We start from the raw sequence: 461,373 nt of genomic DNA, 5'->3' as shown, positions 1-461,373 counted from the left end.
CCCACGGGGGCTCCCGCGGCGCACGGACGGGGCTTCCGGTGGATCCCCGAGGCGCCCGAAGCCCTCCACCAGCCCCCCTCGCGCTCCGGCCACCCGAAAGCCCGACCCGCATCCGAGACCGCCGGCGCTCGACATGTCCCGACCGGCTCGAAGGTGCCGTCGGGGGGCGTGGCCGACAGGGCGACCCGCCGTCCCGCCGGATTTCCGCCGACGCTGACACGTTCGGGCACGGTCCGCCGCCGAGTCCGAGCGGGCAGGCTCGACGAGGGGCCAGTGGCGAGGCGTGTGACCGTCGCCGACGTGAGCCGGGGGCCTCCGGCCACGCCCACGTCTCCGTTGGGGCCCGGCGTGTCCTCGGCTGGGCTCCGCCGTCGAAGCCTGAGCGGCCTGCACACTCGCCGCGCACGTACGACCCCGCACCCGCCGTGGACGTATGCCGTCGCGCCCACCCGCCCGCCACGCGCCGGGGCGCAGTCGCCCGGCGGGAAAGGCTGCTCAGGTGGGTCGTGTCGGAGTCAGTCCCGGTTGGCTCAGGTGACTGGCGCCCGGACTCCGCCGTAGGCGCGCGCGGGGGTGCTGATGCCCGGGGCTCGTGAAATGCGGCAACCCCGCTGCCTGGGGGCATGTACCCTACGTGTCGCACCAGACGGGGTGTGGCGCAGCTTGGTAGCGCGTCCGCTTTGGGAGCGGAAGGCCGTGGGTTCAAATCCCGCCACCCCGACCACCTGCGCGATCAGCTCGCGTGACCACTCGCGTGACCGAGTCCGTGATCGCCTTTGGGGCGTGTCGCCGCTGCCGTTACTATGCAAGCTGCACGCCCGTGTGTCTCTCCTACTAGAAGTCCTCCGGGCGGCTATCCGCCGGAGCCGTTCTGGCCCCGGCAGAATCCGAGAAGTCAGCCACAAGGAGACCGAACCGTGAAGAGCGCCGTGGAGACCCTGAACCCGACTCGGGTTCGGCTCAGCATCGAGGTGCCCTTCGAGGAGCTCAAGGACAGCCTCGACGCGGCGTACAAGAAGATCAACCAGCAGGTCACGGTGAAGGGCTTCCGGAAGGGCAAGATCCCGGCCCGCGTCATCGACCAGCGGTTCGGCCGCGGTGCGGTGCTGGAGGAGGCCGTCAACGACGCGCTTCCGAAGTTCTACACCGAGGCGGTCAACGAGGCCGAGATCGACGTCCTCGGCCAGCCCGAGGTCGACATCACCGAGCTGAAGGACGGCGAGACGCTGAACTTCACCGCCGAGGTCGACGTCCGCCCCGCCATCGAGATCCCGGACTACTCCGGCATCGAGGTCGAGGTCGACGCCGTCGAGGTCACCGACGAGGACATCGAGAAGTCGGTCGAGCAGCTCCGTGAGCGCTTCGCCTCGACGTCCCCCGTCGAGCGCGCCGCCGAGGACGGCGACGTCGTGACCATCGACCTGGAGGCCAAGGTCGACGGCGAGGTGCTGGAGGACGGCGTCGCCAGCGGCGTCTCCTACACCATCGGCTCCGGCGAGCTGCTGGACGGGATCGACGACGCCGTGAAGGGCCTGGAGGCCGGTGGCGAGGCCACCTTCACCTCCGAGCTCAAGGGCGGCTCCGCGGCGGGCAAGGCGGCCGAGGTCACCGTCAAGGTCACCCAGGTCGCCGCCCGCGAACTGCCCGAGCTGGACGACGAGTTCGCGCAGCTCGCCTCCGAGTTCGACACCCTCGACGAGCTCAAGGCCGACAGCCGCAAGCGCCTCGAGAACATGAAGCAGTACGACCAGGCCACCCAGGCCCAGGAGCGCGTCCTGGAGAAGCTCCTGGAGCTCGTCGAGGTGCCCGTCCCCGAGAAGCTCCTCGAGGACGAGATCAACACCCGCAAGCACAACCTGGAGCACCACCAGCTCGGCCAGATGGGCCTCGACCTCGAGAAGTACCTCGAGATCCAGGGCAAGACGGCCGAGGAGTTCGACGCCGAGACCAAGGAAGCCGCGGTCAAGGGCATCAAGACCCAGTTCGTGCTCGACGAGCTCGTCAAGCGCGAGAAGCTGAACGTCAACCAGGAGGAGCTCACCGAGCACCTCATGCGCCGTGCCGCCTCCTCCGGCATGTCCCCCGACCAGTTCGCCCAGGCGGTCGTCGAGGGCGGTCAGGTTCCGCTCCTCGTCGGCGAGGTCGCCCGCGGCAAGGCCCTGGCCGTCGTGGTCGAGGCCGCCACGGTCAAGGACACCAACGGCGAGGTCGTCGACCTGGACGACGAGGACGAGACGGCCGAGACCGTCGAGGCCGCCTCCGAGGAGACCCCGGCCGAGGCCGAGGAGAAGACCGAGGGCTGAGTCCACGGCACCTCGAACGTCGCAGGAAGGGCCCCGGAGACCACGTCTCCGGGGCCCTTCCGGCATACGACCCGGGGACCCGGCCGGGGACGCGGGGAACCGCGCGGCGGGCCACGGATCGCCCGCGCTCGGCCACGATCCGGCGATACCACGGCGCTACGCCCCCGGCGAACACCCCCCTTACCGGGATTCCCCGAGGGGACCAGCGCGTTAGGGTCCATGAGTACCAGGGCAGGGAAGTCCCTCGAACTGCCCAGCCCCCGGACGGGAACACGTGAGACGGCCCGGCGCCGTCGTAAGACGAGCAGGTGGATACGTGACGAATCTGATGCCCTCCGCCGCCGGCGACCCCTCCATCGGTGGTGGCCTCGGTGACCAGGTCTACAACCGGCTGCTCGGCGAGCGGATCATCTTCCTCGGCCAGGCGGTCGACGACGACATCGCCAACAAGATCACCGCGCAGCTGCTGCTCCTTGCCGCTGACCCGGAAAAGGACATCTACCTCTACATCAACAGCCCCGGCGGATCGATCACCGCGGGCATGGCGATCTACGACACCATGCAGTACATCAAGAACGACGTGGTGACCATCGCCATGGGTCTCGCGGCCTCCATGGGGCAGTTCCTGCTCAGCGCGGGCACCCCCGGAAAGCGCTTCGCGCTGCCGAACGCCGAGATCCTGATCCACCAGCCGTCCGCCGGCCTCGCCGGTTCGGCCTCGGACATCAAGATCCACGCCGAGCGGCTGCTGCACACCAAGAAGCGCATGGCCGAGCTCACCTCGCAGCACACCGGCCAGACGATCGAGCAGATCACCCGCGACTCGGACCGCGACCGCTGGTTCGACGCCCATGAGGCCAAGGAGTACGGCCTCATCGACGACGTGATCGCCACGGCCGCCGGCATGCCGGGCGGCGGCGGCACCGGGGCCTGAGCCCCATGCGGGGCCACAACGCCCCCGCACAGCCCCTCAGCCGACCGCCCAAGCCCCTAGGAGACAGACAGTGAACGACTTCCCCGGCAGCGGCCTCTACGCCCGCACCGAGGCCGAGTACACCGGCCCGCGTGCCGAGTCCCGCTATGTCATCCCCCGCTTCGTCGAGCGCACCTCGCAGGGCATCCGCGAGTACGACCCGTACGCGAAGCTCTTCGAGGAGCGCGTGATCTTCCTCGGCGTGCAGATCGACGACGCCTCCGCCAACGACGTCATGGCGCAGCTGCTGTGCCTGGAGTCGATGGACCCCGACCGGGACATCTCGGTCTACATCAACAGCCCCGGCGGCTCCTTCACGGCGCTTACCGCGATCTACGACACCATGCAGTTCGTGAAGCCCGACATCCAGACGGTCTGCATGGGTCAGGCGGCCTCCGCCGCCGCGATCCTGCTGGCCGCCGGTACGCCGGGCAAGCGCATGGCGCTGCCCAACGCGCGCGTGCTGATCCACCAGCCCTACAGCGAGACCGGCCGGGGCCAGGTCTCCGACCTGGAGATCGCCGCCAACGAGATCCTCCGGATGCGCGCGCAGCTGGAAGACCTGCTGGCCAAGCACTCGACCACGCCGATCGAGAAGATCCGCGAGGACATCGAGCGCGACAAGATCCTCACGGCCGACGACGCACTGGCGTACGGCCTGATCGACCAGATCATCTCCACCCGGAAGATGAACAACGCCGCAGTCCGCTAGGCGGACCCCGTAGGATATGCCGCCCCTTGGCACCGTGCACGTCAAAGTGAACCCTGCCAAGGGGGGCCCGAACGGGGGGCCCGGCAAGGTACCGTCGGACATAAGGCAGCACCAGGAGCCGCTGGACCTAGGCGTCTCCCAGGCGAAGGGGAAGCACACCGTGGCACGCATCGGTGACGGCGGCGATCTGCTCAAGTGCTCGTTCTGCGGCAAGAGCCAGAAGCAGGTCAAGAAGCTCATCGCAGGGCCTGGTGTGTACATCTGCGACGAGTGCATCGATCTCTGCAACGAGATCATCGAGGAGGAGCTCGCCGAGACGAGCGAGGTGCGGTGGGAGGAACTCCCCAAGCCCCGCGAGATCTACGAGTTCCTGGAGGGCTACGTGGTGGGCCAGGAGGCGGCCAAGAAGGCCCTCTCCGTGGCGGTGTACAACCACTACAAGCGCGTCCAGGCCGGCGAGAACGGCGGCGGCAGCGGCCGTGACGACGCGATCGAGTTGGCGAAGTCCAACATCCTCCTGCTGGGCCCCACGGGCTCCGGCAAGACGCTCCTCGCCCAGACCCTCGCCCGCATGCTGAACGTCCCGTTCGCGATCGCCGACGCGACGGCGCTCACCGAGGCGGGATACGTCGGCGAGGACGTGGAGAACATCCTGCTCAAGCTGATCCAGGCGGCCGACTACGACGTCAAGAAGGCCGAGACCGGGATCATCTACATCGACGAGATCGACAAGGTCGCGCGGAAGAGTGAAAACCCGTCGATCACGCGCGACGTGAGCGGCGAGGGCGTGCAGCAGGCGCTCCTGAAGATCCTCGAGGGCACCACGGCCTCCGTCCCGCCGCAGGGCGGACGCAAGCACCCGCACCAGGAGTTCATCCAGATCGACACGACGAACGTCCTGTTCATCGTGGGCGGTGCCTTCGCGGGCCTGGAGAAGCTCATCGAGTCCCGCGCGGGCGCCAAGGGCATCGGCTTCGGCGCCACGATCCGCTCCAAGCGCGAGCTGGAGGCCAAGGACCAGTTCGAGGACGTCATGCCCGAGGACCTGGTGAAGTTCGGCATGATCCCCGAGTTCATCGGCCGCCTCCCCGTCATCACCTCCGTCCACAACCTCGACCGTGAGGCCCTCCTCCAGATCCTGGTCGAGCCCCGCAACGCGCTGGTCAAGCAGTACCAGCGCCTCTTCGAACTCGACGGCGTGGAGCTGGACTTCGAGCGCGAGGCACTGGAGGCCATCGCCGACCAGGCCATCCTCCGCCAGACCGGCGCGCGCGGCCTGCGCGCCATCATGGAGGAAGTCCTCCAGGGCGTCATGTACGAGATCCCGTCCCGCAAGGACGTGGCCCGCGTCGTCATCACGGCGGACGTCGTCCACTCCAACGTCAACCCGACGCTGATCCCGAGGGACGCCCGCGGGCGGGGTTCGGGCGAGCAGAAGACGGCGTAGCACTACAGGACACGCGAAGGGGCCCCGGTCGACCGACCGGGGCCCCTTCGGCTCGTGCTCGGCGTGTCAGGCCTTCACGCGAACTTCCGTACGCAGCTTGGCCGACATGTCGGCCGCGTTCGAAAGGTCCGCCGCCTTACCGGACATGGCGTCCGCCATGTCGATGGGCAGGACGACTCCGAGTGTGCTGTGGTCGCCCCAGATGCAGACCGGCATGCTGATCGAACTCGGGCCGCCGGCCGCCGACGCATCGCTGTCGGTCTTCATCTCCTGACACTTGAGAACCGCGCCGTCGAGGCCGGAGGGCGTGTACGCCTTCGGGCTGCCGACGACCTCGGTCTTGCCGGTGTCGCTCTTCAACTTGGTGAACATGGCGTCGACGACCTTCTCGGGGTCCTCGATGTCACCGTAGATACCCGTGAAGTTGACCATCTTCATGGCGAGGTAGTTGGCCGGGTCCCCGGACTGGTATGCGGCGGCCACCGCTTTGGGGTTCGTCACTCCGTACTTCTCGGCGTCCTTGAGGTCGCTCGTGTCGAAGCCGTCGGTGGCGCTGCTGCCGGTGGACTTCTTGTAGTCGGTGAGGACCGTGGCGGGCGTGGTCAACGTGTGCGCCCCGTCGTCCGCGATGTCCGACCCGCCGCCCCCGTTCCCGCCTCCGCCGATCACCATGTACGCCCCGACCCCGATCGCGGCCACCACCGCCACCGCGCCGACGATGATGCCGATCTTCTTCCCGTTGCCGCCGCCCGGCGGCGGGGGCTGCGGGACGCCGTAAGGGGCCTGGCCGTACGGCGGCTGCTGGCCGTACGGGGCCTGCTGGCCGTAGGGAGCCTGCGGCTGTCCGTACGGCGGGGTCTGGGGCGGGACGCCACCCTGCTGCGGGTAGCCGTATCCCGGCTGGGGCTGGCCCTGCGGGGGCTGCTGGGGGTGACCCGGCTGTCCCGGGGGCGTCTGCGGGGCCTGCTGGGGGTAGCCGTAGCCGGGCTGGGGCTGGCCCTGCGGAGCCTGCGGCGGCTGGCCGTAGGGGCCCGGCTGGCCGTACGGACCGGGCTGCGGCTGCTGCCCGGGCTGCTGGGGCTGCCCGTACGGGCCCGGCTGGTTGTGACTCATCTCTGGGTTCCCCTCCAGATGCTTATGTGTTCCCGACATCCTGGCTCAGGCTGCGTCGGCGCACGGCATCGGGGGCCCCACCGTTACAGAGCAAACACGTTTCGGGACACGCCCGGGACACCCCTAAACTGACCCCGTGACCGAGAACGCTCAGCAGCAGCCCACAGCGCCCAGCACCGAACTGCCGACCCAGTACGCGCCGGCCGAGGTAGAGGGGCCGCTGTACGAGCGCTGGGTGGAGAAGGGTTACTTCACCGCCGACGCGAAGAGCGACAAGCCGCCGTACACCATCGTCATCCCGCCGCCGAACGTCACCGGCTCGCTCCACCTGGGCCACGCCTTCCAGCACACCCTCATGGACGCCCTCACCCGCCGCAAGCGCATGCAGGGCTACGAGGCGCTGTGGCTGCCGGGCATGGACCACGCCGGTATCGCCACCCAGAACAAGGTCGAGCAGCAGCTCGCCGAGGAGGGCAAGTCCCGCCACGACCTGGGCCGCGAGGAGTTCGTCGAGCGCGTCTGGCAGTGGAAGGAGGAGTACGGCGGCCGGATCCTCGGCCAGATGCGGCGCCTCGGTGACGGCGTCGACTGGAGCCGTGAGCGCTTCACGATGGACGAGGGCCTGTCCAAGGCCGTCCTCACCATCTTCAAGCGGCTCTACGAGGACGAGCTGATCTACCGCGCCGAACGCATCATCAACTGGTGCCCGCGCTGTCTGACGGCCATCTCGGACATCGAGGTGGAATACCAGGAGGACGCGGGCGAGTTGGTCTCCATCCGCTACGGCGAGGGCGAGGACAGCCTCGTCGTCGCGACCACGCGCGCGGAGACGATGCTCGGTGACACCGCCGTCGCCGTCCACCCCGACGACGAGCGCTACCAGCACCTCATCGGCAAGCAGATCAAGCTCCCGCTGACCGACCGCACGATCCCGGTCGTCGCCGACACCCACGTCGACCCCGAGTTCGGCACCGGCGCGGTCAAGGTGACCCCGGCGCACGACCCGAACGACTTCGAGATCGGCCGCCGTCACGACCTGCCGTCCCTGACGATCATGGACGAGCACGGCGTCGTCACCGTCCACGGCCCCTTCCTCGGCCTGGACCGCTACGAGGCCCGCTCGGCCGTCGTCGGCGCCCTCAAGGAGCAGGGCCGCATCGTCGCCGAGAAGCGCCCCTACATGCACTCCGTCGGCCACTGCTCGCGCTGCAAGACCACCGTCGAGCCGCGCCTGTCCCTGCAGTGGTGGGTCAAGGTCGCCCCGCTCGCCAAGGCCGCCGGTGACGCGGTCCGCGACGGCCGCGTCAAGATCCACCCCGAGGACATGTCGAAGCGCTACTTCGACTGGGTCGACAACATGCACGACTGGTGCATCTCGCGTCAGCTGTGGTGGGGCCACCGCATCCCGATCTGGTACGGCCCGGACGGCGAGGTCGTCTGCGTCGGACCCGACGAGGAGCCGCCCACCGGCGAGGGCTGGACCCAGGACTCCGACGTCCTGGACACCTGGTTCTCCTCCGGCCTGTGGCCGTTCTCCACGCTCGGCTGGCCCGAACAGACCGAGGACCTGCGGAAGTTCTATCCGACCGACGTCCTGCTGACCGGCCACGACATCATCTTCTTCTGGGTCGCCCGGATGATGATGTTCGGCCTCTACGCCATGGACGGCGAGGTCCCCTTCCACACCATCGCGCTGACCGGCCTGGTCCGCGACGAGTTCGGCAAGAAGATGTCGAAGTCGAACCCCAACGCGGTGGACCCCCTGGTCTGGATGGACGCCTACGGCTCCGACGCCGTCCGCTTCACCCTCGCCAACGGCGCCAACCCGGGCGCGGACGTGCCGATCGGCGAGGACTGGGTCAAGGCCTCCCGGAACTTCACCAACAAGATCTGGAACGCCACCCGCTTCGCCCTCATGAACGGCGCCACGGTCGAGGGCCCGCTGCCCGACGCCTCCGAGATGTCGGCGACGGACCGCTGGATCCTGTCCCGCCTCAACACCACGGTCGCCCAGGTCGACGCGTACTACGACGACTACCAGTTCGCCAAACTCGCCGACGCGCTCTACCACTTCGCGTGGGACGAGGTCTTCGACTGGTACGTCGAGCTGTCGAAGACGACGTTCTTCGCGGGCGGCGAGCAGGCCAAGGTCTCCGGCCGGGTCCTCGGCGAGGTCCTCGACGTGACGCTGCGCCTGCTGCACCCGGTCATCCCGTTCGTGACGGACGCCCTGTGGACCACCCTCACGGGCGGTGAGTCCCTGGTCATCGGCGAGTGGCCCAGCGACAGCGGGTTCCGCGACAAGGACGCCGAGGACGAGATCGCGCTGGTCCAGCGGGTCGTCACCGAGGTCCGCCGGTTCCGCAAGGACCAGGGCCTCAAGGACGGCCAGAAGGTCCCGGCCCGCCTGGAACTCACCGGCACCGCGCTCGCCCCGCACGAGCCGGCCATCCGCCAGCTGCTGCGACTCCAGCCCGAGGCCGAGGGCTTCGCGGCCACGGCGACCCTCCCGGTCGCCGGCGCCACGGTCGCCCTCGACCTGTCCGGCACCATCGACGTGGCGGCCGAGCGCAAGCGCCTCGCGAAGGACCTGGCCGCGGCGGAGAAGGAGAAGGCCCAGGCGACGGGCAAGCTCGGCAACGAGGCGTTCCTGGCCAAGGCTCCCGACAACGTCGTGGACAAGATCCGGGGCCGCCTGGCCAAGGCGGACGAGGACATCAAGAGGATCCAGGCCCAGCTGGAAAACCTGCCCCAGCAATAGGACACCCAAGGGGGCGCGGGGAACTGCGCGACCAGCCACATACCTCCCCGCGCCCGCCGAACGGGACCAGCCGCCCCCTACCTCAGGCGCAGCCCTAAACTGACCGTGTGAGTGACACCGACCCCTTCGACGAGATCGTCGCCGCCGAGACCGACCGTGACCCCGACCTCGCGGTCATCGAGGCCGGCAGCCGCACCCTGCGCACCCAGGGCGGCCCGCCGGAGGCCGACGTGCCCGCACGACCCGAGGACCCCCAGGTCGACAAGGCTCTGCGCGAGGTCGAGGCGGAGCTCGCCACCCGCTGGGGCGAGACCAAGCTGGAGCCGAGCGTCAGCCGCATCGCCGCGCTGATGGACGTGCTGGGCGAGCCGCAGCGGTCGTACCCCTCGATCCACATCACGGGGACGAACGGCAAGACCTCCACCGCCCGCATGATCGAGGCCCTCCTCGGCGCCTTCGAACTGCGCACGGGCCGGTACACCAGCCCCCACGTGCAGTCCGTCACCGAGCGCATCAGCCTGGACGGCGCCCCGATCTCGGCCGAGCGGTTCATCGAGACGTACGAGGACGTCAAGCCGTACATCGAGATGGTCGACGCGCAGCAGCAGTACCGGCTGTCCTTCTTCGAGGTGCTGACCGGCATGGCGTACGCCGCCTTCGCGGACGCGCCCGTCGACGTGGCCGTCGTCGAGGTCGGCATGGGCGGCTCCTGGGACGCCACCAACGTCATCGACGGCGATGTCGCCGTCGTCACCCCCATCGACCTGGACCACACCGACCGGCTCGGCGAGACCCCCGGCGAGATCGCCGTCGAGAAGGCCGGGATCATCAAGCAGGACGCGACCGTGGTCCTGGCCCAGCAGCCGGTCGACGCGGCGCAGGTCCTGCTGAAGAAGGCCGTGGAGGTCGACGCGACCGTCGCGCGCGAGGGCCTGGAGTTCGGGGTCGTCTCCCGGCAGGTCGCCGTCGGCGGGCAGCTGCTGACCCTGCGCGGTCTCGGTGGCGAGTACGAAGAGGTGTACCTGCCGCTGCACGGCCCGTACCAGGCGCACAACGCGGCCGTGGCGCTCGCCGCCGTGGAGGCGTTCTTCGGGGTGGGCGCCCAGCGCCCGGACCCCCTCGACATCGACACCGTCCGCAAGGCCTTCGCCTCCGTCTCCTCCCCGGGACGCCTCGAAGTCGTACGGCGGTCCCCGACCGTCGTCCTGGACGCCGCCCACAACCCGGCGGGCGCCCGTGCCACCGCCGAGGCGGTCGGCGAGGCCTTCGACTTCAGCCGGCTGATCGGTGTGGTGGGCGCGAGCGGCGACAAGAACGTACGGGGGCTGCTGGAGGCCTTTGAGCCGATCTTCGCCGAGGTCGTCATCACCCAGAACTCCAGCCACCGCGCGATGGACGCCGACGAACTCGCCGCGATCGCCGTCGAGGTGTTCGGCGAGGAGCGTGTCCAGGTCGAGCCGCGGCTGCCGGACGCCCTGGAGGAGGCGATCACGCTGGCCGAGGAGGACGGCGAGTTCGCGGGCGGCGGTGTGCTCGTCACCGGGTCGGTCATCACGGTCGGCGAGGCCCGGCTGCTGCTGGGAAGGGGCTGAGCCGCGGCCATGCGTACGCTCTGTGCTTCGACCCTGATCGGCGAGTTCTTCGTCGTCGGCTTCGCCGCCCTGGTCGCGATGAAGGACCCCGACCTGGCTGCCTCCACGGTGTGGACGGTCAGCGGTATCGCCATGTTCTTCTGCCTCGCCCTGTGCGGGGTGGTGACCCGGCCCGGCGGCGTCGCCCTCGGCTGGGCGCTCCAGATCGCCCTGATCGCCTCCGGGTTCGTGGTGCCGACCATGTTCTTCATGGGCGCGGTCTTCGCGGCCCTGTGGTGGGCGTCCGTGCACTACGGCCGGAAGATCGACGAGGCGAAGGCCCGCTTCGCGGCTCAGGCCGACTCCTCTACACCTGACGCTGTGTGACCGGCGAGCCGACACGCCCTGTAATCTCGTCCCACCGCACATGTCAGCAGGTTAGGAGCCCCTCGTGAGCCAGCGCACCCTCGTCCTTCTCAAGCCCGACGCCGTCCGTCGTGGCCTGACCGGCGAGATCATCAGCCGTATCGAGCGCAAGGCCGGCTGGCAGATCACCGCGCTGGAGCTGCGCACCCTGGACCAGGAGACGCTGGAGCAGCACTACGGCGAGCACAAGGGCAAGCCCTTCTACGAGCCGCTGGTGGAGTTCATGGCCTCCGGTCCGGTCGTCGCGCTGATCGTCGAGGGCGAGCGGGTCATCGAGGGTGTACGCCAACTGGCGGGTCCCACCGACCCGATCGCGGCAGCGCCCGGCTCCATCCGGGGGGACTTCGGTGTCATCGTCCGCGAGAACCTCATCCACGCGTCCGACTCGGAGGAGTCCGCCGAGCGCGAGGTGAAGATCTTCTTCCCCGGGCGCGCATAGGTCGTGTGCGTAGGTTTGGTGGCATTTTCTGAGGACGCGTCAGCTCGCACTCCCGTCTGACCTGGGGCGGCCGTACTTTTTCGGCCGTCCTTTGGCATATGCGTGCCGATCGGGGGAACGCGTGGCCCTTATGGACCGTCTCCACAAGCGAGGCGGCGTTTGATCTGCTGACAATGGCGAAGACCCTCGCGCAGTGTTCGTGCAGGCGCGTCTACGATGGAAGCCTTCACGTCACAGCACCCACTTCGCCGACCTGAAAAGCCCTCAAAAGCTCCCAGGAAGGCCAGACGAATCCTGATGGGGAACTCAATGTCGTTCATCGGCCGTGACATGGCTGTCGACCTCGGGACCGCCAACACGCTGGTGTACGTCAGGGGTCGCGGGATCGTACTCAACGAGCCGTCCGTCGTCGCGATCAACACGAACACCGGTGGAATCCTGGCTGTCGGCGCCGAAGCGAAGAAGATGATCGGGCGGACCCCCGGCAACATCGTTGCCGTGCGGCCGCTGAAGGACGGCGTGATCGCCGACTTCGAGATCACCGAGCGGATGCTGCGCTACTTCATCCTGAAGATCCACAAGCGGCGGTATCTCGCGAGGCCGCGCGTCGTCGTGTGCGTGCCCTCGGGCATCACCGGCGTCGAGCGCCGCGCCGTCATCGAGGCGTCGTCCCAGGCCGGCGCCCGCCAGGTGCACATCATCGAGGAGCCCATGGCGGCCGCCATCGGCTCCGGCCTGCCGGTCCACGAGGCCACGGGCAACATGGTGGTGGACATCGGCGGCGGCACCACGGAGGTCGCGGTCATCTCGCTCGGCGGCATCGTCACCGCCCAGTCCATCCGCGTCGCGGGTGACGAGCTGGACAACGCGATCATCCAGCACATCAAGAAGGAGTACTCCCTCCTGCTGGGTGAGCGGACAGCCGAACAGATCAAGATCACGATCGGTTCGGCGTACGACCTTGACGCCGACGAACACACCGAGATCCGGGGCCGGGACCTCGTCTCCGGGCTGCCCAAGACCGTCGTCATCTCGGCCGCCGAGGTCCGCAAGGCGATCGAGGAACCGGTCAACGCCATCGTCGACGCCGTCAAGACGACCCTCGACAAGTGCCCGCCGGAGCTCTCCGGCGACATCATGGACCGCGGCATCGTCCTCACCGGCGGCGGCGCCCTGCTGCGCGGGCTCGACGAGCGGCTGCGCCGGGAGACCGGCATGCCGATCCACATCGCCGAGGACCCGCTGGACAGCGTGGCGCTCGGCTCCGGGAAGTGCGTCGAGGAATTCGAGGCGCTCCAGCAGGTGCTGGACGCCCAGCCGCGCAGATGACGTAACTCTTCGATTCCGCCGTACGAGATGATCTCCTCTCGTGCGGCGGATCGTTGATATCGAGGCATAAGCTCCCACAAACGCAACTCCAATAAGAAGGGCACGGCCGCCGCACGTGAGGGACACACGAGAGAGCCGGCTGCTCCTGGTGCTGCTGATCGCCGTCGCGTTCGCGCTGATCACGGTCGACATCCGCGGCGGGGAGGACTCGCCGGTCGACGGTGCCCGCCAAGGCGCGGCCGCCGTGTTCGGCCCCATCGAGAACGGCGTGTCCGACGCGGTCGACCCGGTCGGCAACGCCGTCTCCGCCATCCGCGACTCCGGCGAGCGGCACGACCGGCTCGCCACGCTGGAGAAGGAGAACGCCGCCCTCAAGGCGAGACTCGGCAGCGACGACCGCAACTCCAGCCGCCTCAAGCAGCTCGACAAGATGCTGAAGATCGCCGGCGCGGGGCAGTACGGCATCAAGGGCGCCCAGGTCATCGCCATAGGAGCGGCCCAGGGCTTCTCCTGGACCATCACCGTGGACGTCGGCGCCGACGACGGCATCCGGCGCGACATGACCGTCCTCAACGGCGACGGACTGGTCGGCCGCGTCACCACCGTCGGCCCGAACACCGCCACCGTGCTCCTCGCCAACGACCCCGACTTCACCGTCGGCACCCGCATGGAGGCCAGCGACGAACTCGGCTTCGCCTCCGGACAGGGCGACCGCCCGCTGCGCGTCGAACTGCTCAACGGCAAGGCCGAGATCAAGAAGGGCGACCGCCTGGTCACCTTCGGCTCCCAGGCCGACAAGCCGTTCGTGCCCGGCGTCCCGGTCGGCGTCGTCTCCCGCGTCGACCCCTCCGGCGGCGACCTCACCCGCACCCTGTACGTCACGCCGTACGTCAGCTTCACCAAGCTCGACATCGTCGGCATCGTCGTCCAGGCCCCCAAGAAGGACCCGCGCGACACGGTGCTGCCCGCCAAACCGAAACCGACGCCCACGCCGACCGTGACGGTGACCGTCACCCCGTCCGCCAATGCGCCGGTCGACGGCGAGATCCAGCAAGAGCAGTAGGAGCTGTAGTCATGCGCGTCAACCGGATCCTGCTGTCCTCCGCCCTGATCGTGGTCGCCCTGGTGATCCAGGTGAGCGTCCTCGCCCGCCTCCACCTCCCCGGCGCCGTCCCCGACCTGCTGCTCCTGACCGTCCTCGGCCTGGCCCTCGTCTACGGCCATGTCGGCGGCGCCCTCGTCGGCTTCGCCGCCGGTCTCCTCGCCGACCTCGCCCCGCCCGCCGACCACGCCGCCGGGCGCTACGCCCTGGTCCTGTGCGTCATCGGCTACCTCGCGGGCCTCGCCAAACCGGAGAACGGCCGCCTCAAGTCGGCCACCGGACCCATGGTCGTCGTGGTCGCCGCGGCCATCGGCACCACCCTGCTGTACGCCGGTGTCGGCGCCCTCGTCGGCGACACCGCCGCCCGCCATGTCGGCCTTCCCAGCCTGCTGTTCACCGCCGCCCTGTACGACCTGCTGCTCGCCCCGTTCGTCGTCCCCGGCATCATGGCGCTCGCCCGCCGCGCCGAGAACGACCCGCTCGCCGAGGCCGGCTCGGCGGCCAAGTCGACGGACATCTCCTCCGGCTGGCTCTCCTCCGGCACGGGGCTGAAGATCGGTGGTCAGCGGGGCGGCCTGAGCGGCCTGAAGACCAAGGCACGCACCCGCACCGCGCGGGTCGGCCGCATCAAGGGGGTCAAGCGGCTGTGACCCCACGGGAGCCGGCGGACCGCGTTCACAGGTTCGCCGTATATGACACGTACACGCACTGAGAGGGGGCGGCAGCCGCAGTGACCAATATCCCCGAGACCGGACGGACCCCACGGGTCCAGATCCGCCTCGTCGTCATCCAGATCCTCGTGCTGTCCCTCCTCGGCACCCTCGGCGGCCGCCTCTGGTACCTCCAGATCCGCGAGGGCGACGCCTACGCCAAGGAAGCCTCCGGGAACCACGTCCAGCAGGTCGTCGAGCCCGCCGTGCGCGGCTCCATCCTGGACGCCCGCGGAGTGGCGCTGGCGGACAACGAGACCCGGCTCGTGGTCTCCGCCTCCCGCACCGACCTGCTGAAGATGAAGGACGACGGCAAGGCCGTCCTCACCAAGCTGGCCAAGGTCCTCGGCATGACCGCCAAGGACGTCATGCTCAAGGTCCGGCTCTGCGACGCCAAGACCCCGCAGCCCTGCTGGAACGGCTCGCCCTACCAGCCCATCCCCATCACCGACGAGGCCACCCCCAAGCAGGCCCTGCAGATCCGCGAGCGCGCCGAGGACTTCCCCGGCATCACCGCCGAGCCGGAGGCCGTGCGCCGCTACGCCGCCCCCGGCAAGTCCAACGCCGCCCAGGTCCTCGGCTACCTCTCCCCGGTCACCGACGAGGAGATCACCAAGGCCCAGAACACCGACTCGCCCTATCTGCGCTCCGACCAGGTCGGCCGCTCCGGCCTGGAGCGCGAGTACGACAAGGAACTGCGCGGCAAGGCGGGCGTCACCCGCTACGAGGTCGACAACCTCGGCCGGGTCATCGGCCAGGCCGAGGCCGACGAGGCCCAGCCCGGCGCCAACCTCGTCACCAGCATCGACGCCCGCGTCCAGCGGGTCGCGGAGTACGAGCTGAACGACGCGATGAAGGAAGCCCGCAAACAGTTCGACGACAACACCGGCGAGAACTACAAGGCCGACTCGGGCGCGGTCATCGTCATGGAGGCCAAGACCGGCCGCATCGTCGCGATGGCGTCCAACCCGACCTACGACCCGAACGCCTGGGTCGGCGGCATCTCCGCCAAGGACTACGCCAGGCTCACCGGCAAGAAGTCCAACTACCCGCTGCTGAACAGGGCCATACAGGGTCAGTCCGCGCCCGGCTCCACCTTCAAGGTGATCTCCACGGCCGCCGCCGTGGAGGCCGGCTACGACTTCGACGGCCGCTACCCGTGCACGAGTTCCTACTCGGTCGGCGGCCAGGTCTTCAAGAACTTCGAGTCGGAGAACTTCGGCCCCATCTCGCTCGGCCGGGCCCTGGAGGTCTCCTGCGACACCGTCTTCTACGGCCTCGCCCACCGGGAATGGCAGCGCGACGGCGGCATCAACCCGAAGAAGGGCGAGCCCAAGGACTACTTCTACAAGGCCGCCCACCAGTTCGGCCTCGGCAAGGAGACCGGCATCGACCTCCCCAACGAGGTCACCGGCCGCGTCCCCGACCGCCAGTGGAAGGAGTCCTACTGGGAGGCCAACAAGGACGCCTGGTGCAAGACCGGCAAGAAGGACGGCGACTACGTCCAGAAGATCGCCTACGAGAACTGCCTCGAAGGCAACAAGATGCGCGCCGGTGACGAGATCAACTACTCCATCGGCCAGGGCGACACCCTCGTCACCCCGATCCAGATGGCCACGATCTACGCGGCGATCTCGAACGGCGGCACCCTGTTCAACCCGACCGTCGGCAAGGCGATCGTCAGCGCCGACGGCAAGAAGGTCGACGAGATCAAGCCCTCCTCGCACGGCAGGCTGCCCATAAGCAGGACCACGCTCAGCAAGATGGACGAGGCCCTCGCGGGCGTCGCCACCCGCGGTACCGCCGCCTGGCGCTTCGCCCAGGTCGGCTGGCCGCAGGACAAGATCCCGATGCACGCCAAGACCGGTACCGCCGAGGTCTACGGCAAGCAGACGACGTCCTGGTTCGCCACGTACACCAAGGACTACTCGATCGTCATGACGATCTCCCAGGGTGGTACGGGCTCCGGCGCCTCCGGTCCCGCCGTCCGCAATATCTACGACGCGCTGTACGGCGTCTCCGACGACGGCACCATCGACAAGAAGAACGCCCTGCTGCCGACCCCTCAGAAGAGCCTGCCGAAGGTCCAGACGGACGGGACCATCAAGTCCCCGAAGATCGCCAAGGACCCGGCCAAGGACCAGCGGGCGAGCCAGGAGGGCGCGCCCGAGCCGGACGAGACACAGCAGGGCGCGACCGTGAACACGTCGACCGGCGGGAACCGTGACACCCGCAGGCGCCGCCGCAAGCGGGGAAACCGGAGGATGCTCACATGACCGGGGCCAACAGCTTCCAGGTCTCCGGGTACGGCCCCGCGCGCGCGGGCTGGACCCGGCTGCTGGCCCGCGACTCGCTCGCCCGCCGCCTCGACTGGCCGATACTGTTCTCGGCCCTCGCCCTGTCCATGATCGGCTCGGTCCTGGTCTTCTCGGCCACCCGCAACCGCACCGAGATCAACCAGGGCGACCCGTACTACTTCCTGATCCGGCACATCATGAACACCGGCATCGGGTTCGCCCTGATGATCGGCACGGTGTGGGTCGGCCACCGCACCCTGCGCACCGCCGTGCCCCTGCTGTACGGCCTCTCGCTCTTCCTGATCCTCATGGTGCTGACCCCGCTGGGCTCCACGGTCAACGGCGCCCACTCCTGGATCGTGCTCGGCGGCGGCTTCTCGCTCCAGCCCTCGGAGTTCGTGAAGATCACGATCATCCTCGGCATGGCGATGCTGCTCGCGGCCCGGGTCGACGCGGGCGACAAGCCCTACCCCGACCACCGCACGGTGCTCCAGGCCCTCGGCCTCGCCGCCGTACCGATGCTGATCGTGATGCTCATGCCCGACCTCGGGTCGGTCATGGTCATGGTCATCATCGTGCTCGGCGTGCTGCTCGCCTCCGGCGCCTCCAACCGGTGGGTCTTCGGACTGCTCGGCGCGGGCACGGCCGGCGCGCTCGCGGTATGGCAGCTCGGAGTGCTGGACGAGTACCAGATCGCCCGCTTCGCCGCCTTCGCCAACCCGAGCCTCGACCCGGCGGGCGTCGGCTACAACACCAACCAGGCCCGGATCGCCATCGGTTCGGGCGGACTGACGGGTGCGGGCCTCTTCCACGGCTCGCAGACCACCGGCCAGTTCGTCCCCGAACAGCAGACCGACTTCGTCTTCACCGTCGCCGGCGAGGAACTGGGCTTCGTCGGCGCGGGCCTGATCATCGTCCTGCTCGGGGTCGTCCTGTGGCGGGCCTGCCGGATCGCCCGCGAGACGACCGAGCTGTACGGCACGATCGTGGCCGCCGGCATCGTCGCCTGGTTCGCCTTCCAGTCCTTCGAGAACATCGGCATGACCCTCGGCATCATGCCGGTCACCGGTCTGCCGCTGCCGTTCGTCTCATACGGCGGGTCGTCGATGTTCGCAGTATGGGTGGCCATAGGGCTGCTGCAGTCGATCAAGGTGCAGCGGCCCATGTCGGCGTGACCGGGGCTGGGCCGGGTGGCCGTGGCCCACTGCCGGAACCCGGGGCCGACCACTAGATTCGAATCATGGCGGACACGAAGCGGGAGATCGAGCGCAAGTACGAGTCCGACGACAGCGGCCTGCCCGACCTGACCGCGGTCGCCGGGGTCGAGGCCGTCGTCGACAAGGGTGTCGCCCACTTGGACGCCACCTACTACGACACCCCTGACGAACGCCTCATGGCGTCCTCGGTCACCCTGCGCCGCCGCACCGGTGGCTCGGACGCGGGCTGGCACCTGAAGTTCCCCGTCTCCGAGGGCGTGCGCGACGAGATCCGCGCCCCGCTCTCCGACACCCTCCCCGACGAACTCGCCGCCCTGGTCCGCTCCCGCGTCCGGGACGTCGAGCTGCTGCCCGTGGTCCGGCTGCGCTCGGACCGCGATGTGCGCCACCTCCTCGACGCGGACGGGCAGTTGCTCGCCGAGGTCAGCGTCGACGCCGTGCACGCCGAGCGGCTCAGCGGCGGCGTCGGCGACGCCCAGTGGACCGAGATCGAGGTGGAACTCGCCGACGGCGGCGACCCGGCCTTCCTCGACAAGGTGGACAAGCGGCTGCGCAAGGCGGGCGTACGGCCCTCCGGCTCCTCCTCGAAGCTGGCCCGGGCCCTCGCGGAGACCGCGCCGAAGAAGAAGCGCCCCGGCACTGGGGACCCGGTGACCGCGGGCGACCACGTCCTCGCGTACGTCCGTACCCAGCGGGACGCGATCGTCGCGCTCGACCCGGCCGTCCGCCAGGACGCCGAGGACTCCGTGCACAGCATGCGCGTCGCCACCCGCCGGCTGCGCAGCACCTTCAAGTCGTACGGCAAGGTCCTCGACCGGGCCGTCACCGACCCGATCGGGGACGAACTGAAGTGGCTGGCCGGCGAGCTGGGCGTGGACCGGGACCGTGAGGTGCTCAGCCGGCGCCTGTCGGCGGCCCTCGACGAGGTGCCCGAAACGCTGGTCTCGGGGCCCGTGGCCGAGCGCCTGCGCGCCTGGGCCGGGAGCAGTCCCGGCGGGGCGAGCGCACGACTGATCGGGGTGCTGGACTCCCGTCGCCACCTCGCCCTGCTCGACACCCTGGACGCGCTGATCGCAAACCCGCCCCTGCTGAAGGCGGCCGGGAAGAAACCCCACAAGGTGATCGCCAAGGCCGTGCGGAAGGACTTCCGCAAGGTCGCCGGGCTCGTCGGCCGGGCCCTGGAGCTGGAGCCCGGCACCGACCGGGACAAGACGATGCACGAGGCCCGCAAGAAGGCCAAGCGCACCCGATACGCGGCGGAGGCGGCCCGCCCGGCCCTCGGCAAGCCGGCCAAGGCCATGGTCAAGTCCATGAAGGCACTCCAGAACCTGCTGGGGGAGCACCAGGACGGCGTGATGGCCCGGCAGACCCTGCGCGAGCTGTCCGCGGTCGCCCACGCGGCGGGGGAGAGCGCCTTCACGTACGGCCTGCTGTACGGGCGTGAGGAGCAGCGGGCGGCGGTGGTGGAGGCGGAACTGCCGGGGTTCTGGGACGGGATCAAGGGGGCGGCGGACGCCCTCTGAGCTTCCGGGCGTACAGGGGGTGCCCGCGACCGCGTTACGCTAGATGGTCACCCCTGTCCGTCCATGGAAGTGCGAGATGTCAGCCGAAACCGCCGCGTCGGTGTTCCCGCAGCTCGAAGCTCTGCTCCCGCATGTGCAGAAGCCGATCCAGTACGTCGGCGGTGAGCTCAACTCCACCGTCAAGCCGTGGGAGTCCTGCGACGTCCGCTGGGCACTGATGTACCCGGACGCCTACGAGGTCGGCCTGCCCAACCAGGGCGTCATGATCCTCTACGAGGTCCTGAACGAGCAGGAGGGCGTCCTCGCCGAGCGCACCTACAGCGTGTGGCCGGACCTGGAGGCGCTGATGCGCGAGCACCGGGTCCCGCAGTTCACGGTGGACAGCCACCGGCCGGTGGGCGCCTTCGACGTGTTCGGCCTGTCCTTCTCCACGGAGCTCGGCTACACCAACATGCTCACCGCCCTCGACCTGGCGGGCATCCCGCTGGAGTCGAAGGACCGCGGCCTCGACGACCCGATCGTGCTGGCCGGCGGCCACGCGGCCTTCAACCCCGAGCCGATCGCGGACTTCATCGACGCGGCGATCATCGGCGACGGCGAGCAGGCCGTGCTCGACATGACGCAGATCATCCGCGAGTGGAAGGCGGAGGGCCGGCCGGGCGGGCGCGAGGAGGTCCTCTTCCGCCTCGCGAAGACCGGCTCGGTGTACATCCCGGCGTTCTACGACGTCGAGTACCTCCCCGACCGCCGTATCGCCCGCGTGGTCCCCAACAAGTCGGGCGTCCCGTGGCGCGTGTCCAAGCACACGGTCATGGACCTGGACGAGTGGCCCTACCCGAAGCAGCCCCTCGTCCCCCTCGCGGAGACCGTCCACGAACGCATGTCCGTGGAGATCTTCCGAGGCTGCACCCGAGGCTGCCGCTTCTGCCAGGCGGGCATGATCACCCGCCCGGTCCGCGAGCGCTCCATCACGGGCATCGGCGACATGGTCGAGAAGGGCCTGAAGGCGACGGGCTTCGAGGAGGTGGGCCTCCTCTCCCTGTCCTCGGCGGACCACTCCGAGATCGGCGACATCGCGAAGGGCCTGGCGGACCGGTACGAGGAGGACAAGATCGGCCTGTCCCTCCCCTCCACCCGCGTGGACGCCTTCAACGTCGACCTGGCGAACGAGCTGACCCGCAACGGCCGCCGCTCGGGCCTCACCTTCGCCCCCGAGGGCGGCTCCGAGCGCATGCGCAAGGTCATCAACAAGATGGTCTCGGAGGACGACCTCATCCGCACGGTCTCTACGGCGTACGGCAACGGCTGGCGCCAGGTCAAGCTGTACTTCATGTGCGGCCTGCCCACGGAGACCGACGAGGACGTCCTCCAGATCGCCGACATGGCCACGAAGGTGATCGCCGAGGGCCGCAAGGTCTCCGGCCAGAACGACATCCGCTGCACGGTCTCGATCGGCGGCTTCGTCCCCAAGCCCCACACCCCCTTCCAGTGGGCCCCGCAGCTCTCCGCCGAGGAGACGGACGCCCGGCTTCAGAAGCTCCGCGACAAGATCCGCGGCGACAAGAAGTACGGCCGCTCGATCGGCTTCCGCTACCACGACGGCAAGCCGGGCATCGTGGAGGGCCTGCTGTCGCGGGGTGACAGGAGGGTGGGCGCGGTGATCCGCGCCGTCTACGAGGACGGCGGCCGCTTCGACGGCTGGCGCGAGCACTTCTCCTACGACCGCTGGATGGCCTGCGCCGACAAGACGCTGCCCGCGTTCGGTGTGGACGTCGACTGGTACACGACCCGCGAGAAGACGTACGAGGAGGTCCTCCCCTGGGACCACCTGGACTCCGGCCTCGACAAGGACTGGCTCTGGGAGGACTGGCAGGACGCCCTCGACGAGACGGAGGTCGAGGACTGCCGGTGGACGCCTTGCTTCGACTGCGGGGTGTGTCCGCAGATGGACACGCACATCCAGATCGGCCCCACGGGCAAGAAGCTGCTGCCTCTCACGGTGAAGAACGCCGCGCCGGCGCCCGCTGCGAGTGGTCACTCTCACTGACGTGAGCGAGGCGGCGCGGCACATGGGGATGCCCGGAGGACGGCAGCGAGGATGACTCCGCTGCCGTCCTGAGGGCCCGAGGAGTTGCGAGCCGGGGAAGGGCCCCGGACTTGGCGGCTGTCCCCTGAGCGGCTGCTCTCGGCTCGCGGCATTCCCCGTGGCTTCCTAGCGTGGCGATATCCGCTACGGAGGAGGCGCCATGTCAGCCAGCGAGCCACCTGGGGGCGGTTCTCGGTGGGGGAGTCCGGGCCAAGCCTCTCCCCCTCCCGGGCAGTGGGCATCGCCCCCTGGGCCACCGCCGAAGAAGCGGCGAGGCCGTGGCTGTCTCTGGGGATGTCTCGGTGCCTTGGCCGCGGTGGTCGTCATCGTCATCGTCGTGCTGGTGGCCGCGTCGGGGGACAAGGACGAGAGCACCACTGCTGCGCCCAGTGCGACGCCCACCGCGAAGACGCGGCAGGGGCAGACAAGGGAACCCGCAGGGGAACGAGCCGACCTCGTCAGTTTCCAGCTCGACGACCGCTCCCAAGCCGGCTTCAGCGACATCTGGATCGTCTGGACGATCAAGAACAGCAGTAGTGAGAAGTCCAACTACACCTGGGACTGGGAGGCGGTCGACGCCGACGGCACTCGTGTGGAGGACGGTTCGCAGTTCGAGAACAATGTGCAACCCGGCCAGACGGCCCGGGGCGAGTACTTCACGACGCTCAAGAGCGTGAAGGGCATCAAGCTCAACGTCACCAGCTTCGACCGCACTGCCGGCTACTGAACCGAGTTCTGCGTTTGACGGTGGGCTGCCGTGGGGTTGCACTGGATCTATGGATGCTGCGGTACTCCGTCCTAGGGAGAGCAGCGATGTCGACCATGGAAACGTTCAACCTTCTGCAGCCGTACAAGATCGCTGACGAGACGTTCGTCATCCCGTGGGCCCTCGACGCTCCGCCGGTCGGTCACTTTCCGATGAACTCGATGGTGATCCGGGGGGCCGAACCGGTCCTCGTCGACACCGGGGCGCCCGCGGTGCGCTCCCAGTGGCTGGAGGCGGCCTGGTCCGTCGTGGATCCCCTGGACGTGCGGTGGATCTTCCTCACCCATGACGACCGCGATCACGCCGGCAATCTCCTGCCGGTCCTCGCCGAGTGCCCGAACGCGACCCTGCTGACGACGTGGTTCTCCATCGGCCGCATGGCCGAGGAGTGGGAGACCCCCGTCAACCGGTGCCGCTTCATGACCGACGGCGACACGATCGACGCGGGCGACCGCACCCTGGTCGCCAAACGACCGCCCCTGTACGACAACCCCACGACCCGCGCCCTCTTCGACGCGAAGACCAGCGTCCTGTGGGCCGTGGACACCTTCGCCACGAACGTGCCTACCCCGGTGCCGGACGTGGCGGCGCTGTCCGCGGACGACTTCCGCGACGGTCAACTCTTCGGCGGACGGCTTGTCTCCCCCTGGGTCGCGTTGCTGGACACCCTGAAGTTCCGGACGGTCGTGGACGACTTCCAGCGCCTGAACGCCGAGGTCATCGCCGGCTGCCATACGCCGATCCTGCGCGGGTCCAAGATCTTCGAGGCCTACGACCTCCTCCGCGGGCTGCCCGAGGTCCCGCCGTGGGCGGAGTTCACCCAGGCCGACCTGGACCAGTGGATGGCGGTCGCGGAGAGTTCGGTGCCGGCGGAACAACCGCGACCGTCGGGGACGTGACGCGCCGGTCTCAGGCGGTGTCGTCCCGGTCCGGGCCGTAGAGTGCCGCGATGTCCTTGGAGGTCGCCCAGCGGCTGTAGGTGGGGGACTGGGGCCAGCCTTCGGGGGAGTCCTGCCATTCCTCCTGGCGGCCGTAGGGGAGGAGGTCGATCAGGGCGAAGGTGTGGCTCAGTTGCTCGGTGCCGCGGCCGTCGGTGTGCCAGGTGCGGTAGACGGTGTCGCCGTCGCGCAGGAAGACGTTGACCGCGAATCCTCCGCCGGGCGGGGCGCCTACGTCGGTCCCGAAGGGGCTGTCGGCGGTCGAGTACCACGTCATCCTGTTGCCCACCCGCTGCTTGTAGGCGAGGGCTTCCTGGATCGGGCCCTGGGTGACGACGACGAACCGCGCGTCGTAGCTGTCCAGGAACTCCAGACGGGTGTACTGCGAGGTGAAGCCGGTGCAGCCAGGGCACTGCCACTCCTGGCCGGCGGTCCACATGTGGTGGTAGACGATCAGTTGCCGCTCGCCCTCGAAGACGTCAGCCAGTCGTACGGGGCCGTCCTCGCCCTCCAGTGTGTAGTCGGGCATCTCGACCATCGGCAGGCGGCGGCGCTGGGCCGCGATGGCGTCGAGCTCCCGCGTCGCGGCCTTCTCCCGGGCTCGCAGTTCCGCGAGCCGGTGCTCCCACGTCGCGGTGTCGACGACGGGAGGCAGTGCGTGTGCGGTCATGGGGTCTCCTCGCAGGGTGCGTCACACGGTTTTGTCCTGTGCGGAGGCAGACCTCGCCGGGCTTCGGAACTCATCGGTCGGGAGAGGGATGGACCGCTGCGTTCGTGGCCCATCCCTCTCGCCGTCTCGCTCCCGGCAGCCGCTACTTGCTCGCGGCGAAGCGCATCAGGGCCAGTTCGTCGCCCTGCTTGATCTTGCCGGTGGAGTTGATGACCTCGAGCTTCCAGGTGGTGCCGACCCGGACCGCCTTGGCGACCGCGCAGCCGTTGTCCTGGGTGAGCATGCTCGGCCAGATGTCGGCGACCTGCTGGGAGCTGCCGCCGGTGGCGTCGTACACCTTGAAGCTGATGTTGCGGGCCTTCTGGAAGGAGCTGCCCTTCTTGTAGGCGGCGGCGACGAAGACGATCGACGTGATGTGCGGCGGGATCTTCGCGAACTCGACGGTGACCGTCTCGTCGTCGCCGTCCCCGTGGCCGGTCTGGTTGTCGCCGCTGTGCAGCAGGGAGCCGTTGCCGATGGGGTCGAGCGAGTCCAGGCCCGCCAGGCGCACCGGGTCGCCGTCGTGCATGGCGATGGCGATCAGGTCGAGGTCGGTGCCGGTCTTGCGGCGGAGCTTGCCGATCACCCCACCGCTGGCGCCCGCCGTGGGGTCCCAGGAGACCCCTATGGACAGATGGGTCACGCCGTCCAGGTCGGCGGGGCCGTCTTCCTTCGTAAGCGTAATCATGGGGCCCATAGTGCACGGGCACTCACCGAGGTCCCAGGGCAGGCCGCGGCTGACCCCGCGTCACGTCGCCTGCCCGTCCGCCGTCAACTGGGCGTCGCCCGGGCCCTGGTCACCCGTGACACCGCCGGCACCGCGTCTCGTAAGGTGATCGAGGCCAGTGGGGGAGCATGCGAGGACCGGCGCGACGTAAAGCAGCGGTACTGCATCCGTACGGGGAACTGAGGCGTCTACGTCGTTATGGACCTGGAGAAGCAGCCCGCGCCGCAGGCGTCCCCGCCCGAGGGATGTCTCACTGTCGCGATTCGCATCCCCGTACGCATCGTCGTGCTCGTGCTGGTAGTGCCCGTGCGGATCGTGTGGGACGCGTTCGTGGTCCTGGGGCGCTTCCTGAGGGACAGCGTGCTGCGGCCGCTGTGGCGGGCGCTGGTTGTCTGGCCCTGCGCGGCCGTGTGGCGGTACCTGGTCGTGCCGCTCGCCAAGGCGGTCGGCCGGCTCGGCAAGGTGCTTCTCGTCATCCCCCTGGTGTGGCTGTACCGGTCGGTCCTGACACCGCTCGGGCACGGTGTCGTGTGGGTCGTGCGGGGGATCGTGGCCGGACTCACATGGGTGTACGCGCGCGTGCTCACTCCGGTCGGGCACGGGTTCGTGTGGCTCCTCAGGGGCGTGGGCGCCGGGCTCCTCTGGATCGGCACGATGACCGGGCGGGGCGTCGCGTGGGTCGTGCGGGGGATCGTGGCCGGACTCACATGGGTGTACGCGCGCATGTTCACTCCGGTCGGGCACGGGATCGTGTGGCTCCTCACGGGCGTCGGGGCCGTGCTCCTGTGGATCTTCAAGGGCGTCGGAGCCGTGCTCCTGTGGGTCTTCACGCCGGTCGGGCGGGCGATCGTCTGGTGCGCCAGGGGGCTCGCGTGGCTGGCGAGCGCCCTCGTCACCGGCATCGGGCTCGCCCTGTACTGGATCGCCCGCGTCCTGCTCGTCCTGCCCGCCCTCGCCCTGTGGCGCTGGGTCCTGGCGCCCGTGGGCAGGGTCCTCGCCGTCGTCGGCCGGGAGGTGTGGGACGCGCTCGGGCACGCCTGGCGGATCGCCGGGCACATCTCCCTCGCCGTCGGCCGGTTCCTCGCGACCCTCTTCCGGTGGATCTTCGTCGAGCCGGTGCGCTGGGTGTACCGCGAGGTTCTGACCCCCGTGGGGCACCTGGTCCGGGACGTGGTGTTGCGGCCCGTCGCCGAGGCCGCGCGCAGTGTGGGCCGCATCACCCGGGCCACGCTCGCCTCCGCCCGGCAGTCCGTCCGGGAGGCCCGTGCCGACTTCCGGCGCGTGCTCTTCGGCGAACCCCGTCAGAGGGAAGCGGTGGCCCGGCGGGAACCGACCGCCGCCGACACACGTACTCTTGGTAGTAGTACGACCGCACTCACGAAGGACTGAGCGACACTGGGCAAGCGACAGCCCGAAGGCCCGCCGCCCGCACCGGCGGTGCAGCGCATCCGACTGCGCTACACCAAGCGCGGCCGCCTCCGGTTCACCAGCCACCGTGACTTCCAGCGCGCCTTCGAACGGGCGTTGCGCCGAGCCGAGGTGCCCATGGCGTACTCGGCGGGGTTCACACCGCATCCGAAGGTGTCGTACGCCAATGCCGCACCCACCGGCACGGGCAGTGAGGCGGAGTACCTGGAGATCGCGCTCACGCAGGCGCGCGACCCGGAGAAGCTCCGGCTCCTCCTCGACGAGTCGCTGCCCACCGGGCTCGACATCGTCGACGCGGTCGAGGCCCGGACCTCGGGACTCGCCGACCGGCTCACCGCTTCCGTGTGGGAGCTCAGGCTGGACGGCGTGGACCCGGCCGAGGCCGAGCGCGCGGTCGCCGCGTTCAACACCGCCGAGGCGGTCGAGGTCCAGCGCACCACCAAGAACGGCCTGAGGACCTTCGACGCCCGCCCCGCGGTCGTACACCTCGAAACGCACAGCGAACCTGCTGATAGGCCGAGCGACCAGCCCTGTGCGATACTGCGGCTGGTTGTTCGGCACGTGACGCCTGCCGTACGACCCGACGACGTCCTGTCCGGTCTCCGCGCCGTGGCCGACCTGGCGCCGCCGGTCCCCGCAGCGGTGACCAGGCTGGCGCAGGGGCTGCTCGATGAAGAGACCGGCACGGTGACCGACCCGCTCGCGCCCGACCGCGAGGCAGTCGAGGCCCACTCAACGGCCGAACCGACTGCCGCCGCGAAGGCGTCGGCGTAAGGAAGGTCCCGCGAAGGACGGGCGTCGTAGCGCAGCCCTCGGACTCGGGAGCCACCTGGGTCGGGCAGCGCACCGACCACAAGACTTTCGCCAGGCCGTACCCAACAAGGGCGTACGGAACCGGCGAGACAGGACACAGAGAGCTCCCGTGCGGCGCCCGCGCCCCGGACGGCGGCACCGCGCATCGCGCGAGCCGCGGACGTCACCGGCATCCTCGCCGGACCAGGCGCGGCGCCCGGGAGCCTGACGGGAGACAAGCCCGCATGCTCGAACCGACCGAACCCATCGAGGGTTCCGAACAGAACACCCCCAGCGACACCCTGCCGCCGCGTCGTCGGCGCCGTGCCGCGTCCAGGCCGGCGGGACCGCCGGTCGCCGCCGCCCCGGGCGGCGAGGAGGTCGTCGCTCCGGCCATACCGGCCGCGGAGGCGGAGGACCTCGTCACGGACGAGGAGGAGAAGCTCGACGAGAACGTCGGGTCCGCCGAGAGCCCCGAGGCTCAGGAGCCGGCCGCGCCCGCCGCGCGTCCGCGTCGGCGTGCGACCCGCCGGGCGTCCGCCCCTGCCGGGGCACCCGCGGCGGCCGAGGCCGCCGAGACCGTACTGCCGGTGGTCGCCGCCGAGGCGCCCGCCGAGACCGCGGCCGCGGACAGCGCGCCCGCCGTCGAGACCGAGGACGCGGCTCCGCCCGCCGCCCGCAGCCGTCGGCGCGCGACCCGTCGGGTGACCGCGCCCGCCGCCGCCCCCGCGGCCGACGAGTCCGCCGGTACCGAGGCGCCGGCGGCCGCCGAGACGCCCGCCGCGGCCGAGACCGCCGACGAGGCACCCGCCGCCGAGACCGCCGCGCCCGCCGGGCGTACGCGTCGCCGTGCCTCGCGACGGGCCGCCGCGCCCGCCGGTGCTCCGGAGGCCGCGGAAGCCCCGGAGACCGTCGAGGCGGCGCCCGCCGCCGAGGTCGTCGAGACCGCCGAGCCGGTGGCCGCTGAAGCGCCCGCCGAGACCGCCGCGCCCGCCGGGCGCACGCGTCGCCGTGCCACGCGTCGCGTCGCCGCGCCCGCCGGTGCCCCCGAGAGCGAGACCGTCGAGGCCGCCCCGTCCGAGCCGGCTGCCGAGGCCCCCGCCGTGCAGGAGCCCGCCGCCGAGGCCCCCGTCGAGGAGGCCGCCCCGCGCCGTACCCGTCGTCGGTCCGTCCGTCAGGCCGCCACCGGGTTCTCCGAGCCCGCGCGGCGCGGTGCCGGTGCCGGTGCCGACGACGAGGACGGCTCGCCGCGCCGGCCCGCGCGGCCCGCGGTCGCCGTGTTCCAGGCTCCCGTCTTCACCGAGCCGCAGTTCCAGACCCCGCAGCGGGCCGCCGCCGAGGCCGCCGCGGAGGCGGAGGCCGGGCAGAGCGAGCCGGCCGAGGCCGTCGCGTCCGCCGAGCCGGTCGAGGAGATCGCCGAGGAGCAGACCGGGTCGCGGCGTCGCCGCCGGCGCCGGGGCGCCGCCGACGAGCCCGAGGTGCGGGAGACCGTTGCCGAGACCGTCGTGGAGGAAGAGGAGACGGACGACGTCGAGGACTCCGTCGAGGAGGACGAGGCCGAGGAGACCGGGTCGCGGCGCCGCCGTCGGCGCGGTGGCCGTCGCCGTCGCCGGGGCGAGTCCGCCGACGCGTCCGGTGACGAGTACTCCGAGGACTCCGCGGACTCCGACGAGTCCGCCGCCGAGGAGACCGGGCGCTCCGCGCAGGACGAGGACGACGCCGAGCAGGACGACGAGGACGACGAGGACGCCCGTTCGGACGAGTCCGGCGGCTCCAGCGCCAGCAGCCGTCGCCGCCGTCGCCGCAGGCGCCGGGCCGGTGACTCCTCCGTCGACACCGAGCCCGGTGACGGCGACCCCGAGCGGACCGTGGTCAAGGTGCGCGAGCCGCGCGCGAAGGCCGAGCCGTCCGACGAGGTGCAGTCCATCAAGGGCTCCACGCGTCTGGAGGCCAAGAAGCAGCGTCGCCGTGAGGGCCGCGAGCAGGGCCGCCGCCGCGTCCCGATCATCACCGAGGCCGAGTTCCTGGCGCGCCGTGAGGCCGTCGAGCGTGTGATGGTCGTCCGGCAGAGCGGTGAGCGCACCCAGATCGGCGTCCTCGAGGACGGTGTGCTCGTCGAGCACTACGTCAACAAGGAGCAGGCCACCTCGTACGTCGGCAACGTCTACCTGGGCAAGGTCCAGAACGTGCTGCCGTCGATGGAGGCCGCCTTCATCGACATCGGCAAGGGCCGCAACGCGGTGCTGTACGCCGGTGAGGTCAACTTCGAGGCGCTCGGCATGGCCAACGGGCCGCGCCGCATCGAGTCCGCGCTCAAGTCCGGCCAGCCCGTGCTCGTCCAGGTCACCAAGGACCCGATCGGACACAAGGGCGCGCGTCTGACCAGCCAGGTCTCCCTCCCGGGCCGCTACCTCGTGTACGTCCCCGAGGGCTCCATGACCGGCATCAGCCGCAAGCTGCCCGACACCGAGCGGGCGCGTCTGAAGACCATCCTCAAGAAGATCGTCCCCGAGGACGCGGGCGTCATCGTGCGCACCGCCGCCGAGGGCGCGAGCGAGGACGAGCTGCGCCGCGACGTCGAGCGGCTCCAGGCGCAGTGGGAGGACATCCAGCGGAAGGCCAAGAGCGGCAACGCCCCGACGCTGCTCTACGGCGAGCCGGACATGACCGTCCGGGTCGTCCGCGACATCTTCAACGAGGACTTCTCCAAGGTCGTCGTCAGCGGTGACGAGGGCTGGGAGACCATCCACGGATACGTCTCGCACGTCGCGCCCGACCTGGCCGACCGGCTCCAGAAGTGGACCTCCGAGGTCGACGTCTTCGCCACGTACCGGATCGACGAGCAGCTCGCCAAGGCGCTGGACCGCAAGGTCTGGCTGCCCAGCGGCGGTTCGCTGGTGATCGACCGGACCGAGGCGATGGTCGTCGTCGACGTCAACACCGGCAAGTTCACCGGCCAGGGCGGCAACCTGGAGGAGACGGTCACCAGGAACAACCTGGAGGCGGCCGAGGAGATCGTGCGTCAGCTCAGGCTGCGCGACCTCGGCGGCATCATCGTCATCGACTTCATCGACATGGTCCTGGAGTCCAACCGGGACCTGGTGCTCCGGCGTCTGCTGGAGTGCCTGGGCCGGGACCGGACCAAGCACCAGGTCGCCGAGGTGACCTCGCTGGGCCTGGTCCAGATGACCCGCAAGCGGGTCGGCCAAGGCCTGCTGGAGTCCTTCTCGGAGACCTGCGTCCACTGCAACGGCCGCGGTGTCATCGTGCACATGGAGACGCCGACCTCCGCCGGTGGCGGCGGCAAGCGCAAGAAGCGCGGGCGCGGTGGCGACGGGCACGAGCACACCCACGAGGCCGTGGCCGCCGTGGAGGCGCCGGAGGACATCGAGGTCGAGACCGAGGCGGAGCTCGCCGCCGAGGTGGCCGAGCCGATCGCGCTCACGCCCGTCGAGTTCGCCCCGGACGAGGAGCTGTACAGCAGCGTCGCCGAGGCGGAGGCCGCGGCCACGCGTGGGCGTGGCCGCCGTAGGGCGGGCCGCCGGGCGTCGGCTCCGGCCGGTGCCCCGCGCGGTGGCGGGTCGAGCAGGTCGGGGGGTGCCGAGGCGTCGGCCGACCAGGAGAGCCCGGTGTCCGAGGACGTCGAGGTCCCGACCGCCCAGGCCGTGTCGGCCGAGGTGGAGGCCGAGCGTCCGGTGCAGCCGGAGTCGGCCGCCGAAGCCCAGGCCGAGCCGGTCGCGGCGGAGGACCCGGTGGTCGAGGCCGCGTCGGCCGCGCCCGAGCCCGCTGCCGACGAGGCCGCCCCCAAGGGCCGTACGCGGCGCCGGGCGACCCGCAGGGCGTCGGCCCCGGCCGGTTCCCCGGCGGGTGCCGAGGCGGCCGTGGTGACGGTCGCCGAGGTCGCGCCGGTGGTCGAGGCGCCGACCGAGGAGGCCCCGGTGGCCGCTTCGGCCGAGCCGGAGCCCGAGGCGGTCCCCGAGAGCGCCGCGCCGGCCCGTCCGCGCCGCCGTGCCGTCCGCAAGGCCACCGCGCCCACCGCGTCCGAGGAGGCGGCCGTCGTGGTCGTGCCCGCGGCCGAGGCGCCGGCCGACGCGGAGGAGCCCGCCGAGGAGGCGGCTCCGGCCAAGAAGACGGCCCGCAAGACGGCCAAGAAGGCCACGGCGAAGAAGGCGACGGCCAAGAAGACCGTCGCCAAGAAGACGGTCGCGAAGAAGACCGCCGCCAAGAAGACGACCGCGAAGAAGGCCACGTCGAAGAAGACGGTGGCGGCCGAGCAGCAGCCGCAGCGCTCCGTCTCCACTCCGGCCGACGAGGCCTGACGGACGGTCACCGCATAATTTCGGCCGTCTGAAGATCGAAATCCGCTCCTGGTTCGCCGGGAGCGGATTTCGTGATTCTGTGGGTATTGCGTCCGACGGAAAGTTGTCAACCGGTGATCGATCGTGTGAATGGCCGGTGAATCCCCGGCCTGACCCCAGGGTTATGATGTGAGCCGAGATTGACGCTTAATTTAGACAAATAGGGAATTTCGTGAAGGCTCTCGTGCTCTCCGGGGGAGCGGGCACCCGCCTCCGCCCGATCACCCACACCTCCGCCAAGCAGTTGGTGCCGGTCGCCAACAAGCCGGTGCTGTTCTACGGCCTGGAGGCGATCGCCGAGGCCGGGATCAGTGAGGTCGGCATCGTCGTCGGCGACACCGCGGACGAGATCCGTGAGGCGGTCGGCGACGGCTCCCAGTTCGGCATCAAGGTCACCTACATCCCGCAGGACGCGCCGCTGGGCCTCGCCCACGCCGTCCTCATCGCGCAGGAGTTCCTCGGCGACGAGGACTTCGTCATGTACCTCGGCGACAACTTCATCGTCGGTGGCATCACCGGTCTGGTGGACGAGTTCCGCGCCGAGCGGCCCGACGCGCAGATCCTGCTGACCCGCGTCCCCAACCCCACCTCCTTCGGTGTCGCCGAACTCGACGCCGACGGCCGGGTCGTGGGCCTGGAGGAGAAGCCGAAGCAGCCCAAGAGCGACCTCGCCCTCGTCGGCGTCTACCTCTTCACCCCGGCCATCCACGAGGCCGTCCGCTCCATCGAGCCGTCCTGGCGCGGCGAGCTGGAGATCACCCACGCGATCCAGTGGCTGATCGACCAGCAGCGTGACGTCCGCTCCACGACCATCTCCGGCTACTGGAAGGACACCGGCAACGTCACCGACATGCTGGAGGTCAACCGGTCGGTCCTGGAGACCGTCGAGCCGGTGGTCGAGGGCACGGTCGACGAGTCCAGCGAGATCATCGGCCGGGTCCGCGTCGAGGCCGGGGCCAGCGTCAGTGGCAGCCGGATCGTCGGTCCTGCCATCATCGGTGCCGGCACGGTGGTCAACGACGCCTACATCGGTCCGTTCACGTCCGTCTCCGAGGACTGCCGGATCGAGGACAGCGAAATCGAGTACTCCATCGTGCTGCGCGGCTCCTCCGTGACCGGCGTGCGCCGCGTGGAGGCCTCGCTCATCGGACGTGACGTCGAGGTCACGCCCGCGCCCCGTAACCCCAAGGCACACCGGCTCGTGCTCGGTGATCACAGCAAGGTGCAGATCTCTTCATGACCACTCGGATTCTGGTGACCGGCGGCGCCGGCTTCATCGGCTCGCACTACGTCCGTACCGTGCTCGGCCCCCAGGGCCCCGGTGACGTCTCGATCACCGTCCTGGACAAGCTGACCTACGCGGGCAACCCGGCCAACCTCGACGAGGTGCGCGAGCACCCGGGCTTCGCCTTCGTGCAGGGCGACATCTGCGACCCCGAGCTGGTCGGCAAGCTGATGGCCGAGCACGACCAGGTGGTGCACTTCGCCGCCGAGTCGCACGTGGACCGTTCCATCGACGGCGGCGCCGAGTTCGTGCGCACCAACGTGGTCGGCACCCACACGCTGATCGACGCGGCCCACCGCGCGGGCATCAAGACCTTCGTGCACATCTCCACCGACGAGGTCTACGGCTCGATCAACGAGGGCTCCTGGCCCGAGACGCACCCGCTGGAGCCCAACTCGCCGTACTCCTCGGCGAAGGCGTCCAGCGACCTGATCGCGCTGTCGTACCACCGCACCCACGGCCTGGACGTGCGCGTGACCCGCTGCTCCAACAACTACGGGCACCACCACTTCCCCGAGAAGGTCATCCCGCTGTTCGTGACCAACCTCCTCGACGGCAAGAAGGTCCCGCTGTACGGCGACGGCGGCAACGTCCGCGACTGGCTGCACATCGACGACCACGTCCAGGGCATCGAGCTGGTGCGCACCAAGGGCCGCGCGGGCGAGGTCTACAACATCGGCGGCGGCACCGAGCTCTCCAACAAGGAGCTCACCGGGCTGCTGCTGAAGGCCTGCGGCGCCGACTGGGAGACCAGCGTCGAGTACGTCGAGGACCGCAAGGGCCACGACCGCCGCTACTCCGTCGACTGCACGAAGATCCGCGAGGAGCTCGGCTACGAGCCCCGCAAGAGCTTCGAGCAGGGCCTCGCCGAGACCGTGCAGTGGTACCGCGACAACCGCGCCTGGTGGGAGCCGCTGAAGGAGCGGGCCGCGCTGTGACCGACAACCGCACCTGGCTGGTCACGGGCGCGGGCGGCATGCTGGGCCAGGACGTCCTGGCCCGGCTCGCCCAGTCGGGGGAGCGGTTCGTCGCCCTCGACCGCAAGGCGCTGGACCTCACCGACGCCGACGCGGTGAGCGCGGCTCTCGAAGAGCACCGGCCCGCCGTGGTCGTCAACTGCGCCGCCTGGACGGCCGTCGACGACGCCGAGACCCGTGAGGACGAGGCGCTCGCCATCAACGGCGACGGGCCGCGCCACCTCGCCGATGCCTGCGCCCGCACCGGGGCCGTCCTCCTGCACGTCTCCACGGACTACGTCTTCGCCGGGGACGCCACCACGCCGTACGCCGAGGACGCGCCCACCGCGCCCCGCAGCGCCTACGGCCGCACCAAGCTGGCCGGGGAGCAGGCGGTCCTCGGATTCGAGCGCGGTTACGTCGTCCGCACCGCCTGGCTCTACGGCACCGGCGGCCCGAACTTCGTCCGCACGATGATCAAGCTGGAAGGCGTCAAGGACACCCTCGACGTCGTCGACGACCAGCGCGGCCAGCCCACCTGGAGCGCCGATCTCGCGGGCCTGCTGGTCGACTTGGGCCTCGGCGCCCTCGCCGGCACCGCCCCGGCCGGCGTCTACCACGGCACCAACTCCGGCGAGACCACCTGGCACGGCTTCACCCAGGAGATCTTCCGGCTGCTCGGCACCGACCCGGACCGGGTCCGCCCCACCACCAGCGAGGCCTTCGTGCGCCCCGCGCCCCGCCCCGCCTACAGCGTCCTCGGTCACGGCCGGTTCGCCGAAGCCGGCATCGAGCCGCTGCGCGACTGGCGCACGGCCCTCACCGAGGCCTTCCCGGAGATCCACCGGGTCCATCTGAAGGAGAACACGGCGTGACGGTCAAGGTCAGCGTCGTCATCGCGGTCTACAACCCCGGCAAATACGTCGAGGACTGCATCACGGGCCTGCTCCGGCAGAGCCTGACCCCGGACGAGTTCGAGGTCTTCTTCGTCAACGACGGCTCCACCGACGAGACGCCGGCCCGCCTGGACCAGCTCGCCGCCGAGCACCCGCACTTCCACGTCATCCACCAGGAGTCCTCCGGCTGGTCGGGCAAGCCCCGCAACACCGGCATCGACGCCGCCCGGGGCGAGTACGTCATGTTCGTCGACCACGACGACTGGCTCGGCGACGAGGCCCTGGAGCGGATGTACGACTACGGCAAGGCCAACGAGGCCGACGTGGTCGTGGGCAAGATGGCGGGCATCGGCCGCCCGGTCCCGCAGGAGCTGTTCCGGGTCAACCGGCCGCGCGCCACCGTGGAGAACGCGCCGCTGATCGACAGCCTCACCCCGCACAAGATGTTCCGGCGCGAGTTCCTCAACGAGCACGGCATGCGCTTCAAGGAGGGCCGCCGTCGCCTCGAGGACCACGTCTTCGTCGCCGAGGCCTACCTGCGCGCGAAGAGCGTCGCCGTGCTCAGCGACTACCTGTGCTACTACCACATCACCCGTGACGACGGCTCCAACGCCGGCTTCCAGCGCTTCGACCCGGTGGGCTACTTCGGCAACCTGCGCGAGGCCCTCGACGTCGTCGAGTCGCTGACCGAGCCCGGCGCGCTGCGCGACAAGCTGTTCAGCCGCTGGCTGCGCAACGAGATGGTCGAGCGGCTGCGCGGCCAGCGCCTGCTCAAGCTCCCCGAGGACTACGCCGAGGAGCTGTACACCGAGATCCACAAGGTGGTCACCGAGCGCTTCGGCCCCGGTGTCGTCGCCCGCCTCGGCCTCACCCAGAAGGTCGTCGCCGGGCTGGTCTTCGCCGACCGCTACCAGGACATCCGCACGCTCGCCGAGTGGGAGGCCGGGATCAAGCCCACCGGCAGCCTCACCTCCCTGGAGTGGCAGGACGGCACGCTGCACGTCGGCTTCGACTCCGAACTGCACAACGACGGCGAGCCGATGACCTTCCGCCGGGAGGGCGAGCGCCGGCTGCTCGGTCTGCCGCTGTCGGACGAGGCGCTGAAGGCCCTCGACGACCAGGGCATCAAGTTGGACGCCCCGCTCGCCAAGAGCGACGTCGACCTCGTGGTCCGGCACCGCGAGGACGCCCGGCAGTTCTACCTCCCCGTCAAGAGCGAGCTGCACGAGATCGAGGCCGGGGACGGTGTCTTCCGGCAGCGGATCTCCGCCCGCGCCGAACTCGACCCCGAGACCGCGGCCTCCGGCGCCCCGCTCGACAAGGGCATCTGGGACCTGCACCTCAGGATCAAGTCCTGCGGCTGGAGCAAGGAGACCCGGCTCGGTGCGGTGCGCGGCGAGGACGTCGAGGCCGGTCGCCTGGCCGCCCTCACCGGCGAGCCCAAGCGGCTCGTCCTGCCGTACTGGACCGACGGTCCCGGCAACCTCTCGCTCGACGTCGACCAGCACACCAACAAGCTGGAGGGCGAGGCGGTCGCCTTCATGCCGCCCGCCGAGGCCGCGGTCGAGGGCGACGCCGTACGGCTGCCCCTGCCGCTGCACATCGCCGCGACCGGCGGGGACACCGTCCAGCTGCGCTTCGAGCGCAAGAACGTCGGCAAGTACCCGGCCGACGCCACCCTGGACGGCCGGATCGCCACCGCCACGCTGCCGCTGGAGAAGCTCACCGGCATGCGCTGGGCGGTCCGGGTCGGCGTGCCGTCCGCGGCCCGCGGTGAGCGCAAGTGGACGCGGCTGCCCGTCGACGTCGTGGTGGACGCCTCCGGTGCCGCCAAGGTGATCGACCGGCACACCCCGCCCGCGAAGCCGGCCGCGAAGAAGGCGGCCGCCCCCCAGAAGAAGGCGGCCGCGCCGCGCCCGCTGTGGCGCCGGGCCGCCGGGCGTATCAAGCGCGCCCTGACCAACCAGAAGAAGGGCTGAGACCCCGCGATGCGACCCCTTTCGATCTCCGGCGCCTGGGTGTTCGAGCCGAAGGTCTTCCCCGACGGCCGCGGCAGCTTCCACGAGTGGTTCAAGGCCCCCGTGTTCGCCGAGGCGGCGGGCCACCCGCTGAGCCTGGCCCAGGCCAACATGTCGGTCTCCAGCCGGGGCACCCTGCGCGGCATCCACTTCGCCGACGTGCCGCCCGGGCAGGCCAAGTACGTCAAGTGCGTGCGCGGCGCGGTCCTCGACGTGATCGTGGACATCCGGGTGGGCTCGTCCACCTTCGGCCAGTGGGAGATCGTCCGCCTGGACGACCAGGACCACCACGCCGTCTACCTCTCCGAGGGACTCGGCCACGGGTTCATGGCGCTCACCGACGACGCCACCGTCGTCTACCTCTGCTCGGAGGGATACGCGCCCGAGCGCGAGCACGGCATCCACCCGCTCGACCCGGAGATCGGCATCGAGTGGCCCGAAGGGGTCGCCCCGCTGCTGTCCCCCAAGGACGAGCAGGCGCCGACTCTCGCCGAGGCCCGTGAGCAGGGGCTGCTGCCCTCCTACGAGGAGTGCGTGGCGTACCGGGAGAGTCTCGGCAGCTGAGCGGGGACGGGGCCCGGTTTGACCCGTTCGGCCGTGGCCCCGTAACCTAGACCGTCGGCGTGTCCACTGGTGACACGCCACATCCCCGTAAACCTCTTCCTCTCGGGTCTTTCGTTCTGGCCGGGAGAGGCCGTTCGCTCTGCCGGGCGGCTGGACTGCGGGGGTGCCGTCCCCGAGCGAGAGAGTGAGATCCGCGTGTACGCCATCGTGCGCAGCGGTGGTCGCCAGCACAAGGTTGCTGTCGGCGACATCGTTGAGGTTGACAAGATTTCCACTGCCAAGGTTGGCGACACGGTCGAGCTCTCGACCCTGCTCGTTGTCGACGGCGACGCTGTGACCAGCGACCCGTGGGTCCTGGCCGGCATCAAGGTCCAGGCCGAGGTCGTGGACCACCACAAGGGCGTCAAGATCGACATCCTTCGCTACAAGAACAAGACCGGCTACCGCCGTCGTCAGGGCCACCGCCAGCAGTACACGGCGATCAAGGTCACTGAGATCCCCGCGGCTGCGAAGTAAGGGACTGAGGAGAGATGGCACACAAGAAGGGCGCATCGTCCACCCGCAACGGTCGTGACTCCAACGCTCAGCGCCTCGGCGTGAAGCGCTTCGGTGGTCAGGTCGTCAGCGCGGGCGAGATCCTGGTCCGCCAGCGCGGTACCCACTTCCACCCGGGTGCGGGCGTCGGCCGCGGCGGCGACGACACGCTGTTCGCGCTGAACGCCGGTGCGGTGGAGTTCGGTACCCACCGTGGCCGCAAGGTCGTGAACATCGTTCCGGTCGCCTGATCGGAAGCTTTCGCGAGGCGGACCTCACTTCCCTGGGGGGAAGGCGGGTCCGCCTTTCGCGTGTTACGCCTGTAGTACCCATGACGTTTTTGGAGGCACCGAACCATGACCACCTTCGTGGACCGCGTCGAACTGCATGTCGCCGCGGGTAACGGAGGTCACGGCTGTGCCTCCGTCCACCGGGAGAAGTTCAAGCCGCTCGGCGGTCCCGACGGCGGAAACGGCGGGCGGGGCGGCGACGTCATCCTGACCGTCGACCAGTCCGTGACCACCCTGCTCGAGTACCACCACTCCCCGCACCGCAAGGCCACCAACGGCAAGCCCGGCGAGGGCGGCAACCGCTCCGGCAAGGACGGCCAGGACCTGGTCCTGCCGGTCCCGGACGGCACCGTCGTCCTCAACAAGGCGGGCAACGTCCTCGCCGACCTCGTCGGCCACGGCACCTCCTACGTCGCCGCCCAGGGCGGCCGCGGCGGCCTCGGCAACGCGGCGCTGGCCTCCGCCCGCCGCAAGGCCCCCGGCTTCGCGCTGCTCGGCGTGCCGGGCGACCTCCAGGACATCGTCCTGGAGCTCAAGACGGTCGCCGACGTGGCGCTGGTCGGCTACCCGAGCGCGGGCAAGTCCTCGCTGATCTCGGTCCTTTCGGCGGCCAAGCCGAAGATCGCCGACTACCCCTTCACCACGCTGGTCCCGAACCTGGGCGTGGTCACCGCCGGCGAGACCGTCTACACCATCGCCGACGTGCCCGGCCTGATCCCGGGCGCCAGCCAGGGCAAGGGCCTGGGCCTGGAGTTCCTGCGGCACGTGGAGCGGTGCAGTGTCCTCGTGCACGTCCTGGACACCGCCACGCTGGAGTCCGACCGCGACCCGGTCTCCGACCTCGACATCATCGAGGCGGAGCTCAGGGAGTACGGCGGCCTCGACAACCGTCCCCGCATCGTCGTCCTCAACAAGATCGACGTACCGGACGGCAAGGACCTCGCCGAGATGGTGCGGCCGGATCTGGAAGCGCGCGGCTACCGCGTCTTCGAGGTGTCCGCGGTCGCCCACATGGGGCTGAAGGAGCTGTCCTTCGCCCTCGCCGACCTGGTCGGCAGGTCGCGGGCCGCCAAGCCCAAGGAGGAGGCGACCCGGATCGTCATCCGGCCCAAGGCCGTGGACGACACCGGCTTCACCGTGGTCCGTGAGGAGGACGGGCTGTTCCGGGTGCGCGGCGAGAAGCCGGAGCGCTGGGTGCGGCAGACCGACTTCAGCAACGACGAGGCCGTCGGCTACCTCGCCGACCGTCTCAACCGCCTCGGTGTGGAAGACGAGTTGATGAAGGCGGGCGCCCGTTCGGGTGACGGCGTCGCCATCGGTCCCGAGGACAACGCGGTCGTCTTCGACTGGGAGCCGACCGTCATGGCCGGCGCCGAGATGCTCGGCCGGCGCGGTGAGGACCACCGCTTCGAGGCACCCCGCCCCGCCGCCCAGCGCCGCCGCGACAAGCAGGCCGAACGGGACGACGCCGCCCAGGAGTTCGACGACTTCGAGCCGTTCTGATCCGACGCGCGCTGCTGCCGTAGGACAACCAACCGCCCTTCCTGTGAGTCGTACCGGGCAATCCGTACGACCGTCACAGGAAGGGATGCGGCATGCGCGTACAACGAAGAGGGTGGCGCACGGCACTCGCCGTAGCCCTGGCGCTCGGCGGAGTCGTCGTCCTGCCCGCCGCCGCGGGAGCTTCGCCCCAGCAGATGCGGGACGACTTCAACGGGGACGGCTACGCCGACCTCGCGGTGGCCGCGCCCGGCGGGACCGTCGCCGGGAAGGCGAAGGCCGGTTTCGTCGGTGTGCTGTACGGCTCGGCGAGCGGTTTGAAGTCCTCCACGAAGCAGGTGTTCAGCCAGAACACGGCGGGCGTCCCCGGCGGTTCCGAGGCGGGCGACCGGTTCGGCAGCGCGCTCACCACCGCCGACCTGGACCGGGACGGGTACACCGACCTGATCGTGGGGGTGGGCGGCGAGAACAGCGGTTCCGGTCTGGTGCAGGTCGTCTGGGGCGGCGCCCGCGGTCTGTCGGGCGGTGCCACCCTCGCCTCCGGCGCGGCCGGCGACCGGCTCGGCGCCGAGGGACACCTCGCGGCGGGGGACGTCGACGGGGACGGGGCGACCGACCTGCTGACCGCGGTGGACCGGTACGGCCTGGTGGCGACCGGCGGCCCCTTCACCCGCTCCGGCTCGGCCACCGGCAAGCGCCAGGTGGTGAAGGACAGGTACGACAGCCGCGTCCTCGACCTCGACGTCGGTGACCTCAACGGCGACGGGATCACCGACGTCGTGGCCGCCCAGACCGGCACCGACACCTTCGACTCCCGGCGGATCGCGTACTGGTGGGGCACCAAGGACGGCCTCACGCCCTGGACCCTGGTCTGGGACATCGACGGCGCCCAACTCCAGGGCGGCGAGAACCTCGCGGTCGGGGATGTGAACCGGGACGGGTACGCCGACATCGTGGTGGGCCGTGCGGTCGACGGCTACGAGAGCGACCATGACGCCTACCGCGCCAAGGGCGGCCGTATCACCTGGATACCCGGCACCTCGGGCGCTCCTGACGGAGTGGCGGAGCAGGCCGTCAACCAGGACAGCCCCGGCGTGCCCGGCACCGCCGAGAAGGGCGACGGCTTCGGCACCGACGTCCACCTCGCCGACGTCGACGGGGACGGGTACCTCGACGTGGTCACCGGAGTGCCCGGCGAGGACCTGGGCACCCCCACCGACCCGGACGCCTGGCCCGACGCGGGGTCCGTGGTGGTGCTGAGCGGCCGGGCCGACGGGCTGACCGGAGTCGGCTCCCACCAGGTGGTCACGCAGAACAGCACGGGTGTGCCGGGTGCCGCCGAGAAGGGTGACGCCTTCGGCCGGGCCGTCCATGTGGGTGACGCCAACGGCGACCACCTGGCCGACGTCGCGGTGGGCGCGCCCGGCGAGAACGCGGGTGCCGGTTCCGTGTGGTCCTTCCGCTCCCGGGGGGAGGACCTGGTGGCGCCGGGCGGTGTACCGCTTCCGGCCACCATCCTCGGGCCGAACGGGACGTTCACCTTCGGCCACACGCTCCTCGGCACCACCGCCGCGAACGCCCGTCTGGGCTCGGACTTCGCCAACTAGAACCCAAAAGATCGTCAGACGGCAGTGTCCTGAAGGCCGTTGCGCCGGGATCACGTTCATCATGTGATACCCGAGTCGCAACGGCTCTTCTGTTGTCTACCTATTTGTCATGCACGCGAACACTCTGGTTCAACGCACGGATCACCCCGAAGCGTGAGCTTCCAGGGTGCCCAAGAGGTCAGCGACGCAAGGGAGTTCGCCCATGCACGGAGCAGCATCACCCGGCCGACGCCGCTTTCTGACCGCCGGCGCCGCCGTACTCGGCGCCGCCGCGTCCGCCCAGCTCTGGCTGCCGGGCACCGCGCGAGCGGCGGAGACCCCGCTGCCCGACGGGGTGTTCGGCCTCGGTGTGGCGTCCGGCGACCCGCTGCCGGACGGCATCGTGCTGTGGACCCGGCTCGCCCCCGATCCGCTGAACGGCGGAGGCATGCCCGACCGGGTGGTGCCCGTCGAGTGGGAGCTCGCCGAGGACCAGCGCTTCAGAAAAGTGGTCCGGCGCGGCACCGCCCAGGCCCTGCCCGCGTACGGACACAGCGTCCACGTCGACGTACGGGGTCTGCGCGCGGGCCGTACGTACTGGTACCGCTTCCGCGCCGACGGCCAGCTCTCGCGCACCGGCCGCACCCGCACCGCCCCCGCCCGGCACAGCTCCGGCGGCAGCCTCCGGGTCGCGCTCGCCTCCTGCCAGAACTGGCAGCACGGCTACTTCACGCCGTACGCCGACATGCTGGACCAGGACCCCGACGTCGTGCTGTTCGTCGGCGACTACATCTACGAGTCGGCGCCGTCGTCGGCCGGTCCGCGCCGGCACGAGGGCACCGGGGAGCCGTACACCCTCGCCCAGTACCGCAACCGGTACGCCCAGTACCGCACCGACCCGGACCTCGCCGAGATCCACGCGAGCGCGCCCTGGGTGGTCAGCTTCGACGACCACGAGGTCGACAACGACTGGGCCGGCGAGATCCCGCAGGACCCCGACAAGCAGCCGCACGACGCGTTCGTGGCCCGGATCACGGCGGCCTTCCAGGCGTACTACGAGCACATGCCGGTGCGTGCCACGGCCGTCCCGAACGGCCCGCACATCCGGATGCACCGGAGGCTGGACTTCGGCCGACTGGTCCGGCTGAACGTGCTCGACACCCGGCAGTTCCGCAGCGACCAGGTCACCAGCCAGGCCGCCGCCCAGGACCCCTCGCTCACCATGCTCGGCGCCGAGCAGAAGCAGTGGCTGCTCGACGGGCTGCACGGTTCACCGGCCCGCTGGAACCTCATCGCCTCGCAGATCATGATGGCCGAGACCGACATCCTGCCCGGCGAGGGCAAGCTCTGGTACTACGACGCCTGGGACGGCTACCAGGTCGAACGCAACGCGCTCCTGGAGGAGTTCAAGCGCGTGCGCAACCCCGTCGTGCTCTCCGGCGACCGCCACCTCACGATGATCAGCGACCTCAAGGAGGACTACGCCGACCCGGCCTCACGGGTCGTCGGCGCCGAGTTCGTCGGCACCTCCATCTCCAGCAACGGCGACCAGGACCAGGCCGCCTTCCACGCCCAGTGGGATCCGCTGAGGGCCGACAACCCGCACTGGAAGTTCATCGACGCCCACCGCGGCTACCACCTCTTCGACATCGACCGGCACGGCATCGACGCGCAGGTCCGGGCCGTCGACACGGTGGTCAGGCCCGAGGCGACGACCACCACGCTGGCGCAGTTGCGGGTGGACGCGGGCAAGCCGGGGGTCCGGCCGGCGTGAGCGCGGGTCGCCTGGGAGGGGCATGGTCCTCGTCGCGGTCCCACGCTCCTCCCAGGTGACACCCAGAAGGCGCGATCGTTGCCGAGACCGAATTGCTGCGGAATCTTGACCAGGAATTCCGCGGCAATGGACGGCCCGTCGAGTTGTATTCCGGACTCGTCCGCGACGGCGCCGTCATGGATATGAAGAACGCGTGCAGCACCTCACCCGAGGACGTGAAGATCCTCACCTCACCCGGAGCATCGGTGACCCAGGTCTCCTGCCCGCCGCGGCGGAGCCCCCTGGACGGCGTCCCCATGGCCGTTACCGGCAGTGCAAGATGAATGACAGGTAGCGCGTACATATGCGGCGAACGGCGGTCACCTTGCACAGCGGTAACCGCAAGTGGGACCATTTCCCCGTTCCCTGTCGCCCCGAGGTAGGTCTTCTGTGTCCCAGCACATCGCCAAGCCCCGTACCACCGCAGTGATCCTGGCCGGTGGTACCGGTCAGCGCGTGGGTCTCTCGATCCCCAAGCAGCTGCTGAAGATCGCCGGCAAGGCAGTCATCGAGCACACCCTGACCACCTTTGAGAAGGCCGACTCCATCGACGACATCATCGTCCTGATGGCGCCGGGCTACGTTCCGGACATAGAGAAGATCGTCGCCAAGGCCGGGTTCACGAAGGTCAAGAAGATCATCGAGGGTGGCTCCACCCGGAACGAGACCACCGAGCGCGCCATCGCGGCCCTCGGCGAGGGCCTGGCCGAGGGCGAGGACCTCAACGTCCTGTTCCACGACGCCGTGCGCCCGCTGCTCTCGCGGCGCGTCATCGACGACTGCGTGGTCGCCCTGGAGCGCTACCAGGCCGTCGACGTCGCCATCCCGTCCGCGGACACCATCATCGTCACGCGCAAGCACGGCGACGACGGCGAGTTCATCACCGAGATCCCGGACCGCTCCCGGCTGCGCCGCGGCCAGACCCCGCAGGCCTTCAAGCTGTCCACCATCAAGCGCGCCTACGAGGTCGCCGCCGGGGACCCCAACTTCCAGGCCACGGACGACTGTTCGGTCGTGCTCAAGTACCTGCCGGACGTGCCGATCCACGTCGTCGCGGGTGACGAGTACAACATGAAGGTCACCCAGCCCGTCGACGTCTTCATCGCCGACAAGCTCTTCCAGCTCGCCTCGACCGCCGCTCCCGAGCAGGTGAGCGACGAGGCCTACCGCGAGCTGCTCACCGGCAAGACCATCGTCGTCTTCGGCGGCTCCTACGGCATCGGCAAGGACATCGGGGAGCTCGCTGAGTCCTACGGCGCCAAGGTGTACGCGCTCGGCCGCTCCACCACCGGCACCCACGTCGAGAACCCGGAGGAGGTCGACGACGCGCTGTCCAAGGCGTACGCCGAGACCGGGCGCATCGACTACGTCGTCAACACCGCCGGCGTGCTGCGCATCGGCAAGCTCGCGGAGACCGACAACGCCACCATCGAGGAGGCACTGAAGGTCAACTACCTGGCGCCGGTCCAGATCGCGCGCTCCTCGTACAAGTACCTCGCGGAGACCAAGGGCCAGCTGCTGCTGTACACCTCCAGCAGCTACACCCGCGGCCGCGCCGAGTACAGCCTGTACTCCTCCACCAAGGCGGCGATGGTCAACCTGACGCAGGCCCTGTCCGACGAATGGGCGGGTGAAGGCGTCCGGGTGAACTGCATCAACCCCGAGCGCACCGCCACTCCCATGCGCACCAAGGCCTTCGGCCAGGAGCCCGCGGGCAGCCTGCTGTCCTCCGAGGCGGTGGCCCGCACCTCGCTCGACGTGCTGCTCTCCGAGCTGACCGGACACGTGATCGACGTCCGCCAGCAGGACCCGACGGCCTCCGCGGGCCAGGCGTCCGGCTTCGAGGCCGCGCTGGCCAGTGTCCTGGACCGTCAGGACGGCGTGGCATAATCAGGGACAAATAGCCTTCTGCAAATTCAGGCCTCTGTGGCTGCCCCGTTCCTGGCGCATTCACAGGGGCCTGAAGCCTTAAGCAAGACCTGAAGCCTCAAGCACCGTTAATTCGTAAACAACCGGCATCCCTCCCAGAGCAGGTTTTCAGTGATAAGCACCGCTATTCGCGTCGCCCGGGTGGGCAGCGCGGCCGAGCTGGCCGCGGCGGTCCTCATGCTGGCGGGGTTCCCCGCCATAATGGTGGCCGCGCTCATCCCGAGCGTCCCCGCCTTCGCGGCCGCGACCGCCGTCACGTACCTTGCGGACCACTATCTGCACCGCCAGGGCAGTTATCTGATCAACCGCCTCAGCAAGGTGCGCGCCGGTCTGTCGATCCGCTTCCTGATCAGACAGCTCCTGCTGATCCTGCTGCTGGCCCGGCTCGACCTCTCCAACAACCTGATCTTCTACGGGGCCACCGCCTGCTTCATCGCGTTCTACGGCCTCCAGGCCCCGCACGGCGCGCTGGTCACCCTGATCCGCAACCGCCGTCGGCTCCCGGTCGCCACCCGCAACGTCGATCTGGCCTCCCGCGTCCGCATCCCGGACGCCCCGCCGATGGGCCTGCTGAACCGGTCGGCCGAGAAGATGCTCCACCTCGACCTCGCGGCCGTGGTCGGCATACTCGTCGCCGCCGCCATGGACTCCACGCTGCCGGGCTTCATCGGCATCGGCGTGACGATAGCGCTCGGCTCCCTGTACGTCCTCGCGCTGATGCCGTACGTGCGCGGCAAGAAGGTCCCGCCGAGCGCCGACAAGGTCCTGGCCAAGGTCGACGAGTGGCTGCGGGACTACAAGCCGGAGACCGTGCTCTACTTCTCCGGCTCCAAGGACTCCGCCTACCAGGTCAACATGTGGCTGGAGACCATGGAGCAGCTGGACTCCCGGCCGCTGATCATCCTGCGTGAGCGGGTCATCCTGCAGAACCTCGCGCCCACCACGGTCCCCGTCATCTGCGTGCCCGGAGGGGTGCACCTGATGAACATGGACCTGTCCACCGTGCGGGTCGCCCTGTACGCGGCGAACGTCGGCAAGAACATCCACCTGCTGCGCGTGCCCACCATGAAGCACGTCTTCATCGGCCACGGCGACAGCGACAAGCTGGCGAGCGTCAACCCGTTCAGCAAGGCGTACGACGAGGTGTGGGTGGCCGGCCGCGCCGGCCGCGACCGCTACGCCATCGCCGACGTCGGCGTCCGCGACGAGGACATCGTCGAGGTGGGCCGCCCGCAGCTCGCGCCGATCCAGAACCGGCAGGGCGGGCCCGAGGGCCGTATGCCGACCGTGCTCTACGCGCCCACCTGGGAGGGCTGGGACGGCAACCCGGGCAACACCTCGCTGATGCTGGCCGGCGAGAACATCGTGAAGAAGCTGCTCCAGGCCGACCCGCCGGTCCGCGTCCTCTACAAGCCGCACCCCTTCACCGGCACGGTCCTGCCCAAGGCGGGTGCCGCGCACCAGAAGGTCACCGCGCTGATCGAGAAGGCCGCCGCCGAGCGTGTCACGGACCCCCGCTTCCAGGCCGACATGACCGCCCTGGCCGCGGCCAAGGCCGAGCTCGGCCGTATCGAGGGACGGCTCGCCGTCCTGGCCGGCAGCGGCGGCGAGAAGGGCGACGAGGCCGAGGCCAGCCGTGACGGCGTCGTCGACGTGGCCAAGTACGAGGAGATCGCCCGGCTGCGCGGCGAGTGGAACGACGCGTACTGGCGTTCCTTCCCCGAGTGGCAGCACAAGGTGGTCACCGGCGCCGAACCGCGCCTGTACGACTGCTTCAACGTCTCCGACGCGATGGTCTCCGACATCTCCAGCGTGGTGTCCGACTTCATCGCGAGCGGCAAGCCGTACGCGGTCACGGACTCCGCCGAGCTGGGCGTGGAGGAGTTCAAGCGGCAGAACACCGCGGTGCGGGCCGCCACGATCCTGTCCAACAAGGCCACCGAGCTGGGCGAGCTGCTGGACGCGGTCCGCGACCCGGCGGCCGACCCGCTGGCCGAGGACCGGGTGGAGCTCAAGCAGTACCTGCTCGGACCGGACGAGCCCACGTCCATCGAGCAGTTCAACACCGCGGTGGCGAACCTCGCGATCAAGGCCGAGGCGCGCAACGTCGGCCAGGAGTCACGGGCGGCGGCCTCCGCGGCGGAGGAGGCCACGACCAAGGCCTGACCTCCCCTTCGTGAAGGAAGGGCCCGGTTTTCGGTGGTGATCCCGAGAACCGGGCCCTTCCGCGTATCTCGGGGTGCTGGACCTGGCCTCCGTCGAGGCACGGACGTTCCGCCCGGCGCGCATCGAGGTCATCGCCGTCGACGACGGCTCGGCGGACGGCACCGGGGAGTGCTGGAGGAGTTCACCGCGCGGACGTCCCTCGACGTCACGGTGATCCGGCAGGATCGTCGACCTGCCTATCTGCGGGCCGGCGGCCACACCCTGCGCTTCGACTCCGCGTGCACGAGCGCCTGCGGCTCCAGCTGGTGGCGATCGGCCGCCTGGGCGGGCGCGGGGTTGCTGCGCCGGGCGGTCCGCAAGGCGCGCAGGGTTCTCATCCCGGCAGCGTGAGCGTCCCGGAGGCGCACACGGTCTCCTCCTCCCGCCGCTGTCCCGGAACCGTCCGGCGCCTGGCCACCGCGCACAAGGCCTGAACGGCCATGTCGAACCGTTCCTGCGAGGCCGGTTCGTCCGGCCCCAGCAACCGCCGCTTCAACGCGGCCCGCGCGCCGACGAGTTCGTCCCGCTCCGGGTGACGTGCGGCGTCCAGCAGCGCGGGCACCCCCGCCGCGTCCGGCGTCAGCACGGTCGCCGCGCCCGCGGTGGGGAAGGCGGCACGGAACGCGGCCTCACCCAACCCGCTGGTGTTCGCGACGGCGTACGGCTTCCCGCTCGCCAGGAAGTCGCTGACCACGCTGGACACGTCACTGATCAGCAGGTCGGCCCGGTTGAAGCAGGCGTACAGCGCGGGCCGGGCGTCCGTGACGACCTGGTGCTCCCACTCCGGCAGCGAGGCCCAGTACGCCCGCTCCCAGGCCGCCGTCGCCCGGGCCACCGCGCGCGCACGGCCGGGCTCCGGCGTGGACTGCAGCAGCATCCGCTCGACCGAGTCCGCGGCGGCCCGGAAGGACGTGATGGTGAGCCGGTCCAACTCCGCTGTCCTGCGGGAGAGTTCACCGTCGTCGACGGGCCGTTCGCCGGTCCGTTCCCGGTTCGCCGCCCGCACCAGCTCACGGATCCTGAGGTCCGCCGCGCCCGCCCGCGCGTCCACCGATCCGGTCAGCGGGTGCGGTTTGTACAGCAGCCGCACCCCGGGGTCAGCGAGCAGCGCCCGCACGATGTTCTCGCCCGCCTCGATCACCGAGGTGTTGCCGGGGTTGCCGTCCCAGCCCTCCCAGGTCGGGGCGTACAGCACCGTCGTGTACGCCCCGGTCGGCGGCCCCTCGTACGGCCGTACGGCGTCGAGCTGCGGGCGGCCGATCTCCACCACGTCCTTGTCCTCGACGCCGACCTGGGCCGCCGCGTACCGCTCCCGGGCCGCGGGACCGGCCACCCACACCTCGTCGTACGCCTTCGCGTACGGGTTGCAGGAGGACAGCTTGTCGCTCTCGCCGTGGTTGACGAAGGTGTGCTTGATCGTCGGGATGCGCAGGACCTGGGAGGTCTTGCCGGAGTTCGACGGATGGATGAGGACCTGGAGCGAGGACTGCTCCAGGCGCAGCAGCGTGGACACCTTCGGCAGACAGACGATCGGCACGTCGGTCGCGGCGATCTTCTGCATCATGAACCGCTCGCGCAGGACGATGACGGGCCTGCCGCCGAGCTTCGCGAGCGGCTCCAGCCACATGTTGGCCTGGTAGGCGGAGGAGGCCCCGCCGGAGAAGTACAGGCCGACGGTCGGCCGGTACGCGGCGAGCCACGCGTCGAACCAGTCCAGCACCTCCTGCTCGCCCGCCGGACGCCGGCTCGGCAGCAGTCGTACGAGAAGGTCCGCGAGGCCCACCAGGGCGAGCCCGAGGGACACCGCGATGCCGAAGGCCGCGCACCGGGGCTCACCGGTGGCCGCCGTGACCAGCAGTCCCGCCGTCGCGGGCAGGCCGTGCACCAGCAGCCGGGGACCGGGGCGGCGCAGCAGGGCGGGCGGGGCCGGGGTCAGGCGGAGCGCGGAGGCGTCGATGTTGCGGGTGACCACCGGGAGGGTGCGGGTGCGCCGGACCAGGACGGAGGCCGCCTGGATCGCGCAGTGCAGCGCGTAGAAGGCGAGCAGACCGGCCACCAGCACGGTGTACGCCGTCTCCTCGTCCTCCGGGGTCAGCCGCAGCAGGCCCACGACCAGCAGCAGGTCGCGCAGGACGTGCCGCACGGTGATGTCCGCGTGGGACTTGGCGAACAGGGACACCATGCCGCGCTGCCAGCGGTGCAGGACGCCCTCGGCGGCCAGGGAGGCGGCCGTCGCCGCGAGCAGCAGCGGGACGTGCGGACGCAGGGCGGCGAGGGCCTGGGCGACGACGGCGGCCGCCAGGACGGCTGCGACGAGCGCTCTCGTCGCGGTCTGCCGCCCCGGCAGCCGCAGCGCGGACCGGAGGCGGGGGAGGCGTTTTCGCACGGGGACACTCCAAGGTCGTCGCGAGACGGACGCCCTGGTTAACGCGGGCCGACCTCCGGACGACACGCGCGTGTCCTTCGCCTTGCGCGGCGGGAAGGTGCTATGCGCGGGGCGCGGTCGGGCGAGCGGGCCGTGCCGGGTCCGGGGACTGGACGGATGCGCGTCGCCGCGTCCCCTTCGCGTACATTGCGGACGAGGTACCCACACGTGGCGCGAGGGGACAGGACACAAGGTGGCAGGGGCAAGGCAGGCCGTGGGCGAGGCCCGCAGGATCGTCGTCAAGGTCGGTTCCTCGTCGCTGACCACCGCCGCCGGCGGCCTCGACGCCGACCGGGTCGACGCGCTCGTCGACGTCCTCGCCAAGAGCCGCAGCGGGGGAGAGCGGGAGATCGTCCTCGTCTCCTCCGGCGCCATCGCCGCCGGGCTCGCCCCACTGGGCCTGCGCCGCCGCCCCCGGGACCTCGCCCGCCAGCAGGCCGCCGCGAGCGTCGGCCAGGGCCTGCTCGTCGCCCGCTACACCGCCTCCTTCGCCCGCTACGGCGTTCGTGTCGGCCAGGTGCTGCTGACCAGCGACGACATGAGCCGCCGCGCCCACCACCGCAACGCCTCCCGCACCCTCGACAAGCTCCTCGCGATGGGCGCCCTCCCGATCGTCAACGAGAACGACACCGTCGCCACCGACGAGATCCGCTTCGGCGACAACGACCGGCTCGCGGCCCTGGTGGCCCATCTGGTCCACGCCGACCTGCTCGTCCTGCTCTCCGACATCGACGGCGTCTACGACGGCGACCCGAGCAAGCCCGGGACCTCGCGGATAGCGGAGGTACGCGGCCCCGGCGACCTGGCGGGCGTGGAGATCGGCAGCGCCGGCAAGGCGGGCGTCGGCACCGGCGGCATGGTCACCAAGGTCGAGGCCGCCCGGATCGCGGCCGCCGCCGGCATCCCGGTGGTGCTGACCAGCGCGATCCACGCGGCCGAGGCGCTGTCCGGCGGGGACACCGGCACCTACTTCCACCCCGCCGACAAGCGCTCCGCCGACCGGATGCTGTGGCTCCAGCACGCGTCCACCCCGCAGGGCTCGCTGACCCTGGACGACGGCGCGGTGAAGGCGGTCGTCGAACGCCGCAAGTCGCTGCTGCCGGCCGGGATCGCCTCCGTCGAGGGCGAGTTCGTCGCGGGCGACCCCGTCGAACTGCGGGACGGCACCGGTCACGCCGTGGCCCGCGGGCTCGTCAACTTCGACGCCAAGGAGATCCCCCGGCTGATCGGCCGCTCCACCCGGGAGCTGGCCCGCGAGCTGGGACCGGCCTACGAGCGCGAGGTCGTCCACCGGGACGATCTGGTGATCCTGCACCCCTGAGGGACACCCGTTCGTCCATGGGGCCCGGGGTGCCCGAAAACGGGGTGAACGCCCTGCCAAGAGCGTCGCCCTGAGGTGGACGTTCCGCAAAACCGCCCCACGAGCCCTTGCGGCCTGCTCAACTTTGTCCCAGGGACACATTCCGCCCGACCCGTGGGGTCGACCTGTGCATGAAGGAGGCCGTCGTGAGACGAGTGCGCCCTGAGGCGACGGCGTCCCGCGCCGGTACGGCGGCTTCCCGCGGTGGGTCCGGGCCACCCGGAGGGACCTCGGCGCGGGCGGCGGGCGGTTCCCCGACGACCCCGCCCCCGGCTCCTGGTGCAGCCGTGGCTCCGGGCGAGGCGGGCGGATCGACCGCGCGGGCGGCAGGGGGTTCTGCGGCGCGCGCGGCCGGCGAGGAGCGGGCCCTGACGAGCGTCGGGGCCGGTGAGGAGCGCGCCCTCACGAGCGTCGCGGCCGGCGACCGGTACCAGGGAGAGAAGCCCCGGGACCTGCCGCGCCTGTGGCACGTCACCCTCAGCGTCTCCGGCGAGGAGGCCCCGCTGAAGGAGGTCCGGCGCGCCCTCGAACAGCTCGCCCACGACCACCCCTTCCTGCTGACCAGCCGCTACGCCAACGACCACGCGGAGATCCGGTACTGGGAGGAGGCCCGCGACCTGCACGACGCGGCCGCCGTCGCCCTGCGCCTGTGGGGCGAGCACCGGCAGACCGCGGGCCTGCCGCCGTGGGAGATCGTCGGCCTGGAGGTCATCGACCGCCAGACCTACCACCAGCGCATCGCCGAGGGATACGGCCCACCGCCGGCCACCCCGGTGGGCGCGCACCCCTTCTGAGGAAGCTCCCGTCGGCTTTGCGCGGTCCGGGCGTTCTGCGGGGCTTGTCTCGGGGTGTGGAATGCGCCGTGAACCGCTCCGCGCGGCGCACTACCCTTCCCGTATGACCTCGCTCTCGCCGTACGACTCCATGACCCCGGTCACCCAGGCCGCCTACCGGGCCAAGGCCGCCGCCGCCGACCTCGCCCCGCTGCCCAGGGCCGAGAAGGACGACGCGCTGCTCGCCATCGCGGACGCCCTGGAGGTCCGCACGAGCGAGATCGTCGAGGCCAACGCCAAGGACATCGCCAAGGCCCGCGAGGCGGGCACCAGCGAGTCGATCATCGACCGGCTGACCCTCACGCCGGAGCGGGTGCGCGCGATCGCCTCCGACGTCCGGGACGTCGTCGCGCTGCCCGACCCGGTCGGCGAGGTGGTGCGCGGCTCGACCCTGCCCAACGGCATCGATCTGCGCCAGGTCCGCGTCCCGCTCGGCGTCGTCGGCATCATCTACGAGGCCCGCCCGAACGTCACGGTCGACGCCGCCGCCCTGTGCCTGAAGTCCGGCAACGCCGTCCTGCTGCGCGGCTCGGCCTCCGCCTACGAGTCGAACACCGCCCTCGTCCGGGTCCTGCGCGACGCCGTGGGCGGCGCCGGACTGCCCGCCGACGCGATCCAGCTCGTGCCCGGCCAGTCCCGCGACAGCGTGCAGGAGCTGATGCGCGCCCGTGGCCTGGTCGACGTGCTCATCCCGCGCGGCGGCGCCTCGCTGATCCAGACCGTCGTGACGGAGTCGATCGTCCCCGTCATCGAGACCGGCACCGGCAACTGCCACGTCTACGTCGACGCCCAGGCCGACCTCGACATGGCGATCGACATCCTGATCAACTCCAAGGCCCAGCGGGTCAGCGTCTGCAACGCCGCCGAGACCCTCCTGGTCCACCAGGACATCGCCCCCGAGTTCCTGCCCCGGGCCCTGGACGCCCTCGCCGAGGCCGGCGTGACCGTCCACGCCGACCAGCGGGTGCTGGCGTACGCGAAGGACACCAAGGCGACCGTCGTCGAGGCCACGCTGGAGGACTGGGACACCGAGTACCTCTCCTACGACATCGCCGCCGCCGTCGTCGACTCGCTCGACAAGGCCGTCGAGCACATCCGGCTGTGGACCTCCGGCCACACCGAGGCCATCGTCACCACCTCCCAGCAGGCCGCCCGCCGCTTCACCCAGCTGGTCGACTCCACGACCGTCGCGGTCAACGCCTCCACCCGCTTCACCGACGGCGGCCAGTTCGGCTTCGGCGCGGAGATCGGCATCTCCACCCAGAAGCTGCACGCGCGCGGTCCGATGGGCCTGCCGGAGCTGACGAGCACGAAGTACATCGTCACCGGCGACGGCCACATCCGCCGCTGAACCCGGGCGCCCGGGGGCGCGCGGCCAGGGCATATGCGTCCGGCAGGCGCCCCCGGGCCGCTTCCGTGGCGCACGAGAGGTGCCTCACACGGCGGATGAATTTCCATACCGTCTGCCCAAATTGACCCCCCAGGTCTACTCTGGATTCGTGCCGGAGGACGTGGGGGGCACGCCGTTCCCTGACGGCTGGGAGCCCGACGACGACCACGACCGCGGGGTGTCGGACGAAGAGTTCGCCTCCGTGGTCTTCGACGAGGCCTTCGTACGGGCGGCCGTGGTGCACGAGCCGACCGCCGTCGAACGCCTCCTGGCCGCGGCGCAGGCGAGAGCGGAGGCCTCCGAGGCCGAGGCCCGTCGCGCCCGCCCCAGAGCCGATCGGTACGACGACGGCTACGGCCCCGGCGGTTTCGGCCATGATCCCGACCTCGACGACCTGGACGACACCGAGGTCCTCCAGGGCCGCTACGGCGCCCCCGGGACGTACGGCAAACAGGTCCGCTGGCACCGTCCCGTCGCCTGGATGCTCGCCCTCGTCATGGGCATCGGCATGGTCGCGCTGGCCTTCACCGCGGTCTACCGGGGCGCTTCCTCCGGCAGCCGCGACCGGGTCCCGCCGCCCGCCTCGACCGGTCTGGAGCAGGGGAGCACGGTGACACCGTCGGCGTCCGCCGACTACTCCCAGCCGGCCGTCTCCGCGGTCCCGCGAACGCCCTGACGATCCTGGTGAGAACCTGTCAGAACTTGTCGCACGGCCGGGCGTTTACCTGAGCTCCCCGAGACCTACCCTGAAGATATGGGAGGGCCAGGAGACCCACCCGAGGGGACTCCTCCCGAGGGCGGCCCCGTGGGTGGTGAGGACGAGTACCGATCCGTCGTCTTCGACGAGTCGTTCGTCCGCGCTGCCCGCCTCCAGGAGTACTCCGCGCGCGAGCGCATGTCCGACCACGCGCCCGCCGTGCGCCGCCGCCCGCCGCTGCGCCGGGGACTGTCCCGGCAGGTCCTGGTCCTGGTCCTGCTGATCGCCGTCGCCTTCGGCACCGCGATCTACATGGGCGTACGGAACCCCTACCAGACCCCCGCGGTCCGCCAGCCCGTCGAGCCACTGCGGATGACCGTCATTCCGCTGGCCCCTGAGGGCGAGGTCCCGGGGCACGCCGACGTCGAGTACCTGTACGCGCACAGCCCCGCCGCGCAGTACCGCGTCGGGGCCAAGGGCATACCGCTGCCGGCGTCCCGCCGCACCGCGCACTTCTCCGACAGCCAGGTCGTGTCCGCGCTGACCACCGCCAAGGACTACATCGTGCGGTCCTCGCTCGACCCGGACGTCCTCGCCGGCGACCAGGTCCGGGCCGTGCGGGTGCTCCTCGACACGGACCAGCTCGACCAGTTCGACCAGAGCTTCGCCCACCCCGCCGCCGACGGGCGGCACGCGCCGACCGGATGGCTGGTCCGCTTCGACCCCGCCGAGGCGCGGCTGGCCGACGGCAGGATCCGGGTGCAGGGAAGCCTCCAGGCCGCCGAGACCGACTCGTCGACGCTGGAGGTCACGGCGGACCACACCTTCGTGTACGCCTTGCGGGCGGCGCGGGCGGGTGCCTCCAAGGAGGCCTCGCTGTTCACCGTCCGGCGCGAGCTGCACTTCCGGTTCGACCGCGACGACCTGCGGATGCACACGGCCCAGCTCGTCGTCTCGTACGTCCAGGCCGGGCCGCTGTCCTGCGCCGAGGACTCCACGAACCGGCTGCACCCGCTGCTGGCCGGACAGACCGCGAAGGCCGGTGGACCGGCGGGGACGGATCCCTATGCCACCGGCAGCGCCACGGCGCTGTGCGGATCACTGGCGACGAGTGCGCAGCCGCGGGTGTGACGGGCGGGGTCGGGGCGGGGTGCGTGTAGTCGGGGTGGGAGGCGCTGTCGGCGGTGCGGCGTGAGCGGTCGAGGGTGGTGCGCCAGGCCCTCGTGGGGGTGGCGCGCGCTGTCAGCGGCGTGACGCGAGCAGTCGTACGTGTGCCGCCCGCTGCCGGGGGCCTGACGTGCCCCACCGGGGATGTGGCGCGTGCGGTCGGAGTGTGCCGTGCGCTGCCGAGGGGGTGGCGGCGGAGGGGGCGTCGGCGGCGGAGGGGGCGTCGGCCGCCCTCCGCCGTTGGTCGTCCGTCCGGCGTGGGCCTGCCGAGCGCCCCCGGGGTTTCAGCCCCCCTCGGTGTCGCGATGCGTGTCCGTCGGGGGCTCGTCATCCCGCGGGGCCGAGTTCGAGAAGCCGCCGAAGCCCCTGCGCACCCTGCCGCCCAGGTCGCCGGCGCCGCCCGCGATGTCGCTGACCAGCTTCATCAGGGGGTCCTTGGAGCTCTTGACGTTGGTCGCGTAGCTCGCCGCCGACTCGCGGAAGGAGTCCGTGACCGAGGTGTCCTTGTCCTCCGAGCGGCGCGGGTAGTGGCCGTCCATGATCCGCTGGTAGTCGCGGGACTCGGCCCACTTCTTCAGCTCGGCCGCCCGCACGGTGGTGAAGGGGTGGGAGCGCGGCAGGACGTTCAGGATCTTCAGCACGGAGTCGCGCAGGTCACCGCCGGCCTCGTACTCCTCGGCCTGCTTCAGGAACGCGTCCACGTTCATCTCGTGCAGGTGGTGACCGCCGGCCAGCTTCATCAGGCCGCGCATCGAGGCCTTCAGGTCCTGACCCACCAGGAGGCCCGCCCGGTCCGCCGACAGCTCCGACTTGCGGAACCACTCGCGCAGCGCGGTCACGATCGCCATGATCGCGATGTTGCCCAGCGGGATCCACGCCACCCTCAGGGCGAGGCTGGTCAGGAACAGCAGGATGGTCCGGTAGACCGAGTGGCCGGACAGGGCGTGGCCCACCTCGTGGCCGACGACCGCCCGCATCTCCTCCTCGTCGAGCAGGTCGACCAGGCCCGTGGTGACGACGATGATCGGCTCGTCCAGGCCGATGCACATCGCGTTGGGCTGCGGGTCCTGGTTGACGTACATCGGTGGGACCTTCTCCAGGTCCAGGATGTAACAGGCGTCCCGCAGCATGTCGTTGAGGTACGCGAACTGCTGGTCGGAGACGCGCACCGAGTCGGACAGGAACAGCAGCCTGAGGCTCCGCTCGGGGAGCAGACCGCTGAGCGCCTTGAACACCGTGTCGAAACCGCTCAGCTTGCGCAGCGCCACGAGGGCGGAGCGGTCGGCGGGGTGTTCGTACGCGCGCGAGGAGATACCCGGGAAACGCCTGCGCTGCCTGCTAGGAACGTTCTCGTGCCCGTTGTTGTGGTGGCCGTCGTCGGACATGTCTTCCCCCATGCGCGTCTTTGGCTCCGCCGTCTTCGGCTGGGCCTCTTCGACCTCTGTGATCCTTTGCGGACCCTTGTGCGGCCCTTTGCGCCCCCGAAGCAGAGCCCAGCCTAGGCGGAGATAGCGTGGACGGGCAGTACAGCGAAGGAGTCCACGTCATGGAGCACACCCGAGCCGCCTGGCTCACCGAGGCCGCGAGCGCCGCCGAGCAGCAAGGGGCCGGAAATCTGCTCCGGGTGGTACTGGTCGTGATGTTCCTGGGCTGTGCGTTCACCGCGTGGTTCCTGCTGCGGGGGTACAAGCGGAAGGACGACTGAGGGAGGGCGAAGGTTCCCCGACGTCCTGAGGGCGGCCCCAATGGTGGAGTCGGCGTGATCGCCCTCACCGGGCCCGCTTACGATGGGCCGACATCTTTATCCCGCCCACCGGATAGGTCCTGCCGAAGATGAGCTTCCACAGCACCGCTGCCCAGTTGGTCACCCTCGCCGCCGAGGGCGAGGAGCACGGCGGCAACCACGAGAGCCTCAACCCCCTGGTGACCGGCGGCGCCGCGTTCATCATCCTGCTGCTCCTGCTGTGGATCACCACTCGTTTCAACCGCGACCGCTGAGGCACCGAGTGCCCAAAGCGGGGCACTCCGGGCCTCCGCCGGCCGGGGTCCTCAGGACGGGCCGGTAGGGTCTGCACGCATGGGAGAGCAGGACATGCCTACCGGCCCGGGCAACGCCCCGTCGAGCCCCGGCAAGCGCCGGCTGGGCGTCATGGGCGGAACGTTCGACCCGATCCACCACGGGCACCTCGTGGCGGCCAGCGAGGTCGCCGCGCAGTTCCACCTGGACGAGGTGGTGTTCGTGCCGACGGGCCAGCCGTGGCAGAAGACCCACCGCAAGGTGACCCCGGCCGAGGACCGCTATCTGATGACGGTCATCGCCACCGCCGAGAACCCGCAGTTCTCGGTCAGCCGCATCGACATCGACCGCGGCGGCGCGACCTACACCACGGACACCCTGCGCGACCTCAAGGCCCTCAACCCCGACACCGACCTCTTCTTCATCACGGGCGCCGACGCCCTCGGCCAGATCCTCACCTGGCGGGACACCGAAGAGCTGTTCGCCCTGGCGCACTTCATCGGAGTCACCCGGCCCGGCCACCCCCTGGCCGACCCCGGGCTCCCCGAGGGCGGCGTCTCGCTCGTCGAGGTCCCCGCCCTGGCCATCTCCTCCACCGACTGCCGGGCGAGAGTCGCCAAGGGCGACCCCGTCTGGTACCTGGTGCCGGACGGAGTCGTGCGTTACATCGACAAGCGCGAGCTGTACCGCGGCGAGTGAGCCGAGAGGGGCACCGGTGAACGACCGATACGACGCGGGCTACGGCGACGACCAGGACAACCAGTACGCGCTCGTCGGCTACGACGAGTACGGCCGGCCGGTCTACCAGCAGGTCCCGCCGCAACAGGCCCCGCAGCAGCAGTACGACCCCTACGCCCAGCAGGGCTACGGCTACGACCCGTACGCCGCCGGGCAGCAGGCCGCGCCGTACGACACGGGCACCCAGAACCCCGCCTACGACCCCTACGGCGCCGGCGACACCGGTCAGCAGGCGGCCGTCCCGCCCTACGACCCCTATGCCGACGGCGGCCGGCACGGCGGCGGTCCGGCGACGGCGTACGACCCCTACGGCCGGGCCGCCGCGAGCGGACAGCAGCCCCGCGTCGCCGAGCAGACCGCGTACATCCCCCAGCAGGGCGGGCCGGCCGGCGGGACACAGGCCGGCCAGGGGCACGCGGCGGGGGCGCAGACCGGCCAGGGCTACCGTCCCGCGGTCGACGAGGACCGTGCCGGGGCGGGGCCTGCCGGTGCCGGTCGTTCCGGTGCGGGTCATGCCGGTGCCGGTCGTCCCGGCGCGGGTTCTGCCCGTGCGGAGGCCGCCGACGGGGACGAACGGCAGTACCACACCGCACAGTTCGCGTTCGTCGAGGAGCCCGACAGCGACTCCGAGGACGTCATCGACTGGCTCAACTTCACCGAGAACCGCACCGAGCGCCGCGAGGAGGCCAAGCGCCGCGCCCGCAGCCGGCTCGTCGCCCTGGTCGTCGTCCTCGCCCTGGTCGCGGTGGGCGGGGTCGGCTACCTCTGGTACGCCGGGAAGCTGCCCGGCCTGTCCGAGCCGGAGAGCAAGAAGGGCACCACGATCGCGGCGAGCGCCCAGAACCGCGACGTGATCGTCGTCCACCTCCACAACACCACCAAGGGCGGCACCTCCACGGCGCTGCTCGTCGACAACACCACCACCAAGCAGGGCACCACCGTCCTGCTCCCCAACTCCCTCGTCCTGACCTCCGACGACGGCTCCACCACGACCCTCGCCAAGTCCGTCGACGACGACGGCTCCTCCGGGACCGTCGACTCCCTCGACACCGTCCTCGGCACCGACATCGAGGGCACCTGGCGCCTGGACACCCCCTATCTCCAGAACCTGGTCGACCTCGTCGGGAACATCGACGTCGACACCAACGCCGCCGTGCCCGACCCGGACGCCAAGAAGAAGGGTCAGGCGCCCCTGGTGAGCAAGGGGAAGGACCAGACCCTCAGCGGCAAGATGGCCGTCGCCTACGCCACCTACCGCGCCCCCGGCGAGGCCCAGAACGCCCAGCTGGAGCGGTTCGGCCAGGTCCTGCAGGGCGTACTGCGCAAGCTGTCCTCCGACCCGACGGCCGCCACCACCACCGTGCAGACGCTGGCCCAGATCCTCGACCCGTCCCTGACCGACAAGGACCTCGGTACCTTCCTCGCCAAGCTCGCCGACCTCGCCAAGGGCGGCGACTACAGGACCACCCTGCTGCCCGTCCAGCAGGACGGCACCCTCAGTGCGGCGGCCGGCGCGAGCGTGGTCAAGGACGTCCTCGGCGGCAAGGCGAAGAGCCCCGACAAGGACGCGGCCGTGAGCGTCTCCGTCCAGAACGCCACCGGCACCAGGGACAACACCGAGAAGGCCCGCGTCGTCCTCCTCAACGGCGGCTTCACCTTCATCGACGGCGGCACGCCCGCCTCGGCCCGGGCCACCTCCAAGGTCGTCTACGCCGACGCCGCCGACAAGGCGAACGCCACCGAGGTCGCCAAGACCCTGGGCCTGCCGGCCGGCGCCGTCAGCAAGGGCACGACGTCGTCGAGCGCGAACGTCTCCGTGATCCTCGGCCAGGACTACAAGCCGGACTCCTCGTCCTAGGCCCGGCTCCGGGCCCGGAGCGGCACCCCGCGTGATCTCCGCCATCACGTGGGGTGCCGTCGGCGGTCCGTGAGACCCTTGATGTCCAGTGACCGCCGACCGAAAGCCTTGTAGTGACCGCCACTGACCGTTCCATCGAGCTCGTCCACACCGCCGCGCAGGCGGCCGCCGACAAGCTCGCCCATGACGTGATCGCCTACGACGTCAGCGACGTCCTCTCGATCACCGACGCCTTCCTGCTGGCGTCCGCACCCAACGACCGCCAGGTCAAGTCCATCGTCGACGAGATCGAGGAGCGGCTCTCGAAGGAGCTCGGCGCCAAGCCGGTGCGCCGCGAGGGCGACCGCGAGGCCCGCTGGGTCCTGCTCGACTACGTGGACATCGTCGTCCATGTCCAGCACAGCGAGGAGCGGGTCTTCTACGCCCTGGAGCGGCTGTGGAAGGACTGCCCCGAGCTGGAGCTGCCGGCCGACGCCAAGGCGACCCGCGGCAAGGCGGAGGAGCACGCCAAGCTCCGGGCCGAGGAGGACGACGCCGAGTACGGGGAGCAGCGGTGACCGCTCCCGCCGACCGCAAGGGCCGGGGCCGCCGCGTCATCCTGTGGCGGCACGGTCAGACCTCCTGGAACGTGGAGCGCCGCTTCCAGGGCACCACCGACGTCGAGCTCACCGAGACCGGTGTCGGCCAGGCCCGCCGCGCCGCCCGGCTGCTGGCCTCCCTCCAGCCCGACGCGATCGTCGCCTCCGACCTCCAGCGGGCCGCGAACACCGCCGCCGAGCTGGCCGCGCTCACCGGTCTGGACGTGTCCCACGACGAGGGTCTGCGCGAGACCTACGCGGGCGTCTGGCAGGGCCTCACGCACGAGGAGATCATCGCCCGGCACGGTGAGGAGTACGCCGCGTGGAAGCGTGGCGAGCCGGTCCGCCGCGGGGGCGGTGAGCTGGAGACCGAGGTGGCCGACCGTGCCGCCCCCGTGGTGCTCCGGCACGCCGAGAAGCTCCCCGAGGACGGCACGCTCGTCGTGGTCAGTCACGGCGGCACCATCCGCACCACCATCGGGCGGCTGCTCGGCCTGGACTCCCGGCACTGGGAGAGCCTCGGTGGCCTCTCCAACTGCTGCTGGTCCGTCCTCGGCCAGGGCGCGCGCGGCTGGCGCCTGCTGGAGCACAACGCAGGCACCCTGCCGGAGCCGGTGCTCGGCGACGACGACTGAGAGCTCCGGACCGGGCCTCGGACCCGGCTCCGGACCGGATTTCACTTTCCGGCAGGTCGCAGGCTAAAGTTCTTCTTGTTCGCCCCGCGGAGCGGGAGGAACGCAAGGGGCTATAGCTCAGTTGGTAGAGCGCCTGCATGGCATGCAGGAGGTCAGGAGTTCAATTCTCCTTAGCTCCACTCAATGAGGATCCCGTCTCCATCAGGAGGCGGGATTTTTCGTGTGTCTCCGCGTCCTCCGGTGTGTAGACCACGATCCGGCATTCGGGCATCCCGTCGATCGACAGCGACTGTGAGGTCATCCGCAGCTCTCCGACGGCCCGGTGCCGGAACGTCTTCACGCGGGGCCCCGGCGGCACCACCTCTCCGCTCGCCCAGAGCTCTGCGAAGTGCGGGCTGGCCGCCGACAGTGCGCGGATGAACTCCTCCCAGGCCGGCTCGCCCACATGTCTGCCGTACGAGGACCGCAGTGTCGCCACCATCACGGGCAGCTCGCGCTCCCGGTGCAGCACGGGGCAGGCGTCCTCGGACACCGTGAACAGCGTCCACAGCGCGTTCGGCACGCCTATGTCGACGATCTCCGGGATCACGAACAGGGCGCGGTAGCCGGGATTGGTGGCCAGGATGTCGTACCGGGAGTTGTAGACGACCGCGGGCAGCGGGGCGAGGGCGTCGATGATGCCCTGCACCTCCGGCCCCACCGCGCGGGTCGGCTCCTGCGGGACCGGCTCGAAGGGCACCTCGGCCAGGCGGTACAGGTGCTCCCGCTCCGGTGGGTCGAGCCGCAGCGTGCGGGCCACGGCGTCCAGGACCTGTGCGGACGCGTTGATCGGCCGGCCCTGCTCCAGCCACGTGTACCAGGTCACACCGACGCCGGAGAGCTGGGCGACCTCCTCGCGCCGCAGCCCCGGGGTGCGGCGCCTGAGGCCCGGCGGCATGCCCACGTCGGCCGGGGTCACCCGGGCCCGCCTGCTGCGCAGGAAGGAGGCCAGCTCGGGCCGCCTTCGCTGTGTCGTCCTCATCGTCGCGCCCCCCATCGCCACGCCCCCCTCGCCACGACCATCCTCGGTGCTGCGCCCGGCGCTTGCCAGGTGCTGGCAGTACCAGCATCGGCGGGCTCTCGGCACCCGTACCGGGGTGTCCTCATGCTCGACGGCATGACGACAACGCCCCGGATGGGACCGGATCCCGCGTCCGTTTCCCCACCTGCCAGAAGTGAAGCACCCGCCACTGACAACCGCCCCGGTCCGCTGCTCGCGCTCGTGCTCGCCGCCCAGTTCATGGCGCTGCTCGACGTGTTCATCGTGAACGTTGCGGCTCCCACCATCGGCACGGAACTGCACGCCTCGGGCGCCCAACTCCAGCTCGTCATCGCCGGATACACCATCATGTACTCGGTGCTGCTGATCACCGGCGCCCGGCTCGGCGAACGGTTCGGGCACGGCCGGGTCCACCTCGCCGGGCTCGCCCTGTTCACGGCGGCCTCACTCGCCTGCGGTCTCGCCCAGGGTGCCACCGAGCTGATCGTCTTCCGGCTGGTGCAGGGCGCCGGATCGGCGGTGATGATCCCGCAGGTGCTCAGCCTGATCCAGCGCAACTTCACCGGCGAGGCCCGGATGAAGGCGCTCGGCGTGTACTCGGCGGTCCTCGCGGTCGGCGCCGTCGCCGGGCAGGTCGTCGGCGGAGTCCTGGTCAGCGCCGACCTGTTCGGCACGAGCTGGCGGCCGGTGTTCCTCGTGAACGTGCCGGTGGGCATCGTCCTGCTGGCCATGGGCGCGCGTGTCCTGCTGCCGGGGGACCGTCCCGCGCCCCGGGACCGGGCACGCGGCCTCGACCTGCCCGGCCTGGTGCTGCTGGGCGCGGCCGTCTCGCTGTGCACGGTGCCGCTCGTGCTGGGGCAGGAGGAGGAATGGCCGCTGTGGTCCTGGCTGTCCATGGCCGCCGCCGCGATCCTGTTCGCCGTCTTCTGCGGCTACGAGGCCAGGCTGGCCGGGCGCGGCGGTGCCCCGCTGATCACGCCGAGCGTGCTGCGCCACCCCGGCATGGGGCTCGCCGTGTTCAGGATCATGGCGGTCATGGCCGTCAACGGCGGCTTCCTCTTCGCGCTCACCCTCCATGTGCAGGGCGGCCTCGGCTACAGCCCGCTGCGGGCCGGGCTCTCCTTCGTGCCGACCGCGGTGATCTTCGGCATCGTCGGACTGACCTGGCGCCACTGGCCCGCGTCCTGGCAGCGGCTGCTGACGCCCGCCGGGTTCCTGATCACCGCGCTGGCCGCGTTGGGCGTGGGACTGGCGCTGAAAGGCGGCGGCGAGGGCGGCACAGCGCTGTACGCCGCGTACGCCGGCGTGGGCGCGGGACTCGCGCTCGCCTTCAGTCCGACCCTCACCGGGGCGCTGGCCACGGTGCCGCCCCGGCACGCGGCGGACGCCAGCGGTCTGCTCGCCACGGTCACCCAGCTCGGCCAACTCATGGGCGTCGCGGGCTTCGGCACACTGTTCTTGAACCGACTTGAGTCACTCGGCCCCTCCGAGGCGTATACCTCTGCGGAGGCGCTTTGGGCGTGCATGTTCGCGCTGGCCGGGACCGCCGCGGTGGGCGCCGTGTCCGGACTGGTACTCAGGCGTCGCTGACCGTATTGGTCCGGCCGTGGCAGAATCAAACGGCCGGAAGGGGGCGCGGCCCGACGGGAGGGAGTAGTGATGCCTGCGAGCATCCTCGTGGAGGTCGGCCACCTCCGCGAAGCGGCATCGACAAGGGACACGACGGTCCGCCTCATCTGCCCTTCCTGCGGTTCTGTCCACGTGGCGCAAGTACTTGGCGACAACGGCGGAATCTCCTACGTGTGCACGGCCTGCGGCCACTGCTGGAGCTGATCGATGGGTGCACACAGGCGAAAGTGCGACTGGTGCGGCAGCGGGACACCGATCGTGCGCGACATGGAGCCGGTCAATCCCGACTATCAGTACTGGTGCGAGGAGTGCGCGCGGGCGCTGATCATAAAAGGCGACCCCATCGAGACGTACCGCGAACTGGAGGGCGAGCCGATCTACGGCCGTCTCCTCGAAGAACACTGCACGCTGAAGCGGTTCTACTCGTTCGTGACCGCTTGACGTCGTCCCTCCTGCCCGCAGGGAAACGATTTGGTGTTCCACCCGGTGGACCGTGTAATGTTGGCGTCGCCGCCAGGGAAACCGGGTGGAACGCAGCACGGGGCTATAGCTCAGTTGGTAGAGCACCTGCATGGCATGCAGGGGGTCAGGAGTTCAAATCTCCTTAGCTCCACAGAAAGATCCCGCCGGATCATTGATCCGGCGGGATTGTTGCGTTCCAGGGGGAGTTGTTTCGCCTACGGGGATTGTCCGCGTACGACGAAGGGGGCCGCCCGATCCCGGGCGGCCCCCTTCGTGACGCCGGGTCAGCGGCCCAGCGCACGCCTTCCGCGGCCCTGCGAGAGGACCGGCAGGTTGCGGGTGGGGCCCTTGTCGCGCGGGGTCTCCTCCTCGAGGCGCAGGGCCAGCGCGGGGCAGCGACGCACCGCGCGTAGAGCCTTGGCCTCGGCGTAACGCGGCACCTGGGCCTGGGCGACGGTCGGGAAGCCGTCGGCGCCGAGTTCGAAGACCTCGGGGAGGATGTCGGCGCACAGACCGTGACCCCGGCAGAGCGTCCAGTCGACGTAGATCTTCTGACGGCTGGGGCCGTTCTCCTCGGCCTCGGCGCCGCCCGGGATGCCCGTCGGCATCTTGCCGCCCTCGAAGAGCGGCAGAACGCCCTCCACGGGCCGTCCGCAGCCGTTGCCGAGGACATGGGCGGCCAGGTCGTCCGTGAACGCCTTGATGGTGGACTCCAGGAACATCGCGGAGCCGTCCGGGTGCGAGCACGCGCCGCGCCGCTTCACGTTCTTGGCGACCTGCTTGAGCGCCTCCAGGGCGGCGGGACCGCCGCCGTTGAGGATGTCCTCCATACCGCGCGCGGCGGCCGGCAGACCGAGGTAGCAGGGGCCGCACTGGCCCGCGCTCTCCTCGGCCAGCCACTGCGCCACCCTCAGCGACTCGCCCAGCGGGCAGGTCTCCTGAGTGATCGGCAGGATCGCACCGGCGCCGAGCGCCCCGCCCACGGCGTCCAGGGAGTTGCGGGAGACGATCGCCTCGTTGACCGTCGCCGCGTCGATCCACTTGCCGTGGTAGCCGCCGGTCAGCACGCCCTGCGGGACCGGCGGGGCGCCGGCCAACTGCAGGACGTAGCGCAGCGGTACGCCGGTGGGCACCTCGATCACCATGGGGCGCGCCACGGCGCCGGAGACCGTGAGCATGACGGTGCCCGGCTCGTCGTACAGGCCGGTGTTGCCGTAGCGCTCCGGGCCGATGCGTGCGGCGATCGCCAGTTGCGCGAAGGTCTCGGCGTTGGACAGGAGCGTGGGCGCGCCGCCGACGCCGTTCTGCGAGGCGCTGACCTTGCGGCCGGGCGGGATGGCCGGGCCGCCGTCGATGGAACGGATCAGCGAGGCCGCCGCTCCGGTGACCATACGGACGGGATTGCGCTGCACGCGTGCGCGTAGCGCCGATCTGCGGCCGTTGCTGAGACCGCGCTCGGCGAGGGCGGCCTCCATGGAGCGCTGGGTGGACTCCCGGGTGACGCCGATCACGAGCGTGCGGGCACCCAGGGCCTCGGCGGCCAGGAGGGCGCCGTCCAGGATGAGGTGCGGGGCACGGTTGATGAGCACCGTGTCCTTGCGGCAGGCCGGTTCGTCCTCGCTGCCGTTGACGACGACGACCGGCCGGACACCGCGCTTGATCGCCGCTTCGGCGACCGAGCGCAGCTTCTTGTGGAAGGGGAAGCCGGCGCCGCCGCGCCCCTTCAGGTTGATGGCTTCGGAGAGCTTCGCGAGTTGCTCGCCGCCCATGGGTTCGAGCGGCCCGTGCACCTTCAGGTGCATGGGCAGGTCAAGTCGTTCGACAAGGTCGAAGCCCGACGTGAGCTGGGGAAGGCCGACCACGCGGACTTCTGGTACGTCGGGCAGGGCCTCGTTCACCTATAGCCTCCGGAAGGCGTGTTCCAAGGTTCGCCCGGACCCGGTGAGTCGAAGTCGTACGACTGACCGGGCGTTGGATCACCGGCGGGACCGCTGTTGTACGTGTCGTTCGGGTTGTACGTGCCGTAAAGGGTGTTCGTCTCACCGGTGTCGCGTACATCACCCGTGAGATAGCTGGCGGTGCCCGAATTACCGCCATAGGTCGGGATGTTGTACCCCGTGTCCTGGAGCGGGTCGTAGGCGGAGGGGGGCGCCTCGCCGACCGGCGGCGGGGACGGGATCGGCCAGCTTCCGGAGGTGCTGCCGCCGGTGTCCATGCGCGCGATGGGGTCGGTGGCGGCCTGCATGTCCATCGGCATGTCCATGCGCGCGGTCTGGCCGGTGTCGAAGGGCTGCTGCGCGCCCGGTGACATGGCGCGGTAGGCGGCGGCGAACCCGCTGCCCGCGGGCTCCGGGGCCGGGGCCTGATAGGCGGGCATGGAGCCGGTCTGGCTCAGGCCCTCGTAGCCCGGCAGGGAGGACTCGGAGCGCCGGCCCGCCGACGAGGGTGCCCTGCGGCTCTCGCGGCCCGGTGCGGCGCTCTCCGCGGCCCTCCTGGCCCGGCTGGCCTCCAACTCCTCGCGGCCCGGCCGCTCCTCGGCGCCGAGGAGCATGACGACCCGGTCGGTGACCTTGCGCTTGAACGGGCGCGGTGCCGCGCGCAGGGCGAGGGCCACGATCACACCGAGCACGCAGAGCGCGTACATGTAGGTGAAGATCGGGGCCTTCACCGCGCGGCCCGCGTACAGGCCGTGGATGAGTCCGGCGCACCAGGCCGGGTAGGCCAGCATGTGCATCGCCCGCCAGCGCGCCGCGACCGGGGCCGGGGACGCGAAGCGGTTGCGCAGGGCGCCGGTGATGCCGACGAAGATCATGAGCTGGCCGGCCAGGGTGCCGAGGCCTATGAGGCCTCCGCTGCTGCTGAAGCCGAGCCCGAACGGGATGAACGCGGCGATCCACGTCGTGTGCTCAAGGGTGAGTTTGATTCCGATGTGCAGCAGAAGGAACGCGATCGAGCCCACCGCGGTGATCCGGTGCACGCCCTGGGCGATGATCCGCTGCCGGGTGTTGAGGATCAGCCGGTCCTGCGCGACCAGCCCCCAGATCACGGAGCAGGTGAGGAGGACGAGCGTCACCACGCCCGCTCCGAAGTTGAGGAAGTCCTGGAGCCAGACACCTCCGTACACCACGACCAGAGGGATGGCCAGCAGGAAGACGGCCGTCGCCACCCCATAGGCCGACCGGCCCGTCCTGGGGAGGGTGCTGTTGCTACTACGAGGGTTCATGGGGGCAACTCCGAGCGGTTCGGGAAGGCGGTCCCGCTGCCGCACTCTAAGTGGCGCCATACCGATGGGTACGGCGTTTGAGTTATTGCGTCGTTATCAAACGGCCGTGGGGCTGCTGTGATGCCCCTTAGTAGCTGTTACGCGAAGTAATCATTGACGTTTTTCAGTTCCTGTCGGATCGGAGGTGCGCTCGACTGCGGCGGCGAGTGCGGCACCCGGTGCCAAAGAGGCATACGTACGTCCGTCGCCGCTTGCTCAACGGCTGCGGTACTCTGACGCCATGCGTGCCGTACGCCTTCTGCTTAGCGAGCCGCGCTGATCAGTCCCGACCACCGGTGAAGACGTGGTCGGAATCGGCGCGGCGTCCCCTCCTGTGCGAGGGGATTTTTCGTTTCCGGACGACACAGCCGCTGGCAGAGACGATCGATGGAGCTTTGAGGACATGAGCGAGACGAACCCCGCTGCCCCCGCCGAGGTGGCCGCGCCGCACCGCTACACGGCCGCCGTCGCGGCCGAGATCGAGGCACGCTGGCAGGACTTCTGGGACGCCGAGGGCACCTACGCGGCGCCGAACCCCAAGGGCGACCTGGCGGGCGACCCGGAGATCGTCGCCCGGCCCAAGAAGTTCATCATGGACATGTTCCCGTACCCCTCCGGTGCGGGCCTGCACGTGGGCCACCCGCTGGGCTACATCGCCACCGACGTCTTCGCCCGCTTCCAGCGGATGACCGGCCACAACGTCCTGCACACCCTGGGCTTCGACGCCTTCGGACTGCCCGCCGAGCAGCACGCCGTCCAGACCGGCGAGCACCCGCGGATCACCACCGAGGCCGCGATCAACAACATGAAGTCCCAGCTGCGCCGACTGGGCCTGGGCCACGACAAGCGCCGGTCGTTCGCCACGATCGACCCGGACTACTACAAGTGGACCCAGTGGATCTTCCTGCAGATCTTCAACTCCTGGTACGACGACGAGGCGAAGAAGGCCCGCCCGATCTCCGAGCTGGTCGCCGCGTTCGAGTCCGGTGAGCGCGCGGTGCCCGGCGGCCGCTCCTGGGACTCCCTGTCCGCCGTCGAGCGCGCCGACGTCCTGGGCGAGTACCGCCTGGCCTACGCCTCCGACGCGCCGGTCAACTGGTGCCCCGGCCTGGGCACCGTGCTGGCCAACGAGGAGGTCACCGCCGACGGCCGCTCCGAGCGCGGCAACTTCCCGGTCTTCAAGGCCAAGCTGCGCCAGTGGAACATGCGCATCACCGCGTACGCCGACCGGCTGCTGGACGACCTGAACGAGCTGGACTGGCCCGAGGCCATCAAGCTGCAGCAGCGCAACTGGATCGGCCGCTCCGAGGGCGCCCGCGTCGACTTCCCGATCGACGGCGAGCGCATCACCGTCTTCACCACCCGCCCCGACACCCTGTTCGGCGCGACCTACATGGTGCTGGCGCCCGAGCACCCGCTGGTCGAGAAGTTCACGCCGCAGGAGTGGCCCGAGGGCACGCACGACGTGTGGACCGGCGGTCACGCGACCCCGGCCGAGGCCGTCGCCGCCTACCGCGCGCAGGCCGCCTCCAAGTCCGACGTGGAGCGCCAGGCCGAGGCCAAGGACAAGACCGGCGTCTTCATCGGCGCGTACGCCACCAACCCGGTCAACGGCGAGCCGATCCCCGTCTTCATCGCGGACTACGTCCTGATGGGCTACGGCACCGGCGCGATCATGGCCGTCCCCGGCCACGACTCCCGCGACTTCGCGTTCGCGCGCGCCTTCGAACTGCCCATCCAGTGTGTCGTCGAGCCGACCGACGGCCGCGGTACCGACACCTCCACGTGGGAGGACGCCTTCGTCTCCTACGACGCGAAGATCGTCAACTCCACCGGTCAGGGGGTCTCCCTGGACGGCCTGGGCGTCGTCGAGGCCAAGGCGCGCATCACCGAGTGGCTGCAGGGCGAGGGCGTCGGCGAGGGCACCGTCAACTTCCGGCTGCGCGACTGGCTGTTCAGCCGCCAGCGCTACTGGGGCGAGCCCTTCCCGATCGTCTACGACGAGGACGGCATCGCCCACTCGCTGCCCGAGTCGATGCTGCCGCTGGAGCTGCCCGAGGTCGAGGACTACTCGCCGCGCACCTTCGACCCGGACGACGCGGACACCTCCCCGGAGACCCCGCTGTCCCGCAACGAGGACTGGGTCAACGTCACCCTGGACCTGGGCGACGGCCGCGGCCCCCGCCCGTACCGCCGCGAGACCAACACCATGCCCAACTGGGCCGGTTCCTGCTGGTACGAACTGCGGTACCTGGACCCGCACAACAGCGAGCACCTGGTCGACCCCGAGATCGAGCAGTACTGGATGGGCCCCCGCGCGGGTCAGCCGCACGGCGGTGTCGACCTGTACGTCGGCGGCGCCGAGCACGCCGTGCTGCACCTGCTGTACGCGCGCTTCTGGTCCAAGGTCCTGTTCGACCTGGGGCACATCTCGTCGCCCGAGCCGTTCCACAAGCTGTTCAACCAGGGCATGATCCAGGCCTTCGTCTACCGCGACAGCCGTGGCTTCCCGGTGCCGGCCGCCGAGATCGAGGAGCGCGACGGCCAGTTCTTCCACGCCGGTGAGCAGGTCAAGCGCGAGCTGGGCAAGATGGGCAAGTCCCTGAAGAACGCCGTCACCCCCGAGGCGATCTGCGAGGAGTACGGCGCCGACACCCTGCGCCTGTACGAGATGGCGATGGGCCCGCTGGACGTCTCGCGGCCGTGGGACACGCGCGCGGTGATCGGCCAGTACCGCCTGCTGCAGCGGCTGTGGCGCAACATCGTCGACGAGGCCACCGGAGAGGTGACCGTCGTCGACGCCGAGCCCGACGAGGCCACGCTGCGCGCCCTGCACAAGGCGATCGACGGGGTCCGCCAGGACCTGGAGGGCCTGCGCTTCAACACGGCCATCGCCAAGGTCACGGAGCTGAACAACCACCTGACCAAGGCGGGCGGCGCGGTCGCACGTCCGGTCGCCGAGGCGCTGGTGCTGCTGATCACGCCGCTGGCCCCGCACATCGCCGAGGAGCTGTGGCGCAAGCTGGGCCACACCGACTCGGTGGTCCACCAGGACTTCCCGGTCGCCGACCCGCAGTACGTCGTGGACGAGACCGTGACCTGCGTGGTCCAGGTCAAGGGCAAGGTCAAGGCCCGCCTGGAGGTCTCGCCGGCCATCTCCGACGACGAGCTGGAGAAGGTCGCGCTGGCCGACGAGAAGGTCGTGGCGGCGCTGGACGGGGCGGACATCCGCAAGGTGATCGTGCGGGCGCCGAAGCTGGTGAACATCGTTCCGGCGTAGTGCCTGTCCGGCGTGATCCGCCGGGCAGAGCCTCGGCCCCCTAGGGGGTGCGTGCGGGCAGGTTCGGGGTTCTTCCGGAACTCCGGGCCTGCCTGTTGCGTTTACCTTTGAAGAGCGGCGCGGGAGTGCCGTGCCGGTCCGAGGAGGAGTTTCGTGGAAGCAGTGATCGCGATCGTGGCCCTGCTTTTCGTGCTCTTCGTGGCGCTCGGCGCCTACGCGACGGTGAAGGTGGTCGGCGCCGCCAAGCGCGGAGTGGACCGCACCATCACCCAGGCCCGGCGCACCGTCGAGGACCACACCCTGCGCGCCAAGTCCTTCGCCCAGCTCGGCCCGGCGGGTGAACTGGCCCAGCTCCGGCTGAAGCTGCGCACCTCGATGCGGGCCACCCAGGACGCGCTGCACGCGGGCGTGGCCGAGGACGAATCCCTCAAGGAGTCCCTCGGCCTCTTCCAGCGGCTCAGCGCGCACGGCCACGAGCTGGACGGCGAACTCAAGCGCCTGGAGTCCGAGCCCGACCGGGCGAAGCTCGCCGAGCGCCTGCCGGGACTGCGGGAGCGCACCGAGCGCATCACACAGTCCGCGGACTCCCTGCGCTGGGCGGCCCGTGACCGTGCCCGCCGATTCGCCGACGACGACCTGGACACCCTGAGCGCGCAGATCGACGTCGAGTCGGGCGCCCTGCGGCACTGGACGAAGACCGAGCCCACCGCGACACCGCCCCCGTGGCCCGAGGCCCCCGCCGCCGACGCCGGCCCCGACGGGCAGACCTGGCCCGAGACGCCCCGCACCCGCACCGCCGACGAGCCGACGCGGCCCGCGATCACCCCGCCGGGCCCTCGCCCCACCTATCCCTGGCAGAAGAAACCCCGTCCCGAGAGCACGACTTGATCCCCACACGGCGGCCCCGGGTGACAGGGGCCGGGCTGCCACCCGGACGCTACGGCAGGTAACCTCCAGCTCATGTCCCGCCATGTCGCGATCGTCACGGATTCAACGGCCTACCTGCCGCAGGGGACGATGGAGCGGCACGGCATCACAGCGGTACCCCTGACCGTGGTCCTCGGCGACCGCGCACTGGAAGAGGGCACCGAGATCACGGCCCGGTCGCTGGCCCAGGCACTTCAGAAGCGACGCCCCGTCACCACCTCGCGCCCCAGCCCCCAGGCCTTCGCGGAGCACTACCGCAAGGTCGCCGAGTCCGGCGCGACCGGCATCGTGTCGCTGCACCTGTCCGCCGAGCTCTCCGGCACCTACGACGCGGCGGTCATGGCGGCCCGCGAGGCGCCGGTGCCGGTGCGCGTGGTCGACACCGGGATGATCGCCATGGCTCTCGGATTCTGCGCGCTCGCCGCCGCCGAGGCCGCGGAGACGGGCGGCACGGTCGACGAGGCGGTCACAGCCGCGGAGAAGCGGGCCGCGGGCACCTCCGCCTACTTCTACGTCGACACTCTGGACTATCTGCGCCGCGGTGGCCGGATCGGGGCCGCGCAGGCCCTCCTCGGCTCCGCGCTCGCCGTCAAGCCACTGTTGCAACTCGCCGGCGGGCGGATCGAGCCCCTGGAGAAGGTGCGGACGGCGTCCAGGGCCATCGCCCGCCTGGAGGAGATCGCGGCCGACCGGGCCGGCAGCGCGCCGGTCGACATCGCGGTGCACCATCTGTCAGCCCCCGACCGGGCATCGGCCCTCGCGGACCGGCTGCGGGCGCGGGTGACGGGCCTTGCGGATCTGCATGTGAGCGAGGTCGGGGCGGTGATCGGGGCACACACGGGGCCCGGGTTGTTGGGGGTTGTGGTCTCGCCGCGGTGACTCCGGGGGGACGGGTCCGGTTCCTGGGCTCTGAGGTCGTGACCTCGTGGGTCCGTCACTCGTCCGGGTGGCGGGGTTTTCCACAACCGGTGGGTAGTCCCCGGGAATTGACCAAGATCATCGCGAGGGCGCGGAAGTGTCCGATCCTCGGCGCATGGCACTTCGATCACGTTCACGTACAGCGACCGCGACCAGCGGGCCGGGCCGCGGCCCCCACTCCGACGGACGCTCACAGCACCGTCGACCACCCGCCGCTCGGGGCCGGGGCCGGCATCGGCATGCCTCCTCTGCGGACGAACTCCAGCGGCGGGCGGAGGTGCTCTTCGCCGAACGGGCCGGGGAGCGAAGGGACTCGGGGAAGGGACCGCCGGCGTCGGGTGGGGCGGGCTTGGACGACGAGGTGTGGGGAGGCGAGGAGGCGGGTGCTGTCGAGGAGGGCCGAGGGGACGGTGGCTTCTCGGAGGAGGCTCGGCGGGATCTCGGTTCCGTAGCGGGAGTTCGGCCGGATGACGGTCCTTGGTCCGACGACGGTCCTTGGGAAGGGAGTTGGGAAGACACCGCCAGCAGGCATGGCGTCAGGCGGGTCACCGAATCCGCGGGCGGGGACTGGCGGGAACGGGCAGGGCTGGCTCTGCGGGAGCGGATGCCGGTGTGGTTGCAGGCGCGGTGCGGGCTGGAGCGGCGGAACGTGGTCGCGCTCTCGGTGCTGCTCGTCGTGGCCGCGGTGTTCGCCGTGCAGCACTTCTGGACGGGCCGGACACAGTCCGTCCGGGCGCCCGAAGTGGTGCGCGCCGCGGCTCCGTTCGGGGAGAGCGGTGCGGCGAGCGGGCGGACCGGCGCGGGGGGACGGCCGGGAGCGGTCGAGTCGGCTGCTTCGGGCGGGGTTTCGAACACGGCGGGTTCGGCCGGGGCCGAGATCGTCGTGGACGTCAGCGGAAAGGTCCGTGAACCCGGGATCCAGCGGTTGCCGGCCGGTTCGAGGGTCGCCGACGCGTTGAAGGCGGCCGGGGGCGTGCGGCCGGGCACGAACACCGACACGCTCAACCGCGCGCGGTTCCTCGTGGACGGCGAGCAGGTGGTCGTCGGCGGCCCGGCCGCACCCGCACCGGCGCCCGTGCCCGTTCCCGGCATGGGAGGTTCCGTCGCCGGCGGCGCGGCCGGCACGGCGGCCGCTCCCGTCTCCCTGAACACGGCCACCGTGGACCAGCTCGACACCCTGCCCGGCGTCGGCCCCGTGCTCGCCCAGCACATCGTCGACTACCGCACCCAGCACGGCGGCTTCCGCTCGGTGAACGAACTGCGCGAGGTCAACGGCATCGGCGACCGCCGCTTCGCCGATCTGCGGAATCTCGTACGGCCATGAGGCACGACGCACAGGTGCGGCGAGGGCATGGGGGCGAGGCGCGTGCGCGGGCCACTGTGCACGCCGCCTCGGGGAAGCGGCTCGGGAGTGCTCACCCGCGGCAGGAAGGGCCCACGGATCTGCGGCTGGTACCGGCGGCGCTCGCGGCCTGGGGCACGGCCGCCGTGACCCTGGACGCGTCGGCGATGTGGGTCACGGGGGTGGTGGCCGGCTGTCTGGTCCTCGCCTGCGTGCTGCTGTCGGGACGGTGGCGCGGGATGCGGGGCTTCGTAGGGGGCGGCCGGGTGGCCGTCGCCGCTGTGCTGCTCTGTGTCGCGGCCGCCGCCGCGTCGGCCGGGCTGCACGGGGCCGATCTGCGGCGGGGACCGGTGCCCGCGCTGGCCCGGCAGTACGCCACCGTGACCGCCGAGGTGCAGGTGACCTCCGACCCCCGGCTGACCCGCCCCCGGATCACGGGTGATCACGCGGCCCCGACCGCCGTCGTCATCGGCGCCGACGTCCGGCGAGTGGAGACGGAGGACGGGACAGTGGTGGCGACCCGGGCGCCGGTGCTGGTGATCGTCGACGCGCGTGCGGGAACCGGCCCGGGAGCGGAGGGAGTGACCACCGGTCGTCCGTTGAGCGGTGGGGTGACCTCCGGTCCGACGCCCGCCGTGGAAGGTCCTGCTCGATCGCCCTGGCTCGGGTTGCTGCCGTCCACGCGGGTACGGATCACCGCGAGTGCCGCGCCGCCGTTGATGGGAGGCGATCGAGTCGCGGCCGTCCTGCGGGTGCGGGACCGGGGAGGCCCTGAGGTGGTCGGGGAGGCGTCGGGGACGCAGCGGTTCGCGGGGCGGTTGCGGGCGGGGCTGCGGGAGGCCACCGACGGGTTGCCGGCGGATGCGCGGGCCCTGCTGCCGGGACTGGTCGTCGGGGACACCGCGCGGATCACTCCCGAGTTGGACGAGGCCTTCAAGGAGACCGACCTCGCGCACACGCTCGCGGTGTCCGGCAGCAACCTCACGATCCTGCTCGCCCTGCTCATCGGGCCGCCCGGACTCGCCCAACTCGTCGAGCGACGTGGACTGGCGCCCCGCCTCGGGGTGTCGCTGCGCGCGACCGCCCTGCTCGGCGGCGGACTCACGCTGGGATTCGTCGTGGTGTGCCGACCGGACCCGAGCGTGCTGCGGGCCGCTGCCTGCGGGGCCGTCGCACTGCTCGCCCTCGCGACCGGACGCCGTAGATCACTGATCCCGGCGCTGGCGACGGCCGTACTGCTGCTGGTGCTGTACGACCCGTGGCTGGCCCGCAGTTACGGCTTCCTGCTCTCCGTGCTGGCCACCGGGGCCCTGCTCACGCTCGCGCCGCGCTGGAGCCTGGCGTTGCGTCGACGGCGGGTGCCGCCGCGGCTCGCGGAGGCGTTGGCCGCCGCGGCCGCCGCGCAGGCCCTGTGCGCACCGGTGGTAGCCGTGCTGTCGGCGCGGGTGAGTCTGGTGGCGGTGCCGTGCAATCTGCTCGTGGAGTTCGCGGTCGCCCCGGCCACGGTGCTGGGCTTCGCGGCGCTGGCGACGGCACCCGTGGCGATGCCGGCGGCCAAGGCGCTTGCCTGGTGCGCGAGTTGGCCCGCCGGGTGGATCGCGGACGTCGCCCGGACCGGGGCGTCGTTGCCCGGCGGGGGAGTGGACTGGCCGGGCAGTTGGGCGGGGGCCGGGTTGCTCGCTCTCGTCACCGGGGTGCTGCTGCTCGTCGGGCGGCGGTTGCTGAGACATCCCTGGTGGTGTGCCGTCTGCGCGATGGTGTTCGTGCTGGCGGTCGTGCAGCCGCCACCGTTGACCCGGGTGATCACGGGGTGGCCGCCGCCGGACTGGCGACTGGCGATGTGCGACGTGGGACAGGGTGACGCGATGGTGCTGGCGGCGGGTGAGGGGGCGGGCGTGGTCGTGGACGCCGGACCCGATCCGGCACTCGTCGACGGTTGTCTGCGCACACTCGGCATCACCGAGGTGCCGCTCGTGGTGCTGACCCACTTCCACGCCGACCATGTGGCCGGGCTGGCCGGTGTGCTGCGGGGGCGGTCGGTGGGGGCGATCGAGACGACGGGGCTGGCGGAGCCGGTCGACCAGGCCGAGTCCGTCCTGCGGGAGGCCGCGGCCCGGCGCATCCCGGTGACGCGTGCTGTGGCCGGGGAGGAACGGCGTACGGGGGCCCTGGCCTGGGAGGTGCTGTGGCCGCCGGCGGACCCGGCGGCGGTCGCGGCGGAGGGGCCCAACGACGCCAGCGTCACGATGCTGGTCAGGTCGGCCGGACTGCGCTTCCTCCTGCTAGGCGACCTCGAACCCCCTGCCCAGCAGGAGCTGTTGAGATCGCCCGTGGGGGCGCGGCTGGCCGGGGTGGACGTCCTCAAGGTGGCTCATCACGGTTCGGCCTACCAGGACCCGGAGCTGATACGCCGGGCAGCCCCGCGGCTGGCGCTCATCTCCGTCGGCGCCGACAACTCGTACGGCCACCCGGCTCCGGCCACGGTCGCCGCGCTGCGGGCCGGGGGCGCGGTCGTGATGCGGACCGACCGGGACGGGGCGCTCGCGGTCGCCGGGACGGGGGACGGAGGCGGGGGCACGGGTGGCCGTAGCGGTGGTGGCGCGGGCGGTGGGGATCTGTGGGTGGCGCGAGACTGGAGGCATGAAGCCCACACAGGTTGACGCGTATCTCCGCCGTCTGGGAGTCCAGCACCCGGCGTGGCCCACCGTGGAGGTCCTGCGCGAGCTGCATCTGCGCCATCTGCAGACCGTGCCCTTCGAGAACCTGTCGGTCCACCTCGGCGAGGAGATCGTGCTGGAGGAGGAGCGGCTGCTGGAGAAGGTGGTGGGGGCCCGGAGGGGAGGGTTCTGTTACGAGCTGAACGGGGCGTTCGGGGCCCTGCTGGCCGCGCTCGGCTTCGACGTCACGCTGCTGGCGGGCCGGGTGTATGGGGCCGAGGAACGGCTCGGGATCCCGTACGACCATCTCGCGCTGCGGGTGCGGACGGTGGACGGGGGCGAGTGGCTGGCCGATGTCGGGTTCGGGGCGCACAGCCACTATCCGCTGGCGTTCGGGGCGCGGGGCGAGCAGGAGGACCCCGGGGGCACCTTCCGGATCGTCGAGGCGGGACCCGACGCGGCGGGGGTGCGCGGCGGGGACGGTGCGGTGACGAAGGGAGGGAAGGGAGAGGGTGACGCGGCGGACCTGGATGTCGTCATGGGGGGCAGGAGCCAGTACCGGCTGGAGGTGCGGCCCCGGGTGCTCGGTGACTTCGCGGCCGGGGCCTGGTGGCACAGCACCTCTCCGGCTTCGCACTTCACCCAGTCCCTGGTGTGTTCGAGGGTGACGGAGGACGGCGGGCGGATCACGCTCAGCGGGCGGGTCCTCAAGACGACGGCTGCCGACGGGGCGCGGGAGGAACGGGAGTTGGAGACGGACGAGGAGGTGCTGGAGGTGTACCGGGAGAGGTTCGGTGTCGAGCTCGACCGGGTGCCGACCGTGCGGGATCCCTACCGTCACGGATGATCCGGCCCGTCTTCCGGCGCCGGGGGCCCTACCCGAGCGGTGCGGAGTGTCCGGCCTGGAAAATGGTGCCGTGAGCGATGTGAGACACGTACTGGTGCTGCCTGATCGGGATGCCGCGGAGGAGGTCGTCGAGGCGCTCTCGGAGCGGTTCGGGGTGGACGAGGAGCCGCAGGTCGTCCGGGACGCGCTGGCGGGGGAGGACGACGCGGAGGACGCGCAGTGGCTGGTGGTCCTGCGGGACGAGGCGGGGCGCTTGGACGCCGGGGAGCTGGAGGAGTTCGTGGGGGAGTGGGAGGGGTGGCGGGAGGAGCCGTGATGCCGCGGTGGTCGGGGTTTCGGCGCCCGCGCTGACGGGTGCCCCTTCCGGAGCCGGAGCCGGAGCCGGAGCCGGAGCCGGAGCCGGAGCCGGAGCCGGAGCCGGAGCCCGAGCCCGAGCCGCCTCCGCTTCCGGAGCAGGAGCCGCCTCCGCCTCCGCCTCCGCTTCCGGGCCCGGAGCCGGAGCCGTTTCCGCTTCCCGGAGCGGTCCCGGCGCTCGCTGGCCCCCGGTGGGGAGGACGGAGCTCTCCCGGCGGGACGATCTCCCGGAGGACGTCGAGGGCGGCCCCCCCTCGCGAGCGGCCGCCGAGGGTGGACGGACGGGCGGCGCGGCTGCGCGACCAGCCCCCTCGGCGCTCGCGGCCACGGTGCTGTCAGTGCTCCGTGCCATGCTGTACGCGATGGCCAAGAAGACTGCTCATGACGACCTCCTCGCCTCCGTGACGCTTGCCGTGGGACAGGAGGAGCTGCTGCTCGACCGGGCTGTGCAGGAGGTGGTCGCCGCCGCTCGGGCCGCTGACGCGGACACGGATGTGCGGGATCTGACTCCGGACCAGTTGCAGCCCGGGACGCTCGCGGAGCTGACCAGCCCGTCGCTGTTCGCGGAGCGCAAGGTCGTGGTGGTGCGCAACGCGCAGGACCTGTCCGCCGACACCGTCAAGGACGTGAAGGCGTACCTCGGGGCGCCCGCCGAGGAGATCACCCTTGTGCTGCTGCACGCGGGGGGAGCGAAGGGCAAGGCGCTGCTCGACGCCGCGCGGAAGGCGGGAGCGCGAGAGGTCGCCTGTCCGAAGATGACCAAGCCGGCGGACCGGTTGGCCTTCGTGCGGCAGGAGTTCCGGGGGACCGGGCGGTCCGCCACGCCCGAGGCGTGTCAGGCGCTGGTCGACGCGATCGGCAGCGATCTGCGGGAGCTGGCGTCCGCCGTGTCCCAGTTGGTCGCCGATGTCGAGGGGACGATCGACGAGGCCGTCGTGGGGCGGTACTACACCGGGCGGGCCGAGGCCTCCAGCTTCACCGTCGCCGACCGGGCCGTGGAGGGGCGGGCCGCGGAGGCGTTGGAGGCGCTCAGGTGGTCGTTGGCGACCGGGGTCGCGCCGGTCATGATCACCAGTGCGCTGGCGCAGGGCGTGCGCGCGATCGGGAAGCTGTCGTCGGCCCGGGGCGGACGACCCGCTGATCTGGCGCGTGAGCTGGGGATGCCGCCGTGGAAGATCGATCGGGTGCGGCAGCAGATGCGGGGGTGGACGCCGGACGGAGTCGCTGTCGCGCTGATGGCCGTGGCCGAGGCGGACGCCGGGGTGAAGGGCGGCGGGGACGATCCCGTGTACGCCCTGGAGAAGGCCGTGGTGGCGATCGCTCGGGCGGCCCGGTCCCGCGGGCGCGGCTAGCCGGACGGTGTTGCGGCCGCCGTGACGCCGAGTTCGTCCCCGGGGTGTCGTGCGCCTCGCCAGGGACCGGCCTGTCATAGGGAGTGCCGCCCTTCGTCGCCGTAGGGGGGAGCACCTTGAGGGCAACTGCCCTCAAGGTGCTCCCCCCACCCCCGAGGAGGAGAATCGGACGGGTCAGCCGAACATCGCCGGACAACGGAGAGGTGGCGGTCGTCATGGCTGAGCATCCGCACGCAGCGCTCGTACGCAAGGGGTTCGAGGCGTTCACCCATGGGGATCTGGACACCCTGCGGGAGCTGATCGCGAAGGACGCCACACATCACGTGCCCGGTAGTCATCCGCTCTCGGGGGACTTCAAGGGGCAGGACGCGATCATCGACATGTACCAGCGGCTGGGGCAGGAGACCGGCGGCTCGATGCGGCTGGAGATGCTCGGGATCGCCGTCGACGGGCGTGGCCACGCCGTCGGGATGTCCCGGTTCACGGCCGAGCGGAAGGGGCGGCGCCTGGACGACACCGGATGCATCGTCTTCCGGATCGTCGGGGACAAGGTCACCGACCTCGACGAATGCGTCGAGGACATCGACAAGAACAACGAGTTCTGGTCGGACTGACGCCCGCAGGCGCCGAAGCACGCATGCCGAAGGCCCCGGCGTCTCCGCCCTGGGGAAGGGGGAGGTGCCGGGGCCTTCGCTTCAAGCTGTCGAGCCCGTACCCGCGTGGCGAACGCAGGCCGCGTACAGGCTCTGGGTGCCGGTCGGGAGCGGATGAGAGAGGGCCCGCTCTTGGGTCCTTCCAGCGGTCAGATCAGAAGATGTGGCTTAGAGGCCCGCGACCTTCGAAGCAAGCGCCGACTTCTTGTTGGCGGCCTGGTTCTTGTGGATGACGCCCTTGGAGACGGCCTTGTCGAGCGCACGCGCAGCAGCGCGCTGGTACTCGGTGGCCTTCTCGACGTCACCCGCGGCAGCGGCCTCGCGGGCCTTGCGGATCGCGGTCTTCAGGGAGGACTTGACGGCCTTGTTGCGCAGCCGGGCCTTCTCGTTGGTCTTGATCCGCTTGATCTGGGACTTGATGTTCGCCACGAATGAGCCTCTACAGGTTCAGGCACGGGCCAGGAGGATTCCGAGCAAAAGAGCAAGGAAGACCAGGTCCCGTACCAGGTGATTTCTTGGAGTCGTGTCTCGTGCTGAGAGGGCATGAGACACAGCCACCCAGACTACCAGCGGCCCCGCGAGTGGCCCAAACCGGTCGCCGGTCCCCGCCCGTGGGACCATGGAGGCTACGTATCGATCCGACCCGAGACCGCAGACACTGCGGACGCCTCAAGAATCAGGACCCTGCGTGCCCGCGATCCCCAGCCACGTGCCCGAGCCGAGCCGTACCGACCCGGCTCTGATCCGCAACTTCTGCATCATCGCGCACATCGACCACGGCAAGTCCACGCTCGCCGACCGGATGCTCCAGCTCACCGGCGTGGTCGAGCAGCGCCAGATGCGTGCTCAGTACCTCGACCGCATGGACATCGAGCGTGAGCGCGGAATCACGATCAAGTCGCAGGCGGTGCGTCTGCCGTGGGCCCCGACCGACGACAAGAGCAACACGCACATCCTCAACATGATCGACACCCCGGGGCACGTCGACTTCACCTACGAGGTCTCGCGGTCGCTCGCCGCCTGTGAGGGCACCGTCCTCCTCGTCGACGCCGCCCAGGGCATCGAGGCCCAGACCCTCGCCAACCTCTACCTGGCGATGGAGAACGACCTCACGATCATCCCCGTGCTGAACAAGATCGACCTGCCGGCCGCGCAGCCCGAGAAGTTCGCCGAGGAGCTCGCGAACCTCGTCGGCTGCGATCCGTCCGACGTGCTCAAGGTCTCCGCCAAGACCGGCCTCGGTGTCGACGCTCTCCTCGACCGGGTCGTCAAGGAGGTCCCGGCTCCGGTCGGTGTCGCCGACGCCCCCGCCCGCGCGATGATCTTCGACTCGGTCTACGACTCCTACCGCGGTGTCGTGACGTACGTCCGTGTCATCGACGGCCAGCTCAACAAGCGCGAGCGCATCAAGATGATGTCGACCGGCGCGACCCACGAGCTGCTGGAGATCGGGACGAACTCGCCCGAGATGCTGGGCGCCGACGGCCTGGGCGTCGGTGAGGTGGGCTACCTCATCACCGGGGTGAAGGACGTCCGCCAGTCCAAGGTCGGTGACACCGTCACCAGCCAGCAGAAGGGGGCCACGGAGGCGCTCGGGGGGTACAAGGACCCCAAGCCCATGGTCTTCTCCGGGCTGTATCCGCTGGACGGCTCGGACTACCCCGAGCTGCGTGAGGCCCTCGACAAGCTCCAGCTCAACGACGCCGCGCTCGTCTACGAGCCGGAGACGTCCGCAGCGCTGGGCTTCGGTTTCCGTGTCGGCTTCCTGGGGCTGCTGCACCTCGACGTGATCCGGGAGCGGCTCGAGCGCGAGTTCGGGCTCGACCTCATCGCCACCGCGCCCAACGTGGTCTACCGGGTCCTGATGGAGGACGGCACCGAGCACACCGTCACCAACCCGAGCGAGTTCCCCGAGGGCAAGATCAACGAGGTGTACGAGCCCGTCGTACGCGCCACGATCCTCGCCCCGACCGAGTTCATCGGCTCGATCATGGAGCTGTGCCAGACCCGGCGCGGCACCCTGCTCGGCATGGACTACCTCTCCGAGGACCGCGTCGAGATCCGCTACACGCTCCCGCTCGCGGAGATCGTGTTCGACTTCTTCGACCAGCTGAAGTCGAAGACGCGCGGGTACGCCTCGCTGGACTACGAGCCCACCGGCGAGCAGACCTCCAGCCTGGTCAAGGTCGACATCCTGCTGCACGGCGACAAGGTGGACGCGTTCTCGGCGATCACCCACAAGGACGCGGCCTACGCCTACGGTGTGCGGCTCGTCGCCAAGCTGCGCGAGCTCATCCCGCGGCAGGCCTTCGAGGTGCCCATCCAGGCCGCCATCGGCTCCCGGGTCATCGCCCGCGAGACCATCCGCGCCATCCGCAAGGACGTCCTCGCCAAGTGCTACGGCGGTGACATCTCCCGGAAGCGGAAGCTGCTCGAGAAGCAGAAGGAAGGCAAGAAGCGGATGAAGATGGTGGGTTCCGTGGAGGTTCCGCAGGAGGCCTTCATCGCGGTGCTTTCCAGCGATGACAGCGCGGGGTCGGGCAAGGGCAAGAAGTAACCGCGGGTTACAGGCGGTTACGCGCCGAACCGGATGGAAAGGGGTCCGTCGTGCGAAAGTGCGACGGGCCCCTACGCGTGCGTAACGTCGCGCTCTGTAGGAAGTGACAGCCCGCCGCCCCTTACCAACGGGTCGGTCGCGCTTTACTCTGATCTCTGCTCGATAGTTACTCGCGAGTTAAACAACAGCCGCAAACCTGAGAGCCAGCCGCACTGTCGCGGGCCCCGGAGGATGTCGTGAGCGACACACAGACACTGATCGAGAACCGCCCGCCGAGTGTGGCGACCCTCTTCCTGGAGCGCGTTGCGAGCACACCGGACGCCGAGGCGTACCGCTACCCGGTGCCGGCGGCCTCCGGCCAGGGCCCGGACGAGTGGAAGTCGCTGACCTGGGCGCAGGCCGCGGAGCGGGTGCACGCCATCGCCGCCGGGCTGATCGAGCTGGGGGTGCGGCCCGAGCAGCGGGTCGCCCTCGCCTCCTCGACCCGTCTCGACTGGATCCTCGCGGACCTCGGCATCATGTGCGCCGGCGCCGCCACGACCACGGTCTACCCGCAGACCAACGCCGACGAGTCGGCGTTCATCCTCTCCGACTCCGAGAGCCGGGTGCTGATCGCGGAGGACGCGGCCCAGCTCGCCAAGGCGGTCGAGAAGCGGGGCGAGCTGCCCACGCTGACGAACGTCGTGGTGATCGACCCGGCCGGTGTCGAGACCAGCGACTTCGTGCTCACGCTCACCGAGCTGGAGGCCCGGGGCGCCGCCCGCCTTGAGAAGGACCCCGACCTGATCAAGGAGCGGGTCGGCGCGATCACCAAGGACCAGCTCGCGACGCTGATCTACACCTCCGGCACCACCGGCCGCCCCAAGGGTGTACGGCTGCCGCACGACAACTGGGCGTACATGGCGAAGGCGATCGCCGCGACCGGGCTGATCAGCGGCGAGGACGTGCAGTACCTGTGGCTGCCGCTCGCCCACGTCTTCGGCAAGGTGCTCACCTCCGGGCAGATCGAGGTCGGCCACGTCACCGCCGTCGACGGCCGCGTCGACAAGATCATCGAGAATCTGCCGGTCGTGCAGCCGACGTACATGGCGGCCGTCCCGCGCATCTTCGAGAAGGTCTACAACGGGGTCGCCGCGAAGGCCCGGGCGGGTGGCGGCGCCAAGTACAAGATCTTCCAGTGGGCCGCCGAGGTGGGCCGCGAGTACGCCAAGACCACCCAGGACAACTTCCGGCGCACCGGGGTCGCCTCCGCGCCCTTCGGGCTGAGCGCCAAGCACAAGGTGGCCGACGCGCTGGTCTTCGCGAAGATCCGGGAGGCGTTCGGCGGCAACCTGCGGGCGTGTGTCTCCGGGTCCGCCGCGCTCGCGCCCGAGATCGGCTACTTCTTCGCCGGTGCCGGCATCCACATCCTGGAGGGCTACGGCCTCACGGAGTCCTCCGCGGCCTCCTTCGTGAACCCGGGCGAGGCCTACCGCACCGGTACGGTCGGCAAGCCGCTGCCCGGCACGGAGGTCCGGATCGCGGACGACGGGGAGATCCTGCTGCGGGGCCCCGGCATCATGGAGGGCTACCACGGGCTGCCCGAGAAGACCGCCGAGGTGCTTGAGGCGGACGGGTGGTTCCACACCGGGGACATCGGTGAGCTCTCGCCCGACGGGTATCTGCGGATCACCGACCGCAAGAAGGACCTCATCAAGACGTCCGGCGGCAAGTACATCGCGCCCGCCGAGGTGGAGGGGCAGTTCAAGGCGGTGTGCCCGTACGTGTCCAACATCCTGGTGCACGGGGCGGACCGGAACTTCTGCACCGCGCTCATCGCGCTGGACGAGGTGTCGATCCTGGAGTGGGCCAAGGAGAACGGGCTCGAAGGGAAGTCGTACGCGGAGGTCGTCGCCGCGCCCGCGACCGTGTCCATGGTCGAGGGGTACGTGAAGCAGCTCAACGAGGGGCTTCAGCGGTGGCAGACCATCAAGAAGTTCCGGTTGCTGCCGCGGGATCTCGACGTGGAGCACGGGGAGATTACGCCGAGTCTGAAGCTGAAGCGGCCGGTTGTGGAGCGGGAGTACAAGCACCTCATTGACGAGATGTACGCGGGGTCCCGGGAAGCGTAGGGGGTGGCCGGGGAGCGTGCGCGGCTGCCGGTGCGTTGTGGCTGGTCGCGCAGTTCCCCGCGCCCCTGGAAAACAATCTCACCGTTTCTCGAGAAGGTGCCGGAGTTCCTTGATCCTGGTGCGCTGGGGATCCGTCAGTTCCTGTTCCAGGTCCGCCAGTTGCTTGCTCACCTCCTCGTAGTCCGTCCGCTGTCGTGCCAGCAGGCGCTCCAGTTGCTGGTTCTTCCTGTGCAGGTCCAGGAAGACGCTCACCTTCGCGCGCAGCACCCACGGATCGAACGGCTTGGTCAGGTAGTCGGCGGCGCCGGTCGCGTAGCCGCGGAAGGCGTACCCCGAGTCGTCGTCCGTGCCCGTGAGGAAGATGATCGGGACGTCCTTCGTCTGGTCCAGGCGTTTGATGTTGGCCGCCGTCTCGAAGCCGTCCATGCCCGGCATGCGCACGTCCAGGAGGACCAGCGCGAACCGGCGGCGGAGCAGGGCCTTCATCGCCTCCTCGCCCGAACGGGCGCGGGTCAGCGGTTCGTTGAGGGACCCCAGGACCGCCTCCAGTGCGATCAGGTTGTCCTCCATGTCGTCGACCAGGAGGATGCCGGCACTGTCGTCGGTCCTTGCCTCAGCGTTCATGTGACTGCCTCATTCAGTCGTCGGTGGGCGGTACCACCGCCTCCTCGGCGTCGGCCGGCTCCCCCGTCGGAGCGCCCTCGGGGTCCAGGAGCGCGCACACGACGGTCAGCAGCTGGTCGACGTCCACCGGCTTGGGTACGTAGTCGTTGGCACCGCGCGCGATCGACTTCTCACGGTCTCCGGGCATCGCCTTCGCGGTGAGCGCGACGATGGGCAGGCCGGTCCAGCGCGGGGTGCGGCGGATGGCGGCGATGGTCTCGTAGCCGTCCATCTCCGGCATCATGATGTCCATCAGGACGAGTTCGACGTCCGGGTTGCGCTCCAGGGTCTCGATGCCCTCGCGGCCGTTCTCCGCGTACAGGACCGGCATGCCGACCCGGCCCAGCACATGGGTGAGCGCGAAGACGTTGCGGATGTCGTCGTCGACGATCAGCACCCGGCGTCCGGACAGCACCTGGCCCGCCCGGCCCGACTTCCACGCCTCCAGCCTGGTGGGTGCCGGCCAGGAGTCCTCGGCGTCGTGGGCGGTCGGGTAGGGCTCGGTGGACAGGTCCTCCGGGGCCGGCAGCGGGTGGTCCTCGGTGGTGGGGCCGGTCGCCGTGTGGCCGGGGCTGACGACGGGGACGTAGAGCGTGAAGGTGGAGCCCTTGCCGGGTTCGCTCTCGGCGACGATACGGCCGCCCAGCAGGCCCGCGATCTCCCGGCTGATGGACAGCCCGAGCCCGGTGCCGCCGTACTTGCGGTTGGTCGTGCCGTCGGCCTGCTGGAACGCCTCGAAGATCACCGGGAGTTTCTCTCGCGCGATGCCGATGCCGGTGTCGGAGACCGCGAAGGCGACCACGTCGTCGCTGTCACGGACGTACCTGTGCTCGGGGTCCTTGACGCGGTTCACACGCAGCTCGACCCGGCCCGAGGCGGTGAACTTGATCGCGTTGGAGAGCAGGTTGCGCAGGATCTGCTGGAGGCGCTGCTCGTCCGAGTACATCTCGCGCGGCACGTCCTCGCCGACCGCCACCTCGAATGCGAGCCCCCGGTCCAGGGTGAGCGGGCGGAAGGTGGCGTGGACGTAGTCGAGCAGCTTGATGAGCGGCAGCTTCTTGGGGCGTACGTCCATCCGGCCGGCCTCGATCTTCGACAGGTCCAGGATGTCGTTGATCAGCTGGAGCAAATCGCTTCCCGACCTGTGGATCGTCGTCGCGAACTGCACCTCCTGGTCGGAGAGATGGCCGTCCGGGTTGTCGGAGAGCAGCCTGGCGAGGATCAGCAGGGAGTTCAGCGGTGTGCGCAGTTCGTGGGACATGTTCGCCAGGAACTCCGACTTGTACTGGGAGCTGGTGGCCAACAGGGCCGCTTTCTCCTCCAGTTCGGCGTTCGAGCGCTGCAACTCCGCCTGCTGCATCTGGAGTTCGTCCGAGCGCTCCTGGAGCTGCCTCGCCAGGCGCTGGGACTCGCCGAGCAGGGACTCGGTGCGGGAGTTGGCGATGATGGTGTTGATGGCGACGCCGATGGTGTTCACGAACTGGTCGAAGAACGCCAGGTGGACGTCGGAGAAACGGGAGAAGGAGGCGAGTTCGATGACGCCGAGGAGCTTGTCCTCGAAGAGGATCGGAATGATGACGACGCTGGCCGGGGCCGCCTCACCCAGCCCGCTGTTGATCTTGATGTAGTCCGGCGGGGCCTCCTCCACCAGGATCCGCTTCTTCTCCCGGGCCGCCTGCCGGACCAGACCGTGCACCGGCATGCCGCCCGTGTCGACGGTCGCCCCCTGCGCCGAGCCGTAGCCCGCGATGAACGCCAGTCCCTTCGCCGGGACGGTGGTGTGCAGGGAAGCCCCGTCCTCGTCCGGGTCGGCCAGGAAGAACGCCCCGTACTGCGCGTTCACCAGCGGGGTCAGCTCGCGCAGGATCAGGTCGGCGACCTCCATCAGGTCCCGGTGGCCCTGCATCAGGGCGGCCAGACGGGCGAGGTTGGACTCCAGCCAGTCCTTGGCCCGGGTCGTCTCGCGGAGGTTGGCCACCATCAGGTTGATGTTGTCCTTGAGCTCGGCGACCTCGCCCTGGGTCTCCACGGTGATCGAGCGGGACATGTCGCCCTGGGCCACGGCGGAGGCGACCTCGGCGATCGCGCGGACCTGGGTGGTCAGGTTGGAGGCGAGTTCGTTCACGTTGGTCGTCAGGCGCTTCCAGGTGCCGTAGACGCCCTCGACCCTTGCCTGGCCGCCGAGTTGGCCCTCGGATCCCACCTCGCGGGCCACGCGGGTGACCTCGGAGGAGAACGAGGAGAGCGTGTCGACCATGGTGTTGATGGCGGTCTTCAGCTCCAGGATCTCGCCGCGCGCGTCGACGTCGATCTTCTTGGAGAGGTCGCCGTTGGCCACGGCGGTGGTCACCTGGGCGATGTTGCGGACCTGCGAGGTCAGGTTGTCGGCCATGTAGTTGACGTTGTCGGTCAGGTCACGCCAGACGCCACTGACGCCCAGCACCTGGGCCCGGCCGCCGAGCCGGCCGTCGGTGCCGACCTCGCGGGCCACCCGGGTCACCTCGTCGGCGAAGGCGCGCAACTGCTCCACCATCGTGTTGACGGTGTCCTTCAGTTCGAGGATCTCGCCGCGGGCGTCGACCGTGATCTTCTTCGACAGGTCGCCGTTGGCGACGGCGGTCGTCACCTGGGCGATGTTCCGGACCTGTGACGTCAGGTTCAGCGCCATGAAGTTGACGTTGTCGGTGAGGTCCTTCCAGACGCCGGACACACCTCGCACCTGCGCCTGCCCGCCGAGGTTTCCCTCGGTGCCGACCTCGCGGGCGACGCGGGTGACCTCGTCGGCGAAGGCGGAGAGCTGGTCGACCATGGTGTTGATGGTCGACTTGAGCTCCAGGATCTCGCCCTTCGCCTCCACCGTGATCTTCTTGCCGAGGTCGCCCTGGGCCACGGCGGTGGAGACCAGGGCGATGTTGCGGACCTGCGAAGTGAGGTTGTCCGCCATGAAGTTGACGTTGTCGGTGAGGTCCTTCCAGACGCCGGACACGCCCCGCACCTGGGCCCGCCCGCCGAGGTTTCCCTCGGTGCCGACCTCGCGGGCGACGCGGGTGACCTCGTCGGCGAAGGCGGAGAGCTGGTCGACCATGGTGTTGATGGTCGACTTGAGCTCCAGGATCTCGCCCTGCGCGTCGACGGTGATCTTCTGACTCAGGTCGCCGTTCGCCACGGCGGTCGTCACCTGGGCGATGTTCCGCACCTGGGACGTCAGGTTCGAGGCCATGAAGTTGACGTTGTCGGTGAGGTCCTTCCAGACCCCGGACACCCCGCGCACCTGGGCCCGGCCGCCCAACTGCCCCTCGGTGCCGACCTCGCGGGCCACGCGGGTGACCTCGTCGGCGAAGGCGGAGAGCTGGTCGACCATCGTGTTCACGGTCAGCTTCAGTTCGAGCAGCTCGCCGGTCGCCTCGACCGTGACCGTGCGGGTCAGGTCGCCGCGGGCCACCGCCGTGGTCACCAGGGCGATGTCACGGACCTGGGCGGTCAGCCGGGACGCCATGGTGTTGACCGCCTCGGTCACATCGCGCCAACTGCCCGAAAGGCCGGTCACCTTGGCCCGACCGCCGAGCCGCCCCTCGGTGCCGACCTCGCGGGCGACCCGGGTCACCTCACCGGTGAACAGGGAGAGCTGGTCGACCATCTTGTTCACGGCCCGGCCGAGACGCCGTAGATCACCGCGCAGTTGGCGGTTGCCGTCGTGCAGGTCGACCCGCTGGGTCAGATCGCCGCCGGCCACCGCGTCCAGGACCCGGGTCGCGTTGGCGGCCGGGGCCACCAGGGCGTCGAGGAGCTGGTTCACGTCGTTGACCCGCGAGGTCCACGAGCCCTGCCCCGGGCTGGGGGAGAGCCGCTCGTCGAGCCGCCCGTGCCGCACCAGCTCCCGCTTCACCCGGTTGACCTCGCCGGTGAAGTGGACGTTGCGGTCCACCAACTGGTTGAAGACCGCCGTCAGTTCGGCCACGATCCCGTCACCGGACTCCGGCATCCGGCGGAAGTCACCGTCCCGGGCAGCGGTCATCGCGGCGAGCAGAGGACGCAGATCCGATGCTCGAATCCGGTCGGCGTTCTGTCCTTCTTCGAGCACACGCGTACCACTGTTCTCACTCATGGCGGCCCACTTCGGTAACTCGGCGCTTATGGGCGTGGCCAGTCTGTCACTCTGTCCGCATCGACTGAGGCGTATTCGTCCGAACTGCTCGGGGAGACGGACATGGGGGCCATTCCTGCGCAACGGGAGTCCGTTGCCCGTGCGTCCGATCCGCCCGCCCGCGGCGGCGGTCCGCTCCCGCGCGTCCACGCCACCCTCCCCGGCGGCCCGCTCGCCCCGGGCTCGGCCCGGGCCCTGCTGCGGGCGGCGGTCGCCGAGTGGGCCGAACTCGACCTGCCCGGCACCGAGTTACTCAGCGACCGGCAGACCGACGACGGCGTGGTCGTCGTCAGCGAACTCGTCACCAACGCCGTCGTGCACGCGGGCACCGAGATCGAACTGGACTGCCGCCTGGAGGCGCACACCGGCGCCCTCGTCGTCGAGGTCCTCGACCACCACCCCTCGCGCGCCCCGCGCGACGGTGACACCGAACCCTCGTACGGCACACCGGAGTACGGACGCGGACTGCGCCTGGTGGCCGCCCTCGCCGAGACCTGGGGGATCACCTACCGCACCGGCGCCAAGACCGTGTGGGCGCAGCTCCCGGCCGGCGGCAAGGACACCCTCGACGGGATCCAGGCGTACGCGGGGGAGAAGGAGCGCGAGCAGGGGCTGCGGGTCGCCGGGATACTCGCCCCGGAACCACCCCCGTCCCAGGCCCCGCCCCCGCCCTCCGCGCCGGGCGAGCCGGACCGGGACTGGCTCAACCGCGGTGCCCTGTCCTTCCTCGCCGAGGCCTCCGACCTGCTCGCCGGGCAGCTCGACGAGAACCTGGTCGCCGCGCTCGCCGGCCAGTTGATCGTGCCCAGGCTGGCCGACTGGTGCGCGGTGTGGCTGGAGGACGAGGTCGCCGGACGCTGGGGATCCCCCCGCCCCGGTGAGGCCGGGAGCGGGACGGGCCGGGGCGAGGCCGGTGCGTCCGGGCCCCGGCTTGCCCGGGTGTGGCACTGCTCCGAGACCCGCATCGAGGAGCTGCGGCGGGTGCTGGAGAAGGAGCCGCCGGGCCCGCCCGGGCGGGAGCACCCCGGGCCCGTGCCGTTCCCCTGGCCCGGCGAGGCACTGGGCCCGCACGGCACGCACGGTTCCGCGCTCGCCTACCGCCTCACCGCCGGCGGCCGCCCGCTGGGCACCCTGGTCATCGGCCGGGCCGGGCTGATCTCCTTCCCCGACGAGATCACCGGGCTCGTCGAGGACCTCAGCCGCCGGGTCGCGCTCGCCATCGGCGCGGCCCGCCAGTACGCGCGCCAGGCCACCATCAGCGCGGTCCTCCAGCGCGGCCTGCTGCCCGGCGCGGTCGCCGAGATCCCCGGGGTGCGCAGCGCCCTGGTGTACGAGCCGTGCGACAAGGGCGGACCCAGCGGCGACTTCTACGACCTCTTCCCGGCCGGCGACGGCCGCTGGTGCTTCGCCGTCGGCGACGTCCAGGGCAAGGGCCCCGAGGCCGCCGTGGTCATCGGACTGGCGCGGCCCTGGCTGCGGCTGCTGGCCCGCGAGGGCTACCGCGTCGCCGACGTCCTGGACCGCCTCAACCAGCTGCTCCTCGACGACGCCACGGAGGCCGCGGACGCGGCCGCACGCGCCTTGGCGGCCGCGGGCGGACACCCCACACACCCCGGCGACGGCCCGCAGACCCGCTTCCTGTCCCTCCTGTACGGCGAGCTGGCGCCCTTCGACGGCGGAGTGCGCTGCACCCTCGCCTCCGCCGGACACCCGCTGCCGCTGCTGCTCGGGGCGGGCGGTGAGGTCCGTACGGCCGCGCGGCCGCAGACGCTGCTCGGGGTCGTCGAGGACGAGACGTACACCAGCGAGACCTTCGAGCTGCGGCACGGCGACAGCCTGCTGTGCGTCACCGACGGGGTGACCGAGCGGCGCAGCGGCCCCCGCCAGTTCGACGACGAGGACGGTCTCGCGGAGGCACTCGCCGGGTGCGCGGGACTGGACGCCGAGCTGATCGCGGAGCGCATCAGACGGCTGGTGCACGAGTTCGGGGCGCGGCCCCCGGAGGACGATCTGGCGCTGCTGGTGCTGCAGGCGGAGTAGGTGTCCGCGGGGTGCTGGACAATGGAGGACATGCCTTCCGCACTCCCCGACGGCGAACCCGTCCCCGACGACGGCTCGCTGCCCGCGTCCGCGCTCGCCGGGTCCGCCGACCGTCCCCTCGGCTTCTACCTGCACGTCCCCTACTGCGCGACCCGCTGCGGCTACTGCGACTTCAACACCTACACGGCGACCGAGCTGCGCGGTTCGGGCGGGGTGCTGGCCTCCCGCGACAACTACGCGGACACGCTGATCGACGAGATCCGCCTGGCCCGGAAGGTGCTGGGGGACGACCCGCGCCCGGTGCGCACGGTGTTCGTCGGGGGCGGTACGCCGACACTGCTGGCCGCCGGGGACCTCGTACGGATGCTGGGGGCGATCCGTGACGAGTTCGGTCTGGCCGACGACGCGGAGGTCACCACCGAGGCGAACCCGGAGTCCGTCGATCCGGCGTATCTGTCCGTGCTCCGCGAGGGCGGCTTCAACCGGGTCTCCTTCGGGATGCAGAGCGCGAGGCAGCACGTGCTGAAGGTGCTGGACCGCACGCACACCCCGGGGCGTCCCGAGGCGTGCGTGGCGGAGGCCCGTGCGGCAGGGTTCGACCACGTCAACCTCGACCTGATCTACGGCACCCCCGGCGAGTCCGACGACGACTGGCGGGCGTCCCTGGAGGCGGCGGTCGGGGCCGGTCCTGACCACGTGTCGGCGTACGCGCTGATCGTCGAGGAGGGCACGCAGCTCGCCCGGCGCATCCGTCGGGGCGAGGTCCCGATGACCGACGACGACGTGCACGCGGACCGGTATCTGATCGCGGAGGACATGCTGTCCGCGGCGGGCTTCGACTGGTACGAGGTGTCGAACTGGGCCACGTCCGAGGCGGGCCGGTGTCTGCACAACGAGCTGTACTGGCGGGGCGCCGACTGGTGGGGAGCGGGCCCCGGGGCGCACTCGCACGTGGGCGGGGTGCGGTGGTGGAACGTGAAGCATCCGGGGGCGTACGCGGCGGCGCTGGCCTCCGGCAGGTCGCCGGGCGCCGGGCGCGAGCTGCTCTCGGAGGAGGACCGGCGGGTCGAGCGGATCCTGCTGGAGCTGCGGCTTCGGGAGGGGGCGCCGCTGTCCCTGTTGCGCGAGGAGGGGCTGGCTGCTTCTCGGCGGGCGCTCGGAGAGGGCCTGCTGGAAGCCCGGCCCTATGAGGAGGGGCGGGCCGTGTTGACCCTGCGGGGGCGGTTGCTGGCGGACGCGGTGGTGCGGGACCTGGTGGACTGAGGGCCTACGGGGGGGGAGGGGCCGTGTTGTCCGGCGGCTGCGGGTCGGTGGCGGCTGGTCGCGCAGTTCCCCGCGCCCCTGGGTAGGTTGCGGTGGCCGTCGGTTGCATGCCCTGCCAGTCGCCGTCGTCCTCAGGAGCTTGGCGCGCATCCGCTAAGGCGCCGTGACGAAGTCGATCAGTTCCTCCACCCGGCCCAGCAGCTCCGGCTCCAGGTCCTTGTAGGACCCCACCCGCTTCAGGATCGCCTGCCACACCGCGCCCGTGTTCTCCGACGGCCAGCCCAGGGCCTTGCACACGCCCGTCTTCCAGTCCTGGCCGTGAGGGACCCGCGGCCATGCCTCGATCCCCAGGGCCGACGGCTTCACCGCCTCCCAGATGTCGACGTACGGGTGGCCCACGACCAGCGCGTGTTCGCTGGTCACCGATGCCGCGATACGGGACTCCTTGCTGCCCGGCACCAGGTGGTCCACCAGCACGCCCAGCCGCGCGTCCGGACCCGGCGCGAACTCGGCCACGATCGCCGGCAGGTCGTCCACGCCCTCCAGGTACTCCACGACCACGCCCTCGATGCGCAGGTCGTCGCCCCAGACCTTCTCCACCAGCTCCGCGTCATGGCGGCCCTCGACGTAGATACGGCCGGCGCGGGCCACGCGTGCGCGTGCGCCGGGCACGGCCACCGAGCCGGACGCGGTACGGGAGGGTCGTACAGGAGCCTGTGCGGAGGGCCGCACCAACGTCACCACCCGGCCCTCCAGGAGGAAGCCGCGCGGCTCCAGCGGGAACACCCGGTGCTTGCCGAAGCGGTCCTCCAGGGTCACCGTGCCCGCCTCGCAGCGGATCACCGCGCCGCAGAAGCCGGTGCCGGGCTCCTCGACCACCAGGCCGGGCTCGGCGGGCACCTCGGGCACCGGCTTCGGCTTCTTCCACGGAGGGGTCAGGTCGGCGGAGTACTGGCGCATTCGGATGACGATAGGAGAACCACGCGGGGGATCACTACGACACGCCGAAGCGGGCAGCCAGCGCGTCCCGCTGCGCCCGCACGAAGGCCGCGTCCACCACCGCTCCGTGACCGGGCACGTACCGCGCGTCCTCGCCGCCCAGGTCGAGGAGCCGGTCCAGCGCGGCGGGCCAGTGCGCCGGTACGGCGTCCGGGCCCGCCTGCGGTTCGCCCGACTCCTCGACCAGGTCGCCGCAGAAGACGACCTCCGGGGAGCCGGGCACGAGGACGGCGAGGTCGTGGGCCGTGTGGCCGGGGCCCACGTTCGCCAGCAGGACCTGGCGGCCGCCGCCCAGGTCGAGCGTCCACTCGCCGGAGACGTGATGGCGGGGGGACACGAGGGCGTCCACGGCCTCGTCGGCCACCGACGACTCCAGACCGTTGCGCACCGCGTCCGCCCGCAGCTCCGCGCGGCCCAGCCGCCCCGCCAGCACCGTCTCCACGCCCACCGCGCCGAACACCTCCGCCCCCGCGAACGCCGCCGCACCGAAGACGTGGTCGAAGTGGGGGTGGGTGAACGCGAGATGGGTCACACGATGGCCGGCCAGTTCCTCGGCCTGCGCGCGCAGGCGAGCGCCCTCCGCGAGAGAGGAGCCCGCGTCGACCAACAGGGCCGTGTCCTCGCCGATCACCAGGCCCGCCGTACAGTCCCAGCCGGGCAGCCGGCACCGCCCCACCCCGGTCGCGACCCGCTCCCACCCGAGCTCTTCCCAAGTCACCGTCATACCGCGACGCTAGCCGTACAGGCCTCATGCCAGGACCAGCCTTGCCCAGGCAGTACCCCACCGCCGTACACTGGCTCGGGAGTGCTGGCACTCGGACGGACAGAGTGCCAGGCGAGGCGCCAAGGGAAACGACCGCTGGAGGTGTGCGCGATGCTGAGTGAACGCAGGCTTCAGGTGTTGCGCGCGATCGTCCAGGACTACGTCGGCACCGAGGAGCCGGTCGGGTCGAAGGCCCTGACCGAGCGGCACAACCTGGGAGTCTCCCCGGCGACCGTCCGCAACGACATGGCGGTCCTGGAGGAGGAGGGGTTCATCGCCCAGCCGCACACCAGTGCCGGGCGCATCCCGACCGACAAGGGCTACCGGCTGTTCGTCGACAAACTGGCGGGCGTCAAGCCGATGACCGCGCCCGAGCGGCGCGCGATCCAGAACTTCCTCGACGGCGCCGTGGACCTCGACGACGTCGTGGCGCGGACCGTGCGGCTGCTCGCGCAGCTCACCCGGCAGGTCGCCGTCGTGCAGTACCCCTCCCTGACCCGCTCGACCGTGCGGCACGTGGAGCTGCTCTCGCTCGCCCCCGCGCGCGTGATGCTCGTGCTGATCACGGACACCGGCCGGGTCGAGCAGCGCATGGTCGACTGCCCGGCCCCCTTCGGGGAGGCCTCGCTGGCCGATCTGCGGGCGCGGCTCAACAGCCGGGTCGCGGGGCGGCGGTTCGCCGATGTGCCGCGGCTCGTCGAGGACCTGCCCGAAGGCTTCGACGCCGAGGACCGGGGTACGGTCTCGACAGTGCTCTCCACTCTCCTGGAGACGCTCGTCGAGGAGAACGAGGAGCGGCTGATGATCGGCGGCACCGCCAATCTCACCCGCTTCGGACATGACTTTCCCCTCACCATCCGGCCCGTCCTGGAAGCTCTCGAGGAGCAGGTCGTGCTCCTCAAACTCCTTGGCGAGGCGGGGGATTCGGGCATGACCGTCCGTATTGGTCATGAGAACGCCTACGAGGGGCTCAACTCCACTTCGGTGGTGTCGGTCGGCTACGGTTCGGGCGGCGAGGCAGTCGCCAAGCTCGGCGTGGTCGGACCGACCCGCATGGATTACCCGGGAACGATGGGAGCGGTACGCGCAGTGGCACGGTACGTCGGACAGATCCTGGCGGAGTCGTAAGTGGCCACGGACTACTACGCCGTTCTCGGCGTGCGCCGCGACGCGTCGCAGGATGAGATCAAGAAGGCGTTCCGCCGGCTCGCGCGCGAGCTGCACCCGGACGTCAACCCGGATCCGAAGACCCAGGAGCGGTTCAAGGAGATCAACGCCGCTTACGAGGTGCTGTCGGACCCGCAGAAGAAGCAGGTCTACGACCTCGGCGGCGACCCGCTCTCGCAGGGCGGCGGCGGTGGCGCGGGCGGCTTCGGGGCCGGTGGGTTCGGGAACTTCTCGGACATCATGGACGCGTTCTTCGGTACGGCCTCGCAGCGGGGTCCGCGCTCGCGCACCCGGCGCGGCCAGGACGCGATGATCCGGCTGGAGATCGAGCTCGACGAGGCGGCCTTCGGCACGACGAAGGACATCCAGGTCGACACGGCGATCGTCTGCACCACGTGCAGTGGTGAGGGCGCGGCGCCGGGCACCTCCGCCCAGACGTGCGACATGTGCCGCGGACGCGGTGAGGTGTCGCAGGTGACCCGGTCCTTCCTGGGCCAGGTCATGACGTCCCGCCCGTGCCCGCAGTGCCAGGGCTTCGGCACCGTCGTGCCGACCCCGTGCCCGGAGTGCGCCGGCGACGGCCGGGTCCGCTCGCGCCGCACGCTGACCGTGAAGATCCCGGCCGGTGTGGACAACGGCACGCGGATCCAGCTCGCGGGCGAGGGCGAGGTCGGTCCCGGTGGCGGTCCCGCCGGTGACCTCTACGTCGAGATCCACGAACTCCCGCACTCGCAGTTCCAGCGGCGCGGCGACGACCTGCACTGCACGGTCACGCTCCCGATGACGGCGGCGTCCCTCGGCACGAAGGTGCCGCTGGAGACACTGGACGGCATGGAGGAGGTCGACATCCGTCCGGGCACCCAGTCCGGCCAGTCGATCCCGCTGCACAGCCGGGGTGTCACCCACCTGCGCGGCGGCGGCCGGGGCGACCTCATCGTCCACGTCGAGGTCCAGACCCCGACCAAGCTCGACCCGGAGCAGGAACGACTGCTCCGCGAGCTGGCCAAGCTGCGCGGCGAGGAACGGCCCACGGGGCAGTTCCAGCCGGGGCAGCAGGGGTTGTTCTCGCGGTTGAAGGACGCGTTCAACGGGCGTACCTGAGCCGGGTGAAGGTTGGATTCGGACTTGTCTGGAGGACGTGACAACATGCCGTCATGTCCTCCGCACTGACCGATCTCTTCCCTCATCCGATCGTGCAGGCCCCCATGGCGGGCGGCGTCTCCGTGCCGCGGCTCGCCGCCGCCGTGTCCGACGCGGGAGGGCTCGGGTTCCTGGCCGCCGGGTACAAGACGGCCGACGGGATGTACCAGGAGATCAAGCAGCTGCGCGGGCTGACCGGATGCCCCTTCGGCGTCAACCTCTTCATGCCGCAGCCGGAGTACGCCGACCCCGCCGCCGTCGAGGTCTACGCCCACCAGCTGGCCGGCGAGGCCACCTGGTACGACACCGAGCTCGGCGACCGCGACAGCGGACGTGACGACGGCTACGACGCCAAGCTCGCCGTGCTCCTCGACAACCCCGTACCGGTGGCCTCCTTCCACTTCGGTGTGCCGAGCAGCGACGCCCTGGAGTCGCTGCGCCGCGCCGGCACCTTCACCCTCGTCACCGCGACCACCCCCGAAGAGGCCCTCGCCGTGCAGTACGCGGGCGCCGACGCGGTCATCGCGCAGGGCGTCGAGGCCGGCGGCCACCAGGGCACCCACCGGGACCTCCCCGAGCAGGACAACTCCGGCCTGGGACTCCTCTCCCTGGTCGCCCAGATCCGCGAGACCGTCACCATCCCCGTCGTCGCCGCGGGCGGCATCATGCGCGGCGGCCAGATCGCCGCCGTCCTCGCCGCCGGCGCGAGCGCGGCCCAGCTCGGTACCGCGTTCCTCGCCACGCACGAGTCCGGCGCCCACGACGTGCACAAACAGGCGCTGACCAACCCCCTCTACGTCCGTACCGAGTTGACCCGCGCCTTCTCCGGCAGACCGGCCCGCGGCCTGGTCAACCGTTTCCTGCGCGAGCACGGGCCGTACGCCCCCGCCGCCTACCCCGAGGTCCACCACCTGACCGCCCCGCTGCGCAAGGCCGCCGCCAAGGCCGGTGACGCCCAGGGCATGGCGCTGTGGGCGGGCCAGGGGCACCGGATGGCACGCGAACTGCCCGCGGGGCAGCTCGTGGAGATACTCGCGGCCGAACTCAAGGCCGCCAGGACAGCGTTGTCGGACAAGGGGGGCCTGCGATGACCGCACCGGTGTTCGTGGTCGAGCACTTCGACGCGGGAGGTGGCGGACGGTACGTCCTCGACGGCCCCGAAGGCCGCCACGCCGTCTCCGTGAAGCGGCTCCAGCCCGGCGAGGACGTCATCCTCACCGACGGCGCCGGCCGCTGGGCCGACTGCGTGGTGCTCGCCGCCGAGGGCAAGGACCGGCTGATCGTCCAACTGGACTCGGTGTCCGAGGAGCCGCAGGCACAGCCCCGGATCACCGTCGTCCAGGCCCTTCCCAAGGGCGACCGCGGTGAGCTCGCCGTCGAGACCATGACCGAGGTCGGTGTCGACGCCATCGTGCCGTGGCAGGCCGCCCGCTGCATCACCCAGTGGAAGGGCGAACGGGGTCTGAAGGCGCTCGGCAAGTGGCGGGCCACCGCCCGCGAGGCCGGGAAGCAGTCCCGCCGGGTCCGCTTCCCGGAGGTCGCGGACGCGGCGAGCACCAAGCAGGTTGCCGCACTTCTCGCCAAAGCCGACTTCGCCGCCGTGCTGCACTCCGACTTCGAACGCGACAGCGCGCCGCTGTCCACCGCCGAACTCCCCGAAGAGGGCGAGATCGTGCTGGTCGTCGGCCCCGAAGGAGGCGTCGCCAAGGACGAGTTGGCGCTCTTCGAGGAGGCCGGCGCGCGCGCCTACGTCCTCGGGCCGACCGTGCTGCGTACGTCGACCGCCGGGACCGCGGCGACCGCCCTGCTCCTCGGCCGCACCGGCCGCTGGTCCTGACCCCGGAAGGACGGCTGTGGAACTCGCCCAAGTACGCCTGCTCGTCACCGACTTCGCCGCCTGCTACCGCTTCTACGCCGAAGTCCTCGGCCTCAAGCCCCAGTCGGGGGCGGCGGAAGGGCCGTACGAGAAGTTCAGTCCCGCCACCGGCTCGGCGGGCATCGCCCTCCAGGACCGCTCGATGATGGCGGAGGTCCTCGCTGAACTGGGCGACACGGCCACCGGCCACCGCTCCCTGGTCGTGCTGCGCGTCGACGACCTGGACACCTACTGCGAGCAGATCACGTCCCGCGGCGCCACCCTCCTGCACGGCCCCGCCCCCATGACGGACCGCATGCGCGTCGCCCACCTCAAGGACCCGGAGGGCAACCTGGTGGAACTACAGGAGTGGCTGCTGCTGCGCGGCTGAGGGCGGGCGTGCGGTCGTGGATCGACCGGCGCGCAGGTGGCCGTATGCGCCCTACCGCCGGACGGCACGCGGTGGCAGGCTGCCCTCCATGGTGGCGTTGAGGCGGAACTGGCGTCGGCCGCGCGGGGTGCGAGTGGCGGGTGTGGCCGGGGGTGTCGTGCTGGCCGTGGGCGGGGTCGCCGCCTGTGATCCGACCGGCGCGGTCAGCTCCGCGACCGTGTCGTACACCACCGACCAGTTGGTCACCAAGGAGCTGAACCGGCAGAAGGCCGACGTGAGTTGGCTGACCTGCACGGCCTCGTACGACGACGGCGACCGGACGCCGAGCGCCAGTGTGAACACCGTCGCCGACGTCGACTGCGAAGGGAAGACGCGGGACGGCAAGGACATCACCGTCAAGGGCAAGGTGACCCGGACCGTCAGCGGGGCGTGTGTGCGCGGGCACCTCACCGCCACGGTGGGCGGCAGGCAGTGGTTCCGGGTGGAGGGGCTCGGGGACTGCAACGCGACCCCCACCCCGCCGGTCAACAACCCGGGGCGCCCCGGCCCCACCGTCACCGTGACCGTCACCAAGACGATCTGGTGCCAGAACGACCCGCAGTGCTGGCCCGACGGCAAGTGATCGAAACCTCTGTGCACAGCGACCGGCCGTGCGTAGGGTGATCGGGTGACACAGCCTGCGACGTCTGCATATCTCCGGTTTCCGCATCTGCGGGGCGAGTTGGTGGCCTTCACCGCCGAGGACGACGTGTGGCTCGCGCCGCTCGACGGCGGGCGCGCCTGGCGGGTCAGCGCGGACAACGTCCCGGTCACCCACCCCCGGATCTCCCCCGACGGCACCACCGTCGCCTGGACCTCCACCCGCGACGGCGCCCCCGAGGTGCACATCGCCCCGGTCGACGGCGGCCCGGGCAGAAGGCTGACCCACTGGGGCAGCAACCGCACCCAGGTACGCGGCTGGACCCCGGACGGCGAGGTCCTCGCGATCACCACACACGGCCAGGCGAGCCTGCGCCGCAGTTGGGCGCAGACCGTCCCGCTCGACGGCGGGCCCGGCACCACCCTGCCGTACGGCCCCGTCGGCGATGTCGCCCACGGCCCGGCGACCGTGCTCCTGTCCGCACCCATGGGCCGGGAGGCGGCCTGGTGGAAGCGGTACCGGGGCGGCACGGCGGGCAAGCTGTGGATCGACCGCGAGGGCGACGGCGAGTTCGTACGGCTGCACGAGGAGCTGGACGGGAATCTGGAGTACCCCGTGTGGGCGGGCGAGCGGATCGCCTTCCTCTCCGACCACGAGGGCACCGGAGCCGTCTACTCCTCCCTCGCCGACGGCTCCGACCTGCGCCGGCACACCCCCCTCGACGGCTACTACGCCCGGCACGCCTCCGGCGACGGCACCCGGATCGTCTACACCTCGGCCGGTGAGCTGTGGATCCTCGACGACCTCGACGGCGCCGAACCGCGCCGCCTGGAGGTCCGGCTCGGCGGACAGCGCGCCGACCGGCAGCCGTTCCCGGTGGACGCCTCCCGCTGGTTCGGCTCGGCCGCCCCCGACCACACCGGGCGCGGCAGCGCGGTCGCCGTGCGCGGCGCCGTCCACTGGGTCACCCACCGCTCGGGCCCGGCCCGCGCCCTCGCCGCCGAACCCGGCGTCCGGGCCCGCCTGCCGCGCACCTTCCGCACGGAGGGCGAGGAGTGGGTGGTGTGGGTGACGGACGCCGAGGGCGACGACGCCCTGGAGTTCGCGCCCGCCACCGGACTCGCCCCCGGTTCCACCCCGCGCCGCCTCGCCGCCGGACAGCTCGGCCGGGTCCTGGGCCTCGCCATGGCCCCGGACGGCAAGCGGGCCGCCGTCGCCTCGCACGACGGCCGCGTCCTGCTCGTCGAGCGGGAGACCGGCGAGGTCCGCGAGGTCGACCGCAGTGAGGACGGCGACGTGCGGGGGCTGACCTTCTCGCCCGACTCGGCCTGGCTCGCCTGGTCGCACCCCGGGCCCGACCCGCTCTGCCAGCTCCGCCTCGCCAACACCACCGACCTGTCGGTCACCGAGGCGACCCCGCTGCGCTTCCAGGACTACGTCCCCGCCTTCACCCTCGACGGCAAGCACCTGGCCTTCCTCTCCAACCGCTCCTTCGACCCGGTCTACGACGAGCACGTCTTCGACCTCGCCTTCGTCGTCGGCGACCGCCCGCACCTGATCACCCTCGCGGCGACCACCCCGTCCCCCTTCGGCCCGCAGCGCCACGGCCGGCCCTTCGAGGCCCCCGACAAGGACGAGACCCCCGACAGCGAGGGCACCCCGGCCACCCGTATCGACCTCGAAGGCCTCGCCGACCGGATCGTTCCGTTCCCGGTGGAGGCCGGCCGCTACTCCAACCTGCGCGCTGCCAAGGACGGCGTCCTGTGGCTGCGCCACCCCGTCCAGGGCGTCCTCGGCTCCTCCCGGGCCACCCCGGACGACCCCGACCCCAAGACCGACCTCCAGCGCTACGACCTCGCCCAGCAGCGCCTCGAACACCTCGCCGCCGACGCCGACCACTTCGCCGTCAGCGGCGACGGCAAGCGGGTCCTGCTGTGGACCGACGGCCGCCTGAAGGTCGTACCGAGCGACCGCCGTGCCTCGAACGACGACGACAGCGACACCAACATCTCCGTCGACCTCGGCCGCATCCGGCAGACCGTCGACCCCTCGGCCGAGTGGCGGCAGATGTACGAGGAGACCGGCCGCATCATGCGGGACCACTTCTGGCGGCCCGACATGAGCGGGGTCGACTGGCAGGGCGTCCTCGACCGCTACCGCCCTGTCCTGGACCGCCTGGCCACCCACGACGACCTCGTCGACCTCCTGTGGGAGGTGCACGGCGAACTCGGCACCTCCCACGCCTACGTCACCCCGCGCGGCGGGCACGGCCACGGACCCCGGCAGGGGCTCCTCGGTGCCGACATCTCCCGTCACACGGACGGCCCCCAGGGATCGGCACAGTGGCGCATCGACCGCATCCTGCCGACCGAGACCTCCGACCCCGCCGCCCGCTCCCCGCTCGCCGCACCCGGCGTGGCGGTCCGCGCCGGCGACGCGATCGTGGCGGTGGGCGGCCGGCCCGTCGACCCGGTCACCGGCCCCGGCCCGCTCCTCGTCGGCACGGCGGGCAAGGCGATCGAGCTCACCGTCTCCCCGTCCGGCGGCGGCGACCTGCGCCACGCCGTGGTCGTCCCCGTCGCCGACGAGGAGCCCCTGCGCTACCACGCCTGGGTCGCCGACCGCCGCGCCTACGTCCACGAGAAGTCCGGCGGCCGGCTCGGGTATCTGCACGTCCCCGACATGCAGGCGCCGGGCTGGGCCCAGATCCACCGCGATCTGCGGGTCGAGGTGGCCCGCGAGGGGCTGGTGGTCGACGTGCGCGAGAACCGCGGCGGCCACACCTCCCAGCTCGTCGTCGAGAAGCTGGCCCGCCGGATCGTCGGCTGGGCGCTGCCGCGCGGAATGCGGGCGTACAGCTATCCGAGGGACGCGCCGCGCGGGCCCGTCGTCGCCGTGGCCAACGAGTTCTCGGGCTCGGACGGTGACATCGTCAACGCGGCGATCAAGGCGCTGGGCATCGGCCCGGTCGTCGGCACCCGCACGTGGGGCGGGGTCATCGGCATCGACAGCCGGTACCGGCTGGTCGACGGCACGCTGATCACCCAGCCGAAGTACGCCTTCTGGCTGGAGGGGTACGAGTGGGGCGTCGAGAACCACGGGGTCGACCCGGACGTGGAGGTCGTACAGCGACCGCAGGACTACGCGGCGGGCAGGGACACCCAGCTGGACGAGGCCGTGCGGATCGCGCTGGAGACCTTGGAGAGCGCTCCGGCGAAGCTTCCGCCGACCCTGCCTCGTTAAGATGCCTCAGGACCTCGACGGAAGGAACCACATGCCAGGGGAACCCCAGGACGACTGCCTGTTCTGCAAGATCGTGGCGGGCCAGATCCCGGCGACGATCGTCCGGGAGTCGGAGACGACCGTCGCCTTCCGGGACATCAACCCCCAGGCCCCCACCCACGTCCTCGTGATCCCCAAGGCGCACTACGAGAACGCCGCCGCCCTCGCCACCGCGGCACCGCACCTTGCCGCGGACGTCCTCCAGGCCACCCAGGCCGTCGCCGAACAGGAGAAGCTGGAGAGCTACCGCACCGTCTTCAACACCGGCTCCGGCGCCGGCCAGACCGTCTGGCACGTCCACGCCCATGTGATCGGCGGCCGCGGCCTCCAGTGGCCCCCCGGGTAACTCCCCGTGTCCGTACGTGAGTTGGTCGTCCTCGGCACCGCCAGCCAGGTCCCCACCAGGCACCGCAACCACAACGGCTACCTGCTGCGCTGGGACGGCGAGGGCATCCTCTTCGACCCCGGCGAGGGCACCCAGCGCCAGATGCTGCGCGCCGGGGTCGCCGCCCACGACCTCAACCGGATCTGTGTCACCCACTTCCACGGCGACCACTCCCTGGGCCTCGCGGGCGTGATCCAGCGCATCAACCTCGACCGGGTCCCGCACGAGGTCACCGCCCACTACCCGAAGTCGGGGCAGCGCTTCTTCGACCGGCTGCGGTACGCGACGGCGTACCGGGAGACGGTCCGGCTCACCGAGGCACCGGTCGCGGCGGACGGGGTCCTCGCGCGGACCGGCGGATACACCCTGGAGGCCCGCAAGCTGTCGCACCCCGTCGAGTCCTACGGCTACCGCCTCACCGAACCCGACGGCCGCCGCATACTCCCCGACCGCCTCGCCGCGCACGGCATCAAGGGGCCCGACGTCGGACGGCTCCAGGCAGAAGGCTCCCTGAACGGCGTATCCCTCGACGACGTCAGCGAGGTCCGCCGGGGCCAGCGGTTCGCGTTCGTCATGGACACCCGCCTCTGCGACGCCGTCCACGCCCTCGCGGACGGCTGCGACCTGCTCGTCATCGAGTCGACCTTCCTCGACGAGGACGAGCGACTCGCCGTGGAACACGGCCACCTGACCGCCGGTCAGGCCGCGGCCGTCGCCCGCGACGCGGGCGTACGGCATCTCGTGCTCACGCACTTCAGCCAGCGCTACTCCGAACCGGAGGAGTTCGAACGGCAGGCGCGGGCGGCCGGGTACGAGAGCGAGCTGACGGTGGCCCACGACCTGATGCGGGTCCCGGTTCCGAAACGGCGGTAAAGCGGCCGTACGATGCTTTGATGTCCCTCCCCAAAGCTGAACTGCACCTGCACATCGAAGGCACCCTGGAGCCGGAGCTGGCGTTCGAGCTGGCCGCGCGCAACGGCGTCGAGCTGCCGTACGCCTCCACGGACGAGCTCCGCAAGGCGTACGACTTCGAGGACCTCCAGTCCTTTCTGAACCTGTACTACGAACTCATGGCCGTCCTGCGCACCGAGCGGGACTTCGAGGACCTGGCGAACGCCTATCTCGCCCGGGCCGCCGCACAGGGGGTGCGGCACGCGGAGATCTTCTTCGACCCGCAGGCGCACATCGCGCGAGGCGTGGGGATGGGGGCGGTCGTCGAGGGGCTGTGGCGGGCGCTGGGCAGGAGTGCGGAGAACCACGGCGTCTCCACGCAGCTGATCATGTGCTTCCTGCGGGACGAGTCCGCCGAGTCGGCCCTCGAGACGCTGGAGGCCGCGAAGCCGTATCTCGACCGGATCGTCGGGGTCGGGCTCGACTCCGCCGAGGTGGGACACCCGCCGGTGAAGTTCCGCGAGGTGTACGAGGCCGCCGCCGCGCTGGGGCTGCGGCGGGTGGCGCATGCCGGGGAGGAGGGGCCGCCGGAGTACATCGTCGAGGCGCTGGACGTGCTGGGGGTGGAGCGTATCGACCACGGGTTGCGGTGTGTGGAGTCGCCGGAGCTGGTGGCTCGTCTGGTGCGGGATCGGGTGCCGTTGACTCTGTGCCCGCTGTCCAACGTGCGGCTTCGTACGGTTGATGTGCTGGGGGATCATCCGTTGCCGGCGATGCTGGACGCGGGGCTGATGTGCACGGTGAACTCCGACGACCCCGCGTACTTCGGGGGGTACGCGGGGGACAACTTCGACGCGGTGCGGTTGGCGCTGGGCCTGGGTGAGGAGCGGTTGCGGGAGCTTGCCCGGAACTCGTTCCTTGCGTCCTTTCTTGAGCATGATGAGGGGCTGCGGGCTCGGTATCTTGCGGAAGTTGAGGCTTACGAGTTCTGAGGTGCGTTGTCGGGTGCGGGCCGGTGGGGGCTGGTCGCGCCCACGCGGCGGAGCCGCAAATCGACACAGCCCCGCGCCCCTAACAACCCTTAAGCGGCCGTTGCTTTGTCGTACACCTGGGTGTCCACCTGGATCTCCACGACCGGCAAGGTCCGCCGTCCCGCGCCCAGCGCCACCGCTGTCATCGGGACCGCGATCAGCAGCAGGCCCGCCGCCAGGACCGTGCCCATCGCCGGGAAGCCGGCCTGGGAGGCGAGGAGGCTGCCGGTCAACGGGCCCGCCGCCGTGCCCAGTGACGATGCCGAGCCGACCAGTACCGCCCAGCGGCCGCGCGGGTCCAGGGAGGCGGCCAGGCCGATGACGTACGACAGGACGATCGGGTAGAGCGTGTTCCACGCGATCTCGCCGGTCGCGAAGGACGTCAGGTCGGTCGCCGAGGCGCTGAGGGTGATGCAGGCGGCGATGAGGACGGTGCCGCCGCCGATGGGGAGCGCGACGCCCAGCCGGGGGCCGAGGGCGCCCGCGCCGACGACGCCCAGCAGGCCCGCGCCCAGCGCGATCGCGAAGACCGCGCCGACCGTCGCCTCGGAGAGGTGGGCCTGGGTGAGGCCGATGCGGCCGCTGACGCCCCAGAGGGCGTTCTGGGCGAGGGACCAGCAGGGGAGGGTCGCGGCGAGGAGGAGGCCGGCGCGGAGGTGGGGGAGCGGGGCGCGGGTGTCCCGGCTGGGTGCGGGGGCCGTGCGCAGGGGGAGGCGGCTCGTCAGGGGCCAGACCGCCAGCGCGGTGAGGGCGATCGCGGCGAGGGGCTGGCCGTGGCCGGGGCCCAGGTGGGGGACGGTCAGGTAGACGGCACCGGCGAGAGCGGAGACGCCGAGCAGGCCGACCGTGGTGGCGCGGTGCGGGTCCGGCTGGGCGGCGATGCCGGTGGCGGCCACCGCCGTCGACGTGCCGGATCCGAAGCCGCCGATCAGGGCTCCCGCGACGACGGCCCAGACGGGGTGGGCGAGGGCGGCGCCGCCGTAGCCGAGGACGGCGAGGGTGAGGCCCACGCGGGCGAGGGTGCGGGCGCCGACGCGGTCGACGCGTGAGGCGAGCAGGAAGCCCGCTGCCGCCGAACTCAGCAGCAGCGCGCTGCCGACGGCACCCGCCTCGGTGGCGGTGAGCGCGAGCCCGGAGTCGAGTCTGCCGACGGTGGTCGGCAGGAGGTAGGGGGCGAGGTACCCGGCCGTGAACAGGGCGATCAGGGGCCAGGGCAGGGTGGAGCGACGGGCGGACACGGGCGTTCCCAGGGCATGCGAAAGAAGCGGCTCGAAAAGGGGGTTGGGCGCAAGCCGTCGACGGACAGGAACGCGCGAAGAATTTGTATCAAGCACGCGGTTGCGGAAACAGCCCGGGTGGCGTGATCTGGATCACGTTCCGTTTGGAGTGGGGAGTGGCGGGTAGAAGTACGCCCTTTTGGTGCGCCTAACGCCAGTGCGGGGCGCCCCCCGCGCCCGGTGCCGTCGCCTCGATCTTGCTCCTGATCTCGCGCATCACCGCGATGATCTGCTGTTCGTGGTCCGGCGTCAGACGGGCCACCGGGACCGAGCAGCTGACGGCGTCCTGGGCGGGGGAGTCGTAGCGCAGGGCGAAGCCGAAGCCGACGATGCCGAGCACGCCCTCCTCGCGGTCGACCGAGTAGCCGCGGGCGCGCACCTGCGCGAGGTCCGCCAGCAGGGCGTCGCGCGTGGTGTGGGAGTTGGGGGTCAGTGCCTCGTACGGCCCCTCGGGGAGCCTTTCGTCGGGCCACTCGGCGAGCAGCGCCTTGCCCAGTGCGCCGGCGTGCGCGGGCAGCCGGCGGCCGACCCTGCTGATGGTCCGCAGGTACTCGTGCGACTCGCGCGTCGCCAGGTAGGCCACGTCCCGGCCGTCGAGCCGCCCCATGTGGATGGTCTCGCCCAGCGCCTGGGACGCCTCGTCGAGATACGGCCGGACGACCCGCACGCGCGGGTCGGAGTCCAGGTAGCTGGTGCCGGTGAGCAGGGCGTGGATGCCGATGCCGTAGAGCGAGCCGGTGATGTCGGTGCGGACCCAGCCGCGCGAGATCAGGGTCTGGAGCAGCGCGTACATCGAACTGCGCGGCACGCCCAGGGCGTCCGCGAGCTCCTGGAGCCGTGCCGGGCGGTCGCCGCGCGCGGCCAGCAGTTCGAGGAGCTCGACCGTGCGGGCCGCCGACTTCACCTCGCGGACGCCACCTGTCTCTGACATGGGCCGATCGTAATCGGCCCACCAAACCTGATACCGACCCATTGACGAGAACAGTTCGCCTATCTAATCTCCATTCTCATACGTGGATGACATCTACATGGGGAGATGAGCGAGGGTGACCCTCGACCCGGACACAGCCCGACGACTGCGGGACGGCATGGCACGCGGCGTGCTGTCGTTCCCGCTCACGAGCTTCCACGACGACGGCACCCTCGACCCGGACGGCTTCCGCGCGCACGTGGCCGCGCAGCTGGGGCGGGAGCCGGGCGCGCTCTTCCCGGCCTGCGGCACCGGCGAGTTCTTCTCGCTGGACGAGGACGAGTACCGCCAGGTCGTCACCATCGCGGTCGAGGAGGCCGCCGGACGCGTGCCCGTCGTCGCCGGGACCGGGTACGGCTGGGCGCAGGCCGTCCGCTTCGCCCGGATCGCCGAGGAGGCCGGCGCGGACGCGCTGCTCGTCCTGCCGCACTACCTGGTCGCCGCCCCGCAGGACGGCCTGGTCGCGCAGCTGGAGCAGATCGCGGCCCGCACCCGGCTGCCGCTCATCGCCTACCAGCGCGGTCAAGTCGCCTTCGGACTCGACGCGTTCAGGCGGATCACCGAGATCCCCGGGGTCATCGGGCTCAAGGACGGGCACAGCGACCTCGACCGGCTCCAGCGCCTCACCCTCGCCGCCCCCGAGGACTTCCTGTTCTTCAACGGCGCCTCCACGGCCGAGATCCAGGCCCGCGCCTACGCCACCGTCGGCGTCCCCGCCTACTCCTCGGCCGTCCACGCCTTCGCCCCCGAGATCGCCGACGCCTTCTTCGGCGCCCTGCGCGCCGGCGACGAGGGCGAGGGCACGGTCGAGAAACTGCTGCGCGACTTCTACGTCCCGCTCGTCGAGCTCCGGGACCGCGTGCCCGGATACGCGGTGTCACTGGTGAAGGCGGCGGCACGGCTGCGGGGGCGTCCGGTCGGGCCCGTGCGCGCGCCGCTCACCGATCCGTCGGACGCCGATCTGGCGGACCTCCGCCGACTACTGACCACCGGCCTGGACCTCGTGGGAGCCGCGCTGTGAACCTCACGATCACCGACGTCCGGCTCACGCCCATCCTGGTCGCCGATCCGCCGCTGCTGAACACGCAGGGCGTGCACCAGCCGTACACGCCCCGGCTGATCGTCGAGGTCGAGACCGCGGACGGGGTCGTGGGGGTCGGGGAGACCTACGGGGACACCAAGTACCTGGAGCTGGCCCGGCCGTTCGCCGCGAAGCTGACCGGGCGGCAGGTCGGGGACCTGAACGGGCTGTTCACCGTCGCCGACCAGGTGGCGGTCGACTCCTCCCGGGTCTCGGGGCAGGTCGACGTCGGCGGGCTGCGGGGCGTCCAGACCGCCGACAAGCTGCGGCTGTCCGTCGTCTCCGGGTTCGAGGTGGCCTGTCTCGACGCGCTCGGCAAGGCGCTCGGTCTGCCGGTGCACGCGCTGCTCGGCGGCAAGGTGCGGGACGCGGTCGAGTACAGCGCGTACCTGTTCTACAAGTGGGCCTCCCATCCCGAGGGCGTCGCCGCCGAGAAGGACGACTGGGGGGCGGCCGTCGACCCCGCGGGGGTCGTGGAGCAGGCCCGGCTCTTCACGGAGCGGTACGGCTTCACGTCCTTCAAGCTCAAGGGCGGGGTCTTTCCGCCGGACGAGGAGATCGCGGCGGTCAGGGCTCTCGCCGAGGCGTTCCCCGGACATCCCCTGCGGCTCGACCCCAACGGGGCCTGGAGCGTGGCGACGTCGCTGAGGGTGGCTCGGGAGCTCGGGGACGTCCTGGAGTACCTGGAGGACCCCGCGCTGGGGACCGCGGCCATGGCGGAGGTGTCCGCCGGGACCGATGTCCCGCTCGCCACCAACATGTGCGTGACGACCTTCGCGGAGATCAAGGAGGCGTTCGCCCTGGACGCCGTCCAGGTGGTGCTCTCGGACCACCACTACTGGGGCGGGCTGCGGAACACCCAGCAACTCGCCGCGATCTGCCGGACCTTCGGGGTGGGGGTGTCCATGCACTCCAACACGCACCTGGGCATCTCGCTGGCCGCGATGACGCACGTGGCGTCCACGGTGCCGAATCTTCACCACGCGTGCGACTCGCACTATCCGTGGCAGTCGGAGGACGTGCTGACCGAGCGGCTGGTCTTCGAGGAAGGGTCCGTGCGGGTCTCCGACGCGCCCGGGCTCGGTGTCGAACTCGACCGGGAGAAGGTGGAGTTCCTGCATCGGCGGTGGCTGGATGACGACGGTGCGCTGCGGGAGCGGGACGACGCGGCGGCCATGCGGGTCGCCGAGCCGGGGTGGGTCACGCCGACTGTGCCTCGCTGGTAGGGGGATCCTTTCTCGCCCCCACCGCCCCTGCCCGTCCCGTCCTCAGGGGATGCTGCCCGGATGGGCCGACGGGTGGGCGGGTCGGGGGTGAGGGGCGGTTCGTTGTCGGTGGTGTGGTGCAGACTGGCTTGATCGGCACCACCGCAGGGAGTTCACCGTGATCGCGTCCAACGGGAAAACCGGGCAGTGTCAGGCCCAGGTCGATCCTCTGGCCGCCGTGCGCGCACCCGACGATCCGCCCTGGGACGTCTACCTCACCGGCACCGTCTTCCTCGACATCATCTTCACCGGGCTCGGCTCCGCCCCGGTGCGCGGGACCGAGTCCTGGGCACGCGGGATGGGGTCGAGCCCCGGCGGCGTGGCGAACATGGCGACCGCCCTGGCCCGGCTCGGGCTGCGTACCTCGCTGGCCGCGGCCTTCGGCGACGACCACTACGGCGAGTACTGCTGGGACGCCCTGGAACAGGGCGAGGGCATCGACCTCTCCCCCTCGCGGCGAGTCCCGGGCTGGCACTCACCGGTCACCGTGTCCATGGCGTACGAGGGCGAGCGCACCATGGTCTCCCACGGCCACGAGCCGCCCCCCGAGGAGCCCGCGCCGGACTGCCCCCCACGCGCGCGTGCGGCCGTGGCCTCGCTGGAACCGGGCAAGCGCGCCCCCTGGATCGCCCAGGCGGCCCGCGAGGGCACCTGCGTCTTCGCCGACGTCGGCTGGGACGAGACCGGCGCCTGGGACCTGGCGGGCCTCGCCGACCTGGAACACTGCGAGGCCTTCCTGCCGAACGCGGAGGAGGCGATGCGCTACACCGGCGCCTCCTGCCCCCGCGAGGCCGCCCACGCGCTCACCGAGCACGTGCCGCTCGCCGTGGTCACCCTCGGCGCGGAGGGCGCGTACGCCGTGGACCGGCGCACCGGCGAGGCCGCCGAGGTCCCGGCGATCGAGGTCGAGGCGCTCGACCCGACCGGCGCCGGGGACGTCTTCGTGGCCGGCTTCGTCACCGGCACCCTCGCGGGCTGGCCGCTCGCCGACCGGCTGGCCTTCGCCGGCCTGACCGCAGCCCTCTCCGTCCAGGAGTTCGGCGGCTCCCTGTCCGCGCCGGGCTGGTCGGAGATCGGCGCCTGGTGGCGCAAGGTCCACTCCGTCGCCTCCCAGGACCCGGCCGCGCTGCGCCGGTACGCCTTCCTCGCGGACCTGGTCCCGGAGGAGACGGCCCCGGGCTGGCCACTGCGGCGCGCGGTACCGACGATCGGCTTCGGCAGATCGACCTGACGTCAGCCGTCCGCGGCCCGCTCCAGCGTCGACAGCACCTGCTCCCGGACCACCTCGCCGGCCTCGGCGGGCAGCGCCCCGATCGCCGTGCCGCGCAGGGCGTCGAGCACGCCGTCCGCGCCCGCCTCGCAGGACACGCGCTCGCTCAGGAAGTCGTAGCCGTCGCGGACGGCGACCCGCAGGACGGGGCGCTCGCCGGCGTGCACGGCCGTGGCGACGACCAGGGGCGGTGGGCCGCCCGGGGCCCCGGCCACCTTGCGGTAGCCGCTGACCAGCGGGTCGTCCCAGTGCAGGCTCAGCAGCAGCGGCTTCTTGGCGAGCAGCTCGGAGAGGTCCGTCTCGAACGGCCCCTCCGTCGCCAGCACCCGCGCGCGGGCGCCCAGGACGAGGGCCGCGGGCAGCAGACAGCGCAGGGTGCTGCCGACGACGTTCCCACCGACCGTGGCGGTGCGGCGCACGGCCCCGGTGCCGATGCCGGCCGCGGCCCGGTGCAGCACCTCCGGCACCCGTGCGTCGATCCGGTGCAGCAGGACCGCCGCCCCGACCTCCCCGGCCCCGAGGACGTTCGCCTCCGGCACCTCGCGCAGCGAAACGGCCTGCTCGGGGAAGCCGTCGCGCTGCCAGGCGGCCCACACGAGCGTGGCACCGCCGACGGGTATCGCCCCGTCGGACAGGCACTCCTGTGCCTCGGGCAGGGAGGTGGGCAGACGCAACAGCACGGTCTTCCTGCTTTCTCCGTACGGACTCCGTGACCACCGACGCCGCCGAGGTCTTCGAACACACGTGGTAGCGAGCGCATTCTCCCCAGGGGGCGGGGGGAGCATGCAGGGCTCACCGCTGCACCCAGGGCGCCCTCGTCCTCGAAAAGCCCTACGGCGTTGTCAGTGCACCGTCGTACCCTTGAACCCGCGAGGCCGCCTCCGGAGGTGCGGCCGTGACGAGGAGGAACCGCAGGCGTTGAGCGCCGGCCCATGACTCAGACACCCACAGGTCACAGCCCCGCGCAGGGGCAGGCGAGAGCACAGTTCACCGTCCCCGCCCAGCACCCCATGGTCTCGGTCCTGGGGTCCGGCGACTCGCTGCTGCGCGTGATCGAGAAGGCCTTCCCGGCGGCCGACATCCATGTCCGGGGCAATGAGATCAGCGCGACCGGCGCGGCGGCGGACGTCGCCCTGGTCCAGCGCCTGTTCGACGAGATGATGCTGGTGCTCCGCACCGGACAGCCGATGACGGAGGACGCAGTGGAACGCTCGATCGCCATGCTGCGAGCGAGCGAGAACGGGACGAGCGACGGCCAGGAGACCCCGGCCGAGGTGCTCACACAGAACATCCTGTCCTCGCGCGGCCGCACCATCCGCCCCAAGACCCTCAACCAGAAGCGGTACGTCGACGCGATCGACAAGCACACGATCGTCTTCGGCATCGGCCCCGCCGGTACCGGCAAGACCTACCTCGCCATGGCCAAGGCGGTGCAGGCCCTCCAGGCCAAGCAGGTCAACCGCATCATCCTGACCCGCCCGGCGGTGGAGGCGGGAGAGCGGCTGGGCTTCCTGCCCGGCACCCTCTACGAGAAGATCGACCCCTACCTGCGCCCGCTGTACGACGCCCTGCACGACATGCTGGACCCGGACTCGATCCCGAAGCTGATGGCCTCCGGGGTGATCGAGGTCGCGCCGCTGGCGTACATGCGCGGCCGTACGCTCAACGACGCCTTCATCATTCTCGACGAGGCCCAGAACACCTCCCCCGAGCAGATGAAGATGTTCCTCACCCGGCTCGGCTTCGACTCGAAGATCGTGATCACCGGTGACGTGACGCAGGTCGACCTGCCCAACGGCACCAAGTCCGGGCTGCGGCAGGTGCAGGACATCCTGGAGGGTGTGGAGGACGTGCACTTCTCCCGTCTGTCGTCCCAGGACGTCGTACGGCACAAGCTGGTCGGCCGTATCGTCGACGCGTACGAGAAGTACGACACCGAGAACGGTACGGAGAACGGCACCCACAAGGGCGGCCGGAACAAGCGGAAGTAGACAAGCCAGCACCATGTCGATCGACGTCAACAACGAGTCCGGAACCGAGGTCGACGAGCAGGCGATCCTCGACATCGCCCGTTACGCCCTCGCGCGGATGCGCATCCACCCGCTCTCCGAGCTCTCGGTGATCGTCGTGGACGAGAACGCCATGGAGCAGCTGCACATCCAGTGGATGGACCTGCCGGGGCCCACCGACGTCATGTCGTTCCCCATGGACGAGCTCAGGCCGCCCAGCAAGGACGACGACGAGCCCCCGCAGGGCCTCCTCGGCGACATCGTGCTCTGCCCCGAGGTCGCCAAGAAGCAGGGCGAGGAGGCCGAGACGCAGCACTCCATGGACGAGGAGCTCCAGCTCCTCACCGTCCACGGCGTGCTGCACCTGCTCGGCTACGACCACGAGGAGCCGGACGAGAAGGCCGAGATGTTCGGCCTCCAGGCGGCCATCGTGGACGGATGGCGGCAGGAGAAGGGGCTCACCGGTCCGTCCCCCGCGCCGACCGTCTCATGAGCCTGTCCCTCGTCTCCGGGGCGATCGCCCTGGTCGTCGTCGCCTGGCTCGCCGCCTGCGCGGAGGCGGGCCTCGCGCGCGTCTCCAGCTTCCGCGCCGAGGAAGCCGTACGGAACGGCCGCCGGGGCAGCGCCAAGCTCGCGCAGATCGCCGCCGACCCGACCCGCTACCTCAACGTGGCCCTGCTGGTGCGTGTCGCCTGCGAGATGGCGGCGGCGGCCCTGGTCACCTACGCCTGTCTCCAGCAGTTCCCGGGCACCACCCGCGCCCTGCTGGTCGCGATCGGCGTCATGGTCCTGGTGTCGTACGTCGCGGTGGGCGTGTCCCCGCGGACCATCGGACGCCAGCATCCCCTCAACACGGCGACCGCGGCCGCGTACGTCCTGCTGCCGCTGGCCCGGATCATGGGCCCCATCCCGTCGTTGCTGATTCTCATCGGCAACGCGCTCACCCCCGGCAAGGGCTTCCGCCGCGGCCCGTTCGCCTCCGAGGCGGAGCTGCGCGCGCTGGTCGACCTCGCCGAGAAGGAGTCCCTGATCGAGGACGAGGAGCGCCGCATGGTGCACTCGGTCTTCGAACTGGGCGACACGCTCGTGCGGGAGGTCATGGTGCCGCGCACCGACCTCGTGGTCATCGAGCGCTACAAGACGATCCGGCAGGCGCTGACCCTCGCGCTGCGCTCGGGCTTCTCGCGCATTCCCGTGTCCGGGGAGAGCGAGGACGACATCGTCGGGATCGTGTATCTGAAGGACCTGGTCCGCAAGACGCACATCAGCCGGGACGCGGAGAGCGAGCTGGTGTCCACGGCCATGCGGCCCGCCGTCTTCGTGCCCGACACCAAGAACGCCGGCGACCTGCTGCGTGAGATGCAGCAGGACCGCAACCACGTCGCCGTGGCCATCGACGAGTACGGCGGCACCGCCGGCATCGTCACCATCGAGGACATCCTCGAGGAGATCGTCGGCGAGATCACCGACGAGTACGACCGTGAACTGCCGCCGGTGGAGGACCTCGGCGACGACCGTCACCGGGTCACCGCCCGCCTCGACATCACCGATCTCGGCGAGCTGTACGGGCTCGACGAGTACGACGACGAGGACGTGGAGACCGTCGGGGGTCTGCTGGCGAAGGCGCTGGGCCGCGTCCCCATCGCCGGGGCGTCCGCGGTCGTCGAGCTCCCGGACGGGCGCGACCTGCGTCTGACCGCGGAGGCCGCCGCCGGGCGCCGGAACAAGATCGTGACGGTTCTTGTGGAGCCGGTGAGCGTCCTCGAACCGGCCGTGGAGGAGAAGGAGTCCGAGTGACCCCCCAGGAGCTGCGCGCCCTCTGTCTGTCCTTCAACGAGACCGTGGAGGACTTCCCCTTCCGGCCGGAGGTCTCCGTCTTCAAGGTGCTCGGCAAGCTCTTCGCCCTGACCACGCTGGAGGCGCGGCCCCTGACCGTCAACCTCAAATGCGACCCGGAGGACGCGATCCGGCTGCGCGCCGACCATCCCGGGCTGATCGTGCCCGGGTACCACATGAACAAGCGCCACTGGAACACCGTGACCGTCGACGGCGAACTCCCGGACCGTCTGGTCCGGGAGCTCGTCGAGGACTCGTACGACCTGGTGGTGGCCGGTCTACCGCGCGCCGAGCGGCTCCGCCTCGACCGCCCCTGAGCGCGTCCGCAGCCCCACCGCGACCAGCACCGCCGCCGCCAGCACGATGACCGTGTCCAGGGCGAGGACCGTGTGGACGCCGGACATCAGGTCGTTGGAGGTGGTGGCGAGGACGCCCAGCAGGGGGATGCCCACGGTGATGCCGACCTGCTGGGTGGAGGTGACCAGGCCGGTGGCCAGGCCCTGTTCCGCGTCCGGGACGCCGGAGGTGACCGTGACTCCGTACGAGATGATGGCGCCCAGGTGGCACATGCTGGCCAGGGAGACGGCGGCCGTGGCGAGCCAGACCGACCAGCTCGCGGTGTCCAGGCCCAGCAGGGCGGCGGTCAGGGCGCCCTGGCCGGCGAGCGAGCCGACCAGCGTGCGGCGCGGGCCGAAGCGGCCGATGACCCTCGCGGCGTAGGTGCCGGCCACCGCCGACAGGACGCCCTGGACGCCGAAGACCAGGCCGGTCTCGAAGGCGGACAGGTGCAGGACCTCCTGGAGGTAGAGGGTCAGCGCGAAGACGACCGTCGACATCATCGAGAAGGTGACCAGACCGCCGATGTTGCCCCACGCCACCGTGCGGCGGCGCAGCATGGGCAGGGAGACGAGGGGCGCTTCGGAGCGGGACTCGACCGTGACGAACGCGGCCAGCAGCAGGACGCCCGCGATCAGCGCGGTGATGACGTCCGCGCGGGCGAAACCGTGGTCGGCGGCGGTCGACAGGGCGTAGATCAGGGAGAGCAGACCGCCGGTGACCGTGATCGCGCCGGGCACGTCCAGGCGCGGGCGGTCCGGGGTGCGGGACTCCGGGAGCAGGGCGGGGGCCAGCGGGAGCACGATCAGGGCGAACAGGGAGAGCAGGCCCATCGTGGAGCGCCAGCCGAGGGTGTCGGTGAGGGTGCCGCCGGCCACCATGCCGACGGTGAAGCCGAGCGAGAGCAGGGTGCCGGAGATGCCCAGGGCGCGGTCGCGGGCGGGGCCCTCCGGGAAGGTCGTGGTCAGCAGGGACATGCCGGTCGGCACGATGGCCGCCGCGCCGAGTCCTTGGAGGGCGCGTCCGGCGAGGAAGGACGCCGGGTCCCAGGCGAAGGTCGCGAGCACTGAGGCGGCGCCGAAGAGGGCCAGGCCGGTGAGGAACAGCTTGCGGCGGCCGTACAGGTCGCCGACGCGGCCGAACAGGAGCAGGAAGCCGCCGGAGGGGAGCGCGAACGCGGTGACCGCCCACTGGAGGGCGGACGGGCTCATGCCGAGGTCGGCGCCGAGGACGGGCAGGGCGACGTTCAGGACGGAGAAGTCCAGCGCGACCATGAACTGGGCGGCGCACAGGACGAACAGGACGAGCTTGTCGCGCGTCGACAACCGGGGGGTGTCGAGCGCGTCGGGGACGGGGCTTGTGGTGTCGATCGCCATGGGCAAGAGCCTGCGGGCACCGGAATAGCCGTGGGGAGCGGCAAGTTGTGCTGGTGGTGGCACCACCAGGCAGGGGGTTGCTCCGCCATGGCCGAGACGAGGGGGATGCGTTCGTGCCCGAGGTCGTACCCAAGAGTGAACGGCACCGTGAGCTGCGGGAGTTCCTGATGAGCCGGCGGGCCCGGGTCTCGCCCGCCGAGGCGGGGCTGCCGGACGGCGGGGCGCGGCGGCGGACACCGGGTCTGCGGCGCGAGGAGGTCGCGGTGCTCGCGGGTGTGGGGGCCTCCTGGTACCAGTGGCTGGAGCAGGGGCGGGACATCTCCGTGTCCCCGCAGGTTCTCGACTCCGTCGGGCGGGTGTTGCGGCTCAGCAACGCGGAGCGGCGGCATCTGTACGTCCTCGCCGGGCTGAACCCGCCCGCGCCGGAACCGGCCGCCGACCACGGCTGCGAGGGACTGCGGCGGCTGATCGACGCGTGGATGCCGTATCCGGCGCACATCATGGACGCGTACTACAACTGTGTGCTGTACAACGACGCCGCGGGCTGGGTGCTCGGCATGCGGCCGGAGAACACCCAGAACTGTCTCGTCGACTTCTTCACCGACCCGCTGTACCGGTCGCGATCGCACAGTTGGGAACAGAACGCGCGCTCGGTCGTCGCGCAGTTCCGGGCGGCCTCCTCCCCGCGCCCCGAGGACGAGGGCTTCCAGGAGGTGCTGGCCCGGCTCAGGGAGTTGAGCCCGGAGTTCACCGAGCTGTGGGAGCGGCGGGACATCGAGGACGCCGGGGTGATCCGTAAGGAACTCGACCATCCGCTGGTCGGCCTCCTGTGCGTGGAGTCCACGGCGATGAAGGTACCGGCCCGCCCCGATCTGACGGTCGTCCTGCACACCCCCCTGGACGAGGCGGGCACCGCCGCGAAGCTGGAGTGGCTGGCGTCGCCGGAGGGGCGGCGAGGGGCGATGTACCCGGTGGCGGGGTGAGGCGGGGGTCGGGTGTACCCGTGGCGTCCTTGTCGTGGGCCCGGTTCGTATGCTCCTGTCATGACCGACAACAGTGCGCTTGACCCCGAGGACCGCAAGATCGTGACCCTGGCCCGTTCGGCTCGGGCCCGTAACGGGGTGGCCGAGGGGGCGGCCGTACGGGATGACACCGGGCGGACTTATGTGGCCGGGACCGTCGAGCTGGCGTCTCTCAAGCTGAGCGCGTTGCAGACGGCGGTGGCCATGGCGGTGGCGTCCGGGGCGAAGTCCCTGGAGGCGGCGGCCGTGGTGACGGACGCGGAATCGGCCTCCGAGGAGGATCTGGCGGCCGTACGGGACCTGGGCGGGCCGCGGACTCCGGTGCTGGTGGCGGGGGTCGACGGCACCGTGCGGAGCACCGTGACCGCAGGTTGACACTCACTGGTCACGGCACCGTGTGAGGGACCACGGCTGCCGACTGCCGCTCCGGGGCGCGGTGCTGTGTGGTGGGTGGTGTCCGTCGGCTGTCGCCGGGGTGCGGTGCTGTGTGGTGGATGGTGTCCGTCGGCGCCACCGGGTTGCGGCGCCGTGTGGTGGGTGGTGTCTGTCGGCTGTCCCCGGGGCGTGGTGCCGTGTGAAGGATCGTGTCCGTCGGCTGCCACTCCGGGGCGCGCCGCCGTGTGGTGGATCGTGCCCCTCGGCTGCCACCGGGCGCGGCATCGTGTGCAGGCCCCTCACCCCCGGCCGATACCTCTGGTAACACTTGGCCGGAATTCCGGCTTGCCCATCCTCGTCCCACGCGTATCAATGGAACCGGAGATTCCGACGGACCGTCAGATTCCAGCTCGCGCGGCGTCCCGCACCACGCCCCGTGAAGCCGACCGGCCGTCGGGCCACACCCCCCGTCCATCCCCACATGGCAGCCCCCACCACGGGAAGGGAACCGGATTCCATGAAAGGCAAGCGCATAGGCACCGGTGCGGCACTGGCGGTCGGCACCCTCGCGGCCGCCGGGCTCGCGTTCGCGCCCGCCGCCCTGGCCGTCACCCCGGACACGGCGACCATCGACGCGGACTGCGGCCTCTACGGCAGCGGTGAGGCCACTCTCACCGCCACCCAGGACGGCACCGCCGCCGCCGTCACCGTCACCTCGGCGATCAACGCCCCGCTCGCACTCTCCGAGGACTCGATCACCTCGACCCTCACCTTCGTGAACGCGAACGGCGGCACCACCACCTTCACCGGCACGGAGAACCCCGCCATCGCGGCCGGCGACCCCGTCACCGTCGGTCCGCTCAGCGGCACCGTCAACTCCGGCGACAGCCTGGAGTCGTACGGCGGTTCGCTCCAGATCGTCGTCTTCGGGATCACCGTCACCTGCACGGCGACCGGCCCGCAGGCGCCCGGGCCGTTCGTCTTCGACTGAACCGCACCGGACAACTCCCTCCGCCGCCGCGAAAACTGACGTCATGTCAGATTTCTGCGGCGGCTCCATTGACTTCTCACGCGATCCACACATCAATGCCCCCTGTCGGCACAGGACTTCAGGAGCTTCCGGAGGGGGCACATCCATGGGTTCGACGACTCGAAGACGCCGTCTGGCGTCCTTTCTCGGGGCGACCGCGCTCGCGGTCACCGCGGGCGGCGCACTGGCCTGTCCGGCCGGTGCCGCCACCGACGTGGACTTCGCCACGCACTGCATCCCGCCCGCGGTCGCGGGCATCCCGCCGATCGACGGCACCACCACGGCCAGGATCGCCGTGGACAACACCAGCCCCAAGGTGGGCGACACCGTCACCGTGACCTACACGGTGGTCAAGCCCGCCGCCAGCAACCCGACGGCCATCGCGCTGCCGGCCGACATCATGACGCCCACCGGGAAGGTCACCCTCGGCGGCGCCCAGACCGGTGCCGTCACGGTCGCCGGACCCAAGAAGAACGACCCGGTGCCGGGCAACGGCGCCTTCCCGTCGTTCTCCATGACCGGCACCTTCAAGGTCACCGCACCCGGCGCGATCACCCTCTCGCCCGGCGACTACAACATCCACACCAGCTACATCCTCGAACTGGACACGCCCTGCACGGTGATCACCCCGCCCGCCCCGGTCTCCGAGACGGTCACCGCGACGGACGCGAACCCGGTCAACCAGCGGGACATCTCGCTGGGTTCGGCCTCCGGGAAGCCCGGCGACAGCGTCACCGTCACCGGCAGCAAGTTCACCCCGGGCGCGACGGTCACCCTGGCCGGGCGGGCCGGCGCCGCCCAGACCGCGGACACCGCCAACGTCACCGCCGACTCCTCGGGCGCCTTCAGCGGCTCGCTCGTCGTCAACGACAAGACGACGACCGGTGTCGTGGCGTACGAGGGCAGCGCGTGGAGCGAGACCAAGGGGACGGGGCCGAAGGCGTACGTCGTCATCGACGACACGCCCGTACCCGCGGGCAGCCAGAAGGTGTCCACCACGGTGAAGGCCGGCACGCTGTCCATGTCCCAGGCCGGGGACACCGTCAGCCTCTCGGCGGTGGACTACGGCAAGGGCGGGGCCTCGACCGGCAACCTGAACAAGGTGACGGTCAAGGACTTCCGCGGCGGACCCGCCGGCTGGTCCCTCACCGGCAAGGTCACCGACTTCACCGGACCCGGCGCCAAGATCGACGCCGGCGCGCTGAGCTGGAGCCCCGCCTGCGCCACCAAGGCGGGCAGCCCGAGCACCTGTCAGGCCGGTTCCGCCGGCACGGTCGGATCCTCGGGAGCGACCCTCGCCTCCACCCCCAACTCGGCGCTCACCGGCGGTGAGTTCACCGTGGACGCCGGGCTCTCCCTGAACGTACCGGCGTTCACACCGGTGGGCACGTACTCCGGCGTACTCACCCTCACGCTCAGCTGACCGTACGGGCGCCCGCACCCGCCCGTCCGTTCCTTCTCGCCCACGTGGGGGTCCGCACCCATGCGCAAGCTGTACGTCCTCTTCCTGAGCCTGTTCCTGGTCACGGCCGCCGCGCCCGCGTACGCCGCCGACAACGGCAGCTGGTCCGTGTACCCGGCCGCGTCGCAGATCGCCGAGCGGCCCTACTTCTATCTCTCCGCCGATCCCGGCCAGAGCATCGACGACAAGGTGGTGGTCACCAACAAGACCGGCGAGCCGCTGACCTTCCGGCTCTACGCCGCCGACGCCTACAACACCGCCCGCGACGGAGGTTTCGCCGTGCGTACGGTCGCGGAGAAGCAGCGCGGGGTGGGCGCCTGGGCGAAGCCCGCGAAGTCCCGGGTGACCGTCCCCGCGCACGGCAAGGTCACCGTCCCCTTCACCCTGTCGGTGCCCGAGGGTGCCGAACCGGGCGACCACCCCGGCGCGTTGGTGGCGCTGGACGAACGGGTCGACAAGGGCGACGGCGCGGTGGCGCTCGGCGTGCAGCGGGCCGTCGCCGCCCGGATCTACCTGCGCGTGGGCGGCCCCACAGTCCCCGCGATCACCGTCGAGGACGTCCGGGTCAGTCATCACCAGCCGCTGGTACCGGGGTTGGGGGACAGCGGCGCGACGATCTCGTACACCCTGCGCAACACCGGCAACGTGACGCTGGACCCGAAGGTGGAGCTGCGGGCGACGGGGTTGTTCGGCCGTACGTTGCTCTCCCGCGAACTCGCCCGGATTCCGGGGGAGTTGTTGCCCGGGCAGCGGGTGCGGCTGAGTGAGCCATGGCGTGGGGCGCCGCAACTCGACTGGGGCGATGTGCAGTTGACCGCGAGCGCGAAGGACACGCGTGAGTCGGCGAGCGCGAGTTTCTTCGCGTTGCCGTGGCTGGTCGCGGTGGTGCTGTTCTTGGCGGGTGCCGTGGGAGGGGGAATGTGGGTGCGTTTGCGCCTGCGGGCCGGTGGGGGCTGGTCGCGCCCACGCGGCGAAGGCGCACATTGACACAGCCCCGCGCCCCTGAAGGGGCGCTCCCCGGGCCGTCCCTTCTAAAGCGCGTCAGGACCCCGCTCGCCCGTCCGCACCCGTACGACCGTCTCCACCGGCAGCGCCCACACCTTGCCGTCGCCGATCTTGCCCGTGTGGGCGGCCTTGACGATCGCGTCGATGACCGTGTCCGAGTCGGCGTCGTCGACGACGACCTCGATACGGACCTTGGGGACCAGGTCGACCTGGTACTCGGCGCCCCGGTACACCTCGGTGTGGCCGCGCTGACGGCCGTAGCCGCTGGCCTCGGTCACGGTCAGACCGTGCACGCCGATCTCCTGGAGCGCGGTCTTGACCTCGTCGAGGCGGTACGGCTTGACGATCGCGGTGATGAGCTTCATGCCTGGGTCTTGACCTTCTGGGCGGAGGGGACGGAGGACGCGCTGACCGGGGCACCGTGGCCCAGCACGCCGTGATCGTATGCCGTCTCGGCGTGCACCGTAAGGTCCAGGCCGGTGTGCTCGTGCTCCTCGTCGGCTCGGAAGCCCATCACCTTGTCGATCAGCTTCCCGAGGCCGTACGTCACCGCGAAGGCGTACGCCCCGACGGCGACCACGGCCACCAGCTGCTTGCCGAGCTGGGCGAGCCCGCCGCCGTACAGCAGGCCCTCGGTGCCCCCGGTCATCGCCTTCTCCGCGAAGACGCCGATCAGGAGGGTGCCGATGACGCCGCCGACCAGGTGGACGCCGACGACGTCGAGCGAGTCGTCGTAGTTCAGTTTGAACTTCCAGCCCACCGCGTAGGAGCAGACGACACCGGCGGCGAGGCCGACGACCAGTGCGCCGAGGAGGGAGACCGAGCCGCAGGACGGGGTGATCGCGACCAGGCCCGCGACCGCGCCGGACGCGGCGCCGAGCGTGGTCGGGTGGCCGTCGCGCTTCTGCTCGACGAAGAGCCAGCCGAGCAGGCCGGTGCAGCCGGCGGCGAGGGTGTTGAGGAAGACGGCGGCCGCGAGGCCGTTGGCGCCGAGGGCCGAACCGGCGTTGAAGCCGAACCACCCGAACCAGAGCAGGCCCGCGCCCAGGATGACCATCGGGAGGTTGTGCGGGCGCATGGCGTCCTTCTTGAAGCCCAGACGCGGGCCGAGGACCAGCGCCAGGGCGAGACCGGAGGCGCCCGAGGTGATCTCGACCGGCAGACCGCCCGCGAAGTCCAGTGCGCCGAGCTTGTCCAGGACCCAGCCGCCCGGCCCCCACACCCAGTGGGCGACGGGAACGTATACGAGCAGCGCCCAGACCGGCACGAACACCAGCCACGCCCCGAACTTCGCCCGGTCCGCGATCGCGCCGCTGATCAGGGCGGCCGTGATGATCGCGAAGGTGAGCTGGAAGGTGGCGAAGAGGAGGGTGGGGACGGTGCCCTGGACGCTGTCGGGGCCGAGGCCGGCCATTCCGGCGTGGTCGAGGCCGCCGATGAGCCCGGCGAAAGTGTCCTCGCCGAACGCGAGGGAGTAGCCGGCCGCCAGCCACACCACCGTGACCAGGGCGATCGACACGAAGCTCATCATCAGCATGTTCAGGACGCTCTTCGTGCGGACCATGCCGCCGTAGAACAGGGCGAGCCCCGGGGTCATCAGCAGGACGAGGGCGGTGGCGGCGAGCAGCCAGGCGGTGTCACCGGTGTCGATGCCTTGCGCGGCCAGGGGCATGGAGGTCTCCAACCAGGTGGGGGCTCGTCAGAGGTTCACCGGCGTGCGTTTCCGGTTGAGCACGTTGGTGTTTCCGTGATGTTTCGTTGCGTGGAGGTTTCTGGAAGCTCACCGGAACGCGGGTACTCGGGCGCCTGTGCGGCGGGGCTCCGTGGATCAGGGAGAATGGGGCGCATGAGCGTTCGCAGTCAGTCATCCGAGCCGTCGGCGTCGTCGGAGGCCCCCCACCGCGCCGGCTTCGCCTGCTTCGTGGGCCGCCCCAACGCGGGCAAGTCCACCCTCACGAACGCTCTGGTCGGCCAGAAGGTCGCGATCACCGCGAACCAGCCGCAGACCACGCGGCACACGGTGCGGGGGATCGTGCACCGGCCCGACGCCCAGCTGATCCTGGTCGACACCCCTGGGCTGCACAAACCGCGCACGCTGCTCGGTGAGCGCCTCAACGACGTCGTGCGCACCACGTGGGCAGAGGTCGACGTGATCGGGTTCTGTCTGCCGGCGAACGAGAAGCTCGGGCCCGGTGACCGTTTCATCGCGAAGGAGCTGGCGGGGATCAAGAAGTCCCCGAAGGTGGCGATCGTCACGAAGACGGACCTCGTCGACTCGAAGACGCTCGCCGAGCAGCTCATCGCCATCGACCAGCTCGGCAAGGAGCTGGGCATCGAGTGGGCGGAGATCGTCCCGGTGTCGGCGACCGCGAACACGCAGGTCGACCTGCTGGCGGACCTGCTGATCCCGATGCTTCCCGAGGGCCCGGCGCTCTACCCCGAGGGCGACCTCACGGACGAGCCCGAGCAGGTCATGATCGCCGAGCTGATCCGCGAGGCGGCCCTGGAGGGCGTCCGCGACGAGCTCCCGCACTCCATCGCGGTGGTCGTCGAGGAGATGCTGCCCCGCGAGGACCGCCCCGCCGACAAGCCCCTCCTCGACATCCACGCCTTCGTCTACATCGAGCGCCCCAGCCAGAAGGGCATCATCATCGGCCCCAAGGGCAAGCGCCTGAAGGAGGTCGGCATCAAGAGCCGCAAGCAGATCGAGGCGCTCCTGGGCACGCCGGTCTTCCTGGACCTGCACGTGAAGGTGGCGAAGGACTGGCAGCGGGATCCGAGGCAGTTGCGGAAGCTGGGGTTCTAGGGCATCGCCTCCTGCGGGTGCATGTCCTGAAGGCCGATCACCCTCAGCAGCTGGAGGCGTTCGTACGCCTCTGTTCCCGGGCGGGCCGTGTGGACGACCAGGAGGTGGTGGTGTTCGTGGCTGACCATGACCTCGCAGTCGAGTTCCAGCAGGCCCACCACGGGGTGCAGGAAGCGTTTCGTCGCCTTGTCGCGCTGGGACACCTCGTGTTCGTCCCACAGGCGCGCGAACTCCTCGCTGGCCGCCCGTAGTTCGGCGACCAGCGCGGCCGGTTCCGGATCGTCGGGGCGGGCCGCGGTCACCGCGCGCAGGGTGGCCACCTGGGTGCGCGCGTGGTCCGGGAGGTCCTCCTCGGGGAAGAGCGTGCGCGCGGTCGGGTCCAGGAAGAAGCGGCGGGTCAGGTTACGGTCGCGCCGCGGACGGGACATCGTGTCGCCGACCAACGCCTTCGCCATCGCGTTCTGCGCCAGCACCTCGCCGTAGTCGTTGACCACCTGCGCCGGGGTGTCGTGCAGCCGGTCCAGGATCAGCAGCAGCCCCGGGCGGACATGCGCCGACGCCGTCTCGCGGCGCGGGGGCTCCTCGCCCACCAGGTGGAACAGATGGTCCTGCTCCACCTCGGTCAGGCGCAGCGCCCGGGCCAGCGCGGTCAGCATCTGACGGGACGGGCGGGGGCCACGGGACTGTTCGAGACGGGTGTAGTAGTCCACGGACATCCCCGCCAGTTGTGCCACCTCCTCCCGGCGCAGACCCGGCGTGCGACGCCGGGCGCCCGGTGTCAGGCCCACGTCGGACGGGTTCAGCCGGGCGCGGCCGCGGCGCAGGAAGTCGGCGAGTTCGGCTCGGTTCACCCCTCCAGCGTGCGGCACCCCGTCCGGCTTATCCAGGGACTGTCGATCCCCTGATCAAGAGGTCTCTCCCGGTGCGTGCGCGGCCGTCCCACGCTGGTCCGGACGAGAGGAGCAGAACATGCTGACGTTGGTGACAGGTACGACGGGACAGGTCGGTCGGCGCTTCGTGCCGAGGCTGCTGGCGCAGTCACGGCCGGGGGAGAGGGTGCGGGTACTCGTACGGGACGCCTCGCGCGGCGAACCCTTCGCGGAGCTCGGCGCCGAGGTCGTCGTAGGAGATCTGCGGGACGGTGAGGCGCTCGGCAAGGCCGTCGCCGGGGCGGACGCGGTCGTGAACGTCGCCGCGGCCTTCCGGGGGGTGCCGGACGAGGAGGCGTGGGCCGTCAACCGGGACGCGGCCGTGGAACTGGGCCGTGCCGCGGTGGCCGCCGGCGTGCGGCGGTTCGTGCAGGTCAGCACCGGCCTTGTGTACGGCACCGGGCGGGGGCGGCCGCTCACCGAGGACGACGAGAGCCGGCCGGGCGGGTCGATGTGGGGTGCGTATCCCGAGTCCAAGGCGGAGGCCGAGCGGTCGCTGCTCGCGCTGGAGGGGATCGATGTGCGCGTCGCCCGGCTCCCCTTCGTGTACGGCGACGGGGACCCGCATCTCGCGCAGTCGCTGATGTGGGCGAAGAACTGGGCGTCGGCTCAGCGGCTGCACATGGGGCACCACGCGGATGTCGCCCAGGGGTTGCTGCGGATTCTCCACGCCCCGGGGATCTCGGGACGGGTCTACAACATCGCCGACGACGCGCCGGTGACGGCGGTGGAGTTGCACCAGCTCAACGGGGCCGAGATTCCGGGGGAGTTGTACGAGCGGGTCGATCCTGATCCGTGGCTGGTGATCATGTCCACGGAGCGGATTCGGCGGGAGCTGGGGTATCGGCCCGTGTATCCGTCTGTTCATGCGGCTCGGGAGGCGGGAGCGTTGTGATCTGCGGGTCCGTTGTGGCTGGTCGCGCAGTTCCCCGCGCCCCTGGGGAGATTCAGTCGACGCTCCTTATACGGCCAACCAGTACCGCCCCCGCCAAACCCACCAGCGCCGCCACCCCATACAGAACCCGGTATCCCCCCAGGTGCGTGACGATCGGGGCCGCCAACGCGGGGGCGGCCACCTGCGGCAAGGCGTTCGCCACGTTGATCACGCCCAAGTCCTTGCCCCGGTCCGCCGCCTTCGGCAGGACGTCCGTCATCAACGCGAAGTCGACCGACATGAACACGCCGAGCCCGATCCCCAGCAGCGCCGCCACGACGATCGCGCTCGGCCAGGTCTGCCACACGGCTAGCAGGGCCGTGGCCAGCGCCATCAGGACCCCGGACCAGCGCACGAAGGGCTTGCGGCGGCCCACCCGGTCCGACCAGACGCCGCCCACGACCACCGTGGCCAGCAGCGCCACGCTGTCCACGGCGGTCAGGATCAGGACGCCCTGCTCGGGGTCGTCGTGGTGGAGGCGGTCGCGCAGGTAGTAGAGGAGGTAGAGGATCACCAGCGCGTTGCTGAGGTTGATCAGGAAGCGGGTCAGCCAGGCCCAGGCGAAGTCCGGGTGGCGGCGGGGGCTCAGCCAGAATCCGCGCGCGAACGACCGCCAGGACCAGGCCGGCCGGTCCGTGACCGGCAGGCTGAGATCGCGGTGGCGCAGCACGTACGGCAGCACCCCCGCCAGCGTGAACACCGCGCACGCCGCATAGCCCGCCGCGATCCCGCCGGCCGCGGTCGCGAGTCCCGTGCCGACGACCGCGCCGAGGATCTGTGCCGCCCCGATCCAGCCGCCCACCGCGCCCCGCTGGAGCCGGGGCACCCGGTCCGGGACGGCCGCCGTGACCGCCGCGAAGGCCGCGTTGAGGGTGAGCTGGACTAGGCACCAGCCGAGCGCCATGAGCCACAGCCCGTGCGCCCCGGCGAGCACCAGCAGCGACAGCGCGCCGCCCGCCGCACCGGCCACGATCCACGGGCTGCGGCGGCCCCAGCGGGCCGTGGTGCGGTCCGACAGCGCCCCGAAGAAGGGGTTCGCCGCCAGCGACACCACCGCGCCCACCCCGGTCACCCAGGCCAGCAGGGTCTCCTTCGACATGCCGGTGCCGGGCGCGAAGTCCTCCGCCTGCCGGGCCAGCAGGATCTGCAACGGGCCGTACCAGCCCACCCAGATCGCCACGTTGGCGAGGGACAGGGACGCCGTCCAGCCCTTGCCGACGCGCTCGACGGGTTCGGCCAGAGCCGTGCTCACCTCTGGGCCCGGAGCAGGTTCCGGTACCAGGCGTAGGACGCCTTCGGGGTCCTCGCGAGGGTCTCGAAGTCCACGTGCACCAGGCCGAACCGGCGCGCGTACCCCTCCGCCCACTCGAAGTTGTCCATCAGCGACCACACGAAGTACCCGCGCACGTCCACGCCCGCCTCGACCGCCCGGTGCAGGGCGCGGACGTGGCCGTCCAGGTAGGCGATGCGGTCCTGGTCGTCGACGCCCTCGTAGGAGCAGCCGTTCTCGGTGATGACCACGGGCGGGAGGCGGTCGCCGTAGCGTTCGCGCATGCCGGTGAGGAGTTCGGTCAGGCCTTCCGGGACCACCGGCCAGCCGAAGTCCGTGACCGGGACGCCCTCGATCTCCTGGACGGAGAAGGGGAGTTCGGCGGGGATCGTCAGTCCGCCGAACTCGATGTCCTCGCCCTGCGGGGCGCCGACGCGGGTGGGGGCGTAGTAGTTGACGCCGTAGAAGTCGAGGGGTTCGGAGATGACCTTGAGGTCGGCGGCCACGTCTCCGGGCATCAAGTCGCCCAGTCCTGACGGGTATTCGCCCAGGAGCACCGGTTCGGCGAACAGGCGGTTCAGGAGCAGGTCGTAGAAGTCGGCCGCCTCCACGTCCGGTTGGTCCTGGGAGGCCGGCCGGGTCGGGCCGTGGGAGTTGGCGATGCCGATGTCCGTGGCGCCGGACGCGCGCAGGGCCTGTACGGCCAGGCCGTGGCCCAGGAGCTGGTGGTGGGCGGCGGGCAGCGCGTCGAACATGAGCTGCTTGCCGGGGGCGTGGGCGCCGAGCGCGTGGCCGAACAGGGTGTGTTCGGCGGGCTCGTTGAGGGTGATCCACTTCTTGACGCGGTCGCCGAGACGGTCGGCCACGCGGGAGACGTACTCGGCGAACCGGGAGGCGGTGTCCCTCTCCAGCCAGTCGAGCGTGACCGGCAGGTCCCAGTGGAAGAGCGTCGGGACCGGACGTACGCCCGCGGCGACCAGTTCGTCCACGAGACGGTCGTAGAAGTCGAGGCCCTTCCCGTTGTCGAAAAGTACCCGCGGCCAGGAGACCGAGAAGCGGTACGCGTCCACGCCCAGCCCGGCCAGCAGGGAGACGTCCTCGCGGTAGCGGTGGTAGTGGTCGCAGGCCACGGCCGCCGTCGAGCCGTCCTTCACCCGTCCCGGTTCCGCCGTGAAGGTGTCCCACACGGACCGTTCGCGCTCGTCCGCCGCGCCCTCGATCTGATGGGCCGAGGTCGAGACGCCCCACAGGAAGCCGGCCGGGAACTGGGGGATCGGGTGCTCGTCAGTCGCCATGCGCCGGATCATCGGTACCGGCGGGTAGGGAAGTCAACGGGCGGGCGGGAACAAGCAGTCAAGCGCCCTCTTTGAGTACTTTCGAGATCAGCTTCCGCTGCTCCTCCGTGAGCCGGGGATCGGCCGCGTAGACCGTCCTGCCGTCCACGGTGATCTCGTAGTTGAAACCGTCCGGAACCCCGATCGGCGGGGTGACCCGGCCTGCGGCGACCGCCTTCTCGGCCAGGGCCTGCCATTCGTGGGCATCGGGCCGCCCGGAGGTGTCGACCTCCTTGTGCCGCTCGATGCCCGCGAACCCGCCCGTGCGCCTCACCTGAATACGCATGGGTCCCTGTCTAGTACGGACTCACAGGATCCGCACCCCGACCTGCTCCCAGGCCTTCGACACGGCCTGGAACTCGTCGCCGCCGTCACCGAAGCGCTCACGGGCCGCCTTGACGGTGAGCCCCGCGAAGTCGTTGAACAGGGCGCGCTCACTCAGCTCGCCGCCGGTGAGGACGTCGTACCAGATCTGGCCCGCGCGCTCCCAGGCGTGGCCGCCGAGGGCGGTCGCGGCCAGGTAGAACGCGTGGTTGGGGATGCCGGAGTTGATGTGCACGCCGCCGTTGTCGCGGCCGGTGCGGACGTAGTCGTCCATGGTCGCCGGCTGCGGGTCCTTGCCGAGCACGTCGTCGTCGTAGGCGCTGCCCGGCTCCTTCATCGAGCGCAGTGCCTTGCCGGAGACGCTGGGGGCGAGGAGGCCCGCGCCGATCAGCCAGTCGGCCTCGGCGGCGGTCTGGCCGAGCGTGTACTGCTTGATGAGCGAGCCGAAGACGTCGGACATCGACTCGTTGAGGGCGCCCGGCTGGCCGTAGTAGGTGAGGTTCGCCGTGTACTGCGTGACGCCGTGGGTGAGTTCGTGGCCGATGACGTCGATCGGGATGGTGAAGTCGAGGAAGATCTCGCCGTCGCCGTCGCCGAACACCATCTGCTCGCCGTTCCAGAAGGCGTTGTTGTAGTTCTCGTCGAAGTGGACGGTGGCGTCGAGCGGGAGGCCGTCGCCGTCGATCGAGTGGCGGGCGTAGGCCCTCAGATAGAGGTCGAAGGTGGCGCCGAGGCCGGCGTAGGCGCGGTTGACGGTGGCGTCCTGGCCGGGCTCAGAGCCCTCGACGCGGACCTTGGTGCCCGGCAGGTCGTTCCGGTGCCCGGCGTCGTAGATCGTGCGCAGCGGCTGGTCCGACGGTGCCTTCGCCGGCGGGGCGGCCGCGAGGCCGAACTCGGTCGTCACGCGGCGGCGGCCGCGCAGCTCGCTGTCGCGCATCAAGGTGCGCCGGGCGGGACCGGAGAGTGCGGGGTCGTCGTTCCTGGCCAGCTTGTCGAGGACATGCGGCGGAATGACGGTGCAGAAGACGGGCTCGAAGCCCCCGTGGGTCGTCATGCCCGGCACCCTTGCACTGAGTCATGACGGTGTCACTAGTCGCAACCATGATTGGTGAAATATACGGACAGGGAAGCGCACGCTCCGTGACGAAGTGGTATAGCGCACTTTTTGTCCCATTCGCTCCACGGGTCCCGCATACTGATACGGCGCCCCGCACGGAGAGCGGCTCCGCTAGCATTCTGCGCATCATGCGTTTCGGGCTGCTTCTTCTTAGCTGCCGCGGCGAGGGCCTGTAGTCCAGGTCGACTCCCTCCCCGCGGAGCTTCGCGTTGCGTGTCGGCCGTCCTTTCCGGACATCCTGAGGAGCCCCGCAATCATGGCGAACCGCCAGCAGCCCAGCACCATGCCGATCCACAAGTACGGCCGGTACGAGCAGGTCGACATCCCGGACCGCACCTGGCCGGACAAGCGGATCACCGTCGCCCCCCGCTGGCTCTCCACCGACCTGCGCGACGGCAACCAGGCCCTGATCGACCCGATGTCGCCCGAGCGCAAGCGCCGGATGTTCGACCAGCTGGTCAAGATGGGCTACAAGGAGATCGAGGTCGGTTTCCCGGCGTCGGGCCAGACGGACTTCGACTTCGTGCGGTCGATCGTCGAGGAGCCGGGCGCGATCCCCGACGACGTGACGATCTCCGTACTGACCCAGGCCCGCGAGGACCTGATCGAGCGGACCGTGGAGTCCCTGAAGGGCGCCAAGCGGGCCACCGTCCACCTGTACAACGCCACCGCGCCGGTCTTCCGCCGGGTCGTCTTCCGGGGCTCCAAGGACGACATCAAGCAGATCGCCGTCGACGGCACCCGTCTGGTGATGGAGTACGCCGAGAAGCTGCTGGGCCCGGAGACCGAGTTCGGCTACCAGTACAGCCCCGAGATCTTCACCGACACCGAGCTGGACTTCGCGCTGGAGGTCTGCGAGGCGGTCATGGACGTCTACCAGCCGGGTCCGGGCCGCGAGATCATCCTCAACCTGCCCGCCACGGTGGAGCGTTCGACCCCCTCGACGCACGCGGACCGCTTCGAGTGGATGCACCGCAACCTGTCCCGCCGCGAGTTCGTGTGCATCTCGGTCCACCCGCACAACGACCGCGGTACCGCCGTCGCCGCCGCCGAGCTGGCGCTGATGGCCGGCGCCGACCGCGTCGAGGGCTGTCTGTTCGGACAGGGCGAGCGCACCGGCAACGTCGACCTGGTCACCCTGGGCATGAACCTGTTCTCGCAGGGCGTCGACCCGCAGATCGACTTCTCCGACATCGACGAGATCCGTCGCACGTGGGAGTACTGCAACCAGATGGAGGTCCACCCGCGCCACCCGTACGTGGGCGACCTGGTCTACACGTCCTTCTCCGGCTCCCACCAGGACGCCATCAAGAAGGGCTTCGACGCCATGGAGGCCGACGCGGCCGCCAAGGGCGTCACCGTCGACGACATCGAGTGGGCGGTCCCGTACCTGCCGATCGACCCCAAGGACGTCGGCCGCTCCTACGAGGCGGTCATCCGCGTCAACTCGCAGTCCGGCAAGGGCGGTATCGCGTACGTCCTGAAGAACGACCACAAGCTGGACCTGCCGCGCCGGATGCAGATCGAGTTCTCCAAGCTCATCCAGGCCAAGACCGACGCCGAGGGCGGCGAGGTCAAGGGCTCGGACATCTGGGCGGTCTTCCAGGACGAGTACCTGCCGAACCCCGAGAACCCCTGGGGCCGTATCCAGGTCAAGAACGGGCAGTCGACCACGGACACCGACGGCGTGGACACCCTGAAGGTGGAGGCCACGGTCGACGGCGTCGACACCGTCCTGACCGGTACCGGCAACGGTCCGATCTCCGCCTTCTTCGACGCGCTGGCCAAGGTCGGCATCGACGCCCGTCTCCTGGACTACCAGGAGCACACGATGAGCGAGGGCGCCTCCGCGCAGGCCGCCTCCTACATCGAATGCGCGATCGACGGCAAGGTTCTGTGGGGAATCGGCATCGACGCGAACACGACGCGTGCGTCGCTGAAGGCGGTCGTCTCGGCCGTCAACCGGGCCGCTCGATAATCCCTCTGACCGGCGGTTTCGGGGCCTTGGTCGCTGTTTACGGCGATCAAGGCCCCGTCGTTTATCGGCCATCGGGACGTGGAGGTCACGAGCAGGTCTCGTCAGGGGTGCTGACTCCGCCTCACTGATGTGGCTAACATCACGCAAGCGCGGCGATGTTGCCGTGGCGTTACGGAGGTGCGACGTGCTCCCTGGACCGGGACGAAACGACCGTGCTGTCAGGCCTGCGCGCCTCCTGGGCACCCGTGTCGCGTGGACCACCGTCGGCGACGGCGAGTTCTTCTGCCCCGGCTGCGGGGGCGACCGCAACTTCCAGCGCCTGACCGGCCGTCGACGCGTCGTCCTCCTGGGCGTTCCGGTCCTGCCGCGCGGCGACACCGGCCCGGTGGTGGAATGCGCCGCCTGCCGACGCCACTTCGGCACCGACGTCCTCGACCACCCCACCACGACCCGCTTCTCGGCCATGCTCCGCGACGCCGTCCACACGGTCGCCCTCGCGGTCCTGGCGGCGGGCGGCACCTGCTCGCGCACCTCCCTGGAGACCGCGGCCGCCACGGTCCGCGCGGCGGGCTTCGACGACTGCACGGAGGACCAGCTGGAGACCCTGGTCGAGGCCCTCGCCGAGGACACCGGCCGGGTCTACGACCGCCCCTGCGGGGCCGGCCTCGCCATAGAGCTCCACGAGGCCCTCGACCCGCTCGCCCCGCACCTCGCCCCGACGGGCCGCGAGTCGATCCTCCTCCAGGCGGCCCGTATCGCCCTCGCGGACGGCCCGTACACCCCGCCGGAGCGCGACGTCCTCACCACGGTGGGCACCGCCCTGACGATCTGCGCGGACGACGTCACCCGGCTGCTCGCGGCGGCCCGGACCCCGTCCTGATACTCCCCGGGGAGTAGCGCACGCCCCGGGACACCCGCGGCAGTACCCCCCAACTCGCCCTCCGGCCCGACGAACAGCCGCCCTCCCGCCGGGAGTCTGGAACCCGACCCAGACACCCGGACCGGAGGGAGGCCCGTCGATGGGGGCCGCAAAGATGAGCGCACGGCGACGACGTGCCGTGCCCTGGCTCGTGCTCGGGCTGTGGATCGTCCTGCTGGCGGCGGTGTCGCCGTTCGCGTCGAAACTCGCGGACGTGCAGCGGGACCGGGCCGTGGACTACCTGCCGGCGAGCGCGGACTCGACGCAGGTCGCGAAGATCCAGGACCGGCTGCCCGGGGGCGAGGCCACGCAGCTGGTCGTCGTCTACCACCGGGACGGCGGGCTGACGGCGGCCGACCGGGCGACCGCCGGCGAGCAGATCGGGCGGATCGCGGACGAGCACACGCTCACCGCAGAGCCGCGGGGCATCCCGTCCGCGGACGGCACCACCGTGATGTACCCGATCGCCAGCACCGAGCCGGGCACCGACGAGAAGGCCCGTGACCGGCTCGTCAACGACGTACGGGCCATCGCCCGCGGCGAGGACGGGCTCGGCGTCGACGTCGGCGGGGAGGGAGCCCTCGCCACCGACGCCGCCGAGGTCTACAACTCGCTCGGCGGACCGCTGCTCTACACCACCGCCGCGGTCGTCGCCCTGCTGCTGATCGTCATCTACCGCAGCCCGCTGCTGTGGCTGGTGCCGCTCGGGGTCGCGGGCATGTCGGAGTTCCTGGCGCGGGCCGTCGCCTACGGGCTCAACCAGGGGTTCGGGACGTCCGTCACCGGTCAGAGCGGCGGCATCATGACGATTCTCGTCTTCGGCGCCGGCACCGACTACGCGCTGCTGCTCGTCTCCCGGTACCGGGAGGAGCTGCGGCGGACCGAGCGGCCGTACGACGCGATGGCGGCCGCGCTGAAGGGCTGCGGGCCCGCCGTGCTCGCCTCCTCCGGGACCGTGGCCGCGGGCCTGCTGTGCCTGCTCGCCGCCGACCTCAACAGCAGCCGCGGGATGGGCCCGCTGGGCACGGTCGGAGTGCTGGTCGCGCTCGTCGCGATGATGACGCTGCTGCCCGCGGTCCTGGTACTGCTCGGCCGCCGGGTGTTCTGGCCGCTCGTGCCCCACTACGGCAGCACCCCCAAGGTCCGCCGGTCGCTGTTCGCCGCCATGGGCAGCTCGGCCGGGCGGCGGCCGCTCACCGTGCTGGTCGGCGGGGCCGCGCTGCTCGGGGCGCTCGCGCTGGGCGCGCTGAACCTGCCCGGCAGCCTCAAGCAGGAGGACTCCTTCACCAGCAAGCCCGACGCGGTCACCGCCATGGGGACGCTCGCCGCGGCCTACCCGGAGCGGGGCACCCAGCCCATCGAGGTCATCACCCCGGCCGACCGCGCCGACGCGACCCTCGCCGAGATCCGCGGCACCGAGGGCGTCGACAGCGCGCGCAAGGGCCGTACCGCGGACGGCTGGACCGAGATCTCCCTCACCGCCCGGTACGCCCCCCAGTCCGCCGGGGAGACCGCGACCATCAAGGCCCTGCGCGCCGAGCTCGACGGCTCCTACGTCGGCGGGCCCAGCGCCCAGCAGCTCGACCTGAAGGACACCAACGCGCGCGACCGGATGATCGTCGTGCCGATCGTCCTGGTCTCCGTGCTGCTCATCCTCGTCGCCCTGCTGCGGTCCCTCGTCGCGCCGCTGATCCTCGTAATCGCCGTGGTCGCCGTGTGGGCCGCGGCCCTCGGCATCGGCGGGCTGGTCTTCGGGCCGGTGTTCGGGTTCGAGGGCACCGATCCCGGGCTCGGGCTGCTGTCCTTCGTGTTCCTGGTCGCCCTCGGCGTCGACTACGGCATCTTCCTGATGCACCGCATGCGCGAGGAGTCCCTGGCCGGCGCCGAACCGGTCACCGCCGCCCTCACCGCGCTGCGGGCCACGGGCGGGGTCATCGCCTCCGCCGGACTCGTCCTCGCCGCCACCTTCGCCGTGCTCACCAACATGCCGATGGTCCAACTCGTCGAGCTGGGCTTCGTGATCGCGGTGGGCGTGCTCCTCGACACCTTCCTCGTGCGGACCTACCTGGTCACCAGCGCGGCCGTCGCGCTGCGGCGGAAAGTGTGGTGGCCGGGGGCGCTGTCCCGGGCGCCCGAGGCGCCGGTACGGGCCGAGCGCCAGCCGGAACCGGTGTGACGAGGTCGCTCCCGGGCGCCCTTCCCTCCCGGAAGGGCGCCTTCCTCCCCGAGGATGACATCGTGCAGGAGACCACGAGGCCCCGGCCGGGCGAGCGGATCATGGCGGCGGTCAACCGAGACCCGCGGACCGCCCCGCACGGCACCCGCAACGACGCGCTGCTCGCCGTCGTGCTGGCGGCGGCGGCCGTGTGCGTCAGCCTGTTCACCGACGAGGCCCGCCGCCCCGACGCCCTCGGGTGGACGCTGCTGCTGGCCGCCCATGCGCCGATCGTGTGGCGGCGGCGCCGCCCGCTGCTCGTGCTGGCAGCGATGGTGGCCCTGATCGTGCCGTTCCACGCCCTCGACTACAACCACATCGCCCCCACCCCGGCCGCGTACGTCGCCCTCTACACGGTCGCCGTCACCGGCCGCCCGCTGCGGACGGTCCTCACGGGTGCCCTCGTCCTCGGCGTCTCCCTGAGCGTCATGCTCACCGTCAGCGCCCACCAGGCCGTCGAACTGCTGAGGATCTCCGGCTGGGTCATCGCCGTCCTCTTCTGCGGCATCGACGTCCGCTACTACCGCCAGTACGTCTCCTCCATCGTCGAGCGCGCCGTCCGCGCCGAACGCACCCGCGAGGAGGAGGCCCGCCGCCGGGTCGCCGAGGAACGCCTGCGCATCGCCCGCGACCTGCACGACCTGCTCGCCCACAGCATCACCCTCATCGGCGTGCAGACCTCCGTCGCCGCGCACGTGCTGGCCGCCGACCCCGAGCGGCTGGACCGGGAGACCGTCGCCAAGGCCCTCGACGACATCTCCGAGACCTGCCGCACCGCGCGTGGCGAACTCCGTACGACGCTGGAGGTGCTGCGCGAACACGGCCCCCAGGACACCCGCGGCCCGCTGCCAGGCCTCGACGGACTGCCCGACCTCGTCGCGGCGGCGCGGCTCGCGGGCGCCCGCGTCGAACAGGACCTGCGCATCCGCACCGACCCACCGCCCGCCGTCGGTGCCGCCGCCTACCGGATCGTCCAGGAGGCGCTCACCAACGCGGTCCGGCACGCGGGCCCCGAACCCGCCGTCCACCTCAGGCTGTACGACGAACCCGGCGCCCTGCGGGTGTCCGTGACCGACGACGGCACCGGGCCCACCCCGGGCCACGCCCCCGGCTTCGGACTGGTCGGGATGCGGGAGCGGGCGCGCAGCGTGGGTGGCACACTCGACGCCGGACCACGCCCGGACGGCGGGTTCGAGGTGACGGCGGCGCTGCCGCTCACCGTGGGGGAGGGAACCTTATGACCATCCGCGTGCTGCTCGCCGACGACCAGACCCTGGTGCGGGCCGCGTTCGCCATGCTCGTCGAGTCGGCGCGGGACATGGAGGTCGTGGGAGAGGCGGGCAGCGGCCGGGAGGCGGTGGGGGCGGCCCGCGAGGTGCGGCCCGACCTGGTGGTCATGGACATCCGCATGCCCGACCTCGACGGCATCGAGGCGACCCGGCTTATCGCGGCCGACGAGGACCTGGCCGGGGTGCGGGTGCTGGTCCTGACCACCTACGACACCGACGAGAACATCGTCGAGGCACTGCGCGCGGGCGCCTCCGGCTTCCTGGTGAAGGACACCCGGCCCGCCGAACTCCTCGACGCCATCCGCACGGTGGCCGCCGGCGAGGCACTGCTGTCCCCGGGACCCACGGCCCGGCTGATCGAGCGGTTCCTGCGCAGCCCGTCGGTGCCGGTGGCGGGCGGCGGCCCCGAGTGCCTCTCCGAGCGGGAGCGCGAGGTGCTGGCCCTGGTCGCGCGGGGCCTCAACAACACCGAGATCGCCGAGGCGCTCGGCCTGAGCCCGCTCACCGCGAAGACCCACGTCAGCCGGATCATGGGCAAGCTGGGGGCACGGGACCGGGCCCAACTGGTCATCGTGGCCTACGAGTCGGGGATGGTGACCCCGGGGACCCCGTAGCGCTCAGAGCAGCCCGGCCCCGGACAGGAAGGCGCCCACCCGTGCCACCTCCGCCGCCGACAACGGCACCTGCGGCTCCGCCGTCACCGGGCAGTCGATCACGCCCCGCAGATGCAGGGCCGCCTTGAACGCGCCCAGCGCCGACGACGACGCGCCCATGCGGGCCGGGTCACCCACGCGCACCATGCCGAACAGGGCGCACAGCCGCTCCTGTTCGGCCCGGGCCGCGTCCAGGTCGCCCGCGCGGCACAGGCGGTCGAGACGGACGTACCCCTCGGGGTCGACGTTGGACAGTCCGGGCACCGCCCCGTCCGCGCCGACCGCGAGGGCGGCGTCGACGAGGAGTTCGGAGCCGGTCAGCACGCTGAAGCCGGTGATGCCGGGGTGGGCGCGGGCGCCGGAGACGACCGTGCGGAAGCCGGCGAGGTCGCCGCTGGAGTCCTTGAGGCCGGCCAGTACGCCCTCGGCGGCCAGGTCCAGGACCACGTCCGCGGGGAGCTTGGTGTGGACACCGCTGGGGAGGTCGTACGCGATGACGGGCACCGGGCTGCCGGCCGCGACCAGGCGGTAGTGGTGGGCGATCTCCCGGGGATGGGTGCTCGTGTAGAAGGGAGCCGTGACGACGACCGCGTCGGCGCCCGCCGCCGTGACGGCCCGCACGTGGTCCAGGACCCGGGCCGTCGTCATGTCGATCACCCCGGCCAGCACGGGCAGTCGGCCCCCGACGTGCCCGGTGACCGTCTCCACCACGAGCCTGCGCTGGGCGTCGGTCAGGAAGGCCGCCTCGGACGACGTGCCGAGGACGAACAGGCCGTGCACCCCGCCCGCGACCAGATGGTCGACGAGCCTGAGCAGCGAGGGGACGTCCACCTCGCGGTCCGGTGTCAGGGGTGTGCAGACGGGCGGGACGACACCGGTCAGGGGGGCGGGAAGGGTCATCGGAGCTCCTTGGGATCGGCCGTCCCTTGATCCTCCCGCAAAGGGCGAGGGGGCGCCGACCCCTGTACGGCGCCCCCTTCCCGAGCTGCCTGACTTACTGCACCTGCTGGTACGACTTGTCCTCGTCGGAGTCGTAGATCTGCTTGCCGGCCTTGTCGTAGCCCTTGACGTGCGGGTTCCTGGTGACCTGCTCGTTCAGGGTGCCGGAGGCGACGAACCAGCCGTGGTCGAGGACGGCCTCGCTCTCGGCACCGCCGTAGGAGACGGTCACCTTGGCCACGCTCGGTTCGACCGTGCCGATGAAGCCCCAGCTGAACGGCAGCTTCCAGTTGCCCTTGTCCATGAAGGACTGTTGGTAGAGCTTGTTGGCGTTGATGTCGGCGAGTACGGGCGGGGAGTCCGGTTGCCGGTCGCTGCCGACACTGGTGCCGAGCCCGGAGACCCCGCCGTCCTTGATGTTGCAGATCAGCCGGGTCTCGTTCGGCTCCTCCTTCACCGCGACCACGAAGAAGCCGTCACCGGGCGAGTTGGAGTCACCGGTGCTCTTGAGCGCCAGGATGATCCGGTAGTCGTCCGGCTTGCCCAGGTCCCCGGAGGCGAGGCCGCCGTGGGCCACGCGGTCCCGGTCGTAGGCGAGGCACTTGTCCAGCCCGTCCACGGCCTGCTCCAGCGTGACCCCGTCCCGGAGCTGCCCAGCCGTCGCCGGACCCGCGGGCCCGCTGGGCGTGGGGGAGGGGGTGGACAGGGCCGTGGGGCTCGCCGATGCCGCTGCGGGTGTCGAGGGTTCCGTCGCCCCCGCTCCCGGGACACCCACCGCGAACGCCGCCACCGGCACGGCCGCCAGTGTCACCAGGGCCGCCCCGGCCACCGCCACCCGCCTGCGCCGCTCGACCACGCCCTGGCGGCGGATCTGCGGATACGGCACCGGCGAGGGCCGGATCGTGTACGCGTCCTCGGCGAGCAGCTCCCGCAGTTGCTCCTCGAAGTCCCGCTCCGCTTCCTCACTCATCTCGTGCCTCCCTGCGGGGCGCGGTCCATGACCTGCGCGAGCCCCGGATACGTACGCAACTTCGCCAGCCCCTTGGACGCCTGGCTCTTGACCGTGCCCTGCGAGCAGCCGAGCACCTCGGCGACCTCCGCCTCCGACAGGTCCTCCCAGTAGCGCATGACGACCACCGCCCGCTGCCTGGGCGGCAGTCCGGCCAACGCGCCCAGCAGCACCCCGCGTTCGTCGACCCGCGCCACGTTCTCGTCGCGGCCCGCCCGCTCGGGCGGCGCGTCGGTCAGCGACTCCTTCACGCGCCGCTTGCGGAAGCGGTCGCTGTTGCACGTGACGAGCATCCGCCGGACGTACGCCTCCGGATTGTCGCTGCCCGACACGCGCCGCCAGGAGCGGTACGCCTTCGCCAGCGCCGTCTGCGTCAGGTCCTCGGCGTGATGTGCGTCGCCGGTGAGCAGATAGGCGGTCCGCACGAGGTGCGACCATCTGGCTCTGACGAATTCCTGGAACCGATCCTCTTGTTCGGCCTGCATCAAGCACCCTCCCTCGCCCACCAGACCACGTTGGCGGCGTATTCGGTTGCCCGGTGCTCGATGACGGGTTCGAATGCGGTCATGAAGGGGTGGGACGCACACGACCGGGGCATCCTCAGGCTGCCGTCCGGACGCCTGGTACGGGGCCGCGGCCTGAGGTACCCGCTGGACCCGGCCGCGCCGACACCGTCGTACGGCGTCTATCTGCTCGGCGGCCGCCCGCCTGAGGTCCCTTGGGCCTCCCGCTGGCTCCGCTGGCCGGACTTCCGGCTGCCGGCCGACCACGGGGAGGCCCGTGAGGTGCTCACCGAGGCCTGGGAGCGGTCGGCCGGGGAGCGCGTGGAGATCGCGTGCGGGGGCGGCAAGGGCCGCACCGGAACGGCCCTCGCCTGCCTGGCGGTTCTGGACGGTGTGCCCGCGGACAGCGCGGTGGCGTACGTCCGCGAGCACTACGACCGGCGGGCGGTGGAGACCCCCTGGCAGCGCCGGTACGTCCGGCGGTTCTGACCGGTCAGCCCAGGACGTCGGCGACCACCGCAGCCGCGTCGGCGACCAGCGCGTCGTCGCGTACGGCGTCCGGCTCGGGCAGGGTCGACAGCACCGACAGAACGATCGGGTCGCCGTCCTCGGTCCACACGACGCCCACGTCGTTGGCGGTGCCGTAGGAGCCGCTGCCCGTCTTGTCGGCGATCGTCCACGTCTTCGGCAGGCCAGCGTGGAAGCGGTCCACGCTGGTGGTGTTGGACAGCAGCCAGTGCGTGAGCAGCTCCCGGTCCCGTCGGTTCAGCGCGTCGCCGAGGACCAGCCGGCCGTAGGTGCGGCCGACGGCGTACGGGCTCGTCGTGTCGGTGAGCCGCCACGGCTCGGCGGTGTTGAGCTCGGGCTCCCAGCGGTCGAGGCGGGTGACCCGGTCGCCGAGGGAGCGGGCGAAGCGGGTGATCGCGGTGGGGCCGCCGAGTTCGCGCAGGAGGAGGTTGCCGGCCGTGTTGTCGCTGTGGGTGATGGCCACCTCGGCCAGCTCGGCGATCGTCATGCCCTCCGCCAGATGGGCGGCCGTCTGGTCGGAGCCCGGGATCACCAGGTCGTCCTCGGTGTAGTGGATGCGGCGGGCCAGCACCTCGCCGTGCCGGTCCAGGTCGCGCAGGACGCCGGCGGCCGCGAGGGTCTTGAACAGCGAGCACATCGGGAAGCGCTCGTCGGCGCGGTACCGGACGGACCGCTCGGCGGTGACGTGGTGGGCGAAGACGCCGAGCCGGGCGTCGTACCGCACTTCCAGCGCGCGCAGCCGGGCGGTGACGTCGTCCTCGGCGGCGTGCGCTGTCGTAGCGGTCGTGCCGGTCAGGAGGGTGGCCGTGCCGGCGGCCAGGAGGCCGCGCCGGGACAGCTTTCCGGAGCCTAAGATCTCGCTCTCCTTCGTTCGGTGACGGTGACGGATCTCTCCCATGATCGACGCCCCGGCTCATCCCTTGGTTGCACCGCCGTGTCAGCGGCAGTGGACGTCCCGGGCCGGACGCGCCCCCGTGGCCAGGAAGCGGGACACGATCGCGTCACCGCAGGCGGTGCCGTTGTCCAGGTAGGCGTCGTGGCCGGTGGAGTCGTTGAGGACCATGACGGCACGTCGGCCGAGCGCCTCGCGGAGCTTGAGGGCACCGGCGAGCGGAGTGGCCACGTCCCGTTCGTTCTGCACCATCAGGATGTTGGACGGGCCCCGGTCGGAGACGTGCACCGGCGCCTCCTTCGGCTCCCACGGCCAGGCGGCGCACACCATGGCATTCCTCGGCATGCCACCGGTCAGCGGGTACTTGGCCCGGCTCTCCGCCACGCCCTTGACGTAGACCGCCGGGTCGCTCGGCCAGTCGCCGTCGTTGCAGATGGTGGCGGCGCCGACCGCGGTGACGTTCTGGAGGACCGCCTCGGGCGGCCCCGCCGGAGCGGGCGGCACCGTGCCCTTCTGCGCGGCGAGGATCAGCTTGGCGAGGGCCGGGTAGTCGTCCGGGTCGTAGAAGGAGTCGAGCATCGTCTGGCGCAGGACGTTGCCGTTCAGCTCCTCGGGGTTGGCGCCCGGCCAGGGGATCGGCTCGCGGTCGAGGCGCGCGGCGAGCTCCAGGAACAGCGGGCGCACCTCTGCGGCCGTGTCGGCGAGGCGGTCCGGATTGCCGGGCGCGGACGCCCACTTGGCGAACTCCGGGAAGTTGTCCTCGGCTCCCCACTCGTACGCGGCGACCCAGGCGCGCTCCGCGAGGACGGGGTCCGCGTTGTCGTTGCTGTCCAGGACGACTCGGTCGGTGCGCCGGGGGAACAACTTGAGGTAGGCGTCGGCGACATAGGTGCCGTAGGACACGCCCCACGCGGACACCTTGCGCTCGCCGAGCGCGGCGCGCACGCGGTCGAGGTCACGGGCCTCGTTGAGGGTGCTTATGTGCCGGATCAGTTCGCCGCCGTTGCGCGCGCAGGCCTCGGAGACGCGCTTCGCCGCCGCCATGTTCGCGTCGACGGAGCCGTCCGGGGAGGGCCAGGGCAGCAGGGTCGTGCGGGCCAGGTCGCGGTGTTCGAGGCCGCAGTCGACGGCCGTCGAGGGCGCCATCCCCCGCGGTGCGAAGCCGATCAGGTCGTAGGCGTCCCGCACCTTCTGCGGCAGCTTCTGCCCCTTGCGGGAGGGGTCGTTCATGCTGTCGCCGCCGGGTCCGCCGGGGATCAGCAGCAGGGCGCCGCGCCGGGCGTCCGGATTCTCGGCACGGATACGGGAGACGGCGATCTCGATCTTGGGGCCGTCCGGGTCCGCGTAGTCCATGGGCACGGAGACGGTCGCGCACTGCTGGCGCGGGTCGAGGCCGCCGCCCTCGCACTTGGTCCACTTCAGTGCCGGGGTGCGGGAGTCGGCGGAGGCGGACATCGGGGTCAGGACACCGAGGACGACACCGGAGGCGGCGGCGATCAGGGCGAGGCTCTTCGTCATCTGCTTCATGCGAGGAGCCTCGCGGATCGGCCGCGGTCGCCCCATCCGGTCAACTGGCCGATCCACAGGGGGGTTTACCCCCTCAGGGGCCCTAGGGGCACTCCCGTCCCCGGGCGGTCCGGTGAATGGCCGAAGAGGCGGTGGGGGAGTTTGTGCCGGTTCGGTTAGTCTCGAAGGTCCCGACGACGGAGGCGAGGCAGGGGTGGCGGCCAGTGTGGTGGTGATCGGCGCCGGGGTCTCGGGGCTCACCACGGCGGTGTGTCTCGCGGAGGCGGGCCTGGCCGTCCGGGTGGACACCGACCGGCTCCCCGGCGCCACGACCTCGGCGGCCGCGGGCGCGATGTGGGACCCGTACCTGGTCGAGCCGCGCGATCTGGTCGACCGGTGGAGCCGCCGGACCCTGGCGGAGCTGACCGCGCTGAGCACGGACGCGGACACCGGCATCCGGCTGGCGGAGGGCACGCACGAGTCCACGGTCCCCTGCGAGATGCCGTCCTGGGGCACGGTGGTCGGCGCGCTCCCGTGCCCGCCCGACGACCTCCGGGACGGCTATGTCACCGGCTGGCGCTACCGGGCCCCGCTCGTCGACATGCCCCGCTACCTCGACCATCTCCTACGGCGGCTGGAGCGGGCCGGCGGAACCGTCCGGCAGCACCGCCACGACACCCTCGGCGAGGCCCTCCGGGAGGCCCCGGTGATCGTCAACTGCGCGGGCGCGGAAGCCCGGTTCCTCGCCGACGACCCGGCGGTGGACGCGGTGCGCGGCCAGCTCGTCCTGGTCGAGAACCCGGGGATCGACGCCTTCTTCTGCGACGACACCCCCGGCGCCGAGGACCTCACCTACATCTACCCCCACGCCGACGCCGTGGTCCTGGGCGGCACCGCCGAGCCGGGCAACTGGGACCTGCGGCCCGACGAGGACGCGGGCCGGGAGATCGTACGGCGCTGCACGGCCGTGGAGCCGAAGCTCGCCGGCGCCCGGGTGATCGGACAGCGGGTGGGCCTGCGACCGGTCCGCACCGGCGTCCGGCTCACCCAGGAGCGGTACGGCGACCGCCTGCTGGTGCACAACTACGGACACGGCGGGGCGGGCGTGACCCTGTCCTGGGGCTGCGCCCGGGAGGTCACGGACCGGGTCCTCCAGGCCGCAGTGGGCCCTACGCCCTGATCCGCCACTGCCGACGCTCCGCGATGTCCGCTTCCGCGCCCCGGCGGAACAGATACAGCCAGGTCCGCGCCGTGAGCGCCGCCATCAGGGCGATGGTCCACGGCCAGCTCGTCGCCTCCGCCGCCACCAGCCCCGCGCCGATCGTCGGGGACGCGGCCGTGAACAGCTTGAGGGCCAGTTCGACGCGGCTGCGGCGGAACCGGTGGGCGATGGAGAACTCCGAGCGCTCGTACCAGCCGATCGCGGCGCTGAGGACGACGGCCAGGACCATGGTGGTCCAGGGATCACCGCTGGCCTGCGCGTAGGTCACCGGCAGCGAGATCACGAAGGGGAGGACCCCGCCGTACTCGGAGAGGACGTTCCCCCACTTCATGATCCGGCCGAACGAGTTGGAGCGGATGCGGGCGAGTTCGCCGGACGCGCTCGCGTAGACGATCAGGGACAGCACGGTGGCGAAGGTCGCCCCGATGAGCAGCAGCCGTACGTCGTCGGGGAACCGGGTCGAGGAGAACGCGAAGCCCAGCAGGAAGGTGATGGCGGCGAGGATCGAACCGGAGAAGGCGATTCCGGCCGCGGCTTCCCCGGACTGGAGGGCGGCGGGGTCGTCCCGCTCGAACCGGGCGATCTCGAAGGCGGGTTCACCCCCCAGACTCACCAGCGCCGTCACCGCGTGGTCGTCGGGCGCGAGGGACTCGGCGAGCTGCTCCCGCGCGGAGACCGGCACGAGATGCCGGGCCTCCGGATCGACGTACTCCACACGGGACTTGTACTGGTAGTGGAGAGGCTGATCGGTCAGACGCATCACCCGGGTCCCTATGAACCCGCACCCCAACAGCAGCCGCGTCAGCGCCAGTTGGTCCGTCCTCGCCAGCGCGGAGACCAGCGGCGGCTCGTCCGGCCTGTCGAGCAGCGTGCGCAGCATCGCGTCGAGGAGCCGTGCGGCCACGCCCTGCCGGCGCGACTCCTCCCGTACGGCGACCACGGTCAGCCGGGCGTGCCCCGGTGACGGCGTCTCCGCGGCGACACACCCCACCAACTCCCCGTCGGACACGGCCACGCGCACGAGGTCGCGGTCCACGGCATCGGCGAGGAGCGCGGGTGGCGGGATGTCCCGCGGTTCACAGGTGTCGGCCAGCAGGGAGTGCAGCGCGGACAGGTCGGCGGGGCGGGCCGCCCGTACCGGCCGGTCCGGCACTACTTGAGAAACCCGAGGAAGTGGGTCCACGTGTGGGAGGGGAAGGCGAGAACGGGGCTGTCCGTGCCGAGTTTGGAGTCCCGGATAGGGACCAAGTCGTGGGTGTCGGCGGCGACCTCTACGCAGTCGCCGCCCTCACCGTTGCTGTAGCTGCTCTTGTACCAGCGGGCGTTGCTCAGGTCGTACTCGCGCATCGTCTGAAGTCCTCCGCCGCCGACTCGACCAGGGCCAGGGACGCCTCCGGCGACAGCGCGGCGACCCTGAGCAGATCGTATGCGCGCTGCGCCCGCTTCACCACGCCCGGATCATCGATGAGCGTTCCCGAAAACGCCGTCTCTGTATAGGTGATCGGAGGGGCATCGCTGAACTCCATGAGCTTGAGAGATCCGGCCATCGAGGCATGCGCCCCGGCCGCGAACGGCACCACCGTCAGCCACACCTTGCGGTCCCGCATCAACCGCGCGATGTAGTCCAGTTGCTCGGCCATGGCCTGCGGGCCGCCGACGGGGACGCGCAACACGCTCTCGTGCAGAACCACCCAATACTCGGGCCTTGCAGCGTCCTTGAGGATCTGTGCCCGTTCCAGGCGGGCGGCGACTTTCTCCTCGACGTACTCGTCCGTGACGAACGGATTCGCGGCGATCGTCACCGCTCCGGCATACGCCGCTGTTTGCAGCAGGCCCGGCACCACGGTCGGCGCGAACTCGCAGATCCTCGTGGCCGTCCGCTCGAACTCCACGACCTGCGCGAAGTAATCCGCGTACCGCTTGTCGTCGATGAGCTTCCTGCACAGCCGCTCGAAAATACCGTCGGTTTGTAGAACCGCGTCGATCCGCTGGGAGATATCCAGTTGCGGTTTTCGAAAGGCCTGCTCGAACTGCCCGATATAAGCGCCGGAGACGAAGACGCGTGACCCCAGCTCAGCCTGGGTCATCCCCACCTCCTCCCGGTGTCGCCGCAGTTCCGTTCCGAAGAACTCCCACGCCGCCTGCCGTGAACCATTGGCCATGGCCAACCCCCTTGTTCAGCATTGCACTTGTGGCGCACAGACTCCTGCCGAGTGTAGGGAAAGAAGACCACTGTGGAGAAGGGAAGAGTGAAACTCGGAAAAGGCGGGGAGTTCGATGGAATCGGAGTCTGGAGGGAATCGGTGACGAAATTGCCCGTGGGCTCGTACGTCGTGGACACCCGTACCGGGAGGTCCGGCGTGGTGATGGGGCACGAGGGGCCGTACGTCCAACTCAGACCGCACGGCGGCGGCAGGGAGTGGGACGCGGCGCCGGAGGCGGTACGGGAGGCGACCCCGGCCGAGCGGCCGGAGATCACCGCCGTGTTCCGGTCCGCCGACGAAGGCCGACCGTAATCACGGACACGGACGAGCACGGTTCCGGGTGGGCGAGAATGGACGCATGAGTCTGTTCCGCGACGACGGCACCGTGCTGCGCACCCGGCGCGGGGGTGTGCGATGAGCCTCTTCCGGGACGACGGGGTCGTGCTGCGGACGCAGAAGCTCGGGGAAGCCGACCGGATCATCACGCTGCTCACGCGCGGGCACGGGCGGGTGCGGGCCGTGGCCCGGGGCGTGCGCCGCACCAAGTCCAAGTTCGGGGCCCGCCTCGAACCCTTCTCCCACGTCGACGTGCAGTTCTTCGCGCGGGGGAGCGAGCTGATCGGGCGCGGGCTGCCGCTGTGCACGCAGAGCGAGACCATCGCGCCGTACGGTGGCGGGATCGTCTCCGACTACGCCCGGTACACCGCCGGGACGGCCATGCTGGAGACGGCCGAGCGGTTCACCGACCACGAGGGCGAGCCGGCTGTGCAGCAGTACCTGCTGCTCGTCGGCGCCCTGCGCACCCTCGCCCGGGGCGAGCACGCGCCCCACCTCGTCCTCGACGCGTTCCTGCTGCGCTCCCTCGCCGTGAACGGCTACGCCCCGAGCTTCAGCGACTGCGCGAAGTGCGGCATGGCCGGCCCGAACCGTTTCTTCTCCGTGGCGGCCGGGGGCTCGGTCTGCGTGGACTGCCGGGTGCCCGGCAGCGTCGTACCGTCGCCGCAGACCCTGGAGCTCCTCGCCGCGCTGCTTACGGGAGACTGGGAGACCGCGGACGCGAGCGAGCCGCGGTACGTCCGGGAGGGCAGCGGGCTGGTGTCCGCCTACCTGCACTGGCACATGGAGCGCGGGCTGCGCTCACTCCGGTACGTGGAGAAGTCGTAGAGCCGCACAGTCGTAGAACCGCACAGTCGTAGAACCGCACAGTCGTAGAGCACCACTGAGGAGACGAGAAGCACCATGGTCGTAAACGGGATCCTGGGGCGCCGGCGGCGCGAGTACAGGGCGCCGGAGCCGCACCCGTCCGGTGCCCGCGCGCCGAAGCTCCCCGGTGAGCTGATCCCCGAGCATGTGGCGATCGTCATGGACGGGAACGGGCGGTGGGCCAAGCAGCGCGGGCTGCCCCGGACGGAAGGGCACAAGGTCGGTGCCGAGCGGGTCCTCGACGTCCTCCAGGGCGCGATCGAGGCCGGTGTGAAGAACATCTCGCTCTACGCCTTCTCCACCGAGAACTGGAAGCGCTCGCCCGACGAGGTCCGGTTCCTCATGAACTTCAACCGCGACTTCATCCGCAAGACCCGCGACCAGCTCGACGAGCTCGGTATCCGGGTGCGCTGGGTGGGCCGGATGCCCAAGCTGTGGAAGTCCGTCGCGAAGGAACTCCAGGTCGCCCAGGAGCAGACCAAGGGCAACGACAAGCTCACGCTGTACTTCTGCATGAACTACGGCGGACGGGCCGAGATCGCCGATGCCGCCCAAGCTCTCGCCGAGGACGTGAAGGCGGGCCGCCTCGACCCGTCCAAGGTCACCGAGAAGACCCTCGCGAAGTACCTGTACTACCCGGACATGCCCGACGTGGACCTCTTCCTGCGGCCCAGCGGCGAGCAGCGCACCTCCAACTACCTGCTCTGGCAGAGCGCGTACGCGGAGATGGTCTTCCAGGACGTCCTGTGGCCCGACTTCGACCGCCGTGACCTGTGGCGGGCGTGCGTCGAGTTCGCCTCCCGGGACCGCCGCTTCGGCGGCGCCGTCCCGAACGAGGAGCTCCTCGCCATGGAGGAAGCGATGAAGGGCGATCCGGAGGCCTGACCTCCGTCCCGCCCGTCGCCGACCGCCACATGTGGGCGGTCGGCGGCCCCGCGGCCGGTGCGTCAGCCCTGGGCGGCCGCGCAGTCCGCGCAGGTGCCGAAGATCTCCACGGTGTGCGCCACGTTGACGTAGCCGTGCTCGGCGGCGATCGCGTCGGCCCACTTCTCGACGGCCGGACCCTCCACCTCCACGGCCTTGCCGCAGACCCGGCACACCAGGTGGTGATGGTGGTCGCCGGTGGAGCAGCGCCGGTAGACGGACTCCCCGTCGGAGGTGCGCAGGACGTCCACCTCGCCCGCGTCGGCGAGGTTCTGGAGCGTGCGGTAGACCGTGGTCAGACCGACGGCGTCACCCTTGTGCTTGAGCATGTCGTGCAGTTCCTGCGCGCTGCGGAACTCGTCGACCTCGTCGAGGGCCGCCGCCACGGCGGCCCGCTGCCGGGTGGCGCGGCCCTTCACGGGCGGTCCTGCGGTCGTCACGGGTTCCTCCTTCGTTCGGCGCCTGCCGGGCCATTGTGCCAGCCCGGTCGGTGCCGGGTCAGACGCCGACCGGGCCGTCCGCCTCCCGACTGGCCGGAATCGCACACTCGGCGGGGTCCGGGGCGGGCTGTGCGGCGGCGGCCGCCCGGGCCCGTCGCCTGGCCAGCGGGGTCGCCAGACCCGTCAGCACGATGAACGCCCCGATGGTCAGCAGCACGATCGTCGCGCCGGGCGGCACGTCCTGGTAGTACGAGGTCACGGTGCCGCCGATGGTCACCGTCACACCGATCGCCACCGCGATCGCGAAGGTGGCCGCGAAGCTCCGGCTGAGCTGCTGAGCCGCCGCCACCGGCACCACCATCAGCGCGCTCACCAGCAACAGCCCGACCACGCGCATGGCGACGGTCACCGTCACCGCGGCCGTGACCGCCGTCAGCAGGTTGAGCGCCCGCACCGGGAGCCCGGTGACCCGCGCGAACTCCTCGTCCTGGCTGACCGCGAAGAGCTGCCGGCGCAGCCCCAGGGTGACGAGCACCACGAACGCGGCCAGCACGCAGATCGCCGTCACGTCCGAGGCGGAGACCGTGGACAGCGAACCGAACAGGTACGACGTCAGGTTGGCGTTGGAGCCGCCGGGCGCGAGGTTGATGAACATCACGCCGCCGGCCATACCGCCGTAGAAGAGCATCGCGAGGGCGATGTCGCCGCGCGTCCTGCCGTACCAGCGGATCAGCTCCATGAGGACCGCGCCGAGCACCGAGACCAGGGTGGCCATCCACACCGGCGACCAGGAGAGCAGGAAGCCGAGGCCGACGCCGGTCATCGCGACATGGCCGATGCCGTCGCCCATGAGGGCCTGGCGGCGCTGGACGAGGTAGATGCCGACGGCGGGGGCGGTGATGCCGACCAGGACGGCGGCGAGCAGGGCCCGCTGCATGAAGGCGTAGTCGAGGAAGTCCATCAGCTCAGCAGTCCCGTACGGATCGGCTCGTGGTCGTGGGGGTGGACGTGGTCGTGTCCGGGCAGGGCGTGCTGGCCGACCGCGCGCGGGGGCGGGCCGTCGTGCTGCACACAGCCGTCGCGCAGGACGACCGCCCGGTCGATCAGCGGCTCCAGGGGCCCGAGTTCGTGCAGGACGAGCAGGACCGTGGCGCCCTGGGCGACCTGTTCCCGCAGCGTCCGGGCCAGCACCTCCTGGCTCGCCAGGTCCACGCCCGCCATCGGCTCGTCCATGATCAGCAGTTCGGGTTCGGCGGCGAGGGCGCGGGCGATCAGCACCCGCTGGTGCTGGCCGCCGGAGAGGGCGTTCACGGAGTCCTTGGCCCGGTCCGCCATGCCGACCAGCTCCAGGGCCCGGCGCACGGCCTCGTGGTCCGCCTTGCGGAGCACGCCGAAGCGGGCGCGGGACAGGCGCCCGGAGGAGACGATCTCGGTGACGGTCGCGGGGACGCCGCCCGCGGCGGTGGTGCGCTGCGGGACGTACCCGACCCGCGCCCAGTCCCGGAAGCGCCCGCGCGGAGTGCCGAACAGCTCGACCTCCCCCGCGGCCGCGGGGACCTGCCCGATGATCGTGCGGATCGCGGTGGACTTGCCGGAGCCGTTGGCGCCGAGCAGCGCGACGACCTCACCGCGGTTCACGGTGAGGTCGATGCCGCGCAGGACGGGCCGCGAGCCCAGGTCGGCGCGGACGCCGCGCAGGGATACGACGGGCTCGGTCATGCCGTCCTCCGATGTCATTTCGCTCCCAGGGCGGCTTGCAGCGCCTTGAGGTTGGCTTCCTGGACCGCGAAGTAGTCCTTGCCGCGGGACTTCTTCGTGATGCCCTCGATCGGGTCGAGGACGTCCGTCTTCAGCCCGGCGTCGGAGGCGATGGTCTTCGCGGTCTTGTCGCTGACGAGCGTCTCGTAGAACACGGTGGTGACGCCGTCGGCCTTCGCCATCTTCTCGAGGTCCTTGACGCGGTTGGCGCTCGGCTCGGACTCCGGGTCGAGGCCGTTGATGGCCTCCTCGGTGAGTCCGTAGCGCTCGGCGAGGTAGCCGAAGGCGGCGTGGGTGGTGATGAAGACCTTGGTGCCGGTGTTCTTGAGCCCGTCCTCGAACTTCGTGTTCAGGGCGTCGAGCTTCTTCACGAGGGCCGCGGTGTTGGCCTTGTAGTCGGCCGCGTGGTCCGGGTCGGCCTTCTCGAAGGCGGCGCCGACGCCCTTGGCGACCTCGGAGTACTTCACCGGGTCGAGCCAGATGTGGGGGTCCTTGCCGCCGGCTTCCTCGCCGTGTTCGTCGTCGTGCTCGGCCGCGTGGCCACCGACCTCGTTGCCGTGCTCCTCGAGGGAGGTCAGGGTGGCCGCGTCGATCGTGGTCCTGACCCCGGACTGGGCCACCGCCTCGTCGACGGAGGGCTGGAGGTTCTTGAGGTAGAGCACCGCGTCGGACTCCTGGAGCTGCGCGGTCTGCTTGGCGCTGATCTCCAGGTCGTGCGGCTCCTGGCCGGGCTCGGTCAGACTGGTGACGCTGACATGGTCGCCGCCGATCTGCTCGGCGAGGAAGGCCATGGGGTAGAAGGACGCGACGACGTCGAACTTGCCGGTGCTGCCCGCGGCGGCGCTGTCGGTGGAGCAGGCGGAGAGGGTGGCCAGGCCGAGAGCGGTGGCCGCGGCGGTGACCACCGCGGGTATGGAGCGTCGTCGTACGTTCATGACAGTCATTTTCATCAAATATGGAAACGGTTGTCAACAAAGTCCCGCTCGCGAACCGATTTGATACGGGGGGTGGCGGCGCCGGTAACCTGAGGCATTCGCTGCCGTCCATTCGCATGAAGAGAGCACCGTGGCCGCCGACAAGATCGACACCATCGTCAGCCTGAGCAAGCGCCGTGGCTTCGTTTTCCCCTGTAGTGAGATCTACGGCGGTCAGCGCGCCGCCTGGGACTACGGACCGCTGGGTGTCGAGCTCAAGGAGAACCTGAAGCGTCAGTGGTGGCGTTACATGGTGACGTCCCGCGAGGACGTGGTCGGTCTCGACTCGTCCGTGATCCTGGCCCCCGAGGTCTGGGTCGCGTCCGGCCATGTGGCCACGTTCACGGACCCGTTGACCGAGTGCACCTCCTGCCACAAGCGGTTCCGCGCGGACCACCTGGAGGAGGCGTACGAGGCCAAGAAGGGGCACGCCCCGGAGAACGGCCTCACCGACGTGAACTGCCCCAACTGCGGCAACAAGGGCCAGTTCACCGAGCCCAAGCAGTTCTCGGGTCTGCTCTCCACCCACCTCGGCCCGACCCAGGACTCCGGCTCCGTGGCCTACCTGCGTCCGGAGACCGCACAGGGAATCTTCACCAACTTCGCCCAGGTGCAGGTCGCTTCGCGCAAGAAGCCGCCGTTCGGCATCGCGCAGATGGGCAAGTCCTTCCGCAACGAGATCACGCCCGGCAACTTCATCTTCCGCACCCGCGAGTTCGAGCAGATGGAGATGGAGTTCTTCGTCAAGCCGGGCGAGGACGAGAAGTGGCAGGAGTACTGGATGGAGCAGCGCTGGAACTGGTACACCGGCCTCGGCCTGCGCGAGGAGAACATGCGCTGGTACGAGCACCCGGCGGAGAAGCTTTCCCACTACTCCAAGCGCACCGCCGACATCGAGTACCGCTTCCAGTTCGGCGGCAACGAGTGGGGTGAGCTGGAGGGTGTGGCCAACCGCACCGACTACGACCTGAACGCCCACTCCAAGGCCTCCGGCCAGGACCTCCACTACTACGACCAGGAGGCCGGCGAGCGCTGGACGCCGTACGTCATCGAGCCCGCGGCCGGTGTCGGCCGCGCGATGCTGGCGTTCCTCCTCGACGCCTACGTCGAGGACGAGGCCCCCAACGCCAAGGGCAAGCTGGAGAAGCGCACGGTGCTGCGCCTCGACCACCGCCTCGCCCCGGTGAAGGTCGCGGTGCTCCCGCTGTCCCGCAACGCCGAGCTGTCCCCGAAGGCCAAGGGTCTGGCCCAGACGCTGCGCCAGAACTGGAACATCGAGTTCGACGACGCCGGCGCGATCGGCCGCCGCTACCGCCGTCAGGACGAGATCGGTACGCCGTACTGCGTGACGGTCGACTTCGACACCCTCGAGGACAACGCGGTGACGGTCCGCGAGCGTGACTCCATGAAGCAGGAGCGCGTCTCCCTCGACCAGATCGAGGGCTACCTGGCGAGCCGGCTGATCGGCTGCTAGGTCCCCCGGCTGTCATTGGCCCCCGATTGGCCCCCGATACAGGCCTCGCTTTGGCCCTGTATCGGGGGCCTTTCCCTGTCCAGGCTGGCCCCATGAGCCTCGCCTTCCTCCTCACCACCCTCGTGGTGGTCGCCACTCCCGGCACCGGGGTCGTCTACACCCTCGCCGCCGGGCTGTCCCACGGCCGGCGCGCGAGTGTCGTCGCCGCTTTCGCCTGCACCCTCGGGATCGTGCCGCACGTCCTGGCCACCGTCACCGGGCTAGCCGCGCTGCTCAACGCCAGCGCCGTGGCGTTCCAGGCGGTCAAGTACGCCGGGGTCGCCTACCTCCTGTACATGGCCTGGGCGACCGTGCGGGACAAGGAAGTGATCGACGTCGACCAGGACGGCACGCCCCGGTCCGCGGGCCGCGTGATCGTCCGAGGAGTGCTGATCAACCTCCTCAACCCGAAGCTGACGATCTTCTTCCTCGCGTTCCTGCCCCAGTTCGTGAGCCCGACCGAGCCGCACGCCCTGCCGCGCATGCTCGCCCTGAGCGGGGTCTTCATGCTGGCGACCTTCGTGGTCTTCGCCGTGTACGGGGTGCTCGCGGCGTCGGTCCGCAGTCAGGTGATCTCACGGCCCCGGGTGATGGCCTGGCTGCGGCGGAGTTTCGCGGGGTCGTTCGTGCTGCTCGGGGCGAAGCTGGCCACGACGGATGGGTGACGGGTAGCTGGTGACAACTGACAGATATTGAAATCTGTCAGTTGTCATGGCAGGGTGGGTGTCATGACGATGCGAACCCGAACCCTCGGCACCACCGGCCCCCAGGTCTCCGCACTCGGCCTCGGCTGCATGGGCATGTCCGGCATGTACGGCGAGACCGACCGGGCCGAGTCGATCGCCACCACCCACGCCGCCCTGGAGGCCGGCGTCACCCTGCTGGACACCGGCGACTTCTACGGCATGGGCCACAACGAACTGCTGATCAGCGAGGCGCTGCGCACCGCCCCGGCCGCCCTGCGCGACAACGCGCTGCTCAGCGTGAAGTTCGGTTCCCTGCGCGACCCGGACGGCGGCTGGGCGGGCTTCGACGGCCGCCCCGCCGCCGTGAAGAACTTCGCCGCGTACTCCCTCCAGCGCCTCGGCGTCGACCACATCGACGTCTACCGCCCCTCCCGGCTCGACCCGCAGGTGCCCATCGAGGAGACCGTCGGCGCGATCGCCGAACTGGTCGAGAAGGGCTGGGTCCGGCACATCGGGCTCAGCGAGGTCGGCGCCGACACCATCCGCCGGGCCGCCGCCACCGCCCCGATCTCCGACCTCCAGATCGAGTACGCGCTCATATCCCGGGGCCCCGAGCGGGAGATCCTGCCCACCCTGCGGGAGCTGGGCATCTCCGTCACCGCGTACGGAGTGCTCTCGCGCGGGCTGATCTCCGGCCACCTCACGGCCGACCGGCAACTCGCCGCGAACGACTTCCGCGCGCACTCGCCCCGCTTCCAGGGCGAGAACCTCCGGCACAACCTCGCGCTGGTCGAGTCCCTGCGCAAGATCGCCGAACAGAAGGGCGTCACCGTCGCCCAGATCGCCATCGCCTGGGTCGCCTCCCGGGGCGACGACATCGTCCCCCTGATCGGCGCCAGGACCCGCGAACGGCTCGGCGAGGCCCTGGGCGCGCTGGACGTGACCCTGGAGGCCGCCGATCTCGCCGCCATCGAGGACGCGGTACCGGCGGGCGCGGCGGCGGGGGAGCGGTATGCGGCGCCGTTGATGGCGATGTTGGACAGTGAGCGGTGAGCCGTGCGTGGTGAGCGGTGAGCAGGGGGGCGGGTCGGTGCGAAGGCTCGGGGGCGGCTGGGTGCGGCCTTGGGCGCGGTGGACGTGACCCTGGAGGCCGCCGATCTCGCCGCTGTCGAGGACGCGGTACCGGCGGGCGCGGCGGCCGGGGAGCGGTATGCGGCGCCGTTGATGGCGATGTTGGACAGTGAGAAGTGAACCCGCCGGTTGCCGACGGCTGTCGTGGGTCGGCTGCGGGTCGGTGGGGGCTGGTCGCGCAGTTCCCCGCGCCCCCTGGTGGGGGCCGTACCCGTCCGGCGGTGAACGTCGTGCCAGGTACCGTCTAGACATGCCCCCGACCACCGAGCCCCTGACCGCCGAGCGCATCCTCGAAGCCACTGAGGAGGTGCTGCGCCGGCACGGCCCCGCCAAGGCCACCGTGGTCGACGTGGCACGCGCGCTCGGCGTCAGCCACGGCAGCGTCTACCGGCACTTCCGGACGAAGGCGGCGCTGCGGGAGGCGGTGACGAAGCGGTGGCTGGACCGGGCGACGGGCATGCTGGCCGCGATCGCCGCCCAGGACCGTGATCCGGAGGCCCGGCTGCGGGACTGGCTCGCCGCCCTCTTCGAGGCCAAGCGCCGAAAGGCGGGCGACGATCCGGAGCTGTTCGCCACGTACACGGTCCTGACCGGTGAGAACGTCGCGGCGGTCATCGAGCACCTCACCGAGCTGACCGACCAGCTCACCCGCGTCGTCCGGGACGGCGTCGACGCGGGCACCTTCACCGTCGCCGACCCGGCCGTCACGGCCCGAGCCGTCTTCCAGGCCACCGGCCGCTTCCACGACCCCTGCTACGCCCCCGAGTGGGAACAGCCGGGCGCGGACGAGGAGTTCACGGCGCTGGTGGACCTGCTGGTACGCGGTCTCAGGGCCTGACCACCGCCACCCCGTTACGTCTTCGACGGGTCCACCGTCGCCTGGTGGGCCTCCGTCAGGTGTTCCTCCGCCTTCAGCCAGGGCAGGAACTGGGCTCCCCTGCGCCAGCCGCAGGTGTCGCACCTGATCGTGCGCAGCGCGCCCTCGCGCCGCACCTGGACGACGTGCTCGCGCCCGTGCTGGTCCCAGCGGCTCACCCTGCTCGTGCCGATCTGCACCATGTGCCTCGCCTCCGGCTAGGAGTGTGCAGCAAGAACAACATCAACAGCGGTTTCTTCACGGGGGCTTCGCCAGGACTTGAGCCGGGCCGCGACCCGCGGGCGGCACGGTCAGTCGATCGTCCGCGGCAGCCGCAGGCTCAGTACGCCGGTCAGCGCCACCCCCGCCAACTGGACCAGGAGCGTCGTCACCAGGGCGTCCCGCATGCCCATGCCCGGCACCAGGGCGAGGAAGAGGCTGCCCAGCGTGGCCACGCCGAGGGCCAGGGCGGCCTGCTGGGTGGTGACCATCACGCCACTGCCCACACCGGCCCGCGCGGGCGGCACCTCCGACAGCACGATCCGGAAGACCACGGGCAGTTGGAGAGCCTGGCCCACTCCGGCGATCGCGCCGCCGGGGAGGAGGGGGAGCAGTCCGAGGTCGGGCCAGGAGGAACGGGCCGCGAGGATCATCAGCCCCAGCCCGACCGCCTGGATCAGCGCGCCCGCGGTCACCACCCGGGTCCCGAAGCGGGAGATCAGCCGCGGCCCCGCCACCGACGTGAACAGGAACGTCACCGCCAGCGGGACCAGCGCCAGGCCCGCCTGGACGGGACTGCGGCCCGCTCCCTCCTGGAGGGCCACCGCGATCACGAACATGAAGCCGGCGAAGCCCATCGAGAACGGCAGGATCAGCAGCAGCCCCCGGCGCAGGGACACCAGCTCGAACAGGCTCGGCGGGACGAGGGGCGTACGGCCCGCACGGTCCGCCCTGCGCTCCACCGCGAAGAACGCCCCCGCCAGGAACGGGAAGGCCGCCAGCGACAGCCACGTCCACAGCGGCCAGCCCGCCGCCCTGCCCTCGGTCAGCGGGGCGAGCAGTGCCAGCAGGGTGGCCGCCAGCAGGACCGTGCCCGGCCCGTCCACCGGCTCGGGACGCGGGGAGCGGGTCTCCGGGACCGTACGGGCCGCGAGGACCAGGCCCACCAGGACGACGGGGACGTTCACCAGGAACGCCGCCCGCCAGCTCGTGCCCGCGATGTCGGCCGCCACCAGGACCCCGCCGAGGATCTGGCCCGCCACCATGGCGAGGCCCGCGGTGGCGCCGTAGAGGCCCATCGCCCGCGCCCGCCGGGGCCCGGCCGTCGCCGACTGGATGGTGGCGAGCACCTGCGGCAGCATCGCGGCCGACGCGGCACCCTGCGCGACCCGTGCGGCGACCAGCGTCCACGCGGTCGGCGCGAGCCCGCACGCCAGCGAGGTCAGCCCGAACGCCAGCATCCCGCCGAGGAACAGCCGGCGGCGCCCGAAGAGGTCACCGAGCCGGCCGCCGAGGACGAGCAGGACGGCGTACGCCAACCCGTAACCCGCCACGACGAGTTCGAGGACCGACTCGCTCGCGGAGAGGTCCGTGCCGATGCTGGGCAGGGCGACGTTGACGATGAAGAAGTCGATGAGGGGGAGTGCCGCGGCGAGCAGCACCGTGAACAGTCCGAGGCCGCCCAACTCGGGTGGCGCGGCGGCGCGGACGGGGCGTGGAGTCGTGGTTTCGGTGGTCACGGTCATGAGCCTGCGCCCACGCCCAGACGGGTACCAGAGTCTCCTTATCCTGGTAGAAGAACCACCTGGCAACAGGGTCCCGGTGCGGGCAGGCTGGAGGCATGACCACGATGGCCCAGGAGACCGCCGTACCGGCGACCGCCTCCCTCTCCGCGTCCCTCTCGGCGATCCGGCGCCATGAGCTCGCCGCCTTCCTGCGCCACCGCCGCGAGCACATCACCCCCGAGCAGGTCGGTCTGCCCCGCGGCCGCCGACGCCGTACCCCGGGCCTGCGCCGGGAGGAGGTCGCCCAGCTCTCCGCGGTCGGCGTCACCTGGTACACCTGGCTGGAGCAGGCCCGGGACATCCAGGTCTCCGTGCAGGTCCTGGACGCCCTCGCCCGCGCCCTGCTGCTCGACCCGAGCGAGCGCTCGCACCTCTTCCAGCTCGCCGGCGCGGTCGACCCGACACCGGCCACCGTCTGCCCGTCGGTCAGCCCGGCCATCCGGCACGTACTCGAACAGCTGGAGCCGCTCCCGGCCTGTGTGCAGAACAGCCGCTACGACATCCTCGCCTACAACCGCACCTACGGCCTGCTGCTGTGCGACCTGGACGCGGTCCCGCCCGAGGACCGCAACTGCATGATCCTCTCCTACACCAACGACGACTGGCGCTCCTCGATCGTCCATCTCCCGGAGGTGCAGCGGCTGATGGCCGCCCGCTTCCGCGCCACCATGGCCGGCCACCTCGCCGAGCCCGGCTGGAAGATGCTCCTGAAGCGGCTGCGCACGGAGTCCCCGGAGTTCCGTGAGGTCTGGGACCGGCACGAGGTCATCGAACACCGCGGCCGCCGCAAGGAATTCATGAACCGCTACGTCGGCCGTGTCTCCGTCGACCACACCGACCTCTGGCTCGGCCCCGAGGCGGGCCCGCGCATGGTCACTTACGCCCCCGCGGACGAGGAGTCCCGGCGGCGGCTGGAGAAGCTGCACGCGATCGCCCTGGAGAGGAGCCCGGCAGCGCGGACGTGAGCGAGATCTCAACCGCCCTTCCGCGACGGCTCCCACCTCGTCCCATGCGGCACACGGATGCAACATGCACCTGCCGTATTGGACCGTGCCCCCGTCCGCCCGGTGGACTTCCCGGACCGATCGAGGCCGCACGGGAGCGTCACGGATGCCCACACCCACCCCCACCACCCCCACCACCCCCCTGAACCGTCTGTACGTCCTCGTCCTCGGCGCCTTCGCGCTCGGCCTCGACGCCTACGTCATGGCCGGACTGCTGCCCGAGGTCGCCGCCGACCTGCACACCGGCGAGGCCGCGGCCGGACAGATGGTGACCGTCTTCACCCTCTGCTACGCCCTCGCCGCCCCGGTGTTCGCGACCGCCCTGGCCGGCCGGCCCGCCAGGACCGTCCTGACCGCGGCCCTCCTGCTGTTCACCGCCGCCAACGCGCTGACCGCCCTCGCCGGCGGTCTGGCCGTCCTGCTCGTCGCCCGTGCCCTCGCGGGGGTCGGCGCGGGCGTCTACTCGCCCATGGCCGCCGCCACCGCGGCCTCCCTCGCCGGTGACAAGCGGCGCGGCCGGGCCCTCGCCCTGGTCATGGGCGGGATGAGCGTCGGCACGGTGATCGGCGTACCGGTGGGCGTCCTGCTCGCCGACCACGTCGGCTGGCGCGGCACGCTCTGGCTGATCACCGGCCTCGGTGCCGTGGCCGTCGCCGGGATCGTGCTCGCCCTGCCCCGGCTGGAGGCCGCCCCGCCACCGCCCCTGCGCGAGCGGGCCCGCGTCCTGGCCCGGCGTCCCGCCGCCGCCATCGCCGGGGTGTCCCTCGTCGCCGGTGTCACCAGCCTCGGCCTGTACACCTACCTCGCGCCGTTCCTCACCGATGCCGACGCCCGCGGCACCGACGGGGCACTCGGCGCGATGTGGGCCTGGGGTCTGGGAGGCGTGACCGGAAGCCTGCTGATCGGCCGGATCGTCGACCGCACGGGACGGCCGTACGCCGTCGTCACCGTCGTCCTGGTCCTGCTGTGCCTGTCCCACCTGCTCCTGCCGGTCGCGGCCCGGGCCGGCTGGGTGCTCGCCGTGCCGCTGATCGTGTGGGGCGCGGCCGGCTGGGCCCTCCAGGTGCCGCAGCAGCACCAGCTCATCGCCGCCCGCCCCGACCAGGCGCCCGTCGCGGTCTCCCTCAACAGCTCGGCCGTCTACCTCGGCAGCGCGCTCGGCTCCGCCCTGGGCGGGGTCACCCTGGCGGCCGGAGCGGCCCCCGCGGACCTGCCGTACTGGACGGGTGCGCTCGTGGCCGCCGGGCTGGTGCTGCACCTGGTCCTGGTCCGCGCGCCCCGGCCCCGGACCGAGGCGCTTACGACCCGACCGACAGCGAGGACGCCCGAATCGGCCACCGCGGGTGAGTAGTACCGTCGTGACGATGGACGTAGGACTGCACCAGCTCCGCTGCTTCCTCACCCTGGCGGAGGAACAGCACTTCACCTGGGCCGCGGAGCGGCTCGGCATCCCGCAGCCCACGCTCAGCCGCACCATCCGCAGGCTGGAGGAGCACGTCGGCCGCAGCCTCCTCGACCGGACCACCCGCCACCCCCGGCTCACCCCGGACGGCGAGCGGCTGCGGAGCGAGCTCCAGGTCCTGCTGCCCCGCCTGGAAGCGGCCCTGCGTCCCGTCCCGCAGGAGGAGCCCCTCAGCCTCGGCTACACGTGGGGCTTCCCCCGCCGTCGCGGCCGCGACGCGATCGACCTCGTGGAGAACCGGCACCACGTCCTCGTCCGGCCGGTGCGCCGGGACGAGCGGCTGGCCGGTGTCCACACCGGGGCGGTGGACGCCGCGCTGCTGTGGGGAGAGGTCGAGGACCCCCGCCTGCACACGGTGGAGATCGCCCGCGAGGAGCGGGTCGCCGCGGTGTCGGTCCGCTCGACCCTCGCCACGCGGTCCCGTCTCGGCTGGCGGGACCTGGGCCGCCGCTGCCTCGTCCTGAACACCGTGAGCGGCACCCTGACCCCGGGCGACTGGCCCGCCGACGCCCGGCCCGAGATCGGTGCCGAGGCCGCCAACCTGGACGAGTACCTGCACGCCGTCGCCGCCCGCCGGGGCGTGGGCGTGCTCCCGGCCTCGGTCGCCGCCGAGCATCCCGATCCCGACGTCCTGTACCTCCCGCTCACCGGCGCCCCGCCCGCGGTCCTGCGGTACGCCTTTCCGCGCACCAACCCCCATCCCCACGCGGAGAACCTCGCCGAGGCGCTGCGGGACGCGGAGCGGCCGGTGCCCCGGAGCGCCTGACCGGTCGCCGCCGGTGGGGATGACCCTCCGAAGTGCGGGAACCCGGTCGGTCCGAGAACAGACCCCCCACGTGCGAGGCGAGTCATGGCCGAGCGGAAGTCGTCGCAGCAGGTAACAGAGTCAGCGTCACCGTCCCCCGCGCCGTCGTCGGCGCAGGGGCTTCCGCAGCCGTTGCGGGCGGCCGCGTCGGTGCTCGGGAAGGTCCCCGGGGCCGGGACGGTGGGCCGGGTGGCCGAGGGAGCGCTGGACCGGGTCGGGGCGGTGTCCCCACGCGGCCGACGGCTCGCGGTGTACGCCGGGGCCGGGGTGCTCGGCGTCGCGGGCCTCGTCGAGTGGCCCGTCGCGGTCACCGGGGCCGCGGTGGCGTGGCTGACCCAGCCCAGGCCGGGGGAGCCGACGGAGTCCGGCGACGAGAGCCGGCCCACCCCCCGGGTCCTGGCGTCGACCCACGGCACCCCGGGCACAGCGTCCCACCCGGTGGCCGGGGCACCCGCCTCCCCGGCGCGCACGCCCTCCGACAAGCTCCCTCCGCACGAGACGGCCGCGCCGTCCGGCCGAGGCGGCCCCGGGGGCGCCACCGCGGGCCGTACCCGATCCGGCGACTGAGGACGAGCGATGAACCGAGGACTCACGACAGCCGCCGCGGGCCTCGTCCTGGCCGGCCCGCGCCTGCTCGCCCGGGGGACGCCCACCGCGGTCGGCGTGGCCGCGGGAGCGGTGGCCGGAACGGCACGGGCCGGCGTACGCACCGCGGACTTCGCGGCCCGGGCGACGAGGGCGGCCCGAGCGGCCCTCCCGGGAGCACCCCCGAACTGGCGGGCGGGCCCCCGCGTCCACCTCCCCCTGCGCGCGGACACGGACCCGGGGCACGGGAAGCCCGGAGAGCACAGGGAACACGCTCCCACCGAACACCGCGCCCGCCGTCTCGTCACCGCCCTCGCCGAACACCCCGACATCGCCCTGGCCTACTGGGACCAGGGCCTCGGTCGGCTCGTCGTGACCGCGGTGGAGGGAGTGGCCACCGAGCGCGTCGAGAGGCGGATCTCGGTGCTGGCCGAGCGGTACGGGCTGGTGGCGGACGGCCAGGACGTCGAGGAGCTCGCCCACCCCGGCGACCCCGGCTCCGTGCGCACCGCCGCCCTGGCGCTCGCCGCGGACGCCGCCGGAGTCGTCGCCGCGGTCACCGGATCCGCGCTGCGGCTGCCCGCCTCCCCGCGACCGGTGACGGCCGCCGTGATGCTGCTGCGGGAGAACCCCCGCTTCAGGGGCTGGCTGCGCCGGCGGCTCGGCAGCGCCCGCACGGACGTGGCCCTGGCCGCCGTGAACGCCGCCGTGCACGGCGCGGGGCAGAGCCCCACCTCCCTGCTGCTCGACGGCACGCTGCGCTCCTGCCAGTTGGCCGAGGCCCTCGTACGGACGGCCGCCTTCGAGACGGTCCACGACGACCTGTGCGTCCCCGACCGCGACAGCGTGCCCGCCGACCTGGCGCTGCGCCCGCCCCCGCGCCCCTCACCCGCCCAGGAGTACGCGGGCCACGCCGCGGCCGGCAGCATCGCCGGCGCCGTCGCCGCGCTCCTCGTCAAGCACGACGTGACCGAGGCCGCGGAGGCCGTTCTCGCGGGCTCCCCCAAGGCCGCGCGCTACGGCCCCGCCGCCTTCCACGCCGTCCTGAGCACGGCCCTGTCCCGTTCCGGTGTCCTGGTGCGCGACCCGGACCGGCTGCGGCAACTGGACACCGTCGGCACCGTCCTGCTGCACCCGAGCGCCCTGCGCACCCCGGGCGCGGGCGCCGACGCCTGGGCCGAGCCCGTGCTGGACGCGGCCCGGCGCGCCGGACTCCGGGTCGTCGTCCTGGACGACCCCGCCCTGGCCGACTTCACCCCCCTCGCCGACCAAGTCATGGACGCCGGGCGGTCGTTGCGGGACATCGTCGACCAACTCCGCACCGACGAAGGCGGCGTGCTCACCGTCGCCCGCCCCGAGGACGCCGACACCGTCGCCGGACTCCTGCGCGGTGACGTGGCCGTCTCCCTCACCGACGGCGGCTGCGCGGTCGCGTGGGGCGCCGACGTCCTCGCCCCGCACGGACTGCCCGACGTCTGGCGGCTGTTGACCGCCGTACCGGCGGCCCGCGCGGTCGGCCGCCGCTCCCAGACCCTGGCCCGCTCGGGCGCCGCCCTGTCCGGACTCCTCGTCGCCGTCGGCGAGTCGGGCCGCGGCCGACGCCGTACGGCACTCCCCGGCCTCCGCCACGCACCCGTCGACGCGGCCGCGGCCGCCGCCCTTCTCACCGGCACCCGCGCCGCCCTCCGGGTGGCCGCCGCGGGCCTCCCGCACCCGCGCCCCCGGGTGGCCTGGCACGCCCTGGACCCGGACGACGTACGCGACCGGCTCGAACAGGAGGCGCCCCCGGAGCCGACGCTCGTCGAGCAGACGACCGCGCGGGTCCGCACCGCCGCCGACACCGTCGTACGCCTGCCCGTGCTGGCCCCCGCCCGGTGGTCGGCGCAGCTCGCGCGGGCCGTGCGCGAGGAGCTGGACGACCCGCTCACGCCCGTCCTCGCGGTCGGCTCGGCCGCGTCCGCGATCCTCGGGTCCGCGATGGACGCCCTGCTGGTGGTCGGCGCCCTCGACCTGAACGCGCTCGTCGGCGGCCTCCAGCGGCTGCGCGCCGAGCGGGCCCTGTCCGGGCTGCTCGCCCAGCAGAAGCAGAAGGCCCGGGTCGCCGAGGAGGACACGGAACCGCACGTCGTCGACGCCGCCAAGCTGCACCCCGGCGACATCATCGAGCTCACCCTCGACGACGTCGTGCCCGCCGACGCCCGGCTGCTGTGGGAGGACGGCCTGGAGGTCGACGAGTCCGCGCTGACCGGCGAGTCCCTCCCCGTCGACAAGTGCACCGACCCCAGCCCGCGCGCCCCCGTCGCCGAACGGCACTGCATGGTCTTCGAGGGGACGACCGTGGTGGCGGGGAAGGCCCGCGCGGTCGTCGTGGACACCGGCGACCGCACCGAGTCCGCCCGCGCCGTCGCGCTCGCCTCCCGCACCCCGGCCGCCGCCGGAGTCCAGGCCCGGCTCCAGGAACTCACCCGCAAGGCACTGCCGTTGACGATGGCGGGCGGTGCCGCGGTCACCGGGCTCGCCCTGGTGCGCGGCACCCCCCTGCGGCAGGCGGTCAGCGGCGGCGTCGCGGTCGCGGTGGCCGCCGTACCGGAAGGGCTGCCGCTGGTGGCCACGGTCGCGCAGCTCGCGGCCGCCCGCCGGCTCAGCGCGCACGGCGTCCTGGTCCGCGCCCCGCGCACCCTGGAAGCCCTCGGCCGCATGGACACCATCTGCTTCGACAAGACCGGCACCCTCACCGAGAACCGGCTGCGCCTGGTCCGGGTCGCCGACGCGGACGGCACCGTCCACACCCCCGGTGAATCCGGCGCGGACGGCCCGCTGCGGATCGCGGCCCGCGCCTGCCCCCAGCTCGACGGCGACTCCGGGCAGCGCCCGGCCCACGCCACCGACGAGGCCGTCCTGGACGCGGCCGCCCCGGACGAGGAGTGGACCCAGCTGGAGGGCCTGCCCTTCGAGGCGGGCCGCGGTTACGCCGCCGCCGTCGGGCACCCGGGCGACGACTCCCCGGTCCTGGTGCTCAAGGGCGCCCCGGAGACCGTGCTGCCCGCCTGCGCGGACCTCCCCGCCGACGCCTCCGAACAGGCCCACTCCCTGGCCGCCGACGGGCTGCGCGTCCTCGCGGTGGCCCGGCGTCCGCTCGACGGCGACGAGAAGGCGGCCCTCGAAGAGCCGCTGCGGGACCTGGAGTTCGTCGGCCTGCTGGCCCTCGCCGACGTGGCCCGGGAGACCTCCCCGGACCTCGTGCACGGGCTGCGCGAGGCGGGCGTACGGCCCGTCGTACTGACCGGCGACCACCCGCAGACCGCCCACGCCATCGCCATCGACCTCGGCTGGCCCGAGGACGCCACGATCGTCACCGGCGACGAACTGGCCGCCGCCGACCGCTCGGCCCGCTCCCGGATGCTGCGCGACGCCGATGTCGTGGCCCGGGTCGCGCCCGAGCAGAAGCTCCAGGTCGTCGAGGCCCTCAGGGACGCGGGCCGGGTCGTCGGCATGGTCGGCGACGGCGCCAACGACGCGGCCGCCATCCGGGCCGCCGACATCGGCGTCGGCATCAACGCCCGCGGCTCCGCCGCCGCCCGCAACGCCGCCGATCTCGTCCTCACCGGGGACGACCTCACCGCCCTCATCGAGGCCGTGCGCGAGGGCCGGGCCCTGTGGCACAGCGTCGCCGACGCCATCGCCATCCTGATCGGCGGCAACGCGGGCGAGGTCGGCTTCGGCATCCTCGGCACCCTCCTGTCGGGCGCCGCGCCCCTGTCCACCCGCCAGATGCTCCTGGTGAACCTCTTCACCGACCTGTTCCCGGCGATGGCCGTGGCGGTGACGCCGACGGAGAAACCGACGGAGGACAACCCCTCGGTCGACACGATCCTGGGCACCGCCCTGACCGACCAGATCCGCGACCGCGCCCTCACCACCTGCCTCGGCGCCACGGCGGCCTGGCTCATCGGCCGCTTCACCCCGGGCACGGCCCGCCGCTCCACGACGATGGCGCTGTGCGCGGTGGTCGGCACGCAGCTCGCCCAGACCCTGGCAGACCGCAAGGAGAGCCCATTGGTCCGCTTCACGTCCCTGGGCTCGGCGGCCGCGTTGTTCGCGGTGGTGGAGATCCCGGGCGTGAGCCAGCTCTTCGGCTGCACCCCGCTGGGCCCTGTGGCATGGGCGGGGGTGGCGGCGGCGATCGTGCTGGCGGTGGCGGGTCAGAGGTTCCTACCTGCGGTGGAGCGAACGGTACTGAGTCGACTGCGCTGAGGTGTCCGACCTGAGGGGCGCGGGGAACTGCGCGACCAGCCCCCACCGACCGTCGGCCGCCCGACTACGCGCTGACCCCCGCCGCCTCGCGAACCTCCACCGACTCCAGCCGCTCAGCCGTACGCTCAGCGGTCCGCCGCGCCCACGCCCCACTCGTCACGGCCCCCAGAACCAGCACCGCGGCACCGCACCCGGCCAGAATCCACCACCCCGGCACCGCGGCGGACACGAACCTCTCCTGGTAGGAGGACGCCCCCACCCCCGAGGCCAGCACCGCCCCGATCACCGCAACTCCCAGCGTCTGCCCCAACTGACGGCTCGTGGAGGCAACGGCGGCGGCAACCCCGGCCTGGGCCCGCGGCATCCCCGACACCGCCGTGTTCGTGATCGGCGCGTTCACCAACCCGAACCCGATCCCGAACAGCACATACCCGAGGAGCAGCGTCCGGTCCGAGGTCTCGGCGTCGAACGCGGCGAACAGCACCCCGCTGGCGGTGATCATGACTCCCGCCGCGATCAACGGCAGCCTCGGACCCCGGCTCCCCACCAGTCGCCCGGCAAGCGGCGCGCACAGGAACATCGGCACCGCCATCGGCAGCATCCACAGGCCCGCGTGCAGCGCGTCCAGCCCCCGGACGTTCTGGAGGTACAGCGTCGACAGGAACAGGAACCCGCCCAGACCCGCGAACGCGCTGATCGCGATCACCGTGGCCCCGCTGAACGGCGCGGACCGGAAGAACCGCAGGTCGATGAGGGGTTCGTCGCGCCGGGGCTCGTACCAGAGGAGCCCCGCCAGCGCGAGGACGGCCACGACGACGAAGGGCAGGACGTACGAGAACCCCGAGGCCGGCGCCTCGATGATGGCGTACGTCAGCGAGCCGAACAGCGCGATCACCAGGAGCTGCCCGACCGGGTCGGGGCGGCGGGCCCTGGGCGCCCGGGACTCGGGCACGTACCGCAGGGTGAGCAGCAGGGCCGCGAGGCCGACCGGCAGGTTGACCCAGAAGATCGAGCGCCAGCCGACCGAATCCACGAGCACCCCGCCGACCAGCGGCCCGGCGGCCATGGAGATGCCGACGACCGCGCCCCACACGCCGATCGCCCGGGCCCGCTCGCGCGGGTCCGTGAAGGTGTTGGTGATGATCGACATCGCGACCGGGTTGAGCATCGAACCGCCGACCGCCTGGACCATCCGGAAAGCGATCAGCGCCTCCAGGTTCGGCGCGGCGGAGCACAGCGCGGAGCCGATCGTGAAGACGACCAGACCCGCCATGAAGACGCGCTTGCGGCCGATGCGGTCGGCGGTGGAGCCGGCCAGCATCAGCAGGGAGGCGAGGACCAGGGTGTACGCGTCGATCGTCCACTGGAGGCCCGCCGTGCTCGCGTCGAGGCCCCGCTGCATGGCGGGCAGGGCGACGTTGAGCGCGGTGGTGTCGAGGCTCACGATCAGGAGGCTCATACAGCAGATCGCGAGGACCAGCATGCGTCGGCGATGACTGAGCTCGGGCATGCGGGTCATCGTACGCCGATTTCGATAGTGCGTCTAACTAATGGTCGGTACATGATCGATGCACGGTCACCCCGGGCCGTGCGTGACAATGGGGCAATGTCCACGACCACGCCCCGTGAGAAGACACCCCTGCGGATCGGCCCGCACACCGTTCAGCCGCCGGTCGTCCTGGCCCCCATGGCCGGGATCACCAACGCGCCCTTCCGCACCCTGTGCAGGGAGTTCAGCGGCGGCAAGGGGCTGTTCGTCAGCGAGATGATCACGACCCGGGCGCTGGTCGAGCGCAACGAGAAGACCATGCAGCTGATCCACTTCGACGAGAGCGAGAAGCCTCGCTCGATCCAGCTGTACGGTGTCGACCCCGCCACGGTCGGCAAGGCCGTCCGCATGATCGCGGAAGAGGATCTCGCCGACCACATCGACCTCAACTTCGGGTGCCCGGTGCCGAAGGTGACGCGCAAGGGCGGCGGGTCCGCGCTGCCGTACAAGCGTCCCCTTCTCCGGGCGATCCTGCGGGAGGCCGTGAGCGGGGCGGGGGACCTGCCGGTCACGATGAAGATGCGCAAGGGGATCGACGACGATCACATCACGTACCTGGACGCGGGGCGGATCGCGGTCGAGGAGGGCGTGACGGCGATCGCCCTGCACGGCCGCACCGCCGCGCAGCACTACGGCGGCACGGCGGACTGGGAGGCGATCGCCCGCCTCAAGGAGCACGTGCCGGAGATTCCCGTGCTCGGCAACGGGGACATCTGGTCGGCGGAGGACGCGCTGCGGATGGTGCGTGAGACGGGCGTCGACGGGGTGGTCGTCGGCCGGGGCTGCCTCGGCCGCCCGTGGCTGTTCTCGGACCTGGTGGCGGCGTTCGAGGGGCGTACGGAGGACATCGCGCGTCCCTCACTCCGTGAGGTGGCCGACGTCATGGTCCGGCACGCCACGCTGCTGGGCGAGTGGATCGGCGACGAGTCCCGCGGGGTCATCGACTTCCGCAAGCACGTGGCCTGGTACCTCAAGGGCTTCGCGGTCGGCAGCGAGATGCGCAAGCGGCTCGCGATCACGTCGTCGCTGTCGGAACTGCGGTCGGGCCTGGACGAGCTGGACCTCGACCAGCCGTGGCCGACCGGCGCGGACGGGCCGCGCGGCCGCACGTCCGGCAACAACAGGGTCGTCCTGCCGGACGGCTGGCTGAAGGACCCCTACGACTGCGCGGCGGGCGTCGGCGAGGACGCGGAACTGGACACGTCCGGGGGGTGAGCGGAGTGATGCCTGCGGCGCAGGTGCGGCCGCGGCGAACGGCCGTCCGTCGTGACGTCGCTGACCGCAACCCCCTAGGGGCGCGGGGAACTGCGCGACCGGCCACGACGTACTCGCAGTCGCCCGACAACCGAACCCGGCACTGCCTTACGCCTTGGACGGATGCCGCGTCGAGCCGTACGCCGTAAGGAAGCGGTCCCGGAAGGAGCTCATCTTCCAGACCGGGGCGTCGTGCGCCGGCTTCAGGCCGTCCGTCCAGTTCCAGGACGCGATCTTGTCGAGGACCTTCGGATCCTTGGCGACGATCGAGATCGGCACGTCACGGCTGGCGTTCTCCCCGCTGACCCGGGCGATCGGCTGGTGGTCGCCGAGGAAGACGAGGACCGTGTCGTCGTTGCCGTAGCGCTCCAGCCACTGGGTCAGTGCAGTCACCGAGTACGAGATGGACTTGCCGTACTCCTGCTTGGAGCGGGTGGGGTCGGCGATGATGTCGGAGGCTTTGTTGCCGGCTTTCTGGATGGGCTTGAAGACCGAGCCGTCGCCGAGGTCGTCCCAGTCGACCATCTTCGGGATGGGTGCCCAGGGCTGGTGGCTGGAGGTCAGGATGATCTCGGACATCAGCGGCTTGTCGCGCTTCTTGTCGTGGACCTGGCGCTGGTAGGCCTCCAGGGCGTACTGGTCGGGCATCGTCGACCAGCTGAACTTCGGCCCCCGGTAGCCGAGTTGGAAGGCGTTGTAGACCTTGTCGAGGCCGTAGTACTCCTGCTCCGGCCAGCCCTTCTGAACGCCCGGCATCACCCCGACCGTGTCCCAGTCGCCGGTCTTCTTGAAGGCCTTGGTGAGGCTGAGGTGCTCGCTGGCCATGACGGTCCGGTAGCGCTGCTGGTTGTCGATCCACAGGCCGGAGAGGGTCGTCGAGTGGCCGAGCCAGCTGCTGCCGCCGTACGTCGCCGAGGTCAGCCACCCGCTCTTCGCGTGGAAGCCGGCCTTCGCGAGGGCCGCCGTGCTCGTGTCGAGCGTCCTGCCGACGCCGGGCGCGATGGCCGGGTCCTCGACGGCGCTGCGGCCGTAGCTCTCGATGAAGGTGAAGATCATGTCCTTGCCGCGCAGGTCGGGCACCAGCTGGGAGCCCGGTGTGTTCCCGAAGGCGTCGACCTTGGCCACCTTCTGGAACTCCGCCTCGTCCCGCACGGTGAACACCACCCGCTTTGCCTGGAGCGCGGTGAGCGCGGCGGTGTGCTGGGAGGCCAGCGGGATGCCGAAGAGCTGGAGGCCGAGGGCGGAACAGGTGACCCAGACGGTGGCGGCGACGAGCGTTCCCCGGGTGGCGGTCCGGCGGTCCAGGACCAGCAGGCCGCTCAGCCGGACCGTCGCCAGCGTCATGAGGGACAGCAGCAGGAGCACCAGGACGACCACGCCGATCACCGCTGCGACCGCCACGGCCCCGCCCATCGAGTCCGCGACGTACGACTGCGCGTCGTCGAGCAGCCCCCAGTCGAGCACGGGATTGAAGGGCCGCCCGAGGTAGTCGTTGAACCCCATGTCGAGCAGGTTCAGGACCGTCATCACCCCGAGCCCCACCCCGGACACCACGGCCACCACCCGCCGCGGCCGACGCGGCAGCACGAGCGTCACGGCCGCCCCGAGGATCGCCTCGACCGGAATCCGCACGAACGCCCGCGGGTGCAGAGCGGGAATCTTGTTGGGCAGGAGCAGGGCGCCGAGGACGAGCAGGGCGGCCAGGACGTTCAGGACCCACCGCGTGGTGCGTACGGCGGTGGGGTGCGCGTCCCGCCAGGACGGCTTCCCGGTCGGCGGACTGTCCCCACCCGTCGCCTCGGCCTCGGGTGACGTGCTCTCTGCGAGGGTCTCGGACACCCGAGGGTCCTTCCATACGGTCCTGGTGGAAGGCGGACCCGGTAGGGGGTGATCCGCCACATTCCCGTACGGAGGGCTCAGGGCACCGGTTCACCGGTCGGGGCAAACACCGGGCAAACGCCTGCCCAACAGGTTTTCAGGGGTGCCCACCCGCGGAGCGCCCACCCGCGGAGCGCTACGCGCCCCCGACCGCCGTCAGCAGGGCAAGCGGCGCCGCCGCCGATCGGGACTCCCGCACACACGCGTGCGGATACGGCACCGGCTCGCCGTGCGACTCCCGCCCGTACCCCGCCAGCACCTCCGGCAGCCGGTGCCCGGTCGCCGTCGCCGCGTCCACCAGCCCGTGCGCCACCTCCCGTGCCTCGTCGTGCAGCCCGTAACGGGCGAGGCCCAGGGTGATCAGCGCGTTGTCGTGCGGCCACACCGATCCACGGTGGTACGACAGCGGGTGGTACGCCGGCTGTCCGGCCGCCAGGGTCCGGACCCCCCACCCGGAGAAGAAGTCCGGCTCCAGCAACCGCCGCCCCACCAGCTCGCCGTACTCCTTGTCGAGCAGCCCGGACCACAGCAGATGCCCGGCGTCGGAGGCCAGCGCGTCGACCTGCTTGCCCTCCCCGTCCAGCGCGAGGGCCGGGAAGGAGCGGTCCGGCATCCAGAAGTCCCGCTGGAACCGGTCCCGCAGATCCGCCGCGGCCTGTTCGAGGAGCGCCGCGTACGTCTCGTCCCCCCACACCGTGCGCGCGACCCACGCGGTCCGGCGCAGCGCGTCGTACGCGTAGCCCTGGGCGCCCGCCGCCATCACCGGGCCGGTCGGGCGGGTCCCGTCGGCGCCGCAGATGGAACCCGGGGAGTCCTTCCAGTTCTGGTTGGCGAGGCCGCCCTGGTCGGCGCGGTAGACGAGGTAGCCGCGCGAGGTGAGGCCGCCGTGGTCGAGCATCCACCCGATCGCGGCGCGGGCGTGCGGCTCAAGGCGCCGGGCGAGGGAGGCGTCCCCGGTCTGTTCCACGTACGCGCCGAGCAGGACGAGGAACAGCGGGGTCGCGTCGACCGAGCCGTAGTAGCGGCCGTACGGCACCTGCTCGAAGTGCGCGAGCTCCCCGTGCCGTACCTCGTGCACGATCTTGCCGGGCTGGGCCACAGAGGCCGCGCCGGTCTCCGTGGCCTGGGTGGCGGCGAGCGCGGGGAGGGTCGCGGCGGCCAGCTGGGGGCGGTAGGGGAGGGCGAAGAGCGAGGTGAGGAGGGCGTCACGGCCGAGGAGGGTGAGGAACCAGGGAGCCCCGGCGGCCGGGACGCGCAGTTCCTCGCCGTCCGGGCCGGTCGCCGGGACCTGGAGCGAGGCGAGGTCGGCGAGACCGCGGGCACAGGCCGCCGCCAGCTCCGGCCAGCCGGTCGGGAAGGCGACGCCCTCCACGAACTCGCCCTCCATCGCGAGGAGTTGACGGTTCAGGGCGGCGGGGGAGCTCGGCACCCTGCGGGCCCGTTTGTCGCCGTGCGGGCGGGCCATCACGCGCAGGGTCAGCTCGGCCGTGCCGTGCGGCTCCAGGTCGAGCGTCCAGACCAGGCGCCTGGCTCCGGTGCCCGTCTCCTCGACGGCGTCCGGGGCGGGCTCGGCCGTCACCGTCGTACAGGAACGCCATTCGTGGCGCTGGTAGCCGAACTCCACGCCGTCGTCCAGGACGTCACGGGAGCGGGTGGCGCCGGTCTTGGTGTAGGTGCGGTGGTCGGAGCGCAGTTCGAACTGGTCGGTGAAGTCGGCGTCGGCGGTGACCGCGAGCCGGACCGTCGTCGGCACCGGGCGGTTGCTGGTGACCCGGAGGGATTCGACGAACGAGCCGTCCCCCACCGCCTGTTCGCGGAAGAGGGTGTACGCGGGGGGTTCCTGGCGGCCGCCCCGCGGGACCAGGACACAGCGCGCGGTGTCACCGTCGGCGACCGGCGACAGGGCCTCCGGGACCGCGCCGTCGACCGTGAGCTGCCAGCGGCTCAGATGCCGGGCGTCCCGAACGAAGAACCCGTCCGGTGAGCTGCCGTTCCGGACGCCGCTGATGTCCCCGCCGTCACCCACGGCAGCGAACGTCCCGCCGTGCACGAGCAGATGATGCCGGTCCGTCATCGCCGGTTCCCTCCCTTGAGTCCCATGTCCGCCGTGACTGTGGTGTCGCTGTGCAGCAGGTCGAGCGCGAGCGCGGCGGTCCAGCTGAAGCCGGTCGTCCCGCAGCCCTCGCCGGTGTACGGGTCGACGTACTCCGCGAAGTCGGTGGCCCCGGCGAGGTCGAGGACCGACTCCCGCAGCGCGTCGGCCCGTCGGTGCTCGGCGTGGGTGCGCAGCCCCCGCTCCACGAGCCACGCGGTGTTGAACCAGGCCGGGCCGCGCCAGTAGCGGTGCGGGTCGAAGGCCTCGCCGAGGAGGTCGTAGCTGGGCAGGAGGCGAGTGGTGGTGCCCAGGCCGAAACGGGGGCCTGTGGCGGTGCGCACGAGCGTCGCGACGAGGTCCCGCGGAAGGCCGGGCAGCAGCAGCGGGACAAGGCCGGACACGCCGCGCTCCGGGATCAGGGCGCCGCGCCCGTCCGGGGCGGGGGCCCTGAGGTCCCGGCACAGGAACATCCCGCTCGCCGGGTCCCACAGCCGCTCCACCAGCGCGGTCGTGAGCCGCTCCGCGCGGGCGTGGCGGGCCGTGCCGGGGGCGCCCAGTTCGGCGGCGATCCGGGCGAGGGCGTGCTCGGAGGCGATGAGCAGGGCGTTGAAGGCGGGGTCCTCGACGGCGAACCCGCCGGCGCACCCGTCCGCGTACCCGCCGTCCCGGTAGTCCGTCGCCAGCCGTACGTACCGTCCGTAGTCCAGGTCCGTCGGCCGGTCCTCGGCCGCTCCGTGGTCGAGGTCGGCGCGGCGGAAGGAGCGGGCCGGAGCCGGTGTGACCCGGGAGAGCGGGAGGTCCCAGGCGGGGCTGTTGTCCATACCCTGTTCCCAGGGGTGCACGACGGACGCGAGGCCGCCGCCGCCCAGGTCGCGGCGGTGCAGGAGATAGCGGTGCCAGGCGGCCAGGCGCGGGTACACCCGGGCGAGGAAGCCGCGCGCCCGGGACAGGCCGGGGTCGGCGCGGTGGACCAGCCAGACGGCCAACGCGTGGACCGGTGGCTGCACGATGCCGGACGTCTGTACGGTGCGCGGGGCGCCCGCGCCGTGCCCCGCGATGGAGGAGCGCCAGAAGTCGGGGCTCGGGAAGTACGCGTCAAGCGGTACGGAGGGGTTGAAGACGATGTGCGGGACGCGCCCGTCGCCCCACTGGGCCGCCAGCAGGGTCTCCAGCTCGGTCTGCGCCCGCAGCGGCGAGAGGTGGCGCAGGCCGATCGCGATGAACGCGGAGTCCCAGGACCACTGGTGTGGGTACAGACCGCGCGAGGGCACCGTGGAGGCGCCGGTCCAGTTGCCCTCCAGCACCTTGGCCGCCCCGACGTGCAGGGGATGTGACGAACCCGGGGGATCGTATGCGATCGAGCGCTCTGCTGAAGGGCTGACGAGCTGGGCAGTGCGATCCACTCGGGGCTCCCCGAAAGACGTGTGGCTGACCGGTTCGGTCAGGGCTACCGTAGGGTTACGTCTATTTAACACGCAAAACCCAATATGTAATGCAGAGTTGAGAAACACAAGGGGGTGCGCATGGCTGGACGGAGTCAGACCGGCGCCGGAGATCTGCTCGAACTGGTCCGCAGCGGGCGTGCCGTCACGCGCGGCGCGCTCCAGCAGGCCACCGGACTGTCCCGGGCGACCGTCGGCCAGCGCCTCGACCGCCTCTTCCGCGCGGGCTGGCTGCGCGAGGGCGCCGGGGGCCCCGTGGACTCCCCGTTGGGCGGCCGCCCCTCCATCACCCTGGAGTTCGACGACGCCCACGCGGTCGTCCTCGCCGCCGACCTGGAGACCCGGCACGCGCGCGCGGCCGTGCTGTCCTTGACCGGCGAGGTCCTCGCCGAGCACAGCGGCACCCTGGTCATCGAGGACGGTCCGGACGCCGTGCTCGGCGAACTGGGCCGCTGGTTCGCCGAGCTGCTGGAGAAGGCGGGGCACCGGGCGGCGGAGGTCTGCGGCATAGGGCTCGCCGTGCCGGGCCCGGTCGACCTGGAGAGCGGCCGGGTGGTCCAGCCGCCGATCATGCCCGGCTGGGACGGCTACGACATACGGGGTCGCCTCGCCAGGGCCTTCTCCGAGCACACCGGCGCCGGTCCGGTCCCCGTGCTCGTCGACAACGACGCCAACCTCATGGCGTACGGCGAACAGCGCACGGCGTATCCCCACTGCTCGGCGTTCGTGCTGGTCAAGGTCTCGACCGGCATCGGCGCCGGAGTCGTGGTCGACGGCTCGCTCTACCGGGGCATCGACGGCGGCGCCGGCGACCTCGGCCACATCCGGGTGCCGGCGGGCGCGGAGGCGCTGTGCCGGTGCGGGTCCTACGGCTGTCTCGCCGCCGTGGCCAGCGGTGGCGCCGTGGCCCGTCGGCTGGCGGCCACCGGGGTGCCCGCGGCCTCGGGGTCGGACGTGCGGGACCTGCTCGCGTCCGGGCACCCCGGGGCGGCGGCGCTCGCACGGGAGGCGGGGCGGCAGGTCGGGGACGTGCTGGCGACCGTCGTGACCCTGCTGAACCCCGGCGTCCTGATGATCGCCGGGGATCTGGCCGGAACTCCCTTCCTCACCGGCGTCCGGGAGCTGCTGTACCAACGGGCCCTGCCGCGCTCCACCGCCCGCCTGGAGGTCGTGACCTCGCGGCTGGGGGAGCGGGCCGGGCTGGTCGGGGCGGGGGCGCTGGTCGTGGAGCATCTGTACGCGCCCGAGCGGGTGGAGGAGCGGTTGCTGGCGATGGGCGTATGACGTCCGCATGGTGAAATCGGGCCCGCTGTGGCAGCGTGATTCTCGCCACGCTTGATAAGGGTAGGGCTCAGATGAGCGGATCTTGGGCGACTGCACTTCTCCAAGGGGTGGCACTCAGTGCCACCCCTTGATCGTTCATCGATCGAAAACAGATGTAGCCATAGGGTGCTCATATGAGCGGATAAGGGGGTGGGTGAGCGCCCCCGCGTTCAAGAAATGAAAACACCCGGCGGCTGTCGCTTGCCAAGCTTTGACTTTCGATCCGCTGGCGGGCGACTGGTTACGGGCGTATGACGCCCGAGTAGACGTACCCAGAAGCCTTCGATCTGGGTATGTTCCTCGCCGTCAGGGCAGCCACCGCGTCCTCGAGGGAGTCGAGACCCGTGTCGGAAAACAAAGAACCCCACGTAGCGAAGTTCGTCTACGACTTCACCGAGGGAAACAAGGACCTCAAGGACCTCCTGGGTGGCAAGGGCGCGAACCTCGCCGAGATGACCAACCTGGGACTCCCCGTTCCCCCCGGCTTCACCATCACGACCGAAGCCTGCAAGGTCTACCTCGACAGCGGCGAGGAGCCGGCGGCACTGCGTGACGAGGTGAGTGCGCACCTCGACGCGCTGGAGCAGCGCATGGGCAAGAAGCTCGGCCAGGCCGACAACCCCCTGCTCGTCTCGGTCCGCTCCGGCGCGAAGTTCTCCATGCCCGGGATGATGGACACGGTCCTGAACATCGGCCTCTCCGACAAGTCGGTCCAGGGTCTCGCCCAGCAGGCCGGCGACGACCGCTTCGCCTGGGACTCCTACCGGCGCCTCATCCAGATGTTCGGCAAGACCGTCCTCGGCGTCGACGGCGACCTCTTCGAGGAAGCCCTCGACAAGGCCAAGGAGGCCAAGAAGGTCACGGTCGACACCGACCTGGAGGCCGCCGACCTCAAGAAGCTCGTCACCGCCTTCAAGAAGATCGTCAAGAAGGAGGCCGGCCGGGACTTCCCGCAGGACCCGCGCGAGCAGATGGACCTCGCCATCCACGCGGTCTTCGACTCCTGGAACACCGACCGCGCCAAGCTCTACCGCCGCCAGGAACGCATCCCGCACGACCTCGGCACCGCGGTCAACGTCTGCTCGATGGTCTTCGGCAACCTCGGCCCCGACTCCGGCACCGGTGTCGCCTTCACCCGCGACCCCGCCTCCGGCCACCAGGGCGTCTACGGCGACTACCTCCAGAACGCGCAGGGCGAGGACGTCGTCGCGGGCATCCGCAACACCGTCCCGCTCGCGGAGCTGGAGCAGATCGACAAGAAGTCGTACGACCAGCTCATGCAGATCATGGAGACGCTGGAGAACCACTACAAGGACCTCTGCGACATCGAGTTCACCATCGAACGCGGTCAGCTGTGGATGCTCCAGACCCGCGTCGGCAAGCGCACTGCGGGCGCGGCCTTCCGGATCGCCACCCAGCTCGTCGACCAGGGCCTGATCGACGAGGCCGAGGCGCTCCAGCGTGTCACCGGCGCCCAGCTCGCCCAGCTGATGTTCCCGCGCTTCGACGAGAACACCAAGGTCGCGCAGGTCGGCCGGGGCATCGCGGCCTCGCCGGGCGCGGCCGTCGGCAAGGCGGTCTTCGACTCGTACACCGCGGTGAAGTGGTCGCGTTCGGGCGAGAAGGTGATTCTCGTACGGCGTGAGACGAACCCCGACGACCTCGACGGCATGATCGCGGCCGAGGGCATCCTGACCTCCCGCGGCGGGAAGACCTCGCACGCGGCCGTCGTCGCGCGCGGCATGGGCAAGACCTGTGTCTGCGGCGCCGAGGAGCTGGAGGTCGACACCAAGCGGCGCCGGATGACGGTTCCGGGCGGGCACGTCGTGGAGGAGGGCGACCTCATCTCCATCGACGGGTCCAGCGGCAAGGTGTACCTCGGTGAGGTGCCGGTCGTCCCGTCCCCCGTCGTGGAGTACTTCGAGGGCCGGATGCACGCGGGCGCCAACGACGCCGACGAGCTGGTCGAGGCCGTGCACCGGATCATGGCCTTCGCCGACCGCAAGCGCCGGCTGCGGGTGCGGGCCAACGCGGACAACGCCGAGGACGCGCTGCGGGCCCGTCGCTTCGGCGCCCAGGGCATCGGCCTGTGCCGTACCGAGCACATGTTCCTCGGCGACCGCCGTGAGCTGGTCGAGCGACTGATCCTGGCCGACACCGAGGCCGAGCGCGAGGAGTCGCTGAAGGCGCTGCTCCCGCTCCAGAAGCAGGACTTCGTCGAGCTGTTCTCGGCGATGGACGGGCTGCCGGTGACGGTCCGGCTGCTGGACCCGCCGCTGCACGAGTTCCTCCCCGACATCACCGAGCTGTCGGTCCGCGTGGCCCTCGCGGAGTCCCGCCAGGAGCCGCACGAGAACGAACTGCGCCTCCTCCAGGCCGTGCACCGCCTGCACGAGCAGAACCCGATGCTGGGTCTGCGCGGCGTGCGGTTGGGTCTGGTCATCCCCGGCCTGTTCACCATGCAGGTACGGGCGATCGCCGAGGCGGCCGCCGAGCGCAAGAACGCCAAGGGCGACCCGCGCGCGGAGATCATGATCCCGCTGGTGGGCACCGTCCAGGAGCTGGAGATCGTCCGCGAGGAGGCCGACCAGGTCGTCGCGGAGGTCGAGGCGGCGACGGGCGTGGAGCTGAAGCTGTCGATCGGCACGATGATCGAGCTGCCGAGGGCCGCGCTCACCGCCGGTCAGATCGCGGAGGCTGCGGAGTTCTTCTCCTTCGGCACCAACGACCTCACCCAGACGGTGTGGGGCTTCAGCCGGGACGACGTGGAGGCGAGCTTCTTCACGGCGTACCTGGAGAAGGGCATCTTCGGCGTCTCCCCGTTCGAGACGATCGACAAGGACGGTGTCGGCTCGCTGGTGCAGCTGGCCGCGGAGGCCGGTCGCAAGACCCGCCCCGACCTGAAGCTCGGCGTCTGCGGTGAGCACGGCGGTGACCCGGAGTCGGTCCACTTCTTCCACGAGGTCGGCCTGGACTACGTCTCCTGCTCGCCGTTCCGCATCCCGGTGGCCCGTCTGGAGGCCGGGCGCGCGGCGATCACGGCGAACGGGAGCGACCACCGGTAGGCCTCCGACGGCCACGGGAACTCCGGAGCCGCCGCCCGTCCCCGACCCTCATCCGATGGGCGGCGGCTCCGGTTCACGAAGAGAGGGCGGCACCCTTGTGCGGGGGTGCCGCCCTCTTGTCTGCCCTGTGCCCTGTGTCCGCGCCTCAGCGCAGGGCGCGGCGCCTGCGGGCCGAGGCCACCAGGGCGCCGCCGGTGAGCAGGACGGCCGAGCCCGCGGCGGCGAGGTACACGGTGGTGTCGCCCCCGCCGCCGGTCTCGGCGAGGTCCGGGCCCTTCTTCCCGGTGTCCTCGGCCGCGGCCGCCGCCTCGTCGTCGTGGGCCTTGAAGCCGGCCGGCGGCCGGTCGCAGGCGATGCCGTCGCCGTCCCGGTCGAGATGGCTGCCGTAGTGCTCGTCACCGGCGGGGATGTTCGCGTGGCCGGCGGCGTACGCCTCGGTGCAGTTCTCGAACGGGTGGTCACCGTCGTGTGCCGAGGCGGCGCCCGGCAGCACGGCCAGCGCCAGCGCGGCGACGACGATGGCGCCGGGCTGGCGGAGCAGGTTCACAGCGGGTCCTTCCGGGTTCAGGTGATATCCGCGCGCATGATCGAGAAGCGGCGATCGGCCGGATATGAGGTGACGAACCTAGTGAGACCCGGATGCCGTGTCGGCGACATGAGAAACCCGTGATGCGAACGTGACGTGACCGGACGGTAGCTCTCCGCGAGCCCTTCGGTGGCGGCTCAACTGTCGCAGGCCACCCCGTCGCCGTCCCGGTCCAGGTGGGAGGCGTACCCCGGCTCGCCGCGGCGGATCGGCGCGGCACCGGCGGCCCGGGCCTCGGAACAGTTCTTGTAGTAGACGCTGCCGGAACCGGAACCGGAGTCGGAGTCGGAGTCCGAGTCGGACGCGGAGCCGGAGTCCGCCTCGGCCCGTGCCGTGACGGTCCTGGTGACCTTGACCGTCTTCGTGGCGGTCACGGTGGCCGCGGGCTCCGGCTCCGGAGTCGCGGTGGCCGTCGTCGTCGCCGTCACGGTCACCGTCGGCTGCGGCTTGGCGGCGGCCGGCTTCGCGTCGTCCGTCGTCTTGTTCTGGTCGCCGGCGCCTATGCCGACGCCGAGGAAGAGCGCGAGCGCGAGGGCGGGCAGGACGTACCGCTTCCGGGCCCACTTGGGGGCGGGCCGGGGAGCGGACGGCGGCGCCGGCTGCCACTGCGGCGCGGGCTGGTTGTTGTACGGGTTGGCCATGTCGTCCCCCTGTAGGTGTTACGCAAGGGGATGACCGTATTGCCGATCGTCCGGTTGTGGAGGTGAAGTGTTCATTCCGTGACCATTACATGTCATGTGTGTCGCGCCCTAGTGTGGGCCCCACACCCACCCCGCCGCGGAGGGAGCCCGGTCATGTCAGGCTGGAGTGCCGAGAACATCCCCGACCAGGGCGGACGCGTGGCCGTCGTCACCGGGGCCAACAGCGGTATCGGGTACGCCACCGCACGGGAACTCGCCCGCCGGGGCGCCCGGGTGCTGCTCGCCTGCCGCAGCGAGGCGCGGGGTGTCCAGGCCCGGGACCGGATGGCCGGCGAAGTCCCGGGCGCGGACGTGGAGTTCACCCGGCTGGACCTCGGAGACCTGGCCTCCGTACGGGAGTTCGCGGCGACGTATCCCGGTGACCGACTCGACCTGCTGGTCAACAACGCGGGCGTGATGGCGCTGCCGTACGGCACCACGGCGGACGGCTTCGAGACCCAGTTCGGCACCAACCACCTGGGCCACTTCGCGCTGACCGGCCTGCTGCTGCCGACGCTCCTCGCGACTCCCGGCGCGCGCGTCGTCACGGTCTCCAGCCCCATGCACGCGCTGGCCAACATCGACATCGGCGACCTCAACAGCGAGCGGCGCTACCGGCGTTGGGTCGCCTACGCCCGCTCCAAGACCGCCAACCTGCTCTTCGTCCACGAACTGTCCCGCAGACTGGCGGCCCACGGCTCGGACGTGATCGCCGCGGCCGCGCACCCCGGGTACGCGGCCACCAACCTCCAGGCGGCGGGCCCGAAGATGGCCGGTCGCAGGGCGGCGGAACGTTTCATGGGGATCGGCAACCGCTTCTTCGCCCAGTCCGCGGACGCCGGGGCCCTGCCCACCCTCTACGCGGCCACCGCCCCCGACGTGCTCCCCGACTCGTTCACCGGCCCGTCGCTCGGAGGCTGGCGCGGTGCCCCGGCCCCCTCCTGGCGGGCCCCCTGGACCCGCGACGACCGGGTGTCCCAGCGCCTGTGGACCGCGTCGGAGGAACTCACGGGGGTGATGTACGGCGCCCTGAAGGTCTGATCCCCTCAGCCCCCAGTCCCTCAGTCAGTCCCTCAGTCCTTCCGGCCGGTCACCGCCACCGTCACACCCAGACCGATCATGGTCAGTCCACCGACCCCGCCCACCAGGGAGAGACGGCGCGGCGAGCGGGCGAACCAGCCCCGCGCGGTCGCCGCGACCAGCCCCCACACGGCGTCGGACACGAGCGCGATGACGTTGAACACCAGCCCGAGCAGCAGCATCTGCGCGGCCACCCCGCCCTCGCCGCGGTCCACGAACTGCGGCAGCACGGCCGCGAAGAACACGATGGTCTTGGGGTTGGTCACACCGACCGCGAACCCCTCCCAGAACGTGCGCAGACCGCCGTGCCCCGCGGCGGCCGCCGCCACGTCCTCGGCGAACGCCGCGCGCAGCGAGCCACGCCCGCGCCACGCCTTGACGCCCAGGTACACCAGGTAGGCGGCACCGGCGAGCTTCAGCGTGGTGAAGACCAGCACCGAGCGCTCCACGACCGAGCCGACCCCGAACGCCACGGCGAGGACCAGCACATAGGCGCCGACCGTGTTCCCGGCCACCGTGGTCAGGGCGGCCCGCCGACCCTGGGCGAGCGCCCGGCCGATCACGAACAGCACGCTGGGTCCGGGGACCACGATCAGCAGGAACGACATGGCCGCGAAGGCGAGGAGACGGTCGGTGGGCACCATGCCGTCCATGCAAGCACGGGGGCCTTTCGCGCTCCAGCCGTTTTCCCCCGTGGACCCTCAGGCCGTCGCCCCGCTGTCCACCACCAGGTCCGTGCCCACCACCGAGGAGGCGTCGTCCGAGGCCAGGTACAGGACGGCGGCGGCGATCTCGGACGTGGACGAGACCCTGCCCAGCGGGAGGGCGGCCCGCACGCGGTCGGCGCGGTCCGCCTCCGTCTCGCCGGGGCGCAGCGACATCGGGGTGTCCACCGGGCCGGGGCTGACCGCGTTGATGCGGACACCTTCGTGGATGTGGTCCAGGGCCGCGCCCCGGGTGAGGGCGGAGACGGCCGCCTTGGTGGCGGCGTACGCGGTGGCGCCGGGGGCGCGGGTGTGCGCGCCGAACGTGGAGGCGATGTTCACGATCGTGCCGCCGGAGGGCTGCGAGCGCATCTGGCGGATCTCGGCCCGGAGCGCGAGGAAGACCCCGGTGACGTTGATGTCGAGCTGCTCCCGCCAGTCCGCCGACGACAGCTCGGCCACGGGCTGCCCGCCCCGGAACACCCCGGCGTTGTTGACGGCCACGTCCAGCGAGCCGAAGCGGTCCACGGCGGCCTCGACGAGGGCCCGCGACTCCGTGGCGTCCGTGACGTCGGCGGTCACCGCGAGTGCCTTGCCGCCCGCCTCCTCGATCAGCCGGACCGTCTGCGTCAACGGCTCCCGCCTGCGTCCGGCCACGACGACCTGCGCACCCTCCGCGGCGAACGCGAGGGCGACGGCCCTGCCGATCCCGGAGCCCGCGCCGGTGACGAGAGCGGTCCTGCCGGTGAAGCGCGTCATGATCTCCCCTAATTTTAGACCGATCGGTTCAGTATGGCGGCAAAGAAAAGGGCGCCGCCCGCCCCGAGAGGGTCAGTCGAGCAGCGCCAGCGCCTGTTCCGCCGCGTCCCGCACCCGCGCCGGGTCCGGTGACGCCTTGCCGACGACCTTGAGTCCTTGCAGCAGCACCAGCAGCATGCGCGCCAGGGTGAGCGGATCGCGGTCCGCTGACAGCTCGCCCTGTGCCTGCGCACGCACCAGCGCCCCGTGCAGCACGGTCTCCAGCCGGTCCCAGTTCCGCTCGACCTGGCGCGCGGCGCCCGGGTCGTGCGGGGCCAGCTCGGCCGCCGTGTTGGTGAGGAAGCAGCCGCTCAGGCGCAGGTCGTCGGCTGCCGCCTCGTCCGCGTAGCGCCGTACCAGAGCGCGTACGGCGGGCAGTACCGGGCCCGGCCGGGACAGCTCCCGCAACAGGTCCGGAAGCTGTTCCTGGTACCGCTCCAGTGCCTTCATGTACAGCTCGTGCTTGCTGCCGAAGGTCGCGTAGATACTGGCCCGCCCGACGCCGAGGTGCGCCACGAGGTCGGACATCGACGTCGCCTCGTAGCCGCGCCGCCAGAACAGCTCCAGAGCTGCCTGCAGCGCGGCCTCGGGATCGAACTCCTTGGTCCTGGCCACGTACAGGAGACTAGGACCATCGAGAACGCTCGGTCAAGAAATCCGGCTGTGTGCCCGGCTCCACTCGACGTCAGCGGCTCCTGCCGCGGTTCCGGTGAAGTCCCGAGCCGCCCTGCGAGGCCGCCGGGCCGGGGGCGGGAATGGGAAGAGCGGCTCCGAGGGCACCGTTCGGTACGGTCCCGTCTCCCCTGCGCGTGGGGTCCTGCTGCGGGGCGCCACCCGATACCCCAGGGGCGGCACCGGCCCGTTGACCGTCGGTGGAGGCGACGTCGGTCCTCGCCCTGAGCCCCCCGAAGACGCCCTCCGTCTCCGTCCGGCTCGGCGGCTCCGCGGGACGCGGGCGAGGAGGCAGTGGGACATGGCCGGGAGACACCGAGTACGGGATCGGACGTACCTCCGCCAGTGGTGGGATGCCCCCGGGGGCGCCCGGACAGCTCGGCGCGGTGAGGCTCTCCCGGCTCCAGGACCGCATGGCTGTGGCCTGCGAGTTGTACGCGGCCCCCAACTGCTCCATCACGACGGCCGCTTCGAGGTCGCGCTGGTCGGCGGCGGACAGCCCGCCCCGGTCGGCGTTCAGCAGATCCTCGGCGTTCACCGCTCTCGTACGGTCGGCGCCGGCCCGTGATCCGCCGGTCGGAGCGTCGTCCGCCGAGGTCATCGCGTCGATGTGGGTCTTGTACTCCTGCAACGCGTTCGCGGCACCCTGCAGGGCGACGGAGGCGCACCTGGCGTGCTCGGCGGTGTCGGCGACCTTGTCGCGGAAGCGCTCCATCTCTCTGTGGAACGCCTCGGCCGCCTCGCCCTGCCACGACTGCATGAGCCGGGCCGCGAGCGCTTCGAGCACCCCGAGGACGCCGCCGTCCTCTCCTCCGACGAGATCGGTTCTGAACCTGTCCCAGCCGTGGCCGGCGGTCCGCACCTGCTCAGGGTCGGCGTGCACGACCATCGCCTGCATCTTCGGCAGACTCGTGGCCGCGAAGGCGGTGGAGTGCCTGCTCTCGTAGCGCTGGCCCGGGGGGAGGTAGTCGTACTCCTTCTCTGCCATGCGGCTGTGCCTACGAGTCCGCGTTTTCGTAGGCGTCCCGTGTCCATTTCAGCTTGTGCGTGAACTCTTCGGCATAAGCGCAGAGATGGACGGCGACATCCTCCATGTGGGCTTTCACCGCCGCCTGTTCGTCGTAGAACTCGTGCACCTCGTCGAATCCGGTGCCGAGCGAGTCACGGGCCAGGCCGGTTTCATGGCGGGCCACCGATGCGGCCTCTTCCAGACGCCGGATGACGCCGTACAGCTGGCGGAGTGCCAAGTCCATCTCTTCCAGGTCGACTTGGTAGCGCTGCACAGCCAATGAGCCCCTCCCCATCACTCAGGTCTCGTGAGGCGGAAGACTACTATTCTTCTGGCCTTCCGTAGCGTCGAGTTCGGTCACGGGGCTTCGAAGATGTCCACACCGGAAAGGCCGTCCAGGCCTGCCAGGGCATTTCCTTTGCGGACGATCAGTTGTTTGAGTGCCGGAAGCCTGGGAATGGGGTGTACTCCGGCCGCTTCATGGCGGACCTCGGCGCTCAGGTCGAGGACGGAAACGCTCGGGAACTGCCACGGCATCGCCGCGAGGTGGCTGTAGGGCAGGGGGCCGACGAGGGCCAGCCGCCGGAGCCCGGTGACGGCCTGCCGCGGCGGGAGGCAGGTGAGTGCGGGCGCCGAGATCGTCAGGTCTTCGAGCACCGGGTGACGCCGGATCGTCTCCCAGTCCGCCGCGCAGGAGGGGCTGTTGTCCGTTCCGAGAGCCAGGGACCGCAACGCCGGCCAGCGGGCAATGTCCTGGAGGACGGGCAACCGACCCGGCTCGCCCGCCGCGAAGTGCTCCAGCTCCGGCAGCCACTCCAGCGCGGCGACCGACCTGATGTTCGGGCAGTTCGACAGGACAAGGCGACGCAGTCCCGCCCACCCTTTGAGGAAGTCGAGGCCCCGGAGGGAGCTGTTCATGCTGAGCACCAGTTCGTACGGGCCGGCGGGCGGGTGCGGGCCCGCGGTGACGAGCGACGCTTCGTCGAAGTCGCCCCGCAGACGCAGCCGCGGTCGGTTGCCGAGCCCGCGCAGGGCCGCCAGCTGCGGAACGGTCCTGACGGTGAGGATGTCCTCGGCCGGGAGGTGTCTGATCACCTCGTGCGCGTAGCGAACGGCGTCGAACGATCCCCAGGCGTCGGCGACCCGTTCCCGCACCCGGGGCCATGGTGCGTCGCAGTACCGCGCGAGCACGGGCAGCGACGCGTTGCGCGCGATTCCCGCGGCGGTCTCCAGTACGTAGCCGGCCTCCCACTCGGTCAGATCCTCCGGGCCGGGCAGCAGTTCCAGGACGATCGGCCCGACCTTGATCAGCGCGTCCGCCTCCTCGCTGGTGCGGGGCGGAATGATGCGCGAGGCCCGGTCCTCCACCGTCCTGCGCACCTCCTGGTCCAGCTCCGCCGCGTGCTCAAGGCACGCCATGGCAAGCAGGTGGATACGCCGATCGCCGCGCTGGTCACCGAGTTCGATCAGCCTCATGAGGAGTGCGGCGCTCTCCCGGGGACGGGCATGGGCGACGGCCATCCGGATGACGTCCTCCCACTGGGTCTTGTCCGCGTTCTCGACCAGCAGACCGAAGTCGCCCTCCTCCACGGCCGCTCGCGCGGCCAGGAAGTCCTGGAAGGTGCGGTGGACGAAGTCGATCGCGCCCTCCGCCGGCTCGCGCAACAACCCGCTGCGCAGCAGCAGGTGGTCCAGCACCTCCCGAGCGCCGCCGTTGAGTTGTGCCACCTGGAGCACGGACGGAAGAGCGTCGGAGACGATGCGTCGGGCACGGCTGTGCTGGAGCTCGGCCTGCTGGTTGCGGATCATCCAGTACGCCAGCTTCTGGAGCAGCTTGATCTGCGGCTCCTTCGTCAGCTGGATGCCGTAGGCCTCGGAGAGCCCCTTCTGTTGTTCCCGGCGTTCCAGCAGCATCGACAGCGCGGCGTCGTACAGCTCCTTGCGGCCGTGCGGCAGATAGCCCTGCCGGTCGCGGTGCAGGGCGCAGATCAGGGCGCACATCAGCGGATTGGTGGCCAGAGCGGCCAGATCCTTCTTGGTGTGGACGGCGGTCAGCAGCTTGCGGGCCAGGGACGGGTCGGCCCCCGTGGCGGTGTGCCACCGTTCGACGAACTCCGTGATCGCGTCGCGGTCCATCGGCGCGAGGGACAGTTCGGCGAATCCGTCGCCGGTGAGCCAGTCGTCGTGCACGGCGGACGGCCGGGAGGTCACCAGCCACAGGTTGTCCGGATAGGCGACGATCAGGTCACGTAACCAACGGCGGGTGCGCTCGCGGTCCGGTTCCGGGATCTCGTCGATGCCGTCGACGAGGAGCAGACCGCGCCCGCCGGCCAGGACGCGGTCCGTCCAGCAGCTGGGCTGGGAGCCCGCGATAGGGCATCCCACGGCGGTCAGGAAGCCCTCGGGCAAGGGAAGTCGGGCGCCGCCACGGGCGATGTGACGCAGCGGCAGAACGAACGGTACGCGTCCCTGGAGATAGGCGAGGTCGCCCCTGGCTCTGCCTCCGGCGGCAGCGACCGCCAGCCACTGGACGAGGGTGGTCTTGCCGGATCCCGCGACTCCGCGCAACAGCACCCGGTCCCGGCTCGCCAGGGCCTGGTCCGCTGGTAACGGGACAGCGTGGCCGGTCCAGGTGGGGCGGTCGCGGCGCTGTGTCAGCTTGGCCTCCAGGCTCAAGTAGGAGGCGTCGAGCGGCCATTCGCGGTCCCGGTTCAGGTCGACGCCGTAGATCGTCAGACGGCTGTGCCGGTCCCGGACGTAGGCGGCGTACCGCTCCTCGAACTCGGTGTCCGGATCGGGCGCCGGCCCGGAGAGATCGGAGATGTCCGGTGCGGGGCAGCCGAACTCGGCCAGGGTCGCGACGAAGGAGGCGTCCTCCAGTAACTGCCAGGCCGGTGTGGCCTTCAGACGGCCGTGCTGCCAGCCGTCGGCATCAGCGGTGACCACCCCGATCAGCAGGCCCCGCGCGAAGAGGGCGGCACCGGAGAATCCGCTCCAGGGCGAGCCGCCGTCAGCGCGGGGCGCAGGCACCTTGTCGATGTCCAACACGTACGCCAGCCCCAGCAATGCGGAGCCGCGCTTGACGGTGCCGGTCACGTGCTCGCTCTCCAGGCGGCCTCCGCCGTCCCGTTGAACGTACGGGAAACCGATGGACTCGCCACCGGGCAGGGGTGCGATGCCTTGGACACGGCCCCAGCGGTTCCAGGCGCGGTCAGGGGTGTCGTCGGCAAGCGGTTCCTCGGCCAGCAGCAGGGTGGCGTCGCAGGACACGTCCTCGTGCCGCCAGACGCGCTCGCAGCGCACCGGCCTACGGGCTCCGGGCACGACGACCCGGATGTCGGAACCGTGCGCGACGACATGCGCGGCGGTCAGGACGAGGCGCGGGGAGAGCAGATAGCCACTGCCCTGGCGGCCCCCGCACAGGACCGCGGCCAGACGTTCCGTGGCGGGGCCGCCCCGGCCCCCGAACCGCACGATCAGTCCCGGGCCGCGGCGGTGAAGCCGCTCACATCGCCTTCGTCGTCAGCGGCGATGAGCCAGTCCTGGCCCGTCGCCGCGTCCCTGGGTTTCAAAGTGAACGAGACCTTGTGCGTACGAGCCGTGGACACGGCGGCCTCCGCGCCCGCATCGACGACCCACGCCTTGACCCCGCCTCTCGCCCGGGCGTCGCGGCGGACCTCGACCACGAACTCCATCTGAATGTCGCCGAGTTCGAAGCGGAGGCCGTTGCCGGCCCCCTGGCTCGCGGCCTCCACCAGGCCGTCGCGCACGGCCCCGACCACATCGGCAAGCTCAATTCCGTCGCCCACTGTCCCCCGCTCACCATCAGGCTCTCGCAACCCGGTAAACCTATCTCGCCGCGAAAGGGCACGCACGTCACACGCGTGATTTCCAGAATCCGCGGAGGGGGTTCGCAAGCTCGTCGGATGGGACCGACGGCCGCCATGAGCGAAGGCACGGTCCGGAGCCGCACAGCTCCGGACCGTGAGGATGCGTCGTCCGCATCCGTTACATCAGTGGGCCAGATGTCAGGCCGCCCGCACCTCGTACGTCGTGATGCGCACCGACTCGTCGTCCAGGCACTGCCCGGTCTCCAGGTCGAAACGCTGCTTGAGCAGGGGCGAGGCCACGAACGGGCGGCCCTGGAGGCTGCCGGTCAGGCCGCGGGAGAGGACCGCCGCGCCGCCGAAGGGGTCGCGGTTGTCGACGGCGTACAGCTTGCCCGCGCGGTCGCGGAACAGGGCCGCCTGCCGGCCGTCGGGCAGCAGGGCCGCCACTCCCCGGCCGGGGAGCAGCCGGGTCAGCTCGCAGACCGCGAACCAGTCGCCGTTCAGCTGGAGTTCGACCTTCAGGTCGGTGGTCTCGGGTGCCAGGGTCATCGCTGGGCGCTTCCTTCCAGGGGACGGTGGCCGATGGTCAGCAGCGGCAGGTCGGGCTTGATCTGCTCGCGCTCGGGGACGAAGCCGACGACCGGGTCGGGGGTGTCCGGGGCGTTCACGAAGGACACGAACCGGGCGAGCTTCTCGGGGTCGTTGATGGTGGTGGCCCACTCGTCGGCGTAGTGCGCCACGTGGGCCGCCATGAGGGACTCCAGCTCCTCGCAGATGCCGAGGGAGTCCTCCACGACCACGTCACGGACGTGGTCCAGGCCGCCGGGGATGCGCTCCAGCCAGGTCGAGGTGCGCTCCAGGCGGTCCGCGGTGCGGATGTAGAACATCAGGAACCGGTCGATGAGCTTGATCAGTTCGGCGTCGGTGAGGTCCTGGGCGAGCAGGTCCGCGTGGCGCGGGGTCGCGCCGCCGTTGCCGCCGACGTAGAGGTTCCAGCCGTTGGAGGTGGCGATCACGCCGAAGTCCTTCGACTGGGCCTCGGCGCACTCGCGGGCGCAGCCGGACACCGCCGACTTGAGCTTGTGCGGCGAGCGCAGGCCCCGGTAGCGCAGCTCCAGGTCGATCGCCATGCGGACCGAGTCCTGCACGCCGTAGCGGCACCAGGTCTGGCCGACGCAGGACTTCACCGTGCGCAGGGACTTGCCGTAGGCGTGCCCCGACTCGAAGCCCGCGTCCACCAACCGGGTCCAGATGAGGGGGAGTTGCTCGACGCGGGCGCCGAACATGTCGATCCGCTGGCCGCCGGTGATCTTCGTGTAGAGGCCGAAGTCGCGGGCGATCTCGCCGATCACGATGAGGCCCTCGGGGGTGATCTCACCGCCGGGGATGCGCGGGACGACCGAGTAGGAGCCGTTCTTCTGGATGTTGGCGAGGAAGTGGTCGTTGGAGTCCTGGAGGGCCGCCTGCTCGCCGTCCAGGACGTAGCCGCTCGCGCCGATCGTCGGGGCGAGGGAGGCGATGATCGAGCCGACCGCCGGCTTGCAGATCTCGCAGCCGTCGCCGCCCCGGGCGCCGTCACGGCCGTAGCGGTCAAGGAGGTCCTGGTAGGTGTTGACGCGCAGGGCCAGGACGATCTCGTAGAGCTCCTCGCGGGTCTGCGAGAAGCAGCCGCACAGGCCCTTGTCGACCTCGACGCCGGACGCCTCCAGCTCGGCGGTGACCAGCTGGCCCAGCACCTTGACGCAACTGCCGCAGGTCGTACCGGCCTTGGTGCACTTCTTCACCTCGGGCACGGTCGTGCACTGGTGGTCGGTGACCGCGGCGCGGATCGTGCCCTTGCGGACGTTGTTGCAGGAGCAGATGATCGCGTCGTCCGGCAGCGCGGTCGGGCCGAGCTGCACGGACTCACCGGCGCCGGCCGGCAGCACCAGCGACTCGGGGGAGACCGGCGGGACGGAACCGGTGAACGCCTTCAGCGTGCCGTACGCCTCCGCGTCGCCGACCAGGATGCCGCCGAGGAGCGTGCCGTCGCGGCCGATGACCAGCTTCTTGTACAGGCCCGCGCGGGAGTCGGAGTAGACGACGTCCAGGCAGTCCTCGGTCGCGCCGTGCGCGTCACCGAAGGAGGCGACGTCCACGCCGAGCAGCTTCAGCTTGGTGGACAGGTCGGCACCCAGGAAGGCGGCCTCGTCGGAGGCGATGGTCGCCGCCGCGGTCTCGGCCTGCTCGTAACCGGGGGCCACCAGGCCGTACACCCGGCCGTCGGCGGCCAGCGCGCACTCGCCGATCGCGAAGACGTGCGGGTCGGAGACCGTACGGCACTGCTCGTCGACCGTGATGCCGCCGCGCTCGCCGACCGTCAGACCGCAGTCGCGGGCGAGCTGGTCGCGGGGGCGGACACCGGCGGAGAACACCACCAGGTCGGTGGCGAGCTCGGAGCCGTCGGAGAGCTTCATACCGGTGACGGCACCGGCCTCGTCGACCACGATCTCCTGCGTGCCGACGCCCGTGTGGACGCTCAGACCCATCTCCTCGATGGTGCGCAGCAGCGCCGCGCCACCGCCCTCGTCGACCTGCACCGGCATCAGCCGCGGCGCGAACTCCACGATGTGGGAGGTGAGTCCGAGGCCCTTGAGCGCGCCGGCCGCCTCAAGGCCGAGCAGACCGCCACCGACCACGGCACCGGTCGTACGGGTCTTCGCGTACTCCTCGATGGCGAGGAGGTCCTCGATCGTGCGGTAGACGAAGCAGCCCTGGGCGTCCTTGTTCGGGACCGGCGGCACGAAGGGGTACGAGCCGGTGGCGAGGACGAGGGTGTCGTAGTCGAAGACCTGGCCGGAGCGGGCCGTGACCTTCTTCGCCGAGCGGTCGATCGTCTCGGCCGGGTCGCCGACGTACAGCTCGATGCCGTGCGTCTCGATGAACTCCATGTCCGTCATGGACAGTTCCTCGGGCGTCTTGCCCGAGAAGTACGAGGTGAGCGCGACGCGGTCGTACGCGGGACGCGGCTCCTCGCACAGCACCACCACGCGGTGGGTGGCGGTCAGGCCGCGCTCGGCGAGCGCCTCCAGGAATCGCTGGCCGACCATGCCGTGGCCGACGAGGACGATCGTGGGGGTGGCCTCCGTGGCCTCCGGGGTGGCGGTCATCAGGAGCCTCCATCGTTGGTGAGCAGGTGGAGCAGCGGTCCGCCGTCGGAGGGGAGCGGCTCTGCTCCCTCCCAGGCGCGGGCGAGCGCGCCGACGGTGCCGAGTTCGCCGACGAGGACCCCGCCGACCAGGCGGTCGTCGCGGACGACGACCTTGCGGTAGGTGCCGCGGGTGGCGTCCGTGAGCTGGACGACGTCGTCGCCGGGCAGGGCCTCGGTCTCGCCGAAGGCGGCCAGGTCGAAGGCGGTCTGCCCGGCCAGCGTGAGCCGGGTCAGCGAACGGGTGCCGGTGTAGCGGGCGTTCGCCCGGCCGGCCAGCAACTCGGCCAGCGCGTCGGCCTGTTCCAGGGCCGGGGTGGCGAGGCCGTAGACGGTGCCGTCGTGCTGGGCGCAGTCGCCGATGGCGTGGATGTGCGGGTCGGAGGTGCGCAGTTCGTCGTCCACGACGATTCCCTTGCGCACGTCCAGGCCCGCGGTCTGCGCGAGGCCGACACGGGGGTGGACCCCGCAGGCCAGGACCACGATCTCGGCGTCCAGGGCGTAACCGTCGGCCATCTCGACCGAGCGGACGGCGCCGCCGACGCAGCGCACGTCCCGCACGCGCAGATCGGTGTGGACCTCGACGCCGAGGTCCCCGAGGTGACGCCGGACGAGCTTGGACGCGCTCGGGTCGAGCTGGCGCTCCATCAGCCGCTCGGACTGCTGGGCCAGGACGACCTGCGCGCCGCGCTGGGCGAGCGCGCGGGCCGCCGACACCCCGAGGAGCCCGCCGCCGATGACGACGGCCTTCACACCCGGCCGCACGGCCTTGGACAGTCCCAGGCAGTCGTCCATCGTCCGGAACGCGTGCACGCCCTCGGGCAGCACGTGGTCGGGTGTGAACAGGCCGCGCAGGGGCGGCAGTACGGGGTTGGAGCCGGTGGCCAGGACCAGCGTGTCGTATGCGATCTTCGAACCGTCGGCGCACTCGACGGTCCGTGCCCCGCGGTCGATACCGGTGACCCGGGCACGGGTCAGCTCGGCCGGCGCCGGGAGCGCGATCACATCGGGGGTGTACCGCCCGGCCAGCACCTCGGCGAGGAGCACCCGGTTGTACGGGCGGTGCTCCTCCTCGCCGATCAGCGTCACGGGCGTGCCGAGCTCTCCGAGCCGCCGGGCGAGCCGGACGCCCGCGAGGCCGGCGCCGATCACCACCACACGCGTATTCGAGGTCATGTCCAGGAGCGTGCGGTGCGGGTGTTACCCGACCGCATCACCTCTGTTTCCCGCGAGGAACGCTGCCCTCAGCAGGGGCCGGGGGTGAGTGTGAGGGTTGGGGGTGGGCGCCGGGGGCGCGGTGTGAGAAGGCCGTACGCCCGGATCCGGCTCCGGTGAGGTGAACCCGGTCCCTTAGGGTCGCGATCATGCCCGACATATCGCTGACCATGGCTGTCGTCCTGTGCGTCACCGCCCTCGCGGCCGGCTGGATCGACGCGGTGGTCGGCGGCGGAGGGCTCCTCCTGCTGCCGGTCCTGCTGCTCGGCCTGCCGGCCGGCACCCCGGCCGCGTACGCGCTCGGCACCAACAAGGCGGTCGCCATCGTCGGCACCTCGGGCGCCGCGGTGACGTACGCCCGCAAGGCCCCCGTCGACGTACGGCTCGCCGTCCGCATCGGGATCGCGGCCGTCGCCGGGTCCTCGGCCGGTGCCTTCCTCGCGGCGGGGATGAGCACGGACGTGCTGAAGCCGCTGATCATGGTCGTCCTGCTCGGTGTCGCCGCCTTCGTCATCCTCCGCCCCGCCTTCGGCACCGCCCCCGCGACCGGCCCGGCCTCCCGCCGCCGGATCCTCGCCGCGATCGGCCTCGCGGGCCTCGGCATCGGCTTCTACGACGGGCTGATCGGCCCCGGCACCGGCACCTTCCTCGTCCTCGCCCTCACCGCGGTCCTCCACCTCGACCTGGTGACCGCGTCCGCCACCGCCAAGATCGTCAACTGCTGTACCAACGCCGGAGCACTGGCGATGTTCGCGTGGCAGGGCACCGTCCTGTGGCGGCTCGCCGCCGTGATGGCGCTCTTCAACCTCGCGGGCGGCATGCTGGGCGCGCACACCGCGCTGAAGAGGGGCAGTGGGTTCGTCCGGGTCGTGCTGCTGACCGTCGTCTTCGCCCTGGTCGCGAATATTGCGTACGAACAGTGGCTCGCCTGACGCTAGCGTGACGCCGTGACGACTCAGGTGATCGTGCTCAACGGCGGCTCCAGCTCCGGCAAGACGGGGATCGCGCGTTCTCTCCAGGCCGTGCTGCCCGAGCCGTGGCTGGCGTTCAGCATCGACGACTTCGTCGACTCCATGCCCCCGGCCCTCCAGGAGTCGGACGCGGGCCTGGAGGTCGCGGCGGACGGCGGGGTGAGCGTGGGGGCGGACTTCATGCGGCTGGAGGCGGCCTGGATGGCGGGCCTCGCCGCGACCGTCCGCGCGGGCGCCCGGGTCGTCGTGGACGACGTCTTCCTCGGCGGCCCGCACTCCCAGGAACGCTGGCGGGGCGCCCTGGCCGGCCTCGACGTCCTGTGGGTCGGCGTGCGCTGCGACGCCGCCGTCGCCGCGGAGCGCGAGATCGCCCGGGGCGACCGGGTCCGGGGGATGGCCGAGAAACAGGCCGAGACCGTCCACCAGGGCGTGGTCTACGACCTCGAGGTCGACACCACCCGCACCGGATCCCTGGACTGCGCGCGCGCCATCGCCGGGGCGGTCGTCAGCGCCTCCTCGTGAAGCGGGCGTACGCCACGACGGGCGGGCGGGCGTGCGCCGCGAGGCCGCCGTCGCCGTCGCCGTCGGCGGGGGAGTGTCCCTGAGGGCATCGAGACCGACGCTGCTGGCACGATCGAGTCGGGGGATGGTCAGCGCCTCTTCGTGAAGCGGGCGTACGCCACGACGGGCGGGCGTGCGCCGCGAGGCCGCCGTCGCCGTCGCCGTCGCCGGGGGAGTGTCCCTGAGGGCATCGAGACCGACGCCGTCCGCATGATCGCGTCGGATGGTCAGCGGCTCCCCGTGAGGTGTGCGAACACCACCACGTTCCCCCGGTAACCGGTCGCGCGGGAGTAGCCCCCGCCGCAGGTGATCACCCGCAGCTCGGGCCTCCTCGCGGCTCCGTACACCTTCTCGTCGGGGAAGTCCTTGGCGTCGTACACCTCGACCGCGTCCACCGTGAACACCGCGACGCTTCCGTCGCGCCGGTCCACCTCGATCGTGCCGCCCCTGCGGAGGGCGCCGAGCTCGTAGAAGACGGCGGGTCCCTCGGCGTTGTCGACGTGCCCGGCGACGATCGCGGTGCCCGTCTCCCCGGGGGTGGTGCCGGCCTCGTACCAGCCGGCGAGGTTCTTCCTGGCGGCCGGCGGCACATCGAGGCTGCCGCTCGCGGTGAGGCCCAGGCCCGTCAGCGGCGCGTCCACGCGGATCGCGGGGATGCGGACGCGGTCCGGCGGGGACGGCGGCAGGGCGGGCGCCACGGTCCGCCCGCTGTCCCCGCCCGCGTGCGCCTGGGCGGCGGACGGCTGGGGCGGGGCCTGCGTCTCGGTGCCGCTGCGCAGCAGCCACGCGCCGGTGCACAGGGCCACCAAGGTGACGCCCGCTATGGCGGTGTTGCCGAGGCTGCGGTCGCGCACGGGAACCTCCTCTACGGCCGGTCTGCCCGCCCCCCTCCGGGCCGCGAGGGGCGTCGGACCCGGAGGGGGAGGGGACATGCGGTACCGGCGGACGGACAGCGGAGGGTGTCCGTCAGATCCCGTCGCCGCTCGCCCGGCGATGCAGGAGCCAGGTACCGCCCGCGGCGGCGACGGCGAGAGCCGCCACACCGGCCGCGGTCTGCACGGGATCGGGGCCAAGCGCGCCACCGACCCCCGTCTTCACACTTCCTCTGGGAGCCACCGGCTGACGCTGGGACGTCAGCGTGACCACCAGGTCACCGGTCACCCGCCGACCACCCTCCGCACAGGTCGCGGCGATCTCGTACGTTCCCGGCTGCGCGCTCGGCGGCACCAGGAACCGCCCGGTCGCGTCACCCTCGTGCGTGCCGGGCGCCAGCGGGAAGGCGCCCGCGCCCACCGCGCTGGCGTCCCCCGCGGCAGCCGTACCGCCGTTCCCGCACGCCGCCGTGCTCACGGTGACCTGCCCGCCCGGCACCACGGACGACGGGAACACCTCGAGCCCGCCCGTGTCGCCGGCGGACGCGGGCGCACAGACGAGGCCGGCGGCGGCGACGGCGAGCGCGCTGCCGGTCAGCAGGCGGGTGGTGGGGCGCATGGTGCTCCTTCGAGCTCTCGGGTGGGTCCCTGTGCCTTCGAGGTAAGTGGCAGTGGGCCGAGCCCGCTTCCTGAGGGAGCGTCAGAAATATGGTGAACGGGTGTCAGATCGCTGCGCCCCGACCCCGGTCGGCGGAAGTTTCAGCAGGTCATCGCCGTGCGGCGGCCGGGTCGGCGAAGAGAACTCGAAGGGCGCGGGGCGCGCGTGTGAACGGGTGACCCGTCGCTCGCGATCCGCGCTTGACCTCAACTTAGGTCGAGGTACCAGGCTGTCCCGCATGCAGACAGACACCGCACCTCTCCACGTCACCCTGGTCATCGGCAGCAACCGCCACGGGCGCTTCGGCCCCGTGGTCGCCGACTGGCTCCTCGACCGCCTGCGTGACCGCGACGACCTGGTCCCGGACGTCGTGGACGTCGCCGGGGCCGACCTGCCCATGTCCATGGCCCCGACCCCCGAGACGACCGCCGCCCTCGCCTCGGTGACCCCCAAGCTCGCCTCGGCGGACGCCTTCGTCGTCCTCACCCCCGAGTACAACCACTCCTATCCGGCCGGCCTGAAGAACCTGGTCGACTGGCACTTCACGGAGTGGCAGGCCAAACCGGTGGCCCTCGTCTCCTACGGCGGCATCTCGGGCGGTCTGCGCGCCGTGGAGCACCTCCGCCAGGTCTTCGCCGAACTCCACGCGGTGACGGTCAGGGACACGGTCAGCTTCCACAACGCGGGAGGCTCCTTCGCCGACGGCCGCCTGAAGGATCCGTCAGGCCCGGACGCGGCGGCGAAGACGATGCTGGACCAGTTGGTGTGGTGGGGAAGGGTGCTGAGGGAGGGGCGGGCAGCCATGCCGTACGGCGGGTGAACGGCGCCCCTCCCCGTACCGGCGCTACGGTGAGGCGATGGGCATGGAACAGCGCATCACCCTGATCACGCTGGGCGTCTCGGACCTCGCCCGCTCCAAGGCCTTCTACGAGGCCCTGGGCTGGCGCGGCCAGGAGGTCGCGGAGACGGTCTTCTTCCAGGCGGGCGGCCTCGGCCTCGTCCTGTGGAGCCGGGAGAAACTCGCGCGGGACTGCGGTCTGGAACCGGGTCCGACGCACGGCTTCGGCGGGATCGCCCTCGCCCACAACGTCCGCTCCCAGGCGGAGGTCGACGCCCTGCTCGCCAACGTGGCCGAGGCGGGCGGCACCATCACCAAGCCGGCCGCGCTGAACGAGATCGGCTTCTACTCCAGTGCCTTCACGGACCCGGACGGCCACGCCTGGGAGGTGGCGTACAACCCGGGCTTCCCCCTGGCGGAGGACGGCACACTGACCCTGCCGGACTTCGGCTGAGGGCTGCGCCGATGCCCGGCGGAGTCTTTTCCGCGACTGTGCGGGTCCGGTGCGCGCGCCCGGGGTGGGTGCTTCGCCGGCCCAGGGGCGGGGCTCGCGCGCCACTCGTTTCATGGCCCGCGCCCCGTCTGTGACAGGGCCGGGCCGCGTTCGCTCAGGACTGTGCGAGGCAGAGCCCTTTTCGCGGCTGTGCCGGTCCGGAGCGCGCCCGGGGGGTGCCGTGCCGATCTGGGGCGGGGCTCGCGCGCCACTCGTGTTGCGGCTCGCGCCCCGCCTTCCGTGACACGGTGGGACCGCGTTCGCTCAGGATTCCGCGAGCGTCTCCTCGATCGCCCGGAGCCCCACCTCCGCCAGGACCGGGTTCCTTCCGTCCCGGTAGTAGTGCACCGCGCCCACTCCCCAGATCAGAGCCCAGGCGCGCCCCCGCTCCCACGTGGCGTCGTCGATCTCCGCCGCCTCCCGGAACAGGCGGCGGCTCTCGCCGGTGAACAGGGTCCAGGCCGGCAGGGTGTCCGCCGTGGGTTCCCCGACGCCGAGGCAGCCGAAGTCGATGACCGCGGTGAGGCGGCCGTTCGCGGTGAGCAGGTTGCCGGGGAGGAGGTCGGCGTGGAGCCAGGCCGGGGCGCGGTCCCAGTGCGGGAGTCCTAGGGCCTCGTCGACGACGGCGCTCGCACGGGACGCGTCCAGGATGCCGGCGGCGCCGAGGTCCCGGATCGCGAGCCGGGTGTCGTCGTCGGCGAGGTGGAGGGGCCCGGCGCGGTAGGAGGCCGGCGCACCGGTCGCGTCGACCGCTCGCAGCGCGGTGACGAACCGCCCCAACTCGACAGCGCAGTCAGCGAGTTCGGTGACCGGCGAGTCGTAGGCGTTGTCCCCGTCCAGCCACCGGTACACACCCCAGGGCAGCGTGTACCCCCGCCCGGGTTCGCCCATCGCCAGGGGCTCCGGCACGGCCAGCGGCAGATGCGGAGCCAGCTTGGGCAACCACCGCTGCTCGAAGGTCACTTGGTGGCCGCCGCCGGGCAGTCGAGGCAGCCGTACGACCATGTCGTCCCCGAGCCGGTACATGGCGTTGTCGGTTCCGGCGGACGCGACCCTCTTGAGGGGCAGGTCGCCCCACTTCGGGAACTGCTCCGCGATCAGCCCCGCGACCAGCGCCGAGTCGATGTCGAGCTCGTCGGCATGCATCTTCGTGGCGGTCGACATGGGGCTCCGTGGTCAGGGGGCGGTACCGGCGGTGGAGCGTAACCGCGCGTACGGACCCGCTGCCATCGCTTTTCGTCATCCCCCGGCGCCGGAGGCGAACCCCTCCGCGAGCGCCCGATGCCGCTCGGCGACCGCCCTCGCCTGCCCGGCGGTGACGGACGATCCCGGCAGGCCGCCGATGCGCTCGATCTCGTCGGCGAAGCGCAGATGCTCGGACCGGGCGTGCTCCCGGCAGGCCAGGCACGTCACCCGGTCCGGCCGCGGCGAGGTCATGGCGTACGGCACCCGCAGCCCGCACCCCGTGCCGACGGCGCTCGGGAGGTCGCCCACCAAGCCGAACGTGGACGCCAACATGCCGCGCACGGCGGCCTCGCCCCGAACCACCTTCACCTCGACATGAATGTGCGGGTCGCCCTCGCCCACGCGCCCTCCTCGTCCCGACCGGAACGCGGCCGCCCCGGAACCCGAGGCGGCCGCACCACAACTGCCGGAAAAGAGAGGTCAGTTCACGTTCACCGCGCTCCAGGCCGCCGCCACCGCGTTGTACTCCGTGCTGCCGGCGCCGTAGAGGTCCTTCGCCGCGTTCAGTGTGGCCGCGCGCGCCCCCGCGTAGTTCGTCGAGGAGGTCATGTAGACCGTCAGCGCCCGGTACCAGATCGCGCCCAGCTTGTCGCGGCCGATGCCGGTGACCGTGGAGCCGTTGGAGGTGGGGGAGTCGTAGCTGACCCCGTTGACGGTCTTGGGCCCGCTGCCCTCCGCCAGCAGGTACGCGAAGTGGTTCGCGACACCGGAGGAGTAGTGCACGTCGAGGTCGCCGACCGAACTGCTCCAGGAGTCGACGGACTTGCCGTCCTTGGACGGCTTGTCCATGTAGCGCAGGGCATCGCGTCCGAAGCCGGAGCGGACGATCTTCTCGCCGATCAGGTAGTCGCCGGTGTCCGAGGTGTTGCCCGCGTAGAACTCCACCAGCGTGCCGAAGATGTCGGAGGTCGCCTCGTTGAGCCCGCCCGACTCACCCGAGTACGTCAGCGCCGCCGTCTTCGACGTCACGCCGTGCGACATCTCGTGCCCGGCCACGTCCAGCGACACCAGGGGGCCCAGCTGCGTCCCGTCACCGTCGCCGTACGTCATGCAGAAGCAACTGTCGTCCCAGAAAGCGTTGCTGTAGTCGTTGCCGTAGTGGACGCGGTTGTAGGAGCCCTTGCCGTCCCCCGCGATGCCGTTCCTGCCGTGGACCTTCTTGTAGTAGTCCCAGGTGACGTCGGTCCCGTACTGCGCGTCCACCGCCGCCGTGGCCCGGTCCGAAGTCGCCCCCGTGCCCCAGTGGTTGTCGGCGTCGGCGAACAGCGTCGCGGGCGCCCGGCTGAAGCAGATGGTCAGGAAGCACAGGTCGGTCTTGTTCGCCGCGTCGCCGGTGTACGTGTTCCCGCGCGTCGCGTCCTTGAGCTGGTACGTGGATCCCGACTGGGTCGTCTCCAGCGGAACCGTGCCGCTGTAGAGCGACTTGCCGTCGCCGGACGCCTGCTCGATGCTGTCCCACGCGTCGATCTGCGTACCCGTGCGGGCGTCGGTGAGGACCGTCCGCGCGACCGGGTTGCCGAGGGAGTCCTGCGCGGCGGCGTCGGTCTGCCAGGCCAGCTTCGGCGCCCCGTGCAGGGCGTCGACGACCAGTCGCGGCTTGGCGGTCAGTTTCTTCAGCGTCTCGCCGAGGTTGGCCGCCTTGAGGGCGTTCGCCGCGAGGTCGGCCGCCTTCGGGCCGGACAGGGCCGGGGTGACACTGGACAGGGATATCGTGCTCCTCGTGGCGCGCGAGGAGCTCTTGTACGCCCCGTCCGGAGCCAGGTGGACCACGAAGTCGCCGCCCAGCACGGGAAGTTGGCGGTAGGTGCGGTCGTACCGGACGTGCTGTGCGCCGTCGGCGTCGACGATCACGTCACGGACCTTGGTGCCCTGGGCGGAGGTGAGCCCGAGCGCCGAGGCCCGGTCGGCCAGGACGGAGGCGGCGTTCTCCAGTGCGGTGGCCCTGGTGGGCCGGTCGGCGGCGCCGGCGGCGGGGGAGAGTGCGGCGGCCGCCAGGGTGGCGGCGGTGGCGGCCACTCCGGCGGTGGCGAGACGACGGGAACGGGCACCTCGGACGTACGGCCGTATCCGACTCATCGGTCTCCTCAGAAAGGCGCCAATGGGGCGCGTGGGGGTGGCGCGGACGTTGACGAAGATTTAAGAGGCCATGACAAGCCGTGTCCATACGCGCCACGTGCAGGTGTGTGAGGGGAGAGAATCGTTTCTGTGACCCCCGCGAGACTCCCGTTCTTCGTCTACGGCACCCTGCGCCCCGGCGAGGTCAACCACGACCTCTTCCTGCGCGGCCGCGTCCGCTCCGAGGAGCCGTGCCGACTCGTCGGCGCACGGCTGTACGACGGTCCCGGCTATCCGTACGTCGTCGAGGAGGCCGGGGGAGCGGTCACGGGGGAACTGGTCACCCCGCGGGTCGACGCCTACACCGAACTGCTCGTCGCCCTCGACGAGTTGGAGGAGTACAGGCCGGGAGACCCGCGCAACCTCTACGAACGGGTCGCCCGCGAGGTGATCCGCACGGCCGACGGCACCTCCGCGCGCGCCTGGGTCTATGTGGCGGCGGCCCCCGTCGCCGCCCGCCTGCGCGCCCGCGGCGAGCTCATCGAGAGCGGCGACTGGCTGCTGAGGTGAGCTACCGCTCCACCGCCTCCACCCGCACCGCGCACGCCTTGAACTCCGGCATCCGTGAGGTCGGGTCCAGCGCCGGGTTGGTGAGGGTGTTGGCGCGGCCCTCGCCGTACCAGTGGAAGGGCATGAAGACGGTGTCGGGTCGGATGCCGAGCGTGATGCGGGCCGGAGCCACGGCCCGTCCGCGCCGCGAGACCACGGCCACCGGGTCGCCCTCGGCCGCCCCCAGCCGCTCCGCGAGCCGCGGGTGCAGCTCCACGAACGGTCCCGGCGCGGCGGCGTTCAGTTCGTCCACGCGGCGGGTCTGCGCGCCGGACTGGTACTGGGCCACGACCCGCCCGGTCGTCAGCAGCACCGGGTACTCCTCGTCCGGCTCCTCCGCGATGGCCCGGTGCGAGACGGGGACGAAACGGGCCCGGCCGTCGGTGTGGGCGAAACGGTCCAGGAAGAGACGCGGGGTGCCGGGGTGCGGCTCCTCCTCGGCTGTCGGGCAGGGCCAGAACACCCCGTTCTCCTCGGCCAGCCGCCGGTACGTGATCCCGGAGTAGTCGGCCGGGCCGCCCGCGCTCGCCCGGCGCAGCTCCTCGAAGACCTCCTCGGGGTCGGTCGGGAAGCCCTTCTCCACACCGAGGCGGTCGGCGAGTTCGTGCATGACGTCCAGGTCGCTGCGGATGCCCTCCGGCGGGGTGATCGCCTTCCGGCGCAGCAGCACCCGCCCCTCCAGGTTGGTCGTCGTGCCCGTCTCCTCGGCCCACTGCGTCACCGGCAGGACCACGTCCGCGAGGGCGGCCGTCTCGGACAGCACGACATCACAGACAGCGAGGAAATCAAGGGACTTGATGCGCTCCTCGATGTGCGCGGCATGCGGCGCCGACACCACCGGGTTGGACCCCATCAGCAGCAGCGACTTGATGTCGGTGCCGAGCGCGTCGAGCAACTCGTAGGCGCTGCGCCCCGGTCCGGGCAGCGAGTCGGGGTCCACGCCCCACACCTCGGCGACATGCGCCCGCGCCGCCGGGTCGTCCAGCTTGCGGTAGCCCGGCAACTGGTCGGCCTTCTGGCCGTGCTCGCGCCCACCCTGTCCGTTGCCCTGCCCGGTCAGACAGCCGTACCCGCTGTACGGCCGTCCCGCCCGCCCGGTCGCCAGGCACAGGTTGATCCACGCGCTCACCGTGTCGGTGCCCTTGGACTGCTGCTCGGGCCCGCGCGCGGTGAGCACCATCGCGGACTCCGGCTCGCAGAACAGCCGTACGGTCTCCCGGAGTTGGGGCACCGGCACGCCGGTGATCCGCTCCACGTACTCCGGCCAGTGGGCCATCGCGGCGGCTCGCGCGTCCTCCCACCCGACCGTGCGCTCGCTGATGTACGCCTCGTCCGTACGGCCCTCCGCCACCACCAGGTGCAGCAGTCCGAGGGCGAGGGCGAGGTCGGTGCCGGGCCGGGGCATCAGGTGCAGGTCGGCCTGCTCGGCGGTCTTGGTGCGGCGCGGGTCGATGACGATCAGCGTGCCGCCGTTCTCCTTGAGCTCGGTGAAGAACCGCAGGGAGGGCGGCATGGTCTCGGCGAGGTTGGAGCCGACGAGGATCACACAGCCGGACTTCGGGATGTCCTCCAGCGGGAAGGGCAGCCCGCGGTCCAGGCCGAAGGCCTTCATGCCGCCGGCCGCCGCGGACGACATGCAGAAGCGCCCGTTGTAGTCGATCTGCGAGGTGCCGAGGACGACCCGGGCGAACTTGCCGAGCGTGTACGCCTTCTCGTTGGTCAGGCCGCCCCCACCGAAGACCCCGCACGCGTCCGGGCCATGCTCCGTGCGCGTGCGGGACAGCCCCTCGGCGATCCGGTCCAGTGCCTCGTCCCAGGTGGCGGGCACGAGCGTGCCCCCGGAGCGCACCAACGGGGAGGTCAGGCGCACCCGGGACGAGAGCACCGCGGGCGCGGTGCGGCCCTTGCCGCACAGCGCACCCCGGTTCACCGGGAAGTCCGCGCGCTCACTGACCTCGACGGTCCCGTCCGGAGCGGGGGTCAGGTTCATGCCGCACTGCAGGGCGCAGTACGGGCAGTGCGTGGGCGTCGCGGAGTTCTGCATGCTCCTCAGCGTGCGTCGGCCGTGTTACGCCGGGGAGGGCCCTTTGTTACGCGCCCAAGACGGCGACCTCCCGCCCGGCGCCCGGAAGCGGTGAGGCACACACTCGTCCACCGGAGAGTCGCCGCCGGGCGGCACGGACGTTGCCTCTGGTGTGAAAGACGCCACATGTGGCGCGATTCGTTGCGTGATTGGCCGGTCACGCCTAGTTGAGAGTTGAAAAACCGCGACTACAGTCGAGCGCGGATCCAGCTTGGCGCCAGGCACCCCGTCATGCGAGAAGCCAGCCAGGAGGTTCCCCCGGCATGTCTCTGCGCCTGCTGACCCCCCGCGATCAACACCTCTTCCGGGCCTACGGCCACGGCCCCGCCGTTCCCGTCCCGGACCCGCTCGTCCACCGTGCCGTCGAACGCCGGGCCGCCGCGAGCCCGCGCGCCGTGGCGGCGGAACACGCGGGAGCGACGATCACCTACGGCGAGCTCGACCGGTACGCCGACGCCCTCGCGGCCCGCCTGGTCCGCGAGGGCGTACGGCCCGGCGACCACGTCGGACTCTTCGTACGCCGTTCGATCCCGATGCTCGTCGGCCTGCTCGGCATCCTGAAGGCGGGCGCCGCCTACGTCCCCCAGGACATCGGCCTCACCCCCGCACCCCAGCTCGCCCACGTGATCCGCACCGCCCGCACCCGGATCGTCCTCACCGTCACCGAGCACGCGGCCCGCGTCCCCCGGGGCCCGCACGTGATCACCCTCGACGAACCGCTGCCGTACGAGCCCGCGAGCGCGCCTCCGAGCACGGCCCGCCCCGACGACGGCTGCTACGTCCTGTTCACCTCGGGCACCACCGGCCGCCCCAACGGCGTGAAGGTCACCCACCGCAACGTCGCCAACCTCCTCCTCACCGAACCGGGCGGCCTCGGCATCCGCCCCGGCGACCGCGTGGCCCACCTCCTCAACGTGGCCTTCGACATGGCGGCCTGGGAGATCCTCGGCTGCCTCACCCACGGCGGCACCCTGGTGATCCGGGGCAGGGACCTCACGGCGGCGGCCCGGACGGCCGACGTCCTGATCGCCACCCCGACCGTCCTGTCCGGCATCGACCCGGCGGCCTGCCCGCGCGTCCGCACGGTCGCCGTCGCCGGCGAGCCCTGCCCGCGCCCGCTCGCCGACCGCTGGGCCGGGCAGGCCGCCTTCCACAACTGCTGCGGCCCCACCGAGACGACCATCGTCAACACCATGAGCCGCCACGACCCGACCGCCCCGCGGCTCACCATCGGCCGCCCCACCCCGAACAACACCGTCTACGTCCTCGACGCCGACCGGCGCCCGCTGCCCATCGGCGCCGTCGGCGAGATGTGGGCGGGCGGCGCCTGCGTCTCGGCGGGCTACCTGGACAACCCCGCGCTGAACGCCGAGCGCTACGCCCCCGACCCCTTCCTCGGCGGCGACCACCGCATGTTCCGCACCCGCGACCTCGGCCGCTGGACCCCCGACGGCGAGCTCGAACACCTCGGCCGCACCGACGACCAGGTCAAGGTCCGCGGCTTCCGCGTCGAACTCGACTCGGTCTCCGCGGTCCTGGAGTCGGTCGAGGGCTGCGCCCGCGCGGTCACCCTGAGACAGGACGCCCGCACCCTGGTCTCCTTCGTCTGCCCGGCGGACGTCGACCCCGACCGGGCCCGGCGGGCGGTCGCGGACGCGCTGCCGTACTACTGCGTCCCTCAATCTGTCATGCCCCTGCCATTCCTACCGGAGACGGACCGGGGCAAGATCGACAAGGCGGCGCTGCTGCGGATGGCCCTGCACGGCGAGGCGCTTCAGGGAGCGGTCCGATGACCACCTCGCTCGACCGGGACACGGTCGAGCTCCCTCCGCTGATCCCCCGCGTCCGGCGCCTGCTCAAGCACCCGCGCCTGATGCACTACAACCGGCTGGCGGCCCTGGTGTTCGCGGCCAACCTCACCTTCCTCTGGGCGAGTTGGGTGCCGTCCGCGCAGGTCATGGGCCACGCGGCCCTCGTCGACCTCGCCCTGGCCGTGCTCGTGCGCCAGCAGTACGTCGTCAACCTCCTCTTCCGGCTGGCCACCCGGCCCCCGACGAGCTGGCCGCTGCGGATCCGCTGGACGCTCGGGAAGGTCTACCACTTCGGCGGACTGCACGCCGGCGGGGCACTGGCGGGCACGGCGTGGTTCCTGGCGCTGACCCTCACCACCCCCGACGGCCCTCTCATGGCGGTCGGTTGGACACTGATCGCGCTCCTCGCGCTCATCGTCGCCACGGCCCTGCCGCCCTTCCGCTCCCGCCACCACGACCACTTCGAGAAGATCCACCGCTTCGGCGGCTGGACGGCCCTGGCCCTCTTCTGGACGCACACGCTCCTCGCCGCGCCCGGCCCCTTCGAGGTGACCGTCCTGGCACTCGTCACCTTCAGCGTCGCCCTGCCCTGGCTCCGGCTGCGCAAGGTCGCCGTACGCCTCGAACGCCCCTCCTCCCACGTGGTGCTGGCCCGCTTCGACCACGGCGAGACCCCCTTCGCGGGCTCCTCCACCGCGATCAGCCGCAGCCCGCTGACGGAGTGGCACTCCTTCGCCAACGTCCCCGCACCCGGCGAGCCCGGCTTCCGGCTCACCATCTCCCGGGCCGGCGACTGGACGGGCGCCTTCATCGACGACCTCCCGCCGAAGGTCTGGGTCAAGGGCATCACCACGGCCGGGGTCGCCAACATCGAGACCCTGTTCACGAAGGTGGTCTACGTCGCGACCGGCAGCGGCATCGGCCCCTGTCTGCCCCACCTCCTCGCCGCCGAGGTGCCCTCCCGCCTGGTCTGGGCGACCCGCGACCCGCGCACCACCTACGGCGACGCCCTGGTCGACGAGATCCTCGCCGCCCAGCCGCACGCCCTGGTCTGGGACACCTCCCGGCACGGCAAGCCCGACATGGTGCGCCTCGCCTACGCGGCCTACCGGGACTTCGGCGCCGAGGCCGTCATCTGCATCTCCAACAAGAAGCTCACCTGGCAGGTGGTGCACGGCCTGGAGCGCCGCGGCATCCCGGCGTACGGCGCGATCTGGGACTCCTAGAAGGGAAGTGCGATGAACCACCTGAAGCTCGAACGGCACGGCGCCGTCGTGACGGTACGCCTGCACCGCCCGCACGTGCTCAACGCGCTCAGCTCGGCGCTGCTGTCCGAACTCCTCGGCGCACTGCGCCCGTTGGACGCCGATCCCGAGGTGGGCTGCTTCGTCGTCACCGGCTCGGAGCGGGTCTTCGCGGCGGGCGCCGACATCAAGGAGATGGCAGGCAGGACGGCCGCGCAGATGGTGGCCGAGGACTACTTCGCCGACTGGGAGGAGTTCGCCGACCTGCGCACCCCGAAGATCGCCGCCGTCAACGGCCCAGCGCTGGGCGGCGGTTGCGAGCTGGCGATGATGTGCGACCTCGTCGTCGCTGGGGAGTCGGCGGTCTTCGGGCAGCCGGAGATCAAACTGGGTGTGATCCCCGGGATCGGCGGCACCCAGCGGCTGACCCGACTGGTCGGGAAGGCCGCGGCGATGGACCTGGTCCTCACCGGCCGCACGATGGACGCGCGGGAGGCCGGGCGCCGCGGCCTCGTCTCCCGGGTCGTGCCGGACGACCGGGTCCTGCCGGAGGCCATGGAGGCGGCCGCCACGATCGCCTCGTACGGGCGCACGGCGGTCAGGGCGGCCCGTGAGTGCGTCAACCAGGCCATGGAGACGGGCCTGCGCGACGGCATCCGCTTCGAACGCCGGGTCTTCCACGCCCTGTTCGCGACCGAGGACCAGAAGGAGGGCATGACGGCGTTCCTGGAGAAACGCGCCCCGCGCTTCACCGGCCGGTGACGGCGTGCCCGGGGGCGGGACGTGCCCCGCCCCCGGGCACGCCTCAGCACCGGGGCAGGAAGTTCTGCACGTACCCGGTGTCGAGGTAGTGGTCGTGCTCAGCGGGCCGAGGCCAGCGCGTCCGTCACCCCGGGCTCCTTCGGCCCCAGGAACCGCGGGTCCGGCCGGAACACCACGTCCAGAGCCGCCTTCGCCGCCGCGAAGACCTCCCGGGTGCCGCCGTAGTACCAGGTGGCGTCGTGCTTGGCCTCGACGCCGATCCCGTACGACGTGACCCCCGCCGCCTGACAGAGGGCGACCGCGCGCCGGATGTGGAACCCCTGACTGATCAGCACGGCCTTGTCCACACCGAAGATCTTGCGGGCCCGCACGCAGGAGTCCCAGGTGTCGAAGCCGGCGTAGTCGCTGACGATCCGCGTGTCCGGGACGCCGTGCCGGGTCAGGTACGCGCGCATGGCGTCGGGCTCGTCGTAGTCCTTGCGGCTGTTGTCGCCGGTGACGAGGACGACCTCGATCCGGTTCTCCCGGTACAGCTTCGCCGCCGCGTCGAGCCGGTGGGCGAGATACGGCGACGGCTCGCCGTCCCACAGCCCCGCACCGAAGACGACGGCGACCTCGGTGCGCGGCACGTCGGCCGTGGTGCGCAGCCGGTCACCCGTCACGACGTACATCCAGGTCGACGGCAGCAGCGCCAGCACACACCCCGCCATCACCGCCTGCACGAGCCTGCGCCGCCCGGCACGCGTGCGTGGCAGGCGCGGTCTGCGGAGCCTCGGCAGTCGCATCGGACGGTCCCTCCCCGGTCGCTTCCCGACAAGCAGAGACGAGCCGCCGGGCCGATCGGTTCGTCCGCCGAAGCGTGACCAGGCTCACCTTCGGGCATGAAGTCGCAGGTCACGCCTCCTCACACGGCCGGGTCCCGCACGGTGAACCGCTGGAAAGCACGCGTTATTGCCGTGAAACGGGGAGGCAACCTCAGGCCGTCACCATCGGTGCATGAACCGGATCAGCAGCCAGCCCGGCCTCGTACCGCTCGACGGCAGGCGGCACCACGAACCGCCCGCGCTCGTCGTCGTGGCCCACGGCAGCCGCGACCCGCGCACCCTGGACACCGTCCACCGGCTCCTGGACCAGGTCCGCGAACAGCGCCCCGACCTGCCGGTCCACCTGGGCCACATCGAGCTCAACGAGCCCCTGCTGCCGGACACGCTCGCCTCCCTCGGCACGGCGGAAGCGGTCCTGGTCCCCCTCCTCCTCTCCCGGGGCTACCACGTGAAGCGCGACATCCCCGAGATGGCGGCGGCGGCACGGGCACGCACCCGCGTGGCGGCTCCGCTCGGCCCGCACCCGCTGCTCGTGGAGACCCTCCACGCCCGTCTGGTGGAGGCGGGTTGGCGCACGGACGCCGACGAGGAGACGCGCCGCACGAGCGCCGTGGTCCTCGCGGCGGCCGGCTCCCGGGACCCCGACTCGGCCGTCGACACCCGCCACACGGCGAAGCTCCTCGCGGCCCGCCTGGGAGTCCCGGTGGTCCCGGCGTACGCCTCCGCGGCGACCCCGACGGTCGACACGGCGATCCGCGCCCTCACGGCGAGGGGTCGTCACCGGGTGGCCGTGGCCTCGTACTTCACGGCCCCGGGTCTGTTCGCCACCCAGTGCGCGGCGAAGGCCCCGTGGCTGGCGTCGGCCCCGCTGGGCACCCACCCCGCGATGGCGAGCCTGCTCCTCCACCGCTACGACCAGGCACTGCCGGCACAGGCGACGTCGGCCGCCTAGGGGCGCCGTACGGCTGATCCCGGCTGATCCCGGCTGATCCGGACTGATCCCGGTGGATCCGGGTGGATCCGGGCTGACGTGCAGGCGAATTGTCAGCGCCTGCCCGTACTGTCGAGGCATGCCGTACGACCCGCAGTCAACCGAACGCTGGGCCCCAGAACCCGACAAGCGCCCCGGCCGCACCGCCTTCCAACGCGACCGCGCCCGCGTCCTCCACTCCGCCGCGCTCAGAAGGCTCGCCGGCAAAACGCAGGTCGTCACACCGGGCACCCGCAACGAGATGTGGGACGCCAGCCCGCGCACCCGCCTGACGCACTCCCTGGAGTGCGCCCAGGTGGGCCGGGAGCTCGGCGCGGCCCTCGGCTGCGACCCCGACCTCGTGGAAGCCGCCTGTCTCTCCCACGACCTCGGGCACCCCCCGTTCGGCCACAACGGCGAACAGGCCCTGAACGAATTCGCGGAGGACTGCGGCGGCTTCGAGGGCAACGCCCAGTCCCTGCGGCTCCTCACCCGCATCGAACCCAAGCGGTTCACCGAGGAGGGCTCGGTGGGCCTCAACCTCACCAGAGCCACCCTGGACGCCGCCACCAAGTACCCCTGGCCCCGCGGCGCGCACCCCAGCGACCCCGGTTCCCGGAAGTTCGGCGTCTACGAGGACGACCACCCCGTCTTCGACTGGATCCGCAAGGACGCCCCCGGCACCCGCACCACCTTCGAGGCGCAGGTCATGGACTGGTCCGACGACGTGGCGTACTCCGTCCACGACGTCGAGGACGGCCTGCACGCGGGCCACATCGACCCCGACTGCCTGCACGCCGAACCGGAACGCCGGGCGGTCTTCGAGGTCGCCCTCGGCAGGTACGTCCCCGCGGACACCGACCCCGCCGAACTCGCCGCCGCACTGGACCGCCTCCAGGACCAGGAGTGGTGGCCGCACGGCTACGACGGCTCGGCCGTGGCCCAGGCCCGCCTCAAGGACGCCACCAGCCAGCTCATCGGCCGCTTCTGCCTGTCCGCCGAGGCCGCCACCCGCGCGCGGTACGGCACCGGGCGGCTCACGAGATACGGCGCCGAACTCGTCGTACCGCACGAGACCCGCCTGGAGTGCGCGGTCCTCAAGGCCGTCGCCGACCGGTACGTCATGCAGCGCGCCGAGCAGGCGCGGCTGCGGGCCGACCAGCGGATCGTCGTCGCCGAACTCGCCGAGGCGCTCACCGCCCGCGCGCCCGACGGCCTCGACCCCCAGTTCCGCGCGCTGTTCGACCGGGCGACCGACGACCGCGCGCGCAAGCGGGTGATCGTCGACCAGATCGCCTCCCTCACCGACGCGTCCGCCCGCTCGCTTCACGCCCGTCTCACGGGCCGCCTGTGATGCTTGCGGGACAGAAGTAGTGCGGAGAAGACCGGAGTGACATGAATCGTGCCCGAATGTGACGCTCCGTGGCCTGATCGGACCACTCCCTCTTCCCCCACCCCACTCCGTGCGGGACGCTCCCATGTGGCGGCACCTTTACGAGGAGGCATCAAGTGGTCGACGCGGATCAGACGTTTGTCATCGTGGGCGGAGGTCTCGCCGGCGCCAAGGCGGCCGAGACGCTCCGGACGGAGGGCTTCACCGGCCGCGTGATACTGATCTGCGACGAACGCGACCACCCCTACGAGCGCCCGCCGCTCTCCAAGGGCTACCTCCTCGGCAAGGAGGAGCGCGACAGCGTCTTCGTGCACGAGCCCGCCTGGTACGCGCGCAACGACATCGAGCTGCACCTCGGTGAGACCGTGGACGCCATCGACCGTGCGGCGAAGACGGTCCGCTTCGGCGAGGACGGCACCGCAGTCCGTTACGACAAACTGCTGCTGGCCACCGGCGCCGAACCCCGGCGCCTGGACATCCCGGGCACCGACCTGGCGGGCGTCCACCACCTGCGCCGTCTCGCCCACGCCGAGCGCCTCAAGGGTGTGCTGGCCGCCCTGGGCCGGGACAACGGCCACCTCGTGATCGCCGGCGCCGGCTGGATCGGCCTGGAGGTCGCGGCGGCGGCCCGGGAGTACGGCGCCGAGGTCACCGTCGTCGCCTCCTCGTCCACCCCGCTCTACTCGGTGCTCGGCCCCGAGCTCGGCAACCTCTTCGCCGAGCTGCACCGCGACCACGGCGTCCGCTTCCACTTCGGGGCGAGGCTGACGGAGATCGTCGGACAGGACGGCATGGTCCTCGCGGCCCGCACCGACGACGGCGAGGAGCACCCCGCGCACGACGTCCTCGCCGCGGTCGGCGCGGCCCCCCGCGTCGCCCTCGCGGAGGCGGCCGGGCTCGAACTGGCGGACCGGGCGCACGGCGGCGGCATCGCGGTGGACGAACAACTGCGCACCTCCGACCCGGACATCTACGCGGCGGGCGACGTGGCCTCCTTCCACCACGCCCTCTTCGGCAACCGGCTGCGGGTCGAGCACTGGGCCAACGCGCTCAACGGCGGCCCGGCGGCGGCGCGAGCGATGCTGGGCCGCCAGGTGACGTACGACCGGGTGCCCTACTTCTTCTCCGACCAGTACGACCTGGGGATGGAGTACAGCGGCTGGGCGCCCCCCGGCTCGTACGACGAAGTGGTGATCCGGGGAGACGCCGGCAAGCGCGAGTTCATCGCCTTCTGGGTGAAGCAGGGCCGGGTGCTGGCCGGGATGAACGTCAACGTGTGGGACGTCACGGAGCCGATCCAGGCACTGATCCGGTCCGGGGCCCAGGTGGACACCGAGGCGCTGGCGGACCCGCACGTTCCACTCGTCAGCCTCGTCCCGTAGGTGTCAGTACCTCCCCGTAGACTTCACGCGTGGCAGGACGGATCAACGACGAGGACGTGAAGGCGGTACGGGACGCGGTCCCGATCGACGCCGTGGTGTCCGAGTACCTCCAGCTGCGCAACGCGGGCGGGGGCAACCTCAAGGGCCTGTGTCCCTTCCACGACGAGAAGTCGCCGTCCTTCCAGGTCAGTCCGAGCAAGGGACTGTTCCACTGCTTCGGCTGCCAGGAGGGCGGCGACACCATCACGTTCGTGATGAAGGTCGACCACCTCTCCTTCTCCGAGGCGGTCGAGCGCCTCGCCGGCCAGGCCGGCATCACCCTGCGCTACGAGGAGGGCGGCTACAACCCCTCCCACCAGCGCGGTGAGCGCATCCGCCTGGTCGAGGCCCACAAGATCGCCGCCGACTGGTACATGGAGCAGCTCGCCACCAGCCCGGAGGCCGACACCGGCCGCCAGTTCCTCGCCGAGCGCGGCTTCGACCAGGCCGCCGCCGCGCACTTCTCCGTCGGCTACAGCCCCCAGGGCTGGGACCACCTCACCCGCTACCTGCGCGGCAAGGGCTTCACCGACAAGGAACTCCTGCTCTCCGGCCTCGCCCAGGAGGGCCGCCGCGGCCCCATCGACCGCTTCCGCGGCCGCCTGATGTGGCCCATCCGCGACATCGGCGGAGACGTCGTCGGCTTCGGCGCGAGAAAGCTCTACGAGGCGGACAACGGCCCCAAGTACCTCAACACCCCCGACACCGCGATCTACAAGAAGTCCCAGGTCCTCTACGGCATCGACCTCGCCAAGAAGGACATCGCCAAGGCCTCCCGCGCGGTCGTCGTCGAGGGCTACACCGACGTCATGGCCTGCCACCTCGCCGGCGTCACCACCGCCATCGCGACCTGCGGCACGGCCTTCGGCACCGACCACATCAAGATCCTGCGCCGCCTGCTGATGGACAACGGCTCGGCCCGCGTGATCTTCACCTTCGACGGCGACGCGGCCGGCCAGAAGGCGGCCCTGCGCGCCTTCGAGGACGACCAGAAGTTCGCCGCCGAGACCTACATCGCCATCGCCCCCGACGGCATGGACCCCTGCGACCTGCGCCTCGCCAAGGGCGACGACGCGGTCGCCGACCTGGTCGAACCCCGCACCCCGCTCTTCGAGTTCGCGCTGCGCCAGATCGTCGTCCGCTACGACCTCGACACCCCCGCCGGGCGGGCCGCCGCCCTCGACGAGGCCGCCCCCATCGTCGCCCGCATCAAGAACAGCGGCGCCCAGCACGAGGTCGCCGTCCAGCTCGCCGGCATGCTCGGCATCCTCGACACCCAGTTCGTGGTCAAGCGGGTGGCCCAGCTCGCCCGGTGGGCCCGCGACCGCGGCGGCAAGGGCCCGGCCCCCTCGGGACGCGGCCCGCAGCAACCGTCGTACGACGGAGCCCACCGCCCCGCCGTCTCCGGCCCCGCCCTCACCCTGCGCAACCCCGTCTACGCCACCGAGCGCGAACTGCTCAAGCTCGCCCTCCAGCGCCCCGAACTGGTCTCCCCGGCCTTCGACGCGTACGGCATCGACGAGTTCACCGCCCCGCCCTACGCCGCCGTACGCCAGGCCATCATGGACGCGGGCGGCGCCGAGTACGGCGTGCAGGACTCCCAGGACTACCTCGTCCGGGTCCGCGAGGCCGCCCCCGACGACGCGGTCCGCGCGATGGTCACGGAGCTGGCCGTCGAGGCGATCATGCGCAAGACGGTCGACGAGAACTACGCGGGCGATCAGCTCGTCACCGTCCGCCGCCGCGCCGTCGACCGCCGCATCCAGGAGATCCAGGGAACCCTGGTCCGCCTCGGCAGTGGCGGCGACCCGGCCCACCTGGCCGCCGTGCAGAACGAACTGTGGGTGCTCCAGCAGTACGGCCAGGCACTACGCGAGCACGGCGCCTCCGCCCTCTGACGGACCGCACGGCGAGGTGACTGCGCGGTCACGGCCCGATTGCAAAAAGTCACCGCACGCCCCTCGTGGCGGCGATGTGTCGTACTCCACACTGGGTTCCGGTGCCTGAGTCCTCGGAGCGCGGCCGATCCGCCCCCAGCGGGTCCCAGACCCCCGCGATTCCGCTCATCGCGTACGGGACGGACAGCGGCGAGGCCGCCGACTCCGCCCCCGAAGTACCGCTGCCGCCCTCCTTGGCAGCGATCATCCTGGAGGTCGCCCCCGTGCAGACCCAGACCCTCGCACAGACCGAGAACAGTACGGACGACACGACAGAGCAGGACGCCGAGGCGGACGTTCTCGTCGCGGTGCCCCCGCAGAGCCGTGTCGCGCACCACCCCGAGGCGGAGCAGGACGCCCCGCCCGCGGAAGCCCTCGAGCAGGTGGAGACCGAGCCGGTCGAACCGCCCGAGCCGCCCCGCGGCCGGGCCGACACCGGAGGTCCGTCCTCGGACCTGTTCCGCCAGTACCTGCGGGAGATCGGCCGCATCCCGCTGCTCACCGCGGCCGAGGAGGTCGAACTCGCCCGCCGGGTCGAGGCCGGCCTGTTCGCCGAGGAGAAGCTGAGCAACACCCCTGACCTGGACAGCCAGTTGGCGCTCGACCTGGACCGCCTGGTCGTGCTGGGCCGGATGGCCAAGCGCCGCCTCATCGAGGCGAACCTGCGACTCGTCGTCTCCGTCGCGAAGCGGTACGTCGGACGCGGCCTGACCATGCTGGACCTGGTGCAGGAGGGCAACCTGGGCCTGATCCGAGCGGTCGAGAAGTTCGACTACGCCCGCGGCTACAAGTTCTCCACCTACGCCACCTGGTGGATCCGCCAGGCCATGTCGAGGGCCCTCGCCGACCAGGCCCGCACGATCCGGGTCCCGGTCCACGTCGTCGAGCTGATCAACCGGGTCGTCCGCGTCCAGCGCCGCATGCTCCAGGAACGCGGCTACGAACCGACGCCCGAGGAAGTCGCCGCGCACCTCGATCTCGCCCCGGAACGAGTGAGCGAGGTCCTGCGCCTGGCCCAGGAACCGGTGTCGCTGCACGCCCCGGTGGGCGAGGAGGACGACGTCGCCCTCGGCGACCTGATCGAGGACGGGGATGCGGCTTCGCCGGTCGAGTCGGCTGCGTTCCTGCTGCTCAGGGAGCACCTGGAGGCGGTGCTGTCGACGCTGGGGGAGCGGGAGAGGAAGGTCGTCCAGCTGCGGTACGGGTTGGCCGACGGGCGCCCGCGTACGTTGGAGGAGATCGGGAGGATCTTCGGCGTGACTCGGGAGCGGATACGGCAGATCGAGTCCAAGACCCTCAACAAGCTGCGGGATCACGCCTTTGCGGATCAGTTGAGGGGATACCTGGACTAGCGCCGGTCCTGGGTCGCCCGGCCGCAGGGTGAACGGATGTTCTGGCTAAGGTGCGCCCATGCATCACAGCCACGTCGACGGTGTGCCCGTCCTCCGGTTCGCCGATTCCGGGCCGCTCCGGGGGACCCTGCTCTTCGGCGCGGGTGCCCGGGACGAGACGTATCGCACGCGGGGCGTCAACCGCCTGGTCGCCGACCTCGCCGTGCGCGAGACCCGGCGTCGGCTTCACGAAGCGGTGGGGCCGGTCGTGTCGACCGGCGTGGCGGAGACCCGGTTCACCGTCTCGGGTACGCAATCGGAGGTCGCCGACTGTCTCGGGGAGCTCTGCCGCGTCCTGGGCGCTCTGCCGACCGACGGACTCGACGAGATGCCGTACACCTGCGACAGCGAGACGGTGGCCGCCCTCGCCCCGGCGGCGGCCGCCGCTCTCAATGCCCGGTTCGGGGCGCAGGGGGTCGGCCTGGTCGGGCAGGAACGCCGGGGGCACCGGCCGGTGGAGCACCGGCCGTTGACCGCCGAGGTGCTGCTGGGGCACGCGGCGGCCTGGTTCACTCGCGCCAACGCCATTCTGACCCTGATCGGCCCCGACCCCGTCGGTCTGCGGCTTCCGCTGCCGACCGGCGTGCGGCCGAAACGTCTCGCACCCCGGGCCCGATACCCGCGCGCCTCCTGGACCCACCGGAACCTCGCCGGCCTCGCCCTCTCCGTCGAGGCCCCCGCCGGGTCCGCGGCCATGACGGTCGCCCACCGGATCCTCCGGGAACGGACGAGCACCGCCTTCGCCCGCCTGCAGACGCCGGCCGTCCCGACCGGGGCAGCGACGGTACCGCACGACTCCACCACCGACATCCGCCTCCTCTTCATTCCACCCTTGCCGACTCCCGAAGCCGCCGCCCCCGAAGCCGACCTGAGCTCTGAGGGCACCCCGGACTCTGAGGACTCCCCGCTCCCTGAAGGCGCCCCGACTCCCGAAGCCGCCCCCACCCCCGACGCCACGCCGATCACCCCGGCACAAGTCGAAGCCCTTGCCGCGACCATGTGGTCGGAGGCCTTGCGGCTGGCGCGGAGCGAAACCGCGCAGGACGAGGTGGACCGGCACCGGGGCGGGGACGCGACTGAGGAGGCGCGCTCACTCGCGCTCGAAGCGGCCGCCCGCGCCGAGCTGTTCGGGGCCCCCGACCTCGACGAGGACGGCCGCCGTGCCCTGGACGGCGTCACCCCGCAGGACGTGCGCGACGCCTGGCAGCAGGCCATGGCAGGGGCCCAGCTGGTCGTTCCGGACGGTGTGCTCCTCGACCTGGCAGGACCGGACGGCCGTCGGCTGTGGTGCACGTCCTGCTGGACCTGGGACGAACTCCCGCCGTGGGGGGAGACGTTCCGCGAGCCCCCGGTGAAACGCGTGTTCCGCCGCGCCGGGGACCGGCACTGGACGGTTCTGACGGACGACGCGGTGGTGTCGTGCCGGACCGGCGCCCACCACACGCTCCGTTTCGACGACGTCGTGGCGATGGAGCGGCACGGCCCCGAGCGCGTCCTGATCGGCCGGTGCGGCTGCGACGTCGGCCTGGACCCGTCCTGGTACCGCGGCGGGAAGCGACTGATCCGCGCGGTGGACGAGGCCGTCCCGGCGGAGCGCGCCTTCGACGGCGTGTGAGGGGACCAATTCACCTCGGGAGCGGCCCCCTCCCTAGCCTCCCTCAGTCCACCTCCGCCACCGCCTGTGCGAACTGCGCCTTGTACAGGCGGGCGTACGCCCCGTCCGCCTCCAACAGGTCGGTGTGCGTGCCCTGTTCGACGATCGAGCCGTTCTCCATCACCAGGATGGTGTCCGCGTCCCGGATCGTCGACAGGCGGTGGGCGATGACGAACGACGTGCGGCCGTGCGCCAGTTTGGCCATCGCCTTCTGGATCAGGACCTCGGTGCGGGTGTCCACCGAACTCGTCGCCTCGTCGAGAACCAGGATCACCGGGTCCGACAGGAACGCCCGGGCGATCGTGATGAGCTGCTTCTCGCCCGCGCTCACCCCGCTGCCCTCGTCGTCGATCACCGTGTCGTAGCCCTCGGGGAGCGTGCGGATGAACCGGTCCGCGTGGGCCGCCCTGGCCGCCTCCTCGATCTCGCCCCGGGTGACCTCGCGCGCGGCGCCGTACGCGATGTTCTCCGCGATCGTGCCGCCGAACAGCCAGGTGTCCTGGAGGACCATGCCGATCCCGGCGCGCAGGTCGTCCCGGGACATCGTGGCGATGTCCACGCCGTCCAGGGTGATCCGGCCACCCGAGACGTCGTAGAACCGCATGAGGAGGTTGACCAGGGTGGTCTTGCCGGCTCCCGTCGGGCCGACGATCGCGACCGTGTGCCCGGGTTCGACCTTCAGCGAGAGGTCCTCGATGAGCGGCTTGTCGGGGTCGTAGCGGAAGGAGACGTGCTCCAGGGCGACCCGCCCGCGCAGTTCCTCGGGCTTGGCGCTCGGGACCGGGTCCGCCTCCTGCTCCTCCGCGTCCAGGAGTTCGAAGATCCGTTCCGCCGAGGCCACACCCGACTGCACCAGGTTCGCCATCGACGCGACCTGCGTCAGCGGCATCGAGAACTGCCGGGAGTACTGGATGAAGGCCTGCACGTCACCGATGGAGAGCGAGCCGGTCGCGACCCGCAGGCCACCGACGACCGCCACCAGCACGTAGTTGATGTTCGAGACGAACATCATCAGCGGCTGCATGACCCCGCTGTTGAACTGCGCCTTGAACCCGGCCTCGTACAGCGCCTCGTTCTGCTCCGCGAACTGCGCGGCCGACTCGTCCTGGCGGCCGAACACCTTCACCAGGGTGTGCCCGGTGTACATCTCCTCGATGTGGGCGTTGAGCTTGCCGGTGGAACGCCACTGCTGCACGAAGTGCGGCTGCGAGCGCTTGCCCACCCGGGTGGCGACGACGAACGACAGCGGCACGGTGACCAGCGCGACCAGGGCCAGCAGCCAGGACACCCAGAACATCATCGCGAGGACGCCGATGATGGTGAGCAGCGAGTTGATCAGCTGACCCATCGACTGCTGGAGGGTCTGGCCGATGTTGTCGATGTCATTCGTGGCCCGGGACAGGACCTCGCCGCGCTGGCGCTTGTCGAAGTACGACAGCGGCAGCCGCGACATCTTCGTCTGGACGTCCTCGCGCATCCGGAACATCGTGCGGTTGACGGTCCGGTTGACCAGCCGGGTCGCCACCGCCATCAGCAGCCCGGCGATCAGGAACACCCCGACCGCGAACAGCAGGACATGCCCCACGGCGGTGAAGTCGATGCCCTGGCCGGGCGTGAAGTCGGTGCTGCGGAGCATGTCGGCGACCTGACCGTCGCCGCGCTCCCGCATCCGCGCAAGGACCTCCTCCTTGCTCGTGCCGGCGGGCATCTGCCGTCCGATGATGCCCGCGAAGACCAGGTCGGTGGCCTCGCCGAGGATCTTCGGGCCGACCACGTTGAGGCCCACGCTCACCACGACACAGGCCAGCATCGCGTAGAGGGTGAGCCGTTCCGGCTTGAACCGGGCGAGCAGCCGCCTGCCGGACACCTTGAAGTCGATCGACCGGTTCTCGGGACCGCCGCCCGCCATCATGCGCCCCATGGGCCCGGCCATCAGGCAGCCTCCGCTTCCGTGAGCTGGGAGAGCACGATCTCCCGGTAGGTCTCGTTGTCCGCCATGAGCTCGCGGTGGGTGCCGGTGCCGACGACCCGGCCCTCGTCGAGGACGACGATCCGGTCGGCGTCGCGGATGGTGGCCACCCGCTGGGCGACGATCACGACGGTCGCCTCCGAGGTCTCCTCGGCGAGCGCCGCGCGCAGGGCCGCGTCGGTCGCGTAGTCGAGGGCGGAGAAGGAGTCGTCGAAGAGGTAGATCTCCGGCCGCTGCACGAGCGTGCGCGCGATGGCGAGCCGCTGCCGCTGACCGCCGGAGACATTGGTGCCGCCCTGCGCGATGGGGGAGTCGAGCCCGTTCTCCAACTGCTCGACGAAGTCCTTGGCCTGCGCCACTTCCAGCGCGTGCCACAGCTCCTCGTCCGTGGCGTCCGGATTGCCGTAGCGAAGGTTCGTGGCGACCGTGCCCGCGAACAGGTACGGCTTCTGCGGGACGAGTCCGACGGTCCTGGCCAGCAGCTTCGGATCGATGGTCGACACCTCGGTGCCGTCGACGAACACCTCGCCGTCGGTCGCGTCGAACAGCCGGGGGACGAGCCCCAGCAGCGTCGACTTGCCGCTGCCGGTCGAGCCGATCACGGCGGTCACCTCGCCGGGCCGGGCCACCAGGTCGATCGCCTTGAGCACCGGCTCCTCGGCGCCCGGATAGCGGAAGCCCGCACCCCGGATCTCCAGGTGCCCGTGCCGTCGCAGCTCGCGGACGGGGGCCACGGGCGGCACCACGCTGGAGGAGGTGTCGAGGACCTCCTGGACGCGCTCGGCGCACACCTCCGCGCGCGGCACCATCATGAACATGAAGGTGGCCATCATCACGGACATGACGATCTGCATCAGATAGGCGAGGAACGCGGTCAGGTCGCCGATCTGCATCCCGCCGCTGTCGATCCGGTGGGCACCGAACCACACCACGGCGATCGACGACAGGTTCACCGTCGTCATCACGACCGGGAACATCAGCGCGAGCAGGTTGCCGGTCTTGAGGGAGATCTCCGTGAGGTCGGTGTTCGCCTTCCGGAAACGCTCCTCCTCGTACGCGTCGCGCACGAACGCCCGGATGACCCGGTTGCCGGTGATCTGCTCGCGCAGCACCCGGTTCACCGTGTCGAGACGCACCTGCATGGACCGGAACAGCGGACGCAGCCGCCGTACGATCAACGTCACGCAGATGCCCAGCGTCGGCACCACGGCCACCAGCACCCCGGACAGCGGCACGTCCAGGCCGAGCGCCAGCACGATGCCGCCCACGCACATGATGGGCGCCGACACCAGCAGCGTGAACGTCATCAGGGCCAGCATCTGGACCTGCTGCACGTCATTGGTCGTACGGGTGATCAGCGTGGGCGCCCCGAACTGGCCGACCTCGCGCGCCGAGAACGACTGCACCCGGTCGAAGACCGCCGCCCGCACGTCCCGGCCGAGCGCGGCGGCGGTCCGGGCGCCGTAGTAGACGGCCCCGATGTTGCACACCACCTGCGCCAGCGAGATGCCGATCATCAGGGCGCCGTAGCTGAGGATGTAGCCGGTGTCGCCGTTCACGACGCCTTCGTCGATGATGTCCGCGTTCAGCGTGGGCAGGTAGAGGGTGGCGCAGGTCTGCAGGAACTGCAGCAGCACCAGGATGGTGATGGGTTTCTTGTAGGGCCTGAGATAGGTCCGCAGAAGTCGTATGAGCACGCTACGTCTCTCGGAGTCGGCGACGGGGCGAGTGGTTGCCCCTGGCCCCTATCGTCGGACACTCCACCGGTGTTACCTCAACCGATTAAGCCGACAGCAGTGCTCCGTACGGCCGTACGGGTCCCCGTGGGCGCCGACTCCTACCGGACCCTTACCTTCCGGGGTCTAGCGGAACGCCCCCGGATACGTCTGCTCCCGCACCGACACGAACTGCTGCCGCACCGCCTGCCCCACCGCCAGCTCCTCGCCCGGCTCCAGGACCTGCGCGGCCGGGCCCTGCCACATCGGCGGGGTCCGCGGGTCGAGCGTGCCCTGCGACACCCCGAGCGCCCAGGCCGCCTGCCGGGCGGCACCGATCGCCGCGTAGTCCGCCGGCTGCGGCACCACGACCTGCGCGCCGAACAGCGCGGGCGCCGAGGCCTGTACGGCGGACAGCTCGGCGGCCGCCCCCAGCAGGAAGACCCGGCGCACCTCGACCCCCCGGCCGCGCAGCACGTCGAGCGCGTCGGCGAGCCCGCACAGCATGCCCTCGAACGCGGCCCGCGCCAGATGCTCCGGCTTCATCGACTCCCGCCGAAGCCCGCTCAGCGTCCCCGCGGTGTGCGGCAGGTTCGGCGTCCGCTCACCTTCCAGATAGGGCAGCAGTACGAGGCCGTGGGCGCCCGGCGTCGACTTCACCGCCAGGTCCGACAGGCTCTCCAGGTCACCGAGGCCGAGCATCTCGGCGGCCCCGCGCAGGGTCCGTACGGCGTTCAGGGTGGTGACGACGGGCAGGTGCATGCCGGTGGCGTCGGCCAGGGAGGTGATCATCCCGGTGTTGTCGACGAGCGCCTCGGGGTGCACGGCCATCACGGACCCGGACGCGCCCAGCGACACCACGGCGTCCCCGAGCCCGATCCCGAGCCCGAAGGCGGCGGCCATGGTCTCCCCGGTCCCGGCGGAGATCAGCAGCCCCTCCGGGGTCGTACCGGCCGCCTCCGCAGGGCCGATCACCTCGGGCAGCATCGCCTGGTGGCCGAGGGCCAGCTCGACGAGGTCGCCCCGGTAGGCGCCGGTGGCCGCGGACCAGTAGCCGGTCCCGGAGGCACCGCCGCGGTCGGTGGTCCTTCTGACCGGCCGGCCCAGCAGCTGCCACACCAGCCAGTCGTGCGCCTGGAGGAGGACGGCGGTGCGCAGGGCCGCGTCGGGCTCGGTCTTGTTCAGCCAGCGCAGCTTGGTGACGGGCTGCGCGGCCTGCGGGACGGACCCCACGGCCTGCGCCCACGCCTCGCGCCCGCCGAGCGCGTCGACGAGGTCGGCCGCGGCGACCTGAGCGCGCTTGTCGCCGCCGACCATGGCGGGGCGCACGGTGTTGCCCTGGGCGTCGAGCGGCACGACCGCGTTCTGCTGGGCGGACACGCCGATGGCCTGCACTCCTTCGAGGAGACCGCCCCCGGCGGCCTCACCGAGGGACAGGAGCCAGGCCTGGGGGTCGACGTCGGACGGACGGCCCTCGACCGGGTGCGGCGCGTACCCCTGTTTGAGCACGGCGCCCGTGTCCGCGTCGCAGACGACGATGCGAGTGAATTCGGGTGAGCTGTCCAACCCGGCGACTATCCCCATGGCGGAAATTCTATGGGCGTAGCGTCGTCGTGGTGCGCGCGGATGCGAGGGCGCGGGACCGGCGGTGCCGGTCCCGCGCCCTCGCAGTGGGTCGCGTCACCCTTGGTTCACGGGCTGCTCGTGCCCCAGTCGTCGTGCGCGGTGCCGTTGGTGTTCCGGTCCCGCAGCGAGCGCACCCGCTGGGTCACGGACTCCGGCACGCGGTCGCCCACCTTGTCGCTGACCACGTGGTACGCCTTGCCGGCGAACTGGCGGCCCTGCTGGGCCGCCGTCTCAGCGGTGTTGCGGACGGCGGGGTTCTGGGCGACCTGACGGGCGGACTTCTTCAACTGTTCGTAGCGCTCGCGCCCGGCACGGGTGCCCAGCACGTAACCCAGAGACAGTCCGACCACGAACGTGAGCTTGTAGCGCATGGCGGGCCACCCTTCCTTGCGTAGGTATCCGGTGCGACGTCGGTGTCGGTATCGGTGTCGGGGAACCGATTGGCGGAGCACCCCCCTGCTTGCGCTAATGTATGTGTCGCAGCGAGCGCCCGCCCCCTGGCGAATACCCAGGGAGGTACGTTCGATGCAACGAGGCGATCCTCCGTAGCTCAATTGGCAGAGCAGCCGGCTGTTAACCGGCAGGTTACTGGTTCGAGTCCAGTCGGGGGAGCTTCGATCTTCCGTAGCTCAATTGGCAGAGCAGCCGGCTGTTAACCGGCAGGTTACTGGTTCGAGTCCAGTCGGGAGAGCAGGAGGAAGAAGGGCCCCGATGGGGTCCTTTTTCATGTCCGCCGCAACCGTGCAGGTCACGGCGGAGTCCTCAAGGGCATGCGAAGTCGCCCCTGCGGAGCAGGAGATCGTATGAGCGGCTATGCTGCGGCAGACGGCGCGCACTCATGTACGCGACACGCCGCTATGGGGCGGTAGCTCAGCCGGTTAGAGCAGCGGACTCATAATCCGTCGGCCGTGGGTTCGAGTCCCACCCGCCCCACTTGCGTAGGCCTCTGACCTGCGGAAACGTTCATTTTGTCCTGTCGGGTCGGCAACTCTGCTTGAACGGATTGAATCCGCTGCTCACAAGTTCAACGGTGTCTGCGGCGACTGTGGTTGATGCTGCCCTGACCTGCGAGAACGGGGCGGACCTTGGTGCGCGGGGGCTGTAACGGCGGCCTGCACGAGAGGTCGAGGGCGGGGTTGAGGCCGCATTGAGGCCCAAGGTATGAGGAAAGTCGCCCGCGGGCGCGCTGCTGTGGGTGGTGGATGGCGCCGATGCGGCCGGGGGCGTCCGCAGCGCGGCGTGGAATTGCCGCCCTCGTAGGGCGCGGGAAACTGCCCGTACTGGAAACGGCCCAGGAGGGACTCTGCCCGCGGGCCGACTGCCCCTCGCCAAGCTCGCTGCGTTCGACGGATAGAGCCTGGGCGGCAGCCAGGACCGTATAGAGGATCACGTCCTGCGGTGCCACTGTCGGCTCCGAGGTGACCCGGTGTCGGCCTGGCGGAAGACGTCGTGCGAGGCGCCGGGTCCGGGGCGGGTGCACGGGGCGGGTACGTGGCTGCGGGCGAGGCGGAGCTGCTCGAACTTCGGGCGGCGGCCGTAGCAGAATCGTTTTGACCCGAGGAAGGTCCTTCTCCGGGGCGCTTCGCGTCAGGTGAACGCCTTAGCCTTCCCGGTGCCCCGGCGCGTGGCTGTGCGGAGAGGCGACGAACGAGCGGACGGGTGCCGAGGTGTAGGCCCGGGCCAGCCCGATCAGGTGGGTCTTCTCGGCCGAAAGGGTTGACGCGTGCTCCTGGCGGGTGGGGAGCAGCGGAGGCTTCCCATGGTCAAACGATTCTGCGGGGAATTCGCACCGGGGGCTGCCCGCGAGCCTTGCCTGGTGGGCCTCCTTCATCACACACGCCAGGACCACCGCGTCGGCCTGGACGGGTGTGAGGTCCAGGGTTCCGGCATGGTCGCGGGCGAGTAGAGGGAGCTCGGGTGGAACGTAATGATCGAGTTCCAGCATGGCGTCCCGGATCTCGATGAGCTTGCGGTAGGCGAGCAGTCTGTGTGGTACCGGTGGCCAGAGGAGTTCGAGGAGTCTCGTGCGGCGCCTGGTCAGGACGACATGAGGGACGGCGGCTACCAGTTCGTGCCATAGGGGCCAGAGGCGCCACACGGTGCGGGCGTTTGCCAGGGTGCGGGCGAGCGTGACGGCGGTGGGTACGAGGATGGCTGACGCGCGCAAGAGGGCGTGCAGGTTGATCAGGAGCGGGAGGTATGGCAGAGCCCACGACACGTCCAGCACGAGGCGGAGCAGTCGACCGATCCAGAAGAGCGTGGCGAGCGCGGTGCCTGAGGCGAACAGCCAGAGAGCGGTGGCGAGGGGGCGGTCGTCCGTGCGCGGGCCGTACCAGCAGCAGACGAGCACGCACACGGAGTTGGCCACCACGTGGGTGGAGATGAGTGTCAGCCAGTAGAAGAAGGATGGCGACGGGCCCGCGGCGACGATCACCGAGTGGGAGGGATGTGCCGGGGCAGAGAGGTCGAGGATCGTCAGGACGACCAGGATCGTGCCGATGGCGCCGCAGAGGCTGGCGTGGAGCCGGCGACTCCCCATGGGGGCGGAGACGAAGAACAGGACAGCGCCTGCCGAGACCACTCCGGTCAGGTTCTTCACGAGGTCGACAGCGTGGCTGGTGCCAGCGAGATCCGTGGCGAGCCTGGTGACGGCGGGAAGGTCCAGCGCCATCGCCACGCCCGCGGTGGTCACGGCCATCCACAGCCCGCGCTGGTCCGCGGTGCGTAGAGACGGCGCCGCGCGAAGGAGCACGGCGAGGCAGAGGCAGACGCAGCTGGGGTACGTGAGCCACGTGCCAAACGCGGTCAGGTGCGAGGTCAGCACGCGGAGTCCTCGACCCCGAGGGCCGCACTCAGACTGGCGAGCGGGCCGTGTCGTTCCTGTCGCGGCGGCTGGTCCGCCCCGGTGCGCAGGAGACTCGCGAGCAGCTCGGCTTCGCGCTCTTGGCGGGTGGAGTAGTTGGTGCGCCCGAGGATGCGTCCTATCATGCGCGGATCGAGATCCGGCAGGACCGCGCCCAGGGCGTCACCGTCGCCCACTTCCCCCGCCACCGGATGGTGGTCGAAGAGCATGTGACCGAACTCGTGGAGCACGATGTGTTCCTGATGGAGCGCGGAAGTGTGCTGTTCGTAGAAGATGTGGTCATCGGCGGTCGTGGCGAGCCAAAGGCCGCAGGCGCCGACCGTTGCGGCTTCGAGCGGTAACGCATGGAGGTACAGCGGTCTTCCACGCTGCGCCGCGACGTGGTCGCGGAAGCTCGCGATCGAGAACGGCTGGGGGAGCCGGATCTGTTCGGCGAGCTTCCGACACCGCCGATGCAAGGTGAGGGGGCGCAGCAACTGCCGCTCCTTGGTATCGGGTTCGACGGCGGCCCGCGTCACGTGGCCGCCGTTTCTCCGTCGGCCCCGGCGTCCGTGCCCGATCCCTGGTGGCCGCCCTCGGGGAGGTTCTGAACCTTCCTCGTCTCGTTCACGATGGTCAGTAGGGAGTCGAGACTCGCGGGCGAGAGCCCCGAGGCCCGCATCGCCAGACTGCGTACCTTGGCATCTCTCAGGGCGGTGGCGAGCGCCAGCTGAGCCTTGACTCGCTGCGACACCTCCTCGTTGAGGAAGTACTCGGGAGGTACCCCGAAGAACTGGGCAAGGACGTCGAGTTGTTCGAGGGTAATGTTCCGCTTCTTGCCCGTGGCGAGTTCCCACAAGTACGTCCCGGAGATGGAGCCACCGGTCGCGGCGCTGATCTCCCGGGCGAGGCGGGCGTATCCCGGCCGCTGTTGTTCATCGGGGTAGAGGGCGTGGATCAGTTCGTTGAGCCGTTGATCGAACTTCCGCAGTAGCGGACGCACCCCGTCGTGGTGTGCCGGTTCCCCACCCATGCGACCTCTTCCTCCCGAAGACACAGGCCATGTGTATCCCTGTTCGCTGGAGCGGACAAGATTGATCTCGGACACGTGTGGAGGCGGACAAGTGTGTCCGCCTCAGCGGACATGTTGACGATTCATCGTACGCTGACCTAGCGTCATATTCCGGCTACGTTCAGCGCCCGACGGGGCGTCGCTCATCCTTCGAAAGGATCGCGATCGCATGGTGCAGCCGCGTGACACGCAGGACCACTGGGTGAACCAGTCGAGTGCCACTCGTCTGAGGCCGGCGTCCCCACCGGACGCCACGGCCATGACGAGAACCGGCCTTCGGCACGGCAGTTGACACCTCTGCATACCTGCATCGCGCGCTGACCCACAGCCGCTTTCCCGGCCCTGCTTCCCTGCCCCCGACCCCCACTTGTGATCCCTGCGCGCCCCGGTGCGGTGATTCCTGTCTCCGCGCCGCCGCTGTGCGTTGGCGCGCCGCTCCGTCGTGCTCGGGGCGGCGGACTCACCCACCATTCCTGTCATGGATGACGTGCATTCCTGGAGGCATTGATGTCCGCAGTATCGGATGAACGACAGGCGTCGACCTTCGAAATCGACGTACGCACCCTGCTGCCGGCTGACTCGCCACGTTTCGCGCTCGACCAGGCACACGTACGGGCACTCGCGGAGAGCGAGGTGGAGTTTCCGCCGATCCTGGTGCACCGGGCGACCCTGCGCGTAGTCGACGGCATGCACCGGGTAAGGGCCACGGAGCTGCGCAACCGGCACACCATCCGCGCACACTGGTTCGAGGGAGACGAGCACGCGGCCTTCCTGCTCGCCGTGGAGTCCAACACACGGCACGGCCTTCCGCTCTCGAGCGACGAGCGGAAGTGGGCCGCGTTACGGATACTACGCACGCACCCCCACTGGTCCGACCGCAGCATCGCCGAGAGGGCCGGCTGGAATGCCACCGGCGTGGGCGCGCTGCGCAGGGACATCGCTGACCCGGGCGCGCGCCCGGACGCGCGTGTCGGCCGTGACGGCCGGGTCCGTCCGTCCACCACGGCGGAGGGACGCCGGGTAGCCGCCGAGGTGATACGAGAGAACCCGGCAGCCTCGCTGCGGGAGATCGCCAAGCGGGCCGGGATCTCCGTGGGGACCGTCCGTGACGTGCGCTACCGGCTGGCCCAGGGGCGGCCGGCGGTTCCGGACAGTCGCGGGTCCGACGGTCCAGCGGGCCCAGCCGCTTCCACCGCCGCCATGGCGATCGCACCGGACGAAGACCGTCCGGGTAGTGGAGCCGCGCCCGATCTCGCTCGCCGCATCACCCTCTTCGACGGTCTCCGCAACGACCCCTCGCTGCGGCTCAGTGAGAGCGGACGGCTTGTCCTGCACCGACTGCACACACAGCTCCGGACGACCGAGGAATGGAAGCGCCTCGCCCCCACCATCCCCCTGCACGGACGGAGCGCGGTGGCCGACATCCTGTCCGCCTGCGCCGACGACCTCAAGGGAATGGCTCAGGAACTGCGTTGCGAGGACTCCCTGACCGGTTAGCGCCGCCCGTACGCGGTGTTGGAGCCAGCCTCCCGCTGGACGTAGGTCATGCCTCCCTGGTCGGAGGCCGTGACCCTGTGGGCGACGGCGGTGACGACGAGCCGGCGGCCGACCCGCCACCGCCCGTGAAGGGTGTGGAGCGGTCGCCCTTCGTCGTCGTGTCCGGTCCGCAGGAGACGAGCGCGGAAGGTCTGCCGATACGGGTCCAGGATCAGCTCCGCCTCGCGGAAGTCCAGCCAGGTCCCGGTCAGGGGGAACCATGCCTTGTACACGGACTCCTTCGCACTGAAGAACAGCCGGTCCCAGTGGAGCGTGGGACGAGTGTGGCGCAGTGCCGCCAGGTGGCTGCGCTCGGCCGGTGACGCGATCCGACGGAGAAGACCCGGCGGCAGTGGCGCGTGGGGCTCGGCGTCGATTCCCAGGGCGGCGACGTCGATCCTCCGGGACACTGCGGCAGCACGATAGCCATCGCAGTGCGTCATCGAACCCACCACGCCCTCCGGCCAGGTCGGGGCACCTCTCTCGCCCGGGACCATCGGTCCGGCCGGCCGTCCGAGGCAGGTCAGGGCGACCCGCGCGCAGTGCCGCACGGTGGCGAACTCCCGGCGTCGGCGGTCCTCCGCTCGGCTCAGCACAGCCTCCTCCTCCGGAAAGATCCAGGCGTCCGGTACGTCGCCGAACTCCTCGGCGGTCAGGGCCGCTTCCGGTACCAGCCCGGTCAGGAGCGTGGGCATCATCGCTTCGCCTCCGTCGGCTTCCCGTCCACAGGCCGGGCGGGCTCGGTGCGACATGCCGCCGCCTGCCATTCCGCGGCCAGTTCTCGCAGATCCGCGTCGACCATCTGGCGTGGGTAGGCCCAGCGCAGCAGGGGCGCGGTCATGGCGGTGGTGACGAGGGCCATGACCACCATGAGTGAGTACAGATCCGTGTCGAGCAACTCCAGTCGTAGTCCCACGCCGAGGATGATGAGTTCGGTGAGACCGCGGGTGTTCATGAGGATGCCCAGTGTCGTCGCCGACCGCCCGGGTCGGCCCGCGACCCGCGCTCCGACGTAACCGCCGCCGAACTTGCCGCCGATCGCGACGAGGAGGATCAGACCCAGCTCGCCGAGTCCGTCCCCGTCCACCGTGCTCAGGTCGACCTTCAGCCCGGCCACCGTGAAGTACGCGGGCAGCAACATCCAGGTGATCGTCTCGAACCGGTCGACGACCGCCGCGCGCAGCCGCTCCGTGCCGTCGCGCGGCACGATCGCGCCGGCGAGGAATGCCCCGAAGATGAAGTGCAGCCCGAACCATTCGCTCAGTGCGCCGGAAACCAGTAGCACCACCGTCAGCACACATAGGGGTGCGGTACCCGGCCCAGGCTCCCCGTCATCCGCTCCGTGCGGCTCGCGGGTGGCCAGGAACCTGCCGAGGAGCGGCCGTACCACCGCGATCATGACCACCGCGTACGGCAGGACCAGCAACACCTGCCACGAACTCTGGCTCCCCGTGAAGGTGAGGACGGCCGCCAGCAACAGCCAAGCGACGACGTCCCCGACGGCCGCGCTTGCCATGGCCAGCGCACCGACCCTCGTGTGCTGGATGCCGCGGTCGGTGAGGATGCGGGCCAGGACCGGGAAGGCCGTGATGGACATGGCCGCGCCTATGAACAGCACGAAGCCGAGTTGGTCGCCGACCGCATGATCGTTCCACAGCCACATCGCCAGCACCACGCCGAGTCCGAACGAGCAGACGATCGAGCCCACGGACACTCCCAGCGCAGCACGTTTGTTCCCGCGCAGCAGCCGGCTGTCGAGCTCGAGCCCGACGAGGAACATGAACAGCGCGACGCCCAGGTTGCCAAGCGTGCTGAGCATCGGCCGGACGTCCGAGGGGAGGACGGCGTCTGAAAGAGCGCCGTGGAACAGCGTCGGGCCGAGCAGGATGCCGGCGAGGATCTCCCCGAGGACGGCCGGCTGGCCGCACCGCTGGGCGAGGCGCCCGAGCACATGCGCGAGCAAGAGGATCAACGCCAGACCGACCATGATCATGGCTGTTTGATGGGTCGTCATGAACACTCTTTCCGTACAGGGCGATGGGCGCGAGACGATCCGCCGTACCGGTCGGAGACAGCGGAGGGGGCGGGTGGCAGGAGCTGTCGAATCCGTTAGACACGGTGATCTGGGCGTTGCTATGTTGAGAGGCATGTCGAGTCCTGAGGCGGAAAGAAGCGGGCCACCGGTGATCCGGTGGCTGATCGCGTAAACCTCTGACGACCCTGCTTTCTCCGGCCCCGTCGCCGAGCAGGACGTCGTGCATCCGCCACGGATCAACCGCATCGCGGGATCACGCCCGGAACTCTCTCCGGGGCGTCTCCCATGCGACCGCATGACCGCCCCGTCCATGCGTCGCGTCCCCTCTTTCTGCGATGTAGTTGGAGCATCTTCATGCCATTTGCCATCTACGTTCTCGGGCTGGCCGTATTCGCCCAGGGAACGTCGGAGTTCATGCTGTCCGGGCTGGTGGAGGACATGGCCACCGACTTCGGTGTGTCCCTCCCCGCCGTCGGTTCGCTCACCTCGGCCTTCGCCGTCGGCATGATCGTCGGCGCACCGCTGGTCGCGATGCTGAGCCTGCGATGGCCGCGACGCCGAGCCCTGCTCACCTTCCTCATCACCTTCCTCCTGGCCCACGTCGTAGGCGCCCTCACCCACAGCTTCGAGGTCCTCTTCGTCACGCGAGTGATCGCCGCACTGGCCAACGCGGGCTTCCTCGCTGTCGGCCTCGCGACCGCGGCGAGCATGGCAGGACCGCAGGCCAAGGGCCGTGCGACATCGGTGCTCCTGAGCGGTGTCACCCTCGCCCTGATCGCAGGTGTCCCCCTCGGCGCCGTACTGGGCGAGGTCTGGGGCTGGCGCTCGACCTTCTGGGGTGTCGCGATCGTCTGCACGCCGGCGGTCTTCGCGGTGCTTCGGTCTGTACCGGCGACGCCCGTAGACCCTGCGGCGCCCAGCGTCCGCCACGAGCTGCGGGCGTTCCGGACGCCCCGGGTGATCATGACACTCGTGCTCGGGGCGCTGGTCAACGGAGCGACGTTCTGCTCGTTCACGTACCTCACACCTGTCATCACCAACGTGACGGACCTGAGCTCCGGGTGGGTGCCTGCCACTCTGGCGCTGTTCGGAATCGGGGCCTTCGTCGGGGTCAACGTGGGCGGCCGACTCGCGGACAGCCGTCCTGGCCAGGTGCTGGCGGTCGGTGGTGCGGCGCTTCTGGTGGGCTGGCTGCTCTTCGCCCTCACGGCCGCGAACCCCGCCGTGGCGCTGATCCTCGCCTTCGTCCAGGGGACATTGTCGTTCTGCGTGGGTTCCACGTTGATCGCGCAGGCCCTCTACACGGCCTCGGCCGCCCCCACGCTGGCCGGCGGCTTCGCCACCGCCGCGATGAACGTCGGCGCCGCTGCCGGACCCGCCCTGGGCGGCCTCGCCCTGGGCGCCGACTTCGGTTACCGCTCGCCACTGGTGGTGAGTGCCGTGCTCGTCGCCATCACCTTGGTCCTGGCGGGGGCTGCCCGGGCCATCGGCATCACCGGTGGCAAGGGTGACCCCGGCGGCGCCCAGAACCGTCCGGCCGAGCGTCCTCTGGAGGCCCGTTCCTGACCGCCGCCCCCGTGTTCCGGTGGCCCGTCCTCCTTGTGAGGATGGGCCACCGGCCGTATCCGTGGGGGGACTACGGGAGATGCATCAGAGCAGGGAGAGGAAATGGGAGACCATCTCCGCCGACTGCTCGGGGTTCAGACGCGGGTCGCACGTGGACCGGTAGTTCGTGAACCGAGGCGGCTCGTCCCGCTCTGACACGCACTCGGTGACCGGGTCCGGGGTCAGCTCCAGGTGGAGGCCCGCCGGCCACTGCCCGTGCGCCCGCAACGCTCGGGTGAAGACCGCAATCTCGGCACGCATCGGCTCGATCAACCGGGTCTTCTGGCCGGACAGCTTCAGCCCGTTGCCGTGCATGGGGTCGCAGAGCCAGACGACCGGCGCGCCGTGGCGGGTGACCGCTTCGACCACCGGCGGCAGGAGCCGGTCCACGTCCTTCGCGCCGAAGCGCACGATGAACGTCAGCCGTCCCGCAACGCCCTCCGGGTTCAACAACCGGCTCAGGGTGACCGCATCCTCCGGCGACACCGACGGCCCCAGCTTGACGCCGATCGGGTTGTGCACGGCCTGGGCGAGGGCGACGTGGGCGCCATCGTCCCGGCGCGTCCGCTCGCCGATCCATCCGAAGTGGGCCGAACCACTGTACGTACCGTGCACACCCCTTCGTACCAGCGGCCGTTCGTAGGGCAGGAGAAGCAACTCGTGTGAGGTGTAGACCCGTTCCAGGACAGGCCGCCCAGACCAGGAGTGCCGGATCTCGTCGAGGACGAACCGCGAGCACGTGTACGCGGTGAGCAGCCGGCGGGGGTCCGGGTTCCTGGCCGACGGTTCGAACTCGGGCTTGTTCACGGCGTCGCCGCAGTAGCTGGGCATCTTCCGTCGCGAGCCCGAGTCCTCCGTCTCGAAAGGCGAGGAGCGTGGCTTTCCGTACTGGCCGGCGATACGGCCGACGGCCACTGCGGGCAGCCCGCTGCCGGCACGCATGATCGCGGCGATGCCCTGGAGGTTGTCCACCTTCTGGCGGACCAGGTCGGGTACGGCCTCGTGGAAGCGTTCGGCGCAGTCACCGCCCTGGATGAGGAGCGCCGACCCGCGGGCGACCAGGTCCATCCCGTTCATCAGGTCGATGACCTCGTTCTCGGTGGTGAGCACGGGGAGCCGTGCCAGCTCCCGTTCCACTTCGTCGAGGGCTTCCGGGTCCGGCCAGTAGGGCTGTTGCGCCGCCGCCCGCCCGGTCAGGGACGCGAGCGTCGTGGTCGCGTGCATCGTGGTCTCCTCCGCCCTCCACGGAAACGTGCCGGCAGGGCTGTAGTGGGTGTCGTGCGGGGTGGTCCGGAGGGAGGGTTTCAACGCAGGTCCGCGGAGGGCTGGTTCGCCCGACTCATCACCAGGTCCTCGACGCGGCACATCTCCGTGATGATCGCGTCGTAGAGGTTCACCAGGAACGTCTCGTCGAGGCCGTGGGTGGCCGCATAGCGGGCAGCCCTCTCCTTGACCAGGTTGACCCGTCCGGGCTGCATCATCGGGACACCATGCCGGGACTTGTACCGTGCGATGCGGACGCCGCAGTCGATGCGGCGGCGCAGTGTGTCCAGGAGCGTCCCATCGAGAGTGTCGAGTTCCGTGCGCAGCCGGTGCAACTCGTCCTGCTCGGTCATCGGTCCGTCTCACCTTCGTCGTCGGTGCGGTGGTTGGTGCGGAACAGCTCCCGGCAGTGGTCCTGGTGCGCCGCGAGCTCGGGTCCCATGAGCCGACTCAGCTCCTCGAAGACGCCGTCCAGGCCTGTGGCTCCCTGGTGTCCGGCGTCGTCTTCGTCGCCGAGGTCGTGGTCGTCGCCGACGAGTGAGGCAAAGGAGCGCAGCGCGTCAGCGAGCGCCCGACGCGCGGACGCGGCCCGGGGATTGGACCACTGGATCTCGCCGTACACCTCGGGGCGGCCGCCGAGTACGCGGGCCAGTAGGGCGAGCAGAACCTGATGGGGTGGCGGTGCCGTCGCCGTGAGCGTGCGAAGGTCCACGCCCAGTTGGGCGAGGGCGAGCCCGAAGGAGACGATCACCGCATGTGTCAGGGCCTGGGTGGCCGCGGTCGTCCGGTCGTGTTCCTCCGCCGAGAGCCGTACGGGTCTTCCACCGGCACGTTCGATGAGCCGAAGCAGGGCGGCGACGCCGCATCCGTCCCTCGTGACCACGGCGGCAACGGGCCGACCGGCCATGCCGGCGGCCGGGGCGAACATCGGGTTGAGACCAACGTGCTCGACACCGGGGGCGTGGGCCGCGAGTTGCGCGGCCATGCCCGTCCTGACGGAGAGGGTGTCGGCGAGCAGCGCGCCCGGTCGCATGAGCCGAGTCACGGGAGCCACAGCCTTGAGGGCCACCGCCTCATGGACGGCGAGCAGGACGAGATCCGCGCGGCCCAGGGCAGCCGCCAGCTCGGGCCCCGGTGCTGTGATGTCGGCCACCAGGCAGACGTCCCGCTCCTTCGGAGGCGGTGCGACGTCGACGACAAGGGTTCGGCTGCCCGCCTCCCGCAGCAGGCCGGTGAACATGCCTCCCACCGCTCCGCTCCCGCCGACGACGACGCTCCGGGCGAAGCCGTTCATCGCGCGCCCGCCACGGCGGTGCCGTCGAGGGCGGAGACCATGGCACGTGCCTTCACCACGGTCTCCGTGAACTCCTCCTCCTGGTCGGAGAGGGACACGATCGCCCCGCCGACGCCGAACTCCGCCTGGCCGGCAGCCAGCACGATGGTGCGGATGACGATGCTGAGGTCGGCGGCACCGCTGAGGGAGAACCAGCCGAGCGCGCCGGAGTAGACGCCTCGGGGGCCTTCCTCCAGCCGGTCGATGATCTCCATCGTGCGTTTCTTGGGCGCACCGGTCATGGAGCCGCCGGGGAAGGCCGCACGCACACAGGCGGCGGTGCTCGTGCCCGGCCGCAGCCGCCCCCGGATCGTCGACACCAGCTGGTGCACGGGCGCGTAGGTCTCCACCTCGAAGAGCCGGGGCACGTGGACGGAGCCGATCGCGCAGACGCTGTTGAGATCGTTGCGGACCAGGTCGACGATCATCAGGTTCTCGGCCCGGTCCTTCTCGCGACTGGCCAGGTCGGCCCGGAGCCGCTCGTCCTCCTCCGCCGTGCCTCCCCGAGGACGGGTCCCCTTGATGGGCTTGGACTCGACACCGCCGTCTGCTTCGATCGTGAGGAACCGCTCGGGCGAGGCGCTGAGCACCGACAGCTCAGGGAACTCGAGCAGGGCGCCGTAGGGGACGGGGCTGATCGAGCGCAGTGCGGAGTAGAGCGGCAGGGCAGTTGCCTCCGTCGGCGCCGTGACCATGTTCGTCAGGCAGATCTCGTACGACTCGCCGTTGCGGATCTCCTTCAGGCACTCGTCGATGCGCTTGAGGTACGCGTCCTTGTCGTGGCGTGCCCGGGCCACGGGGCCGAAGCCGGCTGCCGCCTCGGGAGCGCCGAAGACCATGCCCGGGGTTTGCTCCGCCGGGGCGCGGACGGCCAGACCGGTGAGGGTCTCGGCCGTCTCCCGCAGCCAGGCGCGTGCCCCGTCGTCCTGACCGCGGCGGTCGAGAGCGAGCAAGTAGCAGCAGCTGTCCTGATGGTCGAGCGCGATCAAGCGGTCGGCGAAGAGAAACGCGGCGTCGGGGTGCGGCGACCGGTGCGCGGGCTCGCCACTCGTCTCGGCCTTCAGCTCGTAACCGAGATAGCCGACGTAGCCGAGGTTGAACTCGAAGGGCAGGTCGGGGACGGCGGGTACGCGCCGGCGGTCGAGCTGCTCCTCCAGGTACGTGAAGAAGGGCTGCGGCGTCTGCGTCGTCCTGCCGTCGGATCCGCGGACGGAGACGACACCGTCGGCGACCCGATAGGTGACGTACTCGGCGAGGGGGCCGCGGTCGTCGCCGAGGAAGGAGAAGCGCGAGGCACCTTCGAGGACGGCGCTGCTGTCCAGCCAGAACGTGGCGCCGTCGACAGACAGGCAGGCCTGGCGTACCTCCTCGGGGTCCGGCAGCACGTCGACGCGGCGCACGCGGACCTCGTACGGGGAGGCCGTGGCGTGCCGCCGGGCCCGGTGGTGGGCGAGGGCGAGGTCGCGGAAGTTGGCCATGATCTCCCGGCCGAAGTCGCTGCCGATCGACTCCGGATGGAACTGGACCCCCCACAGGGGCTTCTCGCGGTGTCGCAGCCCCATGACGACGCCGTCGTCGCTCCAGGCCAGGGACTCCAGCTCGTCGGGGAGATCGGTGGCGGCGAGGGAGTGGTAGCGCACGGCGGTGAACGGCGAGGGGAGACCTCTGAAGACGTCCTCGCCGGTGTGCCGCACCTCGGAGACCCGGCCGTGCATCGGTTCCGGGGCGAGGCCGACGGTTCCGCCGAAGAGCTGGGCGATGCCCTGGTGGCCGAGGCAGACGCCGAGGACGGGCAGACCGCTCTCGGTGATCGCCTGCCGACTGATCCCGAAATCCCTCGCCCGGTCCGGGCTGCCGGGCCCCGGTGACACGACGATCGCGTCGAAGTCCTCGACGGGCAGCTGCGACCAGTCGGCGTCGTTGGGCACGACGACGGGGGGCTGACCGGTTGCCTCACCGATGTACTGGAACAGGTTGTAGGAGAAGGAGTCGTAGTTGTCGATCAGCAGCGTGCGCATGATGGGGCACCTTGTCTCGAAGGGCTCGCGAAGTGGGAGGGCTGGAGGACGGGAAGCGGTGCCCCGGGCGCCGCGACCGTGGGGGGCGTCGCTCAGAGGCGCAGCGTCCGGCGGAGGTGCAGCCGTTCGGCGGTGCCGCCCTTGTCCCGGACGTGCCGCACCAACAGGTCACTGTCGACGATGGCCGGATGGCTCTCGTCGTAGTCGATGGCCATCACGACGCCCATCCAGGGTTCGAGGCCCATCGCGTACACGTAGACCTCTTCGGGCTCCAGAGCGTCGACGATCTCCCTCGCCTGAGGGAAGTTGGAGCCGTTGAGCCGCCGGCTCTGGTCGGTCCTGCGGTCCAACGGCTCGCCGTAGAGCGGACCATAGATCCAGCTCGCGGCGGCGCCCATGCTCTCCATGCCGATGAAGACGGTGTCGACCGACCCGATCACCTCGGCCACCTTCGTGTACATCGTCGGCGAGATGTTGGTGGAGTCGGCGGCGAACAGCATCGAACGCTCCCCGAACCGGAGCAGCCAGCCGGTCTTGCTGCGGATCCGCAGATCGCCGTGTTCCCCCAGGAAGGGCAGGGCGACGACCTCGGCGGAGCCGCAGTGCAGCGTCTCCAGGTCGTCGACCTCGACGACGTCGGTGAAGCCCAGTCGGCGCAGGATGCCGCCGAGTCCTGGGTCCACCAGACTGGCGTTGGTGGACTTGGGGACCAGGACCCTGCCGACCCGGTGCCGGATCCGCAGGAGGGTCTCGAACAGCATGTGGTCCTGGTGGTTGTGCGTGATGAGCAGGTGGTCGATGCGCTCCGGCAGATCGGCGAAGGTGAACCGGTTCTCCGCCCCGCCGGGGTAGCCGCCGTAGCTCAGCACCGGGTCCACCAGGAAGGTCGTGCCTCGGTGGCGGGCGAAGACGCAGGCATGGCCCACGTATTCGAGGACGTCGTCGCCGGCCGGCGGAGCGGCGGATTCCGCGGCGGGCGGCGGGGTGGGCTCGAAGTACGAGGCGAACCGGGCAGCCCGCTCGCCTCGCAGCCCGAATTCCGCCGCCAGGTCGTCGAGTTCGGCTCCGCTCAGGCCGCCGCGGAAGACCGTGTCGAGCAGGGGGGAGTTCAGGGGAACGTCGACCAGCAGCTGTTCCGGGCCGTACTCCAGCATCGGCGTCGTGAGGGCGAACTCGCGCGCGTCCTGCGTGACGGGACGGAAACGCACCTGCTGCCACGACTCGTCGTAGTACTCCGACGCGTACATCAGAGGTTCGATGAAGCGGTAGTCGGCCGTGCGGTTGTCCCTGCCGTAGAACACCTCCACCCGTCCGGCCAGGGCTTGCGGCAGCTCCTGGTAGACGGGGTCGAGGCATCCGCCGTGGTGGCGCGGCAGGATGTCCTCCTCCAACCGCCGGATCGCCTCGAAGAGTTCGTCCAACCGGGCCCGTCGGGGAGCCGTGTCCCGGTACCAGGCCTCGATGGCGTCGCGGTGCTCGTGGGCGTGGATCCAGGGGCCGCCGTGCATCCGACGCTGCCGGACGGCCGCCGCGTGGACCTGCGGGTCGTCGAGGTAACTCTCGACGATGCGGGTGAACCGGTTGCGGACGAAGCGGGCAAGGCACTGCGGCGGCAACAGGTACGACCAGCCGTACCAGCCGGCGATGACCGGCTCGACCGCGATGTCCTGACGTAACGAATAGCGCATGGGGGCAACGGCTCCGTTCCTGCTAGCGCGACGACGACACGTGGGTGGCGCCCTTCTGGGCCTCCGTGACGGTCCCCGTCCCGTCCCCGGTCCGGGCGTCCGGCGGTGTGCCGAGCAGCCGGCCGAGGATGTCGTGGTCGACCTCCCGGCAGGAGGAAGGCCAGCCCGGACCGCTCAGTGCGGCCTGCATGGCGGCCAGCAGCGGTGCGGGGACGTCTCCGCCGTCCCGCACTCGTTCGAACCATTCGGCGGGCGGCAGGACGTCCGACTCCGTGAGCCCGGTGTGGTGCAGCAGCTCGTCGAGAGCGTACGTGCGGTGGACCACGACCGCCGACCGGGAGTCCGAACCCCGGGATCGGCCGCGGGCCGGGCCCGGGCTCGCGGCCAGGTCCCCGAGAACGGTCTCGGTCAGGGGGCCGACGTCGCAGACCGGCACGTAGCCGCTGAGCCGGGGCATCGCGTGCACCCGGCGCGCGGTCTCGATCAGAGCGGTGAACCAGTCATCCTTGAGGTAGCCGTGGTCCTCGGGCCGGTGCCCGTAGACCAGACCGGGCCGGTAGTGGGAGACCGCACATCCAAGGACGGCGAGGGTGTTCACGTACTCCTCGCTGATCAGTTTCGACCGCGAGTAGGGGTCACCCACGGCCATGAGGGTCTCGGCCGACAGGGGGAGGAAGTCCGCCCCGGCTGAGGCGGCCGAGAGGAAGACGAAGGAGCGGGCTCCTAGAGCCGCCGCGCCGCGGACGACCAGCGCCGTGTTGCGTACGCTGGCGCTCATGTGGCTTTCCAGCGGCAGAAGGTGGTTGACCTGGTAGCCGCAGTGCACCACCGCGTCGAGGACGGGTCCGCGCCGCCGTTCGACCCACCGTTCCAGTTCTTCGTAGGAGATCGCCTGCACCTGGGCGTAGTCGGCGGCCTCCCGCCCGAACCGGGTGCGGTGCTCGGTCAGCACCCGGTCGGGATCGCCGGTGCTGACGACCAGGACGGGGCGACCGGCGCGGAGCAGCCGGTCCAGAACGTGTCCTCCGATGAAACCCGACGCGCCGGTGAGGAGCACGACCCGGTCGCCGGCCTCGGCCCACGGCACCGGCTCGTGTTGGGTGTCGTGGAGTAGTACCGGAAGCTCAGCTCGCAGGGCGTCCAGCTCGGACTCCACCCGGCGCAGCAGTGTCTCGACCGCGGACTCGGCCGGGGCGACGGCCTCTCCGCGCACGTGGCGCAGAAAGGCGGACGGAGCGAAGTCGTATTCCATCGCGGCGAACGCGGCCTCGACGGCCTCCTCGCCATACGTCTCGGAGAGTTTGACCTGCACCTGGATCATGGCGAGGGAACTGCCGCCGGCGTCGAAGATCGACGTGTCCGGGCCGATCTCCTGCCCCAGGACGGTGGTCACGACGTCGAGCACCTGCCGCAGCTCCGCCGCGTCCCCGTCCAGTGTGTCGACCGTGGGCGTGAGCTGCTCCCGCACGACGTTCCGGTCCACCTTCCCGGCGGAGGTCAGGGGGAGCGCGTCGACCAGCACCACCCGGTCGGGCGCCTCCCAGACGGGCACCAGGTCCCTGATCCGGCCCATCAACGACTCCTCGGTGGTGTCACCGTCGACGGTCGTGACCAGCAGGATCGTGTCGCCCTGCCGTACGAGCGCCACGGCCCGGTCCAGGTGGTGGGCGAGCGTGGACTCGACGTGGGCGAGGTTCACCCGGTGGCCGAGGCGTTTGATCTGCTCGTCCGTCCGTCCGACGTACGCGAGGTGACCGTCGTCGGAGAGGGTCACGACGTCCCCGGTGGCGTAGGCGGGGGAGCCGTCGACCGTGGCGAACGCCTTGCTCTCGGCCGGGCTCCCGCCGGCGTAGCCGAGTGCCACGCCGTCGCCCACGATGACCAGTTCGCCGGTGCCCGTCGTGGCGTGCTCGCCGGTCTCGGGGTCGCGGACGAAGGCGCGGAAGCCGTCGAGAGGGGTGCCGATGGTCGGGGTGAACTCCGTCAGCTCGGCGAGGGAGAAACAGACGGTGGCCTCCGTCGGGCCGTACGCGTTGAACACGCGGCTGTACCGGGCCGCTTTGTGGTACTGGCTCTCGCTCAGGGCCTCGCCGCAGAACTCCACCTTGCGGATGCGGCGGCGCGCCGCCTCGTCGAGCCGGGCGTAGACGGACGGCGAAAGCATGGCCAGGTCACAGCCGTGGGCGGCGAGGTGCCGTGAGACGGACCCCAGCCACGAAGCCTGGTCCCAGACCGGGACGACGAGGGTCGCCCCGGCGTACAGGGTGCCGAGGATCTCACTGATGGAGGCGTCGAACGAGAGCGACGCGAAGTGGAGGACCTCGTCGTCCGGCGTGATGTCGAGCAGGCGCCGCAAGGAGCGGCACAGGTTGAGGAGACCGCCGTGCCCGACGTCGACGAGCTTGGGGGTGCCGGTCGAACCCGAGGTGAAGATGGAGTAGGCGATGCGGGAACGGGCCGGCTCCTCAGGCACGCTCCGCGCAGGCGCAGGCGCAGGCGCAGGCGCAGGCGCAGGCTCGTTGGGGCGGCCCACGTCACCGGCGTACAGGGCGCGGACGCCGGCCTTCTCGGCTCGCTCCAGCGCCTGGCGGTCGAAGCAGAGGAGGAGTGCCGCGTCCGCGACACCGGCGAACTCCTCGAACCGGTCGGCAGGCAGGCCGGGGCTCATCGGGGTGTGAACGGCGTGGCTGCGCATCGCCGCGAGGGCCCAGACCACGGCTTCCGCCGTGTGCTCCCCGGTGACCAGGACGCGGCGGCCCGCAGGGCACTCGCGGTCGATCCGGCCGGCGAGGGCGCTCGTGACCCGGTCGAGCTCCTCGTACGTCCAGGTACGCCCTGCGGTCCGCAGCGCGGTCCGTCCGCGATGGCGCCGGAAGAGGTCAGTCAACAGGTCCGAGAGTTCCACCACTTGCTCCAATTCGCTGCTTGAGTCGGTCGAGGACTTCGGCCCCGGTTCCGGGGGAGAGGAAGCCGCGCTTGTACTGCATCCGCAACAGCGGCGGGCCCGGCCACGACCGGTCGGCGAGGAACTTGAGATCCTCGAAGACCCGCGCGCTGCGTACCGGGACCCAGCGCCATCGGTCCGGTTCCGGACGCATGAACGTGGTGTCGGAGACGACGACGCGGGGCATCCGGCCGCTGGTGAACGCCCGTGCGAAAGCATCGAGGTCGGACATCGTGAACCGGCCCAGCGACTCCTGGGCCTGGCGGGTGTCCGCGAAGTACTCGGGGGTGTACTCGGCGGCGGACGCGGCCCGCAGGACGAGCGGCTTGATCTCGACGAAGTAGCCGCCCTTCGTCGCGAACTCCCAGCGGGAGAAGGGGTACTGAAGGACCAGGCCGCCGCCGAGGGCGGGGAGCAGGGCGGCGGTGACGGCGCTGAGCAGTTCATCGAAGGTGACACCCTCGCGGAGCGGGAGCCAGTCCTCCGCCGACGCGGAGATCGTCGGGATCCCCTTGCGGCCCGGTGCGGGCAGGTCGCCGAGAGCCCGGGTGACCTCCGCGGGGTCGGCGGCCGGCAGGGCGGCGTACTGCTCCAGGGCCCGCTCGTGGTGGCGGTAACGGGCGCCGATCCGGCCCGCCGGGGTCTCGCCGCACAGATAGGCCCTGATGTGCCGGAGCAGGCTGACCACATCGGTCAGATCGACGATCAGATGACTGAACTTGACGAAGACGACGTACTCGCCGTTCGTGTGCGGCCAGCACGCGAGGTGCACTGCCTCGTCGAGCCGCAGCGGGTGGCTGTTGTGGTAGGCGGTGACCAGATCCGCCAGCGTGTCCGCGCCGCCCTCGACCAGTTCCGGCTGCGGGGCGAGGGTGACGACCACGTCCTCCTCCGCCACGTCGACCAGGTGCGCCAGGGCCCGGGGCAGCCCGAGCCGGCCCACGAACTCCCGCCACCCGTCGCGGTCCTCGACCCGCCAGGGCTCGACGGCGCCGACGAAGGCCGTGCAGGGGTTGACGTCGCAGTCCATACCGAGATCGGCGAGGAAGCTGTAGATGTCGCGCACTGCGATGGCGGCGGGGCGCAGGCCGGTGCGCGCCGCAGTCCCATGAGGGCCGGTCACCGGGCCACCGTCGTGCCCCAGGCGAACTCGACCTGGTCGAGGACGTCCATCTCCGTCAGGAGGGTGTGGATCCCCGAATGGTCCTGGACGAGGTGGGTGCCGCCCTGCGCCTCGCGTACCTCGGCGGCGGCCTTCTCCCAGTCCGGTACGCCTTCGAACGCGACGATCGTCTCCCAGGTCGTGAAGTCGGGGGCGACGAAGGCCTCCAGACCCGCCACGACCTTCTCCAGGAGAAAACGGCGCCGATCGGCCGGGAGCGCCTCGTACACCTGCTTCATCATCTCGCCGGAGATCGAGGCATGGCAGTACTCGTCGCGGTTGTGCAGCTTCACCGTGGTGGAGTTGACGACCTGGATCTGCTGGTCGTCGGCGAGGAGGTCGAGGTACGCGTTGATGGAGATCTCGGCGACCGTCGCGAAACCCAGCGTGGTGAGGCTGCGCTGCCACGGTTCCTCACACCGGTCCAGATGTGCCTGGTGGATCGTGGTGATGTGCGAGTCCGGCAGCACTCGGTCGGAGAAGTCGCTCCGACGCATCCGCCGCGTCACCGCGCTGCCGTTGATGTGCATGAGCGTGTGGTACTGCTCGTCCACCATGGCCTGCGCGACGGCGAGCTCCAGCTGCTGGCCGCCGAGACCGGGGTACGCGCCGCCGATGACCAGTTCGAAGGCCGGGTTGGCGATCCGCTGCTCGACCAGGACCGTGTTCCGGTTGTACGCCACCCAGCCCCAGCTGAGCAGACGGGAGTGGGTCTCGTCGGAGAGGCGATCCCAGATCGGGTGCGACCGGAAAGGGACCATGTCCTCGCGGAAGTCCGGGCGACCGGGATCGAAAAGGGCGTAGACGTCAGGCTCCTCGCGCTTCACGGCCGCCCGCCGGTGCCAGTTCCCGACGAGCCGGTTGATGACCGCGTTCTCGGCGGGGTCGCCCGGGTCGAATGCCGGTAGTCCGCCGACCTGGACGTACCTGTCATCGTGCCCGGCCGCGCCGGATTTCTCGTCCGTGTGGTCACGCATGGCCCACCCCTTCCTTCGCTCCGCTTTGCGAACTCGGCCCTTTCCCGGGTCCGGCGTTCTCGAATTCTGTGGACATCGATCGCCGCTCGCAAGAGCGTGCAGATAACCACCCTGTGCAACTGAAGGAACGGGACAGTTGCACAGCCTGAACGCCTTGCGTGAGCTGGGCACGTATGACATAAAAATCCAGGCGTCGGCCACGTCCGGAGCATCACTGGACCGTCGATGTCAGCTGTTCTTGACTTTTGTGCTGGACGGGAGGCCTGAAGGTGACGGAGCGAATCCAAAGCGTCGTTGTGGCGGCGCTCGACGAGATCAATCTGACGCGCGAGGAGAAGATTCCCACCGATCGTGTGCTCGACTTGTGTCTGTACGGCGATTCCGGTGTCTTCGAATCGATGTACCTGGTGGCCTTTCTCTCGCTGGTCGAGGAGAACATCGAGGACGAGTTCGGCGCGGAGGTCTCGCTCACGTCCGAGAAGGCCGTGTCCCGCCGGGTGAGTCCGTTCAGCAGCGTCCGCAGGCTGGTCGGATTCATCGAGGAAGAACTGGAACTCGCCGGCGTGCGTGGTTAGCACAGGCCGTCGCTCTCATGATCCTCATGATCACCGGCACCCGGACCGGCATCGGAAAGGCCCTGGCGGAGCACTTCCTGGAGGTCGGGCATGACGTCGTCGGGTGCAGCAGAAGGCCATCGACCATCGATCACCCCCGCTACCGGCACCACGAGGCGGATCTCGCGGACCTCGGTCAGACGAAAAGAATGTTCCGGAGTGTCCGGCAGGAGTACGGAAAGCTGGACGCACTGGTCAACAATGCGGGAACCTCGTCGATGAACCACTTCTTGACGACCCCCGACGAGGTTTCCCGCAAGATATTCGACATCAATTTCTTCGCCGTGCTGAACTGTTGTAGAGAAGCGGTCAAACTGCTGCGGAAGTCGACGGAACAGACCTCCGCGATCCTGAATGTCTCGACGGTCGCGGTGCCCTGGGCCATAGAAGGACAACTCGCTTACTCGGCCAGCAAGAGCGCGGTCGAACAACTCGTCCGCGTGATGAGCAAGGAGTTGTCCACGTTCGGAATCAGGGTGAACGGGATCGGGCTTCCGCCCGTCCACACCATGCTGACGAGGACCGTACCCCGGCCCAAGATCGACACTCTGATCGCGCGCCAGGCGATATCTCGCCAGTGCACGACGGCCGACATCGTCGGACCGGTGGAGTTCCTGATCGGTCGGCAATCAGAGTTCATCACGGGCGAGACTCTCTTTCTTGGGGGTGTGCACTGAATGCGCGACGAACTGGTGCGGAGGTTCGAGGACTTCGGTACGCGTACGGCGCTCTTCGACCGCGGGACCGCCGTCACGTACGCGGAGCTCCTGAAGCGGATCCGTGACACGCGGGAACGGCTGGCACTCCACGGAGTGAAGCCCCGGGAGACCGTGGTCGTCCATGGCGACTACTCGACGGACTCGGTGGCCACCCTGTTCGCGCTCTTCCTGGACAGGAACGTCGTCGTGCCGGTGGTCACGCTCACCGACACGACGCTCGACACCCTCACCGAGCACTGCCGGCCGAGTCACCTGGTCGGGACGACCGAGGCCGGTGTCGAGATCCGGGACCTCGCGCAGCCGACGGCCGCCTCCACCGGCCAGTCCGGCGGCGCCGGTCCGGCCCAGGCCGCCGCCCCCGACGCCGCTGAGGGCGCCGGCACGGTGCACGCCCGGCTCGGCGACCCGGGCGCTGCCGGACTCGTGCTGCTGAGCAGCGGCAGCACCGGCGCACCGAAGGTCATCCTGCACAGTCTCGATGTCCTCGTCGGCGAGAAGCTCCAGAAGCGACCGCGCCGTCGGCCGAACGCCCTCAACATCCTCATGGTGCTGATGTTCGATCACATCGGAGGCATCAACTCCCTGCTCAGCACCCTCCTCGTCGGGGGCACCGCGGTCCTTCCCCGCCACCGCACCCCGGACGAGATCTGCGCGCTGATCGAGCGCCACCGGATCCTCGTCCTCCCCACGAGCCCGACCTACCTCAACCTGATCATGGTCGGCGGCTACCACCGCACGTACGACCTCAGCAGCCTGCGCCTGATCACGTACGGCACTGAGCCGATGTCCGACGAACTGCTCGACCGGGTCCACCGGACCTTCCCGGGGGTGCGGCTGCTCCAGACCTTCGGCACCAGCGAGACCGGCATCGCCACCACCACGAGCGAATCGTCGAGCAGCACGTACTTCAAGATCTCCGACGCCGGTGTGGAGTACCGGATCGTCGACGGCGAACTCCAGCTCAGAAGCCGGACTCAGTTCCTCGGCTATCTGAACTACGACGACGACTCGCTGACCGAGGACCGCTGGTTCAGGACCGGCGACCTGGTCGAGGAGGCAGCCGACGGCTACCTCCGGATCAAGGGCCGGGCCAAGGAGGTCATCAACGTCGGAGGCGAGAAACTCCTCCCGCTGGAACTCGAGTCGGTCCTCATGGGCAGTCCCCTCGTCGAGGACTGCGTCGTGTACGGGAGGCCCAACGCGATCACCGGCCAGGCGGTGTGCGTGGACATCAAGCCCAGCGGCGAGCTCACCCGCGCGGCCCTGCGAAAGCATGTGACGGAGTTCCTCGCCGGCCGGGTCGAACCGTTCAAGGTCCCTTCGAAGATCAACGTGGTCGACACGATCGCGATGTCGGACCGCCTGAAGAAGCTGCGGTCCCGGCCGGGCGCGGACGAGGAGTGAACGTCCTCCTCGCGCCCGCACCCGTGCGCCGATCCGATACGACCGCGCCCCACCCCAAGCTCTCCGCGTGCCGCACCGGCGCGCAGTCACATCAGCCCGTCCTCGTCCCAAGGAGTACGTGATGGCACAAGCGAAGGTCGCGATCATCGGCGGAGGGCCGGCCGGTAGTGTCGCGGGCCTCACCCTGCACAAGCTCGGCCACGACGTCACGATCTACGAGCGGTCCGCCTTCCCCCGCTACCGCGTCGGTGAGTCCCTCCTGCCCGGCACGATGTCGATCCTCAACCGCCTCGGTCTCCAGGAGAAGATCGACGCGCAGAACTACGTCAAGAAGCCGTCAGCGACCTTCCTCTGGGGCCAGGACCAGGCCCCCTGGACCTTCTCCTTCGCGGCTCCCAAGGTCACGCCCTGGGTCTTCGACCACGCCGTCCAGGTGAAGCGCGAAGAATTCGACCAGCTCCTCCTCGACGAGGCCCGGACCCGCGGGATAACAGTCCACGAGGAAACCCCCGTCACCGACGTGGACCTGTCCGATCCGGAGCGCGTGTCCCTGACGGTGCGCCAGGGAGGCGAAAGCATCACCGTCACGAGCGACTTCGTCATCGACGCGGGCGGCTCCGGCGGCCCCCTCGCCCGCAAGCTCGGCGTGCGCCAGTACGACGAGTTCTACCGCAACTTCGCGGTCTGGTCGTACTTCCGGCTGAAGGACCCCTTCCAGGGGGACCTGAAGGGCACCACGTACTCGATCACCTTCGAGGACGGCTGGGTCTGGATGATCCCTGTCAAGGAGGACCTGTACAGCGTCGGACTGGTCGTCGACCGCTCGAAGGCCGCCGAGGTACGCGACCAGGGCGCCGACGCCTTCTACTCGACTACCCTCGCGAAATGCGTCAAGGCCGTGGACATCCTCAACGGCGCGGAACAGGCCGACGAGGTGCGGATCGTTCAGGACTGGTCCTACGACACCGAACTGTTCTCCGCCGACCGCTTCTTTCTCTGCGGCGACGCCGCCTGCTTCACTGACCCACTGTTCTCGCAAGGCGTGCACCTGGCCTCGCAGTCGGCCGTCTCAGCCGCCGCAGCCATCGACCGCATCACCCGCCACGGCGGCGAGAAGGACGCGGTGCACGCCTGGTACAACCGCACCTACCGCGAGGCCTACGAGCAGTACCACCAGTTCCTCGCCTCCTTCTACACCTTTGCCTCGTTCACCGAGCCTGACTCCGAGTTCTGGCGCAAGCGCCGTATCACCGAGTCCGACGACGACCGTCTGAACCGGAAGAAATGGTTCGAGAGCCTGGTGGGCAACGGCCCCGAGGACTCCGGCGGGACCGTGGCCTCCTTCCGCGACCGCGCGTCCACGATGATCTCCATCGGCCGCCACCAGCGTCCCGAGCTCAGCGACGAATTCAGCGAGGCCGAGCTGAACGCGGCGCGGATCCGCTGGATCAGCGACCTCACCAAGCGGCTCAACAGCATCAGCCGCTTCCAGTGGACCGGCGGCAAGGCCGTGCTCAAGCCGCACTACCGCGTCGAGCCGATCGGCTTCCGGCTGGAGCAGCGGGAGATCCTGGCCAACGAGGACGGGCTCGACATGGCCCAGTACCCGATGGACGACGACACCCGGCAGATCTTCCAGGACCTCGCCGAGGAGGAGTTCGGCTACAAGACGCTGGTCAAGCGCCTCGGCGCTGTCGGCAGGCAGGAGCTGAGCACCCAGATCGTCCTCCGGCTGATGGAGGCGGGACTCCTCACCGGCTACGACGAGCAGGGCCACAAGGTCCTCGTCCAGGGCCGGCTCCACTTCGGAGGCGTCGGCGTCGAGTACGAGGTCTGACCGCCACCGCGCTGCCGCCGGGCAGCACTGTCCCCTCCGCCTCCGCCCTCTTCCACCGGAGCGGACGGGACGGTGCCCCGGCGGCACCCACACCCACCCTCGCGTCCCAAGGAAGCGGTCCGATGAGGCACACGAAATTGCGGGACCTGGAGGTCTCCCGGATCGGCCTGGGGGCCATGGGCATGTCCTTCGGCTACACGGGCTCCGGCTCGGACGAAGTGGGCTCCGTCCGTGCCCTGCACCGCGCCCTCGACCTTGGTGCGACTTTCCTCGACACCGCCGAGATCTACGGGCCCTACACCAACGAGCGGCTCGTCGGCCGGGCGATCGGCGGCCGTCGCAACCAGGTGGTGCTCGCCACGAAGTTCGGCTTGGTCTCCCACGCGGGCGGCGGGACGGGACGGCTCGACAGCAGCCCGGCGAACGTCCGTACCGCCGTGGAGGGTTCGCTGCGGCGGCTCGGGACCGACCACATCGACCTCTGCTACCAGCACCGCGTCGACCCCGATACCCCTATCGAGGACACCGTCGGCGCCCTTGCCGACATGGTCGCCGAGGGCAAGATTCGCCACATCGGTCTCTCCGAGGCGGGACCCGCCACGATCCGCCGCGCACACGCCGTCCATCCGATCACCGCGGTCCAGTCCGAGTATTCCCTGTGGACCCGCGACCCGGAGGAGACCGTACTGCCGGTCCTGCGGGAACTGGGCATCGGATTCGTGGCCTACTCGCCGCTCGGCCACGGCTTCCTCACCGGCACCGTCCGCTCGGCCGGGTGTTTCGACGCCTTGGACCTCCGGGCGGACAATCCCCGCTTCACTGCGGAGAACCTCCCGCGGAACCTGCACATCGTCGACGAGATCGAAGCTGTTGCCGCCGAGGCCGGCGCCACCCCGGCACAGGTCGCCCTCGCCTGGCTGCTCGCCCGGGGAGACGACGTTGTGCCGATCCCCGGCAGCCGACGGGCCGCCCGCGTCGAGGAAAACGTGGCGGCCACCGAGGTCCGGCTGAGCCGCGAGCAACTCGCCCGGCTCGACGCCCTCCCGCCCGCCACGGGCGAGCATCACACGGAGGAGCAGATGCGGATGATGGAACGCCCGTAGTGCTCGACGCGGTTTGTCCGTCGGCGTCGACCTGGCGCCGTGAGGGGCGTGCTGAGCCAGGAGGGACCTGGCATTCCTCTGGCCTGCGACAGCGGTCAGAGAGGCCTAGTCCCGAGTCACAGGGGCGGAGCTTCCGCGCGCTGGAAGGGCAATCCGCTGCGGGCGGGTTCGATGCCCTCGTCTGAGCTGGGGCGACCTCTTGGTGTGGCCGGACCATTTCTGCGTTGCGACGGATTGAGGCCGCGTTGAGGCCGCAAGGACAGGAACAGACTGACAAGGGCTGACCAACCCCAACATGGATAACCGCATCTGACCTGCGAAAACGTCAAGGATGAGCGTTGATCGGCAAGGACCGCCAAGATCCTCAAAGGACTCATAATCCGTCGGCCGTGGGTTCGAGTCCCACCCGCCCCACCGTTCACCCCTGTGACCTGCGGAAACGTCTCATCTGGGGTGCGGATTCAGGGCGTTGGTCCGCGGGCTGAATCCGCTGCTCGTGAGTTCGACTCCGTTGCCATCAGCGTTGGTTGAGGCCACTCTGAGCTGCGCAGACGTATCGGCCCATGGCTGGAAACAGCCCGGACTGGAAACGGCCCAGAGAGGACCGACAGGCGGGGCGGGAGCGGCCGGGCTGGGCGGCTCCCGCACATACAGCCGCCGGTCTTCCTGCTCATCCCGTTCCTCCCGGGGCAGCGACGGCCATCGCTCAGGCGGGACGTGGTCCGCTGCCCAGGGCCGCCGAGGGCGTGCTGCTACTGATCGCCGACGACGTGGCGTGGCTCGAGGAGGCCGACGCAGCCGTCCTCGGGTTCGTCGCGCGGCGCGTCACGGACGCTCCGATGTCGAGCACGACCTTGCCGACAGCGCGGCGGCGGGAAAGCTCCCGGTAGGGAGCCGGCGGGATACTCACCACGACCCCGTCACCGGCGCGGGCCGCCTCCTAGGGTGTCGCGGCGCGGGCTCGCCGACCGAGCTCGGCGGCCGTCTCTGCCGGGTCTGGAGACCGCGGGATTTGGACAGGAGGACGTCGGCCGACCGCGATCCTGGTTCAGGGAGCTGCTGAACAGAACCAGACCTCCCGTCCTGACGACCGGTGACAGCTATCCGGACCAGGAGCGCCTCCTCCTGCGCATCTCCCTCGACCGCCTCAGCAGCCGCAACACCGCACCCCTACGAAGAAGAGACCGACCTCTTGGGGGAGGTCAGGCTGGCCCGTTGGCCGACGATCCGGCCGTCGGCCGTGTAGGAGAAGTGGCCTGCACCGAGATCTTGTTGCCGAAGTGTCACCTGATGACCACCGGGTGACCGCCACCGCCGGGCGTTTTGCCGGATCCCGGGAAACGATGGGAGACGTCACCGCGAGCAACCAACCGCCGAAGCACCGCGCGAACACCCGAATCGCGCTGGAAGGACATGCCTTGACCGCCACTGCTCCCAAGGCTCCGACTGCACCCGGGGTGCGGTCCTGGTGGGGAATCCCGTACGCCACCGCCGAGCGGTACCGCCGCCCCGTGGTCGCGGATTTCGATCCGGACCGTCCCTATGACCGCAAGGGCGTCGTCTCTGTCCAGCCCGACAGCGGCGACTGGCTGGAAGCGGACAGCGGGATGGGCGAGGACTGTCTGAACCTGAACGTGTGGGCTCCTGAGCAGCCGGCCGGGACGGCGCTTCCGGTGGCCGTGTACATCCACGGCGGCGGATTCGAGTACGGCGCGAACACGCAGATCGCCTCGAACGCCTCCGGCCTCGCCGCGTCGGGGCGCGTGGTGGGTGTGTCGGTCAACTACCGGCTCGGCGCGCTGGGTGCGCTCTCGCTCTCGCAGTACGGCGGGCGGCTCGCCGAGGCCAGTAACCTCTGCCTACAGGATGTCATCGCCGCACTGACCTGGATCAAGCGGAACATCGCCCACTTCGGTGGCGACCCCGACAACGTCACCGTCTACGGCCACAGCGGCGGCGCCTATGCCACCTTCGGGCTGCTCGGCGCCGCCTCCGCAGGCGGCCTTTACCGGCGATTGGCCGGCTTCTCCGCCGGGCCCTCGCGTCTCCAGCCGGCCTGGTGGGCCGAGGAACTCGCCCACCGCTTCGTCACCGAGCTCGGCGTCGCGGACAACCCGGAGAAGCTGCTCGACCTTGATACGGCCTCCCTGGTGACCGCCCTGCACAAGGTCACCCCGACGGACCTCGGAGTCCGTGGCGGGATGGACAGCAAGAGCCTCGGCGTCGTCCTGGACGCCGGACAGCCCGGCGCGGTGCTGCACGCCCACCCCATGGACGAACTCGCCTCGGGCGCACACCGTGATGTCGACGTGCTGCTGAGCATGGCCAGTGACGACATGGGCTGGTGGGTGGCGAACGACCTCGACCGGTTCGACCCGCACACCGTCGACCGCATCGTCGACGAGGTCGCCGGGTGGCGCGTTCCCCGCTCCCGCGCCAAGAAGATCGTCGACGCCTACGACCAGGGCGGCCGCACCCCTGCCGAAGCCCGCGCCGCACTCCTGTCGGACTACATCTTCGGGCTCCCCGCAGCCCGCGGCGCCCTGGCGCACACCGCGGCGGGCGGCAACGCGCATCTCCTTCTGATCGGGCCCGCCGAGGGCGCGCCCGCCGTGCACGGCACCGAGATGTACGCGCTGGTCGGCCAGGAGCGGCCGGGCCGCAGCGCGGAACAGGCCGAGCGCGACACGCGTATCCGCGACATCGTGCTCGAATTCGCCACCGGCGAGCAGCCCCGGCTGTGGCCCGCCGTCACGAACCGGCCCACCTCGGCAAGCGTCGGCAACCCTCCCTTCGAGGCCACCACCCACTATCAGCAGGCCCTCGACGTGTGGGAGGGCATCGACCGCCCCTGACGGGCCTCGGGCGATACCCAACCGCGCACCACGGGGGCGAACAGAGGGAGGAATCCGACATGGGCCAACCGACAGCAGTCGGCGAGGCGGCATCAGCAACGATGCGGGCCGTCGTCGTCACCCGGCCCGGCGGCCTCGACGCACTGGAGATCCAGGATGTGCCGGTGCCCGTACGCAAGCCCGGCTGGGTGCGGATCAGGGTGAAGGCGTTCGGCGTCAACGAGTCCGAGGTCACCACCCGCAAGGGCGACTCGGACGCCGAGGTCAGCTACCCGCGTGTGCCCGGCATCGAGGGCGTCGGCGTGGTCGATGAGGCCGATGAGGACAGCGGACTGCGGCCGGGACAGCAGGTGGCCACGATGATGGGCGGCATGGGCCGCTCCTACGACGGCACGTACGCCCAGTACGTGAGCGTCCCAGCCGGGCAGGTCATCCCGTTCGAGTCCGGTCTGCCGTGGGAGGTCGTCGGTGCGCTGCCGGAGATGTTCCAGACCGCCTACGGATCGCTGACCACCGGCCTGGACCTCAAGGCCGGGCAGAAGCTCCTGATCCGCGGCGGCACCTCCACGGTCGGGCTGAGCGCGGCCACGATCGCGAAGGACCTCGGAGCCACCGTGCTGTCCACCACCCGCAGCCCGGGTCGGGCCGGGGAACTGCGGGCCGCGGGCGTCGACCATCCCCTCGTCGACAGCGGCACGATTGCCGACCAGGTGCGCGAGCTGATGCCGGAGGGTGTCGACGCCGTACTGGAGCTGGTGGGCTGCTCGGTCCTCGCCGACACCCTGCGCACCGTTCGCCGGCATGGCACTGTCTGCTTCACCGGAGCCCTGGCGGGCCAGTGGACGATCCCCGATTTCAGCCCGTTCATGATCCCGGGCGGGGTGCGGCTGACGTCCCATGGCGGTCAGGCAGCCGACCTCCCGGCCGACGTCCTCGCCCACCAGCTCCAGGCCATCGCCGCAGGACGCCTCAACGTCCCGGTCGCGAAGGTCTACCACGGCCTGGCACAGGTCCGTGACGCCCAGGCCGACGTCGAGTCCGGCACCACGCCGGGCAAGCACGTCGTCGTCCTGGACGACTGAGACCCGGGCAACCGAGAAACGACGACCCACCACTCCCGGTGCGCGAGGGCCGAGGAAGTAAGCGCCGGTGAGCACGGAACGACCTGTTCAAGCGGGAGAAGTGCGGTCACCGGTCCCGGTCTCTCGCCGTGGGAGGCGAGCCGCGGTTCAGCTACGAGATCGGCGACATCACCTACTGGTCACCTTGTCCCGACATCGCCGTCTTCTATGACCACGACGGCGAGTCCATCCCCGACCCCGGCATCGTGATCCTCGGGAAAATCGACCACTTGGGGGCCGATGCCCTCAACAAGTACGACGGCGCGGTCGACGTCGCCATCGAGGCCATCGACTGAGAACCGGCCGGAAACCACCGAGATCTCGTCAATCAAGGGAGCGAGGGGGGAGAATCGGGGATTCGCCGGCCGCGAAGGCGGACGGGGTGAGGCCGGTGCGGTCGCGGAAGAAGCGGCCGAAGTTCGCGGGATCGGTGAAGCCGAGGTGCACGGCCACGGTCCGGGCATCCCATTGGGCGCTTCTCAGCAGGCGCCGGGCTTCGAGGAGGCGCCGCTCGTCGATGAGTTCACGTACTCCCTTTCCGGTGGCGTCCTGGGTGGCGCGGCTGAGGGTGCGGACCGAGCAGCCGAGCAACTCGGCGTAGTCCGCGGCCTGGTGCAGTTCGCGAAAGTGCAGCTCCAGCACGTCCAGGAAGCGCCCGTACCTGTCGGCTCGGCCGGTGCCGGCGGTGGCCGTGCCGATGGGGGCGATGCCCGGGGAGCCGGCCAGGCGCAGCAGCAGTGATTCGAGCAGGCTGCGCCGCAGGGCGTGGTGGATGTCGAGGGGGCGGCGCCCCAGTGCGCGGTGTTCGTCCAGGAGCTGGAGTGCCGTCTGCTGGAGCCAGCCGGTGTCGTCGGGGTGCGGGCTGAGCACGGCAGGGGCCTCGTGCGCGGTGAGCGGGGCCAGGAGACGGGCGATGTCGGGCCGCAGTACGTCCGGTTCGAACAGGATGAACGGGCCGCGGGCCGCGCCGGGCGGGTGCCAGCACTGCGCATGCCCCGGACGCACCCACAGCCACTGGCCGGCGGCGACCGTCCACGTGACGTGATCGACGTCGTGGCGCAGCTCACCCTCGGTGACCGCGATGAGGTAGTGGAAGGTAGCGCGGCCTGGACGGGGCGGGTTCCACGGCCAGTCGTCGTGCTGGGCGAAGAAGTCCTCGACGGTGCTCACCTCAAGGCCGTAGGGAGTGCCGACCGGGGGCTGGAAACCGTACAGCGGAACCGCAGCTGGTCCGGCCGTGCTTCCGCTCGGACCGGGGTGTCGCTTGTCGACCATCACGTGTCCGCAGCCTACCGCCCTTGCGGTCGGCTGCGGCGGAAGGATGGGACGTGCCGGCGCGCCCGCGCGGCGCGCTCCGCGCCTTGTGCGATGCCGCAGCCCGTCACCACCTGAGGAGGCTCACCATCCATGAATGGATCGGCCTTGCACAAGACCGCCGCCGACTGCGCGGAGAAACTCCCCGGGGCTCAGATGGAGCATCCCTTCGGTCCCGACTGGGAGGTCTACACGGTGCGCGGCAAGGTGTTCATGCTGATGACCGACGTCCCGGGCGGCCTGTCGTGATCCTCAAGGCGGACCGCGGAGAAGGCGGCGACGAGAAGCTCGTCAGGGAGCTCGTCACCGACTCCTATCGTCTCGTCGTCGCTCACCTGCCCAAGGCCGAGCGGCCTGTCGACCCGCACACATACGGCACCGGCACGCGGGGGGCCCGGTGAGCGCGGCGGGTGAGCGGCTCCAGGGCACCGCCCGCCGGGCGGCCCTGGCCCTCCCCGACGTCAGCCACGGCTACCCCTTCACCCCGGGACTCGACGTGTACAAGGTCGCGGGGAAAGTGTTCCTGATCGTCACCGACGACCCGGACGAACAGATCATCACGGTCAAGTGCGAACCCGAACAGGCCCGCGCGCATGTAAGCGGCTACCCCTCGATCTCACCGGGCCGCTACCTCGACAAACGCCACTGGATCTCGCTCGGGCCTGGCCCCGGTATCACCGAGCGGCTGGTCACCGACGCGGTCGAGGATTCCTACGATCTGGTCGCCGAGCGGCTGCCGCGACGCGACCGCCCCAGTGCCCGATGAGCACCGCGAGCTTCCCCACGAGCGGCTGAGCCACACCTGTCAGTGCCCGTTGCCCAGTGCCCAGTGCCCAGTGCCCAGCGCACGGCTCACCCCGTCCGCTTACGACCCGAGAGACCCATGGAACCGACCTTGCCGCTCTTCGGTGAGGAGCCCGCCCGGCCCCTCGCCGACCGCCTGCGCCCCACCCGGCTGGAAGATGTCGTCGGGCAGGACCATCTCCTGGCCCCGGACGCCCCGCTGGGCCTCATGGTCGCCCAGCAGCGCCTCGGCTCCGCCATCCTGTGGGGCCCGCCCGGCGTCGGGAAGACGACCATCGCCCGGCTCCTCGCCGACGCTGCCGACCTGGCCTTCGAGCCGGTGTCGGCCACCTTCTCCGGCGTCGCCGATCTGCGCAAGGTCTTCGCCGCCGCACGAAGCCGACGCGGCATCGGCCAGGGCACGCTGCTGTTCGTCGACGAGATCCACCGCTTCAACCGGGCACTCCTCGCCCCAGGTGGATGCGGACCGATGTCGGCCGCCTGCTCCGGCGCGACGCGTCCGTAACCGAACGACTCCAGGCGTCGATGGTAAGTGGACTGACTTGCCTTATGGGTGGCGCGAGGGTTACCTTCACATGGTGAGTCCACTGACTTACCTTACGACTCGGCAAGGAACAATCAACATGACTCGTCTTGCGGGCAAGCGCGCCCTCGTCACCGGCGGCACGAGCGGGATCGGTCTGGAGACCGTGCGGCGTTTTGTCGCGGAGGGGGCCGACGTGCTGGTCACGGGCGTCACCCCGGCCAGCATCGACAAGGCGCGGCAGATCCTCGGGGACAAGGTGCCGGTGGTGCAGGCCGACGCACGCGATCTCGATGCGCAACGCGGCCTGGTGGAGCGGGTGCGTGAGCACTTCGGGGCGCTGGACGTGGCGTTCCTGAACGCCGGCGTCTCGGACTGGCGGCCGTTCGAGGACCACACGGAGGACAGTTACGACCGGCTCTTCGACATCAACGTCAAGAGCGTCTTCTTCCTCACCCAGGCCCTGGTGCCCGTGCTGGCCAACCCGTCCTCGGTCATCCTCAACGCGTCCAACAGCGCGCACGGCGGCTACGGGCACTCGAACGCCTACGCCGCGACGAAGGCGGCTGTCTCCTCCCTGATGCGGTCGTGGAACGCGGACCTGCTCAGGTCGCACGGCATCCGGTTCAACGCGGTCAGCCCCGGCCCGGTGGACACCCCGCTCTACTCCAAGCTCGGGATCGAGGACCCCGCGCAGCGGGTGGCGGTCCTGGAGGGGATCAGCGCCGGCATCCCGCTCGGTCGCATGGGCCTGCCCGAGGAGGTCGCGGAAGCCGTCGTGTACCTGGCCTCCGACGCCTCCGCCTTCGCTGTGGGCCAGGACCTTATCCTGGACGGCGGCCAGACCGTCCTCTGACAGCGAGGGCGCGGCCGGGAGACGGGCGAGGGGCGTGGGCATGTCGGTGGAGGACCGAGCGGCAACCGGTGGCGACACGTGCCAGGCCGGATATCACGCGCAGATCAAAGAGGAGAACCGCGCGCGCATCATCCGCGCCGCCCGGGACCTCTTCCTCGCCCGGGGATACGACAAGACCTCCCTCGCCCAGATCGCCAAGCAGGCCCGCGTCTCCACCGGCACCCTCTTCAAGCGGTACCCCACCAAGGCCGCACTGTTCGCGGCCGTCACCTCCGAGCAATGGCAGCTGGACCTGGAGTACGCCGCACCGCCGCCGCCCGGCGATCCCCGGTATGGTCTGGACCACATCGGCCGTGACTACGCCTGCCTGGTGGCGCGGCCCGGCACGGCGGCGCTGTGCCGCCTGATCATCACCGAGCTTCCCCAGATGCCGGAACTCGCCGACATCGTCGGCACCGGGTTCGCCATCGACCGCGGACCCTTCTTCGACCGGCTCCGCGACTACCTGGAAACCGAGGCGCAGGCCGGCACACTCGACTTCCGTTCGGCCGACGGGCAGGCGCAGTCGGCATCCGCAGTGGCCGAACAGTTCCTCGGCATGATCTGCGCCCAGTTGCTGTGGCCTCAACTCGTACGGACCGACTTCGTCCCGCCCGACCCCACCGACGCCGCGATCGTGGACGAAGCCGTCGCCCTCATGCTCGCCCGCTATCGCACCGGATCCTGAACCCTGGACCACCAGCTCATGTGGCACGACCCCGATACGTCGTTCTCCGGGACAGGTGCACGTGTGGGTGACCCGATCGACAACGAAGGGCGGCGAGCGCGACCGGTCCTACCAGTAACCGACAGCGGCGACAGCTGAGCCAGGACCGTGGCCTGCCGGTACTCCTGACGTGCGACCCCGGCGTTGCGTGTCGGTGGCGCGACCACCGACAAGTGATCGACGAAGTACGGCGGGTGAGTACGGCAGTTCACCCGCGCGTGCCATGCCCCGGACTGGGTGTAGGCGAGGTGGTTCAGTGCACGGGGCGGGTGCGAGGGCGCGCCTCGGGTGGGCGGTCGGCGAGAGGCTTGACGCCCGTCCGTGCAGCTGCGGACGCTACTGCCTGAGATCGATCATGCGGACGCTGCGCATGGTTTCGAGAGCCTCGGTCGGCGACCTGCTGGCCGCTGTCGGAGACGCGGGTGATGGAGCCGATGACCAACAGCCACCGGGGCCGTCGGCGTGGGCGTGGACGTCGGCCGCCTCGTACAGCAGACGATGGATCAGAGCGGGGGAGCGGTCCTCCTCGCCGAAGGCGCGCTGCATGAAGCTGCCCCTGCCGTTGGCGTAATAGTCGACGCTGCGAAGAAGAGGCCCTCCTTGCTGCCGAAGGCCGCGTAGGGACTGGGGGTTTTGACCCCATCTCTCACGTGAGGACGGCCACCGAGGTGCCGTCGTATCCGTGCTGCCAGAAGGCCGGCATGGCCATCTCCAGGATGTCGTCCAGATCGAACTTACGGCCCTGGCCGCGTACGCCTGCCATCAGGTGCTCCCGCATCGTCGTCGGTGAGTGTGCTCTGGCGGGGCGCAATCATTGTCCTGCGTGTGCTCGCCCTGGTGGCCGACGTCGACCGTAATCCGCTCTGGTGTCATGAGGTCCGCGCGGCCGACGTGTCGCCGTGACGGGCGGCGCTCTGTTCTTCGGCATGGACGGCACCTTGATCGACTCCACCGGCGCCATCGACCGGGCGGTGACGGTCGTTCGCTGCTGCTCCCCGCCGTGCGGATGTCCGATCTCTTCCGTCGTCGCAGAATTGGCGTTATGCCCTGTTTTCGGATCGGAGGCATCCATGAAGGACCTCAAGTTCGAGCAGAAGAGTTCGCTGTCGCGCGTCGAGGCGGCCGACCGGCTCGACGCGCTCGCGGCCGCGCTGAGAGGCGCCGGGGAGGCCGAACTGGATCTCGGCCCCGGGACGCTGAGCCTGCGCGTTCCCGACGACCTTCGCAGCGAGATGGAAGTGGAGGTCGGCGACGGTGAGGTCGAGCTGGAGATCGAGTTCAAGTGGTCCACCGCACCGGCCCGGACGGCGTCGTCCCGGGCGTCCGCCGGCACGGCGAAGGACACGAGGAGGAAGAGCGTGCCCGCCAAGCCCGGTCGTGGCGGCAGGGGAAAGAGCGGTTGAGGAGGAGTCGGCGCGTCACACCGGTTCCGGGACGAAGGGATACAGCTCTTCGGAGCCGTCCTGGATGACGTGGTAGCTGCTCTCCGGTACCTCGTTCCAGGCGCCGGGCAGGTCGCCGAGAGGTTCGGAAACGATGAGGCGGGTGTCGTCGGACACCTCTCGCAGGAACGCCGCATCAGGGTGCAGTCTGCGCAGCGCGTCCACGCGGGTGCTGTAGAACAGGGACCGGGAAGCGCCCTCGCTCGAGTAGCGGAAGGCCCACACGCGTTCGCCGTCGGTCACGCCGATCGTCATCTGCAGCGGAAACTCCACACCGTGGTCGCGGCCGCTGCGCTCCACCGCACCCACCATCCGGGCCACGGCACTCGGCGGGTCCTGGTCCAGGCCGAAGGTGAGCGCCAGGTAGAACATCACCTCCGAGTCCGTCGTCCCTTCGATGTCGGAGTACAGCCCAGGGGCGACGAGCAGGGACAGGTCGCGGCGCATGAGGTGGAAACCCTCGATGGCGCCGTTGTGCATCCACATCCAGCGGCCGTGCCGGAACGGGTGGCAGTTCGTCTGCTGCACCGCGGTGCCGGTCGTCGCCCGGATATGGGCGAAGAACAACGGGGAGCGGACATGATCGGCGAGCTCCCTCAGGTTGCGGTTGTTCCAGGCGGGGCCGACGTCCGTGAACAGGGCCGGGGTGCCGATGCTCTCCTGTGGACCGCTCTCCTGTGCATACCATCCGACGCCGAAACCGTCGCCGTTCGTCGTCTCCACACCCAGCCGCGAGTGCAGGCTCTGATCGATCAGCGAGTGGGCCGGTTTGTAGAGGATGGTGTCGAGGAGCAGGGGTGTTCCCGAGTAAGCGAGCCATCGGCACATGAACGATCACCTGTGTTCCTGACCGCACCCGCGGGAGCGTCCTGATCTCCCGCCCGCGGCGTCCGGAGTCCGCGACGAGTCCGCCGGTCACCCGACCTGACCGCGGCGCCCCGCTGTCCCGCCGGATCGGCGCGAGCGCGTTCGGTAGGGTCGGCGTCCTCCGCGTCGGGGGCGGCGCGGTGTCCGATGACCGGGTGGCTCCTGTCCGATCCCATCTTCGCCTCCCTCGCGGCGCCTCGCCATGGGGGCGCGGATCGCCGGCCGGAGCTCCGGGCCGGGCCGTCCACCGCTCGGCGGTGTCACAAGGGAACGCCGACCGGTCCCGGCGGACGGGGACGCCGACCGGTCCCGGCGGGCGGCTCCCGTCGGGTGCCGGAGACAGAGCCGCTCGTTCCCGCACATAGGTGCGTTGTCGCGCCTCGCCCGTGAACTGGCTCCGGGTCCAACGAGGTTCTGGCGTGTTTCGGATGTGTCACGGGTCTTGTCATCACAGCGCGCATCGTGCGAGTGTCCGGGCGATGGTTACGTAACCATGGCCGGTTTGCACAGGTCTGGGATGCCTGTACCGGACCCTGGCTCATCCGTGGCTCGGCTCAGGTGACGAACCCGCACTCCGCCCTCCACGATTTCCCGTCACTGGAGACGACATGACCAAGACCCCCACGAGGTCGCGAAGACTGGCCACTGCGCTCACGGCCGGCTTCGGCGCGACGCTCCTGTTGCTGACCGCCCCCGGCCCCGCCCTCGCCGAGCAGACCTCCGTGAAGCCGGCCGCCTCGTACGCTCCGGTGAACCCCGCGTCGAAGGGGGGCACCAGTGACTTCCGCGGCGTGAACTGGGCCGACCCGCGCGACAACTACGCCAGTGACGCCGTGGTGCCGAGCGGGCTGAAGGTGACCGACAGCTACCGCACCGTGTACCGCACCACGCAGAAGATGGTGAGCGGGTTCAGGAAGAACCTGGGTGCCAACACGCTGCGACTGCCGATCAACCCGGCGAGCGTGGGAACCACCTGGTGGAAGTCGTACCGGGCGACGATCGACGCGGCCACGGCCTCCGGTGACAAGGTCATCGTCAGCTACTGGGAGGCCGACTCCAGCAAGGACGGCCTGGTCGACGACACGGCCGCCTGGAAGACGATGTGGAACACCGTCGTGCGGGAGTACAAGCACAACCCGCGGGTCTACTTCGAGCCCATGAACGAGCCGCACGGCTACACCCTGGACCAGTGGGTGTCCGTGACCAGCGGCTGGCTGGCCCAGCACAAGGACGTCCCGCGCGGCCGTGTCGTGATCAGCGGTACCGGCTACAACGACAACGTCACCGGTGTCGGCGCGGCACCCCAACTGCGGGGAACGCTGCTGTCGTTGCACTTCTACGGGTTCTGGAACAGCTACACCCAGCAGTCGGACTGGACCGCCGACCTCGAAGCACGCCTCGGCAAGTACACCGGCCGCACCATCATCGACGAGGCCGGCTCCCCGATGACCATCGGCCTCAACTACGGCGCGTGGAACGGTAACATCTACACCTCGTACCTCGCGGCCGTCGCCAACACCGCCCGCAGCAAGGGCATGGGGCTGGTGTACTGGCCGGGGCTGCGCTTCGGCGACGCCTACTCGATCGAGTCGCTGGACGCCGACGGCAACCTGGTGGACAACAGCGCCACCGGAGTCGCCCTGCTGCGCTGGGGCTACGGCTTCGGCAAGACCCCGCCGGTCAACGACCTGCCGCCCGCGCCTCCCGGTGAGGTCCTGCGCGGGGTGGCCTCGGGCCGCTGCGTCGACGTGCCCGGCTTCAGCACCACCAACGGCACCCAGCTCGACCTGTGGGACTGCAACGCCGGCGGCAACCAGACCTGGAACTGGGACGCGGGCAAGCAGCTCACCGTCTACGGCAACAAGTGCATGACGGTGGGAGGCACCGGTACCACGGCAGGGGACCCCGTGGTCATCACCGACTGCACCGGCGCGGCGGCACAGCAGTGGAACGTGAACGCGGACCTCTCCGTCACCAGCGTCGCGAACCCGGCGCTCTGCCTCGACGCGGCCGGAGCGGGCACCGGCAACGGCACGTCGGTCGACGTCTGGTACTGCAACGGCGGCGGCAACCAGCAGTGGACCAGGAGCTGACACCGGCACCTGGCCGCCCCGGCCACCGGCTCTGAGTACCAGCGCCGCCGCGCTTCGCCCTACGGCGAGGCCGGCGGCGCTCCGGTGCTCCCAGGTCGTGGCCCCGTACCGCCAAGGCTCATCCGGCGAACGGCGGTTGGGGCGGAACCGGGCCCTCGCCCGCGTAGGTGTCGCCCCGCGGTGCCGACGGCGCGTCGTCCTCGGCGAGCGTCAGGCTGGGCCAGGGCCCGGCCAGGGTGTCGTCGTCCAGGGTGATGCCGAGGTGGTCGAGGACCAGGGCCACCACCGGCGCCATGCCGGTGTCCTCACCCTCGTGCGCGGCGAGCGCCGCTTCCACCCGGTCCCACCAGGAGTCGGCCCGCTCGGGGCGGGTGTGCTCCATGCCCGGCTCGAAGTTCTCGACGCACTCGCCGTCGCGCCAGTACTGGAACACGTCGAGTCCCTCGGTAGTCAGCACGCTGTAGGTCTCGGTGCCGCGGGACAGCTCGGTGAGCGCCTCGCTCCAGGATCCGACGGCACCGTCCTCCTCGACGCAGAAGGCCCACTCGCCGAGCCTCCCGGACCGCAGCAGCGAAACCCCTTCGTCACCGGAGTCGCCCGCAAGGAGATCCGAGGCCTCGTCCGCGTCGAGCGGACGCGCCTGCTCGGGATCGGCGCCGTACCGGGCGAAGACCTCCTCGGGGCTCAGGCCCCGGGTGAAAGTGACGCACATCCAGGCCGTCGCCCAGGTGAGGGAACCCACGTCCGTGCCTGCAGTCATGTCTGCCTCCGTCATTCACAGCCTTCACCGAGGCCCCGGCGTCCTTCGCGGACGCCGGGGCCGGGTTCATCATGCCGGGTCCGGGCAGATCGCCCGGTCACGGGGAGACGCGGGCGCTATGCCGTGAACTCGATGCGGAACGGGTCACCGTCCACGAGCCGCTGGTACTTGCGCAGGGAGCCGAGGACTCCGCCCGCCGAGCTGTTGGCGCGCTGGGAGATGTGGAGCCGCAGGCAGGTCTCGTTGCCCGTTTCCGGGCGGGTGGGCCAGGTCGCCGGGGCGGACCAGAGGCCGTTCACCACCTGCGGGGTCAGTTCGGCGCACAGGGTGCCGTCCTGACCGCCCTCCGACGTGCTGGCGGGCGGGAACTCGTCACAGCTGTCCTTGCCGGTCACCCCCGGGTACAGGTTGGTGAAGGGCGTGCAGGTCGCGGCGCGGTTGGCGTTCGCCTTGGTCTGGTTGACCGCGTGCAGGACGTCGGTGCCCCGCCGCCTCATGATCTCCTCGTAGACGGGCACGACGATGCCGTACTTCTCATGTGCCCTCGAGTAGCTCAGCACCGGCATCTCGTCGGTCGGTATGACGCAGCCGCGCAACCGGGGCTGCTCCTTGTCGCAGCGGATCTCGCCGCCCGCGGGGCTGGACCAGGACGCGCTGGGGTCGACCGGGGTCGCGCCGGGCATCGTCACGTACATCTTGTAGCTGGTCCGGAAAGAGGAACGGGTGGTGTCCGCCGCGAAGGCGCCGCCGTTGTACTTGGTCTTCCCGGTCTTCTCCATACCCTGTGTCAGCTCCGCGGTGCCGTACCACGGCTGCTTCGTCACCGTCGTGCAGCCGGCACCGCAGGCCACCTGCACCTTCACCACGAGACTCTTCACATCGCCGGTGACCCGGACCAGCTTGGCGGTGATCGTCTCGTTGAGGTCGAGGGACTTGTAGGAGGTGGCGAGCGTGGAGTTGACCTGGATCAGGCCGGTGCCGATGGTCTTGCCGTTCGAGTCGTAGAGGGTGTACGTGACCTCGGCGCCGTTCAGGCACAGGCCGCCGGTGCGGCTCCAGCTCCAGGTTCCCGCGCTCGTCAGCACACACGAGGGCGCGGGCGGCTCGGGGTCGTCGGCGTCCGGCTCGAACTCCGTGCCGAGACCGTCCCCCGACGGGTCGTCGGCGGCGAGGGCAGCGGCTGCCGGGGCGGCCGCGGCGGTCTTCGTACGGGGCGCGGCGGCCGTTCCACTGTCCACGCTCACACACGCGGTGACGGCGTCGGGGACCGTCGCGCGAGCTGCGGCGGGGAGCCGGGTGCAGGTGTCCTCGGCGGCGAATGCGGCGGTCTGCAAGGTCGCGGCGGGAGCGGTGGGACCACCGTCCGCGGTCGGCTCGGCCGCGGCGGTGAGGGAGGTACGGGCCGGTGCGGTGCGGCCCTCGGCGGCGCCGGCGGTACCGGTCGCGGTGAGGGCCATGGTGAGGAGCGGAGCGACCAGCACCCATCTGATGCGTGATGAGGTCATGACTTCTCTCTGCTGGGGTGGGAGAAGGAAGGGGTGAGGCGGCCGGACCGTCGCCCGGCCGCCGGATGCGCGTGGGTCGGTGTCGCTGCTCAGAAGATGGACGACAGGACCTTGGTGGCCCCGGACACGACGTCCTCGCCGACGTCGGCGATCTTGCCGACGACGGGCTTGATGAGCTTGCCGCCGGCCGCCTTGTCCGCGGCACCGATCCACTTGGACTGGCCGAAGGTGACCAGGCTCAGGCCGGTGCCGACGGCGGATTCGATGAACTCGCCGCTGGAGAAGCCGTGTTCGATACCGGTGAACAGGGTGCCGAGGGCGCCGGCGCCCATCGAGACCGCGGAGAAGAAGCCGGCCGCCGCGGCTGCCGGGGGGAACACGAAGGCGGCGAGGGCGCACCCCGCGGCCAGGAACCCGGCGCCGACGCTGATGGCGTTGAACGCGTCGGCGTAGAAGCCGGCGTCGTTCCACCACTCGTCGGTGTCCCCGCCGGTGCCGTTGGGGTTGATCTGGTCGTTGGTGTCCTTGTCGGCCGGGTCGACCTTGGCCTCGCGCTCCCGGCGGGCCTTCTCGAGGGCGGCCTCGGCAGCCGCCTGGGCCTCGGCGGCGCGCTTGGCCGCGACGATCTGCTTGGCCTGGTTGGCAGCGGCGGCCGCCGTCGCCGCGTCCTTGCCCGCCGCGATCGACGAAGCGCGGGCGGCGGCGGCCGAAGCCTGGGCGCTGTACGACGACTTGAGGGCCGAGCGGGCGGAGTCCATCGCCTTGTTCGCCGAGTAGTTCGCGGAGCGGGCGGCACGCCGGGCGGTGGACGCCGCCGTGGTCGCCCTGTTCGCGGACGCCCTGGCGTCGGCCGCGGACTTGTCGGCGGCGTCCGCGTTCCGCCGGGCCTCGTCGGCGTAGCTGTCGGCCTTGCTCGCGGAGTCGAGTGCCTTGGCCGCCCACTCCTTGGCCTCGGCGGCGGCGTTACGGGCGTCGGCGCCGGCCTTCGACGCCAGGGCGGCGTTCTCCTGCGCCTTCTGGGCGATCTTCGCCGCGGCCGCGATGGCGCCACGGACCGCGGCGACATGGGTGGCGGTGTCGTGGTCGAGCTGGGCCGTCCGGTACTGCACCAGGGAGACGAAGTTGCGGCGCATCCAGGTGGGCCCCTCCATGGCCACCTCGGCGTAAGCCCGGGTGAAGGCACCCCCGCTGATCATGAGCTGGCCGGTGAGGACGGCGTCGTCCTCCGCGATCGCCAGCGGGTAGTCGTGGTCGAAGAAGTTCTGCAGCGATTCGGTGGTGTTGATGCTGAGGGCCTTGTTCGCCGCGGCGGTGACGGCCCTGCCCGGGTTCGAGTTCAGGATGCGGCCGATCGCCACCCGGTTGTCCTCGTCGGAGGCCTTCTTCATGCCGCTGGTGAGGAAGTCGCCGACCGCCTTGGACTCGGTGCTCTTCAGGGCGTTCAGGGCCGCTTCGGCGATCTTGGGGCCGGCGATCGTGGCCACGTGCAGCGTGGTCTCCCGGTCGTCCTGTCCCTGGGCCAGGACCCGGTCGAGGTCGATCCAGGCGTACACGTCGTCGTCCGTGCCGGAGAGGGCGAACTGGGCCGCCTGCCGGGTCCAGGCGCCTCTGGAGTCGAGCAGCGCGATGGCCGCCTTGCGCCCGTGGACCGCCGCGGCCGCCATGTCGCCCGCCGTCAGCGCCTGTTCGGCCTTGGCGATCAGATCCTTGGTGGCCTGATCGGTCTGCTGCGCCTGGCCCACCTTGTTCTGATAGGTGGTCAGCTCCTTCGTCTCGATCTCGGCGAGCAGCCGGACCTCCTCGATGGCCTGCAGCTTGTCCTGCTCGAGGGTTTCCGCCTCGGCCTTCCGCGCGTTCTGCTCGACCAGGATGGCGTCCGAGACGGCCTTGGTGGCGGTGTTGGCGGCCAGGACGGCGGCCGCCGCGTGGGCGGTGGACTTGTTGGCGTAGTCGACGGCCTTGCCCGCGTTCCGTACGGCTTCCTCGGCGGCGGCCGCCGCCTTGTCGGCGTGGTCCGCCGCGGAGTTGGCCGCGTCCCGGGCGGTGCGGGCGGCCGTGGCAGCGGCCGCGGCGAGGGCCTGGGCGGTGGAGGCGGCGTTGGTGGCCCGGTTCGCGGCGGCGGAGGCGATCGCGGCCTGGCGCTTGGCCTCCGCGGCCTCCGACTGGGCGGCGCCGGCGGCGGCACCGGCCTGGGCGGAGGCGTTCGCGGCGGCGGCCGCGTTGCGTGCGGCGGAGGCGGCCGCGGAACCGGCGGCGGCGGCCTTGGTTCCGGCGACGGCGGCCTGATCGGCCGCCTTGGCCGCCGTGCGCGCCTTGGCCGCGGCGTTGCGGGCGGCGACCGCCGCGTTCTTGGCGGCCTCGGCCCTGCCGGCGTCCTTGGAGGCACCGATCGCGGCGTTGTAGGCGCGGGCCGCGGCGCTGCCGGCGTTCGCGGCGGCCTGGGCGGCGCCGGTGGCGGCCCAGGAGGCGCGCCGGGACGCCTGCACCGCGGCGTTCGAGGCGTTGATGGCGTTGCGGGCGGCGTCCGCCGCGCCCTTCGCGGCGGACGCCGCCTTGCGGGCCGCCGCCCCGGACTTCTGCACGTCCTCCTTGGCGGCGGTCGCCTCAGCGGCGGCCTTCTCCGCCGCCTCCTTCGCCTTCTCCGCGGCGGTCTGGGCGCGCGCGGAGGCCTCCACGGCGAGGTTCGTCTCCCGCTCGGCGCGCTTGCCCTCCCGCACGACGACGGCGACGAGCTCCTCGATCGTGGCCGACTCCTGGTCCCGGGCACGGGCTATGTGCTGCCCGGTCTCGATGAACCACTCCAGGTCGGCCGCGGTGCCGCTGAGGGCCCGGTCGGCGTACTTCTGCACCTCGGGGCCGGCCTGCGTCAGCATGGCGGAGACCTGTACCCGGGCGTCCTCCTGGCGCGCGTCGTACTGCTTGTCGGTGAGGAACGTGATGAGGGTCGGCTGGGTGCCGTTGTTCAGGGCGGCGGTGGCGTCCCGCTGGACCGCCCTGTCGCCGGTGGCCGACACGACGCTGGTGGCCACCTGGAGGTCCTCGAGGATGGCGGGCTTGAAGCCGTCCTTGAGGAACTCGGCGATGGCGGCGTCACCGCTGTCGAGGGCGGCGACCGCCGCGCGGCGCAGGCCCTTGCCCGCGCGGTCCAGGCTGCTGACGATGGCGACGCGGTTGTCCTGCACGGTCTGGATCGGCAGGGTCTCGGTCAGGAAGGTCTGGATCTCGCTGTCGGAGCCGACCAGGGCGGCGGCGGCCGCGGCCTTGACGCCCTTTCCGCCCGATATCCAGGCCTTGACGACCTTCGCCCGCTCGGTGTCCGGCAGCGGGACCGGATCGGGTGCCGTGCCCTCCGCCGCGGCGGCGACCGGGGGGAGGAGCACCGAGGGTGCGGTGGCCAGGGCGGTGGTGGCGGCGAGCGCGCCGAGCACGCGGCGCCGGCTCCAGAAAACGGTCTGCATAAGTGATGTGTCCCCGTGAGCTGTTGAGGGGACATGGCGGATCTCATGGGCGAGCAGATATCCGACATGCCCGTGGAATGAAAGGTCATGGGCTGCGAAGTGGCGTACAGGCGGCGCTTCTTGTCGTGCCGGACCATATCAACCGCGCTGACAAAAAAGACCAGTTGTGCGGTCCTGTTCTGCAACTTCAGTTGAAATTGGAACTTCTGACTGTCCATCGGGGAGCATTTACAGGTCCTTCACAACCTTCCGTACAACCTTTACGCAATGTGATGCAGATCACCGATTCCCCGTGCGGAATGTCGTTTTACGCATGGTTCTCTGCACTCGACCTGGAGGTCGCTTCATGTTGGTATGGCAAAGCGGATGACGATTACCGAGACGGGGGGCCTCTCGCTTCGAGGGGTAAGGGGACTGCTTTTCAAGGGAGTTGGGGCATACCCGGTGGGGCGATGTCGATATCGCATCCTGTGCACCCGAATTCGACCCCGGTGACGAACATCCGGCCGTCGGCGACGAACTTGGGGATGCAATGAAGAAATACGGCAGAATGTCCGCGCGGTCGCAGCGCAAGCGGATTGCGCTGCGTGTACTGGGTGCGGCCGCGGTCGGCAGCCTGGCGTGGATCACGGCGACCACGGGCATTCCCGGCGGGGCCTCGCAGGAGGCGAACCCCACCGCCCTGGTCGCGGGGGAATCCCCCGGTTTCGCGGTGGAGAACTTCGACTACCCGCTGGCGGACAAGATCCTTGCCGAGAAGAAGATCCTCCTCAAGCGCGGCGACGGGCACATCACCCTGGCCGACTGTGCGAGCGGGACCGGTCTCCTGGAGATCATGGCCCGCGACAAGGCGGACAAGATCTGCTTCAAGGTGGTGGGCAGCTCCGGCTGGCTGACCCTGGAGATCCCCGCGGTCTACGCGATCAAGGGCAACGACTACACGACCGCGGTCGACATGACCGTGGGCACCGAGGAGAAGTCGTTCGACATCCTCAAGAACTCCTGGACGCCGGTGGGTGAGGCCGCGGACACCGAGGGCCGCGATCACATGCTCGTCGAGATCAGGTCCTCCAAGTAACCGCAGGTCGACACCGACCCGCTCACCGCTCCGCGGTCCGGTGCCCACAGGACACGCGGCCCTCGTGACTAGGAATCCACGTTCATGCATCTCTCCGGACGCACCCGTCTCGCCGCGCTGGCCGCCGCCCTGGTCGCGGCCCCCGTCGCGCTGAGCTCCGCCCCCGCCACCGCGCTCACCGGAACCGACGCCCCGGCACAGCTGAACTACGTCGCCAAGATCAACGTCGGTGAACAGAGTGCCTGCACCGGCACCCTCATCGCCCCGCAATGGGTCCTGACCGCGGCCACCTGCTTCGCCGCGGACGGCAAGCCCGCCGAGGGCAGACCCGCCGTCGCCACCACCGTCACCGTCGGCCGCACCGACCTGACCCAGGACGGCGGCAGCGTCCTGCCGGCCATCCGGCTCGTGCCCCATGCCGACCGGGACCTGGTGCTCGTCAAGCTCGCCGCCAGGATCACCGATCCGGCCGTCACGCCCGTCCGGCTGGCCACGTCACCCGCCGCCGCGGGTGAGGAGCTGGTGAAGGCCGGGTTCGGCCGCACCAAGACCGAATGGGTACCCGACAAGCTGCACGCCGGTACCTTCACCGTCGCCTCCACCGCGGCCACGACGGTGGATCTCAACGGCTCCGACACCGCGACCGTCTGCAAGGGCGACGCCGGCGGTCCCGCCCTGCGCACCGTCGGCGGCACCACGGAGCTCGTCGCCGTCAACTCGCGTTCCTGGCAAGGCGGGTGCCTCGGCATCGACCCCGCCGAAACCCGTACCGGCGCCGTCGACACCCGCGTCGACGACATCGGAGCCTGGGTCACCCACGCCCTCTCCCGCAACCCGGACGACGTCACCGGCGACGGCAAGGCCGACCTCGTGGCCATCAAGGACGACGGCCTCCTGTGGGTCTACCCCGGCACCGGCAAGGCGAGCGGCGCCACCTTCGGCACCCGCTTCCAGGCCGGTACCGGTTGGCTGAGCCAGGACGCCGTCACCGTCGGGGACCTCAACAACGACGGCCTCGGCGACCTGTTGTCCCGTCAGGCCTCGGACGGCACGCTGTGGGTCTACCCCGGCACCGGCAAGTCCGGCATGGAGACCTTCGGCACCCGCTACCAGGTCGGCAGGAGCTGGCAGACCCAGGACATCACCCGCACCGGCGACTTCAACACCGACGGGCTCACCGATGTACTGACCCGTCAGGCCTCCGACGGCACCCTGTGGGTCTATCCCGGTACCGGGAAGCCCGGCATGGAGACCCTCGGCACCCGCTACCAGGTCGGCACCGGCTGGAAGAGCATGGACTTCGTCACCACCGGCGACCTCAACAACGACGGGCGCCCCGACGTGTTGTCCCGTCAGGCGTCCGACGGCACGCTGTGGGTCTACCCCGGCACCGGACGGGTGAGCGGCGCCTTCGGTGCCCGCTACCAGGTCGGCAGGAGCTGGCAGACCCAGAACGCCCTGCGCACCGGGGACTACAACGGTGACGGGCTCACCGACGTGCTGTCCCGTCAGGCCTCCGACGGCACCCTGTGGGTCTACCCCGGCACCGGCAAGTCCGGCATGGAGACCCTCGGCACCCGCTACCAGGCCGGCACCGGCTGGGGGCCCTACCGCATCCTCTGAACCGGTTGCCGCCCCCAGGAGGAAGCCCGGGGCCACGACGCGGGCGCGGGACGCCTCGTCGTGGCCCCGCGGTCATGACCGGCCGGGTCCGGCGGTGCCCGACGCCCCACCGGCTCCGGTCCGGGCGAGAAAGTCCGAACGGCAGGGCAGTCGAACCTCCCTCCCCACCCGTCTTTACAGGGGAACGAGGGAGGGCGCATTGAACGCCGACGAGGAACGCCAGTTCCGCGAGTTCGTGGCGGCGCGGTCGAGATCGCTGCTGCACACGGCCTACCTGCTGACCGGGGACTGGGAGCAGGGCCGGGACCTGCTCCAGACCGCGCTCGCCGCCACCGCCCGGCGCTGGTCGAAGCTGCGCGACCGGGAGCAGCCGGAGATCTATGTGCGCCGGGCGCTCTACCACGCCCAGGTGGACCGCTTCCGGCTGCTCAGCTGGGGCCGCGAGACGGTCACCGACACCCTGCCGGACCAGCCGTCCGCACAGGCCGCCGACTGGGCCGACACCGTGGCCCAGCGGCAGGACATCATGGCCGCGCTGCGGCGGCTGCCCAAGCGCCAGCGCGCGGTGATCGTGCTGCGCTACTTCGAGGACCGTCCGGACGCGGAGATCGCCGCGATCCTGGGCGTCGCCCAGGGGACCGTCCGCAGCCAGACCCACAAGGCCCTCGCCTCTCTCCGCAGCACTCTGGCCGAGGCGGGACCTTCGGGTGCCTCCTCCACCGTCTCCGGAAGGGGCGTCGCATGAACGACTCGACCGCACACCCGCTGCACGACGCCCTGCACGCCCACGTCCTGGAGAGCGGCGGTGACGCCGGTGCCCATCTGGTCGGTCTGGCCGACGGCGCCTTGCGGAGCGCCCGGCGGCGGCAGCGGCTGACCCGCGCCGGGATCGGCCTCGTCGCCGCCGCCGCGGTCGCCACCGGCTGGGCGGCCGTCGCGGACGGGGCATCCTCCCGCGCGCACGTGGTTCCGCCCGCTGCCGGGAACAGCACCGCCGAGGCGACCCTGGTCTCCTTCCTGCCGGTCACCTCGTCCGACGAGCACGCCTGCCCGCCTGGCAGCGGCGGCTACACCGTGCCCGCGAGCGCGACCCACCCGGACCTCTGCGTCCGGGCCGACCGGGCCGCGGGCATGACCGACGTCAAGGTCGCCTCCGCCAGGGCCGAGAAAAGCAGCGTCACCGGCACCTGGCAGGTCGAGGTGCGCTTCGACCCCACCGACCGGAACCGTTTCGCCGCCCTCACCGGCTCCATCGCCTCGGCGCCGCTCCCGCGCAACGAGATCGCCATCGTGGTCGACGGCAAGCTCTGGGGCCTCCCCTACGTGTCCGCCTCGATCACCGGCGGCCGTTTCGTGATCTCCGGCCCCTACCTGGGCGACCTCACCGCCGCCGCCGCCCGCGACCTGGCCCACCGACTGGATCCCGGCACGTGACCGGAACGGCGGGGGAGGGACCGTAGAGCCCGGCCCGTACGGTGATCCCGTACGGGCCTCCTCCCACCCGCCCCCGTCGCGAACTCCGCCGCGCGAGGGTGCCGTCGGTCGTGACCGGGCCGGCGATTCAGGCCGCGTCGGCCTGCGCCCTGCGGGTGGGGCTGCCCAGGGCCCAGAACAGGACGCCGAGAAGCATGAATCCGAGCAGCGGGAGTGCCTCGGTCAGCAGGTACTTCACCCGCTCGTCGTGGTGCCAGCCGTCCGGCGCGTAGCCCGCGCCGAACCAGTGGTCGCCGAGGCCCGGGGCGACGAGCTGCACGCTCGCGAACAGGACGAGCGCGGTGAGGACCACACTGATCGCGAGGGGCGCGGGGGCCTTGTACGGGCGGGGCACGTCCGGGGCCTTGCGGCGCAGTACCGCGAGCGCCGGGAAGATGCCCAGATAACTGACCAGGGTGGTGGAGACGGCCAGGCCGAGGACCGCGCCGAAGAGCTTCGCCGCGCTGCCGTTCGTGAGTTCGTGGGCCAGGACGAGGACGGCCGTGGAGACCAGACCGCTGAGGATGTTGACGCGGACCGGGGTGCCGAAGCGGCTGGAGATGACACCGAGGAAGCGGGGTGCGGCACCGTCGTAGCCGGAGACGGCGAGGGCGCGGTCGGATCCCATGACCCAGGTGACGCCCGAGGACAGCACGGTGAGGATGAACAGGATCGCGGCCAGGTCCCCGAGCGCGCTCCCGGCGCCGCTGAGCGTGGCGGTGCCGTCGCCGGCGACATGGCCGCCGTAGACCGTGAAGACCTGGCGGATCGCGTCGAGGAAGCCGCCGAGACCGGTGACGGCCTTGACGGGCAGCACCAGCAGGATGCCGAGGATCGGCAGGGCGTACAGGAGCACGGAGAGGGCGGCACTGCGGAAGACGGCGTACGGCACGTCCTTCTGGGCGTCGGTCATCTCGTCGCCCGCCGTGCTGGGCAGTTCGAAGCCGACGTAGTTGAACATCAGGACGGGCACCAGGCCGACGAAGCCCGCGTAGGTGGGGGAGAAGTCGCCGGGGCCGAAGCCGTGCAGGCCGTGCCGGGCCGCGTAGACCACGACCGTGACGGTGAACAGGCCGAGGAGCAGGAAGCGGCTCCACGCGCCGACGGTGGGGATCCACTTGCCGACGTCGAAGGAGAGGATCGCGGCGAGGACCCCGATCCAGACGAAGGCGAGGGTGAAGAGGTAGAAGGCCGGGGTGCTCAGGTCCTTGCCGTCGTGGAAGAACGTCGTGAACGCGGTCACGGCGGAGACCGAGAGGGTGCCGCCGAGCCACACCGGATTGGTGATCCAGTAGAGGAAGTTGTTGACCGCGCCGGCCAGTCGGCCGAAGGCGCGGCTGGTCCAGATGTAGGGGCCGCCCTCGTCGGGGAACGCGGCGCCGAGCTCGGCGGTCAGCAGCGCCGAGGGCACGAAGAACACGACGGCCAGCACGATGAGCCAGGTGAACGCCTCCGCGCCGGAGGAGGCCACCGTGCCGATGGTGTCCACACCGACGATCGTGCACAGCAGGAAGAACAGGATGTCGAAGCGGCCGAAGTGCTTGCGCAGCTTCTGGCGCTCCGAGCGGGCTGCCGGCGGCGCGTCGGCCGGCTCTGACGTGAGGGGGCCAGCGGTCACCGGGGGCTCCTGCGGATGAGCGGTACAGGCGGAATTCGGCCAATGATCGGCGCCGCCGCACATGCTCACAAGCGTTCATTGGGAAGTCTTGACCGGGTGTTGCCGAAAGGCACAGACACCCTCGCGCCGGTGTCGACGCTCCGGGGCCCTACGCCTCGGGGAGCTCCGCGCGCAGGGCGTCGCGCAGCTCGCGCAGGTCGTCCGCGGGGCGGCCGAGGCCGTTGACGCGCAGCCGGGCCGCCTCGGTACGGTCGACGGGGCGGGTGGTGAAGGCCAGGTTCATCGAGGCGCGCAGCATCCACAGGTCGTAGGCGAGCAGCCGGCCCGCGCGGGCCTGCGCGGCCGCCAGGTCCGGGTCCGTGGTCCCGAGGTCCAGGAGCCGGGCGCGCAGCCGGTGCAGGCTGATGCTCTGGAGCCCGCAGTCCCGTGCCGCCCCGCGTGCCACCGGGCCGGGCTCGCCGCACGCGGCCACCGCCTCGTCGGCCGGCCTCTGCGCGGCCACCGCCTCGTCCAGCACCGCGACCAGCGCCCGCAACTGGTCCGACCGCGACGGGCCGACGGGAGCCCGGCGCCGGCGGGGGCGCACAAGGGGGCGCAGCAGCGGCGGTACGGCCGCGAGCCACCGTGGGACACCGGCCCGCCGTGCGGCTCGGGGCGCGGGCGCGTCCGGAACTGTGCCTGTGCGCATGGCACCTCCTGGCGTGCGTGTGTCCGGGCCCCGCGAACCCGCCCACGGGCGCGCGGAGAACCGCTGTCCGGCCGCCGTGCTCCTCCAGTGTGCGCCTCGCGCGCGGGCGGGTGTTCCTTCGCGTCCCGCCGGCCAAGGCTTGATCGGGCGTTCTCAGGGGTAGTTGTCCTCCCCCGGGAGTAGCGGAAGGCGGTGCGGTCGTCCCGGGGAGGCAGGGCAGGTGCCTCCGTGGGCACGATGTGCGGGCGGGACTCGGGGACGAGGCTGGTCCGTGTCGGGGAACAGCAGCCAAGGCCCTAGGAGGGCGCCATGAACCGCCAGATCCGCGTTCGCGTCACCCGCCGGCCCTCGTCCTCCCGTGACACCCGGCAGCCCGAGATCGACCGCAGGACCCCGTCGGGACGGCTGCTGCCGTACTGACGAGGCCCGGACCAGGGCCGCCGCTCCCTCAGTTCAGGCAGCGGTCGATCGCCGTCCGCAGCGCCTGGCGCAGCTCGGGCGACGGCACCGGGCCACCGCCCCCGGCACCGGCCGTGACCACCGCGGCGACCTTGCGCAGCTTGGTGTTGGAGAGCTGGGAGGCCTCCCGCAGAACGTTCCACGCCTGGTCGGAGGAGCAGGCGTGGGTGGCCATCAGGACGCCGCGCGCCTGGTCGATGACCGGGCGGGTCAGGATCGCCTGCCGGAGCTGCTCGACCTCCGTGCGCAGTTCGTCGAGCTGCCGGGTGCGCTCCCGGACCACCACGGCGGGCACCGGTTCCCGGCGTGTGCCGGGGCCGTGCAGCGGATCGTCGGGATCCAGACCGGCCGTCTCCAGGACGCGCCGCGGCTGGTCGGTCCAGCCGGTCGCCGACACCCGTACGCCACGGCGGCGGGCGTAGGTGTCGAGGACCTCCAGGAACCGCAGTCCCGCCGTGTCCATGAAGGCGACGCCGGCCATGTCCAGGTCAACCCGCCCGACGCCGTCCGGCAGTCGGGCCAGGGCCCTGACCAGGGTGTCCGCACAGCCGTGGACCAGATCCCCGCGGGGGACGAGCACCGCCGCGCCCTCGTCCACGCTGCTCTCGACGGTCAGGGTGTCCACCCGCCCTGCGAGCGATGTGTGTGTCGCTGAGCTCATGTCCGCCTCGCTGCTCCCCACAGTCGTCACGACGTTGAGTCACCGATCGCCGCCGGAATCCGCCCCCCCCCGGCCCCGGGCGCGGCTGCGCGGGATCCGCCGGTGCTGGGATGCGCCTGCCCGGCCCGTGCGGGAGTACACCCGGGCCGCGGGGGCGTGACGGGCGCACTTGGGGGGTAAACGCGGTCTCGACCAGGTATTGGCAGGAGACGTTTCGGGAGGGGAGACGGATCGGAAGGGACAGGAGCGGATCAGCAGTGGGGAGCAGGTGTGAGGATCCGGTACGAGGCGGCACGGCGCCGCCGCCCTCCGGCACGCGGGAACGCGGTGACCCCGCTGTGAACGCCGCGGCCGCGGATCCCTTCGTGCATCCCGCGCTCTTCTACCGCGACGAGCGCGAGTACCTCGCCGGAGTGGTGCCGTTCGTGGACAAGGCACTCGCCGCCGGGGAACCGGTGGCCGTGGCCGTGCCCACCGAGAACCTGCGGCTGCTGAAGGCGGAGATCGGCGCCGAGAAGGCCGTACGGTTCCTGGACATGCGGGACGCCGGGCGCAACCCCGGCCGGATCATCCCGGGTGTGCTGCGCGCCTTCGCCGACGCCCAGCCGCCCGGTTCCCGGGTGCGGATCGTCGGCGAACCGATCTGGGCCGGCCGCTCGGCCACCGAGTACCCCGCGTGCGTCCAGCACGAGGCGCTGATCAACGCCGCGTTCCAGGGCCGCGAGGTCACCATCCTGTGCCCCTACGACACCCGTCGCCTCGACCCGCAGGTCGTCGCCGACGCCCACGCCACCCACCCCGTCCTCGTCGACGCCGGCTCCGGGCGCGAGGAGGAGAGCGGACGGTACGACTTCGAGTCCGTGCACGCCCGCTACAACGCGCCGCTGCCCCCCGCCCCGGACGTGCCCGCCCACGCCTTCGTCGCCGATGTGCTCGGCGAGATCCGGCACTTCGCGTCGGACGCGGCCGAGCGGTACGGGCTCGTGCGGCCCCGGCTCGACGACCTGGCGCTGGCCGTCGCCGAACTGACCACCAACAGCGTGGTGCACGGCGGCGGTTCGGGTCTGCTGCGGGTGTGGGCCGAGGACGGGCACGTGGTGTGCGAGATCCGCGACCGGGGACACCTCACCGACCCGCTGGCCGGCCGCCGCCCGCCCTCCCGGGACCAGTACGGCGGCCGGGGCCTCCTCATCGTCAACCTCGTCGCCGACCTCGTACGGGTGCACACCGGACCGGACGGCACGACGGTCCGCTTCTGGTTCGCCCTCTGACGGGCCGCGCCCGCGCGCCCCGGCCGACGGTCACGCCGGGCTCGTCGCGATGGCCGAACTACGCCGGTCCGTCCGGGCCCGCTCCCGCTTGACCTGCGAGTTCGTTTCGCCGTACGCCCGCGTGGGCAAGGTTCGGGCAGCGTGGCCCGGTCAAGGCCTCGGGTGGGGGGAGCGCGGCGGTGCCCGACCAAGTGCGCACGGCGGACGGACGACGGTTACGGGTGGAGGTCTCGGGAGATCCGCACGGACGCCCCGTGTTCCTCCTGCACGGCATGCCGGGCAGCCGGGTGGGGCCCAAACCCCGCTCGATGTTCCTCCACCAGCGCGGCGCGCGCCTCATCAGCTACGACCGCCCCGGGTACGGCGGTTCGGACCGTATGCCGCGGCGCCGGGTGGCGGACGTGGCCCAGGACGTCGCCGATGTCGCCGACGCCCTCGAACTGGACCGGTTCGCGGTGGCCGGCCGGTCCGCCGGCGCCCCGCACGCCCTGGCCTGCGCCGCGCTGCTGCCCGACCGGGTCACCAGGGCGGCGGCGTTGGTGGGCTGGGCACCGTGCGACGCCGAGGGACTGGACTGGTACGCCGGGATGGCGCCGTCCAACGTCGCCGCCCTGAGCACGGCCGCCTCCGACCCCGAGCGTTTCGCCGCCGGGATCATCCCGCGCTCCGCCGCCATCCGCAGCGACCCCGCGCGCCTGCTGGAGGAGCTGCGCGAGGACCTCACCGCCGACGACCGGCTGATCGTCTCCGACAACACCATCCGCTCGATGCTGCTGCGCAACTACCGTGAGGCGCTGCGCACTTCACCGTACGGCTGGATCGACGACGCCCTCGCCCTCACCGCCTCCTGGGGGTTCGACCCGGCGCGGATCAACGTGCCGGTGCTGCTGTGGCACGGCAAGGACGACGTCTTCTCCCCGGCCTCGCACGCCTCCTGGCTCGCCGACCGCATCCCGCGCGCCACGGCCGTCCTGGAACCCACGTCCGCCCACTTCGCCGCACTGCGCGCCCTGCCGGCGGTACTGGACTGGCTGCTCGCGGACGCGATGGCGCACTGACGGCCGGGCCCACGGCCCCGTGGGTGTGTGTCGCCAGGCCGGCCCTCGGTCGGTCCCGCGGGCGCGCCGACGCCCGGCGCCGCCCCGGTCGGCGGCGCCGCACCGCACCCGATCACACCGACAACGGCTCCAGGTCCCGGTAGATCCGCCGTTCGCGGCTGGCCAGCAGGGTGATGCCGTTGTCCTCCCCGAGCAGCAGGCGCAGCTCCGCCATCGCCTCCTCCCGCAGGGCACGGGCCTCGCCGTCGCGACCCAGGGCCCGCAGGGTGAGGCCCAGGTTGGTCACCACGGCGAGCGTTTCGGGGTGGTGGCCGCCGAGGGCCTCGCGCAGGACCGGCAGCGCCGCCTCGTCCCGTTCCCGCGCCTCCTCGAAACGCCCTTGGTCGTAGAGGACGTTGGCGTAGTTCACGCTGCAGAACACGGCATGCGGATGGTGCTCGCCCAGGACCTCCGCCATCCGGGGCAGCACCTTCAGGAACACCGCCTCCGCCTCGTCCAGGTCCCCGCAGCCCCAGTGGAAGATCCCCAGGTTGTTCAGGGCCGCCTGGGTGTACGGGTGGGCCTCGCCCGGCACCTTCATGTACTCGGCGAGCACCTCCCTGGCCACCTCGCGCCCCCGGTCCCGTTCGTCGGCCGCGAACAGGTCCGCCGCCAGGTTCAGGTCGCAGGCCAGGGAGTCGGGTGTCGGGGCCGCGTACTGGTCCTTGTACTGCTTGCGGGTCGCCTCCGTCAGCCGACGGGCGTCCTCCAGCTGGCCGTTGCGGCGCAGCGACACCGCCAGGGACTTGGCGCAGCGCAGGGTGCCGGGGAACTCCCTGGTCAGGATCCGTTTGTGGGCCGCGTACGTGCGCGACAGGATCGACACCGACTCCGCGTACCGGCCGACCTCCCTGAGGTCACGGCCGAGGCGTTCGGCCGAGGCCAGCGTGTACGGGTGGTCGGGACCGAGGACGGCCATGCGCTGGTCGAGCGTGTCCTGGTTGATGGCGCGTGCCTCGCTGTACTTGCCCAGCATCTGCAGGGCGAGGGCGAGGTTGTTGGCCGCGCTGAGGGTGCGCCGGTGCGACTCGTGGAAGATCTCGCTGAAGCCGGTGTGCGCCTCCTTGGCCAGCTCGACCGCCTTCGTGTACTCGCCGAGGGCCGCCAGGTCGCTGGAGAGCGCGGACATGGTGGCGTAGGTGTGCGGGTGCTGCTCGCCCAGTTCCCGGCGCTGCCGCTCCAGCAGGTCCTCGCCGATCTCCCGGGCCTCCACGTAACGCCCCTGCGAGCGCAGGATGTTGGCGAGGTGGAACCGCAGGTAGAGGTAGTAGACGTCGTCCTCGCCGAGCACCGGCTTCCAGTGCTGGAGCAGGTCCTCCGCCAGACGCCGCGCGGCCACGAAGTCACCGCGTTTCCACTGGTAGCGGACCCGGTCGATGAGCAGTCGGCGGGTGTCGGGCTCATGGCAGTTGCGGGCGTCGGAGGCGGACAGGTGCGGCCAGATGACGCCGAAGCGGGGCCAGGTGGTCGGGTCGTCGATGGGTTCGTCGCCGTCGGGCCGGGCGCCCGCGAGGACGGTGTGCACCACGTGCCGGGCCTCCCGCTGCTTCTCCTCGGGCATCTGGGAGCGGATCACCGCCTGCACCAGCCGGTGCACCTGGAGGCTGTTGGTCTTCTGGTCGACCTTGGCGAGCGCGAACCGGCCGATCTCCCGGATGACCCGGCCGAGCAGCAGACTCTCCTGGAGGGAGGGGTCGTACGGCTTGAGCGCCGTGATCATCTCCTTGCTGTAGAGCAGCTGCTGGGAGATCGGCTCGGGCGCGAGGAAGGCGCACAGCTGGAGCAGCCGCACGGCCGCGGGTGATCGTTTCTCCAGCTGTTCGATCGAGACGTTCCAGGTCGCCGCGACGGTGCGCGGGTAGTCGGGCGGCTGGTTGAGGTCCAGGACCTCGGTGGTCTGCCGGGCCAGCTGCCGCAGGTAGTCCTCGATCGGGGTGGCGGTCTCGGCCAGCCAGGCCGCCGCCTGTTCGACCGCCAGCGGCAGATCGCCGACGGCCTCCGCCACCCGGCCGGCGTCGTCGGCCGTCAGGCCGCCCTCGGTGCGCCGGGTCAGGTGCTCGATGCTCTCGGTGCGCTCGAAGACGTCGATCTGCTGGGACGCCCCGTGCTGGGACCAGGCCTGGTTGCGGGAGGTGACGAGGATGTGGCCGCCGTCCCCGGTGGGGAAGTAGCGGGCCAGCTCCGCGGGATCGCCCGCGTTGTCGAAGACCAGGATCCAGCGCTTGGTCGGTAACCCCCGGGACAGCCGCTGCACGGCTTCCTGGCTGGCCTTCGTCATGTCCTCCTCGGTGCCCGTCGCCCCTATCAGCGGGGCGAGTTCGGCGAGCGAGGCGACCACGTCGTCGATGTGCTCGGCGGATATCCACCAGACCAGGTCGTAGTCGGCCATGAACCGGTGCACGTACTCGATGGCGAGCTGGGTCTTGCCCACGCCGCCCAGTCCGAACAGCGCCTGCGGCTGCGGCGGCCCGGACAGCTCGCCGAGCTGGGTGCGGATCCGGTCCATGATCGAGGCCCGGCCGGTGAAGGTCGTGTTGCGCTGGGGCGCGTTCCAGATCCCCGGGGTGATGCCGGGGAAGCGGGGTGCCGAGGGACTGTTCTCCGCCTGCTGCAAGGGCAGTTCCAGCGCGCGCTGGAGCGCGGCCACGCACTCCGTCTCGTCGAGCCGGTGCAGGTCGGTGCACGGCTCCGGGAGCGGGACCTCCTCGACGCGCAGCGGCACCACCGAGCCGCGTGCGCCGTCCGGGGTGCGCTCGCCGAGGGCACGCCACACGGAGTCGGCGTACCGGGACTCCTGGAAGGTCTTCGACAGCAGCGCCACGGTGTGGGCCGTGGTCTCCGCCGGCTCGACCGGACCGGTGGAGATCTCGTGCAGCGTGACCTCGCAGCCCGCCCGCTTCAGCAGGTACTCGACCCAGTCGGCCCACATCCGCTTCTCCGCCGCGTACGCGACCACGACGTCGGCCACGCTGGTCAGCGGCCGGCGCCTGAGGTACGCGTCCCGGCAGCGCAGCCGGACCGGTTCGGGGATCTGCGGCAGCGAGGTGACCTCGCGGTCGGAGATGACGGCGGTGAGCCGCTCGAAGGCGGACAGCAGCGAGTTGGCGATGCCGCTCTCGTCCCCGACGGTGGCGAGGGTCTCCTCGTAGGCGTAGTACGGGCGGTAGGGGATCTCGACGTTGCCCCAGTAGGCGCTGAGCTCCTCATGGCTCAGCGGTCGGCCGTCCGCCCCCTTCGGCAGCCCCTCGAACCGCATCCGGGCCAGCGCGCGACCGGCGTCGACCTTCTCCTTCTCACCCTCGTCGATGCGCATCGGCACCGGCAGGACCCGTATCCGGCGGGGCCGGTAGCCCTCCTCGACACTGCGGGCCACGACCGCCGCGCCCTCCAGCGCCTGGTCGCTCAGGGTGAAGCAGTCCACCAGGACGTCGGGCATCTCCATGGTGCAGATGTCGGCGTTGTCGGACAGGCCGGTGCGGCTGTCGATCAGGACGTAGTCGTACGTCGCCTTCATGCTGGCCCGCAGGGCCTGGAGGAAGGTGCCGCCGCCGAGGCGCTCGTAGAAGTTGTCCCACTCGAAGGAGGTGACCGCCGCCGAGTACGCCCGGTCCTGGCGGCCCGCGGACAGGAAGTCCAGGGAGCCGCCCTCGGGGAAGTGCAGGTCGAAGCGCTCGGGGCGGATGGACACCGCGTGCTGCTCGACCTGGGCGTAGGACAGGTGCCAGTCGTCGGGGCGCTGGGTTCCGGTGGTCGCGGCCCAGGCGTAGTCCTGGATGATGTTGATGACGCCCGGGGTCGCGGACAGCGCCTTGGGATCGAGGAACGGGTGGAAGAACCGGTGCAGGCCCGGTGCCTCCAGGTCCCAGTCGACGGCGAGGACCCGTTTGCCGTTGGCGGCCAGGATCCAGGCGGTGTTGGCCAGCGCCATGGTGCGTCCCGTGCCGCCTTTGTACGAATAGAAGGTGATCACACGTCCGTCGCGCGGGCCCGTCATGCTTCTCCTCCGTGGTCGGGTCCGCCTTCGGGGTACGGCGGCTGGATGGGGCCCAGCAGACGGGGCCTGGGCACGTGCGGACCCGGCGGCGGATGGGCCTCCGCGTGTTTCAGGTACTGCCGGGTGGTGTGCGCCACGACGGCGGGCAGCACGTCGGTGAACGCCTTGAGCGTGGGGACGCCGTTGACCGCGGTACGGCAGTCGGTGCGGCGGCCGCGTTCCAGCAGCAGGGGCAGGGTGCGCTCGAACTCCATGGTCAGGCGCTGCCCCTCGTCCCCGTGACACTGCAGGTCGGCCCGGTTCCAGGGGACGACGGCGCTCACCCACGGCTGGGCCTGGGCGTCGAACGCCTTCAGCCGGCGCCGCCGTTCCTCGTCCGTCAGCGTCCACCGGTCCACGAGCAGGATGCGCGGGCGGCCCGTCTTGCCGCCCTCCTCGCCGGTGCCGGCGGAGAGGGGGCCTTCGGTGTCCTCGTCGTCGAAGGAGGAGACCGTGGGCCGGTAGTCCAGCGAGCGGATCAGCTCCTCCGCCAGCGCGGGCAGCGGACGGGTCGACTCGGAGTGGTACGGGTTCCAGTCCAGCGGGTCCTCGCCGTACGCGCGCGGGTCCCGGTCCTCGGGAACGCTGTCGAGGGTGGGCGCGGCCACCGTCAGATGGATGTGCCGGGGTTCCTCGCCGCGCGGCCGGAACGCGCTCGGCGTGGACTCGTAGTCGCGCAGCCTGCCGGGCGGCAGCGGTGACTCCTCGGCCACCTGGACGATGCGCTGGGCGAGGGTGAGGACGGTCTCCTCGTACTCGTCGCGCAGTCTGCTGAGTTTGATGAGCCCGTAGAAGCCGTTGGTCGCGTAACGGTCGCCGAAGGTCGTGCGGTCCAGGTGTATGTGACGTATGGAGTCGGGCAGTTGATGGAAGTCGACGCGGGTCCACAGGGCCGGGACGATGGCGGACACCTCGCGTCCGCCGACGGCCTTGGCGTGCAGGAGGCGCTCGTTGAACGCGAACAGTTCCCGGCCGCACATCTCGCTGGTGAAGTAGCGCGGTGACAGCAGCGGTACGAAGACGCGGCAGCGGGCCAGATTCTCGCTGAGCTTGCGCGGCCACCCGTCCCCGGAGCCCATCTCCCGGTCTATGAAACCGACTTCGGCGCCGGCGGGCAGGTCGGTCAGCGCCATGATGTGGTTGCACAGATCCCGGTAGAGCTGGTGCACCCAGTGGTCGGGGTCGCCGCCGCCCGACCCCCACGGCGGGGTGTGGGCGTAGCTGAGGAAGAAATAGGGCTGCCCCTCGGCCGAGGCCTGCCCCCACTCCCCGTCAGGTGTGTCCAACACGCCCCCCTGCGCGTCGATGACCCCGTAACCGGAGCCACCTGGAACCGGAAGAACAATGTGCCCGACCAGGAGGCCTGACGGATCGCTTATTTCACGTCATTCCGGAGACGAGATCTGGACAGTTGATCGCGTACGTCGTCCACGGCGGCCCGCATTCCGAACAGCGTGACCGGCCTTCCGGACCATTCCCGCCGCACGAGAAGTTCATCCGGAAGCCGTGCGCCGGCCTCCGCGAAGTCACCGTCGTCCAAGGTCAGATCCTCGTAGGTGAACCAGTTCCCCTTGTCGCCCACCACGCAGCGGTACAGCCGCGGGGGCGGTGGCGGGGTCATGCGGTACTCGGCGAGATGGAAGGCGCTGCACACCTCGAACCCCACGCGCAGCAAGAGCACTTGGGCGTCGGCGGCGTACAGCTTGGCGAGCGGCGAGCGCTCGCCGAGGTGGCAGCGCGGGTCGTGTCCGGCGAGCAACTCGCCCGCCCGCGGGCCGATCGCGGCCAGCGAGGTCTGCGGGTGGTCGCTGCGCACGGCTCCCGGGGTGCTCCGCACGCACTCGGCCAGCGCGCCCATCGAGGGGCAGGGGGTGGCGTCCGGTTCGAAGGGGGGCATCGACGCACGGAACGCCTCGGCCTCCTGCGCGCTCAGGTGCGCGACGAGGGCCCGGTGGGCGCGGGAGCTGTCCGAGTTCTCCGGCGTGAAGGCGGGCACGACGAGCGTGCCCCGCGGACCGAGCGCGTCGAGCAGCGCGTCACGGACCCGGGTGGGGGAGAGACCGGTACCGCTCAGGGAGGCGTGCACCATGAGGGGGGCCTCGGGGCGGATCGGTAACTCGGCCAGGAGGTCGGTCAGTTGGCGCCAGCCGGCCAGTTCGGCCGGGGAGGAGTCCAGGCGGGACGGCACAGGGCCTGGGTGGCCGGTGGTCACTTCGGTGAGCAATCCGCCGTGCCGGTCGGCGAGTTGGCGGGGCACCGGGTCGGTCGAGGCGGGCACGCCCGCTGGGACGGCCGGCTTCGTCACGGTCGTCCCGCGATCGTCGTCCACTCCGCGCGCAGCTCCGCGGCCAGTACCTCGCCGCTCTCGGTGAGGTCGTGGTCGGGCAGCTCCGACAGGGCGGTCAGGGCGCGGCCGGCCCGGGCCAGTGAGTGGCGGCCCTCGGGGGTCTCATGGCCCCAGTAGGCGACGTCCCCCAGGCCCTCGACCGCCTCGGTGAGCAGTCGGCCCGCATGGTTGCCCGGCACATGGAGATCGGTTGTCGCGCGCAGGGCGGCCAGTCGGGCCCGGCGCCCGAGACGTGGCAACTCCCGTACGAACGAGACGGGTTCGAAGTCGACGGCCAGGCCGAGCCCGCCCAGACCGTCGACGGCGAGTCGCACCCCGGCCCCGGCGACGAGCGGGGTGACGGCGTCGACACGCAGGGCGTTGAGGTCGTCGTCCACCCCCGGGACCCGCTCCGCCCACAGCTCGTACGCGGCCCCCAACCGCTCGCGGAACGCGGTGAGTTCGTCTGCGTCCAGCGGATCGGTGACAGGGGCCGGGTAGACGGCACGGCGCGGGTCCGCGTCGTCGATGAGCAGCGGCTCGGTGGCCGCCACCTTCAGTACCGACAACGGCCGCCAGAGATCGGTGGGTTGGCTGTCGACGGTCAGCCGCGTCCCGTCGGCGGTGCGGACGTCGAGACCCCGGGCGCTCACGACGGCCTCCACCCGCCCCGGCGCGGGCAGGGTCAGGGTGCCGAGGGTCGGCAGGTGCAGCTCCCGGTCCGGCTGCTCCCAGGCGAGCTCCAGCGGGGCGTGCGCGTGGACGGCCGCCGCCACGGCGACGCGGGCGAAGCGGGCGGCGGTGACGTGGGCCGCCTCGGCGTGGCGCAGGGCGGCCCGCAGGTAGGGATGGGACAGCACCCGGTTGAGGTGCTCCGCGGTGGTCCGGTCCCCGTCCAGCCGGAGCAGGGCGAGCCAGGCCGCGTCCCAGTCGGGGTGCCCGGCCAGCCGCTCGTTGGCGTAGGCGAGCAGGGTCCGGTCCAGTTCCTGGCGGGCGAACCGCAGGGCCTCGGGGTCGAGGACGGCGGGCGAGAGGGAGCGGTCGGTGATCCGCTCGGCGATCCCGTCGACGAGGGCACGCAGATCGGCGCAGAACACCGACGGGTTGTCGAACTCCCGTTCGCTGCTGTAGCGGTGGGCGTACAGACCGCCCCCGCAGGACTCGACCACCGGGCACGCGCGGCAGGTCTTGGAGAGCCCGAGCAGACCGCGCTGCCGCGCCTGTACGCCTGGATGCCGGGCCACCTGCTCGAAGGTGTGGTGGTCGACGTGGAATCCCGTGGCGGGTGCCCCGTCGTAGGCGGTTTTCAGCGAGTCCACCTGCTCGAAGGAGCCGTCCGTCTCCACGACCGCCAGGTCGGAGGGGGCCAGGCCCATCGCCTCGGTCAGGCTGGGGCCACCCCGCAGGGTGCTGAGCACCGAGTCGAAGGTCCGCACCCGCACCTTGCGGCCCTGCTCCGTCCAGCGGTCGAACACGGCCAGCAGCCAGTCGGCGTACGGCGTCGCCGAACCGGAGGAGCCGCGCGGCGGCGGGGTGTCCCAGGTGGAGTGGGGCAGCAGGTAGTCGATCCGGGGCGGCGAGAGCGCGGACAGCGCGTCGTGCACGGCGACGGGGTCGTTCGCCACGTCCACCGTGCACAGCAGTCCGCCGAACAGGTGGCGGTACTCCTCGGAGCGCAGCAGGTCGATCCCGCGCAGGACGCGGTGATAGCTGCTCCGGTACCTGCGGTCGAGCCGGTGGCGGTCGTTGGCGGCCTGGTCGCCGTCGAGCGAGACGCTCACGAGGACGCCGTACTCCCGGAAGACGTCCAGGTGGCGGCGGCTCAGCTGCACACCGTTGGTGTGGATCTTCAGCTCGAGCTCGCTGACGCCGGCGAACGCCCTGCTGAACTCGTCGCAGATGGCGCGCAGTCGGGCGGGACCGGCCAGCAGTGGCTCCCCGCCGTGCAGGATGACGGTGACCGAGGCGAGGTCGTGCTCGCGCGCGTACGTGGCGAACCGGGCCGCGGTCCGACGGACCGTGTCCTGACCGATCACGACCGGGCGGGTCTTCCAGCTCTTGTCCGCGTGCTCGTACACATAGCAGTGGTCGCACGCCAGATCACATCGACTGTGGATCTTCAGAACGAGTTGCTGGAGTGGGTGTTCCCCCAGAAGAACGGTCACTTAGCACACGCTACCGCGCGCCGTCACTACCGCACGCCCCGAATCGGCCAATTGGGTTACTGCACACGTGTGTTGTGGTATCAGACCGAACCTCCGGCGGATCGACCGCGCGCGCCGTGGTGGACGGCGTGCGCGGTCGTGGCCGGACTGTCCGCCCTACAGCGCGGAGTTGAACCTTCCCTGGCCGCCCGTGACCCGGTCAGCGGCCTTCGTCGTGGCGGTGGAGCCGATCGCACCCAGCGGGGTGTGCCTGCCGTGGGGGGCGGAACCGGCGGCCGTAGCGCGTTCCGTGACCGTCTGTGCCTTCATCTGTCTGATGTCTCCTTCCAGGGGGGACCGGCGTGTCCCCGGCCCAAGAAGACCTGAGGCCCGGTGTCGGAATTCGAACCATGAGACAGAGACAACCCGGTTTTAGGCGGACGATACCCCAGCCGAAGGGCTCCGGAGCATGGCTAGGGGGCGCGTACGCGCCCATACTCGGATGTCCGGGGGAGCCTGTTGTCGGGGGTGGGCCATGAGGGTCGGTATTCCGGGGCCGGGAGTCACGTGGAACGACGACGACCTCCCCCCGCTCTTCCGCGTTAACGATCAACTCGCGATCACCCATCAGAGTGAATCGTTCCGTGCCGTCCGTGCCCAGTTGATCGTCCTGCTGGCGGCCACCACCTCGGCCATGCTGGCCGAACGGCTGGACAGCCACGTCCCGGCGTTCCTGGCCGCGCTGCTGTACGCTCTGACCATCGCCATCGGTCTGCGCACCACCCGCCGCCGGGCCCGCGCGCGCTGGCAGGCCCATCGTGCCGTCGCCGAGATGCTGAAGTCCCTGGCGTGGCAGTACATGGTGCACGGGGGCGTCTTCCACTCCCAAGTGGCCAACGCCGACGCGCTGTTCGCGGAGCGGGTCGAGGAACGGCTCAGGGAGATGCGCAAGGTGGGCTGGGAGGACTCCAGGAACGGCGCCCACACGCGCGGCGAGGGCCAGATCACCCCGGTGATGCGGCAGGTGCGGGCGAAGGCCTTCCCGGTGCGGCGGGACGTCTATCTGCGCGAGCGGCTCATGGAGCAGCACGCCTGGTACCGGCGGCGTGCCGCGCAGGCCCACCGCGCCTCCGTGCGGTGGTCGTCGGTGACCGCCGTACTGACCCTGCTGGCCCTGTTGGCCGCCGTGCTCCGGGCGGCCGGGATGCTCGGCGGCTGGGACCTGACCGGGGTGTTCAGCGCGTCCGCGGCGGCCGGGGTGGCCTGGCAGGAGGTGCGCAGGCACCGGCCGTTGACCTACGCGCACTCGCTCGTGGAGCAGGATCTGGAGACCCTGCGGGTGGAGATGAGCACGACGGTGACCGAGGACCGGTGGGCCCTCGCGGTGGCGGAGGCGGAGCGGCTGGTGTCGCCGCAGCACTCGGACTGGCTGGGCAGGTTCGGTGGCTGACGGGCGGCCGGCGCTCGTACGTCAGGTCTCGCGGCGCACGTCCGGCTCCCACAGCACGGTCACCGGGACCTCGGTCCTGCGCGCGTAGGCCACCACGTCGCCGGTGCCTCCCAGGCCCCGGGCCGGTCGGCCGTCCCACACGGCGATCAGACGGTCGCAGTGGTCGACGATCCAGCGGCCCGCGGCGAAGTACGCCTCCTCGTGCGTCGGCTCGGGCGGCAGCTCCACCCGGTTCGCGCAGGCGCCGAGGATCCTGCGGTACCCGGCGCGGGCCGCGTCGTCGTCGAGGTGGGCCTCGTAGTCCATGCCCGGGATCACCGCCGTCACCGGGACGCCGCTGTCCAGGGCGATGTCCGCGAACAACTGGTCGGCGCCGGCCGCGAGACAGCTGAGGGCCTCCAGGGCGCCGCCGAGGTGTCTGCGCATCTCCGCCCGCACGAGTGGCAGGACCCGGCCCGGGATGCGGCGGTGCCCGGTCACACCGATCCGGGTGACGGAGGTGAGAGCCGATGGCGTCACGGTGGAAGAGGTTCCGGCCTGTCGGGTCGTCGCGGTTCCGCTCGTCACGAGAGAGCCTCCCACAGCCGTCGGATACTCCACCGTAGCGCCCTCGGCGGGGAGCACACAGGGGCGCACCCGCTCACGCCGGTACCCTCGCACGACGTGCGGTCAGCGCAGCCGCACCCTACTGCCGCCGTGCGCCGACGACTTGACCGCGTCCAGCAGCCGGTGCACCCCTACGGCGGTCGTGAAGTCCGGACCGAAGTCGCCGCCCGTGCGGATCGCGCGGGCCAGGTCCGTGTACACCTGGGCGACATTGCTGACCGGGGACGGGGTGCCGAGCAGCGGGCGGTGGGCGTCGGGGACGGTCAGCCGCCGGGCGGGGGAGCCGTCGTCCGGCGCGTGGGTCAGGGTGAAGCGGGGGCCCACCAGGGAGTCGTCGGACGACACCAGGACCAGCCGGCCGGCGCGCCCGTGCACCTCGATCCGGAAGCCGTCGCCGCGCGGGCCGCCCGTCATGAAGTGCGCCGAGGCCGCCGCGCCCGACTCCAGCAGACCGCCCAACACGATCTGGTCCGGCGAGGTCACCTCGACCGTCTCGCCGGTCTCCTCCATGGTGACGCGGTCGATCCGGGTCGCCAGGGTCGCCGAGATCTCGGTGAAGTCCCCCACGGCGTACTGGAACATGTCCAGCGAGTGCCCGCCGACCACGGCGAGATGGTTGACGCCCTTCGTCGCGTCGAACAGCGCCGCGTACCGCGTCGACCACACCTCGGGGGTCGCGAGCGAGTACAGCAGGGATGCCGAGAGCACCTCGCCGATCAGGCCCTGCGCCAGTGCCTCCCGCAGCAGCCGCACTTCGGGATGGTGCCGGCTCTGCAACCCCACCGCGTGCCGTACGCCCGCCGTCCGCGCCGCCGTGGCGAAGCGCTCGGCGGTCACCGCGTCGGCTGCCAGCGGCCACTCGCTGTACACATGCCGGCCCGCAGCGATCGCCGCCTCCACCAGCCCGTCCCGGGAGGGGAGTTGGACCGCGAGGGTGACCAGGTCGACGTCCGGGTCGGCCATCAGGGCCCGGGCGTCGTCGTACGACGTCCGGGCGCCCCACACCTCGGCGGCCGCCCGCGCCGACGCCGAGGTGGTGCCGGCGACTGCTGTGACCTCAAAGTCGTTTAGCGCTTTCAGTGCCGGGAGATGGATGTTGCGACCCCATCCCCGCTCGGCGTGCGCGCCGACGACTCCCACCCGGATCCTGTCCGCCATGTGAACTCCCCTCGTCCGCCGGGGCGTTGTCCCGGTCGATGAGAAAAGTACCAGTCGGTTGGTTTTTTTGTTGACCGGGAAGGCAGACTGCTCCCGAGAGCCAGATGTGACACAGGCAGGGGTTGGACGCATGGTCAGGCAGGAACGCGCGGAGGTCACCCGGTCGGCCATCCTCGACGGGGCGGCCCGCGCCTTCGACGCCGAGGGGTACCACGGGACGTCGCTGGGGGACATCGTCAAGGAGGCCGGGGTGACGAAGGGAGCGCTGTACTTCCACTTCGGCTCGAAGGAGGAACTCGCCCAGGCCCTCGTCGACGAGCAGTTCTCCGCCCTGGAGTCGGTCACGGACACGGGCAGACCCGGGGTGCAGACCGTCATCGACCTCGTGCACTCCATGGCCCGGCGGCTGGTGGCCGACGTCCGGGTGCGGGCCGGCATCCGGCTGGTCATCGACCAGAGCTCCAAGGCGGGCCTCGTCAGCGAGCCCTACACCCGGTGGATCGAGCTCTTCCGGGAGTGCCTCGTCCAGGCCCAGCAGCGCGGGGACGTCAAGGCGGACCTCGACCCCGGACGGGTGGCCCGGCTGATCGTCGGCTCCTGGACCGGACTCCAGCTCAGCTCCCAGGTCCTCAGCGGCCGGGCCGACCTGACCGAGGAGACCACCCTCATGTGGGAGATGCTGCTGCCGAGCATCGTGCCACCGCGGCGGCTGGAGCGGTTCCACCCCGAGGGCACGGCACGGGTGCCCGAGATGGCCTGACGGGGGTCGCGGCGGGGCGACCGCCGGGTGGCGGCCGGGCAGCGGCCGTGTCGGATCCGCCGCCGTCGCGCACGGCCGGCCGCACGCCGTCCCGGCCCTCGCGCTGTCGCGTCCACCGGGCCGGGCGTTGCCGGTCGCGGTGCCGGGCCGGGCGGCGAGGACGCGCGGAAGCCGTTCGTCCTCTTCGGCGGAGGCGTCCTCTTCCGCACAGGCGTCCTTGCCGCGGCGGCGGAGGGGAGGTGGAGGGGGTCGGGAACTCCTCGCGCCTCAGGGGGCCAGCGGGTCGAGGGACAGCGGTTCGATGCGGCCCTCCAGCATGTACCCCAGTCCCTGTACGGCGCAGACGTCGGGCCGCTCGGCGATGTGCACCGGCATCCCGGTGGCCTGCCGCAGCATCTGGTCGAGCCCGGGGAGCAGGGCCGAACCGCCGACCATCATGATCCCGCGGTCGGCGAGGTCGGCCACCAGGTCGGGCGGGCAGTTGCGCAGCACCCGGCCGATGCCGTCGAGCACGGCGGTCAGCGGGGTCTCGATCGCGTCCCGTACGGCGGCGGTGTCGACCCGCACGGAACGGGCGAGGCCGGTGGCGACGTCCCGGCCGTGGATCTCGGTGGAGGCCGGGCCCTGCGGGGTGAGGCCGTTGCCCGAGAGGGCGAGCTGGAGCGGTCGCACGGACTGGCTGGGCAGCATCAGCTCGTGCTCGTGACGCAGGTGCTGCACGATCGCGTGGTCGACGGCCTCACCGCCGACCGGGATGCGCTCGGCGGTCACGATCGACCCGAGGGAGAGCACGGCGACCTGGGTGGCGGCGGCCCCGCACACCATGATCATGGTGGCCTCGGCCCGCTCGACGGGCAGTCCGCAGCCCACGGCGGCGGCGATCAGGGTGTCCACGAGCTCCACCCGCCGCGCCCCGAGCCCCACGAGGGTCTCGATCGCCGCCCGCCGGGCCAGCGGGTCGGCGTCGTGCGGGGTGCAGGCGGCGGCCCGCAGCCGGGGCTTGCGGCGCAGATTGCGGCGGATCCTGTCGCCGAGCAGGTGGCGCAGCATGCGCTGGGCCATCTCGATGTCGACGACGGTGCCGCCGGAGACCGGCCGTACGACACGGATGTAGTCGGGGGTGCGGCCCGTCATCTTCTCGGCGAACTCCCCGACCGCGATCAGCGCGCCGGTGCGGGTGTTCACGGCGGCGGCCGACGGCTGGTCGACGACGAGCCCGGCCCCCTTCACGTAGACCCGCGTCCGCGCCGCGCCCAGGTCGACGGCGAAGTGGCAGCGGCGCAGCTGCTCCAGACTGGCGGTCATGGCAGGTCCTCCCGAGAGCACAGACCGTGGGGCCGCGCCGGGTGGCGGGGCTTAGTGGCATCGTGCGGGGGCGGGGGAGGGGGCGCCTTTCCTGGGGGGCCGGGTGGGGCGCCGCTGAATGGGGGGTTTTGTGCCCTACGGCGTGAACGAGCTCCCCGTGGGAGGTGCGACCACCCCGAGGTCCACCAGGTCCTGCGGCCGGATCCGCAACTGGTCCGCCGTCGCCTCGACCTCCTCCGGCGCGCGCTTCAGGATCGCCGCCGCGAGTTCCGGCGCGATCACCGAGAAGTAGCTGTCCGGCGTGGCGTACGTCCTCCCGGGCGCCGCCAGGGCCAGGGCGCCGCCGGAGCCGCCCTCGCCGATGAGCAGGGTGGTGATCGGGGTGCGGGCGGAGGCGACCGTGGTGAACAGGTCGGCGATGGCCGCGCCCGCGCCCTGGCGTTCGGCCTCCGCGTCGTTGGCCGCGCCCGGGGTGTCCACCAGCGTGAGCACCGGGATGCCGAGGCGGTCCGCGAGGCGGATCAGGCGGGTGGCGGTGCGGTAGCCGGCCGGTCGGGTCGCCGTACCGGTCTGGGCGGCGTAGGCGATGGTGCGGCCCTCGTGTTCGCCGAAGCCGCACAGCATGCCCGGATCGGTGCCGCCGCAGCGGTCGCCGGACAAGGCCGCCCGGTGGGTGAAGTAGGCGTCCAGGTACGCCTCCGCGCGTGGCCGTTCCGGGGAACGGGCCCGGCGGACCGCGTCCCACCCGGTGGCGGGGAGGCCGGTCGTGCCGAGCGGGTCCGGGACCGGGGCGGGTTCGAAGGGCGGCGCGGGGAGTGCGGCCCAGGACGCGTCCGGAGCTCCGGAACCGGTGCCGCCGGGTGCCGGTCGCTCGGGGGTGACCGCCACGTCGGCGGCACGGCCGTCCGCGGCCCCGCCTGCCCCGGCTGCGTCCGTGCTCGCGCGGCCGGTGCCGCCGGATGCCGATCGCCCGGGGGCGGGCGCCCTCTCCGCCGTACGGCCGTCCGCGGCGCCGTCGCCGGGTCCGCCCGACGGGCGTGCCAGCAGCCGCAGCCACCTCCCCAGGGTTTCCCGCAGCTCCCGCGGCCGTACGACCGCGTCCGCCGCGCCGGCGGCCACCTGTGCCTCCGCCGTGTACGCCGCCGGGTCCGCGTCCGGGGGACGGACCCGGGAGCCCGCGAAGCCGACCTGGGCCCCCGGGAGAGCCAGGATCACGTCGGCGCCCGCGCCCAGGGTGGCCCAGCCGCCGCCCGTGGTGGGGTCACGCAGCACCGCGATCTGGGGCAGGCCCGCCGCCCGCGTGAGGGCCGACTCGCGGGCCACGCGCTGGAGTTGGGACAGGGCGAGCATGCCCTCCTGCATGCGGCTGCCGCCCGTGGCCACCAACGGCACGACAGGGAGGCGGTGTTCGCGGGCGTACCGGTACGCCGCCTCCAGCCGGTCGCCCGTGCGCTCGCCCAGCGAACCGCCGAGGAAGCCGAACTCGAAGGCGATCAGGACGGCCCGGGTGCCCTCGACGCACGCGGTGCCGCAGATGACCGACTCCTGCTCGCCGGTGCGTTCGGCGGCGCGGGCGCGCGAGGCGTCGTAGCCCTGCCAGGCGAGCGGTCCGTCCGGCTTCGACCGCCGTTCGGGGTACGGGATCTCGGCGAAGTCGTCGGCGAGCAGCGCGACCACCTCGCGTGCGGAGAGGCGCTCAGTCATGCAGCGCCCGCTTCATGATCTTCCCCATGTCGTTGCGGGGGAGGGCGCCGAGGTGGTGGACGGCCCGGGGGCGCTTGTGCGGGGCCAGGCGGCGGGCCACGTGGTCCGCCAACTCGTCGAGCGACGGCGGGGATTGATGGTCGACCGGGACGATCCACGCCACGATCCGCTCGCCCAGGTCCGGGTCCGGCTCCCCGGTCACCGCCGCCTCCCGCACCCCCGGGTGCTCCAGCAGGGCGTTCTCGATCTCGCCCGCCCCGATCTTGTAACCGCCGCTCTTGATCAGGTCGGTGGCCTTGCGGCCGACGATCCGCACGTATCCGTCCGGGTCCCGCACCGCCATGTCCCCCGTACGGAACCAGCCGTCCGCCGTGAACGCGGCCGCCGTCGCGTCCGGCCGGTTGAGGTACTCGGTGAACAGGTTGGGGCCGCGCACCTGGATCTCGCCCACCGTCTCGCCGTCGTACGCCGTGATCGGCGAGCCGTCCTCCTCCACCAGCCGCAGCTCCACGCCCGGCAGCGGTACGCCCACGGTCCCGGCGCGCGGCGCGCCGTCGGCGCGCACGCTGGTGTTCATAAGCGTTTCCGTCATGCCGTAGCGCTCGACGACCCGGCGGCCGGTCGCGGCCGTGACGCGCTCGTGGTCGTGCACGGGGAGCGCCGCCGAACCGGAGACCAGGAGCCGGGCACCGGCCAGCGCCTTCGCCAACTCCGGGTCCCGCGCCAGGGCTTCGGCGATGCGGTGGTACATCGTGGGGACGCCGAAGAGCATGGTCGCGCCGTCGTTCAGCTCACGGGCCACCCCCTCGGTGCTGAAACGGCCGAGGTGACGGACCGAGCCGCCGCGGCGGAGCGGGCCGAGGATGCCGAGGACCAGGCCGTGCACATGGAAGAGGGGCAGGCCGTGCACGAGGACGTCGTCCGAGGTCCACTGCCAGGCGTCGGCGAGGGCGTCCAGCGTGGCGGCGACGGCCCGGCGGGGGAGCACGGCGCCCTTCGGGGGACCGGTGGTGCCGGAGGTGTAGACGACCAGAGCGGGGTCGCCGTCCCGCGCCAGCGTGTCGGGGGCGGGGCCGCCGGTGGCGTGCACATCGACGTCGACGCGCTCCAAGTCGGCGAGGCCGGGCGGGAGTTCGGCGCCGGGAGTGGTGAGAAGCAGGGCCGGGGCGCTGTCGCTCAGGATGTGCCCGAGCTCCTTCTCGCCGGACTTCGGGTTGAGCGGTACCGCCGCGACACCGGCCTCCAGCGCAGCCACCACGGCCACCGCGGTCTCCAGTTCCGGTGTCGCCCAGACGGCCACCCGGTCGTACCCCGCGAGACGGGCCGCCAGGGCGCCGGTCGCGGCGGCGAGTCGCGCGTAGGTGAGGGAGCGGTCGCCGAACCGCAGGGCGGGACGGTCCGCCGGGGCGCCCCTGAGGGCCGGGAAGAGAGAGGTCACGCTTCGACTCCTGTCCTGTGGTCGCCTGTCCGTCCTACCCGAACCCCGGACCGCCTACCGCCCGGCGGCCGCCAGCACCGCCTCCACCACAGGGCCCAATGACCCCGGGTGCAGGAACAGGAAGAGGTTCGGCTCGACCAGCTCCAGTTCCATCACCCGCGGCCGCCCGTCCTCCCCGTCGACGAGGTCCACGCGCGCGTACAGCAGCTCCGGGGCGCCCGGTACGGCGGCCAGGGCGCGCTCGGCGACGGCGAGTTCGGCCAGGGTCGGCGTCCAGGGCTCCAGGTCCGGATGGGCGACCTTGGCCGCGTCGAAGGCGGTGTCCGGAGCGAGGACGGCCTTCTTGCGGCTGGCGTGCAGCAGCCCGCCCCCGAAGAACTGCAACGCCCGCTCCCCGCCCGTGTCGATGCCCCGCATGTACGGCTGCACCATCGCGGTCAGCCCCTCGGCGTGCATGCGCTCCAGATGCCGTACGGCACTCTCCTGCCGCTCGGGCGTGTACCGAGCGGCATAGCGCGCGCCCGCCCCGGACGTGGGCTTGACGACGTACTCGTGGTCGCTGGGCAGGTCGGCCGGGTCGCCGGGCGCGAGATAGCGGGTCGGCACCACCGGCACCCCCGCCTCCGCGAGCTCCCCGAGGTACCGCTTGTCGGTGTTCCAGCGCACGACCTCCGCCGGATTGGCGAGCCGCGTCAGCTTGCCGCAGCGCTCCGCCCACGCCACGAACTCGGCCGCCCGCCAGCTGTAGTCCCAGGTCGAGCGGATGACGGCCAGGTCGTAGCCGGCCCAGTCGACGTCACCGTCGTCCCAGCAGACGGCCTGCGCGTCGGCCCCGGCCGCGCGCAGCGCCGCCACCAGCACGGGCAGGTCGGCGTCCTTGCTGGGCTCGGGCCGGGGGTCGTAGGTGACGAGGGCGACTCGGGGCACGGCGGGTTCCTTTCCCATACGGCTCGACCGGCAGGCTAACCACGGCGGACGCAACCGCGGCAACCGCTTTACCTTCCCCCTCGGTGAAACCCCACCATCCAGGTGAGGAACGGAGGAGACCCCATGGAGTGGCTGACGATCGGCGCCTTCGCCCGGGCGTGCCGTCTGTCGCCGAAGGCGCTGCGGCTCTACGACGAGCTGGAGCTGCTGCGTCCGGCACGCGTCGACGCGGACACGGGCTACCGCTACTACACCCCGGACCAGCTCGAACAGGCCCGGCTGGTGGCCTGGCTGCGGCGGCTGGACATGCCGCTGGCCCGCATCCGGACCGTGTGCGCACTCCCGCCCGCTGCCGCCGCCGGCGAGATCCGCGCGTACTGGGCGGGGGTCGAGGCGGAGACGGCCGTACGGCGGGACCTCGCCGCGTTCCTCGTCGACGAGCTGACGGCCGCACCGAGGAAGGACACCACCATGCTCGAACTGCGCTACTGCGCCCACTCCGATCCCGGCCGGGTGCGCCCCGCCAACCAGGACACGGCCTACGCGGGCGCCCGCCTCCTCGCGGTCGCCGACGGCTACGGCCCGGCGGGCGCCCCCGCCAGCAGCGCGGCCGTGGCGGCCCTCCGATTCCTGGACCGCGCCGAACTCCCGGCCGGGAACGTCCTCAACGTGCTGGAGGACGCCGTGCACGGGGCGAGCGAGGCGGTACGGGACGTGGCCGCGGGCACCGACGAGAACGGCACCACCCTGACCGCCCTGCTCTGGACCGGCTCCCGGCTCGCCCTCGTCCACATCGGCGACTCGCGCGCCTACCTGCTGCGCGGCGGCGCCCTCTTCCGCATCACCCACGACCACACCGTGGTCCAGTCACTGGTCGACGAGGGCCGGCTGACCGCGGAGGAGGCCGTCACCCACCCCCAGCGGGCCCTGCTCCTCAAGGCCCTCACGACCGGCACCCCGGATCTGCGACTGCACGACGCGGAGCCCGGCGACCGCTATCTGCTGTGCTCCGACGGCCTCTGCGCCGTAGTCCCCGACCCGGCCATCCGCGACCTGCTCACCGCCGCCCCCGCCCCCGACACGGCCGTGCACACCCTGGTCGAGGCGGCGAACACCGCGGGCGGCCCGGACAACATCAGTTGCGTGGTGGCCGACGTGGTGGAGACGGCGGCCCGGCCTCCCGCATGATGACGGGCATGTCGATGTCCGGAACCGACGCGTACGACAGGGAACCCCACCTCCCCCCGCTCGTCGAGCGGGCCCTGGCCGCGGCCCGCGACCACGGCTTCCCCCACTCCTGCCGCCCCGAACAGGGCCGTCTGCTGCACGCCCTGGCGGGCGGGGCCCGGGGCCGTGTCGGGGAGACCGGCACGGGCTGCGGGGTGGGTCTGGCGTGGCTGGCCTCGGGAGCGCGGGAAGGGGTACGGCTCGTCAGCGTCGAGCGTGACCCCGAGCGGGCCCGTGTCGCCGCCGAGGTGTTCGCCGACCGGTCCGACGTGCGGATCCTCCTCGGCGACTGGCACCGCATCGCGGACTACGGCCCTTACGACCTCCTCGTCCTCGACGGCGGCGGCACCGGCAAGACCCCCGGCGACACCCCGGCCGACCCGACCCGTCTCCTCACCCCGGGCGGCAGGATCGTGGTCGACGACTTCACCCCGGCGTCCCACTGGCCGCCCCGGCACGACGGTCACGTGGACCGTCCTCGCCTGCGCTGGCTGGAGCACCCCGCCCTGGACACGGTGGAGCTTCCCCTGGCCGAGGACCTGGCCACGCTGGTGGGGACGCGCCGCCGGAAGGCCTGACGTACCCCCCGGGGCGGTCAGCGCACGGTCAGCCGCTGCAACAGGCCCCAGGTGAACTCGGCCACCACCTCGCGCCGTACGCCCTTCTCGTCCGGGGCCGTGAACGCCAGGCCCCAGCGGGTGGGGGCCGTGCCCTCCAGGGGGCGGGCCGGGGGGAAGGCCCGGGCCGCCTCGTCGACCGTGCACGACCAGGGGGTGAGGTCGGCGAGGGTGCGCAGGGAGGGCCCTTCGGTCCCCGGCGCGCGGATCAGCCACTCGTTCCAGACCGCCCCGGTGGGGGACAGGAGGACCTCGAAGCGGAGGTCCGGCCAGAGCGGGACGGGCCAGAGCAGGGCCTCGCACTCCAGGTCGCCCACCGTGCGGGTCAGGACGGTCTCCGGGGCGCCGAGGACCGAGCGGTACCGGGACGCGGCGGCGCGGGCCCGCGGGGAGCGGACCATCGCCTGCCAGCGCTTGTTGGCCTCCCGCATGTCCGCGATCGACGCGCCCAGCGCACGCCGGGCGTCCTCCACCGGGCCGGGATTGTGGTCGGCCATGCGGCGCAGCAGGACCAGTTGGAAGTCGTGGACCGTGAAGGGGCTAGCCGGGGGCTTTCCGGAGGGCATGGTCCCCATCGTCTCCCACGGCACTGACACCGGGGCGGCGGCCGTCGGGGAGGAAGAGCACCGAGTTGATGTACCGGGGGCGGCTGAGGAAGGGCAGGACCCGGCGGAGCAGACCCTGGCTGACGACGTACGAGGCGGTCTCCTGGTGGGCCTCCAGGGGGAACCCGGACAGCGGGACCCAGGTGGAGCGGGGCAGCACCCAGCCGGCGTAGCCGAGGAGGGCGAGGTAGGTGACGACCGGCGTGATCGGCTGGATCCGGGACTCCAGTTCGACGAAGAGCGCGGGCCGGTCGCGCGCGAGGATTCCCGTCGCCCCGCGCAGCACCGCCAGCTCGCTCCCGTCCACGTCGATCTTGATGAAGCCGACGTCCTTCAGGTCCAGTTCGTCCAGCGTGACGCAGCGGACGTCCAGGGCCCGGCCGTGGATGTCCCGCCGGACCAGCGAGGACACCCCGCGGTCGCCCTCGTCGCCGGGCGGCAGCCAGAGCCGGGCGGTGCCCGGGCGGTCCGCGGCGGCGGCCTGGACCACCTGGACGTTCGCCGGGGCCGCCGAGGTCAGCAGCCGGGCCAGATGGGGCACCGGCTCGACGGTCACCACCTGCCGCGCCCGCCCCGCCAGCCGCCGCGTCCACGGCCCGTACCAGCCGCCCACGTCCACCGCCGTCCGGCAGTCCGCGGGACACAGTTCGGCCAGCCGCGCCAGCTCCGGCTCGAAACGCGGGTACACCGCCCGCGCGGCCGCCGCGACGAGGCGGGTGGGCAGAAGGGGCGCCACTCTCGCCGCCCAGGTGCGCGTCGGCCCGGTCATGGGGTCGTCCCGGGGGTCTGGGGGGAACCCCCGGTACAGCGGCGCAGGAGGTCCTCGTGCTGGTCGTCCGTCACCTGCTCACCGGAGTCCGGCAGCAACTGCGGGATGCCGTCGACGATCGGGTAACGGCGGTGCAGCCGGGGGTTGTAGAGGGCCTCGTCCGGCGGTACGAGGTGCAGGGGGCCCTTGTCGAGCGGGCACGCCAGGATCCGCAGCAGCGGGTCGTCGGGGTTCATGGTGGCGTCAACTCCTTGGTGCCGACGGCGGGTTGGGGCGCCGGATCATGCTTGGGCATGCTCAGCAGTACGGCCACGGCGAGCACCGTGCCGGCGAGGCGCAGCGCGAGCCGCAACGGGTCGTGGGGCAGCGACTCGCCGAACGAGAGCGTGCCGAGCACCGCGGTGTACAGACAGGTCACCGTCGTGCACACCGGCACGATCAGCGACGCTCGGCAGCGCTGGAGCGCCGCCTGCGACATCACCAGGCCGAACGCCCCGGTGAACAACAGGAGATACGGATACGGGGAGCCCAACAGCTCAACCACCGCGCTGCCGAGACCAGTTGAGGTCAGATAGCTCGACACTCCCTTGATCGCCAGCGAGCTGACCCCGTACAGCAGGCCCACCGCCACGCCGTACTCGACGCCGGTCGTCGGCATGCGGTGCCGGTGTCTCGTGCGCCGCTCGGCGGATCCGTACAGCCACACGCCCGCCGCCAGCGACGGCACGCACACCAGCAGGATGAGCTGGTACGGGGCGTCCCGGCTGACCCGGTCCGAGCCCTCCTTCAGGGACAGCACGACCATGAGGAGCGCGGCGAGGATGGCACCCAGCGCGTACCGCTCCCGCCCGGTGGTCTCCTCGCCCAGCAGTCGCGCGGACAGCAGCACCAGCAGGACCAGACCGGAGACGAAGATGCCCTGCGCCGCCGCGATCGGCAGGGTCCGGTAGACCGCGAGCTGCGCCGCGAACCCGGCCGCCAGGGAGAGCGAGCCGCCGATCCACAGCGGGCTTCTGATCACCAGCCCCAGCAGACGCGCCGGTTGCCGGATCGTCACCTCCGGCAGGGCGGTGAGCGCCCGTTTCTCCAGCACGAATCCCACGCTGTACAGGGTGTTCGCCAACAGGGCCGCCGCCACTCCCCACCACATGGTCCACGCCCCCTAGGTCTTACGCGCGTGCAGCAGCAGGATCGACGCGAGCGAGGGTCTGGCACACGCCAGCCGGTCCAGTGCGCGCAGCGGACGCGGCACACCGTGGAAGGGCGCCCCCTCCAGCCGTACGACGTCGAAGCCGGCCGCCGCCACGAACTCCCGCAGAGCACGCGCCGTGTACAGCCGCAGATGCCCCACGACCTCCCGGCCCGGCCGGCCGTGGATCGCCCGCAGACTCACCTCCGAGAACACCGGCTGGACACCGGCCAGCAGCAGTCCGCGGTTGTACCAGGCGGCCAGGTTGGGGGTGGACAGCATGAGATGGCCTCCGGGGCGCAGGATGCGGCGGATCTCGTCCAGCGCCGAGTCCGGGTCGACCAGATGCTCGACGACCTCGCTGAACAGCACGGCGTCGACGGAACCGTCCCTGAACGGCAGTCCGGCGCCGGTCAGTTCACCCCGGACGGCGTACGGCAGCCTGGCGCGGGCGCGCTTGAGGGCGTCCTGGGACCAGTCGACGCCGACGATCCGGTGGCCGGTGAGGAGCGGGGCGGCGGTGGCGGCCGCAGTGCCGTCGCCGCAGCCGATGTCGAGGACGGTGCGCCCGGTTTCTCCCGGGGCTCCGAGCGCCGCGGCCAGCATGCGGGCCTGGCGCAGGGAGCGGGGCGTGCCGGAGGCGACCGGGACGGCCGGATCCTCGTAGAAGTCCCTGAGGCCGCCGCGGCGCGGGGGCGCGGTGGTGTTCACGGGGCCACCTCCGTGGTGTGCAGATAGTGCTCGAACAGGTCCCGCAGATGGGCGCCGTCGCCGTGCCCGAGCAGGGCCCGCGACCAGCGCAGGGCGAGGTGCAGCCGGCCCGCGGTCGAGGCGGTCGTGACGGTGAGGCCGCGGGGCATCCTCGCGGGCGCCGAGAACCACACGGCGTGCGCGCGGCCGGCCTCCTCGCCGAAGTCCAGCGGGTACGGGACGCGGCCGATGTTGCTGAGGAGGGTGGTGGAGGTCCAGGGGGCGGCGGCTCTGCGGAGACCTCTGGTGAGTGCCGCGCGCCAGGTCACCGGGGTGACGGGGGCGGTGAGGAGTCCCGCGCCGTGGCCGAGTTGGGGACGGCTGAGGGATTTGAGGGCGCGGGTTCGTCGGGCGGTGCGGCGCAGGAGGTCGGGCATGTCTTTCGGCGCCTGCGCCAACTCACTCGGGGCGAACGGGACTTCCACCAGTCGGGTGCCGTTTCCTATGGGCATGGTCATGTCCCTGGGGCGGTCGTCCACGGGCATCGTGATGCGCAGGGGGCGGGGGGTTTCTCCGTGTTCCCTGTTCCAGTGGGCGATCGTCAGGGCGGTGGTGATCATGAGCTGGTCGTTGACCGTGTAGGGGGAGCCCTTGGGGCGGTGGGGGAGGGGGAGTTCGGTGACGAGGAGGCCGTTGCCGGGGGAGTCCTCCGGGGTGCCGGGTGCTACGCGGGCTGGGCGGGTCCAGTTGGAGGGGGTGTCCTCCGGCGGTGCGGGGGGTTCGGGTGCGCGGGTGGGGGCTGGGGCGGGGGAGTTGTCCTTGCCGCCGTAGATCTCTGCGGCTGTGGCGAGGATGCGGAGGCAGGCCGGGCCGTCCAGGGCTGTGTGGTTGATGGTGAGGAAGAGGACGGTCGTGTTTCGGGTGCGGGCGAGTGGGGGCTTGTCGCGCAGTTCCCCGCGCCCCCGGGCGGGTGGGTGCAGGCCGACTCTGTCTGTCGCCTCGCTGCCTTCTGCTGGGCCCGCTCCCTCCACCACCTCCAGTCGGATCGGTGGGGACAGTGACAGTGGGGGTGCCTCGACCAGTGCCCTCGTTCTCGCGTCCCGTAATGCGTTCGGACCCGGTTCCGGAAAGCTCACCACCTCCACATCCGGTTCCGCCGTCAGTTCCCACTCGTAGCGGCGCCGGTACCAGCTCCCCCGGGCCTCCCGCATCAGGATCCGGGGGTGCCGGTGCAGGGCCTCCAGGAACGCCTTCCGCAAGCGCGCCTGATCCAGCCGGCCCGGCAGGTGCACCTCGATGTGGACCGTCTCCGGTTCCTCCTCCTGGAGGCAGTGGCGGGACACCTCGTCGACGACCGGGAACGGGATCCGTGCGGGAGGCGTCATGCCGGTTCGCCCCTTCCCTTTTCCGGCTGGACCGGCGGGAGTTGCTGGGTGGGTGCCTCGGACCCGGGAGGTGCCTTTGGCTCCCGGACGCTCACCAGCGCCGCGAACAACCCGATCAGCGCCAGCAGTTGGGCCGCGTGTCCGAAGGCGCCGTCCCCGGCGCCCACCGGCTCGCCCGCGCCCACCGCCGCGGCGATTCCCGCCCCGGCCAGGGCCACGAACGCGATCGGGACCAGGAGGTCATGCCGTCGGTACGCGAGCAGGGCCAGTACCGGGACCAGCAGCGCCAACCACCCGGCGATCACCACACCGATCAGCGTGAGCGCCACCACCCCGAGCCACACGCCCGGCGCCGGAGGCACCGGCTGCGGCTCGTCGGGGTTCGGGGAGCGCCTGCGCCACAGCACCAGGCCCACCAGCACCGCCAGCGCGACCGCGCTGCCGATCAGCGCGCCGTCGTACGTCGTGGCGGGCTCGTACGACAGCTTCACGGTGCCGCCCGCCCCCGCCGGGACGCGCCAGCCCTGCTGCCAGCCGTCGAGTCGTAGCGGGGAGAGGGACTCGCCGTTCAGCGTGGCCTTCCAGCCGTCGTTGTAGTTCTCGTACGTCGTCAGGTACGAGGCGGCGCCCGACCCCACGGTCACCTCGCGCTGATCGCCCAGCCAGTCCCGGATCCGCAACTCCCTCGTGAGCGCGGTGGGTTCGGCGATCGTGCCGCGGGTCAGGGTGATGTCGGTCAGGGCGAGCGGCCCGGCGTCCCCGCCCTCGACGACGTGCTCACCGGAGGCGAGCGACAACTCGGCGTCCGAGCGGCCCGACTGGCAGAGCGTCACCGTCAGTTGGCGGCGGTCGGTCAGGTCGCGGATCCGGCCCGACACGCCCGTCTGGTAGAGCTTCCCGTCGACCGCCAGCACCGGGCCCTTCCCGCACGGCAGGGAGAACGTCCGGGTGGGCTTCGGCTGCGGGGTCCGGTACTGGTCGAGGGCCGGGAGGTAGGCCTCCGTGAGGCCCACGGGGAGCTGGAGGTCCTCGTCGGCGACCGGGTTGTGCAGGACCAGCGGGGCCGTCTTGGTGATCGTGATGTCGAGGCGGTCGGTGGTGATCGCGGGGAAGCGCACCGCGCCGTTCTCGTCGACCCCGGCGACCGTCGCGCCGTCGGGCGAGGTGATGTCGACCTCGGTGGGCCGGGTGGAGAGGCCGCCCGCGGGTGCCAGCACCACCTCGGAGATGGGCTGCTTGCCGTTCCAGCTCAGGTGGATCGTGGGGCGGTCGCCCGCGATCCAGGCCGTCGTGAGGTCACCGTCGGTGAGGTTGCGGGCGGACAGGCCGGTACCGAGGGTCGCCGTGGAGTCGGCGGTCGCGGTGATGCGGTTGCGCTGGTCGGGGGCGACCTCGTACAGCAGCCTGTCGAGCTCCTCCCCGCTCACCGGCACCGCGCTCGCCTTCACCGCGTACGTTCCCTGCGCCTCCGTGGTGAAGCGGCGGTGCAGGCCGGCCTCCGTGCCGGTCGGGGAGATCCCGGCCGGGTCGGGGACCCGGTGCAGGGAGACGACCTCGGCGTCGGAGTCCGCGCGGTCGGCGTCGGTCGGCAGCCGCAGCAGCCGGGTCACCTGCACGTCCGGCAGGTCGATCTCGGAGAACCCGGCCCCGGCGAGCCCGGTCCGCCGCGCGACCGAGTCGACGATGGTGAGCTTCATCCAACTCGTCGCCCCGGGCGGTGCCTTGACGCTCTGCGTCGACCCGTCGGCCCGCAGGAAGCTGGTCCGCGACCCCCGCTCCGTCTCCACCCGCACCTTGGTCGCCGCCGACCGCACGCTCTCCTGCGGCAACGGCGTGACCTTGAACGACGAGGGCATGTCGTACGCGGGATCCGAGAGGCCGATCCGCAGCCACTGCCCGTCCGGCGAGCCCGCGACACCCTCCGCCCAGGCGGTGTCCGGGTTGCCGTCGAAGGCGTTGACCGGGTCGAACTGCGGCAGGTGGAAGAGCCAGTTGCCGTACGAGGACGCCGTCACCGAGCGGGCGCCGCGCAGTTCCGCCACCGTCTGGTGCGCCTGGCCCGTCGTCGGCAGGATCTGGTGCGGCTTCTCACCGGCGTCCTGGGCGGCCCCGGAGGCGTTGCGCTCGTCCTCGGTGTACGTGTACGAGGTGTTCGCGTTGACGAGCCCGAAGCGGGTGTCCGCGCGCCGCAGCCCGTCGCCGACGATCTGGAGCGGCGGGGTGCCGAGCCCGGGGTGGTTGTCACCGGTCAACACCGTGGCCCTGCCCCGCAGTTCGGTGGCGAGCGGCAGCAGTGACTCGGGTCCGCCGGACATCTGGGCGGTGTCGGCGACCGGCAGCAGGCCGGCCTGTCCGGGCCGCGGCACGTCCTCGCTCGCCGGACGGTAGATCTCCACCGCCCGCTGCCTCGGGTACAGCCCCTCGATCTGGAGCGGGGTGTCGTTCGCGATCCTCCCGCCCGTCATGAGCGGCCCGAGGCCCGTCACCCGCTCGTAGCCGGACTGTTCGAGGGCCCGCTTGACGACCGAGGACGACACGGTGCCGATCTGGTCGGGGTCGAGGTCGTTGCGGACGACGACGTAGTAGACCCCGGCCCGGCTGAGGTAGTCGGCCAGTCCCGGGATCTCGCCGCCGGTCATCAGCGCCTGCTCGACCGCGTCCGTCATGCGCCGGTTGCCGGGGGTGCCGAAGGGGACGTAGTCGCGTTGCGCCCAACGGGACTCGGCGAGGACGTCGAGGGGCTGGTCGATTGGGGAGCCCCAGGTGTAGATGCCGTGCGCGGTCGCGGGGACGACGAGGGCGCGCGAGTCGGGGGAGTACTTGTCCAGCCAGTCGGCCGTGGTGTGCCAGTACTTGGGCAGCTGCTGGAAGGAACCCGGGTTCAGGATGGAGCCGTTGAGGTACGGCCACATCAGTCCGGGGAGGATCAGGACGGCCGCGACCAGCGGGGCGTACCGGCGGCCCCTGATCTCTCTCGCCCCGCGCGGCTCGGCGGCCGTGCCCACCAGATGGGCGAGGCCAAGGACCAGGGCGAGCGCCAGCCCCGGCTGGAACTTGTAGATGTTGCGGAAGGGGGCGAGACCGCCGTTCAGCCAGTCCCGCACCACCCCGTGGAAGGGGGCGCCGAACGCGCCGCCGTACCCCGCGAGCAGCACCAGGACGGCCGTCAGCGCGGTCAGCACCAGCCACCGGCGCTCCGGCATGTCCCGCCGCGCCAGGCCTGCCAGACCGAGCCCGGCGGCGAACGCCGAGCACAGGATCACGATCACCGAGGTGGCCACGGTCCATCCGGCCGGCAGCCACGCCTCACCCAGATGCAGATAGGCGACCCAGTTCCCGGCCCCGCGCAGGGCCTCCGTGGCCGACATCGTCTCGGTCGTGGTGCGCGCGCTCTCCACGTACGGCAGGAAGTTCTCGCCGTAGAGGCCGAGCAGCAGCAGCGGGATCACCCACCAGGCCGTCGCGAGGATCACGCCCGGCACCCACCAGGCGATCAGCTTGCGCTGCCGTGGTCCGGGCGGCCGGGACAGGAGGTACAGCCCGACGGGGAGCAGACAGGCCAGCGTGGAGGCCGCGTTCACCCCGCCCATGAAGGGGATGATCAGCGCGGAGCGCAGGGCGGCGATCCGGGCGTCGTACCGCTCGTTCGTCAGGGGCAGCAGCACCCACGGCAGGAAGGCGCCGGGCAGCGCGGCCGCGGAGGTCGAGCCGACGACGATGGTGAAGGTCGGCCACAGCGCGTACGCGACGGCGGCGAGCAGCCGGGACGCCCCGGTGCCGATCCGCAGCCGCTCGGCCAGCCGCAGCGCACCCCAGAAGGCGACCGACACGATCAGCGACAGCCACAACCGCTCCACCAGCCACACCGGCAACTGGAGGGCGTGGCCGAGCCAGTAGAACGGCAGCATCGGCCAGAGATAGCCGACGTACTGGTCCTGGATGCCGCCGAAGGAGCCCTGGTCGTGCCAGAGCTGCCCGAGGTCGGCGAGGAACCGCCCGGGGTCCGTGGTGACACCCAGCTTGGTGTCGAAGGTCTGCCGACCCGGGTGCACCGCCAGGAACAGCACGAAGACCACGGCCCAGAAGCCCAGCAGCCAGCTCCGCGACCGCGGGCCCTCCGGGGGGCCCGACATGGTCGCGGTGGTGGGGACGGCTGCCGGTGGAGGGGCCTGGACCGTGGACGTCGTCATGGTGGACACCGCCGGAGGATGAGGAGGAGGTTCCAGGTGGCGACCTCGCGGATGCCGGGAGCCCGTACGACGGTCTCCGCGAGGAAGGGCCAGTAGCGGGAGCGCGCCGAGACGACCGTGACGTCGTCGCGGGCGCGCACCTGCCGCAGGGTCGGGCCGATGTGCACGGCGAACAGGTTCTCGCCGAGGGTGTGCTTGGCGGCCTTTCCGGTACGGCGCCGGTAGCGGGCGCGGGCCCGCTCGGCACCCAGGTAGTGCCAGGGCGCCCACTCGTGACCGCCCCACGGGGACAGCCAGTTGGTGAACGACACGTAGATGAGCCCACCGGGTCGGGTGACCCGGACGAGCTCGCTGAGGAAGATCTCCGGATCCGCCACGTGCTCCAGGACGTTGGAGGAGAACGTGACGTCGGCGGCCGCGTCCCGCAGGGGGAGCAGGTAGCCGTCGGCGATCACGGTGGCGTCGGGCGGTTTCTCCCCCAGCTCACGGGCGTCCGGCTCGAAGAGGAACGCGTCGGCGCCGCGCCGCCGGAACTCCTCGGTGAAGTACCCGCTGCCGCCGCCGACGTCCACGACCGTACGTCCGGCGACGGGACCGTCGTAGGCCTCGACCTGGTCCACGGCGTCGCGGGCGAGCAGCGCGTAGCAGGACTCGGGGTCGTCCTGCTCGTGCATGAAGGCCCGGAAAAGGGTGAGGGAACGTCGAAACGAGGGGTCCTTTGGTTTTGAGGGGCGCGGGGAACTGCGCGACAAGCCACGACGCACCCGAGGCCCCGTCACGGCCCCCAGCCCCTCACCGCCTCGGCGGCAACAGCCCGGAACTGTCTGACGGTCCGGTGCCAGCGATACCGGGCCGCGCGGTCCCGCGCGGCCTTGCCCATCAGCTCACGGCGGTGTCCCGACAGGGCCAGCGTGCACCAGGCGGCGGCGAACGAGGACTCGCCCCGCGCGAGCACCCCGGTCTCCCCGTCCACGACGGAGTCCCGCAGCCCGGGCACGTCGAAGGCGATCGTCGGCGTCTCGCGGGTCGCGGCCTCGGTGACGACCAGCCCCCAGCCCTCCACGGCGGAGGGGTGGAGCAGCAACCACGCCTCGCACAGCAGCCGGTGCTTCTCCGCCTCGGAGACGTGGCCGGTGAACTCCACGCCGGGACCGGCGAGTTGTGCCAGGCGGGACCGCTCGGGGCCGTCGCCGACTATCACCAGCCGGCCACCGGTGACCGGCCGCACCCGCTCCCACAGTCTCAGCAGCAGATCGATCCGCTTGTACTCGACGAGCCGGCCCACGGCCACGAAGAGCGGTTCCGGCGAGCGGCGCACCAGCGGCTCCGGCTCCTCGACGCCGTTGTGCACGACCCGGATGCGGTCCCGCTCCACGCCGATCGCCCGCAGGGCATGAGCCGTCGACGGGGACACGGCGACCAGCAGACTCCGGTGCCGGGCCGCCGCACCGGCAAGCGCCCAGTGTTCGAGTCTTCGGCCGATCCGGGCCGCGGGGGCCAGGGGCCCGCCGAACCGCATCTTCCACAGGTCGGTGTGCACATGGTTGACCAGGCACAGGGTGGGTCCGTGGTGCCACAGGGGCGCGAGGTACGGCATGCCGTTGCAGACCTCGACCAGCAGGTCGGTCTCGCCGACCTGGCGGGCGAAGGCCGTACGGGCACGCAGGTAGTGGCCGAACTCGCCGCCCGCCGACACCACGCGGTAGTCCCGGTAGGAGGCCGGGCCGCCGCACAGCAGGGTCACCTGGTGGCCGAGCCGGGTCAGTCCGTCGGCGAGCCGGTCGACGAGCAGCTCGGAGCCGCCGGCGGCCGGGTTGTCGAGGTCACGATGGGCGAGAAAAACGATTCGGCGCGGGGGTGGGGGGAGCACCGAGGGGTGGTGCGGGTCGTGCGATGAAGGTTGCCACTGCGACGCCTGGAAAGACGTGCGCAGCGGGTGGGGCACGTGCTGGGGCATGGGTGCTCCAACTCGTCTCAGGGTGCGGAACTCAGCGTTGTTTTCCGGCTGGTTGTGGGGGGACTGAGCGTTTCCTAGGAGGGGGGTGTGGACGGGTTGTGCTCGGGTGGGGTGGCACAGTTTTCGCCCACCCGAACGCCGTGGCTACTCACGTACGTGACAATTTCCGGGCTTATTAGAGCTGACGTCCAGTCACATCGTGAGGACGGGCTGGGGCGTACCGCTCATATCGGTGGACTCGGGGCGCCTGCGTCCCCGTACCACCAAAACGCCCCCCACGGCAGCCAGCACGAATCCGGCCACAGCCGCCCCGATCGGCAACGTCTCACCCACCGCTCGCAGTTGGCCGCTGTCCCGCTTGGCCAGCCGCACGGCCTCCTTCTGGGTCGCGGTGGTGAACGCGATCCGCCGGCTGTCCAGCAGGACCACGGCGTCCTTCTTCGCGCCGGGTGCCCGCAGGGTGCGCTTCGGGCCCACCTGTGCGTAGACGACCCGGCCGGTGCGCTGGTCGACGACCAGCTCGATGCCGTGGTTGGAGTACCACTCCTCGGCCAGCACCTGCGGCCGGCCGGGTTCGCCCACGATCGTGCCCGGCACGAGCCGCGTCCCGACCTTCGCCGGGGCGACCGTGCCGGTGAACCGGTAACCCGTGTACCCCTGAACCTTCTTCGTACCCTGGTAACGCAACGTCACCGTCGATCCCAGGGAGTTGTCCCACCACTGGTAGGAACGTCGCTGCACGTCGAAGGGGAATTTCAGATAGGCCTCGCCCTCGATGTACGGCTTCTCGCCGCAGCAGTGCACCGGCTTGGTCGTCTTGCGGTCCATCACCCAGCGGTGCGGGACGAACTCCAGCGCGTCGTGCGGGTCGGAGGCCGGCAGCGACTTGTCGGTGTCGACGGTGGTGGTCACGTCCCACACCGCGGCCCGGCCGCTGCGCTCGCTGTCCTCGACGTCGGCGCGCACCCGCTGGGTGACGGTGATCCGCTGCCCGGGAACTGTCTCCAGTTCCTCGGTGTCGAAGACGCTGCCCGTCCCGCGGTAGACGGCGGTCTGGTCGATGTCGATCGGATTCACGGCCGCTCGCGGTGCCACGTACCACGCGAGCAACGGCGCCAGTACCAGCAAAAACGTGCCGAGTCCCAGCAGAATCAGGGAGATTGGAGAGGCTGTACGGCGCATCCGGACACTCCTGGGGCGTGAGATGACGGAGTTCGGGCCGCTCTATGGGCCGGAGACCGTAAGGCGTTCTGACACGGGGTGTCAATGACTTGACGGATTGTCAATGTCCTGTCGACACTGGGTCGGCAGGCAGGGTGGGTACCGGGCTTGGATGCTGGGGTGGGACACCGGACCGAGCCGCTCGAGAGAGGCTGCCCCTGCGATGTCCAGACTGCTCGCCGCCGCACTGACCGTCGTGGCCGCCGCATTGCTCGCCCTCGGTGCCGCCCTTGGCATCGTCGCGCTGCTGGAGGCGACGCCCGAGCAGCCCAACACCCCCTTGATCACCTACGAGCAGACGGACCAGGGGAGTTGACCCGTGGCCGCCCGACCGGCAACTGTGAACGCCCGCTCGGCCTGGCACGACGTCCCCCGCCTCCAGGTCCGGCGCTTCGCGGCCATCGCGATGTCCGAGGCGCCGGCCCTCGCGGAGGAGATCCTGCGCGAGATCCGCCGCGAGTACCCCCATCTGCCGGTCGTCCTCGACGAGTCCGGCGAACCGATGGCCCTGGTCGGCATCCGCCGCGCGATCGAGGTCTTCGTCCAGCACCTGGAGACGGCGGAGGGCCGCCCGACGGTCCCCCCGGGCGTCTTCCAGGAGTTCGGCAGGGGCGAGGGCCTGAACGGCCGCAGCCTCGACTCGCTCCAGGCGATCTACCGCATGGGCGTACGCCTGGCCTGGCGCCGTTTCGCCGACATCGGCCAGCGCGTCGAGATCCCGCCGCCCGCGATGTACGAGCTGGTGGACGCGGGCTACGAGTACCTGGACGGCCTGGTCGACCAGTCGGTCCGCGGCTACGCGGAAGCGGCGGCCCGCCAGGCCGGAGAGCGGCTGCGCCTCCAGCGCCGCCTGATGGAGTTACTGCTGGCCGAACGCCACCGGGGCGACCCCGCGGACGCGCTGACGGAACGCGCGGCCCGTATCGGCTGGCCGCTCCCGCAGAAGGTGGCGGTCGGCGTCCTCCTGCGCCCGGCCCGTGAGGCGGTGCCCCCAGCGGTGGGCCAGGGCGTCCTGCTGGACATGGACTACGAACAGCCCCGCATGGTCGTTCCGGAACCGGACGCGGCGGGCCGCCCCGAACTCCTGCACCGGGCCCTGACCGGCTGGGCCGGCGCGATCGGCCCCCCGGTCCCCCTCACCGACGCGGCCAAGTCCCTGCGCTGGGCCGAGGCCGCCGTACGCCTGATGGAACGCGAGCTGCTCCCCGCCGGGGAGGTGCTGTACTGCACCGAACACACCGAGGCCCTGGTCCTGCTCCAGCCGGAGGAACTGATCGACGACCTGGCCCGGCGCTGTCTGGCCCCCCTGCGCCACTGCGGCCCCACCCACGGCCGCCGCCTCGCGGAAACCCTCCTCGCCTGGCTGGAGACCCGCGGCGGGGCCCCGGAGGTGGCGGCCCGCCTCGGCGTCCACCCCCAGACCGTCCGCTACCGCCTCCGCCAGATCCGGGAACTGTGGGGCGACGAGATCGACGACCCGGACCGCCGCTTCGAACTGGAGCTGGTGCTGCGTGCGCGGCGGTTGCGGGGGGAGCTGGCGTGAGCGACGGATCGCGGCGCCCGGCGTTCACACCTTGGCCCGCTCCCGCACCCCTGTCCGCCGAGGCGCGGGGCCGTCGAGGTGGACCATCACCGTGGAGTAGAAGCGGTGCACGGCGTCGTCGACGCTGCGGATGAAGCTGGACTCGGCGTTACCGCGGCTGCTCCCCATGTTCTTGAAGAGGGACAGACGGAAACCGGTGATGGCCGCGCCGCCCTTCGGCAGCATGTCCGCCGGCTCGGGGCGAAGCCGCTCCAGCGTCCCTCGGGGGCCTCCCGCCTGGCCCTCCACCAGGGTCTCGACGTGCAGGTCCGCCGGTGCCTCGGCGAGGCGGCGGACCAGACGCTTGGCCCAGGTCAGGGGATAGCCCTGCTCGGGCGCGGGGATCTCGATGGACGTGCGCAGCCTTCCGGTGCGCAGATCGGCTCCGATGGTGAGCAGGCCGGGCGCCTGCTCGACGCGGAGTTCCGCCAGGAGTCTGCCTTCCACGCAGAGCCGGTCGGCGAGCTGCGCCCGGCGCGCCTCGGGATCGGTGCCACGCCTGGCGCGCTGGGCGGGCAGCACCTTCTGCCCGAGCTCGCCACCGAGCCTGAGGCACACCTGGCGGACGAGCCGCTCCCAGCTCTCCACCACTTCGAGGGCACGCGGGTCGCCCTGGCACAGGGTCTCGTCGCTGATGCCGTTGCGCACCGGTACCCAGGCCGAGCCCATGTTCTGGAAGCCGTGGCAACCGGAGTTCTCGTGCTGGAGGTAGTGCAGCAGCTCCTGGAGCAGCCAGGTCCGTGCCGCGTTCCCGACGCCCTCGTGCCGGATCAGCAACTGTGCCTGATGGGCCACTTCGGCCCACGAGAGGTGCCACAGCGCCACCTGGTGCTTGCGGCGCCGGTCGATCTTGACGTCGACCAGGGGGCTGCCCTCCAGCGCCACGTCGTTCGACAGCGTGATCACGGCCTCGTAGCCACGTCGGGCGGCGATATCCATGTAGGCCTGCACCTGGTCGGCCTTGAGGGGATTGCCGTTGGTCTTCGTCTCGACGAGCGCCGTCCACAGTTTTCCGGCCCGCTCGATGCGGATCACTCCGTCGGGGCGGCGGGGTGTGTCGCCGTGCGGCAGGGAGACCTCGGTGAACGTCTCCATGCGGCCGGACGGTGCCCCGAACGCGGCGGTGAGCCGCCTGCCGAACCGCGGAACCTGGGTCATCACCGACAGCAGGACCGAGGTCGCGCGCATCTCCCGGTCCCGATCGCTCTTGAGCGCGGAGACCGGGAAGAGCCTGGCGGGCCTCCAGGAGTCGTTCTCCGCGAGTGACTTCGGCGGCGTACCGGGCAGCGCGGCCTTCTTCTTGGCGGTGCGCGGCCGGGCGGCCGTCGTGCGTGGCCCGGCTTCGTCGGCGGACCGGCGGGGAGCCGGAACGGCATCCAGTGCGGCCGGCGGATCCGGCTCCGGAACCGCGCCCGCCGGCACGGCGACGGGCCGCGCGTCGTCACCGGGCTGGGGAGCGACCGCGGCCGCCGTGTCGTCCACGGTCTCGACGGCAGTCTCCGCATCGTCGTCGATGTCGACCCCGAAGTCAGTCGCCAACCCCGCCAGTCCCGAGTCGTACCCCTGGCCGACAGCGCGGAACTTCCAGTCGTCGCCGCGCCGGTACAACTCGCCGAAGATGATCGCGCTCACCGTTCCGGCGTCGCCGACGGTGAAGCGGAGCAGGGTTTCGCCGACCGCGTCGGAGAGGGTGACACGGAGGTCGTCCAGTTCGCCGAAGTGGGCGCCCTCGTAGCGGCTCGCGGCCACCACCATGCGGTCGACCTCGGGCGGGACCGCGGTCAGGTCGAAGCCGATCCGGTCTTCGTTCCCGTCCTCCGTGGGTGTCTTGTCCAGAAGCTGCACGCTTCCGTCGGCCGCCACGGGGTTGTTGTAGAAGTAGAAGTCCGCGTCGCTGCGGACCTTGCCGTCCGGACCCAGAAGTAAGACGGACACATCGGCGTCGCCGTCCCCGGCGGGGCTGCTCCAGCCGAGGCTCACGATCACCGATCCGGTGTTCTCACTCAGGGCCGACAGGGCAGTGTTCGACCCCTTGGTCATTTCGCGCACGAGATCCCCCCTGGATCACATCCCCCAGAACACGCCACGCAGTGTGACGTGTCGCACACGAGCACAGTAGTACCGGTAGCCCGCACCCGCGCCCTTCCTGCGGAAACAGGCCGGACGGGGAGTTCGGGGGTCTTCTGCCCATTGCCCGGGGAAACCGGCTGTCGCTAGCCTGTGTTCGTCATGCCGATCGTCTGTTGAAATTTCGAACGCAGACGCCTTAGACACAAAGGGAGGGGGCCGGTTGTGGGACGCCTCGTACCTGCGGTGACCCGGGCTCTCGACATTCTCGAGCTCTTCCTCGACGGAGACGGGACTCTCTCCGCCCCCGACATCGTGCGCAAGCTCCAGCTGCCGCGCACCACCGTGCACGAGCTGGTGACCACTCTCGCCGCCCGGTCGTACATCGTCCAGGTCCCCGGCCAACCGGGACGCTACCGGCTCGGGGTGCGGCCCTACCAGCTCGGCAGCCGGTACGCCGAGCAGCTCGACCTCGCCGCCGAGGGCCTCCAGGTGGCCCGGTCCGTCGCCGAGACCTGTGACGAGACCGTGCACGTGGCGATCCTGGAGGGCACCGACGTCATCTACATCGCCAAGGTCGACTCGACGCACGCGGTACGGATGGTGTCGGCCGCCGGCCGGCGCCTGCCCGCGCACTGCACCTCCGTCGGCAAGATGCTCCTCGCCTCCCTTCCCGAGCCGCAGCTCGCCTCCCGCATCCCCAGCGACACCCCGCTGGTCGGTATGACGCCCAACAGCATCACCGACCCCGCCGCCCTGCGCGAGGCCCTCGACGAGATCCGGCAGCGCGGGGTCGCCGTCGAGAACCGCGAGTCCAACCCGGACGTCTCCTGCGTGGCCGCCCCGGTCCGCGACCGCACCGGGCAGGTCGTCGCCGCGCTCTCCATCTCCGTGCCGATGATCCGCTGGAGCGACGACCGCCGCGGCGAGCTGGAGCAGCTCGCCGCCAAGGGTGCCGCCGAGCTGTCCGAGCGCCTCGGCCACCGGAGCGTGGGATGAGCCCCGTCACGACGTACGAGGTCGCCGTCCGCGCCGAGGCCACCCTCGGCGAAGGCCCCACCTGGGACGGCGAGCGGCTGCTGTGGATCGACATCCTCGGCGCCCGGCTGCACGGCTACGACCCGGTCTCCGGCCACCGCACGGTCCGCGTCCTCGACCAGCACATCGGTGCCGTCAAGCCGCGCGTGGGCGGCGGACTCGTCCTCAACCTGCGGGACGGCGTGGCCCTGCTGGACCCCGACGGCACCTTCCGCTGGCTGCACCGCGAACCCGTCCCCGGCCGCCGGGCCAACGACGCCGCCGTCGCACCCGACGGCTCCCTGTGGGCCGGCACCATGCGCTACGACGAGGCCCCGGGCGGCGGCACCCTGTCCCGCGTCACCGGTGACGGGACCCACCACACCGTCCTCGACGACGTGGCCGTCAGCAACGGCACCGGCTGGAGCCCGGACGGCCGACTCATGTACTACATCGACTCGCCGACGCGGCGCGTCGACGTCTTCGACCACGAGGACGGGCGGGTCCTGGGCCGCCGGACCTTCGTCGCCGTCGAGGACGGTGCCGGGTTCCCCGACGGCCTCACGGTCGACGCCGAGGGGTGCGTGTGGGTCGCGCTGTGGGACGGCGGCGCGGTACGCCGGTACACGCCGGACGGCGAGCTGGACCGGGTGATCACCCTCCCGACCCCGCGCGTCACCGCGTGCGCGTTCGGCGGCCCGGACCTCACCGACCTGTACGTCACGACGGCTCGCGTGGGGCTCACGGCCCCGCATCCGGTGGCGGGTTCGCTGCTGGTGGTGCCCGGAGCGGGGAAGGGCCTGCCGCAGACGGCGTTCGCCGGCTGACTACTGAAGCCCCGCCCTCTTCAACTCCTCTGCGGTCAGCGGCGGCGCGGTCAACGGTGGCTTCAACGGCCCGGCCAGCGCCGCCAGCAGGACGGGCGGCCCCAGCAGCACCTCCGCCCGCCGCTCCAGTGATGTCACGTCCGTCACCCGGCGGGCGACGCGTCCGTTCCCTGTGGCCGTGCGCATGAGCCGGGACACGTACGCGGCCACGAGCCGGTCCCGCCGGGTCGGCCCCTCCGGCGTCGCCCCCGGGTAGAGGACGTCCTGTCCGCCGGCCAGATCCCAGGCCGCCCCCACGGGCCGGGCGACCGCTTTCTGGATACGGCGGGACAGACCGGACGAGCCGAAGCCGTGACGCTCCGTCAGATCCCGTAGCAGCAGCGCGCTCTGCGCTCCCACGGCCAGTCCGTGCCCGTAGAGCGGGTTGTACGCCGCGACCGCGTCGCCGAGGACAGCGAAGTGCTCCGGCCAGGCCGGCATCCGCTCGTAGAAGTGACGGCGGTTGACGGTCGCACGGGTGACGGCGACGTCGGACAGCGGCTCGGCGCGGGCGATCAGGTCGCCGATGAGCGGGTGCCGCAGTTTCTCGCGGGCGAACGGCAGGAAGGCGTCCGCGGCGGAACCCGGTTCACCGCCGCGGGTGCCGTTGAGGGTGACGATCCAGCGGCCGTCCTCGATGGGCAGCAGGAAGCCCGCCCGGCCGGGGCCGCCGTCCCGCGGGTCGGACTGCACGTTGACCACCGGGAAGCCGTCGCGGGCCTGCTCGGGCGCGAGGTAGAGCCGGCTGGCGTACGCGAGGCCGGAGTCGATCTCGCGCCGCTCCGGCGCCGGCAGCCCGAGGCCGGCGAGCCAGCGGGGCGCTCCAGAGCCCCGGCCGGTGGCGTCCACGACCAGGCCGGCCTCGACGGTCCGTTCCCGGCCGTCCCGGTCCCGCACCCGGACCCCGGTGACCGCCCGCGCGTCGCCCGTGAGTCCCCGTACCTCCGTGCCCGCGAGCAGCTCGATCCGGTCGTCGGCCAGGACCCGGGCCCGCACCGTGGCGTCCAGCAGGTCGCGGCTCGCCAGGATCACGTGGTGCGACTCGGGCCAGCGCCGGAACCAGCCGTGCGGCGAGAGGACGACCATGTCCGTGGTGACCGGGGCCCGGCGCGCCCCGACCTCCAGGAGCGCACCGGTGATGCCCGGCAGCAGTTGCTCCATCGCCCGGACCCCGCCCGACCAGAGCATGTGGGCGTGCCGGGCCTGCGGGAGCCCCTTGCGGGGCGCGGGCGCCACGGGCAGTTCGTCGCGCTCCACGACGACGACCCGGTCGGCGGGGCCGGCCAGGGCACGGGCCGCGAGCATGCCGGTGTGGGATCCCCCGAGGACGACAGCGACTCTGGCGGGGGAGGGGGGTTCAGTCATGCGCGGAGACGCTCTCTGTCGGGACGGCCGCGCGGACACGGACCGCCGAGATCTCGTCGGGGCGGCCCAGGGCTTCGGACACGGCCTGGATCTCCTGAAGCAGGTAAGTGGTGTCGGCCTCGCACCGGCCGTCGCCGTCCGGAGCGCGCCCGCGGGTCTCGACGGCGTCCACGATCATCACCGCGGCGGCCAGTTCCTGTGCCCGGCCGCGCTCGTGGCCGAGGGCCAGGGCGGCGCCGTAGGCCCGGCGGCGCAGGTCCTCGTCGAGGAAGCGGGACAGGTACAGCAGCGCGTCGCGGATGTAGGTCTCGCGGCGGATCAGGCGCATCTCGGCGGTGGCCCGCAGCGCGAGCGGTTCGCGGCCGCCGGCGACGGTCCGCAGCAACCGGGCGAGCGGCTTCAGGTTCCGGTGGCGGCGGCGCACCAGCCAGCGGTCCTGAAGGTACTGCCCGGCGTGCGGGACGATGAAGCCGATCGCGACGAAGGTGGCGGCGATACAGGCGGCCGAGGGCGCGATGTTGGTGTTCAGCCAGTCCAGGTCGTGGCCGGTCCAGCGGGCCACCACGGCGGTGAGCTTGGCCGCGCCGAAGAGCAGGTTCGTCGCGTAGCCGATGCCCAGGAACCGCAGGCCCCAGCGCAGCCAGCCGTCGAGGCCGTCGGTCCGGATCCAGTTCCACACGAGCCGGGTCGTGATCGAGCAGGCCACGGCGTGCGCGACCAGGTAGAGCAGGATCTCCTCGCGCATGAAGGGGGTGGTGGCGTAGTAGGTGTCCAGGTCCCGGATCTGCTCCACGGGGACGTCGGCGAGCGCGAACAGCACCCACAGCGCGACGACCACGCCCGCGTAGACCGAGACCACCCAGCGGGTCGCGCGCCGCGTCTGTTCCCGGCGGTCGGTGTGGCCGTTGCGCCAGTGCACGACCAGCAGCAGCCAGGACGCGGACAGCGCGGTGAGCAGGGAGTACACCCAGGGGGCCGCGATGTTGGGCACGCCGGTGACGCGGTTGGTCCAGGCGATGGTGCCGGGTGCCGCGAAGACGAACACCGCGCAGGCGAACAGCAGCAGGCCGCCCACGGCCCGCAGCAACGGGTCCCGCCACAGCTTGAGGATGCTGGGCAGCTTGATCACCAGTGCCGCGGTCAGGACCACGGCGGGCAGCCAGAAGGAGACGTACAGCCCGGTGAAGAACCCACCGGCGCCTTCGGCCAGGGGGAGGCGTGTCACAGCGTCCTGCCTCCGGACCGGCGGTAGCCGAGGGACCGCTGGACGGGGTCGGGAGCGGCGCCGCCCCCTCCGGTCGCGTAGGGCCGGAAGGCGGCCGCCAGCCGGTGCCCGAAGTCGTCCGCCTCGGCCTCGTCCGCCTCCCGGGAGCCGTTGCGGGCGGCGACGGTCAGGGCGACGGAGTCCCAGCCGGGCCGTCCGGCGAGCGCGTCCGCCGCGGCCGCGTGATGGTGGGAGTGGCCCGCGTGCAGGTGCCACAACTCATGCCCCAGGATGACCAGTTGCTGCATCTCCTCGGCCCGTTCCTCGACGATGACGAGGTCGAAGTCCTCGAACTCCACCCACAGCCCGGTCACCGCGATCTCTTCGGGGAACCGCTCGAACCGCAGGTCGAGGGGCCGGCCGCCGCGGCGCGCGCTCATCTCCTGGCACAGCACCCGGCACAGCTCGGGCACGTCGGCCGGGGGGCGGGGTCTGGCCCGGACCGCGTCGGTGAGGGCGGAGACCAGATCGCGCATGGCCGGGGTCGCACGGGTGCGCCGTAGCGCCGAGGCGATCCGGGCCGCACTCCTGCGCGCGCCCGCGATGTCCATCCCACCCCCTGAACTCTCCCCCGCCGCCGTAGGACGGGCTGTTCGAGACTACGCGCCCCGAACTGCCCCCGTCACGCGATCCGTCGGCCGGGTCCGCGTCCGCTGTTCGACCGGTGGACCGGGGCTCGGTTTTGCTGCGTGACCCATTGACTAGAAAGCGCTTCCTGCCTACGGTCGCGTTCGAAGTTACGGGCGCAATTCGAGATCTCGAACAGATGGGGCAGGGAATGGGACGACCTGACCTGAGCCGCAGGCAACTTCTCACCGCGGCCGGCGGACTGACGGTCGCCGCCGGGTTCGGCTTCGCGGCCCTCGGCACCGGGGCCGACGCGCTCGCCTCCGGCGCGGACACCCGGGTGCGCTACTGGAACCTCTTCAGCGGCGGCGACGGCGCCAACATGATCGCGATGCTGGACGCCTTCCGAAAGGCCCACCCGGACATCGACGTCAAGGACTCCACCCTCCAGTGGGGCAACCCCTTCTACACCAAGCTCGCCATGGCCGCCGCGGGCAACCGCGCCCCCGACCTCGGCGTCATGCACATGGGCCGGGTCACCGGCTTCTCACCCGGCCGCCTCCTCGACCCGTGGGACGTCGACCTCCTCGCCAAGTACGGCGTACGGGAGCAGGACTACAACCCCGCGCTGTGGAAACGCGGCGTCATCGACGGCAAGCTCTACGCCCTCCCGCTCGACATCCACGTCCAGCTCTGCTTCTACCGCAAGGACGTGCTGAAGAAGGCCGACCTGCTCGGCGACGACGGCCGGATGATCCCGGTCACCTCCACCGACGAGTGGTTCGACGTCCTGAAGAAGGCCAAGGCAGCCCAGAAGAAGGGCCTCCAGACGATCGGCCTGTGGACCAACGACCAGAACTTCCAGTGGTGGTTCTTCGTCGCCTTCTACACCCAGCTCGGCGGCCGGTGGTTCAACGCCGACAACACCGAGGTCCTCTTCGACCCCGACAAGGCCACGCAGGTCCTGGAGTTCCTCCGCCGGCACGTCACCGACGGGTACGTCATCCCCGGCGCCCCCACCGGCGAACAGTTCATCAACGGCGCCCCCTTCACCTGGGAGGGCAACTGGTCCGTGCCGGTCTTCTCCGGCGCCAAGCTCGACTACGGCGCGACCCCGCTGCCGCCCGTCTTCGGCAAGCAGGCCACCCACGCCGAGTCGCACGCCTTCGTCCTGCCCCACCAGGCAGGCCGCGGCGGCGCCACCAACGAGGGCGCCCACGAACTCGCCGCGTACGTCGTCACGCACGCCCTCCAGTGGGCGGCCGGCGGTCACATCCCCGCCTACACACCGACGCTCTCCACCGAGGCGTACAAGAAGCTCACCCCCCAGAACGAGTACGTCAGCGCCATGGACCACCAGGCCACCGAGCCGAAGGTGTGGTTCGCGGGCTCCACCGGCGTGCTCGCCCAGGACCTCGGCCCGGTCGTCGTCTCCTCGACCATGGGCTCCGCCAAGCCGGCGTCCGTGGCACAGACGATGAAGAAACACCTCACCAAGCTCCTCGCCTCGAAGAACCCGATGGACGGCAGGACCGCCGCGCAGGGAGGTGCGGTCGCATGACGACCAGCGCTCAGACCGTTCTCACGGGCGCACGCGCCAGGACCGCGACCGCGACGGCGACCGTCCGCCGCAAACAGGGCTTCCAGCACGGGGGTTGGTTCGTCGCCCCGTTCCTGGCGCTCTTCGCGCTGTTCGTGATCTGGCCGCTGCTGCGCGGTGTCTACCTCAGCTTCACGGACGCCAACATCTCCGGCGACGGCGCGAGTTTCGTCGGCCTCGACAACTACCGCGAGGCCCTGCACGACCAGGCGATGTGGGACGCGCTCGGCCACAGTGCGTACTTCACGCTGCTGGTCGTGCCGTGCATCACGGTCCTCGCCTTCCTGCTGGCGATGCTGGCCCACAACATCGAGCGCGGGAAGTGGCTGTGGCGGCTGTGCTTCTTCGTGCCGTTCCTGCTGCCCTCGACGGTCGCCGCCAACATGTTCCAGTGGCTGTTCACCCAGGGCATCGGCCTGATCAACGAGACCTTCGGGCTCGACACGCCCTGGCTGACCGACAAGTCGTACGCGATGCTCGCCATCGTCATCGAGACCCTGTGGTGGACCGTCGGCTTCAGCTTCCTGCTCTACCTCGCCGCTTTGCAGGGCATCCCCGACCACCTCTACGAGGCCGCGAAGCTGGACGGCGCGAACGCCTGGCACCGCATGGTCCACATCACGCTGCCGATGCTGCGCAACATCACCGGGCTGGTGATCGCGCTCCAGATCCTCGCCTCACTCCAACTCTTCGACCAGGCAGTCGTGATGATGGACTTCTCGCCGGGGCCGGAGCTCAGCACCCGCTCCTTCGTCCAGTACACCCTCGAACAGGGCTTCACCAGCTACCGCGTGGGCTACGCCTCCGCGATGTCCATCATCTTCTTCGTGATCATCGCAGTCGTCGCCCTGGCGCGGATGTGGCTGCTGCGCAACCGTGAGGAGAGCGGCCGATGACCACCACCGCCGTACCGGTCCGCAAGGGGACCCGCAATCGGACCCGCAGGCCCTGGACACCCAGCCAGATCGTCCTCACGCTCCTCGGGGTGGCCGTCTCCGCCGTCTTCGTCGCACCGATCGCGGCCGCGCTGTTCACCTCGCTCAAGTCCGAGGCGGAGGCGGCCGAGATCCCGCCGCACTGGCTGCCGGAGGTCTGGACGGGCCAGGCGTGGAAGGCGCTGTGGGAGACCGGCAACATCACCAACTGGTTCATCAACTCCCTCGTGGTGTCGATCTGCGTCACCTCCGTCGTGCTGACGGTCAGCGCCCTCGCCGGATACGGCTTCGCCCGCACGGAGTTCCGCGGCAAGAACGTCCTGATGGGCATCGTCATGTCCGGCCTGATGATCTCCCCGGCCGTCCTCGGCGTCCCGCTCTTCACCACGGTCCAGCAGATGGGGATGGTCGACACGTACTGGGGCATGATCCTTCCCCAGTGCGCGCCGGCCGCGATGGTCTACATCCTCTACAAGTTCTTCCAGGGCGTGCCGCGCGAGTTGGAGGAGGCCGCGTTCATCGACGGCGCGGGCCGCTGGCGGGTCTTCTTCACGATCGTGGTCCCGCTGGCCCGTCCCTCCCTGGCGGCGGTCGGCATCTTCACCTTCATCGCCTCCTGGAACAACTTCCTGTGGCCCTACATGGTGACCAACAACCCCGACCTGATGACCATGCCGAACGGCATCGCGACCGTCATGAACTCCTACGGCATCCAGTGGGCCCAGCTCATGGCCGGCGGCCTCATGGCGGGCCTGCCGCTGATCATCGTGTTCGTCTTCTTCCAACGCCAGATCGTGGCGGGCGTGGCCCACACGGGCCTGGCCGGGCAGTGACCCGGTGGTCGTGAACCCGGGGGCGGGCGGTCGCTCGTCGACGACCACCGGGGGCCCGGTGCGGAATGCGGCCCCCGTCGGTCGCCGACCCTTGCCCGCCGTTGTCACGTCGGAGGCATCCGGTCCGCGTGGGCCTGGCACCGGGGTCGGACTTCGCCCGGTGTTGTCACATCGGTTGTGTCCGGTCCACGTGGGCGTGGCTCCGAGCTCGGCCCCTGGGCTCGGACCTCGCCTGGCTTCGTCGCGTCGGCGGGCATTTGGCCTCCGTGGCCTGGTGCCGGGGTCGGACGCCGCCTGGTGTCGTGGGCGTGGCTCTGGGGTCGGGTCCCGGGGGCGAACTTTGCCCGGTGTCGTCACCTGGGCGGGCATTTGGGTTCCGTGGCCTGGTGCCGGGGTCGGACGTCGCCCGGTGTCGTGGGCGTGGCTCCGGGCTCGGGTCCCGGGGGCGAACTTTGCCTGGTGTCGTCACGTGGGCGGGCATTTGGCCTCCGTGGCCTGGCACCGGGTCGGACGTCGCCTGGTGTCGTGGGCGTGGCTCCGAGCTCGGCCCCTGGGCTCGGGCTTCGTCTGGTTTCGTCGCGTCGGCGGGATTGGGCTGTGGGTCGGTCGCAGGGGTCGGATTCGCCTGGTGTCGTCACGTGGGCGGGCTTTGGCCTCCGTGGCCTGGCGCCGGGGTCGCACGTCGCCCGGTGTGGTGGGCGTGGCCCCGGGATCGGACCTCGCTCGGCTTTGTCACGTCGGTGCGTCCGGCCCGCGTGGGCCTGGCACCGACAGCTTCGCCATGTCGGCCGCGTCCAGTTCGAGTGGGTCCGTCCCCGGATCGCATCTCTCCCGGTCCCGCGACACCGACGGCATCCGGCCTTCGCGGCCCGTCACCGGGGTCGGACCCCGCCCGCTGTCGACACACCGACCACATTCGGCCTCCGACGAGGCCCGCCCCCGGAGTTCGGACCCCGCACCACCCGCCCCCCACGAGCCGACACCCACGCAGGGAGCCGTAGTTGAAGTCCCTCAGACTTGTCAGCGTTCTGGCCGCCGCCCTCATCGTCCTCCTGCCGGGCACGGCACAGGCGGACACCACCTACCCCGACCCCCTCCCGATCAGCGGGCAGCAGATCATCCATGATCCGACCGTCATCCAGCTCAAGTCCGGTGGGTACGCGGCCTATTCGACCGGCGGTGTGATCGGGGCCCGGCTGTCCAAGGATCTCCGGCACTGGACCGACGCGGGCAACGCCTTCGCCGAACCGCCGGCGTGGTGGTACGAGTACAACGACACCGGGGACCCCTGGGCGCCCGACATCTCCTACCGCGCGGGCAGGTACTGGCTCTACTACGCCGTCTCGTCCTGGGGCACCAACCACTCCGCGATCGGCGTGGCCACCTCCCCGTCCGGTCTCCCCGGCACCTGGACCGACCGCGGCAAGGTCTTCTCCTCCGAGACCACCGACTCCTGGAACGCCATCGACCCGGCGATCATCCGCGCGGACGGCAGGCTGTGGATGTCCTTCGGCTCGTACTGGACCGGTATCCGCATGGTCGAGCTGGACCAGAAAACGGGCAAGGCCCGACCGGGCGCCACCGTCCAGCACCTCGCCACCCGCCCCGACGCCCCGTACGCCGTCGAGGGCCCGTCCCTCGTGAAGCACGGCCGCTTCTACTACCTCTTCGCGTCCTACGACGCCTGTTGTGCGGGAGTGAACTCCACGTACAAGATCAGGGTGGGTAGATCCACGACGGTCACGGGCCCGTACGTCGACAGCACGGGCAAGCCGCTGCTGGAGGGCGGCGGAGACCTGCTGCTGGCAGGACACGGGAGGTACATCGGCACGGGAGGCGAGTCGGTCTTCCGCACCCGTGGCCAGGACTGGCTGGCCTACCACTACTACGACGCAGAGGACGACGGCACGCCGAAGCTGGGTCTGAACAGGCTCGGTTGGGTGCGTGACTGGCCGGTCGTCCAGCAACTCCGTTCCTGAAAGGTTTCCATGAGCAAGCCCACCGCCCGCTTCACCCTCGACCCCGCCTTCACCGTCGGCGAAGTGAACCCCCGCCTGTTCGGCTCCTTCGTCGAGCACCTCGGCCGCTGCGTCTACACGGGCATCTTCGAACCGGACCACCCCACCGCGGACGACAAGGGCCTGCGCCAGGACGTCCTGGAACTCGTGCGCGAACTCGGTGTCACCGCCCTGCGCTACCCCGGCGGCAACTTCGTCTCGGGCTACAAGTGGGAGGACTCCGTCGGCCCCGTCGAGGACCGCCCGCGCCGCCTGGACCTCGCCTGGCACTCCACCGAGACCAACCGTTTCGGCCTCTCGGAGTACATCGACTTCCTCCGCAAGGTCGGCCCCCAGGCCGAGCCCATGATGGCCGTGAACCTCGGCACGAGGGGCGTCGCCGAAGCCCTCGAACTCCAGGAGTACGCCAACCACGCCGAGGGCACCGCCCTGTCGGACCTCCGGGTCGCCCACGGCGACAAGGACCCCTTCGGCATCAAGCTCTGGTGCCTGGGCAACGAGATGGACGGCCCCTGGCAGACCGGCCACAAGACGGCCGAGGAGTACGGCCGGATCGCCGCGGAGACGGCCAGGGCCATGCGCCAGATCGATCCCGGCGTCGAACTCGTCGCCTGCGGCTCCTCCAGCCAGTCCATGCCGACCTTCGCCGAGTGGGAGGCGACGGTCCTGGAGGAGACGTACGACCTCGTCGACTACGTCTCCCTGCACGCCTACTACTGGCCCGAGGACGGTGACATCGACTCCTTCCTCGCCTCGGCCGTCGACATGGAGTCGTTCATAGCCAACGTTGTCGCGACCGCCGACCACGTGGGCGCGAAGCTCAAGTCGAAGAAGAAGATCAACCTCTCCTTCGACGAGTGGAACGTCTGGTACCTGCCCGAGTGGGAGAAGCGCGCCAAGGAGTTCGAGCGGGACGACTGGCCCGAGGCCCCGCGCCTGCTGGAGGACAACTACAGCGTCCTGGACGCCGTGGTCTTCGGTTCGCTCCTCATCGCCCTGCTGCGGCACGCCGACCGCGTCACCGTCGCCTGTCTCGCCCAGCTCGTCAACGTGATCGCCCCGATCATGACCGAGCCCGGCGGCCCGGCCTGGCGCCAGACGACGTTCTTCCCGTTCGCCCAGGCCTCCCGGTACGGCCGCGGCGAGGTCCTCGACGTCCGGGTCGACTCACCGACGTACGAGACGAGGAAGTTCGGCGAGACGGACCTCCTGCACGCCACCGCGGTCCGCGCCGAGGACGGGTCGGTCACCGTCTTCGCCGTCAACCGCGGACAGAGCGAGCCGCTGCCGCTCGAAGTCGCCCTGAGCGGCCTCGGCCTGACGGAGGTCGTCGAGCACAGCGTCCTCGCCGACGCCGACCCTGACGCCCGCAACACCCTGGACGCCCCCGACCGGGTCGCCCCGCACGCGGCCGAGGGCACCGTGCTCAAGGACGGCACCCTCACCGCCGTACTGGAGCCGCTGTCCTGGAACGTGATCCGGCTGGCCTAGGCGGATCAGCGGCCGGGGGAGTCCACCGGTGCCACCGGCACTCCTCCGGCCGAGGCCCCCAGCGACGTCAGCCGTACCTCCTTCGGGCCCGACTCCGTCGTACCGTCCGAAAGCACCGCCAGGGCAAGGGTGTTGACCCCCCGGGTGCGCAGGATGCCGTTCGGCAGGACGAAGGTGTGCTGCGGGCCCACGTCGTTGACGTACTGGCCCATGTTCCAGCCGTTGAGGAAGATCTGGACGCGGTAGGCGCGCTCCGGGTCGTCGTCGAGGGTGAGGCCGACCGAGGCGTCGATGCCGGCGTCCACGGCGAGCCGGAACGTCGTCCGGTACCAGGTGACCCCCTGGCGCCGGTCGGCACGCGGCAACTCCGTGTCCTCCCAGTGCTCTTCGGTGAATCCCGGCAGATGCCAGCCCTTGCGCTCCCCGTACAGCCCGCCGTTGTTGAGCGGCCCGCGCACCGGATCGGGCGCCGTCCCGCCCTGGATACGCCAACTTGCCTTCGGGGAGCCGCCCTTGAAGGTGACCGACGTCAACCCCCGGGCCGCCTTGTGGGAGTCGGCGGACCCGCCGTCCATGTCGTGCGCCATCCGCCGCACGAGGACGGACAGGACCCGGGGCGCGTGCCCGGCGGGCGGCGGCACGTCGAAGGTGGCCGTCGCCGTCCACGTCCCCTTGCGAGCCGTGGACTTGTCCGGTACCGGCATGCGGTGCGTTCCCAGCGGCTCGCCGTCCAGCCACGCCATCAGCAGCCCCTGCGTGCCCGTGCTGTAGGACAGGGACACCGACTCCAGGTCCTCCGCACCCGTCAGGCGCCCCCGGTACCAGACGTCGCCGTAGTGGAAGCCGTAGTCGTCGGCGAACAGGACCGGCTGCCCCTTCGGGACCGGGGTGACGCTGTACGAGTGCGTGCGGTCGGCCCGGGTCCAGCCGGAGTCGTCGTAGTCCGGGAGGGCCTCGAAGTTCTCGGTACGGCGCCGCCAGCCACCCAGCGCGGGCAGCCGCACCTCGCCCACGGCGGGGATCGGCAGCTGTCCGGGCGTGGCCGGCATGTCGGCGCGCAGACTGCCCATGGGGGTGGCCGAGGTGCGCAGCGGGCGGCCGTTCCAGGTGATCCGGGCCATGCCGCGCGGTCCCCACACCTCCATGCCCGTGCCCTCGACGGTGTCGCCGGTCAGATGGACGGTGGCGCCGTCCAGGGTGACCTCACGCACCAGCGAGGGCCCGTACACCAGGACCGGTCCGGTCGGGGTGTCCACCGGGAACAGCCGCAGGGAGCCGGGGTCGTCGGCGAAGATCAGCAGCAGCGGGGTGTCGCTGCCGCCGCCCTCGATCCGCACCCGGGCCGGGCCGCCGACGCCCATCGGCACGGTGATCCTGAGGACGCCGAGGTCGTAGTTCCACGCGGGTTCCGCGTCACCCCGGGTGACCAGGGGCTCCTCCGGGCACTCCAGCAGGACCTGTGCCATCTCGCCGTGCGGGGCCGTGAACACGGCCACGTCCGTCCGGCCGACCTTCTGGCACATCATGGGCTGCGCGGTGGCGAACTTGAGCGTGCGCCCGCCCAACCGGAGTCCCGCGGTGAGCAGTCGGGCGTCGTGCGCGGCCACGGTGAACGCCACGTCGATCCCGGCGTCCGGGATCGTGGTGGTGATCGGCGCGTCGGTGTCGTTGCGCACCACGTACACATGGGAGCCGGTGTCCGGGTTGGTCAGGTGGTACACCTTCAGCCGCTCGTCGGCGGCCCGCACCGCGTCCGCCCGGTCCAGCTTGGCGAAGTCCGGCACGGTCCGCAGGAGATGGCCGAGCTGGTGCTGGGGAGCGAGCTTCGGCGTCAGCCGACGGGCCTCGTCGATCGCCGCCCCGTAGTCGTACGACGTGTAGACCTGCGGTGCGGGCAGCCAGCCCCACGAGGTGCCGCCGAAGGTCATGTAGACGTTGTGCACGGTGATGCCGTTGGCGAGGTTGGTGAGCTGGAAGCGCCGCTCGTAGGCCGCGTCCCGGGTGTACCGCGCCTCGGCGTACCCCTTGCCGTCGAAGGTGGCCCCGCCCCACGGGTCGAACCAGCCCCCGCCGAACTCCGGGACGAACCCGGGCGTCCGGGGACTGGCCGTGGCCCCGCCCTTCAGCCCGCCCACACCGAAGTCCCCCCAGTCGGGCGGCACTTCGGACGGCGCAGGATAACCGTCGAAGCCGTAGAGCCAACCATGCTCCTCGCCCCCGGTGTTGAAGGAGCCCGGGGTCCAGTAGCCGTTCCTGCCCTTGTCGTTGTGGAACAGCGGGACGTCGATCCCGTCGGCGCGCACCTTCTTGTACAGGTGGGACATGTAGTCGCGGCCGAGGGGCTCGTCGACGAAGGCGTCGTACTCGTTCTCGATCTGGTAGAGCAGGACCGTGCCGGTGCCCTTGGTGAACAGGTGCCGGACGGCGATGGAGTCGACCTCGGTCAGCCATTCGTCGACGTACGACAGATAGGCCGGGTCGGAGGTGCGGGCCCGGCCCGGGGTCGCCGTGAGCCAGCCCGGGAAGCCGCCGCCGTCGACCTCGGCGTTGATGTACGGGCCCGGGCGCAGGATCACGTACAGGCCGGTCTCGGTGGCCGTGCGCAGGAACAGGTCGAGGTCGCGGACGCCGGTGAAGTCGTACTGGCCGGGGCCGGGGGAGTGGTAGTTCCAGGCCACGTACACGCTCACCGCGTTGAAGCCGTGGGCGCGCATCTTCTGCAGGACGTCCCGCCACAGCGACGGGCTCGGCAGCCGGAAGGGGTGCATCTCGCCGGACCACAGCACCAGGCGCCGGCCGTCGACCAGCAGCGAGTACTTGTCGTAGCCGACCTCGTGGCGCGCCCGGTCGGCGGCGGGCGCGCCGGGCGCGGGCCCGGTGGGCACGCTGTGGGAGGCGTAGGCCCGGGTGGTCTCCCCACCGCTGCCGCTCAGCGCGAAGCCGAGCGCCGTGGTGCCGGCGAGGGCGCTGAATGTACGTCTGCTCAGCTCCAAGGGAGCGCCTCCTGGTCGTGCCGCGCTAGCGCCAGTCCGTCCGTGGGTGTGAGTGGTGTGCCTATTGTGGCGTGGCCATTGTCTCTGCCCGAACGCCGCACAATTGTCGTATGAGGATCTCTGCACGGGCGGACTACGCGGTACGGGCGGTGCTGGAGCTTGCCGTGAGGCAGGACACGGAGCCGGTGAAGGCCGAGGCCATCGCCGCGGTCCAGGACATTCCGCACAAGTTCCTGGAGGGGATTCTCGGCGATCTCCGGCGCGGTGGGATCGTCGACAGCAGGCGGGGCGGGGGCGGCGGTTACCGGCTCGCGCGGGAGGCCTCGGCCATCACGGTCGCGGACGTCATCCGCGCGGTCGACGGTCCGATCGTGTCGGTGCGCGGCGAGCGTCCCACCGGTCTGGAGTACACGGGTTCCGCACAGCCGCTGCTGCCGCTGTGGATCGCCCTGCGGGCCAACGTCCGCAAGATCCTGGAGGGCGTCACCATCGCCGACATCGCGGGCGACGCGCTCCCTGAGCCGGTACGGCGGCTCGCGGCAGAGCCGGCGGCGTGGGAGAACCCCTGATCCCCGATTCAACTTCCTTTGATGTAAGGCGAGTTCGGCCATCCGTCGAATGGCTGGAGTTCGCCCTGGCGGTGCCCCAGGGTGCTCCCTACGATTCGATCGCCGCGGTGCTTCACAGAAACCACACAGGTTCTCCACGCTTCAACATGTCAGCGCAGAGGAGAGACCCCCCATGGCAAGTGGACTTCTTCTGGGTGGCGCCGTCGCCGCCCTCGTCACCGCGGCGATACCCGCGCACAACCCGTCCGGCGGGTTCGTCGACCCGCCCCCGGACAAGATCGTCATCAACGTCGCCACGGTGAACGGCTCCGGCTGTCCCGCGGGCACGGCGGCCGTCGCGGTCTCCGAGGACAACACCGCGTTCACCGTGACCTACAGCGACTACCTCGCCCAGGTCGGCGGCAGCTCCGACCCCACCGCGTTCCGCAAGAACTGCCAGCTCAACCTGATCGTCCATGTCCCGTCGGGCTTCACCTACGCCATCGCCGAAGCGGACTACCGGGGCTTCGCCTCGCTCCAGCCAGGTGCGAGCGCCGTGCAGAGAGCCTCGTACTACTTCCAGGGCTCCTCGCAGACGGCCGCCAAGACCCACCCCTTCACCGGTGCCTACAACGACAACTGGCAGGCGACGGACACCACCGACTGGGCCCAACTGGTCTGGGCCCCCTGTGGCGTGCAGCGCAACTTCAACATCAACACCGAGATCCGCGTCAGCGCGGGTACCTCCTCGCCGTCCAAGGTCAGCTTCATGACGATGGACTCGACCGACGGCGACATCAGCACCGTGTACCACATGGCGTGGAAGGAGTGCCCGGGTAAGTGAACGGGTGTCGCCCGCCGCTCCTGTGAGCGGCGGGCGACGCGTGATCAGCGTTCGACGCCGAGGGTCAGGGTGCCGGAGTAGCCGGCCGAGGGGCTGCTGCCCAGGGCGGTCAGGGTCAGGAGCCCGGACGCGGCGCCGCCGTCGTCGTAGATCCCGTCCTGGGCGAGGGTGGTGCGGCGGACCGTGTTGGCCGAGTACGGCGAGAGCGCGCCGACCTTGGCGGTGATCTTCTCGTCGAAGAAGAGCTGGCCGGTGTGGAGTTCGGTGCCGCCGGTGAAGGAGCCGTCCGGGGTGAGGGTGACGTTCACGTGCACCTTCACGTGGATGTGCACGCAGCGGCCGATGTACCAGCCCGGGTAGACCGTGGTGATGGCGGCGACGCCCTTGGAGTCGGTCAGGACACCGCCGCGCAGGAAGGTGCCGCTGTCGGGTTCGTCGTGGCCGTTGTTGCCGACGTAGCCGGAGTACTCGCCGAGCGCGTCGCAGTGCCAGATCTCGACGAGGGCGTTGCTGATGGTGGCGCAGGTGTCGTCGTCGACCACGGTGAGGGTGAGCTTGAGCGGGAAGCCGGTCTTGCCCTCGGTGATGTCGGAGCGGACGTACTGGCCGTCGAGGTAGTAGGGGCCTTCGGTCATCTCCCTGGTGAGGGTGCAGACCGCCGCGGCGGCCACGGGGGTCGTGTCGGTGGTGTCGGTGGTGTCCTTCGTCCGCGAGGCGACGGCGCCGACCGCGAGCGTGGCGGCGGTGGCGCCCGTCGCGACCAGGACGGTGCGGCGGGTGAGGGCGCCGTTCGCGGGGGCGTCGGCTGTGGGGGTGTCGGCTGTGGGGGTCTCGTTCATGGGGGTGTCTGTCATGAGCACGGCACCGTAAAAGGGTTTGCTGTTGGTGGGCTGTCAGTTCGGCAAAGTGAGGGGCCGTCAAGTTTCCTGCGAGACAGGTTGCGGTGTCGGACGGGGTGGACGCGGTACCGTATCGGGGCGTATGCCGACAAGGAGGGTAAATGGGGCTTACCGTGCGGGTCGAACGGCGCATCGCGGAGGACTTCCCCGGCCGGGAGGGCGAGGTGGTGGGCGATCTCCTCACCGAGCTGGTCAACCACCTGACCGACCGGGGCGACCAGGAGGACAAGGAACGGATCGCCGCCGCGACGCTGCTGTGCGGACAGGGCCGGGTGGACCGGCTCCTGGACGCCGTCCAACTGGCCAAGGAGGACTGGCGGGACGTGCTGGTGGGGGCGGGACTGGCGGACGCTGGGTGGCGGGAGCGGCTGGAGGCGGACTTCGGTCCGGCGGTCGCCTCCGGCTGACCCGGGGCCCCGCAGGGCCGTAGGACGGCTGAAACCGACGGCCACTGCGGGGCCGCGCGCCGCTCTGTCGTACGGCTGTACGGTCGTAGGGCTGGACGCGGGGTGTCCGTCGAGCACGCAATTGCCTCGCGCGCGGGTCGTCGCCGGACCTACGCTCGCGGCCATGACGTCACACGAGGTGCCCGATGGCTTCCTGCCCGCTTCCACCGGCGCCGGGCCGGTGATCCGGGAGGAGACCGCTGACGATCACCGGGACGTGCGCGAGGTCCACACGCGCGCCTTCGGTGACAGCGAGCCGGTTCCCGCACTCGTGGAGGCACTGCGCGTCGCGGAAGCCGCGGTGGCGCCGATGTCCTTCGTCGCCGCCGTCGACGACCGGGTCGTCGGGCACGTCCTGCTGAGCGCCGCGCGCCTGGACGCCCCGCGCCGGATCGTGGACGTCCTGACGCTGTCACCGCTGGGCGTGGTCCCGGAGTTCCAGCGTCAGGGCATCGGCACCCGGCTCATCGCGTACGCCCTCGCCGCGGCCGACAGTCAGGGTGTGCCGTTGGTGTTCCTGGAGGGCTCGCCCCACTACTACGGCACCCGCGGCTTCGAGCGTGCCGACGCGCTGGGCTTCCGTTCGCCGTCACTTCGCATCCCTGAACCCGCGTTCCAGGTGGCCCGGTTGTCCGCCCACGAGCCGTGGATGACGGGGACGTTCGTGTACTCGGATGTGTTCTGGGCCTTCGACTGCGTCGGCCTGCGTGAGCCGGAGGGCGGCGCGCTCACTTCGTGAGGTGGGTGAGGAAGTCGGTCCAGGGAGTGGGGGTGGTGGTGAGGTGGGGGCCCTCGGGGTTCTTGGAGTCGCGGATGTGGATGGTGGTGGGGGTGAGGGCGATCTCTACGCAGTCGCCGTCACCGCTGCTGCTGTAGCTCGACTTGAACCAGCACAGTTCGTCGTTGCTCATAGCGCTCCTCGGATCCGTTCCAGCAGGCTCACGGAGTCTTCGAGGGAGAGAGCCTGTGAACGCATCCTGGCATACCGCTTCTGGAGGACGCTGATCTCTTTCGGGTCCGTGACCAGCAGCCCGGCACGCTGGCCTTCGTTGTAGGCGAACCACTGGTTCTCAGGAGTCTCCAGCAACTGCATGGGGCCCGCGATCCCGGCGTGTGCGCCGCGCGACAGCGGCATGATCTGGATCTCGACGTTCCGCAACTCTCCGATCTCCAGTACGTGATTGATGAGTGCACAGGTGACGTCGACTCCTCCTGTGCGTCGCAGAAGCAGTTGTTCCTCCAGGATGAAGCTGAACGCGGTGTTCGGTCGCTCGCGCAGCAGCTTCTGGCGCTCCGTCCTGGCGGTCCACCGCTCTTCGATCTGTGCGTCGTCCAGCGGCGGCAACTGACTGGCGAACAGGGTTCGTGCGTATGCCTCCGTCTGCAACAGCCCAGGGATCATGCGGCATTCGTACGTGTACAAGGTGATCGCCAGCTGCTCCAGGCCCGCCCACCTGCGAAACCACGCCGCCAACCCCGGCTGTCGAGCCAGCTTGGGAAACGACTTCCGCAACGCCCCGGTGTTCCCCGTGGCCTCCTCCCCCCGCTCCACCAGCACCAGATCCGGCATCCGGCGCCCCAGCTCCACGCTCGCCACCGTGTGCTTGGAGAAGCCCACCAGGTCGCCGAACTCCTCCCGGCTCAACCCCGAGTGCTCCCGCAGGGCTTGCAGCACCGCCCCGAACGTCCGCATGCTGTCCGACGACTCCGGCTCACCGCCACCATCGACCACAGTCGGTCACCTCCCGCGCCCATGGTCACGGTCCGTCACGCGTACTGTCCAGCCCGTGACCGCGTACTCTGCCTCGGCGTACGTGGTGTCGACCTGGAGAAGTCGGCCCCGGGGGCGCCAGATTGGGCCCATGACAGCACCTTCCGCCCCCCAACCCCCGGTCACCGTACGTATGTTCACCCAGCGACTCAGTGCGACCCCGAGAGGTGCCCGCCTCGCCCGGCACCTCGCCCTGAACCAGCTGCACGACTGGGGTATCCCGCACGACGCCCCGGCCGCCGACACCGTCGCGGTGATCGTCGCCGAACTCGCCGCGAACGCGGTGACGCACGGCCGGGTGCCGGGGCGTGACTTCGAGCTGCGGCTCTCCCTCGTCCCCGGCAGTGTGCGCGTCGAGGTCACCGACACGCGCGCCGAGCCCGTGCCCGCCGTACGACCATCAGGTCCCCTGGACGACGGCGGCCGCGGTCTCCTTCTCGTCGACGCCCTCGCCGACCGCTGGGAGGTGCTGGACCGGGAGCCGCCGCCGGGCAAGACGGTCCGTGCGGAGGTGGATCTGCCGCGGTGGCTGGCGCTGGCCAGGAGGGCGGGGTCGAGGGACAGCTGACGCCCTGGTGTGCGGTGCCGCGCGGCGAGCGGGGCTCAGGTCGGTCGGCGGCCGTGCCGGCGCCCACCGCGACCTGGGAGACGTACCTCGGAAACCGGTTCGCCGGTCGCCCGTGCTCCACGGCAGCGGGGCGTCAAGGGCTGGAGCGTGGTGGCGGCTGTCCTGGTCGCCGGTCTGCGTCACGAGGGGCGTGAGTCCGAGTTCCGTCCGCGCACCAAGGCTCAGCTGCGAGCGCGGCGAAACGCGGCGGTGCGGACCGGTGCTCCTCTCGCCGATGTTCTCGGACGCCCGGACCCCGAGATCCCCGGGTGACCGGCCCGCTTACCTCGCGAGTAATCGACCCCGGTTCGCCCCGCGTGCCAGGCTCGTCGGCGTACGGAGCCCTACCGACCGGGAGGACACCATGACCGCCTACGCCATCGCCCACCTGCGGGAAGCCACGCCGCATCCCGAGATCGCCGAGTACATCGAGCGCATCACCGCCACCTTCGCACCGTACGGAGGCTGCTTCCTCGTGCATGGCGCGCAGCACGAAGTGAGGGAGGGCGGCTGGCCCGGGCACGTCGTGGTGATCGGGTTTCCCGGGATCGCCGAGGCGCGGGCCTGGTGGGACTCCGCCGCGTACCAGGAGATCGCACCACTGCGCTCGCGGCACATCGAGGGCGACATCATCCTCGTCGACGGCGTTCCGGAGGGATACGACCCGGCGGTCACCGCAAAGACGATGCGGGACGCACTCGCCTCCTGACGAAGCGTTCCTCACTCAGGCGGGCTGACGGAGCGCGCTGACCAGCGCGCCCGGGTCATCGGCATGGAAACGGATGGTGTGGGCCACTTCCGTCGCGCCGAGCGGGCGGGTGAAGGGGAGTGGCCGGTTCAGCTCCAGGGTCACCGAGGTCTGGCTGCCCACGATCAGGTCGAGGACCCCGTCCTCGGAGAGGGTGATCAGACTGCCCTCCGGACAGCGCCGGTCGACCCGGACCGAGGCGACCGCGTCCGGCGGTACGGCGAGGTCGAAGAGGGCTCCGTAGCGGATGCGCACAGAACCGTCGGGGCCCACCACGTGCGGCCGGGTGACGCAGGCGGCGTGCAGGGCCAGCACGAGGACGACGCCGTACAGGTCGAGTACCAGGATCACCCGGTGGGCCGCCGGCCATGGGACGAGGAAGGCCAGGCCCACTGTCTCGATCACCATCACGAAGAGCAGCCCGTACATCATCGCGGTCTGGGGCCCGGTGTACGCGGCAGCGAGGTCCCCGGGGCGCACCCCGTGTGTGCGGCGCCGGACCCACCGCCCCAGGGAGGCGAGGGCGCGCAGCTCGTGCAGGACCAGGCGGCGGACCGTCACCGGCACCGCCTCCCGTACGGCAGCTCGCAGTGCCGCCCGGCGGTCCGCGCCGCGGGCGCGCGCGGCGACGTACAGAGAGTGCAGCACCCAGGCTTCCAGGAGCAGCACCGCGAGCACCAGCGCCTCGGCGCCCGCCAGCGCCCACGCGGGCGGCCGGACCCCGGCCACCAGGCAGGTTGCCAGGGCCAGTTCCCCCGGCAGTACGGCGGCTACCGCGATCCGCGCCGCCCGTATGACCCTTGGCCGGTCGCTCATCCCCGCCCCTTCTCCACGAAGGCCGCCATGAGCCGGCCCACGACTTCCGCCTGCGCCGGGGTGTACTCGGCGAGCAGCGCCTCCTTGAACCCGGTCACGACCACCCCCTCCTCGGGGATCGCGGCGAACAACTCCTCGGGGACGGCTGCCGTCAGGTCAGCTGCCAGGGGTGCGATCCGCGGATCGTCGGTGGGGGCTTCGGCGAGCGCGTCAAGGCGCTCGTACAGTGCGACGACCGCGGGATCGGCGATCAGCGTTCCGAGCAGCGCGAAAATCTCTTGGTCACCGGTGCCGATGCCGTCCAGCAGCGTGACGTACTCGCGGTCCTTGGCCGCGCTCGGCGAGTCGGTTCGGGGGGCCTGTGCCAGCAGCGCGGCGAGGGCGGGTGAGACGGGCCCGGTCGCGCCGGGCGGCTCGGCGAGCAGGGCGCCGAGCCGGCAGCGACGCTCCCTGATGTCGGCTTCCTGGCGGGCCAGGTCGGCGTCGAGTTCTTCCAATATCTCGGTCAGTTCGCGCCCGCCGTCGTCGGCGAGGGCGTCGCGCACTTCATCGAGGCTGAGGCCGAGTTCGGTGAGCCGGCGCACCCGGGCGAGCAGGACGGCGTCGCGGACGCTGTAGGCCCGGTAGCCGTTGGGGCGCCGCTGCGGTTCCGGAAGCAGCCCGACATGGTGGTAGTGCCGGATCGCCCGGGTGGTGAGCCCTACGAGCGCGGCGACCTCTCCGATTCGCATGCCGCCAGTAGAAACCCTGCCGTTGCGTCAAGGTCAAGCGGCGATCCTCGAGTTCGTCGAAGAGGCCGGCGAGGCCGCCCGTAAGGTGAAGCCCGCCGAACGGCAATCCCGTGACATCGACATCAAGTGGTGGCCAGATGACCAGCGCGAGCCAAGGACCCCATGGACCGTCCCGCCTGATCGAGACGGTGGACGCCCTGCGGATGGCGCTGGCGGAGACCCCGGACGTACTGAGCTTCACGCTCGGCGGGACGATCGACGGGGAGACGGCGGCCGCCGCGGAGGCCGACGGGGTGCCCCGGGAGTTCCTGGACTTCTGCCGGATCCTGGACGGCGCGAGCTGCGGACCGTCCGTGCAGCTCTTCGGCCTGGCGGAGGCCGAGGGGCATCAGTTCTACTGCGAGCCGGTGGTCGACTCCCCACTGCCGTTGTCCCCGGAGAAGCTCTTCTGTGTCGGTCTGATCAACCAGGCGGCCGTGTTCGTCGACCGCGCGGGCGGCGGCGTCCTCGGTGCCCTGGAGGAAGGCGCGGACTGGGTCGACGCGGATCGCTTCGACCAACTGGCGCCGACCATTGAGGCGTTCTTCCTGGAGCGGCTGGCCACGCCCGCCGAGTACCGGCGGCTCGCCCTGGTCGACGACGAACTGGTCGAGTACGACGACTGGCTGAAGCTGCTGCGACGGGCCGGTCTCGCCGACTGAGCCATACCAAGCCGTACCGAGTCGCAGCACACGCACCACCAGTGACCACCACTGAGGCGTGCGCGAAGCATTGACGCGCAAGGGGTTCGATTCTACGGTCCCGTCCGAAGCTCTGATCGGTGATCGGCATGTCGAACATCCCCCCACTCGCATCCTGCAAAGGAGCGTCACCGTGCGCCGCACCTCACTCCTGGCCGTCCCCGTGGCCTTCCTGCTGGCCCTGATCCCGGGCACGGCCTCCGCCTACCCCAACCCCGGGACCGTCACCGGTGCCACCGTCATCCACGACCCGACGATGATCCGTACGTCGGCGGGCCGTTACCTGCTGTACGGCACCGGCGGCGGCCTCGGCTACCGCACCTCCACCGACCGGACCGCGTTCACGGCCGGCGGCGACGCCTTCTCCACCAAGCCGGGCTGGTGGTCGTCGTACGCCACCGAGGCATGGGCGCCCGACATCTCCTACCAGGGCGGCAAGTACCTGATGTACTACGCCGTCTCGACCTTCGGCTCCAACAAGTCCGCGATAGGCCTGGCGACTTCGAGCACCGGCCTGCCCGGCTCCTGGAGCGACCAGGGCACCGTGTACACCTCCACCACCTCCAGCGACTACAACGCCATCGACCCGAACCTGTTCGTCGACGGCGACGGCAAGTGGTGGCTGTCCTTCGGAAGTTGGTGGACCGGCCTGAAGATGATCCAGATCAACCCGTCCACCGGCAAGCAGCTCTCCACCAACACCACCCGGTACTCGATCGCCTCCCGCCCCACCGGGACCAAGGCCGTCGAGGCGCCGTACATCGTGAAGCGGAACGGCTACTACTACCTCTTCGCGTCCTACGACACCTGCTGCGCCGGCACCAGTTCGACCTACAAGGTCAAGGTCGGCCGCGCCACCAGCGTCACCGGGCCGTACGTCGACAAGAACGGCGTCTCGATGATGAACAACGGCGGCACCCCGGTCCTGGAGTCGCACGGCCGGTACATCGGCCCCGGCGGTCAGTCGATCATGAACGACTCCGACGGCGACCTGATCGTCTACCACTACTACGACGGCAACGACAACGGCACGCCCAAGCTCGGCATCAACCTCCTGAACTGGAGCAGCGGATGGCCCGTCGCCTACTGATCCTGCTGGCCGCGCTGCTCCTCGCCCTCGGGCTGGGACAGTCCTCCGCGAGCGCGGCCTCGTTCTCGAACCCGGTCAAGGCCCAGAAGGGCGCCGACCCATGGATCTCCTACTACAACGGCAACTACTACCTGGTGACGACGAGTTGGACCAATGTCATCACCATGCGCAAGTCGGCCACCCTCGCCGGTCTCGCCACCGCGCCGAGTGTGCAGGTGTGGACCGGGGACGCCGCCTCGCGCTGCTGCAACATCTGGGCACCCGAGATCCACTTCATCAACGGCCGCTGGTACCTGTACTACGTCGCCGGACAGAACGTCTCCGACTACAACCCGACCCAGCGGACGCATGTGCTGGAGAGCGCCGGGTCCGACCCCCTGGGGCCGTACACCTACAAGAACCAGCTCAACTCCGGCTGGATGCTGGACCCGACCGTCGCGACGATCAACGGTCAGCTCTATCTGTTCGGCAGCGCCAGCGGCGGCACCCAGAACCTCGTGGCGGCCCGCCTGTCCAACCCGTACACCCTCGCCACCGGCTTCTCGACCATCTCCACGCCCACCAACTCCTGGGAGAAGTCGGGCGGTTCGGTCAACGAGGGCCCGGAGATCCTCCAGCGGGGCGGCAAGACCTTCCTGATCTACTCGGCGAGCGGCTGCTGGACCCCCGACTACAAGCTCGGCCAGCTCACCCTCACCGGCTCCGACCCGCTCTCGGCATCCTCCTGGACGAAGAAGTCCACGCCGGTCTTCCAGCGCAACGACTCCGCCGGCGTCTACGGCCCGGGCCACAACGGCTTCTTCACCTCGCCCGACGGCACCGAGAACTGGATCGTGTACCACGCCAACGACTCGGCGTCAGACGGCTGCGACAACGGCCGGACGACCAGGGCCCAGAAGTTCACCTGGAACTCCGACGGCACCCCGAACCTCGGTACGCCGGTCCGGCTCGGGGCGAGCATGACCGGCCCGTCCGGAGAGCCGTCGGCCGCCTCGACGACGTACACCCTCACGAACCGCAACAGCGGCAAGTGCCTTGAGGTGGCAGGGAGTTCGGTTTCCGACGGTGCCAACGTCCAGCAGTACACCTGCAACGGCGGCAGCAACCAGCGCTGGCGTGTCGAGGACCGGGGCGACGACACCAGCCGACTGGTCAACGTGGCCAGCGGAAAGGTCCTCGACACCGCCGACTGCTCCTCCGCCGACGGTGCCGACCTGCGCCAGTGGGCCTGGCTCGACAACACCTGCCAGCGGTTCAGGTTCCTGGTGACCGACAGCGGCTACGTGCGGATCGTCAACCAGGCCACGGGCAAGGTGGCCGACGTGGCGGACTGCTCGACGGCCGACGCGGCGGACGTACGCCAGTGGTCCTGGCTGTCCAACACCTGCCAGCAGTGGAGGCTGAACCCGGTGTAGCCGAAGCGCCTCAGCCGGCCTGGCCCATCCCCGCCGCGTTGGGCCAGCTCTGAGCGTTGGGCCAGCCGGTGGCCGGCGCCTGGGACAGCTCCTGCGGAGCCCCCGGCGCCGGCGCGGTCATCCCCCGCACCTGCGCGGCGGTGAGCCCACCACGGGCCGGCACCCCCGGCGGAGTCGGCCCGCTCGGCGGCGCGAAGGGCGCCGGAGCCGGAGGAGCCGGCGCCGGCACCGGGGCGGGGGCGGTCATCGGAGCAGGGGGAGTCATCGGGGCCGGCGCCGGCATCTGGGCCGGCATCGGCATCCCCGCCCCCATGGAAGAGCCCGCGCCCATGGAAGAGCCCGCGCCCATGGAAGAGCCCGCGCCCATGGAAGGGCCGGTCCCCATGGCAGCGGCCGTCCCCGCGGAAGGGCCCGTCCCCATCGCGGCAGCCGTCCCCATGGGCGCCGCCGCGGCCACCGCCACCGGCTGGGCGACCGGCATCGGCATGCCGATGCCACCGCCCATCCCGCCACCGCCGACGGCCATCGCGGCGAGGTCCTGCATGCCCGCGCCGTTGGTCTGGCCGACCAGGCGGTCCACTGCCGCCGTACCCGAGCTGTAGCCGGTCCCTTGAGCGAGCTCGGGCACGGCGGCTCCCCTCCTGGTCCCGTAGAGCACCTGTTCCAGGCCGGACACCAGGCGACGCACGTCCACCTGGGGGCGCACCACGAGCCGCAGGAAGCGGCTGGAAGAACCGATCTTGTTGCCGCACTCGCGGACGAGGATCCGGTGCTCGGTGAGCATCCGGTCCCGGACCACGGTGCCCTCGGCGCCCACGGGCAGGCGCACGAAGAGGAAGTTCCCCTGCGAGGGGTAGACGGTCAGGCCGGGCAGCGCGGCGAGCTGGCTCGCCATGTCGAGGCGGTCCCGGCGGACCTGGTGGAGGCTCTGCGCGTACTCGGCGCCGTGCTCCTTGAGCATGAACACCACGTACTCGGCGAAGGCGTTGAGGTTCCACTTCGGCAGCATCGAGCGGACCCGGCCCGCGAGGGAGGGGTTGGCGACCATGTAGCCGAAGCGGATGCCGTGCAGGCCGAAGTTCTTGCCGAGGCTGCGCAGGACGATGACGTTCGGCCGGATCATCGCCTCCTGGACCACCGACGGCTCCTGCTCGGCGTCCGCGAACTCCAGGAACGACTCGTCGATGACGATGAGGTCCAAGTCGGCCATGGCGTCCATGAACTGCACGAGCGCGTGCTTGTGGAGGAAGCCGCCGTCGGGGTTGTTCGGGTTGCAGATGACCGCGACCCGCGTGCCCCGGGTGCGTATGAACTCGGCGTACTGCGCGAGGTCCAGGGCGAATCCGCTGGACTCCTGGAGCGGGAACATGTCGACCCGCTTGCCGGTCTCCATCGGTTGGTCGGTCCAGCGCCCGAAGGTGGGGACCGGGACGGCGAGGGACTCGCGGACCAGCAGGTGGTCGATCCAGGTGATCAGTTCGGTCGAGCCGTTGCCCATCGCCACGGCCTGCGGCGGCAGTTGGAGCAGGTTGCACAGCTCGGCGGTGATCGTGTCGGCGCTGCTGGGGTAGTAGGTGATGATGTCCTTCAGCCGCGCGGCCATGGTGTCCATCATCGCCGGAGTGGGGAAGTAGGGATTGCAGGGGATACAGAAGTCCACCGGGCCGGTCCCGTCTCCGCCTTCGCGCGCCAGCGCCGCCATGGACGGGCTGTGCGCAGCCGTGCTGCGGAACAACGAGGTGACGTTGTCGGCCATCGAACCTCCGTATGGGGCGGACCCGGTGGGGACGACCGGGTCCGTCGTCATGGGGTGGCCCGCGCGGGGGAGCACGGGCCGCCCTTACATACGGACGCCTGAGTGGCGCTGTTCAACGGGTGTGAAAGAAGTGTGAGTTCGGGAACCCGGGGCCCGAACTCGTCATCTCACCAGGTCAGACGCCGAACGAGTGAATCGTCGTGGTCCGGTATGTCTGGCCCGGACGCAGCACCGTCGAGGGGAACGACGGGTGGTTCGGCGAGTCCGGGAAGTGCTGCGTCTCCAGGCACAGGGCGTCGCCCTGGCGGTAGGTGCGGCCGCCGGTGCCGGTGAGGGTGCCGTCGAGGAAGTTGCCCGAGTAGAACTGCAGACCCGGCTCGACGGTGGAGATCCTCAGCGTGCGGCCGGACGACGGGTCGCGCAGGGTCGCCACGTGCTCGGGCTCGTCCGTGACGCCCTTGTCGAGGACCCAGTTGTGGTCGTAGCCCTTGGCGAAGACCTGCTGCTCGTGGCCGGCCCGGATGTCCCGGCCGATCCGCTTGCCCTCGCGGAAGTCGAAGGGGGTGCCCGCGACCTCCACCTGCTCACCGGTGGGGATCAGCCCCGAGTCGGTGGGCGTGTAGCGGGAGGCGGCGATGCTCAGCTCGTGGTCCTCGATCGTGCCGGTGCCCTCGCCGCCGAGGTTCCAGTACACGTGGTTGGTCAGGTTGACCACGGTGGCCCGGTCGGTGGTGGCCTCGTAGTCGATCCGCCAGTCGCCGTGCTCGGTGAGGGTGTACGTCACCTTCACCTCAAGGGTGCCCGGGTAGCCCATCTCGCCGTCGACGGACGTGCGGGACAGGTGCAGGCCGACGTCCGAGCCCTCGGTGAACGGCTCGACGTCCCAGACTCGCTTGTCGAAGCCCTGCGTGCCGCCGTGCAGGCTGTTGACCCCGTCGTTGACGGAGAGCTGGTGGCTCTCGCCGTCCAGGGTGAACCGGCCCTGGGCGACGCGGTTGCCGTACCGGCCGATCAGCGCGCCGAAGTACGGGCTGGCGGCGACGTAGTCCTCTGCGCGGTCGAAGCCGAGGCAGACGTTCGCGTACCGGCCGTCCCGGTCGGGGACCTCCAGGGACTGCACGATCCCGCCGTAGGACAGGACCTTCAGCCGGGTGCCGCCGTTCTCCAGCGACCAGCGGTGGATCTCGGTCCCGTCGGCGAGCGTGCCGAAGAGCGTCTTCACCGGTCTTTTCCTCCTCCCATGGGAAGGGCCCCGCCTTCCGGCGGGGCCCGATCCGGTCGTCCCGGTCTACGAACCGACCCTGCGCTTGTTCCACACGTCGAAGCCGACCGCCGCCAACAGGGCCAGGCCCTTGATGACCTGCTGCCAGTCGGTGCCGACGCTGAGGAGGTTCATGCCGTTGTTCAGCACACCGAGGACGAGACCACCGATGATCGCGCCGAGGACGGTACCCACACCGCCGCTCATGGACGCGCCACCGATGAACGACGAGGCGATCGCCTCGAGTTCGAAGCTCAGACCCGCCTTCGGGGAGGCCGCGTTCAGACGGGCCGCGACCACCAGACCCGCCAGGGCCGCGAGCACGCCCATGTTCAGGAAGACGAGGAAGGTGACCTTCTTGTCCTTGACGCCGGACAGCTTCGCGGCCGGCAGGTTGCCGCCGATCGCGTAGATGTGCCGGCCGAAGACCGCGTTGCGCATGACGTAGCCGTAGCCGACCACCAGCACACCGAGGACGAGCAGGATGATCGGCGCGCCCTGGTAGCTGGCGAGCAGCATCGTGACCGCGAGGACCGCGGCGGCGATCGCGACGAGCTTGAGCAGGAAGGCGTTCCTCGGCAGCACGTCCAGCGCGAACTCCTGCTGGCGCTTGCGGTCGCGGACCTCCTGGTAGATCACGAAGGCCAGCAGCGCGAAGCCGAGGAGCAGCGTGAGGTTGTGGTAGTTGGTCTCCGGGCCGACCTCGGGCAGGAAGCCGTTGCCGAGCTTCTGCAGACCGTCCGGGAACGGGCCGAGGGTCTGGCCCTCAAGGAGGATCTCCGTCAGACCGCGGAAGAGCAGCATGCCCGCCAGGGTGACGATGAACGACGGTATGCCGAGATACGCGATCAGATAGCCCTGGACCGAGCCCGCGACCGCGCCCACCACCAGGGTGAGCACCAGCGCGATCGGCCACGCCACGTCGTGCTGGACCGTCAGCACGGCCGCGAAGGCGCCCACGAACGCGGTCAGTGAACCGACCGACAGATCGATGTGGCCCGCGATGATCACCAGCATCATGCCGATCGCGAGGATCAGGATGTAGCTGTTCTGGAGCACCAGGTTGGAGACGTTGCGCGGCAGCAGCAGGTCACCGTCGGTCCACACCGCGAACAGCGCGACGATCAGGCCGAGCGCGATCAGCATGCCGTACTGCCGCATGTTGCGGCGCAGCCCGTTCAGCATCAGCTGGAGCAGGCCCCCGTCGGAGGACGACCCCCCGCCCTTGCCCGGCGGCGCCGCGGCCGGAACCTTCGTCACATCGGTGCTCATCGCGTTACCTCTTTGTCCTTCGTCATCTGGCGCATCAGCACTTCCTGCGTGGCCTCGGCCCGCGGAACCTCACCCGTGAGCCGCCCGGCGGCCATGGTGTAGATGCGGTCGCACATACCGAGCAGCTCCGGCAGCTCGGAGGAGATGAAGACGACCGCCTTGCCCTCGGCTGCCAGCTGGTCGATGACCGTGTAGATCTCGTACTTGGCGCCCACGTCGATACCGCGCGTGGGCTCGTCCAGGATCAGCACCTCGGGACCCGCGAAGATCCACTTGCTGAGGACGACCTTCTGCTGGTTGCCGCCGGACAACCGGCCCACCGTCTCGAAGACGGTCGGCGCCTTGATGTTCATCGACTTGCGGAAGCGCTCGGCGACCTTCCGCTCCTCGTGCTCGTCGACCACACCGCGCTTGGTGACCTTGTCCAGGGCGGTCAGCGAGATGTTGCGGTTGATGTTGTCGATGAGGTTGAGGCCGTAGTGCTTGCGGTCCTCGGTGACGTACGCGATGCCGTGCTGAACCGCCTCCGGGACGGTCTTCGTACGGATCTCCTTGCCGTCCTTGAAGACCTGGCCGCCCGCGTGCCGGCCGTAGGTGCGCCCGAACACGCTCATCGCGAGCTCGGTGCGTCCCGCGCCCATCAGGCCCGCGATGCCGACGATCTCCCCGCGCCGCACATGGATCGACACGTCGTCGACGACCTTGCGCTGCTGGTCGATCGGGTGGTGGACGGTCCAGTTGCGGATCTCCAGCGCCGGGGCCGCGTCCTTCTCGCCCTCGTACGGGGTGCGGTCCGGGAAGCGGTGGTCCAGGTCGCGGCCGACCATGCCCGAGATGATCCGGTCCTCGGTGGTCTCCGGGGCCTTCACGTCCAGGGTCTCGATCGACTTCCCGTCGCGGATGATCGTGACCGAGTCGGCGACCCGGCGGATCTCGTTGAGCTTGTGGGAGATGATGATCGAGGTGATGCCCTGCTTCTTCAACTCCAGGATGAGATCCAGGAGTTTGCCGCTGTCCTCGTCGTTCAGAGCCGCGGTCGGCTCGTCGAGGATGAGCAGCTTCACCTTCTTGGAGAGCGCCTTCGCGATCTCCACCAGCTGCTGCTTGCCCACGCCGATGTCGGCGATCCGGGTCTCCGGGTGGTCGCTCAGACCCACCCGGCGCAGCAGCTCGGTGGCGTGCTTCAGCGTCTCGTTCCAGTTGATGAACCCGCCGGAGGCGTGCTCGTTGCCGAGGAAGATGTTCTCCGCGATCGACAGGAACGGCACCAGGGCCAGCTCCTGGTGGATGATCACGATGCCGTGCTGTTCGCTCGCCCGGATGTCCTTGAACTGGACGACCTCTCCCTCGAAGAGGATGTCGCCCTCGTACGTGCCGTGCGGATGGACGCCGGAGAGCACCTTCATCAAGGTGGACTTCCCGGCGCCGTTCTCACCGCAGATGGCATGGACCTCGCCTTGACGGACGGTCAGTGTGACGTCCGACAGCGCTTTGACGCCGGGAAAGGTCTTGACGATCGAGCGCATTTCCAGGACGGGTCCCGCCATGGTCGTGCCTTTCAATCAGAGGAATGTGCCGACAGGGCTGACTAGTTGAGCTCGCTGGCCTTGTAGTAGCCGGTGTCGACCAGTTCCTTGGTGTAGTTCGTCTTGTCGACGCTCACCGGCTGGAGCAGGTAGGCGGGGACGACCTTGGAACCGTTGTCGTACGTCTTGGTGTCGTTGACCTCGGGCTTCTTGCCGTTGAGGACGTCGTCCACCATGGTGGAGGCGACCTCGGCCAGCTTGCGGGTGTCCTTGTAGACGGTCTGCGTCTGCTGGCCCGCGATGATCGACTTCACCGAGGCGAGCTCCGCGTCCTGACCGGTGATGACCGGGAGCGGCTTGCTGCCCTTGCCGTAGCCGTCCGACTTCAGCGCGGCGAGGATGCCGATGGAGATGCCGTCGTACGGCGACAGGACCGCGTCGACCTTTCCGCTGCCGTACGTCGAGGTGAGGATGTCCTCCATGCGCTTCTGCGCGGTGGCGCCGTCCCAGCGCAGCGTGGTGACCTGGTTGATCTTGGTCTGGCCGGACTTGACGACGAGCTTCTTGCTGTCGATGTACGGCTGAAGCACGCTCATCGCGCCGCCGAAGAAGTACTTGGTGTTGTTGTCGTCGTTGGAGCCGGCGAAGAGCTCGATGTTGAAGGGGCCCTTGCCGCTCTTCAGACCCAGCTTGTCGACGATGTAGCTGGCCTGGAGCTCGCCGACCTTGGTGTTGTCGAACGACGCGTAGTAGTCGACGTTCGGCGTGCCGAGGATCAGGCGGTCGTAGGCGATGACCGGGATCTTGGCGTCCTTGGCCTGCTGGAGCACGTTGTTCAGCGACTTGTTGTCGATGGCCGCGACGATCAGGCCCTTGACGCCCTGCGTGATCAGGTTCTCGATCTGCGAGACCTGCTGGTCGGGGTCGTCCTCGCCGTAGACCAGCTTGGTCTTGTAGCCCTTGGACTGGAGGTTCTTGACGACGTTGTTGCCGTCGGCGATCCAGCGCTCGGAGGACTTGGTCGGCATCGCGATGCCGATCGTGCCGCCCTTGGCGCTGCCGGCCTTCTCCTCGCTGCCGCCCTTGCTGTCCTGGCCGCAGGCGGTGAGGGTGAGGGCGAGCGAGGCGGCGCCGGCTATGGCGGTGAGTGCGGCTCGGCGAGTACGCATGATCATCATCCTTGATGTCGGGAGGCCCGGTGCGGTCCGGCGGTACGGGTGCCTGGAGGCGGTGTGGGGGAGCGACCGGGAAAGGCTGGGTTGTGTCGGAGTCTGTGCGACTGCGTCGGGTTTTGTGAAGGGGCGTTGTCCGGAACGTTATGCAGGTGTTTCGAATCGCTTCAGCGCGCCCGGCAGCCGGGAGCCGAGCGGCGCCATGTCGCCGTCCGCCCCGTGCCGTGCGAGCAGGTCCAGTGCGAGCCGTCCGCGCCGCACCCTCTCCTTGGCGGTGGACAGGGTGAGATCGCGCATGTGGTTCCCGTACGGGTAGATCCCCGGAGCCTTCGACAGGCCGAACTTCAGGTAGAGCGGGGCGCCGCGCCGGATCAGTTCGGCGACCTCGTACATCCGCACATAGCCGCCGAGATCGTCGGGGGCCTCGATGTACATGTCCATCGGGGCGGCCGACACCCGCCGGATCTCGGTGAGGTGATCGAGCGTCAGATCGCTGGGCACGTTGATCGAGTCGCCGCCGAGGTTCTCGTACACGGCGTACGCGGCCGGGTTCACCGGCCCGATCAGCGCCGACACCTTCAGCGTGGTGTCGGCCGGGATGATCCCGGCGGCCCGCGCCCGGTGCAGCGTCCACAGCACACCCTCGTCGGCGACGAGGAGGCACTTCACACCCAGCTCGGTGGCGCGGACGGCGTCCTCGACGCAGCCGGCGACCGCGTCGTGCCCCCGGGCGCGCAGCCCGCCGCCTCTGGAGTCGGTGCGGGTGGAGCCGCCGATGTCCCAGGTGCCGCGGGGGCCGGTGAACAGGCAGAGCTCGATGTCACGCTCGGCGGTCGCCTCCACCATCTCGGTGATCTCGGCGTCGGTGAGCATCCACACGCCCGAGCCCTGGCTGATCCGGTGGATCGGCACGTCGAGCCGCGAGGACTCCTTGAGGACCACGCCGAGGGCCTCGGGGCCCTCCACGGAGGGCACTTCGGTGCGCCAGCGCCCGCCACCGGGGAAGGTGTGCGGGGACGCGTCGGAGGGGTCGAGGGCGGGCGCGTTCAGGCCCAGTGCGGCGAGTGCCCGCTCGCCGGGTCGTCGGGCCGCGCTGGCGGTGGTCTCGGTCACAAGCTGTCCTTCGTGTTCGGTATTTCGGACGACATTCGCGGCTCTGGGTGCGCAAGGCTGTGGATGTACGCCGGTACGAAGTCGTCAGGTACCCCGTACCGGCGCACGGCTCAGTGGTGTGTCATGGCCTCAGGAGGACCTTCCCGACCTTCGGATCGCCAGACCCCACCAACTCGATGGCCTGGGGGAACTCGTCCAGCGGCAACTCGTGGGTGACGAGCGGCAGCGGATCGAGCAGCCCGGCCCCGAAGACCCGCACCGTGTGCGCCCAGGCGTCCGGCGGCGCCCCGAACACGGTGTGCACCTCCAGCTGCCGTACGACGAGGTCGGTCGGGTCCAGTCCGTCGGCGCCCGGGGCCGGGATGCCGGTGAGGACGAGCCGGCCACCGCGTCTGAGCAGCGAGGCGGCGGTGTTGGCGGCCGACGCCGACCCGGCGGTCTCGATGACGACGTCGAAGTCGTCCGGCAGCTCCTGGTCCCGGGTGCGGAAGTCGGTGGCGCCGAAGGTCCTCGAGAGCTCCGCACGGTCCGGACGGGTGCCCACCACCAGCAGCTCCGCCGGGGAACCCGCCTTCAGGAGCTGGACGGCGAACATCCCGAGCGTCCCCGTCCCCACGACGGCGACCCGCTCGCCGGGCCGCGCGTTCGCCTTGAGAGCGGCGGCGGCGATGCAGGCGGCGGGCTCCAGGAGTGCGGCCGCCGTCAGGTCGGCGTCGTCCGGGAGGGCGTGCAGCAGCCGGGCCGGCAGGGTGAGCGTGGCGGCCATGGCGCCGGGCTGGGTGAAGCCCGTCTCCTCGTAGCCGGCCGTGCACAGCGTGGTCTCGCCCGCGTGGCAGCGGTCGCAGACCTGGCAGTTCCGGAAGCCCTCGCCCACCACCTTGCGGCCGAGGAGCGACACCGGAACCCCGGAGCCCACCGCCTCGACCGTGCCGGACCACTCGTGGCCGGGCGTGAGCGGGTAGCGGACGTATCCCTCGGGCCGGTTGCCCTGGTACACCTCGCGGTCGCTGCCGCAGATGCCGACGGCGTGGACGCGGACCAGCGCCTCGCCCGCGGCGGGCTCACGAGGGGTGTGCTCGACGAGTTGGTGCTCGCCGGGCGCCTCGATGACGACCGCGGTCCTCACTTCGTGGCGCTCTTCGGCTTGCGCTGCTCCCAGCCCTCGGCCCACAGGTCGAACCGGGCCTGCTGCTGCGGGAACTCGGCGGCGGCGTCGACGTCCAGCTCGACACCGAGGCCGGGGGCGTCGGAGAGGTGGAAGTAGCCGTCCACGACCTGCGGGGCGCCCTTGACGACCTTCTTGATCTCCGCGTCGGCGAAGTCGTTGAAGTGCTCCAGGATCTTGAAGTTCGGAGCGGTGAAGCCGACCTGGAGGGAGGCGGCGGTCAGGACCGGCCCGCCCACGTTGTGGGGCGCCACCAGCATGTAGTGGGTCTCGGCGGTCGCGGCCAGCTTCCGGGTCTCCCAGATGCCGCCGATGTGGCCGACGTCGGGCTGGATGATGTCCACGGCCTGGCTCTCGAAGAGCTCGCGGAACTCGATGCGGTCGTGGATCCGCTCACCCGTGGCGACCGGCATGTCCACCTTGGCGGCGACCTTCTCCAGCGCCTTCAGGTTCTCCGGCGGCACCGGCTCCTCGAGCCAGGCGGGCTTGAAGGGCGCGAGGTCCTTGGCCAGGCGGACGGCCGTGGCGGGGGAGAACCGGCCGTGCATCTCCAGCATCAGCTCGGCGTCCGGCCCGATGGCGTCACGGACGGCCTCGATGAGCGAGACGGCGTACAGGCTCTGCTCGTGGTCGAGCTCGAAGTGACCGGTGCCGAAGGGGTCGATCTTGAGCGCCTTGTAGCCGCGCTCCATGACCCCCCGGGCGGCCTTGTGGTAGGCCTCCGGGGTCCGCTCGGTGGTGTACCAGCCGTTGGCGTAGGCCTTGACCTTGTCGGTCACCTTGCCGCCCAGCAGCTGCCAGACCGGCACGCCGAGGGCCTTGCCCTTGATGTCCCAGCAGGCCATCTCGATGACGGCGATGCCGGACATCACGATCTCGCCGGCCCGGCCGTAGTCGCCGTACTTCATCCGCTTGACGAGGTCCTCGACAGCGAACGGGTCCGACCCGAGAATGTGGTTGGTCTTCGCCTCGTGCAGATAGCCGAGCAGGGCGTCGGTGTGGCCCAGCATGCGGGTCTCGCCGACTCCGGTGATCCCCTCGTCGGTGTGCACCTGGACGTAGGTCAGGTTCCGCCACGGCGTCCCGACCACGTGCGTGCTGATTCCCGTGATGCGCACGTCAGCTACTCCCTAGACTCTCTGAGCTTGTTCGAAATTTCGGCTCACGTTCGAAATGCTGGCACGACCGTAAGGACGAGGCGGTCGGGGTGTCAATGGGTCGGGTGGTCGAACGAGTAACGGTTTCCATGGGGCGCCCACATGGCCGCACATCGGCGGTGCGCAGCCGTGCGAAACCGCCCCCTTGCCGAACACCCGCAGCTAGTCGCGTTACTCAACCGTAACGACACTTCCCGTTGCAGCCCTCTTGACCGCCGCGAATTGTTAGCGCTCACAATGACGTCCGCATTCATCGATCGATGCCCACCGGCATCCAGGGAGGTACGAGCGTCGTGTCGGAACCGCCCCCAGCCGCCTTACCGGTCGACCTCACGGGGCTGTCCGGAACCCCCGCGTGACCCGGACGGCGCGGTATCGTCCGCCCACCCCACAGGACTTGTCGGCAAGCGATCGCCAAGGAGGTGCGACCGTGGACCACGTACAGCTTCGGCCGCCCACCATGGCCGACGTGGCACGCCTGGCCGGGGTGTCCCACCAGACCGTCTCCCGCGTACTGGGGGATCACCCCAATGTGCGGGACGAGACACGTGCCAAGGTGCTGCGTGCGATCGAGGAGATGGGCTATCGCCGCAACTCCTCGGCGCGGGCCCTGGCGACCCGGCGCACCCGGACCCTGGGTGTGGTCGCCTCCAACACCACCCTCTATGGACCGGCCAGCACGCTGTTCGCGCTCGAGGAGGCGGCGCGCGCCAAGGGGTACACCGTCTCGACGGTCAGTCTGCGCAGGCTCGCCGTGGAGACCCTCTCCGAGGCCCTGGACCACCTCAGCGAGGGCGGGGTGGAAGGGGTGATCGCCCTCGCTCCGCAGCGGTCGGCGGTCGAGGCCCTCGCCGAACTCCGTCGTCCCTTCCCGGTGGTGGCCGTGGGGACCGGGTCCGGCGCGGAGATCCCCAGCGTCAACGTGGACCAGTGGCTGGGCGGGCGGCTGGCCACTCGTCATCTGCTGGCCGCCGGCCACCGCACGGTCTGGCATCTCGCCGGGCCCGAGGACTGGCAGGAGGCGGCCGACCGGGCCGCCGGCTGGCGAGCGACCCTCGAAGCGGCGGGCGTCGAGCCGCCGATGCCGCTGCGGGGGGACTGGAGTCCGCTGTCGGGCTATCGTGCGGGCCAGGAACTGGCCGGCTGGGTGGGCCGTGGACTGACCGCCGTCTTCGTCGCCAACGACCAGATGGCACTGGGGGTGTTGCGGGCGCTGCGTGAGGCGGGCGTACGCACTCCTCAGGACGTCGCGGTGGTGGGCTTCGACGACATCCCGGAATCGGAGTTCTTCGCTCCACCGCTCACCACCGTCCGGCAGGACTTCGCGACGGTGGGCAAGCGGAGCATCGACCTGCTGCTGGATCTCATCGAGGGTCGGGAGCCCTCCGGACCGCCCGGAGTGGCCATCGAACCCCACCTCGTCGTCCGGGCCAGCACCGCACCCGACTGACGAGGCACCGAGCGGCACACATCGGCGCCAATCAGCAACATTCGCACACCAGTGTGACCGATATTTCGAATAATGATCGACAGGCTGGACGCCGTGCGATCGATCCTGGCTCTTCAAAGGAGAAGAAACATGCTCAACAGAAGGAACTTCCTCACTGCGGCGATCGGCGTGGCGGCGGCGGGCACCCTGGCGGCCTGTGCCAAGGAGGACGGGGGCTCCAGCACCTCCTCCGGCGGCAGCAAGACGATCACCCTGGGCTTCTCCCAGGTCGGCTCCGAGAGCGGCTGGCGCAGCGCCAACACCGACTCGGTGAAGTCCGCGGCCAAGGAGGCGGGTTACAACCTGAAGTTCTCCGACGCCCAGCAGAAGCAGGAGAACCAGATCTCCGCCATCCGCAGCTACATCGCGCAGAAGGTGGACGTCATCGCCTTCTCCCCGGTCGTCGTCACCGGCTGGGACGCGGTGCTCAAGGAGGCCAAGGCCGCGAAGATCCCGGTGGTCCTCACTGACCGCTCCGTCGAGACCTCCGACGAGTCCCTGTACGTCACCCTGGTCGGCTCCGACTTCACCGACGAGGGCCGCCGCGCCGCCAAGATCCTGGAGAAGGTCCTGACGAAGGCCGGTCACAAGGGCCCCGTGAAGATCGCCCAGCTGGAGGGCACCACCGGTGCCGCCCCCGCCATCGAGCGCGCCAAGGGCTTCAAGGAGGTCATGGACGCGGACCACGCGGACGACTGGAAGATCGTCGTCAGCCAGACCGGTGACTTCACCCGCGCCGGCGGCAAGCAGGTCATGGCCGCCTTCCTCCAGTCCAACCCGGACGTCAACGTGCTCTTCGCGCACAACGACGACATGGCCATCGGCGCCATCCAGTCCATCGAGGCGGCGGGCAAGAAGCCCGGCAAGGACATCCTGATCGTCTCGATCGACGGCGTGAAGGACGGCTTCGTGGCCATGTCCGAGGGCAAGATCAACGCCATCGTCGAGTGCAACCCGCTGCTCGGCCCCCAGCTGATGGACGTCGTGAAGAAGGTCAAGAACGGCGAGTCGGTCGAGCGCTGGATCAAGACCAAGGAGGGCGACTTCATGCAGGACCAGGCCAAGGCCGCGCTCCCCAGCCGCAAGTACTGAGCCACCTCGCGTAGTTAGCCACCGCGCGCACTGAGTTACCGCGCGTACCGACCCACCGCGGCACCGCGGTACCGACCGACCGCACTCACCGGCAGGGAGCCTCCGGCAGGCCGAGCACACCTCGGCTCAAGGAGGCTCCCCGCGGGCCGTGAACGAGATTCGACGAGTCCATGAGGAGCGCTGCCATGGCAGAGCCGCAGCCCGTCCTGGAGATGACGGGCATAGTCAAGGAGTTTCCGGGGGTAAGGGCTCTGTCGGGCGTCGACTTCCGGCTCTTCCCCGGCGAGATCCACGCCCTGATGGGCGAGAACGGGGCAGGGAAGTCCACTCTGATCAAGGTGCTGACCGGGGTCTACACCCTGGACGGCGGCACCATCACCCTCGACGGCGAGGCCGTGCACATCGGCAGCCCGCTGCAGGCGCAGCAGGCCGGCATCAGCACGGTCTACCAGGAGGTCAACCTCTGCCCCAACCTGTCGGTGGCGGAGAACATCTTCATCGGACGTGAGCCCACCCGCGCGGGCCGCATCCAGTGGAAGCGCATGCGCAAGGAGGCGGCGGAGCTCGTCGACCGCCTCGGCCTCGACATCGACGTCACCGCGCCGCTGTCCTCGTACCCCCTCGCGGTGCAGCAACTGGTCGCGATCGTACGGTCGGTGGGCACCGGTGACAGCGACGGCGAGGGCTCCGGCACCAAGGTCCTGGTCCTGGACGAGCCGACCTCCAGCCTCGACCGCGACGAGGTCCTCGAACTGTTCCGCCTGATGCGGCAGTTGAGGGACGAGGGCGTGGCGATCCTCTTCGTCTCCCACTTCCTCGACCAGATCTACGAGATCTGCGACCGCATGACCGTGCTGCGCAACGGCACCCTGGTGGGCGAGCACATGGTCCGCGACCTCGACCAGGTCGGGCTGATCGAGCTGATGATCGGCAAGGCCCTGGACCAGCTGGAGGAGCTCCACGACCACCAGCTCCGCGCGGACGTGGGCGAGTCGCTGATGAAGGCGGAGGGGCTCGGCCGGACCGGTGGCATCGCCCCCTTCGACCTGGACATCAAGAAGGGCGAGGTCGTCGGCCTGGCGGGCCTGCTCGGCTCCGGCCGCACCGAACTGGCCCGGCTGCTCTTCGGCGCCGACCAGCCGGACAGCGGCACGATGACCATCGGCGGCAAACAGGTCTCCATGAACGCCCCGAACGACGCCATCGGCGCCGGGGTCGCGTTCTGCTCGGAGAACCGCAAGACCGAGGGCCTGGTCCCGGATCTGACGGTCCGTGAGAACATCATCCTCGCCCTCCAGGCGGCCCGCGGCTGGACCCGGCCCATCCCCACCGCACAGCGCGACGAACTCGTCGCCAAGTACATCAAGGCGCTGGACATCCGCCCCGCCAACCCGGAGGCCAGGGTCGGCCAGTTGAGCGGCGGAAACCAGCAGAAGGTGCTTCTCGCCCGCTGGCTGATCACCCAGCCCAAGCTGCTGATCCTGGACGAGCCGACGCGCGGCATCGACATCGGTGCCAAGACGGAGATCCAGAAGCTGGTGGTCTCCCTCTCCGAGGACGGCATGTCCGTGCTCTACATCGCGGCCGAGCTGGAGGAGGTCCTCCGCCTCAGCCACACCATCGGGGTGCTGCGCGACCGCAAGCTGGTGGCACAGCTCACCAACGGGCCCGAGATCACCCCCAGCAAGATCCTCGAGACCATCGCGAGCGGAGAACACCAGTGACCACCACCTCCCGCTGGCGAGCGCTGACGCGTCATCACCTGTTCTGGCCGGTCGCGGTCCTGGTGGCCCTGCTGCTCGTCAACGTCCCCTTCACGCCCGACTTCTTCGCGATCCACATGACGAACGGCCACCTCTACGGCAGCCTCGTCTCGATCGTGCTGTTCGGCTCGCCCCTGATCCTGGTGGCGGTCGGCATGACCCTGGTCATCGCCACCGGCGGCATCGACCTCTCGGTCGGCGCCGTGGTCGCCATCACCGGGGCCCTGACCTGTTCGTACATCAGCGACCAGGCCGACCAGGGCGCCCTGTCCGCGGTGCTGCTCGCGATGGGCCTCGGCCTGATCGCGGCGGTGGTCTGCGGTCTGTGGAACGGCTTCCTCGTCGCCAGGATGGGCATCCAGCCCATCATCGCGACCCTCATCATCATGGTCGCAGGGCGCGGTGTCGCCCAGCTGATCACCGACGGCCAGATCATCACCATCAACAGCGAGCCCTACAAGCTCATCGGTGGCGGCTACTGGCTGACGCTGCCCTTCTCCATCTTCGTGGTGGCCGCGGTCGTGGCCGTCACCGTCCTGCTGACCCGCCGCACGGCCCTCGGTCTGCTCGTCGAGTCGGTGGGCGGCAACGCCGAGGCCAGCCGCCTGGTGGGCATCCGGTCGATGCGCATCAAGATCATGGTGTACGTGTTCTGCGCGGTGTGCGCGGGCATCGCGGGCCTGATGATCAGCTCCAACACCTCGGCGGCGGACGGCAACAACGCCGGCCTGTGGATCGAGCTCGACGCGATCCTCGCCGTCGTCATCGGCGGCACCTCGCTGCTCGGCGGACGCTTCTCCATCGGCGGCACGGTCATCGGCGCCCTGGTCATCCAGACCCTCACGACGACGATCTACACCATCGGCGTTCCCACCCAGACCAACCTGGTCTTCAAGGCAGCCGTCGTCATCGTCGTGTGCCTGCTCCAGTCCCCGAAGTTCCGCGCCAAGGTCTTCGGCGCCCGCGCGAAGGCGGCGGGCCCGGCAGCGCCCGCCGCGGTCGCCGAGCCCGCCGGCCCCGCTCCCAAGATGGAGGTGTCGTGATGAGTACGACCACCAGGACTCCCGCGACACCGGGCGCGCCGGAGCGTCGTACGACGTCCAGGTCCGCCCGTCTGCTCGGCGACCGACGGCTGCCCGTCCTGGTCACGGCCGCGCTGTTCCTCGTGATGTACATCGCGGGCCTGAGCCGCTACCAGAACTACGGCTTCGGCGACTCGCAGGTGTTCCTCAACCTGTTCATCGACAACGGCTATCTGCTGGTCGCCGCCGTCGGGGCCACCTTCGTCATCATGTCCGGCGGCATCGACCTGTCGGTGGGCTCGGTGATCGGCTTCACGACGATGCTCACGGCGTGGCTGGTGCAGGACGTGGGCCTGCCGCTGCTCCTGGTGATCCCGATATCCCTGGCCGTGGGAGCGTTCGGCGGCTTCCTCATGGGCTATGTGATCCACAACTTCGAGATCCAGCCGTTCATCGTGACGCTCGCCGGTCTCTTCCTCTTCCGGGGCCTGTGTCTGGTCATCAGCAAGGAGTCGATCGCCATCGACGACTCCGACGTGAGCAGCCTCGCCCAGACGCGAGTGCCGCTGGGCGTGGGGGAGTTGTCGATCGGCGCCGTCGTGGCCCTGGTCGTCCTGGCCGCGGCCTTCTACGTCCTGCACTACACCCGCTTCGGACGCCGGGTCTACGCCATCGGCGGCAACGAGCAGTCGGCCCTGCTGATGGGCCTCCCGCTGGGCGGCACGAAGATCGCGGTCTACACGATGAGCGGCTTCTGCTCGGCGCTGGCCGGCCTGCTCTTCATGCTCTACATCCAGTCCGGTGACCCGCTGCACGCCGTGGGCATGGAACTCGACGCGATCGCCGCGGTGGTCATCGGCGGCACCCTGCTGACGGGCGGCTCCGGCTACGTCCTGGGCACCCTCTTCGGCGTCCTCGTCCTCGGCCTGATCAAGAGCATCATCCAGTTCGAGGGCACGCTCAGCTCCTGGTGGACGAAGATCGCCACCGGGGTGCTGCTCTGCGCGTTCATCCTGATCCAGCGTGTGATGACGGCCCGTAAGAAAACCTGAGCCGACGGGGAACCGGCGATGTCGGTTTCGATGCGATGGGAGTGGAACATCCTCGACCACCGCACCGGAACGGCCGGTTCCCCACACAACCTTCACAGCTGTCTCTAGGAACGCTGCCGCTTGGGAACTTAATCTTCCCGCGTCATGGACTTCTGCCTCCCGTGCCGACGGCACCTCAACGGCGCCCTCGCCTGCCCGGGCTGCGGCACGTCGATCGAAGAGCTACGCGCGTACGCCCCCCGCGTACCGGCCCAGGCTCAGCCGCAGGAGCCTTCAACGACCCCGGTGTACGCGGCGTACGGAGCCGAGGAGCAGTACGGCGGCCCTTCCCTCGCGGGGGACGCGTACGCGGGCGGGACGGCTGTGTACGGCGGTCAGGGGATGGCCGGGGCGTATGTCACGGGGACCACTTCTCAGTACGGCGGGGGTGGCGACGAGGTCACGTCGTACGACGGAGACGGGCGCGGCCCCACCCTGTACGGCGGGGACGGTCGTGGTGCCGCCTCCCCCGCGGGCGATCCCGCAGGCGGCCGGTCGGCGGAGGCCGGGGCGGGCTACGGCTCGACCGGGACCGACACCGGCTCGGATGCCGACGTCGGGGCCGCCGTGAGTGACGGCGTGGCCGAGGGCGCGGCGGAGCCGACCGGTGGCCGGGCCTCGCGGCGGCGCGCGCGTGGCCGGAGTGCGGAGAGTGCCGAGGGCCCCGCTCCCTCCGCGCAACCCGGGAACACCCACGCCGACGAGTACGGCGAGTACGACGAGGAGGACCCCGACGACCCCACCGCCGGCGGAGCCAGTCGTCGTGATCGAAAAGCGGCGGCCCACCGTCGACGTCGCCGCAGGACCCTGCTGATCGCCGCCGGCTTCGTGCTCGCGGCCGGCGGTCTGAGCCTCGCGGAGCTGGGCATGGACGCCCCGGGATCCTCCCCCAAGCCGGCCGCCGCGGACGGGGATTCGGCCGAGGACGACACCTCCCCGAAGGCGAGCGAGTCGGCGTCGAAGGACGCCGGCACCGCGGGAGGCGCTCCCTCGGACTCGCCTTCCCCGTCGACCTCCGCGTCCCCGTCGCCCTCCGCGTCCAAGAGCGAGGACGCCGACGCGAGCAGAAGCCCCGACACCCAGTCGGCGACCACCGGGCCCCCCGGCGCGCCGACCCCCACCGCCACGCCCACGTCCACGAGCGGCGGCTCGGCCCCCACGGCCACCCCCACCACCGCGGCCCCGAGCCCGGACCCGTCCCCGTCGGAGTGCGACCGCTTCCTGTGGTGGTGCACGTGACGCCTCCGCTCATGCGAGGCGAAGGCGCGGCAGCCGGACGGGCGTGACTGCTCCACGGCCCCTACGCGTCCCGCATCCGTCGCAACAGATCCCGCAGTGACTCCCGCTCGTCGTGGGACAGCCCCGCCAGCGGCTCCCGGGCGAACCGCAACCCCTCGCGCAGGTCCCGGGCCACGTGAAGGCCCGCCTCCGTGGCCACCGCCACCTTGACCCGCCGGTCCGCCGGGTCGGGGCGCCGTTCCACCAGCCCGCGGGTCTCCAACCGGTCCACTATCCCGGTGACGTTCGACGGCTCGCACTTCAGTTTCTGGGCCAGTTTGCGCATGGGCAGCGGCTCCAGGGACAGCAGACTCAGCAGCCGCGCCTGCGCCCCGGTGAGGGCGTGCTCCGCGGCCGCGTCCTCGTAGTCCGAGTGGAAGCGGGCCACCACGTCCCCGATGAGCTCCACCACTTCCATGGTGAGCGCGTCGGGCCGGGTCTTGTGAGGAGTGGGCATGGGCTCCAGGGTACCCCTTTACTTGACAACCTGAAATATTCAGAGGCATGGTTGTTTCAGGTACTGAAGTAAATGGAAAGGTCGAAGGCATCATGATCAACCGCGAATGGCACCTCGTCTCCCGCCCGGTCGGCTGGCCGAAGCCCGAGGACTTCGCCCTGGTCGAAGCCGAGGTCCCGACCCCCGGTGCGGGCCAGGTGCTGGTCCGCAACAAGTACCTCTCCGTCGACCCGTACATGCGCGGCCGCATGAGCGCCGCGAAGTCGTACACCGCGCCCTTCGAGCTCGGCAAGGTCATGCAGGGCGGCGCGGTCGGCGAGGTCGTGGAGTCCAACGCCGAGGGCATCGCCGTGGGCGACCACGTCCTGCACTTCTTCGGCTGGCGCGAGTACGCGGCCATGGACGTGAAGCACGCCGTCAAGGTCGACGCGGACGCCGCCCCCCTGTCGACGTACCTCGGTGTCCTCGGCATGACCGGCCTCACCGCCTACGCCGGCCTCCTGCGTGTCGCCTCCTTCAAGGAGGGCGACTCGGTCTTCGTCTCCGGCGCCGCGGGTGCCGTCGGCAGCCAGGTCGGCCAGATCGCCAAGCTCAAGGGCGCCTCCCGGGTCATCGGCTCGGCGGGCTCGGACGACAAGGTCAAGCTGCTCGTCGAGGAGTACGGCTTCGACGCGGCCTTCAACTACAAGAACGGCAAGGTCAGCGACCAGCTGCGGGAGGCTGCCCCGGACGGTGTCGACGTCTACTTCGACAACGTCGGCGGTGACCACCTGGAGGCCGCCATCGGCTCGCTCAACCAGGGCGGACGGATCGCGGTCTGCGGCATGATCTCCGTCTACAACAACACCGAGGCCGCCCCCGGCCCGCGCAACCTCGCCCGTCTGATCCAGACCCGCGGCCGCATCGAGGGCTTCCTCGTGGGCGACCACTACGACCTCCAGCCGGAGTTCGTCTCCGAGGTCGGCCCGTGGGTGGCGTCCGGGCAGCTCAAGTACCGCGAGACGGTCGTCGAGGGCATCGAGAACAACCTGGAGGCGTTCCTCGGGGTCCTGCGCGGCGACAACACCGGAAAGATGATCGTCAAGCTCTGACCCTGTCCTGGATTTCCGGCATGCGGTAACTTCTTTCCGAATTCCGCCGCGATCGTGGGCGCGAGTCGCGGTGGACCGAGAGGAAGACAACCGCATGTCCATCCAGCAGACCGATGTCCTCTACACGGCCGTCGCCACCGCCGAGAACGGTCGCGACGGCCGTGTCGCCACCGACGACGGCAGGCTCGACGTGGTCGTCAACCCGCCCGAGCAGATGGGCGGCAGCGGCAGGGGCACCAACCCGGAGCAGCTCTTCGCCGCCGGGTACAGCGCCTGCTTCCAGGGCGCCCTCGGCGTCGTCGCCCGCCAGGAGAAGGCCGACATCTCCGGCTCGACGGTCACCGCGAAGGTCGGCATCGGCAAGAACACCGACGGTTTCGGACTGATCGTCGAGATCTCGGCGACCATCCCGAACGTCGACACGCAGACCGCGAAGGCCCTCCTCGAGAAGGCCCACCAGGTCTGCCCGTACTCGAAGGCGACCCACGGGAACATCTCCGTGACGCTCGTCTGACGGAGTCCGTCGGTCGTACGGGCGGAGGCGGCACCCCTGGACGTGGGGTGCCGCCTCCGTTCCGTCATGCCGTCAAGGCGGCTTGATGCACGGCCCGCACGAACCGCTCGTTCTCCGGCGCCGCCCCGCCCGGGAACGCCATCCGGCGCCGGGTGTAGCCGTAGGCCAGTCCGCTGCGCGGGTCGGCGAAGGCCTGCGAGCCGCCCGCGCCGCTGTGGCCGAAGGAACCGGCTCCGAGGAACGGGTGCCACATGTCGGCCGTGGCCTGGAAGCCCAGGCCGTAGGACTTGTGGGCGCGGGCCACCAGGTCGTAGCCCACGGAGTGGATCTGGCCCACCTCCGCGATGGTGTCCGGCTTCAACAGGGGCGGCCGGTCGGCGACTTCGCTGATCGCCGCCGCGTACATCCCGGCCAGCCCGCGCGCGGCGGCCACCCCGCCCGCCGACGCCGGGCCCTTCGCCCGTACGGCACGGGAGTTGGCGTAGCCCACCAGGTCGCCCGGGTCCGGCACCTGCTGGTTGAACGCGATCGCGGCCAGGGTGTGCGGACCGGTATGCGTCGCGTCCAGCTGGGCCTGCTGCGTGGCCGTCGGGGCCATCGGCTGCACGGAGCGGTAACGGGGCTCCAGGGCCTCGGGCAGCCCCAGGTGGAAGTCCAGCCCGTACGGCGCCCGTATCCGCTCCTCGTAGACCTCCTGGAGCGTCCGTCCGGTGGCCCGCCGGACGATCTCGCCGGTGAGGGCGCCGATCACGAGCGCGTGGTAGCCGAAGGCCGTGCCGGGACGCCAGAACGGCTTCTGGTCCGCGAGGCGTTCCGCCACCGCCCGGTCGTCCGCCAGCTCCTGCGCGGTGAACCCGGAGTCCAGTCCCACCACCCCGGCCCGGTGCGCCAGCAGTTCCCGCAGGGTCAGCTGGCCCTTGCCCTCGGCGGCGAACTCCGGCCAGTAGTAGGTCACTTTGCGGTCCAGCTCCAGCGTGCCCTCCTGGACGAGGAGTGCGACCACCAGATGGGCGGCACCCTTGGTCGACGAGAACACGCCGTACAGGCAGTCCGGTCCGGCACCCTCGCCGGCCCACAGGTCGACGACCTGCCTGCCGTGCACATACGCGCTCAACTGCCCCTCGTAGTCGGGCCGTTCGCCCGCCACGAAGGCGGCGAACTCCTCGCGCACCGCCTCGAAGCCGTTCGCGACGGTGCCGTGGATCTCCTGCGTCATCCGCTCTCCTCAACTTCAGCCGCTGCTCGCGCGTGCCATGGTGAACAACGCCCGTCCGACCTGGGCGAACTCCCCCTTGGGATGATCCCGGAAGAGTGGCTCGGTGCCGAACAGGACGGCTTGCGGGCCGCTGACGACCGAGGCCTGCCCGGCCGCGGCGGCGGGACCGCCGGAACCGTCCGGCAGGGGCCGCCAGTGCCCGGAGACCAGCGGGTTCCCGGCGGCGTACGCCTGCTCGACGCGCACCCCCGGCCCGAGGTCGGTGAACCAGACCGGCGCGTAGACGAACCCGTGGTCGGGGGAGCCCGGGGCCCCGGCCGTCACCGGTCCCGCATTCACCACGCGCACCACGCCGTTGGCGTCCCCGTTGCCCTCCACCGCCTTAGCGGCCAGCAGCCCCGTGTCAGCGCTCAGCCCGGCCCCGACGACCCCGCGTCCCACGAGTCCGTGCCCGGCGCCCAGGAAGGCGTCCAGGGCCGTACGGGCACGACTGGTGAGGGCGTCACGGTCCAGCCCCGCCGACACGAACAGCACGTCCACCGACGACCAGTCGAAACCGGCGTTCAGGACGGCCGTCGAGACCGGGGTGACCTCGAAGTTCATCTCCCGCAGCGCGAACAGCTCGCCGGGGGTCACGGCGGCGGCCACGCGGGTGCGGCGCAGTCCGGCCGTGCCCTTCTGCCTCGTCGCGTCGAAGACCACGTCGAAGGTGCGAGCGGCCTCGACGGCGAGGGCACGCGCCGACGCGGGCACGATCGCACTGCCGTCGGCGGCCCGCCGTACCGAAACACCCTGCCGGAGCAGCGAGTTGAGCGCCGCGATCTCCCGCGGGTCGGTCAGCCGCAGCCGCAGGTCGCCGCGCGGGGCGACGGAACCGACCCGCGCGGCGGCCCGGACGGGCCTCAGCGGCGCACCGGCCAGGCTCCCGGACGGCACCGGGGTGACCGTCGCGCCCCACAGCCGGCCCAGGCTCCAGCCCGAGATGTCGTACATCACCGAGACCTTGTCGCTGATGTCCCGGCCGTCCGCGAGCAGCGCGTTCGCCAAGCCCCGCTTCGGCTGGCGCATGTCGACCACGTACGTGCCCTTCGGGTACGTACGTCCGCCGAGCCGCAGCTCACGGCCGGCGCGGTCGACGCGGACGTCGTTGGCGAGCAGGTGGTCGACGAGACGGGCGGCCGCCGTCGAGCCCGACGGGATCACGTAGGCGCGCGGGAACCTGGTGGTGTACACGTCCTCGGGCCCGATGCCCGGCACCCCGGGGACCGTCTCCTCGGACACCGGCACCTGGGCGGCCCCCGCCGTCCCGCGCCGGAACACCTCGATCTGGTCGTCGATCAGCGAGGTCCGCCGCTCCCGCACGAAGTCGAGCGTCGCCGTGATGGCCGCCCCGGCCACCGCCGTGTTGATCGCGGACCGCCGCCGCAGTTCCGCCACGGGCAGGCTGTCGTACAGGGAGTTGTTGACGGCCAGCGGGATCTCCACGGTGTGCGCGGCGACCGTGCCGTGGAAGGCCGCGTACTGCGGGGTGAAGATCGGCGGCCAGTCGTCCCAGCCCTCCTCCTGGTCCCGGAAGGGGATCTGCGCCGGCTCGACACCGTCCTTCGCGGGCGTGTAACCGAGGCCGTTGACCGCGGACTCCATGCCGAGCGCGTTGGCGTAGGTGTTCTTCAGAAAGAGGTCGTACTCGTAGTTCTCGCCGTGCGGGGGAGTGGTGGGCTCGATCAGCGTGCCGTTGACGTAGCCGTGCAGGTCGAGCATGACGGCCGGCTGCTTGTCGATCTCGATCTGCCGCATCGCCCGCGTCTCGGGCTGCGAGGCGGTCACGAAGTCCCGGTTCAGATCGAAGCCGTTGGCGTTGGCCCGGGTGCCGGCGATACGGCCGTCGGGGTTGGCGGTGATGTTGAAGTACAGCCGGGAGTGGGCGAGCAGGTCCTTCGTGCGCTTGTCCCCGGCCGTCGCGAGTCGCTCGACGATCCTCAGGGAGGCGTCCGTGCCCTCCCACTCGTTGCCGTGGATGTTGTTGTTGAAGAACACCGGCGCCTTGTAACGCGCCTTGATCTCACGGGACTTGGCGGCGGTGGCGGGCGCGTTCTCGATGAGCTCGCGCATCCGCTCCTGGGCACGGGTCTCGGCGGTGGTCTCCGGCGCGGTCACGGTGACGAGGTAGAGCCGGTGCCCGCCCGCCGAACGCCCGGCGACCTCCACGCTCACCCGGTCGCCCAGCCGTTGCAGGGCGTTGAGCCTTGGCGCGATCGCGTGGTACGGCGTGAGGCCGAGCTTGACGGACCGGTCGGAGGGGTTCTCGGGGTCGGGCGTGAGGACCTGCCGGCGGGGATAGCCGCGGCTCGTGTCGGTGAAGCCGGTGACGGGGGCGGTGAGCGAGCGCCGGGCGGCGCTCTCCGGGGCCCGGGCCAGGCCCTGGTCGTGGGCGCGCTCGCGGGTGGGGGGCTCGGGGTCCGCGCTCGCGCCGGTCGGGGTGAGCAGCAGCGAGCCGGTGAGGGCGATGAGCAGGACGGGTCTCGCAGGAACGGTTCTCGTGGTGTGCACGCGTACCTCCTCCGGGGCTTCCTGAGATCGGTACGGCGAGATGTACCTGTTCGACTCAACCTCAACAAGAGGGAGTTCGTGGCGCGGATGCCCCGGATGGCGCAACTCGGGTGCCCGGACCGGGCATGCGGCCGTATCAGCGGCTCGTGGGGCACCCGATAGGCTGCGGGACATGCGTGATCTCGGGGCGGGTTTCCACTATCTCCTGAAGGGCCAGCGGTGGGTGGCCCGGCACGGCAAGCAGTACGGCTTCGGGCTGATCCCGGGCCTGATCACCCTGGTGCTGTACGTGGCGGCGCTGGTGGCCCTGGCGAACTGGGGCGAGGACGCGGTGTCCTGGGCGACTCCCTTCGCCGACGACTGGTCCAGCCCCTGGCAGGGCCTGTTCCGCGGGTTCCTCACCGCCGTCCTGTTCGCGCTGGCCCTCCTCCTCGCGGTGCTCACCTTCACGGCGGTCACCCTCCTCATCGGCCAGCCGTTCTACGAGAACCTCTCCGAGAAGGTCGACCGGGACGTCTCCCCGGACGGCACGGCCCCCGAGTCCGGTCTGCCGCTCTGGCGCGAACTGTGGATCTCGGCGAGGGACAGCCTGCGCATCGTGGTCCGGGCCCTGCTGTGGGCGGTCCTGCTCTTCGCCCTGGGCTTCGTCCCCGTCGTCGGTCAGACCGTGGTCCCGGTGATCGGCTTCTTCGTGACCGGCTTCTTCCTCACCGAGGAACTCACCGCGGTGGCCCTCCAGCGGCGGGGTGTGGACCTCCGCGCCCGCCTGGCCCTCCTGCGCTCCCGCAAGACCCTCGTCTGGGGCTTCGGCACCCCCCTCGGCCTGTCCTTCCTGGTCCCCTTCGTCGCGGTGTTCCTGATGCCGGGGGCGGTGGCGGGAGCCACGCTGATGGCACGGGAACTGCTGGGGGAGGAGACGCGGGACGGCGACCGGGACGAGGAGTCCGACGAGCGGACGGTCCCCGGTGAGCTCGGCAGCTGAGCCGACGGTCCGCCCTGCGACACGCACGGACGCGAACGCCGTGTTCCGGCTCCTGCGTGACTTCGCGACCACCTACCGCCCCGACCGAGCCCGCTACGAGGCCGTCACCTTCCCCGAGGTCCTTCGGGCCGCCGCCGAGCACCGGGCCGAATTCCTGGTCGCCGAGCGGGGGACACAAGTGGTCGGCTACGCCTACGCGGCCCGGATGCCGACCCTGTTCGCCGGCGGCACCGTCCTCGAACTCCTGGAACTCGCCGTGGACGCACCCCTGCGCGGCCACGGCACAGGCTCCCGGCTCGTCCGCGAGGTGCAGGACCGTGCACGGCGGGCGGGCGACACGGAGGTCACCGTGCCGACGCGCAGAGCCGTCGACTTCTACCGCCGGCTGGACTTCACCGAGACAGCGACCTTCCTGAAGTGGCCTGTTCCGGGCGCCGGTATGTAGCCGGGCCCCTCGGACCCCCTACGCCCCCACCGCCACCGAGACGATCGCCCGCACCTGCGCGATGATGTCGAGCCGGTTGCGCACGAACTCCGGATCGGTCACCGTCCCCGTCGCCGGATCCGTGTTCCCCGTCCCGAACTGCAGCACCGGCGTGTGCACATGACCGCCCGGCAGCACATCGTGCAGCCCCAGTCGGTCCCGCAGCAGCGTGGCCCGGTACGCGATCTCGTTGGACAGGTAGTCCCCGCCGCCGCCCGCCCTCGCCGTGGACCCCAGGGTCGGCCCGTCCGGACGCACGACCGGCTGCGTCCCGCCCGCCGGGATCTCGGTCACGCTCGTGTTGTCGTAGACGGGAAAGCGCCCGGTGTCCGCGTCCACGATGGCCTTGTACGGCAGCGTCGTGGTCGTCCACTGCGGCTGCGAGGCCGGCTCGGACACCGGGACCGTCCCCGTCACCCCGACGTTGTCGTTGTCCGCGAACCCGCCCCGCCAGGCCCCGTTGGTCCGCTCGACGTCGAACCGGCCCACCCGCCCCTGGCTCACGGTGGTGAAGAGGTCCACCCGCTTCAGATACGGCCGCAGCGCCCGCTCCACCGTCCCGTCCGTGAAGTCCTGCCACCGCACCGGGAACACCACGGTCTCCACCCGGGCCGGCCCGTCAGCGGTCTCGATCACCGTCCCGTCGAGCGCCAGCGCACTGGCCCCGGACGGATTCGAGATCCGTATGTCCCGGTCCAGCGTGAACGGGTCGAACCCGGTCACGAGCACCCGCTTCAGCCGCCCGCCCGCCGGGTACCGCACGGCCGTCTGCCCCCGCGAGGTCCGCTCCAACTCGTCCAGCAGGGCCGCCCGTTGCGTCTCGGACAGCCCGAACCGCGGCTCCCAGGTCCGCACCGCGCGCGTCATCCCCAACCGCGCCCAGTACAGGGGCCGGTCGTCGTCCCGGCTCAGGTCCCCACCGGCCGGCCCCCGCCCCTGCGCCCGGTCGACGGCCCGCTTCCACAGCGTCGCCCCCTGCCGTGCGACGACCCTGCGGGCCTCCGTGTAGGAGCGCGCCGACCCGAGCGCCCGCGTGAAACGCGGCGGCACGGCGTCGAAACCGGACCGTTCGAGGATCTCCCGCGGCACGGCCTGGTCGAGCCGCCGTTCCTCCACCGTGGGCGAGGGTGCGGCCGTGGCCGCCGCCGGGCTCGTGGAGACCGTGGGCCCCGCCAGCAGGGCCAGTCCGAGGATGCCGATCCGAACACGTAGGGAGGTCAAGGGAGTTCAGGTCCTTCCGTCGCTGTGGGGCGCGAGTGGTGCCGGACCACGGCAGTATCGCGTGAGCGCAGTGGTCTACGCCATGGGGAGTGACGTCCGGGGGATCCGCCCCGCCGCCTCCCGCAGCGCCCCGACGAACGCCTCCACGGCCGGAGAGGGCGACCGCCCCCGCGGTGTCGCCGCGTACACCGCCCGCGCCGGAGCCCTCTCGTCGAGCACCGGGAGCAGCACGACGTCCGGCCGTACGGACCCCGCGGCGAGCGCCGGGACCAGCGTCACACCGAGCCCGGCGGCGACGTACCCCTGCTTGGCGGTCCACTCGCCGACGACATGCGCGATCCGCGGCCGGAAGCCCTGCCGCAGGGCCGCGTCTAGGAGCGTCCCCTCGGCGCGCGCGCTCCCGGAGATCCAGTCGGCGTCCGCGAGCCGCCCGAGCCGCACCGGCCCGCCGCCCTCGGCCACCAGCGGATGCCCGGCCGGGACGGCGACGTACAGCGACTCGTCGAGCAGATGGCGCAGTTCGTACGCCGACAGCGGCGCCCCACCCGTCGTGGAGACGACCGCGAGATCCAGCCGCCCCTCGGTGAGCCGGTCCAGCAACGACGGGGTGAGCCCCTCCTCGCGGGAGACCCGCACGCCCGGATGACGGGCGCGGAAGACACCGAGGGCGTGCGGGACCAGGGCCGCGTCCGCGGTCGGGAACGCCCCGAACCGCAGCCGCCCGCCCGCCAGTTCTCGCAGCGCCGCCAGCTCCCGCGCAGCCGCGTGCAGCGCCCCGGTGACGGTCTGCGCGTACGGCACGAGCACCCGCCCCGCCTCCGTCAGGCGCACGCCCCGCGGCAGCCGGTCGAACAGCGGCGCCCCGCCCAACGCCCCCTCCAGCGAGGAGATCTGCCGGGACACCGCGGACTGGGTCCAGCCCAGCGTGTGCGCGGCCACCGTGAACGACTCGTGCCGGGCGACCTCCAGGAAGACCCGCAGCCAGACGGTGGCGAGATCGGGAGGCGGCTCCGTGCGATGCGGGTTCGGCATGGCAGCCATGCTGGACATTCGCTTGTCGCATCGCAAGGGCACACCTAGCGTCGACGGCATGCAGATCACCCTGGACAACCCCGCCGGCGCGCCCCAGCCCCTGAGCCCCTACTACTCCCAGGTCGCCCGCGTCGAACAGGCCGACGGCAGCGCCCTGTTGTTCGTCTCCGGCCAGATCGCCGAGGGCGCCACGCTCGCCGAGCAGTCCCGGGGCGTCTTCGAGACCCTGGCCGCGCTGCTGGCGGCGCACGGGGCGAGCCTGGCCCATGTCATCAACATCCGCACCTACCTCACGGACATCTCGGAGCTGGAGCAGTACGGCGCCGTACGACGGGAGTTCCTCACCGGCACCCCGCCCACCAGCATGACCTTCGAGGTGCCGCGGCTCTTCCGGCCCGAGGCGCGGATCGAGATCGAAGTCGTGGCGGCGGTGCCGGCCGGCGGGTGATACTGCGGCCCATGAAGGCAGCGAAGGCCGTGAACCTGGGCGTCATCTTCCTGATGGAACTCTGCGTCCTGGGATCCGTCTGGTACTACGCCTACCGCAGCGGCTCCGACGCCGCCCCGCTGGCCGCCCTCGCCGGAGTGGTCGCTCTCGGCTGGGCGTGGGGTCTGTTCGGCTCCCCGAGGGCGCGGTTCAAGCTCCACGGCGCCGCCCGGGTCGCCTTCGAGGTGCTCTGGTTCGGGGCGGGTGTCGTGCTGCTGTACGCCGCCGGGCAGCATGTCTGGGCGCTGGCCTTCGCGTGCGTGTGCGCGCTCAGCAAGACGCTCGCCGCGGCCTGGAGCCAGTGACTCTTCATTGACGGCCGCGGTCCCGATTGCTCCGCGGGCCGCCGAGGCAGGATGGGAGACGTCCACGGACTTCAACGAGGAGGAACCCCCATGGCGGCACCCGAGGGCACCACCCCCGCCGACCGGGCCCGCGAGGCGGCCGTCGAGACGGCACTGGCCGCGCTCGACCTCGACGCCAAGGCGAGGCTCCTGGCCGGCCAGGACATGTGGACCCTGCCCGCGCTCCCCGAGATCGGCCTGGACTCCCTCGTCATGTCCGACGGCCCGATCGGCGTCCGGGGCGTGCGCTGGAGCGCCGACGACCCGTCGATCGCCCTGCCCTCCCCGACCGCGCTCGCCGCCACCTGGGACCCGGAACTCGCCCGCAGGGCCGGCGTCCTCCTCGCCCAGGAGGCCCGCCGCAAGGGCGTCCACGTCCTGCTCGCCCCCACCGTCAACCTCCACCGCTCCCCGCTCGGCGGCCGTCACTTCGAGGCCTACAGCGAGGACCCGTACCTGACCGGGCGGATCGGCGCCGGGTACGTCACCGGCGTGCAGGAGGGCGGTGTCGGCACCACCGTCAAGCACTTCGTCGCCAACGACGCCGAGACCGACCGCTTCACGGTGAACAACCTGGTTTCCGAACGCGCCCTGCGCGAGCTGTACTTGGCGCCCTTCGAGCACATCGTCGAGCACGCCCGTCCGTGGGGCGTGATGACCGCCTACAACACGGTCAACGGCACGACGATGACCGAGCACCACCACCTCGTCAACGAAGTCCTGCGCGGCGAATGGGGCTTCGACGGCTGCAACGTCTCCGACTGGACGGCCGCCCGCTCCACCAAGGGTGCCATCGAGGGCGGCCTCGACATCGCCATGCCCGGCCCGACGACCGTCTACGGCGAAGCCCTCGCCCGGGCGGTCAGGGACGGCGAGGTCGAGGAGAGCACGGTCGACACCGCCGTACGCAATGTGCTGCGGCTCGCCGCCCGCGTCGGCGTCCTGGACGGCGCCGAACCCGTCGTCACCGACCTCCCGGACCCCGTCGACGGCATCGCGCTGGCCCGCGAGATAGCCCGTCGCGCCTTCGTCCTGGTCCGCAACCAGGGGGTGTTGCCGCTGAAGGCGGGCACGGTCGCCCTCGTCGGCGCCGCCGCCCGGGACGCCCGGGTGCTCGGCGGCGGCTCCGCCACCGTCTTCCCGGACCGCGTCGTCTCCCCGCTCGACGGCCTCACCGCCGCCCTGCCCGAGGGCACCCTGACCTACACCGTCGGCGCCGACCCCCACACCGAACTCGCCGTCGCCGACAAGGGGTTCACCCTCACCGCGGTCTGCCGGGACGCGGCCGGGAACGTCATCGGCACGGCGTCCGCCCCCAACGGCCAGATCCAGTGGATGGGTTCGGACCTCCCCGAGGGCGTCACCCACGACCGGCTCCACACCGTCGAGCTGACCGGCACGTTCACCCCGCGCGAGACCGGCACGCACACCTTCGGCATCAAGGGACTCGGCGCCTTCCGGTTGGTCGTCGACGGCACGACGTACTACGACGACGTCCAGCGCGCCGACAAGGACGACCCCTTCATCACCTTTTTCGGCGCCCCCGAGCCCCGCGCCGAGGTCCACCTGGCCGCCGGCGAACCGGTCGAGGTCTCCCTGACCCACGTCATGGCGGCCCTCCCCGAGGGCGTCCCGATGAAGGCCATCGTCTTCACCCTCGCCCACCAGGACCCGCGGCGCGACGCCGACGAGCTGATCGCCGAGGCCGTCGAGGCGGCCCGGAACGCCGACACGGCCGTCGTCGTGGTCGCCACCACCGAGCGCGTCGAGTCCGAGGGCTACGACCGCCGGGACCTCACGCTCCCGGGCCGCCAGGACGAGCTGGTCCGCGCGGTCGCCGCCGCCAACCCGAACACCGTCGTGGTCGTCAACTCCGGCTCCCCGGTGGAGCTGCCCTGGCGCGAGGACGTCGCCGCGATCCTGCTCGGCTGGTTCCCGGGCCAGGAGGGCGGCGCCGCCCTCGCCGACGTGCTGACCGGCGCCCACGAACCCGGCGGCCGCCTCCCCACCACCTGGGGAGCCCTGGCCGACGCCCCGGTCACCCGGGTCGCACCGGAGAACGGCGAACTGCCTTACTCCGAGGGCGTGTTCATCGGCTACGCCGCCTGGGAGAAGGAGCACCGCACCCCCGCCTACCCCTTCGGCCACGGCCTCGGCTACACCGACTGGACCTACGAGTCCGCCGAGGTCCGGGGCACCACCGTCCGGGTCCGGCTGCGCAACTCCGGCGCCCGCGCCGGCCGCGAGGTCGTCCAGGTCTACCTGGCGCCCGCCGAGCCCGACAGCGAACGCCCGGCCCGCCGGCTCGCCGGATTCGCGGGAGCCGAGGCCGGCCCCGGCGAGAGCGTCGAGGTCACCGTGGAGATCCCGCCCCGGGCCTTCCAGATCTGGGACGAGAAGACCTCGTCGTGGTCGCATGTGAAGGGTTCGTACGAAATCCAGGTGGGGCGCTCGATCGGGGACCGCCGGATCACCGTGACGATTAACGTCTGATCGCAGGGGGCAGACCCCCCTCACCAGCAGCCCCGGCCCGGGACCTGACCCCTGGGCCGGGGCTCGTGCGTACTCAGCGCGTGCCGAAGCCGTACACCGTCTCCGACCGGTACACCTCACCGGGCCGCAGCACCGTGCTCGGGAACTCCGGGCGGTTCGGGGAGTCGGGGAAGTGCTGGGTCTCCAGCGCGATGCCGTCGCCGGGCGCGAAGGGCCCGCTCAGATGGTCCCCGGTGTAGAGCTGGAGCCCCGGCTCGGTCGTCGCCACCGTCAGCACGCGTCCGGACGCGGGGTCGTACAACTCGGCGACCTCGACGGCCTGTTCGGTGATCCCCTTGTCGAGCACGAAGTTGTGGTCGTAGCCGGAGCCGACCTTGCGCGGCCGACGGAAGTCGAACCGGGTGTCCGCGACCTCCGCCACCCCGGTCGGGATAAGGTCCGCGTCGACCGGTGTGAACCGCGAGGCGTCGATACGCAGTTCGTGCCCGCCCGCGTTCCCGGACCCGGACCCGGCCAGGTTGAAGTAGCTGTGGTTGGTCAGGTTCACCAGGGTCGGCGCGTCGGTGACCGCCTCGTACGAGATCCGCAGCGCACCCGACTCGTCCAGGCTGTACGTCCCCGAGACCTCCAGGCGCCCCGGAAAGCCCTCCTCGCCGTGCGGGCTGACCCGGCTCAGCCGCACCCCGTGCGCACCGGCGGGCTCCATGTCCCACACCCGCTTGTCGAAGCCGTTCTCGCCGCCGTGCAGGGAGTTGGGCGCGTTGTTGGCCGCGAGGGGGTACGTCACCCCGTCCAGCTCGAAGCGGCCGCCCGCGATCCGGTTCGCGTACCGCCCGATCAAGGCGCCGAGATACGGACCGGAGTGCTCCAGGTACCCGTCCAGCCCGGCGAAGCCCAGCACCACGTCCGCCGCCCGCCCGTCCCGGTCCGGGACCTCGACCGACTGCACGATCCCGCCGTACGACAGGATCCGCACGCGCACACCCGCGCGCTCCAGGGTCCAGCGGTGCACCGGTGTGCCGTCGGGAAGCGTGGCGAAGAGTTCGTTCATGTGCGGAACTTTAGGACACGGACCTGACCTTGCGGTAAGCGATCTCCGCCAGCCGCGCCTGTCCGTTCACGCTCGGATGGAACCAGTCCCAGTGGCTGAGCTGGTCGGTGCCGAACCGGTAGTCGTACACCGCGCCCCCGTCGTACCGGCACCGCTCGTCCCGGGCGCACACCTCCTTCAGTACGGAGTTGTAGGCCTCCACCCGCTCCTGCACGGTGTCCCGCCGCTCGGTCGCCGCCGCGTCCAGGGCGTCCGCGTCGGCCAGCATCGACGGGCACACGCCCAGCTTCCACACCTGCTTGCCCATCGGGTTGGTGCGGCCCTGGGACCACAGCCGCTTGAGGTTCGGCACGCTCGCCACGTACACCTGCGCCTTGGGCGCCGTCTTCCGCAGCACGGCGAGCGCGTCCTCGAAGCCGGCCCGGAAGTCGGACACCGACGTCATCGCCGCCGTGGAGTCCCGGCAGGCGTCGTTGGCACCGACCATCACGGTGACCAGCGCCGGTGTGCGCGAGGCCGCCTGCGCCATCTGCGCCGGCAGATCGGCCATCCGCGACCCGGACACCGCGTAGTTCCAGCTCCGCTCGGCCGCCTTCGTCCGCCCCAGCAGCCGTACGGCCAGCGAGTCGACCTGGGTGCTGGCGCCGGTGGCCCAGGACACGTCGGGGCAGTCCTTGAGGATCCCGCAGGCGTCGAAGCCGCGGGTGATGGAGTCGCCGACGGCGGCGATCGACGCCGGGCTGCTGTCCCACGCCGGGGTCGGCTTCGGCGAGGGCTTGGCCTCCCGGCTCGGCCCCGCCGAGTCACCGCCCACGGCGTCACAGCCGGCGACACCCAAAACAGCCGCCGTCAGAACGGCGACGACGGCCCGCGAGCGGTGGCCCTGCTTCCGCATCCGTGGTGTTCCCCTCGTGAAATGGTGGTCCTCTCATGACAACGCACGGGAGTTCCCGGTGGCCCCGAGGGAACGATCGGTACCCGTACTAGCGTCCTGCCGGGTGAATGGCGGGCGTTTCGGGGCACCGGGACCGACGGTACGTCACACTCCTTGCGCCGCCGCACGGTAGCCTCGCCATCAACGTGGCTGCCCGCCATCGCCGCCATGCCAGCCAGCAAGACTTGTCCCGCTCTGCCCGGAGGTCCCGGTGACGACACGTGGAGTTCTGTACGTGCACTCCGCGCCGCGCGCGCTGTGCCCGCACGTCGAGTGGGCCGTCGCCGGGGTGCTCGGCACACGCGTCAACCTCGACTGGATCCGGCAGCCGGCCGCGCCGGGCACCTGGCGCTCGGAGTTCTCCTGGAAGGGCGAGGTCGGCACCGCGTCCAAGCTCGCCTCGGCCCTCAGAGGCTGGCACCTGCTGCGCTTCGAGGTCACGGCCGAGCCCTGCCCCACCGCGGAGGGCGAGCGCTACAGCTGCACCCCCGAGCTCGGCATCTTCCACGCCGTCACCGGCATCCACGGCGACATCCTGATCCCGGAGGACCGCCTGCGCGCGGCCCTGACCCGCTCGCAGCGCGGCGAGACGGACCTGGAGGCCGAGCTCGCCAAGCTCCTCGGCAAGCCCTGGGACGACGAGCTGGAGCCGTTCCGGTACGCCGGCGAGGGCGCCCCGGTCCGCTGGCTGCACCAGGTCGTCTGATTCCCGCGCACCCATGCTGAAGGGCCCCCACCGGCCGGTGGGGGCCCTTCAGTTGCGTACAGACGATTCTCAGACCGTACGGAACGCCAGTACGACGTTGTGCCCGCCGAACCCGAACGAGTCGTTCAGCGCGGCGATACGGCCCTCCACGGGCAGCTTGCGCGCCTCGCCGCGGACGACGTCGGCGTTGGCCTCCGCCTCCGGGTCGAGGTTCTCGACGTTGATGGTCGGCGGAGCCACCCGGTGGTACAGGGCGAGGACGGTCGCGACCGTCTCCACGCCGCCCGCGCCACCGAGCAGGTGACCGGTCATCGACTTGGTGGCGGACACGGCGATGTGGTCGGTGTCGTCGCCGAAGACCTTGCGCAGCGCCTTGAGCTCGGCGATGTCACCGGCCGGGGTCGACGTGGCGTGCGCGTTGACGTGCACGATCTCCGCCGGGTCCAGGTCGGTGCTGTCCAGCAGGTGCTGGAGGGCGTGCGAGATGCCGCGGCCCTCCGGCTCCGGCTGCACGATGTCGTGCGCGTCGGCGGAGATGCCCTGCCCGACCGCCTCGGCGTACACCCGCGCACCGCGCTTGGCGGCGTGCTCGGCGGACTCCAGGACGACGACACCGGCACCCTCGCCGAGGACGAACCCGTCCCGGGCCACGTCGTAGGGACGCGAGGCGCCCTCGGGGTCCTCGTTGTTCTTGGACATCGCCATCATGTTGCCGAACGCGGCGATGGGCAGCGGGTGGATCGCCGCCTCCGTACCACCGGCGACGACCACGTCGGCGCGGCCGGTCCGGATCATCTCGATGGCGTAGCCGATGGCCTCGGCGCCCGACGCGCAGGCGGAGACCGGGGTGTGCACACCCGCGCGGGCGCCGACGAGCAGACCCACGTTGGCCGAGGGGCCGTTCGGCATCAGCATCGGCACGGTGTGCGGGGAGACGCGGCGGACGCCCTTCTCCTTGAGCACGTCGTACTGGTCGAGCAGGGTCGTCACACCGCCGATGCCGGAGGCGATGACGGCGCCGAGACGGTCGGGGTCGACCGCGCCGACCGAGCCGTCCTCACCGGCCTTGCCCTCGAAACCGGCGTCGGCCCACGCCTCCTTGGCCGCGACCAGCGCGAACTGCGCCGAGCGGTCGAGGCGGCGGGCCTGCGGACGGGGAATGACCTCGGTCGGTTCGACCGCGATCTGCGCGGCGATACGGACCGCCTGGTCGGCGGCCCACTCCTGCTCCAGGGGCTTGACGCCGGACTTGCCGGCGACCAGACCCTCCCAGGTAGAGGCTGCGTCGCCACCCAGCGGTGTGGTTGCGCCGATACCGGTGACGACCACGGTGCGATTGGTCGGGCTCACGGGAACTCTTTCTCCAACGTTACGAGGATTAAGCGGCGCCACCGCCGGGTGGCGGGGCCGGTCAGCGTCCGACCCGAGCAGGGACTCAGGCCTGGTGCTTGAGGATGTAGTCGGTGGCGTCGCCGACCGTCTTGAGGTTCTTGACGTCGTCGTCCGGGATCTTGACGTCGAAGCGCTCTTCGGCGGCGACGACGACCTCGACCATGGAGAGCGAGTCGACGTCCAGGTCGTCGGTGAAGGACTTGTCCAGCTGGACGTCCTCAACCGGGATGCCGGCGATCTCGTTCACGATGTCGGCGAGACCGGCGACGATCTCTTCCTGAGTGGCGGCCATGGTGGCGCTCCTTCGTTTTCTTTATCAGAGGGTTGGCAGTGCTTCCCGTCCCGGACCGGTTGATCCGGCACGGAGTGCCTAGGGGAGGGTAACGACAGTGGCGGCGTAGACGAGACCCGCCCCGAATCCGATGACGAGCGCGGTGTCGCCGCTCTTCGCCTCGCCGGTCGCCAGGAGCCGCTCCATCGCGAGCGGGATCGAGGCGGCCGAGGTGTTGCCTGTGGTGCGTACGTCCCGCGCGACCGTGACGTGCTCCGGCAGCTTCAGCGTCTTCACCATCGAGTCGATGATCCGCTCGTTGGCCTGGTGCGGAATGAAGACGTCCAGGTCGGCCGGGGCGATCCCGGCCGCGTCCAGCGCCTGCTGGGCGACCTTCGCCATCTCGAACACGGCCCAGCGGAAGACCGCCTGGCCCTCCTGCGTGATCGCGGGGAACTTGCCCGTGGAGTCGTACTCGGTCCACGCCACGGTCTGCTTGATGGTCTCGGACTTGTCGCCCTCGGAGCCCCAGACGGTGGGTCCGATCGCGGGCTCCTTGGAGGGACCCACGACGACCGCGCCGGCACCGTCGCCGAACAGGAAGGCCGTGGCACGGTCCTCCAGGTCGGTCAGGTCGGACAGCCGCTCCACGCCGATGACGAGGACGTACTCCGCCGAGCCCTCGACGATCATGCCCTTGGCGAGGGTGAGGCCGTAGCCGAAGCCCGCGCAGCCCGCCGAGATGTCGAAGGCGGCGGCCTTGTCCGTGCCCAGCTTGTCGGCGATCTCCGTCGCCACGGCCGGGGTCTGCTTGAAGTGCGAGACGGTCGAGACGATCACGCCGCCGATCTGCTCGGCGGAGATCCCGGCGTCGGCGATCGCCTTGCCGGACGCCTCGATCGACATCGCGGCGACGGTCTCCTCGGCGTTCGCCCAGTGCCGGGTCTGGATGCCGGAGCGCGAGCGGATCCACTCGTCGGACGAGTCGATCGTCTCGAGGATCACCTCGTTCGGCACGACCCGGGTCGGGCGGTAACCGCCGACACCGAGGATGCGCGCGTACGGGGCGCCCTTGCTGGGCTTGATCTTCGACATGCTCTCGTGCTCCTTCTCAGGCACTGTGCTCGGCGATGAGCTCGCGAGCAGCGTCGAGGTCGTCCGGGGTCTTCAGGGCCAGCGTCTTGACGCCGGGCAGCGCGCGCTTGGCGAGGCCGACCAGCGTGCCGCCGGGGGAGACCTCGATGAACGCGGTGGCGCCGAGCTCCTTGAAGGTCTCCATGCACAGGTCCCAGCGGACCGGGTTGGCGACCTGGCCGACGAGCCGCTCCAGCACCTCGGCCCCGGTGGCGACGGCCTGCCCGTCCTTGTTCGAGACGTACGTGACGGTCGGGTCGGCCGGCGTCAGATCGGCGGCGGCCTTGGCCAGCGCGTCGACCGCGGGGGCCATGTGGTGCGTGTGGAAGGCGCCGGCCACCTTGAGCGGGACGACCTTGCGGACGCCCTCGGGCTTGTCGTCGTTCAGGACGGCGAGCTGCTCCAGCGTGCCCGCGGCGACGATCTGTCCGGCGCCGTTGACGTTCGCCGGGGTCAGGCCCAGCTTCTCCAGGTGCGCGACGGAGACCTCGGGGTCACCGCCGAGCAGCGCCGACATGCCGGTCTCGGTGATCGCGGCGGCGTCGGCCATGGCCAGACCCCGCTTGCGTACGAGGGTGAGGGCGGCGGTGTCGTCCAGGACGCCCGCGAAGGCGGCCGCGGTGATCTCGCCGACGCTGTGCCCGGCCACCGCGCCGGGGGCGGTCGTGGCGATGTCACCGAGTGCCGAGGCGGACAGGATTCCGGCCGCGACCAGCAGCGGCTGGGCCACCGAGGTGTCGCGGATGGCGTCCGCGTCGGCCTGTGTGCCGTAGTGGGCGAGGTCCAGTCCGATGGCGTCGGACCACGCGGCGACGCGGTCCGCGGCACCGGGGAGTTCGAGCCAGGGGGTCAGGAAGCCGGGCGTCTGGGCGCCCTGGCCGGGAGCGACGAGTACGAGCACTCTCACACTCTCTCTTGGAGGCGGCCCAAGCCGCCCGTGGGGACAGGGACGAAGAACGAGAGGGGGTTTTGTGGACCCCCGACAAAAGCCTAGGGCTGGGGATCTCCGTCGGCCAGACGCCCCAGGATGAGCGCGATCCGCAAGGTGAATGCGGAACGCACATCGGAGGGTGACCAGCCGGTGACGTCAGTCACACGTCGAAGCCGGTAGCGCACGGTGTTGGGATGCACGAAGAGCATCCGGGCCGCGCCCTCCAGACTGGACGCCTGTTCGAGGTAGACGGAGAGCGTCTCCAGGAGCGCGGATCCGGCCTCCTCCAGCGGTCTGTAGATCTCCTCCACCAACTGCTCGCGCGCACCGGGGTCGCCGGCCATCGCGCGTTCCGGAAGCAGGTCGTCCGCCAGCACCGGGCGCGGGGCGTCCTGCCAGGCGGAACACGCCTTGAGCCCGGCGGCGGCCGCCTGCGCGGACCGGGTCGCGGCCAGCAGATCGGGTACGACGGGCCCGGCGACCACGGGTCCGGCCGCGTAGGGCCCGATCAGCGACTTGGCCACCGCGAGCGGGTTGTCGCTGCCGCCCGCGATCACGACGAGCCGGGCCCCGAGCACCCCGGTCAGCACCTGGAGCTTGGCGTGCCGGGCGGCCCGCCGGATGGCCTCGACGGTCAGCTCCGAGTCGCCGTCGGGAGCGGCCCCGAGGATGACGCACACATGCTCGGGAGCGTTCCATCCGAGAGCCGCCGCCCTGCTCACGGCTCCCTCGTCGGCCTCCCCGCTGAGCACGGCGTTGACGACCAGGGACTCCAGCCGGGCGTCCCAGGCACCGCGTGCCTCGGCGGCCTGGGCGTAGACCTGGGCGGTGGCGAAGGCGATCTCACGTGCGTACACGAGCAGCGCTTCCCGCAGCACGCTCTCGTCACCGGGAGCGGCGACCTCGTCGATGGCCGACTCCATGACCTCGATGGTCGTCCGCACCATCTCGACCGTCTGCCGCAGGGTGATGGCCCGGGTCAGCTCGCGGGGAGCGGTCCCGAACACGTCGGTGGAGATGGCCTGCGGGGCGTCCGGCTGCCGGAACCACTCGGTGAAGGCCGCGATACCGGCCTGGGCGACCAGCCCGATCCAGGAACGGTTCTCCGGGGGCATCGCCCGGTACCACGGCAGCGTCTCGTCCATGCGCGCGATGGCCTGCTGCGCGAGAGACCCGGACGACTTCTCCAGCCGCTTCAGGGTCGCGGCGTGAGCGTGGGGGCGGGGCGCGGCGGGATCGGACTTGCGGTGTTCGGGTTCGGGCACGGGGACAAGACTGCCTTATCCGGACGTCAGTGCGCGCCGCCGGGTACCGACCGAGGCCCCACCGGCGGCCCACCCTGGCACTACCGTGGTCCCGTGACGGACGTACGGCGCGCCGCGGAGCGCTATCCAGGCGGGGATCCCGGGGCCGGGATCGAGTCGTGGCACGCCTTCTCGTTCGGGCCGCACTACGATCCCGACAACCTCCGGTTCGGCGCGCTGATCGCCTGCAACGAGGAGCGGCTCGTGCCCGGGGCCGGGTTCGACGAGCATCCGCACAGCCACACCGAGATCGTGACGTGGGTGGTCGAGGGCGAGCTGACGCACCGGGACTCCACCGGGCACGAGACGGTCGTACGGCCCGGTGACGTCCAGCGGCTGAGCGCCGCCGCGGGCGTCCGGCACGTCGAGCGCAACGACGCCGGGACCCCGCTGACCTTCGTGCAGACCTGGCTGGCCCCCCTGGAGCCCGGCGGTGAGCCGTCGTACGAGATCGTCCGCGGGATCGCCGACTCGACGCCGTACGCCGTCCCGGAGGCGGGCGCGATGCTCCACGTGCGGCGGCTGGGCGCGGGGGAGCGGACGGCGGTGCCGGACGGGCGCCACCTGTACGTCCATGTCGTGCGGGGCGAAGTACGGCTGGACGGCGAGGAGTTGGGGGCCGGGGACGCGGCCCGGGTCACCGACGCCAAGGAGCTGGACGTGGTGGCGATGACCCCGGCCGAACTGCTGGTGTGGGAGATGTCCTAGAGGCCGGCGAGGACCGCGTCGGTGAACGCGGGCCACGCCTCGACCGCCCACGGCCCGAACGCGCGGTCCGTCAGCGCCACACAGGCCGCCCCCGCGTCCGGGTCGATCCACAGGAACGTGCCGGACTGGCCGAAGTGCCCGAAGGTGCGCGGCGAGGACGAGGAGCCCGTCCAGTGCGGGGACTTGGAGTCGCGGATCTCGAAGCCGAGGCCCCAGTCGTTGGGGTTCTGGTGGCCGTAGCCGGGCAGGACGCCCTTCGTGCCCGGGTACTGGACGGTCATCGCCGCCGCGACCGTACGCGGGTCCAGCAGCCGTGGCGCCTGCACCTCCGCCGCGAACCGGAGAAGATCCCCGACCGTCGACACCCCGTCCTTCGCGGGGGAGCCCTCCAGGGACGTCGACGTCATGCCCAGCGGCTCCAGGACCGCCTGGCGCAGGTACTCCGCGAACGGGATGTCCGTCGCCTTGGCCACATGGTCGCCGAGCTGCTCGAAGCCCGCGTTCGAGTACAGCCGCCGCTCGCCGGGAGAAGCGGTCGCCCGGTGTTCGTCGAAGGCCAGCCCCGAGGTGTGCGCGAGCAGGTGCCGCACCGTCGATCCGTTCGGCCCGGCCGGCTCGTCGAGTTCGATCGCCCCCTCCTCGTACGCGACGAGGACGGCGTACGCGGCGAGCGGCTTGGTGACCGAGGCCAGCGGGAAGCGGTGGCCCGTCGGACCGTGGGTGCCGAGGACGGTGCCGTCGGCGCGCACCACCCCCGCCGCAGCGGTGGGAACCGGCCAGTTCTCGATCAGCGCGAGGCTCTGCAAGGACATGCCGTCGAGCGTAAGCGGCTCACAGGGTCAGCATCATCGTGGGGTCCGGCTTGGGGGCGAAGCCGAGGGAGGCGTAGAGCGGCTCTGCCTCCGGGGACGCGGTCAGCATGACCTGCCCCGCGCCCCGCTCGCGGAACCACGCCAGCAGTTCGTCCATGCACGCGCGCGCGTACCCGCGCCGGCGTGCGTCCGGGTCGGTGGCGACGCTGAACACGTACCCGGCCAGCCCCCGCGGGTTGGCCGCCTTCCCGATCCGGTAGTCGACCGTCCCGACCACCAGCGCGGCCAGCGCCCCCGGCCGGTCCGGGTGGTCGACGACGAAGGCCGCGAAGTCTCCGTCGGCCTCGCCCAACTTCCTCCGCAGCGACGGCAGCGCCTCCGTGTGCCACGCCGTGGAGGCGTCCCCGCCGGGCAGGGCGTCGATCATGACCTGACGCAGCCGCAGTACTTCCTCGGCGTCCTCCGGGGCGGCCCGGCGTACGAGACTCATGCCCCGCACGCTAGTCATAGGATCCGTGTGTCGTCCTGTGGATTTCTTACCGGTTCCGCTTGCTTGGAGTGCACTCCAAGGCCATAGCGTTGAGGTCATGACGGTGATGGAGACCACGAGTACCAGGACCGACAGCTGTGCCGCCCCGCCGCACCCGCACCGGCGCCCCAACGGCCAGGACAGCTACACGATCAGCGAGGTCGTCGCCTTCACCGGCCTGACCGCGCACACCCTGCGCTGGTACGAGCGCATCGGCCTGATGCCGCACATCGACCGCTCGCACACCGGCCAGCGCCGCTACAGCAACCGCGACCTCGACTGGCTCGCCTTCGTCGGCAAGCTCCGGCTCACCGGCATGCCGGTCGCCGACATGGTCCGGTACGCGGAGCTGGTGCGGGAGGGCGAGCAGACCTTCGGCGACCGTTTCAAGCTGCTGGAGGCGACCCGCCGGGACGTGCTGGCCCGGATCGCGGAGCTCCAGGACACCCTCGCCGTGCTCGACCACAAGATCAGTTTCTACGCCGAGGCCGACCGCGCCGACTGGGACAAGGAGAAGGCAGGATGACCGACAGCAGGATCCCCACCGCACGACTGGGCGGGAGCGGCCCCGAGGTCGGTGTCCAGGGACTCGGCTGCATGGGCATGAGCTTCGCGTACGGCCCCGTGGACGCGAAGGAGTCCCGGGCCACCCTGGAGCGGGCCCTGGAACTCGGCGTCACGCTCTACGACACGGCGGACGCCTACGGCAACGGGGAGAACGAGAAGTTCCTGTCCCCGTTCTTCAAGGCCCACCGCGACGAGGTCGTGATCGCCACCAAGTTCGCCCTGGCGATCCCCCCGGACGACCCGACCCGGCGGATCATCCGCAACGACCCGCCGTACATCCGCGAGGCGGTCGAGGCGAGCCTCAAGCGCCTGGACGTCGACGAGATCGACCTCTACTACATGCACCGGCGCGATGTGAACGTGCCGATCGAGGAGACCGTCGCCGTCATGGCCGAGCTGGTGCGCGAGGGCAAGGTCAAGCACCTCGGCCTGAGCGAGGTCACCGCGGGGGAGCTGCGCGCGGCGCAGGCCGTCCACCCCATCGCCGCCGTCCAGTCGGAGTGGTCCCTGTTCAGCCGGGACATCGAGGCCCAGGTGGTGCCGGCCGCCCGCGAACTGGGCGTCACCCTCGTCCCGTACTCCCCGCTCGGCCGCGGCTTCCTCACCGGGTCCTTCACCAACGCCGACAAGGACCTCACCGCCGACGACTTCCGCCGCCAGCAGCCCCGCTTCACCGGCGACAACGCCACGGCGAACGCGGCCCTGCTGGAGCCGATCCGCCAGGTCGCCTCGGCCCACAGCGCGTCCACGGGCCAGATCGCCCTGGCCTGGGTCCAGCAGCAGACGACGGTCCACGACCTCCCGGTCGTCCCGATCCCGGGCACCCGCAAGCCGACCAGGGTGGAAGAGAACGCGGCGGCGACACGGATCGAGCTCACGAAGGAGGAACTGGATCTCCTTGAGCCGATAGCCGGCCAGGTGGCGGGCGACCGTTACGCGGACATGCGGTTCTCGTCGGCGGGCCGGGAGTAGGTCACAGCTCCGCCAGCAACTCCGCCTTCTTCACGGAGAACTCCTCATCGGTGACCAGCCCGGCCTGATGCAGCTCTCCCAGATGGCGAATCCGTTCGGCGATATCCGCAGGGTCCCGGCGCGGCACGTTCGCCGCCGGGACCGCTGCCGCCGGCCCCCGTTGCCGTACGGCAGCGAGGACCGCCGCCGCGAACGGCAACGACTCGTGGACGGGTCCGTAGCCGAGCCCGAACACCACCGCCGCCGGATCCTGGTCCGCCTGCACCGGCCCCGGCTCCCCGCGCAGCAGACGCAGATGCCCCTCGAAGACCTCCGGTGACCGCCACTCGACACCCGTCAGCTCGGACACCGGAAAGCTCTGGTCGCCGGCCTTCCACTTCGCCGAGGACGCTCCCGTCCAGAACCAGCGGAAGTTCACGGTACGGCCGTCGAAGGACGCCTTCCCGTCGTACGCCTTGAACTGCAACGGCACCTCGGGCGCCGCGACCAGGAAACGTTCCGCCTGCTCGTCGTCCTCTTTCAGCAGCGCGCGCAGCTCGTCCGCGTAGTACTCGGCGAGCGTCTCCTTGTCGGCCGGCAGCACCAGCCGGTACGGATCGCACCCCTCCTTGAGCTGCCCCGCCGCCGCCTCCATGAGCGGGTCCGCCCCCGGTCGCGGCTCGGCGTGCAACACCACCGTGCCCCGCTTGCCGGGAGTCAGCGTCACCCCGGAGATCGCCTCCAGGGGGATCCGTCGTTCTCCCAGTGCCTGGAAGAGCTTCGGTGTGCGAATCCCCCGTTCGTAGCGGATGAGCACGGAGTCGGACTCGAACTCCCAGGCGGCATGAAATCCGGCCAGTACGTCACCCATGCGGGTCATCGTATGCGGCACGAGCTCCTTCGTCCCCTCCTCGCGCAGACCGCTGTTCCTGCGGTCTCTACGCGCGTCCGGCCGTGGCCGTGCCGGACAAACCGGCGCGGCAGGCTTCGTCCTCGTGGGCGCAGTGCACCGAGCGGTACGCGCCAATGCCGATCTCGGCGAAGTTGAGCAGGCTCTCCGTTCCGGGCTCGAAGTAACCGGCGTGACCGTCCGCACCCCGCGCGGACAGCACGCGCGCGCCGAACGCGGAGGACACCGGGTCGGCACCGTGGCCGAGCCCGCCCACCTCCAGGTACGGCACGTCCTGGATCCAGTCGTCGGCGTCCCGCATCGCCCACACGTGCGCGGTGGTGCGCAGGTGGGAGGCGTCGGTGACCCGCATCCCGGGGCTGCCGGCCACCGCGATGTCGGCCACCCGGTCGGGCAGCGCGTGGGCGGCCACCCCGCACACCACGGAGCCGTAGCTGTGGCAGAACAGGGAGACGGGGGAGGCGCCGGGCAGCGCGCGCACCAGCGCGTTCAGCCGGACGGCGCCGGTCTCGGCGCGCATCGCGGTGGCCGAGTCGATGCCGAGGCCGGCGGGTGCGGTGTAGTCGGCCCAGGCGATCACCGCCGTACGCGTGGACGGGCCCGCCTCGCGCTCGGCCCGGTAGAGGGACTGGGCCATGCCGACCGGCGCGGAGTAGCTGCGGTTGGTGCGCTGGAAGGTGAGCACGTCGGTGTCGACGCCGGGCACGACGACCGAGATCCGCTCCGCCGTGCCGAGATCGCCGAAGACCTCGGCGACCCGGCCGGAGCCGTCGGGGTCGAAGGCGAGGATGTGGCGCTCTGGGGCGGTCAGCGACTCGAAGCGGTGCATACGGCGGCCCGCCTCCTGCTGACCGGCCGGCGTGAGCCGCGGGTCGTGCATGCGCGTGCGCTCCACGGCACGGGCCTGGAGGAGCGCGAGGCGGTTGGCCTGGTAGCGCAGCCCGACGGGGGCGCCGTTCATGTTGCCGACCGCGAGCGGGTAGCGCTGGGCGAGACGGACCCGCTCCTGGGAGGTGAGAGCGGCGAAGAACCGGGTGAGCTGGGCGGGAGCGGTGTCCGGGTCCGGCAGCCGGTGTCCGTGGAGGCGGCCGTGCGACCAGGACTCGAGCGAGGCCTGGAGCGGGGTGGCCTCCCGCTGGTTGCGCAGGGCGGTCCAGCCGGTGGTCGCCAGCATCACGAACACCACGGCCAGCGCGAGCAGTGCGCGCCAGACGTTGAGTTGCGGGGAGGTGTCGAAGGAAGTCACTGAAAGGACACACTAGGAGAACGGGACGGTCTCGGGTTAATCCAGTGACGGGGATCACAGTTTGGTGTAGGGGGGCCATTTGCCCGCCAGGGCCGGCCCCAGCAGTTCGAGGTGAGAGACGGTCAGCTCCCGCATGGCCGCCAGGCTGAAGTTCCCCTCCGCCAGCCACTGGCGCTCCGTCACCCGCATCACCGCGCCGAAGGCGGCCACCGTCAGCCGCGGCCGCGGGTCGGTCTCCGGATCGAGCCCCTCGCGTTCGGCGAGCACGCGCGCGAGGACCTCCTCGGACTCCATGGAGCGCCGCAGATGCGCGGCGAGCAGCACGGGCGTCGACTCGATCACCCGGTACATGCGCAGGAACCGCTCCACCGACACGACCGACTCGACCACCTCGTGCAGGGTGTCCCACCCCTGAAGGACGGCCTGGCGCAGCGCCTCCAGCGGGGGTTCGTGCGCCGGACGCGCGCGTACGGCGTCGACGAAGTGCGCCACCGTCATCTCGTCGAGCGCGAGGGCCGCGTCCTCCTTGCCGGCGAAGTAGCGGAAGAAGGTGCGCTGCGAGACCCCGACGGCGTCGGCGATGTCGTCGACGGTCGTCTGCTCGTAGCCCCGGGTGGTGAAGAGCTCGATCGCGACCCTCAGCAGTGCCTCTCGGGTGCGCTGTTTCTTGCGTTCGCGCAGAGTTTCCATTGGTGTCAGTTACCGACTTGTGAATCGGTTTGTCAATTGTCAGTGACTGTCACTAGCCTCGAACACATGACTAGTCAGACCACCATCGACACGACGGGACCGGGGGACAGGGCATCACGGTCCCCGTCGGATCAGCCACCTGCCTCGGGACTGCGCGGCCACCCCTGGCTCACCCTCCTGACCGTGGCCGTCGGCGTCATGATGGTGGCCCTCGACGGCACCATCGTGGCCATCGCCAACCCGGCCATCCAGGCCGACCTCAAGGCGAGCTTCGCGGACGTCCAGTGGATCACCAACGGCTACTTCCTCGCGCTGGCCGTCGCCCTGATCACCGCGGGCAAGCTCGGTGACCGCTTCGGCCACCGCCAGACCTTCCTGATCGGTGTCGTCGGGTTCGCCGCCGCCTCGGGTGCCATCGGACTGTCCAGCAGCATCGCCGCGGTCGTCGCCTTCCGGGTCCTGCAGGGTCTGTTCGGCGCCCTGCTGATGCCGGCCGCGCTCGGTCTGCTGCGGGCCACCTTCCCGGCCGAGAAGCTCAACATGGCCATCGGCATCTGGGGCATGGTCATCGGCGCCTCCACCGCCGGCGGCCCGATCCTCGGCGGTGTCCTCGTCGAGCACGTCAACTGGCAGTCGGTGTTCTTCATCAACGTGCCGGTGGGTGTCCTCGCCCTCGTCCTCGGCGTGCTGATCCTCCTCGACCACCGCGCCGAGAACGCCCCGCGCTCCTTCGACCTCCTGGGCATAGCCCTGCTGTCCGCCGCCATGTTCTGCCTGGTGTGGGCGCTCATCAAGGCGCCGACCTGGGGCTGGGGCGATGGACTGACGTGGACCTTCATCGTCGCGTCCGTGGTGGGCTTCGCGCTGTTCGCCGTCTGGGAGACGAAGGTCAAGGAGCCGCTGATCCCGCTCGGGCTGTTCCGCTCGGTGGCGCTGTCGGCGGGTGTGGTCCTCATGGTGCTCATGGCGATCGCGTTCATGGGCGGCCTGTTCTTCGTGACCTTCTACCTCCAGAACGTGCACGGCATGAGCCCGATCGACGCCGGCCTGCACCTGCTCCCGCTCACCGGCATGATGATCGTCGGCTCCCCGCTCGCGGGCGCGCTGATCACCAAGCTCGGCCCGCGGATCCCGCTGGCCGGCGGCATGGCGGCCACCGCGATCGCCATGTACGGCATGTCCACGCTCGAGACGGACACCGGCAGCGCGCTGATGTCCCTCTGGTTCGCCCTGCTCGGCCTCGGCCTCGCTCCGGTCATGGTCGGCGCCACCGAGGTCATCGTGGGCAACGCGCCCATGGAGCTCTCCGGTGTGGCGGGCGGTCTCCAGCAGGCCGCGATGCAGATCGGCGGCAGCCTCGGTACGGCCGTCCTCGGCGCCGTGATGGCCTCGAAGGTGGACGGCGACCTCCCGGGCAACTGGAAGGACGCGGGTCTGCCGGCGCTGACGCCGGCCCAGCTCGACCAGGCGTCGGAGGCGGTGCAGGTCGGCGTCGCGCCGGTCGCGAAGGGCACCCCGCCGGAGATCGTCACGAAGATCACCGACGTCGCCCACGACACCTTCATCTCCGGGATGAGCCTCGCGTCGCTGGTCGCCGCGGGCGTCGCCGCGTTCGCCGTGCTCGTCGCCCTGCTCACCAAGCGCGGTGAGAACGCGGAGGCGGGCGCGGGCGTGGGCCACATCTGACGGGACTTCAGCGTTCTTCCCCTATCAGGGTGAAGAGGCTAAAGATTTCTCGCACCCGGTACGCGCCGCAGGTCACAGTTAGTCAAGCCCTCCGCACGGCAAGCTCGTACGCCGCGGAGGGCGGACGGCGCTGCGGCGCGCTGCCGGAGGGGGGCGGCGCGCCGCAAGGCCGGAGGATTAACCCCGGGGACCGGGGTACTCGCATCGTTGAACCCGAGACGAACCCAACCAACCAAGGGTGTCAGGGAGTTGATGATGGCGGGCTTCGGACACGGAACGCGCAAATACCCCCGATCACATGGCCGGACGTGGTCACGGACCGGGCCGGACCGCGCGACGCTCGGAATCATCGGAGTCATCTGCGCGATCGCGGGCTTCTTCGTACTGGGCATCATCCTGGGCCCCGTCGCGATCGTCTGCGGTTGGCTCGCCATGGGCCGCACCTGGTCGGGCGGCAACCGTGCCTGGCCCGCTCTGGTCGCCTTCGTACTGGGCGCCATCGACACGCTCCTGGCGATCATCTGGCTCGTCGGAGCGGCCACCCCGGGCAGCGGGTTGTACTGACCCGGGGCGCGTGAGGGAAGGGCCCCCGGTGGGACGACCGGGGGCCCGCTCATGTCCTGGGTGGGCCGCCGTCCGGTCGTCTGCCGGCGGGGACCGCCTGAGCCGCCCTCGTGCCCGGCAGAGCCTCCGCCGTCAGCCCTGACGGATGCCTTCCGCCGGGGGCCGGCCCCGGGGATGTCCTCCGTGGGCGCGGGGATCGCCGTGGCCACCTCAGGCAGCGGGCTGCTCTGCCGGGGATCCGGTCATCCATCGTCGTGCTCGGCCCCCCTGAGCCGGTCTCGTGCCAGGCGGAGTCTCCGGCGTCTGCGCCGACGGATGTCTTGCGCAGGGCCGCCCCCTGGATGTCCTCCGTGGGTGTGTGGACTGCTGTGGCCGCGCCTGGCAGGGGGTTGTTCTGCTTGGGTCCGCTCAAGTTCTGGGTGGGCCGGGATCCGGTCATCCATCGTCGGGCTCGGCCCCTGAGCCGGTTTCGTGCCCGCCGCAGTCCCCGCCGTCAGCCCCGACGGACGTCTTCCGCAGGGCGGGCCCTGGATGTGCTGCGTGGGTGTGTGGGGCGCTGTGGCCACGCCGAGGAGCGGGTTGTCCTACCCCGGCGGTCCGCTCATGTCGCGGCCGGCCGGGGCTCCGGTCATCCGTCGGCGGGCTCGGCCCCCGGCGGGGATCGTCTGAGTCGCGCTCGTGCCCGGTGGAGCCTCCGCCGTCAGCCCCGACGGACATCTGGGCGGCGGGTTGTTCTGCCCCAGGGGCCGCTCATGTCTTGGGCGGCCGGGGTTCCGGTCATCCGTCGGCGGGCTCGGACCCGGCCGGGAGCACCTCAGCCCCCGACGGACGTCCTCCGTAGGGCCGCCACCTCCGCCCGCAGGGCCCGTACCTCCTCCGTCAGGGCCTGGATCGCCTCTGTCTGCTGGCGTTCCTCCACATCGTCCTTCTCGAAGCGCTCGATGAACCAGGCGGCGATGTTCGCGGTCACCACACCGAGCAGGGCGATGCCGGACAGCATCAGCCCGACCGCGATCATGCGGCCCAGGCCGGTGGTCGGGGCGTGGTCGCCGTAGCCCACGGTCGTCATGGTGGTGAAGGACCACCACACCGCGTCACCCAGCGTCCGGATGTTCCCGTTCGGGGAGTCCCGCTCCACCGAGAGCACGGCCAGCGAGCCGAACATCAGCAGCCCGACGACCGCCCCGCCGACGTACGTCGTCACCCTGATCTGCGAGGCCATCCGCGCCCGCCGTCCCACCAGCAGCAGCGTGGAGACGAGCCGCAGCAGTCGCAGGGGCTGTATGAGGGGCAGCACGACGGCGCACAGGTCCATCCAGTGCTGCCGTACGAACCCGCGGCGGTCCTGCGAGAGCGACAGGCGCATGAGGTAGTCGACGGCGAACACCGCCCACACCACCCACTCGACCACCGTGCACGCCGCCGTCAGGGAATGCCCCGCCGAGGTGTCCACGATCGGCACGGCATAGGCGACGGCGAACAGCACCGCGAGCGCCAGAAGGGGCCGCTGGGTGTGCTGCTCCCAACGGACCTGCGCCGACAGTTCTTTCATGCCCGCATCGTAAAGAAAAGGTGAAGGGTGGTGGGCCGTCAGGCCTCACCACCCTTCAGGGGTGCGGGGGACTACGCGTCTCCGCCGGCCGCACCAGGATCAGCGGCGGCAACATCCAGCAACTGGTACCGGTCGATGGCCTGCTTCAGCACCGAACGGTCCACCTTGCCCTCCCGCGCCAGCTCCGTCAGCACGCCCACCACGATCGACTGCGCGTCGATGTGGAAGAACCGCCGCGCCGCCCCCCGGGTGTCCGCGAAGCCGAACCCGTCGGCGCCCAGCGACTGGTACGTGCCCGGCACCCACCGCGCGATCTGGTCGGGAACCGCCCGCATCCAGTCGGACACGGCCACGAACGGACCCTGCGCGCCGGTCAGCTTCCGCGTCACGTACGGCACCCGCTGCTCCTCCTCCGGGTGCAGCAGGTTGTACTCCTCGCAGGCCACGGCCTCGCGCCGCAGTTCGTTCCAGGAGGTCGCCGACCAGACGTCCGCCTTGACGTTCCACTCCTCGGCGAGGATCTTCTGCGCCTCGACCGCCCATGGCACGGCCACACCGGACGCCATGATCTGCGCCGGGATCGACCCCGAGGTGCCCTCGGAGAAGCGGTGGACGCCCTTGAGGATGCCGTCCACGTCGACGTTCTCGGGCTCGGCCGGGTGCTGGATGGGCTCGTTGTAGACGGTGAGGTAGTAGAAGACGTCCTCACTGTCCGGCCCGTACATCCGGCGCAGACCGTCCTGCACGATGTGCGCGATCTCGAACCCGAACGCCGGGTCGTACGCCACACAGCCCGGGTTGGTCGAGGCGAGCAACTGCGAGTGGCCGTCCGCGTGCTGGAGCCCCTCACCGGTCAGGGTCGTACGGCCCGCGGTCGCGCCGAGGACGAAACCGCGCGCGAGTTGGTCCGACATCTGCCAGAACTGGTCGCCGGTGCGCTGGAAACCGAACATCGAGTAGAAGACGTAGACCGGGATCAGCGGCTCGCCGTGCGTGGCGTACGCCGAACCCGCGGCGATCAGCGACGCCGTGCAGCCCGCCTCCGAGATGCCGTCGTGCAGCATCTGACCGGTCGGCGACTCCTTGTACGCGAGCAGCAGCTCCCGGTCGACCGACTCGTACTGCTGGCCGAGCGGGTTGTAGATCTTCGCACTCGGGAAGAACGAGTCCATGCCGAAGGTGCGGTACTCGTCCGGCGCGATCAGTACGAAGCGACGCCCGAGTTCCTTGTCCCGCATGAGGTCCTTGAGCAGTCGCACGAAAGCCATGGTGGTGGCGATCGACTGCTGGCCCGAACCCTTCTTCACGGTCACGTACGTCTTGTCGTCCGGCAGGGCGAGCGGCTTGGCGCGCACGACACGGGTCGGGACGTACCCGCCGAGACCCAGCCGGCGGTCGTGCATGTACTGGATCTCCTCCGAGTCCCGACCCGGGTGGTAGTAGGGCGGCGCGCCCGACTCCAGCTCCTTGTCGGAGATCGGCAGGTGCAGCCGGTCGCGGAAGCCCTTGAGGTCGTCGACCGTCAGCTTCTTCATCTGGTGCGTGGCGTTGCGGCCCTCGAAGTTGGGGCCCAGCGTCCAGCCCTTGACGGTCTTGGCGAGGATGACCGTCGGCTGGCCGGTGTGCTCCACGGCCGCCTTGAAGGCCGCGTAGATCTTCCTGTGGTCGTGACCGCCACGGCCCAGGTGCAGGATCTGGTCGTCGGTCATGCCCTCGACCATGGCGCGCAGCCGCTGGTCGTCGCCGAAGAAGTGGTCGCGGATGTACGCGCCGGACTCGGTGGCGTAGGTCTGGAACTGTCCGTCCGGAGTGGTGTTCATCCGGTTGACGAGGATGCCGTCGCGGTCCTGCGCGAGCAGCGGGTCCCAGGTGCGGTCCCAGATCAGCTTGATGACGTTCCAGCCGGCGCCCCGGAACACCGACTCCAGCTCCTGGATGACCTTGCCGTTGCCCCGCACCGGCCCGTCGAGGCGCTGGAGGTTGCAGTTGACGACGAAGGTCAGGTTGTCCAGGCCCTCGCGCGCGGCGATGGTCAGCTGGCCGAGCGACTCGGGCTCGTCCATCTCGCCGTCGCCGAGGAACGCCCACACATGCGACTTGCTGGTGTCCGCGATCCCGCGCGCGTGCATGTAGCGGTTCATCCGGGCCTGGTAGATCGCGCCGATCGGGCCGAGGCCCATCGACACGGTCGGGAATTCCCAGAAGTCCGGCATGAGGCGCGGGTGGGGGTACGAGGACAGTCCGTGCGGCGCCTTCGACTTCTCCTGGCGGAACGCGTCGAGGTTGTCCTCGCTGAGGCGGTCGAGCAGGAACGCGCGCGCGTAGATGCCCGGGGAGGCGTGGCCCTGGAAGAAGACCTGGTCGCCGCCGTCGCCCTCGTCCTTGCCGCGGAAGAAGTGGTTGAAGCCGACGTCGTAGAGGGACGCGGAGGAGGCGAAGGTGGCGATGTGGCCGCCGACGCCGATCCCGGGACGCTGGGCGCGCGAGACCATCACGGCCGCGTTCCACCGGGTGGCGTTCAGGATCTTGCGCTCGATCTCCTCGTTGCCCGGGAAGAACGGCTCAGCCCCGGTCGGGATGGTGTTCACGTAGTCCGTGCTGCGCATCTCGGGCACGGCCACGCGCTTCTCGCGGGCCCGCTCGATGAGCCGCAGCATGAGATAGCGGGCCCGCTGCCGGCCGCGCTCGTCCACGGCGGCGTCGAGCGAGTCGAGCCACTCCTGGGTTTCCTCGGGATCGAAGTCAGGAACCTGACTCGGAAGGCCGCCAATGATGATCGGGTTGCGATCGGATCCGGAAGCCACGCTGTTCCTTACCTGTCAGAGGGCCGTATTTCTGTATGTCTGCACCGCTCCCCATCGTGTACCTCGGGGGGCCAAACGTCATCTCTACTCCGGGGTAACCCGTGGTCCCGCACCCGGGTATGGTTCCCAAACACGCAAAGAGGGCAGAAGGGTGTGGCATGCGTCACGACGTGAGCGCGATGATGTGCCTGGAGTTGGGGTGACACGTTCCGGAACGTCACCGTTTCGGCGGTCTGAAACGCCGGGTACTTGCGCGATCCGCCCCGCCCGTGTGGACTACGGCCAATGCTTCGCGCACGCGCGTGGCTGAGACAATCATCAAGACATGATCAGGAGGCAACCCGTGAGCGCGACCGCGGACCACGCGGAGACGAGCCCTGCCGTGAGGCTGGGGTTCCAGCCCGAACAGGTGGTCCAGGAGATCGGCTACGACGACGACGTAGACCAGGAACTCCGCGAGGCCATCGAGCAAGTCATCGGCAGCGACCTTGTGGACGAGGACTACGACGACGTCGCCGATGCCGTGGTGCTCTGGTTCCGGGACGAGGACGGTGACCTGACCGATGTGCTGGTGGACGCCACCACGTACATCGAGGAGGGCGGCTCGATCCTGTTGCTGACGCCGAAGACCGGCCGGGACGGCTACGTGGAGCCGAGTGACATCTCCGAAGCCGCGACGACGGCAGGCCTGTCCGCCTCCAAGAGCGTCAGTGTGGGCAAGGACTGGAGTGGCAGCCGGCTGGTGACGCCCAAGGCGGCCAAGTCCAAGAAGTAGCCCTGTAGGACCGGACGGGCCGGCGCGACCGGCCCGTCCGCTTTTCCGCGGAGATCGCTGCGTAGGGTGGACGCGTCACTCGAACAGCTCCCGAAGGGACATCCGCGCGATGGCGATCCAGGTCGGCGAAAAGGCCCCCGACTTCGAGCTCAAGGACAACCACGGCCGGACCGTGAGGCTGTCCGACTTCCGTGGCGGCAAGAACGTCGTGCTGCTCTTCTACCCCTTCGCCTTCACCGGCGTGTGCACGGGTGAGCTGTGCGAGCTGCGTGACAACCTCCCCGCCTTCGTGGACCGCGACACCCAGCTGCTCGCCGTCTCCAACGACTCCATCCACACCCTGCGCGTCTTCGCCGAGCAGGAGGGCCTGGAGTACCCACTGCTCAGCGACTTCTGGCCGCACGGCGAGGTCTCCCGCGCCTACGGCGTCTTCGCCGAGGACAAGGGCTGCGCGGTGCGCGGCACCTTCGTCATCGACAAGGAGGGTGTGGTCCGCTGGACCGTCGTCAACGCCCTGCCGGACGCCCGCGACCTCAACGAGTACGTGAAGGCGCTCGACACCCTGTGATTGTTCGCCTCCAGGGACTGCGTGCTGCGGGAACCCGTCACTAGGATCGAATCGTTGATCCGGCAGCATCGAAACAGCGAACCTATGGAGGACTCGTGGGAGTCAGCCTCAGCAAGGGCGGCAACGTATCGCTGACCAAGGAGGCCCCCGGCCTGACCGCGGTCATCGTCGGTCTGGGGTGGGACGTCCGCACCACGACCGGCACCGACTTCGACCTGGACGCCAGCGCGCTGCTGCTGAACGCGGCCGGCAAGGTCGCCAGTGACGCGAACTTCGTCTTCTTCAACAACCTCAAGAGCGCGGACGGCTCGGTCGAGCACACCGGCGACAACCTCACCGGTGAGGGCGAGGGCGACGACGAGCAGATCAAGGTCGACCTGGCCAACGTCCCGGCCGACGTCGACAAGATCGTCTTCCCGGTCTCGATCTACGACGCCGAGAACCGCCAGCAGTCCTTCGGCCAGGTGCGCAACGCGTTCATCCGCGTCGTGAACCAGGCCGGCGGCGCCGAGATCGCCCGCTACGACCTCTCCGAGGACGCGTCCACCGAGACCGCCATGGTCTTCGGCGAGCTCTACCGCAACGGCGCGGAGTGGAAGTTCCGCGCCATCGGCCAGGGCTACGCCTCGGGCCTGCGCGGTATCGCCCAGGACTTCGGCGTCAACGTCTAGGACCTGTCCCGCCGGGCAGGCCCTCGGACCGACCCGAACGGCTCTTCGTCCGGCGCCGCACCGTTTGCGTGCGGCGCCGGACGTGCAAGAACAGCACAGAAGCACACTCTCGGGGAGGGAACAGCACATGGGCGTCACGCTCGCCAAGGGAGGGAACGTCTCCCTGTCCAAGGCCGCCCCCAACCTCACCCAGGTGATGGTCGGACTCGGCTGGGACGCGCGCTCCACCACCGGAGCCGACTTCGACCTCGACGCCAGCGCCCTGATGTGCAGCAACGGGCGGGTCCTGGGTGACGAATACTTCGTCTTCTACAACCAGCTCAAGAGCCCGGACGGCTCGGTGGAGCACACCGGCGACAACCTCACCGGTGAGGGCGAGGGCGACGACGAGTCGATCCTGGTCGACCTCTCCAAGGTGCCCGGCGGCTGCGACAAGATCGTCTTCCCGGTGTCGATCCATGACGCCGACAACCGCGGCCAGACCTTCGGCCAGGTCAGCAACGCCTTCATCCGCGTGGTCAACCAGGCCGACGGCCAGGAACTGGCCCGCTACGACCTCTCCGAGGACGCCTCCACCGAGACCGCGATGATCTTCGGCGAGCTCTACCGCTACCAGGGCGAGTGGAAGTTCAGGGCGGTCGGACAGGGGTACGCGTCGGGCCTCAGGGGCATCGCACTCGACTTCGGGGTCAACGTCTCATAACGCGATATGAGCAAAAGCCGGGGCAGGGTAGGGCTTCGAGGGTGCCCGACTACACTTCGCTTCAAAGTTTCGTAAAGCCGAGTGCGGCACGGGGGTCCCCCGTACACGTACGGATTGGGTAGCCAGTGGTTCTCAAAACCTTCGGCTGGTCGTTCGCGGTCACCGCGCTCGGCCTGGTCGCTGCGGTCCTCTACGGGGGGTGGGAGGGCTTCGGGGTCGTGGCGATCCTCTCCATCCTCGAGATCTCCCTGTCGTTCGACAACGCGGTGGTCAACGCCGGAATCCTGAAGAAGATGAATGCCTTCTGGCAGAAGATCTTCCTCACGATCGGTGTCCTGATCGCCGTCTTCGGCATGCGGCTGGTCTTCCCCGTGGTGATCGTCGCGATCAGCGCCAAGATGGGGCCCATCGAGGCGGTCGACCTCGCGCTCAACAACAAGGACCACTACCAGGAGCTGGTCACCGACGCGCACCCGGCGATCGCCGCCTTCGGTGGCATGTTCCTGCTGATGATCTTCCTGGACTTCATCTTCGAGGACCGGGACATCAAGTGGCTGGCCTGGCTGGAGCGGCCGCTGGCCAAGCTCGGCAAGGTCGACATGCTGTCGGTCTGCATCGCCCTGATCGTCCTGCTGGTCACCGCGTTCACCTTCGCCACCCACGCCCACCAGCACGGCGGCGCGCATGTCGACAAGGCGCAGACCGTCCTGATCTCCGGTATCGCGGGCCTGATCACCTACATGATCGTGGGCGGTCTCTCCGGCTACTTCGAGGACAAGCTCGAAGAGGAGGAGGAACGCGAGCACGACGAGGAGGAGAGGGCCGAGCGCGAGGGCAAGCCCAAGTCGGCCGTCAAACTGGCGGGCCAGGCCGCGTTCTTCATGTTCCTCTACCTGGAGGTCCTCGACGCCTCCTTCTCCTTCGACGGTGTGATCGGCGCGTTCGCCATCACCAACGACATCGTCCTGATGGCGCTGGGCCTCGGTATCGGCGCGATGTACGTCCGGTCGCTGACCGTGTACCTGGTCCGCCAGGGCACCCTCGACGACTACGTCTACCTGGAGCACGGCGCGCACTACGCGATCGGCGCCCTGGCCGTGATCCTCATGGTCACCATCCAGTACGAGATCCACGAGCTCATCACCGGCATGGTCGGTGTCCTTCTGATCGGCTGGTCCTTCTGGTCCTCCGTGCGCCGCAACAAGGCGCTCGCGGCCGCGGAGGGAAAAGCCGCGGGCTCGGACGACAAGACTGAGGTCTCGTCCGGGGTGTGACACCCTCCCTGGTGAGGAACGCTCTGAGCGGGGCGGCCGGCCTCCGGCCGCCCCGCCGGTTTTCTCCAAAGTGAACATGGGGGCGGGAATGGGCTTCTTGGACGGACTCCGGGGCGGCCGCGAGGTCGACTTCGACTCGGGCAGCGCGGCCAGCAACGCGATAGAACTGACCAAGCGGCACAACCGGGTCTCGCTCACCAAACAGGGCGCGGCGACCGGGAACCTCCGCATCAACCTGACCTGGCGGATGCGGACCTCCGACATCGGGGGCTCGCAGCGGGAGTCGCTGCTGCGCCACCCCTTCAAGGCGCTCAAGCCCCCGGAGGTCCTCGGGCACAGCCAGAGCATGGTCAACGTCGACCTCGACCTCGGGTGCCTGTACGAGCTGGCCGACGGCACGAAGGGGGTCGTACAGCCCCTCGGCGGGCTGCTGGGGGACGTCAACGCCCCGCCGTACGTGAAGCTCAGCGGGGACGACCGGTTCGGCTCGGCGTCCGGCGAGACGATGTACGTCAACCTCGACCACCGGGACCAGATCAAGCGGCTGCTGGTCTTCGTGTACATCTACGACCAGACACCGGCGTTCGACCGTACGCACGCGATCGTCACGCTGTATCCGAGCAACGGGCCGCGGATCGAGATAGGCCTCGACGAGCGGCACCCGCAGGCCCGCTCGTGCGCCGTGGTGATGATCGAGAACGTCAAGGGTGAGCTCGTCGTACGGCGCGAGGTGCAGTTCGTGTACGGGTTCCAGGGGGAGCTGGACCGCCTGTACGGGTGGGGGCTTCAGTGGGGCCGGGGCTACAAGGCGAAGGCGGACCGGTGAGCGCCGCTACCGTCCGATGAACTGGGGGCCCTGCGGAGGCATCCGGAACTCCGCCGCCGCCGGGACCGGGGGCACCGGGGGCGGGTAGCCGTAGCCCGACGCCGCGACCACGGGGGCCGTCGCCGGGGTCGGGGACTGGGGGTAGCCGTAGGCGGGCTGGGTGGGGACCGAGGTGGCCGACTGGGCCGCCGGCTGTTCCGGGGGCAGCGGGAACGACGTGGGCTCCGGCTGCGGCGGGGTCTGCGCGGAGTCGGACTCGTCCACCACGATGCCGTAGTCGGTGGCCAGCCCCTGGAGGCCCTCCACATAGCCCTCGCCCAGGGCGCGGAACTTCCAGCCCTCGCCGCGGCGGTACAGCTCCCCGCAGATCAGGGCCGTCTCCTGGCCCGTCTCCGGCTTGATGTCGAAGGAGACCAGCGGCTCGCCGTCGGCGACCGAGGCGTCGTACAGCAGGATGCACAGGCCCTGGACGCGGCCGAACGTGGCGTCGTCCACCGACGTGTCGTCCACCGACGCGACCAGGAGAATCTGGCTGACCTCGGGCTCGACACCGGCGAGATCTGTCTGGATCGTGTCGGTGGGACCCTCGGCGAGGCGCTTCTTGCCGAGGAGCCAGACCTTCCCGGAGGGGTGCCGGGGCTGGTTGTAGAAGACGAAGTCCTCGTCGGATCGCACACGACCGTCGGGGCCGAGGAGGAGCGCCGAGGCGTCGACGGCCGGGACCCCCTGCCCGGGAGCCCAGCGCAGCACGGCGCGTACCGTGGTGGCTTCCAGCGGGACGTTCGACCCCTTCAGCATGGCGTGCGTCATGCGGTCATCCTGCCCTCTCGGTCCTGGTCACGACAACGCGGGGGTTCGGGATACCGGTTCATGTCGTAGCGGTGTCGACATGGTCGTGTTTGTCTGCGTTACCTGAAATTCATGCCCGGTGGGAACCTCGGACATGGGTACCTACGTACTATTACCGGCCACCTGTGAACCCTTCACGGGCGACACAGCTACCACGGGGGAGTCATATGCGTCATTTCGGGCACATCGCCCCTGAGGTGCGTCAGCGCCTCTTCCACCAGGAGCCCTGCGAGTTCACCTCGGACTCCCCGGCCCGGCTGCTCTCCGCGGCCCTGGGCGCCACGCTCTACAGTCCGGCCACGCGGCCGCGGCTCGCCGACGACATCGTCAAGCAGACCGGACGCGGCGTGGTCTCGATGGTGCTGTGCCTGGAAGACTCGATCGGTGACGAGGACGTCGCCGAGGGTGAGGAGAACCTCGTCCGGCAGTTCACCGACCTCGCGGAACGCCAGGTGGACCCCCCGCTGCTCTTCATCCGGGTCCGCGCCCCCGAGCAGATCCCCGATCTCGTCCGACGGCTCGGCCCCGCCGTCCGGCTGCTGGCCGGATTCGTACTGCCGAAGTTCACCGAGGAGCGCGGGATCCCCTTCCTGGAGGCCCTCTCCGGCGCCGAGGCCGCGAGCGGTCACCGGCTGTTCGCCATGCCGGTCCTGGAGTCGCCGGAGCTGCTCTACCGCGAGACGCGCGTGGAGACCCTGGAGGGCATCGCCCGCGCGGTCGACAAGTACCGCGAGCGGGTCCTGGCGCTGCGCCTCGGCGTCACCGACTTCTGCTCCTCCTACGGCCTGCGCCGCGCCCCCGACATGACCGCCTGGGACGTCCAGATCGTCGCCTCCGTGATCGCCGACGTGGTGAACATGCTGGGCCGCGCCGACGGCACCGGGTTCACCGTGACCGGACCGGTCTGGGAGTACTTCCGGGTCCAGGAGCGCATGTTCAAGCCGCAGCTGCGCCGCAGCCCCTTCCTGGAGGGCCAGGCCGAGGAACTGCGCGAGGCGCTCATCGAGCACGCCATGGACGGCCTGCTGCGCGAGATCACCCTCGACCAGGCCAACGGCCTGCTCGGCAAGACCTGCATCCACCCCTCCCACGTGCTGCCCGTGCACGCGCTGTCCGTGGTCAGCCACGAGGAGTTCAGCGACGCGCAGGACATCCTGCGGCCCGAGCGCGGGGGCGGCGGGGTGCTGAGGTCGCAGTACACGAACAAGATGAACGAAGTGAAGCCGCACCGCGCCTGGGCCGAGCGCACCCTGCTGCGCGCCGAGGTCTTCGGGGTGGCCAACGAGGACATCGGCTTCGTGGAGCTGCTCGCCGCCGGAATCTCCGGCTGACCATCCGTGAACACCAAGGGACGCATGAACAAGGCAGTGAACGACGGGACACCGGGCGGGGTCTGGTCGGGGACGTGGGTCGCCGACCGGCTCGGCGTCGAACTCGTGGGCGACGACCGGCTGACCGACCTGCTGGGACTGGCCCTGCGCCGCAACCCCAAGCGGGCCCATCTGCTGGTCTCCAACGTGCTGGGCAAGCACGTCCCGCAGTCGCCGTCGGTGGTCTACGGCCACGGCTTCACCCTCGGCCGCAGGGTCCGCGACCTGCTCGGCGACGAGGAGGCGGCCCGCGCGGTCGTCCTCGGCTACGCGGAGACCGCGACGGGCCTCGGCCACTCCGTCGCCGACGGCGTCGCCCTCGCCCCCTACCTCCACTCCACCCGCCGCCCGGTCCCCGGCGTGGCCCCCGCGGGCGGCTTCGAGGAGGCCCACTCCCACGCCACGTCCCACCTCCTCCTCCCGGAGGACCCCGAGCTCCTGGCCGGCGACGGCCCCCTGGTGCTGGTCGACGACGAGTTCTCGACGGGCAATACCATCCTGAACACGATCAGGGACCTGCACGCGCGGTATCCGCGTGACCGGTACGTGGTGGTCGCCCTGGTGGACATGCGCTCGGAGGCGGACGCGGGGCGGTTGGACGCCTTCGCGCGCGAGATCGACGCGAGGGTGGACCTGGTGGCGGCGGCATCGGGGACCGTGAAGCTGCCGGAGGGGGTGTTGAAGAAAGGGCAGGACCTTGTAACGAGGTTCGAGGAAGCCCACTCAGGGGCGCGGGGAACTGCGCGACCAGCCCCCACACACCCGCACCCGGCACTCAACCGTGTGGACCTGTTGTGGCCCCGAGGCCTCCCCGACGGCGGCCGCCACGGCTTCACCCCGGCACACCGAATACGCCTGGAACGCGAACTCCCCGCGATGGCCGCCCGCCTGGCGGAAGCCCTCCCGCGAGACGCGCGCCGCGTGCACGTCCTCGGCTTCGAGGAGCTGATGTACGCCCCCCTGCGACTCGCCCGCGAACTCGAACAGGTCGCCCAGGGCGTAGCGGTCACCTACTCCACCACCACCCGCTCACCCGTCCTGGCCGTGGACGACCCGGGCTACGCGATCCGCACCCGTCTCACCTTCCCGGCCCACGACAACCCGGCCGACGGACCCGGCGACCGCTACGCGTACAACGTCGCCGGAGCCGACTTCGACGCGGTGATCGCGGTCGTCGACTCCGCCGCCGACACCCCCGAACTCCACGCACCGGACGGCCTCCTGGCCCAGTTGGCCGCCCACACCCGGCAGACGGTCCTCGCGGTGATCCCCAGCCACACCCCCGAAAGGCCCTCCATGCTCCCCGAGCCCCTCCGCGGCCCCGCCTTCTCCTCGTACGCCCCCGAGGAGGTCGGCTGGCTGCTCCAGGACCTCTCGGACGTCACGCTGGAGGCGCCGACCGAGGAGCGCGAGGAGGCCATCCAGAGCGGCGGCGCGCACTACGCCGAGTCGCTGCCGATGGAGTACCAGCCGAGCGACCAGTACCAGGAGCTGTTCCGGACGGCGCTCGCGGAGTCCTCCGCGAGGCTCGCCCAGGCCGTCGGCGCCGTCACGGAGATCGTGCTCCAGGAGCGCTCGCCCCGGCCCGTCCTCGTCTCCCTGGCCCGCGCCGGCACCCCCGTGGGCGTCCTGATGCGCCGCTGGGCCCAGTTCCGCCACGGCCTCGAACTGCCGCACTACGCCGTCTCGATCGTCCGCGGCCGCGGCATCGACGCCAACGCCCTGCGCTGGCTGGCCGAACACCACGACCCCGCCGACGTCGTCTTCGTCGACGGCTGGACCGGCAAGGGCGCGATCACCCGCGAACTGACGGAAGCGGTACGGAAGTTCGAGGCCGAGGGCGGCCCGGCGGGCTTCGACCCGGAGATCGCCGTACTGGCCGACCCGGGCTCGTGCGTGCGGACGTACGGTACCCGCGAGGACTTCCTCATTCCCTCCGCCTGCCTCAACTCCACCGTGTCCGGCCTCATTTCGCGTACGGTCCTGCGCGCGGACCTGGTCGGCCCGGACGACTTCCACGGCGCGAAGTTCTACCGCGAACTCGCGGGCGCGGACGTATCGGTGGACTTCCTGGACGCCGTCGCCGCCCGTTTCCCCGAGGTGGTGGACGCCGTTGACGCCACCGTGAAGGAACTGCTGGCCGGGGACCGCGAGCCCACCTGGGAGGGCTGGGCCGCCGTCGAACGCATCAGTGAGGAGTACGGCATCCACGACGTCAACCTCGTCAAGCCGGGTGTCGGCGAGACCACCCGGGTGCTGCTGCGCCGGGTGCCCTGGAAGATCCTGGCCAGGGCGGGCGCGGGCGCGGACCTGGCCCACGTACGCCTGTTGGCCGAACAGAGAGGTGTCCCGGTGGAAGAGGTCGCGGAACTCCCGTACACCTGCGTGGGGTTGATCCACCCCAAGTACACGCGGGGCGCGACGGGTGCCGACGGCAAGGCGGTGTCCCTCTGATGCCGGCCCAGGCTCCGGTGCTGGTCGCGAGCGACCTCGACCGCACGCTCATCTACTCCGCCGCCGCCCTCGCGCTGACCATGCCGGACGCGCGGGCGCCCCGGCTGCTCTGCGTCGAGGTGCACGAGAGCAGGCCGCTGTCGTACATGACGGAGACCGCGGCCGGACTGCTCTGCGAGCTCGGGGACGCGGCGGTCTTCGTGCCGACGACGACCCGCACCCGCAAGCAGTACCAGCGCATCAACCTGCCCGGCCCGCCGCCCGCCTACGCGATCTGCGCCAACGGCGGCCACCTGCTGGTCGACGGTGTCACCGACCTGGACTGGCACGCCCGGGTCATGGCCCGCCTCGCCGACGAGTGCGCCCCGCTGGTCGAGATCAGCGCGCACCTCCAGGCGACGGCCGATCCCCTGTGGCTGCGCAAGCACCGCATCGCCGAGGATCTCTTCGCCTACCTCGTCGTCGAGCGCGAACTGCTGCCCGAGGAGTGGGTGAAGGAGCTCGCGGTGTGGGCCGAGGCCCGCGGCTGGACCGTCTCCCTCCAGGGCCGCAAGATCTACGCCGTCCCGAAGCCGCTCACCAAGAGCGCGGCCGTGCGCGAGGTGGCCCGGCGTACCGGGTCCGCCCTGACGCTGGCCGCGGGCGACTCCCTGCTCGACGCCGACCTGCTCCTCGCGGCCGACCGGGGCTGGCGGCCGGGACACGGTGAGCTCGCGGACGAGAACTGGACCGCTCCGGCGATCAGCGCGCTGCCGGAGCGGGGCGTGCTGGCGGGGGAGCGGATCCTGCGGGAGCTGCTCAGGACGGCTCGGACGCCTCAGTAGACGAGGGCCGCCGCAGCAGTCGTACGGCGACGAACGCCACGACCGCGAGCGCGGCGGCCCCGAGGACGACCTTCGAGTACGCGGACACGACATCGGTGACCTGGGTCCAGTTGGCGCCCAGGGCGTGACCCGCGAGGACGAACGCCGTGTTCCACAGGGCGCTGCCGAGAGTGGTCAGCGCCAGGAACACCGGCAGCGGCATGCGTTCGACACCGGCCGGGACCGAGACGAGGCTGCGGAAGACCGGGATCATCCGGCCGAAGAAGACCGCCTTGGTGCCGTGCCGCAGGAACCAGGCCTCGGTCCGCTCGATGTCCGAGACCTTCACCAGAGGCAGCCGGGCCGCGAGCGCCACCGTGCGGTCCCGGCCGAGGAGCGCGCCGACGCCGTAGAGCGCGAGGGCGCCGATCACCGAGCCCGCCGTCGTCCACAGCAGCACAGCGACCAGGCTCATCCGGCCGGTGCTCGCCGCGAAACCCGCGAGCGGCAGGATCGCCTCGCTCGGGATCGGCGGGAAGAGGTTCTCCAGGGCGATGGCCACCCCGGCGCCGGGGGCGCCCAGGGTGTCCATGAGGCCGTTGACCCACGCGATGGCTGACATGGGCCCACGCTAGGCACGCGGACCTGAAGGCAGCCTGAAGCGGTTGTCCGGAGGGGCTTTCGTGCGGCGGTCAGCCGCAGCAGCCTCCGCCGCAGCAGCCGCCTCCACCGCCGCCGCCCGCCTGGGGCGCGGGGGCTGACGCGGACGCCGAGCCGCCCACCGCCACCGTCGACAGCAGCTTCACCGTGTCGTCGTGGCCGGCCGGGCAGTCGGCGGGGGCGGCGGACTCGGCCATGGGGCGGCTGAGTTCGAAGGTGTCTCCGCAGGTGCGGCAGCGGTATTCGTAGCGAGGCATGAGCACAGGTTAACCGGCACTCCGACAGGCATGTCCGAAATCTGATCATTGTCTGGTTAGCATGCGGGGGTTCTCTGCCGGCGATCAACCGCGGGAGGAGCCCCCTTGGCTTCGCGACACCACCCCGAACTGCGCGCCGCCGCACGGCACTTGGGCCGGCGGCGGTTTCTCACGGTCACCGCGGCGGCCGCCGCCCTCGCCTTCGGCACCCACCTGCCCGCCCGGGGTGCGGCAGGCTCCCGCGAACTCGACGCGGCGCGCATCGACAGTGATCCCTTCACGCTCGGCGTCGCCTCCGGGGACCCGCTGCCCGACTCCGTACTGCTGTGGACCCGGCTCGCCCCCGCCCCGTTCGAGCCCGACGGCGGTCTGCCGCAGCAGTACGTCGTCGTCCAGTGGGAGCTGGCCTCCGACGAGAGCTTCGCCACGCCCGTCCGCAGCGGCACCGCCGTCGCCTACCCGGAGTACCACCACACCCTGCACGTCGACGTCGACGGCCTGGAGCCCGACCGCGTCTACTACTACCGGTTCAAGACCGGCACCTGGATCAGCGGGACGGGCCGTACCCGCACGGCACCGCTCACCACCGCCGCCGCCGCGTCGCTCACCTACGCCGCCGTCTCCTGCCAGGCCTACTTCGACGGGTACTACACGGCGCACCGCCATCTCTCCCAGGACGACGTCGACGTGGTCCTCCACCTCGGCGACTACCTGTACGAGTACGCCGTGAACTCCGCGGGCGGCCACCGCGCCTACACCGACCGGAAGCTGCCCGGCCTCTTCAACCGCGAGACCACGACCCTGGAGGACTACCGGCTGCGCTACGCGCTCTACAAGAGCGACCCGGACCTCATGGCGGTCCACGCCACGCACCCCTTCGTCGTCACCTGGGACGACCACGAGACCGAGAACAACTACGCGGGCGCCGTCAGCGAGAACGACGATCCGCCGGAGGAGTTCCTGCTGCGCCGGGCCGCCGCCTACCGGGCCTACTGGGAGAACCAGCCGCTGCGCGCCGCACAGCTGCCCAGCGGCCCCGACGCCCGGCTCTACCGGCGGCTCCAGTGGGGCACACTCGCCCAGTTCGACGTCCTCGACACCCGCCAGTACCGCTCCGACCAGGTGTACGCGGACACCAAGCACACCGGCGGCCCCCTCCAGGACGACCCGGCGCGCACCATCACCGGGGCGGAGCAGGAGAGCTGGCTGATCGAGGGCTGGCGCGCCTCGCAGGCCCTGTGGAACGTGATGCCGCAACAGGTCTGCTTCTCCCAGCGCAAGCTCGACCTCACCGCGGAGCCCCAGATGTCCATGGACGCCTGGGACGGCTACCGGGCCTCGCGCCGCAGGATCCTCGACGGCGCGAAGTCGGCCGGGGTCGAGAACCTGGTGGTGATGACCGGGGACCTGCACGCCGCGTACGCCTTCGACATCAAGGACGACTTCGACGACCCGGCCTCCCCGACCCTGGGCACGGAGTTCACCGCCACGTCGGTCGCGAGCGGACGGGACGGTGCCGAGAAGCCCGCCACCTGGGACACGTACCTCAAGGCCAATCCGCATCTGAAGTTCTACAACGGGCGCCGCGGTTATGTGCGAGTCACCCTCGACCGGCAGCAGGCGCGGGCCGACTTCAGGACCGTGTCCGCCGTGACGACGCCGGGCGCGCCGATCGCGACCGCCGCGTCCTACGTGACGCAGGCCGGCAAGCCGGGTCTCACCCCCGCGTGACCGGCGGCCGGGCACCGGTATCCGGTCGGCCGGCCCGTCGGCATCCCGTGCTCGGCCGGGCGGCCCCTTGTTGTCGTCCGATGCGCGGAACGCGCGGGAGACGGACATCTTCTGAGCGCTTTTCGGCAAAACCTAGGGATTCGAGACCTCATGTACCCCCACCCGAGGAGACGCCTGATGGCCCACAGACACGTTTCAGCCGGTTGTGCCGCGTTGACGGTGCTCGGCGCACTCGTGCTCACGGGGCTGCCCGCGGCCGCCGCCGTCGAGCCCCCCGCGCCGGCCCCGGCCCCCTCCGCCGCCGAGACGCTCGGCGCGAACAGCCCCTCACCGGTGGTCCTGCGGGCCCTCCAGCGTGATCTGGGCCTGACCGCGGCGCAGGCCAGGACGCGCCTGGTGAACGAGGCCGAGGCGGGCACGCGCGCCGGCCGGCTCCAGAACGCGCTGGGCAAGCGCTTCGCGGGAGCGTGGGTGAGCGGCGCCACCTCCGCCGACCTGACCGTCGCGAGCACCGAGGTCGCGGACGGCCCGGCCATCGAGGCCGGCGGAGCACGGGCCGTGGTCGTCAAGACCCCGCTGGCGGACCTGAGGACGGCCAAGACGAAGCTGGACCGTGCGGTGACCGGCAAGGCCCTCGACACACCGGTCCGCTACATCGACGTACGGACCAACCGGGTGACGGTACAGGCGACGAGCCGCGCCGCCGCCGACAAGCTCGTCGAGGCCGCCGGTGTCGACAGCGCGCTCGTGGACGTCAAGGTGTCGGCCGACCAGCCGCGTGCCCTGTACGACATCCGGGGCGGCGACGCCTTCTACATCGACGACACGGCCCGCTGTTCCGTGGGATTCGGCGTCACCAAGGGCGACCAGCAGGGCTTCGCCACGGCCGGCCACTGCGGGAAGGCGGGGGCGAGGACCACCGGGTTCAACCAGGTCGCCCAGGGCACTTTCCAGGCGTCCGTCTTCCCCGGGCAGGACATGTCCTGGGTGGGCGTCAACAGTGACTGGACCGCGACGCCCGCCGTCAAGGGCGACGGCGAGGACGTGCAGACCGCCGGCTCGGTGCAGGCCCTCACGGGTGCCGCGGTGTGCCGGTCCGGTTCCACCACGGGCTGGCACTGCGGCACGATCGAGCAGCACGACACCAGCGTCGACTACGCCGAGGGCACCGTCGACGGCGTGACCCGTACGACGGTGTGCGCGGAGCCGGGTGACTCCGGCGGCTCGTACATCTCGGGAACCCAGGCCCAGGGCGTCACGTCCGGCGGCTCCGGCGACTGCACGAGCGGCGGCACCACCTTCTACCAGCCGATCAACCCGATCCTCAGCGCCTACGGCCTCACCCTGCGGACCAGCACCAGCGAGAGCGGCACCCCCGCCCCCGAGGACGGCCAGGAGGGTTCCTGGGCCGCGGGCCGGGTGTACGAGGTCGGGGCGCGCGTGACCCAGGACGGCGTGTCGTACGAGTGCCTCCAGCCCCATCAGGCGCAGGCCGCGTGGCAGCCCGCCCTCGCTCCGGGGCTGTGGCAGCGCGTGTGAGGACGCGGTGACAGCGCGGCGGGGGCAGGGTCTTGGACTCTGCCCCCGCGCCGTGCCGTCGTGCGGGCCCGGTCCCGCTACAACTCGGCCAGCAGGGCGTACGCCGTCGGCACGAAGGCGTCGCGGACGCGGAAGCGGCGGGTGCACACGGCGGCCAGCGCCGTACCGATGTCGGGCCGGAAGCCCAGGAAGGCCTGCTGACCGAGGGTCGCCCCGCCGTGGAAGTACATCGGTCCGCGCTCCGTCGGGTGCTGGAACCAGGCCACCGTGTGCACATGCCGGTGCCCGGCACCGCGCCGGAGCACAGGCCGGCGCACCGCGCGCAGCGCACCGGCCAGGGGCCGCCCCGACGGATCCAGGTGCGCTTCCAGGAACGTGAGCAGGTCGTACGGGGTGGCCCGGACGGCGCCGGCCGCCTGGAAGCCGCCGACGACCAGCGGGGGCACGGGCGTCGTGCCGTCCTTGCGGTGCCCGGTGGCGTCGGTGTCCGGGCCGCCGGGACCGAGGGTGGCGCCGCTCAGCCCGAGCGGCTCCAGCACATGACCGGTGAGCAGGTCGTCCCACGGGGTGGCGGTCGCCGCCGCCAGGGCGTGACCGAGGACGGCGACACCGAAGTTGGAGTAGTGCCAGCGGGTGCCGGGGCGGTGGCGCTGACGGTGGCGCAGGAAGGCGTCGACCACGCGCTCGGCGGGATAGCGGGCGTAGGGGTTGGTACGCCACGCCGGCAGCGCCCTGGCGAAGAAGTCGGCGGGCAGGGCGGGCAGACCGGCGGTGTGGGTGATCAGGTGGGCGAGGGTGACGGGGTGCTCGCCGGGCCGCCGGGCCGGGTCGAGCAGGGCGGCGGCCGGCTCGCCCGCGGACAGCAGGCCCGTGTCGGTCAGGTGGGCCAGCAGCAGTCCGGTGAACGTCTTGGAGGCCGACCCCATTTCGTAGCGCGCCTGCTCACGGGGGACGAGCGGGGGCGGCGCGGTGCCTCCGGCGCGCACGGTGCGGCGACCGTGCCGGGACAGGGCGAAGACGACGTCGGGCGCGTCCACGGCGGCGACCGCCTCGTCGAGCCGCCGCCGTGTCGCCTCGTCGTCGAGGGGCACGTCCTCCGACGTGACGTCGGCGAAGTCGAGCGGGTCGCCCGGCCAGGGAGCGGGACGCGCCGCTCGTGCGCCGGCCGTCATGACGGGGTGTGCGCCAGTCGCGTCAGGGCGCGGGACATGGCCAGCACGGAGGCGAAGGCGGCGACCAGCGTCGGGTGGTAGACGACGTCGAACACCTCGTCGGGTTCGCCCTGCGGCATGCTGCGCACGGCGGGCATCGCCCCGTCGGGCTGCTGGGCGGCGGCGAAGCCCTCCCACGCCCGCTCGTCGAAGGTGGGCCGGGGCAGACAGGCGTCCACGACGAGCAGTTCACCCAGCAGGTCCCAGCGTCGCAGGTCCAGCCAGTCGTCCAGCCAGACCGGCAGCCAGGTCGCGAGGTAGTCGGCGACCTCGGCCGGCAGACCGTCCGGGTTCTCGCCCCAGTCGGTGAGGTGGAAGACGGTGTGGGTGATGTCGTAGGCGATGTGCCCCTCCACCGTCCAGGGTTCGGGGGAGCGCCCCAGCCAGGTCGCGCCGACGAGGTCGGCTTCCGGCGGGCGGGGCGGCAGGCCGAAGCGGCGCTGGAAGGCGGACAAGCCGAGACGGCGGACCGGTGACATCTCCAGGGCGGCGAAGCTGTCCAGCCGCTGGTTGAGCCGGAAGGCCCGCTCGGCCTCGGGGCTGCTGTAGCCCAGCTCCTTGAACGGCAGGTACACCTCGAAGGGGATGGGCGAGATGGGCTCGGTGTGCTGGCCGCGCACCAGCATCCGACCGCCGTCCAGCGTGTGGCACCAGGCGTGGTCGATCAACTGCCGTGCCAGCGTGGTCTGCCGGGACCCGGCAACGCCCTCGCGGAACAACACCTTGCAGATGAGCGCCAGTTCACCGACCGGTTTGAAACGCTCCAGGAAGCCGACCTCCGGGTCGACGTCCAACTCCAGCCGGAAACCGTCGCGGTGGGTGTGCAGCCACTCCAGGGCGCCGACCCCGACCTGGTGGATGAGACGTGTGTGGTTCATCCCGGCACTCCTTGTCCGCCGTCCACCCCGTCCGCCGCCTCGTCGTCCCCGGCCGCCTCACGCAGCCGGTCGACGGTCAGCACGGCGGCGAAGGCCGTCATCAGCGTCGAGTGGTAACAGTCGAGGAAGGCGGGAGCGGTCGTACGGCTGCCTCGCCCGCCGACCTCGGGGACGGCACCGGAGTCGTCCTGGGCCGGGGCGAGCCTCGCCCACGCCTCCTGGAACAGGGCGCGTTCCGGCGGGCCGGGCAGACTGCTCGCCACGGCCAGCAGTTCGCAGCTCAGGTCCCACTGCTCGTCCTCCAGGCAGGTGTCGAGCCAGGGCGCGAGCCAGTGCCGCAGGTAGGCCGCGAGCGGCGGGGGCACGGCCTGCGGGGTCAGGCCCCAGTCGGTGAGATGGAAGATCACATGGGTCAGCGTGTAGCCGGCGGCCAGCTCGAACGTCCACGGCTCCGGCAGGCCGGCGAGCCAGGTGCGGTCCAGGGCCCGCCGCATGTCCCCGTGCTGCGCGATGCCGCTGCGGCGCTCGGAGTTGAGGACGCTCATGCGCCGGTTCGGTTCCTGCTCCGTCACGTGCCAGCCGCGGGTACGGGCCACCGTCGCGGTGGCGTGCTCGTAGTCGGCGTGGCGCAGGCCCGCCGACGCGAACGCCGCGTACACCTCCAACGGATACGTCGCGAAGGGTTCCAGGCGCTGCAACTCCGTGAAGAGGGCGCCACGTCCGGTCTGCTGCCACGCGAACGCCAGCAGGTCGGAGGCCATCACATGGAGCGGGTCGGCCGGATCGGTGTGCCGTCGTACACAGACGCACACCTGGGCCAGCTCACCGAGGGGCTTCCAGGTGGTGTTCACGTTGCCGTGCTCGGCGAGCGCGTCGTCGCCGAGCGCGAAACCGTCGCGGTGGGCGCACACCCAGGACAGCGCGGACTCGCCCAGGTGCCGGATCTCGCGCGCCGCCGGTACCTCGGGCGCCGTCACACCAGCACTCCGGTCCGCATCCGTTGGGCGGCCTCGACCTGCAACGCGACCCGGGCGTCCGTGCCGCCCATCTGGGCCACGAACTCCAGCCCGGTGTCCAGGCCCAGTGTCCGCGGCACGTCGTCGAGGAGGACCAGCCAGCGTCCCGCCCCGGCCGCCTGGAGCCAGTCGCGGCGGCGGACCGCCCGGACGAATCCCCGGGCGACGTCGACCGGGCGGTGGCGTGCCACCCGGGCCACCGCGCAGTCCTCGCCGGGCAGCGCCAGCGGGGCGAGCACAGCGAGTTGGTGGGTCAGGAACTGCCACGGCGCGTCGTCGAGCCAGTCCGTGCCGGGCTCGGCGTCGTCCCACGCGCCGTCGAGGGAGGCGTCCAGCCGCAGGAGCGCCCGCCTCATGGCCCAGTGGCTCCACACCGAGGTGGGAGGGGCTTCGGCGGAGGGCGGGTAGGCGTGCACGGCCTTGCCGAACACCGTGAGATCGGCGGGTTCGGGGGGCGGACAGCGCAGCAGGACGCTCGGCAGGACGGCATCGGCGCCCACCACCCGTACGGCGGCGAGGGACGGGTCGGCGGTCGTCGCGGGTCCGTGCCCCTCGGCGACCGTGCCTGCGAGCCGGAAGCGGTCTCCGCTCCGAAGAGCGGAGACCAGTTCCGACGTGAGGCCCTGCACCGCGCCCGCGAGGCGGGTCGAAGTGCCTGACTGCTCCATTCGGATTCTCCCGTCAGCCCTTCTTCGGCCGTGGCGTCGGAGGCGACAGCAGGAGGTTGCTCGACGAGGACGTCAGAGCAAGCGCCGCGCACTGGCGGCTGTCGCGGTAGTAGCCGTCGGCCTCGACGGGGTCGAGAGCCGCTTCGACGTCGGTGCCGGGGACCTCGGTCAGGTCCTCGAGCTGGAACTCGGTGGAAGACATACCACCATCTCCTTTGCGAGAGATATGCGGGTCTTCATCCATGTCACCGCATTGGGGCGATCTATGCAAAAAAGGGTGATTTGTCTAGTTCGTGCGAGATTCAATCTCCCGCTCGTGAGCGCGTGGCGAGCACCCGTCAGTGCGCGCCGCCGCGCTCCTCGCGGATCTGCGAGACCACCCGGGCCACCGACTGCCGTACCGCTTCCGTCTCGGTGAGGAAGTGCCAGTAGTCGGGGTGGCGGCCCTCCAGGCCGGCGATCGCCCGGTCCAGGCGGGCCACCGAGTCGTCCAAGGGGCGTGCGTGCCGCGGATCGGGGGTGGTGCGGCCGGTCATGGCGAGGCGCTGGGCGTCGCGGATGGCGAAGCGGGTGCGGTCGATCTCCTGCTGGGGGTCCTTCTGCACGGCGTTCAGCCGACGCAGCCGGTCACCGGCGGCGGAGACGGACTCGTCGGTGGCGTTGAGCAGCGCGCGGACCGTGGAGAGCAGGGCGGTCGCGTCCGGCCAGCGCTGTTCGTCGCGGGCGGCCCGGGCCTCACGGAGCTTCCGCTCGGCCTGCCGGACGTTCTCCGCGGCCTGGTCCGGGACGTGCTGGAGGTCCTGCCAGCAAGCGGCGGTGAACCGGCGGCGCAGTTCGCTGAGGACCGGGTCGACCTGGCCCGCGCGCGTGGTGAGGGCCTCGGCGCGGGTGCGCAGCGAGACCAGCCGGTGGTCGATCTCGGCGGCCCGCTCCGGCAACCGCTCGGCCTCCACCCGGATCGACTCGGCCTCCCGGGCGACCCGCTCGGCCCGCTCCAGCGTCTGCGGTACGCCGTGCTGCCCGGCGCCCTGGTTGAGCTTGGTCAGCTCGGACCCGAGGGCGGCGAGCCGGGCGGCGAGGTCGTCCGCCCTCAGCCCCGACTCCCGTACGGCGTCCAGGGCGTTGGAGGCGGCCAGCAGCCCCTGCCGGGCCCGCTCCACGGCCGGGGCGAGGCGGGCGAGCTGGGTCTCCGCCTTGCCCAGCAGCGGGCCGAGGCTCTCGCCGAAACGGTCCAGCTCCTTCTTGACGTCGCCGAGCTCGTCCTTGGCCCGGGTGAGCTCGGTGCGCGCCTGGGCGGCGACCGCGGCCTCCAGGTCGTCCCGGTCGAGGTCATGGGCGTCGACGGCCTCGATGTAGCGCTGACTGGCCGTGTCGATCCGCCCGCTGATCGCCTGGAAGTCGGCGACCGCCCGCCGGGCCGCGGGAGAGTCGTCGACGGCCGTGATCGTCTCTATCGAGATCCGCAGATCCCGCTGGGCGGTGTCCAGTTCGTAGAACGCGGCCGCGGCGGCGTCCTTCGCGGCCTGCGCCTCGGCCCGCTGGCTCTCCGCGCGCCCGCCGAACCAGCGCCGGGTGCCGCCGCCGGCGAACGCGGCCGGCAGCGCCAGCGCGGCCAGCAGCGGCAGGCCGACGAGAGCGAGGGTGTCCCTGAGTGCCTGACGGTGTGCGCGCGGCACCGACGCCGACGAGTACGGCCGCGATGGTGTCGCCGTCACATCCCTCTCCCGTGCTGTGGTCCGTCCTGGCGGTGCCCGGTGTCATTCTCCCACCGGTAATGGACGAACACACGGGCCGGTCAGTTCGCGGTTCGCACCGTGACCTTCCCGTCTCCGCTCTGGGCGGACACGAAGTGGTCGCTGGAGTCGGACCGGGGCACGGACACGTCGACCCCTCCGTCGCCGGTCTTGGTGTCCACGCGGTAGGCGGCCCTCGGCAGCTCGACGGTCACCGAGCCGTCGCCGCTGCGGGTCTCCACCCGGTCCGGTACGGCGCCGAGTTCGAGGTGGAGCGAGCCGTCGCCGGTGCGGGCGGTGACCCGGCGGGAGGTGACCTGTGCGCGCACCGACCCGTCGCCGGTGCGCAGCTCCAGCGGCCCGCTGGAGTCGGTGACCCGCACGGACCCGTCCCCGGTGCTGATGCTCAGCGGGCGGGTGAACCCGGTGGCGCGCACGCTGCCGTCACCGTCCTCGACCTTCACGGCGATGTCCCGCGGCACCTCGATGCGGTGCTTCGCCGCGCAGTCGGCCACCACACCGCTGCACTTCATCCGCAGCACCAGCCGGTCGTCCTTCATCGACCAGGTCACCTCGGGGTCCTTGCCGATGGCGACGGTCCCCTGGAACCAGCGGGTGACCTCGACCGTGCCCGACTTGTTCCCGTCGGCGGCGACGATCTCCAGCGCCGAGTCGTCGGAGTCGACGGTCAGGGTGCGCCCCTGGAGGGCGAAGGACCTGTGGTCGGGGGTCTTGTCGTCCCCGGCGGAGGCACCGCAGGCGGTGGCCCCCGCGACGACGAGCGCGACGACCCCGGCCGCGGCGGCGGCACGTGCGGGAACTGAACGGACCATGACGATCTCCCCCTGATCCACCCTGGGCGGGCGGTCGCGGGCACTCCGCGACTCTGCTTCGACCCTAGGGAGCGGGGGTCCGGCGGGGGATCCGGGCCGCTCCCGGATCGGGGGTGGGGTTTTCCCCCGTATCCACCCTGACTTCCTCGGGCCCCTGGGTAAGGGTTTGCAGGACAGGGTCCCGGGCAAGGTAGGCTGTCGACTCGTCTCTCGGGTGCGTAGCTCAGGGGTAGAGCGCCTGCCTTACAAGCAGGATGTCGGCGGTTCGAAACCGTCCGCGCCCACATCGAGAAGGACCCCGGCCGAACTCGGCCGGGGTCCTTCGTCGTTCAGCTCGCCTCCTGCTTGCGGGACGCGTGCTTCAGCCCGGTCCGGGCGTCCACGCGGGCCGGTGCCTCCACTTCCGTCCAGAAGCGGTGGGTGGTGACGAACACCGCGAGTTCGTGCTCGCGCCGCCGGAGCTTCTCCACCTCGGCCTGTTCATCGGGCGTCCAGCCGGGAGAGGCGGGGCGCTCCACCTTCCGCCAGCCGTTGTCGTCGCTGAAGCCGTCCAGCGGTGCGACCGACCAGGGGAGCCGCTTGAGCAGGGCCGACAGCTCGGCCCGGACCTGATGCAGCTCCTCCTGACCGGCGAGGAGGTCACTCGGAAAGTCATAGGTCTCAGCCACGACGCAATGCTACGCCTGTTCGATTTTGGGTGGCGAGTGGCTTCGGGAGGTTCATGCGAACGGGCGGCACTCAGGCGAACGGGCGGCGGTCAGCCGGTCGCGAGGCCGGTTCAGCCCGCGCTTGCCGGAAGCGTCCGTCCCAGGCGGGCGAGCGGGGACAGGACCATCAGGGCCGGCGACACAAGCATGGCCGCCGCCGTCACCAGCAGGCTGGCGCGCAGCCCCCACTCCTGCGCGAGGTACCCGCCGAGGAGGGAGCCGAGCGGGGTCAGGCCCATGCCGACGAACGTGATCGTGGCGGCCGCGCGGCCCTGCATCCCGTCCGGGGTCACCGCCTGCCGGACGGCCATGACCGTGACGTTCACCAACTGCCCGCCCGCCCCGAACACGAAGCCCACGGCGAGGAGCGCGGCGACCGTCACCGCGGACGAGCCGTGCAGCGCGGGCACCCACAGGAACGCGCCGTCGCCCAGCGCCGCCGCCGACACCAGCACCACGCCGTGACCGAACCGGCCCGGCAGTCGGGCGGCGAGCAGCGAGCCCAGGAGCGCGCCCGGCCCCGCCGCCGCGAGCGACAGCCCGACGACGGTGCCGGACAGATGCAGTTCACGCGGCAGGAAGAGCAGATAGACGGCCATCAGCGCGGCGAAGGAGAACTGGAAGGCCGCCGAGGCGAGGCACACCGTCCGCAACGAGGTGTCGCGTACGACGAAACGGAGGCCCTCCGCGATCCGCCGCCCTATGTGAGAGGGACGTCCCGAGCGCTCCGGGAGCGACTCGCGGCGACGGATCCTGCGGATCGACAGGAACGACAGCGCGAAGAAGAGCGCGCCCGCCGCCGCGGCGATCGGCGCCGACAGCCAGGACACCAGCGCACCGCCGAGGGCGGGACCACCGATCTGAGCCGCGGACCGGCTGCCCTCCAGGGCGCTGTTGCCCCGCACCAACTGATCGCGTCCCACCAGCCGCACGAGGGACGACTGGTAGGCGACGTCGAAGAACACGGACAGGACGCCGACGGCGAAGACGACCACGAACAGCGCGGGCAGGCCGAGCCCGCCGAGGAGCCCGGCCAGGGCGGCCGCGCCCAGGGCCAGGGTCCGGCCGGCGTCCGCCAGCACCATCACCGTGCGGGTCCGCCATCCGTCCACCCACGCGCCGACGAAGAGCGACAGCAACAGGATCGGCGCCTGGCCGACCGCTCGCAGGACGCCCAACTGGCCGGCACCCGCGTGGAGGGTCAGGACGGCGAAGAGCGGCAGCACCAACAGGCTTGTGTGCTCGCCGAGTTGGGAGGCCGTCTGGCCCACCCAGAGGCTACGGAAGTCGCGGTCCCGCCACAGGCTCGGCGGGGCGGGGCGACCGGAATCGGACACGGCGGAGGAAGGAGTCGGCACGGAGATCCTCGGATCGAAGGCTGCGGTGCCACACCGTCGGGGGCGGCACGCGATGACAGGCCGGACCCTCGGTCACGGCCTACGACGTCAACGCGCGCTCGGAAGACCGGGCATGTCCTCGCTCCTCTTCGGTCACTCGCCGAACCCGAACATTAGCCGGGCGAGGCGGGGTAATGGGAGGTCGATCCGCCCCTGGTGAGAAGGAGCCGAGGATGACCGACGACGCCTACCTGTTCCTGCTCGACGACGCGTCCGCGCGACTCGGTGTGGCCCCCGCCGCCGTCGGCGAGCTCGCCTGCATGGAGACCCCCGCGGTCCGCGCGTGGCTGGACGCCCAGGGAACCACGCCGACCTCACCGCATCTGCGGCTGCTGCCCCCTGAGGAGACCGCCGCCGTGCCCGAGGGCGCCGAACGGCTGCCCGTGCCGCTGAGCGACGAGGAACTGACCCGGGTCCGCCACCACCTGGCACCCGAGTCGCTCGCCGGGGTCGAGGAGGAGCTGCTCGCCTACCGCGACTGCGCGGACGGCCGGGACGGGCTGATCGGACGCGCGCTGGCCGCCGGTGTGCCACCGCACCGCATCGTCGAACTGACCGGCGTGGACCCCGCGACGGTCACCGCAGCCGCACAGAGCTGACCGGGGGATCGTCGCCCCTGGTTTCCCGCACGTGGGTCGAGAGGGCGCCGCGCCCGGTCTCGCACGCCGGGTCGGGAGCTGTCGTGTCGGTCGTGGCGGGTCTCGCGCGCTGGGGCGGGGCGTGTCGGGTGTCGCGTGCTGGGTCGGGGACTGTCGTGTCGGTCTCGCACGGGCGGACGTGAGACCGTCGCCTCCGGTCTCGCTCACCCGGCCGGGAGGCCGTCGCGTCTGGCCTCGCACACCCGACCGGAACCCGTCGCCCCGGTCTCACACCCCGGGCCAGGAGACTGCCACCCAGGCTCACTCACCCGGCCGGGAGACCGCCGTCCCCTGATGCGCACGCCGTGCCCGACGCCGGAAGGGCGTCCCGGTCGGCGCGCCGGGGGTGCGGGCGGGAGGCTGCCACGCCCTGCCGGCTCACCCGACGGGACGGCGTCGCCGCTGGTTTTGCAGCCGGGCCGGGAATCGTCGAGCCCGGCTCACTCATCCGGTCGGGAGACCACACCCCCGGATTCACACGCCCGACCGGGAAACTGCCGCGCACGGCTGACTCACTCGGCCCGGACCCCGTCACCCCCGGTCTCACACCCCCGGCCCCGGATCCGGGTGTACGGCTGACTCGATGCCCGCGCGGGCCGCTTCCAGTTGGGCGGCGAACGCGATGCCGAGGAAGAGCGCGACGGCGGTGAGGTTCGCCCACAGGAGCAGGGCGATGAAGGCCGTGAGCGGCCCGTACACGGCGCCGAAGGCACCGCTCTCCTCGACGTACAGCGCGAGCAGCCAGGTGGCCGACACCCACAGCAGCAGGTGTACCGCCGAGCCGAACGCCAGCCAGGTGTAACCGGGCTGCACCCGGCGCGGTGACCAGCGGAAGATCACGGCGGAGGCCACCCAGGCCAGCGCGAGCCCGACCGGCAGGTCCAGCACGCCCCACCAGCGCGGCCCGCCGCCCTCCAGGCCCGTGGACTCGGCCACCGCGTCGCCCACGGCCTCCCCGGCGACCAGCGTGACGAAGCCCAGCACCAGGGGGAGGCCGGCGGCGAGCGCGAGCACGATCCCGCGCGCGTACTTGCGCGGGAAGGGACGGTCGCGTTCGATGCCGTAGATCCGGTTCGCGCCGCGCTCGATCTGGCCCATGGCCGAGGCGAGGTTCAGCAGGGCGAAGCCCAGACCGAGCCACAGGGCGAGCGTGCTCCAGACACTGCCGTGCGCGGTGCGGCGCGTTCCGTCGAAGGCGTCCTTCACGATGTCGGCGCTCGCCCCCGGCACGATCCGGCCGAGCGTGAGCTCGATGATCCGGCCCACCCCTTCCGTGTGCACCGACGTGGCCAGGCCGACCAGCGCCACGGTGCACGGGACGAGACCGAGCACCACCTGGAAGGCGAGGGCCCGGGCGTTGGTGAAGCCGTCGGCGTACCGGAACCGCGCGAAGGAGTCGGTCAGCAGCCGCAGGCCGCCGTAGTGGCGCAGCGCGGTGAACGCCTCGTCTCCGGAGAGCTCGTCCCCGATCATGTCCCGGGTCTGCGGGACGCGGACGGCGGTACCCATGGCGTGGACGCTCCTAGGTCGTACGGCTGGTCCCTGTGCGGTTGCCCCGAGAACCGGGTTGTCAGCGCCGTCCGCCGAACTCCCACTCGTGGACCTCCACCGCCGCGTACCGGTCCGCGGTCAGCACGGCCCGCGCCCGGTCCGGGTCCGGGGCGCGGACCAGGGCCGCCGTGCCCAGCCAGGCGGTGGCGTCGTCCGACAGGAGGGGGCCGTAGGCGATCAGGTCGTCCTTCCCCGGCGGTACGGCGAGGTCGACGGCCTCTCCCGTGCCGAGACCGAGCACCAGGTACCGGTCGCCGCCGCTCCGGCCGCCGGGGAAGTCCCACATGGTGCGGCCCAGCAGGTTGCGCCAGCGGCGCAGCAGCACGTCCCGGTAGGCGCCCGCCTGGTAGTTGGGCTCGTCGAACGCGAACGCGCGCGCCGCGGCGGGATCGGGCAGGTCGACGATGTGCACGCTCCCGGTGGGGGTCTCGCCGTCGGGGGCGAACGTCGGCCCGCGGGCGATGAGTTCGGCCTCGTAGCCGTCCATGTACGACCAGTGCGCTTCCGTCAGCTCCTCGCGCAGGGGCAGGGATCCGGGCCGGTCACGGTGGTAGCAGAAGAACTCCATGGCGAGGAGCCTTGCCCACCGACGCCTCCATCTCAACGGCATTCTCCCGGTGGCGTGAACGTCAGCTCCGCGAGCATCGGGGCCAGACGGGCGGCGAGCCCCGGCCGGAAGCGCTCGAGCTCGGCCGTGACGACGCCGACCGTGGCACTCAGGGCGCGAAGGAGTTCCGCGGCGTCGAGCGAACGGACGAGAGTCGCCTCCAGCGCGGTCGAGAGGTCGGCGGGGAGCAGATGGGCGCCCTTCGCGTACGCGGCGGGGTGACCGAGTCGCAGACAGGCCAGGGCGATGACGTGGTCGCGCAGGGCACTGATCCAGTGCTCGGCCTGCCACCGGCGGGCGCGCTCGACGCACACGCGCGCGTGGAGGGCGTGATGCCACAGGAGACCGATCAGGGTGTCGGCGTCCGGCGGAGCGAAGGGTTCGAGGGGACGGGGCGTGCCGAAGACCGTCCGCCATTGCGGGCCGCGCGGGCCGAACTCGCCCTCCGGCGTGAAGGTCAGGTCGATCTCCAGCCAGCCCGGCAGAAGGAACACGCGGACGACGGCGGCCCCGACGGGCAGGTCCCAGTGGTGCCGGGCGCCGAGATCGTCGTAGAGCCAGCCGGTCCACCGTTCCAGGGTCGGTGCGAGGGCGCCGCGGACGGCCAGGACCAGGTCGGTGTCCGACCAGCGGTCCTGGTCGTCCACGGCGTACGAGCCCGTGAAGGCGGCGCCCACCACGCTGTCGTCGGCCTCGGCCCGCGCGAGCAGCCGCTCCCGCAGGCGGTCCCGTTCCCCGACCGTGAACATCGGCCCCGCTTTCGTCCAAGTGTCGTCGCTTCTTTGTCCATGGACCCGTCCGCGGCCGGGACGCGAGGGTCGGTCCATGAGCGCGGATCTCGAGGATTGTCGTGCATAGCCCGGCGATCGAGCGGCGGCGGACGCCAGGCGGGCTGCTCGCGCTGGCCGTCGGCGGGTTCGGCATCGGGCTGACCGAGTTCCTGATCGCGGGGCTGCTGCCGCAGGTGGCGTCGAGTTTCGCGGTGTCCGAGGCGGCGGCGGGCCGGCTGATCTCCGGATACGCCGTGAGCGTCGCGATCGGTGCGATCGTCCTGACGGCGGCGACCGCGCGGCTGCCCCGCAAACACGTCCTGGTCGGCCTGCTGGTCCTGTTCGTCCTCGGCAACCTGCTGTCCGCGATCGCCCCCAGCTACCCGGTGATGCTGCTCGGGCGGATCGTCGCGGCGCTGTGCCACGGCTCCTTCTTCGGCATCGGCTCCCTGGTCGCGCGCGGCCTGGTCGCCCCGGAACGCACGTCCCGCGCGGTGGCCGTCATGTTCGCCGGGCTGACGGTCGCGAACGTGCTCGGCGTGCCGTTCGGCGCGCTGGTGGGGGAGCGCTGGGGCTGGCGGGCCGCGTTCTGGGCGGTCACCGCGGTCGGACTGCTCGCGCTCGCGGGAATCATCGCGTGCGTGCCGAGCCGCGCCGGAGGGGCCCCGGGGACGGGACCGGCGCCGCCCACGGCCCTGCGCGCCCAGGTCGGCGCGTTCCGGTCCGGGCAGGTCTGGCTGACCCTGGCGGCCACCGCGCTCGGCTACGGCGGGATGTTCGGCGCGTTCAGCTATATCGCGTACACGTTCACCGAGGTCGGCGGGTTCTCCTCGGCGGACGTCGCCTGGCTGCTCATGGTGTACGGCGTCGGCCTGGTCGTCGGCAATCTGCTCGGCGGGCGGGCCGCCGACCACGACCGCGACCGTGCGCTGGTGCTCGCCCTCTCGGGACTCACCGTCACCCTGGCCGTGTTCGGGCTGCTCGCCGGCAGCGCGACGGCGTCGGTGGTGCTGGTGTTCCTGATGGGGGTGTTCGGGTTCGCCGGCGTCCCCGGCCTGATCACCCGCGTCACCGACTACGCGCGCGGAGCGGCCCTGGCGGCCGGCGCCAACGTGTCCGCGTCCAACATCGGCAACGCGCTGGGCGCCTGGGCCGGCGGCCTCGCGATCACGGCGGGCCTGGGCTACAGGGCTCCGCTGTACGTCGGCGCGGTCATGGTGCTCACCGCGGTCGCCGTCATGGCGGTGGCCGCGCGTCGGGCGAGGCCGTCGGGGCGACAGGACCGCGCCACGGTGGTTCGGTGACGGCTGTGTGTGGGGGGGGAGTGGCCCGGGGCGGGGTGTCCAACCGCCAGCCCTGTCACGGCTGTTGCTGCGCGTGGGGTGAGGCCGTGGGGTGAGGTCGTGGGGTGGCGAGGCTGTGCGGTGGCGGGGCGATGACGGTGTGGGGGCGGGGCCGGTCTGGCGGGGGCGGGGGCACCGGCGGGGCACGGTGATCACCGTCGTCGCCGCCGTCACTGGCGTGCCCGTCATTGCCGGGCCCGTCACGGTCGTCGCCGCCGCGCCTCGGGCGGGTCCTGCGGGGGTGGCAGGTGGGCCGGGCCGTGCCTCGGTGGCCCCGGCGATGACTTCTGGGGGCGCGGCAGGTCTTCACCGAGAACAGGAGCGCCCACCCCGGGAAAGGGAACAGCCATGGAGAAGTCCCAGAACGCGCCCACCGTGTCGGCGGTGGACATGGAGCCGCAGATCGCCGCCGGCAAGGTGCTCTGGCACTTCACCATGTCGTTGGACGGGTTCGTGGCGGGCCCCGGACACACGATGGACTGGATGACGGGGTTCTCGTTCCGGCCGGGCCTCGTCGAGGAGTACGCCGCGACGACCGGGGCCGTGCTGGGCGGCCGGGACGGCTGGGACGCCTTTCCCGACGCCGGCACCATCTACGGCGGCGCGTGGCAGGGGCCGCTGTTCGTCCTCACGCACCACCCCGAGGACGCGCGACCCGCCGCCGGCGTGACCTTCCTGAACTGCGACGTCGCCGACGCCGTCCGGATCGCCCTGGAAGCCGCCGGCGGCAAGAACGTGGAGGTCTTCTCGCCCTCCATCGGCCGACAGCTCCTGGAACGCGGGCTCATCGACGAGATCGACCTCCACATCGCGCCCGTCCTGCTGGGCGACGGGATCCGGCTGTTCGACCGACCCGGCGGCGCACCCGTCCGTCTCGAACGCCATGGCGACGGCGACGGCACGGCCGCGGTGAACGTGCGCTACCGCCCGCTCACGACCGATCCCAGCCAGTCGGTCAGGTGACGGCCGACCTCCTCGGGACGCTCCTGCTGGATCCAGTGGCCGCAGCCGTCGAGGAGGTGGGCGGCGTGCAGACCGGGCAGGGTGGTGGGGAAGGCGTCGATGGCGTCGGACAGCCAGGTGGTGGAGGCGTCCAGGGTGCCGCCCAGGAAGAGGGACGGCTGGCGGATCGGCGCTCCCGCGTAGGCGGCGAGGTCCTTCCAGTCCCGGTCCATCGCGCGGTACCGGTTCAGGGCGCCGGTCAGTCCTGTCCGCTCGAACTCCCCGGCGTAGACGTCGAGATCGTCCTCGGTGAGCCAGGCCGGGAGGCGGTCGGCGGGGAAGCGGTCGCGCAGTCGCCCGCCCGGTGCGACGAAGTGGGGATCGGCGGGCACGAGGCCGGCGTCGGGCGTGGGCATGGTGTCGGCGGAGAGCGCGGCGTAGAAACCGGCCAGCCAGCCGCGCACGTCCGGCTCGATCTCCCGCTCGGCCCGGCCCGGCTCCTGGAAGTAGGAGACGTAGAACTCCTCCTCCCCGCCGATCCCCGCGAAGACCTCGCTGGGGCGGGGGCCGCCGGGCGGGGTGTACGGCACGCTCAGCAGGGCGACCGCGGGGAAGACGTCCGGCCTGAGCAGCGCCGAGTGCGCGGCGATCGTCGCACCCCAGTCGTGCCCGACGACCACCGCGGAACGCTCGCCGAGCGCCTCGACCACGGCCGCGTTGTCCTCCACCAGCTCGGTCATCCGGTACGCCGCCACCGCCTCCGGCTTCGAGGAGCGGCCGTATCCGCGCACGTCCACGGCGACCGCGCGGTATCCGGCCGCGGCCAGCACCGGCAGCTGGTGGCGCCACGAGTACCAGGACTCCGGGAAGCCGTGCAGCAGCAGGACGAGGGGCCCGGTGCCCTGTTCCACGAGGTGGATCCGGCCGGCGGGACCGGGGACCAGGCGGTGCGTGAGGTGCGGCATGTGTCCTCCGTACGTACGGGTCACGGGGTGCGGGTCACGGGTTGCTTGTTACGGATGGCGGTCCCGGATTGCGGGTTACGTCGATCCTGCGGGGTGGCGGCCGGGTGAGGCGAGATCTTTTGCCGGGTCGGCAAATCCACAGGTCGGGGGCGTTGTCAGACCCGGCGCCTAGGGTGGCTGACATGGATACGGAGCAGGTGCGGCCGGTGCGGCTGGTGCCTTGGGCGGAGGGCGACTTCTGGCTGTTGGAGCGGACCAACAGCCCGGAGATGACCCACCATGTGGGCGGGCCGGAGACCGAGGAGAAGCTCGTCGCACGGCATCGGCGGTACGTCGAGCTGTCGTCGGGGCGGATGTACCGCGTCACGCTCGCGGACGGCGGCGAGACCGTCGGCTCGGTGGGGTTCTGGGAGCGTGAGTGGCGGGACTCCCTGATATGGGAGACCGGGTGGGGGATCCTGCCGGAGTTCCAGGGACGGGGACTGGCCGCGCAGGCGGCCCGTGCCGTCGTGGAGGAGGCACGGGCCGCCGGCGTCCACCGGTATCTGCACGCGTTCCCGAGCGTGGAGCACGCCGCGTCGAACGGCGTCTGCCGCCGGGCCGGCTTCACGCTGCTCGGGGAGGCCGAGTTCGAGTACCCGAAGGGGCACTGGCTCACGTCGAACGACTGGCGGTACGACCTGACGGGAGAGGACGGCCGCTGAGAACGCGTGCCGGGCTGGGCGGCGGCGGTCCGGGCGGACCGTCAGTCGTCGGCGTCCGCCAACTCCCCTACCACCCGGGTCGCGCAGGGCACCTTCACCCCGTGCCGGTCGGCCGCGCGCAGCAACGCCCCGCCGATCGCGTCCAGTTCGAGGGGCCGGCCCGCCTCCGCGTCGCGCTGCATCGAGGACTTCATGCCGGGCGGGAAGGCGTCGTAGCGGGCGAGGGCCTGGGCGGCATCGGCCGGGCCGCCGCAGGCCGCGCTGACCGCGGCGGTCTCCTCGACCAGGGCGGTCAGCTCGGCGCGGTGGCGGGTGCGCACCTCGCCGAGGGGGAGGGCGTACAGCGTGGTGAGGAGGGCGAAGGGAGCGAGGAAGGACATCTTGGCCCACAGGGCGGCCGTCTCGTCGTCCAGGACACGGGTCGTGGGGCCGGCCGCGGTCAGGACGGAGGCCAGTGCGTCGAGCCGCTCTCGGGGGACGCCGTCGCCGGTCAGGTCGAGCTCGGCGAAGGGGCTGCCGTGCTCGATGACGCCCGGTGCGACCCTCGTCGACTCGACGCGGATCACCGCGGGGGCGACCCGGTCCGGGCGGTAGCGGGCGCGCAGGGTCGCCGGGTGCTCGACGCCGTTCAGGAGGGGGACGACCAGGCCGTCGCCCAGGGTGGCAGGCGGGACGCGGTCGAGGGCCGAGTGCAGGGAGGTGTGCTTGACGGCGATCACGCAGGCGTCGACCGGTTCGCGCAGTTCGGTGTCGGCCTCGACGGGGGTCGTGAAGTCGCCGAAGGTGCCGCTGCGGACCTCGACACCGGCTGTGCGCAGGGTGGTTGCCGTGTCGTCGCCGGCCAGGCAGATCACCCGGTGTCCGGCGCGGGCCAGGAGGGCGGCGAGGAGGCCGCCGGTGCCGCCGGGACCCAGGATTGCCACGGTGAGTTTCCGGTGCGCGGAGTCGTGCGCCATGTCGAGTTGTTCCTCTCGTCGGTCGGCCCCGGGGTCGGTGGCCGCCTCGGCGAGGATCATGGCATTCGGAACGGGCGGACGGAAGCACCGATCCGCTCGGGGAGGGAGACTGTCGGTATGTGCCGCAGTATCAAGACGCTTCGTCCGCCTGTGTTGCCCGAGGAGGCGACGGAGGAGGAGATCCGGGCCGCCGCGCTCCAGTACGTGCGCAAGGTGTCGGGCTTCCGGGCCCCCGCCGCCCACAACCGGGAGGTCTTCGAACGGGCCGTGGAGGTGATCGCGGAGGCGACGGCGGAGTTGCTCGCGGGCCTGGAAGTCCGCGGAGCCGCACGCCGCGAGGCGAGCTGACCGCATACCCCGCGCGGGGCCGTCCGGGGCGGACCCCGCTCACCGTCCTGCTCCCGGCCGACGTGCGCTCTGCTGTCGCGTGCGGGTGCGTGCGTGCCCCGCGGCTTGACCTGCCTGGTCGCGGGGCCGTGCCGTCGCGCCGCTCCACTGTGTCCGAGGTGAGGTACGCCCTGCGGTGGCGGGCTGGAACGTGCCCCGGCCGCAGCTGGACTTGCGTGGAGGCGGCGGGGCCGTGCCGTTGCAGGTTCCACAGGCTCCTGGTCGACGTGCGCTCTGCTGTCGCGTGCGGGTGCGTGCGTGCCCCGTGGCTTGACCTGCCTGGTCGCGGGGCCGTGCCGTCGCGCCGCTCCACTGTCTCCGAGGTGAGGTACGCCCTGCGGTGGCGGGCAGGAACGTGCCCCGGCCGCAGCTGGACCTGCCTGGCGGCGCGGCTCCGTGCCGTTGCAGGCTTCACCGGCTCCCGGCCGACGTACGCTCTGGCGTCGCGGCTTGACTTGCCTGGGGCTGAGGAGCCGTATCGGCGTACGGCTCCGCCGCCGAGGCCCCGCTACCGTCGGGCGGGTGCCGCCGAAGGCTTGACCTGGGGCGCAGCCGTATCGACCCACGGCCGGCTCCGCCGACCCACAGCCCACGGACGCCCTGCCGTGGCCGACGCCGTCAGCGTGCTGCCCCGGCCTGTTCGGGGCGTGGCCGCATCACGTAGGCCGCCGCCGCCCCCGCTCCGAACAGCGCCGCCACCGACACCCCCGTCGCCAGCCAGGTCGCCCCTAGCCAGTGCGCGCCGAAGTAGCCGAGGGCCACGCTGTAGGCCGCCCAGGAGAGGCCCGCGAGGGCGGACCAGGGGAGGAAGTCACGGGCCCGGCGGTGGGCGGTGCCGGCCAGGAGGGAGACCACCGAGCGGCCGGCGGGAGCGAATCGGGCGAGGACCACCAGGGCCCCACCGCCCGCGGCGAGCGCGTCGCCGAGACGTTCCTGCGCGGTGGTGAGCCGACGTGAGCGGGCGATCGCGCGGTCGAGGCGCTCACCGCCGCGGAAGGCGAGGCGGTACGCCGCCAGGTCGCCCAGCACGGAGGCGGTCGTCGCGCAGAGGATCAGGGCCATCACATCGGGCACCCGCCCGGTCGCCGCGCTGCCCGCGGCCGCGGCCGTCGCGGCCGTGATGACCAGCACCCCGCTGGGCAGCAACGGCACGAACACGTCAAGGAGCACCGACAGCGCGACCATGGCGTAGATCCATGGACTGCCGGTCAGTGACCCCAGGCTCTCCAACACCGCGACTCCCCGTGATTCCCCCGTAGACAGCCATACAGCGTACGCGTGGGCAGTGACAGGAGATTCACGGGGGGCTCATGAGATGGGCGCGGCATGTTCACCCGGCTGCCTCGTGCGGTGCCCTCCCCCAAGACGCGGGGGAGGGCACCGCACGGGCTCGCCTCAGACGGCCACCGGCTCCGCCGCCGGCTTTCGTTCGTCCGCCGAGCGCTTCGCGAACAGCCGGTCCAGGCCGAACGCGCCGGACCCGGTGAAGACCAGCAGCAGGAAGGCCCAGCTGAACATGGCCGCGGCCTCGCCGCCGTTCTCCATGGGCCACAGGGCCATCGGCTGGTGGACCTTGAAGTACGCGTACGCCATGGATCCCGAGGCGAGTAACGCGGCCGCGCGCGTGCCCAGGCCGAGCAGGACGAGGCTGCCGCACACGAGTTGGATCACGGCCGCGTACCAGCCCGGCCAGGTGCCCGCTTCGAGGGTGCCGCCGTCGGTGCCCGCGGCACCGCCGAGGACGCCGAAGAGGGAGGCGGCGCCGTGGCAGAGGAAGAGCAGGCCGACGACGATGCGATACAGGCCGAGGACGTATGGCTGGGCGCTGTTCAGGCGTCCGGTCATGGTGGGGGACTCCTTCGGTCGGGTCGGTCCCACAGGGGGTCGCCCAGGGGGATGGGACCGGGTCGGGCCCTCCACGCTAGGTGCGCCTGATCAATGCTTGCAAGTTCAACATTTAGCCATTGGTTTACCTCTTCCACCTCTTCCGTTTCACCCGCAGCCGCACGTGGAGCGACTCTCGACCTTCGTGCCATCGCCCGAAAGTGTGTCCGAATCTCCACCTGCTCCGGGCACGGCTTGGTGTCGCAACTACCTTGCAAGCAGCTCCGCTTGACGGTGTGTCAAATATCGCGCCGGGCAAGCGGGGACGACTTGCGGCCGGTGCCCCCGGTGAGGTCGGACTCCGAGACCGTCACCAGGTGCGTCCGGCCCTCACCCGAATCCCGGGCGTGGTCCAGTCGCAGTCGCGCCGAACGGCCGTTCATCGTCAGGGTCATGAGCTGGTTGCCGAACCAGGGGCCGCCGGTGTGCCGCCAGGACACCGGCGGCCGCGCACAGCCTCCGTGCCGGGCGAGCGCCCGCCCGAGCGCCCGCGCCGTCGCGCTCCAGCCGAAGCGGAATCCGAACCGGATGTAGCCGGGCACGGAGTTGTGGACGGGCGAGCAGGTGAGCTGGAGGACGCGGGCGTCCGGGCCGCCGGTGCGCCACTTCGGCTCGGCCACGTACGCGTGGTGCACGTCCCCCGACAGCACCAGCACCGTCGCCGGCGCCTCGGGACCCGTACCCACCTCGGCGATCAGATCCGCCAGCGCCGCGAAGGAAGCGGGGAACGCCGCCCAGTGCTCCAGGTCCGCCTTGCGCCGCAGGTTCTCCCCGAACCGGGCCCAGCGCGCCCCGCGCTCCCCCCGGCACAGCGCTGCGTCCCACGCCTCGGCGTCGTGCACCAGGTGCGGCAGCAGCCAGGGCAGCGAGGTGCCGATCAGGAGGTGGTCGTAGGAGGAGCGGTCCTCCAGCACCTGCTCACGCAGCCACTCCGCCTCGCCGGGGTCCAGCATCGAACGGTTGTCCTCGTCGAGGACGCGGGCCGCGCGGGAGTCGACCATGACCAGCCGCACCCGGCCGAAGTCGCGCCGGTAGCTCCAGCGCACGGAGGCCGCGTCGGCCTCGGCCCGGCAGGCGAAGGCGCGCAACTCGTCGGTGCCGTCGGGGGATCGGCGGACGGCGGCGTAGAGGGGGTCCGCGGCCAGTTCGGACGGGGGGAGGTTGCCCAGGTGCTGGTAGACCCAGTACGACATCAGCCCGCTCAGCAGTCGTTCCCGCCACCAGGTGAGGGTGCGCATGTCCTCGACCCAGGAGGCGGAGGTGTTCCAGTCGTCGATGACGTCGTGGTCGTCGAAGATCATGCAACTGGGCACGGTGGACAGCAGCCAGCGCACCTCGGGGTCGAGCCAGGACTCGTAGTAGAGGTGGGTGTACTCCTCGTAGTCCGCCACCTGGGCGCCCGGCGGGTCGCTCAGATCGCGGCGGGCGGCCAGCCAGCTCTGCGTGGCCGGGGAGGTCTCGTCGGCGTAGACCTGGTCGCCCAGGAGCAGGAGGACGTCCGGCCGCTCGCCCTCCGGCTCGGCGGCGACACGGGCCGCGAGGGTGTCCAGGGCGTCGGGTCCCACGGGGTCCTTCTCGCCCTCCGGGGGCGCGGCCCAGCGGCAGGAGCCGAAGGCGACCCGGACGGGCGCCTCCTCGGTGGGCGTGTGGATCACCGACGGCGGGAACGGCGAGTCCGGCAGCGGCCACACGCGTGTGCCGTCCAGGAACACCTCGTACGACCGCTCCGTGCCGGGGGAGAGGCCGTCGACCGGGACGAGGGCGTAGTAGTGCCCCGCGATCTGGAAGGTGGGGGCCTCGCCGCCGGTGCCGTCCGAGCAGCGCACCTCGGCGGTGCACGGACGGCTCGTCTCGACCCACACGGTCGCGGACGAGCCGTCGACGTACCTGAGCAGTGGTCCGACCCGCAGATCCGTCACGTGATCCTCCTCCGTCGCCCCGTACGGTACGGAACGACGGAGGCCCGCGGGGAGATTCCGGTCATGGAATCGTCAGCAGTTGGCGAGGTAGTTCGTGAGCGCGCTCTTCTCGGCGGAGTCGACGGAGAGGCCGTAGTAGTACTTCACCTGGACCCAGGCGCGCACGTAGGTGCAGCGGTACGAGGTGAGCGACGGCATCCAGGTGGCCGGGTCCTGGTCGCCCTTGGACTGGTTCACGTTGTCGGTCACCGCGAGGAGCTGCGGGCGGGTGACGTCGTTGGCGAAGGACTGGCGCCGGGCCGTGGTCCAGGCGCTCGCGCCGGAGTCCCAGGCCTCGGCGAGCGGGACCAGGTGGTCGATGTCGACGTCGGAGGCGGCGGTCCAGGTGGCGCCGTCGTACGGGGAGTACCAGCTGCCGCTGGTGGCGGCGCAGGCGGAGTCGGTGACGACGTTCGAGCCGTCCCGCTTGAGGATGTACTCGCGCGTGTTGCAGGTGCCGCTGATGGTGATCCAGGTCGGGAACAGGTCCCGGCTGTAGCCGGTGCGGTTCTCGGTCGCCACGGTGAGCGAGGCGAGGTAGGTGCGGGCGGTGGCCGCGCTGACCGGGGTGGGGAGGGCGGCGGAGGCGGTCGGGCCGTTGAGGACCGCGACGGAGGCTATGAGCGCGGTGAGCGCGCCGAGTATGCTGAGCCGTCGACGCGCGTAGAACTTCGGCATGCGAACTCCCTTGGGGGGCGGGGGCGTTGGAGAGCGAGCGATCGAATGCTCGCGGCTCCGTGTTGCGGGGAGATGTGCGTTCGGTGAGAAGTTAGTGACGTGGACATGACACGACAAGGTTTACGGCGAAACGATCACGTAGACTTGACCGCAGTTGAAGGGGAGTAGCTCTTCGCCGGACCGTCGACATACTGCTCAGCTCGTCTGAGCCGGCGCCCGGAGGCAGGTTCTTCAGGGACCGGCCAGCGAGACCTTCGGCCAGTAGTGCACTGACTGTGTGCTGCCGTGCCGAGGCGTCGTTTCGCAGGAACACTCTCGGTGGGGCAGCCCCCGACCGATTGAGGACCCTTGATCAGCTTCACCGTGACGGCCGTCGTCTTCGGCGTCGTCTTCCTCGCCGAACTGCCCGACAAGACCGCGCTCGCCGGGCTCGTCCTGGGCACCCGCTACCGCGCCTCCTACGTCTTCGCCGGCGTCGCCGCGGCCTTCGCGCTCCATGTCGCGCTCGCCGTCGCGGCAGGCAGTGTGCTCACCCTGCTGCCGCAGCAGATCGTGCAGGCGCTGACGGGCGTGCTCTTCCTCGGCGGCGCGGCCGTCCTGCTGCTGAAGAAGGACGACGGCGACGAGGAGATCCGCAAGCCCGAGGACCAGTCCTTCTGGAAGGTCGCCGGGGCCGGGTTCATGCTCATCCTGGTCGCCGAGTTCGGTGACCTGACCCAGATCATGACGGCCAACCTCGCGGCCCGCTACGACGACCCGCTCTCCGTCGGTCTCGGCGCGGTGCTCGCGCTGTGGGCGGTGGCCGGCCTCGGCATCGTCGGCGGAAAGGCCCTGATGAAGCGGGTCCCGCTGAAGCTGATCACCAAGGTCGCGGCGCTGCTGATGCTGGCGCTCGGGCTGTGGAGCCTGTGGGAGGCCGTGGCCGGCTGAGCTGAACGGCGGGTGAACTGTTCCGGGCGGTCCGCGGGGGGTGGTGGCGGGAACCGGCCCGATTTTGTACCGTGGAGAAACAAAGTGGCCTCCGCCCGTTTTCCCTGACCGGCGGGCGGGGCCGCCTTGTTCCTCCGGGGGGTGCGGGGGAGACACCTCCGAAGCCCCACGTCCCGCGTCTTGGAGCTGCCGATGACGGCCACCGCCGCCCCCACCGTGCTCACCGCCCGCGCCCTCCTGCTCGACATGGACGGCACCCTCGTCAACTCCGACGCCGTGGTGGAACGCATCTGGCGCCGCTGGGCCGACCGGCACGGGCTGGACGGCGACGAGGTCATGAAGGTGGTCCACGGCCGCCAGGGGCACGCGTCGATGGCGGTCCTGCTGCCCGACCGTCCCATGGAGCAGAACCTCGCGGACAACGCGCGCATGCTCGCCGAGGAGACCGCGGACATGGACGGGGTGGTCGCGATACCGGGGGCGCCGGAGTTCCTGGCGTCCCTGCGGGGGCTGCCGCACGCGCTGGTGACCTCGGCCGACGTCCCGCTGTCCACGGCCCGGATGGCGGCCGCGGGACTGGAGCTGCCCGGTGTCCGCGTGACCGCCGAGTCCGTGGGGGCGAGCAAGCCGGATCCCGAGGGGTTCCTCAAGGGGGCCGCCGAGCTGGGTGTGGCGCCCGCCGAGTGCGTGGTCTTCGAGGACTCGGGGGCGGGGATCGCGGCCGGGAAGGCGGCGGGCATGCGGGTGGTGGGGGTCGGCCCGAGGGCCGGCCTGCACGGGCCGGACGTGGTGGTGCGGGACCTCACGCAGGTGCGGGTGGAGGCCCTGGAGGACGGCACGATCAGGCTGCACGTGGGCTAGCGGCCCTTCGGGGTGCGTGGGGTCGGGGCGCATCCCACGTCACCGCCCTATCGGGAGCGTCCGGCTGCGCCCCGCCGCAGCGGGCCCGGTGGAGCGGTCCGGCGGAGCGGACGCGGTCACCGTCCGGCTGGGTGTGTGCGGTCCCGGCCTCGCGCACATCCGGCCTGGCCGAGGGCGGGGCGCTGGTGGCGTGGAGCGTTTCCTACGGCTCTCTGGTCTCCGACTCCAGTCGCTCTCGGGTCAGCTGGTCGTACACCCCGCGTTCCGTGCCCTGGAGCCCCCGCTGCCACTGGTACATGGCGACCGCGTCCTCGACCCCCTCGTTGTAGTGGCCGGAGGGCTTGCGGCCGTACAGGCCGACCTGGGTGAGCCGCAGTTCGAGCTCGACAACCTCCGGGCCGTCGGACCCCCGCCGCAGCACGGGCGGAGCCGCCTCCTGCGCCGAGTCGGCCCCGGCCGCCGGCTTCGTAGCGGCGGAGGCCGTCGGGGTCGCCGGGGTCGCCGGGGGCGCGGTCGAGAGGGAAGGGCCGGGGGAGGCGCTGGACCTCGACGGGGACGGGGAGACCGAAGGGCTCGCGCTCGCGGTCGCGGACGGGGGCGCCGACGACGGCCGTACCGACGGTGTGGCCGTGGCCGGGGACGCCGACGGCACGGTCTTCGTCACGTCCGGGACGGCCGGCCGTACGTCCTGCGGTCCCGCCTCGTCCCGCGACGGCGGCTCATAGGCGAACAGCCCACTGGCTAAACCGGCCGCCGCGACCACGGCCACCACCGCCCCGGTCGAGGCGAGGAGGACGGTACGGCGACGGGTGCGGCGCGGGCGCGGGTCCGGGCCGCGGGCGGAGCGGTCCTGCTCCGGCTCGAACAGGCTCAGATCGGTGGGACTCGGGGCGCTCGACCGCGGCGCCGGCGCGCGCAGCGGCATCGTGGCGTCCGGTGCGGGCACCCGCGGCACCGGCGCGGTCTCGTCGTCCAGCTCCACGTACGGCCGTATGCGCAGCGGATCGAAGTCCTCCGCCGCGGCCGCCTCCGCCGTGCGCGCGTCCCGCAGCGCGTCCGACGCGCGCCGGGTGCACCCGCACAACGGGGTGTTGTCCGTCTTTCTCGGTGCCCCGCACTCCGGGCACAGATGGCCGTTCGACTCCGCCATGTGTTCGTCCCTCCCCTCACAAACTCCAGAGATTATGCAGAACCCCTCCACAGCCGCCCTTCGGAAGCCCCCGGAATATCGGCTTCCAACAGGACTCAACAGGCCGTAAACGGTCACACCGACCACGATGGAGAAGTAACGAGAGCCTCGGGAGGTCTTCATGGCCGCGGACGCGCACGGTATGACGGAGGATGTGCGAGACACGCGAGAACACCATGTGTCCGGCAACGTCCTTGTCTCGATCGGGGCCCTGCTGCTCGGCATGCTGCTCGCCGCGCTGGACCAGACGATCGTGTCCACGGCGCTGCCCACCATCGTCAGCGACCTCGGTGGCATGGACCATCTGTCCTGGGTCGTCACCGCGTATCTGCTGGCCTCCACGGCGGCGACACCGCTGTGGGGCAAGCTCGGTGACCAGTACGGGCGCAAGCGGCTGTTCCAGACCGCGATCGTGATCTTCCTGATCGGCTCGGCGTTGTGCGGCATGTCCCAGGACATGACCCAGCTCATCGCCTTCCGCGCCCTTCAGGGGCTGGGTGGCGGCGGGTTGATGGTGCTCTCGATGGCGATCGTCGGCGATCTCGTCCCACCACGTGAACGCGGGCGCTACCAGGGGCTGTTCGGGGCGGTGTTCGGGGCGACGAGTGTGCTCGGGCCGCTGCTGGGCGGGCTGTTCACCGAGCACCTGAGCTGGCGGTGGGTGTTCTATGTCAATCTTCCGGTCGGCGTGGTCGCGCTCGCCGTGATCGCCGTGGTGCTGCGGATCCCGCGCAAGTCGACGAAGCATGTCATCGACTACCTGGGGACCTTCCTCATCGCGGCCGTCGCCACGTGTCTGGTCCTGGTGGCCTCGCTGGGCGGCAACACCTGGGGGTGGGGATCGCCTCAGATCGTCGGCCTCGCGGTGCTGGGCGTGGTGCTGGCGTTCGCCTTCGTCGCGGTCGAACGGCGGGCCGCCGAGCCCGTGTTGCCGTTGAAGCTCTTCCGGGTGCGGACCTTCACCCTGTCCGCCGTCATCAGCTTCATCGTCGGGTTCGCGATGTTCGGCGCCATGACCTATCTGCCCACCTTCCTCCAGGTGGTGCAGGGCGTCTCGCCGACCATGTCCGGGGTGCACATGCTGCCCATGGTGTTCGGCCTGCTGCTGTCCTCCACCGTGTCCGGGCAGATCGTCAGCCGTACAGGGCGCTGGAAGGTGTTCCCGGTGGCCGGGACCGCGGTCACCACGCTCGGGCTGCTGCTCCTGCACCGGCTCGACGAGAGCAGTTCCACCTGGGTGATGAGCCTCTACTTCTGCGTGTTCGGGCTGGGGCTCGGGCTGGTCATGCAGGTGCTGGTGCTGATCGTGCAGAACGCCGTCTCCTACGAGGATCTCGGCGTCGCCACGTCCGGCGCGACCTTCTTCCGGTCCATCGGGGCGTCCTTCGGCGTCGCCATCTTCGGCACGGTCTTCGCGAACCGGCTCGGCGACAAACTGGCCGAAGCCCTGCGCGGGGCCCAACTGCCGCCCGGGGTCTCGGTGTCCGGGATCGAGGCCGACTCCCGGGGCCTCGCGGAACTGCCGGGCTCGCTCAGGTCCGAGGCGCTGCACGCGTACGCCTCCTCGATCACCGACGTCTTCCTCTACGCCGCGCCCGTCGCGTTCCTCGGGTTCGTGCTCGCGTGGTTCCTCAAGGAGGACCGGCTGCGCGGGTCGGTCACCGCGCCCGACGTCACCGAGACGCTGGCCAGCAACCCCGTGGAACGGTCGTCGTACGACGAGGTGTGCCGGGCGCTGTCGGTGCTCGGGACCCGGGAGGGGCGGCGGGAGATCTACCGCGAGATCACCGCGCGGGCCGGGTACGACCTGCTGCCCGCGTCGAGCTGGCTGGTGCTGCGGATGCGGAAGTACGGGTGGGTGGAGCCGGCCCTGCTCGCCGAGCGCACGTCGGTGCCCCTGGGCGCGATCATCGCGGCGGCACGGCAGGTGGAAGAGCGGGGACTGGCGTCCCGGCGGGGCCTCGACCTGCTGCTCACCGAACCGGGGCGAGAGGTCGCGACGCGGCTCGCGGCGGCACGGGAGGCGTCGCTGGGGGAGCTGCTGGGGGACTGGTGGGGCCCCGACCGTCCCACCGACCTCGCCCAGCTGGTGAAGGACCTGAACGACGAGCTGTGCGGGTCCGACCGCGAACAGCCGCACGAAGGGTCCACGACCCGACTGTGACGGTGCCGGCGGGAGGAAGGGTGCAGGTCGTGGCCTGATTGCCGCGTACACATATGTAGAGACGGTTTGAACAAAACGTTCAGGGCAACCCGGCAGACATGTCAACAGGCCTGATCATCGCTCTGATCGTGATCGTGGCGGCCGTCCTCGTAGTGGCGGCCGTCCTGACCCTGCGTGGCCGGGGCGCGCAGCACGGCCGGGGCCTGAAGCGACGCTTCGGGCCCGAATACGACCGTACCGTGGCCCGGCACGACGGGGACGAGAAGGCCGCCGAGCGCGAACTCGCCGAGCGCGTCGAGCGGCACGGATCCCTGCGCGAGCAGCCACTCGAACCGGCGGAGCGCCAGCGGTACGAGGACCGCTGGACGGCCGCCCAGGAACGCTTCGTCGACTCCCCCAGGGAAGCCGTCGCCGAGGCCGACCGGCTGCTCGCCGAGCTCGCCGAGGCCCGGGGCTTCCCGGGCGGCGGCCAGTACGACGAACAGTTCGACGCGCTGTCCGTGCACCACGCGCACCACGTGCACGGCTACCGGCGGGTGCACACGGTGGCGAGTGCCCGCTCGAACGCCCGGCAGGACGGCGACGGCCGGACGGACACGGAGGACATGCGCGCCGCCATGGTCGAGGCGCGGGCCCTCTTCGAGGACCTCGTCGGCCCGCCGCGCAGCCGCGAGGAGTCCCGTACACCCACCCACGCGCGCGCGGGTCAGCCCCGCGACGGTCGACACGACAGCCGGGGACACCTGCCGTGGGCATTCAACAGGCGTCACGCGAAGGGGAGTTGAGTGACATGACGGATGCCGTGAACAGGCCCGGTGCCGACGGCGCCCGGGGTGAGGGAAGGACGACCGGCAGGGGCACGGACAACGACCCCGCGGGTTCGCACAGTCCGCTGGTGACTCCCACCGAGTCCGAGGCGCCGGACCTGGACCCGACGGGGCGTCCCGCGGGCACGCCCGGCGGTGAGCGGCGCGGTGGCGGGGTCGGTGACGAGGGCGGCTTCGGCGGTGACACCGTGGTCGACCGTGGCAAGGCGTCCGGCCCGGGCCGCGAGACCGAGCGGGGGCGGGACGCCGGTTCCGACACCGTCGGCGGTGTCGGAACGGGTGTGGGGGGCGGAGCCTCCGGTCGCGAAGGCCGCCTGGGCCGCCAGGATCACGACGGCCACGGCGGTCACGAGGCCCGGCTGCTGCCGCACGAGGAGTGCGACAAGCTCAGCACGCGGCTCCAGCACGCCGTCGCCGGGTTCGTGGACGAACCCCGGTCCGCCGTCGAGGAGGCCGACCACGTCCTGGAGGAGGTCGCCGCCCGCTTCGCCGACGCGGTGAAGGAGCGCCGGCGCACCCTGCGCAACTCCTGGCAGACCGGCGACAGCGGCCGGGACAAGGCCGTGAGCGCCGGTGACACCGAGCAACTCCGGCTGGCGCTGCGGGACTACCGCGAGCTGACGGAGCGGCTGCTGCACAGCTGACGAGTCGTCCGTACGTACGACCGGCCTGTCGCCCGAAGTCGGGTGGCAGGCCGGTCTTCGGATGCCTTGTGCCGGACACCGCCGTGCCGGGCGATTTATCATGCGGCGGCGGTGAGCCGACGTGGTTGCCGCGCAAGGATCCTTCAGGAGGAGCGCACGTGCTCGAACTCACCATGGCCGTCGTCACCGCGGCGGAGGAGGGTGCCACGGCCGGGATGCAGATGGCCGAGGCGCCCAGTGACCCGGGCACCGTGCTGCGTGTGGGCCGGGACAAGTCCGTGTGCCGGCTCGCGACCCCCGACGACTGGCTGTTCGTCTCCCGGGTGCACCTGGAGTTCCTGTGCGGGCCCGAGGGCGTCTGGCAGGTGACCTGGCTCCAGGGCTCGCAAGCCGATCCCTCGTCCGAGGTGCAACTGGTGGCCGGGGCCTACGCGCAGCCGCTCGTCTACGGCGGCTCCGTGACGCTGCCCCGGGGCGGCAACGGCGAGATCGTCATCCGCGACCGCACCGCCCCGCGCAGCGTCAACGTCGGCTTCTACCACGAGGTGTGAGTGCGCCGGGTCACGGCAGCACGCGCGCCAGCGCGAAGCCGTCGTAGCCCTTGCTGCCCACCGTCTGGATCGCCGTGGCGCTCAACCTCGGATGCCGGCCGATCAGTTCGAGTGCGGTCCGGGTGCCCTGGACGTCGGGGGCGGGGTTGTCGGGGTCGGCCACCCGGCCGCCCCGCACGACGTTGTCGACCACGATCAGGCTGCCCGCGCTGGTGAGCTTGAGCGCCCACTCCACGTAGTGCGGGTTGTTGGCCTTGTCGGCGTCGATGAAGACCAGGTCGAAGGGGGGCGGGTTCTCGTCGGCCAGCCGGGGGAGGGACTCCAGGGCGGGGCCGACGCGTACCTCGACGACCTTGTCGAGACCCGCGCGGGCGATGTTGCGGTTCGCGACCTCGGCGTACTTCGGGTTGTGCTCCAGCGATACCAGGCGGCCGTCGGCGGGCAGGGCGCGGGCCAGCCAGATGGTGCTGTAGCCGCCGAGCGTGCCGAGCTCCAGGACCGTGCGGGCGCCCTGGATCTGGGCGAGGAGCTGAAGGAACTTGCCCTGTGGTGCGGTGATCGCGATCTGTGGCAGATCGGCGGCCTCGCTGTCACGCAAGGCCGCCTGGAGCACTTCGTCCTCGGGCGCGAGGTGGGCGGTGAAGTAGTCGTCGACGTCGTCCCAGAGCTGCGACTCGCTCATGCACCTGTGCCTTTCATATGTCTAGTTAGAGCAGCTAACTAGTTGCGCTAATGAATATAGTCGCGCTCCCACCTCGTGTCAGGGGATTTACTTCTGCGGGGGCGAGCCCGGCAGCGGCCGGCCCGCCGACTCCGTCATGAACCACACCGCCACACCGCCGATCACGGCGGCGGCCATCATGTAGTAGGCGGGCATCATCATGTTCCCGGTCGCGCCGATCAGCGCGGTCACCACCAGCGGGGTCGTGCCGCCGAAGAGGGACACCGAGACGTTGAAGCCGACCGACAGGGAGCTGTAGCGCACCCGGGTCGGGAAGAGGGCCGGAAGGGCGGACGGCATCGCCGCCGTGAAGCAGACCAGGAGCAGGCCCAGCGCGCCCATGCCGAGCGCGATCGCGAACAGGCTGCCCTGGCGGATCAGCAGCAGGGCCGGTACCGACAGGAACAGGAAGCCCGCGCAGCCCGCGGCGATCACCGGACGGCGGCCGACCCGGTCGCTCAGGGCGCCCGCGAAGGGTTGGACGACCATCATCAGCGCCATCACGGCGAGGACGACCAGCAGACCGTGCGTCTCGTCGTACTTGAGCTCGCTGGTCAGATAGCTCGGCATGTACGACAGCAGCATGTAGTCGGTGACGTTGAAGACCAGGACCAGGCCCACGCACAGCAGCAGCGCCCGCCACTGGCCGGTGATCATCTCGCGCAGCGGGATCTTCGGGCGGCTCGACTCGGCCTTCTCGGTCTCGGCCGCGAACGCCGGTGTCTCCTCCAGGCGCAGCCGCAGGTACAGGCCGATGACACCCATCGGGCCCGCGATCAGGAACGGGATGCGCCAGCCCCAGGACATCAGGTCCTCGGTGGACAGCAGGGCCGTCATCAGCGTGACCAGGCCCGCGCCGGCGATGTAACCGGCCAGCGTGCCGAACTCCAGCCAGCTGCCGAGGAAGCCGCGCTTCTTGTCGGGGGAGTACTCGGCGATGAAGGTGGACGCGCCCGCGTACTCGCCGCCGGTGGAGAAGCCCTGGACCAGGCGAGCGGCCAGGAGCAGCAGCGGGGCGCCGACGCCGATCGTGGCGTACGACGGGATCAGGCCGATGGCGAAGGTGCCGGCCGCCATCATGATCATGGTCACGGCGAGGACCTTCTGGCGGCCCACGCGGTCGCCCAGCGGGCCGAAGACCAGGCCACCGAGCGGGCGGACCAGGAAGGCCGCGGCGAAGGCGCCGAACGTGGACAGGAGCTGCGCGGTCGGGTTGCCGGAGGGGAAGAAGACCTTGCCGAGGGTGACGGCGATGTAGCTGTAGACACCGAAGTCGAACCACTCCATGGCGTTGCCCAGCGCGGCGGCCTTCACGGCACGCTTCACGAGGGCCGGGTCGACGGCGACGGCCTCGGCGGTGTCGGGGGTGTCGGGGGTGCGGACAGGGTGGGGGAGAGCGGGGGCACTCGGCAAAACTTCGCTCGCCTGCCTTTCGACGGGGACAAGGGCAAAAAACGACCATAGGCGGACTTGCCGGGCTCACGTCCCGTCCGCGTCCGGTCGCGCAGGGTACATAAACGTGCCATATGCAGGTACCCCGTGCCTGGTCAGGGACGCGCCTTCCCGGAGCGCGTGTGATCCATCTCGCGCCGAGCCGCGCCGCCGCCCGCACCGCGGACTATCGTCATTCGGACAAAACGAGACGGACGTCAGGTGAAGCCGGGGTCGCCTGCGTCCTTCCTCCAGGGCGCATGGCACGAACGGGACGAGAGGCCGACACGGCGTGGCGAATGCGGAGCACAGTGGGACCCCCGAAGCCCAGGCGCGGCTGCTCGCGGCCAGGCTCGCCCTGTGGCTGGTGGCGGCCGTCCTCGCCGTACGAGAGGTCGCCGTCGTCCTCCGTACCCCCAGAGGCGAGCGGCTGACGGACCTGGAGACCTGGGTCGGCCCGGACGGCGTCCTGCATGTGAAGGGTTCGCTGTACGACTCGACGCAGTTCACCGGTACCCCGTTCGGGGGACTCGTCCTGAAGCCGCTCACCCGCGCCGCCGAACAGGCCCTCGGCTGGGGCTGGACCTTCGGCACCCTGCTCCTGGTCGTCGCCCTCGGTCTCGTCGCCGCCCGCGCCCTGCCCCAGCCGGTCGGCCGCCGCACCGCCCTGCTCGCCGCGCCGGTCGCGATCAGCCTCCTCATGCTGTCGCTGCCCGTGCGCAACACGCTCCACCTCGGGCAGACCAGCATCATCCCGGTCCTGCTGGTCCTCGTCGCCTGCTTCGCCGTACGGGGTGAACGGGCCGGCGGACTGCTCATCGGGCTCGCCGCCGCACTCCAGCCCACGGTCCTGCTCTTCGCGGTCCTGCTCTGGTTCACCGGCCGCCGCCGGGGCGCTCTCACCACGGCCGCGACCTTCGCCGCCGGCACCGCGCTCGCCTGGGCCGCGCTGCCGCACGACTCGTACACCTACTGGGTGCACCACATCGCCGGCACCGGCCTCGGGGGCCCCGCCGACGACCTCTCCAACCAGTCCCTGCACGGACTGCTACTGCGCCTGGGCATGGCGGGGCCGCTGGAGATCTCGCTCTTCCTGGCGCTCGGCGCGGTCGTCGCCGCCCTGGGCCTGCGGCGGGCCGTGCGCTACGCCCGCGACGGTCAGCTCCTGCTCGCCGTCGCGATCACCGGCTGCGCGGCGATCGCCGTCTCGCCGACCGCCTGGCAGCACCAACTGCTGTGGGTGCTGCTCGCGGTCGTCGGGCGGGTCGGCAAGCGGGCCTCCGACCGGTATGTGTGGCCGGTCGCCGTCGTCGTGGTGATGACCCTGCCGGCGACGATGCTGCTGCCGCACATCTCGGCGCTGTACACCCTGCGCGACAACATGGTGCTGCTGGCCGCGCTCGCCGCCGCCACGGTGATCCCCTTCCTGTCCCGCACCTCGCCGCACTACCGCACGCCGATCCCCACGGAGTACGCCGCCCAGTCGCCCACCCGGTTCCGGCACGTGCCGCTGCTGCCGTTCCTGCGGCGGGCGCTGACGCGGCCGAACCTGCTCCTCGAACTGCTGCTGCTCCGGGTCACGTACGCCGCCTACCAGCAGGTCAGACTCGCGGCGACCGGCGGCAGCAACTCGGCGGGGCGGGCCACCGCCGAGAAGCACGGTCAGCAGATCCTCGATCTGGAACGCATGCTGCACATCGACATCGAGCACTGGGCCAACCACGCGGTCGTCGAGGTCGGCCGGCTGCGGGACTTCTTCGACTTCTACTACACGTCCTTCCACTTCGTGGTCCCGCTGAGCGTGCTGGCCGTTCTGTACTGGCGGCGGCCGGTGGACTACCGGTGGGCCCGCGCCTCGCTCGGGTTCACGACCCTGCTGGCCCTCGTCGGGTTCTGGCTCTATCCGCTCGCCCCGCCGCGTCTGATGCCGGCGCTGGGGGTCATCGACACCGTGCACGGGGTGCAGGACTTCTCGAAACCGGACTACGGCACCCTGACCGCGCTGACCAACCAGTACGCGGCGATGCCCTCGCTGCACTTCGGGTGGTCGTTGTGGTGCGGGGTCGTCATCGCGGTCATCGCGCCGAAGTGGTGGATGAAGGGGCTGGGGCTGCTGCACCCCTTCTTCACCGTCTCGGCGATCGTCGCCACCGGCAACCACTGGGTGCTCGACGCGGTGGGGGGTGCGGTCGTCGTCGCCGGTGGGTTCGGGTTGTCGTATCTGTTCCAGGGGCCGCGGGGCCGGACGGTCGCCGGGGTGGCGGAGGCCGACGAGGAGCGGGCGCCGGCGAGAAGGGACCCGGCACCGCGCCCCTGAAAGAGCTCAACCGAGCGTCACCTGAAGCTCCTTGACGCCGTTGATCCACGCCGAGCGCAGGCGGCGCGGGTCGCCGACCGCGCGGAGGTTCGGCATCGCGTCGGCGATGGCGTTGAAGATCAGGTCGATCTCCAGGACCGCGAGGGACTTGCCCAGGCAGTAGTGCGGGCCTCCGCCGCCGAAGCCGAGGTGGGGGTTGGGATCGCGGGTGATGTCGAAGACGTCCGGGTTCTCGAAGACCTCGGGGTCGTGGTTGGCGGCGGCGTAGAAGATGCCCACCCGGTCGCCCTTCCTGATCTGCTTGCCGCCGAGTTCCGTGTCCTGGGTGGCCGTGCGCTGGAAGGCGTTCACGGGCGTGGCCCAGCGGACGATCTCCTCCGCCGCCGTGGAGGGGCGCTCGGCCTTGTACAGCTCCCACTGATCGGGGTGGGTGAGGAAGGCGTGCATACCGTGCGTGATGGCGTTGCGGGTCGTCTCGTTGCCCGCGACCGCCAGCATCAGCACGAAGAAGCCGAACTCGTCGGAGTTCAGGTTGCCCTCGTCCTCCGCGGCCACCAAGGTCGTGACGATGTCCTTGGCCGGGCACTGCTTGCGGTCGGCCGCCATGTTCATCGCGTAGGCGATGACCTCCATGGCCGACTCCTGGCCCACCTGCTCGCTGATCGCGTACTCCGGGTCGTCGTACGCGATCATCTTGTTGGACCAGTCGAAGATCTTCGCGCGGTCGTCCTGCGGGATGCCGATGAGCTCGGCGATGGCCTGGAGGGGCAGTTCGCAGGCGACCTGGGTGACGAAGTCGAAGGACTCGCCGGGCAGGGCGCGCGCGGTCTCGACGATCGCGTGGGCGCGGTCGCGCAGGCGTTGCTCCAGGGCGCGGATGGCCCGGGGGGTGAACACCCGTTGGACGATCCCGCGGACCCTGGTGTGCTCGGGCGGGTCCATGTTGAGCAGGATCAGGCGCTGGGCGTCGATCGCGTCACGCTCGATGCGTTCGTTGAAGCGGATGATCGCCGTGTTGAGGTACGACGAGAAGATCTCCGGGTGGGTGGAGACGTACTTGACGTCCGCGTGCCGGGTGACCGCCCAGTACCCCTCGTCCTGGAAGCCGGCGAGATTGCCCGGCTGGGGGATCCAGCGCACCGGTTCGGCCCGGCGCAGTGCGGCGAACTCCGGCAGCGGTACGCGGCTTTGCAGCAGGTCGGGGTCGGTGAAGTCGAACCCGTCGGGAAGCGCTGGACACGACATCGGCAACTCACTCCAGCCGTTCGACAGCTATCTGACGGCCCATCAGGAACAGAGCTGCCGTGAAGGTAGTAACGGGTTCTACAAGAGGCAAGGGGTGCGGTGACCCCAATTGCCTGCAAGACCCTTGCGGTGGTGGATGAATCGTCAGCAGACTGCAATCAGCGCGCCAACTAGAACACGTACTAGTTCCAGCGTTTTCGGAGTTCCAGGGATCCGTTCGGAGGAGAGGACCCGCACCCATGGCCGCCGAACCCGTGATCGTCGAAGCCGTCCGCACTCCCATCGGCAGGCGCGGGGGCGCGCTCGCCAATCTGCATCCCGCCTATCTGCTGGGCGAGACCTACCGTGAGCTCCTCGGCCGCGCCGGCATCCCCGCCGACGCGGTGGAACAGATCGTCGGCGGCACGGTCACCCACGCCGGCGAGCAGTCCATGAACCCCGCGCGCACGGCCTGGCTGACCGTCGGGCTGCCCTACGAGACGGCGGCGACGACCGTCGACTGCCAGTGCGGCTCCTCGCAGCAGGCCTCCCACATGGTCGCCAACATGGTCGCGGCCGGGGTCATCGACGTCGGCATCAGCTGCGGTGTCGAGGCGATGTCCCGGGTGCCGCTGGGGTCGGGATCGAAGCACGGGCCGGGGAAGCCGTTCCCCGACGAGTGGAACGTGGACCTGCCCAACCAGTTCGAGGCGGCGGAGCGCATCGCCCGGCACCGGGGGCTGACCCGCGAGAACGTCGACTCGCTCGGTCTGATCTCCCAGGAGCGGGCGGCCGTCGCCTGGGCCGAGGAACGCTTCAAGCGGGAGACGTTCGCGGTGCAGGTGCCGACGACGGAGGAGGAGCAGCGGGCCGGGCAGGGCATGTGGCGGCTCGTCGACCGGGACGAGGGGCTGCGGGACACCTCGATGGAGGCGCTGGCCGGCCTGAAGCCCGTCATGCCGACGGCGATCCACACGGCGGGCAACTCGTCCCAGATCAGCGACGGTGCCGCGGCGATCATGTGGGCGTCGAAGCGGATGGCGCGGGCGCTGAAACTGAAGCCGCGGGCCCGGATCGTGGCACAGGCGCTGGTCGGCGCCGACCCGCACTTCCACCTCGACGGACCGATCGACGCGACCCGCGCGGTGCTCGGCAAGGCGGGCATGTCCCTGAGGGACATCGACCTCGTCGAGATCAACGAGGCCTTCGCGTCCGTGGTGCTCAGCTGGGCCCAGGTCTTCGACCAGGACCTGGAGAAGGTCAACGTCAACGGCGGCGCGATCGCGCTCGGGCACCCGGTGGGGGCGACCGGGGCCCGGCTCATCACGACGGCCCTGCATGAACTGGAGCGCGCGGACAAGGAGTTCGCGCTGATCACGATGTGCGCGGGCGGGGCGCTGGCCACGGGGACGATCATCCAGCGGTTGTAGGCGTCCGGTCGGGGGAGGTGGTGAAGGCGGCGGGGGCGATCGGGAGGATCGGTCCCGCCGGGGTCCTGGAGTCACGGACGGCGCCGGTTCATGCCGCTCGCCCGGGACGGCGACGTGGCCTTCGACGCGCAGCATCCACAAGCCCCGCTGGGTGGCCGGGGGTGATCACCGTCGCCTCGTAGGACGAACGTGTCCGCCAGGTGCGGAGGCCGACCCGTCGGCGTCGGCGTCGGCGGCGACCCGGCCGGGTGTCCTGGCTGCGTGCCCGACCGCGTGTCCTGTCGGGCTATCCGAGGCGTTCCAAGCCCGCTGCCGCCTCCGTCGCGGTTGTCATGTCGCCGATCACCGTGGCCAGGGAGCGGGCCCGGGTGTAGTGCTCGCGGGCCTCGGTGGGGTCGCCGGAGCGTTCCAGGGCTGTGGCGAGGCCGACGAGGGTTCGGGCCTGGAGGCGGTTGTCGGTGCTGCCGTGGGCGGAGGGGGAGCCGACGGTCCGGAAGGTGTCCACCGCTTCGGGCCAGCGTTCCAGGGCCAGCAGGTCGGTGGCGATCTCGTAGCGGAGGATGGCCGCGAGGAGCTCGTCCAGGTCGGGTACGTCCCCGGTGTGGGTGCCGAGCAGGTGACGGTGCAGGGCCAGCGCCTCCTCGGCCCGCCCTGACTCCCGCAGCGCGGTGCCGAGGACCCTTTGGGAGACGGCCCTGCCCGCGAAGTCACCGGTCGCCTCGAAGAGCCGGGTGGCCGTGGCGGCCGCCTCCGCGGCCTCCGCGTGCCGGTGCAGACCTCCGCAGGCCCCGCTGATGTACGACCACGCCCAGGCCTGCTGTTCGAGGTCGTCGGTCTCGGTCGCCAACTCCAGTGCCTGATAGGCGAGTTGCTCGGCCTCCGCGTACCGGAAGGCGCCGACCGAGTGGGCCCAGGCGAGACAGTTGAGCTGGTGGGCCTCGGCCGCGCGGTCCCCGAGGGCGGCCGCGGCCCGGGCGCCGTGGGAGAACAGGGTCCGCCACTCCGGCCACTGGCTCCAGCGGTCGGAGAACCAGTACAGGGTGCGCGAGGCGTGCAGGATCTCCGTGTGCCGACCCGCCTCGGCCAACACGGGCAGGGCCGAAGCCCAGTTGGATCGTTCGACGGTCAGCCACTGCTCCGCCTCGTCGGCGGACCCCGGAGTGAAGGCCTCGGGTTCGCCCGGCCAGGGCTCCGGCGCGCCGGGCGCCTCGAACCGGCGGCCCGCAGCCGAGGCCGACCGCAACAGCCAGTCCGCCATGCGGAGTTGGACCGGGAGGGTCGCCTCCTCCTCGTACCGGAGCCGCTCGCGCGCGAAGAGCCGTACGAGATCGTGCAGGGCGTACCGGCCCGGTGTGGTCTCCTCCAGCAGGCCCCGGTCGACCAGCAGGTCGAGGGAGTCCTCGGTGGTGAGCGGGTCCTCCCCGGTCAGTACGGCGGCGAGGTCGGGGCCGGTGTCGTGGCCGGGCACCAGGGAGAGGCGCCGCAGCAACAGCTGGTGCGGCGGGGTCAGTTGGCCGTACGAGAGGGTCAGGGCGCTGCGTACGGCGAGGTCGCCCGCGACCAGGCCGCTCAACCTGCTTTCCTCGTCGGCGAGTTGGTCGACCAGTCGGGCCGGGGTCCACCGCGGGCGGCTGGAGAGCCGATTGCCGACGATGCGCAGGGCCAGCGGAAGGTGGCCGCACAGCTCGGTCAGCCGGGTGATCGCCTCGGACTGACCGTCGGTGCGCGGGGCGCCGAGGATCCGCTCAAGGAGCCTGGTCGACTCCCCGCCGCTGAGGCCGCCGAGCCTGATCCGCCGGACAGCTTCGAGACCGGCCAGCGGACGCCTGCTGGTGACCAGCACGAAACTGCCCTCGGCGTCCGGCAGCAGCGGTCTGGTCTGGCTCTCGTCGGCCGCGTCGTCGAGGACCACCAGCGCCCGCCGACCGGCGAGCGCCGCCCGATAGAGGGCCTCGCGGGCGACGGGATCGGCCGGGATCCGGTCCGCGGGGTGACCCAGGGCCGTCAGCAGGAGGACCAGCGCCTCGGCGGCCGGCAGCGGGGAGTCGCTCATGCCGTGCAGTTGGACGCAGACGCTCCCGTCCGGGAAAGTGCCGCCCAGCCGCCGTACCGCTTCCGCCGCCAGGGTCGTCTTGCCCTGTCCGCCCGGCCCGAACAGCACCGCCGCACGCGTGCGCGTGCCGGTGGCGAGCGCCTCCAGGTCCGCCAGTTCCTGCTTCCGGCCGGTGAAGTCCGGGACGGTCCGCAGGAGATACGGCGAGGCCGGCGGCCCCCCGCGTTCCCGTCCGGCGTCGGCGAGCCGCTGGAGGCGCTCGCGCTGCTCGGTGTCGAGCCGGAGGGCGGCGGCGAGCGCGTCGACCGTACGGCGCTGCGGCCCCCGGCTGCGCCCGCGCTCCAGGTCACCGAGCGCGCGCACGCTCACCCCGGACGCCTCGGACAGGTCCTCCAGGGTCAGCCGGGCGGCCCGGCGCAGGGACCGCAGCATCCCGCCGAAGGCGGTGCCGCCGTGCGGAACACCGGGTTGCGGTACTTCAGGATCATGACTGGTCATCACGACAATTAGAACAAGCGCTTCCTGCTTTCGCCGCACCTTCTCCGCACTTCCCCCGCACTCCCGCCGTCCGTGCCTCGCCGCCCGTCAGCCGTCCGTGCCTCCGCCGTACTTCCGCCGGTACTTCTGCCTGGTGGTCACCGCCCGTCCCTGGTGGGCTGGAGGCTCCCTACGAAGAGGACGAACCGACATGCCGTACATCACCGTTGGCGAAGAGAACAGCGCGCCGATCGAGCTCTACTACGAGGACCACGGCACCGGACAGCCCGTCGTGCTGATCCACGGCTACCCCCTCGACGGCCACTCCTGGGAGAAGCAGCTCCCCGCGCTGCTGGAGGCCGGCCACCGGGTCATCACCTACGACCGCCGCGGGTTCGGCCGCTCCTCGCAGCCCACCACCGGCTACGACTACGACACCTTCGCCGCCGACCTCGACAAGGTGCTCACCAGCCTCGACCTCACGGACGCGGTCCTGGTCGGCTTCTCGATGGGCACCGGCGAAGTGGGCCGCTACCTGGGCACCTACGGCTCGCGACGGGTCGCCAAGGCCGTCTTCCTGGCCTCGCTGGAGCCCTTCCTGCTGAAGACCGACGACAACCCGGCGGGCGTCGACCAGGCCGTGTTCGACGGCATCCTGGAGGCCGTCACCAAGGACCGGTACGCCTACTTCGGCGCCTTCTACCAGGACTTCTACAACCTGGACGAGACGCTGGGCAGCCGCATCAGCGAGGACGCGCTGCGCAACAGCTGGAACGTGGCGGCCGGTTCGTCCGCGCACGCCGCGGTGGCCTGCGTGCCGACCTGGATCACCGACTTCCGGGCCGACGTGGCGAAGATCGACGTACCGGCGCTGATCGTGCACGGCACCGGCGACCGCATCCTGCCGATCGACTCGACCGGCCGGCCCTTCCACGCGCTGCTGCCGTCCGCCGAGTACGTCGAGATCGAGGGCGCGCCGCACGGCCTGCTGTGGACCTACGCGGAGGAGGTCAACGCGGCGCTGCTGGCCTTCCTCGCCAAGTAGCCCTCGAACAGGGTCACTCGCGGCCCGAGGCGGTCAGCGCCAGCAGGGCCACCAGGCCCGCCGCGATCGCGAGCGGGATGCCGAGGCCGTGGTGGAGCACCAGCCACGCGCCCAGCGCGGCCCCGGCGACCATCGCGACCACGGACGCCGTACGGCGGGGGGAGCGGGTGCCGGGGCCGCCGCCGGCCCGGGAGTCGGCGGCGAGACCGGTCAACGTCATGGTCAGCACGGTCGTCGTCAGGTCAGGGACGCCGAGCTTGCGGACCGTGGCGTTGCGCAGCCCCATGGCGAACGCGGTGACGGCGATGAGGGTATAGGCGGTGGCCGTGGCGCCGGGCGCGGCGAAGGCGACGGCGGCCGATACCCCCAGCAGTGCGGCCTCGGCGGCGAGCGTGAGCCGGGCCCAGGTGCGGCGGGAGCCGGAGCCGAGCCACACGGCGACCCGGCCGCCCGCGATCGCGCCCACCACGAACGCCCCCAGCGAGGTCAGCGTGTGTTCCACCGAGAAGCCGGGCGCCCCGGCCGCCGCGAACCCGAGCACGACCACGTTGCCGGTCATGTTCGCGGTGAAGACGTGTTCGAGGCCGAGGTAGCTGACGGCGTCGATCAGTCCGCTGACCACCGTGAGCACCAGCAGCACGAGCACCAGGCGCAGCCCGCGCGCCTCGGGATCGCCGGCCGCACGGGTGTCGGTGCCGGTCTGTTCGCTCATCGGGTCTCCGGAGGGCCGGACGGTCGGGGTGCACCCAAGTCCACCACGGATGCGGGGGACTCTCGGATGCCGGGGTGACCCGCGCGTCCCTAGCGTCGAGTACATGAGTGACAAGACGCGCACATCCCAGGGAACACGGGCGAGTCGGCGCACGCGCAGGGGGCTCGCCGGAGCGGCGGCCCTGCTGCTCGCCGGGCTCACGGGGCTCACCGGGCTCACGGGGCTCACCGGGCTCGCCGCCGCCCCGGTGGCGGCGGCCGGCGGCGAGCACACGCATCAGACACGGCGCGGGGACCTGGTCGCCGTCACGCCGGTCGCGGACCGGGACGCCGGGCAGGTCAGGTCGTTCCTGACGGGGTGGGGCGTCGACACCGACGTGGTGCGGTACGGCGTACGGGCGTACCGGCTGACCTACCGGACCGTCGACCCGTACGGCGCCCCCACCACCGCGACCGGACTGCTGACGCTTCCCGACGGCGGCGCCCACCGCCTCGGTCTGGTCTCCGACACCCACGGCACGATGGTCGACCGCGACTACGCGCCCTCGGCGAGCGAGGACTTCGGGCGGGTGCCGTCGTACGTCAACGCCTCCGCGGGCCGCGCGGTCGCCGCCCCCGACTACCTCGGACTGGGCAAGGGACCGGGCCCGCATCCGTACATGGACACCGCCTCGTCCGTGACCGCCTCCGTCGACATGCTGCGTGCCGCGCGGACGGCCGCGGAACGGCTCGGCCGCCCGCTGACCGGTGAGGTGTACGCGACGGGCTTCTCACAGGGCGGCCAGGTCGCGATGGCGCTCGGCAAGGCCCTGGAGGCAGGCGCCGACCGGCACTTCCGGCTGAGGGCCCTCGCACCGGTCAGCGGCCCGTACGACCTGGAGGGCCAGGAGATGCCCGCGCTGTTCGACGGCCGGGTCAACGACACCAGCGGCGTCCTCTACATCGCGTACTGGCTGTCGCCCAGAACCGCCTGCACCCCCTCTACAAGGACCCCGCCGAGGCCTTTCGCGCGCCGTACGCGAGCCGGGTCGAGCGCCTGCTCGACGGGAGCCACGAGCAGGAGGACGTCGTCAGGTCACTCGCGCCCTCGGTGGAACGGCTGCTCACCCCCGCCTTCCACGAGCGTCTGCGGCACCCGTCCGGCGCCGTGCTGGACGCGATGCGCGCCGCCGACCACACCTGCGACTGGAAGCCCGACGTGCCGGTGCGGCTGTACGCCGGCGCCGGCGACACCGACGTGCCGATCGGCAACACCCGGACATGCGCCCGCACCCTCGCAGGTCAGGGAGCGAGGGTGCGGGTGGTCGATCAGGGGGGCGTGGACCACTTCGGTTCGGTCCTGGTGTCGGCCCCCCAGGTCGTGCGGTTCTTCGACGGCGTACGGCGGTGAGGCGCGCGGTGGGTCGGCGGCTCAGTACCAGCCGTTGGCCTGCCAGAAGGCCCAGGCGCCGGTCGGGCTGCCGTAGCGGGAGTTCATGTAGTCGAGACCCCACTTGATCTGGGTCTTCGCGTTGGTCTTCCAGTCGGAACCGGCGGAGGCCATCTTGGAGCCGGGCAGCGCCTGGACCAGGCCGTAGGCGCCGGAGGAGGAGTTCGTGGCGTCGACGTCCCAGCCGCTCTCGTGCTCGACGATCTTGCTGAACGCGGCGTACTGCGCGGCGTTCGGGATCATCTGGTGCGCGATGGCCTTGGCCTGGGCGGGCGAGTTGGTGGTGGCCGCCTGGGCCGGCGCCGCGGTCAGGACCAGGCCGGCGGTGGCGGCGGCCATCGCGGCGGTGGTGATGGCCTTCTTCGGGGAAGCGATGCGGCGGGCGATGCGGGAGACCGACACGGGGAACCTTTTCTTCGGGGACGGGGGTGTCGCTCGCGGTCCCGGGGGACATGCGTCGGCGCCGAGGCCCGTGGGCTTGTCGGCGCCGTGCGACGTCGTCCACAGAAACAGGCTCGGAAGGCGCCCGCAATGACCCCTTTTACTAGTTGTGGTCGAATCGCCGGGAAAGGTCGTCCGTGTGACCCGGCTCTCAAAGCGCAGGTCGGAGGGGGTGCGGGAAGGGTGTTATGTCGGAAATATTCCTACTGTTCCCCTTAGTAGGTGAGCTGGGTCATGTGGGGCGCTTCACCGCCCCGACGCCTCGAATGTGACCTGGGCCTCGAAGGCCGCCCGGCGGGTGGCCCGGCGCAGCCCCCTGAGGAGGGCCGGACCCAGGGTGAGCGTCAGGACGACGGTGACCAGGGCCCGGCCGAGGTCCCAGCCGAGGGAGGTGGCCAGGCAGTACGCGACGAACCGGGCCAGGTTGGCGGGCACACCGGCGTGCGGGTCGAAGGCGATGTCCGAGGCCAGGGCGCCCATGAAGGGCCAGCCGGCCATGTTCATGGCGGTGCCGTAGGCGAAGGCGGCGCAGAAGCCGTAGGCGGCCAGCAGCCCGACCTCCGTCCGGCCGCGCGCCCGGGCCGGCACCGGCAGCAGACCCGCCCCCATCGTGAACCACCCCATCGCCAGCATCTGGAACGGCATCCACGGACCCACCCCGCCGGTGAGCAGGGCGGACGCGAACATCGTGACGTTGCCGAGCGCGAAGCCGAAACCGGGGCCGAGGACCCGGCCGCTGAGCACCATCAGGAAGAACATCGGCTCGATACCGGCGGTGCCGGCGCCGATCGGCCTGAGCGCGGCGCCGGTCGCGGCGAGCACGCCGAGCATCGCCACCGCCTTGGGGCCGAGCCCCGACTCCGCGAGCGCGGCGGCGACCACCGCCACGAGGAGGACGAGCAGTCCGGCGAAGAGCCAGGGTGCGTCCTGTGCGTGGGTGCCGACCTGGGAGGTGGGCGGGGCGAGGAAGGGCCAGCCGAAGGCGACGACACCCACCGCGCTGACCAGGGCGAGGGCGAGGACGGAACGGGGGCCGAGACGGACGGCCCCGGAGGGGCGAGGTGTGCCGGGGGGCCGGGTCATGACAGGGCCCTCCGCACCTCGGCGACCGTGAGCCACCGCTGCGGGGCGAGGATCTTGCTGACCTGCGGGGCGAAGGAAGGGGAGGACGTGATGACGTCCGTCGCCGGGCCGTCGGCGATCACCTCGCCCTCGGCCAGCAGGATCACCCGGTGGGCGAGCTCGGCGGCGAGCTCCACGTCATGGGTGGCCAGCATGATCGCGTGGCCGGTGGCGGCGAGGTCCTTCAGCACGGCGACCAGGCGGGACTTGGCCGCGTAGTCCAGTCCGCGGGTCGGTTCGTCCAGGAGCAGGAGGGGTGGGCGGGCGGTCAGGACCACGGCGAGGGCGAGGGCGAGGCGCTGGCCCTCGGAGAGGTCCCGGGGGTGGGTGTCGTCGGCCACTCCCGGAAGCAGGTCGGTCACGAGGGCGCGGCAGGTGCCGGGTGCCGCGTCGGCGTCCTTGTCGGCGGCCCGGCATTCGGCGGCGACCGTGTCGGCGTAGAGGAGGTCCCGGGGTTCCTGCGGGACGAGACCGACCCGGCGGACGAGGTCCCGGGGCGGGGTGCGGTGGGGCGGGGCGCCGCCCACCCGGACCGCGCCGGTGCTCGGAGCGACGAGTCCCACGAGGGTGTTGAGGAGGGTGGACTTTCCGGCGCCGTTGCGGCCCATGAGGGCGACGGTCTCGCCGGGACGGATGGTCAGGTCGATGTGGCGCAGGGCCTGGACGTGGGCGCGGCGGACGGAGAGGGCGGTGACGTCGGCGAGGTTCAGTGGCCCCTGCGGGGCGGGCCCGCCGTCGGCGGGCGCGGGTGCGTCGGCTGTCGGCGCACGTCCGGCCAGTCGGTCCCGCAGGTCTCCCGCCCTGCGCCGTGCGTCCCGCACCGTCAGTGGCAGCGGGGTCCAGCCCGCCAGGCGGCCCAGGTCCACCACCGGTGGGTACACCGGGGACACGGCCATCATCTCGGCCGGGGTGCCCAGGCACGGCGGGGTGCCCGGGGCCGGGAGGAGGGCGACCTGGTCGGCGTACTGGATGACGCGTTCCAGGCGGTGCTCGGCCATGAGGATCGTGGTGCCGAGGTCGTGGACCAGGCGCTGGAGGACGGCCAGGACCTCCTCCGCCGCCGCGGGGTCCAGGGCCGAGGTCGGTTCGTCCAGGACCAGGACCCGGGGGTGCGGGGTGAGGACCGACCCGATCGCCACCCGCTGCTGCTGGCCGCCGGAGAGGGTGGCCAGGGGGCGGTCGCGCAGAGGAGCCAGCCCCAGCAGGTCCAGGGTCTCCTCCACCCGGCGGCGCATCACCGTCGGCGGCAGGCCCAACGACTCCATGCCGTACGCGAGTTCGTCCTCCACGGTGTCCGTCACGAAGTGGGACAGCGGGTCCTGGCCCACCGTGCCGACCACGTCGGCCAGTTCGCGCGGTTTGTGGGTGCGGGTGTCGCGGCCGGCCACCGTGACCCGGCCGCGCAGGGTGCCGCCGGTGAAGTGCGGGACGAGCCCGCTGACCGACCCGAGGATCGTGGACTTGCCGACCCCCGACGGGCCCACGAGCAGCACGAGTTCACCCTCCGGCACCTCGAAGTCGACGCCCTGGACGGCGGGTTCGGCCGCTCCGTCGTACGTCACGGAGACATCCTCGAAGCGGATCACGACGGCTGCTCCTTGGGGGCGGGGGCGGGGGCGAGGAAGGCCGGCAGGAGGCCGAGAAGGATCGCCGCGGCGGGCAGCAGGGGGAGAGCGGGGGCGACGAGCGGGATCACCCCGGGGTGCAGCGCGGCCGGGTCGCCGGCGCTCGCGAGGAACATCCCCGCCGCCACGGCCACGCCGGAACCGGCGACCAGGAGGGACCGGGCGGTCCAGCGGTCCGGCCGGTAACGGGTGCGCGGGGTGCGGCGGCCGCCCAGACGCAGCCCCGCTAGGGCGGCGGTGACACCGGCGAGGAGCACGGGGATGCCGTACGTGCCGCCCTCGGCGGTGAGCAGTCCGTACGTTCCCGCGCAGACGCCGAGCAGGCCGCCGAGGGTGAGCGCGGTGGTCGTACGGCGTACCCCGGGCGGGACCTCGGCCGTACGGCCGTAGCCGCGGGCGTCCATCGCGGCGGCGAGGGCGACCGAGCGTTCCAACGCGCCCTCCAGGACCGGGAGTCCGATCTGGAGGAGGCCGCGCAGGCCGGAGTCCGGGCGGCCTCGGAGGCGGCGGGCGGCGCGCAGGCGTTGGACGTCGGCGATGAGATGCGGGGCGAAGGTCAGGGCCACGACCACCGCGACACCGAGTTCGTAGAGGGCGCCGGGCAGGGACTTGAGGAGACGGTGGGGGTTGGCGAGGGTGTTCGCCGCGCCCACGCAGATGAGGAGGGTGGCCAGTTTCAGGCCGTCGTAGAGGGCGAAGACGAGGGACTCCGCGGTGACCCGGCCGCCCAGGCGGATGCCCTGGGCCCAGTCGGGGAGTGGGAGTTCGGGGAGCGTGACCAGGACGTGGGTGCCCGGGACGGGCGAGCCGAGGACGATCGTGAAGAGGAGCCGGACCAGGAGGACGGCCAGGGCGAGCTTGAGGAACGCGGTGTACGAGCGGGACCAGGGGGAGGGGTGGCGGCAGCTCGCCACCACATGGGCGGAGACGACGACGAGGAGCAGGAGGAGGAGGGGGTTGGTGGTGCGGGTGGCCGCGATCCCGAGGGAGAGGGACCACAGCCACCAGGCGCCGGGGTGCAGGGGAGGCCGGGCGGGTGAGCTACGCGGCATCCCTGCGCCGCCTCGCCTGCCACACCGCCGCCGCTCCCAGCACGGCGATTCCCGCCGCCCCCGCCAGCAATCCCACGGCCGGGCCCTCGTCCGACTCGCTCTCCACCTGGCCGGCCCCCTTCCGCCGCGTCACCTGCTCCCCGCACCCCGTCTCGGGATACCCCCCGATCGCGCACAGCAGGGCGTTCGTGCTGTAGCGGAGCGGCTTGGCCACCGTGGCCAGGGACTCGGCCGTGGTCGCGTCCGAGGGGACCGACGCGCACGCGGTGCGGCGGGACGGGGGCTTCTCCCCGGACGGGGCGTCCGACGGCGTTCCGAAGTCGAGGACCAGGGCCACTCGCTTACGGCCCTCCCGTGCCGGGGTGTTCGCGCAGATCGTCGCGAACGACGCCGCACCGCGCGGTGCGTTCGCGTCCGAGGAGTCCTCACTCACCGCGAAGCGGAATCCCTGGACGTCGCCGTCGGAGGGGACCGAGGTGGAGGGGCCCTGGGTGGCGTACGTCCAGGTCGTGCCGGTGCGGTCCCAGAAGGACCAGTAGCGGTAGCCGGTGGCGTGGGCGGGGCTCACAGTGGCCAGGAGGAGCCCGGTCAGGAGGGAGAGCAGGACCGCCCGGCGGGCCGTCACGGCTGCTTCCTCTTGTTGCGGCCGCTCAGCAGGAAGCCGATGCCCGCTCCGGCGGCGAGACCCGCGCCGACCACCCACCACACGGACGTGCCGGAGTCGTCCTGCGACTCGGCGGCCGGTGCCGAGGTCGCCTTCGGCGCCGGTCCCGTCGCGGTCAGCCGCTTCACCAGGTCCGTGCCGCCGAAGTCGTGCGGGTCGGCGCCGCCCGTCTTCGCGGCGAGGATGAGCTGGGCGTAGGCCGCCGGGCCGCTCTGCTCGGCCCACTTCGCGGAGTTGCGCTCCAGCCAGCGCAGCGGACCCGCGGCCGCCGCCGTCCCGCCCTGTGCGGCCAGCGCCACCACCGCGTCGGCCGTGTTGCCGTAGTCGGGCTGGTTCTCGGAGCCGGGGAGGGCGGAGGTCAGGTGACCGTCCTTCGCGACGGCCTTCGCGAGGTAGGCGGCCCCGTTGGCGGAGGCCCGCTGCCAGGTGGGCGTGGAGGCGTCGGCGCAGACCGCCTTCTTCGCGTCACCGGCCCGCACGGTGAGCATGCCCGTGCCCAGCATGCCGACCACGGCCGCCGCGGTCGCGTCCGCGTTGGCCGTGAGCTTGCCCTTCTTGTCCGGCTGGTAGGCGAACGCACCTCCGTCGGCGCACGGCAGGGACAGCTTCAGCAGGGCGTCGTAGGGCGACTTGCCGTACCTGCCGATCCGCGAGATGTAGGCGCCCGAGGCGTTGAGAGCGCCGACCACCACGGAGGTCGAGTTGGCGTCGCTGGCCCCGCCGGGGGTGTAGCCCCAGCCGCCGTCCTTGTTCTGGACGGACTTCAACCAGGCCACCGCCTTGCCGACCGCGCTGTCGTGCCCGCCGACCGCCGCCAGGGCCTGGACGGCGGCGGCCGTGCTGTTGGTGTCGACCGCGGTCTTCGCGTCGCAGGCCGTGGCCGGGTCGGCGCGGTAGGCCGGGAACGCGCCGTCGGCGCACTGCTGCCCCGCCAGCCAGTCGACGGCCGCGGCGGCGGGCTCCACGTCCACCCGGTGCAGCGCGATCAGGGCGAGGGACTGCCGCCAGACCCCGTCGTACGTGGGATCCGTGCTGCCGTACAACCCGGAGGGGGACGACGGCGACGGGGACGGCGAGGCGGCTGCGGCAGGCACGGCCGTGCCGATCACGACGGTGGCGGCCAGGACCGCGGCGCTGCGGCGGACGTTCATGATCGGTCTCCCAGCGGAGAGCCGGGCAGCACGGGAGGACCCCCGGGCGGCTCGGCTCCGTGTACCTCGACGGTGCCGCACACCGGCCGGTTGCCGGTGCGCGCGAGCCGGTCACGAGCCGTACGGGGCAGTCCGGCTCACCGCCGAGCGGGCGGATCACGGTGGGGGCACCTCCCAGGCCCTTAAGGCACTGGGGGAGGGTCAGCGCCGGAATTCCACCGGCTTCCCCCCGTACGGGTGTGATACGACCTGGCTACTGTACTCGCCCGTAGGGAAGCGCCTGAGAGCCCCCTGTGTGCCCTCAGACGGCCACGTACCTCACCGGATCGCTCCCCGTCACCGCCTCCGCCCGCCCCAGCTTCACCAGCCGCCGCAGATGCGCCTCGGCCTCCGAGACCGCGATGTTCCGTGAGCCGTAGGGGATCTGCTCCCAGGGCCGGTTCCACTCCATGCGCTCGGCGAGCTGCCAGGGGGTGAGGGGCTCGGCGAGCAGGGAGCGCAGGTCGCTGAGGCGTTCCTCGTGGTGGGCGAGCAGCTCCCGCACCCGGGCGTCCGCGTCGGTGAAGACGTGCTGGTGGGCGGGGAGCACCTCGGCGGGGGCGAGCCGGCCGACGCGTTCCAGGGAGTCGAGGTAGTCGCCGAGGGGGTCGGTGACGGTGGCGTCGTCGGGGTCCTCGTACAGGCCGATGTGCGGGGTGATCTCGGGGAGCAGGTGGTCGCCGGAGAACAGCCGCCCGTGGCCCGGGAGCCGAGCCGGGTGCTCCTCCTCCAGGTGCAGGCAGACATGGCCGGGGGTGTGTCCCGGGGTCCAGATCGCGCGGAGTCTGCGTCCGGGGAGGTCGAGGAGTTCGCCGGGGACGATCTCGCGGTCGGGCAACGCGGGGGAGAAGCCCGGGAGTTGGCGGCGACGGGCGGTGCGCAGGGGGGCCACGTGGCCCTCGGGGGCGCCCGCGGCCTCCAGCTTGGCCGTCATGTAGGCGAACCAGCGCTCGGCCCTGGTCTCCCGTGTGCGCCGCACGATCGCGGAGTCCGCCGCGTGCATCGCGATCCAGGCGCCGGAGGTCTCCCGCACTCTGCCGGACAGTCCGTGGTGGTCGGGGTGGTGGTGGGTGATGACCACGCCGTGGATCTCGCCGACGTCGGTCCCGCACGCGGTGAGCCCCTCGGCGAGGGTGTCCCAGGAGGCCGGGTCGTCCCAGCCGGTGTCGACCAGCACCGGTCCCCGGTCGGTGTCGACGACGTACACGAGCGTGTGGCCGAGGGGGTTGTCGGGGATGGGCACCTGGACGGACCGGACACCGCCGCCGTGGTCGTACACCTGCGCCATGAGCTCCCCAATCACCGGGTCCCCGCCACTATAACTAGAACGGGTTTCGACGGTAGCCCGAGGTCACCAACAGCCGTGGTGTGCGGCCCGTGGACTCCTCGGAGTGGAACTGGTATCAGTTCCGTATCTGATGGATCGTCAGTAGCCGCCCCGGGGAGGCAGTCGCCATGACCGAGCTCGTGGAACACGGACAGCTGTTCATCGGCGGGGAGTTGACCGACCCCCTGGGCAAGGACGTCATCGAGGTGATCTCCCCGCACACCGAGGAGGTCATCGGACGGGTGCCGCACGCCTCACGCGCGGACGTGGACGCGGCGGTCGCCGCCGCCCGCACCGCCTTCGACGAGGGGCCCTGGCCGCGGATGACGCTCGACGAGCGCATCGAGGTCGTCACCAGGATCAAGGACGCCATCGCGGTACGGCACGAGGAGATCGCCCGCGTGATCTCCTCCGAGAACGGCTCCCCGTACTCCTGGAGCGTCCTCGCGCAGGCCCTCGGCGCGATGATGGTCTGGGACTCCGCGATCACCGTCGCACGGAACTTCACGTACGAGGAGCAGCGCGACGGAGTCCTCGGCCGCATCCTCGTGCGCCGCGAGCCGGTCGGGGTCGTGGCCGCCGTAGTCCCTTGGAACGTCCCGCAGTTCGTCGCCGCCGCCAAGCTCGCGCCCGCCCTGCTCACCGGCTGCACGGTGGTGCTCAAGCCGTCGCCCGAGTCACCGCTGGACGCCTACATCCTGGCCGAGATCACCAAGGAGGCCGGGCTCCCCGAGGGTGTGCTGTCCATCCTCCCGGCCGACCGCGAGGTCAGCGAGTACCTGGTCGGGCACCCGGGCGTCGACAAGGTCTCCTTCACCGGCTCGGTGGGCGCGGGCAAGCGCGTGATGGAGGTCGCCGCCCGCAACCTCACGCGCGTGACACTGGAGTTGGGCGGGAAGTCGGCCGCGGTCGTCCTCCCGGACGCGGACGTCGAGGCGGCCGTCGCCGGGATCGTCCCGTCGGCCTGGATGAACAACGGACAGGCCTGTGTGGCCCAGAGCCGCATCCTGCTGCCCCGCTCCCGCTACGACGAGTTCGCCGAGGCCTTCGCGGCCGCCGCGAGCGCGCTGGTCGTCGGCGACCCGCTCGACCCGGCCACCCAGGTCGGCCCCCTGGTGGCCGAACGCCAGCAGCGCCGCAACCTCGACTACATCAGGATCGGCCAGGAGGAGGGCGCCAAGATCCTCACCGGCGGCGGACGCCCGGCCGGCCTGGACCGCGGCTGGTACGTCGAACCCACGCTCTTCGGGGACGTCGACAACTCGATGCGGATCGCCCGGGAGGAGATCTTCGGCCCGGTGATCTGCCTCCTGCCCTACGGCGACGAGTCCGAGGCCGTGAAGATCGCCAACGACTCCGACTACGGCCTCTCCGGCAGCGTGTGGACGGCCGACGTCGAGCACGGCATCGAGGTGGCCCGCCAGGTCCGCACCGGCACCTACTCCGTCAACACCTTCAGCCTCGACATGCTCGGCCCCTTCGGCGGCTACAAGAACTCCGGCCTGGGGCGGGAGTTCGGTCCCGAGGGCTACGGCGAGTACCTGGAGCACAAGATGATCCATCTGCCGGCCGGCTGGGAGGCGTGAGCGGATGGAGGTGTCTCCCGCGCGGGCGAACGCGGGCACGGGGGCGGTGGACCGCTGGCACGTCGAGGTCGACCGCTCCCTGTGCATCGGCTCCGCCCAGTGCGTCCACACCGCCCCCGACGGCTTCCGCCTGGACACCGCCCGCCAGTCGCACCCCGCCGGCCCGGAGACCGACGCCAACGAGAAGGTCCTGGCGGCGGCCGAGAACTGCCCGGTGGAGGCCATCGTGATCACCCTGCTGGGGAGCGGGGAGCCGGTGTTCCCGCCGGAGGAGTAGAGCTCGGAGGAATGGAGCCCCGAGGAGTAGAGCTCAAAAAATCATGGTTTAGGGGGTTTTATTCCCGGACGCGCGTTCTATTCTGGACTCAGGCCTACGAGACGAGTGAGGGAGTCCGACCGGAGTAGCCGACTCAGGCGAGACGCGAAGGTTTCCGCCGGGGCCGACGTCGACGGTCGGGCTGAGAGGCCGGAGAGCAGCGGGAAGGCTCGACGGCGACCCCAGGACCTGATCCGGACCATGCCGGCGAAGGGAACCCGTCTCGTAGGTCGTTCACGCGTGGGCGTACGCTCCTGCGGTCGTCATCGGGACCGAAGGGGTGGGCGTGCGGAAGTCCGAGGCCAGAGAGCTGATCGAGCAGGCGCGTGCCGCCTGGGACGCGGAGGAGTGGCTGCGCGCCGCCGAACTGTACGAGCGGGTGCTCGCGCACTTCCCGGACCTGAAGGTGAGCGCGGTGTGGTGGTACGACGCCGCGCTCGCCCACAAGTTCCTGCGGAACTGGGCCAAGGCCTACGAGCTGGGCCGGGAGGCCGCCGCACGCTCCCCGCGCGGCGAGGGCGACCCGGCGTACTGGAACCTCGGCATCGCGGCCACGATCCAGCGCGACTGGGCGACCGCCAGGGACGCCTGGGCCGGCTTCGGCATCGAACTCCCGGCGGGCGAGGGGCCGATCGACGACGGCTTCGGACACGCCTGTGTGCGCCTCGACACCGGCGGCGAGCGCGAGGTCGTCTGGATCGAGCGGCTGTGCCCCACCCGCGGCCGGGTCGTCAGCGTGCCCGTCACGGGCGGTCGGCGCTACGGCGAGATCGTCGTCCACGACGGCGAACCGAAGGGCGAGCGGGTCGTCGACGGAACGGCCTACGCCGTCTTCGACGAACTCCTGCTCTTCGAGGCGTCCGAACTGCCCACCCTGGAGGTCACGGTGGCCGCGGGCGAGAAGGACGACCTGCGGGCGCTCGTCGAGCTGTTCGCCGACCACGGCTTCGGCGCCGAGCCCGCGAGCAGCGTCCGCATGCTGTGCGCCTGCTGCAGCGAGGGCAGCCACGAACAGGAGCGGTCCGTCGAGGCGGGCGCGCAGCAGGTCTCCCTCGCCGCCCCCGAGGAGGAGGCCCGGCGGCTGCTGGAGCGGTGGGCCGGGGAGACGGCGATCGGCCGCAGCTGGAGCGGGCTCGCGACCGTCGGCTAGCGCCGGACGGGCACCGGGTTCGGTCAGGTACGGGGTTCCGTGAGGTCGATCAGCCGGCACACCGTCTCGATGTCTATCTTCACCTGGGCGATGGAGGCGCGCCCCGAGAGCCAGGTGATCAGGGCCGAGTGCCAGGTGTGCTCGATGACGCGGACCGCGGAGAGCTGTTCGGGCGTCGGGTCCTGAAGGCCCATGGCGTCCAGGATGATCAGCGTGGTCTGGTGGGAGACCTGGTCGACCTCCGGGCTCACGCTGCGGTCCGCGAAGGTCAGCGCGCGGACCATCGCGTCGGCCAGGTGCGGTTCGCGCTGGAGGGCGCGGAAGGCCCGCATCAGGGTCTCCGCGACCCGCTCGGCCGCCGTCTCGCCCTGCGGCGGCTTCTTCCGGAGCGTGCCGTGCATGTGCTCCAACTGGTCCTGCATGGTGGCGACCAGCAGGTGGATCTTGGAGGGGAAGTACCGGTAGAGGGTGCCGAGCGCCACCTGCGAGGACTCCGCGACCTCCCGCATCTGCACCGCGTCGAACCCGCCGCGGCTCGCGAGCTGCGCGCTCGCGTGCAGGATGCGGCGGCGCCGTGCCTCCTGCCGCTCGGTCAGCGGTGGCGCGTCGGATCGTGCGGTACTGGCTTCCACTCCGGCCGGCTTGGCCACCTTGTCCACCTTGGGTTCCGTGACAGTCCGTGAGGGCTCACGATCACACAGCATGGCAGGGTGCCGGGCCATGGCGTGGTCGCGGCGTTCGTGGCGTGAATCACCTGATCCACCGCTCACAGGACTCCTACCTGCCGGTAGATTCAGAGCCTCCTGAACGATCAAGTCTGAAACTTGTTCTAGATTACCGTCTCGTCGTAATCTCGCGGGACAGTGCAGGCAGAAGGGGGCCCAGAGTGACCGCTGAGGCCAGTCAGGCCGGGCCCTCGGTGGACCCGGCCGCCGACGGCGAGCGACCGCTCCGTATCGCGCTCCTCACCTACAAAGGGAACCCGTTCTGCGGCGGCCAGGGCGTCTACGTACGGCACCTCTCGCGCGAGTTGGCCCGCCTCGGCCACCGCGTCGAGGTCATCGGCTCCCAGCCCTACCCGGTCCTCGACCCGGGCTACGACGGGCTGAGCCTGACCGAGCTGCCGAGCCTGGACCTGTACCGCTCCCCGGACCCCTTCCGCACCCCGCGGCGCGACGAGTTCCGCGACTGGATCGACGCCCTGGAAGTCGCCACGATGTGGACCGGCGGCTTCCCCGAGCCGCTCACCTTCTCCCTGCGGGCCCGACGCCATCTCCGGGCCCGCAGCGGTGAGTTCGACGTGGTCCACGACAACCAGACCCTCGGCTACGGCCTGCTGGGCGACGTCGGCGCACCGCTGGTGACCACCATCCACCACCCCATCACCGTGGACCGGCAGTTGGAGCTGGACGCGGCCGAGGGCTGGCAGCAGCGGCTGTCCAAGCGCCGCTGGTACGCCTTCACCCGCATGCAGAAGCGGGTGGCCCGGCGCCTCCCGTCGGTCCTCACCGTCTCCGGCACCTCCCGCCAGGAGATCGTCGACCACCTCGGCGTGCGCGACGACCGTGTCCACGTCGTCCACATCGGCGCCGACACCGACCAGTTCTCGCCGGATCCGTCGGTGCGCGTGGTCCCGGGCCGGATCGTCACGACCTCCAGCGCGGACGTCCCCCTCAAGGGCCTGGTCTTCCTCGTCGAGGCACTGGCGAAGGTGCGCACGGAACACCCCGGGGCGCACGTGGTCGTCGTGGGCAAGCGGCCCACGGAGGGCCCGGTCGCCGCCGCGATCGAGCGCTACGGCCTCGAAGGCGCCGTCGACTTCGTCAAGGGCATCTCGGACGCCGAACTCGTCGACCTGGTCCGCTCGGCGGAGGTCGCCTGCGTGCCGTCGCTCTACGAGGGCTTCTCCCTGCCGGCCGCCGAAGCGATGGCGACGGGAACCCCGCTGGTCGCCACGACGGGCGGCGCGATCCCCGAGGTCGCCGGCCGTGACGGCGAGACCTGCCTCGCGGTACCGCCGGGCGACTCCGGCGCACTGGCGGTGGCGCTGAGCCGACTGCTGGGCGACCCGGACCTGCGGGCACGGCTCGGGGCGGCGGGACGCGAACGAGTCCTCGCCCACTTCACCTGGGCTCGCGCCGCCGAGGGAACGGTGACCAGATACCGAGAGGCCATGGCCACCACCACGACACCCCGCCCGACACCGGCCACGTCCCGCCTGACGCCGGGCCCGTCCCGCCCTGCGCCGGCCACGTCCCGCTCGGTGGCCCCGGACGGCGTTGGCGACGGCGGCTCGGCGGCCGTCCCGGTCCGCTCGGCGGTTGCGGATCCCGATCGCTCGGTGGTCCCGGGTGACGGTGGCCCGGAGGACGTCCCGGCCGGTTCGGCGGATCTCGAACACGGTCGTGCCGCGGTTCCGGACCGCAGCCGGGCCGCGGAGGCCGTGCGGCGCGGAGCGGAAGCCGGGGCCGGGGAGGGTGGCGAGGCGGGCGACACCGCCGACCCGGCGACGCCCTCGAACAGCGCGGCCGTGTCCGCCTCATCGACCACCGCTGCCCCCGCAGCCTCCCCCAGTGACACCGGTGTCTATCCCGAAAGCAGGGCCACGTGCTGACCGTCGACTTCTCCAGGTTCCCGCTCGCGCCGGGCGACCGCGTCCTGGACCTCGGCTGCGGGGCCGGCCGGCACGCCTTCGAGTGCTACCGGCGCGGCGCGCAGGTCGTGGCCCTGGACCAGAACGCCGACGAAATCCGCGAGGTCGCCAAGTGGTTCGCGGCGATGAAGGAGGCCGGGGAGGCCCCCGAGGGCGCCACCGCGACGGCCATGGAGGGCGACGCGCTGGCCCTCCCCTTCCCCGACGAGTCCTTCGACGTCGTGATCATCTCCGAGGTGATGGAGCACATCCCCGACGACAAGGGCGTACTCGCCGAGATGGTCCGGGTGTTGAAGCCCGGCGGCCGGATCGCCGTCACCGTCCCGCGCTACGGCCCCGAGAAGGTCTGCTGGGCCCTGTCCGACGCCTACCACGAGGTCGAGGGCGGCCACATCCGCATCTACAAGGCGGACGAACTCCTCGCGAAGATCCGCGAGGCCGGCCTCAAGCCGTACGGCACCCACCACGCGCACGCCCTGCACTCCCCGTACTGGTGGCTGAAGTGCGCGTTCGGCGTCGACAACGACAAGGCGCTGCCGGTGAAGGCGTACCACAAGCTCCTGGTCTGGGACATCATGAAGAAGCCGCTGGCGACGCGGGTCGCCGAGCAGGCCCTGAACCCCCTGATCGGCAAGAGCTTCGTGGCGTACGCGACCAAGCCGCACCTGCCGGCCGTGGACGCGCGGTGACGACTCCGCGTACCGAACACCTGGTCCTGCCCGGGGTGTTGACCGCCGAACAGGCCGCCGCGACCGTCGCCGGGATCCTGGCCGTGCAGCGGGAGGACGGGGCGATCCCGTGGTTCCGCGGGCACCACCTCGACCCGTGGGACCACACCGAGGCCGCCATGGCCCTGGACGCGGCGGGCGAGCACGAGGCGGCCGAGCGGGCCTACGAGTGGCTCGCACGGCACCAGAACGAGGACGGTTCCTGGTACGCCGCGTACCAGGACGGGCACTTCGCGGAGGTCACCGACCGCGGGCGCGAGACCAACTTCGTCGCCTACATAGCCGTAGGAGTGTGGCACCACTACCTCTCCACCGGCGACGACACGTTCCTCGACCGGATGTGGCCGACGGTGTACGCCGCGATGGAGTTCGTCCTGGGGCTCCAGCAGCCGGGCGGGCAGATCGGGTGGAAGCGGGAGGACGACGGCAGGCCCGTCACCGACGGGCTGCTCACCGGGTCCTCCTCCATCCACCACGCGCTGCGGTGCGCGCTCGCGATCGCCGAACAGCGTGAGGAGGCCCAGCCCGACTGGGAGTTGGCGGTCGGCGCGCTGCGGCACGCGATCCGCCGGCACCCGGAGCGCTTCCTCGACAAGGACCGCTACTCCATGGACTGGTACTACCCGGTCCTGGGCGGGGCGTTGACCGGGGCGGAGGCCAAGTCCCGTATCGAGGAAGGCTGGGAGCGCTTCGTCGTGCCCGGCCTGGGGGTGCGCTGCGTCGTCCCCAACCCGTGGGTGACGGGCGGGGAGTCGGCCGAACTCGCGCTGGCCCTGTGGGTCACGGGCGAGTCCGACCGCGCCCTGGAGATCCTCCAGTCGATCCAGCATCTGCGGGACGCGGACAGCGGGTTGTACTGGACCGGGTACGTGTTCGAGGACGGCGCGGTGTGGCCGCGGGAGCTGACCACGTGGACCGCGGGGTCACTGCTGCTCGCCGTCGCCGCGCTGGGCGGTCATGAGGCCACGTGCGCGGTGTTCAGCGGGGACCGTCTGCCGGTCGGGCTGGACCCGGACTGCTGCGCCTGAGATCGCGGGGTCCGGTAGCGCCCTGAAGGGGCGCGGGGAACCGCGCGACCAGCCACGAGGGCGCCGCAGACGATCACGGCACCCCCGGCGGAGGGCTCAGTGGCGATGGGCCCGGTTGGCGATGGCGTGGCCCACGAACAGGTAGACCACCGCTGCGAGGCCGTAGCCGGCCACTACTCGGGCCCAGGCCTCGTCGAACGTGAACAGGTCGTAGGACCAGCCGGCGAGCCAGCGAGCGGCATCGTGGATGAACTGCACGAAGTCGTTCGCACGGTTGGCGTCCAGCAGGTACATCAGGATCCACAGGCCCAGGATGAGGGCCATGATGTCGGCGACGACCGCTATGACCGTCCCGGCTGAGTTGGCACCACGGCGCGTATGAGTGGACATGTTGTTCGAATGGCCGCGAATTCTCCGGTGAAACCTGGCCTCACGCGTTGAGCTCCGCCAGCACCCGCAGCGACTGACGGTCCGGGGCCAGCGCCAGCAGGTCCGTCACCGGCCCCTTGCGCCACGACTCCAGCCGCTCGGCGATGCGTTGGCGCGGGCCGACCAGGGAGATCTCGTCGGCGAACGCGTCCGGCACGGCGAGCACCGCCTCCTCGCGACGGCCTTCGAGGAACAATCGCTGGATCCGGCGCGCCTGCTCCTCGTACCCCATGCGGGCCATCAGGTCGGCGTGGAAGTTCCGGGCCGCGTGGCCCATTCCGCCGATGTAGAAGCCGAGCATCGTCTTGACCGGCAGCAGCCCCTCGGCCACGTCGTCGCAGACCCGCACCTGCGCCATGGGGGCGACGAGGAAGCCCTCCGGAGCCTCGGCGAGCGAGGCCTCGTAGACCTCGGGCCGGTTCGGCGACCAGTACAACGGCAGCCAGCCGTCGGCGATCCGGGTCGTCTGGGCGATGTTCTTCGGGCCCTCGGCGCCCAGGAGGATCGGCAGATCGGCGCGCAGGGGATGGGTGATCGGCTTGAGCGCCTTGCCGAGCCCGGTGCCGTCCGGCCCCCGGTAGGGGTGGGAGTGGAAACGGCCGTCCAGCGCGACCGGCGCCTCCCGCCTCAGCACCTGCCGTACGACGTCGACGTACTCCCGGGTCGCGGTCAGCGGCGACTTGGGGAACGGACGGCCGTACCAGCCCTCGACGACCTGCGGCCCGGACAGCCCGAGGCCGAGCATGACCCGCCCGCCGGAGAGATGGTCCAGGGTGAGGGCGTGCATGGCGGTCGTGGTGGGTGAGCGGGCGGCCATCTGCGCAACCGCCGTACCCAGCCTGATCGTTGATGTCCGTGCCGCGATCCAGGTGAGCGGGGTGAACACGTCCGACCCCCATGACTCGGCCGTCCACACCGAGTGGTAGCCGAGCCGCTCCGCCTCCTGGGCCAGCGGCACATGGTCGGGGGAGGGGCCGCGGCCCCAGTAGCCGAGCGCAAGACCGAGTCGCACAAGGCCTCCTGACGGTTCGTCAACTCCTTGGTGGCCGCTCGCGAATGTACGGCAACGGCCCCCCGCCCGGAAGGGGCGAGGGGCCGTCCTACGACCTCGAAGGGCTCAGCCGCGCTGGATGCCGCTCGTGTCCTGGAGCACACCACGACGGCCGTCCTGCGTCTGGGCCACCAGACCCGGACCGCGCTGCTCGACCGCCAGGTACCAGGTGCCCGGGGCGAGTTCGGCGATCGGCGTCGGCGAACCGTCCTCCGCGAACAGCGGACGCGGCACCGGCACGGCGAACCAGAACGGCGAGAACTCCGCGGCCGGCGGCTGCGGGGCCGGTGCCTGCGGCTGGGGCTGCGTGCCGAACGGCTGGCCCGGCTGCGGCTGACCGCCGTAGGGCTGTCCCTGCTGACCCGGCTGGCCCTGCTGCTGGGCGCCCGGGTAGCCGTAACCACCGGGCGGCTGGGCGCCGTAGGGCTGCGGCTGGGGCGGCTTGGGGGCCGGGACGAGACCGGCCTGGAGGGCGGGCACGAGGGGGGTGGCGACGGCGGCCGCGGCCATGACCAGGGTGGCGACGAGAGCGAGGATCAGGCCGATGCCGGCGCTGACGGTGTCCGAGCTGGAGCCGTAGTCCGCGGCGCTCAGCGGGTCGAAGACGTTCCCGAGCGCGCTCCAGGCGGCGAAGACCGTGAACGCCGTGCCCACTTGGCCCAGGTCCAGCCCCGCCACCTTCGGAAGCTGCGGCAGACCGCGCGACAGGACGACG

At 71.2% G+C, this 461,373-nt stretch carries 394 protein-coding genes, 7 tRNA genes and 5 pseudogenes (1 of these 406 cut by a window edge); 224 read left to right on the top strand and 182 right to left on the bottom strand.

The genetic code is table 11. The features are described from left to right. The first annotated feature begins 647 nt into the window (after positions 1–647). The 5 genes from ABZ098_RS05130 to clpX all read left to right on the top strand — a co-directional run bounded on the left by ABZ098_RS05130 (position 648) and on the right by clpX (position 5,435). Positions 648–724: transfer RNA gene (locus ABZ098_RS05130), tRNA-Pro, on the top strand. Between the two features lie 193 nt (positions 725–917). Next, positions 918–2,303, top strand: coding sequence for a trigger factor (gene tig, locus ABZ098_RS05125; protein ID WP_356587319.1), 1,386 nt, complete (start codon positions 918–920; stop codon positions 2,301–2,303). A gap of 328 nt (positions 2,304–2,631) precedes the next feature. Next, positions 2,632–3,237, top strand: a complete 606-nt coding sequence (locus ABZ098_RS05120) for an ATP-dependent Clp protease proteolytic subunit (protein WP_050789879.1) — start codon at positions 2,632–2,634, stop codon at positions 3,235–3,237. Positions 3,238–3,307: 70 nt separating this feature from the next. Then, a complete protein-coding gene (locus tag ABZ098_RS05115; protein WP_020136160.1) occupies positions 3,308–3,988 on the top strand; it encodes an ATP-dependent Clp protease proteolytic subunit in 681 nt (226 codons plus the stop codon). Positions 3,989–4,148: 160 nt separating this feature from the next. After that, complete coding sequence (gene clpX / locus ABZ098_RS05110) at positions 4,149–5,435, top strand: ATP-dependent Clp protease ATP-binding subunit ClpX (RefSeq protein ID WP_356454969.1); 1,287 nt, start codon at positions 4,149–4,151, stop codon at positions 5,433–5,435. A 66-nt stretch (positions 5,436–5,501) separates the two neighbouring features. Here the strand turns inward: clpX and ABZ098_RS05105 are convergent, their stop codons facing one another. After that, positions 5,502–6,548, bottom strand: a complete 1,047-nt coding sequence (locus tag ABZ098_RS05105; RefSeq protein WP_356587317.1) for a hypothetical protein — start codon at positions 6,546–6,548, stop codon at positions 5,502–5,504. 136 nt (positions 6,549–6,684) lie between these two features. Between ABZ098_RS05105 and ABZ098_RS05100 the strand changes: the two genes are divergently transcribed. The 13 genes from ABZ098_RS05100 to ABZ098_RS05040 all read left to right on the top strand — a co-directional run bounded on the left by ABZ098_RS05100 (position 6,685) and on the right by ABZ098_RS05040 (position 23,674). After that, a complete protein-coding gene (locus tag ABZ098_RS05100; RefSeq protein WP_356587315.1) occupies positions 6,685–9,309 on the top strand; it encodes a valine--tRNA ligase in 2,625 nt (874 codons plus the stop codon). Between the two features lie 107 nt (positions 9,310–9,416). Beyond that, positions 9,417–10,901 (top strand): folylpolyglutamate synthase/dihydrofolate synthase family protein, encoded by a 1,485-nt coding sequence (locus tag ABZ098_RS05095; protein ID WP_356587313.1) that lies wholly within the window; start codon positions 9,417–9,419, stop codon positions 10,899–10,901. A gap of 9 nt (positions 10,902–10,910) precedes the next feature. Then, positions 10,911–11,267 (top strand): DUF4233 domain-containing protein, encoded by a 357-nt coding sequence (locus ABZ098_RS05090; protein ID WP_356587311.1) that lies wholly within the window; start codon positions 10,911–10,913, stop codon positions 11,265–11,267. Positions 11,268–11,331: 64 nt separating this feature from the next. Continuing rightward, positions 11,332–11,745: a nucleoside-diphosphate kinase gene (gene ndk / locus ABZ098_RS05085; protein ID WP_053846482.1), complete on the top strand. Its 414-nt coding sequence runs from the start codon at positions 11,332–11,334 to the stop codon at positions 11,743–11,745. Between the two features lie 309 nt (positions 11,746–12,054). Then, on the top strand, positions 12,055–13,074 hold the full coding sequence (locus ABZ098_RS05080; protein WP_004931372.1) for a rod shape-determining protein: 1,020 nt from the start codon (positions 12,055–12,057) through the stop codon (positions 13,072–13,074). A gap of 115 nt (positions 13,075–13,189) precedes the next feature. Continuing rightward, complete coding sequence (mreC, locus tag ABZ098_RS05075) at positions 13,190–14,137, top strand: rod shape-determining protein MreC (RefSeq protein WP_356587308.1); 948 nt, start codon at positions 13,190–13,192, stop codon at positions 14,135–14,137. An 11-nt stretch (positions 14,138–14,148) separates the two neighbouring features. Next, positions 14,149–14,826: a rod shape-determining protein MreD gene (mreD, locus tag ABZ098_RS05070; protein ID WP_356587306.1), complete on the top strand. Its 678-nt coding sequence runs from the start codon at positions 14,149–14,151 to the stop codon at positions 14,824–14,826. Positions 14,827–14,906: 80 nt separating this feature from the next. Further along, positions 14,907–17,162 (top strand): penicillin-binding protein 2, encoded by a 2,256-nt coding sequence (mrdA, locus tag ABZ098_RS05065; protein ID WP_356587304.1) that lies wholly within the window; start codon positions 14,907–14,909, stop codon positions 17,160–17,162. Beyond that, a complete protein-coding gene (rodA, locus tag ABZ098_RS05060; protein WP_356587302.1) occupies positions 17,159–18,358 on the top strand; it encodes a rod shape-determining protein RodA in 1,200 nt (399 codons plus the stop codon). Before mrdA ends, rodA begins: the two co-directional genes overlap by 4 nt. 65 nt (positions 18,359–18,423) lie before the next feature. Further along, entirely contained in the window at positions 18,424–19,923 is a 1,500-nt protein-coding gene (locus ABZ098_RS05055; protein ID WP_356587300.1) for a CYTH and CHAD domain-containing protein, read from the top strand. Positions 19,924–19,999: 76 nt separating this feature from the next. Beyond that, a complete protein-coding gene (locus ABZ098_RS05050; protein ID WP_356587298.1) occupies positions 20,000–21,970 on the top strand; it encodes a TIGR03960 family B12-binding radical SAM protein in 1,971 nt (656 codons plus the stop codon). Between the two features lie 355 nt (positions 21,971–22,325). Continuing rightward, positions 22,326–22,736, top strand: coding sequence for a hypothetical protein (locus ABZ098_RS05045; RefSeq protein ID WP_356587296.1), 411 nt, complete (start codon positions 22,326–22,328; stop codon positions 22,734–22,736). 86 nt (positions 22,737–22,822) lie between these two features. Continuing rightward, positions 22,823–23,674 carry an MBL fold metallo-hydrolase gene (locus ABZ098_RS05040; RefSeq protein WP_356587294.1) on the top strand — a complete coding sequence of 284 codons (852 nt, stop codon included), beginning with the start codon at positions 22,823–22,825 and terminating at the stop codon, positions 23,672–23,674. 10 nt (positions 23,675–23,684) lie between these two features. Here ABZ098_RS05040 and ABZ098_RS05035 read toward each other — a convergent pair whose 3' ends face one another. Continuing rightward, positions 23,685–24,383: a DUF899 family protein gene (locus tag ABZ098_RS05035; RefSeq protein WP_356587292.1), complete on the bottom strand. Its 699-nt coding sequence runs from the start codon at positions 24,381–24,383 to the stop codon at positions 23,685–23,687. A gap of 142 nt (positions 24,384–24,525) precedes the next feature. After that, the gene (locus ABZ098_RS05030) at positions 24,526–25,110 is read right to left on the bottom strand and encodes a TerD family protein (protein ID WP_356587290.1); all 585 of its coding nucleotides are present in this window, start codon (positions 25,108–25,110) and stop codon (positions 24,526–24,528) included. A 237-nt stretch (positions 25,111–25,347) separates the two neighbouring features. Between ABZ098_RS05030 and ABZ098_RS05025 the strand changes: the two genes are divergently transcribed. The 16 genes and pseudogenes from ABZ098_RS05025 to ABZ098_RS04950 all read left to right on the top strand — a co-directional run. Further along, positions 25,348–26,538 carry a hypothetical protein gene (locus ABZ098_RS05025; RefSeq protein WP_356587288.1) on the top strand — a complete coding sequence of 397 codons (1,191 nt, stop codon included), beginning with the start codon at positions 25,348–25,350 and terminating at the stop codon, positions 26,536–26,538. A 48-nt stretch (positions 26,539–26,586) separates the two neighbouring features. Continuing rightward, a complete protein-coding gene (locus ABZ098_RS05020) occupies positions 26,587–27,351 on the top strand; it encodes a TIGR03936 family radical SAM-associated protein (protein ID WP_356587286.1) in 765 nt (254 codons plus the stop codon). A 263-nt stretch (positions 27,352–27,614) separates the two neighbouring features. Continuing rightward, a complete protein-coding gene (locus ABZ098_RS05015) occupies positions 27,615–31,688 on the top strand; it encodes an Rne/Rng family ribonuclease (protein ID WP_356587284.1) in 4,074 nt (1,357 codons plus the stop codon). Between the two features lie 211 nt (positions 31,689–31,899). Continuing rightward, positions 31,900–32,967 carry a glucose-1-phosphate thymidylyltransferase gene (locus tag ABZ098_RS05010; protein WP_356587282.1) on the top strand — a complete coding sequence of 356 codons (1,068 nt, stop codon included), beginning with the start codon at positions 31,900–31,902 and terminating at the stop codon, positions 32,965–32,967. Then, positions 32,964–33,950 carry a dTDP-glucose 4,6-dehydratase gene (gene rfbB, locus ABZ098_RS05005; RefSeq protein ID WP_356587280.1) on the top strand — a complete coding sequence of 329 codons (987 nt, stop codon included), beginning with the start codon at positions 32,964–32,966 and terminating at the stop codon, positions 33,948–33,950. Before ABZ098_RS05010 ends, rfbB begins: the two co-directional genes overlap by 4 nt. Then, the gene (rfbD, locus tag ABZ098_RS05000) at positions 33,947–34,843 is read left to right on the top strand and encodes a dTDP-4-dehydrorhamnose reductase (protein ID WP_356587278.1); all 897 of its coding nucleotides are present in this window, start codon (positions 33,947–33,949) and stop codon (positions 34,841–34,843) included. The genes rfbB and rfbD overlap by 4 nt, the downstream gene beginning before the upstream one ends. Beyond that, a complete protein-coding gene (locus ABZ098_RS04995; protein WP_356587276.1) occupies positions 34,840–36,843 on the top strand; it encodes a glycosyltransferase in 2,004 nt (667 codons plus the stop codon). Before rfbD ends, ABZ098_RS04995 begins: the two co-directional genes overlap by 4 nt. A 9-nt stretch (positions 36,844–36,852) precedes the next feature. Continuing rightward, positions 36,853–37,446 (top strand): dTDP-4-dehydrorhamnose 3,5-epimerase, encoded by a 594-nt coding sequence (rfbC, locus tag ABZ098_RS04990; protein ID WP_356587274.1) that lies wholly within the window; start codon positions 36,853–36,855, stop codon positions 37,444–37,446. A gap of 195 nt (positions 37,447–37,641) precedes the next feature. Next, positions 37,642–37,962: a 50S ribosomal protein L21 gene (rplU, locus tag ABZ098_RS04985; protein WP_007381993.1), complete on the top strand. Its 321-nt coding sequence runs from the start codon at positions 37,642–37,644 to the stop codon at positions 37,960–37,962. A gap of 14 nt (positions 37,963–37,976) precedes the next feature. Beyond that, on the top strand, positions 37,977–38,231 hold the full coding sequence (gene rpmA / locus ABZ098_RS04980; protein ID WP_015660411.1) for a 50S ribosomal protein L27: 255 nt from the start codon (positions 37,977–37,979) through the stop codon (positions 38,229–38,231). 105 nt (positions 38,232–38,336) lie between these two features. Further along, positions 38,337–39,773 carry a GTPase ObgE gene (gene obgE, locus ABZ098_RS04975; protein ID WP_356587272.1) on the top strand — a complete coding sequence of 479 codons (1,437 nt, stop codon included), beginning with the start codon at positions 38,337–38,339 and terminating at the stop codon, positions 39,771–39,773. Positions 39,774–39,865: 92 nt separating this feature from the next. Next, on the top strand, positions 39,866–41,377 hold the full coding sequence (locus ABZ098_RS04970) for an FG-GAP-like repeat-containing protein (protein ID WP_356587270.1): 1,512 nt from the start codon (positions 39,866–39,868) through the stop codon (positions 41,375–41,377). A gap of 202 nt (positions 41,378–41,579) precedes the next feature. Then, a complete protein-coding gene (locus ABZ098_RS04965; RefSeq protein ID WP_356587268.1) occupies positions 41,580–43,130 on the top strand; it encodes an alkaline phosphatase D family protein in 1,551 nt (516 codons plus the stop codon). A gap of 429 nt (positions 43,131–43,559) precedes the next feature. Then, the gene (locus tag ABZ098_RS04960) at positions 43,560–45,059 is read left to right on the top strand and encodes a bifunctional cytidylyltransferase/SDR family oxidoreductase (RefSeq protein ID WP_356587266.1); all 1,500 of its coding nucleotides are present in this window, start codon (positions 43,560–43,562) and stop codon (positions 45,057–45,059) included. A 150-nt stretch (positions 45,060–45,209) separates the two neighbouring features. Then, positions 45,210–47,264, top strand: coding sequence for a hypothetical protein (locus tag ABZ098_RS04955; RefSeq protein WP_356587264.1), 2,055 nt, complete (start codon positions 45,210–45,212; stop codon positions 47,262–47,264). 73 nt (positions 47,265–47,337) lie between these two features. After that, positions 47,338–47,489: pseudogene (locus ABZ098_RS04950) on the top strand (glycosyltransferase); the annotation flags it as partial. Positions 47,490–47,637: 148 nt separating this feature from the next. Here ABZ098_RS04950 and ABZ098_RS04945 read toward each other — a convergent pair. Further along, positions 47,638–49,650, bottom strand: coding sequence for a hypothetical protein (locus tag ABZ098_RS04945; protein ID WP_356587637.1), 2,013 nt, complete (start codon positions 49,648–49,650; stop codon positions 47,638–47,640). Positions 49,651–49,942: 292 nt separating this feature from the next. Between ABZ098_RS04945 and proB the strand changes: the two genes are divergently transcribed. The 5 genes from proB to ABZ098_RS04920 all read left to right on the top strand — a co-directional run bounded on the left by proB (position 49,943) and on the right by ABZ098_RS04920 (position 55,139). Further along, positions 49,943–51,049 carry a glutamate 5-kinase gene (proB, locus tag ABZ098_RS04940; protein WP_356587635.1) on the top strand — a complete coding sequence of 369 codons (1,107 nt, stop codon included), beginning with the start codon at positions 49,943–49,945 and terminating at the stop codon, positions 51,047–51,049. 407 nt (positions 51,050–51,456) lie between these two features. Continuing rightward, positions 51,457–51,882, top strand: coding sequence for a hypothetical protein (locus ABZ098_RS04935; RefSeq protein ID WP_356587633.1), 426 nt, complete (start codon positions 51,457–51,459; stop codon positions 51,880–51,882). A gap of 103 nt (positions 51,883–51,985) precedes the next feature. Next, entirely contained in the window at positions 51,986–53,272 is a 1,287-nt protein-coding gene (locus ABZ098_RS04930; RefSeq protein WP_356587262.1) for a glutamate-5-semialdehyde dehydrogenase, read from the top strand. A gap of 148 nt (positions 53,273–53,420) precedes the next feature. Continuing rightward, entirely contained in the window at positions 53,421–53,987 is a 567-nt protein-coding gene (locus tag ABZ098_RS04925; RefSeq protein ID WP_356587261.1) for a hypothetical protein, read from the top strand. A 78-nt stretch (positions 53,988–54,065) separates the two neighbouring features. Continuing rightward, entirely contained in the window at positions 54,066–55,139 is a 1,074-nt protein-coding gene (locus ABZ098_RS04920) for a hypothetical protein (protein WP_356587259.1), read from the top strand. Positions 55,140–55,459: 320 nt separating this feature from the next. Here the strand turns inward: ABZ098_RS04920 and ABZ098_RS04915 are convergent, their stop codons facing one another. Further along, positions 55,460–56,560, bottom strand: a complete 1,101-nt coding sequence (locus ABZ098_RS04915; protein WP_356587257.1) for a M48 family metallopeptidase — start codon at positions 56,558–56,560, stop codon at positions 55,460–55,462. A gap of 161 nt (positions 56,561–56,721) precedes the next feature. On the opposite strand from ABZ098_RS04915, the gene ABZ098_RS04910 reads away from it, so the two are divergent. The 7 genes from ABZ098_RS04910 to ABZ098_RS04880 all read left to right on the top strand — a co-directional run bounded on the left by ABZ098_RS04910 (position 56,722) and on the right by ABZ098_RS04880 (position 61,180). Then, positions 56,722–56,880, top strand: a complete 159-nt coding sequence (locus ABZ098_RS04910) for a hypothetical protein (protein WP_356587255.1) — start codon at positions 56,722–56,724, stop codon at positions 56,878–56,880. Between the two features lie 128 nt (positions 56,881–57,008). Beyond that, entirely contained in the window at positions 57,009–57,173 is a 165-nt protein-coding gene (locus tag ABZ098_RS04905) for a hypothetical protein (RefSeq protein WP_356587253.1), read from the top strand. 79 nt (positions 57,174–57,252) lie between these two features. Continuing rightward, positions 57,253–57,891 (top strand): nicotinate-nucleotide adenylyltransferase, encoded by a 639-nt coding sequence (gene nadD, locus ABZ098_RS04900; RefSeq protein ID WP_356587251.1) that lies wholly within the window; start codon positions 57,253–57,255, stop codon positions 57,889–57,891. A gap of 16 nt (positions 57,892–57,907) precedes the next feature. After that, positions 57,908–59,788, top strand: a complete 1,881-nt coding sequence (locus ABZ098_RS04895) for a LytR C-terminal domain-containing protein (RefSeq protein WP_356587249.1) — start codon at positions 57,908–57,910, stop codon at positions 59,786–59,788. Between the two features lie 113 nt (positions 59,789–59,901). Next, positions 59,902–60,345, top strand: coding sequence for a ribosome silencing factor (gene rsfS, locus ABZ098_RS04890; protein ID WP_356587247.1), 444 nt, complete (start codon positions 59,902–59,904; stop codon positions 60,343–60,345). Further along, a complete protein-coding gene (locus ABZ098_RS04885) occupies positions 60,342–61,001 on the top strand; it encodes a histidine phosphatase family protein (RefSeq protein WP_356587245.1) in 660 nt (219 codons plus the stop codon). Before rsfS ends, ABZ098_RS04885 begins: the two co-directional genes overlap by 4 nt. A gap of 106 nt (positions 61,002–61,107) precedes the next feature. Further along, positions 61,108–61,180: transfer RNA gene (locus tag ABZ098_RS04880), tRNA-Ala, on the top strand. On the opposite strand, the gene ABZ098_RS04875 is transcribed toward ABZ098_RS04880, so the two are convergent. After that, positions 61,162–62,022, bottom strand: coding sequence for a helix-turn-helix transcriptional regulator (locus ABZ098_RS04875; RefSeq protein WP_356587243.1), 861 nt, complete (start codon positions 62,020–62,022; stop codon positions 61,162–61,164). The genes ABZ098_RS04880 and ABZ098_RS04875 overlap by 19 nt on opposite strands. Positions 62,023–62,262: 240 nt before the next feature. On the opposite strand from ABZ098_RS04875, the gene ABZ098_RS04870 reads away from it, so the two are divergent. The 3 genes from ABZ098_RS04870 (at position 62,263) to ABZ098_RS04860 (ending at position 64,282) form a co-directional block, all read left to right on the top strand. Further along, a complete protein-coding gene (locus ABZ098_RS04870; RefSeq protein ID WP_356587631.1) occupies positions 62,263–63,630 on the top strand; it encodes an MFS transporter in 1,368 nt (455 codons plus the stop codon). Between the two features lie 246 nt (positions 63,631–63,876). Beyond that, positions 63,877–64,110: a hypothetical protein gene (locus ABZ098_RS04865; RefSeq protein WP_003976229.1), complete on the top strand. Its 234-nt coding sequence runs from the start codon at positions 63,877–63,879 to the stop codon at positions 64,108–64,110. 99 nt (positions 64,111–64,209) lie between these two features. Further along, a tRNA-Ala gene (locus ABZ098_RS04860) sits at positions 64,210–64,282 on the top strand. Positions 64,283–64,415: 133 nt separating this feature from the next. Here the strand turns inward: ABZ098_RS04860 and ABZ098_RS04855 are convergent. Further along, positions 64,416–66,029: an NADH-ubiquinone oxidoreductase-F iron-sulfur binding region domain-containing protein gene (locus ABZ098_RS04855; protein WP_356587241.1), complete on the bottom strand. Its 1,614-nt coding sequence runs from the start codon at positions 66,027–66,029 to the stop codon at positions 64,416–64,418. Then, positions 66,026–67,354, bottom strand: a complete 1,329-nt coding sequence (locus ABZ098_RS04850) for a cytochrome b/b6 domain-containing protein (protein ID WP_356587239.1) — start codon at positions 67,352–67,354, stop codon at positions 66,026–66,028. The genes ABZ098_RS04855 and ABZ098_RS04850 overlap by 4 nt, the downstream gene beginning before the upstream one ends. A 442-nt stretch (positions 67,355–67,796) precedes the next feature. Between ABZ098_RS04850 and leuS the strand changes: the two genes are divergently transcribed. The 9 genes from leuS (at position 67,797) to ABZ098_RS04805 (ending at position 79,684) form a co-directional block, all read left to right on the top strand. Continuing rightward, complete coding sequence (gene leuS, locus ABZ098_RS04845) at positions 67,797–70,673, top strand: leucine--tRNA ligase (protein WP_356587237.1); 2,877 nt, start codon at positions 67,797–67,799, stop codon at positions 70,671–70,673. A gap of 153 nt (positions 70,674–70,826) precedes the next feature. After that, complete coding sequence (locus tag ABZ098_RS04840) at positions 70,827–71,561, top strand: hypothetical protein (protein ID WP_356587235.1); 735 nt, start codon at positions 70,827–70,829, stop codon at positions 71,559–71,561. Between the two features lie 72 nt (positions 71,562–71,633). Continuing rightward, positions 71,634–72,479, top strand: a complete 846-nt coding sequence (locus ABZ098_RS04835) for a DegV family protein (protein WP_356587233.1) — start codon at positions 71,634–71,636, stop codon at positions 72,477–72,479. A gap of 154 nt (positions 72,480–72,633) precedes the next feature. Then, positions 72,634–73,842: a helix-hairpin-helix domain-containing protein gene (locus tag ABZ098_RS04830; protein ID WP_356587231.1), complete on the top strand. Its 1,209-nt coding sequence runs from the start codon at positions 72,634–72,636 to the stop codon at positions 73,840–73,842. After that, positions 73,839–76,520 (top strand): ComEC/Rec2 family competence protein, encoded by a 2,682-nt coding sequence (locus ABZ098_RS04825; protein ID WP_356587229.1) that lies wholly within the window; start codon positions 73,839–73,841, stop codon positions 76,518–76,520. Before ABZ098_RS04830 ends, ABZ098_RS04825 begins: the two co-directional genes overlap by 4 nt. Then, positions 76,501–77,364, top strand: a complete 864-nt coding sequence (locus ABZ098_RS04820) for an arylamine N-acetyltransferase (protein ID WP_356587227.1) — start codon at positions 76,501–76,503, stop codon at positions 77,362–77,364. The genes ABZ098_RS04825 and ABZ098_RS04820 overlap by 20 nt, the downstream gene beginning before the upstream one ends. A 70-nt stretch (positions 77,365–77,434) precedes the next feature. Continuing rightward, positions 77,435–77,680: a hypothetical protein gene (locus tag ABZ098_RS04815; protein ID WP_356587225.1), complete on the top strand. Its 246-nt coding sequence runs from the start codon at positions 77,435–77,437 to the stop codon at positions 77,678–77,680. A 400-nt stretch (positions 77,681–78,080) separates the two neighbouring features. Then, complete coding sequence (holA, locus tag ABZ098_RS04810; RefSeq protein ID WP_356587224.1) at positions 78,081–79,070, top strand: DNA polymerase III subunit delta; 990 nt, start codon at positions 78,081–78,083, stop codon at positions 79,068–79,070. A 215-nt stretch (positions 79,071–79,285) separates the two neighbouring features. Continuing rightward, positions 79,286–79,684 (top strand): nuclear transport factor 2 family protein, encoded by a 399-nt coding sequence (locus tag ABZ098_RS04805; protein WP_356587222.1) that lies wholly within the window; start codon positions 79,286–79,288, stop codon positions 79,682–79,684. Between the two features lie 207 nt (positions 79,685–79,891). Here the strand turns inward: ABZ098_RS04805 and rpsT are convergent, their stop codons facing one another. After that, on the bottom strand, positions 79,892–80,152 hold the full coding sequence (gene rpsT / locus ABZ098_RS04800; RefSeq protein ID WP_007381959.1) for a 30S ribosomal protein S20: 261 nt from the start codon (positions 80,150–80,152) through the stop codon (positions 79,892–79,894). 259 nt (positions 80,153–80,411) lie between these two features. On the opposite strand from rpsT, the gene lepA reads away from it, so the two are divergent. Together lepA and ABZ098_RS04790 are read left to right on the top strand one after the other, a co-directional pair. Continuing rightward, positions 80,412–82,280 carry a translation elongation factor 4 gene (gene lepA / locus ABZ098_RS04795; RefSeq protein ID WP_356587220.1) on the top strand — a complete coding sequence of 623 codons (1,869 nt, stop codon included), beginning with the start codon at positions 80,412–80,414 and terminating at the stop codon, positions 82,278–82,280. A gap of 236 nt (positions 82,281–82,516) precedes the next feature. Beyond that, a complete protein-coding gene (locus tag ABZ098_RS04790) occupies positions 82,517–84,391 on the top strand; it encodes an AMP-dependent synthetase/ligase (RefSeq protein WP_356587218.1) in 1,875 nt (624 codons plus the stop codon). 78 nt (positions 84,392–84,469) lie between these two features. Here the strand turns inward: ABZ098_RS04790 and ABZ098_RS04785 are convergent, their stop codons facing one another. Continuing rightward, positions 84,470–85,015, bottom strand: a complete 546-nt coding sequence (locus tag ABZ098_RS04785) for a response regulator (protein ID WP_356587216.1) — start codon at positions 85,013–85,015, stop codon at positions 84,470–84,472. A gap of 13 nt (positions 85,016–85,028) precedes the next feature. Then, positions 85,029–89,159, bottom strand: a complete 4,131-nt coding sequence (locus ABZ098_RS04780) for a HAMP domain-containing protein (RefSeq protein WP_356587214.1) — start codon at positions 89,157–89,159, stop codon at positions 85,029–85,031. 102 nt (positions 89,160–89,261) lie between these two features. On the opposite strand from ABZ098_RS04780, the gene ABZ098_RS04775 reads away from it, so the two are divergent. After that, positions 89,262–91,238, top strand: coding sequence for an ATP-binding SpoIIE family protein phosphatase (locus ABZ098_RS04775; RefSeq protein WP_356587212.1), 1,977 nt, complete (start codon positions 89,262–89,264; stop codon positions 91,236–91,238). Between the two features lie 30 nt (positions 91,239–91,268). Further along, entirely contained in the window at positions 91,269–92,501 is a 1,233-nt protein-coding gene (gene hemW / locus ABZ098_RS04770) for a radical SAM family heme chaperone HemW (RefSeq protein ID WP_356587210.1), read from the top strand. Positions 92,502–92,654: 153 nt separating this feature from the next. Here hemW and ABZ098_RS04765 read toward each other — a convergent pair whose 3' ends face one another. Both ABZ098_RS04765 and ABZ098_RS04760 read right to left on the bottom strand, forming a co-directional pair. Then, positions 92,655–93,461: a DUF3097 domain-containing protein gene (locus tag ABZ098_RS04765; RefSeq protein ID WP_356587208.1), complete on the bottom strand. Its 807-nt coding sequence runs from the start codon at positions 93,459–93,461 to the stop codon at positions 92,655–92,657. 34 nt (positions 93,462–93,495) lie between these two features. Further along, positions 93,496–94,224, bottom strand: a complete 729-nt coding sequence (locus tag ABZ098_RS04760; protein ID WP_356587206.1) for an MBL fold metallo-hydrolase — start codon at positions 94,222–94,224, stop codon at positions 93,496–93,498. 150 nt (positions 94,225–94,374) lie between these two features. On the opposite strand from ABZ098_RS04760, the gene hrcA reads away from it, so the two are divergent. From hrcA to ABZ098_RS04710, 10 genes are all read left to right on the top strand, one after another. Next, on the top strand, positions 94,375–95,391 hold the full coding sequence (gene hrcA / locus ABZ098_RS04755) for a heat-inducible transcriptional repressor HrcA (protein ID WP_356587204.1): 1,017 nt from the start codon (positions 94,375–94,377) through the stop codon (positions 95,389–95,391). Then, positions 95,392–96,531, top strand: coding sequence for a molecular chaperone DnaJ (dnaJ, locus tag ABZ098_RS04750; protein ID WP_356587202.1), 1,140 nt, complete (start codon positions 95,392–95,394; stop codon positions 96,529–96,531). 53 nt (positions 96,532–96,584) lie between these two features. Next, positions 96,585–97,661, top strand: coding sequence for a nitronate monooxygenase (locus ABZ098_RS04745; protein WP_356587200.1), 1,077 nt, complete (start codon positions 96,585–96,587; stop codon positions 97,659–97,661). Next, positions 97,658–98,407: a 16S rRNA (uracil(1498)-N(3))-methyltransferase gene (locus ABZ098_RS04740; RefSeq protein ID WP_356587198.1), complete on the top strand. Its 750-nt coding sequence runs from the start codon at positions 97,658–97,660 to the stop codon at positions 98,405–98,407. Before ABZ098_RS04745 ends, ABZ098_RS04740 begins: the two co-directional genes overlap by 4 nt. A 16-nt stretch (positions 98,408–98,423) precedes the next feature. Further along, complete coding sequence (locus ABZ098_RS04735) at positions 98,424–98,816, top strand: VOC family protein (protein WP_356587196.1); 393 nt, start codon at positions 98,424–98,426, stop codon at positions 98,814–98,816. Positions 98,817–98,904: 88 nt separating this feature from the next. Continuing rightward, complete coding sequence (locus ABZ098_RS04730; RefSeq protein WP_356587194.1) at positions 98,905–99,438, top strand: hypothetical protein; 534 nt, start codon at positions 98,905–98,907, stop codon at positions 99,436–99,438. Between the two features lie 45 nt (positions 99,439–99,483). Continuing rightward, entirely contained in the window at positions 99,484–102,699 is a 3,216-nt protein-coding gene (locus ABZ098_RS04725) for a S41 family peptidase (RefSeq protein ID WP_356587193.1), read from the top strand. A 31-nt stretch (positions 102,700–102,730) separates the two neighbouring features. Beyond that, positions 102,731–103,084, top strand: a complete 354-nt coding sequence (locus ABZ098_RS04720; protein WP_356587191.1) for a histidine triad nucleotide-binding protein — start codon at positions 102,731–102,733, stop codon at positions 103,082–103,084. 6 nt (positions 103,085–103,090) lie between these two features. Continuing rightward, on the top strand, positions 103,091–103,996 hold the full coding sequence (locus tag ABZ098_RS04715) for a ribonuclease Z (protein ID WP_356587189.1): 906 nt from the start codon (positions 103,091–103,093) through the stop codon (positions 103,994–103,996). A gap of 20 nt (positions 103,997–104,016) precedes the next feature. Further along, positions 104,017–105,006: an adenosine deaminase gene (locus ABZ098_RS04710; RefSeq protein WP_356587187.1), complete on the top strand. Its 990-nt coding sequence runs from the start codon at positions 104,017–104,019 to the stop codon at positions 105,004–105,006. 89 nt (positions 105,007–105,095) lie between these two features. Here the strand turns inward: ABZ098_RS04710 and ABZ098_RS04705 are convergent, their stop codons facing one another. Further along, positions 105,096–106,283 carry an MFS transporter gene (locus ABZ098_RS04705; RefSeq protein WP_356587185.1) on the bottom strand — a complete coding sequence of 396 codons (1,188 nt, stop codon included), beginning with the start codon at positions 106,281–106,283 and terminating at the stop codon, positions 105,096–105,098. Positions 106,284–106,470: 187 nt separating this feature from the next. Then, positions 106,471–107,253, bottom strand: a complete 783-nt coding sequence (locus ABZ098_RS04700) for an IclR family transcriptional regulator (RefSeq protein WP_356587183.1) — start codon at positions 107,251–107,253, stop codon at positions 106,471–106,473. Positions 107,254–107,368: 115 nt separating this feature from the next. On the opposite strand from ABZ098_RS04700, the gene ABZ098_RS04695 reads away from it, so the two are divergent. The 3 genes from ABZ098_RS04695 (at position 107,369) to ABZ098_RS04685 (ending at position 110,869) form a co-directional block, all read left to right on the top strand. Continuing rightward, on the top strand, positions 107,369–108,313 hold the full coding sequence (locus ABZ098_RS04695; RefSeq protein WP_356587181.1) for a 5-dehydro-4-deoxyglucarate dehydratase: 945 nt from the start codon (positions 107,369–107,371) through the stop codon (positions 108,311–108,313). After that, positions 108,310–109,599 carry a glucarate dehydratase family protein gene (locus ABZ098_RS04690; RefSeq protein WP_356587179.1) on the top strand — a complete coding sequence of 430 codons (1,290 nt, stop codon included), beginning with the start codon at positions 108,310–108,312 and terminating at the stop codon, positions 109,597–109,599. The genes ABZ098_RS04695 and ABZ098_RS04690 overlap by 4 nt, the downstream gene beginning before the upstream one ends. Positions 109,600–109,756: 157 nt before the next feature. Then, positions 109,757–110,869: a PfkB family carbohydrate kinase gene (locus ABZ098_RS04685; RefSeq protein ID WP_356587177.1), complete on the top strand. Its 1,113-nt coding sequence runs from the start codon at positions 109,757–109,759 to the stop codon at positions 110,867–110,869. Positions 110,870–110,871: 2 nt separating this feature from the next. Here the strand turns inward: ABZ098_RS04685 and ABZ098_RS04680 are convergent, their stop codons facing one another. Beyond that, positions 110,872–111,588, bottom strand: coding sequence for an FAD binding domain-containing protein (locus tag ABZ098_RS04680; RefSeq protein ID WP_356587175.1), 717 nt, complete (start codon positions 111,586–111,588; stop codon positions 110,872–110,874). A gap of 252 nt (positions 111,589–111,840) precedes the next feature. On the opposite strand from ABZ098_RS04680, the gene ABZ098_RS04675 reads away from it, so the two are divergent. The 4 genes from ABZ098_RS04675 to ABZ098_RS04660 are packed head-to-tail and all read left to right on the top strand — an operon-like array spanning position 111,841 to position 115,070. After that, positions 111,841–112,899, top strand: a complete 1,059-nt coding sequence (locus ABZ098_RS04675; protein WP_356587173.1) for a PhoH family protein — start codon at positions 111,841–111,843, stop codon at positions 112,897–112,899. A gap of 13 nt (positions 112,900–112,912) precedes the next feature. Then, complete coding sequence (gene ybeY / locus ABZ098_RS04670; RefSeq protein ID WP_356587171.1) at positions 112,913–113,410, top strand: rRNA maturation RNase YbeY; 498 nt, start codon at positions 112,913–112,915, stop codon at positions 113,408–113,410. Next, positions 113,407–114,714 carry a hemolysin family protein gene (locus ABZ098_RS04665; RefSeq protein ID WP_356587169.1) on the top strand — a complete coding sequence of 436 codons (1,308 nt, stop codon included), beginning with the start codon at positions 113,407–113,409 and terminating at the stop codon, positions 114,712–114,714. The genes ybeY and ABZ098_RS04665 overlap by 4 nt, the downstream gene beginning before the upstream one ends. Then, the gene (locus ABZ098_RS04660; RefSeq protein ID WP_356587167.1) at positions 114,711–115,070 is read left to right on the top strand and encodes an MmcQ/YjbR family DNA-binding protein; all 360 of its coding nucleotides are present in this window, start codon (positions 114,711–114,713) and stop codon (positions 115,068–115,070) included. Before ABZ098_RS04665 ends, ABZ098_RS04660 begins: the two co-directional genes overlap by 4 nt. On the opposite strand, the gene ABZ098_RS04655 is transcribed toward ABZ098_RS04660, so the two are convergent. Next, complete coding sequence (locus ABZ098_RS04655; protein ID WP_356587165.1) at positions 115,032–116,465, bottom strand: MFS transporter; 1,434 nt, start codon at positions 116,463–116,465, stop codon at positions 115,032–115,034. The genes ABZ098_RS04660 and ABZ098_RS04655 overlap by 39 nt on opposite strands. Before the next feature lie 167 nt (positions 116,466–116,632). Between ABZ098_RS04655 and ABZ098_RS04650 the strand changes: the two genes are divergently transcribed. The 5 genes from ABZ098_RS04650 (at position 116,633) to ABZ098_RS04630 (ending at position 121,341) form a co-directional block, all read left to right on the top strand. Continuing rightward, on the top strand, positions 116,633–117,448 hold the full coding sequence (locus ABZ098_RS04650; protein ID WP_356587629.1) for a helix-turn-helix transcriptional regulator: 816 nt from the start codon (positions 116,633–116,635) through the stop codon (positions 117,446–117,448). Positions 117,449–117,508: 60 nt separating this feature from the next. Next, positions 117,509–117,862 carry a cytidine deaminase gene (locus ABZ098_RS04645; RefSeq protein WP_356587163.1) on the top strand — a complete coding sequence of 118 codons (354 nt, stop codon included), beginning with the start codon at positions 117,509–117,511 and terminating at the stop codon, positions 117,860–117,862. Positions 117,863–118,379: 517 nt separating this feature from the next. After that, positions 118,380–118,853, top strand: coding sequence for a hypothetical protein (locus ABZ098_RS04640; RefSeq protein ID WP_356587161.1), 474 nt, complete (start codon positions 118,380–118,382; stop codon positions 118,851–118,853). Positions 118,854–118,998: 145 nt separating this feature from the next. Next, positions 118,999–120,315, top strand: a complete 1,317-nt coding sequence (locus ABZ098_RS04635) for a beta-xylosidase (RefSeq protein ID WP_356587159.1) — start codon at positions 118,999–119,001, stop codon at positions 120,313–120,315. Positions 120,316–120,375: 60 nt separating this feature from the next. Continuing rightward, on the top strand, positions 120,376–121,341 hold the full coding sequence (locus ABZ098_RS04630; RefSeq protein WP_356587157.1) for a DUF916 domain-containing protein: 966 nt from the start codon (positions 120,376–120,378) through the stop codon (positions 121,339–121,341). Positions 121,342–121,385: 44 nt separating this feature from the next. On the opposite strand, the gene ABZ098_RS04625 is transcribed toward ABZ098_RS04630, so the two are convergent. Beyond that, positions 121,386–121,724: a P-II family nitrogen regulator gene (locus tag ABZ098_RS04625; protein WP_355738542.1), complete on the bottom strand. Its 339-nt coding sequence runs from the start codon at positions 121,722–121,724 to the stop codon at positions 121,386–121,388. After that, complete coding sequence (locus tag ABZ098_RS04620) at positions 121,721–123,031, bottom strand: ammonium transporter (protein WP_356587155.1); 1,311 nt, start codon at positions 123,029–123,031, stop codon at positions 121,721–121,723. Before ABZ098_RS04620 ends, ABZ098_RS04625 begins: the two co-directional genes overlap by 4 nt. Before the next feature lie 165 nt (positions 123,032–123,196). On the opposite strand from ABZ098_RS04620, the gene era reads away from it, so the two are divergent. Further along, positions 123,197–124,165 (top strand): GTPase Era, encoded by a 969-nt coding sequence (gene era / locus ABZ098_RS04615; RefSeq protein WP_356587153.1) that lies wholly within the window; start codon positions 123,197–123,199, stop codon positions 124,163–124,165. Here era and ABZ098_RS04610 read toward each other — a convergent pair. Next, complete coding sequence (locus ABZ098_RS04610; protein ID WP_356587151.1) at positions 124,162–125,016, bottom strand: helix-turn-helix transcriptional regulator; 855 nt, start codon at positions 125,014–125,016, stop codon at positions 124,162–124,164. The two genes, era and ABZ098_RS04610, sit on opposite strands and share 4 nt — an antisense overlap. A gap of 118 nt (positions 125,017–125,134) precedes the next feature. On the opposite strand from ABZ098_RS04610, the gene ABZ098_RS04605 reads away from it, so the two are divergent. After that, a complete protein-coding gene (locus ABZ098_RS04605) occupies positions 125,135–125,989 on the top strand; it encodes an NAD(P)-dependent oxidoreductase (RefSeq protein ID WP_356587149.1) in 855 nt (284 codons plus the stop codon). 52 nt (positions 125,990–126,041) lie between these two features. Here the strand turns inward: ABZ098_RS04605 and ABZ098_RS04600 are convergent, their stop codons facing one another. From ABZ098_RS04600 to ABZ098_RS04585, 4 genes are read right to left on the bottom strand one after another with little or no spacing between them, the layout of a single operon-like run. Continuing rightward, positions 126,042–127,280, bottom strand: a complete 1,239-nt coding sequence (locus ABZ098_RS04600) for an MFS transporter (protein WP_356587147.1) — start codon at positions 127,278–127,280, stop codon at positions 126,042–126,044. Further along, a complete protein-coding gene (locus ABZ098_RS04595; protein WP_356587145.1) occupies positions 127,277–128,593 on the bottom strand; it encodes a GH1 family beta-glucosidase in 1,317 nt (438 codons plus the stop codon). The genes ABZ098_RS04600 and ABZ098_RS04595 overlap by 4 nt, the downstream gene beginning before the upstream one ends. A gap of 58 nt (positions 128,594–128,651) precedes the next feature. Beyond that, positions 128,652–128,918, bottom strand: coding sequence for a protealysin inhibitor emfourin (locus ABZ098_RS04590; RefSeq protein ID WP_356587143.1), 267 nt, complete (start codon positions 128,916–128,918; stop codon positions 128,652–128,654). A 21-nt stretch (positions 128,919–128,939) separates the two neighbouring features. Further along, on the bottom strand, positions 128,940–130,010 hold the full coding sequence (locus ABZ098_RS04585) for a M4 family metallopeptidase (protein ID WP_356587141.1): 1,071 nt from the start codon (positions 130,008–130,010) through the stop codon (positions 128,940–128,942). Between the two features lie 319 nt (positions 130,011–130,329). Here ABZ098_RS04585 and leuA point away from each other — a divergent pair, with 319 nt between their 5' ends. The 5 genes from leuA (at position 130,330) to ABZ098_RS04560 (ending at position 137,088) form a co-directional block, all read left to right on the top strand. Further along, positions 130,330–132,051, top strand: a complete 1,722-nt coding sequence (gene leuA / locus ABZ098_RS04580; protein ID WP_356587139.1) for a 2-isopropylmalate synthase — start codon at positions 130,330–130,332, stop codon at positions 132,049–132,051. A 184-nt stretch (positions 132,052–132,235) separates the two neighbouring features. Next, positions 132,236–132,931, top strand: coding sequence for a TerB family tellurite resistance protein (locus ABZ098_RS04575; protein WP_356587137.1), 696 nt, complete (start codon positions 132,236–132,238; stop codon positions 132,929–132,931). 139 nt (positions 132,932–133,070) lie between these two features. Continuing rightward, positions 133,071–135,146, top strand: a complete 2,076-nt coding sequence (locus ABZ098_RS04570; RefSeq protein WP_356587135.1) for an MMPL family transporter — start codon at positions 133,071–133,073, stop codon at positions 135,144–135,146. After that, positions 135,143–136,426 carry a sensor histidine kinase gene (locus ABZ098_RS04565; RefSeq protein WP_356587133.1) on the top strand — a complete coding sequence of 428 codons (1,284 nt, stop codon included), beginning with the start codon at positions 135,143–135,145 and terminating at the stop codon, positions 136,424–136,426. Before ABZ098_RS04570 ends, ABZ098_RS04565 begins: the two co-directional genes overlap by 4 nt. Further along, on the top strand, positions 136,423–137,088 hold the full coding sequence (locus ABZ098_RS04560) for a response regulator transcription factor (RefSeq protein WP_356587131.1): 666 nt from the start codon (positions 136,423–136,425) through the stop codon (positions 137,086–137,088). The genes ABZ098_RS04565 and ABZ098_RS04560 overlap by 4 nt, the downstream gene beginning before the upstream one ends. 3 nt (positions 137,089–137,091) lie before the next feature. Here the strand turns inward: ABZ098_RS04560 and ABZ098_RS04555 are convergent, their stop codons facing one another. The 3 genes from ABZ098_RS04555 to ABZ098_RS04545 all read right to left on the bottom strand — a co-directional run bounded on the left by ABZ098_RS04555 (position 137,092) and on the right by ABZ098_RS04545 (position 139,560). Then, positions 137,092–138,027 carry a dihydrodipicolinate synthase family protein gene (locus ABZ098_RS04555; RefSeq protein WP_356587129.1) on the bottom strand — a complete coding sequence of 312 codons (936 nt, stop codon included), beginning with the start codon at positions 138,025–138,027 and terminating at the stop codon, positions 137,092–137,094. 94 nt (positions 138,028–138,121) lie between these two features. Then, complete coding sequence (locus ABZ098_RS04550) at positions 138,122–139,036, bottom strand: hypothetical protein (protein ID WP_356587127.1); 915 nt, start codon at positions 139,034–139,036, stop codon at positions 138,122–138,124. Further along, complete coding sequence (locus ABZ098_RS04545; RefSeq protein WP_356587125.1) at positions 139,033–139,560, bottom strand: SigE family RNA polymerase sigma factor; 528 nt, start codon at positions 139,558–139,560, stop codon at positions 139,033–139,035. Before ABZ098_RS04545 ends, ABZ098_RS04550 begins: the two co-directional genes overlap by 4 nt. A gap of 81 nt (positions 139,561–139,641) precedes the next feature. Between ABZ098_RS04545 and ABZ098_RS04540 the strand changes: the two genes are divergently transcribed. Next, on the top strand, positions 139,642–140,067 hold the full coding sequence (locus ABZ098_RS04540) for a protein phosphatase (protein WP_356587123.1): 426 nt from the start codon (positions 139,642–139,644) through the stop codon (positions 140,065–140,067). 4 nt (positions 140,068–140,071) lie between these two features. Here ABZ098_RS04540 and bla read toward each other — a convergent pair whose 3' ends face one another. Together bla and ABZ098_RS04530 are read right to left on the bottom strand one after the other, a co-directional pair. Beyond that, a complete protein-coding gene (gene bla, locus ABZ098_RS04535) occupies positions 140,072–141,004 on the bottom strand; it encodes a class A beta-lactamase (protein ID WP_356587121.1) in 933 nt (310 codons plus the stop codon). Positions 141,005–141,043: 39 nt separating this feature from the next. Beyond that, positions 141,044–142,525 carry an alpha/beta fold hydrolase gene (locus ABZ098_RS04530; RefSeq protein WP_356587119.1) on the bottom strand — a complete coding sequence of 494 codons (1,482 nt, stop codon included), beginning with the start codon at positions 142,523–142,525 and terminating at the stop codon, positions 141,044–141,046. Between the two features lie 193 nt (positions 142,526–142,718). Between ABZ098_RS04530 and ABZ098_RS04525 the strand changes: the two genes are divergently transcribed. After that, positions 142,719–143,684 (top strand): FAD-dependent oxidoreductase, encoded by a 966-nt coding sequence (locus ABZ098_RS04525; RefSeq protein ID WP_356587117.1) that lies wholly within the window; start codon positions 142,719–142,721, stop codon positions 143,682–143,684. Here ABZ098_RS04525 and ABZ098_RS04520 read toward each other — a convergent pair. The 3 genes from ABZ098_RS04520 to ABZ098_RS04510 are packed head-to-tail and all read right to left on the bottom strand — an operon-like array spanning position 143,674 to position 145,888. Next, on the bottom strand, positions 143,674–144,879 hold the full coding sequence (locus ABZ098_RS04520) for a GNAT family N-acetyltransferase (protein WP_356587115.1): 1,206 nt from the start codon (positions 144,877–144,879) through the stop codon (positions 143,674–143,676). The genes ABZ098_RS04525 and ABZ098_RS04520 overlap by 11 nt on opposite strands. Beyond that, positions 144,879–145,073 (bottom strand): DUF397 domain-containing protein, encoded by a 195-nt coding sequence (locus ABZ098_RS04515; protein ID WP_356587113.1) that lies wholly within the window; start codon positions 145,071–145,073, stop codon positions 144,879–144,881. Before ABZ098_RS04515 ends, ABZ098_RS04520 begins: the two co-directional genes overlap by 1 nt. After that, positions 145,055–145,888 (bottom strand): helix-turn-helix transcriptional regulator, encoded by an 834-nt coding sequence (locus ABZ098_RS04510; protein ID WP_356587111.1) that lies wholly within the window; start codon positions 145,886–145,888, stop codon positions 145,055–145,057. The genes ABZ098_RS04515 and ABZ098_RS04510 overlap by 19 nt, the downstream gene beginning before the upstream one ends. Positions 145,889–146,029: 141 nt before the next feature. Between ABZ098_RS04510 and ABZ098_RS04505 the strand changes: the two genes are divergently transcribed. The 3 genes from ABZ098_RS04505 (at position 146,030) to ABZ098_RS04495 (ending at position 148,018) form a co-directional block, all read left to right on the top strand. Further along, positions 146,030–146,242 (top strand): hypothetical protein, encoded by a 213-nt coding sequence (locus ABZ098_RS04505; protein ID WP_356587649.1) that lies wholly within the window; start codon positions 146,030–146,032, stop codon positions 146,240–146,242. Between the two features lie 102 nt (positions 146,243–146,344). After that, entirely contained in the window at positions 146,345–147,094 is a 750-nt protein-coding gene (gene recO, locus ABZ098_RS04500) for a DNA repair protein RecO (protein WP_356587109.1), read from the top strand. 75 nt (positions 147,095–147,169) lie between these two features. Next, entirely contained in the window at positions 147,170–148,018 is an 849-nt protein-coding gene (locus ABZ098_RS04495; RefSeq protein ID WP_356587107.1) for an isoprenyl transferase, read from the top strand. A 62-nt stretch (positions 148,019–148,080) separates the two neighbouring features. On the opposite strand, the gene ABZ098_RS04490 is transcribed toward ABZ098_RS04495, so the two are convergent. From ABZ098_RS04490 to ABZ098_RS04475, 4 genes are read right to left on the bottom strand one after another with little or no spacing between them, the layout of a single operon-like run. Continuing rightward, the gene (locus ABZ098_RS04490) at positions 148,081–148,497 is read right to left on the bottom strand and encodes a transcriptional repressor (protein ID WP_007381897.1); all 417 of its coding nucleotides are present in this window, start codon (positions 148,495–148,497) and stop codon (positions 148,081–148,083) included. 58 nt (positions 148,498–148,555) lie between these two features. Then, entirely contained in the window at positions 148,556–149,458 is a 903-nt protein-coding gene (locus ABZ098_RS04485; RefSeq protein WP_356587105.1) for a metal ABC transporter permease, read from the bottom strand. Further along, positions 149,458–150,234, bottom strand: a complete 777-nt coding sequence (locus ABZ098_RS04480) for a metal ABC transporter ATP-binding protein (protein ID WP_356587103.1) — start codon at positions 150,232–150,234, stop codon at positions 149,458–149,460. Before ABZ098_RS04480 ends, ABZ098_RS04485 begins: the two co-directional genes overlap by 1 nt. Beyond that, positions 150,231–151,190 (bottom strand): metal ABC transporter substrate-binding protein, encoded by a 960-nt coding sequence (locus ABZ098_RS04475; RefSeq protein WP_356587101.1) that lies wholly within the window; start codon positions 151,188–151,190, stop codon positions 150,231–150,233. Before ABZ098_RS04475 ends, ABZ098_RS04480 begins: the two co-directional genes overlap by 4 nt. Before the next feature lie 130 nt (positions 151,191–151,320). On the opposite strand from ABZ098_RS04475, the gene ABZ098_RS04470 reads away from it, so the two are divergent. From ABZ098_RS04470 to ABZ098_RS04450, 5 genes and pseudogenes are all read left to right on the top strand, one after another. Further along, positions 151,321–152,703 carry a glycine--tRNA ligase gene (locus ABZ098_RS04470; protein WP_356587099.1) on the top strand — a complete coding sequence of 461 codons (1,383 nt, stop codon included), beginning with the start codon at positions 151,321–151,323 and terminating at the stop codon, positions 152,701–152,703. Positions 152,704–152,795: 92 nt separating this feature from the next. After that, positions 152,796–153,407, top strand: a complete 612-nt coding sequence (locus tag ABZ098_RS04465; protein WP_356587098.1) for a LysE family translocator — start codon at positions 152,796–152,798, stop codon at positions 153,405–153,407. Between the two features lie 63 nt (positions 153,408–153,470). After that, positions 153,471–154,481, top strand: a complete 1,011-nt coding sequence (locus tag ABZ098_RS04460; protein WP_356587096.1) for an aldo/keto reductase — start codon at positions 153,471–153,473, stop codon at positions 154,479–154,481. Positions 154,482–154,514: 33 nt separating this feature from the next. Then, a pseudogene (locus tag ABZ098_RS04455) lies at positions 154,515–154,679 on the top strand (aldo/keto reductase); the annotation flags it as partial. 130 nt (positions 154,680–154,809) lie between these two features. Next, positions 154,810–155,397, top strand: a complete 588-nt coding sequence (locus tag ABZ098_RS04450; RefSeq protein ID WP_356587094.1) for a TetR family transcriptional regulator — start codon at positions 154,810–154,812, stop codon at positions 155,395–155,397. 14 nt (positions 155,398–155,411) lie between these two features. Here the strand turns inward: ABZ098_RS04450 and ABZ098_RS04445 are convergent, their stop codons facing one another. Both ABZ098_RS04445 and ABZ098_RS04440 read right to left on the bottom strand, forming a co-directional pair. After that, entirely contained in the window at positions 155,412–155,618 is a 207-nt protein-coding gene (locus tag ABZ098_RS04445) for a hypothetical protein (protein WP_356587092.1), read from the bottom strand. A gap of 108 nt (positions 155,619–155,726) precedes the next feature. Then, positions 155,727–157,160 (bottom strand): MFS transporter, encoded by a 1,434-nt coding sequence (locus tag ABZ098_RS04440; protein WP_356587090.1) that lies wholly within the window; start codon positions 157,158–157,160, stop codon positions 155,727–155,729. A gap of 95 nt (positions 157,161–157,255) precedes the next feature. On the opposite strand from ABZ098_RS04440, the gene ABZ098_RS04435 reads away from it, so the two are divergent. From ABZ098_RS04435 to ABZ098_RS04415, 5 genes are all read left to right on the top strand, one after another. Beyond that, a complete protein-coding gene (locus ABZ098_RS04435) occupies positions 157,256–158,164 on the top strand; it encodes a helix-turn-helix domain-containing protein (protein WP_356587088.1) in 909 nt (302 codons plus the stop codon). A 145-nt stretch (positions 158,165–158,309) separates the two neighbouring features. Next, the gene (locus ABZ098_RS04430; RefSeq protein ID WP_356587086.1) at positions 158,310–159,554 is read left to right on the top strand and encodes an MFS transporter; all 1,245 of its coding nucleotides are present in this window, start codon (positions 158,310–158,312) and stop codon (positions 159,552–159,554) included. A gap of 13 nt (positions 159,555–159,567) precedes the next feature. Next, complete coding sequence (locus tag ABZ098_RS04425; RefSeq protein ID WP_356587084.1) at positions 159,568–160,431, top strand: LysR family transcriptional regulator; 864 nt, start codon at positions 159,568–159,570, stop codon at positions 160,429–160,431. A gap of 84 nt (positions 160,432–160,515) precedes the next feature. After that, complete coding sequence (locus ABZ098_RS04420; RefSeq protein ID WP_356587083.1) at positions 160,516–161,037, top strand: hypothetical protein; 522 nt, start codon at positions 160,516–160,518, stop codon at positions 161,035–161,037. Between the two features lie 9 nt (positions 161,038–161,046). Further along, positions 161,047–165,309 (top strand): cation-translocating P-type ATPase, encoded by a 4,263-nt coding sequence (locus ABZ098_RS04415; protein WP_356587081.1) that lies wholly within the window; start codon positions 161,047–161,049, stop codon positions 165,307–165,309. Positions 165,310–165,373: 64 nt separating this feature from the next. On the opposite strand, the gene ABZ098_RS04410 is transcribed toward ABZ098_RS04415, so the two are convergent. Continuing rightward, positions 165,374–166,819 (bottom strand): MFS transporter, encoded by a 1,446-nt coding sequence (locus ABZ098_RS04410; protein ID WP_356587079.1) that lies wholly within the window; start codon positions 166,817–166,819, stop codon positions 165,374–165,376. A 96-nt stretch (positions 166,820–166,915) separates the two neighbouring features. Here ABZ098_RS04410 and dusB point away from each other — a divergent pair, with 96 nt between their 5' ends. Further along, positions 166,916–168,073 (top strand): tRNA dihydrouridine synthase DusB, encoded by a 1,158-nt coding sequence (gene dusB, locus ABZ098_RS04405; RefSeq protein WP_356587077.1) that lies wholly within the window; start codon positions 166,916–166,918, stop codon positions 168,071–168,073. A 147-nt stretch (positions 168,074–168,220) separates the two neighbouring features. Here the strand turns inward: dusB and ABZ098_RS04400 are convergent, their stop codons facing one another. The 3 genes from ABZ098_RS04400 to ABZ098_RS04390 all read right to left on the bottom strand — a co-directional run bounded on the left by ABZ098_RS04400 (position 168,221) and on the right by ABZ098_RS04390 (position 173,488). Beyond that, on the bottom strand, positions 168,221–169,951 hold the full coding sequence (locus ABZ098_RS04400) for a CDP-alcohol phosphatidyltransferase (RefSeq protein ID WP_356587075.1): 1,731 nt from the start codon (positions 169,949–169,951) through the stop codon (positions 168,221–168,223). Between the two features lie 175 nt (positions 169,952–170,126). Then, entirely contained in the window at positions 170,127–172,064 is a 1,938-nt protein-coding gene (locus ABZ098_RS04395) for a glycogen debranching N-terminal domain-containing protein (protein ID WP_356587073.1), read from the bottom strand. Then, positions 172,061–173,488: a hypothetical protein gene (locus ABZ098_RS04390; RefSeq protein WP_356587071.1), complete on the bottom strand. Its 1,428-nt coding sequence runs from the start codon at positions 173,486–173,488 to the stop codon at positions 172,061–172,063. The genes ABZ098_RS04395 and ABZ098_RS04390 overlap by 4 nt, the downstream gene beginning before the upstream one ends. Positions 173,489–173,608: 120 nt before the next feature. Between ABZ098_RS04390 and ABZ098_RS04385 the strand changes: the two genes are divergently transcribed. Further along, positions 173,609–174,811: an ROK family protein gene (locus ABZ098_RS04385; protein ID WP_356587069.1), complete on the top strand. Its 1,203-nt coding sequence runs from the start codon at positions 173,609–173,611 to the stop codon at positions 174,809–174,811. 383 nt (positions 174,812–175,194) lie between these two features. Then, positions 175,195–177,915 carry a pyruvate, phosphate dikinase gene (gene ppdK, locus ABZ098_RS04380; RefSeq protein WP_356587067.1) on the top strand — a complete coding sequence of 907 codons (2,721 nt, stop codon included), beginning with the start codon at positions 175,195–175,197 and terminating at the stop codon, positions 177,913–177,915. Between the two features lie 145 nt (positions 177,916–178,060). On the opposite strand, the gene ABZ098_RS04375 is transcribed toward ppdK, so the two are convergent. After that, the gene (locus ABZ098_RS04375; RefSeq protein WP_356587066.1) at positions 178,061–178,462 is read right to left on the bottom strand and encodes an excalibur calcium-binding domain-containing protein; all 402 of its coding nucleotides are present in this window, start codon (positions 178,460–178,462) and stop codon (positions 178,061–178,063) included. A gap of 176 nt (positions 178,463–178,638) precedes the next feature. Continuing rightward, on the bottom strand, positions 178,639–179,142 hold the full coding sequence (locus ABZ098_RS04370; protein WP_356587064.1) for an excalibur calcium-binding domain-containing protein: 504 nt from the start codon (positions 179,140–179,142) through the stop codon (positions 178,639–178,641). A 153-nt stretch (positions 179,143–179,295) separates the two neighbouring features. On the opposite strand from ABZ098_RS04370, the gene ABZ098_RS04365 reads away from it, so the two are divergent. Beyond that, positions 179,296–180,222: an oxidoreductase gene (locus tag ABZ098_RS04365; protein ID WP_356587062.1), complete on the top strand. Its 927-nt coding sequence runs from the start codon at positions 179,296–179,298 to the stop codon at positions 180,220–180,222. A gap of 32 nt (positions 180,223–180,254) precedes the next feature. Here the strand turns inward: ABZ098_RS04365 and ABZ098_RS04360 are convergent, their stop codons facing one another. From ABZ098_RS04360 to ABZ098_RS04315, 10 genes are all read right to left on the bottom strand, one after another. Continuing rightward, positions 180,255–180,905, bottom strand: a complete 651-nt coding sequence (locus tag ABZ098_RS04360; RefSeq protein ID WP_356587627.1) for a LysE family translocator — start codon at positions 180,903–180,905, stop codon at positions 180,255–180,257. 57 nt (positions 180,906–180,962) lie between these two features. Next, a complete protein-coding gene (locus tag ABZ098_RS04355; protein WP_356587060.1) occupies positions 180,963–181,724 on the bottom strand; it encodes a glucose 1-dehydrogenase in 762 nt (253 codons plus the stop codon). Positions 181,725–181,796: 72 nt separating this feature from the next. Beyond that, a complete protein-coding gene (locus ABZ098_RS04350; RefSeq protein ID WP_356587058.1) occupies positions 181,797–182,378 on the bottom strand; it encodes a TetR/AcrR family transcriptional regulator in 582 nt (193 codons plus the stop codon). A 70-nt stretch (positions 182,379–182,448) separates the two neighbouring features. Continuing rightward, complete coding sequence (locus ABZ098_RS04345) at positions 182,449–183,423, bottom strand: hypothetical protein (protein ID WP_356587056.1); 975 nt, start codon at positions 183,421–183,423, stop codon at positions 182,449–182,451. Positions 183,424–183,433: 10 nt separating this feature from the next. Beyond that, positions 183,434–183,724 (bottom strand): hypothetical protein, encoded by a 291-nt coding sequence (locus ABZ098_RS04340; RefSeq protein WP_356587054.1) that lies wholly within the window; start codon positions 183,722–183,724, stop codon positions 183,434–183,436. A gap of 77 nt (positions 183,725–183,801) precedes the next feature. Next, positions 183,802–186,918 (bottom strand): NACHT domain-containing protein, encoded by a 3,117-nt coding sequence (locus tag ABZ098_RS04335; protein ID WP_356587052.1) that lies wholly within the window; start codon positions 186,916–186,918, stop codon positions 183,802–183,804. Between the two features lie 2 nt (positions 186,919–186,920). Next, complete coding sequence (locus ABZ098_RS04330) at positions 186,921–187,253, bottom strand: trypco2 family protein (protein WP_356587050.1); 333 nt, start codon at positions 187,251–187,253, stop codon at positions 186,921–186,923. 219 nt (positions 187,254–187,472) lie between these two features. After that, the gene (nirD, locus tag ABZ098_RS04325; RefSeq protein ID WP_356587048.1) at positions 187,473–187,823 is read right to left on the bottom strand and encodes a nitrite reductase small subunit NirD; all 351 of its coding nucleotides are present in this window, start codon (positions 187,821–187,823) and stop codon (positions 187,473–187,475) included. Next, the gene (nirB, locus tag ABZ098_RS04320; RefSeq protein ID WP_356587046.1) at positions 187,820–190,423 is read right to left on the bottom strand and encodes a nitrite reductase large subunit NirB; all 2,604 of its coding nucleotides are present in this window, start codon (positions 190,421–190,423) and stop codon (positions 187,820–187,822) included. Before nirB ends, nirD begins: the two co-directional genes overlap by 4 nt. Continuing rightward, positions 190,423–191,637 carry an FAD-dependent oxidoreductase gene (locus ABZ098_RS04315; protein ID WP_356587044.1) on the bottom strand — a complete coding sequence of 405 codons (1,215 nt, stop codon included), beginning with the start codon at positions 191,635–191,637 and terminating at the stop codon, positions 190,423–190,425. The genes nirB and ABZ098_RS04315 overlap by 1 nt, the downstream gene beginning before the upstream one ends. Positions 191,638–191,825: 188 nt before the next feature. Here ABZ098_RS04315 and ABZ098_RS04310 point away from each other — a divergent pair, with 188 nt between their 5' ends. After that, complete coding sequence (locus ABZ098_RS04310) at positions 191,826–192,608, top strand: TSUP family transporter (protein ID WP_356587042.1); 783 nt, start codon at positions 191,826–191,828, stop codon at positions 192,606–192,608. A gap of 15 nt (positions 192,609–192,623) precedes the next feature. Continuing rightward, positions 192,624–193,169: a chloramphenicol phosphotransferase CPT gene (gene cpt, locus ABZ098_RS04305; protein ID WP_356587040.1), complete on the top strand. Its 546-nt coding sequence runs from the start codon at positions 192,624–192,626 to the stop codon at positions 193,167–193,169. 266 nt (positions 193,170–193,435) lie between these two features. Here the strand turns inward: cpt and ABZ098_RS04300 are convergent, their stop codons facing one another. Together ABZ098_RS04300 and ABZ098_RS04295 are read right to left on the bottom strand one after the other, a co-directional pair. Beyond that, the gene (locus ABZ098_RS04300) at positions 193,436–194,062 is read right to left on the bottom strand and encodes a class F sortase (protein ID WP_356587038.1); all 627 of its coding nucleotides are present in this window, start codon (positions 194,060–194,062) and stop codon (positions 193,436–193,438) included. 112 nt (positions 194,063–194,174) lie between these two features. Continuing rightward, on the bottom strand, positions 194,175–194,699 hold the full coding sequence (locus tag ABZ098_RS04295) for a hypothetical protein (RefSeq protein WP_356587037.1): 525 nt from the start codon (positions 194,697–194,699) through the stop codon (positions 194,175–194,177). Between the two features lie 277 nt (positions 194,700–194,976). Between ABZ098_RS04295 and ABZ098_RS04290 the strand changes: the two genes are divergently transcribed. Further along, positions 194,977–195,558, top strand: coding sequence for an NAD(P)H-dependent oxidoreductase (locus ABZ098_RS04290; RefSeq protein ID WP_356587035.1), 582 nt, complete (start codon positions 194,977–194,979; stop codon positions 195,556–195,558). A gap of 43 nt (positions 195,559–195,601) precedes the next feature. Further along, positions 195,602–196,030 carry a VOC family protein gene (locus ABZ098_RS04285; protein ID WP_356587625.1) on the top strand — a complete coding sequence of 143 codons (429 nt, stop codon included), beginning with the start codon at positions 195,602–195,604 and terminating at the stop codon, positions 196,028–196,030. A gap of 303 nt (positions 196,031–196,333) precedes the next feature. Here the strand turns inward: ABZ098_RS04285 and ABZ098_RS04280 are convergent, their stop codons facing one another. The 3 genes from ABZ098_RS04280 to ABZ098_RS04270 form a co-directional block, all read right to left on the bottom strand. After that, positions 196,334–197,233, bottom strand: coding sequence for an aminoglycoside phosphotransferase family protein (locus tag ABZ098_RS04280; RefSeq protein ID WP_356587033.1), 900 nt, complete (start codon positions 197,231–197,233; stop codon positions 196,334–196,336). Between the two features lie 75 nt (positions 197,234–197,308). After that, positions 197,309–197,656 carry a hypothetical protein gene (locus tag ABZ098_RS04275; protein ID WP_356587031.1) on the bottom strand — a complete coding sequence of 116 codons (348 nt, stop codon included), beginning with the start codon at positions 197,654–197,656 and terminating at the stop codon, positions 197,309–197,311. Between the two features lie 78 nt (positions 197,657–197,734). Next, on the bottom strand, positions 197,735–199,390 hold the full coding sequence (locus ABZ098_RS04270) for a M4 family metallopeptidase (protein ID WP_356587029.1): 1,656 nt from the start codon (positions 199,388–199,390) through the stop codon (positions 197,735–197,737). Between the two features lie 129 nt (positions 199,391–199,519). Between ABZ098_RS04270 and ABZ098_RS04265 the strand changes: the two genes are divergently transcribed. Beyond that, entirely contained in the window at positions 199,520–199,939 is a 420-nt protein-coding gene (locus ABZ098_RS04265) for a gamma-glutamylcyclotransferase family protein (protein ID WP_356587027.1), read from the top strand. 1 nt (position 199,940) lies between these two features. Here the strand turns inward: ABZ098_RS04265 and ABZ098_RS04260 are convergent, their stop codons facing one another. Next, positions 199,941–202,022, bottom strand: coding sequence for a molybdopterin oxidoreductase family protein (locus ABZ098_RS04260; protein WP_356587025.1), 2,082 nt, complete (start codon positions 202,020–202,022; stop codon positions 199,941–199,943). A 302-nt stretch (positions 202,023–202,324) separates the two neighbouring features. Between ABZ098_RS04260 and ABZ098_RS04255 the strand changes: the two genes are divergently transcribed. The 3 genes from ABZ098_RS04255 to ABZ098_RS04245 are packed head-to-tail and all read left to right on the top strand — an operon-like array spanning position 202,325 to position 205,878. Further along, a complete protein-coding gene (locus ABZ098_RS04255) occupies positions 202,325–203,854 on the top strand; it encodes an amino acid adenylation domain-containing protein (protein WP_356587023.1) in 1,530 nt (509 codons plus the stop codon). Next, complete coding sequence (locus ABZ098_RS04250) at positions 203,851–205,098, top strand: hypothetical protein (protein WP_356587021.1); 1,248 nt, start codon at positions 203,851–203,853, stop codon at positions 205,096–205,098. The genes ABZ098_RS04255 and ABZ098_RS04250 overlap by 4 nt, the downstream gene beginning before the upstream one ends. A 12-nt stretch (positions 205,099–205,110) precedes the next feature. After that, positions 205,111–205,878: an enoyl-CoA hydratase-related protein gene (locus tag ABZ098_RS04245; RefSeq protein WP_356587019.1), complete on the top strand. Its 768-nt coding sequence runs from the start codon at positions 205,111–205,113 to the stop codon at positions 205,876–205,878. A 98-nt stretch (positions 205,879–205,976) separates the two neighbouring features. On the opposite strand, the gene ABZ098_RS04240 is transcribed toward ABZ098_RS04245, so the two are convergent. Then, positions 205,977–206,663: an ElyC/SanA/YdcF family protein gene (locus tag ABZ098_RS04240; protein WP_356587017.1), complete on the bottom strand. Its 687-nt coding sequence runs from the start codon at positions 206,661–206,663 to the stop codon at positions 205,977–205,979. A gap of 211 nt (positions 206,664–206,874) precedes the next feature. Here ABZ098_RS04240 and ABZ098_RS04235 point away from each other — a divergent pair, with 211 nt between their 5' ends. From ABZ098_RS04235 to ABZ098_RS04210, 6 genes are all read left to right on the top strand, one after another. Next, complete coding sequence (locus ABZ098_RS04235) at positions 206,875–207,654, top strand: sirohydrochlorin chelatase (protein WP_356587015.1); 780 nt, start codon at positions 206,875–206,877, stop codon at positions 207,652–207,654. A gap of 118 nt (positions 207,655–207,772) precedes the next feature. Then, positions 207,773–209,026: a deoxyguanosinetriphosphate triphosphohydrolase gene (locus ABZ098_RS04230; protein ID WP_356587013.1), complete on the top strand. Its 1,254-nt coding sequence runs from the start codon at positions 207,773–207,775 to the stop codon at positions 209,024–209,026. A 155-nt stretch (positions 209,027–209,181) separates the two neighbouring features. Then, positions 209,182–210,447 carry an FAD-dependent oxidoreductase gene (locus ABZ098_RS04225; RefSeq protein ID WP_356587012.1) on the top strand — a complete coding sequence of 422 codons (1,266 nt, stop codon included), beginning with the start codon at positions 209,182–209,184 and terminating at the stop codon, positions 210,445–210,447. A 29-nt stretch (positions 210,448–210,476) separates the two neighbouring features. After that, entirely contained in the window at positions 210,477–212,384 is a 1,908-nt protein-coding gene (dnaG, locus tag ABZ098_RS04220) for a DNA primase (RefSeq protein WP_356587011.1), read from the top strand. A gap of 101 nt (positions 212,385–212,485) precedes the next feature. After that, positions 212,486–213,775 carry an RNA polymerase sigma factor gene (locus tag ABZ098_RS04215; RefSeq protein ID WP_356587010.1) on the top strand — a complete coding sequence of 430 codons (1,290 nt, stop codon included), beginning with the start codon at positions 212,486–212,488 and terminating at the stop codon, positions 213,773–213,775. A 58-nt stretch (positions 213,776–213,833) separates the two neighbouring features. Beyond that, positions 213,834–215,429 (top strand): hypothetical protein, encoded by a 1,596-nt coding sequence (locus ABZ098_RS04210; RefSeq protein WP_356587009.1) that lies wholly within the window; start codon positions 213,834–213,836, stop codon positions 215,427–215,429. Between the two features lie 43 nt (positions 215,430–215,472). Here ABZ098_RS04210 and ABZ098_RS04205 read toward each other — a convergent pair whose 3' ends face one another. The 4 genes from ABZ098_RS04205 to ABZ098_RS04190 form a co-directional block, all read right to left on the bottom strand. Continuing rightward, a complete protein-coding gene (locus ABZ098_RS04205) occupies positions 215,473–217,401 on the bottom strand; it encodes an ABC transporter ATP-binding protein (protein WP_356587007.1) in 1,929 nt (642 codons plus the stop codon). Next, positions 217,401–219,134 carry an ABC transporter ATP-binding protein gene (locus ABZ098_RS04200; protein ID WP_356587005.1) on the bottom strand — a complete coding sequence of 578 codons (1,734 nt, stop codon included), beginning with the start codon at positions 219,132–219,134 and terminating at the stop codon, positions 217,401–217,403. The genes ABZ098_RS04205 and ABZ098_RS04200 overlap by 1 nt, the downstream gene beginning before the upstream one ends. A gap of 165 nt (positions 219,135–219,299) precedes the next feature. After that, complete coding sequence (locus ABZ098_RS04195) at positions 219,300–220,736, bottom strand: FGGY family carbohydrate kinase (protein WP_356587003.1); 1,437 nt, start codon at positions 220,734–220,736, stop codon at positions 219,300–219,302. Positions 220,737–220,843: 107 nt separating this feature from the next. Beyond that, positions 220,844–221,149, bottom strand: a complete 306-nt coding sequence (locus ABZ098_RS04190) for a YtxH domain-containing protein (protein WP_356587001.1) — start codon at positions 221,147–221,149, stop codon at positions 220,844–220,846. A 168-nt stretch (positions 221,150–221,317) separates the two neighbouring features. Here ABZ098_RS04190 and ABZ098_RS04185 point away from each other — a divergent pair. The 3 genes from ABZ098_RS04185 (at position 221,318) to ABZ098_RS04175 (ending at position 221,711) form a co-directional block, all read left to right on the top strand. Further along, positions 221,318–221,390, top strand: a tRNA-Asn gene (locus tag ABZ098_RS04185). 6 nt (positions 221,391–221,396) lie between these two features. Then, positions 221,397–221,469, top strand: a tRNA-Asn gene (locus tag ABZ098_RS04180). Positions 221,470–221,637: 168 nt separating this feature from the next. Continuing rightward, positions 221,638–221,711 (top strand) — tRNA-Ile (locus tag ABZ098_RS04175). 667 nt (positions 221,712–222,378) lie between these two features. Here the strand turns inward: ABZ098_RS04175 and ABZ098_RS04170 are convergent. From ABZ098_RS04170 to ABZ098_RS04160, 3 genes are read right to left on the bottom strand one after another with little or no spacing between them, the layout of a single operon-like run. Then, complete coding sequence (locus ABZ098_RS04170) at positions 222,379–223,602, bottom strand: MAB_1171c family putative transporter (protein ID WP_356586999.1); 1,224 nt, start codon at positions 223,600–223,602, stop codon at positions 222,379–222,381. Continuing rightward, complete coding sequence (locus ABZ098_RS04165; RefSeq protein ID WP_356586997.1) at positions 223,596–224,159, bottom strand: hypothetical protein; 564 nt, start codon at positions 224,157–224,159, stop codon at positions 223,596–223,598. Before ABZ098_RS04165 ends, ABZ098_RS04170 begins: the two co-directional genes overlap by 7 nt. Continuing rightward, positions 224,156–224,653, bottom strand: a complete 498-nt coding sequence (locus tag ABZ098_RS04160) for a hypothetical protein (RefSeq protein ID WP_356586995.1) — start codon at positions 224,651–224,653, stop codon at positions 224,156–224,158. The genes ABZ098_RS04165 and ABZ098_RS04160 overlap by 4 nt, the downstream gene beginning before the upstream one ends. A 546-nt stretch (positions 224,654–225,199) precedes the next feature. On the opposite strand from ABZ098_RS04160, the gene ABZ098_RS04155 reads away from it, so the two are divergent. Further along, positions 225,200–226,189, top strand: coding sequence for a transcriptional regulator (locus ABZ098_RS04155; RefSeq protein ID WP_356586993.1), 990 nt, complete (start codon positions 225,200–225,202; stop codon positions 226,187–226,189). On the opposite strand, the gene ABZ098_RS04150 is transcribed toward ABZ098_RS04155, so the two are convergent. Next, complete coding sequence (locus ABZ098_RS04150; RefSeq protein ID WP_356586991.1) at positions 226,186–226,926, bottom strand: 4'-phosphopantetheinyl transferase superfamily protein; 741 nt, start codon at positions 226,924–226,926, stop codon at positions 226,186–226,188. The two genes, ABZ098_RS04155 and ABZ098_RS04150, sit on opposite strands and share 4 nt — an antisense overlap. Continuing rightward, positions 226,923–228,242, bottom strand: coding sequence for a cation:proton antiporter (locus ABZ098_RS04145; protein WP_356586989.1), 1,320 nt, complete (start codon positions 228,240–228,242; stop codon positions 226,923–226,925). The genes ABZ098_RS04150 and ABZ098_RS04145 overlap by 4 nt, the downstream gene beginning before the upstream one ends. A 375-nt stretch (positions 228,243–228,617) precedes the next feature. Here ABZ098_RS04145 and ABZ098_RS04140 point away from each other — a divergent pair, with 375 nt between their 5' ends. Further along, the gene (locus ABZ098_RS04140) at positions 228,618–229,829 is read left to right on the top strand and encodes a Cmx/CmrA family chloramphenicol efflux MFS transporter (protein WP_356586987.1); all 1,212 of its coding nucleotides are present in this window, start codon (positions 228,618–228,620) and stop codon (positions 229,827–229,829) included. An 84-nt stretch (positions 229,830–229,913) separates the two neighbouring features. Here the strand turns inward: ABZ098_RS04140 and ABZ098_RS04135 are convergent, their stop codons facing one another. The 8 genes from ABZ098_RS04135 to ABZ098_RS04100 all read right to left on the bottom strand — a co-directional run bounded on the left by ABZ098_RS04135 (position 229,914) and on the right by ABZ098_RS04100 (position 241,253). Then, the gene (locus ABZ098_RS04135) at positions 229,914–231,092 is read right to left on the bottom strand and encodes a 3-deoxy-7-phosphoheptulonate synthase (RefSeq protein WP_356586985.1); all 1,179 of its coding nucleotides are present in this window, start codon (positions 231,090–231,092) and stop codon (positions 229,914–229,916) included. Positions 231,093–231,172: 80 nt separating this feature from the next. Continuing rightward, on the bottom strand, positions 231,173–231,484 hold the full coding sequence (gene cmlD / locus ABZ098_RS04130; RefSeq protein WP_356586983.1) for a 4-amino-4-deoxychorismate mutase CmlD: 312 nt from the start codon (positions 231,482–231,484) through the stop codon (positions 231,173–231,175). Beyond that, positions 231,481–232,425: a 4-amino-4-deoxyprephenate dehydrogenase CmlC gene (gene cmlC / locus ABZ098_RS04125; protein WP_356586981.1), complete on the bottom strand. Its 945-nt coding sequence runs from the start codon at positions 232,423–232,425 to the stop codon at positions 231,481–231,483. The genes cmlD and cmlC overlap by 4 nt, the downstream gene beginning before the upstream one ends. After that, on the bottom strand, positions 232,422–234,482 hold the full coding sequence (pabB, locus tag ABZ098_RS04120; RefSeq protein ID WP_356586979.1) for an aminodeoxychorismate synthase component I: 2,061 nt from the start codon (positions 234,480–234,482) through the stop codon (positions 232,422–232,424). The genes cmlC and pabB overlap by 4 nt, the downstream gene beginning before the upstream one ends. Before the next feature lie 92 nt (positions 234,483–234,574). After that, entirely contained in the window at positions 234,575–236,170 is a 1,596-nt protein-coding gene (locus ABZ098_RS04115; protein WP_356586977.1) for an MBL fold metallo-hydrolase, read from the bottom strand. 22 nt (positions 236,171–236,192) lie between these two features. Beyond that, a complete protein-coding gene (locus ABZ098_RS04110) occupies positions 236,193–239,075 on the bottom strand; it encodes an AMP-binding protein (RefSeq protein WP_356586976.1) in 2,883 nt (960 codons plus the stop codon). After that, positions 239,050–240,237 (bottom strand): hypothetical protein, encoded by a 1,188-nt coding sequence (locus ABZ098_RS04105; RefSeq protein WP_356586974.1) that lies wholly within the window; start codon positions 240,235–240,237, stop codon positions 239,050–239,052. Before ABZ098_RS04105 ends, ABZ098_RS04110 begins: the two co-directional genes overlap by 26 nt. Next, complete coding sequence (locus ABZ098_RS04100) at positions 240,234–241,253, bottom strand: diiron oxygenase (RefSeq protein ID WP_356586972.1); 1,020 nt, start codon at positions 241,251–241,253, stop codon at positions 240,234–240,236. The genes ABZ098_RS04105 and ABZ098_RS04100 overlap by 4 nt, the downstream gene beginning before the upstream one ends. 269 nt (positions 241,254–241,522) lie before the next feature. Here ABZ098_RS04100 and ABZ098_RS04095 point away from each other — a divergent pair, with 269 nt between their 5' ends. From ABZ098_RS04095 to ABZ098_RS04060, 8 genes are all read left to right on the top strand, one after another. Continuing rightward, complete coding sequence (locus tag ABZ098_RS04095) at positions 241,523–241,828, top strand: hypothetical protein (protein WP_356586970.1); 306 nt, start codon at positions 241,523–241,525, stop codon at positions 241,826–241,828. Between the two features lie 26 nt (positions 241,829–241,854). Further along, positions 241,855–242,544 (top strand): SDR family oxidoreductase, encoded by a 690-nt coding sequence (locus tag ABZ098_RS04090; protein WP_225890143.1) that lies wholly within the window; start codon positions 241,855–241,857, stop codon positions 242,542–242,544. Then, positions 242,545–243,990 carry a fatty acid--CoA ligase family protein gene (locus ABZ098_RS04085; protein WP_062229572.1) on the top strand — a complete coding sequence of 482 codons (1,446 nt, stop codon included), beginning with the start codon at positions 242,545–242,547 and terminating at the stop codon, positions 243,988–243,990. It begins immediately after the preceding gene. A gap of 121 nt (positions 243,991–244,111) precedes the next feature. Then, positions 244,112–245,827 carry a chloramphenicol-biosynthetic FADH2-dependent halogenase CmlS gene (gene cmlS / locus ABZ098_RS04080; RefSeq protein WP_356586968.1) on the top strand — a complete coding sequence of 572 codons (1,716 nt, stop codon included), beginning with the start codon at positions 244,112–244,114 and terminating at the stop codon, positions 245,825–245,827. A gap of 122 nt (positions 245,828–245,949) precedes the next feature. Beyond that, a complete protein-coding gene (locus ABZ098_RS04075; protein WP_356586966.1) occupies positions 245,950–246,930 on the top strand; it encodes an aldo/keto reductase in 981 nt (326 codons plus the stop codon). A 1,418-nt stretch (positions 246,931–248,348) separates the two neighbouring features. Further along, complete coding sequence (locus ABZ098_RS04070) at positions 248,349–249,785, top strand: carboxylesterase family protein (protein WP_356586964.1); 1,437 nt, start codon at positions 248,349–248,351, stop codon at positions 249,783–249,785. A 59-nt stretch (positions 249,786–249,844) separates the two neighbouring features. Further along, a complete protein-coding gene (locus tag ABZ098_RS04065) occupies positions 249,845–250,867 on the top strand; it encodes a zinc-binding dehydrogenase (protein WP_356586962.1) in 1,023 nt (340 codons plus the stop codon). A gap of 83 nt (positions 250,868–250,950) precedes the next feature. Then, positions 250,951–251,202, top strand: a complete 252-nt coding sequence (locus tag ABZ098_RS04060) for a cyclophilin-like fold protein (protein ID WP_356587623.1) — start codon at positions 250,951–250,953, stop codon at positions 251,200–251,202. A gap of 28 nt (positions 251,203–251,230) precedes the next feature. Here the strand turns inward: ABZ098_RS04060 and ABZ098_RS04055 are convergent, their stop codons facing one another. Continuing rightward, complete coding sequence (locus ABZ098_RS04055) at positions 251,231–252,076, bottom strand: AraC family transcriptional regulator (protein WP_356586960.1); 846 nt, start codon at positions 252,074–252,076, stop codon at positions 251,231–251,233. A gap of 237 nt (positions 252,077–252,313) precedes the next feature. Here ABZ098_RS04055 and ABZ098_RS04050 point away from each other — a divergent pair. From ABZ098_RS04050 to ABZ098_RS04025, 6 genes and pseudogenes are all read left to right on the top strand, one after another. Continuing rightward, a pseudogene (locus tag ABZ098_RS04050) lies at positions 252,314–252,621 on the top strand (MmcQ/YjbR family DNA-binding protein). Next, on the top strand, positions 252,618–252,986 hold the full coding sequence (locus tag ABZ098_RS04045; protein ID WP_356586958.1) for an MmcQ/YjbR family DNA-binding protein: 369 nt from the start codon (positions 252,618–252,620) through the stop codon (positions 252,984–252,986). The pseudogene ABZ098_RS04050 and the gene ABZ098_RS04045 overlap by 4 nt, the downstream one beginning before the upstream one ends. Before the next feature lie 117 nt (positions 252,987–253,103). Next, positions 253,104–253,529, top strand: a complete 426-nt coding sequence (locus tag ABZ098_RS04040) for an AAA family ATPase (RefSeq protein WP_356586956.1) — start codon at positions 253,104–253,106, stop codon at positions 253,527–253,529. 118 nt (positions 253,530–253,647) lie between these two features. Next, on the top strand, positions 253,648–254,403 hold the full coding sequence (locus ABZ098_RS04035) for an SDR family oxidoreductase (protein ID WP_356586954.1): 756 nt from the start codon (positions 253,648–253,650) through the stop codon (positions 254,401–254,403). 40 nt (positions 254,404–254,443) lie between these two features. Beyond that, positions 254,444–255,130, top strand: a complete 687-nt coding sequence (locus ABZ098_RS04030; RefSeq protein ID WP_356586952.1) for a TetR/AcrR family transcriptional regulator — start codon at positions 254,444–254,446, stop codon at positions 255,128–255,130. 1,109 nt (positions 255,131–256,239) lie between these two features. Beyond that, positions 256,240–256,572, top strand: coding sequence for an amphi-Trp domain-containing protein (locus ABZ098_RS04025; RefSeq protein ID WP_356586950.1), 333 nt, complete (start codon positions 256,240–256,242; stop codon positions 256,570–256,572). A 15-nt stretch (positions 256,573–256,587) separates the two neighbouring features. On the opposite strand, the gene ABZ098_RS04020 is transcribed toward ABZ098_RS04025, so the two are convergent. After that, on the bottom strand, positions 256,588–257,439 hold the full coding sequence (locus ABZ098_RS04020) for a class II glutamine amidotransferase (RefSeq protein ID WP_356586948.1): 852 nt from the start codon (positions 257,437–257,439) through the stop codon (positions 256,588–256,590). Between the two features lie 647 nt (positions 257,440–258,086). Here ABZ098_RS04020 and ABZ098_RS04015 point away from each other — a divergent pair. Then, entirely contained in the window at positions 258,087–259,571 is a 1,485-nt protein-coding gene (locus ABZ098_RS04015) for a ricin-type beta-trefoil lectin domain protein (RefSeq protein ID WP_356586946.1), read from the top strand. Positions 259,572–259,689: 118 nt separating this feature from the next. Here ABZ098_RS04015 and ABZ098_RS04010 read toward each other — a convergent pair whose 3' ends face one another. From ABZ098_RS04010 to ABZ098_RS04000, 3 genes are all read right to left on the bottom strand, one after another. Further along, positions 259,690–260,331 (bottom strand): DUF6461 domain-containing protein, encoded by a 642-nt coding sequence (locus tag ABZ098_RS04010; protein WP_356586944.1) that lies wholly within the window; start codon positions 260,329–260,331, stop codon positions 259,690–259,692. A gap of 116 nt (positions 260,332–260,447) precedes the next feature. Then, the gene (locus ABZ098_RS04005) at positions 260,448–261,836 is read right to left on the bottom strand and encodes a hypothetical protein (protein ID WP_356586942.1); all 1,389 of its coding nucleotides are present in this window, start codon (positions 261,834–261,836) and stop codon (positions 260,448–260,450) included. A gap of 89 nt (positions 261,837–261,925) precedes the next feature. Continuing rightward, complete coding sequence (locus tag ABZ098_RS04000) at positions 261,926–265,294, bottom strand: ALF repeat-containing protein (RefSeq protein WP_356586940.1); 3,369 nt, start codon at positions 265,292–265,294, stop codon at positions 261,926–261,928. Positions 265,295–265,844: 550 nt separating this feature from the next. Here ABZ098_RS04000 and ABZ098_RS03995 point away from each other — a divergent pair. From ABZ098_RS03995 to ABZ098_RS03980, 4 genes are all read left to right on the top strand, one after another. After that, on the top strand, positions 265,845–266,372 hold the full coding sequence (locus ABZ098_RS03995; protein ID WP_356586938.1) for a hypothetical protein: 528 nt from the start codon (positions 265,845–265,847) through the stop codon (positions 266,370–266,372). Positions 266,373–266,456: 84 nt separating this feature from the next. Beyond that, positions 266,457–267,995 (top strand): FG-GAP-like repeat-containing protein, encoded by a 1,539-nt coding sequence (locus ABZ098_RS03990; RefSeq protein ID WP_356586936.1) that lies wholly within the window; start codon positions 266,457–266,459, stop codon positions 267,993–267,995. A gap of 199 nt (positions 267,996–268,194) precedes the next feature. Next, positions 268,195–268,740 (top strand): SigE family RNA polymerase sigma factor, encoded by a 546-nt coding sequence (locus tag ABZ098_RS03985; protein WP_356586934.1) that lies wholly within the window; start codon positions 268,195–268,197, stop codon positions 268,738–268,740. Continuing rightward, a complete protein-coding gene (locus ABZ098_RS03980) occupies positions 268,737–269,429 on the top strand; it encodes a hypothetical protein (RefSeq protein ID WP_356586932.1) in 693 nt (230 codons plus the stop codon). The genes ABZ098_RS03985 and ABZ098_RS03980 overlap by 4 nt, the downstream gene beginning before the upstream one ends. 127 nt (positions 269,430–269,556) lie before the next feature. Here the strand turns inward: ABZ098_RS03980 and ABZ098_RS03975 are convergent, their stop codons facing one another. From ABZ098_RS03975 to ABZ098_RS03965, 3 genes are all read right to left on the bottom strand, one after another. Then, complete coding sequence (locus ABZ098_RS03975; RefSeq protein ID WP_356586930.1) at positions 269,557–271,086, bottom strand: APC family permease; 1,530 nt, start codon at positions 271,084–271,086, stop codon at positions 269,557–269,559. A 148-nt stretch (positions 271,087–271,234) separates the two neighbouring features. Then, on the bottom strand, positions 271,235–271,774 hold the full coding sequence (locus ABZ098_RS03970; protein ID WP_356586928.1) for a hypothetical protein: 540 nt from the start codon (positions 271,772–271,774) through the stop codon (positions 271,235–271,237). Between the two features lie 448 nt (positions 271,775–272,222). Next, positions 272,223–272,894, bottom strand: coding sequence for an ANTAR domain-containing protein (locus ABZ098_RS03965; RefSeq protein ID WP_356586926.1), 672 nt, complete (start codon positions 272,892–272,894; stop codon positions 272,223–272,225). Positions 272,895–273,232: 338 nt separating this feature from the next. On the opposite strand from ABZ098_RS03965, the gene ABZ098_RS03960 reads away from it, so the two are divergent. Then, positions 273,233–274,165: an anti-sigma factor RsbA family regulatory protein gene (locus ABZ098_RS03960; protein ID WP_356586924.1), complete on the top strand. Its 933-nt coding sequence runs from the start codon at positions 273,233–273,235 to the stop codon at positions 274,163–274,165. 179 nt (positions 274,166–274,344) lie between these two features. Further along, a complete protein-coding gene (locus tag ABZ098_RS03955) occupies positions 274,345–275,223 on the top strand; it encodes an alpha/beta hydrolase (RefSeq protein WP_356586922.1) in 879 nt (292 codons plus the stop codon). A 112-nt stretch (positions 275,224–275,335) separates the two neighbouring features. On the opposite strand, the gene fxsT is transcribed toward ABZ098_RS03955, so the two are convergent. From fxsT to ABZ098_RS03930, 5 genes are all read right to left on the bottom strand, one after another. Beyond that, positions 275,336–279,256, bottom strand: a complete 3,921-nt coding sequence (gene fxsT / locus ABZ098_RS03950) for an FxSxx-COOH system tetratricopeptide repeat protein (protein ID WP_356586920.1) — start codon at positions 279,254–279,256, stop codon at positions 275,336–275,338. Then, positions 279,253–280,584 (bottom strand): TIR-like protein FxsC, encoded by a 1,332-nt coding sequence (locus ABZ098_RS03945; RefSeq protein ID WP_356586918.1) that lies wholly within the window; start codon positions 280,582–280,584, stop codon positions 279,253–279,255. The genes fxsT and ABZ098_RS03945 overlap by 4 nt, the downstream gene beginning before the upstream one ends. Before the next feature lie 86 nt (positions 280,585–280,670). Then, a complete protein-coding gene (locus ABZ098_RS03940; RefSeq protein WP_356587621.1) occupies positions 280,671–281,450 on the bottom strand; it encodes an AAC(3) family N-acetyltransferase in 780 nt (259 codons plus the stop codon). Positions 281,451–281,596: 146 nt separating this feature from the next. Then, positions 281,597–283,786 carry a radical SAM/SPASM protein FxsB, inactivated metallohydrolase extension form gene (fxsB, locus tag ABZ098_RS03935; RefSeq protein ID WP_356586916.1) on the bottom strand — a complete coding sequence of 730 codons (2,190 nt, stop codon included), beginning with the start codon at positions 283,784–283,786 and terminating at the stop codon, positions 281,597–281,599. Positions 283,787–283,942: 156 nt separating this feature from the next. After that, the gene (locus ABZ098_RS03930) at positions 283,943–284,095 is read right to left on the bottom strand and encodes a hypothetical protein (protein ID WP_356586914.1); all 153 of its coding nucleotides are present in this window, start codon (positions 284,093–284,095) and stop codon (positions 283,943–283,945) included. A gap of 205 nt (positions 284,096–284,300) precedes the next feature. Here ABZ098_RS03930 and ABZ098_RS03925 point away from each other — a divergent pair, with 205 nt between their 5' ends. Then, positions 284,301–285,215, top strand: coding sequence for a DUF4231 domain-containing protein (locus ABZ098_RS03925; RefSeq protein ID WP_356586912.1), 915 nt, complete (start codon positions 284,301–284,303; stop codon positions 285,213–285,215). A gap of 21 nt (positions 285,216–285,236) precedes the next feature. On the opposite strand, the gene ABZ098_RS03920 is transcribed toward ABZ098_RS03925, so the two are convergent. Both ABZ098_RS03920 and ABZ098_RS03915 read right to left on the bottom strand, forming a co-directional pair. Beyond that, complete coding sequence (locus ABZ098_RS03920; RefSeq protein WP_356586910.1) at positions 285,237–285,734, bottom strand: hypothetical protein; 498 nt, start codon at positions 285,732–285,734, stop codon at positions 285,237–285,239. Positions 285,735–285,884: 150 nt separating this feature from the next. Beyond that, positions 285,885–286,979, bottom strand: coding sequence for a Gfo/Idh/MocA family oxidoreductase (locus ABZ098_RS03915; RefSeq protein WP_356586908.1), 1,095 nt, complete (start codon positions 286,977–286,979; stop codon positions 285,885–285,887). A gap of 130 nt (positions 286,980–287,109) precedes the next feature. Here ABZ098_RS03915 and ABZ098_RS03910 point away from each other — a divergent pair, with 130 nt between their 5' ends. Further along, on the top strand, positions 287,110–287,739 hold the full coding sequence (locus tag ABZ098_RS03910) for a ScbR family autoregulator-binding transcription factor (protein WP_356586906.1): 630 nt from the start codon (positions 287,110–287,112) through the stop codon (positions 287,737–287,739). Between the two features lie 267 nt (positions 287,740–288,006). Here the strand turns inward: ABZ098_RS03910 and ABZ098_RS03905 are convergent, their stop codons facing one another. From ABZ098_RS03905 to ABZ098_RS03890, 4 genes are all read right to left on the bottom strand, one after another. After that, entirely contained in the window at positions 288,007–289,044 is a 1,038-nt protein-coding gene (locus ABZ098_RS03905; protein ID WP_356586905.1) for a rod shape-determining protein, read from the bottom strand. A gap of 135 nt (positions 289,045–289,179) precedes the next feature. After that, positions 289,180–290,748, bottom strand: a complete 1,569-nt coding sequence (locus ABZ098_RS03900; RefSeq protein WP_356586903.1) for a carboxyl transferase domain-containing protein — start codon at positions 290,746–290,748, stop codon at positions 289,180–289,182. Then, the gene (locus ABZ098_RS03895) at positions 290,741–292,186 is read right to left on the bottom strand and encodes an acyl-CoA synthetase (RefSeq protein WP_356586901.1); all 1,446 of its coding nucleotides are present in this window, start codon (positions 292,184–292,186) and stop codon (positions 290,741–290,743) included. Before ABZ098_RS03895 ends, ABZ098_RS03900 begins: the two co-directional genes overlap by 8 nt. Positions 292,187–292,240: 54 nt before the next feature. Further along, on the bottom strand, positions 292,241–293,113 hold the full coding sequence (locus tag ABZ098_RS03890) for a hypothetical protein (RefSeq protein ID WP_356586900.1): 873 nt from the start codon (positions 293,111–293,113) through the stop codon (positions 292,241–292,243). Positions 293,114–293,236: 123 nt separating this feature from the next. On the opposite strand from ABZ098_RS03890, the gene ABZ098_RS03885 reads away from it, so the two are divergent. Then, positions 293,237–294,301: a MerR family transcriptional regulator gene (locus ABZ098_RS03885; RefSeq protein WP_356586898.1), complete on the top strand. Its 1,065-nt coding sequence runs from the start codon at positions 293,237–293,239 to the stop codon at positions 294,299–294,301. Positions 294,302–294,309: 8 nt separating this feature from the next. Then, entirely contained in the window at positions 294,310–294,918 is a 609-nt protein-coding gene (locus tag ABZ098_RS03880) for a class I SAM-dependent methyltransferase (protein WP_356586896.1), read from the top strand. 17 nt (positions 294,919–294,935) lie between these two features. On the opposite strand, the gene ABZ098_RS03875 is transcribed toward ABZ098_RS03880, so the two are convergent. The 10 genes from ABZ098_RS03875 to ABZ098_RS03830 form a co-directional block, all read right to left on the bottom strand. After that, entirely contained in the window at positions 294,936–295,523 is a 588-nt protein-coding gene (locus tag ABZ098_RS03875) for a hypothetical protein (RefSeq protein WP_356586894.1), read from the bottom strand. Continuing rightward, entirely contained in the window at positions 295,498–296,331 is an 834-nt protein-coding gene (locus ABZ098_RS03870) for an FkbM family methyltransferase (protein ID WP_356586892.1), read from the bottom strand. Before ABZ098_RS03870 ends, ABZ098_RS03875 begins: the two co-directional genes overlap by 26 nt. Continuing rightward, positions 296,328–296,567 carry a Trm112 family protein gene (locus ABZ098_RS03865; protein ID WP_356586891.1) on the bottom strand — a complete coding sequence of 80 codons (240 nt, stop codon included), beginning with the start codon at positions 296,565–296,567 and terminating at the stop codon, positions 296,328–296,330. The genes ABZ098_RS03870 and ABZ098_RS03865 overlap by 4 nt, the downstream gene beginning before the upstream one ends. Then, the gene (locus tag ABZ098_RS03860) at positions 296,564–297,469 is read right to left on the bottom strand and encodes a hypothetical protein (RefSeq protein ID WP_356587619.1); all 906 of its coding nucleotides are present in this window, start codon (positions 297,467–297,469) and stop codon (positions 296,564–296,566) included. Before ABZ098_RS03860 ends, ABZ098_RS03865 begins: the two co-directional genes overlap by 4 nt. A 24-nt stretch (positions 297,470–297,493) precedes the next feature. Next, positions 297,494–298,231: a class I SAM-dependent methyltransferase gene (locus tag ABZ098_RS03855; protein WP_356586889.1), complete on the bottom strand. Its 738-nt coding sequence runs from the start codon at positions 298,229–298,231 to the stop codon at positions 297,494–297,496. Beyond that, complete coding sequence (locus ABZ098_RS03850; RefSeq protein ID WP_356586887.1) at positions 298,228–299,595, bottom strand: condensation protein; 1,368 nt, start codon at positions 299,593–299,595, stop codon at positions 298,228–298,230. The genes ABZ098_RS03855 and ABZ098_RS03850 overlap by 4 nt, the downstream gene beginning before the upstream one ends. After that, on the bottom strand, positions 299,592–303,785 hold the full coding sequence (locus ABZ098_RS03845; RefSeq protein WP_356586885.1) for an alpha-(1->3)-arabinofuranosyltransferase family protein: 4,194 nt from the start codon (positions 303,783–303,785) through the stop codon (positions 299,592–299,594). Before ABZ098_RS03845 ends, ABZ098_RS03850 begins: the two co-directional genes overlap by 4 nt. Beyond that, the gene (locus ABZ098_RS03840) at positions 303,782–304,459 is read right to left on the bottom strand and encodes a class I SAM-dependent methyltransferase (RefSeq protein WP_356586883.1); all 678 of its coding nucleotides are present in this window, start codon (positions 304,457–304,459) and stop codon (positions 303,782–303,784) included. Before ABZ098_RS03840 ends, ABZ098_RS03845 begins: the two co-directional genes overlap by 4 nt. 101 nt (positions 304,460–304,560) lie before the next feature. Next, positions 304,561–305,742: a glycosyltransferase family 4 protein gene (locus ABZ098_RS03835; RefSeq protein ID WP_356586881.1), complete on the bottom strand. Its 1,182-nt coding sequence runs from the start codon at positions 305,740–305,742 to the stop codon at positions 304,561–304,563. Between the two features lie 192 nt (positions 305,743–305,934). Next, positions 305,935–306,924 (bottom strand): DUF3068 domain-containing protein, encoded by a 990-nt coding sequence (locus ABZ098_RS03830; protein ID WP_356586879.1) that lies wholly within the window; start codon positions 306,922–306,924, stop codon positions 305,935–305,937. A 202-nt stretch (positions 306,925–307,126) separates the two neighbouring features. Between ABZ098_RS03830 and ABZ098_RS03825 the strand changes: the two genes are divergently transcribed. Then, the gene (locus tag ABZ098_RS03825) at positions 307,127–307,279 is read left to right on the top strand and encodes a hypothetical protein (RefSeq protein WP_185092818.1); all 153 of its coding nucleotides are present in this window, start codon (positions 307,127–307,129) and stop codon (positions 307,277–307,279) included. A 3-nt stretch (positions 307,280–307,282) separates the two neighbouring features. Further along, entirely contained in the window at positions 307,283–308,506 is a 1,224-nt protein-coding gene (locus ABZ098_RS03820; protein WP_356586877.1) for a helix-turn-helix domain-containing protein, read from the top strand. Positions 308,507–308,530: 24 nt separating this feature from the next. Here ABZ098_RS03820 and ABZ098_RS03815 read toward each other — a convergent pair whose 3' ends face one another. Further along, entirely contained in the window at positions 308,531–310,585 is a 2,055-nt protein-coding gene (locus tag ABZ098_RS03815; RefSeq protein WP_356586875.1) for a TerD family protein, read from the bottom strand. A 252-nt stretch (positions 310,586–310,837) separates the two neighbouring features. Here ABZ098_RS03815 and ABZ098_RS03810 point away from each other — a divergent pair, with 252 nt between their 5' ends. Together ABZ098_RS03810 and ABZ098_RS03805 are read left to right on the top strand one after the other, a co-directional pair. Further along, the gene (locus ABZ098_RS03810) at positions 310,838–311,611 is read left to right on the top strand and encodes an IclR family transcriptional regulator (protein ID WP_356586873.1); all 774 of its coding nucleotides are present in this window, start codon (positions 310,838–310,840) and stop codon (positions 311,609–311,611) included. Next, positions 311,608–312,456 carry an SMP-30/gluconolactonase/LRE family protein gene (locus tag ABZ098_RS03805; protein WP_356586871.1) on the top strand — a complete coding sequence of 283 codons (849 nt, stop codon included), beginning with the start codon at positions 311,608–311,610 and terminating at the stop codon, positions 312,454–312,456. The genes ABZ098_RS03810 and ABZ098_RS03805 overlap by 4 nt, the downstream gene beginning before the upstream one ends. Here ABZ098_RS03805 and ABZ098_RS03800 read toward each other — a convergent pair whose 3' ends face one another. From ABZ098_RS03800 to ABZ098_RS03790, 3 genes are read right to left on the bottom strand one after another with little or no spacing between them, the layout of a single operon-like run. Beyond that, a complete protein-coding gene (locus ABZ098_RS03800; RefSeq protein WP_356586869.1) occupies positions 312,457–313,860 on the bottom strand; it encodes an FAD-dependent oxidoreductase in 1,404 nt (467 codons plus the stop codon). Next, complete coding sequence (locus ABZ098_RS03795; protein ID WP_356586867.1) at positions 313,853–315,085, bottom strand: MAB_1171c family putative transporter; 1,233 nt, start codon at positions 315,083–315,085, stop codon at positions 313,853–313,855. Before ABZ098_RS03795 ends, ABZ098_RS03800 begins: the two co-directional genes overlap by 8 nt. Continuing rightward, positions 315,082–315,675 carry a toxin-antitoxin system, toxin component family protein gene (locus tag ABZ098_RS03790; protein WP_356586865.1) on the bottom strand — a complete coding sequence of 198 codons (594 nt, stop codon included), beginning with the start codon at positions 315,673–315,675 and terminating at the stop codon, positions 315,082–315,084. The genes ABZ098_RS03795 and ABZ098_RS03790 overlap by 4 nt, the downstream gene beginning before the upstream one ends. Positions 315,676–315,902: 227 nt before the next feature. Here ABZ098_RS03790 and ABZ098_RS03785 point away from each other — a divergent pair, with 227 nt between their 5' ends. The 5 genes from ABZ098_RS03785 (at position 315,903) to ABZ098_RS03765 (ending at position 322,568) form a co-directional block, all read left to right on the top strand. Beyond that, on the top strand, positions 315,903–317,252 hold the full coding sequence (locus ABZ098_RS03785; RefSeq protein WP_356586863.1) for an extracellular solute-binding protein: 1,350 nt from the start codon (positions 315,903–315,905) through the stop codon (positions 317,250–317,252). Beyond that, positions 317,249–318,187 (top strand): sugar ABC transporter permease, encoded by a 939-nt coding sequence (locus ABZ098_RS03780; protein ID WP_356586861.1) that lies wholly within the window; start codon positions 317,249–317,251, stop codon positions 318,185–318,187. The genes ABZ098_RS03785 and ABZ098_RS03780 overlap by 4 nt, the downstream gene beginning before the upstream one ends. Continuing rightward, positions 318,184–319,059 (top strand): carbohydrate ABC transporter permease, encoded by an 876-nt coding sequence (locus ABZ098_RS03775; RefSeq protein ID WP_356586859.1) that lies wholly within the window; start codon positions 318,184–318,186, stop codon positions 319,057–319,059. Before ABZ098_RS03780 ends, ABZ098_RS03775 begins: the two co-directional genes overlap by 4 nt. A gap of 1,001 nt (positions 319,060–320,060) precedes the next feature. Continuing rightward, positions 320,061–321,038 carry an arabinan endo-1,5-alpha-L-arabinosidase gene (locus ABZ098_RS03770; protein ID WP_356586857.1) on the top strand — a complete coding sequence of 326 codons (978 nt, stop codon included), beginning with the start codon at positions 320,061–320,063 and terminating at the stop codon, positions 321,036–321,038. Positions 321,039–321,047: 9 nt separating this feature from the next. Then, the gene (locus ABZ098_RS03765; RefSeq protein WP_356586855.1) at positions 321,048–322,568 is read left to right on the top strand and encodes an alpha-N-arabinofuranosidase; all 1,521 of its coding nucleotides are present in this window, start codon (positions 321,048–321,050) and stop codon (positions 322,566–322,568) included. Positions 322,569–322,573: 5 nt separating this feature from the next. On the opposite strand, the gene ABZ098_RS03760 is transcribed toward ABZ098_RS03765, so the two are convergent. Next, a complete protein-coding gene (locus ABZ098_RS03760; RefSeq protein ID WP_356586853.1) occupies positions 322,574–325,561 on the bottom strand; it encodes a beta-galactosidase in 2,988 nt (995 codons plus the stop codon). A gap of 110 nt (positions 325,562–325,671) precedes the next feature. Between ABZ098_RS03760 and ABZ098_RS03755 the strand changes: the two genes are divergently transcribed. Further along, positions 325,672–326,130 (top strand): Rrf2 family transcriptional regulator, encoded by a 459-nt coding sequence (locus tag ABZ098_RS03755; RefSeq protein WP_356586851.1) that lies wholly within the window; start codon positions 325,672–325,674, stop codon positions 326,128–326,130. Positions 326,131–326,302: 172 nt separating this feature from the next. Further along, on the top strand, positions 326,303–326,953 hold the full coding sequence (locus ABZ098_RS03750) for a DUF4360 domain-containing protein (protein ID WP_356586849.1): 651 nt from the start codon (positions 326,303–326,305) through the stop codon (positions 326,951–326,953). A 44-nt stretch (positions 326,954–326,997) separates the two neighbouring features. Here ABZ098_RS03750 and ABZ098_RS03745 read toward each other — a convergent pair whose 3' ends face one another. Continuing rightward, a complete protein-coding gene (locus ABZ098_RS03745; protein ID WP_356587617.1) occupies positions 326,998–327,792 on the bottom strand; it encodes an intradiol ring-cleavage dioxygenase in 795 nt (264 codons plus the stop codon). Between the two features lie 161 nt (positions 327,793–327,953). Between ABZ098_RS03745 and ABZ098_RS03740 the strand changes: the two genes are divergently transcribed. Next, positions 327,954–328,259 (top strand): hypothetical protein, encoded by a 306-nt coding sequence (locus ABZ098_RS03740; protein ID WP_356586847.1) that lies wholly within the window; start codon positions 327,954–327,956, stop codon positions 328,257–328,259. A 163-nt stretch (positions 328,260–328,422) separates the two neighbouring features. After that, positions 328,423–329,037, top strand: a complete 615-nt coding sequence (locus ABZ098_RS03735) for an N-acetyltransferase (RefSeq protein WP_356586845.1) — start codon at positions 328,423–328,425, stop codon at positions 329,035–329,037. Here the strand turns inward: ABZ098_RS03735 and ABZ098_RS03730 are convergent. Next, positions 329,027–329,209 (bottom strand): DUF397 domain-containing protein, encoded by a 183-nt coding sequence (locus ABZ098_RS03730; RefSeq protein ID WP_356586843.1) that lies wholly within the window; start codon positions 329,207–329,209, stop codon positions 329,027–329,029. The genes ABZ098_RS03735 and ABZ098_RS03730 overlap by 11 nt on opposite strands. Beyond that, positions 329,206–330,030 carry a helix-turn-helix transcriptional regulator gene (locus ABZ098_RS03725; protein WP_356586841.1) on the bottom strand — a complete coding sequence of 275 codons (825 nt, stop codon included), beginning with the start codon at positions 330,028–330,030 and terminating at the stop codon, positions 329,206–329,208. Before ABZ098_RS03725 ends, ABZ098_RS03730 begins: the two co-directional genes overlap by 4 nt. A 130-nt stretch (positions 330,031–330,160) precedes the next feature. Here ABZ098_RS03725 and ABZ098_RS03720 point away from each other — a divergent pair, with 130 nt between their 5' ends. Together ABZ098_RS03720 and ABZ098_RS03715 are read left to right on the top strand one after the other, a co-directional pair. Next, on the top strand, positions 330,161–330,637 hold the full coding sequence (locus ABZ098_RS03720) for an ATP-binding protein (protein ID WP_356586839.1): 477 nt from the start codon (positions 330,161–330,163) through the stop codon (positions 330,635–330,637). A 403-nt stretch (positions 330,638–331,040) separates the two neighbouring features. Then, positions 331,041–331,385 (top strand): DUF1330 domain-containing protein, encoded by a 345-nt coding sequence (locus ABZ098_RS03715; protein WP_356586837.1) that lies wholly within the window; start codon positions 331,041–331,043, stop codon positions 331,383–331,385. Between the two features lie 15 nt (positions 331,386–331,400). On the opposite strand, the gene ABZ098_RS03710 is transcribed toward ABZ098_RS03715, so the two are convergent. Next, positions 331,401–332,240 carry a hypothetical protein gene (locus ABZ098_RS03710; RefSeq protein WP_356586835.1) on the bottom strand — a complete coding sequence of 280 codons (840 nt, stop codon included), beginning with the start codon at positions 332,238–332,240 and terminating at the stop codon, positions 331,401–331,403. Continuing rightward, positions 332,237–332,971 carry a MerR family transcriptional regulator gene (locus tag ABZ098_RS03705; protein WP_356586833.1) on the bottom strand — a complete coding sequence of 245 codons (735 nt, stop codon included), beginning with the start codon at positions 332,969–332,971 and terminating at the stop codon, positions 332,237–332,239. Before ABZ098_RS03705 ends, ABZ098_RS03710 begins: the two co-directional genes overlap by 4 nt. A 137-nt stretch (positions 332,972–333,108) precedes the next feature. Here ABZ098_RS03705 and ABZ098_RS03700 point away from each other — a divergent pair, with 137 nt between their 5' ends. From ABZ098_RS03700 to ABZ098_RS03690, 3 genes are all read left to right on the top strand, one after another. Beyond that, the gene (locus ABZ098_RS03700) at positions 333,109–333,672 is read left to right on the top strand and encodes a hypothetical protein (protein WP_356586831.1); all 564 of its coding nucleotides are present in this window, start codon (positions 333,109–333,111) and stop codon (positions 333,670–333,672) included. Between the two features lie 172 nt (positions 333,673–333,844). Further along, complete coding sequence (locus ABZ098_RS03695; RefSeq protein WP_356586829.1) at positions 333,845–334,801, top strand: arabinan endo-1,5-alpha-L-arabinosidase; 957 nt, start codon at positions 333,845–333,847, stop codon at positions 334,799–334,801. Beyond that, entirely contained in the window at positions 334,783–336,216 is a 1,434-nt protein-coding gene (locus ABZ098_RS03690; protein WP_356586827.1) for a family 43 glycosylhydrolase, read from the top strand. Before ABZ098_RS03695 ends, ABZ098_RS03690 begins: the two co-directional genes overlap by 19 nt. Before the next feature lie 10 nt (positions 336,217–336,226). Here the strand turns inward: ABZ098_RS03690 and ABZ098_RS03685 are convergent, their stop codons facing one another. The 8 genes and pseudogenes from ABZ098_RS03685 to ABZ098_RS03650 all read right to left on the bottom strand — a co-directional run bounded on the left by ABZ098_RS03685 (position 336,227) and on the right by ABZ098_RS03650 (position 346,599). Beyond that, positions 336,227–337,972 carry a histidinol-phosphate transaminase gene (locus ABZ098_RS03685; RefSeq protein WP_356586825.1) on the bottom strand — a complete coding sequence of 582 codons (1,746 nt, stop codon included), beginning with the start codon at positions 337,970–337,972 and terminating at the stop codon, positions 336,227–336,229. Positions 337,973–338,147: 175 nt separating this feature from the next. Next, a pseudogene (locus ABZ098_RS03680) lies at positions 338,148–339,212 on the bottom strand (aldose epimerase family protein); the annotation flags it as partial. A gap of 48 nt (positions 339,213–339,260) precedes the next feature. After that, complete coding sequence (mmsB, locus tag ABZ098_RS03675) at positions 339,261–340,505, bottom strand: multiple monosaccharide ABC transporter permease (protein WP_356586823.1); 1,245 nt, start codon at positions 340,503–340,505, stop codon at positions 339,261–339,263. Beyond that, the gene (mmsA, locus tag ABZ098_RS03670) at positions 340,502–342,052 is read right to left on the bottom strand and encodes a multiple monosaccharide ABC transporter ATP-binding protein (protein ID WP_356586821.1); all 1,551 of its coding nucleotides are present in this window, start codon (positions 342,050–342,052) and stop codon (positions 340,502–340,504) included. The genes mmsB and mmsA overlap by 4 nt, the downstream gene beginning before the upstream one ends. 41 nt (positions 342,053–342,093) lie before the next feature. Further along, positions 342,094–343,200 (bottom strand): multiple monosaccharide ABC transporter substrate-binding protein, encoded by a 1,107-nt coding sequence (gene chvE / locus ABZ098_RS03665; protein ID WP_356586819.1) that lies wholly within the window; start codon positions 343,198–343,200, stop codon positions 342,094–342,096. Positions 343,201–343,347: 147 nt separating this feature from the next. Then, entirely contained in the window at positions 343,348–344,316 is a 969-nt protein-coding gene (locus ABZ098_RS03660) for a hypothetical protein (protein WP_356586817.1), read from the bottom strand. 121 nt (positions 344,317–344,437) lie between these two features. Further along, positions 344,438–345,442 (bottom strand): alcohol dehydrogenase catalytic domain-containing protein, encoded by a 1,005-nt coding sequence (locus tag ABZ098_RS03655; protein WP_356586815.1) that lies wholly within the window; start codon positions 345,440–345,442, stop codon positions 344,438–344,440. Continuing rightward, positions 345,439–346,599 carry a mandelate racemase/muconate lactonizing enzyme family protein gene (locus tag ABZ098_RS03650; protein WP_356586813.1) on the bottom strand — a complete coding sequence of 387 codons (1,161 nt, stop codon included), beginning with the start codon at positions 346,597–346,599 and terminating at the stop codon, positions 345,439–345,441. The genes ABZ098_RS03655 and ABZ098_RS03650 overlap by 4 nt, the downstream gene beginning before the upstream one ends. A gap of 469 nt (positions 346,600–347,068) precedes the next feature. Between ABZ098_RS03650 and ABZ098_RS03645 the strand changes: the two genes are divergently transcribed. The 6 genes from ABZ098_RS03645 (at position 347,069) to ABZ098_RS03620 (ending at position 354,334) form a co-directional block, all read left to right on the top strand. Beyond that, positions 347,069–348,088 (top strand): LacI family DNA-binding transcriptional regulator, encoded by a 1,020-nt coding sequence (locus ABZ098_RS03645; RefSeq protein ID WP_356586811.1) that lies wholly within the window; start codon positions 347,069–347,071, stop codon positions 348,086–348,088. A 129-nt stretch (positions 348,089–348,217) separates the two neighbouring features. Then, positions 348,218–349,219 (top strand): ABC transporter substrate-binding protein, encoded by a 1,002-nt coding sequence (locus ABZ098_RS03640; protein WP_356586809.1) that lies wholly within the window; start codon positions 348,218–348,220, stop codon positions 349,217–349,219. A 185-nt stretch (positions 349,220–349,404) separates the two neighbouring features. Further along, positions 349,405–350,943: a sugar ABC transporter ATP-binding protein gene (locus tag ABZ098_RS03635; RefSeq protein ID WP_356586807.1), complete on the top strand. Its 1,539-nt coding sequence runs from the start codon at positions 349,405–349,407 to the stop codon at positions 350,941–350,943. Beyond that, complete coding sequence (locus ABZ098_RS03630; protein ID WP_356586805.1) at positions 350,940–352,025, top strand: ABC transporter permease; 1,086 nt, start codon at positions 350,940–350,942, stop codon at positions 352,023–352,025. Before ABZ098_RS03635 ends, ABZ098_RS03630 begins: the two co-directional genes overlap by 4 nt. Then, positions 352,025–353,056, top strand: coding sequence for a galactofuranose ABC transporter, permease protein YjfF (yjfF, locus tag ABZ098_RS03625; RefSeq protein WP_356586803.1), 1,032 nt, complete (start codon positions 352,025–352,027; stop codon positions 353,054–353,056). Before ABZ098_RS03630 ends, yjfF begins: the two co-directional genes overlap by 1 nt. Positions 353,057–353,200: 144 nt before the next feature. Next, positions 353,201–354,334: a hypothetical protein gene (locus tag ABZ098_RS03620; protein WP_356586801.1), complete on the top strand. Its 1,134-nt coding sequence runs from the start codon at positions 353,201–353,203 to the stop codon at positions 354,332–354,334. 61 nt (positions 354,335–354,395) lie between these two features. On the opposite strand, the gene ABZ098_RS03615 is transcribed toward ABZ098_RS03620, so the two are convergent. Further along, the gene (locus ABZ098_RS03615) at positions 354,396–354,830 is read right to left on the bottom strand and encodes a MarR family transcriptional regulator (RefSeq protein ID WP_356586799.1); all 435 of its coding nucleotides are present in this window, start codon (positions 354,828–354,830) and stop codon (positions 354,396–354,398) included. Positions 354,831–354,922: 92 nt separating this feature from the next. On the opposite strand from ABZ098_RS03615, the gene ABZ098_RS03610 reads away from it, so the two are divergent. Together ABZ098_RS03610 and ABZ098_RS03605 are read left to right on the top strand one after the other, a co-directional pair. Further along, positions 354,923–355,921 carry an NADP-dependent oxidoreductase gene (locus ABZ098_RS03610; protein WP_356586797.1) on the top strand — a complete coding sequence of 333 codons (999 nt, stop codon included), beginning with the start codon at positions 354,923–354,925 and terminating at the stop codon, positions 355,919–355,921. A 94-nt stretch (positions 355,922–356,015) separates the two neighbouring features. Then, entirely contained in the window at positions 356,016–356,435 is a 420-nt protein-coding gene (locus ABZ098_RS03605; RefSeq protein WP_356586795.1) for an organic hydroperoxide resistance protein, read from the top strand. A gap of 64 nt (positions 356,436–356,499) precedes the next feature. On the opposite strand, the gene ABZ098_RS03600 is transcribed toward ABZ098_RS03605, so the two are convergent. Both ABZ098_RS03600 and ABZ098_RS03595 read right to left on the bottom strand, forming a co-directional pair. After that, positions 356,500–357,651, bottom strand: coding sequence for a serine hydrolase domain-containing protein (locus tag ABZ098_RS03600; protein ID WP_356586793.1), 1,152 nt, complete (start codon positions 357,649–357,651; stop codon positions 356,500–356,502). A gap of 15 nt (positions 357,652–357,666) precedes the next feature. Beyond that, positions 357,667–360,201 carry a M14 family zinc carboxypeptidase gene (locus ABZ098_RS03595; protein WP_356586791.1) on the bottom strand — a complete coding sequence of 845 codons (2,535 nt, stop codon included), beginning with the start codon at positions 360,199–360,201 and terminating at the stop codon, positions 357,667–357,669. A gap of 172 nt (positions 360,202–360,373) precedes the next feature. On the opposite strand from ABZ098_RS03595, the gene ABZ098_RS03590 reads away from it, so the two are divergent. Next, positions 360,374–361,183, top strand: a complete 810-nt coding sequence (locus ABZ098_RS03590) for an EI24 domain-containing protein (protein ID WP_356586790.1) — start codon at positions 360,374–360,376, stop codon at positions 361,181–361,183. Next, positions 361,167–361,628, top strand: coding sequence for a GNAT family N-acetyltransferase (locus ABZ098_RS03585; RefSeq protein ID WP_356586788.1), 462 nt, complete (start codon positions 361,167–361,169; stop codon positions 361,626–361,628). The genes ABZ098_RS03590 and ABZ098_RS03585 overlap by 17 nt, the downstream gene beginning before the upstream one ends. Positions 361,629–361,646: 18 nt before the next feature. Here ABZ098_RS03585 and ABZ098_RS03580 read toward each other — a convergent pair whose 3' ends face one another. Together ABZ098_RS03580 and ABZ098_RS03575 are read right to left on the bottom strand one after the other, a co-directional pair. After that, the gene (locus tag ABZ098_RS03580; RefSeq protein ID WP_356586786.1) at positions 361,647–362,888 is read right to left on the bottom strand and encodes a pyroglutamyl peptidase; all 1,242 of its coding nucleotides are present in this window, start codon (positions 362,886–362,888) and stop codon (positions 361,647–361,649) included. 75 nt (positions 362,889–362,963) lie between these two features. Continuing rightward, on the bottom strand, positions 362,964–363,920 hold the full coding sequence (locus ABZ098_RS03575) for a LysR family transcriptional regulator (protein ID WP_356586784.1): 957 nt from the start codon (positions 363,918–363,920) through the stop codon (positions 362,964–362,966). A gap of 58 nt (positions 363,921–363,978) precedes the next feature. Between ABZ098_RS03575 and ABZ098_RS03570 the strand changes: the two genes are divergently transcribed. From ABZ098_RS03570 to ABZ098_RS03560, 3 genes are all read left to right on the top strand, one after another. Further along, positions 363,979–364,368 carry a RidA family protein gene (locus ABZ098_RS03570; RefSeq protein ID WP_356586783.1) on the top strand — a complete coding sequence of 130 codons (390 nt, stop codon included), beginning with the start codon at positions 363,979–363,981 and terminating at the stop codon, positions 364,366–364,368. Between the two features lie 11 nt (positions 364,369–364,379). Continuing rightward, positions 364,380–364,712, top strand: coding sequence for a YrdB family protein (locus ABZ098_RS03565; RefSeq protein WP_356586781.1), 333 nt, complete (start codon positions 364,380–364,382; stop codon positions 364,710–364,712). A 90-nt stretch (positions 364,713–364,802) separates the two neighbouring features. Next, complete coding sequence (locus ABZ098_RS03560) at positions 364,803–367,244, top strand: glycoside hydrolase family 3 C-terminal domain-containing protein (protein WP_356586780.1); 2,442 nt, start codon at positions 364,803–364,805, stop codon at positions 367,242–367,244. Between the two features lie 73 nt (positions 367,245–367,317). Here ABZ098_RS03560 and ABZ098_RS03555 read toward each other — a convergent pair whose 3' ends face one another. Together ABZ098_RS03555 and ABZ098_RS03550 are read right to left on the bottom strand one after the other, a co-directional pair. Next, positions 367,318–368,295, bottom strand: a complete 978-nt coding sequence (locus ABZ098_RS03555; RefSeq protein ID WP_356586778.1) for an aldose epimerase family protein — start codon at positions 368,293–368,295, stop codon at positions 367,318–367,320. Between the two features lie 10 nt (positions 368,296–368,305). Beyond that, positions 368,306–369,190 carry an SGNH/GDSL hydrolase family protein gene (locus ABZ098_RS03550; RefSeq protein ID WP_356586776.1) on the bottom strand — a complete coding sequence of 295 codons (885 nt, stop codon included), beginning with the start codon at positions 369,188–369,190 and terminating at the stop codon, positions 368,306–368,308. Between the two features lie 250 nt (positions 369,191–369,440). Between ABZ098_RS03550 and ABZ098_RS03545 the strand changes: the two genes are divergently transcribed. Next, entirely contained in the window at positions 369,441–369,935 is a 495-nt protein-coding gene (locus tag ABZ098_RS03545; protein ID WP_007381747.1) for a DUF3145 domain-containing protein, read from the top strand. Positions 369,936–370,004: 69 nt separating this feature from the next. Here the strand turns inward: ABZ098_RS03545 and ABZ098_RS03540 are convergent, their stop codons facing one another. The 5 genes from ABZ098_RS03540 to ABZ098_RS03520 all read right to left on the bottom strand — a co-directional run bounded on the left by ABZ098_RS03540 (position 370,005) and on the right by ABZ098_RS03520 (position 374,928). Further along, complete coding sequence (locus tag ABZ098_RS03540; protein WP_356586775.1) at positions 370,005–371,285, bottom strand: beta-ketoacyl-[acyl-carrier-protein] synthase family protein; 1,281 nt, start codon at positions 371,283–371,285, stop codon at positions 370,005–370,007. An 85-nt stretch (positions 371,286–371,370) separates the two neighbouring features. Next, positions 371,371–371,619 carry an acyl carrier protein gene (locus tag ABZ098_RS03535; protein WP_007381745.1) on the bottom strand — a complete coding sequence of 83 codons (249 nt, stop codon included), beginning with the start codon at positions 371,617–371,619 and terminating at the stop codon, positions 371,371–371,373. 78 nt (positions 371,620–371,697) lie between these two features. Next, positions 371,698–372,693: a ketoacyl-ACP synthase III gene (locus tag ABZ098_RS03530; protein ID WP_356586773.1), complete on the bottom strand. Its 996-nt coding sequence runs from the start codon at positions 372,691–372,693 to the stop codon at positions 371,698–371,700. Positions 372,694–372,709: 16 nt separating this feature from the next. After that, positions 372,710–373,633 (bottom strand): ACP S-malonyltransferase, encoded by a 924-nt coding sequence (locus ABZ098_RS03525; protein ID WP_356586772.1) that lies wholly within the window; start codon positions 373,631–373,633, stop codon positions 372,710–372,712. 89 nt (positions 373,634–373,722) lie between these two features. Then, complete coding sequence (locus tag ABZ098_RS03520) at positions 373,723–374,928, bottom strand: helix-turn-helix domain-containing protein (RefSeq protein ID WP_356586770.1); 1,206 nt, start codon at positions 374,926–374,928, stop codon at positions 373,723–373,725. Between the two features lie 93 nt (positions 374,929–375,021). On the opposite strand from ABZ098_RS03520, the gene ABZ098_RS03515 reads away from it, so the two are divergent. After that, a complete protein-coding gene (locus ABZ098_RS03515) occupies positions 375,022–375,675 on the top strand; it encodes a pirin family protein (RefSeq protein WP_356586769.1) in 654 nt (217 codons plus the stop codon). On the opposite strand, the gene ABZ098_RS03510 is transcribed toward ABZ098_RS03515, so the two are convergent. Beyond that, on the bottom strand, positions 375,672–376,487 hold the full coding sequence (locus tag ABZ098_RS03510) for a serine hydrolase domain-containing protein (protein ID WP_356586768.1): 816 nt from the start codon (positions 376,485–376,487) through the stop codon (positions 375,672–375,674). The two genes, ABZ098_RS03515 and ABZ098_RS03510, sit on opposite strands and share 4 nt — an antisense overlap. A gap of 19 nt (positions 376,488–376,506) precedes the next feature. Beyond that, positions 376,507–376,977, bottom strand: coding sequence for an N-acetyltransferase (locus tag ABZ098_RS03505; protein WP_356586766.1), 471 nt, complete (start codon positions 376,975–376,977; stop codon positions 376,507–376,509). Positions 376,978–377,074: 97 nt separating this feature from the next. On the opposite strand from ABZ098_RS03505, the gene ABZ098_RS03500 reads away from it, so the two are divergent. Together ABZ098_RS03500 and ABZ098_RS03495 are read left to right on the top strand one after the other, a co-directional pair. Then, positions 377,075–377,542, top strand: a complete 468-nt coding sequence (locus ABZ098_RS03500; RefSeq protein WP_356586764.1) for a MerR family transcriptional regulator — start codon at positions 377,075–377,077, stop codon at positions 377,540–377,542. Then, positions 377,539–378,555 (top strand): aldo/keto reductase, encoded by a 1,017-nt coding sequence (locus ABZ098_RS03495; protein ID WP_356586762.1) that lies wholly within the window; start codon positions 377,539–377,541, stop codon positions 378,553–378,555. Before ABZ098_RS03500 ends, ABZ098_RS03495 begins: the two co-directional genes overlap by 4 nt. Position 378,556: 1 nt before the next feature. Here the strand turns inward: ABZ098_RS03495 and ABZ098_RS03490 are convergent, their stop codons facing one another. Genes ABZ098_RS03490 through ABZ098_RS03480 form a run of 3 tightly spaced genes read right to left on the bottom strand, consistent with a single transcriptional unit; the run spans position 378,557 to position 381,380 of the window. Continuing rightward, complete coding sequence (locus tag ABZ098_RS03490; protein ID WP_356587615.1) at positions 378,557–379,414, bottom strand: DUF4429 domain-containing protein; 858 nt, start codon at positions 379,412–379,414, stop codon at positions 378,557–378,559. Between the two features lie 58 nt (positions 379,415–379,472). Further along, complete coding sequence (locus ABZ098_RS03485; RefSeq protein ID WP_356586760.1) at positions 379,473–380,690, bottom strand: alpha/beta hydrolase; 1,218 nt, start codon at positions 380,688–380,690, stop codon at positions 379,473–379,475. Positions 380,691–380,744: 54 nt separating this feature from the next. Then, positions 380,745–381,380 carry a TetR family transcriptional regulator gene (locus ABZ098_RS03480; RefSeq protein ID WP_356586758.1) on the bottom strand — a complete coding sequence of 212 codons (636 nt, stop codon included), beginning with the start codon at positions 381,378–381,380 and terminating at the stop codon, positions 380,745–380,747. Positions 381,381–381,446: 66 nt separating this feature from the next. On the opposite strand from ABZ098_RS03480, the gene ABZ098_RS03475 reads away from it, so the two are divergent. Both ABZ098_RS03475 and ABZ098_RS03470 read left to right on the top strand, forming a co-directional pair. Continuing rightward, positions 381,447–383,066, top strand: coding sequence for an MFS transporter (locus tag ABZ098_RS03475; RefSeq protein ID WP_356586756.1), 1,620 nt, complete (start codon positions 381,447–381,449; stop codon positions 383,064–383,066). Positions 383,067–383,318: 252 nt separating this feature from the next. Further along, complete coding sequence (locus ABZ098_RS03470) at positions 383,319–383,630, top strand: small hydrophobic protein (protein ID WP_356586755.1); 312 nt, start codon at positions 383,319–383,321, stop codon at positions 383,628–383,630. Between the two features lie 814 nt (positions 383,631–384,444). Here the strand turns inward: ABZ098_RS03470 and ABZ098_RS03465 are convergent. Together ABZ098_RS03465 and aceE are read right to left on the bottom strand one after the other, a co-directional pair. Continuing rightward, complete coding sequence (locus tag ABZ098_RS03465; RefSeq protein ID WP_356586753.1) at positions 384,445–385,182, bottom strand: ion channel; 738 nt, start codon at positions 385,180–385,182, stop codon at positions 384,445–384,447. A gap of 71 nt (positions 385,183–385,253) precedes the next feature. Continuing rightward, on the bottom strand, positions 385,254–387,986 hold the full coding sequence (gene aceE / locus ABZ098_RS03460; RefSeq protein ID WP_356586752.1) for a pyruvate dehydrogenase (acetyl-transferring), homodimeric type: 2,733 nt from the start codon (positions 387,984–387,986) through the stop codon (positions 385,254–385,256). Positions 387,987–388,329: 343 nt separating this feature from the next. On the opposite strand from aceE, the gene ABZ098_RS03455 reads away from it, so the two are divergent. The 6 genes from ABZ098_RS03455 (at position 388,330) to ABZ098_RS03430 (ending at position 392,803) form a co-directional block, all read left to right on the top strand. Then, complete coding sequence (locus ABZ098_RS03455) at positions 388,330–388,761, top strand: DUF3052 domain-containing protein (RefSeq protein WP_020116104.1); 432 nt, start codon at positions 388,330–388,332, stop codon at positions 388,759–388,761. A 109-nt stretch (positions 388,762–388,870) separates the two neighbouring features. Continuing rightward, positions 388,871–389,329, top strand: coding sequence for a peroxiredoxin (locus tag ABZ098_RS03450; protein WP_356586750.1), 459 nt, complete (start codon positions 388,871–388,873; stop codon positions 389,327–389,329). A 95-nt stretch (positions 389,330–389,424) separates the two neighbouring features. Continuing rightward, positions 389,425–390,000 carry a TerD family protein gene (locus ABZ098_RS03445; RefSeq protein ID WP_053850726.1) on the top strand — a complete coding sequence of 192 codons (576 nt, stop codon included), beginning with the start codon at positions 389,425–389,427 and terminating at the stop codon, positions 389,998–390,000. A gap of 127 nt (positions 390,001–390,127) precedes the next feature. After that, the gene (locus ABZ098_RS03440) at positions 390,128–390,703 is read left to right on the top strand and encodes a TerD family protein (protein WP_356586748.1); all 576 of its coding nucleotides are present in this window, start codon (positions 390,128–390,130) and stop codon (positions 390,701–390,703) included. Positions 390,704–390,828: 125 nt separating this feature from the next. After that, on the top strand, positions 390,829–391,977 hold the full coding sequence (locus ABZ098_RS03435; RefSeq protein ID WP_356586746.1) for a DUF475 domain-containing protein: 1,149 nt from the start codon (positions 390,829–390,831) through the stop codon (positions 391,975–391,977). An 88-nt stretch (positions 391,978–392,065) separates the two neighbouring features. Next, complete coding sequence (locus ABZ098_RS03430; protein ID WP_280851750.1) at positions 392,066–392,803, top strand: Tellurium resistance; 738 nt, start codon at positions 392,066–392,068, stop codon at positions 392,801–392,803. Between the two features lie 6 nt (positions 392,804–392,809). On the opposite strand, the gene ABZ098_RS03425 is transcribed toward ABZ098_RS03430, so the two are convergent. Further along, entirely contained in the window at positions 392,810–393,613 is an 804-nt protein-coding gene (locus tag ABZ098_RS03425; protein WP_356586744.1) for a TerD family protein, read from the bottom strand. A 206-nt stretch (positions 393,614–393,819) separates the two neighbouring features. On the opposite strand from ABZ098_RS03425, the gene ABZ098_RS03420 reads away from it, so the two are divergent. From ABZ098_RS03420 to ABZ098_RS03410, 3 genes are read left to right on the top strand one after another with little or no spacing between them, the layout of a single operon-like run. Continuing rightward, on the top strand, positions 393,820–394,983 hold the full coding sequence (locus ABZ098_RS03420) for an HpcH/HpaI aldolase/citrate lyase family protein (protein WP_356586742.1): 1,164 nt from the start codon (positions 393,820–393,822) through the stop codon (positions 394,981–394,983). Positions 394,984–395,007: 24 nt separating this feature from the next. Next, positions 395,008–397,476: a phosphoribosyltransferase gene (locus tag ABZ098_RS03415; RefSeq protein ID WP_356586740.1), complete on the top strand. Its 2,469-nt coding sequence runs from the start codon at positions 395,008–395,010 to the stop codon at positions 397,474–397,476. Next, a complete protein-coding gene (locus tag ABZ098_RS03410) occupies positions 397,476–398,300 on the top strand; it encodes an HAD family hydrolase (RefSeq protein WP_356586738.1) in 825 nt (274 codons plus the stop codon). The genes ABZ098_RS03415 and ABZ098_RS03410 overlap by 1 nt, the downstream gene beginning before the upstream one ends. On the opposite strand, the gene ABZ098_RS03405 is transcribed toward ABZ098_RS03410, so the two are convergent. Both ABZ098_RS03405 and ABZ098_RS03400 read right to left on the bottom strand, forming a co-directional pair. Continuing rightward, positions 398,275–398,901: a DedA family protein gene (locus ABZ098_RS03405; RefSeq protein WP_356586736.1), complete on the bottom strand. Its 627-nt coding sequence runs from the start codon at positions 398,899–398,901 to the stop codon at positions 398,275–398,277. The two genes, ABZ098_RS03410 and ABZ098_RS03405, sit on opposite strands and share 26 nt — an antisense overlap. A 70-nt stretch (positions 398,902–398,971) precedes the next feature. Further along, positions 398,972–399,196 carry a zinc ribbon domain-containing protein gene (locus ABZ098_RS03400; protein WP_356586734.1) on the bottom strand — a complete coding sequence of 75 codons (225 nt, stop codon included), beginning with the start codon at positions 399,194–399,196 and terminating at the stop codon, positions 398,972–398,974. A 105-nt stretch (positions 399,197–399,301) separates the two neighbouring features. Between ABZ098_RS03400 and ABZ098_RS03395 the strand changes: the two genes are divergently transcribed. Beyond that, the gene (locus tag ABZ098_RS03395; protein ID WP_356586732.1) at positions 399,302–400,927 is read left to right on the top strand and encodes an alkaline phosphatase D family protein; all 1,626 of its coding nucleotides are present in this window, start codon (positions 399,302–399,304) and stop codon (positions 400,925–400,927) included. Between the two features lie 177 nt (positions 400,928–401,104). Then, positions 401,105–402,466, top strand: a complete 1,362-nt coding sequence (locus ABZ098_RS03390) for a carbohydrate-binding protein (RefSeq protein WP_356586730.1) — start codon at positions 401,105–401,107, stop codon at positions 402,464–402,466. 77 nt (positions 402,467–402,543) lie between these two features. Here the strand turns inward: ABZ098_RS03390 and ABZ098_RS03385 are convergent, their stop codons facing one another. From ABZ098_RS03385 to ABZ098_RS03355, 7 genes are all read right to left on the bottom strand, one after another. Further along, positions 402,544–403,638, bottom strand: a complete 1,095-nt coding sequence (locus ABZ098_RS03385) for a serine hydrolase domain-containing protein (RefSeq protein WP_356586728.1) — start codon at positions 403,636–403,638, stop codon at positions 402,544–402,546. After that, a complete protein-coding gene (locus ABZ098_RS03380) occupies positions 403,635–404,555 on the bottom strand; it encodes a hypothetical protein (protein WP_356586726.1) in 921 nt (306 codons plus the stop codon). Before ABZ098_RS03380 ends, ABZ098_RS03385 begins: the two co-directional genes overlap by 4 nt. Continuing rightward, a complete protein-coding gene (locus ABZ098_RS03375; protein WP_356586725.1) occupies positions 404,552–405,532 on the bottom strand; it encodes a hypothetical protein in 981 nt (326 codons plus the stop codon). The genes ABZ098_RS03380 and ABZ098_RS03375 overlap by 4 nt, the downstream gene beginning before the upstream one ends. Then, positions 405,529–406,239, bottom strand: a complete 711-nt coding sequence (locus tag ABZ098_RS03370) for a hypothetical protein (RefSeq protein WP_356586723.1) — start codon at positions 406,237–406,239, stop codon at positions 405,529–405,531. Before ABZ098_RS03370 ends, ABZ098_RS03375 begins: the two co-directional genes overlap by 4 nt. 13 nt (positions 406,240–406,252) lie before the next feature. Continuing rightward, the gene (locus ABZ098_RS03365) at positions 406,253–406,441 is read right to left on the bottom strand and encodes a hypothetical protein (protein WP_007381710.1); all 189 of its coding nucleotides are present in this window, start codon (positions 406,439–406,441) and stop codon (positions 406,253–406,255) included. A 136-nt stretch (positions 406,442–406,577) separates the two neighbouring features. After that, the gene (locus ABZ098_RS03360; protein ID WP_356586721.1) at positions 406,578–407,954 is read right to left on the bottom strand and encodes a hypothetical protein; all 1,377 of its coding nucleotides are present in this window, start codon (positions 407,952–407,954) and stop codon (positions 406,578–406,580) included. Positions 407,955–408,034: 80 nt separating this feature from the next. Then, positions 408,035–408,805 (bottom strand): DUF4097 family beta strand repeat-containing protein, encoded by a 771-nt coding sequence (locus ABZ098_RS03355; RefSeq protein ID WP_356586719.1) that lies wholly within the window; start codon positions 408,803–408,805, stop codon positions 408,035–408,037. Between the two features lie 212 nt (positions 408,806–409,017). On the opposite strand from ABZ098_RS03355, the gene ABZ098_RS03350 reads away from it, so the two are divergent. Next, positions 409,018–409,089 (top strand) — tRNA-Val (locus tag ABZ098_RS03350). Between the two features lie 45 nt (positions 409,090–409,134). Here ABZ098_RS03350 and ABZ098_RS03345 read toward each other — a convergent pair. Both ABZ098_RS03345 and ABZ098_RS03340 read right to left on the bottom strand, forming a co-directional pair. Beyond that, complete coding sequence (locus ABZ098_RS03345; protein ID WP_356586717.1) at positions 409,135–409,473, bottom strand: hypothetical protein; 339 nt, start codon at positions 409,471–409,473, stop codon at positions 409,135–409,137. Between the two features lie 110 nt (positions 409,474–409,583). Continuing rightward, the gene (locus ABZ098_RS03340) at positions 409,584–410,870 is read right to left on the bottom strand and encodes an MFS transporter (RefSeq protein ID WP_356586715.1); all 1,287 of its coding nucleotides are present in this window, start codon (positions 410,868–410,870) and stop codon (positions 409,584–409,586) included. Positions 410,871–411,082: 212 nt separating this feature from the next. On the opposite strand from ABZ098_RS03340, the gene ABZ098_RS03335 reads away from it, so the two are divergent. Further along, complete coding sequence (locus tag ABZ098_RS03335) at positions 411,083–411,508, top strand: DUF6003 family protein (RefSeq protein ID WP_356586713.1); 426 nt, start codon at positions 411,083–411,085, stop codon at positions 411,506–411,508. A gap of 582 nt (positions 411,509–412,090) precedes the next feature. On the opposite strand, the gene ABZ098_RS03330 is transcribed toward ABZ098_RS03335, so the two are convergent. The 3 genes from ABZ098_RS03330 to ABZ098_RS03320 all read right to left on the bottom strand — a co-directional run bounded on the left by ABZ098_RS03330 (position 412,091) and on the right by ABZ098_RS03320 (position 414,454). Continuing rightward, complete coding sequence (locus ABZ098_RS03330; protein ID WP_356586711.1) at positions 412,091–413,056, bottom strand: YihY/virulence factor BrkB family protein; 966 nt, start codon at positions 413,054–413,056, stop codon at positions 412,091–412,093. A gap of 61 nt (positions 413,057–413,117) precedes the next feature. Continuing rightward, the gene (locus tag ABZ098_RS03325) at positions 413,118–413,666 is read right to left on the bottom strand and encodes a YciI family protein (protein WP_356586709.1); all 549 of its coding nucleotides are present in this window, start codon (positions 413,664–413,666) and stop codon (positions 413,118–413,120) included. A 32-nt stretch (positions 413,667–413,698) separates the two neighbouring features. Continuing rightward, positions 413,699–414,454: a hypothetical protein gene (locus ABZ098_RS03320; RefSeq protein WP_356586707.1), complete on the bottom strand. Its 756-nt coding sequence runs from the start codon at positions 414,452–414,454 to the stop codon at positions 413,699–413,701. Between the two features lie 101 nt (positions 414,455–414,555). On the opposite strand from ABZ098_RS03320, the gene ABZ098_RS03315 reads away from it, so the two are divergent. After that, on the top strand, positions 414,556–415,779 hold the full coding sequence (locus ABZ098_RS03315; RefSeq protein ID WP_356586705.1) for an MFS transporter: 1,224 nt from the start codon (positions 414,556–414,558) through the stop codon (positions 415,777–415,779). Between the two features lie 387 nt (positions 415,780–416,166). Continuing rightward, complete coding sequence (locus ABZ098_RS03310) at positions 416,167–416,781, top strand: dihydrofolate reductase family protein (protein WP_356586703.1); 615 nt, start codon at positions 416,167–416,169, stop codon at positions 416,779–416,781. On the opposite strand, the gene ABZ098_RS03305 is transcribed toward ABZ098_RS03310, so the two are convergent. Then, positions 416,739–417,725 carry an alpha/beta hydrolase gene (locus ABZ098_RS03305; RefSeq protein WP_356586701.1) on the bottom strand — a complete coding sequence of 329 codons (987 nt, stop codon included), beginning with the start codon at positions 417,723–417,725 and terminating at the stop codon, positions 416,739–416,741. The two genes, ABZ098_RS03310 and ABZ098_RS03305, sit on opposite strands and share 43 nt — an antisense overlap. A gap of 182 nt (positions 417,726–417,907) precedes the next feature. On the opposite strand from ABZ098_RS03305, the gene ABZ098_RS03300 reads away from it, so the two are divergent. Then, a complete protein-coding gene (locus ABZ098_RS03300; RefSeq protein WP_356586699.1) occupies positions 417,908–418,429 on the top strand; it encodes a GNAT family N-acetyltransferase in 522 nt (173 codons plus the stop codon). Between the two features lie 41 nt (positions 418,430–418,470). On the opposite strand, the gene ABZ098_RS03295 is transcribed toward ABZ098_RS03300, so the two are convergent. Next, on the bottom strand, positions 418,471–419,385 hold the full coding sequence (locus ABZ098_RS03295; RefSeq protein ID WP_356587613.1) for a 2-dehydropantoate 2-reductase: 915 nt from the start codon (positions 419,383–419,385) through the stop codon (positions 418,471–418,473). Between the two features lie 117 nt (positions 419,386–419,502). Between ABZ098_RS03295 and ABZ098_RS03290 the strand changes: the two genes are divergently transcribed. Beyond that, a complete protein-coding gene (locus tag ABZ098_RS03290) occupies positions 419,503–419,733 on the top strand; it encodes a DUF2277 domain-containing protein (protein WP_356586697.1) in 231 nt (76 codons plus the stop codon). A gap of 657 nt (positions 419,734–420,390) precedes the next feature. On the opposite strand, the gene ABZ098_RS03285 is transcribed toward ABZ098_RS03290, so the two are convergent. The 4 genes from ABZ098_RS03285 to ABZ098_RS03270 all read right to left on the bottom strand — a co-directional run bounded on the left by ABZ098_RS03285 (position 420,391) and on the right by ABZ098_RS03270 (position 424,292). Then, positions 420,391–421,005: a VTT domain-containing protein gene (locus ABZ098_RS03285; protein ID WP_356586695.1), complete on the bottom strand. Its 615-nt coding sequence runs from the start codon at positions 421,003–421,005 to the stop codon at positions 420,391–420,393. Positions 421,006–421,167: 162 nt separating this feature from the next. Next, positions 421,168–421,617: a DoxX family protein gene (locus ABZ098_RS03280; RefSeq protein ID WP_356586693.1), complete on the bottom strand. Its 450-nt coding sequence runs from the start codon at positions 421,615–421,617 to the stop codon at positions 421,168–421,170. Between the two features lie 278 nt (positions 421,618–421,895). After that, complete coding sequence (locus tag ABZ098_RS03275) at positions 421,896–423,575, bottom strand: alkaline phosphatase D family protein (RefSeq protein ID WP_356586691.1); 1,680 nt, start codon at positions 423,573–423,575, stop codon at positions 421,896–421,898. Between the two features lie 72 nt (positions 423,576–423,647). Further along, positions 423,648–424,292 carry an HNH endonuclease family protein gene (locus ABZ098_RS03270; RefSeq protein WP_356586690.1) on the bottom strand — a complete coding sequence of 215 codons (645 nt, stop codon included), beginning with the start codon at positions 424,290–424,292 and terminating at the stop codon, positions 423,648–423,650. Between the two features lie 348 nt (positions 424,293–424,640). On the opposite strand from ABZ098_RS03270, the gene ABZ098_RS03265 reads away from it, so the two are divergent. Both ABZ098_RS03265 and ABZ098_RS03260 read left to right on the top strand, forming a co-directional pair. Continuing rightward, positions 424,641–425,222, top strand: coding sequence for a TMEM165/GDT1 family protein (locus ABZ098_RS03265; protein ID WP_356586688.1), 582 nt, complete (start codon positions 424,641–424,643; stop codon positions 425,220–425,222). A 192-nt stretch (positions 425,223–425,414) separates the two neighbouring features. Next, positions 425,415–426,083 (top strand): HAD-IA family hydrolase, encoded by a 669-nt coding sequence (locus tag ABZ098_RS03260; RefSeq protein ID WP_356586686.1) that lies wholly within the window; start codon positions 425,415–425,417, stop codon positions 426,081–426,083. Between the two features lie 202 nt (positions 426,084–426,285). Here the strand turns inward: ABZ098_RS03260 and ABZ098_RS03255 are convergent, their stop codons facing one another. Beyond that, on the bottom strand, positions 426,286–427,233 hold the full coding sequence (locus ABZ098_RS03255; protein ID WP_356586684.1) for a peptidoglycan-binding domain-containing protein: 948 nt from the start codon (positions 427,231–427,233) through the stop codon (positions 426,286–426,288). A 160-nt stretch (positions 427,234–427,393) separates the two neighbouring features. On the opposite strand from ABZ098_RS03255, the gene ABZ098_RS03250 reads away from it, so the two are divergent. From ABZ098_RS03250 to ABZ098_RS03235, 4 genes are all read left to right on the top strand, one after another. Further along, on the top strand, positions 427,394–429,436 hold the full coding sequence (locus ABZ098_RS03250) for an MDR family MFS transporter (RefSeq protein ID WP_356586682.1): 2,043 nt from the start codon (positions 427,394–427,396) through the stop codon (positions 429,434–429,436). 98 nt (positions 429,437–429,534) lie between these two features. Beyond that, positions 429,535–430,221 (top strand): hypothetical protein, encoded by a 687-nt coding sequence (locus ABZ098_RS03245; protein ID WP_356586680.1) that lies wholly within the window; start codon positions 429,535–429,537, stop codon positions 430,219–430,221. A gap of 5 nt (positions 430,222–430,226) precedes the next feature. After that, positions 430,227–430,907, top strand: a complete 681-nt coding sequence (locus ABZ098_RS03240) for a hypothetical protein (protein ID WP_356586678.1) — start codon at positions 430,227–430,229, stop codon at positions 430,905–430,907. A 158-nt stretch (positions 430,908–431,065) separates the two neighbouring features. After that, on the top strand, positions 431,066–431,458 hold the full coding sequence (locus ABZ098_RS03235) for a hypothetical protein (protein WP_356586676.1): 393 nt from the start codon (positions 431,066–431,068) through the stop codon (positions 431,456–431,458). A gap of 10 nt (positions 431,459–431,468) precedes the next feature. Here the strand turns inward: ABZ098_RS03235 and ABZ098_RS03230 are convergent, their stop codons facing one another. Together ABZ098_RS03230 and proP are read right to left on the bottom strand one after the other, a co-directional pair. Further along, the gene (locus ABZ098_RS03230) at positions 431,469–432,140 is read right to left on the bottom strand and encodes an O-methyltransferase (protein ID WP_356586674.1); all 672 of its coding nucleotides are present in this window, start codon (positions 432,138–432,140) and stop codon (positions 431,469–431,471) included. An 87-nt stretch (positions 432,141–432,227) separates the two neighbouring features. After that, the gene (proP, locus tag ABZ098_RS03225; RefSeq protein ID WP_356586672.1) at positions 432,228–433,592 is read right to left on the bottom strand and encodes a glycine betaine/L-proline transporter ProP; all 1,365 of its coding nucleotides are present in this window, start codon (positions 433,590–433,592) and stop codon (positions 432,228–432,230) included. A 310-nt stretch (positions 433,593–433,902) separates the two neighbouring features. Between proP and ABZ098_RS03220 the strand changes: the two genes are divergently transcribed. Continuing rightward, positions 433,903–435,927: a bifunctional glycosyltransferase 87/phosphatase PAP2 family protein gene (locus tag ABZ098_RS03220; RefSeq protein WP_356586670.1), complete on the top strand. Its 2,025-nt coding sequence runs from the start codon at positions 433,903–433,905 to the stop codon at positions 435,925–435,927. A 6-nt stretch (positions 435,928–435,933) separates the two neighbouring features. Here the strand turns inward: ABZ098_RS03220 and ABZ098_RS03215 are convergent, their stop codons facing one another. Further along, positions 435,934–437,172, bottom strand: coding sequence for a cytochrome P450 (locus tag ABZ098_RS03215; protein WP_356586668.1), 1,239 nt, complete (start codon positions 437,170–437,172; stop codon positions 435,934–435,936). A gap of 239 nt (positions 437,173–437,411) precedes the next feature. On the opposite strand from ABZ098_RS03215, the gene ABZ098_RS03210 reads away from it, so the two are divergent. Beyond that, positions 437,412–438,581: a steroid 3-ketoacyl-CoA thiolase gene (locus ABZ098_RS03210; protein ID WP_356586666.1), complete on the top strand. Its 1,170-nt coding sequence runs from the start codon at positions 437,412–437,414 to the stop codon at positions 438,579–438,581. Between the two features lie 286 nt (positions 438,582–438,867). On the opposite strand, the gene ABZ098_RS03205 is transcribed toward ABZ098_RS03210, so the two are convergent. Then, on the bottom strand, positions 438,868–441,132 hold the full coding sequence (locus ABZ098_RS03205; RefSeq protein ID WP_356586664.1) for a helix-turn-helix domain-containing protein: 2,265 nt from the start codon (positions 441,130–441,132) through the stop codon (positions 438,868–438,870). A gap of 190 nt (positions 441,133–441,322) precedes the next feature. Here ABZ098_RS03205 and ABZ098_RS03200 point away from each other — a divergent pair, with 190 nt between their 5' ends. Continuing rightward, entirely contained in the window at positions 441,323–442,156 is an 834-nt protein-coding gene (locus tag ABZ098_RS03200; protein ID WP_356586662.1) for an alpha/beta hydrolase, read from the top strand. Between the two features lie 13 nt (positions 442,157–442,169). On the opposite strand, the gene ABZ098_RS03195 is transcribed toward ABZ098_RS03200, so the two are convergent. Then, positions 442,170–442,868 carry a YoaK family protein gene (locus tag ABZ098_RS03195; protein WP_356586660.1) on the bottom strand — a complete coding sequence of 233 codons (699 nt, stop codon included), beginning with the start codon at positions 442,866–442,868 and terminating at the stop codon, positions 442,170–442,172. Between the two features lie 103 nt (positions 442,869–442,971). Here ABZ098_RS03195 and ABZ098_RS03190 point away from each other — a divergent pair. Further along, positions 442,972–444,257: pseudogene (locus tag ABZ098_RS03190) on the top strand (alpha/beta hydrolase). Positions 444,258–444,278: 21 nt separating this feature from the next. On the opposite strand, the gene ABZ098_RS03185 reads toward ABZ098_RS03190, so the two are convergent. The 7 genes from ABZ098_RS03185 to ABZ098_RS03155 all read right to left on the bottom strand — a co-directional run bounded on the left by ABZ098_RS03185 (position 444,279) and on the right by ABZ098_RS03155 (position 451,678). After that, entirely contained in the window at positions 444,279–444,698 is a 420-nt protein-coding gene (locus ABZ098_RS03185; protein ID WP_356586659.1) for a transglycosylase SLT domain-containing protein, read from the bottom strand. A gap of 285 nt (positions 444,699–444,983) precedes the next feature. Then, positions 444,984–445,820 (bottom strand): ECF transporter S component, encoded by an 837-nt coding sequence (locus tag ABZ098_RS03180; RefSeq protein ID WP_356586657.1) that lies wholly within the window; start codon positions 445,818–445,820, stop codon positions 444,984–444,986. Beyond that, positions 445,817–447,445: an ATP-binding cassette domain-containing protein gene (locus ABZ098_RS03175; RefSeq protein ID WP_356586655.1), complete on the bottom strand. Its 1,629-nt coding sequence runs from the start codon at positions 447,443–447,445 to the stop codon at positions 445,817–445,819. Before ABZ098_RS03175 ends, ABZ098_RS03180 begins: the two co-directional genes overlap by 4 nt. Then, positions 447,442–448,536: a CbiQ family ECF transporter T component gene (locus tag ABZ098_RS03170; protein ID WP_356586653.1), complete on the bottom strand. Its 1,095-nt coding sequence runs from the start codon at positions 448,534–448,536 to the stop codon at positions 447,442–447,444. The genes ABZ098_RS03175 and ABZ098_RS03170 overlap by 4 nt, the downstream gene beginning before the upstream one ends. Then, the gene (locus ABZ098_RS03165) at positions 448,526–449,161 is read right to left on the bottom strand and encodes an SCO2322 family protein (RefSeq protein ID WP_356586651.1); all 636 of its coding nucleotides are present in this window, start codon (positions 449,159–449,161) and stop codon (positions 448,526–448,528) included. Before ABZ098_RS03165 ends, ABZ098_RS03170 begins: the two co-directional genes overlap by 11 nt. Then, positions 449,158–450,351, bottom strand: coding sequence for a prenyltransferase/squalene oxidase repeat-containing protein (locus ABZ098_RS03160; RefSeq protein WP_356586649.1), 1,194 nt, complete (start codon positions 450,349–450,351; stop codon positions 449,158–449,160). The genes ABZ098_RS03165 and ABZ098_RS03160 overlap by 4 nt, the downstream gene beginning before the upstream one ends. A 301-nt stretch (positions 450,352–450,652) precedes the next feature. Further along, positions 450,653–451,678: an MBL fold metallo-hydrolase gene (locus ABZ098_RS03155; protein ID WP_356586647.1), complete on the bottom strand. Its 1,026-nt coding sequence runs from the start codon at positions 451,676–451,678 to the stop codon at positions 450,653–450,655. A 167-nt stretch (positions 451,679–451,845) separates the two neighbouring features. Between ABZ098_RS03155 and ABZ098_RS03150 the strand changes: the two genes are divergently transcribed. From ABZ098_RS03150 to ABZ098_RS03140, 3 genes are all read left to right on the top strand, one after another. Then, positions 451,846–453,303: an aldehyde dehydrogenase gene (locus ABZ098_RS03150; protein ID WP_356586646.1), complete on the top strand. Its 1,458-nt coding sequence runs from the start codon at positions 451,846–451,848 to the stop codon at positions 453,301–453,303. A gap of 4 nt (positions 453,304–453,307) precedes the next feature. Then, complete coding sequence (locus ABZ098_RS03145; RefSeq protein WP_356586644.1) at positions 453,308–453,580, top strand: ferredoxin; 273 nt, start codon at positions 453,308–453,310, stop codon at positions 453,578–453,580. A gap of 325 nt (positions 453,581–453,905) precedes the next feature. Continuing rightward, on the top strand, positions 453,906–454,769 hold the full coding sequence (locus tag ABZ098_RS03140) for a tetratricopeptide repeat protein (RefSeq protein ID WP_356586642.1): 864 nt from the start codon (positions 453,906–453,908) through the stop codon (positions 454,767–454,769). Between the two features lie 23 nt (positions 454,770–454,792). Here the strand turns inward: ABZ098_RS03140 and ABZ098_RS03135 are convergent, their stop codons facing one another. Beyond that, positions 454,793–455,428 carry a TetR family transcriptional regulator gene (locus tag ABZ098_RS03135; RefSeq protein ID WP_356586640.1) on the bottom strand — a complete coding sequence of 212 codons (636 nt, stop codon included), beginning with the start codon at positions 455,426–455,428 and terminating at the stop codon, positions 454,793–454,795. Between the two features lie 227 nt (positions 455,429–455,655). Between ABZ098_RS03135 and ABZ098_RS03130 the strand changes: the two genes are divergently transcribed. Genes ABZ098_RS03130 through ABZ098_RS03120 form a run of 3 tightly spaced genes read left to right on the top strand, consistent with a single transcriptional unit; the run spans position 455,656 to position 459,178 of the window. After that, the gene (locus ABZ098_RS03130; RefSeq protein ID WP_356586638.1) at positions 455,656–457,383 is read left to right on the top strand and encodes a glycosyltransferase family 4 protein; all 1,728 of its coding nucleotides are present in this window, start codon (positions 455,656–455,658) and stop codon (positions 457,381–457,383) included. Then, positions 457,377–458,111 carry a class I SAM-dependent methyltransferase gene (locus ABZ098_RS03125; protein ID WP_356586636.1) on the top strand — a complete coding sequence of 245 codons (735 nt, stop codon included), beginning with the start codon at positions 457,377–457,379 and terminating at the stop codon, positions 458,109–458,111. The genes ABZ098_RS03130 and ABZ098_RS03125 overlap by 7 nt, the downstream gene beginning before the upstream one ends. Beyond that, positions 458,108–459,178, top strand: a complete 1,071-nt coding sequence (locus ABZ098_RS03120; protein ID WP_356586634.1) for a prenyltransferase/squalene oxidase repeat-containing protein — start codon at positions 458,108–458,110, stop codon at positions 459,176–459,178. Before ABZ098_RS03125 ends, ABZ098_RS03120 begins: the two co-directional genes overlap by 4 nt. 96 nt (positions 459,179–459,274) lie before the next feature. Here ABZ098_RS03120 and ABZ098_RS03115 read toward each other — a convergent pair whose 3' ends face one another. The 3 genes from ABZ098_RS03115 to ABZ098_RS03105 form a co-directional block, all read right to left on the bottom strand. Further along, complete coding sequence (locus tag ABZ098_RS03115; protein WP_028807437.1) at positions 459,275–459,568, bottom strand: hypothetical protein; 294 nt, start codon at positions 459,566–459,568, stop codon at positions 459,275–459,277. Positions 459,569–459,608: 40 nt separating this feature from the next. Further along, on the bottom strand, positions 459,609–460,619 hold the full coding sequence (locus ABZ098_RS03110; protein WP_356586632.1) for an LLM class F420-dependent oxidoreductase: 1,011 nt from the start codon (positions 460,617–460,619) through the stop codon (positions 459,609–459,611). A 105-nt stretch (positions 460,620–460,724) separates the two neighbouring features. Further along, positions 460,725–461,373: the 3' portion of a DUF5336 domain-containing protein gene (locus tag ABZ098_RS03105; RefSeq protein ID WP_356586630.1), read on the bottom strand. Its footprint extends 188 nt past the window's final position; the window shows 649 of its 837 coding nt (coding positions 189–837); the start codon falls outside the window, past its right edge; the stop codon is at positions 460,725–460,727.

Origin of the sequence: Streptomyces sp. NPDC006335 (assembly GCF_040612795.1) — a bacterium.
Classification (GTDB): domain Bacteria; phylum Actinomycetota; class Actinomycetes; order Streptomycetales; family Streptomycetaceae; genus Streptomyces.
This window is presented reverse-complemented; position numbering and strand designations above follow the sequence as displayed.

Bases quoted from the DNA above. Each gene is read 5' to 3' on its own strand.
- ABZ098_RS05120 (WP_050789879.1), top strand. From the start codon at position 2,632: ATGCCCTCCGCCGCCGGCGACCCCTCCATCGGTGGTGGCCTCGGTGAC.
- ABZ098_RS05105 (WP_356587317.1), bottom strand. From the start codon at position 6,548: ATGAGTCACAACCAGCCGGGCCCGTACGGGCAGCCCCAGCAGCCCGGG.
- ABZ098_RS05090 (WP_356587311.1), top strand. From the start codon at position 10,911: ATGCGTACGCTCTGTGCTTCGACCCTGATCGGCGAGTTCTTCGTCGTC.
- ABZ098_RS05080 (WP_004931372.1), top strand. From the start codon at position 12,055: ATGTCGTTCATCGGCCGTGACATGGCTGTCGACCTCGGGACCGCCAAC.
- mreD (WP_356587306.1), top strand. From the start codon at position 14,149: ATGCGCGTCAACCGGATCCTGCTGTCCTCCGCCCTGATCGTGGTCGCC.
- rodA (WP_356587302.1), top strand. From the start codon at position 17,159: ATGACCGGGGCCAACAGCTTCCAGGTCTCCGGGTACGGCCCCGCGCGC.
- ABZ098_RS05055 (WP_356587300.1), top strand. From the start codon at position 18,424: ATGGCGGACACGAAGCGGGAGATCGAGCGCAAGTACGAGTCCGACGAC.
- ABZ098_RS05050 (WP_356587298.1), top strand. From the start codon at position 20,000: ATGTCAGCCGAAACCGCCGCGTCGGTGTTCCCGCAGCTCGAAGCTCTG.
- ABZ098_RS05040 (WP_356587294.1), top strand. From the start codon at position 22,823: ATGTCGACCATGGAAACGTTCAACCTTCTGCAGCCGTACAAGATCGCT.
- ABZ098_RS05035 (WP_356587292.1), bottom strand. From the start codon at position 24,383: ATGACCGCACACGCACTGCCTCCCGTCGTCGACACCGCGACGTGGGAG.
- ABZ098_RS05030 (WP_356587290.1), bottom strand. From the start codon at position 25,110: ATGATTACGCTTACGAAGGAAGACGGCCCCGCCGACCTGGACGGCGTG.
- ABZ098_RS05025 (WP_356587288.1), top strand. From the start codon at position 25,348: ATGGACCTGGAGAAGCAGCCCGCGCCGCAGGCGTCCCCGCCCGAGGGA.
- ABZ098_RS05015 (WP_356587284.1), top strand. From the start codon at position 27,615: ATGCTCGAACCGACCGAACCCATCGAGGGTTCCGAACAGAACACCCCC.
- rfbB (WP_356587280.1), top strand. From the start codon at position 32,964: ATGACCACTCGGATTCTGGTGACCGGCGGCGCCGGCTTCATCGGCTCG.
- rfbC (WP_356587274.1), top strand. From the start codon at position 36,853: ATGCGACCCCTTTCGATCTCCGGCGCCTGGGTGTTCGAGCCGAAGGTC.
- rpmA (WP_015660411.1), top strand. From the start codon at position 37,977: ATGGCACACAAGAAGGGCGCATCGTCCACCCGCAACGGTCGTGACTCC.
- obgE (WP_356587272.1), top strand. From the start codon at position 38,337: ATGACCACCTTCGTGGACCGCGTCGAACTGCATGTCGCCGCGGGTAAC.
- ABZ098_RS04970 (WP_356587270.1), top strand. From the start codon at position 39,866: ATGCGCGTACAACGAAGAGGGTGGCGCACGGCACTCGCCGTAGCCCTG.
- ABZ098_RS04965 (WP_356587268.1), top strand. From the start codon at position 41,580: ATGCACGGAGCAGCATCACCCGGCCGACGCCGCTTTCTGACCGCCGGC.
- ABZ098_RS04930 (WP_356587262.1), top strand. From the start codon at position 51,986: ATGACCTCGCTCTCGCCGTACGACTCCATGACCCCGGTCACCCAGGCC.
- ABZ098_RS04920 (WP_356587259.1), top strand. From the start codon at position 54,066: ATGGGAGGGCCAGGAGACCCACCCGAGGGGACTCCTCCCGAGGGCGGC.
- ABZ098_RS04915 (WP_356587257.1), bottom strand. From the start codon at position 56,560: ATGTCCGACGACGGCCACCACAACAACGGGCACGAGAACGTTCCTAGC.
- ABZ098_RS04910 (WP_356587255.1), top strand. From the start codon at position 56,722: ATGGAGCACACCCGAGCCGCCTGGCTCACCGAGGCCGCGAGCGCCGCC.
- ABZ098_RS04905 (WP_356587253.1), top strand. From the start codon at position 57,009: ATGAGCTTCCACAGCACCGCTGCCCAGTTGGTCACCCTCGCCGCCGAG.
- nadD (WP_356587251.1), top strand. From the start codon at position 57,253: ATGGGAGAGCAGGACATGCCTACCGGCCCGGGCAACGCCCCGTCGAGC.
- ABZ098_RS04875 (WP_356587243.1), bottom strand. From the start codon at position 62,022: ATGAGGACGACACAGCGAAGGCGGCCCGAGCTGGCCTCCTTCCTGCGC.
- ABZ098_RS04865 (WP_003976229.1), top strand. From the start codon at position 63,877: ATGGGTGCACACAGGCGAAAGTGCGACTGGTGCGGCAGCGGGACACCG.
- ABZ098_RS04850 (WP_356587239.1), bottom strand. From the start codon at position 67,354: ATGAACCCTCGTAGTAGCAACAGCACCCTCCCCAGGACGGGCCGGTCG.
- leuS (WP_356587237.1), top strand. From the start codon at position 67,797: ATGAGCGAGACGAACCCCGCTGCCCCCGCCGAGGTGGCCGCGCCGCAC.
- ABZ098_RS04835 (WP_356587233.1), top strand. From the start codon at position 71,634: ATGTCCCGCCATGTCGCGATCGTCACGGATTCAACGGCCTACCTGCCG.
- ABZ098_RS04830 (WP_356587231.1), top strand. From the start codon at position 72,634: ATGGCACTTCGATCACGTTCACGTACAGCGACCGCGACCAGCGGGCCG.
- ABZ098_RS04825 (WP_356587229.1), top strand. From the start codon at position 73,839: ATGAGGCACGACGCACAGGTGCGGCGAGGGCATGGGGGCGAGGCGCGT.
- ABZ098_RS04820 (WP_356587227.1), top strand. From the start codon at position 76,501: ATGAAGCCCACACAGGTTGACGCGTATCTCCGCCGTCTGGGAGTCCAG.
- holA (WP_356587224.1), top strand. From the start codon at position 78,081: ATGGCCAAGAAGACTGCTCATGACGACCTCCTCGCCTCCGTGACGCTT.
- ABZ098_RS04805 (WP_356587222.1), top strand. From the start codon at position 79,286: ATGGCTGAGCATCCGCACGCAGCGCTCGTACGCAAGGGGTTCGAGGCG.
- ABZ098_RS04785 (WP_356587216.1), bottom strand. From the start codon at position 85,015: ATGAACGCTGAGGCAAGGACCGACGACAGTGCCGGCATCCTCCTGGTC.
- ABZ098_RS04780 (WP_356587214.1), bottom strand. From the start codon at position 89,159: ATGAGTGAGAACAGTGGTACGCGTGTGCTCGAAGAAGGACAGAACGCC.
- ABZ098_RS04775 (WP_356587212.1), top strand. From the start codon at position 89,262: ATGGGGGCCATTCCTGCGCAACGGGAGTCCGTTGCCCGTGCGTCCGAT.
- hemW (WP_356587210.1), top strand. From the start codon at position 91,269: ATGCCTTCCGCACTCCCCGACGGCGAACCCGTCCCCGACGACGGCTCG.
- ABZ098_RS04765 (WP_356587208.1), bottom strand. From the start codon at position 93,461: ATGCGCCAGTACTCCGCCGACCTGACCCCTCCGTGGAAGAAGCCGAAG.
- ABZ098_RS04760 (WP_356587206.1), bottom strand. From the start codon at position 94,224: ATGACGGTGACTTGGGAAGAGCTCGGGTGGGAGCGGGTCGCGACCGGG.
- hrcA (WP_356587204.1), top strand. From the start codon at position 94,375: ATGCTGAGTGAACGCAGGCTTCAGGTGTTGCGCGCGATCGTCCAGGAC.
- ABZ098_RS04745 (WP_356587200.1), top strand. From the start codon at position 96,585: ATGTCCTCCGCACTGACCGATCTCTTCCCTCATCCGATCGTGCAGGCC.
- ABZ098_RS04740 (WP_356587198.1), top strand. From the start codon at position 97,658: ATGACCGCACCGGTGTTCGTGGTCGAGCACTTCGACGCGGGAGGTGGC.
- ABZ098_RS04730 (WP_356587194.1), top strand. From the start codon at position 98,905: ATGGTGGCGTTGAGGCGGAACTGGCGTCGGCCGCGCGGGGTGCGAGTG.
- ABZ098_RS04720 (WP_356587191.1), top strand. From the start codon at position 102,731: ATGCCAGGGGAACCCCAGGACGACTGCCTGTTCTGCAAGATCGTGGCG.
- ABZ098_RS04710 (WP_356587187.1), top strand. From the start codon at position 104,017: ATGTCCCTCCCCAAAGCTGAACTGCACCTGCACATCGAAGGCACCCTG.
- ABZ098_RS04700 (WP_356587183.1), bottom strand. From the start codon at position 107,253: ATGTCAGAGACAGGTGGCGTCCGCGAGGTGAAGTCGGCGGCCCGCACG.
- ABZ098_RS04675 (WP_356587173.1), top strand. From the start codon at position 111,841: ATGACTCAGACACCCACAGGTCACAGCCCCGCGCAGGGGCAGGCGAGA.
- ybeY (WP_356587171.1), top strand. From the start codon at position 112,913: ATGTCGATCGACGTCAACAACGAGTCCGGAACCGAGGTCGACGAGCAG.
- ABZ098_RS04665 (WP_356587169.1), top strand. From the start codon at position 113,407: ATGAGCCTGTCCCTCGTCTCCGGGGCGATCGCCCTGGTCGTCGTCGCC.
- ABZ098_RS04655 (WP_356587165.1), bottom strand. From the start codon at position 116,465: ATGGCGATCGACACCACAAGCCCCGTCCCCGACGCGCTCGACACCCCC.
- ABZ098_RS04650 (WP_356587629.1), top strand. From the start codon at position 116,633: ATGAGCCGGCGGGCCCGGGTCTCGCCCGCCGAGGCGGGGCTGCCGGAC.
- ABZ098_RS04645 (WP_356587163.1), top strand. From the start codon at position 117,509: ATGACCGACAACAGTGCGCTTGACCCCGAGGACCGCAAGATCGTGACC.
- ABZ098_RS04640 (WP_356587161.1), top strand. From the start codon at position 118,380: ATGAAAGGCAAGCGCATAGGCACCGGTGCGGCACTGGCGGTCGGCACC.
- ABZ098_RS04635 (WP_356587159.1), top strand. From the start codon at position 118,999: ATGGGTTCGACGACTCGAAGACGCCGTCTGGCGTCCTTTCTCGGGGCG.
- ABZ098_RS04630 (WP_356587157.1), top strand. From the start codon at position 120,376: ATGCGCAAGCTGTACGTCCTCTTCCTGAGCCTGTTCCTGGTCACGGCC.
- ABZ098_RS04625 (WP_355738542.1), bottom strand. From the start codon at position 121,724: ATGAAGCTCATCACCGCGATCGTCAAGCCGTACCGCCTCGACGAGGTC.
- ABZ098_RS04620 (WP_356587155.1), bottom strand. From the start codon at position 123,031: ATGCCCCTGGCCGCGCAAGGCATCGACACCGGTGACACCGCCTGGCTG.
- era (WP_356587153.1), top strand. From the start codon at position 123,197: ATGGGGCGCATGAGCGTTCGCAGTCAGTCATCCGAGCCGTCGGCGTCG.
- ABZ098_RS04605 (WP_356587149.1), top strand. From the start codon at position 125,135: ATGCTGACGTTGGTGACAGGTACGACGGGACAGGTCGGTCGGCGCTTC.
- ABZ098_RS04595 (WP_356587145.1), bottom strand. From the start codon at position 128,593: ATGGCGACTGACGAGCACCCGATCCCCCAGTTCCCGGCCGGCTTCCTG.
- ABZ098_RS04590 (WP_356587143.1), bottom strand. From the start codon at position 128,918: ATGCGTATTCAGGTGAGGCGCACGGGCGGGTTCGCGGGCATCGAGCGG.
- ABZ098_RS04585 (WP_356587141.1), bottom strand. From the start codon at position 130,010: ATGACGACCCACGGGGGCTTCGAGCCCGTCTTCTGCACCGTCATTCCG.
- leuA (WP_356587139.1), top strand. From the start codon at position 130,330: ATGGCGAACCGCCAGCAGCCCAGCACCATGCCGATCCACAAGTACGGC.
- ABZ098_RS04570 (WP_356587135.1), top strand. From the start codon at position 133,071: ATGGGGGCCGCAAAGATGAGCGCACGGCGACGACGTGCCGTGCCCTGG.
- ABZ098_RS04560 (WP_356587131.1), top strand. From the start codon at position 136,423: ATGACCATCCGCGTGCTGCTCGCCGACGACCAGACCCTGGTGCGGGCC.
- ABZ098_RS04555 (WP_356587129.1), bottom strand. From the start codon at position 138,027: ATGACCCTTCCCGCCCCCCTGACCGGTGTCGTCCCGCCCGTCTGCACA.
- ABZ098_RS04550 (WP_356587127.1), bottom strand. From the start codon at position 139,036: ATGAGTGAGGAAGCGGAGCGGGACTTCGAGGAGCAACTGCGGGAGCTG.
- ABZ098_RS04545 (WP_356587125.1), bottom strand. From the start codon at position 139,560: ATGCAGGCCGAACAAGAGGATCGGTTCCAGGAATTCGTCAGAGCCAGA.
- ABZ098_RS04540 (WP_356587123.1), top strand. From the start codon at position 139,642: ATGAAGGGGTGGGACGCACACGACCGGGGCATCCTCAGGCTGCCGTCC.
- bla (WP_356587121.1), bottom strand. From the start codon at position 141,004: ATGGGAGAGATCCGTCACCGTCACCGAACGAAGGAGAGCGAGATCTTA.
- ABZ098_RS04530 (WP_356587119.1), bottom strand. From the start codon at position 142,525: ATGAAGCAGATGACGAAGAGCCTCGCCCTGATCGCCGCCGCCTCCGGT.
- ABZ098_RS04515 (WP_356587113.1), bottom strand. From the start codon at position 145,073: ATGCGCGAGTACGACCTGAGCAACGCCCGCTGGTACAAGAGCAGCTAC.
- ABZ098_RS04510 (WP_356587111.1), bottom strand. From the start codon at position 145,888: ATGGCCAATGGTTCACGGCAGGCGGCGTGGGAGTTCTTCGGAACGGAA.
- recO (WP_356587109.1), top strand. From the start codon at position 146,345: ATGAGCCTCTTCCGGGACGACGGGGTCGTGCTGCGGACGCAGAAGCTC.
- ABZ098_RS04495 (WP_356587107.1), top strand. From the start codon at position 147,170: ATGGTCGTAAACGGGATCCTGGGGCGCCGGCGGCGCGAGTACAGGGCG.
- ABZ098_RS04485 (WP_356587105.1), bottom strand. From the start codon at position 149,458: ATGGACTTCCTCGACTACGCCTTCATGCAGCGGGCCCTGCTCGCCGCC.
- ABZ098_RS04480 (WP_356587103.1), bottom strand. From the start codon at position 150,234: ATGACATCGGAGGACGGCATGACCGAGCCCGTCGTATCCCTGCGCGGC.
- ABZ098_RS04475 (WP_356587101.1), bottom strand. From the start codon at position 151,190: ATGAACGTACGACGACGCTCCATACCCGCGGTGGTCACCGCCGCGGCC.
- ABZ098_RS04465 (WP_356587098.1), top strand. From the start codon at position 152,796: ATGAGCCTCGCCTTCCTCCTCACCACCCTCGTGGTGGTCGCCACTCCC.
- ABZ098_RS04460 (WP_356587096.1), top strand. From the start codon at position 153,471: ATGACGATGCGAACCCGAACCCTCGGCACCACCGGCCCCCAGGTCTCC.
- ABZ098_RS04450 (WP_356587094.1), top strand. From the start codon at position 154,810: ATGCCCCCGACCACCGAGCCCCTGACCGCCGAGCGCATCCTCGAAGCC.
- ABZ098_RS04445 (WP_356587092.1), bottom strand. From the start codon at position 155,618: ATGGTGCAGATCGGCACGAGCAGGGTGAGCCGCTGGGACCAGCACGGG.
- ABZ098_RS04440 (WP_356587090.1), bottom strand. From the start codon at position 157,160: ATGACCGTGACCACCGAAACCACGACTCCACGCCCCGTCCGCGCCGCC.
- ABZ098_RS04435 (WP_356587088.1), top strand. From the start codon at position 157,256: ATGACCACGATGGCCCAGGAGACCGCCGTACCGGCGACCGCCTCCCTC.
- ABZ098_RS04430 (WP_356587086.1), top strand. From the start codon at position 158,310: ATGCCCACACCCACCCCCACCACCCCCACCACCCCCCTGAACCGTCTG.
- ABZ098_RS04425 (WP_356587084.1), top strand. From the start codon at position 159,568: ATGGACGTAGGACTGCACCAGCTCCGCTGCTTCCTCACCCTGGCGGAG.
- ABZ098_RS04420 (WP_356587083.1), top strand. From the start codon at position 160,516: ATGGCCGAGCGGAAGTCGTCGCAGCAGGTAACAGAGTCAGCGTCACCG.
- ABZ098_RS04415 (WP_356587081.1), top strand. From the start codon at position 161,047: ATGAACCGAGGACTCACGACAGCCGCCGCGGGCCTCGTCCTGGCCGGC.
- ABZ098_RS04410 (WP_356587079.1), bottom strand. From the start codon at position 166,819: ATGCCCGAGCTCAGTCATCGCCGACGCATGCTGGTCCTCGCGATCTGC.
- dusB (WP_356587077.1), top strand. From the start codon at position 166,916: ATGTCCACGACCACGCCCCGTGAGAAGACACCCCTGCGGATCGGCCCG.
- ABZ098_RS04395 (WP_356587073.1), bottom strand. From the start codon at position 172,064: ATGACGGACCGGCATCATCTGCTCGTGCACGGCGGGACGTTCGCTGCC.
- ABZ098_RS04385 (WP_356587069.1), top strand. From the start codon at position 173,609: ATGGCTGGACGGAGTCAGACCGGCGCCGGAGATCTGCTCGAACTGGTC.
- ABZ098_RS04370 (WP_356587064.1), bottom strand. From the start codon at position 179,142: ATGGCCAACCCGTACAACAACCAGCCCGCGCCGCAGTGGCAGCCGGCG.
- ABZ098_RS04365 (WP_356587062.1), top strand. From the start codon at position 179,296: ATGTCAGGCTGGAGTGCCGAGAACATCCCCGACCAGGGCGGACGCGTG.
- ABZ098_RS04360 (WP_356587627.1), bottom strand. From the start codon at position 180,905: ATGGTGCCCACCGACCGTCTCCTCGCCTTCGCGGCCATGTCGTTCCTG.
- ABZ098_RS04355 (WP_356587060.1), bottom strand. From the start codon at position 181,724: ATGACGCGCTTCACCGGCAGGACCGCTCTCGTCACCGGCGCGGGCTCC.
- ABZ098_RS04345 (WP_356587056.1), bottom strand. From the start codon at position 183,423: ATGGCAGAGAAGGAGTACGACTACCTCCCCCCGGGCCAGCGCTACGAG.
- nirD (WP_356587048.1), bottom strand. From the start codon at position 187,823: ATGACCCTGGCACCCGAGACCACCGACCTGAAGGTCGAACTCCAGCTG.
- nirB (WP_356587046.1), bottom strand. From the start codon at position 190,423: ATGACCGCCACCCCGGAGGCCACGGAGGCCACCCCCACGATCGTCCTC.
- ABZ098_RS04315 (WP_356587044.1), bottom strand. From the start codon at position 191,637: ATGACCTCGAATACGCGTGTGGTGGTGATCGGCGCCGGCCTCGCGGGC.
- ABZ098_RS04310 (WP_356587042.1), top strand. From the start codon at position 191,826: ATGCCCGACATATCGCTGACCATGGCTGTCGTCCTGTGCGTCACCGCC.
- ABZ098_RS04295 (WP_356587037.1), bottom strand. From the start codon at position 194,699: ATGCGCCCCACCACCCGCCTGCTGACCGGCAGCGCGCTCGCCGTCGCC.
- ABZ098_RS04290 (WP_356587035.1), top strand. From the start codon at position 194,977: ATGCAGACAGACACCGCACCTCTCCACGTCACCCTGGTCATCGGCAGC.
- ABZ098_RS04285 (WP_356587625.1), top strand. From the start codon at position 195,602: ATGGAACAGCGCATCACCCTGATCACGCTGGGCGTCTCGGACCTCGCC.
- ABZ098_RS04280 (WP_356587033.1), bottom strand. From the start codon at position 197,233: ATGTCGACCGCCACGAAGATGCATGCCGACGAGCTCGACATCGACTCG.
- ABZ098_RS04270 (WP_356587029.1), bottom strand. From the start codon at position 199,390: ATGAGTCGGATACGGCCGTACGTCCGAGGTGCCCGTTCCCGTCGTCTC.
- ABZ098_RS04260 (WP_356587025.1), bottom strand. From the start codon at position 202,022: ATGCAGAACTCCGCGACGCCCACGCACTGCCCGTACTGCGCCCTGCAG.
- ABZ098_RS04255 (WP_356587023.1), top strand. From the start codon at position 202,325: ATGTCTCTGCGCCTGCTGACCCCCCGCGATCAACACCTCTTCCGGGCC.
- ABZ098_RS04250 (WP_356587021.1), top strand. From the start codon at position 203,851: ATGACCACCTCGCTCGACCGGGACACGGTCGAGCTCCCTCCGCTGATC.
- ABZ098_RS04245 (WP_356587019.1), top strand. From the start codon at position 205,111: ATGAACCACCTGAAGCTCGAACGGCACGGCGCCGTCGTGACGGTACGC.
- ABZ098_RS04240 (WP_356587017.1), bottom strand. From the start codon at position 206,663: ATGCGACTGCCGAGGCTCCGCAGACCGCGCCTGCCACGCACGCGTGCC.
- ABZ098_RS04235 (WP_356587015.1), top strand. From the start codon at position 206,875: ATGAACCGGATCAGCAGCCAGCCCGGCCTCGTACCGCTCGACGGCAGG.
- ABZ098_RS04230 (WP_356587013.1), top strand. From the start codon at position 207,773: ATGCCGTACGACCCGCAGTCAACCGAACGCTGGGCCCCAGAACCCGAC.
- ABZ098_RS04210 (WP_356587009.1), top strand. From the start codon at position 213,834: ATGCATCACAGCCACGTCGACGGTGTGCCCGTCCTCCGGTTCGCCGAT.
- ABZ098_RS04205 (WP_356587007.1), bottom strand. From the start codon at position 217,401: ATGGCCGGGCCCATGGGGCGCATGATGGCGGGCGGCGGTCCCGAGAAC.
- ABZ098_RS04195 (WP_356587003.1), bottom strand. From the start codon at position 220,736: ATGGGGATAGTCGCCGGGTTGGACAGCTCACCCGAATTCACTCGCATC.
- ABZ098_RS04190 (WP_356587001.1), bottom strand. From the start codon at position 221,149: ATGCGCTACAAGCTCACGTTCGTGGTCGGACTGTCTCTGGGTTACGTG.
- ABZ098_RS04160 (WP_356586995.1), bottom strand. From the start codon at position 224,653: ATGGGTGGGGAACCGGCACACCACGACGGGGTGCGTCCGCTACTGCGG.
- ABZ098_RS04155 (WP_356586993.1), top strand. From the start codon at position 225,200: ATGTCCGCAGTATCGGATGAACGACAGGCGTCGACCTTCGAAATCGAC.
- ABZ098_RS04150 (WP_356586991.1), bottom strand. From the start codon at position 226,926: ATGATGCCCACGCTCCTGACCGGGCTGGTACCGGAAGCGGCCCTGACC.
- ABZ098_RS04145 (WP_356586989.1), bottom strand. From the start codon at position 228,242: ATGACGACCCATCAAACAGCCATGATCATGGTCGGTCTGGCGTTGATC.
- ABZ098_RS04140 (WP_356586987.1), top strand. From the start codon at position 228,618: ATGCCATTTGCCATCTACGTTCTCGGGCTGGCCGTATTCGCCCAGGGA.
- ABZ098_RS04135 (WP_356586985.1), bottom strand. From the start codon at position 231,092: ATGCACGCGACCACGACGCTCGCGTCCCTGACCGGGCGGGCGGCGGCG.
- cmlD (WP_356586983.1), bottom strand. From the start codon at position 231,484: ATGACCGAGCAGGACGAGTTGCACCGGCTGCGCACGGAACTCGACACT.
- cmlC (WP_356586981.1), bottom strand. From the start codon at position 232,425: ATGAACGGCTTCGCCCGGAGCGTCGTCGTCGGCGGGAGCGGAGCGGTG.
- pabB (WP_356586979.1), bottom strand. From the start codon at position 234,482: ATGCGCACGCTGCTGATCGACAACTACGACTCCTTCTCCTACAACCTG.
- ABZ098_RS04115 (WP_356586977.1), bottom strand. From the start codon at position 236,170: ATGCGCTATTCGTTACGTCAGGACATCGCGGTCGAGCCGGTCATCGCC.
- ABZ098_RS04100 (WP_356586972.1), bottom strand. From the start codon at position 241,253: ATGCGTGACCACACGGACGAGAAATCCGGCGCGGCCGGGCACGATGAC.
- ABZ098_RS04090 (WP_225890143.1), top strand. From the start codon at position 241,855: ATGATCACCGGCACCCGGACCGGCATCGGAAAGGCCCTGGCGGAGCAC.
- ABZ098_RS04085 (WP_062229572.1), top strand. From the start codon at position 242,545: ATGCGCGACGAACTGGTGCGGAGGTTCGAGGACTTCGGTACGCGTACG.
- cmlS (WP_356586968.1), top strand. From the start codon at position 244,112: ATGGCACAAGCGAAGGTCGCGATCATCGGCGGAGGGCCGGCCGGTAGT.
- ABZ098_RS04075 (WP_356586966.1), top strand. From the start codon at position 245,950: ATGAGGCACACGAAATTGCGGGACCTGGAGGTCTCCCGGATCGGCCTG.
- ABZ098_RS04065 (WP_356586962.1), top strand. From the start codon at position 249,845: ATGGGCCAACCGACAGCAGTCGGCGAGGCGGCATCAGCAACGATGCGG.
- ABZ098_RS04040 (WP_356586956.1), top strand. From the start codon at position 253,104: ATGGAACCGACCTTGCCGCTCTTCGGTGAGGAGCCCGCCCGGCCCCTC.
- ABZ098_RS04035 (WP_356586954.1), top strand. From the start codon at position 253,648: ATGACTCGTCTTGCGGGCAAGCGCGCCCTCGTCACCGGCGGCACGAGC.
- ABZ098_RS04030 (WP_356586952.1), top strand. From the start codon at position 254,444: ATGTCGGTGGAGGACCGAGCGGCAACCGGTGGCGACACGTGCCAGGCC.
- ABZ098_RS04025 (WP_356586950.1), top strand. From the start codon at position 256,240: ATGAAGGACCTCAAGTTCGAGCAGAAGAGTTCGCTGTCGCGCGTCGAG.
- ABZ098_RS04020 (WP_356586948.1), bottom strand. From the start codon at position 257,439: ATGTGCCGATGGCTCGCTTACTCGGGAACACCCCTGCTCCTCGACACC.
- ABZ098_RS04015 (WP_356586946.1), top strand. From the start codon at position 258,087: ATGACCAAGACCCCCACGAGGTCGCGAAGACTGGCCACTGCGCTCACG.
- ABZ098_RS04010 (WP_356586944.1), bottom strand. From the start codon at position 260,331: ATGACTGCAGGCACGGACGTGGGTTCCCTCACCTGGGCGACGGCCTGG.
- ABZ098_RS04005 (WP_356586942.1), bottom strand. From the start codon at position 261,836: ATGACCTCATCACGCATCAGATGGGTGCTGGTCGCTCCGCTCCTCACC.
- ABZ098_RS04000 (WP_356586940.1), bottom strand. From the start codon at position 265,294: ATGCAGACCGTTTTCTGGAGCCGGCGCCGCGTGCTCGGCGCGCTCGCC.
- ABZ098_RS03995 (WP_356586938.1), top strand. From the start codon at position 265,845: ATGTCCGCGCGGTCGCAGCGCAAGCGGATTGCGCTGCGTGTACTGGGT.
- ABZ098_RS03990 (WP_356586936.1), top strand. From the start codon at position 266,457: ATGCATCTCTCCGGACGCACCCGTCTCGCCGCGCTGGCCGCCGCCCTG.
- ABZ098_RS03980 (WP_356586932.1), top strand. From the start codon at position 268,737: ATGAACGACTCGACCGCACACCCGCTGCACGACGCCCTGCACGCCCAC.
- ABZ098_RS03970 (WP_356586928.1), bottom strand. From the start codon at position 271,774: ATGCGCACAGGCACAGTTCCGGACGCGCCCGCGCCCCGAGCCGCACGG.
- ABZ098_RS03965 (WP_356586926.1), bottom strand. From the start codon at position 272,894: ATGAGCTCAGCGACACACACATCGCTCGCAGGGCGGGTGGACACCCTG.
- fxsT (WP_356586920.1), bottom strand. From the start codon at position 279,256: ATGACGGGCCCGCGCGACGGACGTGTGATCACCTTCTATTCGTACAAA.
- ABZ098_RS03930 (WP_356586914.1), bottom strand. From the start codon at position 284,095: ATGAAGGCACAGACGGTCACGGAACGCGCTACGGCCGCCGGTTCCGCC.
- ABZ098_RS03925 (WP_356586912.1), top strand. From the start codon at position 284,301: ATGAGGGTCGGTATTCCGGGGCCGGGAGTCACGTGGAACGACGACGAC.
- ABZ098_RS03915 (WP_356586908.1), bottom strand. From the start codon at position 286,979: ATGGCGGACAGGATCCGGGTGGGAGTCGTCGGCGCGCACGCCGAGCGG.
- ABZ098_RS03910 (WP_356586906.1), top strand. From the start codon at position 287,110: ATGGTCAGGCAGGAACGCGCGGAGGTCACCCGGTCGGCCATCCTCGAC.
- ABZ098_RS03905 (WP_356586905.1), bottom strand. From the start codon at position 289,044: ATGACCGCCAGTCTGGAGCAGCTGCGCCGCTGCCACTTCGCCGTCGAC.
- ABZ098_RS03900 (WP_356586903.1), bottom strand. From the start codon at position 290,748: ATGACTGAGCGCCTCTCCGCACGCGAGGTGGTCGCGCTGCTCGCCGAC.
- ABZ098_RS03885 (WP_356586898.1), top strand. From the start codon at position 293,237: ATGGAGTGGCTGACGATCGGCGCCTTCGCCCGGGCGTGCCGTCTGTCG.
- ABZ098_RS03880 (WP_356586896.1), top strand. From the start codon at position 294,310: ATGTCGATGTCCGGAACCGACGCGTACGACAGGGAACCCCACCTCCCC.
- ABZ098_RS03875 (WP_356586894.1), bottom strand. From the start codon at position 295,523: ATGCCCTCCGGAAAGCCCCCGGCTAGCCCCTTCACGGTCCACGACTTC.
- ABZ098_RS03870 (WP_356586892.1), bottom strand. From the start codon at position 296,331: ATGACCGGGCCGACGCGCACCTGGGCGGCGAGAGTGGCGCCCCTTCTG.
- ABZ098_RS03865 (WP_356586891.1), bottom strand. From the start codon at position 296,567: ATGAACCCCGACGACCCGCTGCTGCGGATCCTGGCGTGCCCGCTCGAC.
- ABZ098_RS03850 (WP_356586887.1), bottom strand. From the start codon at position 299,595: ATGACGCCTCCCGCACGGATCCCGTTCCCGGTCGTCGACGAGGTGTCC.
- ABZ098_RS03845 (WP_356586885.1), bottom strand. From the start codon at position 303,785: ATGACGACGTCCACGGTCCAGGCCCCTCCACCGGCAGCCGTCCCCACC.
- ABZ098_RS03840 (WP_356586883.1), bottom strand. From the start codon at position 304,459: ATGCACGAGCAGGACGACCCCGAGTCCTGCTACGCGCTGCTCGCCCGC.
- ABZ098_RS03835 (WP_356586881.1), bottom strand. From the start codon at position 305,742: ATGCCCCAGCACGTGCCCCACCCGCTGCGCACGTCTTTCCAGGCGTCG.
- ABZ098_RS03830 (WP_356586879.1), bottom strand. From the start codon at position 306,924: ATGCGCCGTACAGCCTCTCCAATCTCCCTGATTCTGCTGGGACTCGGC.
- ABZ098_RS03825 (WP_185092818.1), top strand. From the start codon at position 307,127: ATGTCCAGACTGCTCGCCGCCGCACTGACCGTCGTGGCCGCCGCATTG.
- ABZ098_RS03815 (WP_356586875.1), bottom strand. From the start codon at position 310,585: ATGACCAAGGGGTCGAACACTGCCCTGTCGGCCCTGAGTGAGAACACC.
- ABZ098_RS03805 (WP_356586871.1), top strand. From the start codon at position 311,608: ATGAGCCCCGTCACGACGTACGAGGTCGCCGTCCGCGCCGAGGCCACC.
- ABZ098_RS03800 (WP_356586869.1), bottom strand. From the start codon at position 313,860: ATGACTGAACCCCCCTCCCCCGCCAGAGTCGCTGTCGTCCTCGGGGGA.
- ABZ098_RS03790 (WP_356586865.1), bottom strand. From the start codon at position 315,675: ATGGACATCGCGGGCGCGCGCAGGAGTGCGGCCCGGATCGCCTCGGCG.
- ABZ098_RS03785 (WP_356586863.1), top strand. From the start codon at position 315,903: ATGGGACGACCTGACCTGAGCCGCAGGCAACTTCTCACCGCGGCCGGC.
- ABZ098_RS03780 (WP_356586861.1), top strand. From the start codon at position 317,249: ATGACGACCAGCGCTCAGACCGTTCTCACGGGCGCACGCGCCAGGACC.
- ABZ098_RS03775 (WP_356586859.1), top strand. From the start codon at position 318,184: ATGACCACCACCGCCGTACCGGTCCGCAAGGGGACCCGCAATCGGACC.
- ABZ098_RS03765 (WP_356586855.1), top strand. From the start codon at position 321,048: ATGAGCAAGCCCACCGCCCGCTTCACCCTCGACCCCGCCTTCACCGTC.
- ABZ098_RS03755 (WP_356586851.1), top strand. From the start codon at position 325,672: ATGAGGATCTCTGCACGGGCGGACTACGCGGTACGGGCGGTGCTGGAG.
- ABZ098_RS03750 (WP_356586849.1), top strand. From the start codon at position 326,303: ATGGCAAGTGGACTTCTTCTGGGTGGCGCCGTCGCCGCCCTCGTCACC.
- ABZ098_RS03745 (WP_356587617.1), bottom strand. From the start codon at position 327,792: ATGAACGAGACCCCCACAGCCGACACCCCCACAGCCGACGCCCCCGCG.
- ABZ098_RS03740 (WP_356586847.1), top strand. From the start codon at position 327,954: ATGGGGCTTACCGTGCGGGTCGAACGGCGCATCGCGGAGGACTTCCCC.
- ABZ098_RS03735 (WP_356586845.1), top strand. From the start codon at position 328,423: ATGACGTCACACGAGGTGCCCGATGGCTTCCTGCCCGCTTCCACCGGC.
- ABZ098_RS03730 (WP_356586843.1), bottom strand. From the start codon at position 329,209: ATGAGCAACGACGAACTGTGCTGGTTCAAGTCGAGCTACAGCAGCAGC.
- ABZ098_RS03720 (WP_356586839.1), top strand. From the start codon at position 330,161: ATGACAGCACCTTCCGCCCCCCAACCCCCGGTCACCGTACGTATGTTC.
- ABZ098_RS03715 (WP_356586837.1), top strand. From the start codon at position 331,041: ATGACCGCCTACGCCATCGCCCACCTGCGGGAAGCCACGCCGCATCCC.
- ABZ098_RS03710 (WP_356586835.1), bottom strand. From the start codon at position 332,240: ATGAGCGACCGGCCAAGGGTCATACGGGCGGCGCGGATCGCGGTAGCC.
- ABZ098_RS03705 (WP_356586833.1), bottom strand. From the start codon at position 332,971: ATGCGAATCGGAGAGGTCGCCGCGCTCGTAGGGCTCACCACCCGGGCG.
- ABZ098_RS03700 (WP_356586831.1), top strand. From the start codon at position 333,109: ATGACCAGCGCGAGCCAAGGACCCCATGGACCGTCCCGCCTGATCGAG.
- ABZ098_RS03690 (WP_356586827.1), top strand. From the start codon at position 334,783: ATGGCCCGTCGCCTACTGATCCTGCTGGCCGCGCTGCTCCTCGCCCTC.
- ABZ098_RS03685 (WP_356586825.1), bottom strand. From the start codon at position 337,972: ATGGCCGACAACGTCACCTCGTTGTTCCGCAGCACGGCTGCGCACAGC.
- mmsB (WP_356586823.1), bottom strand. From the start codon at position 340,505: ATGAGCACCGATGTGACGAAGGTTCCGGCCGCGGCGCCGCCGGGCAAG.
- mmsA (WP_356586821.1), bottom strand. From the start codon at position 342,052: ATGGCGGGACCCGTCCTGGAAATGCGCTCGATCGTCAAGACCTTTCCC.
- chvE (WP_356586819.1), bottom strand. From the start codon at position 343,200: ATGCGTACTCGCCGAGCCGCACTCACCGCCATAGCCGGCGCCGCCTCG.
- ABZ098_RS03640 (WP_356586809.1), top strand. From the start codon at position 348,218: ATGCTCAACAGAAGGAACTTCCTCACTGCGGCGATCGGCGTGGCGGCG.
- ABZ098_RS03635 (WP_356586807.1), top strand. From the start codon at position 349,405: ATGGCAGAGCCGCAGCCCGTCCTGGAGATGACGGGCATAGTCAAGGAG.
- yjfF (WP_356586803.1), top strand. From the start codon at position 352,025: ATGAGTACGACCACCAGGACTCCCGCGACACCGGGCGCGCCGGAGCGT.
- ABZ098_RS03620 (WP_356586801.1), top strand. From the start codon at position 353,201: ATGGACTTCTGCCTCCCGTGCCGACGGCACCTCAACGGCGCCCTCGCC.
- ABZ098_RS03615 (WP_356586799.1), bottom strand. From the start codon at position 354,830: ATGCCCACTCCTCACAAGACCCGGCCCGACGCGCTCACCATGGAAGTG.
- ABZ098_RS03610 (WP_356586797.1), top strand. From the start codon at position 354,923: ATGATCAACCGCGAATGGCACCTCGTCTCCCGCCCGGTCGGCTGGCCG.
- ABZ098_RS03605 (WP_356586795.1), top strand. From the start codon at position 356,016: ATGTCCATCCAGCAGACCGATGTCCTCTACACGGCCGTCGCCACCGCC.
- ABZ098_RS03600 (WP_356586793.1), bottom strand. From the start codon at position 357,651: ATGACGCAGGAGATCCACGGCACCGTCGCGAACGGCTTCGAGGCGGTG.
- ABZ098_RS03590 (WP_356586790.1), top strand. From the start codon at position 360,374: ATGCGTGATCTCGGGGCGGGTTTCCACTATCTCCTGAAGGGCCAGCGG.
- ABZ098_RS03575 (WP_356586784.1), bottom strand. From the start codon at position 363,920: ATGCCGAACCCGCATCGCACGGAGCCGCCTCCCGATCTCGCCACCGTC.
- ABZ098_RS03570 (WP_356586783.1), top strand. From the start codon at position 363,979: ATGCAGATCACCCTGGACAACCCCGCCGGCGCGCCCCAGCCCCTGAGC.
- ABZ098_RS03565 (WP_356586781.1), top strand. From the start codon at position 364,380: ATGAAGGCAGCGAAGGCCGTGAACCTGGGCGTCATCTTCCTGATGGAA.
- ABZ098_RS03560 (WP_356586780.1), top strand. From the start codon at position 364,803: ATGGCGGCACCCGAGGGCACCACCCCCGCCGACCGGGCCCGCGAGGCG.
- ABZ098_RS03555 (WP_356586778.1), bottom strand. From the start codon at position 368,295: ATGAACGAACTCTTCGCCACGCTTCCCGACGGCACACCGGTGCACCGC.
- ABZ098_RS03550 (WP_356586776.1), bottom strand. From the start codon at position 369,190: ATGCGGAAGCAGGGCCACCGCTCGCGGGCCGTCGTCGCCGTTCTGACG.
- ABZ098_RS03535 (WP_007381745.1), bottom strand. From the start codon at position 371,619: ATGGCCGCCACTCAGGAAGAGATCGTCGCCGGTCTCGCCGACATCGTG.
- ABZ098_RS03530 (WP_356586773.1), bottom strand. From the start codon at position 372,693: ATGTCGAAGATCAAGCCCAGCAAGGGCGCCCCGTACGCGCGCATCCTC.
- ABZ098_RS03510 (WP_356586768.1), bottom strand. From the start codon at position 376,487: ATGTCCTTGCAGAGCCTCGCGCTGATCGAGAACTGGCCGGTTCCCACC.
- ABZ098_RS03505 (WP_356586766.1), bottom strand. From the start codon at position 376,977: ATGAGTCTCGTACGCCGGGCCGCCCCGGAGGACGCCGAGGAAGTACTG.
- ABZ098_RS03500 (WP_356586764.1), top strand. From the start codon at position 377,075: ATGACGGTGATGGAGACCACGAGTACCAGGACCGACAGCTGTGCCGCC.
- ABZ098_RS03495 (WP_356586762.1), top strand. From the start codon at position 377,539: ATGACCGACAGCAGGATCCCCACCGCACGACTGGGCGGGAGCGGCCCC.
- ABZ098_RS03490 (WP_356587615.1), bottom strand. From the start codon at position 379,414: ATGACCCGCATGGGTGACGTACTGGCCGGATTTCATGCCGCCTGGGAG.
- ABZ098_RS03480 (WP_356586758.1), bottom strand. From the start codon at position 381,380: ATGGAAACTCTGCGCGAACGCAAGAAACAGCGCACCCGAGAGGCACTG.
- ABZ098_RS03475 (WP_356586756.1), top strand. From the start codon at position 381,447: ATGACTAGTCAGACCACCATCGACACGACGGGACCGGGGGACAGGGCA.
- ABZ098_RS03470 (WP_356586755.1), top strand. From the start codon at position 383,319: ATGATGGCGGGCTTCGGACACGGAACGCGCAAATACCCCCGATCACAT.
- ABZ098_RS03465 (WP_356586753.1), bottom strand. From the start codon at position 385,182: ATGAAAGAACTGTCGGCGCAGGTCCGTTGGGAGCAGCACACCCAGCGG.
- ABZ098_RS03450 (WP_356586750.1), top strand. From the start codon at position 388,871: ATGGCGATCCAGGTCGGCGAAAAGGCCCCCGACTTCGAGCTCAAGGAC.
- ABZ098_RS03440 (WP_356586748.1), top strand. From the start codon at position 390,128: ATGGGCGTCACGCTCGCCAAGGGAGGGAACGTCTCCCTGTCCAAGGCC.
- ABZ098_RS03430 (WP_280851750.1), top strand. From the start codon at position 392,066: ATGGGCTTCTTGGACGGACTCCGGGGCGGCCGCGAGGTCGACTTCGAC.
- ABZ098_RS03425 (WP_356586744.1), bottom strand. From the start codon at position 393,613: ATGACGCACGCCATGCTGAAGGGGTCGAACGTCCCGCTGGAAGCCACC.
- ABZ098_RS03420 (WP_356586742.1), top strand. From the start codon at position 393,820: ATGCGTCATTTCGGGCACATCGCCCCTGAGGTGCGTCAGCGCCTCTTC.
- ABZ098_RS03415 (WP_356586740.1), top strand. From the start codon at position 395,008: ATGAACAAGGCAGTGAACGACGGGACACCGGGCGGGGTCTGGTCGGGG.
- ABZ098_RS03410 (WP_356586738.1), top strand. From the start codon at position 397,476: ATGCCGGCCCAGGCTCCGGTGCTGGTCGCGAGCGACCTCGACCGCACG.
- ABZ098_RS03405 (WP_356586736.1), bottom strand. From the start codon at position 398,901: ATGTCAGCCATCGCGTGGGTCAACGGCCTCATGGACACCCTGGGCGCC.
- ABZ098_RS03400 (WP_356586734.1), bottom strand. From the start codon at position 399,196: ATGCCTCGCTACGAATACCGCTGCCGCACCTGCGGAGACACCTTCGAA.
- ABZ098_RS03390 (WP_356586730.1), top strand. From the start codon at position 401,105: ATGGCCCACAGACACGTTTCAGCCGGTTGTGCCGCGTTGACGGTGCTC.
- ABZ098_RS03385 (WP_356586728.1), bottom strand. From the start codon at position 403,638: ATGACGGCCGGCGCACGAGCGGCGCGTCCCGCTCCCTGGCCGGGCGAC.
- ABZ098_RS03380 (WP_356586726.1), bottom strand. From the start codon at position 404,555: ATGAACCACACACGTCTCATCCACCAGGTCGGGGTCGGCGCCCTGGAG.
- ABZ098_RS03370 (WP_356586723.1), bottom strand. From the start codon at position 406,239: ATGGAGCAGTCAGGCACTTCGACCCGCCTCGCGGGCGCGGTGCAGGGC.
- ABZ098_RS03365 (WP_007381710.1), bottom strand. From the start codon at position 406,441: ATGTCTTCCACCGAGTTCCAGCTCGAGGACCTGACCGAGGTCCCCGGC.
- ABZ098_RS03355 (WP_356586719.1), bottom strand. From the start codon at position 408,805: ATGGTCCGTTCAGTTCCCGCACGTGCCGCCGCCGCGGCCGGGGTCGTC.
- ABZ098_RS03335 (WP_356586713.1), top strand. From the start codon at position 411,083: ATGACCGACGACGCCTACCTGTTCCTGCTCGACGACGCGTCCGCGCGA.
- ABZ098_RS03330 (WP_356586711.1), bottom strand. From the start codon at position 413,056: ATGGGTACCGCCGTCCGCGTCCCGCAGACCCGGGACATGATCGGGGAC.
- ABZ098_RS03325 (WP_356586709.1), bottom strand. From the start codon at position 413,666: ATGGAGTTCTTCTGCTACCACCGTGACCGGCCCGGATCCCTGCCCCTG.
- ABZ098_RS03320 (WP_356586707.1), bottom strand. From the start codon at position 414,454: ATGTTCACGGTCGGGGAACGGGACCGCCTGCGGGAGCGGCTGCTCGCG.
- ABZ098_RS03310 (WP_356586703.1), top strand. From the start codon at position 416,167: ATGGAGAAGTCCCAGAACGCGCCCACCGTGTCGGCGGTGGACATGGAG.
- ABZ098_RS03305 (WP_356586701.1), bottom strand. From the start codon at position 417,725: ATGCCGCACCTCACGCACCGCCTGGTCCCCGGTCCCGCCGGCCGGATC.
- ABZ098_RS03300 (WP_356586699.1), top strand. From the start codon at position 417,908: ATGGATACGGAGCAGGTGCGGCCGGTGCGGCTGGTGCCTTGGGCGGAG.
- ABZ098_RS03295 (WP_356587613.1), bottom strand. From the start codon at position 419,385: ATGGCGCACGACTCCGCGCACCGGAAACTCACCGTGGCAATCCTGGGT.
- ABZ098_RS03290 (WP_356586697.1), top strand. From the start codon at position 419,503: ATGTGCCGCAGTATCAAGACGCTTCGTCCGCCTGTGTTGCCCGAGGAG.
- ABZ098_RS03280 (WP_356586693.1), bottom strand. From the start codon at position 421,617: ATGACCGGACGCCTGAACAGCGCCCAGCCATACGTCCTCGGCCTGTAT.
- ABZ098_RS03270 (WP_356586690.1), bottom strand. From the start codon at position 424,292: ATGCCGAAGTTCTACGCGCGTCGACGGCTCAGCATACTCGGCGCGCTC.
- ABZ098_RS03260 (WP_356586686.1), top strand. From the start codon at position 425,415: ATGACGGCCACCGCCGCCCCCACCGTGCTCACCGCCCGCGCCCTCCTG.
- ABZ098_RS03255 (WP_356586684.1), bottom strand. From the start codon at position 427,233: ATGGCGGAGTCGAACGGCCATCTGTGCCCGGAGTGCGGGGCACCGAGA.
- ABZ098_RS03250 (WP_356586682.1), top strand. From the start codon at position 427,394: ATGGCCGCGGACGCGCACGGTATGACGGAGGATGTGCGAGACACGCGA.
- ABZ098_RS03245 (WP_356586680.1), top strand. From the start codon at position 429,535: ATGTCAACAGGCCTGATCATCGCTCTGATCGTGATCGTGGCGGCCGTC.
- ABZ098_RS03240 (WP_356586678.1), top strand. From the start codon at position 430,227: ATGACGGATGCCGTGAACAGGCCCGGTGCCGACGGCGCCCGGGGTGAG.
- ABZ098_RS03230 (WP_356586674.1), bottom strand. From the start codon at position 432,140: ATGAGCGAGTCGCAGCTCTGGGACGACGTCGACGACTACTTCACCGCC.
- ABZ098_RS03215 (WP_356586668.1), bottom strand. From the start codon at position 437,172: ATGTCGTGTCCAGCGCTTCCCGACGGGTTCGACTTCACCGACCCCGAC.
- ABZ098_RS03210 (WP_356586666.1), top strand. From the start codon at position 437,412: ATGGCCGCCGAACCCGTGATCGTCGAAGCCGTCCGCACTCCCATCGGC.
- ABZ098_RS03205 (WP_356586664.1), bottom strand. From the start codon at position 441,132: ATGACCAGTCATGATCCTGAAGTACCGCAACCCGGTGTTCCGCACGGC.
- ABZ098_RS03200 (WP_356586662.1), top strand. From the start codon at position 441,323: ATGCCGTACATCACCGTTGGCGAAGAGAACAGCGCGCCGATCGAGCTC.
- ABZ098_RS03195 (WP_356586660.1), bottom strand. From the start codon at position 442,868: ATGAGCGAACAGACCGGCACCGACACCCGTGCGGCCGGCGATCCCGAG.
- ABZ098_RS03180 (WP_356586657.1), bottom strand. From the start codon at position 445,820: ATGACCCGGCCCCCCGGCACACCTCGCCCCTCCGGGGCCGTCCGTCTC.
- ABZ098_RS03170 (WP_356586653.1), bottom strand. From the start codon at position 448,536: ATGCCGCGTAGCTCACCCGCCCGGCCTCCCCTGCACCCCGGCGCCTGG.
- ABZ098_RS03160 (WP_356586649.1), bottom strand. From the start codon at position 450,351: ATGAACGTCCGCCGCAGCGCCGCGGTCCTGGCCGCCACCGTCGTGATC.
- ABZ098_RS03155 (WP_356586647.1), bottom strand. From the start codon at position 451,678: ATGGCGCAGGTGTACGACCACGGCGGCGGTGTCCGGTCCGTCCAGGTG.
- ABZ098_RS03150 (WP_356586646.1), top strand. From the start codon at position 451,846: ATGACCGAGCTCGTGGAACACGGACAGCTGTTCATCGGCGGGGAGTTG.
- ABZ098_RS03145 (WP_356586644.1), top strand. From the start codon at position 453,308: ATGGAGGTGTCTCCCGCGCGGGCGAACGCGGGCACGGGGGCGGTGGAC.
- ABZ098_RS03115 (WP_028807437.1), bottom strand. From the start codon at position 459,568: ATGTCCACTCATACGCGCCGTGGTGCCAACTCAGCCGGGACGGTCATA.